Source organism: Gemmobacter aquarius, from assembly GCF_003060865.1.
Classification (GTDB): Bacteria; Pseudomonadota; Alphaproteobacteria; order Rhodobacterales; family Rhodobacteraceae; genus Paragemmobacter; species Paragemmobacter aquarius.
On sequence record NZ_CP028918.1, the window covers coordinates 2,020,185 to 2,474,268 of the forward strand.

At 64.6% G+C, this 454,084-nt stretch carries 430 protein-coding genes, 6 tRNA genes, 13 pseudogenes and 1 riboswitch (2 of these 450 only partly in view); of the genes and pseudogenes, 169 read left to right on the forward strand and 280 right to left on the reverse strand.

The window, feature by feature from the left end; translation table 11 throughout:
* The 3 genes from purF to HYN69_RS09710 all read left to right on the forward strand — a co-directional run.
* On the forward strand, window positions 1-352 hold the 3' portion of the coding sequence (gene purF / locus HYN69_RS09700; protein WP_108437133.1) for an amidophosphoribosyltransferase. Its footprint begins 1,112 nt before the window's first position; the window shows 352 of its 1,464 coding nt (coding positions 1,113-1,464); the start codon falls outside the window, past its left edge; the stop codon is at window positions 350-352.
* Between the two features lie 175 nt (window positions 353-527).
* Window positions 528-1,199 carry an SDR family oxidoreductase gene (locus HYN69_RS09705; RefSeq protein ID WP_108435568.1) on the forward strand — a complete coding sequence of 224 codons (672 nt, stop codon included), beginning with the start codon at window positions 528-530 and terminating at the stop codon, window positions 1,197-1,199.
* Between the two features lie 74 nt (window positions 1,200-1,273).
* Complete coding sequence (locus tag HYN69_RS09710; RefSeq protein WP_108435569.1) at window positions 1,274-2,008, forward strand: SDR family oxidoreductase; 735 nt, start codon at window positions 1,274-1,276, stop codon at window positions 2,006-2,008.
* Between the two features lie 101 nt (window positions 2,009-2,109).
* Here the strand turns inward: HYN69_RS09710 and HYN69_RS09715 are convergent, their stop codons facing one another.
* From HYN69_RS09715 to HYN69_RS09740, 6 genes and pseudogenes are all read right to left on the reverse strand, one after another.
* Complete coding sequence (locus HYN69_RS09715) at window positions 2,110-3,219, reverse strand: cystathionine gamma-lyase (protein ID WP_108435570.1); 1,110 nt, start codon at window positions 3,217-3,219, stop codon at window positions 2,110-2,112.
* 28 nt (window positions 3,220-3,247) lie between these two features.
* Window positions 3,248-4,147 carry an NAD(P)-dependent oxidoreductase gene (locus HYN69_RS09720; protein WP_108435571.1) on the reverse strand — a complete coding sequence of 300 codons (900 nt, stop codon included), beginning with the start codon at window positions 4,145-4,147 and terminating at the stop codon, window positions 3,248-3,250.
* Complete coding sequence (locus tag HYN69_RS09725) at window positions 4,144-5,574, reverse strand: aldehyde dehydrogenase family protein (protein WP_108435572.1); 1,431 nt, start codon at window positions 5,572-5,574, stop codon at window positions 4,144-4,146. Before HYN69_RS09725 ends, HYN69_RS09720 begins: the two co-directional genes overlap by 4 nt.
* 7 nt (window positions 5,575-5,581) lie before the next feature.
* The gene (locus HYN69_RS09730; RefSeq protein ID WP_108435573.1) at window positions 5,582-7,153 is read right to left on the reverse strand and encodes a trimethylamine methyltransferase family protein; all 1,572 of its coding nucleotides are present in this window, start codon (window positions 7,151-7,153) and stop codon (window positions 5,582-5,584) included.
* Between the two features lie 93 nt (window positions 7,154-7,246).
* Entirely contained in the window at window positions 7,247-9,718 is a 2,472-nt protein-coding gene (locus HYN69_RS09735) for a GcvT family protein (protein WP_108435574.1), read from the reverse strand.
* A 56-nt stretch (window positions 9,719-9,774) separates the two neighbouring features.
* A pseudogene (locus tag HYN69_RS09740) lies at window positions 9,775-12,218 on the reverse strand (GcvT family protein).
* A gap of 123 nt (window positions 12,219-12,341) precedes the next feature.
* Here HYN69_RS09740 and HYN69_RS09745 point away from each other — a divergent pair.
* Entirely contained in the window at window positions 12,342-13,193 is an 852-nt protein-coding gene (locus HYN69_RS09745; RefSeq protein ID WP_108435575.1) for a LysR family transcriptional regulator, read from the forward strand.
* A 142-nt stretch (window positions 13,194-13,335) separates the two neighbouring features.
* Here HYN69_RS09745 and HYN69_RS09750 read toward each other — a convergent pair whose 3' ends face one another.
* Together HYN69_RS09750 and HYN69_RS09755 are read right to left on the reverse strand one after the other, a co-directional pair.
* Window positions 13,336-14,019 (reverse strand): GntR family transcriptional regulator, encoded by a 684-nt coding sequence (locus HYN69_RS09750; RefSeq protein ID WP_108435576.1) that lies wholly within the window; start codon window positions 14,017-14,019, stop codon window positions 13,336-13,338.
* Window positions 14,019-15,401, reverse strand: a complete 1,383-nt coding sequence (locus tag HYN69_RS09755) for a formimidoylglutamate deiminase (RefSeq protein ID WP_108435577.1) — start codon at window positions 15,399-15,401, stop codon at window positions 14,019-14,021. The genes HYN69_RS09750 and HYN69_RS09755 overlap by 1 nt, the downstream gene beginning before the upstream one ends.
* 71 nt (window positions 15,402-15,472) lie before the next feature.
* Here HYN69_RS09755 and hutI point away from each other — a divergent pair, with 71 nt between their 5' ends.
* The 4 genes from hutI to HYN69_RS09775 all read left to right on the forward strand — a co-directional run bounded on the left by hutI (window position 15,473) and on the right by HYN69_RS09775 (window position 20,619).
* Window positions 15,473-16,669, forward strand: a complete 1,197-nt coding sequence (gene hutI, locus HYN69_RS09760) for an imidazolonepropionase (protein WP_174213615.1) — start codon at window positions 15,473-15,475, stop codon at window positions 16,667-16,669.
* Entirely contained in the window at window positions 16,659-18,188 is a 1,530-nt protein-coding gene (hutH, locus tag HYN69_RS09765; protein WP_108435578.1) for a histidine ammonia-lyase, read from the forward strand. Before hutI ends, hutH begins: the two co-directional genes overlap by 11 nt.
* 8 nt (window positions 18,189-18,196) lie before the next feature.
* Complete coding sequence (hutU, locus tag HYN69_RS09770; RefSeq protein WP_108435579.1) at window positions 18,197-19,879, forward strand: urocanate hydratase; 1,683 nt, start codon at window positions 18,197-18,199, stop codon at window positions 19,877-19,879.
* A gap of 86 nt (window positions 19,880-19,965) precedes the next feature.
* Window positions 19,966-20,619 (forward strand): flavin reductase family protein, encoded by a 654-nt coding sequence (locus HYN69_RS09775; RefSeq protein ID WP_108435580.1) that lies wholly within the window; start codon window positions 19,966-19,968, stop codon window positions 20,617-20,619.
* Window positions 20,620-20,734: 115 nt separating this feature from the next.
* On the opposite strand, the gene HYN69_RS09780 is transcribed toward HYN69_RS09775, so the two are convergent.
* The gene (locus HYN69_RS09780) at window positions 20,735-21,685 is read right to left on the reverse strand and encodes a CehA/McbA family metallohydrolase (RefSeq protein WP_108435581.1); all 951 of its coding nucleotides are present in this window, start codon (window positions 21,683-21,685) and stop codon (window positions 20,735-20,737) included.
* 130 nt (window positions 21,686-21,815) lie between these two features.
* Here HYN69_RS09780 and HYN69_RS09785 point away from each other — a divergent pair, with 130 nt between their 5' ends.
* Window positions 21,816-22,322 (forward strand): flavin reductase family protein, encoded by a 507-nt coding sequence (locus HYN69_RS09785; RefSeq protein WP_108435582.1) that lies wholly within the window; start codon window positions 21,816-21,818, stop codon window positions 22,320-22,322.
* Between the two features lie 55 nt (window positions 22,323-22,377).
* Window positions 22,378-22,713 carry an ArsR/SmtB family transcription factor gene (locus HYN69_RS09790; protein WP_108437135.1) on the forward strand — a complete coding sequence of 112 codons (336 nt, stop codon included), beginning with the start codon at window positions 22,378-22,380 and terminating at the stop codon, window positions 22,711-22,713.
* Here the strand turns inward: HYN69_RS09790 and HYN69_RS09795 are convergent.
* From HYN69_RS09795 to HYN69_RS09835, 9 genes are all read right to left on the reverse strand, one after another.
* Window positions 22,710-23,444, reverse strand: a complete 735-nt coding sequence (locus HYN69_RS09795) for an SDR family oxidoreductase (protein ID WP_108435583.1) — start codon at window positions 23,442-23,444, stop codon at window positions 22,710-22,712. The genes HYN69_RS09790 and HYN69_RS09795 overlap by 4 nt on opposite strands.
* A complete protein-coding gene (locus HYN69_RS09800) occupies window positions 23,441-25,102 on the reverse strand; it encodes a glycosyltransferase family 4 protein (protein WP_159082416.1) in 1,662 nt (553 codons plus the stop codon). Before HYN69_RS09800 ends, HYN69_RS09795 begins: the two co-directional genes overlap by 4 nt.
* Window positions 25,099-25,902, reverse strand: a complete 804-nt coding sequence (locus HYN69_RS09805) for a class I SAM-dependent methyltransferase (RefSeq protein WP_159082417.1) — start codon at window positions 25,900-25,902, stop codon at window positions 25,099-25,101. Before HYN69_RS09805 ends, HYN69_RS09800 begins: the two co-directional genes overlap by 4 nt.
* 123 nt (window positions 25,903-26,025) lie before the next feature.
* Window positions 26,026-26,787 carry an ABC transporter ATP-binding protein gene (locus HYN69_RS09810; protein WP_216824585.1) on the reverse strand — a complete coding sequence of 254 codons (762 nt, stop codon included), beginning with the start codon at window positions 26,785-26,787 and terminating at the stop codon, window positions 26,026-26,028.
* Window positions 26,784-27,617 (reverse strand): ABC transporter ATP-binding protein, encoded by an 834-nt coding sequence (locus HYN69_RS09815; protein WP_108435586.1) that lies wholly within the window; start codon window positions 27,615-27,617, stop codon window positions 26,784-26,786. The genes HYN69_RS09810 and HYN69_RS09815 overlap by 4 nt, the downstream gene beginning before the upstream one ends.
* Window positions 27,614-28,519 carry a nickel transporter permease gene (gene nikC, locus HYN69_RS09820; RefSeq protein WP_108435587.1) on the reverse strand — a complete coding sequence of 302 codons (906 nt, stop codon included), beginning with the start codon at window positions 28,517-28,519 and terminating at the stop codon, window positions 27,614-27,616. Before nikC ends, HYN69_RS09815 begins: the two co-directional genes overlap by 4 nt.
* Window positions 28,520-29,563: an ABC transporter permease gene (locus tag HYN69_RS09825; protein WP_108437137.1), complete on the reverse strand. Its 1,044-nt coding sequence runs from the start codon at window positions 29,561-29,563 to the stop codon at window positions 28,520-28,522.
* Between the two features lie 48 nt (window positions 29,564-29,611).
* On the reverse strand, window positions 29,612-31,210 hold the full coding sequence (locus tag HYN69_RS09830) for an ABC transporter substrate-binding protein (RefSeq protein ID WP_230426366.1): 1,599 nt from the start codon (window positions 31,208-31,210) through the stop codon (window positions 29,612-29,614).
* 192 nt (window positions 31,211-31,402) lie between these two features.
* Window positions 31,403-31,478: transfer RNA gene (locus HYN69_RS09835), tRNA-Thr, on the reverse strand.
* A gap of 143 nt (window positions 31,479-31,621) precedes the next feature.
* Here HYN69_RS09835 and HYN69_RS09840 point away from each other — a divergent pair.
* Window positions 31,622-31,915, forward strand: a complete 294-nt coding sequence (locus HYN69_RS09840; protein ID WP_108435588.1) for a hypothetical protein — start codon at window positions 31,622-31,624, stop codon at window positions 31,913-31,915.
* Here HYN69_RS09840 and HYN69_RS09845 read toward each other — a convergent pair.
* A complete protein-coding gene (locus HYN69_RS09845; RefSeq protein ID WP_108437139.1) occupies window positions 31,912-33,567 on the reverse strand; it encodes an ABC transporter permease in 1,656 nt (551 codons plus the stop codon). The two genes, HYN69_RS09840 and HYN69_RS09845, sit on opposite strands and share 4 nt — an antisense overlap.
* 95 nt (window positions 33,568-33,662) lie before the next feature.
* On the opposite strand from HYN69_RS09845, the gene HYN69_RS09850 reads away from it, so the two are divergent.
* Entirely contained in the window at window positions 33,663-34,538 is an 876-nt protein-coding gene (locus HYN69_RS09850; protein WP_108435589.1) for a hypothetical protein, read from the forward strand.
* 127 nt (window positions 34,539-34,665) lie between these two features.
* Here the strand turns inward: HYN69_RS09850 and HYN69_RS09855 are convergent, their stop codons facing one another.
* On the reverse strand, window positions 34,666-34,920 hold the full coding sequence (locus HYN69_RS09855) for a DUF2312 domain-containing protein (protein WP_108437140.1): 255 nt from the start codon (window positions 34,918-34,920) through the stop codon (window positions 34,666-34,668).
* A gap of 146 nt (window positions 34,921-35,066) precedes the next feature.
* Between HYN69_RS09855 and HYN69_RS09860 the strand changes: the two genes are divergently transcribed.
* Window positions 35,067-35,288, forward strand: coding sequence for a hypothetical protein (locus HYN69_RS09860; protein WP_407925225.1), 222 nt, complete (start codon window positions 35,067-35,069; stop codon window positions 35,286-35,288).
* On the opposite strand, the gene HYN69_RS09865 is transcribed toward HYN69_RS09860, so the two are convergent.
* The 3 genes from HYN69_RS09865 to HYN69_RS09870 all read right to left on the reverse strand — a co-directional run bounded on the left by HYN69_RS09865 (window position 35,281) and on the right by HYN69_RS09870 (window position 37,542).
* The gene (locus HYN69_RS09865) at window positions 35,281-36,903 is read right to left on the reverse strand and encodes an enoyl-CoA hydratase-related protein (RefSeq protein WP_108435590.1); all 1,623 of its coding nucleotides are present in this window, start codon (window positions 36,901-36,903) and stop codon (window positions 35,281-35,283) included. The two genes, HYN69_RS09860 and HYN69_RS09865, sit on opposite strands and share 8 nt — an antisense overlap.
* Before the next feature lie 133 nt (window positions 36,904-37,036).
* The gene (locus HYN69_RS20565) at window positions 37,037-37,228 is read right to left on the reverse strand and encodes a hypothetical protein (RefSeq protein ID WP_159082418.1); all 192 of its coding nucleotides are present in this window, start codon (window positions 37,226-37,228) and stop codon (window positions 37,037-37,039) included.
* On the reverse strand, window positions 37,225-37,542 hold the full coding sequence (locus HYN69_RS09870; protein WP_108435591.1) for a TraR/DksA family transcriptional regulator: 318 nt from the start codon (window positions 37,540-37,542) through the stop codon (window positions 37,225-37,227). The genes HYN69_RS20565 and HYN69_RS09870 overlap by 4 nt, the downstream gene beginning before the upstream one ends.
* Window positions 37,543-37,726: 184 nt before the next feature.
* On the opposite strand from HYN69_RS09870, the gene HYN69_RS09875 reads away from it, so the two are divergent.
* Genes HYN69_RS09875 through HYN69_RS09890 form a run of 4 tightly spaced genes read left to right on the forward strand, consistent with a single transcriptional unit; the run spans window position 37,727 to window position 39,926 of the window.
* Window positions 37,727-38,599 carry an MBL fold metallo-hydrolase gene (locus HYN69_RS09875; RefSeq protein ID WP_108435592.1) on the forward strand — a complete coding sequence of 291 codons (873 nt, stop codon included), beginning with the start codon at window positions 37,727-37,729 and terminating at the stop codon, window positions 38,597-38,599.
* A gap of 51 nt (window positions 38,600-38,650) precedes the next feature.
* Window positions 38,651-39,076 (forward strand): YeeE/YedE family protein, encoded by a 426-nt coding sequence (locus HYN69_RS09880; protein WP_108435593.1) that lies wholly within the window; start codon window positions 38,651-38,653, stop codon window positions 39,074-39,076.
* Complete coding sequence (locus HYN69_RS09885) at window positions 39,076-39,534, forward strand: DUF6691 family protein (protein ID WP_108435594.1); 459 nt, start codon at window positions 39,076-39,078, stop codon at window positions 39,532-39,534. Before HYN69_RS09880 ends, HYN69_RS09885 begins: the two co-directional genes overlap by 1 nt.
* Window positions 39,516-39,926 carry a TIGR01244 family sulfur transferase gene (locus HYN69_RS09890; RefSeq protein ID WP_108435595.1) on the forward strand — a complete coding sequence of 137 codons (411 nt, stop codon included), beginning with the start codon at window positions 39,516-39,518 and terminating at the stop codon, window positions 39,924-39,926. The genes HYN69_RS09885 and HYN69_RS09890 overlap by 19 nt, the downstream gene beginning before the upstream one ends.
* Window positions 39,927-39,935: 9 nt before the next feature.
* On the opposite strand, the pseudogene HYN69_RS09895 reads toward HYN69_RS09890, so the two are convergent.
* A pseudogene (locus HYN69_RS09895) lies at window positions 39,936-40,225 on the reverse strand (HNH endonuclease).
* A 35-nt stretch (window positions 40,226-40,260) separates the two neighbouring features.
* Between HYN69_RS09895 and HYN69_RS09900 the strand changes: the two are divergent.
* On the forward strand, window positions 40,261-41,403 hold the full coding sequence (locus HYN69_RS09900) for a TIGR03862 family flavoprotein (RefSeq protein WP_108435596.1): 1,143 nt from the start codon (window positions 40,261-40,263) through the stop codon (window positions 41,401-41,403).
* A gap of 105 nt (window positions 41,404-41,508) precedes the next feature.
* Here HYN69_RS09900 and HYN69_RS09905 read toward each other — a convergent pair whose 3' ends face one another.
* The 5 genes from HYN69_RS09905 to HYN69_RS09925 form a co-directional block, all read right to left on the reverse strand.
* Window positions 41,509-42,396, reverse strand: coding sequence for a FliM/FliN family flagellar motor switch protein (locus HYN69_RS09905; protein ID WP_108435597.1), 888 nt, complete (start codon window positions 42,394-42,396; stop codon window positions 41,509-41,511).
* Window positions 42,397-42,445: 49 nt separating this feature from the next.
* Window positions 42,446-45,133, reverse strand: a complete 2,688-nt coding sequence (locus HYN69_RS09910) for an ATP-binding protein (protein ID WP_108435598.1) — start codon at window positions 45,131-45,133, stop codon at window positions 42,446-42,448.
* Window positions 45,133-45,405, reverse strand: coding sequence for a hypothetical protein (locus HYN69_RS09915; protein WP_108435599.1), 273 nt, complete (start codon window positions 45,403-45,405; stop codon window positions 45,133-45,135). Before HYN69_RS09915 ends, HYN69_RS09910 begins: the two co-directional genes overlap by 1 nt.
* Complete coding sequence (locus HYN69_RS09920; RefSeq protein WP_108435600.1) at window positions 45,405-45,773, reverse strand: response regulator transcription factor; 369 nt, start codon at window positions 45,771-45,773, stop codon at window positions 45,405-45,407. Before HYN69_RS09920 ends, HYN69_RS09915 begins: the two co-directional genes overlap by 1 nt.
* A 107-nt stretch (window positions 45,774-45,880) precedes the next feature.
* Window positions 45,881-47,164, reverse strand: coding sequence for a helix-turn-helix transcriptional regulator (locus tag HYN69_RS09925; RefSeq protein ID WP_108435601.1), 1,284 nt, complete (start codon window positions 47,162-47,164; stop codon window positions 45,881-45,883).
* A gap of 391 nt (window positions 47,165-47,555) precedes the next feature.
* Here HYN69_RS09925 and HYN69_RS09935 point away from each other — a divergent pair, with 391 nt between their 5' ends.
* Window positions 47,556-47,729, forward strand: a complete 174-nt coding sequence (locus tag HYN69_RS09935; protein ID WP_108435603.1) for a hypothetical protein — start codon at window positions 47,556-47,558, stop codon at window positions 47,727-47,729.
* 108 nt (window positions 47,730-47,837) lie between these two features.
* Here HYN69_RS09935 and HYN69_RS09940 read toward each other — a convergent pair whose 3' ends face one another.
* From HYN69_RS09940 to HYN69_RS09970, 7 genes are all read right to left on the reverse strand, one after another.
* Entirely contained in the window at window positions 47,838-48,809 is a 972-nt protein-coding gene (locus HYN69_RS09940) for an ABC transporter substrate-binding protein (protein WP_108435604.1), read from the reverse strand.
* A 49-nt stretch (window positions 48,810-48,858) separates the two neighbouring features.
* A complete protein-coding gene (locus HYN69_RS09945) occupies window positions 48,859-49,704 on the reverse strand; it encodes an ABC transporter permease (RefSeq protein WP_108435605.1) in 846 nt (281 codons plus the stop codon).
* Window positions 49,701-50,558 carry an ABC transporter permease gene (locus tag HYN69_RS09950; protein WP_108435606.1) on the reverse strand — a complete coding sequence of 286 codons (858 nt, stop codon included), beginning with the start codon at window positions 50,556-50,558 and terminating at the stop codon, window positions 49,701-49,703. The genes HYN69_RS09945 and HYN69_RS09950 overlap by 4 nt, the downstream gene beginning before the upstream one ends.
* Entirely contained in the window at window positions 50,555-50,890 is a 336-nt protein-coding gene (locus tag HYN69_RS09955) for a hypothetical protein (protein WP_108435607.1), read from the reverse strand. The genes HYN69_RS09950 and HYN69_RS09955 overlap by 4 nt, the downstream gene beginning before the upstream one ends.
* A gap of 134 nt (window positions 50,891-51,024) precedes the next feature.
* Entirely contained in the window at window positions 51,025-51,822 is a 798-nt protein-coding gene (locus HYN69_RS09960) for an ABC transporter ATP-binding protein (RefSeq protein WP_108435608.1), read from the reverse strand.
* A 156-nt stretch (window positions 51,823-51,978) separates the two neighbouring features.
* Window positions 51,979-53,433 (reverse strand): dihydropyrimidinase, encoded by a 1,455-nt coding sequence (gene hydA / locus HYN69_RS09965; protein ID WP_174213616.1) that lies wholly within the window; start codon window positions 53,431-53,433, stop codon window positions 51,979-51,981.
* Between the two features lie 93 nt (window positions 53,434-53,526).
* A complete protein-coding gene (locus tag HYN69_RS09970) occupies window positions 53,527-54,777 on the reverse strand; it encodes a Zn-dependent hydrolase (protein ID WP_108435609.1) in 1,251 nt (416 codons plus the stop codon).
* A 148-nt stretch (window positions 54,778-54,925) separates the two neighbouring features.
* Here HYN69_RS09970 and HYN69_RS09975 point away from each other — a divergent pair, with 148 nt between their 5' ends.
* Together HYN69_RS09975 and HYN69_RS09980 are read left to right on the forward strand one after the other, a co-directional pair.
* Window positions 54,926-55,573, forward strand: a complete 648-nt coding sequence (locus HYN69_RS09975) for a TetR/AcrR family transcriptional regulator (protein WP_108437143.1) — start codon at window positions 54,926-54,928, stop codon at window positions 55,571-55,573.
* 126 nt (window positions 55,574-55,699) lie between these two features.
* Window positions 55,700-56,152 (forward strand): heme-degrading domain-containing protein, encoded by a 453-nt coding sequence (locus tag HYN69_RS09980; protein ID WP_108435610.1) that lies wholly within the window; start codon window positions 55,700-55,702, stop codon window positions 56,150-56,152.
* Window positions 56,153-56,158: 6 nt separating this feature from the next.
* Here the strand turns inward: HYN69_RS09980 and HYN69_RS09985 are convergent, their stop codons facing one another.
* The 10 genes and pseudogenes from HYN69_RS09985 to HYN69_RS10020 form a co-directional block, all read right to left on the reverse strand.
* The gene (locus HYN69_RS09985; RefSeq protein ID WP_108435611.1) at window positions 56,159-57,448 is read right to left on the reverse strand and encodes a hypothetical protein; all 1,290 of its coding nucleotides are present in this window, start codon (window positions 57,446-57,448) and stop codon (window positions 56,159-56,161) included.
* Window positions 57,445-57,843 carry a hypothetical protein gene (locus HYN69_RS21365; RefSeq protein ID WP_230426367.1) on the reverse strand — a complete coding sequence of 133 codons (399 nt, stop codon included), beginning with the start codon at window positions 57,841-57,843 and terminating at the stop codon, window positions 57,445-57,447. Before HYN69_RS21365 ends, HYN69_RS09985 begins: the two co-directional genes overlap by 4 nt.
* Window positions 57,844-58,171: 328 nt before the next feature.
* Window positions 58,172-58,504, reverse strand: a pseudogene (locus HYN69_RS21920) (alcohol dehydrogenase catalytic domain-containing protein); the annotation flags it as partial.
* Between the two features lie 3 nt (window positions 58,505-58,507).
* Window positions 58,508-59,833, reverse strand: a complete 1,326-nt coding sequence (gene hisD, locus HYN69_RS09995; protein ID WP_108435612.1) for a histidinol dehydrogenase — start codon at window positions 59,831-59,833, stop codon at window positions 58,508-58,510.
* A gap of 46 nt (window positions 59,834-59,879) precedes the next feature.
* Window positions 59,880-60,677, reverse strand: a complete 798-nt coding sequence (locus HYN69_RS10000; RefSeq protein ID WP_108435613.1) for an ABC transporter permease — start codon at window positions 60,675-60,677, stop codon at window positions 59,880-59,882.
* Entirely contained in the window at window positions 60,674-61,624 is a 951-nt protein-coding gene (locus tag HYN69_RS10005; RefSeq protein WP_108435614.1) for an ABC transporter permease, read from the reverse strand. The genes HYN69_RS10000 and HYN69_RS10005 overlap by 4 nt, the downstream gene beginning before the upstream one ends.
* Before the next feature lie 64 nt (window positions 61,625-61,688).
* Window positions 61,689-62,774, reverse strand: coding sequence for an ABC transporter substrate-binding protein (locus tag HYN69_RS10010; RefSeq protein ID WP_108435615.1), 1,086 nt, complete (start codon window positions 62,772-62,774; stop codon window positions 61,689-61,691).
* A gap of 47 nt (window positions 62,775-62,821) precedes the next feature.
* A complete protein-coding gene (locus HYN69_RS21375) occupies window positions 62,822-63,154 on the reverse strand; it encodes a TOBE domain-containing protein (RefSeq protein ID WP_230426369.1) in 333 nt (110 codons plus the stop codon).
* Window positions 63,151-63,942 carry an ABC transporter ATP-binding protein gene (locus HYN69_RS10015; protein WP_230426370.1) on the reverse strand — a complete coding sequence of 264 codons (792 nt, stop codon included), beginning with the start codon at window positions 63,940-63,942 and terminating at the stop codon, window positions 63,151-63,153. The genes HYN69_RS21375 and HYN69_RS10015 overlap by 4 nt, the downstream gene beginning before the upstream one ends.
* Window positions 63,943-64,063: 121 nt before the next feature.
* The gene (locus tag HYN69_RS10020; protein WP_108435616.1) at window positions 64,064-64,840 is read right to left on the reverse strand and encodes an SDR family NAD(P)-dependent oxidoreductase; all 777 of its coding nucleotides are present in this window, start codon (window positions 64,838-64,840) and stop codon (window positions 64,064-64,066) included.
* Between the two features lie 133 nt (window positions 64,841-64,973).
* Here HYN69_RS10020 and HYN69_RS10025 point away from each other — a divergent pair, with 133 nt between their 5' ends.
* The 6 genes from HYN69_RS10025 to HYN69_RS10050 all read left to right on the forward strand — a co-directional run bounded on the left by HYN69_RS10025 (window position 64,974) and on the right by HYN69_RS10050 (window position 69,905).
* Window positions 64,974-65,441, forward strand: a complete 468-nt coding sequence (locus HYN69_RS10025) for a hypothetical protein (protein WP_108435617.1) — start codon at window positions 64,974-64,976, stop codon at window positions 65,439-65,441.
* Between the two features lie 115 nt (window positions 65,442-65,556).
* Window positions 65,557-66,639, forward strand: coding sequence for a glycosyltransferase 61 family protein (locus HYN69_RS10030; RefSeq protein ID WP_108435618.1), 1,083 nt, complete (start codon window positions 65,557-65,559; stop codon window positions 66,637-66,639).
* Window positions 66,639-67,385 (forward strand): class I SAM-dependent methyltransferase, encoded by a 747-nt coding sequence (locus HYN69_RS10035; protein ID WP_108435619.1) that lies wholly within the window; start codon window positions 66,639-66,641, stop codon window positions 67,383-67,385. The genes HYN69_RS10030 and HYN69_RS10035 overlap by 1 nt, the downstream gene beginning before the upstream one ends.
* 143 nt (window positions 67,386-67,528) lie before the next feature.
* Window positions 67,529-68,056 (forward strand): class I SAM-dependent methyltransferase, encoded by a 528-nt coding sequence (locus HYN69_RS10040; protein ID WP_159082419.1) that lies wholly within the window; start codon window positions 67,529-67,531, stop codon window positions 68,054-68,056.
* 87 nt (window positions 68,057-68,143) lie between these two features.
* Window positions 68,144-69,229, forward strand: coding sequence for a GSCFA domain-containing protein (locus HYN69_RS10045; RefSeq protein WP_108435621.1), 1,086 nt, complete (start codon window positions 68,144-68,146; stop codon window positions 69,227-69,229).
* The gene (locus HYN69_RS10050) at window positions 69,219-69,905 is read left to right on the forward strand and encodes a hypothetical protein (protein WP_108435622.1); all 687 of its coding nucleotides are present in this window, start codon (window positions 69,219-69,221) and stop codon (window positions 69,903-69,905) included. The genes HYN69_RS10045 and HYN69_RS10050 overlap by 11 nt, the downstream gene beginning before the upstream one ends.
* Window positions 69,906-69,914: 9 nt before the next feature.
* Here the strand turns inward: HYN69_RS10050 and HYN69_RS10055 are convergent, their stop codons facing one another.
* Window positions 69,915-72,137, reverse strand: a complete 2,223-nt coding sequence (locus HYN69_RS10055) for a glycosyltransferase family 2 protein (protein ID WP_108435623.1) — start codon at window positions 72,135-72,137, stop codon at window positions 69,915-69,917.
* A 208-nt stretch (window positions 72,138-72,345) separates the two neighbouring features.
* Between HYN69_RS10055 and HYN69_RS10060 the strand changes: the two genes are divergently transcribed.
* Window positions 72,346-74,586, forward strand: a complete 2,241-nt coding sequence (locus HYN69_RS10060; protein WP_230426371.1) for a hypothetical protein — start codon at window positions 72,346-72,348, stop codon at window positions 74,584-74,586.
* A 13-nt stretch (window positions 74,587-74,599) separates the two neighbouring features.
* Here the strand turns inward: HYN69_RS10060 and HYN69_RS10065 are convergent, their stop codons facing one another.
* Together HYN69_RS10065 and hpbA are read right to left on the reverse strand one after the other, a co-directional pair.
* On the reverse strand, window positions 74,600-74,968 hold the full coding sequence (locus tag HYN69_RS10065; RefSeq protein ID WP_159082420.1) for a hypothetical protein: 369 nt from the start codon (window positions 74,966-74,968) through the stop codon (window positions 74,600-74,602).
* 236 nt (window positions 74,969-75,204) lie between these two features.
* On the reverse strand, window positions 75,205-77,241 hold the full coding sequence (hpbA, locus tag HYN69_RS10070) for an N-methyl-L-proline N-demethylase HpbA (RefSeq protein ID WP_108435625.1): 2,037 nt from the start codon (window positions 77,239-77,241) through the stop codon (window positions 75,205-75,207).
* 113 nt (window positions 77,242-77,354) lie between these two features.
* Between hpbA and HYN69_RS10075 the strand changes: the two genes are divergently transcribed.
* The 3 genes from HYN69_RS10075 to HYN69_RS10085 all read left to right on the forward strand — a co-directional run bounded on the left by HYN69_RS10075 (window position 77,355) and on the right by HYN69_RS10085 (window position 80,092).
* A complete protein-coding gene (locus HYN69_RS10075) occupies window positions 77,355-77,978 on the forward strand; it encodes a TetR/AcrR family transcriptional regulator (protein ID WP_108435626.1) in 624 nt (207 codons plus the stop codon).
* 154 nt (window positions 77,979-78,132) lie between these two features.
* Window positions 78,133-79,020 carry a cation diffusion facilitator family transporter gene (locus HYN69_RS10080; RefSeq protein WP_108435627.1) on the forward strand — a complete coding sequence of 296 codons (888 nt, stop codon included), beginning with the start codon at window positions 78,133-78,135 and terminating at the stop codon, window positions 79,018-79,020.
* 73 nt (window positions 79,021-79,093) lie between these two features.
* Window positions 79,094-80,092 carry a helix-turn-helix transcriptional regulator gene (locus HYN69_RS10085; RefSeq protein ID WP_108435628.1) on the forward strand — a complete coding sequence of 333 codons (999 nt, stop codon included), beginning with the start codon at window positions 79,094-79,096 and terminating at the stop codon, window positions 80,090-80,092.
* Between the two features lie 122 nt (window positions 80,093-80,214).
* On the opposite strand, the gene HYN69_RS10090 is transcribed toward HYN69_RS10085, so the two are convergent.
* Window positions 80,215-80,559 (reverse strand): MerR family transcriptional regulator, encoded by a 345-nt coding sequence (locus HYN69_RS10090; protein WP_159082421.1) that lies wholly within the window; start codon window positions 80,557-80,559, stop codon window positions 80,215-80,217.
* A 209-nt stretch (window positions 80,560-80,768) separates the two neighbouring features.
* Between HYN69_RS10090 and HYN69_RS10095 the strand changes: the two genes are divergently transcribed.
* The 5 genes from HYN69_RS10095 to HYN69_RS10115 all read left to right on the forward strand — a co-directional run bounded on the left by HYN69_RS10095 (window position 80,769) and on the right by HYN69_RS10115 (window position 88,981).
* Complete coding sequence (locus HYN69_RS10095) at window positions 80,769-81,905, forward strand: metallophosphoesterase family protein (protein WP_108435630.1); 1,137 nt, start codon at window positions 80,769-80,771, stop codon at window positions 81,903-81,905.
* Window positions 81,902-84,493, forward strand: coding sequence for an AAA family ATPase (locus HYN69_RS10100; protein ID WP_108435631.1), 2,592 nt, complete (start codon window positions 81,902-81,904; stop codon window positions 84,491-84,493). The genes HYN69_RS10095 and HYN69_RS10100 overlap by 4 nt, the downstream gene beginning before the upstream one ends.
* Window positions 84,494-85,207: 714 nt before the next feature.
* Window positions 85,208-86,563 (forward strand): chromate efflux transporter, encoded by a 1,356-nt coding sequence (gene chrA, locus HYN69_RS10105; protein ID WP_108435632.1) that lies wholly within the window; start codon window positions 85,208-85,210, stop codon window positions 86,561-86,563.
* Between the two features lie 284 nt (window positions 86,564-86,847).
* The gene (locus tag HYN69_RS10110) at window positions 86,848-88,167 is read left to right on the forward strand and encodes an aspartate aminotransferase family protein (RefSeq protein WP_108435633.1); all 1,320 of its coding nucleotides are present in this window, start codon (window positions 86,848-86,850) and stop codon (window positions 88,165-88,167) included.
* Between the two features lie 58 nt (window positions 88,168-88,225).
* Complete coding sequence (locus HYN69_RS10115; RefSeq protein WP_159082422.1) at window positions 88,226-88,981, forward strand: pyrroline-5-carboxylate reductase dimerization domain-containing protein; 756 nt, start codon at window positions 88,226-88,228, stop codon at window positions 88,979-88,981.
* Window positions 88,982-89,134: 153 nt separating this feature from the next.
* Here HYN69_RS10115 and HYN69_RS10120 read toward each other — a convergent pair whose 3' ends face one another.
* Window positions 89,135-89,521, reverse strand: coding sequence for an ACT domain-containing protein (locus tag HYN69_RS10120; protein ID WP_108435635.1), 387 nt, complete (start codon window positions 89,519-89,521; stop codon window positions 89,135-89,137).
* A 105-nt stretch (window positions 89,522-89,626) separates the two neighbouring features.
* On the opposite strand from HYN69_RS10120, the gene HYN69_RS10125 reads away from it, so the two are divergent.
* Complete coding sequence (locus HYN69_RS10125; protein WP_108435636.1) at window positions 89,627-90,247, forward strand: TetR family transcriptional regulator C-terminal domain-containing protein; 621 nt, start codon at window positions 89,627-89,629, stop codon at window positions 90,245-90,247.
* A gap of 62 nt (window positions 90,248-90,309) precedes the next feature.
* On the opposite strand, the gene HYN69_RS10130 is transcribed toward HYN69_RS10125, so the two are convergent.
* Window positions 90,310-91,314, reverse strand: a complete 1,005-nt coding sequence (locus HYN69_RS10130; RefSeq protein ID WP_108435637.1) for an LLM class flavin-dependent oxidoreductase — start codon at window positions 91,312-91,314, stop codon at window positions 90,310-90,312.
* 84 nt (window positions 91,315-91,398) lie between these two features.
* Between HYN69_RS10130 and HYN69_RS10135 the strand changes: the two genes are divergently transcribed.
* A complete protein-coding gene (locus tag HYN69_RS10135) occupies window positions 91,399-91,629 on the forward strand; it encodes an N-(5'-phosphoribosyl)anthranilate isomerase (RefSeq protein ID WP_108435638.1) in 231 nt (76 codons plus the stop codon).
* Window positions 91,630-91,750: 121 nt separating this feature from the next.
* On the opposite strand, the gene preA is transcribed toward HYN69_RS10135, so the two are convergent.
* From preA to HYN69_RS10150, 3 genes are all read right to left on the reverse strand, one after another.
* On the reverse strand, window positions 91,751-93,049 hold the full coding sequence (preA, locus tag HYN69_RS10140) for an NAD-dependent dihydropyrimidine dehydrogenase subunit PreA (protein ID WP_108437145.1): 1,299 nt from the start codon (window positions 93,047-93,049) through the stop codon (window positions 91,751-91,753).
* A gap of 72 nt (window positions 93,050-93,121) precedes the next feature.
* Entirely contained in the window at window positions 93,122-93,655 is a 534-nt protein-coding gene (locus HYN69_RS10145) for a DedA family protein (RefSeq protein ID WP_230426372.1), read from the reverse strand.
* A gap of 81 nt (window positions 93,656-93,736) precedes the next feature.
* On the reverse strand, window positions 93,737-95,077 hold the full coding sequence (locus HYN69_RS10150) for an NAD(P)-dependent oxidoreductase (RefSeq protein WP_108435640.1): 1,341 nt from the start codon (window positions 95,075-95,077) through the stop codon (window positions 93,737-93,739).
* A 262-nt stretch (window positions 95,078-95,339) separates the two neighbouring features.
* Here HYN69_RS10150 and accB point away from each other — a divergent pair, with 262 nt between their 5' ends.
* From accB to aat, 3 genes are all read left to right on the forward strand, one after another.
* On the forward strand, window positions 95,340-95,831 hold the full coding sequence (gene accB, locus HYN69_RS10155) for an acetyl-CoA carboxylase biotin carboxyl carrier protein (protein ID WP_108435641.1): 492 nt from the start codon (window positions 95,340-95,342) through the stop codon (window positions 95,829-95,831).
* Between the two features lie 12 nt (window positions 95,832-95,843).
* On the forward strand, window positions 95,844-97,193 hold the full coding sequence (accC, locus tag HYN69_RS10160) for an acetyl-CoA carboxylase biotin carboxylase subunit (RefSeq protein WP_108435642.1): 1,350 nt from the start codon (window positions 95,844-95,846) through the stop codon (window positions 97,191-97,193).
* Between the two features lie 175 nt (window positions 97,194-97,368).
* Window positions 97,369-98,049: a leucyl/phenylalanyl-tRNA--protein transferase gene (gene aat, locus HYN69_RS10165; RefSeq protein ID WP_108435643.1), complete on the forward strand. Its 681-nt coding sequence runs from the start codon at window positions 97,369-97,371 to the stop codon at window positions 98,047-98,049.
* Here aat and HYN69_RS10170 read toward each other — a convergent pair.
* The 7 genes from HYN69_RS10170 to HYN69_RS10200 form a co-directional block, all read right to left on the reverse strand.
* A complete protein-coding gene (locus tag HYN69_RS10170; RefSeq protein ID WP_108435644.1) occupies window positions 97,962-98,366 on the reverse strand; it encodes a DUF2155 domain-containing protein in 405 nt (134 codons plus the stop codon). The genes aat and HYN69_RS10170 overlap by 88 nt on opposite strands.
* Window positions 98,363-98,869, reverse strand: coding sequence for an outer membrane lipid asymmetry maintenance protein MlaD (gene mlaD / locus HYN69_RS10175; RefSeq protein WP_108437146.1), 507 nt, complete (start codon window positions 98,867-98,869; stop codon window positions 98,363-98,365). The genes HYN69_RS10170 and mlaD overlap by 4 nt, the downstream gene beginning before the upstream one ends.
* A gap of 10 nt (window positions 98,870-98,879) precedes the next feature.
* Window positions 98,880-99,254, reverse strand: coding sequence for an NADH:ubiquinone oxidoreductase subunit NDUFA12 (locus tag HYN69_RS10180; RefSeq protein ID WP_108435645.1), 375 nt, complete (start codon window positions 99,252-99,254; stop codon window positions 98,880-98,882).
* A 78-nt stretch (window positions 99,255-99,332) separates the two neighbouring features.
* Window positions 99,333-101,099 (reverse strand): cobalamin B12-binding domain-containing protein, encoded by a 1,767-nt coding sequence (locus tag HYN69_RS10185; protein WP_108435646.1) that lies wholly within the window; start codon window positions 101,097-101,099, stop codon window positions 99,333-99,335.
* A gap of 417 nt (window positions 101,100-101,516) precedes the next feature.
* Window positions 101,517-102,785: an ATP-dependent Clp protease ATP-binding subunit ClpX gene (gene clpX / locus HYN69_RS10190; protein ID WP_108435647.1), complete on the reverse strand. Its 1,269-nt coding sequence runs from the start codon at window positions 102,783-102,785 to the stop codon at window positions 101,517-101,519.
* Window positions 102,786-102,916: 131 nt separating this feature from the next.
* Window positions 102,917-103,549 (reverse strand): ATP-dependent Clp protease proteolytic subunit, encoded by a 633-nt coding sequence (locus HYN69_RS10195; RefSeq protein WP_108435648.1) that lies wholly within the window; start codon window positions 103,547-103,549, stop codon window positions 102,917-102,919.
* A 289-nt stretch (window positions 103,550-103,838) separates the two neighbouring features.
* Window positions 103,839-104,450, reverse strand: a complete 612-nt coding sequence (locus HYN69_RS10200; RefSeq protein WP_108435649.1) for a CDP-alcohol phosphatidyltransferase family protein — start codon at window positions 104,448-104,450, stop codon at window positions 103,839-103,841.
* A 96-nt stretch (window positions 104,451-104,546) separates the two neighbouring features.
* On the opposite strand from HYN69_RS10200, the gene HYN69_RS10205 reads away from it, so the two are divergent.
* Genes HYN69_RS10205 through HYN69_RS10220 form a run of 4 tightly spaced genes read left to right on the forward strand, consistent with a single transcriptional unit; the run spans window position 104,547 to window position 108,537 of the window.
* Entirely contained in the window at window positions 104,547-105,758 is a 1,212-nt protein-coding gene (locus HYN69_RS10205) for an ABC transporter substrate-binding protein (RefSeq protein WP_108437147.1), read from the forward strand.
* Window positions 105,759-105,793: 35 nt separating this feature from the next.
* Entirely contained in the window at window positions 105,794-107,410 is a 1,617-nt protein-coding gene (locus HYN69_RS10210; RefSeq protein WP_108437148.1) for an ABC transporter permease, read from the forward strand.
* Window positions 107,407-108,045, forward strand: coding sequence for an ATP-binding cassette domain-containing protein (locus tag HYN69_RS10215; protein WP_108435650.1), 639 nt, complete (start codon window positions 107,407-107,409; stop codon window positions 108,043-108,045). Before HYN69_RS10210 ends, HYN69_RS10215 begins: the two co-directional genes overlap by 4 nt.
* Before the next feature lie 18 nt (window positions 108,046-108,063).
* Window positions 108,064-108,537: a CAP domain-containing protein gene (locus tag HYN69_RS10220; RefSeq protein ID WP_108435651.1), complete on the forward strand. Its 474-nt coding sequence runs from the start codon at window positions 108,064-108,066 to the stop codon at window positions 108,535-108,537.
* 2 nt (window positions 108,538-108,539) lie between these two features.
* Here the strand turns inward: HYN69_RS10220 and HYN69_RS10225 are convergent, their stop codons facing one another.
* Window positions 108,540-109,835: an ATP-binding protein gene (locus HYN69_RS10225; protein ID WP_230426373.1), complete on the reverse strand. Its 1,296-nt coding sequence runs from the start codon at window positions 109,833-109,835 to the stop codon at window positions 108,540-108,542.
* Between the two features lie 113 nt (window positions 109,836-109,948).
* Here HYN69_RS10225 and HYN69_RS10230 point away from each other — a divergent pair, with 113 nt between their 5' ends.
* The 4 genes and pseudogenes from HYN69_RS10230 to HYN69_RS10245 all read left to right on the forward strand — a co-directional run bounded on the left by HYN69_RS10230 (window position 109,949) and on the right by HYN69_RS10245 (window position 112,808).
* Window positions 109,949-110,767 carry an MBL fold metallo-hydrolase gene (locus HYN69_RS10230; protein ID WP_230426374.1) on the forward strand — a complete coding sequence of 273 codons (819 nt, stop codon included), beginning with the start codon at window positions 109,949-109,951 and terminating at the stop codon, window positions 110,765-110,767.
* A 69-nt stretch (window positions 110,768-110,836) separates the two neighbouring features.
* A tRNA-Asn gene (locus HYN69_RS10235) sits at window positions 110,837-110,911 on the forward strand.
* 323 nt (window positions 110,912-111,234) lie between these two features.
* Entirely contained in the window at window positions 111,235-111,822 is a 588-nt protein-coding gene (locus HYN69_RS10240) for a hypothetical protein (RefSeq protein ID WP_108435654.1), read from the forward strand.
* A 56-nt stretch (window positions 111,823-111,878) separates the two neighbouring features.
* A pseudogene (locus tag HYN69_RS10245) lies at window positions 111,879-112,808 on the forward strand (IS3 family transposase).
* Window positions 112,809-113,167: 359 nt separating this feature from the next.
* On the opposite strand, the gene HYN69_RS10250 reads toward HYN69_RS10245, so the two are convergent.
* Genes HYN69_RS10250 through HYN69_RS10260 form a run of 3 tightly spaced genes read right to left on the reverse strand, consistent with a single transcriptional unit; the run spans window position 113,168 to window position 115,874 of the window.
* The gene (locus HYN69_RS10250) at window positions 113,168-113,875 is read right to left on the reverse strand and encodes a VIT1/CCC1 transporter family protein (RefSeq protein WP_108435655.1); all 708 of its coding nucleotides are present in this window, start codon (window positions 113,873-113,875) and stop codon (window positions 113,168-113,170) included.
* Complete coding sequence (locus HYN69_RS10255) at window positions 113,872-115,218, reverse strand: ATP-binding protein (RefSeq protein WP_108435656.1); 1,347 nt, start codon at window positions 115,216-115,218, stop codon at window positions 113,872-113,874. The genes HYN69_RS10250 and HYN69_RS10255 overlap by 4 nt, the downstream gene beginning before the upstream one ends.
* The gene (locus tag HYN69_RS10260) at window positions 115,215-115,874 is read right to left on the reverse strand and encodes a response regulator transcription factor (RefSeq protein WP_108437149.1); all 660 of its coding nucleotides are present in this window, start codon (window positions 115,872-115,874) and stop codon (window positions 115,215-115,217) included. The genes HYN69_RS10255 and HYN69_RS10260 overlap by 4 nt, the downstream gene beginning before the upstream one ends.
* Before the next feature lie 152 nt (window positions 115,875-116,026).
* Between HYN69_RS10260 and HYN69_RS10265 the strand changes: the two genes are divergently transcribed.
* The 5 genes from HYN69_RS10265 to HYN69_RS10285 are packed head-to-tail and all read left to right on the forward strand — an operon-like array spanning window position 116,027 to window position 120,420.
* On the forward strand, window positions 116,027-116,347 hold the full coding sequence (locus tag HYN69_RS10265; protein WP_407925226.1) for a PepSY domain-containing protein: 321 nt from the start codon (window positions 116,027-116,029) through the stop codon (window positions 116,345-116,347).
* A gap of 46 nt (window positions 116,348-116,393) precedes the next feature.
* Window positions 116,394-116,777, forward strand: a complete 384-nt coding sequence (locus HYN69_RS10270) for a hypothetical protein (RefSeq protein WP_108435657.1) — start codon at window positions 116,394-116,396, stop codon at window positions 116,775-116,777.
* A gap of 13 nt (window positions 116,778-116,790) precedes the next feature.
* Window positions 116,791-117,261 carry a DUF2271 domain-containing protein gene (locus HYN69_RS10275; RefSeq protein WP_108435658.1) on the forward strand — a complete coding sequence of 157 codons (471 nt, stop codon included), beginning with the start codon at window positions 116,791-116,793 and terminating at the stop codon, window positions 117,259-117,261.
* A gap of 11 nt (window positions 117,262-117,272) precedes the next feature.
* Window positions 117,273-119,480 (forward strand): PepSY domain-containing protein, encoded by a 2,208-nt coding sequence (locus HYN69_RS10280; protein ID WP_108435659.1) that lies wholly within the window; start codon window positions 117,273-117,275, stop codon window positions 119,478-119,480.
* Window positions 119,461-120,420: an FAD:protein FMN transferase gene (locus tag HYN69_RS10285; protein WP_108435660.1), complete on the forward strand. Its 960-nt coding sequence runs from the start codon at window positions 119,461-119,463 to the stop codon at window positions 120,418-120,420. The genes HYN69_RS10280 and HYN69_RS10285 overlap by 20 nt, the downstream gene beginning before the upstream one ends.
* Before the next feature lie 149 nt (window positions 120,421-120,569).
* Here HYN69_RS10285 and HYN69_RS10290 read toward each other — a convergent pair whose 3' ends face one another.
* Window positions 120,570-121,466 (reverse strand): LysR family transcriptional regulator, encoded by an 897-nt coding sequence (locus HYN69_RS10290; protein ID WP_108437151.1) that lies wholly within the window; start codon window positions 121,464-121,466, stop codon window positions 120,570-120,572.
* Window positions 121,467-121,657: 191 nt separating this feature from the next.
* On the opposite strand from HYN69_RS10290, the gene HYN69_RS10295 reads away from it, so the two are divergent.
* The 5 genes from HYN69_RS10295 (at window position 121,658) to HYN69_RS21795 (ending at window position 127,698) form a co-directional block, all read left to right on the forward strand.
* On the forward strand, window positions 121,658-122,380 hold the full coding sequence (locus HYN69_RS10295) for an isochorismatase family protein (RefSeq protein WP_108435661.1): 723 nt from the start codon (window positions 121,658-121,660) through the stop codon (window positions 122,378-122,380).
* A gap of 85 nt (window positions 122,381-122,465) precedes the next feature.
* The gene (locus HYN69_RS10300) at window positions 122,466-124,544 is read left to right on the forward strand and encodes a hydantoinase/oxoprolinase family protein (RefSeq protein WP_108435662.1); all 2,079 of its coding nucleotides are present in this window, start codon (window positions 122,466-122,468) and stop codon (window positions 124,542-124,544) included.
* 12 nt (window positions 124,545-124,556) lie between these two features.
* Window positions 124,557-126,341 carry a hydantoinase B/oxoprolinase family protein gene (locus tag HYN69_RS10305; RefSeq protein WP_174213617.1) on the forward strand — a complete coding sequence of 595 codons (1,785 nt, stop codon included), beginning with the start codon at window positions 124,557-124,559 and terminating at the stop codon, window positions 126,339-126,341.
* A gap of 144 nt (window positions 126,342-126,485) precedes the next feature.
* Window positions 126,486-127,019 (forward strand): GNAT family N-acetyltransferase, encoded by a 534-nt coding sequence (locus tag HYN69_RS10310; RefSeq protein WP_108435663.1) that lies wholly within the window; start codon window positions 126,486-126,488, stop codon window positions 127,017-127,019.
* 13 nt (window positions 127,020-127,032) lie between these two features.
* Complete coding sequence (locus HYN69_RS21795; RefSeq protein WP_108435664.1) at window positions 127,033-127,698, forward strand: nuclear transport factor 2 family protein; 666 nt, start codon at window positions 127,033-127,035, stop codon at window positions 127,696-127,698.
* A 496-nt stretch (window positions 127,699-128,194) separates the two neighbouring features.
* On the opposite strand, the gene HYN69_RS10325 is transcribed toward HYN69_RS21795, so the two are convergent.
* The 22 genes and pseudogenes from HYN69_RS10325 to capB all read right to left on the reverse strand — a co-directional run bounded on the left by HYN69_RS10325 (window position 128,195) and on the right by capB (window position 149,045).
* Window positions 128,195-129,169 (reverse strand): CobW family GTP-binding protein, encoded by a 975-nt coding sequence (locus HYN69_RS10325; protein WP_108435665.1) that lies wholly within the window; start codon window positions 129,167-129,169, stop codon window positions 128,195-128,197.
* Complete coding sequence (locus HYN69_RS10330; RefSeq protein ID WP_108437153.1) at window positions 129,159-129,452, reverse strand: hypothetical protein; 294 nt, start codon at window positions 129,450-129,452, stop codon at window positions 129,159-129,161. Before HYN69_RS10330 ends, HYN69_RS10325 begins: the two co-directional genes overlap by 11 nt.
* Window positions 129,453-129,506: 54 nt before the next feature.
* Window positions 129,507-130,409, reverse strand: coding sequence for a polysaccharide deacetylase family protein (locus tag HYN69_RS10335; RefSeq protein WP_108435666.1), 903 nt, complete (start codon window positions 130,407-130,409; stop codon window positions 129,507-129,509).
* 43 nt (window positions 130,410-130,452) lie between these two features.
* Window positions 130,453-131,802, reverse strand: coding sequence for an amidase (locus tag HYN69_RS10340; RefSeq protein ID WP_108435667.1), 1,350 nt, complete (start codon window positions 131,800-131,802; stop codon window positions 130,453-130,455).
* 4 nt (window positions 131,803-131,806) lie between these two features.
* Window positions 131,807-132,907, reverse strand: coding sequence for an ABC transporter ATP-binding protein (locus HYN69_RS10345; RefSeq protein WP_108435668.1), 1,101 nt, complete (start codon window positions 132,905-132,907; stop codon window positions 131,807-131,809).
* A 69-nt stretch (window positions 132,908-132,976) separates the two neighbouring features.
* On the reverse strand, window positions 132,977-134,197 hold the full coding sequence (locus HYN69_RS10350; protein ID WP_108435669.1) for an ABC transporter substrate-binding protein: 1,221 nt from the start codon (window positions 134,195-134,197) through the stop codon (window positions 132,977-132,979).
* A 56-nt stretch (window positions 134,198-134,253) separates the two neighbouring features.
* The gene (locus HYN69_RS10355; RefSeq protein ID WP_108435670.1) at window positions 134,254-135,009 is read right to left on the reverse strand and encodes an SDR family NAD(P)-dependent oxidoreductase; all 756 of its coding nucleotides are present in this window, start codon (window positions 135,007-135,009) and stop codon (window positions 134,254-134,256) included.
* Complete coding sequence (locus HYN69_RS10360; protein ID WP_108435671.1) at window positions 135,006-135,740, reverse strand: SDR family NAD(P)-dependent oxidoreductase; 735 nt, start codon at window positions 135,738-135,740, stop codon at window positions 135,006-135,008. The genes HYN69_RS10355 and HYN69_RS10360 overlap by 4 nt, the downstream gene beginning before the upstream one ends.
* A complete protein-coding gene (locus HYN69_RS10365) occupies window positions 135,737-136,588 on the reverse strand; it encodes an ABC transporter permease (protein ID WP_108435672.1) in 852 nt (283 codons plus the stop codon). Before HYN69_RS10365 ends, HYN69_RS10360 begins: the two co-directional genes overlap by 4 nt.
* A 3-nt stretch (window positions 136,589-136,591) precedes the next feature.
* Window positions 136,592-137,464, reverse strand: coding sequence for an ABC transporter permease (locus HYN69_RS10370; protein ID WP_108435673.1), 873 nt, complete (start codon window positions 137,462-137,464; stop codon window positions 136,592-136,594).
* A complete protein-coding gene (locus HYN69_RS10375; protein ID WP_108435674.1) occupies window positions 137,461-138,540 on the reverse strand; it encodes an ABC transporter ATP-binding protein in 1,080 nt (359 codons plus the stop codon). Before HYN69_RS10375 ends, HYN69_RS10370 begins: the two co-directional genes overlap by 4 nt.
* A gap of 257 nt (window positions 138,541-138,797) precedes the next feature.
* Window positions 138,798-139,781 (reverse strand): GntR family transcriptional regulator, encoded by a 984-nt coding sequence (locus HYN69_RS10380; protein WP_108435675.1) that lies wholly within the window; start codon window positions 139,779-139,781, stop codon window positions 138,798-138,800.
* Entirely contained in the window at window positions 139,778-140,758 is a 981-nt protein-coding gene (locus HYN69_RS10385; RefSeq protein ID WP_216824588.1) for an ABC transporter substrate-binding protein, read from the reverse strand. The genes HYN69_RS10380 and HYN69_RS10385 overlap by 4 nt, the downstream gene beginning before the upstream one ends.
* A complete protein-coding gene (locus tag HYN69_RS21185; RefSeq protein ID WP_216824589.1) occupies window positions 140,701-141,009 on the reverse strand; it encodes a hypothetical protein in 309 nt (102 codons plus the stop codon). Before HYN69_RS21185 ends, HYN69_RS10385 begins: the two co-directional genes overlap by 58 nt.
* A 66-nt stretch (window positions 141,010-141,075) precedes the next feature.
* Complete coding sequence (locus HYN69_RS10390; protein ID WP_108435676.1) at window positions 141,076-142,047, reverse strand: 5-oxoprolinase subunit C family protein; 972 nt, start codon at window positions 142,045-142,047, stop codon at window positions 141,076-141,078.
* Window positions 142,037-142,912 (reverse strand): 5-oxoprolinase subunit B family protein, encoded by an 876-nt coding sequence (locus HYN69_RS10395; protein WP_108435677.1) that lies wholly within the window; start codon window positions 142,910-142,912, stop codon window positions 142,037-142,039. The genes HYN69_RS10390 and HYN69_RS10395 overlap by 11 nt, the downstream gene beginning before the upstream one ends.
* Window positions 142,909-144,283 (reverse strand): annotated as a pseudogene (locus tag HYN69_RS10400) (acetyl-CoA carboxylase biotin carboxylase subunit). Before HYN69_RS10400 ends, HYN69_RS10395 begins: the two are co-directional and overlap by 4 nt.
* A 3-nt stretch (window positions 144,284-144,286) precedes the next feature.
* Window positions 144,287-144,523, reverse strand: a complete 237-nt coding sequence (locus HYN69_RS10405; protein ID WP_108435678.1) for an acetyl-CoA carboxylase — start codon at window positions 144,521-144,523, stop codon at window positions 144,287-144,289.
* A 19-nt stretch (window positions 144,524-144,542) separates the two neighbouring features.
* Entirely contained in the window at window positions 144,543-145,262 is a 720-nt protein-coding gene (locus HYN69_RS10410) for a LamB/YcsF family protein (RefSeq protein ID WP_108435679.1), read from the reverse strand.
* Window positions 145,207-146,781 carry a hydantoinase/oxoprolinase family protein gene (locus HYN69_RS10415; protein ID WP_230426562.1) on the reverse strand — a complete coding sequence of 525 codons (1,575 nt, stop codon included), beginning with the start codon at window positions 146,779-146,781 and terminating at the stop codon, window positions 145,207-145,209. Before HYN69_RS10415 ends, HYN69_RS10410 begins: the two co-directional genes overlap by 56 nt.
* On the reverse strand, window positions 146,778-147,344 hold the full coding sequence (locus tag HYN69_RS21390; protein ID WP_230426375.1) for a hydantoinase/oxoprolinase N-terminal domain-containing protein: 567 nt from the start codon (window positions 147,342-147,344) through the stop codon (window positions 146,778-146,780). The genes HYN69_RS10415 and HYN69_RS21390 overlap by 4 nt, the downstream gene beginning before the upstream one ends.
* Window positions 147,345-147,362: 18 nt before the next feature.
* On the reverse strand, window positions 147,363-149,045 hold the full coding sequence (gene capB, locus HYN69_RS10420) for a caprolactamase subunit beta (protein WP_230426376.1): 1,683 nt from the start codon (window positions 149,043-149,045) through the stop codon (window positions 147,363-147,365).
* Between the two features lie 377 nt (window positions 149,046-149,422).
* Between capB and HYN69_RS10425 the strand changes: the two genes are divergently transcribed.
* Entirely contained in the window at window positions 149,423-150,382 is a 960-nt protein-coding gene (locus tag HYN69_RS10425; RefSeq protein WP_108435680.1) for an AraC-like ligand-binding domain-containing protein, read from the forward strand.
* Here HYN69_RS10425 and HYN69_RS10430 read toward each other — a convergent pair.
* The 9 genes and pseudogenes from HYN69_RS10430 to HYN69_RS10470 all read right to left on the reverse strand — a co-directional run bounded on the left by HYN69_RS10430 (window position 150,379) and on the right by HYN69_RS10470 (window position 160,718).
* On the reverse strand, window positions 150,379-150,966 hold the full coding sequence (locus HYN69_RS10430) for an FAS1-like dehydratase domain-containing protein (protein ID WP_230426377.1): 588 nt from the start codon (window positions 150,964-150,966) through the stop codon (window positions 150,379-150,381). The genes HYN69_RS10425 and HYN69_RS10430 overlap by 4 nt on opposite strands.
* Before the next feature lie 242 nt (window positions 150,967-151,208).
* On the reverse strand, window positions 151,209-151,898 hold the full coding sequence (locus tag HYN69_RS21700) for an oxidoreductase (protein ID WP_268902869.1): 690 nt from the start codon (window positions 151,896-151,898) through the stop codon (window positions 151,209-151,211).
* Between the two features lie 191 nt (window positions 151,899-152,089).
* Window positions 152,090-152,389: pseudogene (locus HYN69_RS21925) on the reverse strand (oxidoreductase); the annotation flags it as partial.
* 19 nt (window positions 152,390-152,408) lie between these two features.
* Window positions 152,409-153,329, reverse strand: coding sequence for a LysR family transcriptional regulator (locus tag HYN69_RS10445; RefSeq protein ID WP_108435683.1), 921 nt, complete (start codon window positions 153,327-153,329; stop codon window positions 152,409-152,411).
* A 3-nt stretch (window positions 153,330-153,332) separates the two neighbouring features.
* Window positions 153,333-155,117, reverse strand: a complete 1,785-nt coding sequence (locus HYN69_RS10450) for a hydantoinase B/oxoprolinase family protein (protein ID WP_108435684.1) — start codon at window positions 155,115-155,117, stop codon at window positions 153,333-153,335.
* Window positions 155,118-155,120: 3 nt separating this feature from the next.
* Window positions 155,121-157,220 (reverse strand): hydantoinase/oxoprolinase family protein, encoded by a 2,100-nt coding sequence (locus HYN69_RS10455; protein ID WP_108437154.1) that lies wholly within the window; start codon window positions 157,218-157,220, stop codon window positions 155,121-155,123.
* Between the two features lie 256 nt (window positions 157,221-157,476).
* Window positions 157,477-158,418, reverse strand: coding sequence for an N-carbamoyl-D-amino-acid hydrolase (locus HYN69_RS10460; protein WP_108435685.1), 942 nt, complete (start codon window positions 158,416-158,418; stop codon window positions 157,477-157,479).
* A 12-nt stretch (window positions 158,419-158,430) separates the two neighbouring features.
* A complete protein-coding gene (locus tag HYN69_RS10465; protein WP_108435686.1) occupies window positions 158,431-159,552 on the reverse strand; it encodes a CaiB/BaiF CoA transferase family protein in 1,122 nt (373 codons plus the stop codon).
* Window positions 159,549-160,718 carry an acyl-CoA dehydrogenase family protein gene (locus tag HYN69_RS10470; protein ID WP_108435687.1) on the reverse strand — a complete coding sequence of 390 codons (1,170 nt, stop codon included), beginning with the start codon at window positions 160,716-160,718 and terminating at the stop codon, window positions 159,549-159,551. Before HYN69_RS10470 ends, HYN69_RS10465 begins: the two co-directional genes overlap by 4 nt.
* A 49-nt stretch (window positions 160,719-160,767) precedes the next feature.
* On the opposite strand from HYN69_RS10470, the gene HYN69_RS20570 reads away from it, so the two are divergent.
* Complete coding sequence (locus HYN69_RS20570; RefSeq protein WP_159082425.1) at window positions 160,768-160,905, forward strand: hypothetical protein; 138 nt, start codon at window positions 160,768-160,770, stop codon at window positions 160,903-160,905.
* A 131-nt stretch (window positions 160,906-161,036) separates the two neighbouring features.
* Here HYN69_RS20570 and HYN69_RS21710 read toward each other — a convergent pair whose 3' ends face one another.
* The 8 genes from HYN69_RS21710 to HYN69_RS10510 all read right to left on the reverse strand — a co-directional run bounded on the left by HYN69_RS21710 (window position 161,037) and on the right by HYN69_RS10510 (window position 163,679).
* Window positions 161,037-161,171 carry a hypothetical protein gene (locus tag HYN69_RS21710; protein ID WP_268902870.1) on the reverse strand — a complete coding sequence of 45 codons (135 nt, stop codon included), beginning with the start codon at window positions 161,169-161,171 and terminating at the stop codon, window positions 161,037-161,039.
* Window positions 161,172-161,191: 20 nt separating this feature from the next.
* Window positions 161,192-161,265: transfer RNA gene (locus HYN69_RS10475), tRNA-Cys, on the reverse strand.
* A gap of 15 nt (window positions 161,266-161,280) precedes the next feature.
* The gene (locus HYN69_RS21400; RefSeq protein WP_230426378.1) at window positions 161,281-161,898 is read right to left on the reverse strand and encodes a tyrosine-type recombinase/integrase; all 618 of its coding nucleotides are present in this window, start codon (window positions 161,896-161,898) and stop codon (window positions 161,281-161,283) included.
* Between the two features lie 449 nt (window positions 161,899-162,347).
* Window positions 162,348-162,554, reverse strand: coding sequence for a MerR family transcriptional regulator (locus tag HYN69_RS10485; protein ID WP_108435689.1), 207 nt, complete (start codon window positions 162,552-162,554; stop codon window positions 162,348-162,350).
* Window positions 162,541-162,798, reverse strand: coding sequence for a hypothetical protein (locus tag HYN69_RS10490; protein WP_108435690.1), 258 nt, complete (start codon window positions 162,796-162,798; stop codon window positions 162,541-162,543). Before HYN69_RS10490 ends, HYN69_RS10485 begins: the two co-directional genes overlap by 14 nt.
* Before the next feature lie 250 nt (window positions 162,799-163,048).
* Window positions 163,049-163,249: a hypothetical protein gene (locus tag HYN69_RS10500; RefSeq protein WP_108435692.1), complete on the reverse strand. Its 201-nt coding sequence runs from the start codon at window positions 163,247-163,249 to the stop codon at window positions 163,049-163,051.
* Entirely contained in the window at window positions 163,246-163,500 is a 255-nt protein-coding gene (locus HYN69_RS10505) for a hypothetical protein (RefSeq protein ID WP_159082427.1), read from the reverse strand. Before HYN69_RS10505 ends, HYN69_RS10500 begins: the two co-directional genes overlap by 4 nt.
* Entirely contained in the window at window positions 163,497-163,679 is a 183-nt protein-coding gene (locus HYN69_RS10510) for an Arc family DNA-binding protein (RefSeq protein ID WP_108435694.1), read from the reverse strand. Before HYN69_RS10510 ends, HYN69_RS10505 begins: the two co-directional genes overlap by 4 nt.
* 120 nt (window positions 163,680-163,799) lie before the next feature.
* On the opposite strand from HYN69_RS10510, the gene HYN69_RS10515 reads away from it, so the two are divergent.
* Window positions 163,800-164,144, forward strand: a complete 345-nt coding sequence (locus HYN69_RS10515) for an Arc family DNA-binding protein (RefSeq protein WP_108435695.1) — start codon at window positions 163,800-163,802, stop codon at window positions 164,142-164,144.
* On the opposite strand, the gene HYN69_RS10520 is transcribed toward HYN69_RS10515, so the two are convergent.
* The 28 genes and pseudogenes from HYN69_RS10520 to HYN69_RS10655 all read right to left on the reverse strand — a co-directional run bounded on the left by HYN69_RS10520 (window position 164,141) and on the right by HYN69_RS10655 (window position 184,267).
* On the reverse strand, window positions 164,141-164,398 hold the full coding sequence (locus tag HYN69_RS10520; protein WP_108435696.1) for a phage tail assembly chaperone: 258 nt from the start codon (window positions 164,396-164,398) through the stop codon (window positions 164,141-164,143). The genes HYN69_RS10515 and HYN69_RS10520 overlap by 4 nt on opposite strands.
* 233 nt (window positions 164,399-164,631) lie before the next feature.
* Complete coding sequence (locus tag HYN69_RS10525) at window positions 164,632-164,907, reverse strand: hypothetical protein (protein ID WP_108435697.1); 276 nt, start codon at window positions 164,905-164,907, stop codon at window positions 164,632-164,634.
* Window positions 164,904-165,380, reverse strand: coding sequence for a lysozyme (locus HYN69_RS10530; protein WP_108435698.1), 477 nt, complete (start codon window positions 165,378-165,380; stop codon window positions 164,904-164,906). The genes HYN69_RS10525 and HYN69_RS10530 overlap by 4 nt, the downstream gene beginning before the upstream one ends.
* Complete coding sequence (locus tag HYN69_RS21715) at window positions 165,377-165,502, reverse strand: hypothetical protein (protein ID WP_268902871.1); 126 nt, start codon at window positions 165,500-165,502, stop codon at window positions 165,377-165,379. The genes HYN69_RS10530 and HYN69_RS21715 overlap by 4 nt, the downstream gene beginning before the upstream one ends.
* A 68-nt stretch (window positions 165,503-165,570) precedes the next feature.
* Complete coding sequence (locus HYN69_RS10540) at window positions 165,571-166,065, reverse strand: hypothetical protein (protein ID WP_216824590.1); 495 nt, start codon at window positions 166,063-166,065, stop codon at window positions 165,571-165,573.
* The gene (locus HYN69_RS10545) at window positions 165,999-166,409 is read right to left on the reverse strand and encodes a hypothetical protein (protein ID WP_108435701.1); all 411 of its coding nucleotides are present in this window, start codon (window positions 166,407-166,409) and stop codon (window positions 165,999-166,001) included. Before HYN69_RS10545 ends, HYN69_RS10540 begins: the two co-directional genes overlap by 67 nt.
* On the reverse strand, window positions 166,409-167,797 hold the full coding sequence (locus HYN69_RS10550) for a hypothetical protein (protein WP_108435702.1): 1,389 nt from the start codon (window positions 167,795-167,797) through the stop codon (window positions 166,409-166,411). The genes HYN69_RS10545 and HYN69_RS10550 overlap by 1 nt, the downstream gene beginning before the upstream one ends.
* A 23-nt stretch (window positions 167,798-167,820) precedes the next feature.
* Entirely contained in the window at window positions 167,821-168,015 is a 195-nt protein-coding gene (locus HYN69_RS10555) for a hypothetical protein (protein WP_108435703.1), read from the reverse strand.
* A 145-nt stretch (window positions 168,016-168,160) separates the two neighbouring features.
* The gene (locus tag HYN69_RS10560; protein WP_159082429.1) at window positions 168,161-168,793 is read right to left on the reverse strand and encodes a hypothetical protein; all 633 of its coding nucleotides are present in this window, start codon (window positions 168,791-168,793) and stop codon (window positions 168,161-168,163) included.
* A gap of 158 nt (window positions 168,794-168,951) precedes the next feature.
* Complete coding sequence (locus tag HYN69_RS21720; RefSeq protein WP_216824591.1) at window positions 168,952-171,114, reverse strand: phage tail tape measure protein; 2,163 nt, start codon at window positions 171,112-171,114, stop codon at window positions 168,952-168,954.
* Window positions 171,115-171,125: 11 nt separating this feature from the next.
* A complete protein-coding gene (locus tag HYN69_RS10570) occupies window positions 171,126-172,733 on the reverse strand; it encodes a terminase large subunit (protein ID WP_108437155.1) in 1,608 nt (535 codons plus the stop codon).
* Window positions 172,733-173,059, reverse strand: coding sequence for a phage terminase small subunit P27 family (locus tag HYN69_RS10575; protein WP_329608579.1), 327 nt, complete (start codon window positions 173,057-173,059; stop codon window positions 172,733-172,735). The genes HYN69_RS10570 and HYN69_RS10575 overlap by 1 nt, the downstream gene beginning before the upstream one ends.
* A 100-nt stretch (window positions 173,060-173,159) precedes the next feature.
* On the reverse strand, window positions 173,160-173,489 hold the full coding sequence (locus HYN69_RS10580) for a head-tail adaptor protein (RefSeq protein WP_108435705.1): 330 nt from the start codon (window positions 173,487-173,489) through the stop codon (window positions 173,160-173,162).
* Entirely contained in the window at window positions 173,486-173,896 is a 411-nt protein-coding gene (locus HYN69_RS10585) for a DUF3168 domain-containing protein (RefSeq protein WP_108435706.1), read from the reverse strand. Before HYN69_RS10585 ends, HYN69_RS10580 begins: the two co-directional genes overlap by 4 nt.
* Entirely contained in the window at window positions 173,893-174,303 is a 411-nt protein-coding gene (locus HYN69_RS10590; RefSeq protein ID WP_108435707.1) for an HK97-gp10 family putative phage morphogenesis protein, read from the reverse strand. The genes HYN69_RS10585 and HYN69_RS10590 overlap by 4 nt, the downstream gene beginning before the upstream one ends.
* Before the next feature lie 3 nt (window positions 174,304-174,306).
* The gene (locus HYN69_RS10595) at window positions 174,307-174,606 is read right to left on the reverse strand and encodes a head-tail connector protein (protein WP_108435708.1); all 300 of its coding nucleotides are present in this window, start codon (window positions 174,604-174,606) and stop codon (window positions 174,307-174,309) included.
* 107 nt (window positions 174,607-174,713) lie between these two features.
* Window positions 174,714-175,193 (reverse strand): hypothetical protein, encoded by a 480-nt coding sequence (locus HYN69_RS10600; protein ID WP_108435709.1) that lies wholly within the window; start codon window positions 175,191-175,193, stop codon window positions 174,714-174,716.
* 5 nt (window positions 175,194-175,198) lie between these two features.
* Window positions 175,199-175,549 carry an HNH endonuclease signature motif containing protein gene (locus HYN69_RS10605; RefSeq protein WP_108435710.1) on the reverse strand — a complete coding sequence of 117 codons (351 nt, stop codon included), beginning with the start codon at window positions 175,547-175,549 and terminating at the stop codon, window positions 175,199-175,201.
* Window positions 175,549-175,932, reverse strand: coding sequence for a hypothetical protein (locus HYN69_RS10610; protein WP_230426382.1), 384 nt, complete (start codon window positions 175,930-175,932; stop codon window positions 175,549-175,551). Before HYN69_RS10610 ends, HYN69_RS10605 begins: the two co-directional genes overlap by 1 nt.
* Window positions 175,933-175,995: 63 nt before the next feature.
* Entirely contained in the window at window positions 175,996-177,537 is a 1,542-nt protein-coding gene (locus tag HYN69_RS10615; protein ID WP_108435711.1) for a phage major capsid protein, read from the reverse strand.
* Window positions 177,534-177,926: a hypothetical protein gene (locus tag HYN69_RS10620; protein ID WP_108437157.1), complete on the reverse strand. Its 393-nt coding sequence runs from the start codon at window positions 177,924-177,926 to the stop codon at window positions 177,534-177,536. Before HYN69_RS10620 ends, HYN69_RS10615 begins: the two co-directional genes overlap by 4 nt.
* Window positions 177,916-179,088: a phage portal protein gene (locus tag HYN69_RS10625; protein WP_108435712.1), complete on the reverse strand. Its 1,173-nt coding sequence runs from the start codon at window positions 179,086-179,088 to the stop codon at window positions 177,916-177,918. Before HYN69_RS10625 ends, HYN69_RS10620 begins: the two co-directional genes overlap by 11 nt.
* Before the next feature lie 177 nt (window positions 179,089-179,265).
* The gene (locus HYN69_RS10630; protein WP_159082430.1) at window positions 179,266-179,805 is read right to left on the reverse strand and encodes a hypothetical protein; all 540 of its coding nucleotides are present in this window, start codon (window positions 179,803-179,805) and stop codon (window positions 179,266-179,268) included.
* A 428-nt stretch (window positions 179,806-180,233) separates the two neighbouring features.
* Window positions 180,234-180,710 carry an FAD-dependent oxidoreductase gene (locus HYN69_RS21725; protein WP_268902881.1) on the reverse strand — a complete coding sequence of 159 codons (477 nt, stop codon included), beginning with the start codon at window positions 180,708-180,710 and terminating at the stop codon, window positions 180,234-180,236.
* Complete coding sequence (locus HYN69_RS21730; protein WP_159082432.1) at window positions 180,638-181,156, reverse strand: NAD(P)/FAD-dependent oxidoreductase; 519 nt, start codon at window positions 181,154-181,156, stop codon at window positions 180,638-180,640. Before HYN69_RS21730 ends, HYN69_RS21725 begins: the two co-directional genes overlap by 73 nt.
* A 211-nt stretch (window positions 181,157-181,367) precedes the next feature.
* A complete protein-coding gene (gene tdh / locus HYN69_RS10645) occupies window positions 181,368-182,393 on the reverse strand; it encodes an L-threonine 3-dehydrogenase (RefSeq protein WP_108437158.1) in 1,026 nt (341 codons plus the stop codon).
* 13 nt (window positions 182,394-182,406) lie between these two features.
* Window positions 182,407-183,596 (reverse strand): annotated as a pseudogene (locus HYN69_RS10650) (glycine C-acetyltransferase).
* A gap of 110 nt (window positions 183,597-183,706) precedes the next feature.
* On the reverse strand, window positions 183,707-184,267 hold the full coding sequence (locus HYN69_RS10655; protein ID WP_108435716.1) for a helix-turn-helix domain-containing protein: 561 nt from the start codon (window positions 184,265-184,267) through the stop codon (window positions 183,707-183,709).
* Between HYN69_RS10655 and HYN69_RS10660 the strand changes: the two genes are divergently transcribed.
* The 3 genes and pseudogenes from HYN69_RS10660 (at window position 184,266) to HYN69_RS10670 (ending at window position 188,738) form a co-directional block, all read left to right on the forward strand.
* Window positions 184,266-185,858 carry a sensor histidine kinase gene (locus HYN69_RS10660; protein WP_108435717.1) on the forward strand — a complete coding sequence of 531 codons (1,593 nt, stop codon included), beginning with the start codon at window positions 184,266-184,268 and terminating at the stop codon, window positions 185,856-185,858. The two genes, HYN69_RS10655 and HYN69_RS10660, sit on opposite strands and share 2 nt — an antisense overlap.
* 261 nt (window positions 185,859-186,119) lie before the next feature.
* Window positions 186,120-188,311: pseudogene (locus HYN69_RS10665) on the forward strand (thiamine pyrophosphate-dependent enzyme).
* Window positions 188,312-188,387: 76 nt separating this feature from the next.
* Window positions 188,388-188,738: a hypothetical protein gene (locus tag HYN69_RS10670; protein WP_108435718.1), complete on the forward strand. Its 351-nt coding sequence runs from the start codon at window positions 188,388-188,390 to the stop codon at window positions 188,736-188,738.
* Between the two features lie 72 nt (window positions 188,739-188,810).
* On the opposite strand, the gene HYN69_RS10675 is transcribed toward HYN69_RS10670, so the two are convergent.
* The 6 genes from HYN69_RS10675 to epmA all read right to left on the reverse strand — a co-directional run bounded on the left by HYN69_RS10675 (window position 188,811) and on the right by epmA (window position 196,251).
* The gene (locus HYN69_RS10675) at window positions 188,811-190,241 is read right to left on the reverse strand and encodes a protein adenylyltransferase SelO (RefSeq protein ID WP_108437159.1); all 1,431 of its coding nucleotides are present in this window, start codon (window positions 190,239-190,241) and stop codon (window positions 188,811-188,813) included.
* An 87-nt stretch (window positions 190,242-190,328) separates the two neighbouring features.
* A complete protein-coding gene (locus HYN69_RS10680) occupies window positions 190,329-190,859 on the reverse strand; it encodes a molybdopterin-dependent oxidoreductase (RefSeq protein WP_230426383.1) in 531 nt (176 codons plus the stop codon).
* A gap of 163 nt (window positions 190,860-191,022) precedes the next feature.
* Window positions 191,023-192,684 carry a family 1 glycosylhydrolase gene (locus tag HYN69_RS10685; RefSeq protein ID WP_108435720.1) on the reverse strand — a complete coding sequence of 554 codons (1,662 nt, stop codon included), beginning with the start codon at window positions 192,682-192,684 and terminating at the stop codon, window positions 191,023-191,025.
* Window positions 192,674-193,819 (reverse strand): UDP-galactopyranose mutase, encoded by a 1,146-nt coding sequence (gene glf / locus HYN69_RS10690; RefSeq protein WP_108435721.1) that lies wholly within the window; start codon window positions 193,817-193,819, stop codon window positions 192,674-192,676. The genes HYN69_RS10685 and glf overlap by 11 nt, the downstream gene beginning before the upstream one ends.
* Window positions 193,812-195,008, reverse strand: coding sequence for a glycosyltransferase family protein (locus HYN69_RS10695; RefSeq protein WP_216824592.1), 1,197 nt, complete (start codon window positions 195,006-195,008; stop codon window positions 193,812-193,814). Before HYN69_RS10695 ends, glf begins: the two co-directional genes overlap by 8 nt.
* Window positions 195,009-195,213: 205 nt before the next feature.
* Window positions 195,214-196,251, reverse strand: coding sequence for an EF-P lysine aminoacylase EpmA (epmA, locus tag HYN69_RS10700; RefSeq protein WP_108435722.1), 1,038 nt, complete (start codon window positions 196,249-196,251; stop codon window positions 195,214-195,216).
* A 105-nt stretch (window positions 196,252-196,356) separates the two neighbouring features.
* Here epmA and efp point away from each other — a divergent pair, with 105 nt between their 5' ends.
* Window positions 196,357-196,923 carry an elongation factor P gene (gene efp / locus HYN69_RS10705; RefSeq protein WP_108435723.1) on the forward strand — a complete coding sequence of 189 codons (567 nt, stop codon included), beginning with the start codon at window positions 196,357-196,359 and terminating at the stop codon, window positions 196,921-196,923.
* Between the two features lie 248 nt (window positions 196,924-197,171).
* On the opposite strand, the gene HYN69_RS10710 is transcribed toward efp, so the two are convergent.
* Window positions 197,172-197,248 (reverse strand) — tRNA-His (locus HYN69_RS10710).
* A 138-nt stretch (window positions 197,249-197,386) separates the two neighbouring features.
* On the opposite strand from HYN69_RS10710, the gene HYN69_RS10715 reads away from it, so the two are divergent.
* The gene (locus HYN69_RS10715) at window positions 197,387-197,599 is read left to right on the forward strand and encodes a DUF6324 family protein (protein WP_108435724.1); all 213 of its coding nucleotides are present in this window, start codon (window positions 197,387-197,389) and stop codon (window positions 197,597-197,599) included.
* On the opposite strand, the gene HYN69_RS10720 is transcribed toward HYN69_RS10715, so the two are convergent.
* From HYN69_RS10720 to ribB, 5 genes are all read right to left on the reverse strand, one after another.
* Window positions 197,596-198,054, reverse strand: a complete 459-nt coding sequence (locus HYN69_RS10720) for an MmcB family DNA repair protein (RefSeq protein WP_108437160.1) — start codon at window positions 198,052-198,054, stop codon at window positions 197,596-197,598. The two genes, HYN69_RS10715 and HYN69_RS10720, sit on opposite strands and share 4 nt — an antisense overlap.
* 345 nt (window positions 198,055-198,399) lie before the next feature.
* Entirely contained in the window at window positions 198,400-198,717 is a 318-nt protein-coding gene (locus HYN69_RS10725) for a hypothetical protein (protein ID WP_108435725.1), read from the reverse strand.
* A gap of 142 nt (window positions 198,718-198,859) precedes the next feature.
* Window positions 198,860-199,324 (reverse strand): transcription antitermination factor NusB, encoded by a 465-nt coding sequence (gene nusB, locus HYN69_RS10730; protein ID WP_108435726.1) that lies wholly within the window; start codon window positions 199,322-199,324, stop codon window positions 198,860-198,862.
* Window positions 199,321-199,821, reverse strand: coding sequence for a 6,7-dimethyl-8-ribityllumazine synthase (locus HYN69_RS10735; protein ID WP_108435727.1), 501 nt, complete (start codon window positions 199,819-199,821; stop codon window positions 199,321-199,323). The genes nusB and HYN69_RS10735 overlap by 4 nt, the downstream gene beginning before the upstream one ends.
* A 5-nt stretch (window positions 199,822-199,826) precedes the next feature.
* The gene (gene ribB / locus HYN69_RS10740; RefSeq protein WP_108435728.1) at window positions 199,827-200,921 is read right to left on the reverse strand and encodes a 3,4-dihydroxy-2-butanone-4-phosphate synthase; all 1,095 of its coding nucleotides are present in this window, start codon (window positions 200,919-200,921) and stop codon (window positions 199,827-199,829) included.
* Between the two features lie 282 nt (window positions 200,922-201,203).
* On the opposite strand from ribB, the gene HYN69_RS10745 reads away from it, so the two are divergent.
* Window positions 201,204-201,485, forward strand: coding sequence for a hypothetical protein (locus tag HYN69_RS10745; protein WP_216824593.1), 282 nt, complete (start codon window positions 201,204-201,206; stop codon window positions 201,483-201,485).
* 399 nt (window positions 201,486-201,884) lie between these two features.
* On the opposite strand, the gene HYN69_RS10750 is transcribed toward HYN69_RS10745, so the two are convergent.
* Together HYN69_RS10750 and tpa are read right to left on the reverse strand one after the other, a co-directional pair.
* Window positions 201,885-202,484: a riboflavin synthase gene (locus tag HYN69_RS10750; protein ID WP_108435730.1), complete on the reverse strand. Its 600-nt coding sequence runs from the start codon at window positions 202,482-202,484 to the stop codon at window positions 201,885-201,887.
* 133 nt (window positions 202,485-202,617) lie between these two features.
* Window positions 202,618-204,000: a hypotaurine--pyruvate aminotransferase Tpa gene (gene tpa, locus HYN69_RS10755; protein ID WP_108435731.1), complete on the reverse strand. Its 1,383-nt coding sequence runs from the start codon at window positions 203,998-204,000 to the stop codon at window positions 202,618-202,620.
* A 368-nt stretch (window positions 204,001-204,368) separates the two neighbouring features.
* Here tpa and HYN69_RS10760 point away from each other — a divergent pair, with 368 nt between their 5' ends.
* A complete protein-coding gene (locus HYN69_RS10760) occupies window positions 204,369-205,445 on the forward strand; it encodes a DmpA family aminopeptidase (protein WP_108435732.1) in 1,077 nt (358 codons plus the stop codon).
* 241 nt (window positions 205,446-205,686) lie between these two features.
* Window positions 205,687-206,757 (forward strand): DUF475 domain-containing protein, encoded by a 1,071-nt coding sequence (locus tag HYN69_RS10765; RefSeq protein WP_108435733.1) that lies wholly within the window; start codon window positions 205,687-205,689, stop codon window positions 206,755-206,757.
* Here HYN69_RS10765 and HYN69_RS10770 read toward each other — a convergent pair.
* The gene (locus tag HYN69_RS10770) at window positions 206,754-208,481 is read right to left on the reverse strand and encodes a hypothetical protein (RefSeq protein ID WP_216824594.1); all 1,728 of its coding nucleotides are present in this window, start codon (window positions 208,479-208,481) and stop codon (window positions 206,754-206,756) included. The two genes, HYN69_RS10765 and HYN69_RS10770, sit on opposite strands and share 4 nt — an antisense overlap.
* 311 nt (window positions 208,482-208,792) lie before the next feature.
* Here HYN69_RS10770 and HYN69_RS10775 point away from each other — a divergent pair, with 311 nt between their 5' ends.
* Window positions 208,793-209,896, forward strand: a complete 1,104-nt coding sequence (locus tag HYN69_RS10775) for a mandelate racemase/muconate lactonizing enzyme family protein (RefSeq protein WP_108435735.1) — start codon at window positions 208,793-208,795, stop codon at window positions 209,894-209,896.
* Between the two features lie 175 nt (window positions 209,897-210,071).
* Here the strand turns inward: HYN69_RS10775 and HYN69_RS10780 are convergent, their stop codons facing one another.
* Both HYN69_RS10780 and HYN69_RS10785 read right to left on the reverse strand, forming a co-directional pair.
* Window positions 210,072-213,737: a vitamin B12-dependent ribonucleotide reductase gene (locus HYN69_RS10780; RefSeq protein ID WP_108435736.1), complete on the reverse strand. Its 3,666-nt coding sequence runs from the start codon at window positions 213,735-213,737 to the stop codon at window positions 210,072-210,074.
* Window positions 213,738-214,167: 430 nt separating this feature from the next.
* Complete coding sequence (locus tag HYN69_RS10785) at window positions 214,168-215,076, reverse strand: DMT family transporter (protein ID WP_108435737.1); 909 nt, start codon at window positions 215,074-215,076, stop codon at window positions 214,168-214,170.
* Between the two features lie 169 nt (window positions 215,077-215,245).
* Between HYN69_RS10785 and HYN69_RS10790 the strand changes: the two genes are divergently transcribed.
* From HYN69_RS10790 to rarD (HYN69_RS10805), 4 genes are all read left to right on the forward strand, one after another.
* Window positions 215,246-215,656, forward strand: coding sequence for a Fur family transcriptional regulator (locus HYN69_RS10790; protein ID WP_108435738.1), 411 nt, complete (start codon window positions 215,246-215,248; stop codon window positions 215,654-215,656).
* A 2-nt stretch (window positions 215,657-215,658) separates the two neighbouring features.
* Window positions 215,659-216,543 carry a DMT family transporter gene (locus HYN69_RS10795; protein ID WP_108435739.1) on the forward strand — a complete coding sequence of 295 codons (885 nt, stop codon included), beginning with the start codon at window positions 215,659-215,661 and terminating at the stop codon, window positions 216,541-216,543.
* Window positions 216,544-216,606: 63 nt separating this feature from the next.
* A complete protein-coding gene (gene eno, locus HYN69_RS10800) occupies window positions 216,607-217,884 on the forward strand; it encodes a phosphopyruvate hydratase (RefSeq protein ID WP_108435740.1) in 1,278 nt (425 codons plus the stop codon).
* A gap of 487 nt (window positions 217,885-218,371) precedes the next feature.
* Window positions 218,372-219,253 carry an EamA family transporter RarD gene (gene rarD, locus HYN69_RS10805; RefSeq protein ID WP_108437161.1) on the forward strand — a complete coding sequence of 294 codons (882 nt, stop codon included), beginning with the start codon at window positions 218,372-218,374 and terminating at the stop codon, window positions 219,251-219,253.
* A 230-nt stretch (window positions 219,254-219,483) separates the two neighbouring features.
* On the opposite strand, the gene HYN69_RS10810 is transcribed toward rarD (HYN69_RS10805), so the two are convergent.
* Window positions 219,484-220,575 carry an anhydro-N-acetylmuramic acid kinase gene (locus HYN69_RS10810; RefSeq protein ID WP_108435741.1) on the reverse strand — a complete coding sequence of 364 codons (1,092 nt, stop codon included), beginning with the start codon at window positions 220,573-220,575 and terminating at the stop codon, window positions 219,484-219,486.
* Window positions 220,576-220,649: 74 nt separating this feature from the next.
* Between HYN69_RS10810 and tyrS the strand changes: the two genes are divergently transcribed.
* Complete coding sequence (tyrS, locus tag HYN69_RS10815) at window positions 220,650-221,906, forward strand: tyrosine--tRNA ligase (RefSeq protein WP_108435742.1); 1,257 nt, start codon at window positions 220,650-220,652, stop codon at window positions 221,904-221,906.
* A 128-nt stretch (window positions 221,907-222,034) separates the two neighbouring features.
* On the opposite strand, the gene HYN69_RS10820 is transcribed toward tyrS, so the two are convergent.
* The 3 genes from HYN69_RS10820 to HYN69_RS10830 all read right to left on the reverse strand — a co-directional run bounded on the left by HYN69_RS10820 (window position 222,035) and on the right by HYN69_RS10830 (window position 224,104).
* Window positions 222,035-222,889 carry a glycosyltransferase family 25 protein gene (locus HYN69_RS10820; protein WP_216824595.1) on the reverse strand — a complete coding sequence of 285 codons (855 nt, stop codon included), beginning with the start codon at window positions 222,887-222,889 and terminating at the stop codon, window positions 222,035-222,037.
* Between the two features lie 104 nt (window positions 222,890-222,993).
* Window positions 222,994-223,605: a peptidylprolyl isomerase gene (locus HYN69_RS10825; RefSeq protein ID WP_108435744.1), complete on the reverse strand. Its 612-nt coding sequence runs from the start codon at window positions 223,603-223,605 to the stop codon at window positions 222,994-222,996.
* Window positions 223,595-224,104 carry a peptidylprolyl isomerase gene (locus HYN69_RS10830; protein WP_108435745.1) on the reverse strand — a complete coding sequence of 170 codons (510 nt, stop codon included), beginning with the start codon at window positions 224,102-224,104 and terminating at the stop codon, window positions 223,595-223,597. Before HYN69_RS10830 ends, HYN69_RS10825 begins: the two co-directional genes overlap by 11 nt.
* Before the next feature lie 138 nt (window positions 224,105-224,242).
* Between HYN69_RS10830 and HYN69_RS10835 the strand changes: the two are divergent.
* The 7 genes and pseudogenes from HYN69_RS10835 (at window position 224,243) to HYN69_RS10865 (ending at window position 231,144) form a co-directional block, all read left to right on the forward strand.
* Window positions 224,243-225,435 (forward strand): annotated as a pseudogene (locus tag HYN69_RS10835) (phosphoglycerate kinase).
* A gap of 60 nt (window positions 225,436-225,495) precedes the next feature.
* On the forward strand, window positions 225,496-225,723 hold the full coding sequence (locus tag HYN69_RS10840; RefSeq protein ID WP_108435746.1) for a BON domain-containing protein: 228 nt from the start codon (window positions 225,496-225,498) through the stop codon (window positions 225,721-225,723).
* A gap of 112 nt (window positions 225,724-225,835) precedes the next feature.
* Window positions 225,836-226,765, forward strand: coding sequence for a class I fructose-bisphosphate aldolase (locus HYN69_RS10845; RefSeq protein WP_108435747.1), 930 nt, complete (start codon window positions 225,836-225,838; stop codon window positions 226,763-226,765).
* 157 nt (window positions 226,766-226,922) lie between these two features.
* Complete coding sequence (locus HYN69_RS10850; RefSeq protein ID WP_108437162.1) at window positions 226,923-227,225, forward strand: FtsB family cell division protein; 303 nt, start codon at window positions 226,923-226,925, stop codon at window positions 227,223-227,225.
* A gap of 241 nt (window positions 227,226-227,466) precedes the next feature.
* Complete coding sequence (pdhA, locus tag HYN69_RS10855; RefSeq protein WP_108435748.1) at window positions 227,467-228,456, forward strand: pyruvate dehydrogenase (acetyl-transferring) E1 component subunit alpha; 990 nt, start codon at window positions 227,467-227,469, stop codon at window positions 228,454-228,456.
* A 13-nt stretch (window positions 228,457-228,469) separates the two neighbouring features.
* Complete coding sequence (locus tag HYN69_RS10860) at window positions 228,470-229,843, forward strand: pyruvate dehydrogenase complex E1 component subunit beta (RefSeq protein WP_108435749.1); 1,374 nt, start codon at window positions 228,470-228,472, stop codon at window positions 229,841-229,843.
* Window positions 229,844-229,854: 11 nt separating this feature from the next.
* On the forward strand, window positions 229,855-231,144 hold the full coding sequence (locus HYN69_RS10865; protein ID WP_108435750.1) for a pyruvate dehydrogenase complex dihydrolipoamide acetyltransferase: 1,290 nt from the start codon (window positions 229,855-229,857) through the stop codon (window positions 231,142-231,144).
* Window positions 231,145-231,208: 64 nt separating this feature from the next.
* Here the strand turns inward: HYN69_RS10865 and cysE are convergent, their stop codons facing one another.
* The 25 genes from cysE to fabD form a co-directional block, all read right to left on the reverse strand.
* On the reverse strand, window positions 231,209-232,021 hold the full coding sequence (cysE, locus tag HYN69_RS10870) for a serine O-acetyltransferase (protein WP_108435751.1): 813 nt from the start codon (window positions 232,019-232,021) through the stop codon (window positions 231,209-231,211).
* Window positions 231,951-232,355, reverse strand: coding sequence for a DUF7742 family protein (locus HYN69_RS10875; protein WP_108435752.1), 405 nt, complete (start codon window positions 232,353-232,355; stop codon window positions 231,951-231,953). The genes cysE and HYN69_RS10875 overlap by 71 nt, the downstream gene beginning before the upstream one ends.
* A complete protein-coding gene (locus HYN69_RS10880; RefSeq protein ID WP_108435753.1) occupies window positions 232,355-236,233 on the reverse strand; it encodes a baseplate multidomain protein megatron in 3,879 nt (1,292 codons plus the stop codon). The genes HYN69_RS10875 and HYN69_RS10880 overlap by 1 nt, the downstream gene beginning before the upstream one ends.
* A 24-nt stretch (window positions 236,234-236,257) precedes the next feature.
* Complete coding sequence (locus HYN69_RS10885; RefSeq protein ID WP_108435754.1) at window positions 236,258-236,683, reverse strand: NlpC/P60 family protein; 426 nt, start codon at window positions 236,681-236,683, stop codon at window positions 236,258-236,260.
* Window positions 236,680-237,531 (reverse strand): DUF2163 domain-containing protein, encoded by an 852-nt coding sequence (locus HYN69_RS10890; RefSeq protein ID WP_108435755.1) that lies wholly within the window; start codon window positions 237,529-237,531, stop codon window positions 236,680-236,682. Before HYN69_RS10890 ends, HYN69_RS10885 begins: the two co-directional genes overlap by 4 nt.
* Window positions 237,528-238,160 (reverse strand): DUF2460 domain-containing protein, encoded by a 633-nt coding sequence (locus HYN69_RS10895; RefSeq protein ID WP_108435756.1) that lies wholly within the window; start codon window positions 238,158-238,160, stop codon window positions 237,528-237,530. The genes HYN69_RS10890 and HYN69_RS10895 overlap by 4 nt, the downstream gene beginning before the upstream one ends.
* A gap of 3 nt (window positions 238,161-238,163) precedes the next feature.
* On the reverse strand, window positions 238,164-238,817 hold the full coding sequence (locus HYN69_RS10900; protein WP_108435757.1) for a phage tail tape measure protein: 654 nt from the start codon (window positions 238,815-238,817) through the stop codon (window positions 238,164-238,166).
* Complete coding sequence (locus HYN69_RS10905; protein WP_108435758.1) at window positions 238,804-239,004, reverse strand: rcc01693 family protein; 201 nt, start codon at window positions 239,002-239,004, stop codon at window positions 238,804-238,806. Before HYN69_RS10905 ends, HYN69_RS10900 begins: the two co-directional genes overlap by 14 nt.
* Window positions 239,001-239,315 carry a gene transfer agent family protein gene (locus HYN69_RS10910; RefSeq protein ID WP_108435759.1) on the reverse strand — a complete coding sequence of 105 codons (315 nt, stop codon included), beginning with the start codon at window positions 239,313-239,315 and terminating at the stop codon, window positions 239,001-239,003. The genes HYN69_RS10905 and HYN69_RS10910 overlap by 4 nt, the downstream gene beginning before the upstream one ends.
* Window positions 239,315-239,728 (reverse strand): phage major tail protein, TP901-1 family, encoded by a 414-nt coding sequence (locus HYN69_RS10915; RefSeq protein WP_108435760.1) that lies wholly within the window; start codon window positions 239,726-239,728, stop codon window positions 239,315-239,317. The genes HYN69_RS10910 and HYN69_RS10915 overlap by 1 nt, the downstream gene beginning before the upstream one ends.
* Window positions 239,729-239,740: 12 nt before the next feature.
* Complete coding sequence (locus HYN69_RS10920; protein ID WP_108435761.1) at window positions 239,741-240,139, reverse strand: DUF3168 domain-containing protein; 399 nt, start codon at window positions 240,137-240,139, stop codon at window positions 239,741-239,743.
* On the reverse strand, window positions 240,136-240,474 hold the full coding sequence (locus HYN69_RS10925) for a head-tail adaptor protein (protein WP_108435762.1): 339 nt from the start codon (window positions 240,472-240,474) through the stop codon (window positions 240,136-240,138). The genes HYN69_RS10920 and HYN69_RS10925 overlap by 4 nt, the downstream gene beginning before the upstream one ends.
* Window positions 240,471-241,067, reverse strand: a complete 597-nt coding sequence (locus HYN69_RS10930; RefSeq protein ID WP_108435763.1) for a head-tail connector protein — start codon at window positions 241,065-241,067, stop codon at window positions 240,471-240,473. The genes HYN69_RS10925 and HYN69_RS10930 overlap by 4 nt, the downstream gene beginning before the upstream one ends.
* A gap of 69 nt (window positions 241,068-241,136) precedes the next feature.
* Entirely contained in the window at window positions 241,137-242,285 is a 1,149-nt protein-coding gene (locus tag HYN69_RS10935; protein ID WP_108437163.1) for a phage major capsid protein, read from the reverse strand.
* 70 nt (window positions 242,286-242,355) lie between these two features.
* Window positions 242,356-242,892, reverse strand: coding sequence for an HK97 family phage prohead protease (locus tag HYN69_RS10940; RefSeq protein WP_407925227.1), 537 nt, complete (start codon window positions 242,890-242,892; stop codon window positions 242,356-242,358).
* A complete protein-coding gene (locus HYN69_RS10945) occupies window positions 242,889-243,137 on the reverse strand; it encodes a GTA head formation protein, RCAP_rcc01685 family (protein ID WP_230426385.1) in 249 nt (82 codons plus the stop codon). The genes HYN69_RS10940 and HYN69_RS10945 overlap by 4 nt, the downstream gene beginning before the upstream one ends.
* Window positions 243,134-244,303, reverse strand: coding sequence for a phage portal protein (locus HYN69_RS10950; protein ID WP_108435765.1), 1,170 nt, complete (start codon window positions 244,301-244,303; stop codon window positions 243,134-243,136). The genes HYN69_RS10945 and HYN69_RS10950 overlap by 4 nt, the downstream gene beginning before the upstream one ends.
* A gap of 81 nt (window positions 244,304-244,384) precedes the next feature.
* Window positions 244,385-245,728 (reverse strand): DNA-packaging protein, encoded by a 1,344-nt coding sequence (locus HYN69_RS10955; RefSeq protein WP_108435766.1) that lies wholly within the window; start codon window positions 245,726-245,728, stop codon window positions 244,385-244,387.
* Window positions 245,679-246,107 (reverse strand): hypothetical protein, encoded by a 429-nt coding sequence (locus tag HYN69_RS10960; protein ID WP_108435767.1) that lies wholly within the window; start codon window positions 246,105-246,107, stop codon window positions 245,679-245,681. The genes HYN69_RS10955 and HYN69_RS10960 overlap by 50 nt, the downstream gene beginning before the upstream one ends.
* 92 nt (window positions 246,108-246,199) lie before the next feature.
* Window positions 246,200-247,375 carry an endolytic transglycosylase MltG gene (gene mltG / locus HYN69_RS10965; protein WP_108435768.1) on the reverse strand — a complete coding sequence of 392 codons (1,176 nt, stop codon included), beginning with the start codon at window positions 247,373-247,375 and terminating at the stop codon, window positions 246,200-246,202.
* A complete protein-coding gene (fabF, locus tag HYN69_RS10970) occupies window positions 247,375-248,637 on the reverse strand; it encodes a beta-ketoacyl-ACP synthase II (protein WP_108435769.1) in 1,263 nt (420 codons plus the stop codon). The genes mltG and fabF overlap by 1 nt, the downstream gene beginning before the upstream one ends.
* An 84-nt stretch (window positions 248,638-248,721) precedes the next feature.
* The gene (locus HYN69_RS10975; RefSeq protein ID WP_108435770.1) at window positions 248,722-249,660 is read right to left on the reverse strand and encodes an arginase family protein; all 939 of its coding nucleotides are present in this window, start codon (window positions 249,658-249,660) and stop codon (window positions 248,722-248,724) included.
* A 155-nt stretch (window positions 249,661-249,815) separates the two neighbouring features.
* Complete coding sequence (locus HYN69_RS10980) at window positions 249,816-250,049, reverse strand: acyl carrier protein (RefSeq protein WP_023666215.1); 234 nt, start codon at window positions 250,047-250,049, stop codon at window positions 249,816-249,818.
* Between the two features lie 160 nt (window positions 250,050-250,209).
* Window positions 250,210-250,947, reverse strand: a complete 738-nt coding sequence (gene fabG / locus HYN69_RS10985) for a 3-oxoacyl-[acyl-carrier-protein] reductase (RefSeq protein WP_108437165.1) — start codon at window positions 250,945-250,947, stop codon at window positions 250,210-250,212.
* Between the two features lie 326 nt (window positions 250,948-251,273).
* Entirely contained in the window at window positions 251,274-252,206 is a 933-nt protein-coding gene (fabD, locus tag HYN69_RS10990) for an ACP S-malonyltransferase (RefSeq protein WP_108435771.1), read from the reverse strand.
* Between the two features lie 180 nt (window positions 252,207-252,386).
* Here fabD and HYN69_RS10995 point away from each other — a divergent pair, with 180 nt between their 5' ends.
* The 6 genes from HYN69_RS10995 (at window position 252,387) to HYN69_RS11020 (ending at window position 256,971) form a co-directional block, all read left to right on the forward strand.
* A complete protein-coding gene (locus HYN69_RS10995; protein WP_108435772.1) occupies window positions 252,387-253,835 on the forward strand; it encodes a methyl-accepting chemotaxis protein in 1,449 nt (482 codons plus the stop codon).
* A 40-nt stretch (window positions 253,836-253,875) separates the two neighbouring features.
* Complete coding sequence (locus tag HYN69_RS11000; RefSeq protein WP_108435773.1) at window positions 253,876-254,307, forward strand: PACE efflux transporter; 432 nt, start codon at window positions 253,876-253,878, stop codon at window positions 254,305-254,307.
* 156 nt (window positions 254,308-254,463) lie between these two features.
* Window positions 254,464-254,952, forward strand: a complete 489-nt coding sequence (gene rpsF, locus HYN69_RS11005) for a 30S ribosomal protein S6 (RefSeq protein ID WP_108435774.1) — start codon at window positions 254,464-254,466, stop codon at window positions 254,950-254,952.
* A 20-nt stretch (window positions 254,953-254,972) separates the two neighbouring features.
* Window positions 254,973-255,200, forward strand: coding sequence for a 30S ribosomal protein S18 (gene rpsR / locus HYN69_RS11010; RefSeq protein WP_108435775.1), 228 nt, complete (start codon window positions 254,973-254,975; stop codon window positions 255,198-255,200).
* Window positions 255,201-255,212: 12 nt separating this feature from the next.
* On the forward strand, window positions 255,213-255,785 hold the full coding sequence (rplI, locus tag HYN69_RS11015) for a 50S ribosomal protein L9 (RefSeq protein ID WP_108435776.1): 573 nt from the start codon (window positions 255,213-255,215) through the stop codon (window positions 255,783-255,785).
* 238 nt (window positions 255,786-256,023) lie between these two features.
* Window positions 256,024-256,971 (forward strand): DMT family transporter, encoded by a 948-nt coding sequence (locus HYN69_RS11020; protein WP_108435777.1) that lies wholly within the window; start codon window positions 256,024-256,026, stop codon window positions 256,969-256,971.
* On the opposite strand, the gene HYN69_RS11025 is transcribed toward HYN69_RS11020, so the two are convergent.
* The 4 genes from HYN69_RS11025 to HYN69_RS11040 form a co-directional block, all read right to left on the reverse strand.
* Window positions 256,959-257,852, reverse strand: a complete 894-nt coding sequence (locus HYN69_RS11025; RefSeq protein ID WP_108435778.1) for a sulfotransferase family 2 domain-containing protein — start codon at window positions 257,850-257,852, stop codon at window positions 256,959-256,961. The genes HYN69_RS11020 and HYN69_RS11025 overlap by 13 nt on opposite strands.
* A 103-nt stretch (window positions 257,853-257,955) precedes the next feature.
* A complete protein-coding gene (gene tig / locus HYN69_RS11030; protein WP_108435779.1) occupies window positions 257,956-259,290 on the reverse strand; it encodes a trigger factor in 1,335 nt (444 codons plus the stop codon).
* Between the two features lie 25 nt (window positions 259,291-259,315).
* Window positions 259,316-259,400 (reverse strand) — tRNA-Leu (locus HYN69_RS11035).
* 240 nt (window positions 259,401-259,640) lie between these two features.
* A complete protein-coding gene (locus tag HYN69_RS11040) occupies window positions 259,641-261,125 on the reverse strand; it encodes an NAD(P)H-hydrate dehydratase (protein WP_329608580.1) in 1,485 nt (494 codons plus the stop codon).
* A gap of 170 nt (window positions 261,126-261,295) precedes the next feature.
* Here HYN69_RS11040 and HYN69_RS11045 point away from each other — a divergent pair, with 170 nt between their 5' ends.
* The 9 genes from HYN69_RS11045 (at window position 261,296) to HYN69_RS11085 (ending at window position 270,490) form a co-directional block, all read left to right on the forward strand.
* Window positions 261,296-261,634 carry a P-II family nitrogen regulator gene (locus tag HYN69_RS11045; RefSeq protein ID WP_108435780.1) on the forward strand — a complete coding sequence of 113 codons (339 nt, stop codon included), beginning with the start codon at window positions 261,296-261,298 and terminating at the stop codon, window positions 261,632-261,634.
* A gap of 61 nt (window positions 261,635-261,695) precedes the next feature.
* On the forward strand, window positions 261,696-263,105 hold the full coding sequence (gene glnA / locus HYN69_RS11050) for a type I glutamate--ammonia ligase (protein WP_108435781.1): 1,410 nt from the start codon (window positions 261,696-261,698) through the stop codon (window positions 263,103-263,105).
* A 278-nt stretch (window positions 263,106-263,383) separates the two neighbouring features.
* Window positions 263,384-263,983, forward strand: coding sequence for a hypothetical protein (locus tag HYN69_RS11055; RefSeq protein WP_108435782.1), 600 nt, complete (start codon window positions 263,384-263,386; stop codon window positions 263,981-263,983).
* 214 nt (window positions 263,984-264,197) lie between these two features.
* Entirely contained in the window at window positions 264,198-265,139 is a 942-nt protein-coding gene (locus HYN69_RS11060) for a hypothetical protein (RefSeq protein ID WP_108435783.1), read from the forward strand.
* A gap of 144 nt (window positions 265,140-265,283) precedes the next feature.
* The gene (gene dddP / locus HYN69_RS11065; RefSeq protein ID WP_108435784.1) at window positions 265,284-266,624 is read left to right on the forward strand and encodes a dimethylsulfonioproprionate lyase DddP; all 1,341 of its coding nucleotides are present in this window, start codon (window positions 265,284-265,286) and stop codon (window positions 266,622-266,624) included.
* A 178-nt stretch (window positions 266,625-266,802) separates the two neighbouring features.
* Entirely contained in the window at window positions 266,803-268,104 is a 1,302-nt protein-coding gene (gene purB, locus HYN69_RS11070) for an adenylosuccinate lyase (protein WP_108435785.1), read from the forward strand.
* A 135-nt stretch (window positions 268,105-268,239) separates the two neighbouring features.
* Window positions 268,240-268,410 carry an adenylosuccinate lyase gene (locus tag HYN69_RS11075; protein WP_108435786.1) on the forward strand — a complete coding sequence of 57 codons (171 nt, stop codon included), beginning with the start codon at window positions 268,240-268,242 and terminating at the stop codon, window positions 268,408-268,410.
* Between the two features lie 93 nt (window positions 268,411-268,503).
* Complete coding sequence (locus tag HYN69_RS11080; RefSeq protein WP_108435787.1) at window positions 268,504-269,544, forward strand: FliG C-terminal domain-containing protein; 1,041 nt, start codon at window positions 268,504-268,506, stop codon at window positions 269,542-269,544.
* 76 nt (window positions 269,545-269,620) lie between these two features.
* Window positions 269,621-270,490: a DMT family transporter gene (locus HYN69_RS11085; protein WP_108435788.1), complete on the forward strand. Its 870-nt coding sequence runs from the start codon at window positions 269,621-269,623 to the stop codon at window positions 270,488-270,490.
* Window position 270,491: 1 nt separating this feature from the next.
* On the opposite strand, the gene HYN69_RS11090 is transcribed toward HYN69_RS11085, so the two are convergent.
* The gene (locus HYN69_RS11090; protein WP_108437167.1) at window positions 270,492-271,157 is read right to left on the reverse strand and encodes a DUF1223 domain-containing protein; all 666 of its coding nucleotides are present in this window, start codon (window positions 271,155-271,157) and stop codon (window positions 270,492-270,494) included.
* A gap of 340 nt (window positions 271,158-271,497) precedes the next feature.
* Here HYN69_RS11090 and acnA point away from each other — a divergent pair, with 340 nt between their 5' ends.
* Window positions 271,498-274,185 carry an aconitate hydratase AcnA gene (gene acnA, locus HYN69_RS11095; RefSeq protein ID WP_108435789.1) on the forward strand — a complete coding sequence of 896 codons (2,688 nt, stop codon included), beginning with the start codon at window positions 271,498-271,500 and terminating at the stop codon, window positions 274,183-274,185.
* Between the two features lie 223 nt (window positions 274,186-274,408).
* Here the strand turns inward: acnA and HYN69_RS11100 are convergent, their stop codons facing one another.
* The 10 genes from HYN69_RS11100 to HYN69_RS11145 form a co-directional block, all read right to left on the reverse strand.
* A complete protein-coding gene (locus HYN69_RS11100) occupies window positions 274,409-274,954 on the reverse strand; it encodes a DsbE family thiol:disulfide interchange protein (RefSeq protein WP_230426387.1) in 546 nt (181 codons plus the stop codon).
* A complete protein-coding gene (ccmD, locus tag HYN69_RS11105; RefSeq protein ID WP_108435791.1) occupies window positions 274,947-275,108 on the reverse strand; it encodes a heme exporter protein CcmD in 162 nt (53 codons plus the stop codon). The genes HYN69_RS11100 and ccmD overlap by 8 nt, the downstream gene beginning before the upstream one ends.
* Window positions 275,105-275,833 (reverse strand): heme ABC transporter permease CcmC, encoded by a 729-nt coding sequence (ccmC, locus tag HYN69_RS11110; protein WP_108435792.1) that lies wholly within the window; start codon window positions 275,831-275,833, stop codon window positions 275,105-275,107. The genes ccmD and ccmC overlap by 4 nt, the downstream gene beginning before the upstream one ends.
* Window positions 275,834-275,887: 54 nt before the next feature.
* Window positions 275,888-276,544: a heme exporter protein CcmB gene (ccmB, locus tag HYN69_RS11115; RefSeq protein ID WP_108435793.1), complete on the reverse strand. Its 657-nt coding sequence runs from the start codon at window positions 276,542-276,544 to the stop codon at window positions 275,888-275,890.
* Window positions 276,545-276,709: 165 nt separating this feature from the next.
* Window positions 276,710-277,330, reverse strand: coding sequence for a heme ABC exporter ATP-binding protein CcmA (ccmA, locus tag HYN69_RS11120; RefSeq protein WP_108435794.1), 621 nt, complete (start codon window positions 277,328-277,330; stop codon window positions 276,710-276,712).
* A gap of 58 nt (window positions 277,331-277,388) precedes the next feature.
* Window positions 277,389-277,751 (reverse strand): Mth938-like domain-containing protein, encoded by a 363-nt coding sequence (locus HYN69_RS11125; RefSeq protein WP_108435795.1) that lies wholly within the window; start codon window positions 277,749-277,751, stop codon window positions 277,389-277,391.
* Between the two features lie 15 nt (window positions 277,752-277,766).
* Window positions 277,767-278,744 (reverse strand): protein translocase subunit SecF, encoded by a 978-nt coding sequence (gene secF, locus HYN69_RS11130; protein WP_108435796.1) that lies wholly within the window; start codon window positions 278,742-278,744, stop codon window positions 277,767-277,769.
* Window positions 278,745-278,756: 12 nt separating this feature from the next.
* Window positions 278,757-280,424: a protein translocase subunit SecD gene (gene secD / locus HYN69_RS11135; RefSeq protein ID WP_108435797.1), complete on the reverse strand. Its 1,668-nt coding sequence runs from the start codon at window positions 280,422-280,424 to the stop codon at window positions 278,757-278,759.
* Between the two features lie 48 nt (window positions 280,425-280,472).
* Window positions 280,473-280,802, reverse strand: a complete 330-nt coding sequence (yajC, locus tag HYN69_RS11140; protein ID WP_108435798.1) for a preprotein translocase subunit YajC — start codon at window positions 280,800-280,802, stop codon at window positions 280,473-280,475.
* A gap of 142 nt (window positions 280,803-280,944) precedes the next feature.
* Window positions 280,945-281,274 (reverse strand): hypothetical protein, encoded by a 330-nt coding sequence (locus HYN69_RS11145; RefSeq protein WP_108435799.1) that lies wholly within the window; start codon window positions 281,272-281,274, stop codon window positions 280,945-280,947.
* 155 nt (window positions 281,275-281,429) lie between these two features.
* Here HYN69_RS11145 and serS point away from each other — a divergent pair, with 155 nt between their 5' ends.
* Window positions 281,430-282,719 (forward strand): serine--tRNA ligase, encoded by a 1,290-nt coding sequence (gene serS / locus HYN69_RS11150; RefSeq protein ID WP_108435800.1) that lies wholly within the window; start codon window positions 281,430-281,432, stop codon window positions 282,717-282,719.
* The gene (locus HYN69_RS11155; protein WP_108435801.1) at window positions 282,716-283,429 is read left to right on the forward strand and encodes a hypothetical protein; all 714 of its coding nucleotides are present in this window, start codon (window positions 282,716-282,718) and stop codon (window positions 283,427-283,429) included. Before serS ends, HYN69_RS11155 begins: the two co-directional genes overlap by 4 nt.
* Before the next feature lie 108 nt (window positions 283,430-283,537).
* Here HYN69_RS11155 and der read toward each other — a convergent pair whose 3' ends face one another.
* From der to HYN69_RS11170, 3 genes are read right to left on the reverse strand one after another with little or no spacing between them, the layout of a single operon-like run.
* Window positions 283,538-285,013 carry a ribosome biogenesis GTPase Der gene (gene der / locus HYN69_RS11160; RefSeq protein ID WP_108435802.1) on the reverse strand — a complete coding sequence of 492 codons (1,476 nt, stop codon included), beginning with the start codon at window positions 285,011-285,013 and terminating at the stop codon, window positions 283,538-283,540.
* 48 nt (window positions 285,014-285,061) lie between these two features.
* A complete protein-coding gene (locus tag HYN69_RS11165; protein WP_108435803.1) occupies window positions 285,062-286,402 on the reverse strand; it encodes an outer membrane protein assembly factor BamB family protein in 1,341 nt (446 codons plus the stop codon).
* 54 nt (window positions 286,403-286,456) lie between these two features.
* A complete protein-coding gene (locus tag HYN69_RS11170) occupies window positions 286,457-287,143 on the reverse strand; it encodes a tetratricopeptide repeat protein (protein WP_108435804.1) in 687 nt (228 codons plus the stop codon).
* A gap of 182 nt (window positions 287,144-287,325) precedes the next feature.
* On the opposite strand from HYN69_RS11170, the gene HYN69_RS21735 reads away from it, so the two are divergent.
* Complete coding sequence (locus tag HYN69_RS21735) at window positions 287,326-288,741, forward strand: calcium-binding protein (protein ID WP_108435805.1); 1,416 nt, start codon at window positions 287,326-287,328, stop codon at window positions 288,739-288,741.
* Window positions 288,742-288,756: 15 nt separating this feature from the next.
* Here HYN69_RS21735 and HYN69_RS11180 read toward each other — a convergent pair whose 3' ends face one another.
* Complete coding sequence (locus tag HYN69_RS11180; RefSeq protein WP_108435806.1) at window positions 288,757-290,586, reverse strand: ABCB family ABC transporter ATP-binding protein/permease; 1,830 nt, start codon at window positions 290,584-290,586, stop codon at window positions 288,757-288,759.
* A gap of 96 nt (window positions 290,587-290,682) precedes the next feature.
* Window positions 290,683-292,131 (reverse strand): LysM peptidoglycan-binding domain-containing protein, encoded by a 1,449-nt coding sequence (locus HYN69_RS21195; RefSeq protein WP_230426388.1) that lies wholly within the window; start codon window positions 292,129-292,131, stop codon window positions 290,683-290,685.
* 154 nt (window positions 292,132-292,285) lie between these two features.
* On the opposite strand from HYN69_RS21195, the gene HYN69_RS11190 reads away from it, so the two are divergent.
* Window positions 292,286-292,792, forward strand: coding sequence for an LOG family protein (locus HYN69_RS11190; protein ID WP_108435807.1), 507 nt, complete (start codon window positions 292,286-292,288; stop codon window positions 292,790-292,792).
* On the opposite strand, the gene rarD (HYN69_RS11195) is transcribed toward HYN69_RS11190, so the two are convergent.
* From rarD (HYN69_RS11195) to HYN69_RS11205, 3 genes are all read right to left on the reverse strand, one after another.
* Window positions 292,732-293,664, reverse strand: a complete 933-nt coding sequence (gene rarD / locus HYN69_RS11195; RefSeq protein ID WP_108435808.1) for an EamA family transporter RarD — start codon at window positions 293,662-293,664, stop codon at window positions 292,732-292,734. The two genes, HYN69_RS11190 and rarD (HYN69_RS11195), sit on opposite strands and share 61 nt — an antisense overlap.
* 35 nt (window positions 293,665-293,699) lie before the next feature.
* Window positions 293,700-294,941: a flavin-containing monooxygenase gene (locus HYN69_RS11200; protein WP_108435809.1), complete on the reverse strand. Its 1,242-nt coding sequence runs from the start codon at window positions 294,939-294,941 to the stop codon at window positions 293,700-293,702.
* A gap of 179 nt (window positions 294,942-295,120) precedes the next feature.
* Entirely contained in the window at window positions 295,121-295,666 is a 546-nt protein-coding gene (locus HYN69_RS11205) for a response regulator (RefSeq protein ID WP_108435810.1), read from the reverse strand.
* Between the two features lie 269 nt (window positions 295,667-295,935).
* On the opposite strand from HYN69_RS11205, the gene HYN69_RS11210 reads away from it, so the two are divergent.
* From HYN69_RS11210 to HYN69_RS11260, 12 genes are all read left to right on the forward strand, one after another.
* Window positions 295,936-297,480, forward strand: a complete 1,545-nt coding sequence (locus tag HYN69_RS11210) for a PP2C family protein-serine/threonine phosphatase (RefSeq protein ID WP_108435811.1) — start codon at window positions 295,936-295,938, stop codon at window positions 297,478-297,480.
* Between the two features lie 3 nt (window positions 297,481-297,483).
* Window positions 297,484-297,822: an STAS domain-containing protein gene (locus tag HYN69_RS11215; RefSeq protein ID WP_108435812.1), complete on the forward strand. Its 339-nt coding sequence runs from the start codon at window positions 297,484-297,486 to the stop codon at window positions 297,820-297,822.
* An 11-nt stretch (window positions 297,823-297,833) separates the two neighbouring features.
* Window positions 297,834-298,250, forward strand: a complete 417-nt coding sequence (locus HYN69_RS11220; protein ID WP_108435813.1) for an ATP-binding protein — start codon at window positions 297,834-297,836, stop codon at window positions 298,248-298,250.
* 100 nt (window positions 298,251-298,350) lie between these two features.
* Window positions 298,351-298,818 carry a nucleoside deaminase gene (locus HYN69_RS11225; protein ID WP_108435814.1) on the forward strand — a complete coding sequence of 156 codons (468 nt, stop codon included), beginning with the start codon at window positions 298,351-298,353 and terminating at the stop codon, window positions 298,816-298,818.
* An 83-nt stretch (window positions 298,819-298,901) separates the two neighbouring features.
* Window positions 298,902-299,072: a hypothetical protein gene (locus HYN69_RS21005; RefSeq protein ID WP_174213618.1), complete on the forward strand. Its 171-nt coding sequence runs from the start codon at window positions 298,902-298,904 to the stop codon at window positions 299,070-299,072.
* Window positions 299,073-299,273: 201 nt separating this feature from the next.
* The gene (locus tag HYN69_RS11230; RefSeq protein WP_108435815.1) at window positions 299,274-300,188 is read left to right on the forward strand and encodes an SPOR domain-containing protein; all 915 of its coding nucleotides are present in this window, start codon (window positions 299,274-299,276) and stop codon (window positions 300,186-300,188) included.
* 17 nt (window positions 300,189-300,205) lie between these two features.
* Window positions 300,206-301,396, forward strand: coding sequence for a D-alanyl-D-alanine carboxypeptidase family protein (locus HYN69_RS11235; protein WP_108435816.1), 1,191 nt, complete (start codon window positions 300,206-300,208; stop codon window positions 301,394-301,396).
* Window positions 301,396-302,025 carry a dTMP kinase gene (gene tmk / locus HYN69_RS11240; RefSeq protein WP_108435817.1) on the forward strand — a complete coding sequence of 210 codons (630 nt, stop codon included), beginning with the start codon at window positions 301,396-301,398 and terminating at the stop codon, window positions 302,023-302,025. Before HYN69_RS11235 ends, tmk begins: the two co-directional genes overlap by 1 nt.
* 1 nt (window position 302,026) lies before the next feature.
* Window positions 302,027-303,163 (forward strand): DNA polymerase III subunit delta', encoded by a 1,137-nt coding sequence (locus tag HYN69_RS11245; RefSeq protein WP_108435818.1) that lies wholly within the window; start codon window positions 302,027-302,029, stop codon window positions 303,161-303,163.
* Window positions 303,164-303,177: 14 nt separating this feature from the next.
* Window positions 303,178-303,996: a TatD family hydrolase gene (locus tag HYN69_RS11250; protein WP_108435819.1), complete on the forward strand. Its 819-nt coding sequence runs from the start codon at window positions 303,178-303,180 to the stop codon at window positions 303,994-303,996.
* Window positions 303,996-304,811 (forward strand): MBL fold metallo-hydrolase, encoded by an 816-nt coding sequence (locus tag HYN69_RS11255; RefSeq protein ID WP_108435820.1) that lies wholly within the window; start codon window positions 303,996-303,998, stop codon window positions 304,809-304,811. The genes HYN69_RS11250 and HYN69_RS11255 overlap by 1 nt, the downstream gene beginning before the upstream one ends.
* The gene (locus tag HYN69_RS11260; protein WP_108435821.1) at window positions 304,811-305,749 is read left to right on the forward strand and encodes an AEC family transporter; all 939 of its coding nucleotides are present in this window, start codon (window positions 304,811-304,813) and stop codon (window positions 305,747-305,749) included. Before HYN69_RS11255 ends, HYN69_RS11260 begins: the two co-directional genes overlap by 1 nt.
* Window positions 305,750-305,782: 33 nt before the next feature.
* Here HYN69_RS11260 and HYN69_RS11265 read toward each other — a convergent pair.
* The 6 genes and pseudogenes from HYN69_RS11265 to HYN69_RS11290 form a co-directional block, all read right to left on the reverse strand.
* Window positions 305,783-306,720 (reverse strand): annotated as a pseudogene (locus HYN69_RS11265) (ABC transporter permease).
* Between the two features lie 10 nt (window positions 306,721-306,730).
* Window positions 306,731-307,996: an ABC transporter permease gene (locus HYN69_RS11270; RefSeq protein WP_108435822.1), complete on the reverse strand. Its 1,266-nt coding sequence runs from the start codon at window positions 307,994-307,996 to the stop codon at window positions 306,731-306,733.
* Window positions 307,997-308,052: 56 nt separating this feature from the next.
* Complete coding sequence (locus tag HYN69_RS11275; protein ID WP_108435823.1) at window positions 308,053-309,126, reverse strand: ABC transporter substrate-binding protein; 1,074 nt, start codon at window positions 309,124-309,126, stop codon at window positions 308,053-308,055.
* 96 nt (window positions 309,127-309,222) lie between these two features.
* Window positions 309,223-310,323 carry an ABC transporter ATP-binding protein gene (locus HYN69_RS11280; protein ID WP_230426389.1) on the reverse strand — a complete coding sequence of 367 codons (1,101 nt, stop codon included), beginning with the start codon at window positions 310,321-310,323 and terminating at the stop codon, window positions 309,223-309,225.
* A gap of 232 nt (window positions 310,324-310,555) precedes the next feature.
* Window positions 310,556-319,669, reverse strand: coding sequence for a Hint domain-containing protein (locus HYN69_RS11285; protein WP_108435824.1), 9,114 nt, complete (start codon window positions 319,667-319,669; stop codon window positions 310,556-310,558).
* Between the two features lie 487 nt (window positions 319,670-320,156).
* Window positions 320,157-320,243: transfer RNA gene (locus HYN69_RS11290), tRNA-Leu, on the reverse strand.
* 202 nt (window positions 320,244-320,445) lie between these two features.
* On the opposite strand from HYN69_RS11290, the gene HYN69_RS11295 reads away from it, so the two are divergent.
* The 3 genes from HYN69_RS11295 to HYN69_RS11305 all read left to right on the forward strand — a co-directional run bounded on the left by HYN69_RS11295 (window position 320,446) and on the right by HYN69_RS11305 (window position 323,228).
* Window positions 320,446-321,801 (forward strand): glycosyltransferase family 39 protein, encoded by a 1,356-nt coding sequence (locus HYN69_RS11295; RefSeq protein WP_216824597.1) that lies wholly within the window; start codon window positions 320,446-320,448, stop codon window positions 321,799-321,801.
* Window positions 321,802-321,842: 41 nt separating this feature from the next.
* The gene (lipB, locus tag HYN69_RS11300; RefSeq protein ID WP_108435826.1) at window positions 321,843-322,523 is read left to right on the forward strand and encodes a lipoyl(octanoyl) transferase LipB; all 681 of its coding nucleotides are present in this window, start codon (window positions 321,843-321,845) and stop codon (window positions 322,521-322,523) included.
* Window positions 322,524-322,748: 225 nt separating this feature from the next.
* Window positions 322,749-323,228, forward strand: coding sequence for a c-type cytochrome (locus HYN69_RS11305; protein WP_108435827.1), 480 nt, complete (start codon window positions 322,749-322,751; stop codon window positions 323,226-323,228).
* Window positions 323,229-323,240: 12 nt separating this feature from the next.
* Here HYN69_RS11305 and HYN69_RS20580 read toward each other — a convergent pair whose 3' ends face one another.
* Complete coding sequence (locus tag HYN69_RS20580; RefSeq protein ID WP_159082435.1) at window positions 323,241-323,501, reverse strand: hypothetical protein; 261 nt, start codon at window positions 323,499-323,501, stop codon at window positions 323,241-323,243.
* 98 nt (window positions 323,502-323,599) lie between these two features.
* On the opposite strand from HYN69_RS20580, the gene ctaD reads away from it, so the two are divergent.
* Together ctaD and HYN69_RS11315 are read left to right on the forward strand one after the other, a co-directional pair.
* On the forward strand, window positions 323,600-325,279 hold the full coding sequence (gene ctaD / locus HYN69_RS11310; protein WP_108435828.1) for a cytochrome c oxidase subunit I: 1,680 nt from the start codon (window positions 323,600-323,602) through the stop codon (window positions 325,277-325,279).
* Window positions 325,280-325,397: 118 nt separating this feature from the next.
* Complete coding sequence (locus HYN69_RS11315; protein WP_108435829.1) at window positions 325,398-325,886, forward strand: DUF2244 domain-containing protein; 489 nt, start codon at window positions 325,398-325,400, stop codon at window positions 325,884-325,886.
* Window positions 325,887-326,109: 223 nt separating this feature from the next.
* Here HYN69_RS11315 and HYN69_RS11320 read toward each other — a convergent pair whose 3' ends face one another.
* Window positions 326,110-326,568, reverse strand: a complete 459-nt coding sequence (locus HYN69_RS11320; protein WP_108435830.1) for a GatB/YqeY domain-containing protein — start codon at window positions 326,566-326,568, stop codon at window positions 326,110-326,112.
* Between the two features lie 181 nt (window positions 326,569-326,749).
* On the opposite strand from HYN69_RS11320, the gene carA reads away from it, so the two are divergent.
* Both carA and HYN69_RS11330 read left to right on the forward strand, forming a co-directional pair.
* Window positions 326,750-327,916 (forward strand): glutamine-hydrolyzing carbamoyl-phosphate synthase small subunit, encoded by a 1,167-nt coding sequence (gene carA, locus HYN69_RS11325; protein ID WP_108435831.1) that lies wholly within the window; start codon window positions 326,750-326,752, stop codon window positions 327,914-327,916.
* Between the two features lie 82 nt (window positions 327,917-327,998).
* Entirely contained in the window at window positions 327,999-329,747 is a 1,749-nt protein-coding gene (locus HYN69_RS11330; protein WP_108435832.1) for a glycosyltransferase family 2 protein, read from the forward strand.
* Here the strand turns inward: HYN69_RS11330 and HYN69_RS11335 are convergent.
* Window positions 329,744-330,379 carry a GntR family transcriptional regulator gene (locus HYN69_RS11335; protein ID WP_108435833.1) on the reverse strand — a complete coding sequence of 212 codons (636 nt, stop codon included), beginning with the start codon at window positions 330,377-330,379 and terminating at the stop codon, window positions 329,744-329,746. The genes HYN69_RS11330 and HYN69_RS11335 overlap by 4 nt on opposite strands.
* Window positions 330,380-330,542: 163 nt before the next feature.
* Here HYN69_RS11335 and HYN69_RS11340 point away from each other — a divergent pair, with 163 nt between their 5' ends.
* The 3 genes from HYN69_RS11340 to HYN69_RS11350 all read left to right on the forward strand — a co-directional run bounded on the left by HYN69_RS11340 (window position 330,543) and on the right by HYN69_RS11350 (window position 332,761).
* Window positions 330,543-331,238, forward strand: coding sequence for a pyrimidine 5'-nucleotidase (locus tag HYN69_RS11340; protein ID WP_108435834.1), 696 nt, complete (start codon window positions 330,543-330,545; stop codon window positions 331,236-331,238).
* An 84-nt stretch (window positions 331,239-331,322) separates the two neighbouring features.
* Window positions 331,323-331,550 (forward strand): hypothetical protein, encoded by a 228-nt coding sequence (locus tag HYN69_RS11345; protein ID WP_108435835.1) that lies wholly within the window; start codon window positions 331,323-331,325, stop codon window positions 331,548-331,550.
* Between the two features lie 14 nt (window positions 331,551-331,564).
* Window positions 331,565-332,761, forward strand: a complete 1,197-nt coding sequence (locus HYN69_RS11350; protein WP_108435836.1) for a UbiH/UbiF family hydroxylase — start codon at window positions 331,565-331,567, stop codon at window positions 332,759-332,761.
* A 113-nt stretch (window positions 332,762-332,874) separates the two neighbouring features.
* Here the strand turns inward: HYN69_RS11350 and HYN69_RS11355 are convergent, their stop codons facing one another.
* The 3 genes from HYN69_RS11355 to HYN69_RS11365 all read right to left on the reverse strand — a co-directional run bounded on the left by HYN69_RS11355 (window position 332,875) and on the right by HYN69_RS11365 (window position 335,096).
* Entirely contained in the window at window positions 332,875-334,002 is a 1,128-nt protein-coding gene (locus HYN69_RS11355) for an aminotransferase class V-fold PLP-dependent enzyme (protein WP_108437170.1), read from the reverse strand.
* A gap of 168 nt (window positions 334,003-334,170) precedes the next feature.
* Complete coding sequence (locus HYN69_RS11360) at window positions 334,171-334,629, reverse strand: Lrp/AsnC family transcriptional regulator (protein WP_108437171.1); 459 nt, start codon at window positions 334,627-334,629, stop codon at window positions 334,171-334,173.
* 8 nt (window positions 334,630-334,637) lie between these two features.
* Window positions 334,638-335,096, reverse strand: coding sequence for an Lrp/AsnC family transcriptional regulator (locus HYN69_RS11365; RefSeq protein ID WP_108435837.1), 459 nt, complete (start codon window positions 335,094-335,096; stop codon window positions 334,638-334,640).
* A gap of 129 nt (window positions 335,097-335,225) precedes the next feature.
* Between HYN69_RS11365 and ilvC the strand changes: the two genes are divergently transcribed.
* The 3 genes from ilvC (at window position 335,226) to HYN69_RS11380 (ending at window position 338,355) form a co-directional block, all read left to right on the forward strand.
* Window positions 335,226-336,248, forward strand: a complete 1,023-nt coding sequence (gene ilvC, locus HYN69_RS11370) for a ketol-acid reductoisomerase (RefSeq protein WP_108435838.1) — start codon at window positions 335,226-335,228, stop codon at window positions 336,246-336,248.
* A gap of 80 nt (window positions 336,249-336,328) precedes the next feature.
* Window positions 336,329-337,939, forward strand: coding sequence for a DUF262 domain-containing protein (locus tag HYN69_RS11375; RefSeq protein WP_159082436.1), 1,611 nt, complete (start codon window positions 336,329-336,331; stop codon window positions 337,937-337,939).
* Between the two features lie 227 nt (window positions 337,940-338,166).
* Entirely contained in the window at window positions 338,167-338,355 is a 189-nt protein-coding gene (locus tag HYN69_RS11380) for a hypothetical protein (RefSeq protein ID WP_108435840.1), read from the forward strand.
* A gap of 91 nt (window positions 338,356-338,446) precedes the next feature.
* Here the strand turns inward: HYN69_RS11380 and glmM are convergent.
* The 9 genes and pseudogenes from glmM to HYN69_RS11425 form a co-directional block, all read right to left on the reverse strand.
* Window positions 338,447-339,789: pseudogene (glmM, locus tag HYN69_RS11385) on the reverse strand (phosphoglucosamine mutase).
* Window positions 339,786-340,787, reverse strand: a complete 1,002-nt coding sequence (gene folP, locus HYN69_RS11390; RefSeq protein ID WP_108435841.1) for a dihydropteroate synthase — start codon at window positions 340,785-340,787, stop codon at window positions 339,786-339,788. The pseudogene glmM and the gene folP overlap by 4 nt, the downstream one beginning before the upstream one ends.
* Before the next feature lie 45 nt (window positions 340,788-340,832).
* Window positions 340,833-341,741, reverse strand: coding sequence for a dihydroneopterin aldolase (locus HYN69_RS11395; protein WP_108435842.1), 909 nt, complete (start codon window positions 341,739-341,741; stop codon window positions 340,833-340,835).
* A 132-nt stretch (window positions 341,742-341,873) separates the two neighbouring features.
* A complete protein-coding gene (locus HYN69_RS11400; RefSeq protein ID WP_108435843.1) occupies window positions 341,874-342,560 on the reverse strand; it encodes a cell wall hydrolase in 687 nt (228 codons plus the stop codon).
* Between the two features lie 211 nt (window positions 342,561-342,771).
* The gene (locus HYN69_RS11405) at window positions 342,772-345,312 is read right to left on the reverse strand and encodes a putative PEP-binding protein (protein WP_230426390.1); all 2,541 of its coding nucleotides are present in this window, start codon (window positions 345,310-345,312) and stop codon (window positions 342,772-342,774) included.
* A gap of 232 nt (window positions 345,313-345,544) precedes the next feature.
* The gene (gene glyS / locus HYN69_RS11410; protein ID WP_108435845.1) at window positions 345,545-347,773 is read right to left on the reverse strand and encodes a glycine--tRNA ligase subunit beta; all 2,229 of its coding nucleotides are present in this window, start codon (window positions 347,771-347,773) and stop codon (window positions 345,545-345,547) included.
* 4 nt (window positions 347,774-347,777) lie between these two features.
* Entirely contained in the window at window positions 347,778-348,254 is a 477-nt protein-coding gene (locus HYN69_RS11415) for a DUF6446 family protein (protein WP_108435846.1), read from the reverse strand.
* Between the two features lie 10 nt (window positions 348,255-348,264).
* A complete protein-coding gene (locus HYN69_RS11420) occupies window positions 348,265-348,966 on the reverse strand; it encodes an FkbM family methyltransferase (protein WP_159082437.1) in 702 nt (233 codons plus the stop codon).
* On the reverse strand, window positions 348,963-349,904 hold the full coding sequence (locus HYN69_RS11425) for a glycine--tRNA ligase subunit alpha (protein ID WP_108435848.1): 942 nt from the start codon (window positions 349,902-349,904) through the stop codon (window positions 348,963-348,965). The genes HYN69_RS11420 and HYN69_RS11425 overlap by 4 nt, the downstream gene beginning before the upstream one ends.
* Window positions 349,905-350,166: 262 nt before the next feature.
* Here HYN69_RS11425 and HYN69_RS11430 point away from each other — a divergent pair, with 262 nt between their 5' ends.
* The 4 genes from HYN69_RS11430 (at window position 350,167) to HYN69_RS11445 (ending at window position 355,637) form a co-directional block, all read left to right on the forward strand.
* On the forward strand, window positions 350,167-352,065 hold the full coding sequence (locus HYN69_RS11430; RefSeq protein ID WP_108435849.1) for a trypsin-like peptidase domain-containing protein: 1,899 nt from the start codon (window positions 350,167-350,169) through the stop codon (window positions 352,063-352,065).
* 569 nt (window positions 352,066-352,634) lie between these two features.
* Window positions 352,635-353,315, forward strand: a complete 681-nt coding sequence (locus HYN69_RS11435) for a 5-formyltetrahydrofolate cyclo-ligase (RefSeq protein ID WP_159082438.1) — start codon at window positions 352,635-352,637, stop codon at window positions 353,313-353,315.
* A 40-nt stretch (window positions 353,316-353,355) separates the two neighbouring features.
* Window positions 353,356-354,102, forward strand: coding sequence for an endonuclease/exonuclease/phosphatase family protein (locus HYN69_RS11440; RefSeq protein ID WP_108435851.1), 747 nt, complete (start codon window positions 353,356-353,358; stop codon window positions 354,100-354,102).
* Window positions 354,099-355,637 carry a phospholipase D family protein gene (locus HYN69_RS11445; protein WP_108435852.1) on the forward strand — a complete coding sequence of 513 codons (1,539 nt, stop codon included), beginning with the start codon at window positions 354,099-354,101 and terminating at the stop codon, window positions 355,635-355,637. The genes HYN69_RS11440 and HYN69_RS11445 overlap by 4 nt, the downstream gene beginning before the upstream one ends.
* 33 nt (window positions 355,638-355,670) lie before the next feature.
* Here HYN69_RS11445 and modC read toward each other — a convergent pair whose 3' ends face one another.
* From modC to metZ, 7 genes are all read right to left on the reverse strand, one after another.
* A complete protein-coding gene (gene modC / locus HYN69_RS11450) occupies window positions 355,671-356,765 on the reverse strand; it encodes a molybdenum ABC transporter ATP-binding protein (RefSeq protein ID WP_230426391.1) in 1,095 nt (364 codons plus the stop codon).
* Window positions 356,737-357,429, reverse strand: coding sequence for a molybdate ABC transporter permease subunit (modB, locus tag HYN69_RS11455; RefSeq protein ID WP_108435853.1), 693 nt, complete (start codon window positions 357,427-357,429; stop codon window positions 356,737-356,739). Before modB ends, modC begins: the two co-directional genes overlap by 29 nt.
* Window positions 357,426-358,169 (reverse strand): molybdate ABC transporter substrate-binding protein, encoded by a 744-nt coding sequence (gene modA / locus HYN69_RS11460; protein ID WP_108435854.1) that lies wholly within the window; start codon window positions 358,167-358,169, stop codon window positions 357,426-357,428. Before modA ends, modB begins: the two co-directional genes overlap by 4 nt.
* A 70-nt stretch (window positions 358,170-358,239) precedes the next feature.
* Window positions 358,240-358,614, reverse strand: coding sequence for a winged helix-turn-helix domain-containing protein (locus HYN69_RS11465; protein WP_230426392.1), 375 nt, complete (start codon window positions 358,612-358,614; stop codon window positions 358,240-358,242).
* 69 nt (window positions 358,615-358,683) lie between these two features.
* Window positions 358,684-360,132, reverse strand: coding sequence for a TrkH family potassium uptake protein (locus tag HYN69_RS11470; RefSeq protein ID WP_108435855.1), 1,449 nt, complete (start codon window positions 360,130-360,132; stop codon window positions 358,684-358,686).
* A gap of 39 nt (window positions 360,133-360,171) precedes the next feature.
* Window positions 360,172-361,263: a GTP cyclohydrolase FolE2 gene (folE2, locus tag HYN69_RS11475; RefSeq protein ID WP_108435856.1), complete on the reverse strand. Its 1,092-nt coding sequence runs from the start codon at window positions 361,261-361,263 to the stop codon at window positions 360,172-360,174.
* Window positions 361,264-361,455: 192 nt separating this feature from the next.
* Window positions 361,456-362,634, reverse strand: coding sequence for an O-succinylhomoserine sulfhydrylase (gene metZ / locus HYN69_RS11480; protein WP_108435857.1), 1,179 nt, complete (start codon window positions 362,632-362,634; stop codon window positions 361,456-361,458).
* 51 nt (window positions 362,635-362,685) lie between these two features.
* A riboswitch (SAM riboswitch) is annotated at window positions 362,686-362,763 on the reverse strand.
* Window positions 362,764-362,917: 154 nt separating this feature from the next.
* Between metZ and HYN69_RS11485 the strand changes: the two genes are divergently transcribed.
* Together HYN69_RS11485 and HYN69_RS11490 are read left to right on the forward strand one after the other, a co-directional pair.
* The gene (locus HYN69_RS11485) at window positions 362,918-363,619 is read left to right on the forward strand and encodes a glutathione S-transferase N-terminal domain-containing protein (RefSeq protein ID WP_108437174.1); all 702 of its coding nucleotides are present in this window, start codon (window positions 362,918-362,920) and stop codon (window positions 363,617-363,619) included.
* Window positions 363,620-363,836: 217 nt separating this feature from the next.
* A complete protein-coding gene (locus HYN69_RS11490) occupies window positions 363,837-364,043 on the forward strand; it encodes a cold-shock protein (protein ID WP_108435858.1) in 207 nt (68 codons plus the stop codon).
* 219 nt (window positions 364,044-364,262) lie between these two features.
* Here the strand turns inward: HYN69_RS11490 and HYN69_RS11495 are convergent, their stop codons facing one another.
* From HYN69_RS11495 to ftsY, 3 genes are read right to left on the reverse strand one after another with little or no spacing between them, the layout of a single operon-like run.
* A complete protein-coding gene (locus HYN69_RS11495; RefSeq protein ID WP_108435859.1) occupies window positions 364,263-364,907 on the reverse strand; it encodes an inner membrane-spanning protein YciB in 645 nt (214 codons plus the stop codon).
* Complete coding sequence (locus tag HYN69_RS11500; RefSeq protein ID WP_108435860.1) at window positions 364,904-365,803, reverse strand: EamA family transporter; 900 nt, start codon at window positions 365,801-365,803, stop codon at window positions 364,904-364,906. Before HYN69_RS11500 ends, HYN69_RS11495 begins: the two co-directional genes overlap by 4 nt.
* Entirely contained in the window at window positions 365,800-366,795 is a 996-nt protein-coding gene (ftsY, locus tag HYN69_RS11505) for a signal recognition particle-docking protein FtsY (RefSeq protein WP_108435861.1), read from the reverse strand. Before ftsY ends, HYN69_RS11500 begins: the two co-directional genes overlap by 4 nt.
* A gap of 186 nt (window positions 366,796-366,981) precedes the next feature.
* Here ftsY and HYN69_RS11510 point away from each other — a divergent pair, with 186 nt between their 5' ends.
* The 3 genes from HYN69_RS11510 (at window position 366,982) to HYN69_RS11520 (ending at window position 371,269) form a co-directional block, all read left to right on the forward strand.
* On the forward strand, window positions 366,982-368,244 hold the full coding sequence (locus tag HYN69_RS11510) for an aspartate kinase (protein WP_108435862.1): 1,263 nt from the start codon (window positions 366,982-366,984) through the stop codon (window positions 368,242-368,244).
* Window positions 368,245-368,542: 298 nt separating this feature from the next.
* Complete coding sequence (ptsP, locus tag HYN69_RS11515; protein WP_108435863.1) at window positions 368,543-370,786, forward strand: phosphoenolpyruvate--protein phosphotransferase; 2,244 nt, start codon at window positions 368,543-368,545, stop codon at window positions 370,784-370,786.
* A 267-nt stretch (window positions 370,787-371,053) separates the two neighbouring features.
* Window positions 371,054-371,269 carry a hypothetical protein gene (locus HYN69_RS11520; RefSeq protein WP_108435864.1) on the forward strand — a complete coding sequence of 72 codons (216 nt, stop codon included), beginning with the start codon at window positions 371,054-371,056 and terminating at the stop codon, window positions 371,267-371,269.
* A gap of 19 nt (window positions 371,270-371,288) precedes the next feature.
* On the opposite strand, the gene HYN69_RS11525 is transcribed toward HYN69_RS11520, so the two are convergent.
* On the reverse strand, window positions 371,289-372,056 hold the full coding sequence (locus HYN69_RS11525; RefSeq protein ID WP_108435865.1) for an EcsC family protein: 768 nt from the start codon (window positions 372,054-372,056) through the stop codon (window positions 371,289-371,291).
* A gap of 130 nt (window positions 372,057-372,186) precedes the next feature.
* The gene (locus HYN69_RS11530) at window positions 372,187-372,672 is read right to left on the reverse strand and encodes a GNAT family N-acetyltransferase (protein WP_108435866.1); all 486 of its coding nucleotides are present in this window, start codon (window positions 372,670-372,672) and stop codon (window positions 372,187-372,189) included.
* A gap of 84 nt (window positions 372,673-372,756) precedes the next feature.
* On the opposite strand from HYN69_RS11530, the gene HYN69_RS11535 reads away from it, so the two are divergent.
* Window positions 372,757-373,341, forward strand: coding sequence for a flavin reductase family protein (locus HYN69_RS11535; protein ID WP_108435867.1), 585 nt, complete (start codon window positions 372,757-372,759; stop codon window positions 373,339-373,341).
* Window positions 373,342-373,450: 109 nt separating this feature from the next.
* Here HYN69_RS11535 and HYN69_RS11540 read toward each other — a convergent pair whose 3' ends face one another.
* On the reverse strand, window positions 373,451-374,014 hold the full coding sequence (locus tag HYN69_RS11540; protein WP_159082440.1) for a dimethylsulfonioproprionate lyase family protein: 564 nt from the start codon (window positions 374,012-374,014) through the stop codon (window positions 373,451-373,453).
* Window positions 374,015-374,121: 107 nt separating this feature from the next.
* Between HYN69_RS11540 and HYN69_RS11545 the strand changes: the two genes are divergently transcribed.
* The 3 genes from HYN69_RS11545 (at window position 374,122) to HYN69_RS11555 (ending at window position 376,361) form a co-directional block, all read left to right on the forward strand.
* Window positions 374,122-375,009, forward strand: coding sequence for an S-methyl-5'-thioadenosine phosphorylase (locus HYN69_RS11545; protein WP_108435868.1), 888 nt, complete (start codon window positions 374,122-374,124; stop codon window positions 375,007-375,009).
* Between the two features lie 3 nt (window positions 375,010-375,012).
* Window positions 375,013-375,558, forward strand: coding sequence for an adenine phosphoribosyltransferase (locus HYN69_RS11550; RefSeq protein ID WP_108435869.1), 546 nt, complete (start codon window positions 375,013-375,015; stop codon window positions 375,556-375,558).
* A gap of 341 nt (window positions 375,559-375,899) precedes the next feature.
* Window positions 375,900-376,361, forward strand: a complete 462-nt coding sequence (locus HYN69_RS11555; protein WP_108435870.1) for an SspB family protein — start codon at window positions 375,900-375,902, stop codon at window positions 376,359-376,361.
* Window positions 376,362-376,418: 57 nt separating this feature from the next.
* Here the strand turns inward: HYN69_RS11555 and HYN69_RS11560 are convergent, their stop codons facing one another.
* The gene (locus tag HYN69_RS11560) at window positions 376,419-377,318 is read right to left on the reverse strand and encodes a TylF/MycF/NovP-related O-methyltransferase (protein ID WP_108435871.1); all 900 of its coding nucleotides are present in this window, start codon (window positions 377,316-377,318) and stop codon (window positions 376,419-376,421) included.
* A 142-nt stretch (window positions 377,319-377,460) separates the two neighbouring features.
* On the opposite strand from HYN69_RS11560, the gene fumC reads away from it, so the two are divergent.
* From fumC to HYN69_RS11580, 4 genes are read left to right on the forward strand one after another with little or no spacing between them, the layout of a single operon-like run.
* Window positions 377,461-378,855 carry a class II fumarate hydratase gene (fumC, locus tag HYN69_RS11565; protein WP_108435872.1) on the forward strand — a complete coding sequence of 465 codons (1,395 nt, stop codon included), beginning with the start codon at window positions 377,461-377,463 and terminating at the stop codon, window positions 378,853-378,855.
* 1 nt (window position 378,856) lies between these two features.
* Window positions 378,857-379,030: a DUF4169 family protein gene (locus tag HYN69_RS11570; RefSeq protein WP_108435873.1), complete on the forward strand. Its 174-nt coding sequence runs from the start codon at window positions 378,857-378,859 to the stop codon at window positions 379,028-379,030.
* On the forward strand, window positions 379,027-379,242 hold the full coding sequence (locus HYN69_RS11575; RefSeq protein ID WP_108435874.1) for a ribbon-helix-helix domain-containing protein: 216 nt from the start codon (window positions 379,027-379,029) through the stop codon (window positions 379,240-379,242). The genes HYN69_RS11570 and HYN69_RS11575 overlap by 4 nt, the downstream gene beginning before the upstream one ends.
* Window positions 379,243-379,276: 34 nt before the next feature.
* Entirely contained in the window at window positions 379,277-379,507 is a 231-nt protein-coding gene (locus tag HYN69_RS11580; RefSeq protein WP_108435875.1) for an N-(5'-phosphoribosyl)anthranilate isomerase, read from the forward strand.
* A 138-nt stretch (window positions 379,508-379,645) separates the two neighbouring features.
* On the opposite strand, the gene HYN69_RS11585 is transcribed toward HYN69_RS11580, so the two are convergent.
* The 3 genes and pseudogenes from HYN69_RS11585 to HYN69_RS11595 all read right to left on the reverse strand — a co-directional run bounded on the left by HYN69_RS11585 (window position 379,646) and on the right by HYN69_RS11595 (window position 383,081).
* On the reverse strand, window positions 379,646-380,929 hold the full coding sequence (locus HYN69_RS11585; RefSeq protein ID WP_108437176.1) for a cytochrome P450: 1,284 nt from the start codon (window positions 380,927-380,929) through the stop codon (window positions 379,646-379,648).
* A 98-nt stretch (window positions 380,930-381,027) separates the two neighbouring features.
* Window positions 381,028-382,255, reverse strand: a pseudogene (locus tag HYN69_RS11590) (hypothetical protein).
* Between the two features lie 73 nt (window positions 382,256-382,328).
* Window positions 382,329-383,081, reverse strand: coding sequence for a cytochrome c biogenesis CcdA family protein (locus HYN69_RS11595; protein WP_108437177.1), 753 nt, complete (start codon window positions 383,079-383,081; stop codon window positions 382,329-382,331).
* Between the two features lie 91 nt (window positions 383,082-383,172).
* On the opposite strand from HYN69_RS11595, the gene HYN69_RS11600 reads away from it, so the two are divergent.
* Complete coding sequence (locus HYN69_RS11600) at window positions 383,173-383,403, forward strand: sulfurtransferase TusA family protein (RefSeq protein WP_108435876.1); 231 nt, start codon at window positions 383,173-383,175, stop codon at window positions 383,401-383,403.
* A gap of 220 nt (window positions 383,404-383,623) precedes the next feature.
* Here the strand turns inward: HYN69_RS11600 and HYN69_RS11605 are convergent, their stop codons facing one another.
* The 8 genes from HYN69_RS11605 to HYN69_RS11640 all read right to left on the reverse strand — a co-directional run bounded on the left by HYN69_RS11605 (window position 383,624) and on the right by HYN69_RS11640 (window position 394,696).
* The gene (locus HYN69_RS11605) at window positions 383,624-386,431 is read right to left on the reverse strand and encodes an Rne/Rng family ribonuclease (protein WP_108435877.1); all 2,808 of its coding nucleotides are present in this window, start codon (window positions 386,429-386,431) and stop codon (window positions 383,624-383,626) included.
* A 530-nt stretch (window positions 386,432-386,961) separates the two neighbouring features.
* Complete coding sequence (locus tag HYN69_RS11610; RefSeq protein WP_108435878.1) at window positions 386,962-388,290, reverse strand: sigma-54-dependent transcriptional regulator; 1,329 nt, start codon at window positions 388,288-388,290, stop codon at window positions 386,962-386,964.
* Window positions 388,291-388,308: 18 nt separating this feature from the next.
* Window positions 388,309-390,069 carry a sensor histidine kinase gene (locus HYN69_RS11615; protein WP_108435879.1) on the reverse strand — a complete coding sequence of 587 codons (1,761 nt, stop codon included), beginning with the start codon at window positions 390,067-390,069 and terminating at the stop codon, window positions 388,309-388,311.
* A 57-nt stretch (window positions 390,070-390,126) separates the two neighbouring features.
* A complete protein-coding gene (gene purQ, locus HYN69_RS11620; RefSeq protein ID WP_108435880.1) occupies window positions 390,127-390,795 on the reverse strand; it encodes a phosphoribosylformylglycinamidine synthase subunit PurQ in 669 nt (222 codons plus the stop codon).
* A gap of 170 nt (window positions 390,796-390,965) precedes the next feature.
* The gene (locus HYN69_RS11625; protein WP_230426393.1) at window positions 390,966-391,979 is read right to left on the reverse strand and encodes a GlxA family transcriptional regulator; all 1,014 of its coding nucleotides are present in this window, start codon (window positions 391,977-391,979) and stop codon (window positions 390,966-390,968) included.
* 92 nt (window positions 391,980-392,071) lie between these two features.
* Entirely contained in the window at window positions 392,072-392,881 is an 810-nt protein-coding gene (locus HYN69_RS11630; RefSeq protein WP_108435882.1) for a class II fructose-bisphosphate aldolase, read from the reverse strand.
* Window positions 392,878-393,717 (reverse strand): 5-deoxy-glucuronate isomerase, encoded by an 840-nt coding sequence (locus HYN69_RS11635; RefSeq protein WP_108435883.1) that lies wholly within the window; start codon window positions 393,715-393,717, stop codon window positions 392,878-392,880. Before HYN69_RS11635 ends, HYN69_RS11630 begins: the two co-directional genes overlap by 4 nt.
* Window positions 393,698-394,696, reverse strand: coding sequence for a PfkB family carbohydrate kinase (locus tag HYN69_RS11640; protein ID WP_230426394.1), 999 nt, complete (start codon window positions 394,694-394,696; stop codon window positions 393,698-393,700). Before HYN69_RS11640 ends, HYN69_RS11635 begins: the two co-directional genes overlap by 20 nt.
* 54 nt (window positions 394,697-394,750) lie before the next feature.
* On the opposite strand from HYN69_RS11640, the gene HYN69_RS11645 reads away from it, so the two are divergent.
* The 3 genes from HYN69_RS11645 to HYN69_RS11655 are packed head-to-tail and all read left to right on the forward strand — an operon-like array spanning window position 394,751 to window position 397,905.
* Window positions 394,751-395,857, forward strand: a complete 1,107-nt coding sequence (locus HYN69_RS11645; RefSeq protein WP_108435884.1) for a Gfo/Idh/MocA family protein — start codon at window positions 394,751-394,753, stop codon at window positions 395,855-395,857.
* A complete protein-coding gene (locus HYN69_RS11650) occupies window positions 395,854-396,738 on the forward strand; it encodes a sugar phosphate isomerase/epimerase family protein (protein ID WP_108435885.1) in 885 nt (294 codons plus the stop codon). Before HYN69_RS11645 ends, HYN69_RS11650 begins: the two co-directional genes overlap by 4 nt.
* A 12-nt stretch (window positions 396,739-396,750) precedes the next feature.
* Window positions 396,751-397,905 carry a Gfo/Idh/MocA family protein gene (locus tag HYN69_RS11655; protein WP_108435886.1) on the forward strand — a complete coding sequence of 385 codons (1,155 nt, stop codon included), beginning with the start codon at window positions 396,751-396,753 and terminating at the stop codon, window positions 397,903-397,905.
* Here HYN69_RS11655 and HYN69_RS11660 read toward each other — a convergent pair.
* Window positions 397,902-398,872 (reverse strand): annotated as a pseudogene (locus HYN69_RS11660) (LacI family DNA-binding transcriptional regulator). The gene HYN69_RS11655 and the pseudogene HYN69_RS11660 overlap by 4 nt on opposite strands.
* Before the next feature lie 56 nt (window positions 398,873-398,928).
* Here HYN69_RS11660 and HYN69_RS11665 point away from each other — a divergent pair.
* Both HYN69_RS11665 and HYN69_RS11670 read left to right on the forward strand, forming a co-directional pair.
* Entirely contained in the window at window positions 398,929-399,444 is a 516-nt protein-coding gene (locus HYN69_RS11665; RefSeq protein WP_159082441.1) for a response regulator, read from the forward strand.
* Between the two features lie 71 nt (window positions 399,445-399,515).
* On the forward strand, window positions 399,516-399,758 hold the full coding sequence (locus tag HYN69_RS11670; protein WP_108435888.1) for a hypothetical protein: 243 nt from the start codon (window positions 399,516-399,518) through the stop codon (window positions 399,756-399,758).
* A 36-nt stretch (window positions 399,759-399,794) separates the two neighbouring features.
* On the opposite strand, the gene HYN69_RS11675 is transcribed toward HYN69_RS11670, so the two are convergent.
* Entirely contained in the window at window positions 399,795-400,025 is a 231-nt protein-coding gene (locus HYN69_RS11675) for a hypothetical protein (RefSeq protein WP_159082442.1), read from the reverse strand.
* Window positions 400,026-400,340: 315 nt separating this feature from the next.
* Complete coding sequence (locus tag HYN69_RS11680; protein ID WP_078527637.1) at window positions 400,341-401,696, reverse strand: IS1380-like element IS1247 family transposase; 1,356 nt, start codon at window positions 401,694-401,696, stop codon at window positions 400,341-400,343.
* 433 nt (window positions 401,697-402,129) lie between these two features.
* Between HYN69_RS11680 and HYN69_RS11685 the strand changes: the two genes are divergently transcribed.
* From HYN69_RS11685 to HYN69_RS21205, 4 genes are all read left to right on the forward strand, one after another.
* Complete coding sequence (locus tag HYN69_RS11685; protein WP_159082443.1) at window positions 402,130-405,789, forward strand: response regulator; 3,660 nt, start codon at window positions 402,130-402,132, stop codon at window positions 405,787-405,789.
* A gap of 393 nt (window positions 405,790-406,182) precedes the next feature.
* Window positions 406,183-406,539: a PQQ-dependent sugar dehydrogenase gene (locus HYN69_RS21800; RefSeq protein WP_108435891.1), complete on the forward strand. Its 357-nt coding sequence runs from the start codon at window positions 406,183-406,185 to the stop codon at window positions 406,537-406,539.
* Window positions 406,455-406,979, forward strand: a complete 525-nt coding sequence (locus tag HYN69_RS21805; protein ID WP_159082444.1) for a PQQ-dependent sugar dehydrogenase — start codon at window positions 406,455-406,457, stop codon at window positions 406,977-406,979. The genes HYN69_RS21800 and HYN69_RS21805 overlap by 85 nt, the downstream gene beginning before the upstream one ends.
* Entirely contained in the window at window positions 406,874-407,134 is a 261-nt protein-coding gene (locus HYN69_RS21205; RefSeq protein WP_230426395.1) for a cytochrome c, read from the forward strand. Before HYN69_RS21805 ends, HYN69_RS21205 begins: the two co-directional genes overlap by 106 nt.
* Before the next feature lie 31 nt (window positions 407,135-407,165).
* Here the strand turns inward: HYN69_RS21205 and HYN69_RS11705 are convergent, their stop codons facing one another.
* The 10 genes from HYN69_RS11705 to HYN69_RS11750 form a co-directional block, all read right to left on the reverse strand.
* Window positions 407,166-407,927 (reverse strand): SDR family NAD(P)-dependent oxidoreductase, encoded by a 762-nt coding sequence (locus tag HYN69_RS11705; protein WP_108435893.1) that lies wholly within the window; start codon window positions 407,925-407,927, stop codon window positions 407,166-407,168.
* On the reverse strand, window positions 407,888-408,760 hold the full coding sequence (locus HYN69_RS11710; RefSeq protein ID WP_108437179.1) for a sulfite exporter TauE/SafE family protein: 873 nt from the start codon (window positions 408,758-408,760) through the stop codon (window positions 407,888-407,890). The genes HYN69_RS11705 and HYN69_RS11710 overlap by 40 nt, the downstream gene beginning before the upstream one ends.
* A 159-nt stretch (window positions 408,761-408,919) precedes the next feature.
* Complete coding sequence (locus tag HYN69_RS11715) at window positions 408,920-409,552, reverse strand: response regulator transcription factor (RefSeq protein WP_108435894.1); 633 nt, start codon at window positions 409,550-409,552, stop codon at window positions 408,920-408,922.
* A gap of 258 nt (window positions 409,553-409,810) precedes the next feature.
* On the reverse strand, window positions 409,811-410,683 hold the full coding sequence (locus HYN69_RS11720; protein WP_108435895.1) for a dimethyl sulfoxide reductase anchor subunit family protein: 873 nt from the start codon (window positions 410,681-410,683) through the stop codon (window positions 409,811-409,813).
* The gene (locus tag HYN69_RS11725) at window positions 410,680-411,420 is read right to left on the reverse strand and encodes a 4Fe-4S dicluster domain-containing protein (protein ID WP_108435896.1); all 741 of its coding nucleotides are present in this window, start codon (window positions 411,418-411,420) and stop codon (window positions 410,680-410,682) included. The genes HYN69_RS11720 and HYN69_RS11725 overlap by 4 nt, the downstream gene beginning before the upstream one ends.
* Window positions 411,421-411,562: 142 nt before the next feature.
* A complete protein-coding gene (locus HYN69_RS11730) occupies window positions 411,563-414,340 on the reverse strand; it encodes a molybdopterin oxidoreductase family protein (RefSeq protein WP_108435897.1) in 2,778 nt (925 codons plus the stop codon).
* The gene (locus HYN69_RS11735) at window positions 414,340-415,482 is read right to left on the reverse strand and encodes an acetate/propionate family kinase (RefSeq protein ID WP_108435898.1); all 1,143 of its coding nucleotides are present in this window, start codon (window positions 415,480-415,482) and stop codon (window positions 414,340-414,342) included. Before HYN69_RS11735 ends, HYN69_RS11730 begins: the two co-directional genes overlap by 1 nt.
* A gap of 14 nt (window positions 415,483-415,496) precedes the next feature.
* A complete protein-coding gene (locus HYN69_RS11740) occupies window positions 415,497-416,222 on the reverse strand; it encodes a sulfite exporter TauE/SafE family protein (RefSeq protein ID WP_108435899.1) in 726 nt (241 codons plus the stop codon).
* Window positions 416,222-417,997 (reverse strand): sulfoacetaldehyde acetyltransferase, encoded by a 1,776-nt coding sequence (gene xsc / locus HYN69_RS11745; RefSeq protein WP_108435900.1) that lies wholly within the window; start codon window positions 417,995-417,997, stop codon window positions 416,222-416,224. Before xsc ends, HYN69_RS11740 begins: the two co-directional genes overlap by 1 nt.
* Window positions 417,998-418,192: 195 nt before the next feature.
* Complete coding sequence (locus tag HYN69_RS11750; RefSeq protein ID WP_108435901.1) at window positions 418,193-419,647, reverse strand: aminotransferase-like domain-containing protein; 1,455 nt, start codon at window positions 419,645-419,647, stop codon at window positions 418,193-418,195.
* A 255-nt stretch (window positions 419,648-419,902) separates the two neighbouring features.
* Here HYN69_RS11750 and HYN69_RS11755 point away from each other — a divergent pair, with 255 nt between their 5' ends.
* The 3 genes from HYN69_RS11755 to HYN69_RS11765 all read left to right on the forward strand — a co-directional run bounded on the left by HYN69_RS11755 (window position 419,903) and on the right by HYN69_RS11765 (window position 424,475).
* The gene (locus tag HYN69_RS11755) at window positions 419,903-421,192 is read left to right on the forward strand and encodes a capsule biosynthesis protein (RefSeq protein WP_108435902.1); all 1,290 of its coding nucleotides are present in this window, start codon (window positions 419,903-419,905) and stop codon (window positions 421,190-421,192) included.
* Window positions 421,193-421,293: 101 nt separating this feature from the next.
* Window positions 421,294-422,421 (forward strand): polysaccharide biosynthesis/export family protein, encoded by a 1,128-nt coding sequence (locus HYN69_RS11760; RefSeq protein WP_407925228.1) that lies wholly within the window; start codon window positions 421,294-421,296, stop codon window positions 422,419-422,421.
* Window positions 422,422-422,423: 2 nt separating this feature from the next.
* Window positions 422,424-424,475: a capsular polysaccharide biosynthesis protein gene (locus HYN69_RS11765; protein ID WP_108435904.1), complete on the forward strand. Its 2,052-nt coding sequence runs from the start codon at window positions 422,424-422,426 to the stop codon at window positions 424,473-424,475.
* Here HYN69_RS11765 and HYN69_RS11770 read toward each other — a convergent pair.
* Both HYN69_RS11770 and HYN69_RS11775 read right to left on the reverse strand, forming a co-directional pair.
* On the reverse strand, window positions 424,472-424,969 hold the full coding sequence (locus HYN69_RS11770; protein ID WP_108435905.1) for a MarR family winged helix-turn-helix transcriptional regulator: 498 nt from the start codon (window positions 424,967-424,969) through the stop codon (window positions 424,472-424,474). The genes HYN69_RS11765 and HYN69_RS11770 overlap by 4 nt on opposite strands.
* A 69-nt stretch (window positions 424,970-425,038) precedes the next feature.
* Entirely contained in the window at window positions 425,039-425,314 is a 276-nt protein-coding gene (locus tag HYN69_RS11775) for an FAD assembly factor SdhE (RefSeq protein ID WP_108435906.1), read from the reverse strand.
* 94 nt (window positions 425,315-425,408) lie between these two features.
* Between HYN69_RS11775 and HYN69_RS11780 the strand changes: the two genes are divergently transcribed.
* Together HYN69_RS11780 and HYN69_RS11785 are read left to right on the forward strand one after the other, a co-directional pair.
* A complete protein-coding gene (locus HYN69_RS11780; RefSeq protein ID WP_108435907.1) occupies window positions 425,409-426,611 on the forward strand; it encodes a pyridoxal phosphate-dependent aminotransferase in 1,203 nt (400 codons plus the stop codon).
* 11 nt (window positions 426,612-426,622) lie between these two features.
* Window positions 426,623-427,039 carry a hypothetical protein gene (locus tag HYN69_RS11785; RefSeq protein ID WP_108435908.1) on the forward strand — a complete coding sequence of 139 codons (417 nt, stop codon included), beginning with the start codon at window positions 426,623-426,625 and terminating at the stop codon, window positions 427,037-427,039.
* A 42-nt stretch (window positions 427,040-427,081) separates the two neighbouring features.
* Here HYN69_RS11785 and HYN69_RS11790 read toward each other — a convergent pair whose 3' ends face one another.
* Window positions 427,082-428,425, reverse strand: coding sequence for an MATE family efflux transporter (locus HYN69_RS11790; RefSeq protein WP_108435909.1), 1,344 nt, complete (start codon window positions 428,423-428,425; stop codon window positions 427,082-427,084).
* A 135-nt stretch (window positions 428,426-428,560) separates the two neighbouring features.
* Here HYN69_RS11790 and HYN69_RS11795 point away from each other — a divergent pair, with 135 nt between their 5' ends.
* On the forward strand, window positions 428,561-429,220 hold the full coding sequence (locus HYN69_RS11795; RefSeq protein ID WP_108435910.1) for a glutathione S-transferase family protein: 660 nt from the start codon (window positions 428,561-428,563) through the stop codon (window positions 429,218-429,220).
* Window positions 429,221-429,292: 72 nt separating this feature from the next.
* Here HYN69_RS11795 and HYN69_RS11800 read toward each other — a convergent pair whose 3' ends face one another.
* From HYN69_RS11800 to betI, 5 genes are all read right to left on the reverse strand, one after another.
* Window positions 429,293-429,532, reverse strand: coding sequence for a YdcH family protein (locus tag HYN69_RS11800; RefSeq protein WP_108435911.1), 240 nt, complete (start codon window positions 429,530-429,532; stop codon window positions 429,293-429,295).
* 69 nt (window positions 429,533-429,601) lie between these two features.
* Window positions 429,602-430,177, reverse strand: coding sequence for a thermonuclease family protein (locus HYN69_RS11805; protein WP_230426396.1), 576 nt, complete (start codon window positions 430,175-430,177; stop codon window positions 429,602-429,604).
* Between the two features lie 264 nt (window positions 430,178-430,441).
* Window positions 430,442-432,100: a choline dehydrogenase gene (gene betA / locus HYN69_RS11810; RefSeq protein WP_108435913.1), complete on the reverse strand. Its 1,659-nt coding sequence runs from the start codon at window positions 432,098-432,100 to the stop codon at window positions 430,442-430,444.
* An 18-nt stretch (window positions 432,101-432,118) separates the two neighbouring features.
* The gene (gene betB, locus HYN69_RS11815) at window positions 432,119-433,573 is read right to left on the reverse strand and encodes a betaine-aldehyde dehydrogenase (protein WP_108435914.1); all 1,455 of its coding nucleotides are present in this window, start codon (window positions 433,571-433,573) and stop codon (window positions 432,119-432,121) included.
* Complete coding sequence (gene betI, locus HYN69_RS11820; protein WP_108435915.1) at window positions 433,570-434,154, reverse strand: transcriptional regulator BetI; 585 nt, start codon at window positions 434,152-434,154, stop codon at window positions 433,570-433,572. The genes betB and betI overlap by 4 nt, the downstream gene beginning before the upstream one ends.
* A gap of 90 nt (window positions 434,155-434,244) precedes the next feature.
* Between betI and choX the strand changes: the two genes are divergently transcribed.
* The 3 genes from choX to choV are packed head-to-tail and all read left to right on the forward strand — an operon-like array spanning window position 434,245 to window position 437,087.
* A complete protein-coding gene (gene choX / locus HYN69_RS11825) occupies window positions 434,245-435,171 on the forward strand; it encodes a choline ABC transporter substrate-binding protein (RefSeq protein ID WP_108435916.1) in 927 nt (308 codons plus the stop codon).
* 54 nt (window positions 435,172-435,225) lie between these two features.
* Window positions 435,226-436,059, forward strand: a complete 834-nt coding sequence (gene choW / locus HYN69_RS11830) for a choline ABC transporter permease subunit (protein WP_108435917.1) — start codon at window positions 435,226-435,228, stop codon at window positions 436,057-436,059.
* Window positions 436,056-437,087: a choline ABC transporter ATP-binding protein gene (choV, locus tag HYN69_RS11835; RefSeq protein WP_108435918.1), complete on the forward strand. Its 1,032-nt coding sequence runs from the start codon at window positions 436,056-436,058 to the stop codon at window positions 437,085-437,087. Before choW ends, choV begins: the two co-directional genes overlap by 4 nt.
* Here the strand turns inward: choV and HYN69_RS11840 are convergent.
* The 3 genes from HYN69_RS11840 to dprA form a co-directional block, all read right to left on the reverse strand.
* Window positions 437,084-437,716, reverse strand: a complete 633-nt coding sequence (locus HYN69_RS11840) for a hypothetical protein (RefSeq protein ID WP_159082446.1) — start codon at window positions 437,714-437,716, stop codon at window positions 437,084-437,086. The two genes, choV and HYN69_RS11840, sit on opposite strands and share 4 nt — an antisense overlap.
* Before the next feature lie 41 nt (window positions 437,717-437,757).
* Entirely contained in the window at window positions 437,758-440,388 is a 2,631-nt protein-coding gene (gene topA / locus HYN69_RS11845; protein WP_108435920.1) for a type I DNA topoisomerase, read from the reverse strand.
* 357 nt (window positions 440,389-440,745) lie between these two features.
* Complete coding sequence (gene dprA, locus HYN69_RS11850; protein ID WP_108435921.1) at window positions 440,746-441,858, reverse strand: DNA-processing protein DprA; 1,113 nt, start codon at window positions 441,856-441,858, stop codon at window positions 440,746-440,748.
* A 222-nt stretch (window positions 441,859-442,080) separates the two neighbouring features.
* On the opposite strand from dprA, the gene HYN69_RS11855 reads away from it, so the two are divergent.
* From HYN69_RS11855 to HYN69_RS11870, 4 genes are all read left to right on the forward strand, one after another.
* Window positions 442,081-443,358: a 4-aminobutyrate--2-oxoglutarate transaminase gene (locus tag HYN69_RS11855; RefSeq protein ID WP_108437180.1), complete on the forward strand. Its 1,278-nt coding sequence runs from the start codon at window positions 442,081-442,083 to the stop codon at window positions 443,356-443,358.
* 118 nt (window positions 443,359-443,476) lie between these two features.
* Entirely contained in the window at window positions 443,477-444,217 is a 741-nt protein-coding gene (locus HYN69_RS11860; RefSeq protein ID WP_108435922.1) for an energy-coupling factor ABC transporter ATP-binding protein, read from the forward strand.
* Window positions 444,192-444,791, forward strand: a complete 600-nt coding sequence (locus tag HYN69_RS11865; RefSeq protein ID WP_108435923.1) for an energy-coupling factor transporter transmembrane component T family protein — start codon at window positions 444,192-444,194, stop codon at window positions 444,789-444,791. Before HYN69_RS11860 ends, HYN69_RS11865 begins: the two co-directional genes overlap by 26 nt.
* A gap of 27 nt (window positions 444,792-444,818) precedes the next feature.
* Window positions 444,819-445,361 (forward strand): biotin transporter BioY, encoded by a 543-nt coding sequence (locus tag HYN69_RS11870; protein ID WP_108435924.1) that lies wholly within the window; start codon window positions 444,819-444,821, stop codon window positions 445,359-445,361.
* A gap of 86 nt (window positions 445,362-445,447) precedes the next feature.
* Here HYN69_RS11870 and HYN69_RS11875 read toward each other — a convergent pair whose 3' ends face one another.
* The 6 genes from HYN69_RS11875 to metF form a co-directional block, all read right to left on the reverse strand.
* On the reverse strand, window positions 445,448-446,530 hold the full coding sequence (locus HYN69_RS11875) for an acetyl-CoA C-acyltransferase (protein WP_108435925.1): 1,083 nt from the start codon (window positions 446,528-446,530) through the stop codon (window positions 445,448-445,450).
* On the reverse strand, window positions 446,527-447,732 hold the full coding sequence (locus HYN69_RS11880) for an AMP-binding protein (protein ID WP_159082447.1): 1,206 nt from the start codon (window positions 447,730-447,732) through the stop codon (window positions 446,527-446,529). The genes HYN69_RS11875 and HYN69_RS11880 overlap by 4 nt, the downstream gene beginning before the upstream one ends.
* Before the next feature lie 80 nt (window positions 447,733-447,812).
* On the reverse strand, window positions 447,813-448,580 hold the full coding sequence (locus HYN69_RS11885) for an HpcH/HpaI aldolase family protein (protein WP_108435927.1): 768 nt from the start codon (window positions 448,578-448,580) through the stop codon (window positions 447,813-447,815).
* Window positions 448,577-449,017 carry a type II 3-dehydroquinate dehydratase gene (aroQ, locus tag HYN69_RS11890; RefSeq protein ID WP_108437181.1) on the reverse strand — a complete coding sequence of 147 codons (441 nt, stop codon included), beginning with the start codon at window positions 449,015-449,017 and terminating at the stop codon, window positions 448,577-448,579. Before aroQ ends, HYN69_RS11885 begins: the two co-directional genes overlap by 4 nt.
* A gap of 249 nt (window positions 449,018-449,266) precedes the next feature.
* Complete coding sequence (locus HYN69_RS11895) at window positions 449,267-449,785, reverse strand: REP-associated tyrosine transposase (RefSeq protein WP_108435928.1); 519 nt, start codon at window positions 449,783-449,785, stop codon at window positions 449,267-449,269.
* Between the two features lie 254 nt (window positions 449,786-450,039).
* Window positions 450,040-450,909, reverse strand: coding sequence for a methylenetetrahydrofolate reductase [NAD(P)H] (metF, locus tag HYN69_RS11900; protein WP_108435929.1), 870 nt, complete (start codon window positions 450,907-450,909; stop codon window positions 450,040-450,042).
* Between the two features lie 94 nt (window positions 450,910-451,003).
* Between metF and HYN69_RS11905 the strand changes: the two genes are divergently transcribed.
* Window positions 451,004-451,909, forward strand: a complete 906-nt coding sequence (locus tag HYN69_RS11905; RefSeq protein ID WP_108435930.1) for a LysR family transcriptional regulator — start codon at window positions 451,004-451,006, stop codon at window positions 451,907-451,909.
* 18 nt (window positions 451,910-451,927) lie between these two features.
* Here HYN69_RS11905 and HYN69_RS11910 read toward each other — a convergent pair whose 3' ends face one another.
* Window positions 451,928-454,084 carry the 3' portion of an AMP-binding protein gene (locus HYN69_RS11910; RefSeq protein ID WP_108435931.1) on the reverse strand. 399 nt of this gene lie beyond the right edge of the window, so 2,157 of the gene's 2,556 nt are visible here — the last part of the coding sequence; its start codon lies beyond the right edge, outside the window; the stop codon is at window positions 451,928-451,930.

Sequence of the window (454,084 nt, forward strand, 5' to 3'; positions counted from 1 at the left end):
GCGCGGCACCACCAGCCGCAAGATCAAGGACATGATCCTCGACGCGGGTGCCGCCGAGGTGCACTTCCGCATCGCCTCGCCCCCCACCGCATGGCCCTGCTTTTACGGCGTCGACACGCCCGAACGCTCCAAACTCCTCGCCGCCACCATGTCCGAAGATGAAATGCGCGACTGGATCGGCGTCGACAGCCTGAAATTCATCTCGCTCGACGGGCTGTACCGCGCCGCAGGCGAAGCGCAAGGGCGCGATGCCGCGAACCCGCGCTATTGCGATGCCTGCTTCTCGGGCGAATATCCCATCGCGCCTTCGGACAAGATCGAGGAAGGCTTCGAGATGAAGGCCGCCCAATAACCCCTGTCACGCTTTCACGCTCGCTCAAATATCCTCGGGGGAGGTCTTCGGCAAAGCCGATGACCGTGGGGGGCGGAAAGCCCCCCTCGCCTTGTCGGTCTTGACAGCACCTTGCAGGAATGGTCCATCCGCCGCGACCAAGCCCCAGAACCGGGACTGACCGAAAGGAAACCCGATGGCCGAAACCACCGCACGCATCGCACTCGTGACCGGAGCCTCGCGTGGGCTGGGGGCAGCCATGGCCGAGCAACTGGCGCTGCGCGGCTGGCAGGTGGTGGCTGTGGCCCGCACCGTTGGCGGACTGGAAGAACTGGATGACCGGGTAAAGGCCGCCCGCTTGCCGGGAGCGGGCAACCTGACGCTCGCCCCGATGGATGTGACGAACGAAGATGCGATGCGGCATCTGTGCCTGTCGATCCACCAGCGCTGGGGCAAACTGGACCTCTGGATCCATTCGGCCGTCCATGCAGCCCCCCTGTCGCCTGCAGGCAGTATCGACATCAAGGATTGGGACAAATCCTTTGCCACCAATGCCCGCGCGACCGGATCGCTGATCCCCGTGGTGGAACCCCTGCTGCGCTTTGCGCCCGCAGGCACCGCGCTGTTCTTCGACGATCCGCGCACGGGGGTGAAATTCTTCGGCTCTTACGGCGCGTCCAAGGCGGCGCAGATGGCGGTGGTCCGGTCGTGGCAGGCAGAAACCGTCAAAGTCGGCCCGCGCGTGCTGGTCGAAACGCCCGCCCCCATGCCCACCGCCACCCGCGCCCGTTTCTTTCCCGGAGAGGACCGCTCGGTGCTGACCGATCCGCGGGCCGAGGCGCTGCGTCTGCTCGACGCGATAAACTAACATGTTAGTTTCCGCTTGCGCCTGACAGCCATTCCCGCTTGAGTGCGTCAAGCACAAATCGGGATGGATCACGCATGCGCCTTCAGGGAAAAACCGCCTTCTGCACCGCCTCGGGCGCCGGGATCGGGCTTGCCACCGCGCGGGCCTTCGCCGCCGAAGGCGCAAAGGTGATCGCGACCGACCTGAGCCATACCGCCGTCGAAGCCCTCAAGGCCGAAGGGATCGAGGCCTACAGGCTCGACGTCACCGATGGCGCGGCAATCACTGCCATCGCTGCTCAGGTCGGCGCGGTGGACATCCTGTTCAACTGTGCAGGCTATGTGCATGCCGGAACCATTCTGGACTGCGACGAGGATGCTTTCGATTTCTCGGTCGAACTGAATGTCAAATCGCTCTACCGAATGACCCGCGCCTTCCTGCCCGCCATGCTGGAAAACGGCGGCGGCAGCATCGTCAACATCGCCTCGGTCGCCTCTAGCATCATCGCGGCCCCGAACCGCTTCGTCTATGGCGCGACCAAAGCCGCCGTGATCGGCATCACCAAGTCGGTCGCGGCCGATTACGTGACACGCGGTATCCGCTGCAACGCGATCTGCCCGGCCACGGTCGAATCCCCCTCGCTCGAGGCGCGGATGCGGGCACAGGGCGATTACGAGACCGCCCGCGCCGCATTCATCGCCCGCCAACCGATGGGCCGCATCGGCAAGCCCGAAGAAATCGCCGCCCTCGCCGTCTACCTCGGCTCGGACGAAAGCGCGTTCATGTCAGGCCAAGCGATAAGCATCGACGGCGGCTGGACCAACGTCTGAGAATTTTCTGCGAAAATTCTCCCTGATCTGATTTTCGACGAAAATCAGCGATTTTTCGCAGAAAAATCGGAATAGAAAATTCTTCGCAGAAGAATTTTGCGCTAACCGTCCAACGCCTGCGCCATGGCGTCCCAAAGCGCCTCGACAGGCTCCAGCCCGATCGACAGGCGCAAGAACCCTTCGGGCACCGCGTCGCCCCAGCGCGCGCGGCGTTCGCCCGCGCTGTGCGTCGACCCGAACGAAGTGGAGCGCGCGATGAACGGGCAATCGGCAAGGAATTTTTCCGCCGCCTCGGCGCTTTCCAGCGTCATGCCGATCAGAAAGCCGAAACCGGACGCCTGCCGCGCCATGGTGGCGTGCGACGCATCACCCGCCAACCCCGGATAGCGCAGGCCCTGCACACGCGGATGCGCGGCCAATCGCGATGCGATCACGCCTGCACTGGCGCACATCCGCTCCATCCGCACTTCCAGCGTTTCCAGACCGCGATGCACAAGCCACGCCTCGAACGCCCCCGGCACCGCGCCCGAAAGCTTGCGCCAATCCTTCACGCGCTGCAAAAGCCCCACGTCCCTCGTAGCGACATGGCCGAAAAGAACGTCGGAATGGCCCCCCGGCGCCTTGGTATCCGCAGCCACCACGATATCGGCGCCAAGGTCAAGCGGGCGCTGCAACACCGGCGTCAACGTGGTGTTGTCTACAATAACCACAGCGCCTGCCGCATGGGCGCGGGTGGCGATGGCCCGTATATCGCAGACCTCGAGCCCCGGGTTCGACGGCGTTTCGATGTAGACCACACCTGCCCCGGTGAAATCGGCCGCTTCGGCTTCGGTCGTCGCCACGTAATCCACCGTCACGCCAAAGGGGCGCAGGAAGGCTTCGGCGAACAGGCGGGTCGTGTAATAGCCATCGCTTGGCAAGATCACGCGCCTGCCCGCCGTCACCGTCGCGAAAAGCGCCGCCGAGATCGCGGCCATGCCGGACGGGAAGCTGACGCAATGCCCGCCTTCCAGAATGGCTAGCTGCGCCTCGACCTCTTCCCATGTCGGCATCGACATGCGGCCATAGATGAAACCGCCCACATCCGACCGTGGCAAATGATAGGTCGCCGCTGACACCAGCGGCGGAGTGATCGGATCACCCTGTTCCAGCCTGTCGCGGCGGTGGTGCAGCAGTTCGGCAAAGCGGCGGTCATCGGTGTTGCGGGTCATGGTGCCTCCTGTCCGCGCCAGACCTACCCTATTCCAGCCGCGCAGGGAAACCGTCTGCCCGCAAATCGGTGCCAAGCGCATCTTCCAGCAGCTTGACGATCTGCGTCGATTGCGTGCCCCCGCCATAGACCGCCTTGCCCTTCATGAAGGTCTGGTTGGTCATCGCCGCCAGATCGAGCGGCACGCCGAACTCCTTGCCGAAGCCCATCGCAAAGCCGAGGTCTTTCAGCGCGAGGTCCATCGAGAACGCTATGTCATAGCTGCCGTTCAGGATCAGTTGCCCTTCGGTTTCATGCACGAAACTGGTGCCGCTTGACGCAGCAATCGCTTCCCATGCTGTTTTCAGATCAAGCCCGCCGCGCTTGGCCAGCATCAGCGCCTCGCCATCCGCGACCAGATGGATAAAGGCCAGCATGTTGGTGATCACCTTTATCACCGCCGCCGACCCCAGCGGCCCCATGTGGAAGATACGGTTGCCTATGGCTTCAAGCGCGGGCTTGTGCATGGCAAACAGGTCGGCGTCGCCGCCCACCAGCACCGTGATCTCGCCGCGCGCTGCCAGATGCACGCCCCCCGTTACGGGCGCCTCCAACAAACGCACCCCGCCAGAGTGCGCCAGCCCCGCCAGCCGCAAAATATCATCGCGCCCCAGCGTGGAGTTCTCGATCCAGGTCGCGCCCGGCTGCATCGCCGTCATCAACTGCGCCAGTACCGCTTCCGACACTGCAGGCGATGGCAGACAGGTGAAGACATGATCGGCTTGCGCCGCCACCTCGGCGGGACTGCCCGCCACCGTTGCCCCCATCGCCCGATGCCTCTCGGCAAGGCTCGCGTCGCGGTCATAGACCACCAGTTCGTGCCCCGCACGGATGAGGCTGGCCGCGAGATGCCCGCCCAGATTGCCCAGACCGATATAGCCGTATTTCATGCGCCCGCTCCGACGAGGGCTTTCACCTCGCAAAAATCATGGATGCCCCAATCGGCATATTCGCGGCCATTGCCCGATTGCTTGTAGCCGCCAAAGGGCGCGAAAGTGTCCCATGCGGGATAGTTCAGGCTGACCTGCCCCGCCCGAAGCCGCCGCCCTACGGCTACCGCTTCGGACCGCTCGCCCTGCACATAGGCAGCAAGGCCGTAGACCGTATCATTCGCCATCTCGACTGCCTGATCGACGCTATCGTAGCCGATCACCGCCAGAACCGGGCCAAATATTTCCTCGCGTGCGATGGTCATATCATTGGTCACGTGGCCAAAGATGGTGGGGCGCACGAACCAGCCGCGGTTCACGCCGACCGGTCGGCCCATGCCGCCCGTCACCAGCGTCGCCCCTTCGTCGATGCCCTTCTGGATCAGGCCCTGCACCTTGTCGAATTGCAGTTTGCTGATCAGCGGCCCCATGGTCACCGCCGGATCGTTCGGATCGCCGACCACCACCTTTTCGGCAGCCTCTTTCGCCACCGCCAGCGCCTCGTCCATCCGAGCGATTGGAACGAACATGCGGGTCGGCGCGTCACAGCTTTGCCCCGTATTACCAAAGCAGCCTTCGACACCACCCGAAACGGCAGCGGCAAGGTCAGCAGACGGCAGGACGATATTGGCCGACTTTCCACCCAACTCCTGCGCCACGCGCTTTACGGTCGGCGCGGCGGCCTGCGCCACCTGTACGCCTGCGCGGGTCGATCCGGTAAAGCTGACCATATCCACCTCGGGGTGGCTGGAAAGGCGCGCGCCGACCTCTGGCCCCGTGCCGTTTACCATGTTGAACACACCCGCAGGCACGCCCGCCGCATGGCAGACCTCGGCGAACAATATGCCCGACAGGGGCGCGATTTCCGAAGGTTTCAGCACCATGGTGCAGCCTGCCGCGATGGCGGGGCCGACCTTGCAGGCGATCTGGTTCATCGGCCAATTCCAAGGCGTGATCAGCGCGCAAACCCCGATGCCCTCGCGGATCAGCAGGGTGTCGCCGCGCTTTTCCTCCCAATGGAATTCTTTCGCCGCCTTGATCGTGCTTTCCAGATGCACCTGCCCTGCCCAGGCCTGTGCATCTTTGGCCCAAGCCATCGGGGCACCCATCTCGGTGCTCATCGCTTGCGCGAAATCATCGTAGCGGGCGTTGTATTCGGCAAGGATGCGCTCCAGCAGCGCGATCCGGTCATCGGCGGACCAGACGGTGAACGCATCGAACGCCGCCCGCGCCGCCGCAATGGCACGGTCGGCATCGGCCACGCTGCCAAGCGCAACCTGACCCACGATCTCCTCGGTCGCGGGATTCTCGACCCCCATCGTGCCGCCGCCCAGCGGGGCGACCCATTCGCCGTTGATATAGAACTTTGAAAGGTTCGCGTAAGTCATTCTTTCCTCACCGGAAATGGATTTTATACTTGGCGCGGATCGCGGCATCGATCTCAGGCTCGACGCGGCACCCGGCCTTGGCCAGAATCGCATTCTTGCGCGCGATCGCAGTGTCGAGCAACAGCGGCTTTCCGGCCTCGTTCCATTCCTTCGGGCTCATGCGGTTGCCGCAGACCGGATAGATATATTCGGTCTGCATCAGCGACAGGGTCTGCTCCGACCCGAGGTAATGGCCCGGCCCGCCAAGGCAAACCTGCTTCATCGCCTCGATGCTGGTGCTGTCGGGCGTCACGTCGATCCCCCGCACCAGACGCATCGCCTGACCCAGCAGGTCATCGCCCAGCACAAGCGATTCAAGACAGAACCCCAGAAGCGAGGCATGCATCCCCACCGCTTCGTAGCACATGTTCAACCCCGACAGGCCCGCCAGCGCGTTGGTGATGCCCTGCTCCCATCCGGCCTGCATATCGGGCAGCTTGCTGTCGGAAATGCCCGAAGCCGCCCCGCCCGGCAGGTCGTAGAACCGGTGCATCTGCGCGCAGCCCGCCGTCAGCAGCGCCTGCTCGGCACTGCCGCCCGACATGGCGCCTGTCCGCAGGTCCGATACAAAGGGCCATGTGCCGAATATGCAAGGCGCACCCTTGGTGATGGCATTGGCATAGACCACCCCCGCCAGACATTCCGCCATTGCCTGCACGATGGTCAGCGCGATCGGCGCAGGGCTGGTCGCCCCCGCCTGTCCCGCGCTCAGCAGCAGCATCGGCATCCCGCGCCGGATGCAGGCCTCCATCGTGATGCAGCTTTCTTCCGCGAACTTCATCGGCGGGACGACAAAGCAGTTGGAATTGCTGACAAAGGGCCGCTCGCGCCATTTGTCCTCGCCGCCCGCCACCATGTAGAGCATGTCGAAGATCGCATCCACATGGCTCGGGTCGCTGATGCTGGTGCCCACGTGTTTCGTGGTCCCCGCCAGACAGCCGTAAAGCGTGTTCAGGTCCATGTCGCGGTTGTCGACCACATCGCGGCACACCATGGTGCGCTGGTAAAAGTGGATGTTGTCGAGGTTGTCGACCAGCCGCGCCGCATCATACAGGTCCTGCGCCGTCGACTCGCGATAGTCCAACGTCACCGGATCGACGATATGCACCGCCGCCCCCGCCGTGCCGAAGTGCACGTTGGTGCCGGTCAGGTGCAGATCATGGCGGTCCTCGCGTCCGTGCAGCGTGATCCCGCGCGCGGCCACGGCCAGCATATCCTCGACCAGCGCCCGCGGAAAGCGCAGCCGCCCGTCATCGCCCTGTATCGCCCCCGCAGCGGTCATGATCTCGACCCCCGATGGCGGGGCCTGGCTCAGCCCGATCACCTCCAGCGCCTCCAAAGCACTCTCGTGAATTTTCGCCATGCCGGCATCCGTCAGCGGGCGGTACTGCCCCCCCGACATGCCGCCGCGCACGGGACGCAGGTTTTCAGCCAAGGGCGCAGACCGCAAAGCCACGCGATTGGCCCGCCCCCCCGCACGCCGCGACCGCGAGGGTTCGCAAGCCTCGCCCAATCCGTCCGTCTCGATCGCTTCGCTCATTCCGACACCCTCATTTTCTGCCCGAAAATATCCTCGGGAGGGGTCCGGGGAGGGCAGACAGCCCTCTCCGGCCTTTCCCGCAGGACCGACGCATCACATCTTCACCCGTTCCGATTTCGGATCATGCAGCGGCGCAAGCGAGGCCACCGCCTCGTGCCGCACGCCTGCAATCTCGATCTCGTAGCGGCTGGCCAGCACATCGGCCTCGGTCTCGCCACGGCAGGGCACATAGCCCAGCCCCACCGCGCCCCCGAGGAAATGGCCATAATTCCCGCTGGTCACCGGACCCACGATCTTGCCATCGCGGACCACGGCCTCGTTATGGAACATCAGCGGTTCGGGGTCTTTCAACAAGAACTGCACCATCCGCCGCTCCAGCCCCGCCTCGGCCTTTGCCAGCACCGCATCGCGCCCGATGAAATCGCCCTTGCCGGTCTTGACCGCAAAGCCAAGCCCCGCTTCCAGCACATGGTCTTCGTCGGTGATGTCATGGCCGAAATGGCGATAGGCCTTTTCGATCCGGCAACTGTCCAGCGTGTGGATGCCACACAGCTTCAGCCCGTGATCCGCCCCCGCCGCCTCGACCGCCTCGAACACATGCGCGGCCTGATCAGCGGAAACGTAAAGCTCCCATCCCAGCTCGCCCACGTAAGTCACCCGATGCGCCCGCGCCAGCCCCATGCCCACCTCGATCTCGCGCGCGCTGCCAAAGGGGTGGCCCGCGTTCGAGAAATCGTTCGGCGAACAGCCCGCCAGCACATCCCGCGCCTTCGGCCCCATCAGGCACAGCACGGCTTCCGCCGCCGTCATATCGGTGATCACGGCAAAATCCTCACCCAGATGCCGCCGCAGCCACGCCAGATCGCGCTGGAGTGTAGCCCCCGGCACGACCAGCAAAAAGGCGGTTTCGGAAAGCCGCGTCACGGTCAGATCGCTCTCGATCCCGCCGTTGCGGTTAAGCATCTGGGTATAGACGATCCGCCCGACACCGACGTCGATCTGGTTGGCGCAAACGCGGTTCAGAAACGCGCAGGCATCCCGCCCCTCGACCCGTATCTTGCCGAATGACGACATGTCGAACAGCCCGACCCCGTTTCTGACCGCCAGATGCTCGGCCCGCTGGTTGCCGAACCAGTTCTGCCGCTTCCAGCTATAGCGGTATTGCCGTTCCTGCCCCGCATCGGCAAACCAGTTCGCCCGCTCCCATCCAGCCACCTCGCCGAACACAGCGCCGCGCGCCATGAGGTGTTCGTGCAGCGGCGTGCGCCGCACTCCGCGGCTGGTCACCACCTGCCGATAGGGGAAATGGTCGGCGTAAAGCAGCCCCAGCGTCTCGGTTACCCGCTCTTTCAGATAGGCGCGGTTCTTCTGGAACGGCTGGGCGCGGCGGATATCCACCTCCCACAGATCGAACGGCGCCTCGCCTTCGGTAATCCAATGCGCCAGCGCCATCCCCGCCCCGCCCGACCCCGCGATCCCGACCGAGTTATAGCCGGCCGCCACCCAATAGCCGCCCACTTCCGGCGCCTCGCCCAGATAGTAGCGGTCGTCGGGGGTGAAACTCTCGGGACCGTTGAAGAAGGTATGGATGCCCGCCGACTGAAACAGCGGCATCCGGTTCATCGCGTGTTCTAGGATCGGCTGGAAATGGTCGAAATCCTCGGGCAGCGTATCGAAGCAGAATTCCTCGCGGATGCCGCCCATGCCCCATGGCTTGGCCTTTGGCTCGAATGCCCCCAGCATCATCTTGCCCGCATCCTGCTTGTAATAGGCGCATTCGTCGGGCACCCGCAGGACCGGAAGGTTGGGGTCCAGCCCCGCGACAGGTTCGGTCACCAGATAAAAATGCTCGCAAGCATGCAGCGGCAGCGTCACGCCATTCTGCGCCGCGAGGTCACGCCCCCACATGCCGCCGCAGTTGATCACCACATCGGCGGCGATATGGCCCGGCCCGGCCTCGGTGACGTAATCCACCCCCGTCACCCGCCGCCCCGTTCCCGAAGCGGCCTCGGTCACCCGCGTGACCTTGACGCCCTCGAAAATCTTGGCCCCGCGCATCCGCGCGCCCTTTGCCAGCGCCATGGCGATGTTGGCAGGGTCGCATTGCCCGTCAAGCGGCAGCGCCACCGCGCCCACCACATCCGACACGTTCAGATGCGGATAGCGCGCCTTCACCTCGGCTGGCGAAATCTCGTGTACATCCACATCGAAGATCCGCGCCACCGTTGCCTGCCGCAGCAATTCCTCGTGCCGTTCGCCCGTCAGCGCGACCGAGATGCTGCCCACCTGCTTCATCCCCGTGGCCACGCCCGTCTCGGCCTCGAGCTTCACATACAGATCGGCCGAATACTTCGCCAGCCGCGTCATGTTGGCCGACCCGCGCAACTGCCCGATCAGCCCCGCCGCATGCCATGTCGTGCCGCTGGTCAACTGCTTGCGCTCGAGCAGCACGATGTCCGTCCATCCCGCCTTGGCAAGATGATAGGCGACCGAGCACCCCGACACCCCGCCCCCGATGATGACCGCCCGCGCCCGCTCTGGAACCTGAACCACGCCCGTCTCCATTTTCTGTCTTCAAATATCCCGGGGGTGCGGGGGCTGGCCCCCGCTCCCGCTGCCTGTCACGCGCGCAACCGCTCGTTCTTGCCATCCCACAGCGGCGCGTCTTCCTGCACCACCGCCCGATAGCGCGTGCCGAAGATTTCCACCTCGACGCCCATACCTGCCACGTTCAGGTCGGCCCGGAGCATCCCCAAGGCGATGACCTTGCCCGTGCGATGCCCGAAATAGCCGCTGGTGGTTTCCCCCACGACCTGACCGTCATGCCAGATCGTCGACATATAGGGCGGGTCGCAGTCGCCCGCCTCGACCACCAAGGTCGCAAAACGTTTCGTGACCCCTGCCTGTTTCTCGGCGGCAAGCGCCGCCTTGCCCACGAAGTCGGGCTTGGCCCAATCGACAAAGCGTTCCAGCCCGCCCTGCAACACCGTGTAATCGGTGGAAAGATCACCCTTCCACGCGCGATACCCCTTTTCGACCCGCAAACTGTTCAGCGCGAACATGCCAAAGGGCCGCAGACCCAAGGGCTTTCCCGCCACCATCACCGCGTCGAAGACGACCGCCGTATCGGCCACGCGGGAATGGATTTCCCAGCCCAGTTCACCGGCAAAGGATACACGCATCAGCATCACCCCGGCCCCGCGATCGTCGCGGTCTGCCACGTCAGCCAGGGCTTGCCCAGATCGGCCACCGCCCCCGCCGCCGCCAACACCTCGCGCGCTTTCGGTCCTGTCAGGATTTGCGTCGACCAGCCCTCGGTTTCATCCACCAGCGCCAGATGCGCGGGCAGCGACCGCAGCAGCCATTCGCGGTCATGCGCCTGCGCGGTCGCCGCCGTGATCAGCAACACCTCGTCCTCGGCCATGCGGGCCACCGACATCTCGGTGACGATCCGCCCCTTGTCATCGGCGAAATAGGCCAGACCCAGCCGCCCGACATTCGGCACCTTTCCGGTGATCTGCGCGGCCAGCCACTCGGCCGCGCCCGCCCCCGTCACCCGAAACCGCGAAAATCCGGGCAGGTCGAGGATGCCGCAGGCATCGCGCACGGCCAGACATTCCTCGCGCACCGCGCCGAACCACGGCCCCTCGCGGTCCCATGTGCGCTGCGCGGCCTCGGACGTGTCATCGCCTTCCCGCGCATACCACAGCGCCCGTTCCCAACCGTTATAGGGGCCGAACTGTGCCCCCATCGCGGCCACGCGATCATGCACCGCCGACAGCTTCTTGCCCCGACCGACCGGCCAAGCGTGATGCGGGAAATGGATGGCATATTCGTGGCCGTAAACCTCCATCCCCTTTTCGACGCAATACTGACGATCCTCGAACCCCGTAAAGCGGCGCGGATCGCAAGACCACATGTCCCATTCGGTCGCCCCTTGCGTCACCCATTCGGCCAGCACCTTGCCCGCGCCGCCCGCCTGACAGATGCCAAAGGTGAACACGCAAGCCTCGAACGCATTGGGCACCCCCGGCATCGGCCCGATCAGCGGGTTGCCATCGGGCGTATAGGGGATCGGCCCGTTGATCACCTTGGTCAGGTTCGCCTTGGCGAGCAGCGGCACGCGCTCCATCGCGTCGTTGATGTGCCATTCCAGCCGCTCCAGATCGTCGGGGAACAGCTGGAAGCTGAAATCTTCCGGCATCGGATCGTCGGGCGTGGCCCAATGCGCGCGGCAAGGGTTTTCGTAAGGCCCAAGGTTGAAGCCCATCTTTTCCTGCCGCAGGTAGTAGCTGCTGTCCACATCGCGCAAGAGCGGCAGCTTGTGGCCCGACTCCTTGGTCCATGCCTCCAACTCGGGGATGGTGTCAAAGAGCATATACTGATGGCTCATCACCATCATCGGCAGGTCGCGCCCGAACCATTTGGCGACCTCGCCCGCATAATATCCGGCGGCGTTCACCACGATCTCGCAGCGGATCTCGCCCTTGGGGGTGGAAACCACCCACTCATCCCCCTCGCGCCGCACACCTGTTGCGGGGCAGAAGCGTTCGATCCGCCCGCCCATCTGGCGCGCGCCCTTGGCCAGCGCCTGCGTCAGTTGCGCGGGGTCGATGTCGCCATCATAGGGATCATATAGCGCGCCCGTCAGGTCATGCGTTTCAAGGAACGGATACCGCGAGGCGATCTCGTCGGGCGACAGGATCGTCAGGTCCATCCCCTGATAGCGCCCCATGCCCACCACGCGCTGGAATTCCTGCAAGCGTTCCTTGCTATGGCCCAGCCGCACCGATCCGGTGACGTGGTAGTTCATCGGATAGTCGACCTCGTCGCCCAAGCCCCGATACAACTGCGCCGAATAGCGCTGCATGTTCATGATCGACCAGCTTGATGAAAATGTCGGCACGTTGCCCGCGGCATGCCATGTGCTGCCCGCCGTCAACTCGTTCTTTTCCAAAAGCACGCAATCGGTCCATCCGGCCTTGCACAGATGGTAAAGCGACGATGCGCCCACGGCCCCGCCCCCGATGATCACCACGCGCGCCTGTGTCGGAAAATCAGCCATCTCGCACTCCCTTGCCGCCGCGTTTTCCGGCAGCCTTCGCGCGTCATCCTAGCCGCAGCGCAGGCCCGCTTTCAATTCGGCTCAGAGCGGGCTATTGATCGGAAAACCCGATTAGGCACGCCGATGCAGATCGACCAGCTCGACACCTTTCTCGACCTTTGCGAAACCCGCAGCTTCAACCGCAGCGCAGAACGGCTGGGGGTCACGCAATCCACCGTCTCGGCCCGCGTGACGGCCCTGGAAGCGGCGCTCGGCGTAAAGCTCTTTACACGCTCGCGCGCGGGAACCGACCTGACCACCGAAGGCACGCGGTTCGAATCCCACGCCCGAACCCTGCGCCACGAATGGCATCAGGCGCGGCGGCGGATTCAGGTGCCCGACCGCGCGGCACATCTGGTGCGGCTCGGCATCCAGAACGACCTTGCCGCCCAGCATATCGGCGAATGGATGGCCGATTTCCGCCGCGCCCTGCCCGACACGGCGTTCTACATCGAACCCGATTATTCCAACCAGATGTGCGCCGATGTGCTGACCGGCACGCTCGACTTTGCCGTGATGTATGCGCCCAAGCCCCACCCCGACCTGCATTTCGAAACTTTGGGCGAGGTGACCTATCGCATGGTCAGTTCCGACACCGACCGCCGCGCCGGGGTGAACCCCGAAACCTTCATCTTCGCCCATTTCTCTCCCGCCTTCGAGGCGATGCACCGCGACCTCACGCCCGAACTCGCAGGCAGCCCGATCTCGGTCGGCCAAAGCGCCACCGTCGCCTCGCTTCTGGCTGCGATGGGCGGGGCGGGCTATGTGCTGGAACGCACGGCGGCACAGATGATCGCCACCACCCGTTTCAGCGAAGTGACCGATGCGCCGGTGCTGCGCCAGCCGGTCTATGCCGCCATTCACCTGCGCCAGCGCACCAGCCCGATGCACCGCCGCCTGCACCGCATCGTCGAACGCCGCCTGTCGGGGCGCTGAACGGGCGGGGCGCTGAACGGGCGGGGGGCTGAACGGGCGGGGGCACGTCCCCCCCTGCGACGGTCCCGCGTGACAAGACGCAGCAAGACCACCGCCTCCCTCCCCCTCTGTGGGGGAGGGTCGGGGTGGGGGGCGCGACCGGTCAAACCAGCGTGTGCAAACGGTAGCCCGGCGCATGGACAAGGCGCACGAAGGTGATAGCCCCCTGCGCCGAAAAGGTCGTGCGCTCGGTAACGAACAGCGCTGCCCCCGGCGCAACCCCCAGCACCTCGGCGCACCTCGCATCGGCGGCTTCGGCGGAAAAGGCAATGTCGCCCGTGGCATAGGCAACATGCGTCACCAGCCATTCATTCGCGCTTACGCCTGAAAAATCGGGCGGCGGGTCAGGCAAGACCGCAGGTTCCAGCCAGCGCGTCTCATGCGCGTAGGGCTTGCCGTTCGCCAGATGCAACGTCTCGAGATAGAGCTTCGCGAGGCCCGGCCCCCAGCCAAGCTGGCTTGCCACCGGCACGGGCGGCACCGCGTCGGCCATGGCGAGCAGCCGGAAGGAATGGCGCTGCCCCCGCGCCTCGACCTCTTGGCGGATCACCGGAATTTCCAGCGTCGCCCGCCGTACCGGCAACAGCGCCACCCGCGTGCCCGCCTTGCGCCGCCGCTCCAAGAGCCCCGCTTCGGCCAGATCGCGCAGCGCGCGGTTGACAGTAGCCCGCGCCACGCCGAATTCGACGGCCAGCGCCTCCTCGCCCGGGATCAGCGCGCCCGGCGCCCAATCGCGGGCGCGGATGCGGCGCAGCACCTCGGCCCTGACATCCTCCCACCCCGTCATCAGACGCGCTCGCGCAACCCGCGCATTACGGCGCGGAAACGGGCTTGGACGGCGTCACGGGCGATATGGCGCCCCCCCGTCACGATTTGCCGCCCAGCCGACCACAGGTCAGTCACCAGACGGTCGTCGCCAGCAAAGACGAAAGCGTCGAGCAGATCGTCGCCCGCCAGCCCTTCAAGATGCAGATGGCCCGTATCAAGTGCCACAAGGTCGGCCCACCGGCCCACCGCGATCCCCCCCGAAGCGCGGCCCGCCGCCTGCGCGCCGCCCGTGGCGGCGCCTTCGTAAAGCACGCGGCCTGTCGAACGATCGGCAGTCGCCAGCACCGCGCGCCCCCGATCCTTCAGCCGCTGCGAGTATTCCAGCAGCCGCAATTCCTCGGTCAGCGAGATCCGCACGTTGCTGTCAGACCCCACGCCAAAGGCCCCGCCTGCCCCGAGGTATCGCGCCCCGTCGAAGATACCATCGCCAAGGTTCGCCTCGGTGATCGGGCAAAGCCCCGCCACCGCTCCCGACCGCGCCAGCCCTTCCGTCTCGGCGGGCAGCATCTGGGTCGCGTGGATCGCGCACCAGCGGGCATCGACCGGCGCGTTGGCCAGCAGCCACTCGACCGGCCGCGCGCCGGTATGGGCCAAGACCTCGTCCACCTCGGCCACCTGTTCGGCGACATGGATGTGCAGCGGCCCGCCAAGGCTTGCCGCGAAACGCAAGCCGTCAGCCGTCACCGCCCGCAGCGAATGGGGCGCGGCACCCAGCACGGCATCGGCGGGCAAGGCGGATAGCGCCGTTTGCGCCCCCTGCCACAGCGCCCCAAACCGCCCCTCGTCACTTCCGAACCGCATCTGCCCCGGCCCTAGCGCCCGCCCGTCAAGGCCTCCGCGCTGGTACAATACCGGCAGAAGCGTCAGGCCAAAACCTGTCTCCTGCGCTGCCGACACAATGCGCCCCGCCATTTCGGCAGGGTCGGCATAGGGCGCGCCGTCCGGTTGGTGGTGCAGGTAATGGAACTCGGCCACCGCCGCATATCCCGCCTCGGCCATCTCGACCATGACCTGTGCGGCGATGGCTTGCACATCCTCGGGCGTCAACCGGTCAAGGAAACGGTACATCAGCGCGCGCCATGTCCAGAAGCTGTCAGCCGTGGCCCCTCGCCGTTCAGTCAACCCTGCCATGGCCCGCTGGAAGGCGTGCGAATGCAGGTTCACCGGCGCAGGCAGCAGGCAACCGACGCGGGCATCGGCGCGGGCATCGGCGGTGGCATCGGCGGGGGCATCGGCGGCGCGACCCGCCGCGACCGAAGCGATGCGGCCCGCCTCGATTTCGACGGTGACATCCTTGGCCCATCCGTCTGGAAGCAGCGCCGTTTCGGCATGGATACGCATCGCAACCTCGCTTGACTTGGGTCATTATGTGCAGACATAATAATCCCAAGCATGGACATAAGGCAAGGCTCATGGCGATTCTGCTGACCCATCTGACAGCGGCGACGATGCAGGGCGGATACGGGCTGATCCCCGACGCGGCGATGGTGGTGGACGAGGCTATCCGCTGGATCGGCCCCGCCACCGACCTGCCCGCCGCATACCGCGACCTGCCCGCCCACGCCCTGCAAGGCCGCCTTGTGACGCCCGCGCTGATCGACTGCCACACGCATATCGTCTTTGGCGGCACCCGCGCGGCCGAATTCGAACTGCGGCTGCAAGGTGCCAGCTACGAGGAAATCGCCCGTGCCGGTGGCGGGATACTTTCGACCGTAACCGCGACCCGAGCGGCATCGCTGGACGAACTGGTGGCGCAGGCCCTGCCCCGCCTCGATGCGATCCTCGCGCAAGGGGCCGGAACGGTCGAGGTGAAATCCGGCTACGGTCTGACCATCGAAGACGAGCTGAAACTCTTGCGCGGCGCCCGCCGCCTCGGCACGCTGCGCCCCGTTTCCATCATCACCACTCACCTCGCCGCCCATGCGATCCCGCCCGAATACAAGGGCCGCGCCGATGCCTATATCGACGAGGTGGCGATCCCCTCGCTGACTGCCGCCCATGCCGAAGGCTTGGTCGATGCGGTCGACGCCTTTTGCGAAGGCATCGCCTTTACGCCTTCGCAGGTGGACCGCCTGTTCCGCCACGCCCGCGCCCTTGGCCTGCCGGTCAAGCTGCATGCCGAACAACTCTCCGACCTTGGCGGAGCGGCGCTGGCCGCGCGCCACAACGCGCTTTCGGCCGACCATCTGGAATACCTGTCGCCCGCAGGCATCGCCGCCATGGCGCAAGCCGGAACCGTGGCCGTCATCCTGCCCGGCGCCTTTTACACCCTGCGCGAAACGCAAGCCCCGCCCATCACCGCCCTGCGGGCCGCTGGCGTGCCCATGGCTGTGGCCACCGATTGCAATCCGGGATCTTCGCCAATGACCTCGCTTCCCCTTGCGATGAACATGGCCTGCACCCTGTTCCGCCTGACGCCCGAGGAAGCACTTATGGGCACCACCGCCCACGCCGCCCGCGCCCTTGGCCTTTCCGATCGCGGCACGCTTGGCATCGGCCAACGCGCCGATCTCGCGGTCTGGGACGCCGCCCACCCCGCCGAACTGTCCTATCGCATCGGGGCCGAGGCCCTGCATACCCGCATCATCGGAGGCCGCTTTGACGCCTGAAATCCTGCACCCCGGAGCGACCACGCTTGCACAGCTCGAACGCCTTTACCGAACCGAAGCGCCCGCCACTCTCGCCCCCGAAGCCCGCGTAGGGGTCGAAGCCGCCGCCGCCCGCATCGCCGCCGCTGCGGCTGGCAATGAAGCGGTCTACGGCGTGAACACCGGCTTTGGCAAACTCGCCTCGCTCAAGATCGCGGCCAAGGATACGGCGACGCTGCAAAGGAACCTGATCCTGTCGCATTGCTGCGGCGTGGGCGATGCGATGCCCCGCGCCGTGGCCCGCCTGATGATGGCGCTCAAGCTCCTCTCGCTCGGCCGTGGCGCATCCGGCGTGCGCTGGGAGGTGGTCGCCCTGATCGAAGCCATGCTCGCCCGTGGCGTGACCCCCGTCATACCGGCCCAAGGTTCGGTCGGCGCATCGGGCGATCTTGCCCCCCTCGCACATATGGCCGCCGCCATGATCGGCGCGGGCGAGGCCGAGTTCGCAGGTCAGGTAAAGCCCGCCGCCCAAGTCCTTGCCGAAGCAGGGCTTGCCCCCGTCACGCTGGGCCCGAAAGAGGGGCTTGCCCTGATCAACGGTACGCAGTTTTCCACCGCCTATGCGCTGACGGGCCTGTTCGACGCATGGCGCATGGCGCAGTCGGCTCTTGTCGTCTCGGCCCTGTCGACCGACGCGGTCATGGGCTCGACCGCCCCCCTGCATCCCGAAATCCACACCCTTCGCGGCCATGCGGGGCAGATCGAGGCGGCACACACCCTGCGCGCCCTGCTCGACGGATCGGTGATCCGCGAAAGCCATGTGACGGGCGATACCCGCGTGCAAGACCCCTATTGCATCCGCTGCCAGCCGCAGGTGACGGGGGCCGCAATGGACGTTCTGCGCCAAGCCGCCCGCACGCTGGAAATAGAGGCCAACGCCGCCACAGACAATCCGTTGGTGCTGTCGGACGGGCAGATCGTGTCTGGCGGAAACTTCCACGCCGAACCGGTGGGCTTTGCCGCCGACATGACGGCACTTGCCATCAGCGAGATCGGCGCCATCGCCCAACGCCGCGTAGCGCTGATGGTCGACCCCACACTTTCCTTCGACCTGCCGCCTTTCCTGACCCCCAACCCCGGCCTCAACTCGGGCCTGATGATAGCCGAGGTCACGACCGCCGCCTTGATGAGCGAGAACAAGCACCTCGCCCATCCCACGGTGATCGACTCCACCCCCACATCGGCAAACCAAGAAGACCACGTCAGCATGGCCGCCCATGGCGCGCGCCGCCTTGCCCGCATGAACACGAACCTTTCGGTCATCCTCGGGGTCGAGGCTCTCTGCGCCGCCCAAGGCGTGGAATTCCGCGCTCCGCTCACCACATCGGCCCCGCTGCAACGTGTGCTCGCACGTCTGCGCGTCGATGTGGCCACCCTTGGCGACGACCGCTACCTCGCCCCCGACCTGAACGCCGCCGCCCGCCTGATCGCCACGGGCGAGCTTGCCGCCGCCGCCGCCATCCCCCTTCCCGCATTGTGAGGCCCCCGATGAACAAGCGCCACAACACCCGCGACATCTTCCCCGCCACCGGAACCGAGATCACCGCCAAAAGCTGGCTGACCGAGGCCCCGATGCGGATGCTGATGAACAACCTGCACCCCGATGTCGCCGAAAACCCGCATGAGCTGGTGGTTTACGGCGGCATCGGGCGGGCGGCGCGGACATGGGAGGATTTCGACCGCATCGTCGCCACGCTGAAGACACTGGAAGACGACGAAACCCTGCTGGTGCAATCGGGCAAACCCGTGGGCGTGTTCCGCACCCACAAAGACGCACCCCGCGTGCTGATCGCCAACTCGAACCTCGTGCCGCATTGGGCGACATGGGATCACTTCAACGAACTCGATAAGAAGGGCCTCGCGATGTATGGCCAGATGACCGCCGGGTCATGGATCTACATCGGCACCCAAGGCATCGTGCAGGGCACCTATGAAACCTTTGCCGAAGCCGGCCGCCAGCATTACGGCGGCTCGCTGACGGGGCGCTGGATCCTGACCGGGGGCTTGGGCGGCATGGGCGGCGCGCAACCGCTTGCCGCCGTGATGGCCGGTGCCTGCTGCCTTGCGGTGGAATGCGACGAGACGCGGATCGATTTTCGTATCCGCACCAGATACCTGGACGCCAAAGCCCACACGCTGGATGAAGCGCTGGCGTTGATCGCAGGCTGGACCGCAAAGGGCGATGCGAAATCGGTCGGCCTTGTCGGCAACGCCGCCGACATCTTCCCCGAACTCGTCGCCCGCATGAAGGCAGGCGGACCCCGCCCCGACATCGTCACCGACCAGACCTCGGCCCACGACCCGCTGCACGGCTACCTGCCGCAGGGCTGGAGCGTGGGCGAATGGCGCGCCAAGCAGGAAACCGACCCCAAGGCGGTGGAACGCGCCGCCCGCGCCAGCATGCGCGCCCATGTGGCGGCGATGGTCGATTTCTGGAACGCAGGTGTTCCCACGCTCGATTACGGCAACAACATCCGGCAGGTCGCGCAGGACGAGGGTCTGGAAAACGCCTTCGCCTTCCCCGGTTTCGTGCCCGCCTATATCCGCCCGCTGTTCTGCCGCGGCATCGGCCCGTTCCGCTGGGTGGCACTGTCCGGCGACCCCGAGGATATCCGCAAAACCGACGCCGCGATGAAGCGCCTGTTCCCCGAAAACCAGCACCTGCACCGCTGGCTCGACATGGCGGGCGAACGCATCGCCTTTCAGGGCCTGCCCGCCCGCATCTGTTGGATCGGACTCGGCGACCGTCATCGCGCGGGCCTGATGTTCAACGAGATGGTGGCAAGCGGAGAACTCAAAGCCCCCATCGTCATCGGCCGCGACCACCTCGACAGCGGTTCGGTCGCCTCGCCCAACCGCGAGACCGAGGCGATGAAAGACGGCTCCGACGCCGTATCGGACTGGCCGCTCCTGAACGCGCTTCTGAACACCGCCAGCGGTGCGACATGGGTATCGTTGCATCACGGCGGCGGGGTGGGCATGGGGTTCAGCCAGCATTCTGGCATGGTCATCGTGGCAGACGGCACACCCGACGCCGCCCGCCGCCTGAACAATGTGCTCTGGAACGATCCCGCCACAGGCGTCATGCGCCACGCCGATGCTGGCTACGACATCGCCACCGACCACGCGAAAGAGATGGGGTTGCGACTGCCGGGCATCCTCGGCAACTGATCCGCATTTTCTGTCCGCAAATATCCCGCGGGGGGTGCGGGGGGGCGCGAAGCCCCCCGCCTCACCGCCAGACAAAGGTGCCACGCATGCATTACTCCCCCGGCCAAGAGCCCTGCCCGCTTCCCTTCTCGCCCTTCAAATCCTGCACGGTGCCGCGCCCGATCGGCTGGTTGTCGACCATCTCGAAAGACGGCAAACCCAACCTCGCGCCCTATAGCCAATGGCAGAACCTGTCCTTCGACCCGCCGATGGTGATGTTCGCCGCGAACCCCTATTCCGACGGCCGCCGCAAACATACCGTGATCAATGCCGAAGAAACGGGCTGGTTCGTCTGGAACATGGCGACCTATGACCTGCGCGAAGCGGTCAACATCTCTTCGATGGAATGGCCCGAAGGCGTGGACGAATTCGAAAAGGCGGGCGTGACAAAGGCGCCCTGCCTCGACGCCCCCGGCCCGCGCGTGGCCGAAAGCCCCGCGCATTTCGAATGCCGCTACCTTACGACCCACCGGCTGAAGGGCAACTCGAACCACGGCTGGGTCGATGTGGTCTACGGCGAGGTGACCCGCATCCACGTCAAGGACGAGGTGATAAAGCCCGACGGCAAGATCGACATTCCGCTGATCCGTCCGCTCGCACGGTTGGGCTATTACGATTACACCAGCATTACCGAAACCTTCGAGATGCGGATTCCCGGTGCTACCGGCGCAGCAGCGGCGGGGCTGGAAGGCAAGGCCTGACATCACGGGAATTTTCTAGAAAATTCCCGTCGCCCCCAGACCGCCCCCTGCTGCAGGCCAAGAGTTTTCGACGAAAACTCTTGTCTTCGCCTGAAAAATCTTCGGCGAAGATTTTTCAGGCGTGGCGCGGGTTACCGCCCGCCACATCGCGCCAGAACGGGTTCGACCACGCCCGCTTGCCCGCGGCATCGATCACCGAAACACGCAGCCAGGGGCTGTTGAGCAACCGGTCGAGCGGAACTTCGGTGCGGGTCATAGAATGGCCGTGCACGCCCTTTGCCCCTGTGCCCCAGCCCTGCACGATCACCGACCCGACCGCGCTGCTTTCGACGATGACGCGGTCACCCTCGACCCGCACATCGCGCAGCTCCGGCCCTTGGGTGGAATAGAATTCCCCCCGTTTCAGCGCGGCCAGCAAAGCGCCCGGTTCGTTCTCTTCCGATTTGACCATGACCCAACCACCGAAATGGTCAGGTTCCGAGAAATGCGCGTCATCGGTCGCGATCATGCTCAGCCTGCGCCCTTCGGTCAGCAACAGGTCGGCGATGGCAAAGCCGTCGGGGCGGTCGCATCCGGTGGCGCAGCCGTGATTATAGACTTCGACCGCATGGGCGGCGGTGACGGCTCGCGCATCGGCCAGCGTCAGGCCCGACCACTGCGGATGGGCGATGGCGACAAAGGCGCCGGCGGCCACGGCGCGCTCGGCGATTTCGGCGGCGGTTTCCTGATCGGGGCGCGGCACGAAATCGGGGCTGTTCGACGGCGCGAAATCCGCAGGCAGGCCCACGGCAAGAATGTGCCACAACTCGCCATTCGCCATCGCACCGGAATGGAGTTCGGCACCGAGAATCGTGGTGAACCCTGCCGTGCGGTAGGGCACGGTGTCGACGATCGGATAGCCCCAGCGCCCGACGAAATGGTCGGTCAGCGCCAGAAAATCATAGCCCTCGGCGTGATAGCGGCGGCACACTTCCTCGGGAGGGAGCACGCCGTCCGAGCGTGTCGAGTGGGTGTGCAGATTGCCGCGCCAGAAGCGGCCGGGGGCGGTAAAGGTGGAAAGGCGCATCCGAGTCTCCGTTTGGTCATGGCGCAGCCTAACCATAGCCGTGCAACAGTCCAGAGACGCCTTGCCCATTGCCGCCGCGCCGATTTCCCTTATGTCAGGCGGCAGGTGCGGTAACGACAGGAGTGACGGCATGGACCATGCGACCCAGACGGCAGAGTTCACCCCCGGCGCGTCCGACCCCCGCCTTTTGCGCGACGCGCTCGGGCGTTTCGCCACCGGCGTCACGGTCATCACCTGCCAGACGGAAAACGGCCCCGTCGGCATCACCGCCAACAGCTTCGCCTCGGTCTCGCTCGACCCGGCGCTGGTCTTGTGGTCGATCGCGCGCAGCTCTTCGCGCTACGGGGCTTTTGCCACAGCGCATGGCTTCGCCATTCACATCCTCGCGCAGGACGAACGTGATCTTGCCGCGCGCTTCGCCAAGGCTGGCGCGGGCTTTGACGGCCTGCCCGTCAGCACGGGACAGGGAGGTGCGCCGCTGATCGCAGACACGCTCGCGCGCTTCGACTGCACGCTGCATGCGGCGGTCGATGGCGGCGACCACGTGATCCTGCTCGGCCGCGTCCTCTCGGCAAGTTTCCGTGACGGCGCGCCGCTTGTCTTTGCCAAAGGCCATTACGGCAGTTTCGCGGCGTAAGCCTCGCCTGCCGCACAAGCCCATGCTAGCCTGCGACCGACCCGAGGACCGCACGATGTCGAACCAAGCGATTTCCGACCCCGACCTTCACGCCTCGGCCGAGGCGATGCTCGCCCGTGCGACCGATGCCGCAGCCTTCCTGAAAGCCCTGTCGCACGAGGGGCGGCTGATGATCCTGTGCCATCTTGCATCGGGCGAGAAATCGGTGACGGAACTTGAACGCCTGCTCGCCTCGCGTCAGGCGGCGGTCAGCCAGCAATTGGCGCGGCTACGGCTCGAGGGGCTGGTGTCGTCGCGGCGCGACGGCAAGACGATCTTTTACAGCATCGAAGACCCCAAGGTGCGCCGCACCATCGCGCTGGTCTACGACATGTTCTGCAAGGACGACTAACCGCGCCCGATAAAGGGCATGTCGCGGGCCATGATCGTCATGAAGGGCACGTTGACTGACAGGGGAAGCCCCGCCATGTGCAGCACCGCCTCGGCGACATGGGCCACATCCATCAGCGGTTCCACCCGCACCTGTCCGTCGGCCTGCGCGACACCCTTCGGGAAAGCCGCCGCCATCGCTGTCGCGGCATTGCCGATGTCGATCTGCCCGCAGGCGATGTCATAGCGCCGCCCGTCAAGACCGAGCGTCCGCGTCAGCCCCGTCACCGCATGTTTCGACATGGTATAGGGCACCGACCCCGGTCGCGGCACATGGGCCGAGATCGAGCCATTGTTGATGATCCGCCCGCCTTGCGGGTCTTGCCGCCGCATCAGGCCAAAGGCGGCGCGGGCGCACAGGAACATGCCGGTGATGTTCACGCCCGAAAGCTGCAACCAGTCCTCGACCGCGATCTTGTCTATCGGGGCTGCGGGCAGCGACTGGCCTGCGTTGTTGAACAACACATCCAGCCGTCCGAATTCGGCAGCCACCCGCCCGAAGGCCGCATCGACCTGTCCCGCATCCGTCACATCGCAAGGCAGCACCAGCGCCTCGCGCCCGCCTGCTGTTTCCGCCAGCGCCGCCTCGCGCCGACCAAGCAGGGCCACCCGCCAGCCCGCATTCAGGAAAGCGTCAGCCGTGGCGCGTCCGATGCCGCTGCCTGCGCCGGTGATCAGGATGGTCTGGGTCATTGGGCCTGTCCGATGAAATCGTATTTCAACAGCCATAGCAGGCCACGCTCGACCCGTATAACCGGAATCTTCGTCGCCACGGCCAGTTCGGCCGCCGTGGTCCCGGCCCCACCGGCTGCGGCCAAAGCCTGCTGCACGCGGACAATCAGCGTCAGCGGTTCGAATTCGCGCCCCGTCTTGGTGTAATCGCGCAGGCGCCATGCCTCTTCCACCGTCACGGCTGAGGGGCGGGCCGCGTAGCGCCGCGCATCGTCACGCGGCAGATGCGCGGTCGGGAAGCTGTCGAAGATCACCATCGGCGACGGCGCGACCGGCAGGTGATGCGGCGAAACGGGCGGGTGCGTCGCAGCGTTCGCCGCCCTGCGGATGGCCGAAAGCTCGGCGAACAGATCCTGCATCTGCGGGATGACCGCCGCCCAATCGAACATACCCCGCGCCCGCGCCAGCCCCGCCGCCCCCATCCGCGCCCGCAAATCGGGGTTCTGCATCAGGTCCCGCACCGCCCGCGCCATCGCGCCGATATCGATCACCGTCAGCGCAGAATTCTGCGACAGGTATTGCATGTAGCTGTCGGTCCCGCCGGCATGGCGCAGACCATAAAGCGTGCTGTGCTCGGCCCGCCCCGCCAGCGTCGGTATACGGAACCCTGATGCGTCATCGACCGTATCACGGATGCCGTCCCAGTCCGAGGCGACAACGGGCAACCCCGCCGCCATCCCCTCGACCGGGGCGAGGCCGAAACTTTCCTGCAGATTGTCGATGGGAAACAGGAACATCTGCCCCGCCGACAGCGCTGCGCGGCGCAGCGCGGCATCCTGATGGGCAAGGTGGTGAAAGCCCACGTCCGGCATCAGCTTGGGCGCCGCGGAACGGAACACCCGCTCGCTGTAGCTATCGGGGAAATTGCCGTAAAGCAGCAGGTGCAGCTTTTGCCCCGTCCCCTCTTGTGCCAGTTGCAACGCACGGAACACCGGCAGCGGGTCGAACTTTTCATGCGGGCTCATCCGCGCCACGATCACCGCGACCACATCCGTCGCCGCGATTCCCAAGCGGTCACGCAAGGCTGCCCCCGCCGCCGGATCGGACGCGAAATCGGCGCAATCGATGCCTAAGGGCAGCACCGGCAATTGCGGGCGCGGTGGTACACGGCCGCCAAAACGCCGCGCCAGATGCGCGTCGATCAGGTCAAGCTGCGTCAGCACCGCAGATTTCACCGCGCGTGACGTGCAGATCACCGCGTCCCACTCCATCTGCGGCGCGGCGCGCAGGTGCCAGAACCCCTCCATCACCGCCTTGGTCGAAATCGTATGCGTCACCCCGCAGATCGAATAGCGCGTGGCCCCCCACAATTCGCGCCGCCACGCTTCGGGCGCGTAATTCGGACCGGAAAAATACACCGTGCCGACCGGTGCGATAGACCGCGCATCTTCCAGTCGCACCGTCCGCACCGGAGCGCGCACGCCGCATTCGGCGGCGAGTTTCTCGAACGCCGCCCCGTCGCCAAGGCCATGCGTCAGGCCCACGACCTCATTCACGACGGCGTGGCGGAAGAAGCCGCGGATGAAACTCTCGCCCGCCATGCGCCGGCCGTTCACGCCCTTGGCAGGATCGAACCCGTCGGGAGCAAACCAGATCGCGGCGTTGCGATCCTCGGTCATGCCTTGCCCTTTTGCTTCATCCACAGCCATGGCGTCGGGGTTGACCGCCATTCCCACATCAAAAGCAGCCGGTCGAGATCGCCGAGCGTGTCGGTCCAATCCGGCAGGCCACTGTCGTTCAGACGGCGTTCGTATTTCGTGATCGTATGCGTCTCGGCGAAACGCCCGGCGAGGGTCGTTACCAGACCGGGTCGCATGCCCTCGTGCACCTCGACAAGGATATCGGCCTTCAAAAGGCCGGGCGCTGCAACCGGATCGAGCAATTCGGCCTCGGCGCCTTCGATATCGCAAAAGACAACGGTCTTTTGTCCCTTGCACTGGTCGAAATCGGCATGGGTAAAGGCCCCCCCGATCTCGACCCGCTTGGCCAGCCCGTTGGCAGCCGCCATCTCCGCGCAAGCCTCGCGCGCCTTGGGGTCGAGGTCACGCGCCAGAACGCGGGCCTTGGGCATCCGCATGGCAAGACCGGTGGCATAGTAGCCTTCGGCGCAGCCGACATCGATCACCAGCTTGTAATTGCCGGCAACGATCTTTTCGATGACCGGATGAAGCGAGGCCTCGTAGCAGCCGACCAGCCGCGCGTTGCGCGACCCTTCCGACGCGCGCACCGCATATTTCAGCCCTTTGAACGGCCCCGAAAGCACCGTCTCGCCCGACCGCTGGACAAGCGTGTTTTCAAGAACCTGTGCCCGCCATTTCGCAAGGTGCCGAAGCGAGGCGTTCAACTGTTGCGGCGACGGTTCGCCTGACAGCAATTCGGCAAGCCTGCGCCGCACGCCGGCAACCATCGGGGTAGTCATGAACGGACCTCACTCTTTAACTTGGGCCATGCTAAGGCCCGCCGCGCCTTTGGTCCAGCCCTCGGCAAGCCGTGCAAGGCTACGGCAAGTCCCGTGCCAAGCCAGACGCCGGACAACCGCGGGTCAGCCCAGCATCCGGTCGGCGCTGGCGTCGAACAGGCTGCGGGCATAGGCGGTCTGCATCCGCGCTGCCGCCAAATCGTCGCGGGACATCTCCTCGACGCTGCGGCCAATCTGCATGACCAGAACGCGGTCGCACATATGGTCGATCACCGCCAGATCATGGCTGACCATCAGGAAAGTCAGCCCCCGCGTCTCGCGCAGGCGCGACAGCAGGTTCAGCGTCTCGGCCTGCACCGACGCATCCAGCGCCGAGGTGGGTTCATCCAGCAGCAGCACCTCGGGCTCTAGCATTAGCGCCCGCGCAATGGCGACACGCTGGCGCTGCCCGCCCGAAAGCTGGTGCGGATAGCGAAAACGGAAACCGGTCGGCAGGCCCACATCGGCCAACGCCTGCATCACGCGGGCATCGGTATCGCCGATCCCGTGGAGGGCGAGCGGTTCCGAAAGCGTGCGGTCGATGGTATGGCGCGGATGTATGCTGGCGTAGGGGTCCTGAAACACCATCTGCACACGGGCGGCAAAGGCGCGGCCGCGCGGCGTCGGCACCTTTTGCCCGCCGATCGAAATCTCGCCCGCCGTGACGGGGGCCAACCCGCAGATCGCCCGCAGGATAGTGGATTTGCCCGACCCGCTTTCCCCCACCAGCCCGAAACTCTCGCCCTTGGCGACCGACAGGCTGACATCTTCAACCGCGCGAACCTCGCGGCCCTTGGCTTGGAACGTCACCGAAAGGTTGCAAACCTCGATCATGCCGCCGCTCATCCTTGCGCCCAATCTGCGGTCCGGTCCAACCCCGGCAAGGGACCACGGCTTCCCCCGATGCGCGGCAAACAGTCAAGCAGCCCCCGCGTATAGGGGTGATTGGCCGACAACAGGTCACGCGCGGCCAGTTCCTCGACGATGCGGCCCTTGTACATCACCAGCACGCGGTCACAGAACCGCGCGACAAGTCGCAGATCGTGGCTGATGAAGATCAGCCCCATCCCCCGATCACGCACCAACCCGTCAAGGATCGACAGCACCTCGGCCTGCACGGTCACATCGAGCGCGCTCGTCGGCTCGTCCGCAATCAACAGATCGGGGTTCGGGATCAGCATCATTGCAATCATCACCCGCTGGCCCATCCCGCCGGAAAGTTCATGCGGATAGGCGCCCATCACCCGCTCGGGGTCGCGGATCTGCACCGCTTCCAGTGCGGCAATCGCGGCCTTCTTCGCCTCGGCCCTGCCCACGCGGTCGCGCTGGCGCAAACCTTCCATCAATTGCGCCCCGATCTGCATCACGGGGTTCAGGCTGTATTTCGGATCCTGCATCACCATGGCGATGCGCTTGCCGCGCAAAGCCCGCATCTCGCGTTCCGATGCCCGCATCAGGTCTTGCCCGTCGAAAACCATGCTTTCCGCAGCAATCCGCCCCGGCGGGCGGATCAGCCGCAGCACCGACCGGCCCGTCATGGTCTTGCCCGACCCGCTTTCGCCCACGATGCCCAGACGTTCGCGCCCGAGGCTGAACGACACGCCGCGCACGGCCTCGACCACCCCCGCCTCGGTGTCGAATGTCACGCGCAGGTCTTTCACCGACAAAAGCGTCATTTCCCTGCACTCCGCGGGTCGAGCACATCGCGCAAGCCGTCCCCCAGCAGGTTGAAGCCAAGCGAGACGACAAAGATCGCAAGCCCCGGCATGGTGGCGACCCACCACTGTTCGAACAGGTATTTGCGCCCCGCCGAGATCATCAGCCCCCATTCCGGTAAGGGCGGCTGCGCGCCAAGGCCCAGAAAGCCCAATCCGGCGGCGGTCAGGATCACCCCCGCCATATCCAGCGTCACGCGGATGACGACGCTTGGCAGGCACATCGGCACCACATGGCCCCAGATGATGCGCGCAGCCCCCGCCCCTTGCAGGCGCACGGCGGCGATATAGTCGGAATTCCGCACTGTCAGCGTCTCGGCCCGCGCCACGCGGGCATAGGGCGGCCAAGCGGTCAAAGCGATGGCCAACACCGCGTTCTCGATGCCGGGGCCAAGCACGGCAACCAGCGCCAGCGCAAGGATCAGGCGCGGAAAGGCAAGGAAGATGTCGGTGATCCGCATCAACACCTCGTCCACCCAGCCGCCGAAATAGCCCGCGACCGTGCCGATAACCAAGCCTACGACAGGCGCCGTCACCGCCACCAGCGCCACGATGTAAAGCGTGATGCGCGACCCGTACAGGATGCGTGTCAGGATATCGCGACCGAAATCGTCGGTGCCCAGCAGATGCCCCTCGGTTCCCGGCGGCAACAAGCGCCCGCGCAGGTTCTGCGCCACGGGGTCATAGGGTGCGAGCCACGGCGCAAAGGCCGCGACCACCAGCAAGACGGCAATGATCGCAAGCCCGATCATCGCGAGTGGATTGCGCCGCAGCCGCAGCCAACCCAAGTACCACTGCCCCAGACGCGCCTGCATCCGGCTTTGCGGATTCTGGTCGCGCAGCCATGCCATCGTGCCTGCCATCTATCTAGCCCTCGGATCGACGAGCCGATACAGCAGGTCCGACACCATGTTCAGCGCGACGAAGGCGAGGCCGACGACAACCGTTCCCCCCAGCACGGCGGGCATATCGGCCACCATCAACGCATCGGTGATATAGCTGCCAAGGCCGGGCCATGCGAAGATCGTCTCGGTCAACACCGACCCTTCCAGCAGATAGGCATAAGACAGCGCAACCACCGTGATCAGCGGCACGGCCACGTTTTTCATGGCGTGCACCCAGACCACCCGCCATTCGGGCATCCCCTTGACCCGCGCCGTGGTGATGTATTCCTGCGAAAGCTCGTTCATCATGAAGCTGCGCGTCATCCGGCTGATATAGGCCATCGACACGTAACCCAGCAGCCCTGCAGGCAGGATGATATGGCTGATCGCGTTGGAAAACATGTCCCAGCGCCCCGCCAATGCCGTGTCGATCAGGATCATCCCCGACCGCTGCGGCACCTCGAAATCATACATCATGTCGTAAACCGCATCCAACCGGCCCGGCCCGCCAACCCAGCCCAGATGACCGTAAAATACCAAAAGGCCGATCAGCCCCAGCCAGAAAACCGGCATCGAATAGCCCATCAGCCCGACCAGACGCACGATGTGGTCGGCGATGCTGCCCGGACGGGTCGCGGCCAGCACCCCTGCCGGAACGCCTGCGATCACACCAATGATCGTGGCCAGCGTCGCAAGCTCCAGCGTGGCCGGAAAGTGGCGGGCGACCGCTTCGATCACAGGCTCTCCGGTGCGGATCGACGCCCCAAGATCGCCTTGGAACGCATTGAAAACATATATGAAAAACTGCTCTACCAGCGGCTTGTCCAGTCCCAGCGCGACCCGCGTCGCCTCGATCTGCGCCTGTGTCGCCCTCTCGCCCACGATGGCAAGCACCGGGTCGATCGGCACCACGCGCCCGATGATGAAGGTGACGAGCAAAAGCCCGAAGATCGTGATGACCAGCGAGACGGAAAAGCCAACGACGGCTTTGAACCGCGGGCCAAAGGGGAATGAAACTGCCATGCCAAACGCAAGGCGCCCGCGGTCAGACCCGCAGGCGCCAAGCATGTCTTACTTGGTGATCGCCCAGTATGCGGCCGAGTCGGTTGCGCCGCCGGTGAAGAAATTCTCGACCCCTGCGCGCATGCCGGTCTGGTAGCCGATCTGGAACATCAGCACGAAGGGCGAGGTGGTGCGGTGCGTCTGCTGGATTTCGGCATACATCGCCGCCCGCTTGGCGCCGTCCCGCTCCATCACCGCATCCGCCGTCATCTGGTGCAGCGGGCCCGGATCATAGGCGTTGCGCCATGCAAGACCGCCGGTCTGCGCGTCATCCGCATTGTCGGCGTTCATCGAGAAGGCCGAGGCGTTGGTGTGCGGGTCGGGATAATCCGGCCCCCAGCTTTGCAGCGTGGCGTCATGCTGGCGCGCGCGATACCGTTTCAACTGCTCGGCCCCTTCGCCGATGTTCAGCTCGACCTCGATCCCGGCTTGGCCAAAGGTGTTCTGGATCGATTGCGCCATCTCCATCCGGTCGGACGAGTTCCTGACATCCATCACCACCTTGGGCGACGTGATCCCCGATTCCGCGATCAGCGCCTTGGCCTTTTCGATATCGAGGCTATAGGGATTGTCTTCCAGCGCGCCCAGATAGCCCTTGGGCAGATAGGCCTGATGCACCACCATCGCACCCTTCAGGAAGGTGTCGGCCATGCCTTGATAATCGATGGCCCACCGCATCGCATCGAGGAATTTCTCGTTCTTGTAGGCTTCGTTCTTCTGGTTGAACGACAGGTAGAACACCTGCCCGCCCACATCTTGCTGCACCTTGACGTCGGCATTGCCCGCCATGCCTTCGATATCGGTCGGCGTCAGTTCCCGCGCGATGTCGATATCGCCCTTTTCCAGCAGCAGGCGCTGGGTGGCCGCTTCGGGAATATGCCGCATGAAGACGTTCTTCAGCTTGGCATCGCCGCGCCAGTAGCCGCTGCGCGCTTCCAGCAGATAGCCCTCGTTCGGCTTGAAGGATTTCAGGACATAAGCCCCCGTCCCCGCCGAATTGTTATGCAACCACGCGTTGCCCATGTCGCCATCGACCTCGTTTGCCATGACCGTCGCCTTGTCGACGATGGACGCGACACCCGAGGTGAGGCAGTTGTAAAGGAACGTGGGCGCATAGGCCTGATCGGTCTTGAGCGTCAGCGTATCGCCTTCGGCCGTCACCATCTGGTCCACGTTCTCGGCCGTCCAGCCGAACTGGTTCAGGATGAAGGCAGGAGATTTGTTCAGCTTGACCGCGCGTTGCAGCGAAAAGGCCGCATCTTCCGCCGTCACCGGATTGCCCGACGAAAAGGTGACGCCCGCCTTCATCTTGAAGGTAAAGGTCGTGCCCGCCTCGTCCACCGCCCAGCTTTCGGCCAGACCGGGCACCAGCTCGCCCACCTTCATCGGGTCAAGCTCGATCAGCCCGTCATAGGTGTTGTTCACCACGTCAAGGCCCGAGAATTCGTACGCCTCGCCCGGATCGAGCGACACGATATCGTCGATCGCGTCGGCGATGACCAGCGTATCGGCCGGCGTCTCGGCCATCAGGGCCGCAGGCGAAACCGTGACCAGCAGCGCCGCAAGCGCCACCGATCCAAACCGCGAAAGCTTCGGATCGAACATCATGAAAATCTCCCTGTCAGGATTGGCTCTGGTCAGGCTGCATCGGCCCTTCCGATTGTCCCATCATTTGGTCAGCCTTGGCCTTGCGATGTCAAGTCCGCAATCGGCCTGTCATCGCCCCCCCCGCCCGCAGGCCAGGCACATCGGCAAAACCCGGCCCCGAAGCGCCAGTAGCCTGAAAAGCAAGGTAATTCATGGTGCCCCCAGCAGGACTTGAACCCGCGACCCCCTGATTACAAATCAGGTGCTCTACCAGCTGAGCTATAGAGGCAACGCCCATCAAATAACCTTGCTCTGCTTCGGGTGCAAGCGGTCGGAAAAGATTCTGCTGCGCCGGATCGTGCTGAAACTTTGCCCGATCTCCTTCGTAACTGGCCCGAACAAGCCTTGAACGGCACAGACAGGAGACGCCAGATGATCCACGAACCCTCGCTTTCACCCCGCCTGCCCGACAGTGCCACGCTCGGCCGGATGATCTGGCTGCTCGAGCGGATGCTGGCGCAGGGCGAACGCGCCTCGATCCATTACGAACGCATGGCACCGTTTTCGCGCGGTACCTATTTCCGCACGCGCAATGCCTGTGTCGCGCTCGGGCTGGTCACGGCGCTTGGCAGCGGACGGATCCTGCGGCCGGAACCGCAGAAGATCAGGGTGTTCCTCGGTCAGGTCATGCCACGGCTGATCACGGTCGCCACACCCGCGTGCTAACGGTTGGCCCGCGCCAGCAACCCCACCGCACAAAGCCCCACCGCCATGACCACCAGCGCGGCGGGGGCGGCCTCGGACAGCTTTTCCAGACTGGCAAGCTCGAACACCCGCGTGGCGAGCGTGTTGAAGTTGAAGGGCCGCAAGAGCAGCGTCGCGGGCAGTTCCTTGACGCAATCGACGAATACGACCAGCAGCGCCGTCGCCACCGATCCGCGCATCAGGGGCATATAGACCGATTGCAGCGCCCCGCCTGCAGTGCGTCCCAGTGACCGCGCCGCCATCGGCAAGGACGGCGACACCCGCCCGAAGGCCGCATCGACCGCCCCTTGCGCGATGCCGAAGAACCGCACCGCAAAGGCAAGGATCAACGCCCCCGCCGTGCCGGTCATGATCAACCCAGGATCGTGGCCAGTCAGCGCCAGCACCGCATCGGCCACGCGGTTGTCCAGCGCCTCCAGCGGGATCAGGATACCGACCGCCAGCACCGCGCCCGGCGCGGCATAGCCCAGCGTCGTCAGCGGCAAGACCACCCGCGCCACGCCCCGCCCCGCCATCCGCACGCCGTAGACCAGAAACACCGCCGCCGCCACGGTCAGCACGGCGGCGATGCCGCCGACGAAAAGCGTATTTCCCAAAGCCCCAGCCAGACCCGGCGCCAACCAGACCGAGGGGCTGGCAAAGGCATGGACCAGCATCACCCCGACCGGCAGCACGAAGCCCATCGCAAAGGGAAACAGGCACAGCGCATTCGCCAGCCACGCCCGCCCGCCCGACAGCGCGAATGGGGCGACCGGACGCGAGGCGCGGCTTTGCTTGTGAAACCGCGCACGGCGGCGGCTGATGCGCTCGGTCGCGACCAGAAGCAGGATCAGCATCAGCATCACCCCCGCGATCTGCGCCGCCCCGCCCGCGTTGTTGCCGTTCAGCCATGTGGAAAAAATGCCCGTGGTCAACGTTTGCACGCCGAAATAGGTGACCGTGCCGTAATCGGCCACCGTCTCCATCAGGGCCAGTGCCACGCCGGTTGCCACCGCAGGTCGCGCCAGCGGCAGGCCCACCCGCAGGAACAACGCCCATGGCCCCGCGCCCAAGGCCCGCGCCACCTCGTAGGAACAGCCCGACTGTTCGCGGAATGCCGCCCGTGCCAGCAGGTAGACGTAAGGGTATAGCGCAAAGGACAACACCAGAATGGCGAACCATTGCGACCGCACCTCGGGAAACCAGTAGTCCCGCGCCGATTGCCAACCCATCGCCGCCCGCAACCCGCCCTGCACCGGACCCGAGTATTGCAGGAAATCGACCAGCGCAAAGGCCCCGACATAGGCCGGAATCGCCAGCGGAAACAGCAGCGCGTAATCCAGCCAGCCCCGCCCCGGAAAGCGGTACATCACCACCAGCCAGGCCGCCCCCGTCCCCATCGCGGCGGTCAGGAAGCCCACACCCGCCATCATGGTCAGCGTCGTCGCGAAATAACGCGGCAAGACCGTGGCCAGAAGATGCGGCCAGATATTCTCGGTCGGATGAAAGGCGATCCACACCACGGCCAGCATCGGCGCCAGCACCACGCAGGCGATCAGCGCGGCCCCGATTGACCAGCCATCCAGCCGGAACGGCGGCAAAAACCGCTTAGCCTGAGTGTTTTGGTCGGACATCATGGCGCAGGCTGTAACCGAAAGCCGTTTCCCTGTCCAGAAAACCTCGTATAGTCATGGGTAAAGTATCAGTCAGAACGGCAGACAAGTCCTTCATGCGTATCGTGTATCACCTCGGCGCCCATTGCACGGATGACGAGCGTCTCATCCGCTGTCTGTGGAAGAACCGCGCCAGCCTCGGCCAACAAGGCATCGTCGTCCCCGGCCCCACACGCTACCGCGCACTTTTACGCGACACGGCGATCACGCTGAAGGGGCGGCCCGCGTCACGCGACACGCAGGCGCTGGTGCTCGACCAGATCATGGACGAAGACCGCGCAGACCGGCTGATCCTGTCATGGGACAATTTCCTGTCCTATCCGCAATGGGTGATCCGCGACCGCAGGCTCTACCCCGCCGCGGGCGAACGTATCCGCGCCTTCACCCAGATATTCCCGGAAATCGAGGCTGAATTCCACCTGTCCATCCGCAACATGTCCAGCTTCCTGCCCGCGCTCTTCAGCAAGCAGCGCGGCAAACCCTATGAGGAATTCATCGGCACCGCCGACCCGCGCTTGTTGAGCTGGAGCCGCATGGTCGAGGAAATCCGCACCCTGAACCCCGAGGCCCCGCTCACCATCTGGTGCGACGAAGACACGCCGCTGATCTGGCCCGACGTGCTGCAAACCGTGTCGGGCCATGCCCCCGATACGATCCTGACCGAAACCGACGAACTTTTAGCCAGCCTGATGCCACCCGAAGGCCTTGCGCGTCTGAACGCCTATCTCGCGTCGAACCCGCCCGCCTCGGTGGTGCAGCGCAGGCGCATCGTCTCGGCGTTCCTCGACAAATTCGCGCTGCCTGACGAAATCGAAACCGAAATCGAGATGCCCGGTTGGGACGAAGCACTGATCGCCGAGCTTGACGAAAGCTACCGCCGCGACATCGCCCGCATCCGGTCTATGGAAGGTGTGACGTTCCTTTCGGCCTGACGCCTGCGTATAGAACCACCGGCACAGGCACAGGCAGTTGCAGCATCGCAGTCAACCCGAAATGCCGCCGCAGGGCGAAGGGCGCGAATTTTCGCAGAAAATTCGTCGCCGATGCAGGCCCCTGGTTTCAGGTCATCCCGAGAGCCTGCTTGTACATCTCGAGCACCGCCTCTTCCTCGGCGATATCGTCGGGCTTCCTTTTCCGCAGCGCCACGACCTTTTTCAGCACCTTGGTGTCGTAACCGCGCCCCTTTGCCTCGGCCATAAGCTCTTTTTGCTGTTCGGCCACGTCCTTCTTTTCCGATTCGAGTTGCTCGAACCGTTCGATGAACTGGCGCAGCTCGTCGGCGGTGACGTTATAGGCGTCGTTGGGGTCGCTCATCATGGCCTCGTGCAAATGTCACTCTGTGGCCCCTTCCCTATCCTGCCTGCCCTGTCGGGTTCAAGCCGCAGCAACGGGCGGCGTCCGGCGCTCTTGTGCGGAATGCAGGGGCGGGCTAGGTGCAAGGCCGGACAAGGGAGACGCGCATGACCATGGAATTGCTGATCTGGGGCGGCGCCCTTTTGTCGCTTCTGGGCGTGGCCGCACTGCTCTGGTGCATCGTACTGGCGGTCAAGGCGCGCAAATCCGGCCTGCCCGACGACCAGATCCGCCAGCGCTTGCAAAAGGTGGTGGCAATCAACCTTGCAGCGCTTGCGGTGTCGTTCCTCGGGCTGATGCTGGTGATGGTGGGCGTGATCCTCAGCTGAACGGTCGCCCGTCTGCGGCCAGCGTCTCGACCAGCGGCGCTGGCGACCAGAGGGCGGGATTTTCCTGCTCCCACAGCCGCAAGTCGCGCCGCAGCAGCAGCAGCCCGCGCCGGTTGGCCTGATGCATCGGCCCGCCTGTCCGCCGCGCCATCAGACCCGCCGCAATCGCCACCGCATCGACATGCGCCGCCGACGGCGCATCGCCAGCCTCGATCGCCCGCGCTCCGGCATTGGCCAGCGCCGCAAGGCAGCGCCGCGCCACCTCGTCACCGTCATTTGGCGCATGGCCGGTCCGGACGATCTCGCCCGCGATGCCCTGTGACGCCAGCGACCGCGCGATCTCGGCCCTTGGCACGCCTTGGGCCTCGGCGTGCAGCACCGCGTCCGACAGAACGCCCGCCAGCCGCAGCGCGACCGCCCCGCCCGTCACGACCGGCTCCCAGCCAAGCGCCCGCACGAAGCCTGTCGCGCGGGCAACATCGTCGGGCGCGGCCGCGCCCGCATGCAATTCGGCCAGCCGGTCGAAGCGGGCCAGCCCGACCGCCCCCGCAGGTGCCGCAATGCCAAAGGCCAAACGCGGCCCGCCCACATCGCAGACTTCCGTCAGCACCGCCAGATCGACGCCGGCCAGCCCGTCGCGCCCGACCTGCGGCAGCAGCCGCGACCAGTCGTCCTCGCGCCGGTCGGGCGACATCCGGCTGGCCTGAACCGCCGCTTCCTGCCGTTCGGCAACATCGGCAAGGGCCCGCACCACCGCCTCGCGGTCGTCGGATGCCAATTGCACGGTCAGCCCCGCCTGCAACGCCGCCAGCACAAGATCGACCGCACCAGCCCCCGCACCCCAGATGCCGACCCGCCCCACCACATGACCCGCCCCGCCGCCGGCTACCGCTCGGGCGGCCGCAGCATGCCGCAGGCCAAGCGAGTCGTCGCTCGCGCAAAGGTCGTAGAAACAGACCCGCTCATAGGCAAGCCCCTGCGCCAGCGGCAGCATCACCGCCATCTCGACACAGTCGACCATCCGCACCGCAGCCTCAAGCGTCGTGTCACGCCGCGCCTGCGCGACGGCGGCCAGATAGCCGCGCCCGTCGCGCAGGCCGCGCCGCTCGGGCCAATCCTTTCCTGCAGATACGCGCCGCGCAAAGCCCATCGGGTCTTCGGTCGCGACATGGTCGACCAACCCCGTGGCAACTGCGTGGGCAGCCGACACATCGCCACCTTCCAGCAGCATCCGCAACGCCTCGGAACCGCCGACCAGACGCGGCAAGCGCTGCGTGCCGCCGCTTGCGGGCACCAGACCCAACGTGATGTCGGGAAAGCCCAGCACCGCCCCGGGCACCGCCACCCGCGTTGAAGCCGCAAGCGCAAGTTCGAGCGCAGCCCCCCGCACCACGCCCAGCATCAAGGCGACACATCCCTCGCGCTGCGACAGGGTTTCGGCCAAAGCCGCGACCTCGGCCGTTGCAGACCGATCACCCGCCTCGGCCAACGGCAACCCGTCAGAGGCAAGGACCAGCAGCACCGGCCAACCGGTCTCGCCAAGAGTCGCAGACAGGCCGGCCCGCAGGTCGGCGGTCATCGGCCCCCTGATCTCGATGACGGTCATCACAGCCATTCCGGCCCGACTCCGCTTTGCTGCCTTCCCATCCGCGCAACCCCGCCATTCCTTCGGCCATTAAGGATAGCGCAGCACCGATTGGCAATGCCACAACAGGGCACTTGTCGAAAAACCGCCGCTTTCCCTGCGCTTAGACCGGCATGTTATCGAAATCGGCCTCGGTCGCGGCCTCGGTTACGGTCTGGTCGGGCACCCGCCCGGGATCGCGGCGGTCCTGCCACAGGCCGGGCAGCACGGCGGCCAAGGCCTCCATCTCGGCCCGCAGCGCCATCAGTGCAAATGCAGAGATCACGTCGGGGGTGGTTTCGCGCTCTGCCCTCATGCCGCACAGTCCCGACAAAACGGCGTATAGGGCAGGCTGTCGAGCCGTGCTTCGGTAATCTCTGCCCCGCATTTGACGCAAGCGCCGTATTCTCCCGCCACGATGCGGGCCAGCGCAGCCTCGATCATGCGGATTTCGGCCTGCCCGCCCTGCCCCAGACGTTCCAGCACCTCGTCACCCTCGCGCTCGGTGGCAAGGTCGTCCCAATCCTTCGTCTCGTGGCTGTCAAGTTCGGCCTCGATCCCGGCAAGCCTGCCCTGCAAAAGGGCAAGTCGCGCCTCGAGTTCGGTCTTGCGAGTGCTGATCGGTTTCATGCGCCACCTCCATCTTCCTGATGTCAGGCTAGACCGGCAGGCCCTTGCCTGCCTTGACTTGGGTCAAACGCAGATGGCTTTGATATATTCCGGTTTTACCATATGATAGATCAGCCAGATCCGGCCCGAAACCGGAACCGAGACCGGACCCGAGACCGGAATAGGCCCCCGAAAGGACCCTGCGATGACCCCTTCGACCCCTGCCGTCCATGCCTTTTTCGACGAGCAGACGAACACCCTGACATATGTGGTGCGCGACCCGCAGGACAGCGCCTGCGCGGTGATCGATTCGGTGCTCGACTTCGATCCCGCCTCGGGCCGGACCGACACGCGGTCTGCCGATGCCGTGATCGATCACATCCGCGCCGAAGGGCTGGTGGTGGACTGGCTCTTGGAAACCCATGTCCACGCCGACCATCTGTCAGCCGCGCCCTATCTGCAGGAACGGCTGGGTGGCAAGATCGGCATCGGCGAGCGGATCACCACCGTGCAGGAAACCTTCGGCAAGATCTTCAACGAAGGCACACGCTTTCAACGCGACGGATCGCAGTTCGACCGCCTGTTCCGCCATGACGACACGTTCATGATCGGCCAGTTGTCGGCCCGTGTGCTGCACACGCCCGGTCACACGCCCGCCTGCCTGACCTATGTGATCGGCGATGCGGCCTTTGTCGGCGACACGCTCTTCATGCCTGATTTCGGCACGGCGCGCTGCGATTTCCCGGGGGGATCGGCTTCGACCATGTTCGATTCGGTGCAAACCATCCTGTCGCTGCCCGATGAGACGCGCATCTTCGTCGGCCATGATTACAAGGCCCCGGGGCGCGAGGCTTTTGCATGGGAAACAACCGTGGCCGACCAAAAGGCAAAGAATGTCCATATCGGCGCGGGCAAATCGCGCGACAGCTTCGTCGCCCTGCGCGAAGCGCGCGACAAGACCCTGTCGATGCCACGCCTGATCATCCCCGCGCTTCAGGTCAACATGCGCGCAGGCCATATGCCCGAACCCGAAGAAAATGGTGTCTCCTACCTCAAGACACCTATCAACGGGCTTTGACGGCTTGACCTGAATCACCCCCTTAAACCGCGAAAACAAGTGAGAGTGACCATGCCGACCGACTGGATCTTCGGGCTATTGGGCGGGCTTTGCATCGGCAGCGCCGCGGCAGTCTATCTTTTGTGCAACGGGCGCATCATGGGCGCATCGGGCATCGTCGGCGCTTTGGTCGATGGCAGCGCGAACAACACATGGCCCGAAAAGGCCAGCTTTCTGGCAGGCTTGGTCGCGGTGCCCGCGATCATCGCCAATCTTGCGGGCGGGTCCGAGACGCATCTGACCGGCAACCTTGCGGTCATAGCCGTTGCGGGGTTGCTGGTCGGCTTTGGCACAAGGCTGGCAAATGGCTGCACCTCGGGGCACGGGGTTTGCGGCATCTCGCGGCTGTCGCTGCGCGGCATCGTGGCGACTGCGGTCTATGTGGCGGCAGGCGGTGTGGTCATGGTCATCGCGCGTCACGGACTGGGGCTGATCTGATGCGAAATCTTGTTGCCGCCTTCGCAGGTGCGCTGTTTGGCGCGGGGCTTTTGCTGTCGGGCATGACCGACACGACCAAGGTGCAGGGCTGGCTTGATATCTTCGGCGACTGGGACCCGACGCTTGCCTTTGTCTTGGGCGGCGCGATCCTTCCGATGGCGCTGGCATGGCGCATCGCGGCCCGTCGCGGCACATCCGCACTCGGAACGCCCTTCCCCCCGCCCAACCGCAGCGGCGCCGATGCCCGACTGATCACAGGCTCGGTCCTGTTCGGCGCAGGCTGGGCGCTGGCGGGTCTGTGCCCCGGCCCCGCGCTGGCCTCGCTGACCTTTGGCGGGGCGGGCGGTGCGGTCTTCCTTATCGCCATGCTGGCAGCTATGCTTGCCGCACCCCGCGCCGGCCGCTGGCTGGACCGAACCTTGCCTCCAAAGGAACCGCCATGGACATCCGCGCCCTGACCCCGACCTATGCCGTCTCGCCCCAGATCGACCCGTCAGACCTGACCGCGATCAAGGCGGCTGGCTACACCACCGTGATCGACAACCGCCCCGACGGCGAAATCCCGCCGCATCTGCACGCCGAAACCATGCAACAGGCGGCACAGGCGCTCGGTCTGACCTTCGTGATAAATCCCGTGATCGGCGGGGCAATGACGCCCGAAAACGTGGCCATCCAGCGCGCCGCGATCGAGGGTGCCCCGGGTCCGGTCTTAGCCTATTGCGCCTCGGGCAACCGCTCGTCGGTGGTCTGGGCGCTCGCGCATGCAGGCACGCGGCCCGCGGATGAACTGATCGGTATTCCCGCCCGTTTCGGCTACCAGCTCGAACACCTGCGCCCCCTGCTTGGCTAGGGTGCGGCCTTAGCCCTTGCCGCGCACCCGCGACAAGAACCCCGGCGGGCGCTTGGCGATCCATGCCAGAAACGCGGCCAGCCGCGGGTCGGCCCGCAGCGCCCCGGGCGTGTTGAAACGTCGTGCCAGTTCGGCTTCGGTGAAGCGCGCGTGAATCTCCTTGTGGCAGATGTGGTGCAGCAAGACTGTCGGCCCCCCTTGCCGCCTTTAAGCTTTGGGACCAGATGATGCAGGCTCTGCGGCACGTCGCGCGGGATCGGACGCAGGCACAGCGGACAGGTTGGGGTTTCAGCGGACATAAGCTAAGGATGGCGCCGAAACGGGCGGGGGCAAGATGGATGCGCTGGTGATCGGTGGTGGACCGGCAGGGCTGATGGCGGCGGAAACGCTTGCCCAAGCCGGACGCCATGTCACGCTCTGCGAGGCAAAGCCCAGTGTCGGGCGCAAATTCCTGATGGCCGGAAAATCGGGGCTGAACATCACCAAGGCGGAAGACGAAACCCGCTTTCTTGCCGCTTACGGCGACGGATGGCTCGCCCCCGCGATTGCCGCCTTTGGCCCGACCGAAGTACAAGACTGGTGCAGGGGCCTCGGGCAAGAGATCTTCACCGGCTCGTCGGGACGGGTGTTTCCGGTCAGCATGAAAGGCTCGCCGCTGCTTCGCGCATGGCTCGCACGCTTGGGCGCGGCGGGGGTCGGGATGCGCGTGCGCTGGCGCTGGACGGGGTTTCATGGCGAAGGGTTCCGCTTCGAAACGCCCGCAGGCGAACAGGTGCTGGAACCCGCCGTCACCGTGCTGGCCCTTGGTGGTGCAAGCTGGGCGCGGCTCGGATCGGACGGCGCATGGGTGCCATGGCTCGCGGCACGCGGCGTGCAAATCGCGCCGTTCCGGCCTGCGAACATGGGCTTCGGCGTCGCGTGGTCCGCCCATATGGCACGCCACTTCGGCCAGCCGGTAAAGGGCGCAGCCCTGATCGCAGGCCCGCAGCGGGAACGGGGCGAATTCGTCATCTCGGCCCGTGGCATCGAAGGCGGTGGCGTCTACGCCGTCAGCCGCGCCCTGCGCGAAGGCGCCCCCCTGCACCTCGACCTGATGCCCGACCTTGCCGCCGAAACCCTCGGCCAAAGGCTGGCACAGATGCGGGCGGGCGAAAGCCTTGCCAACCGTTTACGCAAACTCGGCCTCTCCGCCACCGCGCAGGCGCTGGTCATGGAATTCGGCCGTCCCCTCGATCCGGTCACCGCGATCAAATCCCTGCCCGTCCCGCTGACCGGCCCCCGTCCGATCGACGAGGCGATCTCGGTCGCGGGCGGCATCACCCGCGCCGCCCTGACCGAAGGCCTTGAACTGCGCGCCATCCCCCGCGTCTTTGTCTGCGGCGAGATGCTCGACTGGGAGGCCCCGACGGGCGGTTACCTTCTCACTGCCTGCCTTGCCACCGGACGCCACGCTGGTCTCGCCGCCGCAGCACGCTGACGCCACCCCGCTTACATGCTGGTCCAAATATCCTCGGGGGAGGGCGCGGTACGCGCCGTCGGGGGGCGGAAAGCCCCCCGTTCCACGCTGGCCACAGGCACCGCGCTACCCTGCCAGACGCAACTCCTGCGGTTGCGCCAACCGCACCGCCCTCTGGCCGCGCATCTGGCCCAGCTTGCCCTCGGCCACCACCTGCCCGTCGATCCCGCGCAAGGAAAGCCGCGACACGGTCGCATCGCCCAGCGGCAGCACATCTCCGACCCCCAGCGCCATCACCCGCGCAAGCGGCATCTGGCACCGCGCCAGTTCCGCCTCGATCCGGCAGGCCACCGCCTCGACCTGACGGACAAAGGCGGCGTGGAAGGCTTCGGCCTGCCCTGCGGCAATCTCTGCCTGTTGCACTACGGCTGGGCGCGACCGCGCGGCAGGCAGGGCAAGCAAGACCTCGCCCGTCGCTGCCCCGCGCATCAGCGATACCTCGGCACGCAGCACGCGATACTCCGTCTCGTCGAGCAGCAGCGCGAGGGGCCGCGCCTCGTCCAGAAAGCTCGCATAGCGCCAGCCCTCGGCCCAAGGTGCCGCCTCTTGCCCGTGCAATTCGACGGCAAGCCCCGCAAGCGCACCGTCCAGCATCGGCGCCACCATCGCTGCATCGGTGCGGGTCGGACGGCGCGGACCGTCGCCCGCGCTGATCCGCCCCGTGGCCAACATGCCCACCAGCCCCGCCAGCACGGCAGGATCAAGCGCGACCAGACCCAGCGCATCGCCCCCCGCCGCATCGAGCACCGCAATCAGCGACCGCTCGGCAGGCATTTCCACCAGTTCCGCGAGCGAGGCCCGCCCGTCGCGCAGCCCCGTCACGTCAAGCGCCAACCCGATCTCGTCACGCGCCGCGCGGGCCAGCGCCAGCCGCCATGCGCGGTCGGCCCCGATCACGCCCTCGCCTCCGCAGGCACCGCCGACCTGACCCATCTTTCGCCGCAACACATCCATGCCCGCCTCCTTTCCGGCAAAGCCTAGCGCGGCAAGGGTTCATGAATGGTTAAGCCGCCTTCTGTCCGATCCGCAACGGCAACGTCACCCGGAACGAGGCCCCGCCACGACCGGGCAGATAGCTGACCTGCCCGCCCAGATTGGCCATCACCTCGCGGCAGATCGCAAGCCCAAGCCCCGCGCCCCCCGCGCGGCTCTGGTCGGTCAGGCGGGCGAATTTCTCGAAGATGATGCCCTGATTCTGCTTGGCGATCCCCGATCCGTTGTCGGTAAAGTCCACATGCACGCGCCCCGCCCGTTGCCGGACCGAAATCTTCAGTTCCGGCTCGGCAGCATCGCAATATTTGCGGGCGTTCGAGATAAGGTTGATGAACACCTGCACCAGCCGGTCGCCATCTGTCCGCAGGAACAGGTTTTCGCCGGGCAGGTCGCGCACCACCAGAAAACTGCGCTCGGGCCGCGTATGGGACGCCGCGGCAAGCGCGCGGTCGACCAGCTGTTGCAGGTTCACCAGCGACAGGTTCAGCTGCACCGACCCGTTTTCCAGCACGCTCAAATCCAGAAGGTCATCCAAAAGCCGCGTCAGGCGGATTGCCTCGTCATGGATGATCCGGCCATATTTAGCCACCTGTTCGGGCGGCAGATCGCCTTCGGTCAAGATCTCGGAAAAGGCGCGGATAGAGGTCATGGGCGTGCGCAACTCGTGGCTGATCTGGCTCAGAAAGGCATCCTTCTGCACCGAAAGCTGCTGCAGCTTTTCATTGGCCTCGCGCAGCGCGCCCGCCGTGCGGGTCAACTCCTCGCGCTGCGCTTCAAGCTGGGCCGAGTATTCCATGATCTGCGCGGTCTCGTTCGCCACGGCCATCAGGTCTTCGACCGACACCGTCGCCCGCCCGACGATCTGGCTGATCATCGCATGCGCTGTGGCCGCCCCCACCGATCCGGCCATGCGCCGCTCCAACCCTGCCACGAAATCGGGCGTGGCATCGGGCAGATAGCCCGCCTTGCCTTGCGCCCGCGCCTCGGCCTCGAAACTCGCCAGCGCGGCATCCTCGCCCAAGATCCGCTGCGCCATCATCAAAAGCGCCTCGGGTTCGGCCCGACCGCGTGCCCAGCCCTGCGGACCAGAGGTGTCGGTGTCAAACGCGTTGACGAAAGCCGCGCCCTGCATCCTTTCGACCGGACCGGGAAAGGTAAGAAGCGAGCCAAGGCAGAAGGCCGCCGTATTCAGCGCCGCCGACCAGAACAGCGAATGGATCAGCGGGTCCATCCCCTCGATCCCGAACAGCGCCTGCGGGCGCAGCCAGTGCAGGCCGAAAAGGCCACTGTCGAAGACCGCCTGCGACAGCGCCGTGCCCGGCCCGAAGAACGGCAGCAAAAGCGTAAAGGCCCAGACACCGAAGCCCGTTACCAGCCCCGCGATCGCCCCCACCTTCGTCGCCCCGCGCCAGAAGATGCCGCCCAGCAGAACCGGCAGCACCTGCGCCACGCCGACAAAGGCAATCAGCCCCATCGCCGCCAGCGCGACCGATCCGCCCGACATGCGGTAATAGACATAGCCGAGCCCGAGCACGCCGATGATCGACAGCCGCCGCGCCAGAAGCACGATCCGCCGCACATCGCCCGTCATCGCAGCACGCGGGGCCAGCCGCAGCCACAGCGGCATGACGATATGGTTCGAAACCATCGTCGCCAGCGCAATCGATTCGACGATAACCATCGACGTGGCCGACGAAAACCCGCCCAGAAAGGCCAGCAGCGCAAGCCCGCCCTGCCCCTCGGCCAAGGGCAGGGTCAGCACGAACATATCGGGGTTCGCGCCCGCAGGCATCCGTTCCAGCCCGATCACCGCGATGGGCAGGATGAACAGGCTCATGAGCAGCAGATAGGCGGGAAAGGCCCAGCTTGCCAAAGCCAGATGCCGGTCCTCGCCGCCTTCGACCACCATGACCTGAAACATGCGCGGCAGGCAGATCACCGCCGCCCCCGACACGGCGATCATCCCCACCCAGCGGTCGGGCTGGATCGTCCAGCCCGCAGCGGGTGACGCTTCGATGCGGGCAAAGACATCGGCAACGCCCCCTGCCACGCCCCAGACCACAAAGGCCCCCACGGCCAGCAGCGCCGCCAGTTTCACCACCGCCTCGACCGCAATGGCCAGAACGATGCCGTGGTGCTGCTCTTTGGCGTCAAGGTTGCGGGTGCCGAACAGGATGGTAAAGATCGCCAGTCCCCCCGCGACCCAGATCGCGGTCGCATCGCGGTTGGGAAGCGCCCAGCCCTCGGGCGTGCCGCTGGCAAAGACCGCGAACGATTGCGTGACCGATTGCAATTGCAGCGCGATATAGGGCGTGGCCGCGATCACCGCGATCAGGGTGACCACGACGCCAAGGATGTTCGATTTGCCAAAGCGGCTGGAAATCAGGTCGGCAATGCTTGTCACCCGCTGTTGCCGCCCGATCCTGACCAGCTTTCGCAACACCCAGAACCAGCCGATAAAGACCAGCGTCGGGCCAAGATAGATCGTGACGAACTCCAGCCCCGAGCGCGCCGCATAGCCGACCGCGCCGTAAAAAGTCCAGGCCGTGCAATAGATCGACAGCGACAGCGTGTATATCACCGGTGAGCGCAGCCAGCCGATCCGCCCCACCGCCGCCCGCCGCTCGGCCAGAAAGGCGACCATGAACAGCATGGCGACATAGGCAAGACAGAACAGGACCAGCAGGTTGAAGGGCATCAGGGAGCATCGCCCCCTGCGTCATCCTCGGCCTTATCCGAGGCAAGAGCGGGCGCAAGTGCTGCCGTCACAGCGACCAACCCGAGCCAGACGACGAACAGATAGACTCCGTCGATGGCTGCGCTTGCGCCGGTTGCGGCGGGGGGCGCCCACAGGATCGGCAACAAAAGCAGAAAGCCGCCCAAAAGCGGCAACAACCGTGCGGCATCGCGCAGGCGGCGCTGGCGGTAGACCCGGCGCTTCAGAAACAGCGGAGTGGTGCGACGCGCCATCAGACGTGCCCTGCCAGTTCGCGCACCGTAGCAAGCATCTCGGCATTGGAAAAAGGCTTGGTCATGAAGCGGTTCACACCCGCCTGCATCGCCGCATCGCGGTCGCGCCCCTGCCCCTTGGCCGTCAGCATCAGCACCGGCACGGTCCCCAGCCTGCGATCAGCGCGGATCGCGCCGAGAAGCTCCATCCCCGACACGCCCGGAAGCATGAGGTCGAGGATCACCAGATCGGGCGCCCCCGCGCGGATCGCCTCGATCCCGCCAAGTCCGTCGGCCAGCGCCGTCACTTCCCAGCCGTCACGGGCAAGGATGAAGCGGATCGCTTCGGCAATGTTCGGCTCGTCCTCGATCAGCACGACTCGTGCCATCGTTTTCCCCCCTCGGCGCCGTCTTTGTGGCAGGTCTGTAATGCCCGCCTTTTGCCGCCCGCCCTGCCAAAGAATGCCCCATCACGGGCAGCCATGTCAAAACCGCTTTAGGCCAGTGCGATGATCGAAGGTTCGCGCCGTGCGGGACAATCGGGCCGGGGGCAGATACGGCAGGTCGAACCGACCGTCACCGCCTCTCCCTTGCCGGTTGCGGGCAGGATCAGCATGGACGCCTCGCGCAGTTCCACCCCGCCAAAGCCCAGCGGGTGCCGCGTCACGGCATGGGCAAGAACATGGAACCGTCGCCCTTGCCGCCCCGCAACGGCGACTTCGCCGGCAATGGCGCCGCCCGGACGGCCAAGGGCTGCGTAAAGCGGCCAAAGCGGACAGGCCGCGCCAAAGCGTGGCAAGGGAAAGCCCTCGGCCGGACGGCGGAACAACAGCGTGCCCGAGGCGTCGCAGACGACAAGGCCAAAGCCGCGCCCCGGCATCAGCGCCAGCCGCCGGAACGCCAGATCGACAGGAACGCCGCAGTCGACCGCGATCCGCATCGGATCGGGGACCCCACCCGCCACCTCCAGCAACCGCGCCATCGGCAAGGCCGCCGCATCCGCCACCGCCCGCGCCAGCCACCCCCTCGCAAGATCCCGCGCGGCACCCGAAGCAAGCCCCGCGATCTCTGCCTCCAGCTTGGCCGCCCCGCCCTCATCGAGTTCCGGCACCTGCCAGCCGCGTCCGGCAAGCCAGCCCTCCATCTCGTCGAGCGGTGCTGCGATCCCCGCTTCCGCGGCCTGTTCCGACCCGTCAAGCCATGCGACCAGCGCCTCGGCCCCCGCCGCCATGCGTTCGCTGTCCTGATGCAGGTTGCGATGGAACCGGGCGCGCCATGCGGCATCGATATCCTCGGTTTCCGCCAGTATCGCGGCGGTCGACCGCACCGAGGCCAGCGCCGAAAGCACCTCGTGGATCGAGGCCGACAGATGCGGATCATGGCTGATGCGGTCGTTCAACGCCTCGACGGATCGCTCCAATCCCGCGGCCCGCCGCTGCAACACCGCAACAACCCCGGCCCAACCCGGAAATCGCCCGGCGAATTCGTCCACACGGTCAAGTTCGGGGGCGGCGTTGCCCAAGGCCTCGACCGCCGCCGCAGCCGCCCGCAGATCATCGGCCAGCCCGCCCTCGGCCCCCTCGGCCAGCTGCGCCACCGGCACCTCCAAGGCCGCAGCCAGCGCCGCCAGCACCTCGGCCCCGACCCGCCGCCGGTTATGCTCGATCAGGTTGAGGTAGGACGCCGATATCCCCACAACCCGCGCGATCTCGGCCTGCCGCAGCCCCAGCGCAAGACGCCTTTCGCGCACCCGCGTGCCTGTAAGGGCCGACATCGGCATGGTTCACCCCCCCGCGTTTCAAGCGCGATCTTTTCAAGCAAGGCGCAGATTTACAACCATACGTAAAGCCCTCGCCGTGCATGCTGCCGCCCGAAACGGGGGCTGTCTGCCCCCAAGGCGCGCACCGCGCCCCCGCCGAGGATGTTTGCCGACAAGAGCAAGGGAAAGAGAGGGCTGCCTGCTACACGGTCCAAGGATCTGCGGTAGGCGCTGTTCTGCCCGCACCTTCCCGCTGAACCCGCAAGCTGCGATGCGCCGTCGTGCGGAGATACTTCGGGCCTGCTCGTGATATTCCCGTCGAACCGGGTGCCGATCATGGTGGCGACCCAGCCCATCCCTCGCCAATGGCGGACCGCTGAAGCTTTTGTATTGGGACGGCACAGGGCTGGTGATGGCCTACAAGCGGCTGGAGGAGCACAGCTTCACCGGGCCAGCGGTGAAGGACGGGCTGACGCTGATGAACCACGCGCAATTCGAGGCGCTTTTTTGCAAGGTGACGAGGATCAGGAAACGGTCCGGGGGACTGTTTGCCCGACGAACGGCTATGCCGAAGACAACCGACTGATCGCAGTGGACCGGATCGGTCCGGGCATCCAACTTGCCTGTTGCTGGGCGCAAAAGGAAAAGGGCGCGACCGAAGCCGCGCCCTTCCCGAAGTGCCATCGCCAAAGGCTCAGTTCAGTGCCTTGTCGGTGATCGCGTGCGACCAAGCGCCTTCCGGTTCCTTGGTGATGACCGGATCCGACCCGCCCGACATCAGCGCCGCCACCGTGCGCTTGTAATCGGCCTCGTCCAGCGCACCGTTCGACCCTGCGGTCAGTTTGGCGATCTCGCCCATCATGCGCTTCTGGTGGGTTTCGGTCTGCGCGCCGGTCTCGTCGTTTTCCAGAACGATCATCGCCGCCTCGTCCGAATTCTCCTCGGCATATTTCCAGCCCTTCATCGAAGCGCGGACGAACTTGACCATCTTTTCCTCGAAAGCAGGATCGGCCAGCTTGTCTTCCATCACGTAAAGACCGTCTTCCAGCGTCGCCACGCCCTCGTCTTCGTATTTGAAGGTGATCAGGTCATCGGGGCTGATGCCTGCGTCGATCACCTGCCAATATTCGTTATAGGTCATGGTCGAGATGCAGGCCGCCTGCTTTTGCAACAGCGGATCGACGTTGAAGCCCTGCTTGAGCACCGTGACATCGCTGCCATCGGTCTTGAGACCCAGCTTGTTCATCCAGTTCAGGAACGGGTATTCGTTGCCCCCGAACCAGACACCCAGCGTCTTGCCCTTGAAATCGGCAGGGGTGGCCACGCCCGACTCTTTCAGGCAGGTCAGCATCATGCCCGACGACTTGAACGGCTGGGCGATGTTGACCAGCGCCAGACCCTTTTCGCGCGCAGCCAGTGCCGAAGGCATCCAGTCCACCACCACATCGGCACCGCCGCTTGCCAGCACCTGCGTCGGCGCCACGTCCGGACCACCGGGCAGGATGGTGACGTTCAGCCCCTCTTCCTCGTAAAAGCCCTTGGCCTGCGCCACATAATAGCCCGCGAACTGGGCCTGCGTGACCCATTTCAACTGCAGCGTCACATCCTCGGCCTGCGCGGACCCCGCACCCAGCGCCAGCAGCGCCGCCGTCAACAATCTCTTCATTTCAACCTCCGTGTTATGCGGCCCGGTTGGTCCGGTGCCGTCCTTTGCGTCAAACCCTCTGCGACGGATGCCAGAACGTCACCCGCCGTTCGATCAAAGCCACCAGCCCATAGAAAGCCGATCCCGCCACTGCCGCAACGGCAATTTCCGCCCAGATCATATCCAGCGCCAGTTGCCCGATGGATGCGTTGATCCGGAACCCCATGCCCACCGTCGGACTGCCGAAAAATTCGGCAACGATCGCCCCGATCAGCGCAAGTGTCGAGCCGATCTTGAGCCCGTTGAAGATAAAGGGCATCGCGGCAGGCAGGCGCAGCTTGAACAGGCTTTGCCAGTAACTTGCCGACCATGTCGCCATCAGGTCGCGCTGCATCGCGTCGCTCGCCTTCAGCCCCGCCACGGTGTTCACCAGCACCGGAAAGAACACCATGATCACCACCACCGCCGCCTTCGACTGCCAGTCGAAGCCGAACCACATCACCATGATCGGCGCGGTTCCCACGATGGGCAGCGCCGCCACGAAATTGCCCACCGGCAACAGCCCGCGCTGCAAGAACGGGCTGCGGTCGATGGCGATAGCGGTCAGCACCGCCGCCGCACAGCCGATCAGATAGCCCGACAGCGCCCCCTTCAGCGCCGTCTGGGCAAAGTCCTGCCACAAGAGCCCCGCGCTTTCGCCAAACCGCGCCAGCACCGCCGAAGGCGGCGGCAACAGCACCGGAGACACGCCAATCCCGCGCACGATTCCTTCCCATATCAGCAGTACCGCAAGGCCAAAGATCACCGGCACCGCCAACTGCCCCGCGTGGCTCCGCCCGGCAGCCGAGCCAGCGATCCGCGCGTTGATCCACCAGCCGCCCGCCCAGGCCAGCCCTGCCAGCACCAGCCACATCATCGCGCCATCCCCATCCGTACAAGCGTGCCCCGCTCCACCGCCGCAATCGCCATGACCATCGCTGCCGCCAGAATGGCGCTCAGGAACAGCGCCGACCAGATCTGCACGGTCTGCCCGTAGTAAGACCCCTGCAACAGCCGCGCCCCCAACCCCGCCGGCTGGTTCAACTCGGCCACGATGGCCCCCACCAGACTGGCCGCGATGCCGACCTTGGCGCTGGCAAAGAAATAGGGCATCGACGCCGGCAGCCGCAGCTTCCAGAACGTCGCCCCGCCCGAAGCGGCATAGGTCCGCAACAAATCTAGCTGCATCGCATCCGGGCTGCGAAGCCCCTTGACCATGCCCACCACCACCGGAAAGAAACTGAGGTAAGCCGAGATCACCGCCTTGGTCACCAAAGCCGAGGCCCCCAGCGTGCTCATGATCGCGGCCAGCATCGGGGCCAGCGCCACGATGGGCACCATCTGGCTCGCAATCGCCCAAGGCAGCACGCTCATGTCCATCGCGCGGTTGTAAACGATCCCCACCGCCAGCAGCCCGCCAAGGCCCGTGCCGATCACAAACCCCAGCATCGTGGCCGAAAGCGTGATCCAGCCATGATAGATCAGGCTCCGCTTCGACGTAGGCGCCGTGCCCAAGGTCGCCTTGACCAGTTCCACCACCACCTGATGCGGTGCAGGCAAAACGGGACGTTCAAGGTTCATCGTCGCAGGCACCAGTTCGGCAAAGCTGACCGTTCCCCCCGCCCGCGCCGCCTGATCGCGCACCCAAGGCGCGTTCATCCAGACCACGGCGGCGTACCAGACCGCAACGATCAGCCCGATCACGACCAGAACCGGCAAGACCCGCTTCATACCCGGCCCCCCTGCGGCCATGCGATCAAGGCGACCGCCACAATGCCCAGCGCCACGCCCGTCACCTGCACCGGCGTCAGCCGTTCCCCGAACCACAAGACCCCGATCAGCGCCAGAAGCACCAGCTGCACCACCGACGAGATCGCCACCGCCAGCGCCAACCCGCCCTCGCGCATCACCCGCACCATGATCAGGTTGCCGACCAGAAACAGCCCCAGCGCCCCCGCCAGCGCAAGCATCACGCCAGACGAAGCATAGCTCCGCAGCACCGAATTAGCCGCCACGAAAGCCGCCATGGCCGCCGCCAGCCAGACCAACCCGCCCCCGCTCATGGCCTTTCACCTTTGCCCAAATACTCGAATCCGACAGTCCCCACGGGCGAGACCTTGCAGGACAAGCCGCCCCCTCCCCCTCGTGGGGGAGGGCCGGGGTGGGGGCGCTCCCCGAAAGACACAGGCGCATCCTATCAAACCTCATCGCCATGCCCCGCCCGCAGCCCCTCGCGCACGCGGTGCGCGATCTCGATGAATTCGCGGCTGTCGCGAATGTCCAAAGGCCGCTCCCTGGGCAGTGGCGAGTCGATGATATCGGTAATCCGCCCCGGACGCGGGGACATCACCACGATCTTGGTCGACAGATACACCGCCTCGGGGATGGAATGGGTGACGAAGCCGATGGTCTTTTCCGTCCGCGCCCAAAGCTTCAGCAACTCCTCGTTCAGACGGTCGCGCACGATCTCGTCCAGCGCACCAAAGGGTTCGTCCATCAGCAAGATATCGGCATCAAAGGCCAAGGCGCGGGCAATCGACGCCCGCTGCTGCATCCCCCCCGACAACTGCCACGGGAACTTCTTGCCGAACCCCGCCAGTTCCACCAGCCCGAGCACCCGCTCGATCCGCTCGTCCTGCTCGGCCTTGGAAAACCCCATGATCTCCAAGGGCAGCCGGATATTCCCCGCAATCGTGCGCCACGGATAAAGCCCCGCCGCCTGAAACACATAGCCGTAAGCGCGCTTCATACGCGCCTCGTCGGGCGTCATCCCGTTCACCGTCAGCGTGCCGCCCGTGGGATGCTCCAGCGCCGCCACGCAGCGCAGAAAGGTGGTCTTTCCACAGCCCGAAGGCCCGATGAAGCTGACGAACTCGCCCTTGCCCACCGTCAGGTTTACATCCTTGAGGGCATGCACGGGGCCATCGGCGGTCTGGAACACCAGATCCAGCCCTTTCGCCTCGATCACCGGAGCCACATCCACACTGTTATTCATCCGTCCCCACCTGACGCCCCGACTCCGGGGCGCTTGCTTTCAACCTGTTCCCGACAGCCACGTTCACCGACTGCCCGAGCCAAGACCCCCTTCGGCCTTCCTGTCTTCTCGTCCCAGCCCCGCCACCGCAGGACACAGGCCCCCGTCACACCCCCGTCACACCCCCGTCGCCGGAATACCCGTCCGCACCACGGGGCGCGGGGCGGTCAGGTCTTTCCACTTGGCCAAGGCGCGATTGACACTCGGCCGTGCCTCGCGGGCGACGAACTTGCCATGCCCCTCGCGCCCCGTCACCTTGCCTTCCGTCACCGCCACATGCCCCCGCGTCAGGGTAAAGCGCGGCAGGCCCGTAACCTTTTGCCCCTCGAACACGTTGTAATCGATCGCCGATTGCTGCGCGCTTGCCGAAATCACCTTTTCCGCCTTGGGGTCGAGCACCACCAGATCGGCATCCGCCCCCACCAGCACCGCGCCTTTCTTGGGATACATGTTCAATATCTTGGCGATATTGGTCGAGGTGACGGCCACGAACTCTTCCGGCGTCAGGCGCCCCGTCGCCACGCCATGCGTCCACAGCATCGGCAAGCGGTCCTCCAGCCCCCCCGTCCCGTTCGGGATCTTGGCGAAATTGCCCACGCCAAACCGCTTCTGCGCGGTGGTGAACGCGCAATGGTCGGTCGCCACACAAGACAGGCTGCCCGATTGCAACCCTGCCCACAGGCTGTCCTGATGGCTCTTGTTGCGGAACGGCGGGCTCATCACGCGCCGCGCGGCATGGTCCCAGTCGGGGTGGAAATACTCGCTCTCGTCAAGCGTCAGGTGCTGGATCAAAGGCTCGCCCCAAACCCGCTTTCCGGCCTGCCGCGCGCGGCGGATCGCCTCATGCGCCTCCTCGCAACTGGTATGCACGACATACAGCGGCACCCCCGCCATATCGGCAATCATGATCGCACGGTTCGTCGCCTCGCCCTCTACCGCCGGAGGCCGCGAATAGGCATGCCCCTCCGGCCCCGTATTGCCCTCGGCCAGCAGCTTCGCCGTCAGTTCCGCCACCACATCGCCATTCTCGGCATGGACCAGCGCCACGCCCCCCAGATCGCCCACGCGGCGGAACGAATGGAACATCTCGTCGTCGTTCACCATCAGGGCGCCCTTATAGGCCATGAAGTGCTTGAAACTGGTGATGCCGGATTTGACCGTATCCTCCATATCGTCCCAGACCTTCTGGCCCCACCATGTCACCGCCATGTGGTAGCTATAATCGCAGTGCGCGCGGCCCGATTTGTTGTGCCACATCTGTGCGGCATCCATCAGCCCCTGCCCCTGCCCCGGTAGCACGAAATCGACCACCATAGTCGTCCCGCCCGACAGCGCCGCCCGCGTGCCGCTCTCGAAGTCATCCGCGCTATAGGTGCCCATGAACGGCATCTCCAGATGCGTATGCGGGTCGATCCCGCCGGGCATCACATAGCAGCCCGTCGCATCCAGCACCTCGCCCCCGGTCAACCCCTGCCCGATCTCGGTGATCACGCCGTCCTCGATCCGCACATCGGCCCGATAGGACAGGTCCGCTGTTACCACGGTGCCGTTCTTGATGATCGTCATCGCCATCCCGTCTCTCCCTGCAAGGGCGCGCTCGCCCCCATTTTCTGTCTCTCAAATATCCCGCGGGGGTCCGGGGGCGCGAAGCCCCCGCGGCCGGCCCTAGGACACGACCTCGGCCACTTCCAGAACCGCGTGCAGCAGCACATCCGTGCCCGCCGCCGCCCATTCGGGGCTGATCTCCTCGGCCTCGTTATGGCTCAGCCCGTCGACGCAAGGACACATCACCATCACGGTCGGCGCCACGCGGTTGATCCAGCAGGCATCGTGCCCCGCGCCCGATACGATATCCATCTGCGAATACCCCAGCTTTTCCGCCGATTGCCGCACGATCTGCACCAGACCCGTATCGAAGGTCACGGGGTCGAAATGCCCCACATCCTCGATGCTGCATCCCAGCCCCAGCTCCGCCGCCACGGCATGCGCCGCCCGCACCACCTCGGCCTTCATCGCGTCGAGCTTGGCCTGCTCGGGCGAGCGGATATCCACCGTGAACACCACCTTGCCCGGAATCACGTTTCGGCTGTTGGGGTGCACGAACACCTGCCCCACCGCGCCCACCGCGTTCGGCTGATGGCTCATGGCGATCTGATGCACCCGTTCGGTGATCCGCGCCATGCCAAGCCCTGCGTTCACCCGCATCGCCATCGGCGTGCTGCCGGTATGGGCATCCTTGCCGGTCAGGGTGATCTCCAGCCACCACAGCCCTTGGCCATGCGTGACGACCCCGATGGTCTTGCCGGCGGCCTCCAAGATCGGCCCCTGCTCGATGTGCAACTCCAGCATCGCATGCATCTTGCGCGCCCCGACAGGCTCGTCCCCCACCCAGCCGATCCGCGCCAATTCCTCGCCGAACAGCTTGCCCTCGGGGTCGCGCCGCGATTTGGCATAATCCTCGGTGTGCAGCCCCGCAAACACGCCACTGGCCAGCATGGCGGGCGCAAACCGCGCGCCCTCCTCGTTCGTCCAGTTCGTCACCACCACCGGATGTTTGGTGCGGATGCCAAGGTCATTCATCGACCGCACCACTTCCAGCGCGCCAAGCACGCCCAGCACCCCGTCATATTTCCCTCCCGTAGGCTGGGTGTCGAGGTGGCTGCCCATATAGACCGGCAGCGCATCGGCATCCGTGCCAGCCCGCGTGGCGAACATATTGCCCATGGTGTCGACGCCCATGGTCATGCCCGCAGCCTCGCACCAGCGCTTGAACAGGTGCCGCCCCTCGTTGTCGGCATCCGTCAGGGTCTGGCGGTTACAGCCCCCCGCCACGCCCGGACCGACCAGCGCCATTTCCATCAGGCTGTCCCACAGCCGCGCCGAATTGATCCGCAGGTTTTCCCCCGGTGCCGACATATCGCTGGTCTCCCTGTGGCGGGGCATCTTTTGCGCCCCTGTTCCACGCCGTTTAAGCTTCGGTTGAACGACTCGTTTCCTGACCGTATGGTCAAATCGCAGCGCAGCACAACCTGACCACATGGTCAACGAAAATGTCCAAAGGCCGATGACCCAACCTGCCCAAATCACGCGCATCAAAACCGCCCGCCGCACAGAAATCAGGCGCGAGAACGAGCGCGTGATCCTCGACGCCGCCGAACGCGTCTTTGCCGAGGCGGGCTTTGGCGGGGCCACGATGCAACTGATCGCCGACATGGCCGGATTGCCCAAAGCCAACCTGCATTACTACTTTCCAACCAAGGAAGCCCTCTACCGCCGCGTGGTGCAGCAGATCTTCGAAATCTGGCTCGATGCGGCCTCCAGCTTCGACGGCGCAGACGATCCGGCCACAGGCATCGGCGGCTATATCGACGCCAAGATGGAAATCTCGCGCAGCCATCCGCACGGGTCCAAGGTCTGGGCGGCCGAGGTGATGCAAGGTGCCCCCGTCATTCAGGACTACCTCGAAACCACGCTGAAAGACTGGACCGATGGCCGCATCGCCGTGATCCAGGGCTGGATCGACCAGGGCAAGATGTCCCCCATCAACCCGCGCCACCTGCTTTACATGCTCTGGGCCACCACCCAGCATTACGCCGATTTCGGCCACCAGATCGAAACACTCAACCACGGCACACCGCTGAACGAACAGCAATGGCGCGAGGCTAAGGCGTCGGTGAAATCCATCATCCTGCGCGGCATCGGCGCGACCTGACCGCGCCTGACCGAACTACGACCCGTCCGGCAAGCCGCGAAATAAAACACGCTTACCGTCACGCGGTCTTGCCTTTGCCCCCTTCCCTGCGCTCTGCTGGCGCAAACAAATGCGAAAGACGACACGATGGACATCGCCGAATTCGAAGCCGAAGCCGCCCGCCTGATCCTGCCCGAGTTTACCGAGGAAACCGCCCTGCGTCTGGGCTTGACGGTGGTCAACATCGCCAAGCTGGAAAAGCTGGCAATCGTCGTCGACATCCGCACGCAAGACCGCTGCCTGTTCCACTGCGCGCTTCCCGGTGCGACGCCGCTGAACGACAACTGGGCGCGGCGCAAGTCGAACACCGCCTTCGCCTTCCGCAAGGCAAGCTTTCACGCCCAGCACGCGATGAAGGCCAAGGGCGAAGACCTTGCCAAGCATGGCCTTTCGACCGACGACTACGCCCCGCAAGGCGGCGCCGTGCCCATCGCGGTCAGGGGTGCGGGCATGGTCGCCTGCCTGACGGTCTCGGGCCTTGCCCAAGCCGAAGACCACGCGCTTGCCGTCCGCGCGATCGAAACCCTGCTCGGCGCATAACGGCCTTCAGTCAGGCCGGACCCGGTCGAAGAAAGCGGTAAACATGTCGCTCCCCGCCAGCGGGGCCGACCCTGCCGCCAGCGCGACGGAAAAGCCGATGGCCGATGACAGCGGGCTGTGCTTTCCCCCCCCGTCGCCCGCATTCAGGTTCATCACCAGCGTGGGCGACAGGAACAGCCCGATCCGGATCACATCCTCCCAATCGGCGGGCAGCATGGCCTTGTCTGCCAGATGCGCCAGCCACGGCTTCCAGAACTGCCGAGCCTTGGTCTCCAAAAGCGCCATCCGCACCGGCGACGGGCGCCAGTCGGTATCGATGCACAGCCGCCCGCCGCGATAGGCGACCGAGGCACCAAAGCGACCGGAAAGCATCTCGGGATCATACAGCCAGCACGGATGGGCAAAGACGTTGTGGAAGGTCGATTTCACCTCTGCCAGCAACGAGGGCACGCCGTCTCCGGCAAAGGCCGGATCGAAAAAGGCCAGACGGTCTGCATCGCCCCCGCGCAGATACCAGACATTGGCGTTATGCGCGTCGCCATGCGCCACGATCCCGCCCGCATCGGCCAGCGCCTCGGGCGCGTAGCGGCGATGCGCCAGATCGAACATCGCGCCAAGGCTGCGCGAATGGGTAACGCCGTTTATCACGGGCATTGCATCGCGCATCTGGTCCCAGGTGAGCCGCAGATCGCCGGGAAACACAAAATCGCGCCCCAGATAGAACCGCGCCAGCCGCCCGCCGGGATAGTGCCGCGCGGGCGCATCGACGATGCGTTCGTAAAACAGCCGGTGCACAGGCTCTGCCGCAGACTCCGCCGGCGTGATGGGTCGCAAGGTGGCCTTGGCGCAAGACAGGATATGGTCGTTCAGCCGCGCCTCTGCCGCTACAGCCCGGTCTACCGCCGCCTCGTCCCCGCTCTGGTCCAAAGCAAAGAGCACATCCGAAAAGCGCGGATCGGCGCGGCGGGCATAGACCAGCACCTGCTCGCCCGGCAGGGTCGAGATGTAAACCGGCTGATCCACCGGCAAACCGGCATTCGACAAGATCTCGGCGCGGTAATACTCGCCCCGCATCGCGTCTTCGCCTTCCTCTTGATGGAACTTGAAGAAAAAGTCGCGCTCCTCCGACCGGAAGAACCCGTTGAGCGAATTGAGCGAATACTGATCGACGTTGATCGCAAGCCCCGTCACCGGAATCCCGAACAACCCCGCGATGAACTCTTCCAGCATCCGCTCTGCCGCCGCCCTGTCCTGCGCCGCCACAGCCCGTATCTCTGCCGTCCGCGACAGGCTCATGCCACCCCCCCGCACAGGATGATTGTCTTCAACCCCGAAACCTCTCCCGCGATATGGCGCGCATAGGCATCGGGTACCGCCCCCGGCAGGATCGTCTCGGCGACAAAGTCATCCAGCACCCCCGCCAGATCGGGCAGCATCGCGTTCACCTCGGCCAACTCCCCGCCAAAGGCATGGCACCCCACCACCGTAATCTCGCGCTCGACCAAAGCCACCGGATCGACCACCGCACCCCCGCGCCCGATCCCGACCAGCCCCAGCACCCCGCAGCCGCCGATCCCCTCCACCAGCGCCGCAATCACCGCCTCCCGCCCCGTGCTGTCCATCCCGTAACGGAACCCCCGCGCCACAACGGCTTCCAGCAGGGCCACCTCGCCCCCCGTCACCCGCGCCACCACGCCCGCCCGCGCGGGGTTGCGGTGATTCCCCCCATCCCCGTTGCCGGGGAACCTGCACCACGCCCGCCCGCGCGGGGTTGCGGTCGATCACCGTTACGCCATGGCCCGCACGGGCGGCCAGCAGCGCCACCAACCCGCCGATCGGCCCAGCCCCCGCCACCACCAAGGGCACCCCCGCAGGCAACCCCATCCGCCGCAGCGCATGCAGCGCCACCGCCAAAGGCTCGGCCATCGCCAGATGCCGGTCCGGCACCCCCGCCATCGCCCGCAAAACGTTCCTCGCGGGCAAGGTCACCGCCTCGGCAAAGCCCCCGTCGATCACCTCGCCCACAAACCCCAGCCGCGCGCACACCTGCCCGCGCCCGTCGCGGCAGGCGGCACAAACCCCGCAGGTCACACGGCTGTCCACCACCACCCGCTCGCCCAATGCCACATGGTCAACGCCCGCGCCCAGCGCGGTCACCACCCCCGTAAATTCATGCCCCGCGACGACCGGCGACCGGCTGATCCACGCCCCCGTGCGGAAATTGTGCAAGTCAGACCCGCAAATCCCCGCCGCCGTCACCGCCAGCGTCACCTCGCCCGCAGACGGAGGCGCAGGTGCCGCGATCTCCTCGACCCGCAAATCCCCCTTGGCATATAGCCGGACCGCCCGCATCGCTCAGCCTTTCAGATAACGCTCGCGCATCGGCCCCACCGCATTCACATGCGACGAGAACCCCTCATAGGTTCCCAGCACATGCGCGGTTTCCGCCATGGCCGGATAGCCCTTCTCGGTTACATACCCAACCGAACTGCGCCGTATGAAATCGCTCACCGAAAGCGGCCCATAGGTATTCGCCCCCTTCGAGGTCGGCAGCACCGCGTTCGGCCCCAGCCCGAAATTGGCAATCGACACCGGCGTATGCGTCCCCAGCAAAATCTCGGCCGCTTCCGTGATCTCGCCCAGATATTCGAACGCCTTGGTCGAGAGTATCTCCAGATGCTCGGGCGCGTATTCATTCACAAAGGCGCAGGCATCCGCCATCGATTCCGCCAGCACGATCCCGCCCGACCGCCCCGTCAGCACGGCCTTCGAGAACTCGACCCTCTGCGGTGTCATCTGTGCCCAGTGCTGCGGCAGCGCCTCCAGCGCCTGCTGCACCACCAACTCGGAATCCGTCACCAACCAGGCCGAACTGTCCGGCCCATGCTCTGCCTCGATCAGCAGGTCCAGCGCCGCCAGCCCGCCGTGAACCGTGCCATCCGCAAGGATGATGCACTCCGAAGGCCCTGCCGGCAGCCCCGGATCGATCACCCCCGACAATAGCCGCTTTGCCGCAACCACCCAGGGGCTGCCCGGCCCCACGATCTTTTGCGCCTTACGGACGGTTTCGGTGCCATAAGCCACTGCGGCCACTGCCTGCGCGCCGCCGACCTTGTAGACCGTCTCAACCCCCGCGATCCGCGCCGCGACCAAGGTCGCCGCATCCACCTTTCCCCCCGGTCCGGGCGGCGTGACGATGGCAATGTTCGGCACCCCCGCCACCACGGCAGGAACCGATGTCATCATGGTCACCGACGGAAACGCCCCTTTCCCGCGCGGCACGTAAAGCGCCACCGAATTGACCGGCAAAAACCGGTCGCCCGCAAAGGCACCGGGGCGGATTTCCTTCAGCCACATCGGCTCGGGCTTCTGCTCTTCATGGAACACGCGGATGTTCTCTATCCCGAAGCGGATCGCCTCGATCACCCGCGCATCGACCAGCCCGAAGGCCTCGTCGAACTCGGCTTGCGTCGCTTTCAACCCCGCCGCCGTCAGCCCCTCGGCCTTGTCCAACTCGCGCCCGAAGCGCACCAGCGCGGCATCGCCCTCGGCCCGCACCGCATCGATGATCGGTTGCACCCGTTCGAGGAAAAAGGTCAGATCCCCCTCTGACCGTTTGACCAGCGCCACCCGCTCGGCGGGCGGCATGCCCTTCAGACGAACCACATTCACTTGCGCCATGACGATCCCTTCCAGACGACAGCGCAGACCATCCCGCCCGCGCCCCTCATTTCGATTTCAGAAAAATCTCCAGCCCGACCAGACGGTCGAGCAGCCAGACCGCCGCCAAGGCAAGCAGCACGAAGACCGAAGACACGGCGGCAAGATCGGGCGTGATGATCGAGCGCACGTTGTTATAGATCTGCACCGGCAAGGTGACGGTGCGCGAATCCGTCAACAGCAGGCTGACCAGAAACTCGGTCATCGCCAGCACGAACATCAAAAGCCCGCCCGTAATCATCCCCGGCATCACACCGGGAAGCGTGACGTGAAAGAACGTCTCCACCCGCCCCGCCCCGCAGGTCGCCGCCGCAAGCTCCAGATCGGGGTCGAGCGACGCCGCCGACGACGACACCGACCAGATGATGAAGGGCAGGTTGATCACCGCGCAGGCCACACCCACCGGCCACAGGCTGCCCAAAAGGCCCCATTGCCCGAAGACCAGCATCATGCCGATCCCCGACCCGATCAGCGGAATGGTGAACGGCAAAAGCAGATAAACCTGCAAAGCCCCCGCAAAGCGCAGCCGGTACCGCGTCAGCGCGATCCCCGCCAAAGTCCCGACGGGCACCGAAACCGCCAGACAGACCAGCGACACGATCAATGACCGCCCGAAGGCCTGCCGCAAATCCCGCGCCAGCGCGATCTTTTCATACCATTGCAGCGAAAGCCCCTGCGGCGGAAAGGCGATGATATTGCCCGCCGTGAACGACGCCCCCACCACGATGATCGTGGGCAGTGACAGGATCAGCACCGAAAACAGCACCAGCCCCCAGAAGACGAAGCGTTGCGAAGGGCTGGTCATTTGCGTGCCCCCATTCCCAGCGTCCCCGCGCCGAAGACAGCGATCACCACCCCCGCGAACACCGACCCCAGCGCCACCAGCAACAACGCCAGCGCCGCCCCCAGCCCCTGATCGGCGGTGCGGAAGAACTGGTCGTAAATCGCATTGGCGATGAAATCCTGCGACCCGCCCCCCAGCATCGCCGGAATGGCGAAATCGGTCAGCGTCAGTGTCCCCACCACCAACCCCGCCCCCACCAGACCGGGCTTGGCCATCGGCAGCGTCACATGCCACATCACGCGGATCCAATTGGCCCCCAGCGAACCCGCCGCCGTTTCGGTTTCCTGCGGAATGGCGGTCAGCGCAGGCGCCAGCATCAACACGGCAAAGGGCAGCATGTATTGCACCTCGCCGAACACCACGGCAGGAAAGTTGAACAGCAGTCGCACCGGCTCGATCCCCACCAGCCCGAAGCCCTGATTGACCACGCCCTTGGTGCCAAGGATAATCAGCAGACCATAAGCCCGCACCACCTGCCCGATGAAAAACGGCAGGAACAGCACCACAAGCAGCGTCTTTCGCACCCAGGCCCGGGGCGTTCGGACCAGCAGGTAGGCAAAGGGAAAGGCCAGCACCAGCGTAAAGACCACCGTCAGCGCCGCCGCCCAGACCGACCGCAGGATCACCCCGCCATAGGTCGCGCTTTCCATAACCGTGCGGTAATTCGCAAGCGTGTAGTCTTCCGACAGGCGAAAGGTCGAACGGTCGAGCACGCGCAGCGAATTGTCCGCGATCTCGACCATGCCTGCGACCAGCAACCCCACCAGCAAAAGCGCAGGCAGCACCATCAGCCACCCCGTCGCCGCCGCAAAACGCCGTGGCCACAACAGGTCGAGCGCCGCCTCGGCCATGTCCATGACACGCCAGCGCAGCGGATAGCGGAACGGCTCTTGGTCAGGGCGGGGCATCGGCGGGTCCGTCACATCGGCAAAACGCGCCGCCCGTCACAGGGGCGGCGCAGCGGACAAGGCGTTACCCTTGCATGATTTCCTTGAACTTGGCGAACCAGTCGCTTTCGTTCTCGACCTGCACTTTCGCCGACACGCGGATCAGGTGTTTGAACTCCTCTTCCGTGGTCGGATAGGACGGATCGCCCGCCAGCCCTTCGGGCGGCGTCAGCCCCGGCACCACTCCCGGCAGCCCCAACCCGTCAAGCCAGACCTGCTGCGCGTCCTTGGTGATGGCAAAGTTGATATATTGCTTGGCCCAGTAAAGCTCGTTCTCGGGCAGGCCCTTGGGTATCCACAACCCGTCGGTGTCGAACTTGGAGCCCTCCTCCGGCACGGTCCAGGCCAGATCGATCCCGTTGCGCTTGGCCGCCAGAGCGTTCGTCGAAATCGTGCAAGCCGCGTCGATCTCGCCATTCTGGAACCATGTGGTGAAATCGGGGTCCTCGCCCAAAAGCGGGGCCTGTTCCTTCATCTTGGCGATGAAATCCCAAGCGGGCTGCATGTTTGCCGGAATATCTTCAAGCGATCCGCCCCCCGCCACCTGCGCGGGGAAGTGGAAGCCGATCCCGTCGTTGTACAACGCGATCCGCCCCTTCAGCCGCGGGTCGAGCAAGTCTTTCCACGACTTCGGCGCCCCGTCCGGAAACGCCTCGGGCCGGTAGGCCAGCACGTAGACATAGCCATAGGTGTTGACGATCGGATAGCCCTCCAACCCTACCGGCTTGGCCAGATCGGTCACACCCGCAAGGTTCGACAGGTCCGACAGATCCTCGGTCACACCGCGCAACGCCGACTTTGTGGCGTTCGTGGTAGTGTCCCAGTTGATATGGATCGGCGGCACGCGCCCCTGATCGACCGCCGCCCAGACCTTGGGCTGGATCTCGTTATCCTCGGTCAGATCATGGCGCACGGTGATGCCGGTCGCTGCCGTGAACGGGTCCGACACGCCCCGTTTCAGCGCATCCACCCATTCGCCGCCCCAGGCCCGCACGATGATCTCGGCCGGTTTCTCGGGCTCGGCGGCAAACAGGCGGCCGCCTGCAAGCCCTGTCATCAGCGCGGCCCCGCTGCCTGCAAGAACACTACGACGGGAGAAGTTGTATTTCATGGGTCGACCCTCCTTTGAGTTGTTTCGCGTCAAAAACATCGCCCCTGTCAGGGGGCCGATCCGAATATCTTCATGTCGGCATCATGCCAGCCGATCACCACGGCGCTTCCGACCTCGTACACATCGAAGGCCGCGGGATCGTGGTGATAGATCTGGAACTCCACCCCCGCGCCCAGCGCCACATCGACCAGATAAAGCAGCCGCTCCCCCTCGAAGATCACATCCCGCACCTGCCCCGAAAGCCGCGTGGCACAAGCCGCCAACGCCACTTCGGAGCGTGCGATCCTGATCTGCTCGGCCCGGATCGCCCCGCGCACCGGCGCGCCTGCGGGACAGCGGCCCACTGCCACCCCGCGCAGGAACACCCCGTCCAGCATCATGCCCCCTCGGCGGCAACCCCCTGCAAGAAGGTCGAAACCCCGAGAAACCCCGCAACGAACGTATTCGCAGGTTCACGGTACAGCGCGACCGGACGCGCCTGTTGCTGGATGCGCCCGCCGTCCATCACGATGATTTCGTCCGACACCACCAAAGCCTCGCGCTGGTCATGCGTCACGTTGATCGTGGTCACGCCAAGCTCGTGCTGGATGCGGCGGAATTCAAGCTGCATCTCCTCGCGCAGCTTGCGGTCGAGCGCGGCCAAGGGTTCATCGAGCAACAGCAACTCAGGCTCGAACACCAGCGCCCGCGCAATCGCCACCCGCTGCTGCTGCCCGCCCGACAGCGCATTGACCCGCCGGTCGCCATACCCGTCCAGCTTCACCAGATCGAGGAACTGCCGCACCCGCCCCGCAATCCCCGCCGGATTGAACCGCCGCATCTTCAACGGAAAGGCCACGTTCTCGGCCGCCGTCATATGCGGGAACAGCGCCAGCTTCTGGAACACCATCCCGACCGACCGCCGGTGCGGCGGGGCCGCGTCCACAGGTTTTCCCCCCACCATAATCTGGCCCCGCGTGGGCCGGTCGAACCCCGCGATCATCCGCAACAGCGTGGTCTTGCCCGACCCCGAAGGTCCGAGAATTGTCAGGAAGCGCCCCTGCTCCAGCCGGAACGACACCGCGTCCACAGCAGGCTTTCCGGTGCCGAAATCCATCGTCACATCGCGGGCGACCACCGCCGCGGCCCCTTCGCCGCTGTCTTGCCCCTGTGACCGGCCCGCCGCCATGTTCGCCCCTTATGCCCGCCCCGTCCGACGTGTCGAAAATCTAGACCGCACAGCCTTGGCTTGTATAGATGCCTTGATAATCAATGGCGTATTCCGCCCCGCCCTGGCCCTGTGGCCGCCCTTAAATCGAGCAAAGGTATCCGCCGTCCACCGCAAGACACTGGCCCGTCACATAGCGCGCGGCGGGCGATGCCAGAAACACCGCAGCCCCCGCCAGATCGTCGAGCACCCCCAGACGGCGCAGCGGCATCTGTGCGGTCATCCGTTCGACCCATTCGGTGTCGTCATAGAAAACCTCGGTCATGTCGGTCTTGAAATATCCCGGCGCCAGCGCGTTAACGCGTATCCCCTTTGGCCCCCATTCCGCAGCCAGCGCCCGCGTCATCCCCAATATTCCCGACTTCGACGCGCCATAAGGCACCGCCGTCGGCACCCCCACGAACGAGGTCAGCGAGGCAAGGTTGATGATCGCGCCCCCGCCCGCCTCTGCCATGCCCTGCGCCACCGTCTGCGCCACGAAGAACGCGCCCTTCAGGTTGGTATCGACGATTTTGGTCCAAAGCGCCTCGTCCACGTCGAGCGCGGGGCGCACATCTTCGACACCCGCGTTGTTCACCAGCACATCGACAGGGCCAAGGCCCGCCAGACCATGGCGGATTGCGCCGACATCAGACTGGTCAAATGTCACGCAATCGACGCGCGCGCCGGTTTCGGCAAGGTCGCCCACGACGGCGTCGAGCGCCCCGCGCGCACGGGCGGCAACCACGAGATCGGCTCCTGCGCGGGCAAAGCCCACGGCCAGCGCCCGCCCGATGCCACGGCTCGCGCCGGTTACCAGCACCCGTTTTCCCGCACAGGAAAACTGCCCTTCCAGCCAGCTTCGTGCCCCGTCCGTCACCTCTCGCCCTCCTGCGCCGGTCGTCGAAGTTTAAACGTCCCGCCGTCCGCACCGCAAGGCCATGCCAACGGCGCAGGCTTGTGCCCCCCGCCTGAGCGTGCTTCACAGGCGCACCCCCAAAGAAAGGCCTTCGATGTTCAGCGCATGGAAAGAGGAAAAGGCCCTGACCGCCCTGATAGACGAGGCGCAGGCCATGGCCGACAAGCTGGAAACCACCAAGCCGCATATCCGTGACAGCCATGCCGCCACCGCCCGCTTCTGGCAGGCCGCCTGTCTGGCCGAAGGTCAGGACCTGCACGATCTTGCCGCTTGGCCGCCCGCCAACGTGACGCGCTTCGTCAAGGCCACGCAGACCCGCATCGCCGCCCTGCGGAAAAGCCGCGACTACGACAGCAGCGACGGCCTCGCGGTCTGGCTCCACACCGCCCGCGCCGTGCTCGAACCGCGCATCGCCCCGCCCGCCCGCCTGATCTGGCAGCACCTCATGTCCGCCGGACCCAATGCCGCCGCCATGGCCGAAGATCTGGCCATTGAGGCCACGCTGGTGCTTGCCCCCGATTCCACCCCGCCCCGCGGCTTTGACACCGATCCGCAAGCCTAGGCCCGCTCCAAAGGGTCGACACAGCCCGAACAGTCACATACACATCCCGAAGTATGCATGGGCAAGACCATAGGCGCAGCCCATTGGTCCGATCCGGCGGTAAGAGTGGATTTGAATGACCCCGCATAGTGACGCCTTTTGCATCCCGGCCGCACGGATCAGCCGCATCGTCACGGGCTTTGGCATCTACGGTGCGGACGGCGCGCTTTTGCCCGACACCGCCATCGGCACGTCGGTCTGGGTGACAAAGCCCGCCGCTACCGCAGCGCCCGTGCAGGACAGTTCGCGCCTGTTCGGCCCTGCCCTCTTTGCCGGTCCAGCCGACAAGCAGTTCGGCTTTCTCGTGCTCAATGCCCTCGGCCGCCTGCCCGCGCTCGACCGCCTGCCGCCCGAAACCACGCTGGTCTATGCCGCCAAACGCACTGCGCGCCCGCCCTCGTATACCGCGCTCCCACGGCTTTTGCGCAGTCTGGGCGTCACCAATCCCGTCCTCGTCACCGAAAACGCGCTCGCCTTCGAAAGCCTGCACACCGCGCCCGAACTTTTCGGCGAAGCCACCGGATGCAAGGGCCGGCCCGAATTCTACGACTGGATCGACAGCCGCTGGCCCCGCGCCAAACCGGCCGACCCCAAGGTGAAACTCTACGTCACACGCAGCGGGCTTGGCCCCGATGCCGGACGCTATGCCTGCGAAGACCACCTCGAACGGCTTCTCGCCGCCGAAGGCTACCGCATCTTCTCGCCCGAGGCCCATTCCATCGAAGAACAGGTGAAAACCTTTCAACGCGCCGGCAAACTGGTCTTTGCCGAAGGCTCGGCGCTGCACCTCTTTGCGCTTCTGCGCCAGCCCGACCAGATATCGGCCGTGCTCCACCGGCGCGAGGTGCTGCCGCAGGCCATCGCCACCCAGATGCAGGACCGCGCCGGTCGTCCCACCCGTGCGATCAATGCCGTGACCGCGACATGGTGGCCGCCGCAGCGGGGCGACCATCTGGGCCTCGCGGTCCTTGACTTCGACCGGTTGCACAGGGGCCTGAAAGACGCGGGCCTGATCATCGGAACCCGCTGGAAAGCCCCTACGCAAGCCGAGGTTCAGGTCTCGCTAAGGGCCGGACTGGCGCCCGGCGAAGATGTGATGTCGCCCGAGGACCGCGCCGCATGGCTGCGTAGCAAACGCCGAAAGACGAAGGAAGACTGATGTTCAAACAGGCCAACGGACTGAAATACACCAAATTCATGAATGCGCTGCACCGCGACCGCCTGTTCGACTGGTATATGGAAATCGGCTGTCGTACGGGCCGCACCTTTGCCCCTGTGCGCGGCAAGACGATCGTCGTCGATCCCTTCTTCCGCGTCGAGGACAATGTGATCGGCATCAAGCCCGCGCTGCATATCTTCCAGCAGCCAAGCGACGATTTCTTCGCAAGCGGTTTCCTGAAATCGGCCAAGGTCAAACTCTCGTTCAGCTTCCTTGACGGCATGCACCTCTTCGAATTCCTCCTGCGCGATTTCATCGCCACTGAAAAGGCCAGCCATCCCGACGGCGTAATCGCCCTGCATGATTGCTGCCCCTTCGGCCACGAAATGACGACCCGCGATCTGGACAACACACCCAAACGGGCCTGGACAGGCGATGTGTGGAAACTGATCCCTATCCTTGCAAAACACCGTCCCGACCTGACCGTCACCGTGCTTGACGCAAGCCCGACGGGCATCGTGCTCGTGTCGGGGCTGGACTCCAAATCGACGGTGCTGGACAGGGCTTACGCAAAGATCTTGCAGGATTATTCCGAACTGACGCTGGAAGATTTCGGTGTCGATGCGTTCAACGACCTGTTCGATTTCCACGACACGGCCGCCTTCATCGCCGCAGGCTACCCGTTGTTCGACGGCGTAGCACTCGATCCGGCACAGGCGCTCAGGCCCGAAAAGGTCACACCCTGACCGTTCGCGCATGCCGCCCGCCGCGCTTTGGCTTGTCAGGCAACGCGCATTCGGTATCGTGGCAAGAAGAAGATAGTTACTTTCAAAGGTTATGAATCGAAATGGACGAAGCCGAATCGAAAAGAGATCGAGTCCGCACAAGGTTGCTTCAATCGCTGCCAAAGGGCGGTCGGGTCGCCGAGGTGGGGGTTTGGGAGGGCGCATTTTCGCGCAAGATCCTCGATATCTGCGAACCGGCCGAATTGCACCTGATCGATCCGTGGCTGTACCAGCCCGAATTTCCGAACACCGGCTTTGGCCGCCGCAAGAACGAAGAGCTGATGGAGCAGAAGTACCAAGCCGTCTGCGCCGCATTCGCCGATGACCCGCGCGTAAAGATCCACCGCGCCATGTCCGACGTGGCGCTCGGGGGCTTTGCCGATGGTTACTTCGATTGGGTCTATCTTGACGGCAACCACAACGAACCCTTCATCGGGGCCGACATCGCGCTGTCGCTGCAAAAGGTAAAGCCCGACGGCCTGATCACGGGTGACGATTTCAACTGGATGTCCGAAGCGCAGGGCGCCCCCGTCAAGCGCGCCGTCGAACAGGCCGTGGCCGATCTGGGCAGCATGGCGTCGCTCAAGACCATGGCGAACCAGTGGATCGTGACACTCGGACGTCCGGTCTGACCAGCGCCCAGCCATACTGCGGCGGCAGGGGGCAAGCCTCTGCCCCGCTGCATCCTTTGTTTCCTTATCGCGTCCGGTGCCGGTTCCATGGCTGAAAAGCATCCCTATGCCGATCTTCCCGCCCAGGCCTTCTGGCGCACCGGCGTGGCCGAGGCTGGCGTCTTCGGCCTGTCCAAACTGTGGGATTCGTGCTTTTCGCTGCCCGCCGATGCCCGCTTTGCCACCTTTGGCTCTTGCTTTGCCCAGCACATCAGCCGCGCGCTGAAAGCCCGTGGCATCGGCTGGATCGACGGCGAACCCGCCCCCGCAGGCACGCCCGCAGAATTGGCCCGCCGTTTCAACTACGGCGTGTTTTCGGCCCGCACCGCCAATATCTACACCGCAGCGCAGTTGCGGCTTTTGCTTGAAATGGCCGCAGGCAACCTTGCCCCCGACGCGGCCGAACTCTGGTCCGAACCCAAGGGCCGCTTCCGCGACAGCCTGCGCCCCGCCATCGAACCCGAAGGTTTTACCAGCGAAGCCGAAGCATTCGCCTCGCGCCTGTCGATGATCCGCGGCCTTGCCCGCGCCATCCGCGGGGCCGATGTCTTCGTCTTCACGCTTGGCCTGACCGAAGGCTGGGAAAGCATCGAAGGCCAGCCCTATGCCGCCTGCCCCGGCACCATGGGCGGCAGCTTCGACGCGGGCCGCCACCGCTTCGTCAACTACCGCGCCGCCGCCATCCGCGCCGATCTCGACCGCTCTTTCGCACTGTTGCGCCAGATGAACCCCGACATCCACCTTTTGCTGACCGTCAGCCCCGTGCCGCTGACCGCAACCGCCAGCGGCGCGCATGTGCTGGTGGCAACCACGCGGTCCAAGGCCGTGCTGCGCGCCGTCGCGGGCGAAATGGCCGAGGATGAGCCCGCCGTCGATTACTTCCCGTCCTACGAAATCATCAGCGGCGCCCCCGCGCGATCGGCCTTTTACGAACCCAACCTCCGCTCTGTCGTGCCGCAGGGCGTCGACCTTGTCATGGGTCACTTCTTCGGTGGCCTGCACTTGACCGCCCCCGCCCGCCACGGCAACGAAGCGGCCCTTCAGGCCGCCCGGGATGCCGCGCTGGAACAATCGATGGCCGCCGAAGCCGTCCTGTGCGAAGAAGCCGCACTCGAGGCTTACAATGCATCCTGACCTTCTGATCATCGGTGACAGCCACACCGCCGCCCTGCAAGAAGCCGCAGTCGCGTACGGGCTGAACTCTGAGATGCTGTATATATCGGGCAATTTCTGGCACGAAAACCAGATGCGCCCGCACCGCGGGCAGGGCATCTCGCAACCGCACAGACGCGGCCTGAACCGCAAGATCATCGGCTTCAACGCCCAGATCGGCGGATCGGTGTTTCGCGCCGACATCCCCGTTCTGGCCAGCATCGGCTATCATCTGGGCCGGTTGGCCCCGCTTTTCGCTCGCCACGGCCATACGCCCGACGCCGCCCATTTCGCCGAAAATGACGGCCTCTTGTTCGTCAGCGACGACTTCCTTTTGTCTTACATCCTGCACCACCGCGACAGCCTGTTCCGCCTGCTGCGCTTTGGCGCGCAATATGCCAAACTGACGGTCGTGGCCCCTCCGATGATCCAGACCGACCCCGTCGCGCTTTATTTCGGCAGCCGTATCACCAGCGCCTTGCGCAAACACGGGCTGACCGTCTTTGACCCCCGCGACGAAGAAGACTGGGCCGATCGCCCCCTGCCCGAACACTTGCGTGCCCCCGACGGGGTGCATGGCAATGCCGCTTACGGCGCTGAAGTGCTCGACCGACTGTCCCGTCGCGGCCTGCTTTCCGTAGATCCTGCCACGGTGTGATCGCGCGGGTTAGTGCTCGGCCTCGCCCTGATGCTCGACGGTAAAGAAGAAATCGGCGGGCAGTTCGGGCGCCAGCGCGATCTCGTCGGGCACCGATTGCGGCCCTGCGTTGAACACGGCCGATCCGAAATGGTGCTGGCGGCGGCACAGGTTCCGCATCCGCTCTCCGGTCAACTCGCCATAGAACCGCCGATAGGTTTCCGTCTGCAACAGCGCCGCGATCTTCGCCCGATGCTGCGCCACCGAAAATTCATGCGCGGCGCGGATTTCCGGGTCGGCTAGCAACCGCTCGAATTCGGCGCGGCAGGCCGGAATCATCCGCTGGATCGAGGTGTCGCTGTCCTGATTGTGCGACATGCGGAACCAGTAGTTCAGCCCCTGATCGCGGTCGACATGGTTCACCCGCCCCCGGTCGCGTTTCACAAGGAAACTCTCGGCACTCCGCACCGCATAATGGTTCAACTGCACCCAGTCATAGCCATAGGTTTCCAGCGTCGCCCGCCAGCCGTTGCGGAACATCTCGCGCGGCATCAGCTTGCCCGACCCGTTCAGCCAATGCACCTGATCCCACAGGTCGGGCTTCAGCCCCTTGGGCCGGTGCACGCCCAGCTTCTTGTAGATGCCGATGTTGCGAAACAGCGTCTTGAACCCCCATGCCTGATGCGGTTTGCGGATGATTTCCGGCGCGCAGCGGGTGAACTGGTCCAACAGGAAGCGGTCTTCATACCCCGCCACGCCTGAATCGCCGAACAATCGCCACGTCAGGCTGATCATGTTGGCATCGCCGATCGCGGCATAAAGTGCCCCCAGCGTGCCATCGCCGATCTTGATGTTGATGAACTCGTCCACGTCCATGCAGATCGCCCAGCCCGCATCGCGGATCACCGCCTCTTCCTCGGCGGCTTGCAGGGCGGCGTGCTGCGGCTTCAATTCTCCCCCCGGCTGCCACGGGTTGGCACGGTGCTGCACCAGCCCCTTTTCCTGCAACAGGGTCAGCATCGTGTCGGTGCCATCGGTGCAGTCGTTGGTATAGACCAGAAAATCATCGACCCCGATGGCGCGGTGATAGGCGATCCACTCCAGAATGAACGGCCCCTCGTTCTTCATCGTGGTCACGATCGCCGTGCGCCCCGCCTGCACCGCCTGTCGCGGCGCGGCTTTGGCGGCCGACACCGGCGCGCGGATCGGGCTGTGGCCAAAGAAATCGCCGGCCATCGCCAACAGATGCGGGTCTTCGATCAGACTGGTCTTGGGCGCCAACTCGCCGCTGGCCCGGTCGGGAACCCGGATCGCCATGGCGCGGAAGAACGGCACCGTCGTGGCCGGATCGGGCTTGACATAAGCCACCCGCAGCATCCGCCATGTATTGGCCAGCCCCGCCTTGCGCGGCGCAACGCCCCAGCGGGTGATACCGCTGCCCGCATCGAACTGGCAGCAGATATGGTCGCCGAACCGCGCCTCGCGCCCCGCCCTGACGCGCCACGGGTAGATGCGCTGTCCGGACAGCAGCACCACCCCGCCCTTCGCTTCGACACAGCGGTCGAAACTGCCAAACGCGGCGGGATCGAGGATATCGGTCACATCCAGCATCAGAACCGCGCGGGCATCCGACAGGAAGCGCCATTTGCCAAGTTCATAGATCAGCCCCTCGCCCATCGGCGCCCGCAGACGGTCGGGCGCGGGCGGCTCCATCCGGTCCTTGCCCGGCGCGTCCGGCGCAAGAAATGGGTGGTTTTCCGGCCCCATATCGGGCTTGCCAAGGGCGAGCGGGCTTTCCAGCACGACGACCGTCACGGCAACCCCTGCCAAAGCCGCCTCAAGCGCGGGCGCAAAACCGGGGTCGGGCATGCGGTTCAGCACCAAGGCCCCCTGCATGTCGTGATGCACCGCGTGATAGCGCAGCCATTCTGCCACCTGTGCGGCGCTTTCCTCAAGCCTGACCCCGAACAGGCAATTCAGCCCCGCCAGCAGGTCCGGCTCGGCCGCTTGCGGCTGCACGTCCAGCAGCGTGCCATCCGCCAGCGCGATTGGCCCCTGCCCCCGCGTGGTGACGATGCAGGCCCCCGCGACCTCACGCAGGTCTTCGGGCACCGCCGCGCCCTGCGCGCCATCGGGCAGAAAGGCCGCGACCGCCGTTCCGGTCCCGAAAAAGCTGCGGACCAGATCGCCGGGCAGCGCCACACAGTCCAAAAGCCGCGTCACACTTGACGCACCGACCTCGCGGGCGGACATGCGGCGCAAATGAACCCGTGACGCTTGCGATCCCACCGTTACTGCCCTTACCCTTTTGCGGAACGACCCTCCGCGCCGCGGTGCTATACCATGCCCGCAAGCCTAAGGGATAGCGCCCGCGCCCAAAGGATACATCATCCTTGGCAAGGTGCCGCTTTTGCGCCAAACTCGCAACCAGCCGGACCATTGTGGCGGGTAAGAGGTTCAGGTGAAAGCAAAACTGCGGGAAGTCGGCACACTCTGGATCGGCGGCGAGCTTTCGTGGATGGAGCAGCTTTGCCTCAAATCCTTCGTCGATCAGGGCCAAGAGATCACGCTGTTTTCCTATGATGACATCCCCAACGTCCCCCAAGGCGTCATCCGCCGCGACGGGCGCGAGGTGCTCGATACCGACAATTTCCTGAAATACGAAAAGAAGGACAGTTTCGCGCTCTTTGCCGATCTGTTCCGCCTGCACATGCTGGCCAGGAACCCCGGCATGATCTGGGTCGATACCGACGTTTATTGCCTGCGGCCGATGACCTATGACACGCCCGATGTGCTCGGCTTCGAACTGCCGGGCGGCCAGCGGGTCAACAACGCGGTGCTTGGCCTTGCGCCCGACAGCCCGCTTCTGGCTGCGATGCTCGACTATACCGCCGATCCCTTCGCCATCCCGCCCTTCGTCAGACCCAAACTGCGTGACGAGTTTGCGACAGCCAAAGCCGCAAGCCAGCCCGTCCACGTCAGCCAGCAGCCTTGGGGCGTCTGGGGGCCGATGATGGTGACGCATTTCGTCCATCACCTCAAACTCGCCGCCAAGGTGCTGCCGCAAGAGGCGTTCTACCCCATCGCCTTCCCCGACCGGCAAAGGTTCTTCAAACCCGTGGCCGAAGTCGAAGCGATGCTCTCGCCGCAGACCACCGCGCTGCACCTCTGGGCCTCGAACAAGCGCGAACTTGGCCTGCGCTACATGGGCCTGCCGCCCAAGGGCAGCTATCTTGACATGCTGGTGACGAAACACGGCATTTCACCCAGCGCCGCCCCGATAAAGCGGCGCGGCAACCGCGTCTTCGAAGCCGGCCTGATCGACCATGTCGGCCTTGAGGACGTGCGCCTGTTCACCGATATCGGCGGCACCGCACAATCCTTCGCCATCGCCGCCCATGGCAAATGGGATTGCGACATCCAGCTTGTCGACATCGACCATCGCGGCCGTTTCGCGCCACATCCCTCGAAATGGGTGGCAGTCTATACCAAGGCCCTGATTGGCCATGGCATCGACCCCAAACGCATCAGCCGCGCCGGTTCGCAAAACGCCCTGCGCCCGGCGCAACTGGTCGCCAACCTGAACGGCTTTGGCGACATCAACAAGATCAAGCACCTTGAAACCGTGCTGCCCAGATTGCTCGACCATGGCAGCCAGTTGGTGATCGACATTCGCAAAGGCTCGGGCGCCTTTCCCTTTCTCAAGGAATTCGGCACCACCAATACCGTCAGCACGACCGAAGTCGACGGCGTGCCGGTCGTTCGCACCATCCTGACCGCCGACAAGATCGTCGCGCGCGACGACGAAAGCTCATGGTCGGCCATCGCCACCACCTTGGCGGGCAAGGACGGGTTCTTCCGCGAAAGCCGCGAGCACAGCTTTCTCTTTACGCCCCGCTCGGACACCTTGGTCGTCACCTTCGACAACGTCGAACTCGCCATGGAAAAGCGCGATGACCGCCGCCCCTGGGGCTATTCCTTCATCGAAAAACAGGGCTGGTCGATGCTTGGCGTCATGGCCAACGGTTGGACATGGTATCGCGACCCATGGGTTGCCGCCCAATTCGACGACCTGCGCGACAGCGGCTTTTTCGCCCGCTTCCGCCGCGTGGTGTTCTACGGCGCGTCGATGGGGGGCTATGCCGCAGCCGCCTTCGTCGCCGCCTGCCCCGGTGCAGATGCCGTGATCATCTCGCCGCAATCCACGCTCGACCGGTCGGTCGTCCCTTGGGAAACCCGCTACAAGACCGCGTGGGATCACGATTTCAGCGGCCCGTACGGTGACGCGGCCACGGCCAGCCATGCGGCGGGCACCGTGACCCTGCTCTACGATCCATACGAGGAACTCGACGCAGGCCACGCCGCCCGCTTCACCGGCCCGAACGTGCTGAAACTGCGTGCGCCCCTGCTCGGCCACCGGCTGGGGTCAAGCCTGCAACAGATGGGCATCCTCGCCCCTGTCACGCTGGGCGCCCTGAACGGCACCCTGACCGAAGCCGATTTCTACCGGCTTCTCAGGCAGCGAAAGACTTTCAGCCGCTACCAAAAGGAACTCTTCGACCGCGCGCTCGGCATGGGCCGCCCCGCGCTTGCGCGCAAGGTCGGCCGCTGGGTGCTGACGCGCGGTGACAACCGCCACATCCGGCGCGAGATGCTTGCCCTCGACCAAGCCGCAGCCGCACCAAAGGCGGTTCCGGCCTGACCGTGGCCGCACGTCAGATCGAATCACCCTCGCCCGCAGCCGGCGGCTGGACGGGCGGCGCCTCCGGTTTGCGGCGGATCAGGATATCGCCATTCGGCTGCATTTCCGGCATCTCGTAATTCGTCATGTCATCGACGAGCCCCAGAAATTTTTCGACCGCCGGCGCGATCGCCGGTCCGAACTGGTCGGCCAGCGCCTTCATATCGCTGATCGCGGGTGCGACTTCATCCGCGATGCTGCCCCCGAACAGCGACATGCCCCATTCGATCCAGCCCTGCGCGCTTTGTGCGGCCTCTTGGGCATGAAGGGGCGTTGTGGCCAGCGGCACGGAACCTGCCGAGAGCACAAGGGCGAACACGGGTACGACAAAAATCTGTTTCATGACAGGCACATGGCCATGCCCGCCCGCATTTTCAACCGCCATCGCGAAATTTTCAACGCCCTGCCCCCGCAAGCCGATTTCAACGGCATCCGCTGCATCATGTTCGAACCCGGGGGCGGCAATGTCGACCGCATGTACCCCAGTACCGTGGCGTCGCAGCAGGGAACACCCGCAGCTCACGGCGCTTTCCGCCCTGGCTTTCGACCCCGAAGGCACCCGCCCCGGGGCCAAAGTCCTTACAGGTCCTTGACGATCCGCAACGCGTCATAGATCGCGGCATGGGTGTTGCGCGACGCAACCGCATCACCGATCCGGAACAGCCGGAATCCGCCATCGGGGTTGGCTGCCACCGCCTGCACCCCGCCAGTCGACAGGGCCTCGTAATCCACCTCGCCAAGGTTCGTCGATTGCGGCTTCAACTCGAAATACAAATCGTCCAGCGGGCGCGTGCCGTGGTTGACGATCACCTGATCGACCAGCCGTTCCTTGGTATAATCACCGTAATCGCTGCCCAGCCTGGCGCGCAGCCGGTTGCCTTCACGCACCACCGACACCAGCCGCCACGTGACGGTGAATGTCGTGTTCCGCTTTTGCAGGTTCCGCATATAGGGGACAAGGTTCATCCCCATCACCTCGGGTGAAAAGCTGCGGTCGGGTGTCACGATCTCGACCGCCGCCCCCGTGGCTGAAATCAGGTCCGCCGCCTGCAAAGCCGCATGATCCCCCGCATCGTCAAAGATCAGCACGTCCGCTCCGGGCTTCACATCGCCCGACAGGACGTCCCATGCCGAATGGACCAGATCGTTGCCCGCCGCCAACACTGCCGTATGCGGCAGCCCCCCCGTGGCGATGATAACCTCGTCGGGCTGCGTCGCCAGCACCATCGCGGCATCGGCATAGCTGTTGAAATGGAAGGCCACGCCCTTCTTTTCACATTGCGCCATGCGCCACGCGATGACCGAGATCATCTCGCGCCGCCGCTCGTCCTGCGCGGTCAGGCGTATCTGCCCGCCCGCGCGGTCGGCGGCCTCGAACACCGTCACCGCGTGCCCGCGCTCGGCCGCGACCCGTGCGGCTTCCACCCCCGCAGGCCCCGCGCCGACGATGGTGATCCGCTTTTTCGCCGCAGCCACAGGTATCACATGCGGCATCGTCTCTTCGCGGCCCGTGGCGGGGTTGTGCAGGCAAAAGGCCAGCCCGCCCTGATAGATGCGGTCCAGACAGTAATTCGCGCCCACGCAAGGGCGTATGTCATCCTCGCGCTTCTCGATGATCTTGCGCACGATATGCGGGTCGGCCATATGCGCCCGCGTCATCCCCACCATATCCAGCTTGCCGCTGGCAATCGCATGGCGCGCGGTGGCCACATCGGGAATCCGCGCCGCGTGAAAGGTGGGAAAGCCCGTCGCCGCCCGTATCTCGCCCGCGAAATCCAGATGCGGTGCGCTTTTCATGCCCTGAATCGGGATCAGGTCGGTCAGCGCGGGGTCGGTGTCGATATGCCCCCTGACAACGTTCAGGAAATCGACCAGCCCGCTGTCCTTGAGCTTGTGGCTGACCTCCATCCCCTCGGCGCGGCCCATGCCTCCGGCCATGTCCTGATCGCCGGTATAGCGCAGCCCCACGATGAAATCGGCCCCGCAGCGTTCGCGGATCGCCCGCAGCACATCGAAGGTAAAGCGCAAACGGTTGTCGAGCGACCCGCCATAGGGCGCTTCCAGATCATTGGTCAGCGGCGACCAGAACTGTTCGAGCAGATGGCCATAGGCCTCAAGCTCGATCCCGTCCACGCCCGCTGCCTGCATCCGCTCGGCGGCATCGGCAAAATCGGTGATGATACGGGCAATGTCCCAATCCTCGATCCGCTTGGGGAAAGCCCGATGCGCCGCCTCGCGTTCATGGCTGGGGGCCACCACGGGCAGCCAGTCGCCCTTGTCCCAGCGCGTGCGGCGGCCAAGGTGGGTCAACTGGATCATCACCGCCGCGCCGTGGTCGTGACATTCGTCCACCATCCCCTTCATCCAGCCGACGACCTCATCCTTCCATGCAAGGATGTTGTTGAACACCGGCGGGCTGTCGCGCGCCACGCTTGCCGACCCCGCCGTCATCGTCAGCGCAACCCCCGCCTTGGCGCGTTCGACATGATAGGCCCGATACCGCCCCTTGGGCATCCCGTCCTCGGGATAGGCCGGCTCGTGGCTGGTAATCATGATGCGGTTTCGCAGCGTCAGATGCTTGAGCTGATAGGGCTGCAACAGCGGGTCGTTCGACATCGGGGCCTCCTGATGGGTTGCCGCCAATCTCGCATAATGTTCAGTTGTGTCAACATTACATGCACTACAGAACATTCTTGCGAAGCACTTCGCACAGCTCTAGGCTCGGGCGCATGGCAGAGCAGGACAAACCCGAAACCGGATGGCGCGGATCGCGCGAGGGCTGGCTTGACGCCGCCTATGCCGCACTGGTCCGCGAAGGCGTCGATGCGGTCAAGATCATGCCGCTCGCCGAACAGCTCAAACTCTCGCGCACCAGCTTTTACTGGTTCTTCAAAGACCGCGAGGCCCTGCTGACCGCCCTCGCCGAACTCTGGGAGGCCCGCACCACCGCCCCCCTGATCGCCGCCACCCGCGACTACGGCGAAACCGAAACCGAGGCGATGCTGAACGTGATCGCCTGCTTCCTGAGCGCCGAAACCTTCGACGCAAGGCTCGAATTCGCCATGCGCGGCTGGGGGTTGAAAGACCCCGCAATCCTGTCGCGCGTGACCGATGCAGACCAGCGCCGCCTCGCCGCCCTCTCGGCCATGCTGGAACGCTGGGGCCATGACGCGCAGGATGCAGACGTGCGGGCGCGCACCATCTACCTTGTCCAGATCGGCTACATCTCGATGCAAGCCAGCGAGTCGCTCGAAACACGCCTGACCCGCATCCCCAAATATGTCGAAATCTACACCGGCCGCCCGCCCGAACCACGCGAAATCGCCCGCTTCCGCGCCCGCTTCGAAAGCTGACCCTGCCCAAGGGAACACCGCGAAATCAACACCTTCCGCGCAGTCGCCCGAAAACCCGCCCCGAACCCGCCGCAAGCGATAATCATTCTCAAATTCAACGGGTTGCCCCGATTGCCCGCGCCAGCTAAAGGCGGGAAAGCAACGGAGAACCCAGATGCAAGCGACACTCAAACTGGCCGTAGGAAGCCTTCTGATCGGTGTCGTGGTGCTGGGCCTCAAGGCGCTGGCATGGCAAATGACCGGATCGGTCGCGCTTTTGTCGGATGCGCTGGAAAGCACCGTAAACGTGGCCACCGCGATCGCAGCACTGGTCGCCATCAAGATCGCCGCACGCCCGGCAGACGCCAATCACCCCTACGGCCACCACAAGGCCGAATTCTTCAGCGCCGTCCTCGAAGGCGTGATGATCATCGTCGCCGCCCTGCTGATCCTGCACGAAGCCTACAAGGGTCTGCAAAGCCCGAGCATCCTCGACGCACCCCTACAGGGCCTCATGGTCAACGGCCTTGCCAGCGTCCTGAACGGCATCTGGTGCTGGGTTCTCATGACCCGCGGTCGCAGATTTCGCTCGCCCGCGCTGGTCGCCGATGGCAGGCACCTTCAGTCTGATGTGATCTCGTCGATCGGCGTCACCTTCGGCGTGCTACTGGCGATCGAAACCGGCTGGGCCGCGCTCGACCCGTTGCTTGCAGGGATCGTGGCGCTCAACATCCTGTGGTCGGGCTGGAAGGTGATGGCAACCTCGCTGAGCGGGCTGATGGACGAAGCCGTGCCCGACGAGACGATGACCAAAATCCGCAACGTCATCTCGGCCGAGGCGATCGGCGCGCTAGAAGCCCATGACCTGCGGACCCGTCATGCGGGCAAGGTGACCTTCATCGATTTCCACCTTGTCGTGCCCGGCACCACCTCGGTCGCCGACGCGCACGAAATCTGCGACCGGATCGAGCGGGAAATGAAACTCAAGGTGCCCGATGCGATGGTGACGATCCACGTCGAACCCGAACACAAGGCAAAGCAGACCGGCATCATCGTGCTTTGACTGCGCCTTTTTTTGCGTCGCCCGATGCAGGCTTTTACGCTATAGGTGGCAAAACCTGTCACGGGCGTTAACCATGTCATTCACCAAGGCCGTGGACCTGCTCCGCCTCGCCGAAATGGCGACCTCGCGCCATTCGGGTGTGGGCCTGATCGACATCGAGGAGGAATTCGGCGTCGACCGCCGCACCGCGCAGCGCATGACGCGCGTGCTGGAAGAGGTCTTCGACACCTGCACCACCCGCACCGATGACGAGCGGCGCAAATACTGGCGGCTCGACGGCAATGCAGCCCGCCTGATGCTGGCCCAAGGCATCCGCGACAGTGAACTGGCCGCCCTCGAGATCGCAATCCGCCGCGCGGAACGCGACGGGGCAACGAACGAGGTCAAATCCCTGAAATCGCTGCGCGACCGCCTGCTTGCCAGCATGGCCCGCCCCCACGCCCGCCGCGCCGAAAGCGATGCCGAAGCGGTGCTGGAAGCCTATGGTTTCGCCTCGCGTCCCGGCCCGCGCGTGCGGACTGCCCATCTCGTCCTCGAAACCGTGGCCGAGGCGCTGAAAGGTCCGAACCTTCTGACCATCACCTACGCGGGCGGCAGCAGGCCCGACGGAGCCGACCGCATCATCGAACCCTACGGCATGCTGCTTGGCACCCGCCGCTATCTCGTGGCCAAGGTCAAAGGCGGCAACGGCCGTTTGCAGCACTTCCGGCTCGACCGGATCACGGCGGCGCGGCTGGAAGCCTCGTCCTTTGCCCGTGACCCCGATTTCAACCTCGAAGCCCATGCCGCCCGCGCCTTCGGCAGCTACCATGCCGAGGAAGAATTCACCGAAACCATATGGCGCTTCGCCGCCCGCGCCGCCGCCGTCGCCCGCGACTTCATCTTCCACCCCCTGCAAGAAGTGACGGAGGAAGCAGACGGCAGCCTGACCGTCCGCTTCCAGGCCTCCGGCCACCTCGAAATGGCATGGCACCTCTACCTCTGGGGTGACGCGGTCGAGGTTCTGGCCCCCGACCGCCTCCGCGACATGGTGGCAGGCTACCAGCGCAGGGATTTCCCCGCGCTGCCCTGACCCGTCAACCCGCCCGCACAGGACCACGCGCACCACCTGCCCCGCATCCGCAGTCGATCTTCGGGCATTTCACGAACCGCCGCGAGGTCCGCACCATGCCCGAATGCGGTGATGGTCATTCCCTATCCCTTTGCAACATAGGCCCGCAGCGCCGCCTCGACCGCGCGCAAAACCGCATCAACGTCGATCGCCTCGGGGGAAATTCCCGGAATCACCCGCAGTTCGACGCCGCCCGCCTGAAGGATCGGCACGGCATCATCAAAGGCCATCAGGACCTTGATCGAGCCCGGCTTCATCCCCATCCGGTGCAGCGCCAGATACCGCTGGCCTTTCAGAACATGCGTCTCGTCATAGCCATCCGCCGCGCGCCCGGTCTTGGCCGCCGGAGGAAGGATCCCCTCGGCAATCAGAAAGCGGATCTGTCGCGCCGGAACGCCAAGACGTGTCGCAAGGTCATTCAAAGTCATCTGGCAAGGCCATGTCGGGCTAAAACGAGACATAAAGTGTGTCACGTTTATTCGTCTGTCAAAAGAACGTGACAAAATTTTTGTCTTGATCGCGCAGCCAGCGCAAGTCCTAACTAAGCTGACGGGGCGACAGATTCTGGCACCCCCCTGATCTATCATTAACCAAGGGCAGATTCGGCCCTGACCCACGGTAATTTCAGGAGGCTCCCTTGCCCCCCTTCCGCTTCATCCATTCCGCCGACCTCCACCTCGGCCGCCGTTTTGGCAGCTATCCCGAAGACCTGCGCGGCCGTCTGGTCGAAGCGCGGCACAACGCGATCCACAGCCTCGCTTCCGCCGCGCAATTCCATCAGGCGAACCACATCCTGATCGCGGGCGACCTCTTCGACAGCGAAACCCCGACCGATCCGGTCTGGCGGCAGGCGCTGGCGGCGATGGGCGCGAACCCCGATCATCACTGGTGGATCATCCCCGGCAACCATGACAGCCTCGCCCCTGAATCGCTCTGGTCGCGCATTCGCGAACAGGCCCCCGCCAACGTGCATCTCCTCGACGATGTCGAACCCGTGGAAATCACCCCGAACGTCTTCCTGCTGCCCGCCCCGCTGCCCCGCCGCTATCCGGGCCGTGACCTGACCGCCCATATGAACGGCACGGAAACCGACCCCCGCGCCTTCCGCATCGGCCTCGCCCATGGCTCGATCCAGAACTTCTCGGAAGAAGGCGCACGCACCGAAGACACCATCCCGCCCGACCGCGCCGCATCCGCCCGCCTTGATTACCTCGCGCTTGGCGACTGGCACGGACATGTCCGCGTCGGCGACCGCACATGGTATCCCGGCACACCCGAACGCGATGCCTTCACCCATGACGGGCGCGGCACCTGCATCTGCGTCACCCTCACCGCGCCGGGCGCTCCGCCACAGGTCGAAACCTTCCCGACGGGCCGCTTTGCGTGGCATGACGAAGTGCTCCCCCTCGTCCCCGGCCAGAATGCCGCCTCCGCCCTCGCGGCCCTCCTGCCGCCCGACCGTGCCGAACGCCGCGACCACCTGATGCGCATCCGCGCCGCAGGCCGCGCCACGCTGGCCGAACATGCCGCCCTGACGGAAGCAGCAGCCGCAGTCGCCCCCGACTTCGCATGGTTCGCACTCGACACCACCGCCCTCGCGACCGAGGTCGAAGCCACCGACCTCGACGACATCGACCGTGCCGGAGCACTCCGGCTTGCCGCCGACCGCCTGAAAGACCGCGCCGAAGATGCGGCCCTCGACGGCGAAACCCGCCGCACGGCCGCAGCCGCCCTCAACCGCCTTTACGGCTACCTGCGCGAGGACCGGACATGAAACTCCTCTCCATCGAACTCTCCGACGTCCGCCGCTTCGTCGCCCCCGTCCGCATCGAAGGTATCGGCCCCGGCCTGAACGTGCTCTGCGCGCCCAACGAATTCGGCAAATCCACCCTTTTCGACGCGCTGCAAGCCCTGTTCTTCCAACCCCACCGCTCGAAATCCAAGGAAATCAACGCCCTGCGCCCGCATGTCGGCGGCTCGCCCTGCGTCACGATCGAGGTCGAACTGAACGGAACCAGCTACACCCTGTCCAAACGCTGGCTCGGCAAGGCGCAGGCAACGGTGCATCGCAGCGGCACGCTCATCCACCAAGCCGACGACGCCGAAGCCTTCATCTCCGCCCTCGTAAAGGCCGAAGGCGATGGCGGCCCCGCAGGCCTATTGTGGGTGCGTCAGGGGCTGACACGGCTCGAAGGCGAAGGCGACACCCCCACCGAAAAGACCGCCGCCAAAGCTGCCCGCCGCAACCTGATGACTTCGGTCACAGGCGAGGTCGAAGCCCTGACCGGCGGCCGCCGCATGGACAAGGCGCTTGCCCGCACGCGTGAGGAACTGGCGAAATACGTCACCGCCACAGGCAGGCCGTTCAAGGGCGGCCCCCTCTCCGATGCCGAAGCCCTCGTCGCCACCCTTAGCGAAGACAAGACGCGCCTCGAAACCACCGCCCGCCAACTGACCGCTGCCCTCCAGCGCCGCCGCGAGGTTGTCAAATCCCTGACCATCCTCTCCGCACCGGATGAGGTCGAAGCCCGCCAGACCCGCCTTACCGAAGCCACCCGTCACCTCGACGAAGCCAAGCGCCACGCAGATGCGCTCGCCACCGCCGCCCTCACCCTGCAAAGCGCGGAACTGGCGCAGGCCAACCTGTCCGACCGCCTGTCGAATCTGAACCGTGCGAAATCCGCCTGCGCGAAAGCCGCAGCCGACCTGCAAGCCGCCGAAGCCACAGCCCGCATCGCGAAAGACGCAAGCGCAGACGCCGAAGCCGCCCTTACCCCCCATGCCGCAGCCCTCGCCGCCGCCCGCAGCGCCAAGATCGCCGCCGATGCCGAACTGGCCGAGGCGAACCGCGCCTTCGCAACCCAAGCCGCCGTCGCTCGCCGCAACGACCTCGCCGAGCGCATCGCCAAGTCCCGCGCCCTGACGGAACGCCGCGCACCCTTGGCGCAAGCCGCCGCACGCGGCCCCGACGCCAAGGCACTGGCCAACCTGCAAAATCTGTCGCAGGCCGCAGCCCTCGAACGCGCCCTGCGCGACCGCAGCGCCGCGCAGATCACCGTCCACCACACCGGCCCCGCCCGCGTAACCAGCAACGGAAACCCCGTTCCCGAAACCCCGCTTCCCCTGCTGGCCGAAACCCGCTTCGACATGCCGGGCCTCGGGCACTTCACCGTCAAACCCGCCGCCGGAAACGACAGCGACGATCTCGCCCGCGCCGAAGCGGCCCTCGCCGCCGCCCTGTCGCACCTCGGCCAGCCCGATCTGGCCACCGCTCAAGCCGCAGCGACCGCACGCTCTGACGCAACCGCCGCCTTGCGCGATCTCGACTCCGCCCTCGCCTCCCTTGCCCCGCAGGGCCTGCCCTCGCTCGAAGCCGAACTGTCCGCCCTGCCCGAAGCCATCCCGCCCCGCGCGAACCTGCCCACCGTGGCCGAAGCGCAGACCGCAGCCGATCACGCAAGCATCGCCCTGCAAGCCGCTGAAACCGAATATGATTCCACCCGCAGCGAAGCCGAACGCCTGCGCACCGCCGAAGTCCGCGCCAGCGTAAACGCAGCCAGCCTCGCCACCGAACGCGCCCGCACCGAAGCCGCCCTCGCCGCCTTCGGCCCCGATGCCGAAGCCACCCTCGCCCCGCAACTGGCCAACGCCACAACAACGCTCACCGCAGCCCGCGCCAACCACGCGGCACTTCTCGCCGCCGCTCCCGACCTGATCGCCGCCAAAGCCGGTTTCGACCGCGCCACCTCCATCGTCGAAAGCGCCCGCAACGATACCACGCGCCTGCAAATGGAACGCGCCCAACTCGATACGGAAATCAAGATCCAGTCCGGAGCGGGCGTCATGGAGGACCTCGCCGACACCACGACCCGCCTTGCCGCAGCCACCGAAACCCTCGCCACCATCAGCTTCGAAGTCGCCGTCCTCAAGGAACTCGCAGCCACGCTAGAGGCCGCCCGCAACGAAGCCCGCGACCGATATTTCGAACCCGTCCTCGCCGAACTGCGGCCCCTCCTGCGGATGCTCTGGCCCGATGCCGAACTGCGCCTCGATGGCGAAAGCCTGCTTCCCACCGCCCTCGTCCGCGACGGGCGCGAAGAACCGCTGTCGATCCTGTCAGGCGGCACGCAGGAACAGATCGCCCTCCTCGTCCGCCTCGCCTTCGCCCGCCTGCTCGCCTCGCGCGGGCAGCCCGCCCCGATCATCTTCGACGACGCGCTGGTCTACACCGACGACGACCGCATCGAAAAGATGTTCAACGCCCTGCACGCGCAAGCATCGGGCCAGCAGATCATCGTACTCAGCTGTCGCCAACGGGCCTTTCGCGATCTCGGCGGAACCACCCTATCCCTGCAAGAATGAAAACGCCCCCCGATCGATGGAACGGACCCGATCCATGCGACCTGTAGTGACCTGCCAAAAGGCAGTCTGCCACACCCAGACCGCCCCGCCCCGTCAGAAAGACCGGTGATCCGCTTTGCCAAAGTCTTACCCCTCGCGCTGACGGCGATCAGCGACGCAGGACTGCAAACTGACAACCAGATCGCTCGGTATCGCGGCTCTGACTTTCTGCCGAATACGCCATGCGGTTGTGCAAGTGACCCGCAGGCCAACGCATTTGACCCTCGCCCCGCACGCGCTTGACATCACACCCCGTGCCGGAGGATGCATTGAAAGAACAATCGCCCGCTGACCGCCATCCGTGGCGTCAGCCAAAGATCGCGTTTGCGTGACACGGAACATATCCAGACGAGAGACGCAGATGCCAGTACCAGTCGCCAAAGCCCGCAACAGGCCGGAAGAACCCGCCAGAACGGCGCCTCCTGCGGCGCGCATCGGCGGCCGGGCCTTTTCGGCACGACCCGTCATGCGCCCGTGTGATGGGCTGCAGCAAAGCGCCAAGCCCGGCCCGGCCTGCCACACCTGCGGCCTGCCTTGGCCGCGCCACATCGCTGCGGGCCTCGTCGGCATCTTGTCCGGCCTGCCCCGCGCCCGATCGCTTTGCAACGCGCGGCCCGGCAGACGTGCGGCCTACCCCATCGCCCGGCCCCGCCCTTCCCTTGGCTCGGGACCGACATGAACGACCACCCGACCCTGGCCGAAGCTGCCCGCGTCTGGGCCCGAATCGCAGCCCTGTCCTTCGGCGGCCCTGCCGGACAAATCGCCGTGATGCACCGCATCCTCGTCGAGGAAAAACGCTGGCTTGGCGACGGCCGCTTTCTCCACGCGCTCAACTTCTGCATGCTTTTACCCGGCCCCGAGGCGCAGCAACTCGCCACCTATATCGGCTGGCTGATGCACGGCGTGCGCGGTGCTCTGGTCGCGGGCGGGCTATTTATCCTGCCCGGCGTGGTGGCGATCATGGGCCTGTCATGGATCTATGCCGCCTACGGCGAGGTAGGCCTCGTCGCGGGGCTGTTCTTCGGGCTGAAGGCTGCGGTGCTTGCCATCGTGCTGCAAGCCGTGATCCGCGTTGGCAAGCGGGCGCTGCGCAACACCGCCATGCGGGCGATCGCCGCCGCCTCTTTCGTAGCGATCTTCGCCCTGCAAGCCCCCTTTCCGCTGATCGTGGCACTCGCCGCAGTCATCGGTTGGACCGGCGCGCGCGCAGGCCTCGCAGCCTTCCGAGCCGGCGGCGGGCATGGCGCGATGGGCCAGTCGCATGTCGCGGACGCCGAAACCCTGCTTGGCGACGGGGGCGACCTGTCGCAGAACGCCCGCCGCGGCGCGCTCATGGCGGGGCTGGCGGCAGTCGCGCTCTGGCTCGTTCCTGTCGCGCTGATCGTGGCCATCGCGCCCCAAAGCGTCTTTGCCGACATCGCCACCTATTTCTCGGGCCTCGCGATGCTCAGCTTCGGCGGCGCCTATGCTGTCCTCGCTTGGGTCGCGCAGGCAGCGGTCGGCACCTACGGCTGGCTCGCCCCCGGCGAGATGCTCGACGGCCTCGGCATGGCCGAAACCACGCCCGGCCCGCTGATCATGGTGTTGCAATTCGTAGGCTTCATGGCGGCCCTGCGCGAAGCGGGCTGGGCCTCGCCCTTCCTTGCCGCCACCTTGGGCGGGCTTTTGACGACATGGGTCACCTTTGCCCCCTGTTTCGCGTGGATCTTCCTCGGCGCACCCTTCATGGAAAACCTGCGCCGCAACGCACAGCTTGCCGCAGCCCTGTCGGCGGTCACGGCTTCCGTAGTGGGCGTTATCCTGAACCTTGCGGTCTGGTTCGCGGTCCATGTCATCTGGACCGAGGTGACGCGCAGCACCCTCGGCCCGCTCGCGCTGGACTTGCCGGTGCTTGCCTCGGTCAACTGGGCCGCGGCTTTCCTTTGCGCCCTCGCCCTGCTTGCCGTGTTCCGCTTAAAGGCCGGCATGGCCGTGGTGCTGGCAGGATCGGCCTGCCTCGGCGTCGCATTGCACCTGGCCGGTTTGGCCTAGGCAGATCGCATAAACACCCGAGTGACGGATACGGGGCGCACGAATTCAGAACGCACGAATTCGGGGCGAAAACTCACGCCTCCCGCCCGTCGCAACGCCCGTCGCAGCGCCCGTCGCAACGCCCGTCGCAACGCCCGTCGCCCGCCGCTGATTTTTCGCAGAAAAATCGTTGCGGCAGGATTTTTCGCAGAAAAATCCCCGTCTTCCGACATCCCCTGTCGGTTGCAGGTTTGACCCCGACCCCGCCGCAGCCCACCTTTGCGCGAACCAGACGGAGCCTGCCCATGACCAACACTTCGCAATCCCTGTTCGACCGCGGCATGAAAGTGCTGGTCGAAGGCGTATCCTCGGCCTCGCGTGGTCCGGCCACCTTTGGCGGCGCACCGCGCTACATGTCCCACGGTCAGGGATCGCGGCTCTATGACGTGGACGGGCGCGAATACATCGACTGGATGATGGCCTTCGGCGCGCTCCCGCTCGGCCATGCCCACCCCGCAATCGTCGAGACGATCACCCGCGAAGCCGCCCGCGGGACCCATTTCGCCACCGCGTTGGAGGTCGAGGTCGAGGTTGCCGAACTGCTCGTGGGCCTCCTCCCCCACGTCGACAAGGTCCGCTTCGCCAACACCGGAACCGAAGCCGCCATGGCCGCCTTCCGCCTGTGTCGCGGCCACACCGGACGGCGCAAGATCATAAAATTCGAAGGGCATTACCACGGCTGGTGGGACGCGGTCCTTGTGAACACCAACCCCTATCCGCCCACCCTGCTCGGCCACCCCAACGACCCGATCCGCATCCCCGACTCGTCGGGCATCCCCGAAGAGGCGTGGAAAGACACCATCGTCGTGCGCTGGAACGATTTCGAGGCGCTCGAACGCGCCATGAAACTGCACGGGGCCGATGCCGCCTGCGTGGTGACCGAAGGGGTGATGTCCAACATGGGCGTCATCCCCCCCAAACCGGGCTACCTGATGCGGATGCAAGAGCTTTGCCACCAATACGGCGCACTCTTCTACCTCGATGAAACCGTCACCGGCTTCCGCCTCGCCGCCGGCGGCTGCGCTGAACTTTACGGGCTGACCCCCGACATCACCACCTATGGCAAGGCCATCGGCGGCGGCCTGCCCATGGCCTTCATCGGTGGGCGGGCCGATGTCATGGCGGGCCTCGAATGGGGCAAGGTGCTGCATTTCGGCACCCATAACGCAGGCCGCCTCGCGCTGCATGTCACCAAGACCATGCTTGAAACCATGCTCGCCGACGATCAGGCAGGCTTCAGGCGCATAAAGCATCTGGGCCTGACCATGGCCGACGAATTGCGCCGCGTGGCCAAGGGCAGCAACCGGCACAACATGGTGGTGCAGGGCGTCAATTCGATGTTCCAGATCTTCTTCACCGACCAGCCCGAGATCACCGATTTCCGCGACTTCTGCACCCATGTCGACCGCGTGAAATTCCGCAACTTCGTGCAGCGCCTGTTCGACAAGGGCATCTACATGAACCCTTCCGCCACGCTCCACTCCCTCTCGGCCATCGTCCATACCGAAGCCGACATAGCCGCCACCGCCCGCGCCGTCGCCGAGGTGCTGGACGAGATGCCGTGACGGCCGACAGCGTAGGATGCGCGTTCCTCGCGCATCCCCCGAAGAAAGGGACACCCCCATGACAACCATCGGCATCCTCGGCACCGGCCACCTTGCCGAATTCCTGATCCGCGGCGCGGCGGGCAAGGGCTACCGCTTCCTCATTGCCCCGTCGCGCCGCGCCGGAACCCTCGCGCAGCGCGCCGATGTCACCCTCGCCGCCTCCAACCAGCAGGTTGTAGACCAGGCCGACGTCATCCTCGCCTGCCTTCCCGCACGCGAAGGTCTCTCGATCCTGCAAAGCCTCGGCTTCCGGCAGGGCCAGTCGGTCCTTTCGGCCATGGCAGGCACCCGCCACGCGCCGCTCGCCGCAGCCATAGCCCCTGCTGCGGCCTTCTGCACCATGATGCCCGGCCACGCCAACGCCTATGGCGCAGGCCCCTGCCTGCTCTACCCGCCCGACCGCACGTGGGAACAGTTCTTGCAGACCCTCGGCCCCGTCCACCCCTTCATAGACGAACATGCCTTCGTCACCGCCACCGCCTTCGGCGCACTCTCGGGTGCCAGCTTTTTCCTGATCGACACGATGGTGCAGTGGTTCGCGGCCAACGGCCTGCCCGAAGCGCAAGCCCGCCGCCTCGTCGCAGAAACCTTCATCGGCAACGCTACGGTCGTCCTGACCGAAACCGCAACGCTGGCCGAAATCACCCCCGGCATCGCCACACCCGGTGGCATTACCCAAGCCCTGGTGAAATCCCTGACCGCCGATGACGCCCTGACCGCATGGCACCGCGCCCTCGACATCGTGCTGGCCCGTGTGCGCGGCGAAACCTGACGCGCGGCCCTTCCTTTCGCGCGCCTCGCCCCTATCTGACAGGGTAGACGCAACCAGACCCGCAAAGGATCCCCGCCATGTTCAAAGGCCTCACCACCGCGCTGCTCCTCGTCACTGCCATGCTCACCGCCGTGCCCTTCGGCATGATGGTCCTTATCGAGTGACCGCCCCGCGCTGAAGCGCCAAAAGCACGGCCAGCGCCGCTTCGGCCTGCGTTTCGGGGATGAAGACATGGTCGTGGCGCAAGGCCGCGACCATATTGCACGAAATACCTGCCCTTGCCAAAGCCCCCGCGACCGCAGCCGTCATCCCCACCCCGTCCAGCGCCGAATGCACCTGAAGCGTGATACAACGCATCACCATCGCATTTGGCGCAAGTCCGGCCGGAACGATCAGCGAAAGCCCCTCCGCCTCACGGAAAAACCCGATGGCCTGCGCCAGCAGTTCCTCGGGCCCATCGACAAAGGCAAAGCGCCCTTCGGTCAATTGCGGCGACATGCCCGCCACCATGTCGCGACCGTCCCGCACGAGTTTGTCCATGGTTCACGCCCCCAGCCAGCATTTGCATCCTGTGACAAATTACGACACAACGTCCATATCGTCGCATCCCTGCGTCCCGCCCGACTGACGAGCCAAAGGCACCCTATGACTTCCGGCGCTACGCCCAAACCCCGAACCCGCATCCAGGCCCGCAACTCGGAAACCATCCTCGAAGCGGCACTCGAAGTGTTTTCGACCTATGGCTTCCGCGGCGCAACCCTCGACCAGATCGCCGAGGTGGCGGGCCTGTCGAAACCCAACCTGCTTTACTACTTCCCCTCGAAAGAGGCTATGCATCAGGCGCTTCTCACCCGCCTGTTGTCGACCTGGCTCGACCCGCTGCGCGATGTAAAGGCATCGGGCGATCCGGTGACCGAAATCCTGGGCTATGTCCGGCGCAAGGTGGAACTCAGCCGCGACTATCCGCGCGAAAGCCGGCTTTTCGCCAATGAAATCCTGCAAGGCGCCCCCCGCATGCGCGAGGCGATCGAGGGCGAGTTGAAAACCCTCGTCGACGAGAAATCGGCGCTGCTGCAGTCATGGATGGATCAGGGAAGCATTGCCCGGATGCCGCCCGCGCACCTGATCTTCTCGATCTGGGCACTGACCCAGCACTACGCCGATTTCGACGCTCAGGTCCGCGCAATGCTCGGCCCCGACCACGACCCTTTTACCGAAGCGGGCGATTACCTCGACACCTTGTTTCGCAAACTCCTCGCCCCCTGACGGCTCGGCGGGCCTGCATGCTTCATCCGGTCCCGGATGCGATCGGGCATCAAGCAGACAGATCAGGCCGCCCGCGCCCCGTCCACCAGACCCGCCATCACTTCGGACGCGATCTCGAACGACCGCAACCGTGCGGCATGGTCATGGATCATACCCGTCACCATCACCTCGTCGGGCCGGTATTCGGCCACAAGCGCCGCCATCTGCCGCCGCACGGTCGCAGCACTGCCCACCGCCGAACAGGATAGCGCATGCCCGACCTCGGCCATAGCCTGCGGCGTCACCTCCGACAGATCGGCCGTCGGAGCAGGCAACTTACCCGGACGCCCCGTCCGCAACCGCGCAAAGGCAAGGATCTGCGACGACCGCAGCAATTCAGCCTCGGCGTCCGTGGCGGCAGCACAGACCCCCGCCCCCATCATCGCATAGGGCCGGTCAAGCCAGACCGAAGGCCGGAATGTGGCGCGATAGGTCGCCAGCGCCTCGCCCAGCAAAGCAGGCGCGAAGTGCGACGCAAAGGCGTAGGGCAGACCCAGATGGGCCGCAAGCTGCGCGCCGTACAGCGACGAGCCGAGAATCCAGACCGGCACCTGCGTTCCCGTCCCCGGAAAGGCCCGAACCCTCTGGCCCTCGTCCGCTGCGCCGAAATAGCCCAGTAATTCGACCACATCCTGCGGAAAATCGTCCCCTGCCTCCATATGCCGCCGCAAGGCACGCGCGGTCGCCATATCGGTGCCCGGCGCACGGCCAAGACCAAGGTCGATGCGGCCCGGAAACAGCGTGGCCAGCGTGCCGAACTGTTCGGCAATGACCAAGGGCGCATGGTTCGGCAGCATGATGCCACCCGCGCCGACGCGGATGCTCCTTGTCGCCGCCGCGACATGGCCGATCACCACCGCTGTCGCCGCACTCGCGATGCCGGGCATGTTGTGATGCTCGGCCAGCCAATAGCGGTGATAGCCCAAGCGCTCGGCATGGCGGGCAAGATCGGCGGTATTGGCCAAGGCCTCGGCGGCGCTTTGACCTTCTGCCACGGGGCAAAGATCGAGGATGGAATATTTTTGCATGACCCGAAGATAGGCGCCCCGCGCCGCGGGCGCAAGCGCAGCCGCCTTTACCGCGCCTTAACCAATCGGCGCCAGACTGGTTGCATGACCCAGACCCTGCACACCCCGCTGAAACCGCGCTGGACCGAACAGGTCTTCGGCGCAAAGATCGTCGCCAAAGGCGGCGTCATTCGCCGCGCAATTCGCGACGTGGACCGCGAGATCGGACGCATGGCCTTCGAACTCGAAGTGCGACGACGGGGCTACCACCTTATCGAAAGCGACACGCAATACATCGTGATCTGCAACACCGGCCATATCCGGTTGATCTGCTGACCCCGCTCGAAGCGGGCGAAAAGTTTTCCTCAAAAACTTTTCGCCCGGCCCCACACCGCAAAATCTTCGTCGAAGATTTTGCTGGGCCCCGAGATTTTTCGTCGAAAAATCTCGGCCCGCCTCACTCCGCCGCGACAGCACCCGGATTGTTCGGATGGGTCGTCCAATTGGCATAATCGCCCACCTTGCGCCCTGTACGCGGATCGACCGCACCTTTCGGCATCTCGACCATGGTGATGCAGTCATCCACCGGACAGACGTTGACACACAGGTTGCAGGCGACGCATTCGTCATCCTTGACCGTAAACACACGCTCGGGGCTCATGGCGATGGCCTGATGGCTGGTATCCTCGCAAGCGGCATAGCAGCGCCCGCAGGAAATGCAGGCATCCTGATCGATCACCGCCTTGGTCACGTAGTTCAGGTTCAGATCCTGCCATTCCACGAAATTGGGCACAGCGCGTCCGACCAGCTGGTCCAGCGTCATCGCCTTTTCGTCCAGATACTGCGACAGGCCCGAGATCATCTCCTGCACGATCTTGAACCCATAGGTCATGGCCGCCGTGCAGACCTGCACGTTGCCCGCCCCCATGGCAAGGAACTCGGCCGCGTCGCGCCATGTGGTCACGCCACCGATGCCCGAAATCGGCATCCCCCGCGTCTCGGCATGGCGTGCGATCTCGCCCACCATGTTCAGCGCGATGGGCTTGACCGCAGGCCCGCAATAGCCGCCATGCGATCCCTGCCCGTCGATCATCGGGAAGGGCGAGAAATGGTCCAGATCGACATTCGTCACCGATTTGATCGTATTGATCAGCGACACCGCATCCGCCCCGCCGCGTTTGGCCGCCTGCGCCGGAGGCAGGATCGAGGTGACGTTGGGCGTCAGCTTCACGATGCAGGGCATCTTCGAATAATGCTTCACCCAGGCCGTGACCATCTCGATATACTCCGGCACCTGCCCCACGGCCGATCCCATGCCCCGCTCGGCCATGCCATGCGGGCAGCCGAAGTTCAGCTCGACGCCGTCCGCCCCGGTGTCCTCGATCCGGTGCAGGATGTCCTTCCAGCTTTCCTCGTCGCAGGGGACCATCAGGCTGATGATCATCGCGCGGTCGGGATAATCGCGCTTCACGCGGCGGATCTCGTCAAGGTTCACCTGCAACGGGCGGTCGGTGATCAACTCGATGTTGTTCAGCCCCAGCAGGCGGCGGTCCGCCCCCCAGATCGCGCCATAGCGCGGCCCCGACACGTTCACGATCGGCGGCCCTTCGGACCCCAGCGTCTTCCACACCACCCCGCCCCAGCCCGCATCGAAGGCGCGGCGGACGTTATATTCCTTGTCGGTCGGCGGTGCAGAGGCCAGCCAGAACGGGTTGGGAGATTTAATCCCGATGAAAGTAGAGGTCAGGTCAGCCATCATAGCCTCCATGTTGAAAGTGCCGGTGCAGCGCATCCTGCCCGGTCGTTTTGTCCTGAAAGAAAGAGCCGGTCAGAAGCCGAACAGCTTCCACAGCCAGCCGATGATATCGCCGCCGATCTCGCCCGATTTGGGCACCAGATAGGCCCAAAGCAGGCAGCCGGGCAGGTTCACCAGCTGGAACCGCCAGAATCCCACGCCGGTCATTCCCGCGAACAGGAACACCACCGACCGGAGCGGCCCGAAGAAATGCCCGATGAACACTGCAGGCAGCCCCCAGCGGCGAAAGGCGTTGGTCGCCCGCTCCACCAGCTGCGGTTCGCGGTTCATCGGCCAGCTTGCGAGGATGCGCGCGCCGTAGCGCTCTCCCAGCCACCAGCTGACGGTCGATCCGATGACCGCGCCCAGCGCCGCCCCGGCCCAGATCGGAAACATCGACAGCGCGCCGGTCGATACCGTGGCGCCGACCGCGACAAGGATCGCGGTCGATGGCACCAGCAGCGACAAAAAGGCCAGCGTCTCGGCGGATGCAAAGACCAAAGCCACCCAGAATGACCATTCCTGATGCCGTTCGAGAAACTGCACGATTGCGTCGATCGACATCATACCCCGCCAAGCTTGTTCCGCACCCATACGGGCCCCTAGATGGGGGCGAAACGCGCCGCTGTGAAGTGCCGCTCCGCATCGTCAGCCCTTTGCCGCCAATGCCGCGTGAATGTCCTCGGCGGCATCGCGCCCCTCGGCCACCGCCGTCACGGTCAGGTCTTCGCCGCCCGTCGCGCAATCGCCCCCCGCCCAGACGCCCGCCACGCTGGTGCGCCCCGCCCCGGTGGTGGCGATCTTGCCGCCTTGCAGCATCAACCCCTCGGGCGCACCCGTCAGCGTCTGGCCAATGGCCTTGAACAGCTGGTCCGCCTTCAACCGGAACGTCTCGGGCTTGATCTTCAGCCCCTCGGCGGTTTCCTCGGTATAGGCGAATTCGACCTCGGCCACCGAACCATTGCCATGCACCGCCACGGGGGCTGCACTATGGATGATCCGCACCCCCACCGCCGTCGCATGCTGCTGCTCGTAGACCGAGGCGCTCATCTTGCCCTGCCCGCGCCGGTAGACGATGGTCACGTTCTCGGCCCCGAGCAGCTTCGACTGTACGGCCGCATCCACCGCCGTCATGCCCCCGCCGATCACCACCACATCGCGCCCCACAGGCACCGCCGCCTTGTCGCCCGCCTGCCGCAGCCCCGCGATGAACTCGACCGCGTCCACAACATTGCCCCGCTCCTCGCCCGGAGCGCGCAGCGCGTTGACGCCCGCCAACCCGAACCCGAGGAAGACCGCATCGAAATCGCGCTGCAAATCGGCAAGCTGCATGTCGCGGCCCAAAATCTGGCCGTGATGCAGGGTAATCCCGCCGATCATCAGCAGCCACTCCACCTCGGCTTGCGCGAAATCAGCGACCGCCTTGTAGGTGGCGATGCCGTATTCGTTCAGCCCGCCCGCCTTGGCCCGCGCATCGAACACGGCTACGTCATGCCCCTTCATCGCCAGCCGGTGCGCGCAGGCCAGACCCGCAGGCCCCGCCCCCACCACCGCGACCCGCTTGCCGGTCGCGGCGGCACGGGTAAAGGGATGCACCCCCTTGGCCATCAACCCATCGGTTGCATAGCGTTGCAACCGCCCGATCTCGACCGGTTTTCCTTCTGCCACCTCGCGCACGCAAACTTCCTCGCACAGCGTCTCGGTCGGGCAGACGCGGGCGCACATACCCCCCATGATGTTCTGCGACAGGATCGTCCGCGCCGCCGCATCCGGCGTGCCCGTGGCGATCTGGCGGATGAACAGCGGAATGTCGATGCTGGTCGGACATGCCGTCATGCAGGGCGCATCGTGGCAGAAATAGCAGCGATCCGCCGCCACCCGCGCCTCGTGCATGTCAAAGGGGGGCGCGTGGTCGCCGAAGTTATCGGCCAGCGCGGCATGGGGCAGACGGTTCGGCACGACACCGGGGGTCAGCGGGCTGTTGGACAAGGCAAGGCTCCCTGTTATGTTCTTGTTAGGAAAAAAGCTGGCACAGGCCGGTTTTTTTATCAAACGGTAAAATAACCTGATCGCAGAATTTTCGCACCCCGGACCTCCGAACACGGTTTGGATGCCGAAAAAACGGGCAAAGATCGGCGCTTTTCACCAATGGCGGGGTGGCGTATAAGCGCGCGAACCCCGGCATGGCCCTGCGCCTTCCGGCAACGACCGACACCAGACCCAAATGGCGAAAACGCCAACAGAGGACGGCATGAGCAAACATACCCCCGACGCGGACGTGGCCTTCATCTCGGCACTGGCCGAGCTTCTGAACAAGAACGACCTGACCGAGCTTTCCGTCAAACGCGAATATGGCGAAGACGACAGCCTCGAAGTCCGCGTGGTCAAACAGGCCAATATCGTCACGACCTCGGTGGCAGCCCCGGCTCCTGCCCAGTATTACGCGCCTGCGCCAGCCGCAGCAGCCCCTGCCGCCGCCGCTGCCGCCATCGAAGATCCGGCCCAGCATCCCGGCGCCGTGACCTCGCCCATGGTCGGCACCGTCTACATGGCCGCCGAACCGGGCGCGACACCCTTCATCACCATCGGTGCCACCGTGACCGAAGGCCAGACCGTCCTCATCATCGAAGCGATGAAGACGATGAACCACATACCCGCCCCCAAATCAGGCACCGTCAAGCGCATCCTCGTCGATGACGGCGCACCCGTCGAATACGGCGCCCCCCTCCTGATCATCGAATAAGGGGCGCGCCTGATGTTCGAAAAGATCCTGATCGCCAACCGCGGCGAAATCGCCCTGCGCGTCATCCGCGCCTGTCGGGAAATGGGGATCAAATCGGTCGCCGTGCATTCCACCGCCGACGCCGACGCGATGCATGTCCGCATGGCCGATGAATCGGTCTGCATCGGCCCCGCCTCCTCGACCCACTCCTACCTGAACAAAGCCGCGATCATCTCGGCCTGCGAGATCACGGGCGCCCAGGCCGTCCACCCCGGTTACGGCTTCCTGTCGGAAAACGCCGCCTTCGCGCAGGCGCTCGAAGACCACGGCATCACCTTCATCGGCCCTTCGGCGGAACACATCCGCATCATGGGCGACAAGATCACCGCCAAGGAAACCGCAGCGGCCCTCGGCATCCCCGTGGTGCCCGGATCCCCAAGCGGCGTGCCCGACTTTGAAACCGCCATCGGCACCGCAGCCGACATCGGCTTTCCCGTCATCATCAAGGCCACTGCAGGCGGCGGCGGTCGCGGCATGAAGGTCGCGAAAAACGCCGAAGAACTGGAAGTCGCCTTCCGCACCGCGCGGTCCGAAGCCAAGAACGCCTTCGGCAACGACGAAGTCTATATCGAGAAATACCTGCAAAAGCCCCGCCATATCGAGATCCAGGTCTTCGGCGACGGCAAGGGCAAGGCCGTGCATCTGGGCGAACGCGACTGTTCGTTGCAGCGCCGCCACCAAAAGGTGTTCGAAGAAGCCCCCGGCCCCGCGATCACCCCCAAGATGCGCGCCGAAATCGGCACGATCTGCGCCGAGGCCGTGGCCAAGATCAACTATATCGGCGCGGGCACCGTCGAATTCCTCTATGAAGACGGCAAGTTCTACTTCATCGAGATGAACACCCGCCTTCAGGTCGAACACCCCGTGACCGAAGCGATCTTCGGCGTCGACCTCGTGCGCGAACAGATCCGCGTCGCCGCAGGCCTGCCGATGTCGTTCGAGCAGTCAGACCTCGAAATCAACGGCCACGCGATCGAAGTCCGCATCAACGCCGAAAAGCTGCCGAACTTCGCCCCCTGCCCCGGCAAGGTGCGGGTGTTCCACGCCCCCGGCGGGCTGGGCGTTCGCATGGATTCGGCACTATATGGCGGCTATTCGATCCCGCCCTATTACGACAGCCTGATCGGCAAGCTGATCGTCCACGGCCGTGACCGCCCCGAGGCGCTGGCCCGCCTGAAACGGGCCTTGGGCGAGCTTATCGTCGACGGCATCGACACCACGGTGCCGCTGTTCCACGCGCTTCTGGCCGAACCCGATGTTCAGACCGGCGAATACAACATCCACTGGCTGGAAAAATGGCTCGAACGGCAGTTCGGCGCCTGAACGCATAAAGGGGGCGACCAACCCGCCCCCATTTTCTGTCTGCAAATATCCCTGGGGGACTCGGGCATAGCCCGAGGGGGCTGGCCCCCCAAATTTTTCGCAGAAAAATTTCCCTGCCCCCGGCACGATTTTTCTGCGAAAAATCCCGCGAACCTTCAAACGACGCGCCCGTCACATGCCCGACCAGACCATCACGCCCGAACTGCTTTTGCGCGGCTACGCGGCGGGTATATTTCCGATGGCCCAAGGCCGCGACGATCCCGAAATCCACTGGATCGACCCGCGCCGCCGCGGCATCCTGCCGCTCGACGGCTTCCACATCTCGCGCTCCCTGCGCCGCACCATCCTGACCTGCGGCTGGACCGTCACCATCGACACCGCCTTTGCCGAAACCCTGCAAGGCTGTGCCGACCGGCCCGAGACATGGATCAACGCGCCGATCTTCGCGCTCTACACCGACCTTCACACCGCAGGCTTCGCCCATTCGCTCGAGGTGTGGGAGGGCCAAACCCTCGTCGGCGGCGTCTATGGCGTCACCCTCGGGGCGGCCTTCTTCGGAGAATCGATGTTCTCGCGCCGCACCGATGCCAGCAAACTGGCACTCGCCTACGCCGTCCACCGCCTGCGGGCGGGCGGCTTCAGCCTGTTTGACACCCAGTTCCTGACCCCGCATCTCGCAAGCCTCGGCGGTGTGGAAATCACGCGCTTCGACTACCGCCGCCGCTTGTCCACGGCGCTCGAGCGGTCCGCCCGCTTCGCACCCGAAGGCTACTGCCCGTCACCCTCGGACGTGGCAGGGCCGTCGACCGGAGCAGGAAGTGCCGGTGTCACGCAGCGCAGCACCCAGACGTCATAGCGCGGATGATCCAGCGCCGACAGCGCGGGGGATGATGCCACCATCCAGCCATCGAACACCGGCTTTTCGACGCCCCGGTCGGTGATCGTCAGATGCGCCTCGGCATCCGACGCAGGATTGTCCGCCGGATAACGGCAGGCATCCAGCCGGATCGTCAGTCGTCCGCTCTGGGCCTCTTGCCCGAGCACCAGTTCGATATCCGCCGTCTCGCCCGTCAGTTTGTCGAGCCAGCGCAACACGCCCGCATCGGCATCGGCATAGGTCTGCGCCATCGCCGGAAGCGGCAGCGCCAACAGCAGCGCGGCCAGCAGTCTCATGGCGCAACCCCCGCGCCGTCCGCTGCCGTTCCGCCCGCTGCGTCAGGTGCCGCACCGTCCGACCCGCCACCTGCGAATTTCATCATCAGAGAGATCACCGAAACCGCGCCTTGGGTGTCTTCGATCTCGGCCCCCGCCGCGTAATTCTCGGGCGATCCACCGGGAACCAGTTCGACGAAATTCCCGCCCAGCAGCCCTTCGGAAGACACCAGCGCCGCTGAATCGTCAGGCAGTTGCACATCGCTTTGCACCGACAGCACCGCATCGGCGAAAAAGGTCTGCGGGTTCAGCGCAAGCGCCGTGACGGTGCCGACCTTGACCCCAGCAAGCCTTACATCGGTGCCGACCGTCACGCCCTCTACCGACCGGAAAGACGCCCGCAAATCATAGCTTGCAGCCGTCCCGCCCGACATGCCGGTAACCTGCCCCGCATAGACCAGAAACGCGACTGCAGCGGCAAGAACCGCACCGCCCGCCGCAATTTCCGCCTTGGAACCCGCCATGCTCAACGCCTCACTCCGGCCGCCACGCCTCGTAATCCTTGCGCGCCACCGGTTCGGTCCGGCGGATCGATCCGGGCGGCGCATAGGCCGCCATCGTGCCGGTCAGGTTTTCCTGATGCGGCTTTTCCCATGCCTTGTGCACGAGCGGAGCCTTGGTCGGTGGTTGGTCCCAGGTGTGGTGCAGCCAGCCGTGCCAGTCAGGCGACACGCGGCTCGCCTCGACCTCACCGTTAAAGATCACCCAGCGGCGCTTGGCGTCGCGGGTCTCGTAGTAGATGTTGCCCTGTGCATCCTCGCCGACCTTCACACCCTTGCGGGCAGTGAAAAGCTGTGTGCCCAAAGTCTGGCCATTCCACCACGTCACAAGCCGCTTGAGGAAATCCATAACGCCCTCCGAAAACCGTTGTCCCCATATGGCCGAAAGGCAGGGCAAGGTCCAGAGTGAAGGCAGCACCGTGCCACGTCAGCCACCCTTTGCCGCAGCCCTCGCCGTCCGTTCCACCGCGATCCGCCCCAGCGCAGGCAACATGTCGCCCGCAGTACGGCAGACCAGCGCGCCCTCGGCGGCAAGGCTGTCGCCCACATCCTGCGGCAAGCTGGTGTTCGACCCCTCGGGGATCTGGTTCAACCGTCCGCCCACCAGAACCGGCACATCGCAACCCGCCGCCACCAAACCCGCCCGAACCGCGCGGAAATAGGACAAGGCGACGCCGTTATAGGTCGACAGCGCCACCGCGTCAGGCCGCAGTTCGACAACCATCGCCACCAAGGCCGCCGGCTCGACCGAAACGCCCCCGTCCAGCGCCCCGGCCCCTGCCTGCCGCAACACCTCGTCCACCAGCATCTTGCCATGTTCGTGAACATCCGTCGTGGCCACAAGCACCCGCAAACCGCGCACCGCCTCGGGCACGATCACCCCCGCCAGCGCCGCCTGCGCCATAGCGGCAATCTCCGACAGGATCGTCGCCGCCACAACAGGCACGCGCCCGCCCGCCGCCCGCCCGTCAGGTACTCCCGCCCCGTAGGCAGCCTCGAGCCCGCGCCCCCCGATCCGACGCAAGCCAAGAAGCATCTCGAATGGATCGCCCGTATCGAAGCCCCCTTCCGCCAGCCCCGCCCGAAGCGATGCGCGAAACCGCCCCGCCCCTTCGAGCAGCCGCAGCGCCACCGCCTCGACCGCCGCTTCATCCACCATCCCCGCCCAGCCCGCCGATTGCCTGATCAACCGACCCGCGAAAAGCTGCGCCTCGATCACCTCGGCAATGTCGGGGATACGCTCGTTCTCGGTCACCGGCACCGCGTTGATCGCGTGGCCAGTCGGATGCAACCGTTGCGCCAAAGCATCGACCATCAGATAGGACCCCAGGCTCGCCCAATTCTCTGCCACCGTCCCGCGATAGCTGGTCGTGTTGCCGTAAACCATCGTCCCCGGCGCCGCCCCTGCCATGGCCATCGCCCGCTGCATCGCCATCCGCACCAGGGGATCGCTGAAATGGTGCCCGTAGGCATGGCCGAGGCTCACGCCGCACAGCGCCGCAATATCCCGCTCGACCAGAATCATCCCCAAGGCATTGGCCACATCGGTAAATTGCGCGGCAAAGCCATCATCGATGTTGGAATGCACCAGAACAGGCCGCTCCTGAGCCGAGATCAGCCCGAGGGCGACCAACGTCGCCCGCGTCGCCTCGACATCGTCATCGAACCCCGGAACGCGAAAGGTGAAATACTGCCCGAGGTTCCCGATCGCCCCGGCCCCCGCCGCCAAAGCCGCCTGCGTATTCTCGACCGCCGCAGGAAATCCCAGCACGAAATCGCCGAAATGTGCAGCCACCGGTGCTGCATTGGCCAAGCGCACGAAATCTTCGGGCCGCGACAGGATCATTCCGGTCCCGCGCTGCGCCCTGTCGCGCTGCCCCCGAGGCACCGCCATCGACCAGTCGAGGCAAAGCCCGTAGCGGTCAAGCCGGTAGCCCGCCCGGTCGCACGCCTCCCATATCTCGCGGTATCCCCGTACGGACAGATCCGCGTCCCGCCAGCCGATCTGCGCGTGCTGCATCACCCGCCTATCGACCATGGCAGCCTGCTTGACGGCAATCTCGGAAGCCACCCCGTAATGCAGCAGAAACGCAGACGCCCCGCCCTGCCAGTCCCGCGCCAAAACCCGCCCCTCGGCCAGACAGTCCGCGCCTGATGGCAACCCCTCGCCCAAGATCGCCGCCCGTGTGAACATCCCACCCCTCCGCTGCCCAGCCCGACCCCGATTTTTCTGCGAAAAATCCCACTCATCCTGACGCCTCGTCACGGCGCTTCAACCGCACCAGCGACAGACGCCTCCTTCAAAGGAAGATTTTCGACCCGAAACGCGCAAACCCGTTGAACGTCGTACCAGATCCCCCGGAGAGGGCCGTCTGCCCTCCCCGGACCCCTCCCGAGGATATTTTCGCAAGCGTGAAAGCGGCAAGGTCGCCCCGTTCACGCTGGCGCAAATATCCTCGGGGGACGAGGCGAAGCCGAGGGGGGCGGAAAGCCCCCTCTTGGCCGCGCAAACCACGGGTCGGGCGTGATTTTTCGCAGAAAAATCGTGCGCACGAACGCAAAGGGGCGGACCCTTCGGCCCGCCCCCTCGTTCCTCACCGCAACATGGCGGTCAGCCCGCTGTTGCCGGCTCTTTCTTCTTCGCCTCGGTATAGACGAGCATCGGTTTCGCATCGGCGGCATTCACCGCTTCCTCGTTCACAACGACCTCTTCCACCCCGTCCAGACCTGGCAGTTCGAACATGGTATCCAGCAGGATATCCTCCATGATCGACCGCAGCCCGCGCGCACCGGTCTTGCGCTTGATCGCCCGCTTGGCGATGGCGGTCAGAGCGTCGGGAGCAAAGGTCAGCTTGACTCCCTCGATATCGAACAGCCGCTGGTATTGCTTTACCAAGGCATTCTTCGGCTCGGTCAAGATCGTCACCAGCGCGGCCTCGTCCAGATCGGTCAAGGTGGCGATTACCGGCAGACGGCCGACGAATTCGGGGATAAGCCCGAACTTCAGCAGGTCTTCCGGCTCGAGCTCCTTGAACAGCTCGCCCACGCCGCGCGAATCCGGGTCTTTCACATCGGCACCGAACCCGATGCCCGACCCTTTGTTGCGCTGCGCGATGATCTTTTCCAGACCCGCAAAAGCACCACCGCAGATGAACAGGATGTTGGTCGTATCCACCTGAAGGAATTCCTGCTGCGGATGCTTGCGGCCCCCCTGCGGCGGCACGCTCGCCACGGTGCCTTCCATGATCTTCAACAGCGCCTGCTGCACGCCCTCGCCCGACACGTCCCGCGTGATCGACGGGTTGTCCGACTTGCGGGTGATTTTGTCGACCTCGTCGATATAGACGATGCCGCGCTGCGCCCGTTCCACGTTGTATTCGCTTGCCTGCAACAGCTTGAGGATGATGTTTTCCACATCCTCGCCCACGTAACCGGCTTCGGTCAGCGTGGTCGCATCTGCCATGGTGAAGGGCACGTCCAGAATTCGTGCCAGCGTCTGCGCCAGCAGCGTCTTGCCGCAGCCCGTTGGGCCGATCAGCAGGATGTTCGACTTCGACAGTTCGATGTCGGTCTTTGACGAATGGTTCAGCCGCTTGTAATGGTTGTGCACCGCGACCGACAGCACCCGTTTGGCATGGATCTGGCCGATCACATAATCGTCCAGCACCTTGCAGATGTCGCGCGGCGTCGGCACGCCATCCGACGATTTCAGCCCCGTCGACTTCGTCTCTTCGCGGATGATATCCATGCAAAGCTCGACGCATTCGTCGCAGATGAACACGGTCGGCCCCGCGATCAGCTTCCTGACCTCATGCTGGCTCTTGCCGCAGAACGAGCAGTAGAGTGTGTTCTTGCTGTCGCTGCCAGAGTTGTTCGCCATCGTTTTCCTCTGCGTCCGCGACCCTTTGGGGCCGCTTTCCCGATCCACTTGCAGGAAAGTCTAGGCCAAGCCCATCCCCCCCACAATGCCAAATCGCCCCCCCTCCGGCATGGCCGGCGGGGGCGGCACACTCACTTCGACGTATCGTCGGCCTTGCCACGGCTTTCGACGATCTCGTCGATCAGTCCCCATGCCTTGGCGTCTTCCGCCGACATGAAATTGTCCCGTTCCAGCGCCTGCTCCACCGTCGCGAGGTCGTTGCCGGTGTGCTTGACGTAGATTTCGTTCAGGCGGCGCTTCAGCTTTTCGGTCTCGCGCGCATGGATCATGATATCCGTCGCCTGCCCCTGATAGCCACCGCTCGGCTGGTGCACCATCACGCGGCTGTTGGGAAGGCTGAAGCGCATCCCCTTTTGCCCCGCCGTAAGCAGCAGCGACCCCATCGAAGCCGCCTGACCGATCACCAGCGTCGAAACCTTGGGCTTGATATATTGCATCGTGTCATAGATCGACAGCCCGCTCGTCACCACGCCGCCGGGCGAGTTGATGTACATGCTGATTTCCTTGGACGGGTTTTCCGCCTCGAGGAACAAAAGCTGCGCGCAGATCAGCGACGACATGCCATCATGCACGGGGCCGGACATGAAAATGATCCGCTCTTTCAGCATCCGGCTGAAGATATCATAGGCGCGTTCGCCACGGCTGGTCTGTTCGACGACCATCGGGACGAGGGTGTTCATATAGTGATCAACGGGATCGCGCATCTCGTCCTGGCCTCTTTGATGTGACACTCGGTTACCCCCGAGTCTTAGTAGCGGTCGCGGGGGGCTGCAAGGGCACCCCCCTGTCTATTGTGGACCGCGCCCAGCCCGCTTCAAGCAGCAAGACGACCGGACAGGCGCCAGATTAAGCCCAAAGCGGTAAATAAAGCCTGAGCGTCGCGTGAAAAAGCGTGCATCGGTTGTGCATAGACCGTGCATACCCGCCACCGCCCGATTTTCCGAAAAGGGCGAATTTCCAGAGACTTGCCCGAAAACACCCAGCCCCGCGCCGTCACACCCGAAACGACTGCGCGGCAATCACCACGCGCGAAAGGGCCGTCACGAAGCACAATCCGCCAAACAGCAACGCCAGCGGCACAAAGGCACTTGGCCAAAGGCAAAGCACCACAAAGAATGCGATGGTCTCGGTCCCTTCCAGCAGCCCTGCGGTGAAATAAAGCGACTTCTCGCCCCGCGACCGCGTTGTCAGCCCCCGCTTTTCGGCCAGCACCGCATAGCCCAGAAAGGTTGCGCCATTGACATAGAACGAGGCGAGCAGGAAGGATCCGGCCAGCCCGTTTACGCTCGGCTCACGCAGCACAAACGCCAGCGGAACAGCGGCGTAAAAGGCAAAATCGCAAACGATATCAAGGTATCCGCCGAAGTCGGTCTTGCCCTGCACCCGCGCCACCGCACCGTCCAGACCGTCCAGCACGCGGCTTGCGATGACCAGCCCCAGCGCAGCCCACCAAGGCCCCGCCGCCGCGATGATCCAAGCCCCCGCCAACCCCACCGCCAGCCCCGCCAGCGTCACCCCGTTCGCCCCGACCCCAAGCGCGGCCAACCGCGCGCCCACCGTGTTCAGCCCCGGATCGATCAGGCGTCGCATCACCCCGTCAAGCATCGCTTCACCTTTGCGCCATGCGGGAATGTTCTTGTTGCCCCGCTGTCCTGCCTTACGTATCGAAGTCAACAGTGCCTTTGACAACAGCGAATGACCATGCAAAGAAGAGACTTCCACCGCCTGATCGCAGGCCTTGCCCTGACGCCGGTCCTGACGGGAAAAACCCTTGCGGCAGAATGGGATGGCATCCTTTCCGCCGCCAAGGGCCAAACCGTCTACTGGCATGCATGGGGGGGTGACCCCAAGATCAACGCCTTCATCGCATGGGTCGGCGAACAGGCACAGGCCCGCTACGGCGTGACGCTCGAACATGTCAAACTCGCCTCGACCGCCGATGCCGTAGCCCGCGTCCAGTCGGAACAGGCCGCAGGCCTGACGACAGGCGGCGCGGTTGACCTTGTCTGGATCAACGGCGAAAACTTCGCCGCGATGAAAGCGGCAGGCCTGCTTTTCGGCCCCTTTGCCGAAGCCTTGCCGAACTGGCCGCTTGTCGATGTCGCAGGAAAACCGGCTGTTGTAACCGATTTCACCTTGCCAACCGATGGCTTTGAATCTCCTTGGGCCATGGCGCAGATGGTGTTCGAATACGACAGCTTGCAGATGAAGGAACCACCCCAAACGCTTGATCTTCTTGCCGAATGGGCCATCGCAAATCCGGGCCGCTTCACCTATCCGCAGCCGCCCGATTACCTTGGCGTGACCTTCCTCAAGCAGGTGCTTTACGGCATGGTCCCAGACCCCGCCTTGCTGCAACAGCCGGTGGACGACGCGACCTACCCCGCGACGGTCGCCCTGCTCTGGGCCTTTCTCGACCGCATCCACCCCGCGCTCTGGCGTTCGGGTCGCGCCTTTCCGGCGAACGAACCCGCCTTGGGCCAACTCCTTGCCGATGGCGAGATTTTCCTCTCCTTCGCCTTCAACCCCGGCCGCGCCAGCGCCGAGATTGCGGCGGGTAACCTGCCCGACACCATCCGCACCTTCACGCTAGAGGGTGGCACCATCGCCAACGCCTCCTTCGTTGCCATCCCCTTCAACGCAAGCCACCGCGCAGGCGCACAGGTGATCGCCAACCTCCTGCTCGACCCCGAAGTGCAAGCCCGCGCTCAAGACCCCGCCGTGCTGGGTTTCCAGACCGTGCTCGATGTCCAAGCCCTTCCGGAGCAAGCAAAATCCCGCTTCGACGCGCTCGACCTCGGCGTAGCCACGCTGCCACCCGCCGATCTTGGACCTGCCCTTCTCGAACCCCATGCAAGCTGGGCCACCCGCCTTGCCGCCGACTGGACGGCCCGCTACGGGGCGGCGCAGTGATCCTTGCCGCCCTGCCGCGCCTGACGCTTGCCCTTATGGCGGCTCCGGTGCTGGCGGGGTTGGCCGGAACGCTTTTCCCTGCCCTGTCGAACGGGGCCGAGGGGTTCCGCACCCTCGCCGCATGGCCCGGCCTGCCGCGCGCCTCGGCGCTGTCTCTGGGCTCGGGTCTGGCCTCGACCGCGCTGTCACTTTTCCTTTGCATCACGCTTCTCGCCGCCTTTTACGGCACCGGCGGCTTTACGCCCCTGCGCCGTCTGCTTGCGCCGCTTCTGTCGGTCCCCCACGCGGCGGCTGCGCTGGGTCTGGCCTTTCTCATCGCCCCCTCGGGCTGGATCGCGCGCGCGCTCTCGCCTTGGGCGACGGGCTGGACGGCACCGCCTGACCTGTTGATCCTGAACGACGCGTACGGAGTGTCGCTGACCCTTGGGCTTGTGGCAAAAGAGCTTCCATTCCTGCTGCTTATGGCGCTTTCCTCGCTTAACGCGGCACAGACCGACCGCGCCATGACCACCGCTTCCACGCTGGGTTATGGCCGTGTCAGCGGCTTTGTGCTGACCGTGCTGCCCGGCCTTTACCGCCAGCTTCGCCTGCCGGTCTATGCCGTGCTGGCCTATGCTATGACATCGGTCGATATGGCGATGATCCTTGGCCCTACGCTGCCACCAACCCTGTCGCAGCAGGTGGTGATCTGGCGCATGGTGCCTGACCTGACACAACAGACAACCGCTGCGGCCGGTGCGATCTGGCAACTGACGCTGGTGCTTTTCGCCCTCTTCCTCTGGCGCATCTGCGAAGGACTTGCACGGCATGCCGTCACGCTTTGGGCAACTGCCGGCCTCCGTGCGCCCGGCCTCGACGCGCCCGCTCGGGTGTTGGCCCGCCTTGCGGCCAGCACCATCGGCCTTGCGCTCTGCCTTGGCCTTGCCTCGCTCGCGCTCTGGTCGATCGCGGGCGACTGGCGCTTTCCCGACGCCTTGCCCCGCTCATTCACACTGAACGCATGGCACATCGCGCTGCCCGACCTTTTGCCCGCCACCGGACTTACGCTTGCCATCGCACTCGCCGCCACCCTGCCCGCCCTTGCGCTGACGCTCGGCTGTCTCGAGGCGGAAACCCGCCACGGTCTTTCCGCTACGCCCCGCGCCATGACCCTGCTTTACCTGCCCCTTGTCATCCCGCAGATCGCTTTCCTGCCCGGTCTGCAAACCTTCGCCCTCATGGTCGGGGCCGAAGGCACATGGCCCGCCGTTGCTGCAACGCATCTGGTTTTCGTTCTGCCTTACGTCTTCCTGTCGCTCTCGCAACCCTACCGTAGCCTCGATCCGCGCCTGACCACCGTTGGCCGCGCGCTTGGCAAGACCGAAGCGCGCATCTTCTGGACGCTCCGTCTGCCCTTGCTGCTGGCCCCCGTCCTGACCGCCCTCGCCATCGGCATGGCGATCTCGGTCGGCCAGTATCTGCCCACGCTCCTTGTGGGGGGCGGCCGCGTCACCACCCTTACGACCGATGCCGTGGCGCTGTCGTCGGGCGGCAACCGGCGGGTCATCGGCAGCTTTGCCCTGCTGCAAATGCTGCTTCCGGCGCTGTTTTTCGGCCTCGCCCTCGCCCTGCCACGGCTGATCTGGCGCAATCGGCGGGGGATGCTGGCATGAGCCTGACCTTGCAGAACCTGACTGTCGATCTGGCCGGGCACTGCCTTGTGTCGCTGGACGTAACCGTAAAACGGGGCGAAGTCTTGACCCTGATGGCCCCGTCAGGCGCGGGCAAGTCCACGGCGCTTGCCGCGATTATCGGCACCTTGCCCCCTGCATTTACCCTGACGGGCCGTATCCTGCTTGACGGCGCGGATATGACCGAGGTTCCCACCCGCCTGCGCCGGATAGGGCTTTTGTTTCAGGACGATGTGCTTTTTCCCCATCTCAGCGTCGGCGGCAATCTGGGCTTCGCCCTGCCGCCCCGCACCCCCGACCGCAAGGCTCGGATCGAAGCCGCCCTCGCCTCTGCGGGCCTCGCGGGCTTTGCCGACCGTGACCCCGCGACCCTGTCGGGCGGGCAGCGTGCACGTGTCGCGCTGATGCGAAGCCTTCTTGCAGAACCCCGCGCACTCTTGCTTGACGAGCCCTTCTCGCGGCTGGATGCTGGTCTGCGCGCGCAAATCCGCAGCTTCGTTTTCGACCGCGCCCGTATGCTTGGCCTGCCCATGATCCTTGTCACCCATGATCCCGAAGACGCCCGCGCCGCCGCTGGGCCCCTGCTTGACACGCTCGGCCGCTCGCCAATCCACTAACCAGTGACGGAGTACGACATGCCAAGGCTTTCGCTGACTCTCGCCGCCCTGTGCTTGGGGATGGTCGCACCGTCACTTGGTCTTGCCTGCCAGCTTCCCGCGAACGCGGCCACACTCAGGGCCGAAGTGATCACCCTGACCAATCTGCAACGATCCAACAAGCGTCTACGTCCTGTCTCGGGAGACCCCGCGCTTGCCAATGCCGCGCAGGCCCATGCCTGCGACAATGCCGAAAACCGACGCATGTCGCACAGCGGATCGGACGGCTCGACCCTTCCGATCCGCATGAAACGCGCAGGCTACGCCTACCGCGAGGCGTTCGAGAATGTCGCAGCAGGCTTTTTCGATGCGCCTTCGGTCATGTCGGGTTGGATGGGATCGAAAGGCCACCGCCGCAACATCCTGGCGCGTGGGGCCGAAGACATCGGCATCGGCATCGCGGTCGGAGGCGACGGGCAACTTTATTGGACGATGAACCTCGGCCGCGACTGATGCTAGCGGGCAATCACCAACTCGGCCCGCAACCCGCCCAAAGCCTCGCTCGACCCCAGCCGCAACGTACCGCCATGGCTGCGCGCAATGTCTGACGCAATGGACAGGCCCAGCCCCGCCCCACCGCCACGGTTCGGGTCGCGCGCCTCGTCCAGACGGGCAAAAGGAGCCAGCGCATCGTCGCGTTGGCTTGGCGGAATCCCCGGGCCGTCATCCTCGACGACAAAGCGCAAGGTACGGTCGGTAACCAGAACCGTCACCACCGCCTGAGAGCCATAACGCAAGGCATTTCCAACAAGGTTCTCGAGCGCCCGCATCACCGCTTGCGGGCGCAGACGCACCCGAACTCCGCCCGTTGCCCCCTGCACGATGACAAGCTCTCCCATCCTCTCGGCATTTTCGGCAACCTTCATGGCGATCGCCATCGGATCGGCCTCGATGCTGTCCTCGGTCGCATCGCCACGGGCAAACGCGAGGAATTCGTCAACCAGCCGCTCCATATCGGCTACGTCACCCAGAAGCGCCCGCGTCTCCTCGTCCTCGGGCAACATGGAAAGCCCAAGCCGCAAGCGCGTCAGCGGCGTGCGAAGATCGTGGCTCACCCCCGAAAGCATGAGCGTGCGCTGTTCGATCTGCCGCTCGATGCGCGAACGCATGTCGAGAAAGGCATTGCCAGCAGCCCGCACCTCGGCCGCGCCTCGCGGGCGATAGGCTATCACGCGGCCTTTGCCGAAGGCATCGGCCGCTTCGGCCAATAGCTTGATCGGCCGGAGCTGGTTGGACAGGAACAGAAAGGCGATCACGGTCAGAAGCACCGATGCAACGATCATCAAGACCAGCAACTGGTGCGGATTGCTGGCCGAAAAGCGGTTGCGGTCGATCTGCAACGCCATTTCGCCCCAGCGCGAAGGCATCCGCAGATTCACCTCGCTGTCAGTGACCAGATCGACCGGCCCGAGTCCCGCAATTCCTTCGCGCAAGGTGGCGATGACCACCCGACCGGACAGATCGTAAAACTCGCGCCGGTCCTCCTCCGGTCCGGCGGCCGGCTGGAACTGCACCGATTTGACCTGCAACGCTCCGCCCAACTCGGTTAGACGCATCCTCGCCGACTCGATCGTCGCCTCGCGGTTTACCTCGCGCTGGATAAGGCGCAATTCTGCAATGGCACCTACGGTCAACTGCCGTGTGACCTTTTCGAAATGCCGCTGGATGAAGGTGACCGAAACGACCAACTGGATCGTAATGATCGGCACGATCAGGATCAGGGCGGCCCTGCCATACAAACCACGCGGCATGATGGATTTTATCGACATCGCCTGTCAGACTAACCGCAGCATGCCCGCAGGAAAAGACGAGAAAGCCGATGCCCGCCGCAATACGGACGATCCGCGCCCCGAGTCCCTCGCCCATGACCGGCAGCGGGACGAACACCTATATCGTCGGTCGGGGCGCCGTTGCGGTCATAGACCCCGGTCCCGATCTCGACGCTCATCTGACGGCGATTCTCGCTGCTCTCGACCCGGACGAGAGTATCAGCCAGATCCTCGTCACCCACCCCCATCTCGATCACTCAGGTCTCGCTCCGCGCCTTGCTCGGGCCACGGGAGCCCCGGTCGCAGCCTTTGGCACCGCCACCTCGGGACGCAGCGCACGCATGGCAGCCTTAGCAGAGGCCGGATTACCCGATGCGGGCGAAGGCCTGGATCGCGCCTTCCGGCCCGATATCTTGCTCGCCGAGGGTGATAGCCTCTCCGCCGAAACCTGGAACCTGCGGGCCATCCACACCCCCGGCCACCTCGGAGCGCATCTCGCCTTTGCCATGGACGACGTGCTTTTCAGCGGCGATCATGTCATGGGCTGGTCCACCAGCCTTGTCGCCCCGCCCGATGGCGACATGACCGACTATATGGCCTCGCTGACCAAACTGCAGCGACAGCGGTGGTCACGCATCCTCGCCGGCCACGGCGACCCGATTGATAACCCTGCCGCTCGGCTGGCAGACCTTGTTGCCCATCGCAAGGACCGCGAGGCCCAGATCACAGCAGCTCTGGCCCGCGCACCAGCGAGTGCATCATCCCTCACAAAGCTTTTGTATACCGGAATTTCAGAAAGGTTAGTCAAGGCAGCCAACGCAAACGTCCTCGCCCATCTCATTGATTTACATGCGAAAGGCCAAGCAAAATGCGCCGACCCACTCAGCGCGGAAAGCATTTTTCACCAAACCTGACCCGCTACGGACTTTTCTACGCTTTCCCCCTTTACGCCCTCCGAACCCATTGCTATAGACCCCCCGTGTTCCGGCGTAGCTCAGCGGTAGAGCAGTTGACTGTTAATCAATTGGTCGTAGGTTCGATCCCTACCGCCGGAGCCAAAATCTAAAAAATCGAACTAGAATAACGGTTTAGAGCGAAAGCTTTAACCGTTCTTCTTGTTCAGTCCCTCTGTGCCCAATGTCGCGGCTTTTGTTGCGCACAATGTATCGGAGCCAAAAGGATGGGACGCATCGCCGACATCTCGAAACGCGGCACTGTCTGGTGGTATCGCCGCCGTCATCCCGGCATTTCCTTGAAGCGGCCACAGAATCCCCACGAAACGCAGGCTTCCTGCACGTATTGGACAACGGTCCAGGCGCGGGGACATGTCGCGGTAAGCTTGCAGTCCACCTGTTCGCGGGAAGCGCGACGGACGGCGGCCATGCTCACCGATCTTCTGGAAAGCGCTTGGGCCAGCATTGAGGGTCAGATTGCCGCGATGACGGAAGAGGAACAGAACGAACTGGTGGATGAGGCTGCCGGGGTGATCACGCAGAACCTTCGCCGCGCCGTTGACCGGTTCCGGCAGCTGCCGCTGCAACTGTCCGACGCCGTCCGCGCCAAAGCCTTCCAGATTGTCGCGGCAGACCTTCAGGCCGCCTTCGGGCTGGGATCGGACGCCCCTTCCCTCTCAGCGCCTCTCCTGACCCCGCAGGAGGCCCACAAGGGCGAAGCTTATGCCGGCTTGCCCGATGGCGGGCTGAACCAGTCCATCCTCGATCTGCTGACCAACGAAGATTTCGAAAACCTCGCCCGGATCAACCTGGCGAATGGCGACCTCTACACCGGCGTCCCCGATGCCTTCCTGATCCAGCAGTCCGAGGGCACGATGATCGGTCTTGCCGAAATGCTCGACCAGTATCTCAAAGCCTGCGACCGAAGCGGCCTGAACCCCGCGTCCGCGATGCCACCCTTCGCGGAACTCTCGACCGATTACCTGCGCACCGCAGCAAGGATCGGCTTGAAGTGAGGTGCCCCTAGATTTGTAGACGCTTTGCCGCCTAACTTTGAGGCTAGGAGGCCGACATGGGGACGAGCAATTACAGCGACGAGTTCAAGCGTTACGCGGTGCAGCAGATCCGGGTGCGTGGGTATCCGGTTCGTGAGGTTTCGTAGCGCCTCGGGGTGAGTTCGCACTCGCTTTACAAGTGGCTTCGACTGTTTGCCGAGCCTTCGGCGAAGGTCGTCGGCGTGCAGGCCTGGTCCGAGAGCGGCAAGGTCTACGGCTATCGCAAGCTGGCTGACGATCTGCGCGATCAGGGGGAGCAGGTCTCCGAGAACCGGGTCGCCCGGCTGGCTGGCCTTGCGGGCATCGCCGCCCAGATCGGCTACAAGCGCCGCCCGGGACGATATGGCGGGAAGCCTGCTGTGGTCGCGTCCAACACCTTGGACCGCCAGTTCGAGGTCGATGCGCCCGACAAGGTCTGGGTGACCGACATCACCTACATCAAGACCCACGAGGGCTGGCTATGCCTGTCTGTCGTCATCGACCTCATCTCGCGCCCCTCGCCATGGGCCTCGGACCAGTGGCGGCACCATGGCTCGAGGTGGGCTGGTCCGCCCGGCCCCGCATGACAACCGACCTGGCGCTGCAGGCCCTGCTTGCAGCCGTCTGGCGGCGCAAACCCACGGCCAAGGTGATGATCCATTCTGACCAGGGATCGCAGTTGACGTTGCCGCGAGTGGCAGGTGTTCCTTGCCCGGCATAATCTTGAGCCCAGCATGAGCCGCCGCGGGAACTGCCATGATAATACGATGGCCGAAAGCTTCTTCCAGCTCTTGAAGCGGGAACGCATCCGACACCACACCTACCTAACCCGCGATGCGGCAAGGCAGGACGTCTTCGAGTACATCGAGATGTTCTACAACCAGAAGCGCAAACACACGAACAATGGCATGCTGTCGCCAGTTGACTTCGAAATCAGGCAGCAGAAACTGAACGAGGCAGGTGTCTAGGAAACTAGGGGCACCTCAGAGATTGATCGAAGATCAATCTGTTCCAGATGACTGACAAGCTCTTCCGAGAGCGCTACTGCACAGCATGACGGACTCGTAAGCGATTTTAGCTGGCCGATGCGGCCACCCCTTCAGCGCAGTCGTCGGGGTACCCTGCGATAGTCTGCTTCGTCTTAATCGCGATCATCTTTGCCGGGTTCTGCTGCCTGCCAGATGAACGTCGGCTTTCGGGCGACTGACGAAGAAGCATCTCGACGGTGCGACGGTCCGCTTTGGGCCGTTGTCGCCCGACCCTGCGCGAAGGGCGGAAGCGGACGTTCGCCCTGCGGCACCGGCACTTTCACCTATTCCTTCCGCGTTTAGACCGAGACGCCGAAGATACGGCCCACGCCCGCCGTGATGGCCATCGCCGCAGCGCCCCAGAAAAGCACGCGCGCGGTGGCCCGCAGTTTCGGCGCACCGCCCGCGTGCGCACCCAAGGCACCAAGTCCTGCAAGGCTGATCAGCGTGGCGACCACCACGGCGGCGATGATCCACGAGTCCGGTGCCAGCGCGGCAGCGGCCATCGGCACGGCGGCGGCCAGCGTAAAGGTCAGGCCCGACGCGAAGGCCGCCTGCAACGGGTTCGCCGTATGCACCTCAGACAGCCCCAACTCGTCACGCACATGCGCGGCCAGCGCGTCCCTTTCCGTTAACTCGCGCGCAACCAAGGCAGCCGTCTGCGGCGACAGACCGCGGGATTCGTAGATCGAGGCCAGCTCCTGCTCTTCCGCCTCGGGCGTGTCGACCAGCGCCTGTTTCTCGCGCGCGATATCTGCGCGTTCCACGTCGGATTGCGAACTCACCGACACGTATTCGCCCGCCGCCATCGACATGGCCCCCGCCGCAAGCCCCGCAGCGCCAGCAATCAGAATCGCCGCACGGCCGGGATCGGCTGCGGCTACCCCCACGATCAGCGAGGCGACCGACACGATGCCGTCATTCGCCCCAAGCACAGCAGCACGCAGCCACCCCGCGCGGTCGAGGTAATGCAGTTCCTGATGGGCGGATTGGTAGGCGAGGGTCATGATGGTCTTTCCGTCATACTGGATGGGTCAGGGATAAGGCCGATGCTGGCGCGAAAGCCGTCGTTCCGGCCCGGAATGGGCGACTGCAATAAAAGCGTCGATCCGATGCGTCCGGCGATGGTCTGGACGATGGCAAGCCCAAGCCCGCTGCCCTCGCCGCCGCCGACCCGTACGAAACGGTCGGTCAATATCGCCATCCGCTCGGACGGGATCGAAGCACCGCCATTCTCTACCGTAAGGCGACCCGAGGTGTCGAGCGTAACCGTAATCGCCGCATTGCCGCCGTGTCGCAGCGCGTTCTCGATCAGGTTGCGTGTCACGATTGCTGCCGCATCTGGATCAACCGTCGAGGGCACGGCCACGTCAGGCAAAGCCAGATGCAACCGCGCCACATCGCGCTCGCCGCGGAAATCCTGCGCCACGAGCGCGACGATGGCCGCGATGTCGGCAGCTTTGTCGACCACCAGTCGCGCCCCCTCGGCACGGGCGAGTTGCATCAGCTTTTCCGACAGCCGCGTCAGCCGTTTCAAAGTGGCCTCCACCTCGTCGGCGCGCCGTCTGGTGTCGGCATCGGTGGATTGCTGTCGCAAGCGCTGCACCTGCGCCAACGCTCCGGCAAGCGGCGTGCGCAATTCATGCGCGGCGTTGGCAGCGAAACTACGCTCGGCGGCAAAGGATGTCTCGAGCCGCGCCAGAAGGTCATTCACAGTATCGGCCACGGGCCGCAGTTCGGTCGGCAGCCCCTCGCGCGCCAAGGGCGTCAGACGGTCGGCACTGCGCCGCGCCAACTGGTCGCGCAGGCGGTCCAGCGGACGCAAACCGAAACCCAGCCCGTAAAAGATCGCCACCACGCTCAGCGGCACCGTGACCAGCAGCGGCAATGCCAGCGCGACCACCATCTCGACAGCCACCTCGCGGCGATGCGACAAAGGTTCGGCGATGGTCAGGATCACCGTGCCGCTAACAGCAGTCTCCTGATAGAAGCGCAGGCCGTTCGCATCGTGGAACCCCTCGGCATCGAACAGCGGAAACTCCGCAGGCTCGGCCCGATGAGAGGTCAGCAGCAGCGCCCCCGCCCGGTCGCGCACCACATAGGTGAAATGTTCCTCATGCGCGGCAAGTCCCGTGACACGGCGGGTGACCCCCGCCTCCTCGCGGTTCAGCACATCGACGACGGCCAGTTGCAGGATACGTTGCCCCGTCTCCTGCAACGCGGAATCGAACACTTCGTCCATCTCGTCCGACAACAGCCTTGCAGTCAGCGCCGCCGTCACCAGCCACAGGGCCGTGACGATCAGCGACAGCGCAACCGCCGACCTTATGCGGATCGACGCGCCCTTCATGGCCGCGCCATGCGGTAGCCCAGCCCGCGCTCGGTCACGATCAGATCGGCCCCGAGTTTCTTGCGCAACCGGCTGATGTGGACTTCGATCGTGTTGCTCTCGACCTCGCTGTCGAAGGAATAGAGCCGCTCTTCCAGCACCGGCTTCGACAAGAGCTGACCCGGCTTTTGCAGGAACGCCTCGAACAGCACCCATTCGCGCGCGGTCAGCGGCACCGGCTTTCCGGCCCGCGTCAGACTGCGGGCGGCAATGTCGACAGAAAGCTCGCCCAGTTCGATGCGCGGATTGGGGTTGCCCGCATAGCGGCGCGACACCGACCCGATCCGCGCCGACAACTCGCTCAGATCGAACGGCTTGACCAGATAGTCGTCCGCGCCCGCATTCAGCCCCTCGATCCGGTCGGACACCTGATCGAGCGCGGTCATGATGATCACGGGCGTCGTATCGCCCTTGGCCCGCAAGCCGCGCAGAAACGGCAGACCCCGCCCGTCAGGCAGCATCAGGTCAAGCAGGATCAGGTCGAAATGCGCCACCGCCAAGGCATCGCCCGCCTCGTCCAGCCGTGCGGCATGGTCGATGGAATGTCCCTCGCTTTCGGCCTGCTCGCGCACGGCCCCTGCGATCACGCGATCATCCTCGACCAGCAGTATCCGCATCCTGTCCCCGTTCCCGGCCATCCTCGGCCAATCCTGCGCCCTGCTATTGTGCCAACCTGACGCGGACCTGAAGCGAATTTTTTCACCCCTTCAGGCAGGCGTCAGCTTCGGGAACCAAAAGCACCGCGTGGAAGCGATCCGGAGTGTCACGCATGATCCGCCTGTCAACAAGCCTTGTGATCGTCGGTCTGCTGGCAGCAGGGCCCGCATTCGCAAAGGCCGATTGCGCCGTTCCGATGGCCAGATGGCAACCGCGCGATGCGGTCGCGGCCTTTGCCGGTGAAAACGGCTGGCGCGTCTCGCGCATCCGTCTTGATGACGGTTGCTACGAGGTGACGGGCTTCGACGCCAAAGGACGCAGGATCGAGGTCAAGCTCGATCCTGCATCCCTGTCGATCCTCGAGATGGAATACGAGGACGACGACGGCGGCGAAGGTGAGGACGGCGAAGACCACGAAGGCGCTGATGACTGAGCAGGCGCAGTCCACCTCTACCCCAACAGAACAAGGAAATAACGCCATGAAACAGGCAATCACCCTCCTCATCGCTGGCAGCGCCATCAGCCTTGCGGGCGCGGCCTTCGCCGGTGCCGCAGCGGCACCCGCACATGCCTTTGTCTTTGAAGGCCCCACCATGGACACCGCTACCGCGACCCGCGCACCGCTCTGGCGCGTCAGCGGCGACGATGACGAAGGTGAAGACGGCGAAGGCTGGTTCTTCTCCAAATCGGCGGGCGGCGAGTCCGACGAAGAAGGGGGAGACGACAACTGCGATGACGATGACGACGAAGACGGCGGCTGCACCGCAGGCGCGGCAGGCAATGCCGCCCCCGCAGGCACCGTCGCCCCGCCCAGGAACGGCCTTTTCACCAACGGCACCGCGCCGCAGGTCAAAACGAACTGAACGGAGTATCCACATGAAACCGCTTCACGCAGCCCTTGCCCTGACCACCGCGATCATTGCCCCCGGTCTCGCCGCAGCCCGCCCTGTCACCCTGACCACGAACCTCGCGCCCTATGGCGGGCGCGGGGCCTATCTCGCCTTTTACGTCACCGATGCCTCGGGGGCCTATGCGGGCAGCCTGTGGATGGCGGGCGGAAAGTCCAAGTATTACCGCCACCTGTCGGACTGGGCCCGCCTGACCGGCGGCGATGTCGCACAGGTCGACGGCATCACGGGGGCCAGCGTCGGCTCGGGCCAAAGCCTCGATCTGACGATGGACCTTGCCGATGCGCTCTTCGATGCGGGCTACACGCTGCACATCGACGCCGCCGCCGAAGACATGCGCGAAAGCCCGAACGAAATCGCTGTGCCGTTGACGACGACAGGCGCGGGCCAGCCCGTGCAGGGCCGCCGCTACATCGCCGATTTCAGCTACGCCTTCTGACAGGACCGATCATGCTCCGCTCACTCCACCGCTGGCCCGGCCTCTTGGCCGCCGTCCTCGTGCTTGCCCTGTCGCTTAGCGGCGTGGCCCTGTCGGTCTTTCCGGCGGTGGAGGCCATATCCGCACCCCCCGCCGTGGCGGGCCAGACCGTGGCCGACCTTGCCGCCAAGGTTCAGGCAACCCACCCGACCGTCGAACAGATCCGCCGCGCACCTTCGGGCCGCATCACCGCCTACTGGTTCGACGGCAACACGCCCGGCTCTGCCGTGATCGACCCCGCGACCGGACAGGACGCAGGCAGCGCCGACCCGTCAGCGTTCAGGACGTGGCTGACCGATTTCCACCGCGCCCTTCTCATGGAAGATGCAGGCCGCTGGACCACCGCCGCGGCGGCTCTGGCGATGCTGGTCCTGTCGGTCTCTGGCGCGGCACTCGTCGCCCGCCGTCAGGGCGGATGGCGCAAGTGGTTCGCCCCGATGCGCGGCCCCGCTGCCGGTCGCTGGCACGGCGAATTCGCACGGGTCGCGGTCGCGACGCTGACCCTTTCCGCCTTCACCGCGCTCTGGATGACGGCATCGACCTTCGACCTTCTGCCCGCGGACGAGGCGAACGCCGCCTTCCCCGCGACCGTCAGCGGCCAGACCGGCCTTTCCCCCGCCGCCATGCCCGCGCTTGCCGCCGTTCCCGTCGCAGATCTGCGCGACCTGACCTTTCCTTATGCCGGAGACGCGACCGATGCCTTTGCCCTGACCACGTCGCAAGGCACCGGCTTCGTCGACCAGGGCACAGGCGCGCTTCTGGTCTGGGCGGTAAACGGGCCTTGGGCGAACATCGGCGAATGGATCTACCTGTTGCACACCGGCGAAGGCGCGGCATTCTGGGGCCTGATCCTTGGCCTTGCCACCCTCGCCGCTCCCGTCCTTGCCGTGACCGGAACGCTGGTCTGGCTGCGCAACCGCCGAAACCGACCCTCTGTCGCGGGCATGGCCAGCGCGGGCAAGGCTGAAACCGTGATCCTCGTCGCCAGCGAAGGCGGCAGCACTTGGGGCTTTGCCAAGGCCCTCGGCCACGCCCTGCAACAGGCGGGCGGCAGCGTCCACATCGCCCCGCTTTCCGCCTTTGCCCCGCAGGCCTACAGCGCAGCCCAGCGCATCCTGATCATGGCCGCCACATGGGGTGACGGCGATGCCCCCGCCGCATCGCAAAGCGCGCTTGGACGGGTCGCCGCAGCCGCCCCGCATCCCACAGCACGCCTTGCTGTCCTCGGCTTCGGCGACCGCAGTTTTCCCGCCTTCTGCGGCTATGCCGAAGCCATCGACACCGCGGCCCGCGCCGCCGGATGGCAGATGCTGCTTCCCCTCGACCGCATCGACCGACACTCCGCGCAAGCCTTCGCCCGCTGGTCGGCCACCCTGGGCGAGGCAATCGGCACCCCGCTTTCGGCAATCCACCAGCCCGAACCGCCGCGGACGACTGCACTCACCCTCGTCACCCGCCGCGACTATGGCGAGGCCGTGCAAGCCCCCACCGCCATCCTGCGCTTCGCCCTGCCCAGCGCCTCGCTTTTCGACCGGATCGCTGGCCGCGGCCTGCCGCGCTTTCAACCTGGCGACCTTCTGGGTATCGTCCCCCAAGGCAGCAGCGTGCCGCGCTACTACTCGCTCGCCTCGGGCACGGGCGACGGCTTCGTCGAGATCGTCGTGCGTAAACACCCCGGCGGCCTCTGCTCGGGGCAGTTGCTTGACCTTTCCGCAGGCCAGTCCGTGCAGGGCTTCGTCAAACCGAACCCCAGCTTCAGGCCCGACCGCAGCGATGCGCCGCTGATCCTCGTCGGCGCAGGCACCGGAATCGGCCCGCTGGCGGGCATCATCCGCGCCAATACCCGCCGTCGCCCGATCTATCTGTGGTTCGGTGCGCGCCACCCACAGGCGGATTTCCTGTATGGTGCCGACCTCGACCTCTGGTCCGCCTCGGGCCAGCTTGCCAATCTCGCCACCGCCTTCTCGCGCACGGCAACGCGGCACTATGTGCAAGACCGCCTGCGCGCCGATGCCGAACGCATCCGCGACCTCGTATCCAAGGGGGGCCGCATCATGGTCTGCGGCGGTCGCGAAATGGCCCAAGGCGTGCGCGAGACGCTCGCCGAAATCCTTGCCCCGGCTGGGCTTTCCCCCGCCACCCTGAAAGCCGGAGGCCGCTATGCCGAAGACAGCTACTGACACCGCCCAAACTCGACTGAACGGTGCGACGATGGGCACGGAGTGGAGCGTCCTCGTCCATGCGCCCCTCTCGACATCCTCCCACGCCGCCCTACAAACCGACCTGCAACGCACCGTGGACGAGGTCGACAACCAGATGTCGACATGGAAACCCGACTCGGCACTGATGAGGTTCAACGCAGCCCCCGTCGAAGTTTGGCACGCCATGCCAAAGCATCTGTTGCAGGTGCTTCAGACCGGTCTGGCCATCAGCGCCATCAGCAAAGGGGCGTTCGAAATGAACCTCGGCGATGCGGTCCGCGCCTGGGGCTTCTCGTCCGACGCCATCGACCTCGCTGCCATCAGGTCGGCCAGCGCAGCCCCCCGCGTTCCCGCCCTCGCGGCGCTCGACCTCGACCTTCCCGCCGGCCTCGCCCGCAAGACAGCACCCCTCGCGCTCGACCTTTCCGGCATCGCCAAGGGTTACGGCGTCGACCGGCTGGCCGAAACCGTCGTGGCGTATGGCATCGCCCACGCCCTTTGCGCCATCGACGGCGAAGTCCGCGCGGTCGGAACACGGGCGGACGGCGCTCCTTGGTCGGTCGGTATCGACGCACCCGACAGCGGCTTGCGTGGCAGCCATTCCGTGATCGCACTCGCCAACGCCGCCGTCGCCACCTCGGGCGATTATCGCCATTTCCTGACGATCCGCAACACGCGGCTGTCCCACACGATGGACCCGTCCACCCGAGCGCCAGTCATCGAAGCTCCGGCTTCGGTCACGGTGCTTGGGCAATCTTGCGTGTTTGCTGATGCGATGGCTACCGCCCTGATGGTCACGGGGCGTACCCGTGCCAGGCGCCTTGCTGTGGACCAAGGCATAAGTGCGCTTTTACTCGAAAGGTCTGGCGAACTGCTTTGCACTGGTCTGTTCAAAGACACGGCTCGCTTGATCAACTGACCCTTTCGGTTCGAAAGGCGGGCGTTCGACCTTCTTGGCGCGGATGTCGGGCTAAACTGGTCGAAACTCGGGTTTATGGCGCGTATTATAGCATTTCAGCCTTGCGGCGGGCGAGCGGTCCGCGCTGGCAGCTTGGCGGCGCGCCACGCTTATCGAACACCGACATTCTTTGCGATCTCGACATAGGACCTGACCTGACTCGACCGGTTCGAGCGTTTCCAGGCAAGGATCGTGCGACTGCGAAAGGCAGGGTGCATGATCTGGCGCACTTCGACGGTGCGCCCCAGAAAACCGATCAGGCTCTCGGGATAGATTGTCACCCCCAGCCCCGCTGCGACCAGCCCGATCAGCCCCAGCGTGTTCGACGCCTCGAGTGTGACCTTCAGCGAAATCCCCTCGGCGCTGAACAGGTCGTTCAGGCGCCAGCGGTATTCGTCCCATTCGCGCATGTCGCCCAAGATCATGTCCTGACCGATCAGATCTTGCGGGGTGACGCTTGGCAGCAAAAGCAGCGGGTGGTTGCGCGGCGTCACCACGTAAAGCGGTTCCGACGACAGCGAGACCGACTGATAATCGGGGTGGTCGAAGGGGCCGATCATGTAGCCAAGGTCGATCTCTTGATTGGCCAGTGCCATCTTCTGCCCTTGTGTCCGGATATAACTTAGCCGCAAATCCACATGCGGATGCGCCTGCCGGAACCGCACCACGGCGGCGGGCATCAGTTCGGTCGCGGCAAAAGCCATATAGGCCAGGCGCAACAACCCCGTCTTGCCCTCGGCCACCCGCCGCGCCGTTTCGACCCTCTCCTCATAGGTCCGCAAAAGGTCGGCGGCGGTCTGGTAGAATTGCTGCCCCGCCTGCGTCAGCGACACCTCGCGGGTCGTGCGGTCCAGAAGGCGGAAGCCAAGCGTCTGCTCCAGCTTCTGTATCCGTCGGCTCAGGGCCGACTGGTCCAGATGCAGCCGCTCCGCCGCCCGCCGGAAATTCAGATCCTGCGCAAGCGCCAGAAACGTTTGCAGGTTTTCCAGACTCGGCACCTGTTTCACCGCAATTTCCTCCCGCACGACTGATGCATGTAGTGCATCAATAAAGGCTGACACGCCATTTCCCAGCGGTCAATCCCCGTGCCACCCTGTGCAAGAGGAGCCGTCACCCCCGTAAAACAACGGAAGCGGGCGGACCCGACACCTTGACCCGACTAACCTCTGGTCGCATCAAAACGCACAGGAGACTAAATATGAGCGACGTTGACGTCAAGGAACTCGACCGTCTGCTTCAGCAGGCCTTCGACACGGCCAGCAAGCTTTACCAAGAGCGCGGCTTCCAGCGCCGCGTCGGTTTTGGCAAGCGCCCCGCGCTGATCAGCGTCGACCTTGCCAATGCATGGACGCGTCCGGGCAATCCATTCACCTGCGATCAGGAAAAGATGGACAATGAAATCATCCCCGGCATGCAAAAGCTGCTCAAAGCCTTCCGCGCCGCGCAATTGCCCGTCGTCCATGTGACCACCGCCTATGAAATCACCGACCGCAACGCCGATTTCACCGACATGGGCCTTTGGCACAACAAGATCCCGATCGACGTGGTGAACCTGAAAGACACCGACCTCTGGGCAATCGACAGCCGCATCGCCCCGATCGACGGTGAATACACGTTGCTCAAAAAGCGCGCCTCGGCCTTCCACGGCACCGAACTGGCGGGCATCCTGCGCGCCAATAATGTCGACACCATCCTTGTCACCGGCGTGACCGCTTGCGCCTGCGTCCGCCAGACCATCTGCGACGGGCTTGCCGACGGCTTCCGGACCATCGCGGTGAAAGAGGCCATTGGCGACCGCGTCCCCGGTGCAGTGGCGTGGAACCTTTTCGATATCGACGCCAAGTTCGGCGATGTCGAAACCGTCGACACCTGCGTGTCTTATCTCGACAGCCTCGCAGCGCAAAAGATCGCCGCCGAGTGACCGGCCCCGCGCCAGACGCGCACCCGCGTGTCTGGCCGACTACCGCCCACCAGAGGCGGAAGCCAACCACAGCAGGAGAGAGAACATGGCCAGAATTGGCGTCGACGTCGGCGGAACGAACACCGACTTGGTGCTGGAATGCACGAAAGGTGTTTTCTATCACAAGGTGCCCACAACCCTGAAGAACCAGTCCATCGGCGTGGTAGACGGCGTGCAGGGCATTTGCCGCATGGCAGGTATCGCCCCGTCCGAGGTGGACACCATCGTCCACGGCACCACCACCGCCACCAACATCACCATCGAGCATAACGGCGCGGAATGCGGGATGATCACGACCGAGGGTTTTCGCGACATCCTGCATATCGGACGACACAAGCGCCCCTACAATTTCTCGCTGCATTTCGACGTGCCGTGGCAAAGCCAGCCGCTGGTCAAACGCCGCAACCGCGTCTCCGTGGCCGAACGCATCCTGCCCCCCACGGGTGAAATCGCCACCCCGCTCGATGAACAGGCCGTCCGCACCGCCTGCGCCCTGTTCAAAAAGCGCGGTATCAATTCCGTCGTCATCGGCTTCATGTTCGCCTTTCTGAACGACGCCCACGAACGCCGCGCCAAGGATATCGTGCTTGAGGAAATGCCCGGCGCCTATATCACCCTCTCGTCCGAAGTGGCGAAGGTGATGCGCGAATACGAACGATTCTCGACCGCCGCGATGAACTCCTATGTCGGCCCAAAGACCGCCTTCTACCTGCGCGACCTCGACAGCCGCCTGCGCGAGGCTGGGGTCACGTCGAAGCTGCGGATCATGCAATCCAACGGCGGCGTCTCCACCGTAGACGCCTGCGCCAAACGCCCGATCCGCATCCTGATGTCCGGACCCGCAGGCGGTGTCATAGGCGGCGCCTCAGAAGGCGCGATGGCGGGCGAGGCGAATATAATCACCGTCGACATTGGCGGCACCTCGGCCGATATCTCGACCATTCCCGCGGGCGCGGTGAAGATCATGAATCCCCGCGATACCTATGTGTCGGGCCACCCCGTCCTGACCCCGATGATCGATCTTGTCACCATCGGCGCAGGTGGCGGTTCGGTCGCCTTCATCGACGAGGCGGGCGCCTTCCACGTCGGCCCGCGTTCGGCGGGGTCGGAACCCGGGCCTGCCTGCTATGGCCGTGGCGGCACCGAACCCACCGTCACCGACGCGCAGATCGTGCTGGGCAGGCTTGACCCCGACATGGCGCTTGGCGGCGACCTGAAGCTTGACGCCAGCCTGTCCTGGAAGGCCATCGAGGATAAGATCGCCCGCCCGATGGGTATGACTGTCAAGGAAGCGGCCCTCGGCATCATCCGCATCATCAACAACAACATGGCCCTCGCCATCCGCTCCAACTCCGTCGCCCGTGGCGTCGACCCGCGCGAGTTTTCAATCATGCCCTTCGGCGGCGCAGGCCCCTTGCACGGCGTGGCCCTGGCCGAAGCAATGGCCTGCAAGGACGTAATCGTCCCTGTCGCCCCCGGCATTACCGCCGCCGTGGGCTTGCTCAAGACGGATCTACAATACGAACACACCGAAGCCGTGATTGTGGAACTGAAGACGGCAAGCGACGCCGATTTTGCCCGCATCAACGCCGCGGTCACTACCCTGCACGACCGCGTGCAGGCCGAACTCGACAGTGACGGCATTGCCCGCGATGCGCAGTCGATTACGGTGATCGCCGAATGCCGCTACCACGGCCAAGGGTTCGAATTGCGCGCCACCATGCCCGAAGACCCGGTCACTGCAAGCAACGTACAGGTCATCGTCGACAGCTTCCACGACCAGCACCAGCAGGATTACGGCTACAGCTACCGCAAGGCCGAGGTGGAACTGATCACGCTCCGCGCCATCGGGTCAGCCGCCGTGCGCCGCATCGAAATACCCATGATCGCCAGAACCGACGGCAGCAGCATCGACCGAGCCTTGATGTTCGTGCGCCCGACAACCTTTGACGACGGCCGCACGTTGGAGACTCCGCGCTACGACCGCACCAAACTGTTTGCGGGCGACCGCGTACCCGGCCCGGCCCTTTTGCACCAGCACAACGCCACCACCCTCGTCCCGCCGGGCTATGTGGCCGAGACGCTGGACTACGGCAACACCCGCATCCGCCAGATCGGCGCGTAAAAGGACAGACCCATGAATGTCATGACCAATCCTGACGCGATCACCGTCGATCCGATTACCCTTCAGGTGCTGCGCGGCAGCTTCGAAACTATCGCCGAGGAAATGGGGCACGTGCTTTACCGCATGTCGTTTTCCTCGATCATCCGCGAAAGCCAGGACCTTGGCGCGGGCCTCTTCGACGTAAACTTCAACACATTGTGCGAATCCGAGTCTACGCCCATGCACATCGGATCGATCCCCGCATATCTGCGCGGCATCGCCGAAACTCTGGAAGACGGCGAATGGTACGAAGGCGACGTCGTCGTTCACAACCACCCCTATTACGGGGCCAGCCACACCCCCGATTTCGCCATCATCGTTCCGGTCTACTATCAGGACCGGCTGGTCGGCTTTGCCGGCAACACCGCCCACCATGTCGATATCGGGGCAGCCACCCCCGGACTGATCATCGACGTGCCCGATGTTTATGCCGAAGGGATGCTGTTTGCCGGCACCAAACTCTACCGCAAAGGCGAGCCGAACAACGCCATGTGGAACTATATCCGCAGGAACAGCCGCGCCGCGCAGCAACTTGTCGCTGATATCGAAGCACAGGTTGCCTCGGCTCGTCTCGGGGCCAAACGCTTCGTCGAATTGTTGGAAAAATACGGCGAATCCACTGTCTTTGCCGCCGCCCGCCAATTGATGGACTATGCCGAACGCATGACGCGCCAGCGCATCGGCGAAATCCCCGATGGCGATTACACTGCCGAAGGCTGGCTTGATGACGATGGCCGCAACCGCGACAAACAGTTGAAGGTCAAGGTCACCATCCGCGTGCGCGGCGACGAGATCGAGGTTGACCTGACAGGGTCCGCCGACCAGACCCCGACCGCCTATAACGTGCCCTTCGAAGGCTCGACCAAAGTTGCCGCCTATGCGGGTTTCCGCAAACTCCTGCTCGATGCAGCCACATCGGACCTGCGCGTACCATCGAACGAAGGCTCGTTCCGCCCGATCAAGGTGACCGCCCCCTTGGGGTCTATCTTCAACCCCCGCGCGCCTGCCTCGGCCGAGGCCCGCTTTACCCAGTGCAACCGCATGATCGACCTGATCATCCGCGCCTTGGCCCCCGTCATGCCCGAAAAGGTGATCGCGGGCTCCTCCGCCTCGATCAGCTTCGCCGCCTATTCGGGCGTGCGGCCCTCGGGCGATTACTGGGTGTTCCTCGAGGTGAACGAAGGCGCCTATGGCGGGCGGCCCCGCTCGGACGGCCCCGATTGCATCGACAACCTGATGGCCAACACCCGCAACAACCCGCTCGAAGACCTTGCGATGCACATCCCCATGATCTGCGACCGTTACGAGTTGCGCGACGACATGCCCCCAGGCGCGGGCGAATTCCGTGGCGGCATCGGCGTGGTCAAGGCGCAGCGCGTGCTGACCCCCGCCTTCATCACCCACGAATCCGAACGCCACACCGACGCGCCTTGGGGCATCTTCGGCGGTCATGACGGCACGGTCGGTCGCTGCACCATCACGAACCCCACCCGCCCCGACGACACCCGCGACATGCCGTCGAAATTCTCGGGCCTCTCGGTTGGGGCCGATGACGTGATGACCTATTACAGCCCCAACGGCGGCGGCTACGGCAACCCGCTGAACCGTCCGCCGGTCAAGGTGCTGGAAGACGTGCTCGATGGCTTTTGCAGCGTCGAACACGCACGCACCTTCTATGGCGTGGCCGTCAACCTCGATACCGAAACCGTCGACATGGCCGCCACCGAACGTCTGCGTCAGGCGCTCGGCAAACCCTGACCCCGTGGTATCCCCTGCCATGGCATCTGGCCGGTCCCCCACGGGTCCGGCCTTTTTCAGCGCGCATAACAGCTTGCACGCAAAGCCCCTTCCGCCGCCCGCCCGGCCCCGCTACCCTGAGCCGTACAGCAATATGGCAGCCCCATGTCCGCCCATACCGTGACCATCCCCCGCCTCGAGACGAAGCGTTTCCTGCTGCGCGAATACCGGGAATCGGATTTCGACGACTTCACCGCATTCTACGACACCGAACGCTCGCGCTTCATCGGCGGCCCCCTCACGCGCGAGATGGCTTGGCGCGGCCTTGCCGCCCATCTCGGCCATTGGGCGCTGCGCGGCTACGGCTTCTGGGCGGTCGAAGACAAGGCCTCCGGCCAGTTCTGCGGCCACGTCGGCCTGTGGTTTCCCGAAGGCTGGTATGCGCCCGAAATCGGCTGGGTGATGATGCAGCACGCCGAAGGGCGCGGCGTGGCGCAAGAAGCCGCCCTTGCTGCCCGCGCCCATGCCTATGGCACGCTCGGCTGGCAAACCGCCGTCAGCATGATTGACCCTGCCAACATCCGCTCCATCCGGCTGGCCGAACGGCTGGGGTGCAGTTTCGAGGGCGTCTTCGATCACAGCCGCCTCGGCCCGATGCAGATATGGCGTCACCCCCCGCCTGCGGCGGTCACCATCTAGAAAGGATAAAGCCATGGGGAAAGAACAGGCCAGCAGCGTCACCCATATCGACGATGACCGCTTCAAGGTCACGGAATGGCGCTTTGCGGCAGGGGCGGAAACCGGCTGGCATGTGCACGGGCATGATTACGTGATCGTGCCGCTGACCGATGGCACGCTCGGTCTCGACGTGCCCGACGGTGCGCCCTTTACTGCCACCCTGACCCAAGGCGTCCCCTATTCCCGCCGCGAAGGGGTGCATCACAACGTCACCAACGCAGGCAGCGCCCCGCTTGCCTTCCTCGAGATCGAAACCGTGGCCGATACCGCAGCGCATCGCCGCCGCGAAACCTTGCAACGGTTCATGGCGGCATGGAACGCCCGCGACGTCGACGCACTGATGGGCTGCATGGCCGAAGACTGCGCCTTTCACGCGTCAGCCGGGCCCGATACCGAAGGTCGCCGCTTCGTCGGGCGCGATGCCGTCCGCGCCTCGTATGCCGCGATGTTCGACAGCTTCCCGCAGGCGGCATGGACCGCCGACAGCCATCATGTCGCAGGCGACGCCGGCCTGTCGGAGTGGCGCTTCATAGGCACGGACAAGACCGGCAAGACGGTCGACGTGCAGGGCTGCGACATCTTCCGCTTTTCAGGCGACCTGATCGCGCTGAAAGACAGCTACCGCAAGAACCGAGGGTAAGCACGGGGTGGCATCTGGGCCAAGGCCATCGGCTTTGCCATGTGATGCCTGCACCGCCCGCCCGTCGGTAGGCCCCAATGGCACCGGCCTGCGCCGGTCCCGCCTATGTCGGGCGCTGGTCTTCGTGCGTAAATCAGAACGCGCGGGCGGGACCGTTGGTGATACAGGTGGGGAAAAGCGGTGCTTCCCGTTTTCCACCCTAACCAACCGGCCTTGCGAGCTGGTCACAGCTTGCGGCCCTGCCGGATGAACTGCGTCGCCCGCGCGATGCGGGCGAAAGCTTGCGTGCCTCTGTGTTGAAATCCTGCGTCAGCCAATAGTCCGCAGGCGTGCCAGTGGCATCCGCCGCCCTATTTACCACGCGATCGGCGAGCGCCCAACCCCCTGCCCGCGCACTGCAGGGTCGGCGCATAGGTGGTGCAGATCACCGAGGATCCCGACCCTCCAGACATGGTATTGGAACAGGGGAAACGACCAAGGGCCGCCCTGCTGACGGTCATGCGGGCCTCGCTGCGCCAGACAGAAAGCGGGTCAGCGACCGGCCAAGGTCATCGGGCCGGTATCCCCGCCCGATGAAGACGATCACATCATCACTACGGTTCTCGCCTTGGTCGGGCAGGATTTCCGGTGATTGAACCACCTTTCGCACCGTCTGCAAAAGCAACCGCCCCGCCGGAGTGCGCACCACCCCCTTGACCCGCACCAGATCATCTCCCCGCGCGTAAAGCAGCGCCGAAAGCCACAGCGTAAAGGCCGACCAGTCCAGACCATCGGGCAAGACAACCTGCGTCGGCAGGATAGGCCCCCGCGCATCCTCACCAGTCAGATCGGGCAACACGGCAGCCACCAAGCCCGCAGGCAGCTCGGCCATGGCCACTTCGACCCCCAACTCAGCCCCCGCCATAGACGCATGCCCGTTCAGCGTGGCCAGCGTAGCGCGCAGCATGGCCAGCGCCCCGGGCGTACAAGCACCCGTTTTAGTCAGCACGATCCTGTCCGCCGCCCCTACCTGCCTCCGACCCAAAGGCTCGGTCGCCAGTTGCGCCAGCGCATGCAAGGCATCGACCGCGACTATGGTTTCATCGATGACTATGTGGTTCACTAGAACCGGATCGGACTGGATCGCGTCCACGATCGCCGCCGGATCTGCCAGCCCGCTTGTCTCCAGCACGATCCGCTCGAGCCGCACCTCATCTGCCGAAACGCGGCTGCGTGCATCGCACAGCCCGCGCAGCGCGGCAACCAGATCGACCCGTCCCGCGCAGCAGCAACACCCCCCCGCCAGCAGCGTCATTCCCACGGCCCCGACCAGCAGCGCATCGTCCACCGGCGTTTCCGCCGCCTCGTTCACCACCACATGCACCCGCGGCCCAAAGCCCCCCACATGCAACTGGTGCCGCAGCCAAGTCGTCTTGCCCGACCCGAGATAACCGCCCAGCAACGTCAGGCGCAGGCGTGTGTCAGTCGTCATTCAGATATCGCGGGTCCAGCGGATCGATCGGCGTGCCATTCAGCCGCTCGGCCTCGGCCCAGACCTCGGACAGGTTCTGCACGATGCTGCTCGCTCCCGCCATGGTGCCAACCTGGATGCCGGGCACCACGCCGCCATCATGCGCGGTCAACCCGTAAGGGCGCAGGATCGCGTCGAGCACGCGCGCCCTATGGAACCGCGCCCGCAACCGGTCACCGGGGGTGGCGGCTCCGGCCTCGGTCCAATGGCCGGGCACGGCGGGGTTGCCGCAAGCGTTACACATGGGGGCCTCCATCAATCGGCTTGGGGGGCGCGTATAAACGCCCCCCGAACCGGATCAAATCACTTCGGGACGCGCCGCACCACCAAAGGGATAGCGCTTGCGGAAGTCATTGGCGATATCCTCGAACGTTGCCCATTCCACGCCCGAATGCTTCGAGATGTATTCGATCAGCCGCTCGAGCATCAACAGCACCTGCGGACGACCCGCCACATCCGGGTGGATGGTAAAGGCAAAGACCGCATAATCCATCTCGCGATACACCCAGTCGAACTGGTCGCGCCACATTTCTTCGATATCGCGAGGGTTCACGAAGCCATGGCTGTTCGGAGCCTTTTTCATGAACATCATCGGCGGCAGGTCGTCGACATACCAGTTGGCCGCGATATCGACGAGGTCGATTTCCTTGCCGTGCTTGAGAGGGTGCATCCAGTCCTTGGCCGATTTGGAATAGTCGATGGTGTTCCAGCTGTCGCCAACCTTGGCGTAGAACGGCTGGAAATCGCGGTAGCCCTGACTGTGGTCATAGGTGAAGCCGTGCTTGAGAAGCAGCGCGGCAGTCGAATTCGACATCTCCCACCACGGCGCCACATAGCCGCGCGGAGCCTGCCCCGTCAGCCCCTTGATCAGCTCGATGGATTTGACCAGCACGTCCTCTTCCTGCGCCGGCGTCATGGCGATCGGGTTCTCGTGCAGATAACCATGCGCGCCGACCTCGTGACCATCCTTGACGATCATCTCCATTTCTTTGGGAAAGGTCTCGAGCGAATGGCCCGGAATGAAGAACGAGGTTTTCAGCCCGTATTTCTTGAACAGTCGCAGCAGACGCGGAACGCCCACTTCGGTCGCGAAGATGCCGCGCTGGATGTCGGACGGGCTATCACCCCCGCCATAAGACCCGATCCAGCCCGCCACCGAGTCGATGTCGGTTCCAAAGGCACACATGATCTTCTTTGCCATCAGTCTTTCCTCCTTTTGAGAAACGGTTTTTCGTGAAAGAGCCCTAGCCCCGGATCGTGGTTTCAAGCGCCAGCCCCGCCGCCAGCAAGGCGGCATCGCGGCCGTGGCGGGCCGAAATCATCAGCCCCGTGGGCATGCCGTCGCCGTCTGCCCCGTTCGGGATGGAGAGCCCGCACCAATCAAGGAAATTGCCGATGGCAGTGTGGCGCAGCGTGCGGAAATTGTGGTGGAAGAACACCTCGACATCCGCTTCCAAGGGAGCAGTGGGCATAGCCACGCTCGGCGTGGTGGGGCAGATCAGCAGCGCATCGCCAAGGCGGTCATTGACAGCCGCGATCAGACGGGCGCGGTCGGCGTGCAAGCGGATCAAATCTACCGCTGTCATCTTTTCGCCCATGCGGATACGGCGCACCACGCGCGGGTCGATCCGCGCCTCATCGGGCCCGTGCAGGCGGTCCCAATGGACCTCCATCGCCTCGGCCGACGCGAGAGGGCCATAGCGGCCCATCGCCGCGACCGTATCGCGCAATTCAAGCAGGGCGATACGGCGCACCCGTGCGCCTGACGCCTCAAGCCGACCGAGGGTGGCTTCGAAAGCAGCGGCAACGGCGGGGTCGATATCGTCGAACATTACCGCGTCGGGGACCACAAGATCGAGCGATGAAATTTCCGCCGCCCGCACCGTCGGCGCGGCCATCCCGCGCAATACCGCATCGACCAGAACGCAGTCTTCGACGGAGTTGGCCAGCGGCCCCAGCGTATCGAGAGTGCGTGACAGCGGGAATACGCCTTGCATCGGATGGTGGCCGGTCGAGGTTTTGTAGCCCACAACGCCGTTAAAGGCGGCCGGAATCCGGATGGATCCGCCGGTATCGGTGCCGATGGACAAGGGCACGATACCTGCCGCCACCACCGCGGCGCTGCCCGACGACGACCCGCCCGGAGAGCGCGCCACCTTCGGATCGCGCGGATTGCGCGGCGTGCCATAATGCGGGTTCAGCCCGATGCCGGAATAGGCAAATTCGGTCATGTTTACCGCCCCCACCGTCACCAGCCCCGCCCGCATCCCGGCATAGACCAGTGCGGCATCGGTAGCAGCTGGCGCGGCCCCGCGCAGCACGGACGACCCTGCGGTCGTCGCCGTTCCCTTCAGGTCGAACAGGTCTTTCCACGCCAAGGGCACCCCGTCGAGCAGACTTGCCGGATTGCCCGCCCTCAGCCTTTCGCGTGCGGCCCGCGCCTCGGCCTCGGCCCGGTCGCGGGTCTGGCGGGTGAACAGCGCCCCGTCGCCATGCGCGGTGATCCGGTCATAAACCTGTGCCACCAAATCGACGGGGTCTTTGCGGCCCGCGCGCAGATCGTCGGCCAATGTCTTTGCGGTCTCGATTGCCATGGCTTTACTGCGCGATAAGGGTGGTATCCGCAGGATTCCACGCGACATATCCAGCCGCCCCCGCCCGAAGCGTGTCACGGTATTTGTCGGCATGGCCCTCAAGCTGCACCATCTCGCCGCTCGGCAGGGTCATACCGATCTGCAAGATATGTCCCACCAGTTGCAACCGGTTGATCTGGCAGGGCACCACGTTGCCGTGCTTGGCTCGAACCTCGGCCTCGGGCATGCTCGCGGGCAAGACGTTCATCGCCTCGGCCGGCAGCACGATCGACGCCGCAGCCCCCGTGGTGATAGACGTCGCAGGCGGTTCGGCAACCAGCGCCCCAAACGGCGTGTCCAGACTGACCGATCCGCCCGCCACATTGCGGACCTTACCGGAAATCAGCGTGTTCGCCCCGATGAACCGCGCCACGAAAATGCTTTGCGGCCGGGTGTAAAGCTCGCGCGGCGGGCTGATCTGCTCCACCCGGCCTGCGTTCATCACCACGATACGGTCCGACAGCGCCAGCGCTTCCGACTGGGCGTGCGTCACAAAGACGAATGTGATGCCAAGGTCGCGCTGCAGCAGCTTCAACTCGTTCTGGATCGACTTGCGAAGGTTCGCATCCAGTGCGCCCAAAGGTTCGTCCAAGAGCAGGATATCAGGCTCCACCACCAATGATCGCGCCAGTGCGATCCGCTGCCGTTGCCCGCCCGAAAGCCGCGTCGGGCGCACGTTGGCCACCTCGGTCAGGCCCAACTTGTCAAGGATACGGTCCACTTTGTGGTTTGCCTCGGTCACGGGCAATCCCTTGACCTCAAGCCCGAACATCACGTTCTGGCGTACCGTCATATGCGGAAACAGCGCGTAATTCTGGAAGATCATCGACGTCGGGCGCTTTTCGGGCTGCAAATCGTTCACTCGCTTACCCCGGATCATCAGATCGCCCGAGGTGATCGTTTCAAACCCCGCAATCATCCGCAGCGTCGTGGTCTTTCCGCACCCCGAGGGGCCAAGAAAAGCGATGAACTCCCCCTTGTCCACATCGAGGTTGAAATCGATCACGGCAGGCGTGCCGTTGTCGTAAACCTTGCCGATATGCGAAAGCTGCAGGTCGTAGGCCACTGGAAAGTCCCCGATTCTCGTTTGGTGCGGCCGGGACGAACTGCCCCGACCGCAAGCTTCAAAGGTCGATCAAGCCGACAGGAATTCGTCCCACTTCGAGATCAGGAGGTCGTACTCGTCCGGCCACTGGTGCCAGTAGGCAACGTTCGCCGCGCGGGTCGCCAGCGAGCCGCCGTCGCGCAGATCGCCTTCCTTGATGCCGCGCTCCTCCGCGCCGACCCACGGAGCGCCTTCGTACCAGAAGGCGTATTTCTCAGGGGCCATGACCGCTTTGACTTTGTCGTTGGGCGAATAGTAGCCCTGCTCCGATACGGCCACAGCCGGACCGCCCGACAGCCAGTAATCGGCATAGGCGGTGACAGCGTCGAGGTTGGGCGAGGATTTCAGACCCGAAACCCCGATGGCCCAGCCGCGATAGCCGGTCTTCATGGTGGCGTAAGAGCACTGCACGCCCTGCGCCTTGACGGCCATCACGGCAGGCTGCCATGCGTCGGCAAGGATCATCTCGCCCGAGGCCAACAGGTTGACGAGTTCGCCGAAATCACCCCAGAGAGCGCGGAACTGGCCTTCCTTCTTCTTCGAGATCAGGAACTTGGCTGCTTCCTCGATGGCCGCCGCATCCGGGTTGCCGGGGTTTGCGACTTCCAGCAGGCCCATTTCGTTCATGGCCATGACAGCCTGACCGAAAGCGATCAGCGGGTCGACGTTCAGGCCGGTCTTGCCCTTGAACTTGGGGTCGAACAGCGAGGACCACATCGACGCTTCTTCCGCCGATACGAGGTCGGGGCGATAGCCGATCGAGTCGAAGTTGTAGACGGTCGGAACCATGTTAAGCGCGGTCATCGACTCGTCGGTGTAGATCTGGCCGACGATCTGCGCACGGGCGTCCCACTTCGGGTCGGCCTTCAGGAAGCTTTCGCCGACGCCGGTCCAGTTGGTCAAAGCCGAGGTGGCGATGGGCGCAACGAGATCGGTCTGTACGATCGACGGCAGACGCTCGCCGATGGTTTCCCAGCAATCGTAAGCGGTCGAGCCCGACAGAAGTTCGGTCTGCGTGTTCGGGAAGATGTCAGCCTTGCCCGAAACAGCCTTCACGCCCGAAGCCGCCTTGAACTCTGCCAGAATACGGTCTTGGACCGTCACCGAAAGACCCACCGTCCGCAGTTCCTGCGAGGCAAGATCGGCAGCAAAGGCTTGTTGCGCGCCAAAGGGCATCCCCGCAGCGGCAAGTGCAGCAGTTCCGGCAGTTCCCTGCAGGAATTTGCGGCGCGATAGCGACATATCTCTCATATGTAGTACCTCCTGTTACGTCTGTTGCGTCTTGTCTTCTTCTTTGTCTCGCCGGATCAGTAGCGCCCGACGAGCAATCCTCCGTCCACGACAACGACCTGTCCGGTCATGTATCGGGCGCCGTTGGATGCGAGGAAAAGGATCACATCGGCTATTTCATCCGGCTCGCCAATGCGGCCCATCGGGATGAATTCGCCCGCCTTTTCAGCCCCTTCGGGACCAAGCGAGTTTTCCTTCGATAACAGTTGCGCGGTGCGGATGTAGCCCGGTGCCACGCCGTTCACGCGGATGCCGTCCTTGGCCAGTTCGACGGCCAAGCCGCGCACCAGCCCCACGACGCCTGACTTGGCCGCCGAATAGTGGACATGTTCATCCCAGCCGTAGGCCACGCCCATGATCGACGACAGCGCGACGATGGCACCTTTTCTGCGCGCCTTCATGCCGGCGAGGGCGGGACGTACGATCCGGAAGATGCCCTTGAGGTCGATGTCGAAGGTATGGTCCCATTTGTCATCGGTCAGCACCGGCAAGGGCACCTTGTGGGCGATGCCCGCATTGGCGACGATCACGTCGATTCCGCCGCGCGCGGCCTCGATCCTTGCGACCAGCGCATCGGCATCGGCGGTCGAGCGCACGTCGAGCCGGTGGTATTCGGCGCTGCCACCTGCGGCGGTGATCTCGGCCACCACGGCCTGCCCTTCGGCGTCGAGCACGTCGGTCACCACGACATGATGGCCCGCCGCGCCAAAGGCGAGTGCGGCGGCGCGGCCGATGCCGATACCGGCACCGGTGATCAGGACGGTTTCGCTCATAGCATCACATCTCCAGAATTCGGCCCCAGCGTCTGGCCGACGAACAGCGCAGCGGCGGGCGAGCAAAGGAAGGCCACGGCGTCGGCGACCTCTTCGGGTTCGCCAAAGCGGCCCAGCGGCAGTTCGGCAGCCTTGGCGCGTTGCCAATCGGCAGACAGGCTGCGCACCAGCGGCGTATTGATCGGGCCGGGGGCGACAGCATTGACGCGGATGCCTTGGGCCGAAACCTCGCGCGCCAGCGCCTTGGTCATGCCGATGATGCCAGCCTTGGCGGCGGAATAATGCACCAGTTCGATGCCGCCGATCTGGCCCAGTTGCGAGGCGATGTTGACGATCACCCCCGATTTCCGCGCCAGCATCCCGTCGATCACCGCGCGGGTGCACAGGAATGTACCGCGCAGATGCACCGCAATCATACGGTCGAAATCCTCGGCAGTCAGATCCTGAAACCGGGCCTGATGCACATGGCCCGCGCAATTGACAAGATGGGTGACTGCGCCAAAGGCCGCTTCGGTTTCGGCAACCATGTCCGCAACATCGGCTTCGCTGGACACATCGCCGCCCGTGCTGCGGGCGCTTGCACCGATCTCGGCCGCCACGGCACTTGCCGCAACGGCGCGAAAATCGTTGACCATCACATTGTAACCGTCGGCCGCCAGCCGCAGCGCGATGGCCCGCCCGATACCGGACCCTGCGCCCGTGACGATCGCGGTTCCCGCGGTTCGGGTCATGCGATGTCCTCCTGCATGGCCATCTTCTTAGCGCGGCGGACCGACAGTCCCATCAGGATGCCGTATACCGACAAGAGGGCGAACGAAAAAAGCGTCGTCAGCACGCCAAAGGCAAAGATGTTGGGATGGATCTCGACCGAGAACGTCCCGTAGATCGCCAGCGGCAAAGTCTGGTCACGCCCCGAGGCGAAAAGCGTGCGCGGGAATTCGTCAAGCGACAGGGTAAAGGCGAACAGCATCGCCGACAGAACGCCCGGAAAGATCAGCGGAAACGTTACCTTGCGGAACGTGGTCCAAGGGTCGACGCCCAGCGACCAGGCCGCTTCCTCGACCGAGGCGTCGAAGCGGTTCAGGATCGCCAGCATCACCAGAAAGGCAAAAGGGAAGGTATAGGCCACATGGGTCGCAAAGGCCGTGGTGTACCAGTGCCGCTCGATCCCGATGATGTTGTTGGCCAGAAGCGACGTGCCAAGCCCCGTCAGCACACCCGGCACCATCATGCCGAGCACGATCAGGTAGAACACAAAGGCAGAACCCTTGAAACTCCGCCGGAATGCCTGCGCCGACATGACGCCAAGCACGGTTGAAACCACCATGGTCATCAAGGCCAGCACGAGCGAGCGGATCAACGCCTCGCCGAACGGCAAGGGCGCGATGCGCGACGGTGGGGTCAGGCCGAACACCTGCCGGTACCAATAAGTCGACCATTCCACGATAGGAAACTGCGGCCCGCCATCCGGCCCTTGCTGGAACGAGATTATCGTCAGCACCACGAAAGGCCCATAAAGGAACAGCACGAACAGCGCCACATAAAGCCCCAGCGCCGGTTTGATTATACGCGATTCCATGGTTCAGAGCTCCCGCTTCAGATCGACGATGCGCAGGAAACCGGCGATCACGATGCCCATCACGATGGTCAACACGACCCCCACAACCGAGGCCATGGCCCATTTCAGCGACCCGACCTGCGTGACGATGATATTACCCAGAAGGTTGACCTTGCGGCCCGACAGGGCGCCGGACGTTGCGAATTCGCCCAGAACCATGACCGACACGAAGATCGCGCCAACCACCACGCCTGGCAACGACAGCGGGAAGATGATCTTCCAGAAAATCCGCCCGAAGCCCGCGCCAAGATCGCGCGCCGCCTCGATGATGTTGCGGTCGATCCGGCTCAGCATAAAGGCGATGGGTCCGACCATGAACACGCAATAAATTTGAGTCATCCCGATGATCACCGACAGTTCGGTGAACAGCAGCACCTCTATCGGTTGCTGGATGATGCCGATCTTCAACAGCACGATGTTGATCGCGCCTTCCTTGCCCAGCATCGGCCGCCACGCGAGCACGCGGATCAGGAACGATGTCCAGAACGGGATTACACATACGACAAGCAACACTGTGGACAGCGTCTTCGACTTGACGAAGAGCCCGACGAACAACGCGGTGGGATAGCCCACGATAAAGGTCGTCGCCAGAACGATCAGCCAGATGCGGATCGTCGTCCAAAGCGACCCGGTATAAGTGTCGGAACTGAAGAACTGCTTCCAGCTTGCCAACGTCGGATCGGACGAGATGTTGAACGTGGTCTGCGTCCAGAACGACACATAGACGATCATCGCGATCGGCACGACAAGGAACAGCGACATCCACACGATGCCCGGTATCAGCAGCCAGCGCGTCACCTTCGACTGGCGTTCCTGAATGGTCACGGTGCTGGTCATAGCGCTGCCTCGCGGCCAAAGACGATGGCCTGTTCCGGGTTCCAGGTCAGCAGGTAATCCTGCTTCGGCTCATAGACATCGGGCGCGCCAAGGCTCAGGTGGTGCTCCATCTCGACCAGGTGGCCGTGGCCAGCGTCAAAGAAATTCATGATCGACGAGCCGAGGTATTCCGACGCTATGAACGTCGCTTTCAGGGCAGGACCGCCCGCCTTGGACGATGCGGGAAGCACCTTCACTCGGTCATAGCGCACAGCATAGACATCGCGGTCGGCACGGGTCGCTGCCGGCACCTTCACCGCGCCGAAGCTGCCGGTGAAGTTGCCCTTCGACAGCGTGCCATCGAACAGGTTGTAACGGTTCAGGAAATGCGCCACGTCCGGCGTCGCGGGGCGGTCATACACCTCGCCAGGCGTTCCGGTCTGGATGATCGTGCCTCGGTCCAGCACGACCACACGGTCGCCCATTGCCAAGGCTTCGGTCTCGCTTCCGGTCACATGCAGGAAGGTGACGCCCAGCCGTTCGCGGATCGCCCTCAGTTCGTTGCGCATACGTGACCGCAGGTTGGCGTCCAGCGCGCCGAGCGGTTCGTCCAGCAACACCAGCTTGGGCTTCATTGTCAAAGTCCGCGCCAGCGCCACACGCTGCCGTTGCCCGCCCGAAATCTGGTCGACCCCGCGCCCCTCCATCCCCGACAGACCGACAAGTTCGATCATCTCGGCCGCCCGCCGCTCGACCTCGGCAGCCGCCAGCCCCGATTTGCCATGCGTCAGGCCGAAACCGACGTTCTGCATCACCGTCAGATGCGGAAACAGAGCAAAGTTCTGAAATACGAACCCGATCCCCCGCTCGTGCGCCTGCACGTTCGTGATGTCGCGCCCCTCGAAATAGATGCGCCCCGCCTCGGGCGCCTCGAATCCCGCGATGACCCGCAGAAGCGTCGTCTTGCCCGAACCCGACGGCCCGAGGAACGAAAGATATTCGTTCGCCCCGACCTCGAGCGACGCATCATTGAGAGCGACCAGATCGCCGTAGCGCTTGGTCACGCCCTCCAGTCTGAAGACCGACGTGTCCACCATAACCTCGCCTGAAGTTCGACCTGCCCTCATGGGACGGATCTGATTGTTTTTGGTCCGGACCGCAGGCCGCACATCGCACGACCTACGGCTAAAACTGTACTTCGTATAACATAGGTGTTCCCACCACCTGTCAACATGTTATTAAATTGCGAAATCACGCTTTTTTGGGCAAGTTAAACAATAATTGGCCCAGTTTATGAACAGACCGCGAAGAGACCGCAACTGCCTTAATTGAACATTGCGTACGGCATTCGTTTTTACTGTGGACTAAGATATGGTGCGAACGATCCGGTTTCGTTAATCACAGCGACGATCTTCATCCGCGCCAGATACCTTCGTGCCGTGATCGAAAGATGGTAGCGCAGATATTCGCACGCGGAATCAATGGGATGGTGCGTGATTAGGTCCAAGAGGGTCTGGTATTGCTCGATCGTATCCTCGTCCCGCGGCAGTCCCAGCAGGATCAGAGCACGGTCGACCGACGACAAAAGCAGCCTGTTCGACCGGATCATTTCAACCAGCGCCGCGTTTGGTGCCTGCGCAATGCAAAGTTCCAACAGCGCATCGCCGAGGTATTGTGGCGTGATCCCCGGATCGGCGCCAATCCGCCCGAGCAATATCTCTACTTCGGCATAACGGATATGCGGACCGGCAAGACGCAACGCGGCAGGTTCCATGATTCCGCGCAACTCGAACTTCTCGCTCACCGTCCGCGCCGTCAGTGGGCCTGCGATCCAGTGCGAGCTTGGGCTTTTGCGAACCAAGCCCCGTTCCTGCAACCGCGCCAGCACATCGCGCACCACGGTGCGGCTGACACCCAGATGATCGGCCAATTCGGTCTCGACGATCCGGAATTCGCCGAAGATCTGGCACGAGGCCACCTCTTCTTCGACCTTGTCATAGACATGCCGCCACGTCCCGCGCGTTTGCAGCGCCTGATCCACGACTTGCGGAATATCCAACTCCAACTCGCGGATATCGCGCCTGATCGGGATGACGTCATCGCCGCCACTCCCGACCAGATAACCGCGCCCGTCGAAGCGGTTGATCAGCCCTTCCTCCAGCAACTGCCGCAGGGCAGATTGTACCGGAACGCGGCTGGTCTGCATTACGGCGGCAATCGGCCCTTCCAGCAGCACGAATCCTTGCGGCAGCACACCAGACAGGATGTTCTCGCGCAGCACGCGTCCGATCAACTCGTATCGCGGTTCCTGCGCCAAGGGGTTGACCGACCGGATCATGCCGCCGCCCCCAGATTCACGCGACGCACGAAACGGTCCCAGGCGCGGGCTGCGTAATTGTATTCGTCCATGACCGTATTCCAGATCACGATTCGCCGCGCGCGGTCGACATAGGGACCGCCCGCCCGCCTCTCACCGGCCCTGATCGCCACGTCGCCATCCGGCCCGGCAAGATCACGCGACGCGGCGGCCCCTTCGTACCAATAGGCCCATTCTTCCGGCGCCAGCCATTCCCGCGCCCGCTGCGGGTTCGAGATATAATAGCCCTGCCGCGCCATCACGGCTCCCGCATAGCCTGAAAGCCACCAGTTCAGGTATTCGTAGGCCATGTCGAGTTCGGCCCCGCGCAGATGCCGCGACAGGCTGCCCCCGCCATGCCACGCGCGATACCCCTCGGAGGGGGCCGATTCCACGAAATGCGGCCGCGCCTTGCGCAGCTTGCCATAGACAGGCGACCACATGCTCTGCACCGCCACCGCGCCGCGCTCGGCCAGTTCCGCCGCCTCGATCCCGTCGCGCCAGGTGCCGCAGAAATACCCCTCGGTCCGCCGCTCTTCCAGCAACGCCATAAGCGCATTGATCTCTTCGATGGTCATATTGCCGATATCGGCGAACTCGATCTCGCCCGTCGCCTCGGCAGCCAGCGCGGCGTCGAAGAACCCGATGGCAGGTTCGTCCACCAGCGCGATCCGCCCCTTGGCGCGGCGGTCCAGAAGCCATGCCCAGCTTGGCCGCACATCCGGCCCCGCCCCGAACACACGGGCATCGTAGCCAAAGCTGTCCATATTGTGGACGGTGGGTAACATGCTGATATAGCGAGATTGTTTCGGCCCCAGAAATCCGCCCGGCTGAACATACAGCTTCTTGGCCGGCGCATCGCCCCGCCCGCGCCCTGCGTATTTGCTGACCCCGCCCAGCTTCACAAGGTCCGAGATATTGTCCCACTCGGGCACGCGCCCGATATCGATGGGCTGCAACGCCCCCAGAACCACACGATGTCGAGGTTATGGAAGCACTGCTCGTAGACGTCATAGCTTTCCGGCTGCATCGCTGCCCATCGTTGGCAGCTCAGGAAATCCTTTTTCTCGAACGCGATATCGAACCCCAGATCGGCCTTGGCCCTTTCGCGCACCGGATCGAGCAGCGTGATCGAAGTGCCAAGCACCCGCAGCTTGCGCCGCGGAACGACCATGGGGGTCGCCAGCCCCGATTTCGCTTCATCTTTCATCGTCCCTCGCGTCGGGTGCGGGCGGGGGCATGTGTCCTTGCCCCCGCCCCGTTTCGGTCGCCCCCTTCAGACCAGTGCCGCGCCGATGGCGTCAAGCACTGCCTTGCGGTCGCGGCGCGCTTGCAAGGCCTGCTCCATCGTCACCTTGACGAAACGGGTCGGCGTATGGGGCTGCAACTGCCCGATCAGGTCCATATCGGCAGACACGACGGTTCCGAGCATGAAATATCCCCCGCCCGAAACCGCGTCGCGGTGCAGCACTATGGGTTCGGTGCCGCCGGGCACCTGAACCGAGCCATAGGGGTAGCAGGCATCCACAATGTTCGACGGATCCGACCCCGCGCCAAAGGGCTGCTCGCGGTCGGCAAACTCCAGCGGATGACCCGCCTTGAACCGGTAGCCGATACGGTCCGCCTCAGGCGCGACCTTCCACGTATCCTCGAAAAAGGTCTTGCCCGCTGCTTCAGTGATGCGGTGCCAATAAAGCCCCGGCAGCATCCGCAATTCCGCAGGCGTGCCGGGCTTGCGCCGCAACGCCTCGGGCAGGCTGCGCCCTTCGGTCACGCCGCGCCCCGCGCTTACGGGCAACACATCGCCCGCCGCCAGCTTGCGCCCTTCGAAACCGCCCAGCGCGCCCAAAGTATAAGTCGACCGCGACCCCAGCACGACCGGCACGTCGATCCCGCCCGACACCGCAATATAGGCCCTCGCCCCCGCCTTCAGGAACCCGAAGGACAAAACCTGCCCCTTCTTCACCATGAACGCAGTCCAAGCCGCCCGCTCCTCGCCATCCACCTTCGGTGGCATATCCGCTCCGGTCACGGCAACCATGGCGTCGGCTGTGAATTCCAGTTCCGGCCCCAGAAACACCGCCTCCAGAACCGCTGCGCCTGAGTCATTGCCGACCAGAAGGTTTGCAGCCGCCAGCGATAGCATGTCCATCCCGCCCGAGGTCGGAATCCCCAGATGGTAATACCCCGGACGGCCAAGGTCTTGCACCGTCGTCGAAAGGCCCGGCTTGATGACATTAATGGCCATTTAGAGCCTCCATGATACGGGCATTGGTCCCGTCGATATCCTTCTGGAATTCGGTCAGCGAAAAACTCACCGGGGCGATGCGCGGCATCCAGCGGCCCGCGTCGACCTCGGCCACCGTGTGGTCATATTCGGCGCGGTCGATGGGCTTCCATTTGACGATATCGCCGGGGCTGAACAGGCACATGAAATCGCGCAGATAGGGGACCGTCTGGTTCGGATCATAGATCGGCATGGGCGTGATGCCGAACATCTGGTAGCCCCCCGCACCCCGCACCGAATAGATGCAGGCAAAGCAGCCGCCATGCCCCACGGTCAGGCGCGGGGTATCGGTGCGCGGGCGCAGGTATTTGGGCGACTGGATCTGCCGCGGGCGATCCACCATCTGATAGAGGAACGGCAATCCCGCAACGAAACCCACCATTGACACGAACCACGGCGCGCCGGAATGCGCCTTGATGAACCCGTCCACGCCATCAAGCCCGTTGATCCGCGCGGTGTATTCGATATCGGTCGAGGTCGGGTCCTGATGCCGTTCGCGAAACCGCATCAGCGTTTCGTGCGTCCACGGATCGTTGTAAAGCACCGGAACCTCGATGATCCGCGTCTGCAAGGTAGAAGGCGCCGCCTGCGCGGCCGCCTCCAGCGCCTTCAACTCGGCCATCATCGCCTCGGGCGAGATCACGTCGGGATCGAAACGCACCTGAAACGACGCGTTCGCAGGGCAAATCTCGGTCACGCCCTTGATCTTGGCCTCGCGCAGCGCGCTGGTGATGGACATGCCCTTGAAAAAGGCTTCCAGCGACATTTCCTCGTCGCACTCGACAAAGATATGTTCGTCGCCGCCATAGGAGTATCTTGTCTTCATTCAGCTTTCCCCTCCAGCCGATGTGCGTTCCGCTCAAGCCACGGCTCAAGCCAGCGTGTGTGGAAATCGGCCCGCGCCACATCGGCGTCACGGGCCAGCAATTTGTGCAAGGGTGCTGTGGTCGGCAGCCCTTCGACCGCCAATTCGTCCAACGCCCGCCGCATCCGGGCAATGGCCGACGGCCGGTCCTCGTCCCAGACGATCAGCTTGCCCAGCAGCGAGTCGTAAAACGGCGGCACGGTGTAGCCCTGATACAGCATCGTATCGAAGCGCACCCCTGCGCCCCCCGGAACCCGCAGCGCCGAAATGGTGCCGGGTGCGGGCTGAAATCCCTTGGACGGGTCTTCCGCGCAAATCCGCACCTCGATGGCGTGGCCGGTCAGGCGGATATCTTCCTGCCGGTAGCGCAGCGGCTCGCCCCCGCGATGCGAAGCATCTCGCGCACAAGATCGATGCCCGTGACCATTTCCGTCACCGGATGTTCGACCTGGATACGGGTGTTCATTTCGATGAAATAGAACTGGTCGGCGGCATCGTCATACAGATACTCGACCGTCCCCGCCCCGCGATAGCCCACCGCCTCGGCCAAGGCCACGGCTGACGCGCACAGCCGTTCGCGGATGTCTTGCGGCAGGGTGGCCGAGGGCGCTTCTTCCCACACCTTTTGCCTGCGGCGCTGCAAGGAACATTCACGTTCAAAGCAATGCACGGCGCTGCTGCCATCGCCCAGCACCTGCACCTCGATATGGCGGGCGCGTTCGATCACCTTTTCCATGTAAAGCCCGCCGTCGCCAAAGGCGGCTTTCGCTTCGGCACTGGCCTGCGGCATCAGGCGTTCGAATTCTTCCATGTCATGCGCGATGCGGATACCGCGCCCGCCACCGCCTGCGGCGGCCTTGATCATCACCGGAAAGCCGATGGCAAGGGCGATGGCACGGGCCTGATCGGCGTCGTCCACGCGGCCATCTGACCCCGGCACTACGGGCACGCCTGCCGCTTCGGCGGCGATGCGGGCGGCGACCTTGTCGCCCATCACGCGGATGCTGTCGCCCTTGGGGCCGACCCAGACCATCCCCGCCGCTTCCACCGCATCGGCGAAATCGGCGTTCTCGGCCAGAAAGCCATAGCCCGGATGCACCGCATCGGCCCCTGTCAGGCGCGCAGCCTCAAGGATCGTGTCGATCTTCAGGTAGGATTTCGCCGCTGCGGGGGGCCGATCGGCACCGCCTCGTCTGCCAGTTTGACGGCCAGACTGTCGGCATCGGCAAGGCTGTAGACAGCAACCGTCTTTATCCCCAGTTCCTGCGCGGCGCGGATGATCCGCACCGCGATCTCGCCCCTGTTGGCGACGAGCAGTTTGCGCAGTGCCATCGCTCAGCCCAGCTCGACCAGCGGTTGGCCCGCCATCACCGGTTCCTCGTCATCGGCCGGAAAAGCGGTGATCGTGCCCGCCTGATCGGCGGCAACCTCGTTGAACGACTTCATTACCTCGATCAGGCCGATTACATCGCCCACGGCCACGCTGTCGCCCACCTCTTTGAAGGCGGGCTTGTCGGGCGAGGGGCGGCGGTAGAAGGTGCCGGGAAGCGGGGACAGGATTTGCTTGGTCATCGTCTTTTTCCTTTGTCTTTCAAGCGGCCGAGGTGACTGCCGCGCGCACGGCTTGCGCCACCTGCACGGCGTTCGGGGTGTCGGAATGCACGCAGATCGCATCGGCGCGCACGGGAACGTCAACACCGCCCACAGAGCGCACCACCCCGTCGCGCATTGCCCGCAGACAGGCGCTGGCTGCGGCATCCGGGTCGGTCGCGGCGTGTTCGCGGGTGATGATCAACCCGCCCTGATCATTGTAATCGAGGTCGGCGTAGAATTCCGACACAAAGGCATGGCCCCGTGCGGTGTAGACGGTTTCGTGCAGCGTGCCCGCCATGCCGTAAAGCGGCACGCGGAAGATATCGGCCACATCGGCCACCGCATGGGCCACATCTTCCATCCGTGCCGCCATACCGTAAAGCGACCCGTGCGGTTTGATATGGTTCAGCGCCATGCCTTCGGCCTGAAGAAAACCTTTCAACGCGCCGATCTGGTAGATCATGCAGTTGACCAGTTCCTCGCGCCCGATCTTCATCTCGCGGCGGCCAAAGCCTTGCAGGTCGGGCAAGGACGGGTGCGCGCCCACCTTGACGCCGCATTGCTTGGCAAGCTGCACCGTCCGGCGCATGTGGTTGAAGTCTGACGCGTGAAAGCCGCAGGCCACGTTGGCCACGTCGATCAGCGGCATCAGCCCTTCGTCGTCACCGATGCGGTAAAGGCCGAAGCCTTCGCCCATGTCGCAGTTGATGATGGTCATGCAGCACCCCCGTATAGTCGAGCAGATAGACGCCCGATTCCGTCAGTTCCGCCGTCCAGTCCGGTTCCACCACCAGCGTGGTGGTCACTTCCTCGATCACGGCAGGGCCGATGATGCGGTCACCCGCGCCCAGCTTGTCGCCCGCATAGACCGGCGTGTCCTGTGCCACGCCATCGGCGGCAAAGATCATCGCGCGCGTTCCGGCCAAGGCCTTGTCGGCCCCTGCCCCTTTGCCAATGCTCATCCGGCGCGGCTTGTCGACCCGCCCCGAAATCGCGCTTTCCACGTTCACCACCTCGACCACGCTAGCGGGTTCGGAATAGGTGTAAAGCTCTTCGTGCCGCGCATGGAAGGCCGCCTTGAGCTGTTCCAGCGCCGCCTCGTCCAGTGCGAAGGGATCGACATCGACGGTGCATTCATGCACCTGTCCAACGTAGCGCATATCAAGGCTGCGTCGAATGGAAATGCGGTCTTCGGTAAAGCCGTCCTTTTTCAGGTCGGTCACGCCGCGCGCTTCCAGCCCCTTGAAAAGCCCGTCGAGTTTCGCCGCTGCCGCAGCTCCTTCCAGACGCACAGGCGCGGGGGCCATGTAGTTGTATTTCACGTCCGAGATGATCTGCCCGTAAGCGCACAGCCCCGAAGCCAGCTTCGAGACAAGCACCCGCGTGATGCCCATTTCGCGCGCCAGCGCCGTGATATGCGCCCCTGTCGCCCCGCCCGCGCAGTTCAGCACGAAATCGCGCGGGTCATAGCCGCGTTCCACCGACACGCGGCGGATGGCATTGACCATGTTGTTGTTCACGATGGTGAACATGCCGTAAGCGGCCTGTTCGATGCTCAGGGAAAGCGGCTTGGCCAGCCCCGCGTCGATGGCCGTTCTTGCGCGGTTTACCGCCAGCGGCAAGCGCCCGCCCACAAGACCATCGGGGTTCAGATAGCCCAGCACAAGGTTCGCATCGGTGGTTGTGGGCTTGTCGCCGCCTTGGTCATAGCAGGCAGGCCCCGGTTCGGACCCCGCCGATTGCGGGCCCATCTGCAGCAGACCCATGCTGTCGATCCAGCCGATCGACCCACCGCCTGCCCCCAGCGTTTCCACCTGAATCATCGGAATCCCGATGCGATAGCGCAGGAAGTCGATGTTCTTGGATACATTCGCCCGACCGTCCCGCGTCAGCGTGATGTCGAAAGACGTGCCGCCCATGTCGACGGTGATGATGTTCTGCAAGCCCCAGGGCTCGCCGATGTAAAGCGCCGCCTGCGGGGCCGAGGCGGGGCCGGAATTGATCGCATAGACCGACTGGTCGCTGACCACCGACCCCAGCGCCAACCCGCCATTCGACTGGAAATAGCGCACCGGATTTTTCGCACCGAGGCTGCGGAAATAGCCGTCCACCGCTTCGACATAGCGCGACAGGATCGGCGCAAGATAGGCGTTCACGATGGCTGTCGATGTGCGGGTATATTCGCGCACCTGCGGATACAGCAGACTGCCCACGGTCAGGCGCACGCCGGGCATCATCTCGCGCACGATATCGGCGGCGCGCAGCTCATGTTCGGGTGAAGCACCGACCAGACGAAGCTGATGGCCACCGAATCCACGCCCTCGCGCAGGAAATGGCGGCAGGCATCGCGCACATCTTCTTCGTGCAGGGGTGTGTGAACCGCTCCGGTCGACACCACCCGCTCGCGCACGCCGCGCCGCAGATAGCGCGGTACCAGCATTCGGGCGGGCGGATATTCGGGATCGTAGCGGTAGCCGTCTTCCTTGTGGCCCAGACGGATTTCGATGCTGTCCTCGTGCCCCGAGGTCGCGATCAGCCCCGTTCGCGCGCCCTTGTGCTGGATCAGCGCGTTTAGACCCACGGTCGTGCCGTTGATGCACAGATCGGCGTTCGACACGATCTCGGTCGCGGTGATCCCCGTTTCTTCCTCGATCAGCGCCAAGCCGTTCCGGATGGCCTGTGTGGGGTCTTGCGGGGTGGAAAGCGCCTTGAAAATCCGCACCTCGCCCGTGCGGTCGGCAAGGATGAAATCGGTGAAGGTGCCGCCGGCGTCGATGCCAAGACGATAGGTGTTCTGCATGGTGTTCTTCCTTGTCCGTCAGGCAGCGGTTGCGCGCAGGGCAGCGGTCGCGGCGGTATCGACCGCCAGCGTGTCGCGGTCGATGATCACCACGCCATAGTCGAGCCGCGCTCCTTCGAGGCTGACCAGACCGTTCCGCACATCCTCGACCACCTTCTGCACATCGCGTTCAAAGGCGTTGCCGTAACCCCCGCCGCCGGGGTTCTTGTTGGCGGCCCGCTCGCCGGGCTGGATGGTCTCGATCACGTTGTCGGTGATGATCTGGGTCGCACCGTTGCGCGTCAGTTCCAGCCGCCCGACCTTTTTCGACACCATGGCCGATTTCGCCCCCGCAGCCCCCATTGCCGGTATCCGCCGCCCCTCGCCAAAGGTGATCAGCGTCATGGGACTGTCTAGCGGTTCGACCTCCCAGCAGGTGCCCGACCCGCCCCGGTTCTTCCCCGCGCCGCCGCTGTCTTCCATCAGCGAATAGCGGTGGATGATGATGGGATAGCTGTGCTCCAGCATCTCGATATCGCCGCTGGTCAGCGCGCCGAAGCAGCATTCCGGCCCCACCGCGTGCCAGCCGTCGGCCTGCGACGTGGCTCCTGCCCCCGAGATGATCGACGCCAGCACCATGGTCACATATTCCTCGTCATGGCGCTTGTCCCAGCCTGCGATGTTGCAGCCGTTGGCATGGCCCCAGCTTGCCGAAACCTTGTGCGGGGCAGCCTGTTCGAATGCCAGACGCACGGCATCGGTCAGCGTCTCCATCGGCGTCGTGGTGCAATTCATATGGGGCGCAGGCGACTTGGCGTTGCACAGCGTCCCCTTCGGACCCATGTCGGTACTGACACAGCGATACAGCCCCTCGTTATAGGGGGGCGGCAGTTGGGCGAACATCATCAGGCCAAGGTAGACGCCCGAATGGCTGTTTCCTTCGTAGCTGTTGATGAAATAGGGTATTTGCGGCGGCGACTGGATGGCGATGTGGCAACCGTCCCCCTTGATCGTCACCGTCGCCGTTATCTCGAAATCGCCATAGCCATGGCCCGCGTCCTCAAGGATCGCGGTGCCGGTATAGGTGCCGTCGGGCACCTCGGCGATCAGGCTTCGCATGTGGTGTTCGGCCATGTCGAGAAGCTCGGCGATGCAGTCCTGAACCATATCTTTGCCGTATTTGTCCATCAGCCGCTTGAGGTTGCGCGCCCCCACCTGACAGGCCCCGATCAAGGCGTTGAAGTCGCCCTCTTGATCGCGGCGCGCGCGCATGTTGGACAGGATCATGTTCATCACGTCATGGCGCGGCTTGCCCTGATCCCAGATCTTGATCGGCGGAATCCGAAGCCCCTCGGCGTAGATCTCGGTGGCATTCGGGTTATAACCCGCAGGCACCGGCCCGCCGATATCGGTCAGGTGGCCCTTGCACACCGTCCAGAACACCAGCTCGCCCTGATAGAACACGGGCATATACATGCAGGTATCGATGATGTGCGACCCGCCGTAAGCCGGATCGTTGTGCAACATCAGATCGCCATCATGGATGTCGCCCTCGAAATACTTCGCCACCGATTTCATCGCGGGGATCAACGATCCAAGGTGGATCGGAATATCCTGCCCCTGCAAGATCATCTCGGGCAGGTGATTGAACAGCGCCGTGGAATAGTCATGCGCAAGGTTGAACACAGATGACCGCGCGGTCTGCTCCAATGCAAGCGTCATCTCGCGCTGCGTTGTCTCGAGCACCCCCGCACTACCGAAAGCGTGATCGGATCGACGTTCCTCTTGGCCATTACTGTCTCCTGTTGCAGCGCGCGAGCCCGCCGGCACAGGGCGACACCGCCCGCCTCCAGGCAGGGGAAGTGTCGGAATCTCCCTGTCTCCGGCCGAATCCCAGCCTTGTCATTCATTGCGATACAGGTTGCCCCCTTCCCCGCCCCCCGTCTTGACGCTCAGCGCACAAGCATTTGTCACCCAGCGTGCCCGAGTGCTGCTTTGCACGCGAAAGATCGCCTCACATCGCCGTCATGCCGCTGCGGAATTGACTTCTTCCCCGCAAGGACGATCATTGACCCTAAACGCAAAAAGCGGACGCAAACGTGGCCAACGGGACGCACAGCACAGACGGTCTTCCAGCATCGGCCCGCGCCGATCACTGGAATTCCGTCATTGCGCAGGCCTACTTCCCGCTCGACCTGACCTTCCGCGACGCAGCCCGCTTCGAAGGTCGGCTCGAATCCGGCACGCTAGGCGACCTGTCGCTGTCCCGCCTGCAGACAGAGTCGGTGCAATACGAACGGCACCGCCGCCACATCTCGCGCACCACCGAAGAGCAATATCTCATCACCATCCCGCGTCAGTCGCCCGTCGAATTCAGCCAGTCGGGACGCGAGGTGCGCTGCGATCCGGGCGGTTTCATCCTCGAACGCGGCGACGAACCCTACCGCTTCTCCTATGGCGCCGCGAACGACCTGTGCGTCATCAAACTCGCCAAGCCCATCCTTGCCGAAAGACTGCGAAACCCCGACCGTTTCTGCGCGCTCGTCTTCAACGGACGCGAAGGGATAGGGTCGGTCTTCACCACCATGGCCCAGCAGATCCAGCACCAGACCGTAGCAGGAACCGCCGTAGACCCCGTGGCGGGCAGCGTCATCGGGCGTCAGCTGGTCGAACTTCTGGCCCTGACGCTCGACCGCAGCAGCGATGTCGAAACGGGCGCCGCCTCGTCGGTGCGCGAAGGTCACCGCCGCCGCGCACAATCGGTGATCCTGTCGAACCTCTCGAATCCCGGCCTCTCGCCCGAGATCGTGGCCGACCGTATCGGGATTTCGAAACGCTACCTGCACGAATTGTTCGCCGAGGTGAACTTGACCGTCTCGCAATTCATCCGCGAACAGCGCCTGCACGCCGCACGTGACCTGCTGCACATGGCCAATCCGGGCCCTCTGTCCGACATCGCCTATCGCTTCGGTTTCTCCGATCAGGCGCAGTTTTCGCGTCTGTTCAAGGCCATGTTCGGCCAGACGCCTAGCAGCTACCGCGCCAGCCGCACGATTTAGACGGCCTTACCCGTCATCGTGACCGGCCCGCCCACGCGCCGCACGCGCATCTCCAGCCCTTCCGCCCCGCCATAGGCCTCGACCAACGCTTCCTGCCCCAGCGTCAACGGCGACAGCCCGCGATAACTGAACCGCTCCGGCACCCGCCCCAGCACACGACCGGCCAGAACCATCATCGCCACCGCCTGCAACGGCCCGTGCACCACCGGCCCCGCATAGCCTTCCACATCCCGCGCATAATCGGCATCGTAATGGATGCGATGCCCGTTGAAGGTAAGGGCCGAAAACCGGAACAACCGCACCGGATCGGCCAACAGGGGCAGCATAGCGGCAGGCGGCCCAAGGTCCGGCGCATCGGGGTATGCCGGCGGCGGTGTCCCCGCCACGGGGTCTTCGCGATAGACCAGATCCTGCCGCTCGGACAAGACAACCGCCCCGCCGACGCTATAATCATGTCGCACCGACACAAAGATCAACGGACCCGTCGACCCGGTCTTTTCCGCAATCCGCTCGATCCGGCTGTCGCGCACCACCTCGTCACCTGCACAAAGCGCGCCGTGGAACGCAATCTCACCCCCGCCCACATCCGCCGCGTTAGCGGCAAGGGCGGCAGCTCCAACCCCAGCCGAGGATGCCCGTCGCGGCCCAGATCGGCAGGAGAATAGGCATCAGGGCACAGCGTCCAGAACATTCCCGTCGGCACCTCTCCATCGGCAAGGTCAGGCAAGGTGGCGCGATACTGCGCGATCAGCCGCACCGAGAGTGTATCCACCCGCCGCGACCCGCACCCGATCCAGTCGTCAAATGCAGACATGCGCCCCCCGCGTTACGGCTGCGGCCACTTCGGATCGACCAGCCCCATCGGATAAGCGTGGCCAAAATCCAGCGGCGGCTGGATCACGTATTTCCGGTCGAACGGCAACCACGGATAGGCCGCCCCCGACCGCACGATATAGGGCCAGTCGGGATGGGCAAAGAGCGGGCGGCCGAGCGCCACCATATCCGCCGCCCCAGATGTCAACGCCGCTTCCGCATCGGCCCCCTCGGCAATACCGCCATTGGTGATCACGGGCTTGCCCGAAGCGCGTTTCAGCACGGTCGGCATCGGCGTCGGATCAGCAGGAAAGCGGTTGTCGAGGTAATCGAAGCTCGCCCAGTGCAAGGCATCGTAAGCCGACTCCCTCAGCGCAGCCCCCACAGCCTCGGCATAGGCCGTGCCGCCCGGCCAAGCGCCGGTGAAATCGTCAACCCCGTCTTGCGACAGCCGCAGGATCAGCAGCTTGTCCGGCCCGATCGCAGCGCGAATCTTCTCTCCGATCAACTTGGCGAAGCGCACGTTGTTCTCGGGGCTGCCGCCGAACTCGTCCGTCCGCAGGTTGATTTTCGGCGTGATGAACTGCCAGAGGAGATAGCCGTTGGCCCCATGCACCTCGACCCCGTCCGCCCCCGCCTCGACCGCCCGCTTCGCCCCTGCGGCGAACCCGTCCGCAATGGCGTGCAATTCGGCAACCGACAATTCACGCGCCTTGCCGAACGTGACCTTCGGCCAGTCGCCCTGAATGTTGCGGATCGTCTTTTCGTAGTCATTGTCCGTGTAAAGCGTCCACCCCCGCTCTGCGTGGCCGAAGCACTGACCGGAGGCTCACCCCCGAGTGTGCGCGGATCGCAGACGCGTCCGCCATGCATCAGCTGGATGACGATCTTCGCACCATTCTCGTGCACGGCATCGCATACCTTCTTCCACCCCGCCACATGCGCCGCATTCGCGATGCCGGGCTGCGACAGGTATGCCCGCGACTGGAACGCATCCTGTTCATATGTGCCTTCCGTCACGATCAGACCCAACCCGCCCCGCGCGCGGCGGGCGTAATAGGCGACCATCTCGTCGGTCGGCGTGCCATCTGCATCCGCCATCTGCCGCGTCAACGGCGCCATAGCGATCCGGTTGCGCAAGGTGACACGCCCAAGCGTGACGGGCGAGAACAGGGTGGGAAAGGCTTCGGCCATCTATCGAAACTCCTCTAGGTTACAACCGTCCAGCCCAAACGCCGGACCGTACAAGATCGGAAATCTGTGCGCGGATCAGCCGCACCACCGCCTTGGTGACGGGGGCTGCGGCGCGATGCGGCGCATGGGCAAGGATCAACTCGCGGCTTATCGAGGGCAGGATACGCTGCGCCATCAAGCGCCCCGCCTGCAATTCGCGGCTTACGGCGGTCAGCGGAAGGATGGTGCGGATGCCGCCCGTGCCGACAAGATCGTGAATCGTTGGCAGGGTTTCCAGCTCTATCGAGACGTTCAGGGTAATGCCCGCCTTAGCTGCCGCGTCGTCGACCAGCACACGCAGACCATGCGGCGGGCCGGGCAGGACCAATTCCTCCGCCGCAATCTGGGCCATAGTCACGCCCGAGGGGTCGCCCAAGGGCGCCGCATCTGGGGCGGAAATCAGGAACATATCCTCGAACAACAGGTGTTCGGCATCCAAGAGCGCGCTCGACTTCATCTTGTAAAGCACCGCCAGATCGACCTTGCCCGCAGCGAGCCAGTCGGCCACATGGCCGCTGAACCCCTCCATCACGCGCATCCGCACGCGCGGCAGTTCGGCCCGTATCTGACGCAGCAAGGGAGCCAGCAGCACCAGCCCGACCGACGGCGGCACCGCCAGCTTCACCGTACCGTCCAATTCACCGGCCGACGCGCGCATATCCTGACGCAGCGCCTCGCGCTCGGCCAGGATCCCGCGCGCACGGGCCAGAAACACCTCGCCCGCATCGGTCAACACCACGCCCCGCCCGTTTCGATAGAACAGAGCCGTACCCAACTCTTCCTCTAGATCGCGCACGCGGCGGCTCAGCGCCGATTGCGCCATGTTGTTCTGCAAGGCCGATTTGGTGAAACTCCCCGTCTCGGCGATGCTGACGAAGTAGTGCAGGTCCAGAAACTCCACCGCCTATGCAGCCCGCATCCGCGCCCGCAAAGCATCGGTCGCCCCCGCGTCCAGCCCCCAGCCGTAACCGTTCTTCACCGGCTCGAAGACCACGCCATAAACCTGCTGTGCATGGTCGAGCGTGATATAGCCGTCCAGAAGATCGTCCAGCACCTTGGCCGGATCGCGGTTCAACGGATGGCCATAGCCCCCGCCGCAGGGCGAAAGGTAGGTGACCACATCGCCCAACTCGGCCCGCATCCCCGAAAACTTGGCATCCACATCCCGCGCAGGCGCCCCGCTGACCGAATTCTCTATCCGCACGATGGCCGTCGCCCCCTCGTGCCCTCCAAAGATGCCCCACGGCACATCCTCGTTCCGGTCGCTCTCATGCGTCATGAACCCCGGCGTCAGGAAGCGTTGCGACTTCACAACCCCCATGCCGCCGCGATATTCCCCCGCACCCGGGAACACATCGTCGCGGATTTCGTAGCGGTCGCAGATCATCGGCAAATGCATGCCAAGGTCTTCCAGCGGATTGTTGCGGGTGTTGCGCATCAACTCCTCGATCGTATCCGGCCCGTCCGATTGCGGGCGCGCCCCCATCGCCGCCTCGTTCACCTCGATCAGCACCCAATAATCCCCGCTGTCGCGCAGCCCCGAATAGGATGCAAACGACAGGCAGGCGGCGTTTCCGGCGGTGCATTTGTCGGGCAGCACCGGGGCCAGCGCCTTGATGATCAGATCGACCACGCGTTGTATCTGGTTGAACCGGGCCTCGCAGGCCGCAGGCGCGATGGGATTGAAGATCGACCCAAGGGGCGCGGTCACCGTGACTGGGCGGAACGAGCCTTCGTTCTGCGGAATGTATTCCTGATGGGTATAGGTATCCAGCAAGAGTGCTCGAAAGGCAAAGTAGCACGCCACCTTGGTCGAGCCCTCGAAAGGAACGTTGAACGCGGTCGGCACCTGCGGCGACGATCCGGTCAGATCGACCTCGACCCCGTCGCCGCGCACCCGCACCGTCACCTTGATCGGCAGGCGAACGCCCCGCGTGCGGCCGTCGTCATCCATGAAGCCTTCGGCAAAGTAATCCCCGTCCGGTATCTTGGCGATTTCGCGCCGCAGCATGGTTTCGGAATAGTCCATCAGTTGCTTGGCCGCCTGCTCCACCGTGTCGCGGCCATAGCTGTCCATCAACTCGCAATACCGCTTCACGCCCAACTCGGCCGAAGCGATCTGCGCTTCCAGATCGCGCATCACCAGCCCGGGCACCCGCGTGTTGCCGCTGATATAGCGCCAGAGCGTATCGTTCCGCTTGCCCGCCTCGACCAGCTTCAGCCCGTTCAGCAGCATCCCTTCGGCAAAGACATCTGGCACATCAATGATCAGCCCCGGCGTGGCCGCCCCGATATCGAGATGGTGCGCGGTATTGGCCGAAAAACCCACCAGCTCGCCATGGTAGAAGATCGGCATGACGATCCCGATGTCGGGCGAATGGCTGGCCCCGAAATAGGGGTGGTTGTGGATCACCACATCCCCCTCGCGCCAGTCACCTTTTGGAATGCTCTTCTCGATCCCGCGCAGATAACCGGGGATCGACCCGATATGCATCGGCGTGGAATCGCTTTCGCACAGCGTGTTGTAATCCAGATCGAACAGCCCCGCGCCAAGGTCTTGGCTTTCGCGGATGATCGACGAATAGGACATGCGATACAGCACGTTGCCCATCTGTTCGGCGATGGCATGCAGCGCCCCGCCGATGACCTGAAGCGTGATCGGATCGATGGTCTTGGTGATCGTCGTCATGGCTCAGGCCTCCCCGTCCGTGCGGGCGATCACCAGATCGCCCAGTTTCATCACCGTCGCCACAAATCCCGGCGGCACGATGGTGGTGGAATTCTGCTGTACGATCACCGCAGGCCCCGCAACCGTATCCTGCGCCCGCAGCTTCATCCGGTCAAAGCGCGGGGTCTGGATCGTCTCGCCATCGTCGAATGTGGTGGGCCGCGCATAGAGCGCCGCTTCCGACGAGTTGCGCCGCCCACCCTTTTCCAGCACCGGCAAACGCAGCGTTTCCGACCGCGACGACCCTATCACACGCAGAGTCACCATCTGCACCGCCTGATCTTCGAAGGCATGGCCATATTCCGTGCGGTGCACCACAAAGAACCGCCGCGCCATTTCCTGTGCGGTGGCAGCGGTAAACGGCCCCTCGGGCACTGCCACCCGCAACTCGAACCCTTGGCCCACATAACGGCATTCCGCGATCCGCTCGAACCGCTGCCCTTCGTGCGCGAACCCGTCCGCTGCCAATTGCGCCGCAGCCTCGGCCTGCAAATGGTCGAACGCCGCATTCGCTACCGCGAAATCCCCCTCGCTGCCCGCTTGCAAAATGGTCAGCGACGACCGCGTGAACTCGTAGCGCGGCTCGGTCACCAACAGCCCCATCGCCGCCGTGATCCCGGGATGCAGCGGCGCGATCACATTCTTGGCCGCGATGATCTGGCCCAGCGCCACCCCGTGCAGCGGGCCCGCCCCGCCAAATGCCATGAGGCTGTAATTGCGTGGATCGATCCCCCGCGCTACCGAGTTCGACGCAATAGCTAAGGCCATGGTGTTGTTGATGATCTTCAACACCCCCAGTGCGGCATCCTTCACGCTCAGCCCCATCGGGTCGGCCAGATGCGTCTTGATCGCCGCTTCCGACAGTGCCGCGTCGATATGCAGACCTCCGCCAAGGAAATGTTCGGGATCCAACCGCCCCAGCACCACCTGCGCGTCCGTCACCGTCGGAAGTGTGCCGCCCTTTCCGTAACAGGCCGGCCCCGGTTCCGCCCCCGCCGATTTAGGCCCCACGCGGAACGCGCCGCCGCTGTCGACATAGGCGATAGACCCGCCCCCCGCGCCGATGGCGTCGATGTCGATCATCGGCACCAACACGGGCATATAGGCAACCTCGGTGTCGCGTGGGTTCTTGATCGTCAATTCGCCGTTCCGGATCACGCTGATATCGGCCGAGGTCCCGCCGATATCGATGGTAATGATCTCGCGCTGGTCGCAAGCCTCGCCCGTCCAACGCGCCCCGATCACCCCGCCTGCAGGCCCCGACAACAGTAGCCCCACGGGGTTGCGGCTCGCCTGTTCAACCGTGGTGACACCGCCATTCGACTGCATGATGCGGACGTAAGCGTTCACTCCCGCTTCGGCCAACCGCCGTTTCAGGTTGTCGAGATAACGCGCCACTTTCGGTCCGATGTAAGCGTTCATCGCCGCCGTCGAAAACCGCTCGTATTCGCGGATCGTGTTCACCACTTCGCAGGAGGCACAAACGAACGCATCCGGCAGCACCCGCCGCACGATCTCGGCCGCCTTCATCTCGTGGTCGGGGTTCAGAAAGGAATAGAGGAACCCCACCACCACCGCATCCAGCCCCCGTTCCGCGAACAGTTCCGCCGCCGCCTCGACCTGATCCAGCGCCAGCGCCGTCTCGACCCGCCCCGTCGGCGGCAAGATGCGCTCGTCCACCACAATCCGGTTGCGCCGCTTGATCAGGGGCGAGCTTTGCCAAGGCACATCGAATTGTAGGCTGAAATTATGCGGCCGCTTGTGCCGTCCCATATGCAGGATATCGCGGAAGCCGCGTGTGGTGATCATCCCCACCTCGGCCCCGTTCCTCTCGATCACGATGTTGGTTGCGACCGTGGTGCCATGAAACAGCGCGTCGATCTGTGTAGGCTGCACGCCCGCGATGGCGCAAAGCTCGACCACGCCGCGCACAACCGCAATCGACTGGTCCGCGATGGTAGACGACACCTTATGCGTGAACACCCGCTGCCTGCCGCCCGCCTCGACCTCCTCCAGCACAAGGTCCGTGAACGTCCCGCCGACATCGACACCGACACGTATCATCCCGAACCCTCCGCCGCTGTGCATCGTTCGGACGATTGAGACACGGAACCGCCCCCGCACAAAGCGGATTTTGCATACCGCCGCGCCGGGCAGTCCTGGCGAAACCCCAAATAGAGTCCACGAAAAATTGAATGTTTGCAGGGATTTGCAGTACTCGCTATGCGTTCAACGCACAACCCGTCGAGCAGCCATACCGCAAGCCGATAACTGCTTTCGCACCAAAGCCACCTACGGTGCACAACATGCGGGCGCTCACTCAGCCTTCCGGCGGCAGGATCGCCCCCGTCCGCTCGACGATAAGCCTGTAATGTTCCGGCCTGCGGTGGCGGGCGAAGTTGAAGATCGTCTCCTTGTAGATGCGCCCCATATCCAGATCGCACTTCGCGGTGATCACCTCGTCTTCCACCGTGACCGCCTGCGCCACGATCTCGCCCGAGGGCGCGATGATCACGCTTTGCCCGCCCATGCGCGACCCTTCCTCGGTCCCGCATTTCGCCGTGCCCACCACCCAGGTCGCGTTCTGGTAGGCCCCGGCCTGCATCGACAGGTGGTTATGAAACAGCGTCAGGCTGTTCACGGCCTCGTCGCCGGTGTGGTCGAAGGGCGTGTTGTAGCCCAGCATGACCATATCGACCCCCTGCAAGCCCATGACCCGATAGGTTTCCGGCCAGCGCCTGTCGTTGCAGATCGCCATGCCCATGACCCCGCCAAAGCCACGAAACACAGGAAAGCCCAGATCGCCCGGTTCGAAATACCGCTTTTCCAGATGCTGGAACGCCCGCCCCGCCTGCGGAGCGTCATGGCCGGGCAAATGCACCTTGCGGTACTTCCCGATGATCCGGCCCGAAGCATCGACAAGAATGCTGGTGTTGAACCGCCGCTTCACCCCGCCTTCCTCTACCAGTTCGGCATAGCCAAGGTTGAAGCCGATCCCCAGCCGCTGCGCCTCGTCGAACAGGGGCATCGTGGCTGCACAAGGCATCTCGGCCTCGTAGAAACTGTCCAGCTCCGCCTCGTCCTCGATCATCCAGCGCGGAAAGAACGTGGTCAGTGCCAGTTCGGGAAACACCACAAGCTCGCAGCCTCGCGCTTTGGCCTCGCGCATCATTGCAACCAGCCGCCGCACGGTATCGATCCGCGTCTCGGAACGCCCAATCGGCCCCATCTGCGCCGCTGCCGTGATCAAATGCCGTGCCATGCCCGCACCTTCTCAGGAAAACTCGCGCCGCAGCGCCACCCCGTGTTCGTCCTTGGCAGGCACCGGCCCCGTGCCGATGCCGCCATCGTCGAAGCGCACACCCCGCGCCATCATCCGCACGGGGCCAGTCGGGCTGTCCACCGTCACATGCCGCGCCTGCGGATGGGCCTGCAAATCGTCCAGATCGGCCACCCGCGCACAGGCGATGCCCGCCCCGCGCAGCACATCGATCGCCGCGTCCCGGGTTAACAGTTGCAACACCGGCGCGATCAGCGCCTCGACCTCGTCGCGATGCGCGACGCGGGCCACATTGGTGGCATAGCGCGGATCTTGCCCCAAGTCGGGCCGCCCAATTACATCAGTGCACATGGCCTGCCATTCGCGGTCGCTTTGCACCGCGAGCAGCACCTCGCCCCCTACGGCACAGGCAAAACCCGCATAGGGCGCGATCGAGGGATGCCGCAACCCCACCCGCCCCGGCGCTACGCCACCATAGGCGGCCTGCAGATAGGGAACATTCATCCAGTCGGCCATAGTGTGGAACAACGAGACCTCGACATGCCGGCCCTGCCCTGTCCGCCCCCGCGCGATCAAGGATTGCAGCACGCCGGCAAAGGCCGTTTCCCCGGCCGCGATATCGCAGACCGAAATTCCCACCCGCGCTGCACCCTCCGGTGTGCCATTGATCGACAAAAGCCCACTTTCGCCTTGAATCAGCATGTCATAGGCCTTGGCATCACGGAAAGGCCCGTCTTCGCCATAACCCGAAATCGACACGTAGATCAGCGCCGGATGCGCGGCCCGCATCGCCGCGGCCCCCACGCCCAGCCGGTCGGTCGCGCCGGGCGCAAGGTTCTGCACGAACACATCCGCCTGCGCGATCATCCGCTTGAGCACCGCCAGATCGTCACCCTCCCGCAGGTCGAGGCAGATCGATTCTTTCCCGCGGTTGATCCAGACGAAATAGGCACTTTCGCCATGTACCAGCCGGTCATACCCCCGCGAGAAATCGCCCTCGGGCCGTTCGACCTTGATCACCCGCGCCCCGGCATCCGCCAGACGCGCGGTTGCCAGCGGCGCCGCCACGGCCTGCTCCAGCGACACGACCAAAAGCCCCTCTAGATCGCGGCTCATGCCGATGGTCCATAACTTTTGGGCAGGCCCAGCACCTGTTCGGCGATATAGCATAGGATCAGGTTGGTGCTGATCGGGGCCACCTGATACAGGCGCGCCTCGCGGAACTTGCGCTCCACGTCGTATTCCTCGGCAAAGCCAAAGCCGCCGTGGGTCTGCAGGCAGGCCTCTGCCGCCTCCCAACTCGCATCGGCGGCCAGCATCTTGGCCGTATTCGCCTCGACACCAGGATTTTGACCTGCATCATACATCGCGGCGGCACGATAGACGATCGCCTCGGCCCCCAGCATATGTGCGTAGGCCCGCGCCAGCGGGAACTGCACCCCCTGATTGCGCCCGATCGGGTGCCCGAACACCACGCGCTCGCGGGCATAGGCCGACCCTTTTTCCAAAAACCACTTGGCATCCCCGATACATTCGGCCGCAATCAGGATGCGCTCGGAATTCATCCCCGACAGGATATAGCGAAACCCCTTGTCCTCCTCGCCCACCAGCGCATCGGCGGGGACGCGGACATTCTCGAAGAACACTTCGGTGGTGGCATGGTTCATCATCGTGCGGATCGGCCGGATCGTCACTCCGTCCAGCCCGCGCAGATCGACCAGAAACACGGACAAACCCTCGGTACGAGACGTTGCCTGTTCGCGCGGCGTGGTGCGCGCCAGCAGCACCATCAGGTCGGAATGCTCGGCCCGACTGGTCCACAGCTTCTGCCCGTTGATGACGTAATGGCCCCCGTCCCGCCGCGCTGTGGTCTGCAAGGCCAGCGTATCGGTGCCACTTGTCGGCTCGGTCACGCCAAAGGCCTGCAAGCGCAACCGCCCGGCTGCGATCTCGGGCAGGTAGCGCAGCTTTTGCGCGTCCGACCCGTGGCGCAGCACCGTCCCCATCGTATACATCTGTGCATGACAGGCCGCAGCATTGCAGCCCTGACGGTGAATTTCCTCTAGGATCACCGCTGCCGCCGTGAGGCTTAGCCCAGATCCACCATATTCTTCGGGGATCATCGCGGCCAGCCACCCCTCGCGCATCAGCGCGCTGACAAAGTCTTCCGGATAAGCCCGCAGTGCATCAAGATCGCGCCAATAGCTCCCCGGAAAACCCGAGCAGACCGCAGCCACGCCTTGGCGCAAATCATCATATCCGGCCGTGGGATGATGGCCCATTCAACACCTCGCAACGCTCAACTTCTTTCTGGCAGAAAAGTCCGCGTGGATGATGACGGTATTCGGCGCATCCAGTTATCCGCTGGGGATATGGGTAGGAAGCCAAGAACGGCCACGCGGCGCGATCTTCAACAACGTCCCGATCATTCTGGCGAAATCAGCGGGCGTCACCAGCCTTTCACCCTGACTGAAGCCGGAAAACTCTGCCTTCGGACTTGAGATCGTTTCCAAGATGTCCTCGCCGTTGACAGCTTGGGCGACAATCCAACCGAGCCGCGAACCCGTACGAGGGGAACCGGCTGCCAGTCAGCGCGTCTTTCACGTGCGGATAAGCACTCCGAACGCCAGATAGGCCTCTATCGCATCGCGCCCGCGTCTAAGCGATGAGAGTTCGTCTCGCATGTAGGGCTCCGCCCGATGATGCTGCGTCAGCACGTTAAGCCCGCCGGACAAGATCATACAGGGAAAAGCTCTGGAGGCGGGTACCGGAATCGAACCGGTCTTCACGGATTTGCAATCCGCTGCGTAACCTCTCCGCCAACCCGCCAGAGCCTTGCGTTCACTATGTTTTCTCCCCGTCGCCGTCAAGGCGTATCGTTTCGCGTATCACGTCCTTTTTTGTTCCGTATCTGTTCGCCCGCTTGGTCGCCGCCGTGTCCGATCGCATGACTTGCCGCGCAAGCCCCGCATACTTGACCACCATCGCCCGCGAATTGTGCCCGCTGTAGGCTTGTATTTCCTCATCATCGCAGCCGGACCAAGCCAGCTCCATGATCCCCCGGTATCGCAAGGCGTGCAGGTCGAACGCCTCGAGGCCAAGCCGCTTACGCTCTTGCAGCATCACCCAAGCCAAGGGCCTATAGCTCATCGGGTCGCCGTCGCGCTTGCGCAAGATCGCGCCCTTCGGGTTGCCGCCCGCCGCCGCCTTGGCCGCGTCCAGCGCCGCCCTTAGCTCCGCCGTGCAGGGCAAGGAAAGCGCCTTGTCGGTCTTACCCTGCACCAGCTCGAGCCGTTCGCCGTCATAGTCCGACCACTTGAACCGGCACCAATCGGCGGGCCGCTGGACGCTCCCCACCCCAAGCTCAAAGATCAGCCGGGGCAACGGCTCCGCCTTTTCCCGCCAAAGCGCCACCGCCTCATCCGTCCAAGGAAGGTGCGGGGCTTGCCGGTCCTTCGGCATCTTCAAGGGTCGCGCCCCTCGAGCTGCGTTTTCCGTCTGCCATCCCAAGTCAATCGAGACTTCCAGCAAGACCACAAGCACCGTGCGCAAGAGGTTCGCAAAGCGCACCCTATGCCGGTTAGCCTCGAGGGCGGCAAGCACATCGGCCCGCCGGGTCTTGGTCGCATCCTTAGTGCCGTTGCGCTCTAGGATGTATTCAAGCACCTGCTCATAATCAGCCCGCGTCCGGGTTTTAAGGGACAACCACCGATCGCCCGCCCGGTATGCCTTGACCAGCTCCGCCCAAGAGGTTCGGCCCGCCGTCCGCCCGTTGATTATATCCCAATACGCCCGGTCAAATTCTTCGGTTCCATGCGTGCCAGAAATGCGGAAATACTTTCCGGCCCGCCGCACATACCATCGCCGCCCGTCCGGGGTCCAAGGCTCGAGGGGCTTTGCCTTTGGTCGCCTCACCATTGCATCGCCCCGCCGCCTATCATTTCCCCCCGGATCACCGCCGCCAGCTCCGCCACGTCGAACCGCTCGAGGCCCCCGATATTCCGGGGGCCGGGCAAGTGTCCTGCCGCGACCAGCCGCCGAAGATCGGCGGGGGCCATGTCCAAGAGCTGCGCCGCCCGCTTCTCCGTTGCAAAGATCGGCTCATCACGCTTTGCCATGTCGCACCGTCCGCCATGTTGCGCCCCACCCCTCGAACGGCATGGGGTCGCCCGCCTTCTTCTTTGAAACCGGGTCTTGCGCTCGATCGCCGATCACATGCGGGCGCCCTAGGTGCGACACCACGGCATAGACCTTGCCGACCGTGTAGCGGGCCGGGTTGTCCGTTGTGACACACAAGACCTCATCGCCGGGTTGCGCCCCGGTTTCCCCGATCGAGGGGAACACACCGACACGCGCATTCATGCCCTAGCCCTCCGCGCCCCGTTCGGGTCACCCCAAACAATTCCCGCAGCCAAGGACGCCGCCCGCCACCTGTTATTCCACCGCGCAACCACCAGCTCCGCCCGGTTGCCTTCCTCCCAATGCCCGCAGCCGGGGCAATGCAGGTAGTAGGTCAAGGGCGGGGCCATCCACCCGCTGCAAGGCTCGATCATGCCGCAGGGGCACGCCTCGAACCGCAAGCCATCAAAGGCATGATCCGCTTGATTGCTCATCATTCTTCCCCCTCAAGGAAAATTCCGAACGCTTGGTGCAGCCCGTGCGGATCGAGGCCCGACGATTGCCCAAGAGCCTTAGCTGCGCAGAAAAGCGCCATGATCCGTTCCGAAGTGCTGCCATCGGGCAGGGCTTGCACAACCGCACCGATTGCCGCGACACCCGCGCCGCGCACCCGGCTTTCCGTTGCCCGCTTCATTCGCTCACACCCTCAGCCATCGCCCGCCGCGCCGCCGCCGCAGTCAGGGCCAAGCCCGCCGCCGAACCGCCGCCGCCGTTCCACGTCGCAACCGCCAAAGCCGGGGATGCTTCCGCCCCGCCTTCCGCGCCGCACCCGCCAAGCTCAGGATCGCAGACAACGCGCCAGCCGCCGGGGCCGTCCCGCAGCTCCGCTACGTCATACTTGCAACTGCACACGTTCAGCCAAACCGGCTTAAATGACATTTTCACGCCGCCACCCCTTCGGCTTTTCCGTCAAGGTCGGGTTGATCCTGCGGCACGGTAAAGCCGCGCTCGATCAGCAAGAGAACCTCGCTGTTGATGCTCCGCCGGTTGCGCTCCGCCGAAGCCTTGATTTTGTCGCGCATATGCTCAGGCCAGCGCACGTTGAATTGCGGGGTGCGGTTCATGTTAGGTCTTTCCTTTCATAGTTAGTCACTACCACCCGCCAAGATGTAGTAACTAACTATTATTGCGGCAAGCTCTTTTTCATACCAGCTTACTACCATACCGGCCCAAGGGGTTCCCAAATGCCCGATCCGATCCGCCACACCTACCCAAGCGGCACGCAAGACCAATTCAACCTCAGGCTACCCGGCGGCTTGCGGGAACGGATCAAGAAGGCCGCAGAGGACGAAGGCCGCAGCATGAATGCGGAAATCGTCGCAACCCTTCTCGAGAAATACCCCGAGCCAACAGAGGATTACCGCCCGATCCTCGAGCTATTCCGCCACATCAACGCCGCCGAAAATGACGCTGAATTTTTCGCCCGCGTGCAATCCATCAACGAATTTTTCCACCGATCGAACGCCGATATTGTCGCCAAGACTTCGGACGGGGGAACCCTGACAATCGAAGTCAAACACCGCCGCTAGGCAAAGATCGCATCGAAGATATCGCCGGAAAGCTCACCCGCGATAACTGGACGGTCAGACCGCGCCGCCTGCAACCAAACCGCATCCAAGGCCCGGATCAGGGCGAAGTGACGCGACCCGAACGGCAAGCCGGTAATCTGCCCATAGGCCACCAGCTCCGCCGCCGTGATCGGCAAGGGCACGCCCTGCGCAAACCGCCGCCCGTCAGACAGCGCCGAAAACGCTTGCCAGAACACCACGCCCGCCTCAGGCACCCTTACCCCCCGGCGGGTTGCTAGGCTTTGCTCAAGCGCCGCCACAAGAAGCCGGGTAAGGTTATTCACCGCCGCCCCCGATCGTCGCCACCGCCGCAAGCTTTGCGTTCGCACACAAGCGCCCCGATCGCTCCGCAGCGCCCGCCCGCAAAAGCTCCCCTTCGGTCGCGGGCGTTCGGCCCTGCCATCCGGGGCACGGGGTCAGCATATCCGGCGGAATGATCGGCAACGGGTCAGGGCCACACCCTGCTAGAACCGCGCCGCAGATAATCAGACAAAGGCGCATCGGCCCCGACCCCCTCTTGCAATTCCCGATCGAGCCGCGCCGCCTCGAGCTGCGCCGCCTCGAGCTTGGCAACGGTTTCCCGTCGCGCCTTCTCAGTCACCACCAGCCGCGCCGCCTCGAGCTGCGCCGCGTCCCGTTCCTCGATCGCCCCGGATAGCCGCCACGATTGCACCGCGACCAGAACCACCAGGGCGAATATTACCGCCGCCGCCGCCCGGATCATTGCAGCCCCGCAAGGCAAAGATCGCGCTCCGCCGTCCGCCGGTTGACCAGCCCGCGAACCACGCGCCCGCCCGCCTTGGTCCACATCATCAGGGCGTCACATGAACCGCGCAGATTTCCGGCCATCGCCCGCCGCGCCATGCTCGAGGCGCAAAAGGCATCGGCCCCGATATTGTAAGCCGTGACCGTAAACGCCGCCCGCGACGGCAAGGGCAGATCACCGGGCAAGCAAGGCCGAATTGCCGCCTCGAACTCCGCAACCGCCGCCGCCGTCATGCGGTCACACTCCGCCGGGGTCGCCGTGTCGCCCATGCGAACCCCGCGTGTTTCGCCGTCGCAGATCGTGGCCTTGCCGACTAGATCGGCATAGGCCGCAAGCCGCCGCCCCTCCCATGCCTTGACCATCGGCACGGCCAGCGCGACCACCAGCGCCGCCGCACCCGTTGCCCCGGCCAGCTTTCCCGGCCCCCTCATTGCATCCACCGCTTGCGGGCGTAGCCTGCAATCTGGACGGCCAGCCATACCGCCGACAGGATCGGCACCAACTCCGCCGCGACCTCTGAAACCCGCTCGAGGGACGGCCACCAAACCGGCATAGAAATTCCGCCGACCGCCACCCCGTCAGTTACCCGCCTTATCAATGCCTCGCCCTTTCTTTTTGTCATTACGCACGGATGGACATTGCCAGCCGGAAAAGCTCATCAACGGCCAAATCGTCCAAGTCCATCGCCCCGGCCAAATGGGCAATCGTCGGGCTATCGCGGTAGAATTCGCCCGCCTCGTCCCATGCCAGCTTGTGCATGAAGTTTTCGGATTGGCTCAAAAGCCGCTCGACCGTAGGCAAGAGGCCCGCTTGATAAAGCGCCGCCTTGGCTTGGAACCGGCTTGCCCGCATCGCCGCCCGCTCGATCGGCAACGGATCACCGGCAACAAATTCGGCTGGCTGCATTTCAAGGGCGGAACGGTAGATATCTTGCCCCGCTTTCTCCACGTCAGTTTCAGACGCGGTAAACGGTATCCAGCCAAATTCGGGGTGCAGAATTTCGCAATCAATGCTGCCGAACCTGTTGAATTTTGGGTTTCTGATTTCCATCACGCAATCCTCTGGAAAAGTGTTGCATCGGTCGTGCCCGCGCCACGCGAACCCATCGCCCGCCACGTCCCTGTCAGCGTCCCGCCGCTAAAGTTACTCGTAGACGAATATTGCAAAGACGAACCGGCAAGGGTTGCGCCCGCAGTAATCGCAGACGTGCCGGAAACCGTGCGCAAAAGGGCATACGTTCCAACCCCGCCCGCGCCCGGATCGATCACACGCGCAGCCACCCACGCCCGCCCCGCCGCCGTTGAAGCGCCAGTATCAAGCGCCGCGTCTTGCAACCTTGGGGCACCCGCCGCGCCCTCAAATCCGGCCCGCCAGTTTTCAAACCACCGCTGGAAATGCAGGGCTGTTGCCGGGGCATCGGGCGCATATTCTGCCGGGGTATAGGTAAGATAATCGGTCATTAGATCGCCCTATATGGTTCGTCGCCGTTGGACATTTTCAGGGTTGTATTGTCGCAGGCATACATGCCGCGCAGCTTTTGCGCCGGGGTTGACAGGGTATAAGCGGGCCGGGTGTTTTCGGTCGCGTAGCCGTATTTACTGTTGAAGTCGAAATCCTGCGCTGTGACCTCGATTTCATGCCCCGGCACAAGATCGGCAATTCCTATCGCCTGCATCCGGCGATTACCCGAGGCCCCGGTTGCATCTTGGAACGCCCCGGTTTGAACCTCGAGAACGTCAACCAAGCTTATTGCACCGTCCTTTTGATCGAGATGGACGCGCGCGCGGATCGGCTGCTTTGCAAAGCGATTTAGAACCCGCTTAGAAATGACGGTGATAACCGCATCCGCGCCTTGGTTCAGCCACCGGCAATAGACTTTTCGGATCTTGGTATCATTGAAGGCGTTGACGCCCTTTGCCTCTAGGTCCGGGGTCAAGGTGACGCGGGCGTAATTGTCGGTTGAGTTTGCCGCCTTGGTCGGATCGAGCTGGACAGAAAAAAACATGACTTCTGTAATTCGGTCTTTTTCCCGATCTTCAAAAGTAATCGCCTTGATATTGGCGGCATCGGACAAGAGCTTGACGCTTTCGCCGTCAACTGGACGGGTCGCCCGCAAGCCGATTTCCTGCGCCACATCATCCCACCAAACCGCAATGCCCAAGATGGACAATTCGGCAATCAGCTTGGCAACGCCGGTCGGGCTGCAAACATCGGTTGTCAGCAAAACTTGCGGCATCCACCGCGTTATTTCCGCGACCCATTTTGCCTTGGGGATATAGGCCGTTGGCACCCCGGCATAATCGCGCAAGAGGATTTCAAGCGCGTCGTCAATCCGCATCGCCACCGGGGAAAACGTCTGTTGAACGGCATCGCCCGCGCTATGCGCCGCCGCCTTGGTCCCGCTCAAGCCGCGCCCGGTCAGGGTCAGCACGTCGCCCGATCGGGTGTAGCTCACCAGCTCCGAACCGATCACCGCCCGACCGCTTGCCGGATAAGAGGCCGCACCCTCGCCCGCCGGGGTCAAGGTTAGGGTTGTGGCAACATCGGTTATTCCAGCCGCAAGCGCCCCCCTCGACGGTTTAGGGCAAACCGCCTTTTCATCATCCGCAAGGGCCAGAATATCCTTTGCCTCAAAAGTCCAAGTCCGGCCATCTTCGCTCCCTGTCATTTCGGTAAGAATGAAATTTCGCGTCCGGGTGTTGACCAGCGCACCGCCCTCAAGCTCACCCTGCACCACGCGCAAAGCCCGCCCCGCGTAGTATGGCCACCGCGCCCGCAGCTTGCCAAAGAACGTGCCCCGCGTTGCCGGGTCGTAACCCACGCCGCCGAACTGTGCCGCGCCGCTCAAGCGTTCGGCTTGGTATCTGTCGGTTAGCCGATCGTGATAGGGGAAATCCCGCAGCTCGACCGTGACCGTTCCGCGCCGCCCGAGGGGCCTAGGCTATCATCGGCCCCCGCAATGTTGACGGTTTGGCTAAAGGTCGTGACGCGCTCGAGGGCCGGAAAGATCGTCGCCCCCTTGGGCAAACCGGGGCGCGGATCGGCAAAGCGCAGGGTCAAGGGCACCCGAGAAAATGCCGCCTTAGCGCCGCAGGTTGCAAAGGTGTTGTGACATTTGTTTGGGCGTCCAGCGTTTAAGACAGCCGTGCATGGCGCAATGCCGAATGTCAGGGCGCACCCGTCAACATCGATTTCAACGACTGTGACAGGTTCACGCGGCATAGGCGGCAAGCTCCATCCCTACGTCAACCCACTTGCCGCCCGCTTGCAGGGCGGGGCGCATTTCGCCCGCATCCACAGACCGCCACGCATAGGCGCAATCTTGCGGCAAGAAGGAAGGCGAACCGGCAAAGAAGAATGCGCCGCCCGCGTCATAATGCGCGTTGAAGGGCACTAGGTCAGCATCGGCCCAAGTCCGGGGCAGGACAGTAAATTTCACCGACATATCCGCGCCGCGCCGCGTTACCCGGTTGCCGAGGAAATGCCCGCCCAAGGTCGAACCGCCCAAGAGCTGCACCCGCCGCGCTCGATCGAATGGAACGTATCCGGGCTGTATCCCGCCGGGGAAAACCAGCCGCTTTCCGATCGAGGCAATCCCGATCGAGGGGATACTTGCCCCGGCAACAGTCAGCCGCAAACGCCGCGCCGACACCGCCGGGAAAACCAGCATTTGCGCATCGTCGTCGGTCGGGGTCAGGGTTGCCACATCGATATAGGCCGCGACCAGATCGACCGAATAGGCAAGCGTTACCGTCGCCGCCTTGGTCCCGAGGTTATGCGCGGCAATGGCGAAACAATCGACCAGCTCCGCCGCAGGTAGCGTAGCGGTCAAGGTCGCAGGCATCGCGGTTGGCGTCCAAAAGTCGTAGGTTTGGGGGCCAAGCGCATTTGCGGCCGCACCGTCCGCCGCCGCTGTAGACGCAACCAGCGTGCCCCGGCCTAGGGCATTGCTCCAAAGCACCGCGGGGTTTGCCGTATCGACCGCCCCGGACAAGCAAGTAATCATCGCCCCGTCTCCCAAACAATGCCCCGGTTGCCCGCCTCTTTTTGAATAGCCGTCACCAGCTCGAGCAAAGCGCCGCCCTCGTAAAGCTTGGCCGGGTCGATCCCCTCGAGCCGCGCCCGCAAGGGTGCCGCCTCGCTTTGGCTCGAGCTGGACCCGCCCGAGCTGGACCCACGCCCGCCGCCGGACCCGCCGCCGCCGCCACCGCCGCCGCCCTTGATCGCCGCGACCATGCGAAAGCCCGCCGCGCCGATCGCCGCCGCCGCCGCGAATTTGCCAAAGAAGGGAACCGAGGGGTCAGCAAGCACTTGGGCTTGCGCCCGATAGGTATTGATAAGGGCTTCCGCCGCGCCAAAGATTTGCGTGGCTTTCACCATCTTATTCCCGCCCGCAGCCGTTAGGGTCGCCATAGACCCGAAAAAGCTTTCGGCATTGGCAAGCGCCCCCTCATCCCCATTCGATCGGATCGCCCGCAAACGCTCTTGGTGTTCAACCTCGAGGCGCTCCAAAGCCTCATGCCGCCCGCCGATCGCCTCTAGCTGTTTGTCGGTCGCTTGCGTCAAAAGGGCTTGGCTTTCCTCATACCAAGCGGAAAGCAATTCGCGTTCGGTCTCCAGATCGGCCACAAGAGCCGCCACGCGGCTAGACGTGTTATCGCCGCCCCCACCACCGCCGGAACGCTTGGGGGTATCTGGCAAGCCCGCGTCAATGTCAGACGGGGCACGCCGGGGCCGGGGGGTATTAGGCCCCGCTTCCTGCACCACGATTGCCGGGGGTGCAGAACCGCGCCCCCCGCTCTCGAAAGCGGGGCCGGTTCCCAAACCCTCGATCGTTCGGATTTCCGCCGCCGCCTCTTGCGCCGCCGCCGGTATTTGCTTGATCCAATCGAGCAACCCGGACACCGCCCCGGACACGCCCGCAAGGCGGGCTTGGTCAAGCTCGCTCATTTTGGAAATCGCGTCGCCGGTTTCGGTTGCAATGCGCTCGAGCTTGGCCGCGTATTCCTCGCCCGTGATCTTGCCATCCGCGAAGGCTTGCGCCGCGTCCGACATTTCCGCCGCAAGGTCAGTCAGCACCACCGCCGCCGCCTCATTGCCAAGGCCGCGCATCATTGTTGCGCCCTCAGCCAAGGCCGGAACCAAGAGCCGCGCCTCAGCTCCTAGAGCTTGGTATTCGGCAATCAGGCTTTCGAGCTGGACCTTTGTTCCTTCCTGCACATCCTCCAAAGCCGCAAGCTGCGCCGTCAATTCTTCGCCGATCACCCGCGCCGCTTGGTCCGGCACAAATTCCGCCGCCGCCCGCGCCTCTCGATCGACAAGCCCAAAGAAGGTTGCCGCCTCGACCACCCCGACCTTAAAGACGTTGCCGAGCCGGGTTGCCAGCATGTCAAATTTATCGTCAAGCTCCGCCGCCCGACGAAGCAAATCTTCCTCGATCACATAGCCGCCCTCGATCGCGGCTTGCTTCATTGCGTCCAAACCTTCCGCCCCATCGGCAAAGGCCAGGGTCATGTTTTTGCCCGCCTTCCCGAAAGCATCGGTTGTCAGGGCCATCCGGGCCGCTTGGTCCGGGGCATCCTTCACCAGCCCCGCGAAATCCCGCAGCAAATCCACCGTTGGCCGCAGGTTCCCGGCTTGATCGGTCAGCGCGATATTGTTGCGCTTCAAGACCTCGTAAAGCGCACCGCTGCCCTTTTGCGCATCCCCAAGCCGATCGACAAAGTTTTTCAGGCCGCTTTCGGCTTCTTCGGTCGCCACGCCGGCCAAGCCCATACCCTGCACAAGCCCTTGGAAATCATCGGTAGACATTGCCACCGCGTCCGCCACGTCGACCAAATCGGCCATTTGCTTGACCGCCGTTGCCGCCGCCGAACCGATTTGACTTAGGGTCGCCGCAAGCCCGCCCGCGATAAGGCCACCGACGAACGCTTGCCCGAATGCACCGATACGCCCGGATATCGAGGCCATCGATTGATTGACGGACGCCGCCGCCCGCGCCGCGTCCCGCTCCATTTCACGGGTTGCGCGGCTCGAGCTGTTGCGCAGGCCGGTATAAGTCCGGGTGCCGCGCCTTTCGGCTTGCTGCATCCGCTTTTCAAATTCTGCAATCCGAGCCTCGAGCATGACAACCAGTCGCTCATCGGCCCCCGCGCCTTCCGACATTCTGTCACCCCTCAGACCGTAAAGAAGTCATCCTCAAACCACGTCGCCGAGGTGGTGAACCGCTCACCGCCCGCCGCCGCCCGCGCCACCGCCATTGCCGTTGCAACCGCGCCGTCGATTTTGTTTCCCGACCGGCCCTTGTGCATCATGCGGTTGCCCGCCCGGTCGGTTTCGACTTGCACGTTTTCAAAATTCCAGCGCAACACCGGGTGCCCGCCATGCCGCAGCCCGCCGGAAATCACCGCCCGTTCCAGCTCTTTGACCGCCGGGGCCATGCTTGCCCAACCTTGCCGAAACTCGACCGCCGGTATTCCGTCCGCGTTAAGGTTCGCCATCATCACCCGGCCAAAGGTCGGGTCGAATGCGACCTCTTGAACCGCGAACCGGGCGCAAAGCTCCCTGATTTGATCTTCAACGGCTTGCAAATCGACCGTGTTTCCGGGGGTCGCGGTAATAAAACCATCCTCCGCCCAGCTCACATAATCGACCCCGTGCAATTCGCCGCGCTTGCGCAGGGCATCGGCGGGACAGAAAAAGAACGGATGCACGATAAAGCCGCCGTGACCGTCGCGCCACGCCGCAACAATCACCGTCAAATCCTCATTTTTGGAAAGATCGACCCCAAGCCAACACGGCTCTTGGCTCATTTCCAAATCGTCAAGATCGACTTCCGCCGCGCCCTCATCGTAAACGTGCATTTCGACAAACGGCGACGTGGAACTGTCAAGCCATCGGTTAAGGTTGAATTGCAGGAAGCCGTCACGCTCGAACGGGGAAAACTCCGCCTTGCGGGCCTTATCCCGGAAACCCGTTATATCCGGGTAGCCGTGCGCCATGCCGGGGTTAACCTCCGACCAAAGCCGCTCATCCTGCCAATCGTCCTCAGGCTCGAGCATGAAAATTACAGGCAGGGTCGCCGGGTCGTGTATCTGGCCTTTCTGGACCTTGATCGCGTAGTCAATCGTTTGCCATGCAAGGTTTTCTTGGCCGCGCCCCGAGGTTGTCGCCACAATCATCAAGGTTCCTTTGACCTTGACTAGCGCACTGTCTAGCGCCTCCCACATGCGCAGGCCCTTTGCCCCGGCCCATGCGTGCAGCTCATCGGCAATAACGACATTCGGGGTCTTGCCGTGGGTTGCGTTGCCCTCAGCCGCCACGGCGATGTAACGGGTTTTCAACTCGTTATAGGCAATCCGAGAAACGTATTCCCGAACCTGCAACTTTTTGGCAAGCCGCCGATCGAACTGGACGATCATCGCCGTTTCTTGAAAAAGCTCCATTGCCTGTTCATGCGCAGACGCCGCCGAAATAATCAGGCCACCGGGCAGACGTTCCGGCCCGATCAGGTGCAAGAGGTTGATTGCCGCGCAAAGGCTCGTTTTGCGGTTGCCACGGGGAACGTTGATAACCACGCGCCGAACAATCCGGGTTCCGTCCTCATGGCGCGGGCCATAGATCGCCCGAATAATATTCTCTTGCCACGGGTCCAACTGGAACGGGTTGCCGGGGGCCGGGTTTTTCGGGTGCCGCAGCGCCCGCAAGAACTTAACCGCCCGCTCCCCATAGCCGAACGGGTCCGCAATGCTCGAGGCATCATTGATCCAATCAGGAACCAGCATCAGCCGCCCCACCCAAAAAGCCCATCGTCCTCATCATCCTCATCGACCGTTGGCCGCGACCGCGAAACCGGGGTGCAACCAAGCTCCGCCGCCAAGAGCCGCGCCCGTGTGATCGCGTCCGACTGGACGGAAACCGCCGGGTTTTTGCGCAGGCCGATCACCCGGCTTTCGCCCTCTTTGTCGATCGCATAGACCATCATGACCGCCCCGAGCTTTTGAATTTGGCGCTCCATTTCCCGCGCCTGCCCGACCGCCATGCAGTAATTTTCCAAGCTGCCAAGATCGGCGGTTGTCAGGATTTTCCGCCGCGCCAAGATCGGCACCACCCGCAACCATTCCGCCGCCGCGTCCGCCGTGAACCAATCCGGCGGGGCATGTTTTCCAAAGGCTCTCGCTCAATGGCGATATGCGGCTTTGTCCCGCGCATCAGGTGCCCCCGTCCAGTTGATCGGACAAGACCAGCTCGAGGCCGCGCCGCCGCCCGATCACCTCGACCCGATCGACAGAGTAAGTTTTGCCCCGGAACGTCACCCGGTCCGCCGCCGTGATATCGACCGCCGCCCGGACCCGGACGGTTAAGCCCGCCTCTTGTGTCAGCCCGGTTTGCCCCGCCCCCGCTTCCTGCCCTTCCTGCACCAGCTCCGCCCGCAGCGTTGCCAGCGTCGGCCACGTCCCTTGCTGCGTGCCGTTCGCATCAACCCCGGACGGTTGCCAGCGCAGCACGGCCAACGGGTGAACCATCTTGCCCGCCCTCATTGCCCCGGCTCCGTAACCATCAGCTCCACCACAAGCACCCCGTGCGCCGCTTTGCCGTCCGGGCTGCGCATGAAACGCACCGCGCTTACCCTGCACCCGCCGCAGATCAGGCCCGCCGCAAGGGGCAACCGCGCAGACAGGGCACGCCGCACGGCACCTGCCAGCGTGCGCACGCCCGCTAGACTTTCCTCCCGCCGCCATAGGTGCAGGGTATGGGCAACCGTGAATTGCGACCGAACCACCGCGCCCGCGTCGATCAATTCGCCCTCGCCGATAATGATTGACGGCATGGGAACCGGCACCGGCCCGCCGTTGATAACCGAGGCCGCAGGCACGAAGGAAAGAACCTCGCTCGAGGCCACCAGCGCCGCCCGGACCGCCGCCAAGGTTGCAATTTCCGCCGTCATTTCTTGGACCCCCGAACGGCTTTGCCGATCCCGCGCTTGATCTTGGCAAGGGCCTTGGTGCGCCCGAACCGAAACCCCGGCCAAAAGAACGGTTGCGCCGGGGCGTGCGTGGTGCCGTATTCCACCAGATGCGGATAGCGAACGTTGGTATTTCCGACCGTGATTGCCGCTTGCGTCGGCCCCACAAGAGCCTCGCCGCCGGGTTGACTATAGGCCGGGGTCAGCTCACCCGGACCAGTAACGGCGATGCTTGTGCGCATGTCGCCCTCATCCACCGGGGCAAGTCCGCGCATTATGTCCGCGATATCGTCAGCCGCCGCGACCAATGCAGGGCCAGCCGCTTGCACCACGGCTTGCGGCAAGGCCCGCAACCGGCGCTGAAACGAGGAAAGCCCGCCGTCACTCATGGCTTAGAAACTCCAATCCCGGAAATCTGAAATGATATCGGCCACGCCGAACGGGATTTCCCGCGCTTCCGCGCCGGTCACTTCCCGGTTTTCATACCAATGGGCGGCAAGCATATTGACGGCCAGCAACAGAGGATCAGGCCACCCGGCGGGAAACTGGACCGCGACGGCGAAGCCAAGCCGCCGCTCGATTGTTGCCGTCGCCGCCCCAAGCATCTGCTCGAGCAAGGCCACATCATAACCCGCCATGTCGTCGGTAAACGAAAGGTGGTCTTGCAAGCCCGCTAAGGTTGGTGCCGTCATGCCCGAAAATCCCTATTTACCGCAAATAATGCGCGCTCCACCCCGCGCCGGTCCCCGAGGGGGTGCCAAAGTTTGGAACCACCCCCCCCGGTTAGATCGCCGCCGGATCAGGTCGGGCTTGCGTGCGTCACAACGAGGTTGCTGTTCGGTTGCAGGGTCGCAACCAGCTTGCCAATCCCATCGGTCGTATCGTTGCAGGCCATAACCTTTGCGATAAACATTCGAGTGCTGTTCTTCGGGGCCGCGCCCGCAGTCGGCTTGTCGGCAAGCTCGATCTTGAAGGCAAAGTCACTCTCGGACAGGAAGGCCGCACGCAAGGCAAGCTGCCCCGGGTCGGTCGGATCGAGGGCAAATGTCAGCTCGATCGCGCCCGCCTTGCGGTTACCCTTCGCAACCTTGGTTCGGCCATCGGTCACGTTGTCGAATGCCAGCTCTGCGAACGTGTCGCCGATCGCGCCCATAACTTCCGGCTCTTTGATTTCGACCCACGTTTGCGACGTGAAGTCACCCGACACGAAGTCCGCAGACTTCATAGCCAAAGCACCGCCAATGCTCCATTTGCTGCCCTTGATCGAATAGAACGCCATGCGCCTTACCTCTTGCTCTCGCGCCGCTCGATCATCTGTTTCGAGCTGCTATGACAGGTGATGCACAAGGGTTGCCAATTGCTCTTATCCCAGAACAAAACCGGGTCGCGCTTGTGCGGTTTGATATGATCGACCAGCGTTGCCGCCTTGCCGCAGAACCGGCACCACGGGTGCCGATCGAGAAAGCCTTTCTTGGCCTTATCCCAAGCCCCGGTATATCCGCGCTGGCTCGAGCTAGGCCGCTTCCGATCGTGCCGCGCCTTCCTGTCCGCATCCCCCGCCGCCTTGCAGCCGCACCGCTCCCCAAAGGGCACGGTCAGGCCGCAATCACAAAGGCGGGGGGCGCGGCTAGGCATCAGGGCACGGGCCGAACGGTCGGCTCGACCACCGCCACCGCGCCGATAATGGCCGAGGTGCCAGAGGCAAGCGTAAAGACGGGGCGAATGTAGCGTTTGCCGCCGATATAGCCGAGCCGGTAAGAGAAGCTCGCAGCCAGCACCGCCGGGGCGTCCGACTGGACGAAAGCCGCCGGAACATCGGTCCACGTCGAATTGTCCGAGCTTTCTTGCAGCTTGACCGAAAACGCCGCCGCGCCGGTAATTGCGCCAACCGCCACAAACACCGCCGCCGATTTCATGCCGAAAAGATCGACCGAAAGGCCGTTGGTCGTTGCCGCCAAAGAGGCCGGGGCAAGAGCAAGGCGGGTTGCCACGCTCGAATAAAGATCACGCATTGCCATCGTGGGTTGCTCCTTTCAAAGCAAAGGGGGAAAGGCAGGGCGCGAACGCCCCTGCCACGGGCCTTAGGCCATCTTGAGCTTTTTGAACTTGATCGCTTGCAGCACGCGCCCCCCGACACGCCGCCCCATATGGTAGCGGGTGCGCTTCAAGGTCGCTTGGCTGTAGGGGTCCACCAGAACCGACAGGGCCAGCCGGTCGATGATCCGATAGCCGCTGAAATCGCCGTAAAGGATCGGGAAGGCGTTGGCCGCCACATCATCCATATCGATGATTTCGGCGACGGGACGGCCAAGGATCGTTTCGGGTTGCCCTTCGGTCAGGCCGGGACGCCAGATGTAATTGCCCTGCCCATCCTTGACGGTCCGCAAGAGGCCGAGCGTGGTGCCGTTCATCGCCCAAGCGCCCTTGCTGCGATAGGACGGCGGGATGGAATACAGCATCTTGATGAGGCTGTCCGACTGCAAAACGGTCGCGTGACCGTTCAGGTATTGCGGGATATCCGCGTTGACCATCAACCCTTCGGGCTGCATCACGCCATCGCCCTTGATAAAGGCCAGCGTTTCCTTTTTCTCGAAATCTTCCGCCGCCGCTTCCCGAACCTCCGCCTCGACCATCGGGGCATCCTGAAGCATGACGTTCGGGATATCGACAAAGGTTGACATACCTTTGCCGATGATTTCGAGCTGCCCGAAAATGTTGGTCGTGGTCGTTTCCGGCTCCGGCGTGGTCTCATCATCCCACGTCGCGTTGCCCATCGGCTTGCGGGTCGGGTAGATCACCGAGGGCGCATTGGTGCCCTTGACCGAGGCCAATGAACGGATCGGCGAAATCTCGACGATATCCTTGATAACTTCCGACGAAAATTCAGCCGGGGCCAGATAGCCGCCGTTCGGGTCGCTCGACAGGGAAAGCAACTTGCGTTCGGTTTCCGGGGCCAGATCTCCGCGCTGCAAATAGGCGGCAAACGCTTTGCGCTCCGGGGTCGGCTCGACCGTTCCGCCCTCGATCGCGGGCCGCAGGGCCTTTGCCTCGAGCTGCGCCACCTGTGCGACATAGGGGGCAACCGCCGCCGCCACCGCCGCTGCAATCTTGGTTTCGATTTCCTCAGCTTCCATCGGTTTTCCGTCCTTCCCGCCCGCTTGGGCTTTTACAGAGGTAACTTTCGCGCCGGGGTGCATGGGCACCGCGACAATTGAGACCTCGACCAGCTCGACCTTGAAAAGATCGCGCCCGCCGCCCGATCGAGGGGCCTTCTTTGTGGCAACGTAGCCAATGGACAAACCGGGCATTGCCCCGGCCAAGATCAGCGCCCGGACCTCAGAGGCCCGCACCACGTCACCCACCAGCAAGCGCCCCTTCACGGCCAAGCCTTCCGAGGTTTCTGCCAGCTCATCCCACACGCCCACCACGTCCGCCGGGTCATGACTTGCCAGCATGGGCAGGGGCACCGAGGCACCGGCAAAGGCCCCCTTATGCACAATGTCGCCGCCCCGGTCGGGGGTGCCGAAGATCGAGGCAAGGCCCGTAACCGTGCCCGCCTCATCCACCGCCAAAGCCGCCTTGAAACTCAGCCGATCGGCCCCGGCTTCCTTGCGCTCGATCATTCGCCCGCCTCCATGAAATTGCGCCGATCGCCCGCGAAGGCGTCCACCTGCGCTTGCAGCCATGCCGCCGCCCGGATCACCCGGACCACGTTTTCAAACTTGAAGGGCACCGGCTCCCCATCCTCGAGGATTTCCCAAGCCTTGACGCACCGGGCCAAAGCTCGAACCCGAACCTTGTCCCGCGCCTCTGCGCTCACCCGGCCCTCATCATCGGTCGCCCGCGCCAGCTCATCGGCCATCGCCAGACGCCCCGCCGATTGCGTGGCGCTATCCGGCCCGACAATCAAAAGCTTGATCCCGGTCCGCTTACCGCTCACCGGGTGCCGCAGCTCGAGCCACGCGCCGCGCTCTTGGTCCTCAGCATTCCCGAGAATTTGGTTAAGCTGCATCCTCGCCCCCATCATCCGCCGCCGCAGGGGCCGGGGCTTGATCCGTGTTGATATTCGGGTTTTCAAAAACGTCGCCGCCCGCGACAGGGGCCATATTGAGCCAAGCCCGCCCCTCATTGCGGTTCAGAACCTTGGCCGCGACAAGGCTTGCAATCGTCGTGGCGCGGGTTGCCAGATCGGCCCGCGTCATGTCGTCCCGATCGAATTTCACCATCAAGCCGCACTTGGCAAAGGCACCCTCGAGGGCTTCAAGCCAAGGCTCGAGGCAATAGACCAAGAACTCTTGCCCCATCTGTTCCGTGTTGCCCCACGTTGCCCGGTCCAGCTCGAAAAGCATGGACGGCGGCACCCGGAATGCCCGCGAAACCTCTTGGATTTGGAATTTGCGGTTTTCGAGGAATTGCGCATCGGTTGACGAAAACGACAGGGGCTTGAACTCTGCCCCGTCATACAAGATCGCCGTTCGCCCGCCCGCGCCCGCGTCCTCGTGGGTTGCCTTCCAGCCCGCCCGCGCCTTCTTAACGCTTTCCTCGCCCATCCCCTTCGGGAACATCAGCACGCCGCCCGGACGTGCCGCGCTTTGGAACAACCGCGCCGCGTGTTGCTCGAGCATCAGGGCAACGCCGATCGCCTCCCGGTAAAGCGACAACGGGGCGCGACCGAACGGGGCGCGAAGATGCACCACGTCCCGCGCCGGAACCCGCATGTTCGCCCCAAGCCGGTAAGACGGTTCACCCGTGAACGTGTCGTAATCCACCAGCCAAGCCCCGGACCGATACCGGACCAGCTCGAGGGGTTCGCCGTTCGGCTTTCGGGTGATGTAGGCAAGCCCGCCGTTATCGTCGGTCAAGGCATCAATCACCAAATCCCGCACCATCTCAAACGAGCTTGTCCAGCCGTTCGCCGCCTTGCCCTTCTCGAGAACCGCCGCCGCAGGTCCAGAACAATCCCGATCGAGACAGGCCACCGCCTCAGAAATGACCCGAAGGGCAGACCCTACAGCCGGAACCCTCAGGGCCGCATCAGCGGAAACCGCAGCACCGCTTGCCGTGACCTCGAGGCCAAACAAGGCGGAAAAAGTCGGGTAGGGGTCCGCAAGGCCCTTTGCCTCGAGCTGGACGCCCCGACCGAAAAAACGACTTAGGATTGATTGCTTTGCCATAGCGCCATTTTCAGCACTAACGCCGACCGATTTGGCAAGACCTATTTTTAATAACCGGCGGTTTTTTGGCTTAATTTCCGCCGCCGTAATATCATTGCGCTATCGTTTTACTACCATTTTAATATCACCGCGCTACCATTTTAATATGATAGCGCGGCGCTACCCCCTTTCTTGGTTCTAAGCAATCGCCCTCAGCCATTCAGCGAACCGCTTTGCAATCCGGGTGCCAGTCTCATCCGAGGCCGAAGGTGGCCACCGCGTCGGGAAATCCCACCCCTCGAGCTGCCCGGATTTGATCCGCCGCCCGATCGCCTCGACCCCGGCAAACCCGTTCGCCCTGAGCCAAGCATCCCACGCCGCCGCCGCATCGCCCCCCGGCTCGACCACCTGACAAACCTGCGTCGGGCGTCCAGCATTCGGCACGATGATTTTCGTCGCAAAGCGGGGGGCGGGCCTTTGGTTCATATTTGGTTGATCCTTATAGGGGGGTGCAGGGGGGATTTCCTCACAGTGCCGCGCCTGCGGCATTGACTGTTCGTTTTGGCGGCACTGTTCACTACCGCCGTCGCGGCACTGTTCACTACCGCCGTCGCGGCACTGTTCGCCCGACTTGAAGCGATACACCGCCCGCCGTCCGGGGGCATTGCCGCCGCCGCGCTCGAGCCATCCGGCGTTGACCAGCTCCGCCACGGCATCCACAACCGCCGTGCGTTTCATTGAAACCGCCTCGCAAAGCTTCTCGAGGCCGGGGGAACATTCGGGCACGCCACGCGCCGCGAATTGTTCGGTCATGACGTGCGCCAATAGTTTCGCAAGCGGCGAAAGGCGCGGGTCTTTGGTCAGGGATTTTATCCAAGCCCATCGCTCACGCGACCACCCATCGGGGGCCGCGCCATGAAAGGGAATTACTTTTGCCACCCCTCACACCCCGCTAAAACGGGGCGGAATGGCTGTATCATGTTGCCGGATTGTGCCCGGTTTGTCCTGATACGGTTTTTTAGGTAAAGCGGTTGATTGTTTTACGCTATTGCACGCCTTTGCAATCCGCTGCGTAACCTCTCCGCCAACCCGCCAAGAGCGTTGTCCGACTATACGACCCGGTGGCGCGGTGCAAGCCCTTGCCGCCACCTGGCCGCACTTTCCGCTCAATAGGCAGCCAGCCCCTCGGCCACGCGCAACCGGTTGTGGATCGCCACAGCCGCAACCTCGCCCTGCGCCATCGCCACGCCGATCTGGTTCAAACCCGTTACGGAATCGCCCGCAGCGAACAGCCCGCGGATCGAGGTTTCCTGCCCCTCGCCCGTCACCACGCGCCCGTCGGACGTCACCGTCAGCCCTGCAACTTCGGGCAGACGCACATCCACCCCCATCGCCGAATAGGCCATATCGAAAGACGTCTCGCCACCTCCTTCAAACCGCACAGTGACACCGTGGCCAACCCCCGCGTCCACCGCCGTCACCGGCGTTTCGACCACAGGGATCGACCATCCGGACAGTTGCTCCCGCGTTGTGTTTTCCACGGAAAGCTGCGCCCCCAGCGTGACCACGGTCACGTCGCCACTATAGCTGCGCAAAAACAGCGCCTCGCCCGCTGTACCAGGCAAGGCACCGATGACCGCGATGCGCTTGCCTTGCGCCTCGTAGCCGTCACAAACAGGGCATTGCCGCAGCACACCTGCCTGCACCAGCGCCTCGGCCCCTGAACCGGTGCAAGCCTGTCGCGCACCCCGCCTGCAAGTATCACGGCCTGCGCCTCGACCACGCCTCGATCAGTCTCGACGCGAAACGTACCGCCCAAAGGGACTACCCGCCCGACCACCGAGCGAAGCGGTTTGCGCCCGTAAGCGGCAAACTGTGCGTGCATGCGGTCCAGCAATTCGACCCCACGGATTCCGTCGGGAAATGCCGGATGGTTGTGAGAGCGCGGGATCAGCCGCGCCCTGCTCTCGCCCGCATCGACAACCAGCACGCGCCGCCGGAACCGCGCCAGATAGATTGCTGCCGTCAACCCCGCCGGCCCCGCGCCCACCACCACCACATCGACCTCGGCCACTTCCCGCCCTCCCATGCTGTCTGCAAGGGAAGGAAACCAGCCCGCCTCCACCCCGTTCCCCGGAAGCAAGCGGATCCGACGCGCGCTGCTTTTACACCCGCTCAAATATCCTCGGGGGGAATGGACGCGGAAACTGCGGCACGTGGGAGCGAGACGACCCGTCAGCCCTTTTGTGCGCCGAAGGGTGCGCAAAAGGAAAAGAACGCTCGCGCTGCACGCGCTATGCTCAGGTCCAGTCGAGCACGACCTTGCCAGACAGGCCCGACCGCATTACCCCGAAGCCACGAGCGAAATCATCCACCCCGAAGCGATGGGTGATCACGCGCCGCACGTCCAGCCCATTCTCCAGCATGGCGATCATCTTGTACCAGGTCTCGAAAATCTCGCGCCCGTAGACCCCCTTGATCGTGATCGCCTTGAACACGATGCGGCTCCAGTCGACCGGCGATTTGCCAGGCGGTATTCCCAACATGGCGATCCGCCCGCCCATCACCAGAGCCTCGACCATCTGGTCGAGCGCGGCCTGCGACCCGGACATCTCCATGCCCACATCGAAACCCTCGGTCATCTTCAACCGTGCCTTCACGTCGGCCAAACTCTCTTCGGCCACGTTCACCGGCACCACATCCGCCACCTGCGAGGCAAGTTCAAGGCGCTCCGGATTTATGTCGGTAATCACGACGTGCCGCGCACCGACATGACGCGCTACGGCGGCCGCCATTATACCGATCGGCCCGGCGCCGGTGATCAGCACGTCCTCGCCCACCAGATCAAAGCTGAGAGCGGTGTGCACGGCATTTCCCAAAGGGTCGAGAATCGCCCCGATCTCGTCATCGATGTCGTCGGGCAAAGGCACCACGTTAAACGCCGGAAGCCGCAGATACTCGGCAAATGCCCCTTGTTCGTTCACCCCGATCCCCCGCGTGGCGGGGTCGAGGTGGAATTTGCCCGCACGGCTCTGCCGCGACTGCCGCCCGATCAGATGCCCTTCGCCGGAACAGCGCTGGCCGATATGCAAGCCTTCCACATTGCGGCCCATCTCAACGATCTCGCCCGCGAATTCATGGCCGGTGATCAAGGGCACCGGCACCGTCTTTGCCGCCCACTCGTCCCAGTTCCAGATATGGATATCTGTCCCGCAAATCCCTGTCTTGCGGATCTTTATAAGCACATCGTCTGGCCCGATTTCGGGCACCGGGCGGCGCTCCATCCACAAGCCCGGCTCTGCCTTGGCCTTTACCAGCGCCTTCATCTCGTTGGACATGTCATATCACCCCCAAAGTGCGGCCCGCATCGCGAAACGCGGCCAGCCCGAAATCCAGATCATCGCATGACAGTCGCGCATTCATTTGCGTCCTGATGCGTGCAGCTCCCTTCGGGACGACCGGGAAGAAGAACCCGGCAACGTGCACGCCCCGCGTCGCCAGTTCCTGCGCCATGCCCTGCGCCAACTTCGCATCGCCCAGCATCACCGGCACGATCGGATGCCCGCCTGCCAGAAGCGTGAAGCCGGCATCCTGCAGGCCTGCGCGCCAATAGTCGGCGTTGGCGAACAATTGCGCCCGCAGGGAATCCGCAGCCTCGACAATATCCAGTGCCGCCAAGCCCGCCCCAACGACTGCCGGCGGCAAAGCGTTCGAGAAAAGATAAGGCCGTGCCCGCTGCCGAAGCAGGTCGATCACCGCCTGCGGCCCCGCAATATAACCCCCAAAGCACCGCCCAGCGCCTTGCCCAACGTGCCGGTCAGGATATCGACATCCACCCCGAAATGCGCCGCTGTCCCACGCCCCTCGGGCCCAATGAAACCCGTGGCATGGCAATCGTCCACCATAACCAAAGCTCCAAAGTGCTCCGCCAAAGCGGTGATCTCGGGAAGCTTCGCCAGATACCCGTCCATCGAAAACACGCCATCCGTCGAGATCATGACGAACCGCGCCCCGTCAGCCCGCGCCGCAACCAGTTGCGCTTCCAGATCGGCCATGTCCGAATTGGCATAGCGATAGCGCCGCGCCTTGCACAGGCGCACACCGTCGATGATCGACGCGTGATTCAAACTGTCCGAGATGATCGCATCCTCGGCCCCGAGCAGCGGCTCGAAAAGCCCACCGTTCGCATCGAAACAGGCGGCGAACAGAATGGAATCGTCCTTGCCCAGAAACCCCGCGATCCGCTTTTCCAACTGCCGGTGCAAATCCTGCGTCCCGCAGATGAAGCGCACCGATGCCATCCCGAAGCCATGCCCCGCCATAGCCGCTTCCGCAGCCGCGACCAGACGCGGATCATCGGCCAAGCCGAGGTAATTGTTGGCACAAAGGTTCAGCATCTCGCGCCCGCCCATCGAGACGCGCACGCCCTGCGCTCCCCCGATCAGCCGCTCGCGCTTGAACATGCCCTCGGCCTCGATGCCCTCAAGCACCCCGCCGATATGCTCCAGAAACGCCGCCTTATCCGCCATGACAGAACTCCTTCCGCTTTTACGGAAATCTCGCACACCAAGGCCCTTCCGTCAATATAGCGGAAACTTATCCGCCAAACCGGACGAAAATACTTCAGAAGAAATTGCCCTCAACTGTCCTGCACAATCAGGATCGCCCGCGCAGCACCGCCCACCGCCCGGATCGCATGGTCGCGGTCCGCAGGATAGCGCGCCACATCGCCCGCGCCCAACCGATCCACCTCGTCTCCCGACTGCACCGACAGCACGCCTTCGATCACAGTCAGATGCTCGCGGCACCCCGACGAATGCGGCGCCGACACCAGCGCACCCCCCGCAGCGAAAGCCAGATCGTAAACCTCGTGCTCGCCCACCGCCTCGGCAGGCGACAGGATCCGGATCGTCACCCCTTCGCCCCGCCCCGCGATCACGGGGGCCGCGCCCGCCCGCGTCACCTCGATCCCCGCCGTAGGCTTGCCTTCCAGCAACCCTGCGAAATCCACCTGCAGGGCCTGCGTCAGGTTCCATAATGTGGCAACCGTCGGGCTGCTTTCGCCCCGTTCGATCTGGCTGACCATCGAACGCGACACGCCCGACAGCTTTGCCACCGCATCCAGCGAAAGTCCCCGTGCCTTGCGTGTTTCGCGCAACGACACTGCCAAACGCTCGTGAATGTCACTTCGCTGATCCATGAAGCGCAAGATGCACCCCCTCTCCCGTGACGTCAACGTGCGGTCAAATCGGCGCCACGGTGCTTGCCCCGCTCTGTGTCAGGAAATTCCCCGCAACAAACGGAACCATGCGCGGCGCAGCGCGTTCGCGTCCGACCCGGAAATTGGCGATGTTCCAAAAAAGGAGCGAGGGAATGACGCAGTGAGAAAGAAGGAACTGACCTTAACCAACGACAGCAACCCGCCCGTCTTGTCCCATCCCGAGGCATGGGCGATCCTTGAGACCACCCCGGCCATGGTCTGGCTGGGCGATGCTGCCGGAAACTGCATCTTCCTCAATCGCTCCTTGCGCGACTTCTGGGGAGTGGACGACATTGAAACCTTTACTTGGGCTGAAACGCTACACCCCGACGATCACAACCTGCTTAGCGGGCCTTACGGGCAGGCTATGGCTGACCGGACCCCGCTCTGCATCGAAGCCAGATACCGGCGCGCCGACGGCGCTTGGCGCTGGCTCCGGACCGAGGCCAATCCCCGTTTCGATGCGACCGGCCAGTTCACCGGCATGGTAGGCGTCAACTTCGACGTGACCGACCAGCGCGAGGCCGAGGCAGGATTGCGCCGTTCGCGCGACCAGCTTGAATTCGCCATCGAAGCAGCCGGTGAGGTTGGCACTTGGCTCTGGGACGTCGATCGCGATGAAATCCGCGCCGACAAACTGGCATGGTGTGGTCTCGACACGTCGGTGGACGGCTCGGCGCCAGGTCATTTGCAGCAGTTTCTCGCCGCCATTCACCCCGATGACCGGCCCCGCGTGACAGACGAGATCACAGTTGCAGTTAAAACCGGAGATGCCTACCGCACCGAGTTCCGCATCAAGGGCGATGGGGGCGAGCGCTGGCTTTCTGCTTCGGGCCGTTGCCAACGCGACGCTACGGGAAGACCGATCGTCTTTGCCGGTCTGACAGTCGATGTCACCGACCGACGCCAGCGCGAAAATGAAACACTTATTTTATCACGAGAGCTTTCGCACCGCCTGAAGAATGCGTTTGCCGTGATACAATCGATGGTCGCACAAAGCTCGCTGCGCTCTCCGGCATCTGCGCCAGAGCTGAAAGACCTTTCGGGTCGCATCCGTGCGCTGAGCAAGGCGCATTTCCTGTCGCTTCCCGACCGGCCCCTGCAGATAGGAACATCAAGCCTGCGCGAACTCGCCATATCCATCGTGACCCCCTATTGCGAAACCGGCGACTCCTTCGTGTGGAGCGGTCCCGACATTGACATTCCTTCCGGTACCACGACCGCATTCGCCCTGACGATCAACGAACTTGCGACCAATGCAGCGAAATATGGTAGCCTTGCTGGCAAGGGACAGGTGCACCTGACCGTCAGCGCCGGGGAAGCTGGTGCAAGCCTCGTATGGCGCGAAAGCGGTGGCTTGCCGCCTGATACGGGGATGCTACGCGAAGGGTTCGGCACGGTGCTGATCCGTCCCAGCGTCGAAACCCTGAACGGCATATGCAGCAAGCAATGGCACGCCGACGGTCTGGAATGGACGCTGCTTGTTCCGTGGGGCGGAATCATGCTGCGCGGCACGAGTTTGCAGGACTGACACCCCAATCCTGCAGGCTTGGGGGTAGGCCCGTTTCGGCAGCTTCGCAAGACGATCAAGGGGCCGTCCGGGCAGGTGACCGTTGCCCGCTCGAACTAACTGTGGTTTCCAATTGGAACGCACAACCGCATCCCATTCCGGACCAAGCATGAAGCCCGCCTTGCCCCTCGACCGCGCAGACCGTGACAGTTCCCGTGACAGTTCCCGTGACCTTGGCGATACACGCCCGTTGTGCAATGCCACCCTTGGCGAGGTGACCTGATGGACCGTTGCGACATCGTCCACGCCAACTTCCTGTCCCGGGTGGCGGCCGGTGACCTGCCGCAAGGCTGCAAGCCCGCCGGACCGCTGACCCGCGACCTCGCCGTGTCGCTGTTCCGATCAGGCTGCACCAGCCGTGCGCTCGACCGGCAAAGCCGCGCCATGCAAAAGGCGGGACAGGGGTTCTACACCATCGGCTCCTCGGGCCACGAAGGGCTTGCCGCCGTCGCCGCCGCCCTGCGCCCGACCGACATGGCCTTTCTGCATTACCGCGACGCCGCCTTCCAGATCGCGCGGGCCGAACAGGTGCCGGGTCAGACGATGACGCGCGACATGCTCCTGTCCTTCGCCTCGTCCTGCGAAGACCCGATCTCGGGCGGCAGGCACAAGGTGCTGGGCAGCCGTGCGCTGATGATCCCGCCGCAAACATCAACCATCGCGAGCCACCTGCCCAAGGCGGTGGGGGCCGCCTATTCCATCGGTGCCGCCCGCCGCCACCGGCCCGAACACGCCCTGATGCCCGATGATGCGCTGGTCTATTGCAGTTTCGGCGACGCCTCGGCCAACCATTCCACGGCCCAAGGGGCGTTCAACGCCGCGCAATGGACGGCCTATCAATCCATCCCCCTGCCGCTGCTGTTCTGCTGCGAGGATAACGGCATCGGCATCTCGACCAAAACCCCCAAGGCTGGATCGCGGCCACCTTCGCCAGCCGCCCCGCGCTGAAATATTTTGCCTGCGACGGGCTCGACCTTTACGACACCTATGCCACCGGCCTTGCCGCCGCCGACTATGTCCGCACGCGCCGCAAACCCGCCTTCCTGCATGTGCGGACCCTGCGCCTTTACGGCCACGCAGGGGCCGACATGCCCACAACCTACCTACCCCGAGAAGAGGTCGAGGCCGACGAGGCCAACGATCCCCTGCTCCATTCCGTCCGCCTGCTTGGCCAAGCGGGTGCGCTGACACCACGTGACGCATTGGCGATCTATACCGAAACCGCCGACCAAGTGGCCCGCATCGCCGCCGAGGCCGTCACCCGCCCGCGCCTGCAAACCGCAGCGCAAGTCATGGCCGCGATCACCCCGCCCCGCCGCGCGAACCGCGCCACGAACGGCCCCGCCCCGCAAGCCCGCGCTAGCGCCTTCGGGGCTGACCTCAAAGCGATGGACGACCCGCAGATCATGTCGCGCCTGATCAACTGGACGCTCACCGACCTTATGCTGACCCACCCCGAACTGGTAATGATGGGTGAAGACGTCGGCAAGAAAGGCGGCGTCTATGGTGTGACGCAAAAGCTGCAAGCCCGCTTCGGCCCAGACCGGATGATCGACACGCTGCTCGATGAACAATCCATCCTCGGCCTTGCCATCGGCATGGCGCAGAACGGTTTCGTGCCGCTGCCCGAAATCCAGTTTCTCGCTTATGTCCACAACGCCGAAGACCAGATCAGGGGCGAAGCCGCGACACTGCCCTTCTTTTCCGAAGGGCAATTCACCAACCCCATGGTGATCCGCATCGCAGGGCTTGGCTATCAGAAAGGCTTCGGCGGGCATTTCCACAATGACAACTCGCTTGCCGTGCTGCGCGACATTCCGGGCGTCATCCTTGCGGTGCCTTCGGACGGGGCCGATGCCGCGATGATGCTGCGCGAATGTGTCCGCCTTGCGCGTGAAGAACAGCGCGTCGTGGTCTTTGTCGAACCTATCGCGCTTTATCCGATGCGCGACCTGCACACCGAAAAAGACGGCGCATGGCTGCGCCGCTATCCCGACCCGTCGCGGACCATCCCCTTGGGTCAGGTGGGCACCGAGGGCAAGGGCACCGACCTTGCCATCGTCACCTTCGGCAATGGCCGCTTCCTGTCGCATCAGGCACTTCCCGCGCTTCAGGCCGCAGGCATCGCCACCCGCATCATCGACACGCGCTGGCTGTCGCCCCTGCCGAAACCTGCGCTGACCGCAGCGGTCGCAGGCTGCCGCCACATCCTGATCGTCGATGAAACCCGCCACTCGGGCGGCGTGGCCGAGGCGCTGATGGCGCATTTTTGTGAAACCGCCCCCGGCGTCCCGCTTGCCCGCCTGACCGCCGAAGACAGCTTCATCGCCACGGGCCCCGCCTATGCCGCAACCCTGCCCTCGCACGATAGAATTATCGCCGCCGCCTTGTCGCTGATGCAGGCCAAGCCATGACCGCCACGCTGCGCCCCCGCGCTTGACAATCTGTCCGAATGCAACAGCTTTCTGAACGGACATCAGGGAGAAAGACATGCGCGTCCTTCGCAACACCGCCGCGATCCTTGCCTTCGCGGCACTGCCCGTTTCGGCGCAGACATTTGCAACCGGCGACCAGATCAAGGCTGCAATCGCCGGCAACACGGTGCAGGGCAACATGCTCGCATCCGGCGCCTACACCGAATTCTATCAGGCTGACGGGGTGATCAAGGGCGCTGATTACACCGCCAAATGGTCGGTCAACGGTGACGAGATGTGTTTCGACTACGGCGAGGGCGCAAGCTGCTGGTCGGTCCAGATCAAGGGCGATGCCGTGACCTGGATCAAGGACGGTGTCGAAGATGGCACCGGCACCCTCGTCGCGGGCAATCCCAACAAATACTAAACGCAGTCCAGCCAAGACCGCGCCGTTGCGCCTTTTTGGGCATAGAGCCAGCGCAGCGGCCCGGCACCCTGCTTACGTGCCGCAATAGGTGACGTAACGCCCAAAACCGCTTGGCGCGGGCAGCATGAAGGCCTCGCGTTCGACGAAAGGCTCGGTCACGGCGGCGAGCAGCGCGTGAAACGGGGCCATATCGCCGCCCGTCGCCGCCGCAAGCGCCGCTTCGACCTGATGGTTGCGCGCAATGACCGCCGGATTGGCCGCCAAGAGCCGCGCCTCGGCCCCGTCCGACAGCCGCGCGCGCCACCGCCCGAGCCATGCCCGCATCGGGCCTGCATCGGCAAACAGCGGCAGAACTGCCCCGTCATCGGCCACCGCGGCCGCCAGACGGCGAAAGGTCAGCGTCCAGTCCGCACCCTGCCCCTCCATCGCGGCAAGCAGCCCGTCGGCCAAGTCAGCATCCCCGTCCTCCACTCCGACCAGCCCCAGCTTGGCCCGCATCACCGCCAGCCATTCCGCCCGATACCGCCCCGCGATCCCTTCGAGCAGGCCGTTGGCGATATCGACCGCCCGGTCGCCATCGGCATCGAACAGCGGCAACAGCGCCTCGGCCAACCGCGCGAGATTCCAGCCAAGGATCAGCGGCTGGTTGGCATAGGCATAGCGCCCGCCATGGTCGATTGACGAAAACACCGTCCCCGCCGCATAAGCTTCCATGAAAGCGCAAGGCCCGTAATCGATGGTCTCACCCGACAGCGCCATGTTATCGGTGTTCATCACCCCGTGGATGAAGCCCACCCCCATCCACCCTGCGATCAGCCGCGCCTGCGCGCCCGTGACCGCCTGAAACAGCGCGACATAAGGGTTATCCGCCGTCGCACATTCGGGATAATGGCGCGCGATGGTGTAATCGGCCAAGGCGCGCAGCTTTTCCACCTCGCCGCGTGCGGCAAAGAACTGGAAGGTGCCGACGCGGACATGGCTTGCCGCCACCCGTGTCAGGACCGCACCGGGCAAGGCGGTTTCGCGCCAGACATCCTCGCCGGTCGCCACCACCGCCAAGGCCCGTGTCGTGGGAATGCCAAGCGCGTGCATCGCCTCGCCCAGCAGATATTCACGCAGCATCGGCCCCACCGCGGCCTTGCCATCGCCACCGCGAGAAAATGGCGTCCGGCCCGACCCTTTTAGCGCAATGTCCCGTCTGCGGCCTTTCGTGTCGATTACCTCACCAAGCAGATGCGCGCGCCCATCCCCGAGCTGTGGTGAAAACCCGCCGAACTGATGGCCCGCGTAGGCCTGCGCGATCGGCTCCGCCCCCTCGGGCAGACTGGCCCCGGACAAAACCGCCGCCGCATCCTCGCCCAGCGCGACCCCCAATTCCTGCGCCAAGGCATGATTCAACACCAGTGCCTTCGGCGCTGGCGCGGGCACTGGGTCGACCGCAAGCCACATTCCCGGCAAGGCGCGCTTGTAAGTGTTGTCGAAGCGGAACGCAGGTATCGTCATCGGCTGGGACTCCGGAACGCGCCACGAAGAAAAAAGGCGCCTGCCTGATATGGGCGGCGCCTTCATCCTTGGCAAGCGAAGCAAACGTTACTTAGTCACTTCCATCTTTGCGACCTGCCAGATCGAGCGGGCATAGACGACCTCGCTTTGGTAATCCTTGCTCGAATCGTAGGGGTAGATCACCCAGAGCGGCCCCTTGTCACGGACCGAAAGCCCCTCGCCGTTCGCCTCGAACGCCAGCACCGCACCGCCCTCGACCGCGTCTTCCATCGGGATCTGCACGGTGTAGTCATTCAGCGCCGAAGCGGCGATCATGCTACCCTGAGCGCCCACTTCCTGCATCAACCGAACCAACGGCACGCCACGGAACTCCTGCACCCCGTCGGTCCAGATCGTCGAAGTCGTTACGGTCACCGGGTCCATGGCTTCCAGCATTGCCAGATCGAACTGCGCGGACTCTCCGGCATTCTTGCGTTCGATCGCGCCTGTGATGGTCATCAAGACCTCACCGGTCGGGGCACCCAGATCTTGGGCCACCACGGCCGTAGCAGCCAAGCCGAACAGGCCCGCAGCGGCCAAAGCTTTGAAAAATCCCATATCGACGAACCACCTTTTCATCTGTCCGCCCCTCATACGTCCGAATGTGGAAGAACACACCTATCCAAAGGGGGTACTACTGTCATCTTTCGTCGGCAAAACGGTTTGCAACCCAAGCGTAGAACGCTCTGGCGACTTTCACAACGAACGTCACAAATCCGTGTAGTCCAAGCGTTGCGGCACGCTAGGCCGGCAGACCCGCCCGCCGCTCATAGGCTGCCGGCACCGGCACGCGACGTACTGCGCCTATTGTCATCCGTTCGATCCGGAACTGACCGTGCATCGCCAGATGCGACAACCGCAGATGGCCCGTCTCGCCATCAAGGATCAGGTCCAGCACCGCATGCACTGCCGCATCAGGGCGCTCCTGCGCCTGCGTTTCGACGACCAGCCCGCTCGAAAAGCGAAACCGCAGCCGTCGCCCGTCGGCCATCCGCTCGGCACGGATCACACCAAGCACGGGGCGCGGACCAAGCGTCAAACGACGCATTTTGCAGGCTTCACGCAGCGCAAGTACCAGCACTTCGTCTCCCTGCACCGAAAAGAGCGCCTCGACCGCCTCGGACTTTTCGGGGCGCCACCACCCCGGTCGTTCTAGCGTGGGATGCGAAAAACTGCCGGTCTCGCAGAGGTCCGCCACCGCAGTGCCCAAGGCCGTAAGACGTGGCGGCATGCTCCGCACGTCGAAGGCCCCGCATTCGTAATGCCCGGCCGTGCTCACCAGAAGCGAGTTCCAATCGGTCGTGCCGAGCAGTGACCAGACGGCTACTGCCTTGACAGCTATCCCTTCGGTGCGCGCCAGCTGCGCCGCCTCCCAGGCTTCGGCGAGCCAACGCAACTGCTCCTCACGGGTCGAGCCATTGTGCACTTCCGTCAGTGCGATGGGCAGGCTGTACCGGGCATGGACCTCGCGGATGCGATGGATCACGCCGCACTGGCCTTCCAGCGCCGCGACATGCACCGCCGACACATCGACATAGCGGTCCCGGCCATTTCCGCCGGGACGGGTATGCGGATGCGCGGCAAGATCGGGGTCGAGATACCGGTCCGATGTCAGATACTGGTCGATACCGATGATGTCGGGCGGGCACGGAGCATCACAAAGCGTCTGCAACTCGCTGACCTGCACCCCCACCGCCACCAGCTTGCACCAAAACCCGTGCGACGGGTCGACACGGCCACATATCAGATCGAAGAACAAAAACCGTCGCAGGTTTTCGTAATCAGCCTGATAGCCAAGCCCCGGCCCGGCAAAGACCCGTCCGACATCCTCGGTCTGAACCAGCTTGGCCCGCGGGATGACAGCCCGTATCCGCCGCATGGCCATGACCGTTGCCTGCGCCGACCCGAAGACCATGCGCAAGAACGAAGCCTCGTCGCGGCGGTGCGGATGCCATATGCCGTAAAGACAGTTGAACCGCGCCGTCGTCACCGGCTCGTTGATCGGTGTGAACATCCGCAACCACGGATAGCGCCGCGCCACGGCTTCGGCGTAATCACCGAAATCCTCGGCAAAGCCAGCGTCCATGGGCGAGAGGTCATCCGGCCCCAGCCCGTGATGCAAGAGTCCCGCGACGGGCCTGATCCCCAGCGCCTGCATCTTTGCCAACCGCGCATCATGCCAGCGCCAGTCGCGTCGCCCGTTCCGCTCGACCGAAGCCCAAAGTACCGGATAGCGCAGCGTGCGTATCCCCAGACCTGCGATCCGCTCCAGATCGCCGCGTCGTGCGCGGTGCCCGTTCTCGACAATCTGGTCGCGGTAACCGTCACCCACCCTGACATGCGTGCATTCGATCCCGCCCCAGACCTCGGGACTGCTCCACCATTGCTCCCGATCATCCCGCATGTGCAGCCCCCCCCAGCTTGTGCCCGCGCCGCGAGACACCGCCAAGGCGCGCGTCGATACGGGAAAAGGTCGAAAGTGCCTGGGCCACGACCTGATCCATATTGTAATAGCGATAGGTAGCTAGCCTTCCTGCAAACCACACGTCCGGTTCCTCGGCCGCCAAAGCCTCGTAGCGCTTGAACAGTGCCTCGTTCTCGGGGCGTGGCACGGGGTAGTAGGGGTCGCCCGTCGCTGACGGATATTCGTAAGTGACACTGGTCTTGGGGTGCGACTGACCCGTCAGATGCTTGTATTCGGTGATCCGCGTGAACTCTTCCGTCTGCGGGTAGTTCACCGTCCCCACCGGCTGTGCCCATTCCTCGTCGCGCGTGACATGTTCAAAGCGCAACGACCGGTAAGGCAAACGCCCCAAGCGAAAGTCGAAGTACTCGTCGATCGGTCCGGTATATACCACCCGCCCCCAGTCAGGCGTATCCTTCAGGTCGCGGTAATCGACCCCAAGACGCAGCTCGATGTTGGGATGGTCGAGCATCCGCTCGAACATGCGCGTATACCCGTCACGCGGCATCTGCTGGTAGGTGTCGGTGAAATAGCGGTCATCGCGGTTGGTGCGCGTGGGTATCCGCGCCGTCACCGATTTCGCCAGTTCCGACGGGTCAAGCCCCCATTGCTTGCGAGTGTAGCCTTTGAAAAATTTTTCATAAAGATCGCGCCCAACGGTCGAAACTACCACATCTTCGGACGTCTCGATTTTGGCCACCGGCTCGCGCACCGTCTCCAGCCACTTTTCCATCCCCTCGCTGTCGAGGTCCATTCCATACAGGCGGTTGACCGTGTCTAGGTTGATCGGAATGGGCAAAAGCATCCCGTCGACCATCGCCAGAACGCGGTGTTCATAAGGTCGCCATTCCGTAAACCGGCTCAGATACTCGACAATAGCCGCCGAATTGGTGTGAAAGATATGCGGCCCATAGCGGTGGATCATCACCCCCGCCGCATCGGGATGGTCATAGGCATTCCCCGCGATATGATCGCGCCGGTCGATTACCAATACCTTTTCGCCCCGCTCCGTCGCTATCCGTTCCGCAATCACCGACCCCGCAAAACCGGCACCCACGATAAGCCAATCATGCATCCGAAGCCTCCAACCCCGAAGTCGGGGTAAAGGTCTTCAACCTGCGGAAATTCTGCGTCCGCTTCCGCACGCCGGCACGCACTAATTCCGCTTCCATTTCTTCCCAGGTCGCGTCCCAGCTCGTGGTAGCAAGATGGCTGTCCACGCTCGCCAGCCATCCCGAAGAGGGCTTGGCCAACAACCCGCGTAAGACATCGGTCACCGCCTCGTGCCCCTCGGCAATAGTCACAAGCCGACCCTCGCCGTAACCCCGCACCACATCGGGCACGGGCGTCGACATCAGGGGCAGTCCGGCCGCGAGAAATTCCGGCGTCTTGGTCGGGCTGATGAAACGCGTCGACTCGTTCAACGCAAACGGCATCCAGCCCGCATCCCAGTTCGCCATATAGGCCGGAAGCTGGGCGTACGCTTTCGATCCAAGCCAGTGAAGGTTCGCCGGACGCGGCAAAGCGGCTTGGTCGATCTTCACGATCGGCCCCAGCATGACGAATTGCACATCCGGCAAAGCAGCAGACACTTGACCCACCAGATCGATGTCCATCCGCTCGTCGATCACTCCGAAGAAGCCGACCCGCGGATACGCGATACCGCGCTGGTCGTCGGGGTCGGCCAGATCGCCCCGCGCCCGCCCGAAATGCGCCGAGTCCACACTTGACGGGAAAGCGAACACCCGCGGATGCTTGTCGCGCTTGGCCTCGTAAAGGCTCATGCCGCCGGTAAAGACCACATCGGCCTGCCGGAACAGCCGCTCTTCGTTGGCCCTTAACCCTGCCGGCGGATCGCGGAAGGCAGAGAGTTCATCCATGCAATCGTAAACGGTCACATCCGCCGCCACATGGCCTGCGAAATCGAGCGCCATTGGGGTATAGAACCACATCACCAGACGGTCATGCGGCTCGGAGCGGACCAGACCATCGACCAGTCCCTTCAAGGCCCCCGACACATCCTGGCAATCGGTGGGCAAAATCGGCGTAGCAACCCGCACCCCCGACCGGTCCAGCCGCATCCGCAGCGAAGGCCGCTTGCCCGCCTCGCGGAGTGGTTCTTCGAAATAGATCACATCATGCGTCGCAGCAGCCCGTGTCATCAGGTGCTGCGGACGCTGGAACACAAGGTCCCAGCGCAGGTGTGAAAGGCAAAGAATCAGGCTTTTCGGGCAAGGCCGCGCAAAGGCCGTTGGCGTGTCCATCGGCAGTCTCCGGTCGCTAAATGTGGTGGTTCATCCCCCACACAACCTGAATTTGCGGCCTTGGTTCCGCACCGCGTTCACGACCCGCCACGCCTTAGGCGGGTTCGCGCCGTCAAGTCTTTGAGCAGACTTGTATTTGTCAAAATCGATGGCCCTTGGCCTTCGCATCCCGCCCCGATGCGCCCGTGCAGGGCCACTTATGGGTTCAATCCGCCACGGGCACCCAGATCACATCATCGATCCGCGGCGCACCCGTCGCCAGCATCACCAGCCGGTCGAACCCCAGCGCGATCCCACTCGCCGCAGGCATATGCGCCAGAGCGGCCAGAAAATCCTCGTCCAAAGGATAGCGTTCCCCGTAAACCCGCGCCTTTTCATCCATCTCCAGCCCGAACCGCCGCCGCTGCTCGGCGGGATTGGTCAATTCGCCGAACCCGTTGGCCAGTTCAACCCCGCAGGCGTAAACCTCGAAGCGTTCGGCTACGCGGCCGTCACCGACCACGGGCCGTGCCAGCGCCGCCTCGGCGGCCGGGTAGCGGTCAAGTACAGTGATCCGACCGTTGCCAAGGTTCGGCTCGACCTTTTCCGACAGCGCGCGGCTCAGCATGTCCGACCACGTGTCATCATCGGCCACCCGCACGCCTGCCTGCGCCATCTGCCCGCGCAAGGCAGCGGCATCGGTCGCCCCGTCCGGCCCGACCGTCGCCAAAAGGTCGATCCCGGCATGGGTGGTAAAGGCTTCGGCCACACTGATCCGCTCGAACGGCAGGAACGGATCGCAAACCCGGTCACGGTAGCGCAACACCTCGCCCCGCGCCGCCTTGACCGCCAGCCGCAGGAAGGCTGCGGTATCCTCCATCAGGACCGAGTAATCCTCGCCCGCACGATACCATTCCAGCATGGTGAATTCGGGGCTGTGCAGCGCCCCGCGCTCGCGGTTGCGCCAGACATGGGCAAAGGCCGCGATCCGCCGCTCTCCGGCAGCCAGCAGTTTCTTCATCGCGAATTCGGGGCTGGTGTGCAGATACATCGTGCGCGCCACCCCGTCATTGCCGATAGCTTGGGTGGCAAAGGCGTGCAGATGCGCCTCGTTCCCGGGGCTGACCTGCAAAGCCACCGGATCGACCTCGGTAAACTCGTGCTCGGCCAGCCAGACCCGCAGCGCCGCCTGTATCCGGTTGCGCGCCAAAAGTACGCCCCTCCGGTCCGCATGCCGCGCCTTGTCCCACCACTGCCCGCCCATCAGACCTGCCCGCTTTCGATTGAGATTTCCCGCGAGATGCGCTAGACGCCCCGCCAACCGGCGCGAAATACGCGCCTCTGTCTGGAACCGCAAGGAAACGACCCCGTGAAAGTCATCGCCTCCTCCCTCCGCAAGGGCAATGTCGTCGAAATGGACGGCAAACTCTACGCCGTGCTGAAAGCCGAAAACTTCCACCCCGGCAAAGGCACGCCTACGACATCGGTGGACATGCGCCGCATCTCGGACGGGGTGAAGGTCGCCGAACGCTGGCGCACGACCGAGATGGTCGAAAAGGCAAGCGTGGACGAACGCGAATACGATTTCCTCTACAGCGACGGCGAAGGCCACCATTTCATGGAACCCGCCACCTATGAACAGATCACCGTCACCCCCGATGTGGTGGGCGACGATGACGTGTTCCTGTCCGAAGGCATCAAGGTCTATCTCAAAACATTCGAAGGCGTCTGCATCGCACTGGAATTGCCGCAAAAGGTGACGGTCGAGATCACCGAGACCGAACCGGTCGTCAAGGGTCAGACCGCGTCGTCCTCCTACAAGCCCGCCACCTGCTCGAACGGCGTCCGCGTGATGGTGCCCCCGCACATCGGCGCAGGCACCCGCATCGTGATCAACACCGAAGACCGCTCCTACGTGGAACGTGCCCGCGACTAAGCGTCAGCCCCAAAAACTGCCTGGCGCGGGGCTAAAACCCGCGCCTGCCTTGCCGCACAGCAGCCCGGCCCGGATGCATCGGCAGCGCCATGTTCCTTGACCGCCACGCACAAGCGAACCTGCCAAATCCCGCAACAGGTTTTTTCTTTTCTCGACCGGCGAACGCCGCAGGGTATCGGCCGGCGAACGCCGCAGGGTACCGACTTGGCCACCGCCAATGGCGGATCCACGATCATCAAAGCGAAGGATGGTACAGCTTCCCCGGCTCGAACGGGGGACCCCCAGATCCACAATCTGGTGCTCTAACCAACTGAGCTAAAGCTGCACTGCGGGCGATTTACCGCCACGCCCTGCCGATTGCAAGAGGCAGATGCAACCGATCGGCACGGGATCGCCTTGCCTCGCCCGCAATCCCGCGCTAGGCCCGAAGCCAACGCAAACCGGCAGATAAACGGGGACTGACATGGGCATCGACAAGCAAAGCGACATCGCCGCCAACATCCAGATCGGGCCGACCGACCTTGGCATGGTGCGTATATATATCGAGGCCGAGGGCGGCATCGAACTTCCTCTCGACTTCGACCCCGAAGAGGCCGAAGAAATCGCCGAAGAACTGCGCGCAGCAGCAGAAGCTGCCCGCCTTGTCGCCGACGGCGGCAAACCCAAGCGCCGCTAAAGCCAGACTCCCCCTGTCGGATCGCGCAATGACTGCAAGCGCAAAGCCGCATGGCGTGCGAATTTCTGCACCACTGCCTTGCGCCGCGCCGGTGCAAGCGGCACCGCAGGTGGCATCCGCAGTATCTCGGCATCATAGGCGTCGGCCAGAATCAGCCCGTTGCCGGCAGGCAGCAGGTCGACCGGAAACTCCGCATCGACCGCCCAGAAAAAGCGGTCGCACCAGTCCAGATATCCCTGCCACTTGCGATCAGCCGCATAATCTGCCCGCCCCGATTTGCACTCGATCACCCACACTTCGCCCTTGGGACCCAGCGCCATCACATCGACACGCAACCCTGGCGCGGGCACCATTTCCTCCACTGTCACGAAATCGAGCGACCTGAGCGCTCGGCACACGCCCCGCGCAAGGCGCTGGCCGGGCATAACGGGCAAAGTGTCGAGCGATCGGTTCATGGTCAAAAGATGAACCAAACAGGAACATCCTGCAAGCCGCCCCAAGCCTGTCTTGCATCCCCCCGCCCCACGCCCTATGTCTGTTCTCGGCGGGTGCTGCTCTTCGCGTGCGAGGCTCTTTTCCAGTGGCCGATAAGCAAACGAATGGATGCTGGCTCTGACAGGATCCTGGTCCTGTTACCTGGTGCCCACCTGAGACCTCTGGCTCTCGGGAAACCATGCCATCCACGGTCGCTGCGGGCCCGCCACCTGCCTATCCGTAAAATCTGCCTGACAGGGCGCAACGACAAATCGAAATCCCCGCTTTCGCGGGGACCAAAGCCGTTTCTGTCTTGCGATAACCGCTCAGCGACGGCGCGGCGTGACCTGACGCGACCGCGCCACGGCCTCGACGCGAATCGGAATCATCCGCCCGCCACGTGGCCCGCGGTCATCATCGTCATCTTCGGCCATCAGCATGATCGCAATGGCGAATTGCATGCCCGAAAACACCACGCCGTTGAACATGATCATCATCAGCGCCGCGACCCAGCCCATATCGGTCGACAGGATCAGCCGTTGAAAGCCCGCCACATCCATCACGACCAGCGCTGTCACGAACCCCACGGCAAGTGCAAAGCCGATAGCGCAACTCTTGATATACAGGCGGACGAGTTTCGGCATTCGGACGTATCCTTCCCTATCACTTAGAGAGAGCCTAGCCTCATTTCCGCCACGATCCAGTCAAAATCGCGCTCACAGCGGAAACATTGGGCGGGTATTGGCGCAAAAACTGCGGCCAAGTGGTCAAAGCCGCAAGTTGCCTCTAGAACGCCTGCGGTTTCGCCTCGCGCGCCATGTGGTCGAGCACGGCATTGACGAATTTCGACTCCTTCCCCTCGGGAAAGAACGCTTTGGCGACATCGACGAATTCGTTGATCACCACCTTTGGCGGCGTGTCCATGTCGACCATCTCGGCACCCGCGGCCCGAAACAGGGCGCGCAGGACGGGATCGATCCGGTCGATCGGCCATTTGGCGACAAGCGCGCGGTCGGTCATCTGATCGATCTTGGCTTGCCAGTTCACTGCCCCGTCCACCACGGCGCGGAAATGCTTTGAATCGCCCTCGGCCATTTCGACACCGTCGAAAATCTCGCCGAAACGATGCGTCTCGAACTCCCTCTGGATCGTTTCGACCGTCTGGCCCGAAACCTCCATCTGGAACAAGGCCTGCACGGCGTAAAGCCTTGCTGCCGAGCGCATCTGTTTCTTGTCCGTCTGGGTGGTCATGCCCGAAATCCGATCCCCTTGGTCTGGGTCGCCCATTTGCGGGAAAGCGCCACAAGATGCAAGGCAGCAGCGGCGGCCCCGCCCCCCTTGTTCTGACCCGCAGGATCAGCCCGCACCTCGGCCTGCGCGCGGTTCTCGACCGTCAGGATCCCGTTTCCGATGCAGGCCCCCTGCAGGCCCAGAAGACTGATCGCGCGGCTGCTGTCATTGCAGACCGTATCGTAATGAGTAGTCTCTCCCCGGATCACACAGCCAAGCGCCACGTAACCATCGAATTTCGCCTGCCGTTCGGCCAGCGCGATGGCGGTCGGCACCTCGAGCGCACCGGGCACCTCGATCACCTCGACCTCGGCCCCGCAGGCCGCCGCCGTGGCACGGGCGCCTGCCACCAGATTGTCGGCGATGTCCTTGTAATAGGGTGCCACCACGACAAGCAATTTCACCGGTTTGTCGAACACCGGCAGGGCCAGCGTGTAATGCGTCTCGTTCGCAGCCATCGCCGTTACTCCGTGATCGGGCGCGTGCCCGTGATCGAAAGGCCATAAGCTTCCAGCCCAACGACGCGCGGCGCTTTGGAATTGGTTACCAGCGTGATCTTCGAAAGCCCCAGCGCCGACAGGATCTGTGCGCCAAGCCCGTATTGCCGCAGGGTCTGGGGCGAATGCTCGCCGCCTTCGACCATCTTCATCGTGGTGTCGCGGAGCAGCACCACCGCCCCCCGCCCCTCGGCAGCGATCAACCGCATCGCGGCTGGCAAATCCCCAGCCCCGCCGATGCCAAGCACATCTTCCAGCGGGTTCAACGCATGGACCCGCACAAGAACAGAGCCGTCACCGGTCAGATCGCCCTTGGTCAGCACGACATGTTCGGCACCCTGCGTCTCGTCGGAAAAGACCCGCATAAGCCAGTCGCCGCCATGCGCCGAGGTGATCGGCTTTACAGCCTTTTCGTTCACCAGATTGTCATGCCGCCGCCGATATGCGATCAGGTCGGAAATCGTGCCGATCTTCAGCCCGTGCTTCTGGGCAAAGGTGATCAGGTCGGGCAACCGCGCCATGGTGCCATCGTCGTTCATGATCTCGCAGATCACGCCCGAAGGATTCAGCCCCGCCAGACGGCTGACATCGACCGCCGCCTCGGTATGGCCCGCCCGCACCAGCACGCCGCCATCGCGGGCGCGCAGCGGAAAAATATGTCCGGGAGTGGCAATATCCTGCGGCCCCTTGGTCGGATCGATCGCAACCGAAACCGTCAAGGCCCGGTCGGCGGCCGAAATTCCTGTGGTCACACCCTCGCGCGCCTCGATCGACATGGTAAACGCGGTCTCGTGTCGGCTCGAATTCTTGGCGCTCATCAAGGGCAAACCCAGCGCATCGACACGCGCGGCGGGCATCGCCAGACAGATCAGCCCGCGGCCATAGGTGGCCATGAAGTTGACAGCCGAAGGCGTGCACATCTGCGCGGGGATGACCAGATCGCCTTCGTTCTCGCGGTCTTCGTGGTCCACCAGAATGAACATCCGCCCGTTGCGGGCGTCTTCGATGATCTCCTCGACCGAGGAAATCGCATCCGAATAATCCGTCTTCATCTCGCTCATCGTCAGGCTCCTGCCGCTCTTGGCCCGTCCTAACCAATGTGACGGCCGATTGCCAGTGCAAGGGCGCCGCACAGCATCTGTGCAACGACACCGCCGCGCCCCGCGCGCACGAATTTTCTACGAAAATTCAGGCCCGCGCGCGTCACTGCGTCCTCCGCGCCTGTGCCCGCCCGCGACGGGGGGCTGTCCGCCCCCGCACCCCCCGAGGATATTTGGGCAAGTGTGAAAGCTCGAAGGGCCAGAACCGTCACAGTTTCAACACCTATTGGCATTGCCTTAGCCGTGAGCCCATACAGCCAGCGGACAAGAGCGCACAGCCCGACAGCAGACGAGATCGACCAGCTTTGGCCGAACGAGGCTATGCACATGCAAACCGCCACATTCCGCCCCTGCCGCCCCGACGACTTGCCCGCCTGCCTCGTGGTTTTCGACAGCAGTATGCGCGTCGCCTTCGCCTTTGAAGAACGCGAAGAATTTCAAGGCCATCTCGAGGCCTTGGAAGCAACCCTCGATTCCTACATCGTTCTGACTGAATGTGGGCGATCATCGCCTGCGGCGGGCTGACCGTTTCACCGAACCTGCGCCACGCCTCATTTCCATGGGGTATGGTCCGCAAAAGGCGGCAAGGCCAAGGTATCGGCGCGCTTCTGATGCAGGCCAGACTGGACATGGCACGCTCGATCCGGTCCGGGACGGCTCGACCTCGCAACCAGCCAACACAGCCGGGGTTTCTACCAAGCCTTCGGCATCGAGGTCTGCAAGATCACACCCTCGGGGTTCGGTGGCGGGCTCGACCGATGGGACATGTCTCTAAATCCATGACCGCGACAATCCCCAAGCCCCGTCCATCGTTCTCGTTGGTCCCAACATCCTCGGGGAGAGGCGCGCCCTTGCGCGCCGTGTGTGTGTTGGGGGGGCATAAAGCCCCCCCGAATTTTCGCAGAAAATTCGTCGCCGGCGCGCTTACTGCCCCCACTCACGCAGCCGCGCGACATAGCGCGCCATCGTGTCGATCTCGAGGTTCACGCGGTCGCCTAGGCGCACCTCGCCCCATGTCGTGGCGGTCTGGGTATGCGGAATGAAATTGATCCCGAAATCCGTCGCTTCCACCTCGTTCACCGTCAGCGAGGTGCCATTCAGCGCAACCGATCCCTTGGGCGCGATGAACCCTGCCAGATGATGCGGCGCGCGGAAGGTCACGCGCAGGCTGTCGCCTTCGGGACGCAAGCCCACCACCTCGGCAAGCCCGTCGACATGGCCAGACACGATATGCCCGCCCAGTTCGTCACCCACTTTCAAAGCCCGCTCCAGATTGATCCGTTTGCCCTGCAACCAGCCCGACAGGTTGGTCTTGGACACGGTTTCCGCGCTGATCTGCACGTCGAACCAGTTCTGCGGATCGCTGCCCAGCGCCACTACCGTCAGACAGACTCCGTCGCAGGCAATAGACGCCCCGATATCGATGCCGTTCACATCATAGCCCGTGCCGATCCGCGCGCGCAGGTCGCCCTGCTGCTCGGTTTTCAAGACGCGTCCGATGTCGGTGACAATTCCGGTGAACATGGCTTTTCCCCTGTGCTTAGGCCCAAGACCTAGCCCCGCCCCCGCGTTACCGCAAGGGCGCGCCGCAAACGAAAACGCGGCCCCGACGGGACCGCGCAGGATGCGCCATTAAGGCGCATCCATCGCAAGCGGGTCAGGCGAAGACGCGGCCCAGCGCCCCGTCCATCGCGTCGATGATATGGTCGATATCATCCTTGGTGGCGATCAGCGCGGGCGAAAGACACAGCGTATTGTTCAGCCCCGGCAGCGAACGGTTGGTCGCGCCGATGATCACCCCTTGCGCCATGCAGTCGGCCACCACCGCCATCACCTTCTTTTCATCCGCCGCTTCCTTGGTCACGCGGTCGGCCACCAGTTCGGCGCCAAGGAACAGCCCCTTGCCGCGCACATCGCCGATCACCTTGTGCTTTTCCATCAGCCCATGCAGGCTTTGCAGGCAGTAATCGCCCATCTTGATGGTGTTTTCCAGCAGGCCTTCCCGCTCGATGATTGCCATGTTCTCCAGCGCCGCCGCAGGGCCTGCCGTGCAGCCGCCAAAGGTGCTGATATCGCGGAAATAGCTCATGGTGTCGGTCGGGTCGTCCTTGAACAGGGCAAAGACCTTTTCGGTCGTCACCGTGCAGGAGATCGCGGCGTAGCCACTGGCGACACCCTTGGCCATGGTCACGAAATCGGGCTGGATGCCGTAATGCTGGTAGCCGAACCACGTGCCGGTGCGGCCCAGTCCGCAGACGACCTCGTCGATATGCAGCAGGATGTCATACTTGCGACAAATCTCCTGCACTTTCTCCCAATAGCCCTTCGGCGGCACGATAACGCCACCGCCAGCCGTCACCGGTTCCAGCACGAGGCAGCCCACCGTATCCGGCCCCTCGCGCAGGATCACCTCTTCGATGGCCTCGGCCGCGCGCTCGCCGTAGTTTTCCACGTCCCACTGCTTGCGGTATTCGAGGCAATGCGGCACCCGCACGAAGCCTTCGGGATAGGGGCCGTATTGCATCGCCCGCTGGTCCTGACCGCTGGTCGCCAGCGTGCCAATCGTCGTGCCGTGATAATCGCGGTCGCGATACAGGATCTTCCACTTCTTTCCGCCATGATGCTTGTGCGCGATCTGGCGCACCATCTTGTAGACCTTCTCGTTCGCTTCCGACCCCGAGTTGGAATAGTAGACCCGCGCCATGCCCGGCATCTTCTCGATCAGCCGCTGGGCAAAGATCGATCCGGGAATCGAGCCTGCCGCGCCTGCGAAGTAGTTCATCTTGATCAGCTGGTCGCGCACCGCATTGGCGATGCTCTCGCGCCCGTAGCCCACGTTTACGGTCCAGACGCCACCGGACACGGCGTCGAGATGCTCCTTGCCCTTGGCATCCCAGACCTTCATGCCCTTGCCTTCGACGATCACGCGCGGATCGACGCCGGTTTCATATTGCTTGTGCTGGCTCAGGTGATGCCAGACATGGGCGCGGTCGGCCTCGACCACTTCGCTGATGTCGTTGAAACGGTCCAACCCTTCCATGGGGCGCGTCCTTTCGGTGAAATGGCGATAGCCCCGCAAAGCGCGGGGTCTTGGGCAGCATATTCCCCTACTGCACCCTTCCGCTATAGGACCAACAGACCCGTGCCGATAAGTCCAGTGCAGGTTTCGCCGCACAGGGCGGGGGCCAGCCCCCGCACCCCCGGGATATTTGAACCAAGGAGAAGGGGGAACGCCCGCCCTTGCCCTTCTCCTTGGCACAAATATCCATGGCGCAACATCAGCCCATGGCGCAACGCACGGCATCGTAGCGACCCACGAGGGGGGTGCGGGGGGCGCAAAGCCCCCCGCCGCGACGCGTGCCACAGGCGCGGCTTTACAGGCGCAGCCAAAGCCCCCACTCTGGCACCATGACCAAAGCAAAACCCCGCGCCCGTGACCTTGGCCTGCCATTTCGCGGCACCCCCGGCCCGCTTAATGCCATCACCGATGTGGCGGGCGTCAGCGTCGGCTTCACCACCCTGACCGACCCTGAAATCCATCTGCGCACCGGTGTCACCGCGGTCCGCACGCGTCAGGATGCGGACCACCCCCGCCCCGTCATGGCGGGCCATTTCTCGTTCAACGGCAATGGCGAGATGACCGGCACGCATTGGATCGACGACGCGGGCTATTTCGGCGGACCGATCCTGATCACCAACACCCATGCGATCGGGGCCTGCCACACGGGCGCCACCCGATGGATGATCGACCATTACGCCAGCCATTTCGCCGGTCACGCCTGGGCCATGCCGGTGGTGGCCGAAACCTATGACGGCAGGCTCAACGACATCAACGCCATGCGCGTCACCCCTTACCACGCCATCGCTGCCATCGCTACAGCCGCCGCAGGCCCCGTAGCCGAAGGCAATATAGGCGGCGGCAACGGCATGGTGGCTTACGGCTTCAAGGCAGGCACCGGCACCGCCTCGCGCCGCATCAGCATCGGTCAGGAATATACGCTCGGCGCCCTTGTTCAAGCCAATCACGGCCTGCGCGACTGGCTGACGATCCTTGGCAAACCGCTCGCCAGCCTGATGCCTGATGTATCCCCCTTGCCGCGCGAGACGGGGTCGATCATCGTCATCCTAGCCACCGATGCGCCGCTTTCGGCTTTGTCGCTGAAGGCTCTCGCCAAGCGCGCCGCCCTCGGCATCGGGCGGACCGGCACGGCAGGGGGCAATTCCTCGGGCGACATCTTCCTTGCCTTTTCCACCGCCGATATCGGCCCCATGCCCGACAGCGCCGGATATCTGAACCAAGCGGCCACGCTGAACCCGCACCACATAGATCCGCTTTATCTCGCTGCGGTCGAGGCCACGGACGAGGCGATCGTAAACGCTCTTGTCGCCGCTGACCCCGTCCCCACCTTCAAACCACCGGGCGGCATGCTGCCCGCCATCGACACCGCAGCGCTCGCGGCCTTGTTCCGCCAAGGTGACCCATAGGGAACCAACCGCAACCGGCTTGCCTTTTCTCTGCGATGCGCCATTGTCGCGTTACGCCTCGGCATGGGGCAAAAACCCTGGTGACCGGGCCCCTCTGGCGGACGTTTGCGACGCGTCCGTGATGTCGGCACCGCGGAAATGAACGTCGCATGGACCCGCAGCATGGCATTGGCCCCGATCCGGCCCCGACGCATCTTGCGCCGCGCTGCCCGCAATGCACGGGTCTCAGGAACCTGCCCCAATGACCGGAACTCCCTTTTCTGAAGCCAAACCCACCCTGTCCTATTTCACATGGGCCTTCATCGTCACCGCCCTTGGCCTGCTCCTCGGCGCATGGCTGGGATGGCTTTCCACCGGCACGATTGGGGGGATGCTCGCCGTCTTCTTCATCTGCGCTGTGCTCGCCGTGCTTGAAATCTCGCTCTCGTTCGACAACGCCATCGTCAACGCCAACAAGCTCAAGGACATGCGCCCCGAATGGCAGCGCGCCTTTCTGACTTGGGGCATACTGATCGCGGTCTTCGGCATGCGGATCGTCTTTCCCTTGCTCATCGTCGTCATCGCCGCAGGAATAGGCCCGTGGCAGGCCGTGGTGCTCGCCTCGACCCAACCGGCGGAATATTCGCGCATCATGCATGACGCGCACCTGCCCATCGCGGCCTTTGGCGGGGCTTTCCTGATGATGGTCGGCCTGACCTATTTCTTCGACGCCGAAAAAGACGTGCACTGGGTACATTGGCTTGAAGAGCGCGTGTCGCGCACCGCCACAATCCGCGGGGTCGAGGTGGGCGTGGTGCTGATCTTCATCCTGATCTTCGCCAAACTTCTGCCCGGTGCCGAAAGCACCGCCTTTACCACCTCGGCGATCTACGGTCTGCTCACCTTCCTTGTCGTCGAATTCATCGGCGGCCTGCTCGACCAAAGCCAGCAAACCCTGTCGGCGGCGGCCAAGGGCGGGGTCGGCGCCTTCCTTTACCTCGAAGTGCTCGACGCCTCGTTCTCGTTCGACGGCGTGATCGGCGCATTCGCATTGACCGACAATCTGTTCGTCATCGCCATCGGGCTTGGCATCGGGGCCATGTATGTGCGTTCGATGACGATCATGCTCGTGGAACGCGGCACGCTGCAACAATACCGCTACCTCGAACATGGCGCCTTCTATGCCATCCTGATCCTGTCGGTGATCATGTTCTGCCAGACCATCACCCACATCCCCGAGGTCATCACCGGCCTTGGCGGCGCGGCGCTGATCGGTGTGTCGCTCTGGTCCTCGATCCGCTGGAACCGACGCGAGGCGGACCCGGCAGCTTAAAGCAGGAACAAGAACGGCAGCAGGGCGAGCAAGAATCCGCCCGCGCCGAAATCCGACCCGCTATCGGCATGATCTGCGGACTCCTCCTGCAGGTCTGGCTGGTCGTCCGGTTGTACGCTTGGAAGGTCGGACATCATCGCTGCAGTCGCCAGATGGTCAGGATCGTCCGCCGCTTCGAAGGTAAAGCCATGCACCGTCTCCGAGCCGGCAAGTTCCACCCCGTGATCTTCGGTATAGCCTTCGATCTCGTGCAGACCGGCGTCGCTTTTGGCAAAGCTGAGGCGGATCACCTCGTAGGGCTTGTCCAAATCGACCGTGACGCCAGTCTCGGTGATGACCGGCGTCGCGGCCTCGCGCACACCGATAGCATAACCCTTGCCCTCGTTCGTCTCGTCTACTGCCGGGTTGTCGGGGACCCCGAACCGTTCCATCCAGTCGGTCGGAACCTGCGAGGCCAGGCTATCGCCGTACACCGCTTTATAGGTCGTCCCCAACCCTTCGAGCGAAACCGTCATCTTTCCCGGAGGCGCTTTGTCAGCCGACAGGAACACCACCAGCTTGTCGTCGTTTTCGAACGCATACGTCCAGACGGAATCGCTGCGGTCGTTCCCGAGGCTGATGCTCAGAACCCGCGTGCCGACGGTCGATTCGCCCAGCATGTCCAGCATGTCCTGTCCGACGAAATGCTGCGCGTTGCCATAGGTATCTTGCGTGGACAGCCGGCCGGAGTGCTCCGTATCCGAACCATAGGTTGCAGCAGCTCCCATCCCCTCGCCGCCATATTCGGCAAAATTCTCCAGCAAGAGGCGCGGATGCTCGGCGCCGTAGTCGCGTTTGTCCAGCGCAGCCTGCCAGAACCGCTCGAAGTCCGTATCACTGCGCCCGTCCAGATCGATGTCACCAAGCGTGATCGCGTGCCCGTCGGCCGTTTCCGCCTTGATATAGTCGTCAAGTGCTTCTTCCCGCGTCAGGGACCCTACGTTGTAGGCGCCCAGAAAAAGCGCGGGTCGGTCGCCGCCTACGTCGCGGGCGTCTGCCTCCCACGCGTCGAGGATACGGCCGACCTCATCCACCGACTTGTCGACACCGACCGCTGTAAAGGCAAAGCGGTGATGGGTGACCAGATCGACCTCGGCAAGGTGATCATCCTGGAATTCGGACCGCACCGCCGCATCCTCGGCCATCGTGCGCCCGGACTGCACCGCAATCGAGATATCGGCTCCGATCCGATTGACCGAAGGATCATTCAAGGCAGAAGAAATCTCGTCCACATAGATATCGGCCACGTGGCCATAAGCCTGTGCATCCGCGATGCCGTTGCCAAAGACGCAATACCATTCGTTGCCGACCTCGAATTGCAGATGCGTCGGCGGGGTGCCGTAATGCCCCGAAAGCACTTTGCCCATGAATTCGCGCACATCCGTCCGCAGGGCCGCGTCGTTTCCGTCATAGCGCGCTGTCGGCAATACCACAGACAGCCCTACCCCTTCTTCTCGGGCAATCGTGAACATCTCGGCCAACCCGGGTTTGTTCAGCGCGGGGTTGAACAGCCCGTCAAAGTCGAAGCCGTAACGGCCGGGGTCTTTTTCAGAAAGGCTGCCGCCTGGCCAGGTGATCAAGCCAACATGCGTATCGGAAAGTTGCCCGAGGAACCGGTCGACCGACCGGAACGATCCATACCTGTAACCGAAGTCCAGATCGGTGATCTCGAGACTTTTCTGCACGACCCGAAGGTCTGCCGCGTCCAATGCCAAAGCGCCCATAGGTTTCTACCCGATGCGGACCGGCCCCCACGGCCTGTCCCTTGCGCTTGTTTTGCGAATAGCGTGCCCGCGCAGGTTGTCCGGCCCATCGGTCGGTGGCCGACCCCGACCTTCGGCTTTCGGACGCGGCCCAGCCTGACACGGCCATATCCGAACGGATGGGGCCGCAGGCTCCCGGCGAAGAAAGGTCGCTAACGGAACAGACGCCGGGGCCTCTCCACGATTGTCTGACGTGCGTAAATGCGGGGCGATGCCAGTTTCAGGGGGACAGAATGAAGATCACGCGGCTCGAGACCTTTGGCACTGCCGACCTCGCCTTTGCGCGCGTCACGACAGAAACGGGCGCGCAAGGCTGGGGTCAGGTGTCGTCCTACCTGGCCGACATAACTGTCGAAGTCTTCCACCGACAGATCGCCCCCCATGCGCTGGGAACCGACGCCACCGATTTCGCCGATACGCTGGCCCTGATCCAAGAACGCGAACACAAGTTTCCCGGCTCTTATCTGCGCCGCGCCATGGCTGGTCTCGACACGGCCCTTTGGGACCTTAACGGCAAACTGCAAGGAAAGCCGGTCGTCGAACTTCTCGGCGGCACCCCTGGCAAACTGCGCGCCTATGCCTCCTCGATGAAGCGCGACATCACGCCTGTCGATGAAGCCGCACGCTTCGTCAGACTGCGCGACGAACAGGGCTTCACCGCCTTCAAATGGCGGGTCGGGCGCGAATGTGGTCGCGACCTGGACGAGTGGCCCGGCCGCACCGAAGAGGTGATCCCCACCGTCGCCAAAGCCTTGGGTGACGGTATCGACAAACTGGTCGACGCCAATTCCTGCTATTCGCCCACCCGCGCCATCAAGGTGGGGCAGATGCTGGAAGACCACGGCATCGGCCATTTCGAAGAACCCTGTCCCTACTGGGACTATGACGCCACAGCCGAGGTGCGCGACGCCCTCGCCCTCGATGTGACGGGGGGCGAGCAGGACTGCGAATATTCAAGCTGGCAATTGATGCTCGACCGTGGCGCGGTCGATATCGTTCAGCCCGACGTGATGTATATGGGCGGCATCCACCGCACCTTGCACGTCGCGCGCATGGCCGCCCGCGTCGGCCTACCCGTGACACCGCACGCAGCCAATCTCGGCCTTGTGACCATATGCACCATGCATTTGCTCAAGGCCCTGCCAAACGCTGGCAAATACCTCGAATTCTCGATCGAAGGCGCCGATTACTACCCGTGGCAACAAGGCTTGTTCCGGAACGACCCCTACCGTATCGAAGACGGCCATGCCACGATCAGCGCCGAACCGGGCTGGGGTGTGGAAATCAACCCGGACTGGCTGGACCGTGCGACCTACCGCGCGAGTAGCGCAGAGTAAGCGTTTCTGTCGTAGGACGGGTGCCCGCAGAAGAAGCAATCGGCATTTGGCGGCCCCGTATCGCTATTGCAGTAAACCCATCCAGCGCCCACGGAGGGTACCTGTCAAACGGCACGGGCCCCCGAAGGGGCCCGCACGACAAACTTTTGCCGCAGCTACAAAGGCACGAACGGCGTCAGCTACAGCCGCTGGTGCCGCCGCAGGTGTTGCACTTCATGCAGGTGCCGTTGCGCACGAGGGTGTAATTCCCGCATTCGCCGCAGGGGTCGCCCTCGTAGCCTTGCATCTTTGCCTTGGTGCGGGCGTCCATGCTGACCGTGCCAGACGCAAGCGCAGTCATCGAGGTTTCGGCGACGAAGCTGGTCATCGTCATCGCCTCGGCCCCCAAGGGTTGCACGCTGGATGCAAGCCCGCCCTGGAAAACCACCAGTTCTTGCGGCAAACGCTTGCGCAGGTACCCGGTCGAGGAAATCGATTTCAGCATCTCGATCGACTTCGACGCCTGATTATCGGACACCTCGCCAAAGTTGCGCTTGCCTTCGACATCACCGCGGCCAAGGTCGTCGAAGGACGCGCCTTCGGGTTTGACATGGGCCAGATCGGTGCGGTCGAGATAGCTGATCGCCAACTCGCGGAAGATGTAGTCGAGGATCGAGGTCGCGTTCTTGATGCTGTCGTTGCCCTGCACCATGCCCGCCGGTTCGAAGCGGGTAAAGGTGAAGGCTTCGACGAACTCTTCCAGCGGCACGCCGTATTGCAGGCCGACCGAGATCGCGATGGCAAAGTTGTTCATCATCGCGCGGAAGCCCGCGCCTTCCTTGTGCATGTCGATGAAGATTTCGCCCAAGCGCCCGTCACCATATTCGCCGGTGCGAAGATAGACCTTGTGCCCGCCAACGATGGCCTTCTGGGTGTAACCCTTGCGGCGTTCGGGCAGCTTTTCGCGGTTGGTGCGGATCACGTCGCGGTAGATGATCTTTTCGACGATCTTCTCGGCCAGAACGGCGGCCTTTTCCTGTGCCGACCCGGAGGCAAGGACTTCTTCAGCCTCTTCGTCATCCTCGACCAGCGCCGATGCCAGGGGCTGCGACAGTTTCGAGCCGTCACGGTACAGCGCATTGGCCTTGATGCCGAGCGAGTGCGACAATTCGTAAGCGGCCAGCGTTTCGTCGATGGTGGCCGAGTTGGGCATGTTGATCGTCTTCGAGATCGCGCCCGAGATGAAGGATTGCGCCGCCGCCATCATGTAGATGTGGCTTTCGACCGACAGATAGCGCTTGCCGGTCTTGCCGCACGGATTGGCGCAATCGAAGACCGAATAGTGTTCGGTTTTCAGGAAAGGCGCACCTTCAAGCGTCATGGTGCCGCAAACGTGGTCGTTCGCCGCGTCGATCTGGGCTTTTGTGAAGCCGAGGTGACGAAGCAGGTCGAAGGTCGGATCGGCGAGCTTTTCGGCCGGAATGCCGAGGGTGCCCTTGCAGAAATCCTCGCCCAGCGTCCACTGGTTGAAGACGAAGCGGATGTCGAAGGCCGAAGGCAGCGCGCTTTCGATCTTTTCCAACTCGCGCGGGCCGAAGCCGTGGCCGATCAGCGCGGTGTGGTTGATGCCGGGGCAGTTGCCGATCGAGCCATGGCCCACGGCATAGGCCACGATTTCCGCGATTTGCGACGACGAATAGCCCAAGGCCTCCAGACCCGCCGGAACCGACTGGTTGATGATCTTGAAGTAGCCGCCACCGGCCAGCTTCTTGAACTTGACCAAGGCAAAGTCAGGCTCGATGCCGGTCGTGTCGCAGTCCATCACCAGACCGATGGTGCCGGTGGGCGCGATCACGGTGGTCTGGGCGTTGCGGTAGCCGTGCTTTTCGCCCAGCGCCAGCGCTTCATCCCAAGCCGATTTGGCTAGGGCGACGAGCGTCTGGTCGGGGCAATTTGCGTGGTCGAGTGCGACGGGGTTCACGTTGACCGCCTCGTAGCCCGTGGTCTTGCCATAGGCGGCGTTGCGGTGGTTGCGGATGACGCGCAGCATGTGCTTGGCGTTGCGCTGGTAGCCCGAGAAGGCGCCAAGCTCGCCCGCCATTTCGGCGCTGGTGGCATAGGAAACGCCGGTCATGATGGCGGTCAAGGCACCGCAAAGGGCGCGGCCCTGCACGCTGTCATAGCCGAGGCCCATGTTCATCAAGAGCCCGCCGATATTGGCGTAGCCAAGGCCCAAGGTGCGGAAATCATACGAAAGTTGCGCGATTTCCTTGGACGGGAACTGCGCCATCATGACGCTGACTTCCAGCGTGATCGTCCAAAGCTTGGTCGCGTGGATATAGGCTTCGGCGTCGAACTTGCCGTCACGGAAGAATGTGAGCAGGTTCATCGAGGCAAGGTTGCAGGCCGTGTCATCGAGGAACATGTATTCCGAGCAGGGGTTCGACCCGCGGATCGCGCCGTCTTCGGGGCAGGTGTGCCAGGCGTTGACGGTGTCATGGAACTGGATGCCCGGATCGGCGCAGGCCCATGCGGCGTGGCCGACCTGATCCCACAGGTCGCGGGCCTTGATGGTCTTGGCGGTCTTGCCATCGGTGCGGCGGATCAGCGCCCAGTCGTCGTCGTTCTTCACCGCTGTCAGGAAGGCATCGGTCACGCGGACCGAGTTGTTCGAGTTCTGGCCCGACACGGTGATATAGGCCTCGGAATCCCAGTCAACGTCATAGGTGGGGAATTCGATCGATGTGAAGCCCTGCTTTGCGTATTGCAGGATGCGGTTGGTGTAAGTGTCGGGGATCATGGCCTTTTTGGCCGATTTGATCGCCGCCTTCAGCGCCGCATTCTTGGCCGGATCGACCGAGTCTTCGGCTGATCCGTCCCATTGGCGGATCGCCGTGAAGATCTCGTTCAGTTTCAGCTCATGCGCCTTGGAGCCCGCCACCAGAGAGGCGACCTTTTGCTCTTCGATCACCTTCCAGTTCACAAAGGCTTCGACATCAGGGTGATCCATATCGCAGATCACCATCTTGGCCGCGCGGCGCGTGGTGCCGCCCGATTTGATGGCGCCCGCCGCCCGGTCGCCGATTTTCAAAAAGCCCATCAGCCCCGACGACTTGCCGCCGCCCGAAAGCTTTTCGCCCTCGCCCCGAAGCGAGGAAAAGTTGGTACCGGTGCCCGAGCCGTATTTGAACAGACGCGCTTCACGCACCCATAGGTCCATGATGCCGCCGTCACCGACCAGATCATCCTTGACCGACTGGATGAAGCAGGCATGGGGCTGGGGGTGTTCGTAGGCGCTTTCCGATTTGGTCAGCTTGCCGGTCTGATAGTCGACATAATAATGGCCCTGCGCCGGACCATCGACGCCGTAAGCCCAATGCAGGCCGGTGTTGAACCACTGGGGGCTGTTCGGGGCGGCCATCTGGCGGGCCAGCATGAAGCGCATCTCGTCGTAATAGGCGCGGGCATCGGATTCGAAGGTGAAATAGCCACCCTTCCATCCCCAATAGGCCCATGCGCCTGCCAGACGGTCAAAGACCTGCTTGGCCGAGGTTTCGCCGACAAAGCGTTCCGCTTCGGGCAGGTCTGCAAGCGCGGCTTCATCGGGGACCGAGCGCCACAGGAATTCGGGAATGCCCTTTTCCTTGACGCGCTTCAACTTCGCCGGAACGCCCGCCTTGCGGAAGTATTTCTGCGCCAGAACGTCTGACGCGACCTGGCTGAAGCCGTCCGGCACCTCGACCGCGTCATTGCGGAAGACGATCTTGCCGTCCGGATTGCGGATTTCCGATGTGGTTATGTTAAAGGCCATCGCGCCATATGCGCCGGTTGCTTCGGTTGTGAACTTGCGTTCGACTTTCATCTGCCCCGTCTCCCGTTCTCTGCCGCGGGCTTCGCCCGTCATGAAATTCAATAGCCGAAGGCAAAATGGGATCGCCCCGCCCCAAAGAGGCAAGCTGCAGCATCTGACCTTATGCTGGCTGTGCGATGTGATCTTTGCCCGATCTTGACTGGCCACTAAATGTTGTGGCCTTCCCGACTACTTCGTCAAGGTGTCGTAATTTCCGGCTCGTTTCAAACGGTTTATTTTACTTTTTGTGAGGATTTTTGCCTTGACGGATTTTGCGTCACACCCACGGGCACGCATCAACCGCCGCAAAGGTTTGCTCAACCTGTGGGCTACGCTGTGGACAAAACCGCAAAGCTTTGGGGATGGTTGAAAAAAATCTTTTCAATCAGCGCACTTGCACCGGGGCCCCCGGGAAGGGCGAGGCCGCCTGCTTCAATGTGGATCAAACGGCGGGGCGATTCCCGCCGGGCAACGCTTTGCGACGATTGATCAGGACGATCCCGAGAGCAACAAGCGCGCCCGACCCGAGAATCGCCATCGTGATCGTCTCGTCGAAGAGTAACCAGCCCATGAAGATGGCAAAGACCGGCGTCAGAAACGAGAAACTCGCCACAGTGGCGGAAGGATAGACCGACAAGAGCCAGAGCCAGCAGATGAAGCCGCCCGCCACCACGACCGAGGATTGGAACAACAGCCCCGCTATATGGAGGGGCTGCAAATCGCGGATCAGCGGGCCGAACAGGGGCGAGAGCGCAAGCAGGATCGGCCCGGACACAAGCACCATCCAGAAAAGCTGCATCTCTGGCCCGGCCTCGCGCAGTTTGCTTTTTCGGGCGATAAAGGCAGTGCCCGCCCAGCCGAAGGCCCCCGCAAGCGCACAAAGATCGCCCAGCAGGGTGCCACCGGTCGAAGGGGACCGCGACACGATCGCCCAAGCCGTGCCGAGAAAGGCGCACAAAAGACCCGCCGCTTTGGTCGGCGTGATCTGCTCGCCCGGAAGGCCATAATGCGCCAGAATCGCCATCCAGACCGGCATCGAATAAAAGATGACCGAGGCGCGGCTTACGGCGGTCAGGTCGAGCGCCACGAAAAGGCAAAGAAATTCGGCCGCGAAGACCGTGCCGATCAGCAGGCCCGGTGCAAGATGCTCGCGCTGCAACACCGGCGGCCGCCCCCTGCCCCACAGCCATGCCCAAACAAAGAGCGCCCCCAGAAGCGACCGAAGCCCCGCGAAGAACACCGGCTGCAAACCGGCGTTGACGAATTTGACCATGATCTGGTTCGCAGCCAGAAGCAGCGTCACGCCAAGCAGGGCCACAGCCCCCACGGTATCGAGCCGATCCTTCCGCATCCTGCCACCCTGCCCTTTGCGGCAAAGCCTGTGTCGGCGCACGAAGCCCTGTCAAGGGCAGCGGCGCCTTTGCCAGGGGCGGGCGATCGCGCATGACGGGGGGAAAGCACTGGCCCTGCGACGGCAGATGGCTTAAACGCCGGAACAGACAGATGCGAAGGCTTGCCCGATGGCAGATATCATTGCCCGCTGCGAGGCCAAGGGCCTGCGGATGACCGAACAGCGCCGGATAGTGGCGCGCGTGATCGGCGAGGCCGAGGATCACCCCGATGTCGAAGAGCTTTACGCCCGCGCCGCGCGTGTCGATCCGCGCATATCGATCGCAACGGTCTATCGCACGGTGAAGCTGTTCGAAGAGGCCGGAATCCTCGACCGGCTGGAATTCGGCGACGGGCGTGCGCGCTACGAGGATGCCGAGCGTGACCATCACGACCACCTGATCGATGTGAACACAGGCGAGGTCATCGAATTCGTCGATCCTGAAATCGAGGCGCTGCAAGAGCGGATTGCAGAGCGGTTGGGGTATCGCCTTGTCGGGCATCGGCTCGAATTATTGGGCGTTCCGGTCAAGAAAAGCTGAAGATGACGCACGCAAGGGACAATCTGCGCGGCATCCTTTTGATGGTCGCGGCCATGGCGGGCTTTGCCATGGAGGATATGTTCATCAAATGGGCCGCAAGCGACCTGCCCACGGGGCAGATTTTGCTGATGATCGGGTTGGTCGGGGCGGCGGTCTTTGCGGCCATGGCGCGGGCGCAAGGACAGCGGACGTTCGTGAGGGCGGCGCTGCATCCGGCGGTCATCGGGCGCAATCTGGGCGAGATGATCGGCACATACGGGTTCGTGACGGCCCTGACGCTGGCGCCTTTGTCGACGGTGTCGGCGGTGGCACAGGCCATGCCGCTGGCCGTGACCATGGGGGCTGCGCTTTTCCTTGGCGAAACCGTGGGTTGGCGGCGCTGGACGGCGATTGTCGTGGGCTTTCTGGGGGTTCTTCTGATCATCCGCCCCGGTCTTGAGGGGTTCGATCCGAACGCGCTTTGGGCGGTGCTGGCGGTCTTTGGCCTTGGCGCGCGCGACCTGTTCACGCGGCGGATGCCTGCGGAAATCACCACCATGCAGCTTTCGGTCTGGGGGTTTCTGGCCGTGGCCGTGCTGGGGGCGGGGATGCTTTCCGTGTCGGGCGGGGGGCAGGTTCCGGCGGCGGCGCAAGCCGGTTACGTGGGCGGGGCGCTGGCTTTCGGCATTGCTGCCTATTGGGCGCTGACGGCGGCGAACCGGCTGGGCGAGATGTCGGTGATAACCCCCTTTCGCTATTCGCGGCTGATCTTCGGCGTTGCCTTGGGGGTACTGGTCTTCGGCGAGCGGCCGGATGTCATGACGCTGTTGGGTGGATTGGTCATCATCGGCTCGGGACTTTACACATTTGCCCGCGAACGGGCCCGCAAACGCACACTTTCCTTGTAAACGCCAAGCCGCTAAAGCAAGCCGCGAGAGCACCATTCGTCAGCCCAAGGAGGCCTACAGCCCATGAGCACGATCATCGACATTCACGCCCGCGAAATCCTCGACAGCCGTGGCAATCCCACGGTGGAAGTGGATGTGACACTGGAAAGCGGCGCGATGGGCCGCGCGGCGGTGCCCTCGGGCGCTTCGACCGGCGCGCATGAGGCGAACGAGCGGCGCGATGGCGACAAGTCGCGCTACATGGGCAAGGGCGTGCTGGAAGCGGTCGCCGCGGTGAATGGCGAAATTGCCGAGGAATTGGTAGGGTTTGACGCGACCGAGCAAGTTGGCATCGACCGCACCATGATCGAGATGGACGGCACGCCGAACAAGTCGCGCCTTGGAGCGAATGCCATTCTGGGCGTATCGCTGGCGGTGGCCAAAGCGGCTGCGGAAGTGACTGGACAGCCGCTTTACCGCTACATCGGCGGCACCTCGGCGCGGGTGCTTCCTGTGCCGATGATGAACATCATCAACGGCGGCGAGCATGCCGACAACCCGATCGACATTCAGGAATTCATGATCATGCCGGTCGGCGCGGATGATATCCGCGACGCGATCCGCATGGGGTCGGAAGTGTTCCACACGCTGAAGAAAGAGCTTCAGGCGGCAGGCCACAACACCGGCATCGGCGACGAGGGCGGCTTTGCGCCGAACCTGAACTCGGCCCGCGATGCGCTTGATTTCATTCTGAAATCGATCGAAAAAGCAGGGTACCGTCCGGGCGAGGATATCTACCTCGCGCTCGATTGCGCGGCGACCGAATACTTCAAGGGTGGCCGTTACGAGATGAAGGGCGAGGGGAAATCGCTGTCCATCGAGGAGAATGTCGCCTTCCTTGCGGGGTTGGCTGCGGATTATCCGATCATCTCGATCGAGGACGGCTGCTCGGAGGATGACTGGGCAGGCTGGAAGCTGTTGACCGAGACGCTCGGCAACAAGATCCAGCTGGTCGGCGACGATCTGTTCGTGACCAATCCGCGCCGCCTTGCGGAAGGTATTTCAAGGGGTTGCGCCAATTCCATGCTGGTCAAGGTCAACCAGATCGGCACGCTGACCGAGACGCTGGAGGCCGTCGATATGGCGCATCGTGCGCGGTATACCAACGTGATGAGCCACCGGTCGGGCGAGACGGAAGACGCCACGATCGCCGATCTGGCGGTCGCGACGAACTGCGGGCAGATCAAGACCGGATCGCTGTCGCGGTCGGACCGGTTGGCGAAGTATAACCAGTTGATCCGTATCGACGAAATGCTGGGTGCCACGGCGGAATACGCGGGCCGGTCGATCCTGCGGGCGTAAGCCTGCGCTTTCCGGTCGGATCAGGGCCTTGCACTGCACAACCGATGCACGACCGATGCAGACGTTTTGCCGAAAGGCATGAAGATCGGTTAAGGAATTGCCCTCGCCTGACAGCGGGGGCTTTTTTTCTTTTGGCGGCCCCCCGGTGCCCCCCGCCCCCGCTCCCAGACCCTCTTGCCCCTTGCCCCCTCTCCCAGACCCTCTTGCCCCTTGCCCCCTCTCCCCGACCCTCTCCCCCGTGGGGAGAGGGAGAGGACCGCCGCGCAGGCGGCGCGTCCGGCTTTGGCGGCGGGCGTCTCCCGAGGATATTTCAGACACGGAGAAGATCGCAGGTTGCCGCGACCCCGTTTTGCGTGTCGCAGGTATCCGGGGGGAGGGGCGCGGGACGCGCGCCGTCAGGGGGCGGGAAGCCCCCCGAGCGCGGCGGAATTGTCAGGGTGACAAGTTGGGCGTGGTGGCTTTCGGGCGGGCGGGCTATGCCCGACGCATGACCAGCGCCAAACCGAACATCGATACACCGCGCGGCTTTGCCTTCGCGCTTGCCGCTTATCTGTTGTGGGGCTTTCTGCCGCTCTACATGAAGGCGCTTGCTGCCGTGCCTGTGGCCGAGGTCATCGCGCATCGCGTGATCTGGTCGGTGCCAGTGGCGGGGCTGGTGCTGATCTGGCTGGGGCGGACCGCCGAGTTGAAGGCCGCGCTGAAGACGCCGCGCATGCTGGTCATGGGAGCGGTGACGGCGGCGCTGATCACGATCAACTGGGGCATCTATGTCTGGGCGATCCAGTCGGGCCATGCGCTGGAAGCGGCGCTGGGCTATTACATCAACCCGTTGTTTTCGGTCTTCCTTGGCGCGGTTTTGCTGAAAGAGCGGATGTCGCTGGCGCAGAAGGCGGCGATTGCGCTGGCCGCGCTCGCCGTGGTGGTCCTGACGGTCGAGGCGGGGGCGGTGCCGGTCGTGGCCATCGGGCTGACGCTGAGTTGGGGCGCTTATGCCTATTTCAAGAAGATGCTGCCCATTGGCCCCAATCAGGGCTTCATGCTGGAAGTGCTGATCCTGTCGCCTTTTGCGCTTGGGTATCTGCTGTGGCGGGGAACGGAAGGCGCGCTGTTCACGGCGGGGGGCGGGACGGTTGCGCTGCTTTTGGGGGCGGGGGTCGTGACGGCGGTGCCCTTGATGCTTTACGCCAACGGGGCAAAGCTGTTGCGGCTGTCGACCATCGGCGTTTTGCAATACATCGCTCCGACGCTGATTTTCCTGACGGCGGTTTTCCTGTTCGGCGAACCCTTCGGAATGGCGCGGGCGATTGCCTTTCCGATGATCTGGGCGGCTCTGGTCATCTATACGGTTTCGCTGGTCCGGCAGAAGTAGGGGCTAAGGTGCGAGAAATGGTAAAGGCGCGTGCCTTTGCCACGCGCTGCGTGTTCCGCCATCGTGCCGTGTGCCCAAAGCACACGGCCAGCGCCCGCCCCGCCCATGGCGGGCGCTGGCCTTTGGGGGTTCGCGGGACAACAGGTCTGGTTGCAGTGTGGTGCCACGGGCGGGGAAACGCGGGTCGCGTTTCCCCGCCCGCAAAGGCCTGATCGAAGCAAGCAAACCCGTCAGGGCCTGCTGACCTTGCCCCCGCCGACCAGTGCGGGAACGCCTGTCGTCGTGGGGCCGGAGGTGGGCAGGCCGCGCGCCACGCGCACGGCGAGGAAGGCGAAGGCCTGCGCTTCCAGCATGTCGCCGTCAAGGCCTGCCGCTTCGACCGGTTCGGCGTCAAGGCGGAGGCGGGTGGAAAGTTGGGACATGAGGGTGGCGTTGTGGCGTCCGCCGCCCGTTACGAGCAGGCGCGCGACCTGGGTGGGGAAATGCTCCGCGCCGCGCGCCACGCTGGCGGCGATTGCGGCGGTAAGGGTGGCTGCGGCGTCTTGTGGTGCGAGGTGGGTTACGTCGAGGCTGGCGTGAAAATCGTTGCGGTCGAGTGACTTGGGCGGCATGCGGTAGAAATAGGGATGGGTCAGGAAGCGGTCGATCAGCGTTTCGTCCACCGTTCCGGTAGCGGCAAAGGCACCGCCCGCATCTTGCGGGGTGCCGGTCAGGCGCTGCATCAGGTCGTTGAGCGGGGCGTTGGCGGGGCCGGTGTCGAAGGCGAGAAGTGCGCCCGCATGTTCAGGCGCGGTCTGGCGCGGGTCGATCCATGTGACGTTGCCGACCCCGCCGAGGTTGAGGATGGCGAGGGGAAGCGCCGCGCCGATATGGCGGGCCAGCGCGAAGTGGTAGAAGGGGGCGAGCGGCGCGCCCTGCCCGCCCATGGCAACATCGGCGCTGCGGAAATCCCAGACTACGGGCAGGCCGAGCGTGCGGGCCAGCAGGTCGCCGTCTCCGGCCTGATGCGTGCCCTGACCCTGCGGATCATGCGCGAGGGTCTGGCCGTGAAAGCCTGCGATTTCCGCCCCCGTGAAGCGCGACATGAGTTCGGCATGGGCGGACTCAACCACGGCGGCGGCGGCGGCCACGGCAGGATCGCCCGGCCATTGGCCAAAGGCTGCGCGGATGGTGGCCTGTTCGGCAGGCGAATAGGGGCGGTAGGCGGTGGGGCCGAAGTCGAAGATGCGGGTGCCATCGGTCAGAACCATTGCTGCATCGACCCCGTCGAGCGAGGTGCCCGACATGGTGCCCAAGGCCCAGACCGCGCCGCCCTTTTGCATTTGCCGCTGCTCCCCTTTCTTTCGGGCCAAAGCCCGACTATACCGCCAAGCGCAATTTAAAGCACGGGTGCCCCATGACCTACCATGCCAAATCGGACTTCATGCGCGTGATGATGACGCGCGGCTATCTTGCCGATTGCACGGATTATCAGGCGCTGGACGAGGCTTTCGCAAAGGGCGTGGTGCCCGGCTATATCGGGTTCGATGCGACGGCCAAGTCGTTGCATGTGGGCAGCCTGATCCAGATCATGATGCTGCGCTGGTTGCAGAAATGCGGTGGCAAGCCGATCGTGCTGATGGGTGGGGGCACGACCAAGATCGGGGATCCGTCTTTCCGCGCCGACGAGCGGCCTTTGCTGACCGACGCGCAGATCGACGGCAATATCGCAGGGATCAAGCGGGCGTTTTCGCCTTATGTCACGTTCGGGGACGGGCCGACCGATGCGGTGATGGTGAACAATGCCGAATGGCTGGACCAGCTGAATTACATCGGCTTCCTGCGCGACATCGGCAAGCATTTCAGCGTCAACCGGATGCTGTCGTTTGAATCGGTAAAATCGCGGCTGGACCGCGAGCAGTCTTTGAGCTTCCTCGAGTTCAACTACATGATCTTGCAGGCTTACGACTTTCTGGAACTGAACCGCCGCTATGGCTGTCTGGTGCAGATGGGGGGCAGCGACCAGTGGGGGAATATCGTCAACGGAGTGGACCTCACACGGCGGGTGGTGGACCATGAGGTTTACGGGCTGACCTCGCCGCTGCTGACCACCAGCGATGGCAAGAAGATGGGCAAAAGCCAGAACGGTGCGGTGTGGCTGAATGGCGATCTGCTCAGCCCGTATGAATTCTGGCAGTTCTGGCGCAATACGACCGATGCCGATGTGGGGCGGTTCCTGAAGCTGTACACCGACCTGCCGCTGGACGAATGCAACCGTTTGGGCGCGCTTGCCGGGTCAGAGGTGAATGCCGCCAAGATCGTGCTGGCCAATGCGGTGACGACGCTGCTGCACGGGGCCGAGGCGGCAGAGGCGGCGGAAGCTACGGCGCGGCAGGTGTTCGAACAGGGCGGGATCGGCGACGATCTGCCGACCGTTGCGCTGTCGGTGGCCGAGGTGGCCGATGGCGTGGGGATCGTGCAGTTGTTCGTGCGCGCGGGGCTGGCGGCGAGCGGCAAGGACGCCAAGCGGCTGATCGCCGAAGGCGGGGCGCGGGTGAACGACGAGACCGTGCTCGACGCCGGTCTGCGCTATGGCGCGGGCGATCTGGCGGAGCCGTTGAAGCTGACGGCGGGCAGGAAGCGCCACGCTTTGGTGGTGCTGGGCCACGCCTGAACGGGCAAGCGGGCGCCGGAGCGGGGCTTTAGCCGCGGTCCGGCGCCGTCTCGGGGTATTGCCGACCCGACGGGTCTTTGCGCCCCGAGCCGCGTGTGTGCGGTGCCTTGGGGTTGGCTGCAGCGCGGTCAGGCGCTGTCGCTGGCCCATATCTTGCGCCACAGGCCCGGAAGCGCCCTGCCCCGCGACTGCGGGGTCGTCAGGGTGACGACCTGCGCCCGACCTGTCGCCAGAAGGAAAAGCTGGATGTGCAGCAGGCTGACCTCGTTTGCCGCGCGGCGCAGCGAGAGGGCAAGTCTGGCAAACGGCTTGCGGCGCACCGCGTTGTTTTCGGCAAGCCGCGGGGCCTTGATATCCGAGCCGAGGCCGACGCTGTTATCCTGCCAGACCAGCGGCGGCACCACGATTGCGGGGCGCAGCAGCCCGCAGAGGCGCGAGACGGTTTCGTTGAACAAAAGGTGGTCGACCGGCACGTCGTAACTGCCCGAGAGCGAGAGCGCGATTTCGGCCCCTTTGCGCGAGATGATGTAGCCCGCCGATCCGGTATGGCGCGAGTACATGCGCCGCACCTCTCTCTGACCCGCCGGGGTGCGGGCGAGCACCTTTCCCGCAAGGATCTTGGAGGCGCGTTTGGGGGCGAATTTCTCGACCTTGACCAGATCGACGCCAGCCGGAATCCAGCCGTCATCGGCTATCAGGGCGGTGACGTCCGGGTGCAGCACCGCGTCATCCTCGAGGATCAGGGCATGGCGTAGGCCGGTGTCGACGATGTGCTGCCATGCCTTGACGTGGCTGGCGGTGCAGGCACGTGTGGTGTCGGGCATCGCGCCGATGGGGCCGGTCTTTCGCGAACAGGCGAGGTCGGCTTGGGGAACGCTTCGGCCATCGACGGCCGATATGCGGTGACAGGCGATGCCCATCGCATCGAGCATGCGGGTCATGGCCGAAAGCCGGTCGCCCCGCGTGTCGAGATTGATCAACAAGACCCCGACGGGGTGCAAAACACTCATACCAACCACACTGATACCCCTGCCGCACCTGCGGCAGGTCACATAGGAAAAGGGGGCGTTTCCGCCCCCTTACAAACTCACTCGGCCACGGTAACCGTGGCCATGTAGTCGGGGTCGATCACCGCGCCATTAGCGGCATCGTCGCCTTTTTTGACGGCATCGACCACGTCCATGCCCGCGATCACATGGCCGACCACGGTGTATTGCCCGTCAAGGTGCGGCGCGGGGGCGAACATGATGAAGAACTGGCTGTTGGCCGAATCCGGATCCATCGAGCGGGCCATGCCGACGACGCCGCGATCAAACGGCATCGACGAGAATTCGGCTGCAAGGTCAGGCAGTTGTGACCCGCCGGTGCCCGCCATCGACGTGTCGCCGCCATACTTGCCGTATTGCACATCGCCGGTCTGGGCCATGAAGCCGTTGATGACGCGGTGAAAGACCACGCCGTCATAGGCACCCTCTTTCGCCAGCGCCACGATCTGCGCCACGTGATTCGGGGCCACATCCGAGGCAAGGTCGATGGTCACGGTGCCGGTGGTGGAGCCTGCAACCTCGATCGTCAGGTTGGGGCCTGGACCGTCGGTCGCATCCTGTGCCACGGCTGCCGATTGCGACAGGCCGTAACCGCCAAGGGCGGCAAGGCCGAGGGCGAAGATGCCCCCTGCGATCAGACGGTCACGCGACATCGGCGGCCACCCGGACGGTGATCATGCGGTCGGGAGTGGCTGGCGGCTCGCCACGGGTGATCTTGTCGACATGTTCCATGCCCGAAATCACGCGGCCATAGACGGTGTATTGGCCGTTGAGGAAATGGTTGTTCGAGAAGTTAATGAAGAACTGGCTGTTGGCCGAGTTCGGGTTCTGGCTGCGGGCCGCGCCCAGCGTGCCGCGGTCATGCGGGATCTTGCTGAATTCGGCGGGCAGGTCAGGCAGGTCGGAGCCGCCGGTGCCTGCGCGGCGCAGGTTGAAGTTGTTTTCCATATTGCCGTTTTCGACATCGCCGGTCTGGGCCATGAAGCCGTCGATCACGCGGTGGAAGGCCACGTTGTCATAGGCCTTGGCGCGGGCGAGTTCCTTCATCCGCTCGGCATGTTTCGGGGCGATGTCCGACAGGAGTTCGATAACCACCTCGCCATCCTTGAGGGTGACGATGACGGTGTTTTCGGGGTCTTTGATCTCGGCCATGTCGGATTCCTTCGCGAATTTGCTGCGCGGGAACCTAATGGCGGTCAGGCGTCATGGAAAGGGCAAATGGCTGCGTCATGGTTGACGAATGGCCCGGATGCGCGGAAAGAGGGGCAAAATCGGCTTGGAGGGCCTGCGATGGCGTGGAAGACACTCGACGATGTGGCGTTGGCGGGAAAGACCGTGCTGGTCAGGGTCGACATCAACGTGCCGATGGAAGCGGGCCGCGTGACGGACGCGACGCGGATCGAGAAGATCGCACCAACGGTGGAAGACATCATCGCGCGGGGCGGCAAGGTGGTGCTTCTGGCGCATTTCGACCGGCCCAAGGGCAAGGTGGTGCCCGAGATGAGCCTGGGCCATGTGGTGGCGGCTCTCGGGGCGGCTTTGGGGCGCAAGGTCGTGTTCGGGACCGATTGCGTGGGCGAGGCGGCAAAGGCGGCGATTGCGGCGGCGGGCATGGCTGATGTGGTCTTGCTGGAAAACACGCGGTTTCATGCGGGCGAAGAGAAGAACGATGCCGCTTTGGCAGCCGGGATGGCGGCTTTGGGCGATGTCTTCGTGAATGATGCGTTTTCGGCGGCGCACCGCGCGCATGCGTCGACCGCTGCTTTGGCGGGGCTGCTGCCCAATGCTGCGGGGCGGTTGATGGAGGCGGAGTTGCGGGCGCTGGAAGCGGCGCTGGGAAATCCGGTGCGTCCGGTCGTGGCGGTCGTGGGCGGGGCGAAGGTTTCGACGAAGCTCGACCTGCTGGGCAATCTTGTGACGCGCGTGGATCATCTGGTGATCGGCGGGGGCATGGCGAATACGTTTCTGGTGGCGCAGGGCGTCGAGGTTGGAAAATCCTTGGCCGAACGCGACATGGCGGCGACGGCGCTGGAGATCATCGGCAAGGCCAAGGCGGCGGGTTGCACCATCCATCTGCCGGTCGATGTGGTCGTGGCGCGCGCGTTCAAGGCGGGGGCGGACAGCGAGACCGTGGCTGTGGGTGATTGCCCCGCGGATGCGATGATACTGGATGCGGGGCCGCGGACCGTGGCGGCGCTGGAAGCGGTGTTTGCGGACTGCAAGACGCTGATCTGGAACGGGCCGCTTGGCGCGTTCGAGATCAAGCCGTTCGATGCGGCGACCAATGCGGCGGCGAAGGTGGCGGCGCGGCTGACCAAGGCGGGGGCGCTGGTTTCGGTCGCGGGGGGCGGCGATACGGTGTCGGCGCTGAACGCGGCGGGGGCGGCGGGCGATTTCACCTTTATCTCGACGGCGGGGGGGCTTTCCTCGAATGGATGGAGGGCAAGGAGTTGCCGGGGGTCGCCGCGCTGACCGGAAACTGACGGGCGGGGAACGGGCTTGCGCCGTGCTGCGTTCTGCTTTGGCAGGACAAGGGACGCCAGATGGTACAAGAGATTCCTCCACGGTCGGACGATGCGATGATCGCGCGGGTGCTTGCAGCCCTTGGCGCGCCCGAGATCGGGCTTGACGAGGTTCAGGTCGAATATATCGAAGACACGCTTGTGCTGCGCGGGCGTGCCCCGAGCGCCGAGAAGCGCGACGAGGCGGGGGCGCTGGCACAGGCCGTTTCGGGCGCTGCGGGGGTGGAAAACCGCATCCGCACAGGTTGAGCGGCGAATTTCGCCGCTGGTTGCGCTAACAGGTTTGCGCCAGCCTTCCGGCTTGGATTAAGGGCTTGGGAAAGGCCTTTGCCCGATATGTCACGACAAAAGGGATGACAGAATGCGCGCGTCGAAAACCGTCCAGAAAATCCTGAGCTTCTATGAAGGCGAAACCCCCGGTGTGAAGGGCAACCTGTGCCGGATGCTGATGGAGGGCAAACTGGGCGGGACGGGCAAGATGATCATCCTGCCGGTCGATCAGGGGTTCGAACATGGACCGGCGCGCACCTTTGCCGCCAATCCGGCGGGATACGATCCGCATTATCACTATCAACTGGCGATCGATGCGGGGCTGAACGCCTATGCGGCGCCCTTGGGGATGCTGGAGGCGGGGGCGGATACCTTTGCGGGGCAGATCCCGACGATTCTGAAGGTGAACAGCGCCAACAGCCTGATGTCCGATACCGCGGGGCGCAATCAGGCGATCACCGCGTCGGTGGATGACGCGCTGCGGCTTGGCTGTGCGGCCATCGGCTTCACCATCTATCCCGGCAGCGACATGGCGCTGGAGATGTACGAAGAAATTTCCGCCATGCGGCAGGAGGCTGCGGCAAAGGGGGTGGCGACCGTGATCTGGTCCTATCCGCGCGGCGAGGCGGTGACCAAGGATGGCGAGACGGCGATCGACGTGGCGGCCTATGCCGCGCAGATCGCGGCACTGCTGGGCGCGCATATCATCAAGATCAAGCTTTCCACCGACCATCTGATGCTGGGCGAGGCGAAGAAGGTTTACCTCGACCAGAAGATCGACGTGGCATCGCAGGCGGCGCGCGTGCGGCATTGCATGCAGGCGTCGTTTGGCGGGCGGCGGATCGTGGTGTTCTCGGGCGGGGCGAAAAAGGGCGAGGACGGGGTTTACGACGACGCCCGCGCCATCCGTGACGGCGGCGGCAACGGGTCGATCATCGGGCGCAACAGCTTCCAGCGGCCGCGCGACGAGGCGCTGGCGATGCTGGGCAAGCTGGTCGATATCTACAAGGGTCGGGCGTAAGCCCTGCGGGCGGGGCCGTTCTGGCGGCCCTGCCCTGTCGCTCTGTGGCGAGAAAGACTCATTAAGCGTAGCGAGTGACCGAAGGGGGATTCCGTCGGCGATTCGTTTGTGACAGAATCGCCTGACCCGCCCGCAAGAGGCCGGAACGAGGCAGATGATGAGCACGCTTGCAACGCGCCCCTCGCTTGGGGCCATGCTGTATTTCCTGACGGCCCTGACCTTGGGCTGCTATTTCACCTTTGCCGCCGTGCAGGGCGATTATGGTGTGTTCCGTCAGGTCGAGATTTCCGCCGAGGCCGAGGGGTTGCGCGTCGAGCGTGACAAGCTGGCGGCGGAGCTGGTGGAAATGCAGAACAAGACCAAGCGTTTGTCCGACACCTATCTGGATGTGGACCTGCTGGACGAACAGGCCCGCGAAGTGCTGGGCTATGTGCGGGCAGATGAGATCGTGATCCGCTAGGCGCGTGCTTTTCCTGCGCCGGACAGAAGGGGCGCTGCCCCTCGCCCGCAAGCGGGCTCACCCCGGAGTATTTTCGCAAGGATGAAGCGGCAAGGCGGGTGCGAGCCAACCGGTTTTTGCATGGCAGATATGCGCCGGCCCCGACCACGGGCCGGTTTTTTGTTTTGACCCAATAAACACCGATAGGCTAAGGATGGTTTAAGGCTAAACTACTTTTGCCAGCGACGGGAGGATACCAGCGATGGCCGTAAAGAAACCGAGCGACAGACCGAATGTGTCGCGCGAAGAGCTTCTGAAATATTACCGCGAGATGCTGCTGATCCGCCGCTTCGAGGAGAAGGCGGGACAGCTTTACGGCATGGGTCTGATCGGGGGGTTCTGCCACCTGTATATCGGGCAAGAGGCGGTCGTCGTCGGGCTGGAAGCCGCGGCGAAAGAGGGTGACAAGCGTATCACCAGCTATCGCGACCACGGCCATATGCTGGCCTGCGGCATGGATGCCAAGGGTGTGATGGCCGAGTTGACGGGGCGCATCGGCGGCTATTCCAAGGGCAAGGGCGGGAGCATGCACATGTTCTCGAAGGAGCGCCATTTCTACGGCGGCCACGGGATCGTGGGCGCGCAGGTGCCGCTGGGGGCTGGGCTGGCATTCGCCGACAAGTACAAGGGCAACGACAACGTGACCTTCGCCTATTTCGGCGACGGGGCGGCGAACCAGGGGCAGGTCTACGAGACCTACAACATGGCCGAGTTGTGGAACCTGCCGGTGGTGTTCGTGATCGAGAACAACCAGTATGCGATGGGCACTTCGATGAAGCGGTCGACCAAGTCGCCGTCGCTGTGGGAGCGCGGTGCGGCCTATGGCATCAAGGGCGAGGCCGTCGACGGCATGGATGTGCTGGCGGTCAAGGCTGCGGGCGAGAAGGCGGTTGCCGCCTGCCGTGCCGGCGAGGGGCCGTATATTCTGGAAATGATGACCTATCGCTACCGCGGACACTCGATGTCGGACCCGGCCAAGTACCGGACCCGTGAAGAGGTCGAAAAGATGCGGTCGGAAAAGGACGCGATCGAGCATGTGCGCGATCTTCTGGTGACCGGGGGTCTTGCGACGGACGAAGACCTGAAGGCTATCGACCGCGACATCAAGGCGGTCGTCAACGAAAGCGCCGAGTTCGCCAAGGAAAGCCCAGAGCCGCCCTTGGACGAGCTTTGGACGGATATCTACGCGTAAGGGGGAAGTCAAAATGGCAACGCAAGTACTGATGCCCGCGCTTTCTCCGACGATGGAGGAAGGCACGCTGGCCAAATGGCTGGTGAAAGAGGGCGATGTGGTCAAATCGGGCCAGATCATCGCCGAGATCGAGACCGACAAGGCGACGATGGAATTCGAAGCGGTGGACGAGGGGACGGTGGGCCGTCTGCTCGTGGCCGAGGGCACGTCGGGGGTGAAGGTGAACACGCCGATTGCGGTGATGGTGGACGAGGGCGAAAGCGCGGATGCGGCGGCCCCTGCGGGTGCTCCGGCGGTTGTTCCGGTGGCGGCGCCTGCGGTGTCGGCACCTGCGGTGGTGGCTGCGGCCCCTGCGCCGGTGGCTGCTGCAGGCTGGCCCCACAGCGACCTGCCCGAGGGTGTGCCGACCAAGACCATGACCGTGCGGGAAGCCCTGCGCGAGGCGATGGCCGAGGAGATGCGCGCCAACCCCAACGTCTTCCTGATGGGGGAAGAGGTGGGCGAGTATCAGGGTGCCTACAAGATTTCCCAAGGCTTGCTCGATGAATTCGGCCCCAAGCGCGTGGTCGACACCCCGATCACCGAGCATGGCTTTGCCGGTATCGCCGTCGGCGCAAGCTGGGGCGGGCTGAACCCGATCGTCGAGTTCATGACCTTCAACTTTGCCATGCAGGCCATCGACCACATCATCAACTCGGCCGCAAAGACGCTATATATGTCGGGTGGACAGATGGGGTCGCCCATCGTGTTCCGGGGGCCGAACGGGGCTGCGGCGCGGGTGGGCGCACAGCATAGCCAGGATTACGCGGCGTGGTATGCGGCCATTCCGGGGATACGGGTGTGCATGCCCTATTCGGCGGCGGATGCGAAGGGCCTGCTGAAATCGGCCATCCGTGATCCGAACCCGGTGATCTTCCTTGAAAACGAGATCCTTTACGGGCGGTCGTTCGAGGTGCCGAGCGAGGGGGATTTCACCATTCCCTTCGGCAAGGCCTCGATCCTGCGGGCGGGGACGGATGTGACCATCGTTTCATTCGGCATCGGTTTGACCTATTCGCTGCAAGCCGCCGAAGAACTGGCCAAGGAAGGCATCAGCGCCGAGGTGATCAACCTGCGGACACTGCGGCCAATCGATTACGATACGGTTCTGGCGTCGGTGATGAAGACCAACCGCTGCGTGACGGTGGAAGAGGGCTTCCCCGTCGGGTCCATCGGCAACCATATCGGTGCAGTGATCATGCAAAAGGCGTTCGACCATCTGGACGCGCCGGTGGTGAACTGCACGGGCAAGGATGTGCCGATGCCCTATGCGGCCAACCTTGAGAAACTCGCGCTGACGACGACCGCCGAAGTGGTCGCCGCCGTCAAATCCGTTTGCTACCGCTAAGGGAGGGTATCATGGCAACCGAAATCCTGATGCCCGCGCTTTCTCCGACGATGGAGGAAGGCACGCTGGCGAAATGGCTGGTCAAGGAGGGGGATGTGGTCAAATCGGGCCAGATCCTCGCCGAGATCGAGACCGACAAGGCGACGATGGAGTTCGAGGCGGTCGACGAGGGCGTGATTGGCAAGCTGCTGGTGGCCGAGGGCACGGGCGGCGTGAAGGTGAACGCGCCGATTGCCGTGCTGCTGGACGAGGGCGAGAAGATGGGCGACGCGCCGGCCAAGGCCGCGCCCGTTGCTGCGCCTGCGGCGGCTGTCGCGGTTGCCGCGCCGGTGGTGGCGGCGGCTGCTCCTGCCGTGGCCCCTGTCCCCGCTGGCGCGCGGGTCTTTGCCTCGCCGCTCGCACGGCGGATCGCTGCGGAAAAGGGCTTGGACCTGACCAAAGTTCAGGGGTCCGGTCCGCATGGGCGGATCGTCAAGGCCGATGTCGAGGGGGCAAAGCCGGTTGCGGCAACTGCTGCTCCGGCTGCGGCGGCTCCCACGGCCTCCGCTCCGGCGGCGTCGATGCCCACGGGTATGGCGGCGGAAACGGTCATGAAGATGTATGCCGACCGGCCCTATGACGAAATCGCGCTGGACGGCATGCGCCGCACCATCGCGGCGCGGCTGACCGAGGCGAAACAGACCATCCCGCATTTCTACCTGCGGCGCGATGTGCGGCTCGATAGCCTGATGGCCTTTCGCGAGCAGTTGAACAAGCAACTGGAAGTGCGCGGCGTAAAGTTGTCGGTCAACGATTTCATCATCAAGGCCAGTGCGTTGGCGCTGCAAGCCGTGCCGAATGCCAATGCCGTCTGGGCGGGTGACCGTATCTTGCGGATCAAGCCTTCCGATGTGGCGGTGGCCGTTGCGATCGAGGGCGGGCTGTTCACGCCCGTGCTGAAGGACGCGCATGCCAAATCGCTGTCGAGCCTGTCGGCCGAGATGAAGGATCTGGCGGCACGCGCCAAGACCAAGAAACTGGCCCCGCACGAATATCAGGGTGGCAGCTTTGCGATCTCGAACCTCGGGATGATGGGGATCGACAATTTCGACGCCGTGATCAATCCGCCGCACGGGTCAATTCTGGCGGTCGGCGCGGGGGTGAAGAAGCCCGTGGTGCTGAAGGACGGGTCCATCGGCGTGGCGACCGTGATGTCGATGACGCTGTCGGTCGATCACCGCGTGATCGACGGGGCGCTTGGCGCGCAATTCCTGCAAGCCATCGTGGACAATCTCGAAAACCCGATGGCGATGCTGGCCTGAGCTACAGCGAAAAACACAAGAAAGCCCCCCGAACCACTAGGTTCGGGGGCTTTTTATTGTCGCCTCATTCGCCCTGTGCGGCGAAGCGGTGGTTCATTGAAACTGCCGGCTGGTCGCACCCTGCCTCGCCCACGATCCGCGCGGGAACGCCGGCAACGGTCTTGCAAGGCGGCACGTCAGACAGCACGACCGACCCCGCCGCGATGCGGGTGCAATGGCCGATATGGATATTGCCCAGCACCTTGGCCCCTGCCCCGATCAGCACGCCATTGCCGATCTTGGGGTGACGGTCGCCGTCTTCCTTGCCGGTGCCCCCCAGCGTGACCGAATGCAGCATCGAGACATTGTCGCCGACGACCGCAGTTTCGCCGATCACGATGGAATGGGCATGGTCGATCATGATGCCCTTGCCGATCTTGGCAGCGGGGTGGATATCGACGCCGAACACTTCCGAAACGCGCATCTGCACGAAATAGGCCAGATCGGTGCGTCCCTGCTGCCAGAGCGAATGGCCGACGCGGTAAGCCTGCACCGCCTGATAGCCCTTGAAGAACAGGATCGGCTGGAGATACCGGTGGCAGGCCGGGTCGCGGTCATAGACCGCCATCAGGTCGGCCCGCGCCGAAGCGCCAAGTTCGGGGTCTTCGGCATAAGCCTCGTCGGCGATTTCGCGCAGGATCTGCTCGCTCATCTCGCCGCTCGCCAGTTTCAGCGAAAAGCGGTAAGCCAGCGCCCGCTCCATCGACGAATGGTGCAGAAGCGACGAATGGATCAGCCCGCCCAAAAGCGGCTCGACGCGGATCGCCTCATGCGCCTCGTGGCAGACCCGTGCCCAGACCGGATCGATGCTGCTCAGTTTGGTCTGGATTTCGGCCATCTGCGGACTCCTCGTGCTTTGCAACAATTCTAGCACATAGGGTGGCCGCGCGACAGTCCAAGCGTTCGCGCCAGATCGACACTGCCGCACAGGCGGTTTCGAGCGCGGCAAGGCCATCGGGCGACCAGTCGGCTTCAAGGCTGGTGCCTTCGGCAAAGCTGCGCGACATCAGGCTGCCGTTGCCCCAGACCGGATGCAGACGCCGGAAGCGTTTGACGTAAAGATGGGCGGCATGGGTTTGGGCACAAAGGTGTAGGGCAAGCGCCGCGGCGTCGGGACGCCCCGACACCGCCGCCGCAAGTGCCAGCAGATCGCCGATCTGCACGCGCCGCATCAGGCCACCGTGATCTGCCGCTCGGGCCCCGCGCCGAACCGGTCGGACAGTTGCGCTACAAGAACCGTCACATTGGGACCATCAAGCGCACGCAGGGCGGCGGGATAGGTCCAGAAGGGCACTGCCACCTCGATCGTCCGCAGCGTTTCCGGACCTGACAGGATGCGGATGCGATAAGCCTCGCGGTCTTCGCCCAAGGGCACCTCGGGCGATAGCCAGCTGTCACCGTCGATCCGGGTGCGGCGCGTCCAGGAAAGCAGCCGGTCGTTTCCTGCCGCTGCGACGCGCAGATGCGCCACCGGATAGGGGCGCAGGCCGATGCCTGAAAAGGCCAGCACCTGTTCCACCACATCACGGTCGCTATAGCCGCGCAGGGCACTGCCGATGCGCCATGTCCGCGCAAGACCCCGCGCTTCGGCTGCGAGGGCAATCTGCCTGACGCTGCGATTCAACAGCACGATACGGCTTCCCACAGGCCAGACGGCGGGCATGAGCCCGTCGGTTCCGCATTGCCCGCGCAGGCGCAGCGACACTTCCCATCGGTTCACGCCCACCAGCGTTGCCTGCGCGAACTGGAACAGCTCCCAATTGTCGGGGCTGCCGTCGCCTATGGCGGCAAGGTTGGCGCCGTTCAGCACCGAAAGCGGTGCCACGCCCCCCAGCGGCCCGCCTTCGACGGCAATTCGCAAAGGTGCGCCACGGTCCCACAAGGCGGGGCGCGCGGCGGCAAGCGGCGTCTCGGTCGTGCCGATCACCGACGCGGCGGCGATGACCGAGTTCAGCGCAAAATCATCCTCGCCATCTGCAACCCAGACCGCAACGCGCCCCGGCCAAGGGTCGGCAATCACGGCGATGTGCGGCGCGCGGGGGTCTTCTGCCCCCGTCATAAGCGGAAGGTCTAGAAACTGTGCGAAGACCTGCACCGGCGCGGTGAAGACCGGTACGGCCGAGGTCTCGGCGCGGGTTTGGGGCGGATCGTAGACGCCGGGCTCGACCCGCACCGCCTCGACCATCACGGCGTCGCCCCGCTCCAGCCGGTCGATCCGCCAGCGTTGGCCCCCAAAACCCAGAACATCCCCCGTTCCAAGTCCGGTCATCGACGGAGGAAGGCCAAGGCGCAGCCCGTCCCGCGCGACGCGTGTTTCGGCCAACCAGCGCTCACTGATGGCCGCGGCCTCGCCTGCCAGCAGCACGAGCGGCGCTTCCTGGTCAAGCACGGCCGATCCGTCGTGGTCAGGCAATGCCGCCCCTGCCACGCGGGCGGCATAGTCTGCCTCGGCCTCGATATAGCCGACGCGCAGCCGCCCTGCGCTGTCAGAGTCATTGCTGCGGGTCAGGTCGAAATCGCCGTCATCACTTGCGACCAGGTCGCCTGCGTCAACCGTGCGCGCTATCCGCGCCCCACGCGACCGGAACATCAGCATGCCCTCGCGTTCGAGCGCGTCGAAACCCGTGGCGAGCATCAGCGGCTGCAAGGCTGACCGCCCGCTTCCGTCATGGACGGCATAGCCGCGCACCAGACCATAGAGCTTGCTCACATCGATCGCATCAAGCCCGGCGCGCGCGGCGATTTCGGCGACCACTGCCGCCACCGGTTGCGAGGTGACGCGCCCGTTCAGCCAATGACCGCGCGCGTAATTCGCACCGTCTCCCCACAGATCGCTACGGGCCGGAAAGACGGGAAACGGGCGCGCATCCCAAGCCCAGGCATGGGCACGGTCCATATCGACCATCGGCAAGCCATAGATCGGCGAAAGCGGGTTGTTCGCGCCGTCGCGCCAGAACAGGCCCGTCGCGCGATAGTATTGCATCTGCGCCAGATCGTCCCGTCCGCTGCGGCTGGCCCGCGGCAAAGCCGATTCCGAAGATTTCGGATCGACGAAAAGATTCGGCTGGTTCGCCCCCCGGTCGACCGCCGGACAGCCGTATTCCGTGAACCGGATCGGTTTTGATGCAGGCACCCAACTGGTCGACACGGTCGACCGCACCCCGCCGATCCGTTCATGATGGGGGTTCGACCACCACCCCCTCAGGTCCTTCGTGCGCCAGACCCAAGGCTCGTCCTGATCATCAGATATCTGCACCCGTCGCTGCGCCGCCTCGGCTTCGGGCGAATCGTAATACCAGTCGAACCACTCGCCACCGGCCACGTTTGCGGCCAGATAGTCCAGCGCATAGCCCGAGCCATAGGCGTCATCGGCCTGAACCTCGCCTTCGCGCCAGTCCGACAAGGGCAGGTAATTGTCGATGCCGATGAAGTCGATATTGCTGTCGGCCCAAAGCGGATCGAGCTGGAAATAGCGGTTCCCGTCGGCCGATAGGCCTGCATATTCCGACCAGTCCGCTGCATAGGTGATCTTGACCGAAGGCCCCAGAATCGCCCGCACATCGGCTGCCAGCACCTGCAAGGCGGCAACAGCGGGAAAGCTGTCGGCGGCCCCCCGTATCGCCGTCAGCCCACGCAGTTCCGACCCGATGCAAAAGGCGTCCACCCCTCCGGCCAGCGCACAAAGCTGCGCGTAATGCAGGATAAAGCGGCGCAGCCCCCAATCCTGCGCGGGACCGGAATAGACCACCTGCCCGCCCGACACCGAAAAATGCGCCCGCTGCGCCTGCCCGAAGAACGCCTGCACCTCGGTCGCAGCCAGGACCGAGCGGTCGGGGCTGCCCGGCCTGCCCGGAGCGACCGAAAGCGTGATCCGGCCGCGCCACGGAAAAGCAGGCTGCGATGCCGCATTCGACCAGGGATCGGGCAGCACATTATCCGCCAGCTGGTCCATCAGCACAAAGGGATAGAACATCACCTCTTGCCCACCGGCACGGACCGCGCGGATCGCCTCGACCACCGACTGGTCGCTTGGCGTCCCGCCATAGACCGACGCACCATCGACGCGCGGGACCATCGCGGCGGCAGAGCGGCCGATCCCGCCCGCCCGCCATGCCATCCCCTGCCCCTCGACATCGTTCTGTTCGACCTTGGGCTGCACCTTGCACGACCCGCAGCGCAGGTCACCCCCGAACCACGACACCACAAGCGAGACCGACCCCGCCTGCGGCATCTCCTTACGCAGCTGCGCCAGCGATTGCGAAAAGTCGGTCTGGCCCGACGGCGTGTTCACATTGGCCGTCCGGCCTGCGGCAAGGCCCGTCGCATAGCGGACCGGAGTCGTCCCAAGCGCGTATTCTCCCGTGCCCGGAATCATCGCCACCGCACGGATACTGCGGGCAAAAGGCGCCACCGTGTCGGCCAGCGCACCTTGCGCCTCGCGCATCACCTCAAAGGAAAACTGCGGCACGCGGTTGCCGAATTCGGCCAGCGGCAGATCCTCGAAGACAACATAGGCCGTGCCGCGATAGGCAGGGGCGGCATCCGTACCCTTGTCGGCGGCGATCGCGGGATCGGGCAGTTGTGTCTCGCTGCCGGGATAGACCCGCATCCCGAAGCGGGCAGGATCGATCTCGACCCCGTCTGCCCAGACCCGCCCGACGTTCAGGATCGCCCCCTCGCCCAAAGCGATGGCAAGGCTGACCGAATAGCTGAATTCCACCGTCGCAGGCTGCGGCGTGCCCTTGCCCGAACCGCCCTGCCGCGTCTGCCGCTCGGTGTAGTCCGACGCCCAGATCACCTGCCCGCCCAGACGCACCCGCCCCCAGACCAGCGGCAATGGCGCACCCTCTCCCGCCCCCATCAGGCGCACGCGGTCAATCCGCCCGACTTCGACCGGATCCCCCCCCGCCCCGAGCAGCCTTTGGTCGATCGCCCGCCCGATCGTCGCCCCGATCGCCCGCCCGATCACCGCGCCCGATAGGCCCAGCACCGTTCCCCCGAGCGCAGAGCCAAGCGCCGAACCCGCCGCCGCCAAGACAAGCGTTGCCATACCGATGCACTCCCAAACGAATTATCAATGACCCGGAAACCGGAACAGACCGACCACGCGCCGCTCCCAAGGCAAGGACAGCGGGCTTTCGACCACGCCATGCCCGCTATAGGCATGCACGAATTTCGGGGCATCTCCGGCCACGGACAGGATGCCCATATGTTTGGCCACCGCCGCCTCGCGCATCCGGAACAGCAAGACGACCCCCGGCGCCATTGCGCTCTCCGCCGAAAGCCAGCGCCCCGCTGCCGCCGCCAGATCCTCGCGCCGCGCGGGTTCCGACCAGTCGGGCGAATAGGCGGGCACCGCTTCCGGCTCGGCCCCCACCACTTCGCGCCAGACACCGCGCAGCAGGCCCAGACAATCCGCGCCTGCCCCCTTGCAACTGGCCTGATGCAGATAGGGCGTCCCGATCCAGGCACGCGCGGCCACCACGACCGCCGACATCATCCCGCGCTGCGTAGGGGCGAGGCCGTCAGCCAATCCTCGCTCGGCACATCGGGAAATCCGCGAAAGTTCAGGAAGTTGTCGAACTTCATGCGGCAGGTCTCGCCGCGCTTGTCACAACCTGCCACGACCCGCACACGATCGCCCGCTGCCACCGCAACACCCGGCTCCTGCCACAGCTCGACCGTCCGCCCGCCGCCAGTGATCCGGTCCGCCTTGACCCAGCCGCGCAATCCGGCCGCCGCCCCGTCCTCGAACACCAAAAGCCCGCGCTCGAACCAGCCCGCCTCGAACCCGCCGGTTCCGCCCAAGGTAAGAACCTGCCCGTCCCGCACCGAAGCGACCTCGAAACTGCCCCCGTAGCCGGCCTGCGACAGATCGAACCGGCACCGCGCATCGCCCAGCGTGGCATCGCAAGTCGACTGTATCACCCGCCCTTGCGGCCGGTTCAGCGCCTCGGCCAACCCGCGCAATTCGGCGCGGAACCCGTCCGGTCCGTGCGACACCTCGCCGATGCTGCCGCTGAACTGCAGCATGCGCTCTGCCGGATCGGCCCAGTTCACCAGCCAGCACCGCACCTTGGCCCCGTCGAAGCGACCGACGCGCAAATCGCCCTCGCGGATCGCATCGTCCGAAAAGGCACCCACGGCTTCGCTATTGTCCACCGACAGACCGGTCGACTGCTGCAACGACCGCGCGGTCATCCCGGTGCCCGCGCGGAACGTCATGCCGTCAAAGTCCAGATCGCGGTCATGGTCGGTAAATCCGAGCATCAGCCCGTCCACCCGCTCGACCGCCCAGGCAAGGCAGGTCGTGGTGATCCCGCCCGACATATGCGACTCAAGGCTCATAACCGCACCTCCACCACCGGCACGCGCGGCACATCCCCCGCCTTGAACGAGGCGACCGAGACCTGGATCATATCGGTATCGAACCGCGCCGGAACGTCGAACTCGAACCCCGCCGTAACCGAAACCCCGACATCCGGAGGAACCGCAAAGCTGATCGCGCCCGTGGTCAAATCGACATCGAACTCGACCGTCTCGACCTTGTCGTCATCCGCCACGGCAACCAGGACCGTTCCCGAAACCGGCTTTGCGATGGGCCGCACATAGGGCACGCCATTCGGGTCATAGGTCTTGCACAGTTGGAACACACGGCGCTCCCCGTCGCCGGTTCCGATCACCTGATCCAGTGACGTCACCGCCTTTGACGCGGCGCATGACCGGTAATCCGCCCAGTCTTTCCAGCGAAACGCATGCAACTGCCCGCGCCGCGCCTCGAAGAACGCGATCAGCGCCTCGACATCGTCCAGCGACCGCAGCCCAAGCCCCGCGTCATAGCGCCGGCGCGAATGGGCCCAAGGCGTGTTGCGCTCCTCAAAGCCATTCGCCAGCGTGACGATCTGGGTCCGCCGCTCAGGCCCGCCGGTCGATCCGAAACTCAGGTTCGCCGGAAACCGCACCTCGTGAAATGCCATGCCTCACCTGTTCCTTTGCCCGCGGGAAAGCGCCCGCGCCGCTTCAGCCGCGATCTGGGTCTGGCTGCGCCGAAAGCCCTGCACATCCGGCGTGGTAATGTTCATCACCACCGTCACCGGACGCCCGCCCCCCGCAGCCTGCACGCCAAGCCGCCCGTCAGCCCCCCGCGCCAAAGGCATGATCGCCTCGGGCCCCGCCTCGCCCATCAGCCCGGACCCGCCCCGCATCGGAAAGCTGACCGGCTGCGACACGACCCCCCCTTTGGCAAAGGGCATCACCCGCCCCGCCGAAAAGGCGCCCCCCTTCGCAAAGCCCAGAACGCCCCCCAAAAGCGAAGCCACCCCCTCCGCCAACGCACCACCCAGCGCGTTCTGCACCGGCTTCATCGCGATCCCGTAGACCGAGGAAACCATCGTCTGCGCCACGCCGCGCAGCGCATCCGAAAGTTTCATCCCGTCAAACACCACCCCGTCGAACGCCCGCCGCAGCCCGCCCGACAGGCCAGATGCCAGCGTGTTCACCTCGCGACCCGTGAACACCAGCGTCTCGCCCATGCGGGCGATCTCGGCGTCAAAGGCCGCGGTCATGCCTGCCGCAGCCCCCATCCGCACTTCCAGAGCCGCGATCTGCTCGGAAAAACTGTCAAACTCGGCCATCATCCCTCCGGTCCGGAAATGCCGCAGCCAGTTCCTCCAGCCGCGCCCGCGTCAGGGGCGGAACCGCCTGTTCCGCCCCCAGCATCATCCGCAAATCGGCAGGGGTCAGCGCCCAGAACTCGTGGGGGTGCAGCTGCAACCCGTGCAGCCCTGCCCGCATCAACCCCTGCCAGTCGATCGCCGTCATTCAGGCACCCCGAAAGCCCGCGCCAGCAACTCGGCGGCCACCTTCGCAGCACCCACCGCTCCGCCACCGATTTCGGCACTCAGCAAGTCGGCAGCCGTCCCGCGCCAGCCGCCCCCGCGCAGGCCCGCCACCACCAGCGCCAGAACGTCCCGCGACGACACCGCCCCCCCTTCGAAGCGTTGCACCAGATCCACCAGCGTCCCCGCCCCCAGCGCCGCCTCCAGCTCGGCCAGCGCCCCCAGCGTCAGCTTGGCAACCCGCACCTCGCCGTCGATGACGACCTCGACCTCGCCCGCCCAGGGGTTCGCCATCACAGCGCCGTAAAGGTCAGCGCCCCGGCCGAGGCGAGCGACAGCTCGTAACTCGCCTCGCCATTGTGGCTGCCCGCATACTCCAGCGCCGTGATCTGGAACGCACCCTCGACGATGCCGAAATCCGGGATCACCACCTGAAACAGCGGCACCTCGCCATCAAAGAAGATCTGCCGCGCCCGTTCATCGGTATTGGCATCGCGAAACACCCCCGACCCTGAAATCGCCGCCGTCTTCACCCCGGCCCCGGCAAGCAACTCGCGCCAGCCGCCCGCGCTTTCAAGACTGGTCACATCCACCGTCTCGGCATTGAAACTGATCCGCGTGGCCCGCAGCCCCGCCACAGTCTCGAACTGCCCGTCACCCGTCAGATCGACCTTCACCAACAGGTCTTTTCCGCTCTGAACCGCCATGATCCGCCCTCCTTACAAATCCAACCGCGCCCGAAACGTCAGATCGATGCGCCGCACCCCGCCATCCTCCAGCCGCCGCGCCACGGCGCGCTGGAACTCCAGCCCCACCAGCCGCCCGACCGTAAGCACCAACTCCGCCCCCGACAGCGCATCCGACACGGCAACGGCGACTGTCTTGGCCGCGAGAAACCCCGTCGCATCCGAAATCACGCTGATGATCAGACGGTGCTCGGCACCCTCACCCGACCGGTCCGAAGCCTCCCGCGCCTCCTCCGGCCCAAGCAGCACGAATGTTCCCGCGCCGCCCCCCGAAGGCATAGCGTCAAAGATCGGCACACCCGCCAGACCAGCCCACCCGCCCAGCCGCGCAAAGACCGCCGCCTGAAGTGCTGCCGCACCCGCATAGCTCATGTCCGCACCTCCTCGGTCGCGAAACAGGTCAGGTATCGCCCGCCCGCATCGCGCTCGGTCACCGCCGTGATCATGAAAACCCGCGTCGCCTCGCGGAACCGCTGGCCCGCAACCGGCCGCTCGGGCGCACCGTCCAGCGCCCCCCGCACCGTGATGCGATAGCCGGTCGCGGCAACCACCGTCTCGACCCCGCCAACCTCGCGCCCCGTGCCCGCCACCACCGCGGCCCAGACCGTGCCCAGAGGCTGCCAGACCACGCCGTAACCCCCCGCCCCGTCCGGCACCCGGCTCATCGCCTCGAGCACCAGCCGCCGCCCCAGATGCACCCGGCTCATGCCTCGCCCCCGCCCAGCACGCGCACGATCCGCCAGCGTTCGATCAGGCTTTGCACCATGACCGGCAGCCCCGGCCCGCGCGTGCCATCGTCGATCCGCGCCTCGTAGAATTCAGCCGCCAGCAGCATCACCGCCTGCACCAGATCAGCCGGCACCGCCGCCCACGCACCAAAGCCCGCGTCAAACACCACCTCGACCGACCCCGAAACCGGCACCAAAGGCAACCCGCCCGACCGCGCCGCAAGCTTGGGGCGATGCGCGTCGCTCACCAGCCGGAACATCCCCGCCGCAAGCACCGTGCGCAGACCCGCCGCATCGACCAGCGCCACCTCGACCAGCGCCGAAACCGGAGCGACCGGCAAAGCCTGCGCCTCGCCCCCGCGCCACCCCTCCAGCACCAGCCGGAACCGCCGCCCGATCAGCACCTTGCCGATCCGCCCCTCGATCACCGCAATCGCCGCGCGCAAATGCCCCGCCAACAGCGCATCCTGCAAACCGTCAGCGCCAAAACCCGATCCCAGCCGCAAATGGTCGCGGAATGCCGCAACCGGCAGCGCCGCATCCGGCACCGCCGTCATTTCATCCAACCGCATTCCCGCCTCCCTGCCCGACCCAAAAACGCCCGGCCCCCGCAAAGGGACCGGGCAGCATCAGCCAAAGCGTCAGGAGACCGCGATCTTAAGCAGCTTGATCGCTGCAAAGTCGGTCACGTCGCCGCCCACGCGCTTGCTGGCATAAAACAGCACATGCGGCTTGGCGCTGAACGGGTCGCGCAAGATGCGCAGATCGGGCCGTTCCGCGATGGTGTAGCCCGCGCTGAAATCACCAAAGGCGATCGCATAGGCGTTGGCCGCGATGTCCGGCATGTCCTCGCAGATCAGCACGCCGTAGCCCATCAGCCGCGCAGGCTCACCCGCCGCCAGCCCGTCCGACCACAAAAAGCGCCCGTCCGCGTCCTTCATCTTGCGCACGGCCCCGGCGGTCTTCGAATTCATCACAAAGGTGCCGTTGGCGCGGTATTCGGCGCCAAGCGCATAGACCAGCGTGATGATGCAATCAGCCTGGTTGGCCGTGGCGAAATCCGCCGCCGCCCCCGTGGGCACATAGCCCAGGCTGCCCCAGGCCCACGTCCCGTTCGCAACCTTCGGCGCATTCAGGAACCCCTTGGGCTTGTCCACCCCATCGCCGGAAACGAAGGCCGCCGATTCCGCCCGCAGGAAACGGTTGGCAATCTTGCCAGCCAACCAGCCCTCGACATCAAAGGCGCTGTCGTCCAGCAAACGCTGGCTCGCCTTGGGCATGGCCGACAATTCGTGCAGCCGGATCGAGATGCGCTCGAGCAGCGGCGTCGCACTTTCGGTGGCAGACGCCGTTTCGGTCGCCCAGCCCGTGCCCACATCGCTGCGGTCGATCAGCACGTCAAACGACGCCGCCTCGACCTGCACCACCTGTGCAATCGCACGGATCGACGCGGTGGAAACCAGCATCGACCGGATCGTGTCGGCGGTCTGCGGATCGACCAGATAGCCGCCATCGGCAGCCACCGCCGTGCCCATCGCCTTGCCTTCCAGCACCAGCCCGCGCAGGCCGTCATCATCGCCGCTACGCAAGTAAGCGTCGAACGCCTTCTGATGCGGAGCACCCGTCTCGCCCACCGCCAGAACCGGACGGCCATAGCCTGCCATCTTGCGGTCCAGCTTGCCGACACGGTCTTCCTGCTGTTGCAACGCCATCTTCATATCTCCCCGAAACACACTGAATTCACTCAGGAAACCGTCCAAAGCCGATTTCACGTCCGCAGCCGCCTTCATGCTGTTCGGCGCATCGCCGACAGCCTGTCTCACCTTGTCCATCTTTCACCTCATCCCAGAATGACGCGTCTCACCGCGCCGCCAGCACGGCCTGCGCGCGCCTGAACGCAGCCGCCATCTCGTCGAACCCGTCGTCCGCTTTGGCCGAAACCCGCGCCTCGGGCAGCATCGGGAATGTCACCAGCGACACCTCCCACAGGTCCAGCTCTGCCAGCAGCCGCTGCCCCTTGCCGTCGCGCTCGGCCCGCAGCGTGCGATAGCCGATCGACAAGCCGTCGATCGCCCCCGCCGCCAGCAGCGCCGCCGCCTCGCGCCCTTGGGCAAGGTCGGTAAGCAAGCGCCCCTTGACCCGCAGCCCCACTGTATCCTCGACAACCTCGTCCCAGATGCCGATGGGCTGGCCCGGATCATGTTGCCAGAGCATCTTCACCCGCCGCCCCTCCCGCGTGATGCGGGCAAGCGATGCGCCATAAGCCCCCGCAAGCACCACGTCGCCCCCCTGATCGCGCACGCCAAAGACCGACGCATAGCCTTCCAGCCGCGCCCCCTCGACCACCAGCCCGGCGTCCGGACGGTAGAACTTCCGCTCCAACCCGCTGTCCATCATTTCAACCCCGCACTCATCAACGCTTCCACCCCTTGCGCCAAAAGAAACCCCGCCACACCGTAAACCCCCAGCCAGACGCGCTTTTCCAGCCGCTCCAGCGTGGCCTCGATCTGACCCAGACGAAATTCCAGCGCCACCCAACGCTCTTCGGCGACCCGCTCGTTCGCCTCGATCCGCGCCGATGCCGCGTCGAAACTGTCGAACAGAAAGCGCGACCCCCCCACAGGCGGACCGCGCCGCGTCACGCATCGCCCTCCAGCGGCGGCAAGCCCAGCGCCACCCGCTTTTCCGCCTGTGTCAGGAAGTCCGCCGCCGCGATCCGCGCCCAGGCCGCATCACGCTCGACCGACAGCGCCGGAACCTGATCCAGATCGGGCCGTATCTCCACCGCCTCACCGGTAAAGACCGACAGCCACGATGACACCGCCGCCGTCACCCGCGCCGCCAGCGGCAGAACCGTCAGCCGGTAGAACGCCCGGTTCGCCTCGGCGTAATTGGCGTAAGTGGCATCGCCGGGTATCCCCAGCAGCATCGGTGGCACCCCGAACGCCGTGGCAATCTCGCGCGCGGCCGACTCCTTGGTTTTCTGGAACTCCATGTCGCTCGGCGAAAACCCCATCGGCTTCCAGTCCAGCCCCCCCTCCAGCAGCATCGGCCGCCCGGCATTGCGCGCGCCCTGATGGTGGCTTTCCATCTCGCTGACCAGCCGGTCATACTGGTCTGCCGTCAGCGCCGATTGCCCGTCCGCCCCGCGATAGACGATCGCCCCCGAAGGTCTTGCGGCATTGTCCAGCAAAGCCTTCGACCATGCGGAAGCCGAAGAATGCACATCCAGCGCCACCGCCGCCGCCTGCAACGGCGAAAACCCGTAATGGTCATCCTGCGGATGGAACGACCGGATATGGCAGATCGGCGGCAAGGCGCCGGTCATGTCAAACCGATGCGCCTTGGCCCCCACCGTATAATCATAGGCCACCGGCCAGCCATCCGCCCCCGGCACCACTGCCATCCGGTCCGACCGCAGCACATGCAATTCGCCCGGCAGCGCCCCGGCGCCCGAAACTGCCTCCAGATAGGCGTTCCCCGACAACAGCAAATGCCCGTAAACCGCCTCGAACAACTCGGCCCGCCCCTGCCCCGCGTTGGGCCGCCGCATCAGGTCCACCACCGGATGCACCTCGTAGCGCCGCGCCTGATCCTGCACGATCAGGGGCAAGGCCGCCGCCGCCTCGGCGATCAGCTTCACCGCCCGAAACCCGACCGGATTGGCCATGAACCCGGTGCGCGACAGGCTGCCCACATCGCGCGGCGACCAGCGCACGCGGCCTTGGTTTCCCCAAGCCACCACGCGCCCCGTCGCACTCGCCTTGACCTCGGGCACTTCGGCCTTTCGCAAAAACTTCCAAACCATAGCACCACCCCCAAAAGGCCACGGCTCCGCACCCCGCAGCCAAGGGCTGCGGGGCAAAAGCCCGCCGAAATTCCTGCTACGTCACAGCGTCCTGACCTGCGGCCTGCGCCAGCCCGCCGCCCCGTCGATCATCAGATCGGTCAGCGCCCAGACCAGCGCATCCACGCGGTCAGGCGATCCCTTGCCCAGATAGCCGCCCAGCGTCATCTGCACCATCTGCTCCTCCAGCGCTGCCAGCCCTGCCAGATGGCTCACCCGCCCCTGCTCGTATAGCGCCGCCACGGGCTCGGCCCGCAGCACCTTGCCCCGCGTCGCCCGCACCGCCCGGAACGGCACCATCGGGTCGACCTGACGCACCACCGCCTGCACCATGTCACCGCCCATGTTCACCTCGGCCACGATCCTGTCGGCCCCGTGCCTGCGGAACGCATCGACCGCCCGCGCCGCCCAGTCGGCAGCCCCCTTGCCCTGCACGCTCGCATCTTCCAGCACCACCGCCCGCCACTCCTGCGGCGGCCCGTCCATCTTTGCCCCCACGACGACGATCCCGCATTCATCCGCCCCTGCCCCGGTCGAAGCCGGCGGGTCGACCGCCACCACGATCCGCGTCAAATCCCGCGCCTCGTCGATGCGGCACGCCTCGACCTGCGCCCAGTTCCACAACGCGCCCTCGGCATCCTCGACCAGCAGCCCCTGCAATTCCTCGGCCCCCTGCCGCGTCCCGCCATAACGGGCCTGCACCTCGGCAAGGAAACTCGCCGCCAGATGCGCCCGATTGGCCTCGGTCGGCGCATGGGTCATCACCGTCGACGGGTTCTTCAGGATCGCCTTCAGCACCCCCACATTGCGCGGCGTCGTCGTCACCACCGCCTGCGGAGAAGGCCCCAGCCGCAACGCGAATTGCAGCATGTCCCATGTCTCGCGCGCCTTGGGCCATTTGGCCAACTCATCCGCCCATGCCGCGTCGAACTGCGGTCCCCGCAGCCCCTCGGGATCATGCGCCGACATCACCTGCGCCACCGCCCCGTTCGGCCAGACCAATCGCCGCCGCGACGCCTCCCAGACCGGCCTGCGATCAGGCGGCGAACAGGCGATGATCCCGCTTTCACCAAATACCATCACCTCGCGCACCTGATCGACCGTCTCGCCCACCAGCGCCACCCGCTTGGCCCGCCCCGTATCCGTCGGCCCCGACCCCTCTACCATCGCGCGCACCCATTCGGCACCGGCCCGCGTCTTGCCCGCCCCGCGCCCGCCCATGATGATCCATGTCCGCCACGCCCCCTCAGGTGGCAACTGGTGCGGCAAGGCCCAGAACTCGAAAATCCACGGCAGCGCCAGCAGCGCCCCCTCGCTCAACCCGGCAACAAAGGCGTCAACCGTCTCCTGCGGCTCTAAGGCCAGCCAGCCTGCGCCCGATCTCATCCCGCGCGGCGTCGAGCTCGAGCCTGCGTTCACCGCCGCTTCCACTGTCCCCGTCACCGACGAGTCCGGCGATCTTGTTGCGAAGCCTCTCAACCCGTGTCCTCTCATCCACCAGCATCCAGAGCGCCAGACGCAGCTCCCGGATCGCTTTCTGCGCTGCCCGAACCTCGGCAGCACTCCCCGTCTCAAGCCGGTCAATCGCCGTCGCCATCCGTGCAGCGGCCACCTCGAAAAACCGTCCGGTCGTCCCGACCAGCGCCTCCGGCGCGTCTTCCCCCGCGCCTCTGGCCATATTGTCTCGTGTCTCCAGACCCCTGCTGCCGAAAACGGAAAAGCGGCACCGGGTTTCCCCGGGCCGCTTGCCCACCTCTATCAGCATGTCACAATCTCTACATCGGACCGTGCGCTTGGTCAAGATAAAATCGCAGCAAGATCAAAGCCTTAGCGCACGCCCCCTTAACCTTTCGTCAATCAGTCCTGCACTCCGCCCGCCTCTGCCGCGCCTGCCTTGGCCTCGATCTCGCGCCATTTGGCAACGTTTTCATTATGTTCGGCCAAGGTCTTGGCAAAGGCATGCCCGCCCGATCCATCAGCGACAAAGTAAAGATCATCCGTCTTGTCGGGGTTCAGCGCGGCCTCGATCGACAACCGCCCCGGATTGGCAATCGGCGTCGGCGGCAGCCCGTCGATGACATAGGTGTTATAGGGCGTCTCGCGGCGCAACTCGCTCTGCCGCAGGCCGCGCCCCAGCACGCCCTCGCCCTTGGTCACGCCGTAAATCACCGTCGGGTCGGTCTGCAACCGCATCCCCTGCTCGAGCCGGTTGATGAAGACCGACGCTACGCGCTTGCGCTCCTCGGCGATCCCCGTCTCTTTTTCGACGATAGACGCCATGATCAGCGCCTCTTCCGGCGTGTCATAGGGCAGCCCCTCGGCCCGCGTCGCCCACAGCTCGGCCATCGTCGCCGCCTGCCGCGTCGCCATCTCGGCCAGCAGCGCCGCACGGTCCGCCCCGCGCTCCACTTCATAGCTGTCGGGCGCAAGCGACCCCTCTGGCGGCACCGCCGCCACTTCGCCGCTCAGGAAATCGGCCCGCTTGAGCGCATCGACCACCTGCCAGCTCGTCACCCCCTCGGCCAGCGTGACCCGCCAGCGGATATCATCCGCCTCGGTCACATCGATATAGGCCGACGGCGACGCCTCGGCCGCCGGATCGAACTTGACCACCTCGACATAGCGGTTCGTCGCTGCATCCAACTCGCGCAACACCACCTCGGCCTTGGCCACGCTGATCCGGAAATTCACCTCGCGCCCGCAGGTCGATTGCCCGCCCGCCGTCAGATCGGCCAAGACCTGCTCCATCGAGGCCTTCGCACCGACCAGATAAGAGCCGAATTTCAACCCGTCCGCCTTGCCGGAATACTCGGCACCGATGCGGAAAATGCGCGCATCCGAAACCGCCCGCCGCTCCTCCAGCGCACGGCTGACAGCCGAAAGCGAATCCCCCTTCTCGACACGGAAACAGATCGCCTCGGCCAAAGGCCCCGGCCCCGTGAACTGCTCGCGCCCCCATGCCAGCAGGCCAGCCGCCACGACCAGTACCACGATGAACAGCGTCAGCGCATTCGAGGCGATCGATTTCCACATCAGCCGGTCACCCGCCCCAGCACCAACGAAGCATTGGTCCCGCCAAACCCGAACGAATTCGACAGCGCCACATCGATCTTGCGCTTCACCGCCTTGTTGGCTGCCAGGTCCAGCTTCGGCGTCACCGCCGGATTATCGAGGTTGATCGTCGGCGGCGCCACCCCGTCACGGATCGCCAGCACGCAGAAAATCGCCTCGACCGCGCCCGCAGCCCCCAGCAAATGCCCTATGCTCGACTTGGTCGACGACATCGTCGCCGCCGCCGCCGCATCGCCCATCAGCCGCTCGACCGCGCCCAACTCGATGGTATCGGCCATCGTGCTCGTGCCATGCGCGTTGATGTAATCCACATCTGCAGGCGTCAACCCCGCCCGCTTCAACGCAGCCGCCATGGACCGGTAGCCCCCGTCGCCATCCTCGGACGGGGCGGTGATGTGATAGGCATCGCCCGAAAGCCCGTAACCCAGCACCTCGGCGTAGATCTTGGCACCCCGCGCCTTGGCATGCTCGTATTCCTCCAGCACCACCACGCCCGCGCCCTCGCCCATGACGAATCCGTCACGGTCGGCGTCATAGGGGCGGCTCGCCTTTGCCGGATCGTCGCCGCGCTTTGTCGACAGCGCCTTGCACGCGTTGAACCCCGCGATCCCGATTTCCGAGATCGGGCTTTCCGCCCCGCCCGCGATCATCACATCCGCATCGCCCCACTGGATCAACCGCGCTGCATCGCCAATGGCATGCGCCCCCGTCGAACAGGCAGTCACAACCGCATGGTTCGGCCCCTTGAACCCGAAGCGGATGGAAACCTGCCCCGAAATCAGATTGATCAGCGCGCCCGGAATGAAGAAGGGCGAAACCCGCTTGGGCCCCTTTTCCTTGATCAGCACGGCGGTTTCCGCAATCGAGGTCAACCCCCCGATCCCCGACCCGATCATCACGCCGGTCCGCAACTTGCCTTCTTCGTCCGGCGCATCCCATCCTGCATCGCGCACGGCCTGAACCGCAGCGGCCATGCCATACAGGATGAAATCATCCACCTTGCGGCGGTCCTTCGGCTCCATCCAGTCATCGGGATTGAACGTGCCGTCGCTGCCATCCCCATAGGGAATCTCGCAAGCATATTGCGTCACCACATTGCTCGCATCGAACCGCGTGATCGGCCCCGCCCCGGACTGCCCCGCAATCAGGCGGCTCCAGGTTTCCTCGACCCCGCAGGCCAGCGGCGTCACCATTCCCAGACCCGTTACGACTACACGACGCATTCCGTCTCTCCCGGCAAGTGGCGTTCCGTCACGGGTGATACACGGCCCCTTTGCCCCACGCAACACTGGCCCCCGCGAACCCGCCTAGCCCTGCCGCGCGATCACCCCCACGACGCCCACCAGCAGCTGCGCTGCCACCATCGCCCCCAGCCCGTCGATGTCCCGCTCGGGCATGAACTCGACCATGTCGAAGCCCACGATCCGCGCCTTCTCGGCAACCGCTCCCACCAGTTCCATCACCTGCCAGTAGCTCAGCCCCCCCGCAGTCCGCCCGATCACGGCAGGCATCACCGCAGGGTCCAGCGCGTCGACATCCAGACAGATCACCACATCCGCGCCCTCGGGGATAAGATCGACCGCCCGCCACACCCCGGCCCGCGCCACCTCGCCTGCAGGCACGAACTCCACGCCCCATTCCGTCGCATCGCGCAGATCGGACACCCGCGCCGACCCGATCCCCCGCTGCCCCACCTGAATGATCCGCTCCACATGCGCCATCTCGGATGCCCGCCGCATGGTCGACGAAAGCCCCCACCGCTCGCCCTCGACCTCGTCGCGCCAGTCGATATGCGCGTCGATCTGCAACACCGTCAGCTTGCGCCCGCTCGCCGCCAAAGCCTGCACCATCGGAATCGGCACGGAATCATCCCCGCCCAGCAGCACCGGCACCGCCCCCCGCGCCACGATCCTTTCGACCGCCGCCGCGATCAAGGCGCGGTTCCCCTCGGCATCGCGCTCGACAACCGGCAGGTCGCCCGCATCGACCGCACGCACCCCCTCGGGCAGCATCGGCCCGCCCAGATCGAAATCCACATGGGTCAGGTTCGCGCCATAGGCCGCCCCTGCCGCCCGTATCGCCTCGGGTCCACCCGCACAGTAGAACCCGACCGAAGAATAGGGAGTGCACCCCGCAGCCCCAAAAATCACCACCTTGGCCTCGACCGCCCCCAGATCGTCGCAACGCGGCAGTCCCAAAAAGGTCGCCACCCGCCCTGCCCCGAACATCGCCGCCAAAGTCGCCATCGCCGCCTCCCGTGCTGTCCTCTGCACAGTCACGCGAACCGCCCCGCCTGTCGCCAGAAAAAAGCAGCCTGTCGCCTGAAAAATGCACAGCGCCAAACGCAAAAAGGCGCCCCCGCAGGGACGCCCTTCGCTATTCCAGCCGATCCGCTAAAGGATCAGGCGGCTTCCGAGATGAACTTCACCGCGTCGCCGAAGGTCTGGATGGTTTCGGCGGCATCATCCGGGATCTCGATCCCGAACTCTTCCTCGAACGCCATGACCAGCTCGACCGTGTCGAGGCTATCCGCGCCCAGATCATCGATGAACGAAGCGTTCTCCGTCACCTTGTCCTCTTCGACGCCAAGATGTTCGACGACGATCTTCTTCACGCGTGCAGCGATGTCGCTCATGGTCTCTTCCTCTTTTTCCGTTGCGGGGAAATGTCCCGATATTCGTCTTAGTCCCCGTTGAACACGGGACGGCAAGGTTCGCTCCCAGCCGGTTCGCGGCGGCTATAGCAAGGGAGTGGCGTCAAGGCAAACGCTTTCAACTACACCGCGCAAGGCGGTGTCACACCATGGCCATCCCGCCATTCACATGCAACGTGGCTCCGGTCACGTAACCCGCCTCGGGCGAGGCGAGGTAAAGCACCGCCGCCGCGATCTCGGCAGGCTCGCCCATGCGTCCGGCCGGAACCGCGCCCAGAATACCCGCCTTCTGCGCCTCGTTCAGCTTGTCCGTCATCGCGGTGGTGATGAACCCCGGCGCCACGCAGTTCACCGTGATGCCACGGCTCGCCACTTCCGCCGCCAGCGATTTCGACAGCCCCACCATGCCTGCCTTGCTCGCAGCATAGTTCACCTGCCCGCCGTTTCCGGTGGTCCCCACGACCGACGAGATGTTCACGATCCGACCCCAACGCGCCTTCATCATGCCCCGGATCGCCGCGCGGCACAGCCGAAAGGTGCTGGTCAGGTTGACATCGATCACCGATTGCCAATCTTCGTCCGACATCCGCATCGCCAACCCGTCGCGCGTGATGCCCGCATTGTTCACCAGCACATCGACCGACCCCATCGCCTCGGCCGCCCGCTTGACCAGCCCTTCGACCTCTTCGGCCACCGACAGGTTGCAGGGCAGCACATGCGCCCGCCCGCCCAGTTCGGCAGCCAATGCCTCAAGAGGCTCGACCCGCGTCCCCGAAAGCCCGACCGTCGCCCCCGCCGCGTGCAGCGCCCGCGCGATCTCGGCCCCGATCCCGCCCGAAGCCCCCGTCACCAGCGCCGTTTTTCCCGTCAGATCGAACATCAGCAAAGCCTCCACAGCAGATTTGCCCGCTTTCCTAGCAGCCCTCGCCCCGCAAGACCACCGCTTCGACCAATCCGGCCCAAAGGCACGGTCTTGCCGCCTGCATGCCCTCGCCCCGGCACCTCACAGGGGCGGCAAACCCGCTCGCCGCCTTCCCCGCTCCCCGCCTTCCCCTTGCCCAGCCTTCCCCTTGCCCAGCCTTCCATTGTCTGAAACATCCTCGGGAGGGTCCTGGCTCGGGAGGGTCCGGGAGGGTGGAAAACCCTCCCGGCGGTTCTGCAGCCCCTCCGCGGCAGGATCGAGCCTGATTTTTCGCAGAAAAATCGTCACCCCTTGGCGGCGACCACATCTTCCGGCGTGCCCACCGCCCGCGTCACCGCCTCTTTTGCGATGCGCTTGACCATGCCCGACAAGGCCTTGCCCGCGCCGATCTCCCAGAACTCGGTCACACCCGCGCCCTCCATCCACAACACGGATTCGCGCCAGCGCACCGATCCCGTCACCTGCGCGACCAGCAGGTCGCGGATGCGGTCCGGCTCGGTCACCGCCTCGGCCCGCACATTCACGACAACCGGCACCACCGGCTTGTTCACGACCACCCCGGCAAGCGCCTCGGCCATGCGATGCGCCGCAGGCTGCATCAGCGCGCAATGGAACGGCGCGCTCACCGGCAACAGCAGTGCCCGCTTGGCGCCCTTGGCCTTGGCGATCTCCAAAGCCCGCTCCACCGCCCCGCGATGCCCCGACACCACAACCTGTGCAGGGTCATTGTCATTCGCCGCCTGACATACCTCGCCCTGCGCCGCCTCGGCCGCAACTTCGGACGCCGCCGCGAAATCCAGCCCCAGCAGCGCCGCCATGGCCCCTATGCCCACCGGAACCGCCTCTTGCATCGCAATCCCGCGAATCCGCAAAAGCCGCGCCGTATCGGCCAACCCCAAAGCGCCAGCCGCACAAAGCGCCGAATACTCGCCCAATGAATGCCCCGCGACAAAGGCCGCATGCGACGCAACCGTGATCCCCTCGGCCTCCAGCGCCCGCACCGCCGCCATCGAGGTCGCCATCAACGCCGGCTGCGCGTTCTGCGTCAAGGTCAGCGCCTCGATCCCGCCTTCCCAGATCAGCGCCGACAACTTCTCGCCCAGCGCGTCATCCACCTCGTCGAACACCGCCCTCGCCGCCGGATAGGCCTCGGCCAAGGCCCGCCCCATGCCGATGGTCTGTGCACCCTGTCCCGGAAATACGAATGCGCGGCTCATATCTGTCCCTTTCCTTCGTTCAGGCCCGATTACCCTGCCGCGACCCGCTGTGCAACGCAAAGGCCGCTTTCGTTGCACAGCGGTCCCCGGTCCCCTGTGGCAAAGACGCGTTCCAGCCAGATTTCTTCTGCTCTCCCCCTACAGCGAGCGGCATCTGCGTCCGTACTATCCGGTTCAACGATGTCCGCTGTTCAGGTTGTGCATATGCAAGCGTCCCTATCACCACGTAAGCCCCCCGCCGAAGCCGGTGACCCGGCACGCGATGCCATCCGTGACATCGCCGCAGATACCGGAACCCTTGTCGTCGACCTTGCCAATGCGGCGGGCCATATCGAAGACATCAATTCCAGCCTGACCCGCCAGACCCTGACGATGGGCGAGATGATCGGACAGGTGGCGATCATCGCCAATGGCAATGGCGCGGTGCTCGCAGCCGTCACCGAAGTGACCGGCGCCACCGACAGCGTGCGCCTCACGATGCGCGAGGGCCAGGGCCAGATCGCCTCTGCCATAAACGAGGTCACGGGCCTGACCGACTCCGTTGCCGAATTCGGCACCCGTTCGGCTGGCCTGACAGATGCGCTCACACAGGTCAGACGCGTCGCCGCCGATATCTATTCCATTGCCCGCATGACCAACCTCCTCTCGCTCAACGCCTCGATCGAAGCCGCACGCGCAGGCGCCGCGGGTCGCGGCTTCATGATCGTTGCCCAAGAGGTAAAACGCCTCTCGGCCCGTACCGCCGAAGCCACGCAAGAGATCGACCGCACGCTAGACCTTCTCGCAGGCCAGATCGGCAGCATGTCCCTTCTCGGATCGGATGCGGTCGATCAGGCCGGCAAGGTCCGCCGCGAAACCGGCAGTCTGACCAGCGTCATGGCCCGGATCGAATCGGCCATCGAAAGCGTCGCCCGCGAGCAGGACAGTATATTGCAAACGGTCGCCGTCTCGAACTCGGCCATCCGGAATGCCGAAGGCGGCTTTAACGGCTTCGCCCAAGACCTGGATGCGACATCCGAAAGCCTCCGCGGCGCCCGCGACAGGATCGCCTCGCTCATTCCAGCAGGGGAAAGGCTGGTCGGCGCCTGTGCCCGCCTCGGCGTCGAAACCGTCGACAGCCCCTATATCCGCACCGTGCAATCCGTCGCAGCCGAGGTCGCGAAAGCCTTCGAGGCAGAAATCGCCGCCGGGCGCGTTTCGGCTGCGGCGCTTTTCGACCGCACGTTGACGCCGGTCCCAAATACCGATCCGCAACAGTTCGTTGCCTATGCGACCGCGCTAACCGACCGTGTGCTTCCGCCGCTGATCGAACCGGTGCTCGCGCTATCCTCCGATGTGGTCTTTTGCGCCGCCGTCGATGTGAACGGATACCTTCCGACCCACAACCGCAAGTTTTCGCACCCGCCGCGTCCGCACGATCCGGTCTGGAACCTTGCCAATTGCCGCAACCGGCGCGTCTTTGATGACAGGGTCGGCCTCGCCGCAGGACGCCACACCCAGCCCTTCCTGCTACAAGCCTACCGGCGCGACATGGGGGGCGGCGCATTCGCTATGATGAAGGACGTCTCGGCCCCCATCGTGGTGCATGGCCGCCACTGGGGGGGCTTGCGTCTGGCCTACCGCGCCTGAACAGGTTGCACCAAAGCCGCTCTCGGCCTAGCTCATTCGCATGGCCCTGCATGACCGCCCGACCCTGCGCCGAATCCTCTATGCCACCTGCTTCGAGGCGGGTGGCATCGTTCTTTCGACGCTTCTCCTCCTCGCCATGGCCAAAACCTCGGCCCCCTCCTCCTTCGCCTTCTCGGTCCTCGCCTCGACCGTGGCGATGACATGGAACCTGATCTTCAACGCCCTCTTCGAACGCTGGGAGGCGCGCCAACCCGTCCGTGGCCGCAGCCTCGCCCGCCGCATCTCGCATGCCCTCCTGTTCGAGGCGGGGCTGGTGCTGGCCCTCCTTCCCCTCACCGCATGGTGGTTCGCCGTCCCGCTTCTGACCGCCCTCGTCTACGAGGCAGCACTGATCGCAGCGTTCCTCCTCTACACCTACATCTTCACATGGGCCTTCGACCGCATCTTCGGCCTCCCCGCATCGGCCCGCTGACGCCCCGCAAACCCCCGCGCTTGCATCCCCGCCGCCTTTCTGTATAAGGCCGCATCCTTGTCGTATCACCACGAACCGGCGCAGCCTCTCGTGGACGGGCGGCGGCAAGGCAAAATGCCCGTCCTATGAAATGCGCCTACATGAACTGGAGCATACATGCCGCTTTACGAGCATGTTTTCATTGCGCGTCAGGACCTGTCCAACACGCAAGCCGAAGGCCTCATCGAACATTTCTCGACCGTCCTCTCGGATAACGGCGGCAAAGTCGTCGAACACGAGTACTGGGGCGTCAAGACGATGGCCTACAAGATCAACAAGAACCGCAAGGGCCACTATGCCTTCCTGAAGTCGGACGCGCCCGCGTCGGCCGTTCAGGAAATGGAGCGCCTGATGCGCCTGCATGACGACGTGATGCGCGTCCTGACCATCAAGGTCGACGTTCATGGCGAAAGCCCGTCGGTGCAGATGCAAAAGCGTGACGACCGTGAACGCGGTGACCGCCCCGAGGGTGGTTTCGGCGGTGGCGAACGTCGCGAGCGCAGCTTCGGCGACCGTCCCGACCGCGGCGACCGCCCCTCGGGCGACCGTCCCGGTGGTGATCGTGGCGGCGACCGTGGCGAACGCCCCGGCGGCTTTCGTCGTTGATCGGTAGGAAAGGATAAACCATGGCCAACAAACCGTTTTTCCGCCGCCGCAAGGTCTGCCCCTTCTCGGGCGACAACGCGCCTGCGATCGACTACAAGGACGTCCGCCTTCTGCAGCGCTACGTGTCCGAGCGCGGCAAGATCGTTCCGTCCCGCATCACCGCAGTCTCGGCAAAGAAGCAGCGTGAACTGGCGCAAGCCATCAAACGCGCCCGCTTCCTCGCCCTGCTGCCCTACGCTGTGAAGTAAGGAGAGACCCACATGCAAGTCATCCTCCTCCAGCGCGTGGCCAAGCTCGGCCAGATGGGCGAAGTCGTCAACGTCAAGGACGGCTACGCCCGCAACTTCCTGCTCCCGCAGGGCAAGGCGCTCCGCGCGAATGATGGAAACATCAAATCGTTCGAAGCCAAGAAAGCCCAGCTGGAAGTCACGAACCTTGAAACCAAGAAAGAAGCTGAATCGGTGGGCGCCAAGCTCGACGGTCAGACCTTCGTGGTGATTCGTTCCGCTTCCGATGCCGGTGCGCTCTACGGCTCCGTCACCACCCGTGACGCCGCCGAAGCTGCGACCGAAGCAGGCTTCACCGTGAACCGTGCCCAGGTGGTCCTCGACCGCCCGATCAAGGATCTCGGCCTGCACACCGTCTCGGTCGTGCTGCACCCCGAAGTGACCATCAAGGTCACGCTGAACGTGGCCCGCTCGGTCGAAGAAGCCGAACTGCAAGCCTCGGGCAAGTCGATCCAGGCGCTCGCCGCCGAAGCCGAAGCCGCCGCCGATTTCGAGATCGCGGAACTCTTCGACGACATGGGTTCGGCTGCCGGCGACGATTTCTGATCGTCACCGCCGTCAGGCCAACATCGAAAGCCGCGCGAAGCAATTCGCGCGGCTTTTTCATATCGACCGCCGCCCGGCAAAGCGCAAAATCCTTCCAGGGATTTTGACAATTTTCTTTAATGGAAATTGCCGCTCCCCCATCTTGCACCCTTGCCACGGACCGACACCCGATGTCGCCACCGTCTCAGCCTGCCGCCGCATCCCCGCTAGCCTGACCGCAAAGCAAAGCGAGGCCGCCATGACTGCCCTCTCCCCACCCCTCCGGCGCGACAGCGCCAAGGGCGTCGCCTTCCTCGTGGCGGGCGTGGCCGTCTTTTCGGTACAGGACCTCATCCTGAAACTCCTGTCCGGCGACTACCCGCTGCATCAGGCCATGGTCCTTCGCAGCCTCACCGCCATCCCCTTCCTCCTCGCCCTCGTCCATTACGAGGCGGGGCTAAAATCGCTCTTCACCCCCGGCACCGGCGCGATGATCAGGCGCGGCGGCATCATGTTCCTTGCCTATACCGCCTATTACATCGCGCTCCCCGCCCTGCCGATGGCGACCACCGTTGCGCTCTACTTTTCGGCGCCGCTGTTCATCACCCTGCTCTCGGTCCTGATCCTGAAAGAGCATGTCGGTCCCCGCCGCTGGCTTGCACTTCTCGCAGGCTTCGTCGGAGTGGTCATCATGGTCCGCCCGACAGGCGCGGTCTTCGAATGGGCCGCCCTCCTGCCCGTGCTCTCGGGCTTTGCCTATGCTCTGTCCATGATCTCGGCCCGCCGCCTTGGCGTAACCGAAAGCGCCGCCGCCCTCGCCTTCTGGGGCAACGCGGTCTTCCTCGCAGCAGCCCTCGTCATGTCGGCAATCCTCGGCACCGGCGCCTATGGCGATCAGGCGCACCCCTCGCTCGCCTTCCTGCTGCGTGGCTGGGCCATGCCCACCGCCTTCGACGCCTTGCTGATGATGTCCTGCGGCATCATCGCTGCCGCTGGCCTGACGCTTCTGACGCAAGCCTACCGCATCGCCGAAGCCAGCGTGGTGACGCCCTTCGAATACACCGGCCTCCTGTGGTCGGTCATCTACGGCTGGGCCTTCTGGCAGCAATGGCCCGATGCCACCGCATGGGGCGGCATCGCCATCATCATCGGGGCGGGTCTTTACGTCCTGTGGCGCGAGCAGACCGCCAAAGCTCAGCCCGGCTGACGCGCCACGATGGATTTCGCCCGCTGATACAACTCGGCGTCCAGAATATACCACGGCTCCAGCACTTCGCGCGCCATCTCGTTCCGCACGGAAAGCACGCTCGGCTTGCCCGCGTTTTCAAAGGCGACGATCGGCCCCGCCTTGATCCCCGCCAACCCGCCAAGCTTGCGCTGCAGCGCAGCCTGATCCTCGCAGAACCCCACGACCGAGAAGGATTCGAGGTTCTGCACCGCGCGGTCCACATCGCGCGGCGTCAAAAGCTTGACCATCGACGCCATCGATCCGGTCAGCAGCATCCGCACCTGCAAATTGTCAAACCCGCCCTCGACCGGAGACCACAGCCGCACCAGCCGATCCAGACTGCCCCGCGATGCGAAATCCGTGCGTGCCACAGCCGCCGCCATGGTTTTCAACGAGGCTGTTTCAGGACCGTCCGGAAACGGCTCCCCATCATGAAACCGCCCGATCCAGTTTATTTGCGATACCAGCCGCGCCCATGGGTCGCGCAGCACCGTCACCCTCCGGTAAGCTGCCGAACCGGTAAAGAACTCCCACCGCACCAATGGCACATGCCCGGCCACGACATCCGCAACCTGCGTCTCGGCCCGCCGCGACAAAAGCGTCGGCAGCAAGGCCTCGGCCCGTTCGATCACCGCCTGATCGCCCCACAGGCGCGCCATATAGCGCATCACGGTTCCACCGGACGTGCGCGGTATGTGCAAAAAGAACACCGGAAGCGCATCGCCCTTCGGCGCAAACGGAACAGGCCGACCCGATGACGCAGGCTTACCGGTAAAGATGAATTTCTCGGGCCCCTCGTCCGGCTGACGCTCTAGCGCGGGCGCGTGGGCGGCTTGCGCCCGTCGAAAACCGAAAACCATCACACGGTCTCACTTACCTTGGTTCGAACAACCGAACCGTCACTCGCCAAAACTTGCCCTACCGACAGGAAAAGGGCCGGAGGTTTCCCTCCGGCCCCCGGTCTCACAGCTCGTCAAGCGCTTCGATGGCCTTCTGGAGGTCTTCCTTGCTGACCTCCTTGTCGGTCACCGATGCACCCGCGACGATGTGATCAACGACCTTGTCCTCGAAGATCGGCGCGCGCAGCTGCTGCTGCACCTGCGGGTTCTTCTGGACGAAGTCGAAATAGGCGCGCTCCTGTCCCGGATAGTTGCGGGCCTGCGCCAGCACGGCTTGGGTCATCTCGGCGTCGGTCACGGTAACCTCGGCCTTGCGGCCAACCTCGGCAAGCAGCAGGCCCAGACGCACGCGACGCTCGGCGAGCGACTTGTGCTCGTCGGTCGGCTCGATATTTGCGTGGTTGTGTCCGTGCTCTTCGGGATGCTCTTCATGCCACAGCTGGTGCGCGATCTGCGCGGCCTCGGCATCCACCAGTTTGGCCGGCAGGTCGAACTTGACCAGACCGTCAAGCTGGTCGAGCAGCGCCCGCTTCAGCACGGCACGCGACGCACCATTGTATTCGGCTTCCAGACGTTCCGAAATCTGGCCCTTGAGCGCAGCCAGATCCTCGGCGCCGAACTTCTTGGCCAGCTCGTCGTCGATCTCTGCAGCCTTCGGCTCCTTGACCGCCTTGATCGTGCAGGCGAAAACCGCAGCCTTGCCCGCCAGATGCGCGGCGCCGTAGGCCTCGGGGAAGGTCACGTTGACCGAAACCTCGTCGCCGACCTTGGCGCCGACCAGCTGGTCCTCGAACCCGGGGATGAACGACTTCGACCCCAGCACCAGCGCATAGTCATCCGCCGTGCCGCCCTCGAACGGCACACCGTCGACCGAGCCTTTGAAGTCGATCGTCACCTGATCGCCGTCCTTGGCCTTGGACCCCTTCTTGCGGTCGTCGAACGACTGCGCGGTTCCGGCAAGGTTCTTCAGCGCTTCCTCGACATCGCCGTCCGACGCCTTCACGACCAGACGGTCGATCGCGATCTTGGTCGCGTCGACTTCCGGAATCGGCGGCAATGCCTCGTAGGTCATCTCGACCACGACATCCTTGCCCTCGGCCCAGGTCTCGCCATCGACCATCTTCACTTCCGGCTGCAGCGCGGGGCGGTCGCCGGACTTGTCGAAATGCTCTTTCATCGCGCCGTCGATGGCGTCCTGCATAGCATCGCCGATCATGCGCTGACCGAACTGCTTTTTCAGGATCGCGAGCGGCACCTTGCCCTTGCGGAAACCCTTCATCTCGATCTCGGGCTGCGCCTCGACCAGCTTTTCCTGAACCTTGGCGTCCAGTTCGGCGGCCGTCACCGTGATGGTGTAGCTGCGCTTCAGACCTTCGTTCAGGGTCTCGGTGACCTGCATTGCTTCGTCCTTCATGTTCAACCACTGGTGCGGGTGGAGGGACTTGAACCCCCACGCCTTGCGGCGCCAGAACCTAAATCTGGTGCGTCTACCAGTTTCGCCACACCCGCAAATTGCCCAAAGCGATGCCGCCCTGCCCCACCACTCGATCTGGGGGCCGGACGCCAAACGCCCTGAAAATTCCGCGCCGTTCTAGCAAAGCCCGCCAAGGGATGCGAGAGGAAAATCAGAGCGAAATCTGGCGCAGATTTCGCGCCGTTTCCTGACGCAGGAAACGGACCCCGACCGGACCGCCAGACACCGGAATTTGCGTCAAATTCCGCCGCGAATTCTGCGTCAGAATTCGCCGCCTAAAGCCCCAGATCCCGAAACACCCCCGGCAAAGCCTCCGGCAAATCCTCGGCGATCAGCCCTGCCCCGAACCGCCGCGCGGCCGCCGCATGCAGCCACGCCCCCGTCTCTGCCGCCTCGAACGGTGACCAGCCCCGAGCCAGAAGGCCGGTGATGATCCCCGCCAGCACATCCCCCGACCCCGCCGTCGCCAGCCATGGCGCAGCCATAGCCCCCCGCGCCGAATGCAGCACACACCGCCCGTCAGGGTGCGCGACCAGAGTATCCGCACCTTTCAGCAGCACCACTGCCCCCACCCGCGCCGCCGCCGCACGTACCGCCTCGACCTTTGACGCGACACCCGCCAGATCGGGCCAGACCCGTGCAAACTCTCCGCTATGCGGCGTCAGCACCGCCCGCCCCCGCAGGGCCGCAGGAAACGGCACCGTGGTCAAGGCCGTCAGCGCATCCGCATCCAGCACCGCGTAGGGTGGGTGGTCCCCACCCACCGCCCCCAGCATCCCGGCAGCCCGCTCGACCCCCAAACCCGGCCCCATGCACAGCGCGCGAATCCTCCGGTCCACCAATGCCTCGCGCAAGGCCACCCCATCCTCGATCACCCGCAGCATCACCGCATCCAGCCGCGCGGCATTCTCGCCCAGCGCCTCGGCAGGGCAGCCCACTGTCACCAGCCCCGCCCCGACCCGCAGCGCCCCATATGCCGCCAGCCGCGCCGCACCACCGCGCCCCGCTCCACCCGCCAGCACCAACGCATGCCCGTGATCGAACTTGTGCCCCCCGCCCTTACGCAACCGCTCGACCGAGATTTCCGCCGCCTCGACCGCCCCGTCTACCACTTCCAATTCTGCGCCAAGCCCGATGTCCACCACCACCACCGGCCCCGACAATTCACCCCCCGCAGCCAGATGATGCCCCAACTTCTCGGCCTGAAACGTCACCGTCAGCCCGGCCGGATGGTCGACGAACCCGCCCGCCGCCCGCACAGCACCTGTGTCCGCATCCAGCCCGCTTAGCATGTCGACGGCCACCAGCCGCGCGCCCGCCTCCTGTGCCATGACCAGCGCCCCCCAGACGCCCGGCGCGATATCCCGCGCCAGCCCCGTCCCGAAGACCGCATCGAAAACCACATCCGTGGCCCGCATCGCCTCCCAGCCCAGCGCCCCGAATCCCGCGACCCCGCCCCCCCAACGCGCCGCCATTTCCGCTGCATCCGGCGTCGCCGCGGGCGCAAGCGCGTAAACCTCCACTGCACAGCCCGCCTCGCGAAGCACCCGCGCGATCACGTAACCGTCGCCCCCGTTGTTCCCCGGCCCGCACAGCACAACTGCCCGGAACGGCCACGCCAAGTCTGGCCAATGCGCCCGCACGGCCTCGACCACCCCGCGCCCCGCCCGCTCCATCAGCGCCAGCCCATCGGCCTTGCCTGCTGCAATCGCAGCGGCTTCGACGCCCCGCATTTGTGCAGAAGTGATAATCTTCGCCACGTTCCGCCCCGTATCTTTTCAAACAGCGCAAATCTTGAACGCTTTGCTTAAATTTTAGGCGCTCACCCGATTTCCACCCCCGAACCGCCCCGCAAGCCGCCCTGTCCGGTTGTCCCTGCCTAGCAGAAGTGGTGTGACGACAACAGCAGACAGCACGGGGGAGTCGGCCGATGAAGAAGATCGAAGCGATCATCAAACCCTTCAAACTCGACGAGGTGAAGGAAGCGCTTCAGGAAGCCGGCATCCAGGGCCTTTCCGTGACCGAAGTCAAAGGCTTCGGCCGCCAAAAGGGCCATACCGAGCTTTACCGCGGCGCCGAATATGTCGTCGACTTCCTACCCAAGGTGAAGATCGAGGTCGTCCTGACTGATGACATGGTCGATGCCGCGATCGAGGCGATCGTGGCAGCGGCACGCACCGACAAGATCGGTGACGGCAAGATTTTCGTCTCCTCTGTCGAACAAGCCATCCGCATCCGCACCGGCGAAACCGGCGACGACGCGGTCTGATACACCGGAAAGGCGCATCGCGCCCGACCGTCCCGAAACACTCAACCCGAAAGGCATCATGATGAGCGCAGTAGCGAATGCTCTGAAACTGATGAAGGACGAGGACGTCGAATATGTCGACATCCGCTTCACCGACCCCAAAGGCAAACTCCAGCACGTCACGCTGATCGCCGACCTCGTCGACGAAGACTTCTTCGAAGAAGGCTTCATGTTCGACGGGTCAAGCATCGCAGGCTGGAAGTCGATCGACCAGTCGGACATGAAGCTGATGCCCGACGCCACGTCGGTCTACATCGACCCGTTCTATGCGGAAAAAACCATGTGCATCCATTGCAACGTGGTCGAACCCGACACCGGCGAAGCCTATGACCGCTGCCCGCGCCAGATCGCGCTGAAGGCCGAAGCCTACCTGAAATCCTCGGGCATCGGCGACACTGCCTATTTCGGCCCCGAAGCCGAATTCTTCATCTTCGACGATGTCCGCTATCAGGTCTCGCCGAACAAGGTGTCCTACCAGATCGACGCAGAAGCGGCGGCATGGAACACCGACAGCAAGTTCGAGGGCGGCAACCTCGCCCATCGCGCCGGCTACAAGGGCGGCTACTTCCCGGTCAACCCGATCGACGAAGCCCAGGACCTGCGCGGCGAGATGCTCTCGACCATGAAGCGCATGGGCATCAAGGTCGACAAGCACCACCACGAAGTGGCGACCTGCCAGCACGAACTCGGCATGATCTTCGGCGGTCTCGTCGAACAGGCCGACAACATCCAGAAATACAAATACGTCATCCACAACGTCGCGGCCGCCTATGGCAAGACCGTGACCTTCATGCCGAAACCCATCAAGGGCGACAACGGCAGCGGGATGCACGTGAACATGTCGATCTGGAAAGACGGCAAGCCGCTCTTTGCAGGCGACCAGTATGCCGACCTGTCGATGGAAGCGCTCTACTTCATCGGCGGTATCCTCAAGCATGCCAAGGCGCTCAACGCCATCACCAACCCGGCAACCAACAGCTACAAGCGCCTGATCCCCGGCTTCGAAGCGCCGGTGCTGCGCGCCTATTCCGCCCGCAACCGCTCGGGCTGCGTCCGTATTCCGTGGACGGAATCGCCCAAAGCCAAGCGCGTCGAAGCCCGCTTCCCCGATCCGGCAGCCAACCCCTATCTGGCTTTCGCAGCGCTCCTGATGGCCGGCCTCGACGGCATCAAGAACAAGATCCACCCCGGCCCCGCCTCGGACAAGGATCTCTACGATCTGCCGCCGGAAGAACTGGCCGAAATCCCGACCGTCTGCGGCTCGCTCCGCGAGGCGCTGGAAGAGCTGGAAAAAGACCACGCCTTCCTGCTGGCAGGCGGCGTGTTCGAAAAAAGCCAACTTGAGGCCTACATTGCCCTCAAGTGGGAAGAGGTCTACGCCTTCGAGCACACGCCCCATCCGGTGGAATACCAGATGTACTATTCCTGCTGATATTTCAGGGAAATTTCCGGAAAAGGCCGCCTTCGGGCGGCCTTTTTCATTGCGTCATTACCCGCGCAGATTGAAACAATTGAAATCGATATTTCCCTAAACGCCTTATAATACAGGGGAATCCCGACTTTTTTTTGCCGCAATTCAGCCCGAGTCTATTAATACCTTTGTTCGTAATGAGTTGGAATTTAGTCATGCTCGACTCTCTGATCTCGGCAACGCCCATACTCTCTCCCCCAGTCACTGACGGGGAGCCGTCGCCGCACCTCGGCAATCGTATGCGCGTCATCGTTCCCCGTCGCCCCCTGCGGCTCGGCCCCCCTCGCGACGATGCAGCACCTGACCCGCGCCAGCCCCTTGTGGCGCTCAACATATTCGCCGACGTCTTCGACCCTTCGGCCGCGAATGATGCCGAAGCCGGTATCGACCAGCGCGTCGTGGCAAGCCGCCGCCGCGCCCGCCACCGCCTTGCCGCAGCGTCAGGCACCCTTTCGCCGGATGAAGCGAATTTATGGCACCCGTCGCTCTGGTTCGGCGAGCCGGCAACTGCCCAACCTCACACAACCGCCGCAATTTCCGCCAATGACGCACCGGACTGTCCGGAACCCCTGCACGCACACCTCGCCCGCGTCCGCCTCGCACTCTATGCCGACGGACCGGACCACGGCCAGCCAGCCACCGCGCCGCTTTCGCCCCAGATGCGCCTTGCGGCCTATGCGATGAATGCCACGCTCGTCGTGGTGGCCTTTCCTGTCGGCGCGGCCGTCACGACCTATTCGCTCCTGCGCGGCAGCGATATCCGGCTTTCGGCACAGGCCATAGCTGTCGTGGCCTCCGTTCTCGGCATCTGGCAAAGCGGGTTCGAACAATTGCTCTGACCCGCGTCGCCACGGCCGGACCGCCAAAGGTCCGGCCGGCCAAGCCCTGCCCCGAGCAACCTTCCCCCCGACGCTGCAAAACCCCGGCTCTGCAAAAACGGCAATAATCCGGCAAAACGCCACGCTAATATTTCTTAAAACCACAAATCGATCCGAATCTCGGCACAATTAACCTTTATTAAAAAAGGTGACCGCAGTGTACCGAGGGCAAACCATGACCATCGTGCAGGAAAGACCGATAGACCGGGCCCAGCCCGGCACCACCACCGAAAGCACCATCGCCCAGTTCGTGTTCGACCACGACCCCGCGTTGAACCTGCCGCTGCTGGTAAAAGAACTCGACAGCGCGCTCCAGCGTTCCGGCGCAGGCATGCGGATGATCACATGGGATGGCGACGATCTTGTCCTTCTCGACGTCGAAGGCGCAAGGTTCACCCTCAGCTACAGTTCCGACGCCGCCGCAGCCCCCGCAAGCCTGATGATCTCGGTCGGCCCCGGTCCGGGTGGTCCCGCCGATCCCTCGGATCGCCGCCGCCACGAAGACCTCTGCCACCTGATCGCCTCGCGCCTGAAAGCCCGTTTCGCGCCCGAACGCATGCTGTGGCATCAAGTCACCGGCCCCGTCACCGCCGACCTGATAGACGACCTCTTCGACCGCCTCCCCGATTTCGAGGTGATCCAGAAGCCCGCGACCACCCAGGTCCACTCCGAAACGACGAAAGTCCTGCGCGCCTTCCCCGAAACCGAAGACCTCCGCACCGTCAGCTTCGCCGAAAAGGCACTCGCCCTCAAAGCCGCCAAGACCGAACGCGCCCGCGCCGCCGCACAGGCCAAGGCTGCCCCGGCAATGGACCCCGCCAATACCCAACCCACCCCGCTGCGCGCCCCCAACCCGGAAATGTCGCGCCTGCGCGCCGCACTTTATCCCGCTCAGCCCGATGAACCGGCCAAAGGCAACGTCAAACTGCGTCTCGCCGCCTCGACCATGGACATGACGCTGATGATCGTCTTTCTGCCCGCGGGGGCAGCCATGCTGACCTATTCCGTCCTGAAAGGCGGCAACGTGAACGCATCGGCCCGCATGATGGCGCTGACCTGCAGCGTTCTCGGCCTGTCGCAACTGCCTTTTGCCCACAGCCTGATGGGCCTGATCTGACGCCACCCCGCAAGACGCGGCGAAAGACCGGCCTCTGCGCTGAACACCACGCTTCGGGCAAGCCAAAGCCGACATCGCGCGTCGCGAACCTGCCAGACGCCCCGCGCCGCCTGTCCGACCCTTCGGTCCAACAGGAGGCCCGCCATGAACCAGCATTACGCCGACCACCGCAAGATCGACCCCTCGCGCGGCGCAACCCTTGGTGACGGCACCCCCAACGACAACGACCGCGTCGAAATCGGCCCCACCCAGACCGCCTTTGCCGAATGGCAGGCGGCAGGACTGCAACCCCCGAACCTCGACGCGATGCGCCTTTACCGCTGGCAACGCCTGACCAAGGCAATCGCAGATCGCGGCTACGGCGGCCTTCTGATGTTCGACCCGCTCAACATCCGCTACGCCACCGACACCACCAACATGCAGCTCTGGAACAGCCACAACCCGTTCCGCGCCTGCCTTCTTTGTGCCGACGGCCATATGGTCATGTGGGAATACAAGAATTCCCCCTTCCTCGTCACCTTCAACCCACTGGTGAAAGAACTCCGCAGCGGGGCGTCGTTCTTTTACAACGTCTGCGGCGATGCCGTGCAGCGCGACGCCCGCTCTTTTGCCGCACAGGTAGACGAGGTGATGCGCGCCCACGCTGGCACCAACCGCCGCCTCGCCGTCGACAAGATCATGATCCACGGGCTTCGCGAACTCGAACGCACGGGGTTCGAGGTGATGGAGGGCGAAGAAGTCACCGAACGCACCCGCGCCATCAAAGGCCCCGATGAAATCCTCGCCATGCGCTGCGCCCACCACGCCTGCGAAGCGGCAATCGCGGAAATGGAGGCCGAGGCCCGCACCCGCATCCCGCATGGCGGCATGTCCGAAGACGATGTCTGGGCCGAACTGCACAAGGGCAACATCAAACGCGGCGGCGAATGGATCGAAACCCGACTGCTCGCATCCGGCCCCCGCACCAACCCGTGGTTTCAGGAATGTGGCCCCCGCATCATCGGCAACAATGAAATCGTTGCCTTCGACACCGACCTGATCGGCTGCTACGGCATCTGCATCGACATCAGCCGCACATGGTGGGTCGGCGACAAGCCGCCCCGACAGGATATGATCGACGCCATGTCCCACGCCCGCGACCATGTGGACACCAACATGGCGATGCTGAAGCCCGGCGTGACGATCAAGGAGCTCACCCACGGCGGCCACCAGCTTGGCGCGAATTTCTGGAAACAGAAATACTCCTGCAAGATGCACGGAGTCGGCCTCTGCGACGAATGGCCCTTCGTTCCCTACCCCGACACATGGGTCGAAGGCGCCTTCGACGTGGCGTTGCAGCCGGGCATGGTCCTGTGTGTCGAGGCCCTCGTCAGCCCCGAAGGCGGCGATTTCTCGATCAAGATCGAGGATCAGGTGCTGATCACCGAAACCGGCCACGAGAACCTGACAAGATACCCCTTCGACGTGGCGCTGAGCGGTTTTTGAAGCCAAAAACCGCGTAATTTTCTTGAAGCAAGAAAATTGGGGGGCCTTCAGCCCCCCGTCGCGCATGGCGCGACTCCCCCCGAGGATATTTGGACAAGCATGAAAGCCAGCCCCGCCTTGCCTTGACGCCCTTTGCGGTCTATGGCGCAGCCAACCCCAGTCTAGGAAGGCGCTCCCGATGATCCCCCGCTATTCCCGCCCCGAAATGGTCGCCCTCTGGTCGCCGGAAACCAAATTCCGCATCTGGTTCGAGATCGAGGCCCATGCCTGCGATGCCCAAGCTGCCATCGGCGTGATCCCCGCCGCGAACGCCGCCGCCGTCTGGAAAGCCAAGGACGCCACCTTCGATGTGGCCCGCATCGACGAAATCGAAGCCGTCACCAAACATGACGTCATCGCCTTCCTGACCCACCTGTCGGAAATCATCGGTGCCGATACCGCCCGCTTCGTCCATCAGGGCATGACCTCGTCCGACGTGCTCGACACCACCTTCAACGTCCAGCTCGTCCGTGCCAGCGACCTCCTCCTCGCCGGCCTCGACCGCGTGCTTGCCGCGCTGAAAACCCGCGCCTTCGAGCACAAGGACACCGTCCGCATCGGCCGCAGCCACGGCATCCATGCCGAACCCACCACGATGGGCCTGACCTTCGCCCGCTTCTACGCCGAAATGCACCGCAACCGCGCGCGCCTGCTGAACGCCCGCGCCGAGGTCGCCACCGGAGCGATCAGCGGCGCTGTCGGCACCTTCGCCAACATCGACCCGAGCGTCGAAGAACACGTCTGCGCCCAACTCGGCTTGACGCCAGAACCGATCAGCACACAGGTCATCCCGCGCGACCGCCACGCCATGTTCTTCGCCACGCTGGGCGTCATCGCCTCGTCCATCGAAAACATCGCCATCGAAATCCGCCACATGCAGCGCACCGAGGTGCTGGAAGCCGAGGAATTCTTCTCGCCCGGCCAAAAGGGCAGCTCTGCCATGCCGCATAAGCGCAACCCCGTGCTGACCGAGAACCTGACGGGCCTCGCCCGCCTTGTGCGTATGTCGGTCGTGCCCGCGCTGGAAAACGTGGCGCTCTGGCACGAACGCGACATCTCGCATTCCTCGGTCGAACGCGCCATCGGGCCGGATACCACGATCACCCTCGACTTTGCCCTGCACCGTCTGGCGGGCGTGGTCGAAAAGCTGGTGATCTATCCTGAAAACATGCTCAAAAACATGAACAAATTCCGCGGCCTCGTGATGTCGCAGCGCGTTCTTCTGGCACTCACCCAAGCCGGCGTCAGCCGCGAGGACAGCTACCGACTCGTCCAGCGCAACGCGATGAAGGTCTGGGAGCAAGGCGCCGACTTCAAGACCGAGCTTCTGGCCGACGCCGAAGTCGTAGCCGCCCTGTCGCCCGCCGAAATCGAGGAGAAGTTCGACCTCGGCTACCATACCAAACACGTCGACACGATCTTCAAGCGCGTCTTCGGCTGAAGCACTCGGCGAAATTCCGGCAAGGCGGGGCAAGGGGGCGAAATACCCCCCTTGCCCCGTCCGATTCCGTGCTACCCTTTGGGACACGAACCGAAACATGAAAGCCAAAAGCCAAGACCCAAAAGGAGGACACCTATGAAGATCAAGACGACCCTCGCCGTGATTGCCCTGATGCTCTCTCCGACCCTTGCCCTCGCAGGCGGCGGCTGTTCCGAAAAGAAAAGCAACATCTCGGCCTCGGTCTGCGCCGAAGGCACGATGTATGACGCCGCGACCGGCATCTGCCAGCCTGTCACCACGTCGTAACCGACCCTCCCTGTCGGACTGCAAAAGGGGGGCGCTAACCAAGCCTTAACCGCCCCCCGACTACCCTGCCCCGGTCCCATCACCCGAGGCACAATGACCGACCTGACCCTTGCCCCCCGCCACCTGCCTGCACGCCCTGTCCCCGCGCCGCGCGAAAAAGCCGCGATCATCGTGCGCCTTTTGCTGGCCGAAGGCACCCGCCTGCCGCTGTCAGCCCTGCCTGACCACCTGCAAGCCGCCCTTGCCGAACAGATGGGCCAGATGCGCCTGATCGACCGCGCCACCCTTGCCGCTGTGGTCGAAGAATTCACCGCCATGCTCGACGACACCGGCCTCGCCTTCCCGCCGGGCATCGAAGGCGCGCTTGGCCTGATGGACGGGCATATTTCCACAACCGCTGCCAGCCGCCTGCGCCGCCTTGCCGGTACCGCGGCCAAGGCCGACCCGTGGGATGTCATCGCAGCCCTGCCGCCCGAACGCATCATGCCCGTGCTCACCACCGAATCGCACGAAGTGGCGGCCGTCATGCTGTCGAAACTGCCGGTGCCCAAGGCCGCCGAACTCCTGTCGCAACTTCCCGGCGATCATGCCCGCCGCATCGCCTATGCCATCTCGCTGACCGGCGGGGTCGATCCCGAAACCGTGCGCCGCATCGGCCTGTCGCTCGCCGCCCAACTCGATGCCCAACCCGCCCGCGCCTTCGAGGCGGGGCCCGTCGAACGCGTGGGCGCCATCCTGAACGTCTCGCCCTCGGCGACCCGTGACGATGTGCTCACCGGCCTCGACCAGCAGGACGCCAGCTTCGCCGCCGAGGTGCGAAAGGCCATCTTCACCTACCCCCACATCCCCGCCCGCGTCGCCCCGCGCGATCTGCCCAAGGTGCTGCGCCTCGTCGATCCGGCGCAAATGGCCCTCGCCATCGCCGCCAGCGCGGCCGACCCGCGCCATTCGACCGTGGCCGAATTCATCCTGTCAAACATCTCGCAGCGCATGGCCCAATCCCTGCGCGAAGAAGCGCAAGCCCTGCCCCCGCCCCGCCCGCCCGAGGCCGAGGCCGCCTTTTCCGCAATCGTCACCGCAATCCGCACGCTCGAAGCGAACGGCGAAATCACCCTTCAACGCGATACGGCCTGACTCCCCTTGCTTCTGCCCCCCCTTGCCCCTGCCCCGCCGCCCGCCTAGCGTCACGCCGACGCAAAGGCAGACACGCATGCTTATCCCGACCAAGGCCTCGACCCGCCAAGGCATCTTGCTGATGCTTTTCGCGGTTCTGCTCTTCACCATGATGGACGCGCTGGCCAAGGGCCTTGTGCAACGCTACCCGACCGAACAGGTGGTCTGGGCACGCTTCACCGGCCAGTTGCTTCTGGTCATAGTCATCCTCAACCGCAACCTTCCCCCCGTGCTTCGCACCCGCCACCCGCGTCTGCACCTCTTGCGCTCGGCCACCCAGCTTGGGGCCACCGGATTCTTCTTCACCTCGCTCAACTACATCGGTCTGGCCGAGGCGACCGCGCTCACCGACATCAACCCTGTCCTCATCACACTCGGCGCCGCGCTCTTTCTGGGCGAGAAACTCGGCCCCCGTCGCATCGCAGGCGTTGTCGCCGCAATGATCGGCGCGATGATCGTGATCCGTCCCGGCATGGGCGTGTTTACCCCCGCGGCCCTGCTGCCGCTGTGCTGCGCCGTCTGCTACGCGACCAACGCCATCATCACGCGCAAGGTCGGCTCAACCGAAACCGCATGGACCTCGATGCTTTATGCGGGTCTTTTCGGGACGCTCGTCACCAGCGCCCTGCTTCCCGGCGCATGGGTGCCGATCCCGCTGTCAGACTTTCCGATCTTCATCACCATAGGCTGCCTCGGCACCGCCGCCCAGCTTGCCCTGATCCGCAGCTTCTCGATCGCCGAGGCTTCTTCAGTGGCCCCCTTCGGCTATGCGGGCATCGTGCTCGCAACCCTCTGGGGCATCTTGCTGTACGGGGAATACCCCGACCTGATGACGGTCATCGGCGCCAGCATCATCGTCATCGCCGGCCTCTACGTCTGGCACCGCGAAACGCAAGCCAAGGGCTGACCTACTCGACCCGCGCCGCAGCCAGAATCGTCGCAGGCCCGGCCTCTTGCACGATTACGACGACAGGCTCGTCGCCCGCCGCATCGGCCCGCATCTCGAAAGGCGCGGCTCCCGACCATTCGCCCAGCGTCCGCCACTCGGTGACGACGTTGTGATAGGTCATCACCCGCCCCGCGTTCTCTCCGCGCTCGATCGTCACTGTCTCGACCGGAATGTATCGCACAAGTTGCAGCGTCACTGCATCGCCAAGCGGCGGATCCGCCAGCGCGCGGATCACCACCTGCCCGCCCTCGCGCACCAGATCCAGCTTGACCACCGGCACCGCCGACAAATGCCGCCCGATCGACCGCACCACCTCGTCCGGCGCGTTGCCCTCGACCCGCTCGACCCCGCCGACAATCATCTGCGGCGTATAGACCATGCGGCTATGCCCTGCGCGGGCATAGGCCTTTTGCCGTTCGGTGAATCCGGCCTGCGCGAAACTGTCTTCCCAGCCGATGTAATCCCAGTAATCCACATGCAGCGAAAGCGCGATCACATGTTCGGCCTGCGCCAACTCGCCCATGAATTCGTCCGCAGGCGGGCAGGAAGAACACCCCTGCGACGTGTATAGCTCGACCACGACCGCAGGCTTGCCATCATCGGCCCGCACCGCATCGGCCAGCATCGCCGCGCCGACAAGCCCGGTCAGCAGCCCGACCCTGCCCTTCGACAAGGCAGCCGAAACCGCGCCGACGATTTGTCGCATCTGTGCCAAACGCTTCCCCACTTCGCGCAAAACTTCACCCCAACTGCTACAGAACGCCCATCCACACCGCCAATCAAGGTTTTGCGAGTATCGGCAACAAAGCCGGACCAAGCCCACCGCCAGAAAGGGGCTTTATTTTCGGCATACAATTGCATACAAAGCGCACGACTCCCTTGCCAGACTGACAAAAGACCGGCAAAGGGGCATGAAATCGGCCCGCAACGGCCCGCGCAAATGAACCCACCGTCAGGAGGCCCCCATGACCGTCACCGTCGGACACGACAGCGCCAAGACCCGCCAAACCCTCACCGCAGGCGGCAAGAGCATCGACTATTACTCGATCCCCGCCGCCGAAGCGGCCGGCCTGGGCGACTTCTCGCGCCTGCCCGCCGCGCTCAAGGTGGTGCTGGAAAACATGCTGCGGTTCGAAGACGGCAAGACCGTCTCGGTCGACGACATCAAGGCCTTCTCCGACTGGGGCAAGCTCGGCGGCAAGAACCCCCGCGAAATCGCCTACCGCCCCGCCCGCGTGCTGATGCAGGATTTCACCGGCGTCCCCGCCGTTGTCGACCTTGCCGCCATGCGTGACGGCATCCTCGGGCTGAAAGGCTCGGCCTCGCAGATCAACCCGCTCGTCCCCGTAGACCTCGTGATCGACCACTCGGTGATGATCGACGAATTCGGCACCCCCCGCGCGTTCCAGGCCAACGTCGACCGCGAGTATGAGCGGAACATGGAGCGTTACGTCTTCCTGAAATGGGGCCAGAACGCCTTCGACAACTTCCGCGTCGTGCCCCCCGGAACCGGCATCTGCCATCAGGTCAACCTCGAATACCTCGCCCAGACCGTCTGGACCGATACCGACCAGCACGGCGTCGAAGTCGCCTACCCCGACACGCTCGTCGGCACCGACAGCCACACCACCATGGTCAACGGCCTCGCCGTCCTCGGCTGGGGCGTCGGCGGGATCGAGGCCGAAGCCGCCATGCTCGGCCAGCCCGTCTCGATGCTCATCCCCGAAGTCGTCGGCTTCAAGCTGACCGGCACGATGATGGAGGGCACCACTGCCACCGACCTCGTGCTCAAGGTCGTGCAGATGCTCCGCAGACACGGCGTGGTCAACAAATTCGTCGAATTCTACGGCCCCGGCCTCGACCACCTGCCGCTCGCCGATCGCGCCACCATCGCCAACATGGCCCCCGAATATGGCGCCACCTGCGGCTTCTTCCCGATCGACGATGAAACCATCCGCTACCTGCACATGACAGGCCGCGACACGGCCCGCGTGGCCCTCGTCGAAGCCTATGCCAAAGCCAACGGCATGTGGCGCGGCCCCGATTATGCGCCCGTCTACACCTCGACCCTCGAGCTTGACATGGGCAGCATCGTCCCCGCCATTTCTGGCCCCAAACGCCCGCAGGATTTCGTTCCCCTGACCGATGCCAAATCCGGTTTCGCCAAGGAAATGGAAGCCTCGTTCAAGCGCCCCCTCGGCACCGAAGTGCAGGTCAAGGGCGAAGATTACAAACTCTCCTCGGGCAAGGTCGTGATCGCCTCGATCACCTCCTGCACCAACACCTCGAACCCCTATGTCATGATCGGCGCAGGCCTCGTCGCCCGCAAAGCCCGCGCCTTGGGCCTGAAATCCAAGCCTTGGGTGAAAACCTCGCTGGCACCGGGATCACAGGTCGTGTCGGAATACCTCAACGCCGCCAACCTGCAAGAAGACCTCGACGCCGTCGGCTTCAACCTCGTCGGATACGGCTGCACCACCTGCATCGGCAACTCCGGACCGCTCCAGCCCGAAATCAGCGCGGCCATCACCGAAGGCGACCTCGTCGCCACCGCCGTCCTGTCGGGCAACCGCAACTTCGAGGGCCGGATCTCGCCAGACGTCCGCGCCAACTACCTCGCCAGCCCGCCGCTCGTCGTGGCCTACGCACTGGCAGGCGATATGAACATCGACCTCACCACCGAACCCCTCGGCACAGGCTCGAACGGCCAACCCGTCTACCTGCGCGACATTTGGCCCACGAACAAGGAAATCGCCGACCTCGTCCACGCCACCGTGACGCGCGAAGCCTTCCTCAAGAAATACGCCGACGTGTTCAAAGGCGATGAAAAATGGCAAGGGGTGGAAATCACCGATGCCGAAACCTACGATTGGCCCGCCTCATCGACCTACATCCAGAACCCGCCCTACTTCCGCGGCATGGCCAAGACACCGGGCACCATCAAGAACATCGAAGGCGCCCGCGTCCTCGCCCTTCTGGGTGACATGATCACCACCGACCACATCTCGCCCGCAGGGTCGTTCAAAGCCACCACCCCCGCAGGCAAATACCTGACCGAACGGCAGGTGCCTTTGTCCGAGTTCAACTCCTACGGCGCCCGTCGCGGCAACCACGAAGTGATGATGCGCGGCACCTTCGCCAACATCCGCATCAAGAACGAAATGCTCGACGGCGTCGAAGGCGGTTACACCAAAGGCCCCGATGGCGCGCAGACCTCGATCTACGACGCCTCGATGGCCTACCAGGCCAACGGCACGCCCTTGGTGATCTTCGGCGGCATCGAATACGGCGCAGGCTCGTCGCGCGACTGGGCCGCCAAAGGCACAGCCCTCCTCGGCGTGAAAGCCGTGATCGCTGAATCGTTCGAGCGTATCCACCGCTCCAACCTCGTCGGCATGGGCGTCATCCCCTTCGAATTTACCGGCGGCGACACCCGCAAATCGCTGGGCCTCAAAGGCGATGAAACCGTAGCCATCACCGGCCTCGAAGGCGACCTCAAGCCGCTCTCGATCATCCCCTGCACCATCACTTACGGCGACGGCACGGTCAAAACCATCCAGATCAAATGCCGCATCGATACGGAAATCGAGATCGAATACGTCGAACACGGCGGCGTTCTGCACTACGTGCTGCGCGATCTTGCTTCCGCCTGATCCGGAAACCCATTGTTTCCAAAGAAAAGGCCCGCATCAGCGGGCCTTTTTGTTATGATGGCGCGATAGACAAACGGTCCGTTTCAGCCCCGCCGGGATTTTTTGAATGCCCAAGCCAGTCAGCAAGCCTTCTGCCGCCCCCACAGCACCCTTACCCGCCCTTCCTTGGGGCGAGGGGTTCTTGGCCCTGACTCTACTTTTTCTTGTGCTGGCAGCGCTCTGATCAGCCCGCAGCTTCAGCCGCCAGCGCCTTTTCCAGTTCCGGCACGAAGCGCTGCTCGTAATCCGACCCGACAAGCGGGCCGACAAAACGGAACGCCACAGTCCCGTCCCCGTTGATGATGAACGTTTCCGGCGGCGCGGTGACACCCCAATCCACCACCGTCACGCCCTTGGGGTCAAAGCCCACGCCCAGAAACGGGTTGCCCTCCTCGGCCAGATAGGCCGCCGCCTTCTCGGCATCGTCGCGCATGTTGATGCCCGCAACCCGCACCCCGTCCGCCGCCATCTGCTTCAGCACCGGATGCTCGGCCCGGCAGGGTGGGCACCAGCTTGCCCAGAAATTCACCACCGTCACACGGCCCGTCCGCAGATCGGCATCGGTCAGCAGCGTGACCCCCTCAAGCCCCGCGGCAGGCACCGCAGGCGCCTCGCGCCCGATAAAGGTCGACGGCAACTCGTTGGGGTTGTCCCGATACATGCCCGCATAAAACACCCCCCCCAGCGCCACGAACAGCACCGGCGGCAGTACCATCAGCCATCTAGCCATTGTCTTTCCCCTGCCGCGCCTCGACCTCGGCCAAGGCCCGCTTCACACGCCCGCCCTGCCAGACCGACAGCGCCACGACCGCCGCCAGCAAGACCAGCGTGGCCCCGTATGACGCCAGCACCGCAAAGGCATATTTCCCCAACTCCGGCATCATGCCATCCGCTCCCGCGCCATCAGCGCCATCAGCCGCCGCGTCCGTATTTCCGTCCGCGTCCGCACCAGCACCAGCGCCAGAAACAACAGCACAAAGCCCGCGATACAGACCAGCAGCGGCACCCAGAACACATCCGCCACGTTCTCTTCCTTGTCGAGGCTTAGCGACGCCCCCTGATGCAGCCCCTGATTCCAGAACAGCACCGCATAACGGCTCAATCCCGCAAAGACCGACCCCACCAGACAGAGCACCGCCGTCAGGTCAGCCGCCGTGTCCGGGTCCTCGATCGCCTGCCACAGCGCGATATAGCCCAGATAGAACAGCGTCAGGATCAGGAAACTCGTCAGCCGCGGGTCCCAGGCCCACCACGTCCCCCACATCGGCTGGCCCCACAGCGCGCCCGTCACCAGCGCGATCACGGTAAAGGTCAATCCCACCGGCGCCGCCGCCTTTGCCGCAAGTGCGCTCACATGGTGCCGCCTGACCAGCCAGATCAGGCTCGTGACCAGCATCATCGCCCAGGCATTGATCGCCATCATCGCACTCGGCACATGCAGATAGATGATCTTCACGGTCGATCCCTGCCGGAAATCATCCGGCGTCAGGAAAAACCCCCAGACCAGCCCCGTCACCAGACATAGACCCGACAGCGCAGCCACCCAAGGCAGCACGATGCCCGAGGTCTGCATGAACTTCTTCGGATTGGCATATTCCCAGATCGACATGGTTCTCCGCTTACCCCCCAACCGCCCGCGCCGCAACGCGGCCCCCCGCCGCACTCACCGCAAATTGACCCGCAGCGCCGCAGCACTGGCAAAGGGCAACAGCGCCGCCGCCCCCAGCGTGATCCCAGCCAGCAGCAACACCGGCGTGCCCACAGCCAGCCCCGCCGCCCCGCGCTTGACCACCTCGGCCCCGAAAATCAGCGTCGGCACGTAGAGCGGCAACACCAGCAGCGACAACAAAAGCCCGCCGCGCTTCACCCCCACCACCAAAGCCGCGCCAAAGGCGCCGATGACAGACAGCGCCGGCGTGCCAAGCGCCAGCGAAACCACCAGCCAGCCATAGCCCGCAACGGGCAGGTTCAACAGCACCCCAAGCACAGGCGCGACCACGACCAACGGCACCCCCGTCACCAGCCAATGCGCCAGCGACTTCACCGCCACGACACCTTCCAGCGGCATCGGTGATGTCGCCAGCAGATCCAGTGATCCATCCTCGAAATCCAGCGCGAATATCCGGTCGAGCGACAACAGGCAGGCCAAGAGCGCCCCCACCCACAGGATCCCCGGCGCGATCCGTGCCAGCACCCCGCCCTCCGGCCCCACACCCAAAGGCACCAGCACCGCCACCAGCAGAAAGAATGCCAGCCCAAGGCCAAAGCCCCCGCCCGCCCGCACCGCCAACCGCAGATCCCGCATCAAAAGCGCGAACACGACCCACCCCCGTTCACGCTGGTGCAAATATCCTCGGGGGAGGCGCCGTCAGGCGACGGGGGGCAGACAGCCCTCCTGCCACGCCAACAACCGGCGCGCCCGTCACAAGACCGGCGCTTCCCTCTCCCCGTGGGCGAGGGACGGGGTGGGGGGCCACGCACAGCCTCATCCGAAAGCCTCGTCGAACGCGCCTGCCCGCGCAGGGGCAACCGCACGAAAGGCCCCCACGTCCAGCACCCCCGCCTCGCCAAGCCCGAGGTCGACATGCGTCGCAATCAGCGCCGCCCCGCCCGCCGACAGATGCCCGCGCACCACGCCCGCGAACAGCGCGACCGAGGCGACATCCAGCGACACCGTCGGTTCGTCCAGCAGCCAGACGGGACGCCCCGCCACCAAAAGCCGCGCCAGCCCCAGCCGCCGCTTCTGCCCCGCCGACAGATGCGCCGCCTGCCGGTCGCGCAAACCCGTCAGGTCCATCGCCACCAGTGCAGCCTCGATCCCGCTCGTTCCATGCACCGCAGCCCAGAACCGCAAATTCTCCGCAACGGTCAGAACCGATTTGATCCCGTCCGCATGGGCGCCATAAGCCAGCGCCTCGGGGGCCACCGATACCTCGCCCGCCAACGCAGGCTGCAATCCGGCCAGCGTCCGCAACAGCGTGGTCTTGCCCGCACCATTCGGCCCGCGCAAGATCAGCGCCTGCCCTGCCGCAAGATCGAAACCGATCCCCTCCAGCACCGTGACCCCGCCCCGCGCGACCGCCAGACCCCGCACCGACAGGATCATGCCCAAATTCCTTCCAAGGAATTTGCAATTTCATCCGAACGGATTTGCGCGCGCGCCGTCACACCGCATCCACAGGCAACAGCGCCGCCGCAACCCGCCGACCCTCGCCCAAGAGCACGTTATAGGTCCGGCAGGCCGCGGGTGACGCCATCGCCTCGACCCCGATCCCGCCCGCCTCAAGCGCGTCGACGAAAGCCCGTGGCGCATGGGCGATCTGCCCGCCGGTGCCCAGTAGCAGCACGTCGATCCGTCCGGCAAGGGTCAGGACCGTCACCGTATCCTCCAGCCCGCCCCATAACCCCGCATCCCAGGGCGTGATCAGGCAAGCCCCGCGCAGCACATGCCCCCCCACGCGGAAAAAGCCGGGACCATATCCCTCGACAGGCTGCGCCGTGCCGTAACTGATTTCGGTCAGCCGCAAGACAGCCCCTCCCGATCAGGCATCCACATTGGCGAATTCGTCCGGCGTGCCGGTCTTCTTGGCCTTCTCGCTCCGGTCCAGCCCGATCATCAACACGATGTTCTTTGCCACATAGACCGACGAATAGGTGCCGAACAGAACGCCGATAAAGATCGCCAGCGAAAAGCCCCGCAGCACGTCGCCGCCAAAGACCAGCATCGCGCCGACCGCGATCAGCGTGGTGACAGAGGTCATCAACGTCCGCGCCAGCGTCTCGTTCACCGAAAGGTTCATCACGTCGCGCAGCGGCATCTGCTTGTACTTCTGCAAGTTTTCGCGCAACCGGTCGAACACCACGACCGTGTCGTTGATCGAATACCCCAGAATGGTCAGCAAGGCGGCCACGATGGTCAGGTCGAACTTGATCTGGAACAGAGCGAAGATCCCGATGGTGATCAGCACGTCATGCAGCAGCGCCAGAACCGCGCCAACGCCGAACTGCCATTCGAAGCGCAGCCACATGTACCCCATGATGAACAGGCTCGTGACAACCAGCGACAGCACCGATGTATAGACCAACTCGCCCGAAACCTTCGGCCCCACCGTCTCGACACTCGGGAACTTCATGTCAGGGTCGATCTTGGCGCGCAGCACGTCTTCCACCTGCGCCAGTTGCTCGGGCGTGATCGCTTGGGTCGCATCCTCGGCCGCCAGACGTATCATCGTCACATGCTGGTCATCGGTGAAATTCGGGTCGAACACCTCGGTGATCGACACATCTCCCAGCGCCAGCCCTTCCAGTGCGACCCGGTATTCGCCCACATCCACGGCCACGGTCGATTCCGTCCGCAGCGTGGTGCCGCCCTTGAAGTCGATGCCGAAGTTCAGCCCCATCACCGCCCACAGCACAACCGCCATGGCCGACAAAAACAGCGACCCGCCAAAGGTGATCCACTGCCAGCGGAAAAAATCCCAGTTGGTATTGTCTGGTGCAAGCTTGAAGCGCCATGCCATGATGAATTCTCCTTACACGACCAGCGTTTTCGGCTTGCGCCAGTTATACCACCAGGTGACGATCAGCTTTGTGACATTGGTGGCCGTAAAGACCGAGGTGACGATCCCGATGGCCAGCGTCACCGCAAAGCCCCGCACCGGACCGGCCCCCAGGAAGAACAGCACGCCCGCCGTGATCAGCGTCGTGACGTTGGCGTCGATGATTGCAGATAGCGCCCGCTCGAAGCCCAGCTCGATAGCCCGCGCCGCACTTTTCGCACCCGCCCGCAATTCGTCGCGGATGCGTTCATAGATCAGCACGTTGGCATCCACCGCCATGCCGATGGTCAGAACCAGACCGGCGATGCCGGGCAGCGTCAGCGTGGCCCCGATAATCGACATCACGCCAAAGATCAGCGCCATGTTGAACGCCAGCGCCACCACCGCGATCACGCCGAACAAACCGTATGCAGCGATCATCAGCAGACTCACCGCCCCCGCCGCCACCAGCGTGGCGACCCGTCCCGCATCGATCGAATCCTGCCCAAGTTCCGGCCCGATGGTCCGCTCCTCAAGGAAGGTCATCGTCGCAGGCAGCGCCCCCGCCGACAGCAGAACCGCAAGCCGGTTCGCCTCTTCCACGGTGAAGTTGCCCGTGATGATCCCCGACCCGCCCGCGATATGCGACTGGATGACAGGCGCCGAAATCACCTTTCCGTCCAGCACGATCGCAAACGGCGATCCGATATTCTCGGCCGTGTAATCGCCAAAGCGCCGTGCGCCCGACACATCGAACTTGAACGCCACCGCAGGCCGCCCGTTCTGGTCGAAATCGCCCTTGGCATTGGTCAGGTCCTCGCCCGAAACCACGGGCGCTTCCTCGACCACATACCACACATCCTTTTCATCCAGCGACGGCAGCGACAGGTTACCCGCGCCGGGGTTCTTGTCCTCCGACGTGCCCCGCCGCACCACGGGGTTGAAGGTCAGCTTCGCGGTCGTCCCGATCAGTTGTTTCAATTCCGTGGCCGACCCGATCCCCGGCACCTGGATCAGGATACGGTCCGCCCCCTGCCGCTGGATCGTCGGCTCGCGCGTTCCCGCCTGGTCAACCCGCGTGCGGATGATTTCCAGCGATTGCTGCAAGGTGCGCTGGTCCGTCGCGGCCCGTTCGGCCTCTGACAGGGTGACGATCAGCGTGGCACCCTCGGCGGTCACGTCCAGATCGCTCGACCCCGCCCCCGTCAGCGTCGTCACCGGCGAAGCCAGCGCCTTGACCGCATCGACAGCCGCAGCCATCCCTTCGGGTTTGCTGATTTCCACCCGCAGCGTGCCGGGCTCCGAAGGCTGGCGGCGGATGCTGCCCACCGCGTCGCGCTGGTCGCGCAGCGCATCGCGCACCTCGGGCCAAAGCCCGTCCAACCGCGTCTTGTAGACGTCGGCGACCTGCACCTCTGCCAGCAGATGCGCCCCGCCCCGCAGGTCGAGCCCCAGATTGACCAGCCCGCTTGGCATCCACGACGGCCATTCGTCCATCGCCGCCTGCTGCTCGGTCGTGACGAACCCCGCCTTCTCTGCGGCATCGGCCGCATCGTTCCGCGCCTCGACCCGCCCGTAGAACAGGTTCGGAATCGCAAACAGGATGCCAAGGGCGACGACCGCCCAGATGAGGATCTTTTTCCAAAGCGGCGTATACAGCATGACGTCTTTCCAGCCAGCAGGACGGGTCAAAGACCCAAGGTCAACGGATCAGGCCGCAGCCGGTTCGGTCTTGTTCATCACCTGCGTGATGGTCTGGCGCACGACCTTAACCTTGACACCCTCGGCGATCTCGACCTCGACGATCCCGTCCTCGCCGACCTTCACGACCTTGCCGACGATCCCGCCAGCCGTCACCACCTGATCGCCACGGCGCAGCGCCTCGACCATCGCGCGATGCTCTTTCACCTTTTTCTGCTGCGGACGGATCAGCAGGAAATACATGATCGCAAAGATCAGGACCAAGGGCACGAAGGATGCAAAAGCCGAACCTGCTCCGGCAGCACCGGTGGCTTGGGCAAAGGCGGGGGTAGCGAACATGGATCGTCCTCACTGTCATCTGGCGACGGAAACCCGCCGCGAATTGGCGCGCACCCTAGTGGCGGGCGCATGGGAAGGCAAGGCACGCCACCGCAAAGGCGGCAGACCCGACCACGCGCCGATATATGAAGCCCGCCACGCTTTACCAGCCTTCGCCACCGCGAAACGCGCGGTGGCGGTGACGCAAGTTTGATCGGCAGGAAACCGACTGCGGCGAAAGCCTACTTAATGCCTTTCCACCAGCCGTAAAACGCCAGTCCAGCGACCAGCGCCACCACCCCCCGCCAGCCGAAAGCATGACTACGCCGGGCGCAATCCCGACCCAGGCGCCGACATGGACAGAGGCATAGCTGCCGACCAGCAGCACCAGAAACAAGCCGAACGCCGGATACCTCCAGCCTAGCCCGATCAGATTGATCCCGATCAATGCCCCGACCAGATACGGCGCCGCCTGCGTGATCGTCTCGGCCATCCACCCCCCCGCACTCGCACTACACCGCACAGCACCCTCGGGCGCCACGCCGCTCCATCCAAGCGCACCCCGCACCCTGCCGTCAAGCGCACCGCCCCCTTTCCCTCCGCACCCCCATCTGGCATACCCACCCCGTTCCGTCAGAGGGTCAGATCATGCACGACATCCGCGCCATCCGCGAAAACCCCGCCGCCTTCGACGCGGCCCTTGGCCGTCGCGGCCTGCCCCCCGCCTCGCCGGAAATCCTTGGCCTCGACGAATCCCGCCGCGCCAAGATCCTCGCGGCCGAAACAGCACAGGCCGACCAGAACCGCGCCTCCAAGGACGTAGGCGCCGCCAAGGCGCGCGGCGACGATGCCGAATTCGAACGGCTCCGCGCCCTCGTCTCCGACAAAAAAGCCGAGGTGGCACGCCTCCAAGCGGAAGCCGCCGAACAGGACGAAGCCCTGCGCGCCCTCCTTCTCACCATCCCGAACCTGCCCCACGCCGACGCGCCCACCGGCCGCGACGAGGATGACAACGTCGAACTCCGCCGCTGGGGCACCCCGCGCAATTTCGACTTCACCCCCGTCGAACACTTCGACATCGCAGGCGTCAAACCCGGCATGGATTTCGAGACCGCAGCCAAACTGTCGGGCGCCCGCTTCGTCGTCCTCAAGGGCGCCGTGATCCGCGTCCACCGCGCGCTCGCACAATTCATGCTCGACACCCACATCACCGACCACGGCCTGACCGAGATGTGGACCCCCGTCCTCGTCAAGGACGAGGCGATGTATGGCACCAACCAACTGCCGAAATTCGCCGAAGACAGCTACCAGACCACCAACGGCTGGTGGCTTATCCCCACCTCCGAAGTCACCCTCACCAACACTGTCGCAGGCGACATCCTCGACGAAACCCAGCTTCCCATCCGCATGACTGCCCACACCCAGTGCTTCCGCTCCGAAGCAGGCTCTGCGGGCAAGGACACCTCCGGCATGCTGCGCCAGCACCAGTTCGAAAAGGTCGAGATGGTCTCGATCACCACGCCCGAAACCAGCATGGCCGAACACGAACGCATGACGCGCTGCGCCGAGGCGATCCTCGAAAAACTGGGCCTGCCCTACCGCACCATCGTGCTTTGCACCGGCGACATGGGTTTTGGCGCGCAAAAGACGCATGACATGGAAGTCTGGCTTCCCGGACAGAACCGTTACCGAGAAATCTCCTCGGTCTCGGTCTGCGGCGACTTTCAGGCCCGCCGCATGAACGCCCGTTACCGCCCAGCAGGCGGCAAGCCGGAATTCGTCCACACCCTCAACGGCTCCGGCCTCGCCGTGGGCCGCTGCCTGATCGCGGTGCTCGAAAACGGCCAGCAGGCCGATGGCTCGGTCGACCTGCCAGCCGCCCTCCACCCCTATCTCGGCGGCAAGACCCGCATCGCCGCAGACGGGTCGCTCGCATGAGCGGCCCGAAGCAGCGCGCAGTAGCCCTCCTTCTCGCCACCCTCGCCTTTGGCGCGGCCCCCCTGCTCACGCCGCCCTTCACCGGCTACGACCCCGCGCAATTCCCCGTGGTCATCGCCCGCCCCTCGATCCAGCCCGCAGGCTATGCCTTCTCGATCTGGAGCGTGATCTACCTCTGGCTCATCGCCCACGCCGTCATTGGCCTGTGGAAACACGCCGAAAGCCCCGTCTGGGACCGCCCCCGCCTGCCCCTCACCATTGCAATCGCCCTTGGCGCAGCATGGCTCTCGCTCGCCAACGCCGCCCCGATCACAGCCACCGTGGCGATCTGGATCATGGCGGCAACCGCGCTGGCAGCCTTCCTCCGCGCCACGACCGATACCGACCGCTGGCTCGTCTCGGCCCCCGCCGCAATCTTCGCAGGCTGGCTCTCCGCCGCCGCCGCCGTCTCGACCGGCGTGGTCATCGCGGGCTATGGCCTGCTGGCCGACACCGCCTCGGCTCTCGCCATGCTGGCGCTCGTCCTTGCACTGGCCATCACCGTCCAGACCCGCAAACCCGCCATGCCGCTCTATGGCCTGACCGTGATCTGGGCGCTGTTCGGAGTGGTCGCCGTCAACTGGACCCCCAACCCCACCGTCGCCTACGCCGCCCTCGCAGGCATGGCCGCAATGGCCGCCACCCTCGCCATAACTCGCCGCACCGCCTGAACGACAGAAGGGCAAGCGCCCAACGCGCTCGCCCTTCATTTTCTGTCCAAAAATATCCCGGGGGGTGCGGGGGGCTGGCCCCCCGCCCGCTGGCACCAGGCGCGCGCCTCAGTCCTTGTTCTTCCACCCGCCCTCGGTGTGCTTTCGCAACCGGCTCGGCGTGTGGAATTTCTTGTCCTTGAACGGGTTCTTCGCGCTCTGGCTGCGGAACATGATCCGGATCGGCGTCCCCGGCATCTCGAAATGGTCGCGCAACCCGTTCACCAGATAACGCTTGTAGCTCTCGGGCATCTCGTCGGGCCGCGAGCACATGATCACGAACCCCGGCGGCCGTGCCTTCACCTGCGTCATGTAGCGCAGCTTGATCCGGTGCCCGCCCGGTGCCGGCGGCGGATGCGCCTCGGTCATCGCGCCAAGCCAGGTGTTCAACCGCGCCGTGGTGATGCGCTTGTTCCAGATGTCATGCGCGCGCCGGATCGCATCGTGCAGCCGGTCCAGCCCCCGCCCCGTCTTGGCCGACACTGTGATCAGCGGAGCGCCGCGCAACTGCGGCAGCAGCCGCTCGAACATCTCTTTCAGTTCGGCCAGCTTTTCCTGCTTCTCGTCTTCCAGATCCCACTTGTTCACCGCAACGACCACCGCCCGACCCTCGGTCTCGGCGAAATCGGCAATCCGCAGGTCCTGCACCTCGAAGGGAATCTCGACGTCCAGCAGCACGACCACGACCTCGGCAAAGCGCACAGCCCGCAGACCGTCGGCCACCGACAGCTTCTCCAGCTTCTCGGTCACCCGCGCTTTCTTCCGCATCCCTGCCGTGTCGAAAATCCGCACAGGCGTGCCGAACCAGTCCGACCGGACCGAGATCGCATCCCGCGTGATCCCCGGCTCGGGGCCGGTCAGCAAACGGTCCTCGCCGATGATCTTGTTGATCAGCGTCGATTTCCCCGCATTGGGCCGCCCGATCACCGCAATCTGCAACGGCTTCTTCGCCGTGGGCCGGTGCGCGGTCTCGTCGATCTCGTCCTCGCCCAACTCCTCGGGCAGGTCGACCTCGACTTCCGGCGTATTCTCGGCCTCGCGCTCGGCGAATTCATCGACCAGCGGGCGCAGCAGACGGTACAGATCGTCCATCCCCTCGCCATGCTCGGCCGACATCCGCACCGGCTCGCCCAGACCCAGCGACCAGGCTTCGATGGCCCCGCTATCGCCAGCCGAGCCTTCGGCCTTGTTCACGCCAAGGATCACGCGCGCCGATTTCTTCCGCAGGATATCGGCAAAGACTTCATCCGAAGGCGTCACACCGACGCGCCCGTCGATCACGAACAGCGAGATATCCGCCATCTCGACCGCCCGCTCGGTCAGGCGGCGCATCCGCCCCTGCAAACTGTCGTCGGTGACTTCTTCCAGCCCCGCCGTGTCGATCACGGTAAACCGCAAATCGAACAGCCTCGCATCGCCTTCGCGCAAATCGCGGGTCACGCCGGGCTGGTCATCGACCAGCGCCAGCTTGCGGCCAACCAGACGGTTGAACAGCGTCGATTTGCCCACATTGGGTCGCCCGACAATGGCGAGGGTAAAGCTCATCTTCCGCGTCCTACGTTCAGCAAGCCGCCCGCATACACGCGCAAGCGGTCAACGGAAAGCGTGAAGTTGTCCCGATGCGCTGACGACATACAACATGCCCCCCGCCAAGGCCGGGGCCGAGGCCGCCCCGCCGGGCACTTCCGCCCCGCCAACCAACGCGCCATCGACCGGGTTGAACATCCGCAACTGCCCGTCCCCCCCGGCCACGACCAACTGCCCGCCCGCCAGCACCGGCCCGAACAATGGGACGATCGCCTTGCGATTCTTGGCTTTCGCTTTCAGGAAATAGGGCATCTCGACCGCCCAGATCTCTTCGCCCGTGGCCGCATCCAGCCGCACCAGACGGTTCTCGTCATTCACCACGAACACCGACCCGCCCACGACCAGAGGCGGGTTCAGCGCCCCCTCGGTTGCGGTCCAGACCCGCTCGCCGCTCGACGTGTCGACCGCCGCCGTCCGCCCCGAAGCCGTGCCCACATAGGTCCGGTCGCCCTGCACCACGGCGTCACCCGTCACATCGGTCACCCCGGCATAGGCCCGGCCAACGCGCTGCCCGGTAACCGGGGCCTGCCAGACCTGCACGCCGCTCTTCTTCAGCGCCGCGGTCAAGCCGCCGCTGGCAAAGGGAAAGATCACCAGCGTCTCGGTCACGGTCGGCCCTGCCGCCCCCACCATGCCGGTCACACCCACAGGCCCCGCAACCGTCCACATCACGCGGCCGGTATCGGCCTTCACGGCCCAACCCGACCCGTCACGCCCTACGGCATAGACGATTCCGCCCTCGACCGCAGGCGCGCCGGTCACAGGGCTGTCGAGCCGTTGCCGCCAGATCACCGCGCCATCCCCGGCCCGCAGCGCAACCAGTTCGCCATAACCGGTCGCCGCATAGACGACCCCGTCCCCGAAGGCGATACCCCCGCCCGAGATGCCGCCGTCGCGGTCGAACGCCGCCGTCAGGTCCGTCGCCCAAAGCACCGCACCGCCTGTGCTCGTGGCCTGAACCCGCGCCTCCGAATCCATCGTGAAGACACTGCCACCCGCCACGACCGGCGCCGCCGAAATCCGGTTCTTGCGGCTGTCGCCCTGCCCGATGCTCACCGACCAGACCCGCGCAGGTGCTGGCGAAAGCACCCCGTGCGGGCTTGCATGCCGCACCGTGCCACCGCGATGCGTCCAGTCGGCATTCGCCACCGCGCCGGGCAGACTGATCGGCTCGGCCCGGTTTGCCGCGACAGCATCCACCACGGCAGGCTGCCCCTCGACCGGAACCGAGGCTTCCAGATCGGTCCGAACCCCGAAGCGCTCTCCCGGCAGGATCAACTCGCGCTCGCATCCGGCAAGCCCCGCGACCAGCGCCGAGGCAAATATTGTTCCGACTACCCTGTGCATCACGCCACGGTCCCCATGCTCACGCGTCCCCCTGCCCGCCGGATTGGCGTGGCATCAGCCCGCGTCGTCTGTCTGTGCCGCCGGTTGCGGAACGGTCGCGGGTTGCACCTCGCCGCCCAGCGCCACGATCATCTGTTCCGCCCGCGACCGCAAACCCGCAGGCGCTTCCTGATCCTGCATCAGCGCCTGCAAAGCGGCCACAGCCTCGTCGGTCTTTTTCTCTTCGACCAGCAGATAGGCCATCTGTTCCAACGCCAGCGTGCGGAACGGACGCCCCGGTGCCGCGATCGGATCAAGCGCCGCGCGCCGCTCTGCAACCGGCGCCTCTGCCCCGACCACCACCACATGCCGCAAGGTCGCAAGATCGCGGTAGCTTTGGGGCTGGCTCTCGTCGCCCGCCAGCGTCTCCAAAGCGGCCAGCGTCGCCGCGCGGTCGGTATCGGGATCGGATGCCAGCAAAAGCTGCAACACCGCGTTCTGGTCCCCGTCCGCAGCAATAGCGCCCATCGCCGCGCGCCGCTCTTCGACGCCGCCCATATCGAGCGCGTCGAGCACGGCATCGCCAAAGGCTTCGGCCCGCGCTTCCGCAGCAGACTTGCGCCATTCGTTGTAACCGGCCCCGCCGACGATGAAGACGACGATCAACACCCCGATCCAGCCGTATTTGCGGAACATCGCGAAAAGCCGGTCGCGGCGGACCTCTTCGGTCACTTCGTCGATGAAACTGTCAGGATTGCTCACGGGCCTCTCCAGTCCTTTTCATCCGTCTTACACGCAAGCGGGTTTCCTTGCCAAGCCCGCACCGCCCGCCACAGGCGACCATCAACATCGCGTCCGGCCCGACGAAGAACACCAATCGGTCAAACTTTCACCTTTCCGGCCGTATAGGCCCAGCAAGGTACGAGTGCGAAAGGTTGCCTGTGATGCTGGAATTCCTGATTTGGCCGATGCTTCTCGCCGGGATCACCTCCTATAACGTCATCAGCAGCGCGAACGACCCGTCCGATCCCGCGGACTCCCCCGATGACGGCTATCTTCCCACAGCCGAAACCGGTGGCACCAAAAGCGAAACGGGCGACCCGGATGCAGATGCCCTGTTCAATCCCGACGATTACCTCGCCACCGTCAACGGCACAGGCGGTTCAGACACCCTCGCGGCGCTTGCCGACGACGACAGCACCGCGTGGATCCTGAAACAGGGCGATGACCAACTCACCGGCTCGTCGGCCGACGACTGGGCAAGCGGTGACGCCGGAAACGACCGGCTCGCCATGGGCGATGGCGACGATTTCGCCTTTGGCGGCACAGGCAACGACAACTTGGCAGGCGATGCTGGCGACGATTTCCTGCACGGCGGCACCGGCAACGATAGCCTTTCCGGCGGCACGGGCAGCGACAGCCTGCACGGCGGCGCCGACAACGACGCGCTCGATGGCGGCACCGGAGCAGACGCCCTCTACGGCGGCAGCGGTAGCGACACGCTGATCGGCGGCGAAGGCAACGACACCGCTTTCGGCGGCACGGGCAACGACAATCTGGCCGGCGATGCAGGCAACGACAGCCTGACCGCCGATGACGGCAACGACACCCTGTCAGGCGGTACCGGCAACGACACGCTGGGCGGAGGCAGGGGCCGTGACAGCCTGCAAGGCGACGATGGCAACGATCTGGTCGGCGGTCAGGACGACGATGACACCTTGCTCGGCGGCATGGGCAACGACACCCTCTTCGGCGGCAATGCAGATGACAGGCTCGATGGCGAAGCAGGCAACGATTCGCTCGACGGCGGCTCGGGCGACGACACGCTGACAGGCGCCGACGGCCAGGACACACTTACAGGCGCGGGTGGCTTCGACATCCTCTCCGGCGGCGCTGGCAACGACAGCCTGTCGGGCGGCGACGAAAACGACATCCTTCGTGGCGGACTCGGCAACGACACGCTGCAAGGCGACGAAGGCAACGATTACCTCTCCGGCTACGAAGACGGTGCGACCAACGCCTCGGGCGCCACGACCGCAGATGGCCGAGACGTGCTCTTCGGCGGCTCCGGCAATGACACGCTTGCGGCGGGCGAGGGCGATGTGATGACGGGCGGCGAAGGCAACGACACCTTCCTGCTGCACGACGACCCCGCAATTGCGGGCAATTCCACCATCGAGGATTACAGCGCAGGCGACACCATCCGCATCGAATGGCAAGGAACGGCGCAGCCCGTCATCACCCTCGCCCCGATCAGTGCCTCGAACCAGACCGAAATCCGGATCGACGGCACCCTGCTCTGCATCGTCAAAGGCACGACGACCCTGTCGCTTGCCGACCTGCAAATCGTCAAGGTGTGACGCAGGCGCCGGCGGTCACTCGGCCGCCAGCGTGCCCTCTTCCTCTTCCGCCGATTGCCGCGCCCACATCGCGCTGTAGCGCCCGCCATTGGCCAGCAGCTCGTCATGCGTGCCGCGCTCGACGATCACACCCGCCTCCAGCACCACGATCTGGTCGGCATCCGCAATGGTCGACAAACGGTGCGCGATCGTAATCACCGTCCGCCCCTGCCCCATCTCGCGCAGACTGTCCTGGATGTCGCGCTCGGTCTGGGTGTCCAAGGCACTCGTCGCCTCGTCCAAAATCAGGATCGGCGGGTTCTTCAGCAGCGTGCGCGCAATCCCGACCCGTTGCTTTTCACCGCCCGACAGCTTCAAGCCCCGCTCGCCGACCTTGGTCTCGTAGCCCTCGGGCAGCGACACGATGAAATCATGGATCTTCGCCGCCCGCGCCGCAGCCTCGATCTCGGCTTGGCTGGCCCCGTCCCGCCCGTAAGCGATGTTGTAGCGCACCGTGTCGTTGAACAGCACCGTATCCTGCGGCACCACCCCGATCTGCGCGTGCAAGGATGCCTGCGTCACATCGCGCACATCCTGCCCGTCGATCCGGATCGCGCCACCCGTGATGTCGTAGAACCGGAACAGCAGCCGCCCGACGGTCGATTTGCCCGATCCGCTCGGCCCCACCAGCGCCACGCGCTGCCCCGCACCGACCGACAGCGATATCCCCTTCAGGATCGGCCGCGCCGCGTCATAGCCGAAATGCACGCCCTCGAATGCGACAGCCCCGCCCCGCACGACCAAAGCCTTGGCATCGTCGGCATCCACCACCTCGGCCGGTTGCGACAGCAGCGCGAACATCTCGCCCATATCCACCAGCGCCTGCCGGATTTCGCGGTAAACCGTGCCAAGGAACCCCAAAGGCAGCGTGATCTGGATCATGTAGGCGTTGACCATGACGAAATCGCCCACGGTCAGCTTGCCCTCCTGCACGCCCATCGCGGCCATCACCATCACGATGACCAACCCCGTCGTGATCAGGAACGCCTGCCCCCCGTTCAGGAACGACAGCGACTGCCCGGTCTTCACCGCCGCCGTCTCGTAGCGCTCCATCGCATAATCATACCGCGCCGCCTCGCGCTTCTCGGCGTTGAAATACTTGACCGTCTCGTAATTCAACAGCGAGTCGATGGCCTTCTGGTTCGCATCCGTGTCCTGATCGTTCATTTCGCGCCGGATCTTCACCCGCCACTCGGTCACACGGAACGTGAAGATCACGTAGATCGTGATCACCACGATCACGACCGCCGCATATTGCCAGCCGAACACCACCGCGAAGATCGCGGCAACCATCGCCAGTTCCAGAATCAGCGGCCCGATGGAAAAGATCATGAAGCGCAGCAGGAAGTCGACGCCCTTCACCCCGCGCTCGATGATCCGGCTCAGGCCGCCCGTCTTGCGCGTGATATGGTAGCGCATCGACAGCGCGTGGATATGCTCGAACGTCTCCAGCGCCAGCTTACGCAAGGCGCGCTGCCCGACCCGCACAAAGATGGCGTCGCGCAATTCCTGAAAGGCCGTGTTGCCCAGCCGCGCCAGCCCGTAAGCCACCGTCAGCCCCACCGCGGTCAGCCCGATCAGCGCCGCCCCCGTAGGCTTGTCGCCCGCCAGCGCATCCACCGCTTCCTTGTAGAAAAACGGGGTCGACACCGACACGACCTTGGCGATCACCAGCATCACCAGCGACAGCACGACACGCCGCTTCACCCATCCCTCGCCCTTGGGCCAAAGATAGGGCAGCACCCTGCGGATGGTCTGCAACCCGTTCGAAGGCTTTTCGTCGGTGGTAATGGTCATGCGGCGCATAGGCAGGGCTCCTCTTGCAGCCCTACCTATGCCTTTGCCCAAGCCTTGACCAGACCGCCAAAGGCACAGCCCCCTGTGCGCCTTGGCACCCCGCGATCAGGGCTTGGGAATGGTAAAGACCTGCCCCGGATAGATCAGATCGGGGTTCTTGATCTGCGCCTTGTTCGCCTCGAACACCTGCACATACATCACCCCGTCGCCAAGGTTTTCCCGCGCAATCGCCCAAAGCGTGAAACCGGGCTGCACCGTGATAGACACCGGCCCCGAAGGCGCCGCAGAATCTGCCGCAGAATCTGCTGCAGAATCTGGCGCCACTTCGGCCGATCCCGCATCAGCAGCACCCTCCGCCGCCGTATCCGCAGCATCCGCCGAAACGCCCGCCGGAGCCACCGCTTCCGCAGCCGCAGCCGCAGCCGCAGCCAAGGCCTCGACCGTCTCGCGCTTGAACGGCGTCTCGAACCGGCTCGTCACCTTGCCTGCCCCGTCCAGCTGGTCCACCCGCAGCGTGTATATTCCCGGATCGACCGCCATCAGCGTCAGCTTCCAGTCACCACCGGCGTCAACCACCCCGTCACCCTTTTGTGCATTGTCCAGATAGACCCGCACCACCGCATCCGCCATGCCACGCCCGGCAATCTGCACATCCCCCTCGGGCGAATAGCTGATGCTGTCCACCGTCACATTCAGCGCCATCTCGGGCAAAGCCCCGGCCGATTGCAGAACCTTCGCGCCTTCCTCGGTCACCAGCAAAGCCGCCGGAGCGACAGGTTCCGCCGCCGCCACCGCCTCGCCCTCTGCCACAGGCGCAGCCCCGCCCCCAGCTTCCGCGCCAGCATCCACACCAGCATCAGCAACCACAGGGGCCAGTGTCGGCGAAATCGCCACCGTCTGGGTCGATCGCACCTCTGTCCCGTCCGCCAGCACCATCACCATGCCAAGCATCCGCGGCGCCTCGCTCGGGGCAAGGTTGAACATCGCCACGAACCGCCCGCCGCCATCGGCAGGCACCGAAACGATCTCTTCGCCATTGATCCGCAACGAAATCTGCGCCGCAGGCAGACCCATGCCGGCAACCAGCGCCGACCCGTCCTTCTCGACCCGCACCAGATCGAACACCGGAGGCGCAATCTCCACCGGCACAGCCTCGGCCAGCGGCGCCCCTGCCGCAGGCTCTGCAGCCGCATCGGCAGCATCAGCCGCCGTCACAGCCGCAGCCTCTCCATCCGCAGCCTCTCCATCCGCAGCATCAACCGCAGGAACATCGGCGGCAGGTGCCGCCTCGGTCCCGGCTTCCGGACCCGGCACCGGTTCGGCCACAGGTTCGGTCACAGAATCTGCCGCAGACTCTGCCGCAGACTCTGCCGCAGCGTCCGCAGCCGCTTCGGCAGCAGGCTCTACCGCAGGCTCAACAACCGCCACGGCCTCGGGCGCAGAAGGCACCGGCCGCACCGTCCAAGCGCCGTAAAGCAAAGCCGCGATCACCGCAGCCACCCCAGCGACAACGCCGCCCCGTGCACCAACCGACATTTCCGACCAAGCCGCCATCGAACCATCCCCGATTTTCGGGCCCTGTTCCCGGGCCCTTCTTTCCTTTGACATCAAATCCCGATAGCACAGGAAAAGACAATCCCCGCCAAGGAAACCTGTCCCGACGTCCACGCTCCGCTCCGTCTGTGTCTTCTGCGGCTCACGTCCGGGCATCGACCCCGCCTACGGGCGCGAAGCCCGTGCCTTGGGCGAAACCATCGCGCAGAACGGCTGGCGTCTGGTCTACGGCGCAGGCGACGTGGGCCTGATGGGCGAAACCGCCCGCGCCGCCATCGCCGCTGGCGCCGCCACAATGGGCGTGATCCCCACGCATCTGCTCAACCGCGAACAGGGCAAGCGCGACCTTAGCCAACTCGTCATCACCGAAGACATGCACGAGCGCAAGAAGGTCATGTTCATGAACTCCGACGCCATCGTGGTCCTGCCCGGCGGTGCCGGATCGCTGGATGAATTCTACGAGGTGCTCACCTGGCGCCAGATCGGCCTGCACGCCAAACCGATATTCCTGCTGAACACCAACGGCTACTGGAACCCGCTTCTGGCGCTGAACGACCACGTCATCGCCCAGGGCTTCGCCGAAAGCACCATGCGCGGCTACTACAGCGCCGTTCCCGATGCCGCTTCACTCGCCGCCGCACTCCGCGCCGCCCTTTCCTGACGTCCGCGCTCCTGACGCCAGCTTTCCAGACTATAGGCCGCAAGCCCCGCCCAGATCATCCCGAACGCGATCCGGTGCCAGACTGTGAACGGCTCGCCAAAGATCACGACGGCCGAGAACACCTGTAACGTAGGGTTAAGATATTGCGTCAACCCCAGCGTCGACAGCCGCACCCGCTGCGCGCCCCATGAAAAAAGGATCAGCGGCCCGCCGGTGATCAATCCCGTGATCGGCAACAGCCAGCTCGTCGCCCAATCGCGCCCGAAGGCCCCGCCCCCCACCGTGCCAAAATGCTGCCACAGCAGCCAGCCCAGCGCAAAGGGCGCAATCAAGGTCACCTCTGCCGTGACCGACACGACCGCAGGTGCATCAAGCCGCTTTTTCAAAAGCATATAGGGCGCAAAACTGAAGGCAAGCGCCAGCGCCACCCAGGGCGCAACGCCCAGCCCCCAGGTCAACACCCCCACCGCCGCCGCCGCCAGCGCCACGGCCAGCCCCTGCCCGATGCTCAACCGCTCGCCCAGCACCACCACGCCCAAGACCACGGCGACCAGCGGAAAGATGTAATACCCAAGGCTCGCCTCGATGGCATAACCGCTCTTGACCGCCCAGATGAACAGCCCCCAGTTGAACGACACGATCGCCGCCGCCAGCCAGACCCGCCCCCGGATCGCGCCTGTAATCAAGGCAGGCACCGCCCGAAACCGCCCCTGCACGACCAAGAGCGTGCCAAAGAACAAAAGCGTCCACAGCGTCCGATGCGCCAGCATCTCGAGCGGGGGCACAGCCACCAGCCGGTAATAGACCGGCGCCAACCCCCAGACGGCACAGGCGACGATGATCGCCGCAATCCCCTGTCCCGCCTTGCTCATGCGCCGCTCCCGATGGTCAAGGCCTCTCTGCCCCGTCATCCTGCCAATGGAAAGCCCTGGCCCCGTGCAGCGATATGGCCAGCCAGATACTCCGCATCATGCCAGACCCCCCAGATAAAGGGCGAGGCACGGCGCGACAGCCACGGCAGCCCAAGGAAGTATAGCCCCGGAACCTCGCTCACCCCGCGATCATGCATCGGGCGGCCCTTGGGGTCATAGCGACCCACCGGCAGCCAGCCGTAATCCATCGCAAAGCCCGTGGCCCAGACGATTGCACCGATCCCCGCCGCCTTCAGGTCAAGCGCGCGCAAAGGATCGGTCAGACACTCCGGATCGGGCAACATGGCCCGTGCCCCGGGTTCTTCGGGCAAATCCAGACCGTGCGCGGCCACATAGGCATCCGCCCCGTCCAGCACGCCGAAATAATGCGCGTCGCCCCCTGCCACATTGCGCTGCAAATCATCCGCGATAGCCATGACGCTTCCCGTCACCGCCCCTGCCCGCCCGAGCAAGGTCATCCCCCGCGCCGCGAACTCGCGGAAATCCACCGTCCGCCCGCCATGCGCCCCGCTGACGGCGATGGTGATATGCTCCATACCGGCCTTCACGGTCCTTGCGTCCCACTCGCCCAGCACGCCAAGCCACCAGACGAAATCCTTGCCGCGATAACGGATCGGCGGCCGCCCGTGCGGCCCGACCGCCAGATAGACCCGCCGCCCCGCCCGCAAAAGCTCGTCCGCGATCTGCGACCCGGAAGCCCCCGACCCCACCACCATCACCGCCCCCGCAGGCAGTTGGTCCGGATTGCGATAGCCCGTCGAATGGACCTGCAGGATGCCAAGGCTCTCGGGCACCACCTCGGGGATCAGCGGCTTCTGGAACGGCCCGGTCGCTGCCACCAGATTGCGGCAGGCCACCACGCCTTGCGATGTCTCCACCCGAAACCCGCCTGCAGCCCGCTCCACATGCCTCACCTCGACCCCGCAGCGCACAGGCGCCTTCACCTGCCGAGCATAGGCCTCGAAGTAATCGGCAATCCGCTCCTTGGGGGCAAAGCTGAACGGGTCCAGCCCGTCGAATTCCATATTGGGAAAGCGGTCGTGCCAGGCCGGACCATTGGCCACCAGCGAATCCCACCGCTCCGAGCGCCAGCGTTCCGCGATGCGGTGGCGTTCCAGCACCAGATGCGCCACGCCGCACCGGCCCAGATGCTCGCTCATGGCAATGCCCGCCTGCCCGCCGCCCACCACCAGCGTATCAATCTGCTCGACAGCCAAAACGCACCTCCGGCCAAACGCGGCCTTCGTGCCGCCCGTCAGGCCAGCCCTAAAGAAACCCCGCGCACCGGCAAACAATCATTTCCCGCACCCCTGATTAGGCACCGCCAAAGGTGGGTGCAAAGCACCCACCCTACGGGTCCCCCGAGCCGGTCAATCCAGAGTCACGCCGCCGATAGTCACGCCGCCGATGCAGGCCAGCGCCGCCGCAAAAGATCGACCAGATCCCCGCGCGAAAACGGCTTGGGCAGACAAGCGTCGAACCCGGCCTCCAGATAGGCGGTCACCTCGTGGGTCATGGCGTTGATCGTCACGGCCAGCGCCATCGGCATCTGCTCCCCCCGCCCGGACGCCTCGGCCTTCATCAGGCGGAACGCCGTCAGCCCGTCCACCTCCGGCATCTCGATGTCGAGGCACAGCAAGTCGAACCGCTCCGCCTTCCAGCGGTCCAGCGCCTGCACCCCGTCCGCGGCCAACGCCACTTCAAAGCCCAACCGCTCGAGAAAAGTCCGCAGGATCGTGCAGTTGATCGCGCTGTCATCCGCCACAAGTGCCCGCATTCCGGCAAATTCCGCCGCGTCGGGACGTGCCTGCAACCGCACATCCTCGGCCTCGCGCCCCGCCACGACCGGCACGACATCCGCCGCACGATCGGCTGCCACGGCCGTTCCGCGCAGACCGAACAGCCGCCCGAACCGCCACGCCAAACCCGTCATCTCCGCCATGTCACGTCATCCCGCATCGTCGCCACGCAGTGTGGCCCGGCATCGTCGCAGGGCTACGCTGCCCCGTCCCTTGCCCGTTACACAGCATCGCACTCAACCGGACAACGCCCCGGATGTATCGATCCCCACCCCGAAGGCATATCAACCATACGAAAGATAGGCCTCCCCGCCCCGGCTGCCCGCCCCGCAGCGCCGCGCGACTGCGCCGAAGCCCCGTAATGAAGGACAGACCGGCCCGAAGTTCCGAAAGCACAAAGACCTATTCCCGAATGACCCATCGCCGCACCCGTACCGGCCCCGTCTGGCTTCTTTGCCTGACCGCGCTCGCAATGGCGGGCCTGCCGGTCCATGCAGCGGTAAGGGACGAGTCCAGCCCCGCCCCGACCCGATACGCTCGCCAGAAAGACGCCCCCACAATCAGGGCGGCACAGACGCCGCCCGTCTTGCGCTGCCCCCTGCTGCGCGACACCCCCGCAGGGGCGCAAGGCGCGGACCGGATCGAAGCCCGCCCCGCAGGCCCCGGCGCTCCGGCCCCCGGACGCGACACATCGCGCACGGCACTCGGCTTCGCCACACTCCGCTCCACCACGACAGCCCCGCGCATCGCCACCGCGGCAAACGCCGGGTGGCAAAGCCGCCGCCTTCCCTCTGCGGGTGGTCCCCATCCCCTTTGGCCCGCCGCGCCCCTCCTTCCCGCCGCCTACACCGCCCAAGGCGCCGATGCCGCGACTTTTGCCGACCGGCGCGACACCTTGTCCGCCCCCGTCGCCACCACGCACCCCCAGACCCCGCTGATCCCCCTCGGCGCGCTCCTCCTCCTTGCCGCCAGCCTCGCTCTCGCCCTTCAGCGCGCCCTGTCACGCCGCGCCCTTGCACCCCTTGGCGAAATCCGGACCCGCCTCGCCAAACTGGTGGCCGAGGATTTCAGCGCGCACGAACCCGCAAACACCACGCGCGGCGACATCGCCGACATGCACTGCGCGCTCGACCAACTCTCGCTCGACGGTCGCCGCCGCCTTGCGATGCAAGCCGAACTGGCCCGCCTCGGCGACCGCGTCGTCGCCTCAAACCGCCAGATGACCGCTGAACTCGAAGCCGCCGCACGCGTGCAACGTGCCCAGCTACCCGCCGCACCATGCGGTTTTCAGGGCGGCACCTTCCACGCCTTCTTCCGCCCCTCCCGCGTCATCGCGGGCGACACCTACGATTGCCTGCCGCTGCCCGACGGCCGCAGCCGCATCTTCCAGATCGACGTCTCGGGCCACGGCGCGCCTGCCGCCCTTGTCTCCATCGCCTCGCATATCGCGCTGAAACAGGCCATGCTGTCCGCACCCGCTGGCGAAGCCCTCGCCGACATCATCGCCCGCATCAACCGAGACTGGGCCGAAGACCTGCCCTATTTCACCCTGCTCGCGGTCGAGATCGACCCCGCCACCGCCACTGCAAGCATCGTCCAATGCGGCCATCCGGCCCTCCTGCGCCTGCCCGCAACTGGCGGGGTCGAAGCACTGGGCGACGGCGGCCTGCCCATCGGCGTCCTGCCCGATGCCTCGTTTTCCACCCTCACCTGCCCCTTCCACCCCGGCGACCGTCTGGTGCTTGTCACCGACGGCGTGACCGAAACCGCCGACCCCGACGCGCAGATGTTCGGCGACGACCGCTTGCGCGCCCTGCTCACGCCAGCCCCGAACGGGACCGCACAGCCTGTCCCCGTCCCGCGCCTGTTTGACCGCATCGAACGGGCGCTCTGGGATTGGCGCGGCTCAGAATCCCTCGAAGACGACATCACCATCCTGGTCCTGGAGGCCACCTGAACAATGCACTTCGCAACCCATATCCTGAACGGCATCACCTTTGTTACCCCCGATGCCGCGCGCCTCGACGCAAGCACCGCCCCCGCCCTGCGCGAAATGTTGGTCGGCTGCCTCGACGCGGGCGCCCAAAGCGTCGTCCTCGACCTCACCGGCGTGACATTCCTCGACAGCTCCGCCCTGGGCGCGCTGATCGCCGCCGCCAAACGCGCGGGCCGCAACGGACCCTTCGCGGTCTGCGGCGTCCAGCCCGCCGTCGCCCGCCTCTTCGCCCTCACCCACATGGACCGCGTCTTCACGGTCCACCCCAGCAAGGCCGAGGCACTCGCCCGGTCCACCGCATAAGGTTCATTGCCATGTTGCACAGTTTCACCATGCCCCGCGACCTCGCCGCCATCAGCCCGCTGGCCCAGTCGATCACCGCGCTGATGACCACCGGTTTCGATCAGGACACCCGCGACGCCGTAGACCTCGCCTTGGTCGAGGCGCTCTCGAACGCGGTCAAGCACGGCACCGAAGACAGCGCCAGGCTGGTCGGCGTCGAACTGACCCTATCCGACACCGAGGTGATCCTGGAAATCATCGACAGCTCGCCCCCGATGCCGCTTTTCCTGCTCGAAGACATCAACCCCGACGCGCTCGAAGTCGGTGACGACCTTGCAACCGTTCCCGAATCCGGTCGCGGCCTTGCCCTGATCGTGATGATGATGGACGAGGTCACCTTCCACCACACCGGCAACCAGACCCGCTTGCGCCTGATGCGCCGCCGCTGACCCGCCCCGCCCGCCAAGCGCGACAGCCAAACCCGTCTGCGGGAACTTCCGGCCCGTCCGGCGGCTTCCCCTTGTCCTGCGAAAAATCCCGAAGGACAGCATGACCGACATCACGCCCGCCGAACGCCACGCCCTCTCGGACGCGATCGACCGTGCCCTCGCGGCGCAACAGACCCACGGCAAGACCGGCATCGCCGCGACGATCCTGCAGGGCAGCCGCACCCTCGCCACCGGCGAGAACGAGGTTCACTTGCAAAACGACCCCACGCGCCACGCCGAAATGGTGGCCATCGCCCGCGCAGGCCACGCCCTCGGCACGCCCGATCTCTCCGGCTGCACCCTGATCTCCAGCCTTCAACCCTGCGAGATGTGCCTCGCCGCCCTGCGCTTTGCCGGCATCACCCGCGTGATCTTCGCCGCGACCAAAGCCCGCGTCGCGGCCAAATACTTCATCTTCCCCGGCCTCGACCTCGCCGCCTTCCACGCCGCCAGCCCGACCGCCTTCGAGACCTTCGGCGGCATCGACGCAGACCGCGTCCTGCCGCTTTACCGCGACGGCGCAGCCTGACCCCGCGCAACCTTGCCGCACTCGCACCTTGCCGCGACGCCCGGATTGAGGCATGACCAAAGCAAATAAGGACGAGGCTCCCCATGGACTACGCAAAATCCGGCACGATCAAAGCCGCCAAGAACAAGCCCCCCCATTCAGAACACAACGCCAAGGGCACCCGTAAGAATCCCTTCGGCCAGCAGCCCCCCAAGGCCGAGCTTCTCGCCCGCATGAAGGCCGCCGCCGAAGCGAAAAAGAATAAGGCCGACTGACACCCCGCGCAGGGCCTTTGCACCCTTTCGTGAGTTTTCCGCCCAAGGCCTGCCCCTGCCCTTCCCACCTGCGTGCGCCGCCTGTATGATGCGCGCGTAATTGGTGCTGGCACGTCCGGCGCGGGCAGTCTTAACTGGCAGGCCGCTGTGCAAGGCGGCAGCATAAAGCGCGGGGCCAACCCGTGCGTAACGGGGGCGAGCATGACGACACAGGCATCCACCATCATCACGGGCCGCAAGATTACGGGCCGCAAGGCGGCGCTGCGTTGCACGGCGCTCCTCGCCCTCCTCTCGCTCGCTGCCTGCGCCGATGGCGCCTCGCCCTTCCAGCGCGGTGGCGGCGACGATGCCCCGGCCAAAGCCGAAAGCGTCAAACTCGTCGACCGCGACGTCGAAGCCCCCGAAGTCTTCCAGATCACCGACGAAGCGCTCTGGGATGGCCGCCCCTCTCTCGGCGGCGTCTGGGTCGCCTCTCCCGACGCGACCGACCCGGAACGCGTGATCCTGCGTAACACCGCCAACGGCAAATTCGTCATCGGCGCGCTGTTCCGGCGTGAAGCCTTCAACCCCGGCCCGAAACTGCAACTCTCCTCCGATGCCGCCGAAGCCCTTGGCCTTCTGGCAGGCGCGCCCGCCAAGATCAGCGTCACCGCCCTGCGGCGCGAGGAAGCCCCGGCCGAGGTCGATGCCACAAAACCGATCCTCGACGCCAACGAAGGAATCCAGACCACCGCCCTCGCCAGCACCACCGCCCTCGCCAGCACTGCCGCCGCAGCGATAGACGCCGCCGATCCGGCCGCCAAACCCGCAACTGCCGCCGCCGCCCTCGCCACTGCCCCGGCCACCAAACCGGCCCCCAAACCTGGCCCCGCGATCCCCGTGGTTTCGGGCGTCCAAGGCGGCAGCCTGCAAATCGGCATCTTCTCGGTCGAGGAAAACGCCAACCGAGCTGCCGCCACGCTCAAGAAATCCGGCATCGCAGCGACCGTCCGCAAGGAAACCACCCAAGGCAAGACCTGGTGGTCGGTCACCGCCAAAGGCACGGGCGACCGCGCCGCATTCCTCGCCAAGGTCAAGGGCCTCGGCTTCAAAGACGCCTATTTCCTCAAGGGCTGACCCTGAAAGGACGATCCATGCTCGCGACCCTCCGCCGTCTTGTCACTGCAACCGTCCTGCTGCTCGGCGCCCTGCCCGCCGCCGCATTCGAAACGCGGGCGACCGCCGCATGGGTCTATGACATGTCCACCCATACCGTCCTCATGGACAAGAACGCCGACACACCCGTGCCGCCCGCCTCCATGTCGAAACTGATGACCCTGAACATGCTCTTCGAAGCGGTGCGCGACAACCGCGTGACGATGGACACCACCTTCGCTGTCTCGTCGCGCGCCACCGAGATGACCCGCCTCGGCGGCTCGACCATGTATCTTCAGGAAAACGACCGCCCCACGGTCCGCGACCTGATCCACGGCATCATCATCAACTCGGGCAACGATGCCTGCGTCGTGGTGGCCGAAGGCTTGGCGGGCACCGAAGACGCCTTCGCTGCCCTGATGACCGAACGCGGCCGCGCAATCGGCCTGACCCGTTCCACCTTCACCAACTCCTCGGGCTGGCCCGATCCGAACCAGCGCATGTCGATGCGCGACCTCGGAATCCTGGGCAAACGGCTGATCGATGACTTCCCCGAATTCTACCCGATCTTCTCGCAAACCCAGTTCAACTACAAAGACCGCGCCCCCGCCAACGCCAACAACCGCAACCCGCTGCTCAAGATCGCCGCCGCCGACTGGAAGGCCGACGGCATGAAAACCGGCCACACCACCGAAGCGGGCTACGGCCTCGTCGGGTCCGCCGTCATGGGCGACCGCCGCGTGATATTCGCCATAACCGGCCTCGCCTCCGACAAGGACCGCGCCTCGGAATCCGAAGCCATCGTCAACTGGGCCTTCCGCCAGTTCACCGAAAAGACCGTGGTCAAATCCGGCATCCGCATCGCCGAAGCCCCCGTCTGGATCGGGGCCGAAAGCAGCGTCGGCCTCGTCCCCGCCGAAGATGTCAAACTCCTCCTCCCCTCGCAGGTGCAGGAAACCGTCACCGCCGAGGTGATCTTCAACGGCCCCGTCGAAGCCCCCGTCACCAAGGGCGCGCAGATCGCCGAACTTCTCATCCACGTCCCCGACCTGCCCGATGCCCGCATCCCGCTGGTCGCGGAATCCGATGTGGCCAAGGGCGGCTTCCTCAAACGCCTCGGCGCAGCCGCCGAAATTCTGCGCTCGCGCTACATCGACGGCCCCGCCGCCGAATCGGCCCCCGCCTCCTGATGTCGCCCAGCGCGCAGAACGGCGCATTCCTCAGCTTCGAAGGCATCGACGGCTCGGGCAAATCGACCCAGTCCCGCCTTCTGGCGCAAAGCCTGCGCGACCTCGGCCACCCTGTCACCCTCACCCGCGAACCGGGCGGATCGGCAGGGGCCGAGGAAATCCGCGCCCTCGTCCTTCAGGGCGACCCCGACCGCTGGTCTGCCGAAACCGAGCTTCTCCTTTTCACCGCCGCCCGCCGCGATCATCTGGAAAAGACCATCCGCCCCGCCCTTGCGCGTGGTGAAATCGTCATCACCGACCGCTTCGCCGACAGCACCCGCATGTATCAGGGCCTGCGCGGCAATCTCGCCTCGACCGTGAACAGCCTGCATGACCTGATGATCGGCACCGAACCCGACCTGACCTTCCTTGTCGATCTCGACCCAGAAACCGGCCTGTCCCGTGCCCTTGGCCGCAACGGCACCGAACAGCGGTTCGAAGACATGGGCCTTGCCGTGCAGAAACAGATGCGCGCGGGTTTCCTCGCCCTCGCGGCCCTGCACCCCCGCATCCGCATCATCGACGGCGCGCGCGACCCCGCCACAATCGCCGCCGAAATCCTGTCGCTCACCCTCGCGCAGCTGTCCTGACATGGCCGCCACCCCGCCCGAGGATATCCCCGAACCCGACCGCATCGAAGGGGCCCCTCACCCCCGCGAAACCGCGCATATCTTCGGCCATCACGCGCCCGAGGCCGATTTCCTGTCCGCCTTCAACACCGGCCGTCTGCACCACGGCTGGATGGTCACCGGCCCCCGCGGCGTCGGCAAAGCCACCCTCGCATGGCGTCTCGCCCGCTTCCTGCTGGCCACGCCCGAAAATGACGGCGGCATGTTCGCCCCGCCCAAACCCGAAACCCTCGACATCGACCCCGACCACCCCACAGCCCGCCGCATGCGCGCCCTGGCCGAACCGCGCCTTTTCCTGCTGCGCCGCCCGTGGAACGACCAGACCTCGCGCCTGCGTCAGGAAATCACCGTCGATGAAGTCCGCCGCATGAAATCCTTCTTCTCGCTCTCCGCCGCCGACGGAGGCCGCCGCGTCGCCATCATCGACGCCGCCGACGATCTGAACACCTCCGCCGCCAACGCGCTTTTGAAACTGCTCGAAGAACCCCCCGCCAACGTCACGCTCTTCCTCATCTCGCACCAGCCCTTCAAACTCCTGCCCACCATCCGCTCGCGCTGCCGCGAATTGCGCCTGCATCCCCTTGCCCCCGCCCCGCTCGCCGATGCCCTCACCCAGGCCGGCGCGGCCCTCGAACCCGATGAAGCCCAAGCCCTCGCCCAACTCGCGGGCGGCTCGGTGGGCGAAGCCTTCCGCCTCACCAACCTAGCAGGCCTCGCGCTCTACCAGACCATCGTCACGCTGCTCTCCGCCCTCCCCCGCCTCGACCGCCCGCGCCTCCTCGCGCTGGCCGACGCCGGTGCCCAACGCGGCGGCGAAGCGCAGTTCGACCTGATCCTGACCCTGCTCGACCTCTTCCTCGCCCGCATCGCCCGCGCAGGTGCCACCCGCACCCTGCCACCCGAAGCTGCCAAGGGCGAAGCCGACCTCATCACCCGCCTTGCCCCCGATGCGAATGCCGCCCGCGTATGGGCCGAACTGGCGCAAACTCTCGGCCTCAAGGCCCGTCGCGGCAAGGCGGTCAACCTTGACCCTGCCGCCCTTCTCATGGATATGGTTCTGCGTCTGGAAGACACGGCGGCAGCCCTTCCGCAACTCTAGGCAGGACGCCCCAAATGACTTCCGAAATCCCCGATCTGCCCGAAATTCCCGATCTGCCCGAAATTGTAGACAGCCACTGCCACCTCGATTTCCCCGATTTCAACGGCGAGCTCGATACCATCCTCGCCCGCGCCCATGCCGCAGGCGTGCGCCGCATGGTCACCATCTGCACCCGCCTGAAAAACGAACCGCAGGTCCGCGCGATAGCCGAAGCCCACCCGTCCGTCTTCTACGCCGCAGGCACCCACCCGATGAGTGCCGCCGAAGAACCCCTCGCCACAGTCGACCAATTGGTCGCCCTGTCGCAGCACCCCAAATTCGTCGCCATCGGTGAAACCGGCCTTGATTACCACTACACCGCCGAAAGCGCCGAAATCCAGAAGATCTCGCTGAAAATCCACATCACCGCAGCGCAGGAAACCGGCCTTCCGCTGATCATCCACGCCCGCGCCGCCGATGATGACATGGCCGAAATCCTCACTGCAGGCTACCGCGCCAAACCCTACACCTGCGTCATGCACTGCTTCTCCAGCAGCGCCGAACTGGCGCGCGCCGCGCTCGGCTGCGGCTTTTACCTGTCGATGTCCGGCATCACCACCTTCCCCAAATCGGGCGATCTGCGCGACATCTTCGCGAGCGCCCCACTCGACCGCATCCTGCTTGAAACCGACAGCCCCTACCTCGCCCCGCTGCCCCATCGCGGCAAACGCAACGAACCCGCCTACACCGCCTTCACCGCCGCGAAAGCCGCCGAAACCTTCGGCATTGCGCCCGCCGATTTTGCCCGCATCACCACCGAAAACTTCGACCGCCTGTTCTGGAAAGCCCATTGATGGCCACGCTCCGCTTCACCATCCTCGGCTGCGGCTCATCCGGAGGCGTCCCGCGCCTCGGCGACCAACCGGGCGGCGACTGGGGCGCCTGCGACCCCACGAACCCGAAAAACCGCCGCCGCCGCTGCTCGATGCTGGTCGAGCGCGTGACCGAAAACGGCACCACCCGCGCCCTGATCGACACCTCGCCCGATATGCGCGACCAACTGCTCGATGCTGGCATCGGCTCGCTCGACGCCGTCCTTTACACCCATTCCCACGCCGACCACGTCCACGGCCTCGACGACCTGCGCCAGATCGTGTTCAACACCCGCCGCCGCCTCGCCGTCTGGGCCGATGGCCCCACGCAAGAGGCCCTTCTCTCCCGCTTCGGCTACGCCTTCGTGCAACCCGCAGGCTCGCCCTATCCCCCCATCCTCGACCTCTTCACCATCGACGGCCCCGTCACCATCACCGGCGCGGGCGGCGACATTACCTTCACCCCCTTCTACGCCGATCACGGCAGCATCGACGCGCTCGGCTTCCGCATCGGCCCCCTCGCCTACCTGCCCGACGCCGTTAAAATCCCCGACGAAAGCTGGCCCCACCTCGAAAACCTCGATTGCTGGGTCGTCGACGCGCTGCGCCGCAAGCCGCACCCGACCCATGCCCACCTCGCCCTGACGCTGGAATGGATCGCCCGCGCCAAACCCGCCCGCGCCGTGGTGACCAACCTGCACAACGACCTTGATCACGCCGAACTGCTGGCCGAACTTCCCCCCCATATCCGCCCCGCGCATGACGGCATGGTCATCACCTACGACAACGCCCCCTGATGCAGGCGCTGCTCGACGTCATCCTTCCCGTCTTTCTGGTCATCGGCTTTGGCTACGCCGCCGCCCGTTCAGGCCTGTTCGACGATGGCGCGGTCGATAGCGTGATGCGCTTTGCCCAGAACTTCGCCGTCCCTGCGCTTTTGTTCAAATCCATCGCCACGCTCGACCTTGCCACCGCCTACGCCCCCGCCCTTCTTGCCTCGTTCTACATCGCAGGCTTCGTGTCCTTCGCCACCGCCTTCACCGCCTCGGTCCTCTGGTTCAAGCGTCCGCTGACCGATGCCACCGCCATCGGCTTCGTCGCCCTCTTCTCCAACTCGCTGCTGCTTGGCCTACCCATCACCGAACGCGCCTACGGGGCCGGGGCCTTGGCGGGCAACTACGCTATCATCTCGATGCACTCGCCGCTCTTTTACGGCTTCGGCATCGGCTTGATGGAATGGGCGCGCACCCGTGGCCAAGGGCTTTCCACCCCCGCCCTCACGCGCCAGATCCTGCGCGCCGTCTTCTCGCAATCGCTGGTCATCGGCATCACGGCGGGCTTCGCGCTGAACCTGTCGGGCCTGAACCCGCCCGCCTTCTTCTGGTCCGGCCTCGACCTCATCACGCGCGCGGCCATTCCCGCCGCCCTCTTCGGCCTTGGCGGCGTCCTCGTCCGCTACAAGCCGGACGGAGATTTCCGCATCATCGCCATGCTCTGCGGCTGCTCGCTTTTGCTGCATCCCGCGCTGACCTACGGCCTTGGCCGCTTCGTCTTCCACCTCGACACCGCCGGCATGCGCTCGGCCGTTGTCACCGCCGCCATGGCCCCCGGCGTCAACGCCTTCATGTTCGCCAACATGTATGGCGTGGGCAAACGCGTCGCGGCATCGACCGTGCTGATCGCCACCGCGCTGTCGATCCCGACCGCATGGTTCTGGCTGCACCTCCTGCCCTGAACGCAAAAGGCGCCCCGAAGGGCGCCTCTGCCGTCACGCGGGCGACACGCCCCGCAACTTTTCACTTCGCCGCCGCAGCACCTCGACCGTGGCCAGAAGCAGGATCGACACGATCACCAATATCGTCGCCACCGACAGGATCGCCGGCGAAATCGCCTCGCGGATACCGTTCCACATCTGGCGCGGAATGGTCTGCTGCTCGGGGCCTGCGATGAACAGCACCGCCACCACCTCGTCGAACGAAGTCACAAAGGCGAACAGCGCCCCCGAAACCACCCCCGGCGTGATCAACGGCAGCACGACCTTGAAGAACGTCCGGCTCGGCGAAGCGCCAAGCGACGCCCCGGCCCGGATCAACGACTGGTCAAACCCCGACAGCGTGGCCGTCACCGTAATGATGACAAAGGGAATCCCCAGCGTCGTATGCGCCAGAATGACCCCGATATAAGTGCTCGTCAGCCGCCCGCATTCCGTCCCGACAATCGCGCAGGGGTTCGAGTAGAAAAAGAACAGCCCCGTCGCGATGATGATGATCGGCACGATCATCGGCGAAATCAGCAGCGCCATGATCAAACGGCGATAAGGCATCTCCGGCCGCGACAGGCCCAAAGCTGCCAGTGTCCCCAGCACCGTCGCCAGGATCGTCGCCCAGAACCCGATGATGATCGAATTCTTCGCCGCCCTGATCCATGTCGACTGCTCCCACGCGGCCTCCCACCAGCTTGCATCCCGCGGACCTTCGGGTGTGGCCATGCCAAGCGTAAGCAGCAGATCATACCAGCGCATCGAATAGCCGGTCGGATCGAAGGACAGCATCTTCTTGGTAAAGGTAAAGTAAGGCTCCGCGTTGAACGACAGCGGCATGATGATCAGGATGGGCGAGATCAGGAACACGAAGATCGCCACGCACATCGCGATATAGGTGTAATGCCAGACCCGCTCGAGGGGGATGCGTAAACCGGAAGCGCCATGATGTCCCCCTCAGCCCAGTTTCAGATTGTCGATGCCGACAAGACGGTCATAAAGCCAGTAAAGCACCAGCACCCCGGCCAGCAGCATCGCCGACAAGGCCGCCGCCATCGACCAGTTCGCCTTGTCCATGTGGAAATCGATCATGTTGGAAATCAGCGACCCGCTCGCTCCGCCCACCAGCGCGGGCGTGATGTAATAGCCAACCGCCAGAATGAACACCAAAAGCGACCCCGCCCCGATCCCGGGCAGCGTCTGCGGCAGGTAGATCCGCCGGAACGTCGTCCAGCTTGTCGCCCCCAGCGACCGCGCCGCGCGGGCATAGCTCGGCGGAATGGTCCGCATCACCGAATAAAGCGGCAAGATCATAAAGGGCAGCAGGATATGCGTCATAACGATCACCGTTCCGGTGGCGTTGTATATCATCTCCAGCCGCCCCTGATCATCGACGACCCCCGCACTGACAAGGATGTTGTTGATAACCCCCTGCCCCTGCAACAGCACGATCCAGCTTGATGTCCGCACCAGAAGCGATGTCCAGAACGGCAACAGCACCAGGATCATCAACAGGTTCGACCATTTCATCGGCAAGGTCGCCAGCAGATGCGCCACCGGAAAAGCCAGAGCCAGGCAGATCACCGTAATCAGCCCCGACAGCGCAAAGGTCTTGACGAACAGATAGGCATAGATGCGTTCGTTCTCGGGCACCCTCTCAAGGTTGCCCTGATCGTCGCGCTGCATGTCCATCGCGATCATGTAGAATTCGCTGGTATAGGCGCTCGACGCCCCCCGCATCGCCTGCCACACGGCAGGCTGGCCCCATTTCGGATCATCCGCCAGCAGCGCCTCTTTATACGGAGGCTCAAGCTTGTCCGCACTGCGCGCCGACCCGGTGAACAGCGACCGCGTGCCCCCCAGCGAATAGTTGATCCGCGTCCCCGCAAGACCGGCGGTCTTTTCCTGCTTCATCAGCTTCAGGTCCGACGCCAGCGCGGCAAAGGCCGCCTCGTCCGGTTCGGTCCCTTGCGGGTTTTCGGCAAACCACGCCTTCAGCGCGGGCGCATTGGCGGAAAACCCGTCATGATACATCGACCGCTGCAACATCTGCCCGATCGGAATGATGAAGGTCAGCACGATGAACAACAAAAGCGGCAGCACCAGCAAGAACGCCTTGCGCTTGGCCCGCTGCTGCGCGGTCGCCAACGCCGCTTTCAGCGGGCGCCCGTCAGCGGTGGTCAACAACCCGCCAGTTGCGGAAGATGCGGATAGGTCGGCCATGCTCACCCCTTTGCCGTAAACACGCGGGGGCCCAAAGCCCCCCGCGCCAGTCACTCTCAGTTCGCGGCCAACCAGGCGTTGAAGCGCTCGTTCAGTTCCGAATCCTTGTCGACCCAGAATTCATACGAAGACGGCAGCGCGCCGGTCAGGTTCTCGGCAGCGGTCGGCATATGCGGACCCATCGGGGTCTTGCCGTCCTTGTACATGCCGACAAGCGCGCCCGACGACTTGCGTGCCGGACCATAGGAAATCCAGCTCGCCTGATCGGCCAGCTTCTGGCTCGTCGTGGCATAGGCCAGGAATTCCTTGGCAAGTTCCAGGTTCGGCGTCCCCTTCGGGATCACATAGCCTTCATACTCCAGAACCTGCCCGTCCCACATGATCGCGAAAGGCTTGCCCTCGCCGACAGCCGCCGCAAAGATACGGCCGTTGTAAGCAGTGGTCATCGCCACTTCGCCATCCGCCAGCAGCTGCGGCGGCTGGGCACCGGCTTCCCACCACAGGGTGTCGGCCTTGATGGTGTCGAGCTTGGCAAAGGCGCGATCCACGCCTTCCGGCGTTTCCAGCGTCGCGTAAACGTCAGCCGGGGCAACCCCGTCCGCCATCAGCGCCATCTCGAGGTTCACTTTAGCGCCCTTACGCATGCCGCGCTTGCCGGGGAACTTATCGAGGTCGAAGAAGTCGGCAATCTTGGTCGGCGCTTCGGGGAACTTCGTCGTGTCATAGCCGATCGCGGTCGAATACACGATCGTCGAGACGAGGCAATCGGTCACCGAACCGGGCAAAAAGTCGTCCATCGCAGCCGTGCCATCGGGCGCGGGGGCCAGCATCGCCGGATCGATCTCTTCGAGCAGGCCTTCGTCGCACATCCGCACGCCATCGGCGAATTCCACGTCGGCCACATCGACCGTCACGTTGTTGGCTTCGACCATCGCCTTGACGGGCGTTGCCGGGTTGTCGGCATCCACTGCCACCACGTTCTTGCCGGTCTCGGCCATGAACGGCTTGATATAGGCTTCAAGCTGGCTCTCGCCATAAGCTCCGCCCCAGCTCATCACGGTCAGGTCCTGCGCTTGCGCGGCAAAGCCAGCTCCGGTCAGTGCGGTCGTCAGCACCAGAATTTTCTTCATATGTGTCGCTCCCATGAGTGTCGATCTTGATTTTTGTCTTTGGCCGCACCGGAAGGTCCGGCACGGCATAAGGGCGGGTCGCCCCACCCCTATCGCTTACAACGGATCAAGCGCGCGCGCGTCCTGAGGCGCCCAGCCGATCCGTATCTTCTCGCCGGGTGTCAGCACCCGCTGACCCAGCGTGTTGCGGCTCTTGATGACGAAATCATCATGCCCCGCCACCTTCAGCACCGTGCGGAACAGATCACCCATATAGATGACCTCGACCACCTCGGCCTCGATCAGATGCGCGCCCGCAGGCAGCAACTCGGGCTTGAACTCGACCCGCTCGGGCCGGATCGAAACCATCGTCTTCTGCCCCTTGGTCGTCACGTTCACCGGCGTCGCATCGATCAACTCGCCCGTCGGCAAACGCACCAGCGCCCGCCCGCCCGCGATATCCTCGACCACGCCTTCCAGCTTGTTGTTCTCGCCGATGAAGCCCGCGACAAAGCTGTTGTCGGGCCGTTCGTAAAGATCGGCAGGCGACGCCAATTGCTGGATACGCCCGTCGTTGAACACCGCGATCCGGTCAGACATCGTCAGCGCCTCGCCCTGATCATGCGTGACGTAAACCACGGTAATGCCAAGCGAATCGTGCAGATGCTTGATCTCGAACTGCATATGCTCGCGCAATTGCTTGTCCAAGGCGCCAAGCGGCTCGTCCATCAACACCAGCGCAGGGTCGAACACCAAGGCCCGCGCCAGCGCGATCCGCTGCTGCTGCCCGCCCGACAGTTGCGCGGGGCGGCGGTTGATGAAGGCCCCCATCTGCACCATGTCCAAAGCGCGGCGCACCTTGGCCTCGCGCTCGTCCTTGCCCATGCCGCGCACTTCCAGCGGAAACGACAGGTTCTCGCCCACCGTCATATGCGGAAACAGCGCGTAATTCTGGAACACCATCCCGATCCCGCGCTTGTGCGGCGGCACCTGATTTATAGGTCGCCCGTCAAGCAGGATTTCCCCGTTCGTCGCGGTCTCGAACCCGGCCAGCATCATCAGGCACGTCGTCTTGCCCGACCCCGAAGGCCCGAGCATCGTCAAAAACTCGCCCTTCCCGATGGAAAGGTTCAAATCCTTCACGACCAGCGACACGCCGTCATAGCTTTTCTGAACGTGATCGAAAACGACGAAAGCGTCGCTCGCAGTAGCAGCCACCCGCAATTCTCCCCGGTCATACCAGGCGGGTCCAGACCCGCTCTTGTTGCACCCGACTAAATCCAATGACCCCGACCAATGCAACCGGCTTGTCACAAATTCGGGCATCGCATTTTCATTGCAGGAAAAACGGTCAGTTTCCGCCCGTTTCGCCGTCCGAAACGGCAGCACAGAATAGGCGAGCGGGAAAATGGACTGTGCCTGCAAAACGCGCTTTGGCGGGGCAGACCGGTCAGCTTGCAGCGACAGCCTGCCTGCGCCGCGCCAAAAGGTCTTGCCGGCGCACGACGGGCCGCGCCGTCGGTCCATAGACCTTGGCCGTCCCCTCCTGCGCGATAAGGCAAGGCGCGAGGTCAGGCAGGATCAGCCCGATCTCGGCACAGGCCACCGGGCCGATCGCCATGGCGGCCATCGGTCCGGGATACATCGTCTCGGTCGCCATGCCATTGGCAAAGATGATCGCATGTTTCGGCAGCAGAAGATGATGATAAATCACAGATTTCTTGCCCCGCGCTACGCGGAACCGCTTGTCGCCGGTCTCGGCCAGATGCCGCGCCCTGACCAGCACCTGCCCCTGCGGCGTTTCCACCAGCACGGCATGCTGCGGCGACACCAGCACGTCGCCCCGGTTGCCCAGCGCCCCGTCGCGGATCAGCACGGGCCGCAGGTCGGGCCGCACGTCCAGATCTTCCGGCCCCATCCGCCGCCGTCCGGCCCACAGCACCGGCTGCGCCCCGTCATCCAGCGTCAGCACGCGGTCGCCCGCCCGCAAATCCTCGACCGCCACCTCGCCCCGCGTGGTCAGGATCATCGCGCCCGCCGTAAAACAGGGCACTCCCATCCGTGCGAGGTTCGACTTGCCCGCCACCTGCGCCGGAGGCACGCCAACCAGCACCAGCGCCTCGCCCCGCGGGAAGGTCAGCACCGCGTTGCCATTGCCGTCGTCCGTCACGGTCACATCGGCCCAGTCGACCGGATTTCCGTCCAGATCGGTCAGCCCCGCCACATCCAGCTGGTCCGCCGCCCGCAAGCCAGAAACCGGAGCGCGCGCGAAATCGGTGATGCGGATCGCGCCCACACCATCCGACAGCAGATAGACATCCTCGCCCGCGCCACCGCTCAGCGTGTCGTTGCCCGGTCCAGCAGCAAGCGTGTCGTTGCCGTCCCCGCCCAGCAACGCGTCATTGCCCGTGCCCCCGGACAATAGGTCTTCGCCCGCGCCACCTTCGAGCACATCGTTGCCCGTATCGCCAAGGATCGTGTCGTTCCCGTCCTCGCCGCCAAGATAATCGTCGCCCGCCCCGCCGGTAAGCGCGTCGGCCCCGTCACCGCCCGACAGCGTGTCGTTGCCCTCGTCCCCGAACAGCGCGTCATTGCCCGCCCCGCCCGCAAGGATGTCGGCCTCGGTCCCGCCATAGGCCAGATCGTCGCCGATCCCGCCCACCAGACTGTCCGCGCCCTGTCCGCCAAACAGCCTATCGTTGCCCTCGTCGCCCGCCAGCGTGTCGGCTTCGGTGCCGCCGGACAATTCGTCATCGTCCAGCCCGCCCGACAGGCTGTCAGCCCCCTGCCCGCCGGCAAGCGTATCCACGCCCGCCCCGCCAGACAGAGCGTCATTGCCCGCATCGCCCAAAAGCAGGTCGTCGCCCAGACCGCCCTCGACACTGTCATCCCCGCTCCCTGCGGAGATGGTGTCGTTGCCCTCTTCGCCCAAAAGCAGATCAGTCCCGTCGCCGCCGTCGAGCAGATCGTTGCCGGTCCCGCCAAAGACCGTATCGTTCCCGGTCCCGCCGTTGACGAAATCATCGCCCGCTCCGCCCCGGATGACATCGTTGCCCGCATCACCGGCCAAAAGGTCGGTCCCCGCACCGCCTTCCAGAAGATCATCGCCCAGTCCGCCGAAAAGCGTATCGGTGCCATCCCCGCCGAACAGCGAATCCGCCCCGTCCTCGCCGAACAGCAGGTCGTTGCCCGCATCGCCCGACAGGCTGTCGTTTCCGGCCCCGCCATAAAGCGTATCGGCATCGTTCCCGCCCGACAGGCTGTCGTTGCCCGCGCCGCCCTCGAGCTGGTCGTTACCCGCAGCGCCCGCAACCAGATCGTCGCCCGCCCCGCCGGACAGCCGGTCGTTCAGCGCGCTCCCCGTCAGCGTGTCGTCGAACCCGCTACCGACCAGCGCCTCGAAGTTCGACACCGTATCGCCCGCAGCGTCGCCCGCCGACCCGAGCCCAGTGCCCAGATCGACCGCAACACCCGTACCCGCATCCGCATAGCTCAGCGTGTCAAAGCCCGCGCCGCCGTCCAGCAGATCGGCCCCCGCCCCGCCCGCAACCAGATCGTCGCCCGCCCCGCCGGACAGCCGGTCGTTCAGCGCGCTTCCCGTCAGCGTGTCATTAAACCCGCTGCCGACCAGCGCCTCGAAGCCCGAAACCGTATCGCCAGCAGCATCGCCCGCCGACCCGAGCCCCGTGCCCAGATCGACCGCAACACCCGCACCCGCATCCGCATAGCTCAGCGTGTCAAAGCCAGCGCCGCCGTCCAGCAGATCGGCCCCCGCGCCGCCCGCAACCAGATCGTCGCCCGAACCGCCGAACAGCCGGTCGTCCAGCGCACCGCCCGTCAGCGTGTCGTCGAACCCGCTGCCCAGAACCGCCTCGAACCCCGAAAACGTGTCGCCCGCAGCATCGCCCACCAACCCGAGCCCGGCACCGGCATCAACCGAAACCCCGGCCGCCGCCCCCGCGTAGCTCAGCGTGTCAAAGCCCGCGCCGCCGTCCAGAGAATCGGCCCCCGCCCCGCCTTCGACCACATCGTCGCCCGCCCCGCCGGACAGGCTGTCATTGCCCGCCCCGCCATAGGCCGTATCGTTGCCGCCGCCCAGATCGACCCTGTCGTTCCCGCCCGCTCCGGTCACAAAGTCGTTGCCCGCCCCCAGTTCCACAGCCTCGATCTGGCTGAAGACCGCCGTCCCCGCCGAACCTGTCAGCGTACCGGCTTCCGCGCCGGAATAGGTCAGGACCTGATCGACACCGGCGATCCCGCTCGCATCGAGCACATCGCCTGACGTCTCGGACGCCTCGCCCCCGACCACCGCATCGCTGCCGAACCCCGCGCCCAGCACGAAACGGTCATCGCCCGCGCCGCCGTCCAGCAGGTCATTGCCCGCGCCGCCGCCAAGCGTGTCATCGCCAGCGCCGCCGAACAGCTGTTCGTCCCCGCCCCCGCCGATGATGCTGTCGGCAAAGCCCGATCCGGCCAGAACCTCGAAGCCCGAAAGCGTATCGCCCTCGGCATCCCCGCCAGAACCGGTGCCCGCCCCGAGGTCGACGACGATCCCGGCCGACGAAAACTCGTAGCTGACCGTATCATTGCCCGCGTCGCCCGCCAGCAGATCGCCGCCCGCCTGCCCCTGCATGCCACCGAAGATCAGATCGTTGCCGTCACCGCCGTAAAGCGTGTCGGACTGCGCGTTTCCGACCAGCGTGTCGTTGCCATCCCCGCCAAACAGCAGATCGTTTCCACCCGCCGATCCGACCTCGTCGCCGATCAGCAGGTCGTCGCCGGTGCCGCCATAAAGCGAATCGTCTCCGGCGCGCCCTTCGAGACTGTCATTCCCCGCGCGACCCTCGAAAGACTCGTTGCCCGCCGTGCCCAGTATCCCGTCGTCAAAGGCCGAACCGAATACCGCCTCGATCCCGGTGATCGTGTCGCCCGCGGCATCCCCGCCCGACGCCGGACCACCCGCCAGATCGACAGACACGGCCGCGTTCGACAGATCGTAGCTCAGCGTGTCGCGTCCGCTGCCACCATCGATCAGATCGCCACCAACCTGTCCGCCAGCTCCGCCGAAGATCAGATCGTTGCCCAGCCCGCCGTAAAGACTGTCGCTGCCCTCGTCCCCGCTCAGCCGGTCATTGCCGTCCCCGCCGAAAATCTGGTCATTTCCGGCATTACCCGAGAACGAGTCGTCGCCCTCGTCGCCCGACATCGTATCGTTGCCGTCACCGCCCAGAAGCGAGTCGTTCTCGGTCCCGCCGAACTGCGCGTCGTCGCCGGCGCCGCCCGAAAGCGTGTCCGCTCCACTATCACCGAACAGCCGGTCGTTGCCGTCCGAACCGGCCAGCACGTCGTTCTCGGTGCCGCCATACAGCGTGTCGTCGCCGGTGCCGCCCTGCAAGATGTCGTTGGCTGCATCGCCATAAAGCAGGTCGTTCGCCTCGTCGCCATTCAGCGAATCACGGCCGTCCCCGCCCCAAAGCGTATCGGCGTCGATCCCGCCGAAAAGACTGTCGTTGTCGGCACCGCCAAAGATCAGGTCGGCATCGTCGCCGCCATAGAGCATGTCGTTGCCGGCATCGCCGTAAATCGTGTCGCGGTTGTTGTTCGGGGCCAGATCGTCCGAATCGTTGATCACCGACGTGTCGGTTTCGGTGGGCGTCAGCCCGCCATAGATCGTGTCGTTTCCGTCGCCGCCATAGACAAGGTCGGACCCTTCCGCCCCCGAAATCCGGTCGCCGCCGGCATCGCCATAAACGGTGTCCATGTCGAAACCGGCATCGATGCTGTCGCTGCCATCGCCGCCATAGACCAGATCGTTGTCGTCGCCGGTCAGGATCGTATCGTTGCCCAGCCCTCCGACAGCCGTATCGCGGTCGTCGTTCGGATCGGCATCGGCCGTAAACACCCCCGGATAGCCGATATCGGGCGTCGCCACGGTGTTGCGCGTGTTGATGAAATCGTCGCCAGCCCCGCCGTCGACGAAATCGTTCCCTTCCGACCCGAAGATGCTGTCGGCACCGTCTGCGGCAAAGATCGTGTCATCGCCCGTTCCGGCGCGCACCGTATCGTTGCCCGCGCCGCCGTCGATCAGATCGGCACCGTCGCCGCCGTCCAGCGAATCGTCGTTGTCCCCGCCGAACAGCTGGTCATTGCCCGCCCCGCCGAACAGCCGGTCGTTGCCCGCACCGCCAAAGAGCGAGTCGTTGCCCAGATTGCCGACCAGCGAGTCGTTGCCCAAGCCGCCGTCGAACCAGTCATCGGCGGCAATCGCGGTCGTTCCGGTCGCCGTGTCGTTGCCCGATCCCAGCAAGACCCGCTCGATCTGGCTGAACTGCGCGCTCGACGCGCCCTCCACGATCGTGCCCGCCTCGGCCCCCGTCATCGTCAGCGTAAGGTTCGCCGTCAACGCTCCGGCGTCGAGACTGTCCCCGCTCGTCTCGCCGCTTTCGCCGCCAAGGATCGTGTCGCTGCCGAAACCGGTCACAAGGACGAAGCGGTCATCCCCGCCCCCGCCCTGCAACAGGTCGTTGCCGGTCCCGCCCGCCAGCGTATCGTTGAACGCCGATCCGGCAACCGCTTCAAAGCCGGAAATCGTATCGTTCGCCGCGTCACCACCCGAAACGGCACCCGTGCCCAGATTGACCGAAACGGCAGCGGACGACCCGGCATAGCTCAGCGTATCGTTGCCCGTCCCGCCACTCAGCAGGTCGGCACCCGCTCCGCCCTCGATCACGTCGTTGCCCGCGCCGCCGAACAGCACGTCATTTCCGGTTCCGCCCGTCAGCGAGTCGTTCTGCCCCGACCCGATGACCACCTCGAACCCGGACACCACGTCGCCCGACGCATCGCCGCCGCTGCCCGCCCCCGTGCCCAGATTGACCGAAACGCCCGCCGTCGACGCCGCATAGCTGACGGTATCGTTTCCGGCACCGCCATCCAGTTGGTCAGACCCGGCCCCGCCCTGGACGATGTCGTTCCCGTCACCGCCAAAGATCGTGTCGTTCGAATTGGAGCTGGTAATGCTGTCGTCCCCGGCATCGCCGGACAGCAGATCGCCGAACGACGCATTGCCGTCGCCCAGCGATGTGATGACGTCGTTGCCGTCACCGCCATAGACCGTGTCAAAGGCCTGCTGCACCGTGATGGTGTCGTCGCCCTCGTTGCCGAAGACCAGATCGTTGTCTGCAGCACCAAAGCCGGTGCCGGTGAAAACGTCGTTGCCCGCGCCCAGTTGCACGGTATCGGCCCAGCCCTGCCCCGCAACACCGGTGTCGTCGGTGACCGTATCGTTGCCCGACCCGCCAAACAGCGTATCGGCCCCCGCATTGCCTGCAAGCGAGTCGTTGCCAGCCCCGCCATCGACCCAGTCCCCGCTCGCCGACCCGTTGGCGGTATCGTTGCCGCTGCCCAGCACGACCCGCTCGATCTGGCTGAACGTCGTGGTCGATGTGCCATCGCCCAGCGTGCCCGTCTCCGCCCCGGTCAGGTTCAGCGTCAGGTTGGCCGTCATCGCGCTGGCGTCGAGGACGTCTCCGCCCGTCTCGCCGCTTTCCCCGCCAAGGATCGTGTCGCTGCCGAAGCCCGCCGCCACGACGAAGCGGTCATCCCCGCCCTCGCCCTGCATCCGGTCGTTTCCGGTGCCGCCGTCCAGCGTGTCGTTGCCGCCCGTGCCGGCCAGCGTATCGTTGCCCGCCCCGCCCGACAGGCTGTCGCCCGGCCCCGCTGTGCCGAACAGCGTCACATCGTCGATCAGCGGGCCGAAGTTAGAGTTCTGCGACGCGATCTCGCGGAATTCCAACCGGTCCGCACCGCCCGATCCCGTCACGGAGAAACTGTAGACGGTCCATGTCGTGGCAGGTTGGATCGTGGCGACCAGCGTTCCACGCCAGTAAACCTCGAAACTATCGGTCATCGCGCCGCGCTGCTTGCCAGCAAAGCTCAGCGTATAGGTCTGGCCCGAAGTCGTCGCGACATCCTGAAAGACATTGTCGACTTGGTTGTCGGCGTCTAGCTCGAGGTGCGTGCTGCCCTCGTAGGATGTCGTCCCGTCATGCCCTGTGCCATGCACCTCTGTCTGCGTGCCGGTCGACCAGCCCGCAATCGGCACATTGGCCCAGTTGTTCGCTGCCACCGGCGCATCGAAGCCGCCGTTGACGATCAGGTTGGCCCCGCCGTAAACCCTGTCGTCGCCTAGCCCGCCCGCCAGCGTATCCGCACCCGCCCCGCCGGTGATCGTGTCGTTGCCGCTGCCGCCCGTGACACTGTCATTGCCCGCGCCGGTGTCCACGTTGATCCCGACGGTCGATACCCCCGCCGCCACCGTGTCGTTGCCCGACCCGAGCGTGAACCGTTCGATCTGCGAAAAGACCGTGTTCTGGCCGGTCGTCGTGATGGTTCCGGCCTCGGTGCCGGTATAGGTGACCGTCAGATTGTCTGCCGATGCGCTCGCGTCGATCCAGTCGCCCGTGGTCCGCTCGCCGCCCTCGCCCCCGGTGATCGTGTCGCTGCCGCTTGCGGTGCCAAGCACCATCACGTCATCGCCATCCTCGCCCGAGAACACGTCGTTGCCGGTGCCACCGTCGAGCGTGTCGTTGCCCGCCGTGCCGTTCAACTGGTCGTCGCCCGCCCCGCCGAACAGTTGCGACGCATCCGAGGTCGAGTTGAACCCTGCGCTGTCATCGATCGTGTCGTTGCCGTCGCCACCGAACACGATGTCCCGTCCGGTCCCGTCCAGCAGGATGTCGTCGCCCGCACCGCCGATCAGCGTGTCGTTGCCGCCACCGCCAAGGATGGTGTCGCTGCCGTCGCCCCCGTCGAGCGAATCCGCGAACCCGTCATCCGCCCCGACCGGCGGCGCAAGCGTCCGGTTCACGGCATCGGTCAGGCCGTTTACGTCGACGCCGGCGATATAATCGTTGCCCGCCCCGCCAAAGACCGTGTCCGCACCGTCGTGGCCTTCGATGGCGTCGGCCCCGTCGCCCCCGAACAGCGTGTCGTTGCCGGTGTCGCCCGACAACGTGTCATTGCCCAGCCCGCCGAAGACAAGGTCATCCCCCGTATCTCCGACAGATTGCAGATCGTCGCCGTCGCCCATATCGAGCGTGTCGTTCCCGGCCCCGCCGGTGATCGAGTCGTTGCCCAGACCGCCGATCAGGCTGTCGGTGCCACCGCCGCCCAGCAGCGTGTCGTTGCCCGACCCACCGGCGATGGTGTCGGCTCCGTTCCCGCCCGTGACAGAATCGTTTCCGGCCCCCGTGTCGATGAAGAACCCGGTCGTCGCGGGTCCGCCGTTCACAGTATCGTTCGCCGACCCGAGGAATATCTGCTCGATCCCGCTGAACGTCGCCGTCCCCGACGCATTGACCAGCGTTCCTGCCGTGCCCGGCGTGCCATAGTTGACGGTCGTCACAACCGTCGACGTGCTGGCATCGATCACGTCGCCGGTCGTCTGCCCCGTATCGCCACCGACGATGCTGTCGGCCCCGTCCGCCGACCCCAGGACGAAGCGGTCGTCGCCGGTGTCGCCCAGCATCGTGTCGGCACCCGCGCGCCCCGTCAGCACGTCGTTGCCAGCCGCCCCGGTAAGCGAATCCGCCCCCGCCCCGCCGTCCAGCGTGTCGTTGCCTGCCGCGCCGTCGATGGTGTCGTTGCCCGCCGATCCGGTTGCGACGTCGTTGCCCGCGCCCAGCAGCACCCGCTCGACCTGCGAAAAACGCGCCGTCGATGTGCCGTCGGTCACCGCTCCGGTCTCGACAGCGGTATAGGTCAGCGTCAGGTTCGCCGTGACCGCGCTCGCATCGAGCCTGTCGCCTGTCGTCTCGAAGGCCTCGCCGCCGGTGATCGTATCGTTGCCGAAAGTGCCCGACAGCAGAAACTGGTCGTCCGCGTCGCCGCCGATCAGCGAATCGTTGCCATCGCCACCGGCCAGAATGTCGTTTCCAGTCCCCCCGATCAGCGAATCGTTGCCATCGCCCCCCAGAAGCAGGTCGTTGCCCGCCCCTCCGTCCAGCGCATCGTTGCCGATACCGCCGTCCAGCGTGTCGTTTCCACCGTTGCCGTTGATCGTATCGTTGCCGCCCCCGCCGCTAAGCGAATCGTTCCCCGCCCCGCCCGCCATGGTATTGGCACCCGCCGGATCGAAGTTCGGCGCGACGAGTATGGTGTTATAGGCAAAGCCTGCGGAATCGACGCTGGAGCTGACGGTGTTTGCCCCACCGGGCAAAATATTGACGCTCGTGCCGTAGCCCACCACGGTCGAACCGACGATGATCTGGTAAAGCGTGCCGCTCGTCTGTCCGCTGAAATTGTAGGACATGCCAAGCCGGACAGTCCCCGAAGCGACAGTGGTGCCGCCGCTATTGGTGACCACGACCGTCTGGTTCGCATCCGTCTGGGAAACCGAGTTGCCACTGAACGTGGTGTCATCGTCGGTGATGGTAAAGGTCAGCGCATTCGCCGCAGACGAAAAATTCGGGTCCAGCATAAAGCTCGACCCGTTCGCCAGCGCACCGCCGCCACTTACTACGATGGATGAAGCGGCATAACCGCTCACCACATAAACCGGCATTCTACTCGCTCACATACGCGCCCCGTTGACGGGGTCTCACCTACATGGCCCAGACGAAAGTCTGGCCCTTGCCCCATAAAGACCAATCAAATGTGGCCAAAAGTGGGCAAAGGCGCGCCAAACCGAAACGATTCAAGTCGTTACGGGCAAACGCGTTTCCAAAACCGCAGGTTTAACCCCTTTCACACACCATCTAACGGCAGAAAGGTTAAAAAGATGAACCAGCGCCTGCCCCACGGGTCAAGGACCAGACGCGACCCGAACTCCTGCGCCGTTTCCTTCGACGCGCACCGCCCGCCCGGCCTTCCCGACGCCATCGCGCCCGAACCAGCTCGCCACCCGTCGCCGCTAAAACCGTCACCGATGGAACGCGCCAACCTTACGGCAAACGCAAAGATCGCCGCGCAGGAAAATCCATGCGCAGCGCCCGATACCGGATTTCGCGAAGGGGGTAATTTGGGGGGCTGAGGCTGCCCCCCGAAGCAAATGGTGCGGATGAAAGGACTCGAACCTTCACGGGTGTTACCCCACAGCGACCTCAACGCTGCGCGTCTACCAATTCCGCCACATCCGCATGATTTGGCTTGGTGGCGGGTATGTAGCGAAGCGTTTGCGGGAAGGAAAGAGGAAAAACGCACGGCCCCGACAAGCCCTTCGACCGACCCTGCGGAATGGCTTTCCGGCACTATTAATAAAGGTTAAGTCTGACCGCGATTTCCCTTTCACGGTCCGCTCCATTGTCCCGGTTTCTCCTTCCCCAAAACCGTCCCGCCTTGGTGTGGGTCGCCCTCGTGATCGCATATTTCGCGGTGCAATTCACACTCCGGCTGCACAGCGCGGCGGGCCTCGAATTCGACGAGGCCGAGGCGCTCTGGTATGCCCGTAGCCTGCAATTCGGCTATAACGCCCAGCCGCCTTTGTATTTCTGGCTGCAAAATCTGGTGTTCCATCTGCCACTCGCGCCCCTGACCGCGCTCGCCCTGCTCAAGACCATGATCTTCGCGGCTGCGGTTCTGGCCATCTTCGCGATCTTCCGGCAGATCGACACCAAAGCGGCACCGGCCGCCATGCTCAGCCTCGGCCTCTTGCCGGAAGTGGTCTGGGAAATGCAGCGTGACCGGACCCATACCGTGCTTTTGCTCCTGCTCGCGGCATTCGGCATGCTCCGCATCCTGCAAAGCCAGCAGAAACACCGCGAAACAGGCGGTGAAACAGGCGGGGCAAGCCTCGGCGCGATCCTCGGTCTTGGCCTTCTGTCCAAGCCGAACTTCGGGTTCTTCGCCCTTGGCCTCCTTGTCGCGTCACGCCGCGTCCTGCGGCGCCCGACCGCATCACAGATCCTGCTCGCCGCAGCCGTGGCCCTCGGCATCGCAGCACCTTGGTTGATCTGGGCGATGACCCACCCCGACCTTGCGGGCAGCAGCCTGCACAAACTTGCGCTCGCCGCCGAAAACCCGTTCCGGCGGCGGCTCACCGGCCTTGGCAACTTCGCCCTTGCCCTTCTTGCCATGCTCGGCCTTGCCGCACTGGTGCTCGGCCCGATCTGGGCACGCGTCCGGCCCGGCCCGATCACGCAAGACGGTGCACGCATCATCCTTCAGACGGCGTTTGCATCGGTCTTGCTTTTCCTGCTTGCGGTTCTCGTCTCGGGCGCCAGCCAGACCCAAAGCCGCTGGCTCTTGCCGATGGTCTTTTTGTTGCCGCCCGTGGTGACGCTGCACCTTCACCAGCGCATGTCACCCGCCTCCGCTAAACGCATGACCGCCTGCCTCGCGCTGCCTTGGCTCGTCGTGCTGATCGCTCTGCCACTGGCCAACCGCACCGCCACCCGCCAGATGGACTTTGCCGCCCTTGATGCCACCCTGCCGCAGGGCATGGCCACCGCCTCGACCCAGACGCTCCTGCTCGGAAACCTCGTCAACCTCGGCACGGACCGCCCGCTCTACCTGCTGGCAAAGGGCGCCGCCGCGCCCGCAAGCGGAACCGATGTCCTGCTCCTCGACACCGAGGCAGGCCTCGCCTTCGCACGGACTTTGGGCTATGGCCTGTCCAAAGACAGTCTCCGCAGCCTGACCGTCATCGATGGCACCCGCACACGGCCCCTCTGGACCGCGATCGCCACCGCCCCCTGACGTTCCCCCGGCTGCGACACCGCGAACCGACAGGCACTACCGTGACCGAATGGACAACCCTTACGGGCCTCAGCCCCTACCTACCGACCGTCGCCGCGATGGAAGCGCGGGTCGAGGCGATCCATAAAGGCCAGGCGTCCGAGGCGATCTGGCTTCTCGAACACCCGCCCGTCTACACCGCAGGCACCTCGGCCAAAGCCGCCGACCTCGTCGACCCCGCCCGCTTTCCCGTGTTTGAAACCGGACGCGGCGGCCAATACACCTATCACGGCCCCGGCCAGCGCGTGATCTACACCATGCTCGACGTCGGCAACCGCGGCCGCGACGTGCGCTGCTTCGTGCGGGCACTGGAAAACTGGGTCATCGCCACGCTGGCCGAATTCAACGTGCGGGGCGAAATCCGCCCCGGCCGCGTCGGTGTCTGGGTGGTCCGACCCGACCGCGCCCCGAACCCCGACGGCACCCCGTCCGAGGCGAAGATCGCCGCCATCGGCGTCAAACTGCGCCGCTGGGTCAGCTTTCACGGCATCTCGATCAACGTCGAACCCGACCTGTCCCATTTTTCCGGCATCGTCCCCTGCGGCATATCCGACCACGGCGTCACCAGCCTCGTCGACCTTGGCCTGCCCGTCACCATGGCCGACCTCGACGCAGCCCTGATGGCGACCTTTCCCCGCTTCTTCCCCGATGGCGGCGGCATCAATCCCAGCTGCGCCCTCTGAACCCCGATTTTTCTGCGAAAAATCCCGCCATCCCCGCACCGTCACACCGGCTGACACCGCCCAAGGCGGCCAATGCCCGTCACCACTTGCGCCCGTAACCAATTGCGCCCGCGCAAACGCCCGCCTGCAGGGAACCCTTGGCCCCGCCTGCGACTTCGGGACAGCTTGCCGTTTCGCCCTGCGCTTCCCACCTTGGGCGGTGACACCTCGCACAAAGGACCAGCCATGCGCCGAATTCTCACCGCCGCCACGCTTTCGCTCCTCGCCTCGCCTGCCCTCGCCGCAGGCGATCCCGCCAAGGGCGAGAATGAATTCAAGAAATGCCGTTCCTGCCACATGATCGAAAGCGACGATGGCACCGCGATCCAGAAGGGCGGCAAGACCGGCCCGAACCTTTATGGCGTGATCGGTCGCCCCGTCGCCGGAACCGATTTCGACTATGGCGAGTCGATCAAGGCCGTAGGCGCAACCGGCCTGATCTGGACCGAAGAGGAACTTGCCACCTATGTCGCAAACCCCGCCGAATGGCTGAAGACCAAACTCGACGATCCGGCCGCCAAATCGAAGATGTCCTTCAAACTCGCCAAGGGCGGCGAGGATGTCGCAGCCTATCTCGCCTCGGTCGGCCCGGCACCTGCCGCCGCGACCGATGCTTCCACCGAAGCCCCTGCCGCAACCGCTCCGGCAAACAACGTCGCACCCTGAACCGCTACCCCGTCATGCGAACCACGGCCCAAGCCCCCCGCCTCCACAGGCGGGCGGCGCGCCACCCGTCCCCACCTCGCCTCGCCCCACCTCGCCCCGCCCCGCCCCACCTCGCCCCGCCCTGACCCGCAGCGTGACCGCCCGCTCGCCCAAAGCCTGATTTTTCGCTGAAAAATCGCCCCGCCTTTCGCCCGCCGCTCCCCCGCGACGCTTGGTCGCCCCACAAATCGCCCCTGCGGCGGGCTTTTGTTGATCTGCGTCAAAGTCAGTCATTGCCCCATCGGTGCGCCCCGATTAAACACAGCCTCACATAAGGGAACCAGCCGGGCCTCGAATGCCCGGCATTTGCTGAACAGAATCGGGAGACGCCAATGGCGGACGCAGCCATTCATGGCCACGGCCATGACGAGCGGGGGTTCTTCACCCGCTGGTTCATGTCGACGAACCACAAGGATATCGGGATCCTCTATCTCTTCACCGGCGGCCTCGTCGGGCTTATCTCGGTGATCTTCACCGTCTATATGCGGATGGAGTTGATGCACCCCGGCGTGCAGTACATGTGTCAGGAAGGTCTGCGCTTCGTCGCCGATGCCTCTGCACAATGCACGCCAAACGGCCACATCTGGAACGTGACCATCACCGCCCACGGCATCCTGATGATGTTCTTCGTGGTGATCCCGGCCCTGTTCGGCGGCTTCGGCAACTACTTCATGCCGCTGCAGATCGGTGCGCCGGACATGGCCTTCCCGCGCTTGAACAACCTGTCCTACTGGCTCTACGTCGCGGGCACCTCGCTCGCCGTGGCTTCGCTCTTCGCCCCCGGCGGCGGCGGTGACCTCGGCACTGGTGCGGGCGTGGGCTGGGTGCTGTACCCGCCGCTCTCGACCACTGCCGAAGGCGGCTACGCGATGGACCTCGCCATCTTCGCCGTGCACCTGTCGGGTGCCTCGTCGATCCTCGGCGCGATCAACATCATCACCACCTTCCTGAACATGCGTGCCCCCGGCATGACCATGCACAAGGTGCCGCTGTTCGCCTGGTCGATCTTCATCACCGCATGGCTGATCCTTCTGGCCCTGCCGGTTCTGGCCGGCGCCATCACCATGCTGCTGACCGACCGCAACTTCGGGACGACCTTCTTCTCGCCCGAAGGCGGGGGCGACCCGATCCTTTATCAGCACATCCTGTGGTTCTTCGGCCATCCGGAAGTGTACATCATCGTCCTGCCCGCCTTCGGCATCATTTCGCAGGTCATCTCGACCTTCTCGAAAAAGCCGATCTTCGGGTACCTCCCGATGGTCTATGCGATGGTGGCAATCGGTGTTCTGGGCTTCGTCGTCTGGGCGCACCACATGTACACCGTCGGCATGTCGCTCACCCAGCAGTCCTACTTCATGCTGGCCACCATGGTCATCGCGGTGCCCACCGGCATCAAGGTGTTCTCGTGGATCGCCACCATGTGGGGCGGCTCGATCGAGTTCAAGACGCCGATGCTCTGGGCCTTCGGCTTCCTGTTCCTCTTCACCGTCGGTGGCGTCACCGGCATCGTGCTTTCACAGGCCGCCGTCGACCGTGCCTACCATGACACCTACTATGTCGTGGCGCACTTCCACTATGTGATGTCGCTCGGCGCCGTCTTCGGCATCTTCGCAGGCATCTACTTCTGGATGGGCAAGATGTCGGGCCGCCAATATCCCGAATGGGCCGGCAAACTGCACTTCTGGGCGATGTTCATCGGCTCGAACCTGACCTTCTTCCCCCAGCACTTCCTGGGACGTCAGGGCATGCCGCGCCGCTACATCGACTATCCGGAAGCCTTCGCCTACTGGAACTGGTTCTCGTCCATTGGCGCCTTCATCGCCTTCGGATCCTTCGTGTTCTTCATCGGCATCGTGTTCTACACCCTGTTCTTCGGCAAGCGCATCACCGAGAACAACTACTGGAACGAATACGCCGACACGCTGGAATGGACCCTGTCCTCGCCCCCGCCGGAACACACCTTCGAGCAACTGCCGAAGCAATCCGACTGGGACAAGGGTCACGCCCACTGATCCAGCCGTAAATTCGAAAGGCCCCGGAGCGATCCGGGGCCTTTTCGCATTGAGCCTCGCGCATCGCGCCCTACCTCATCCGACAGACACCGAAACCAGCCCAGACCCGCAGATACCCATGCCCTACGAATGGCTTCCGCCCAGCACCACGACGCCCGCCCGCCTGCACCTCTGGCCCTACCGGTCGCTGCCCCGCCGCGGATTCGTCGGCTTCATCGCCACGACCTGCGCGCTGATCGCCCTGCCGCTTCTTGCCGTGCTCGGCTCTCCGGTGCTCTGGGGTCTCCTCCCCTTCTTCCTGATTGCCGTCACAGGTGTCTGGCTCGCCCTGTCACGCTCCTACCGTGACGGCGAGATCGTCGAAGACCTGACCTTCGCCCCGGAAAGCCTGACCCTGACCCGCCACGGCCCCCGCGGCCGGCGTCACGACTGGCAAGCCAATCCACATTGGGTGCGCCTGACCCTGCACCCCAAAGGCGGCCCCGTGCCGAACTACCTGACGCTCAAGGGAAACGGGCGCGAGGTCGAACTCGGCGCCTTCCTGTCAGAAGACGAACGGTTAACCCTGCGCGACGAGGTGCAGGAAAAACTGGACGCGCTGCGCTGATGCCCACCCAAGGCGGGGGCTGTCTGCCCCCCACGCCCTTCGGGCTCCCCCCGAGGATATTTAAGGACAGAAAATGCAGACCACCCCCATTTTCTGTCCTTAAATATCCTCAGGGGGTGAGGCCGCAGGCCGAGGGGGCAGAATGCCCCCTACGCCGCTTGACCATGCTGGCGGGCATGAAAAAAGGGGGCCGAAGCCCCCCGTTCCGCCAGCCTTCGAAACTTCAGCCCAGCCGGTCTTTCAGCCGCAGTCCAACCGCCCCGAAATCCATCTGGCCGGTGTATTTGCCCTTCAAGACTGCCATGACGCGGCCCATGTCGCGGATGCTTGCGGCCCCCGTCTCGGCAATCGCCGCCACCAAGGCCGCCTCGACCTCGGCCGCATCAAGCTGGCGCGGCAGGAATTCCTCGATCACCCCGATTTCGGCCAGTTCCTTTTCGGCCAGTTCCAGCCGCCCACCCTCTTCATAGGCACGCGCGCTTTCCTGCCGCTGCTTCACCATCTTGCCCATGATCGCCAGAATGTCGCCGTCCGACACCACGCCATCCCCGCCATCGCCACGGTTCGCGATATCGCGATCCTTGATCGCGGCGTTGATCAGCCGCAGCGTCGACAGCCGGTCAACCGCCTTGGCCCGCATCGCATCCTTAAGCGCCTCTTGCAGCCGCTCCCGCATCGCCATGAACTGACCTTCCCCGACGGTTTCCTTGCCCGCGCACAATACAGCCAAGCGCCGTGGATAACAACCAAGTCGATTTATATCAAACCATTGAAATACAATGATATTCCTTTTCACCCCCTGCCCTTGACCGCAACCCCGCACACAACTAGTGTCCCCGAAATTCGCCGACAGGAGTCGCCCCATGCCCGCATCCGCGAAACCCACCGACAAACCGACCGCCTGCCTCGCACTGGCGGATGGAACGGTCTTTTACGGCAAAGGCTTCGGCGCCACGGGCGAGACGGTTGCAGAACTGGTGTTCAACACCGCGATGACCGGCTATCAGGAAATCATGACCGATCCGTCCTATGCAGGACAGGTCGTCACCTTCACCTTCCCCCATATCGGCAACGTCGGCGTCACGCCGGAAGACGACGAAACTGCCACCCCGGTCGCGGCGGGCATGGTGGTGAAATGGGACCCGACCGAGCCGTCGAACTGGCGCGCCACGGGCGAGCTGACCCAGTGGCTCACGTCCAAGGGTCGGATCGGCATCGGCGGCATCGACACCCGCCGCCTGACCCGCGCGATCCGCCAGCAGGGTGCGCCCCATGTCGCCCTCGCCCATGATCCGGAAGGCAATTTCGACCTTGCCGCGCTGGTGGCAAAGGCACGCGCATGGCGCGGCCTCGTCGGCCTCGACCTTGCGAAAGACGTTTCCTGCACCCAATCCTACCGCTGGAACGAAAAGACCTGGGCCTGGCCCGAAGGCTACACCGAACGCAGCGGTGACGGCTATCGCGTCGTCGCGATCGACTACGGCGCCAAGCGCAACATCCTGCGCTGCCTCGCCTCGGTCGGCTGCGATGTCACCGTGCTGCCCGCCACCGCCACCGCCGAAGACGTGATGGCGCTCAACCCCGAAGGCGTGTTCCTGTCCAACGGCCCCGGCGATCCGGCGGCCACGGGTGCCTATGCCGTCCCGATGATCCAGGGCGTCCTTGCCCGCGACGTGCCCTTGTTCGGGATCTGCCTCGGCCACCAGATGCTCGCCCTCGCCCTCGGCGCCAAGACCGTCAAGATGAACCACGGCCACCACGGCGCGAACCACCCCGTCAAGGCGCTTGGCACCGGCAAGGTCGAGATCACCTCGATGAACCACGGCTTCACCGTCGACAGCCAGACCCTGCCCAAGGGTGTGCGCGAAACCCACGTGTCACTCTTCGACGGCTCCAATTGCGGCATCGCGGTCGAAGGCAAGCCGGTTTTTTCGGTGCAATACCACCCCGAAGCCTCGCCCGGCCCGCAAGACAGCTTTTACCTCTTCGAACAGTTTGCCGAAGCGATCCGCGCCCGCCGCACTGTCTGAGCGGGCCGAAACCCGATCTTAACCATTTGTTAAGAACGATCCCGCAACCTGCGCGTGTCCCTTACCGGTCAGGCGCAGCGTCATGGAAGAACCCTACCTGTCAGACCCGCGGTCTCCTGCCCCCTTCGCAGGCGGCTTGGCCGATGTTGCGGCCCGGTTCGATCCCGCCCCCGCATCACGCATAGCACGGTCGCGCACCCCGCGCCGCCCGCCCCCCCGCGATCCGCTCGCCACGCCGCCCGATACCACCCTCGCCGCAGGCTTCGGCATCGACCGCTGCATCGACCTCGGCGTGCTGCCATGGGTGCGGGTCGGTCCCGAAACGGTCGTCCTCGTCGAAAGCCTCGCCCGCTTCACCGCTGCCCGCATCGCATTGACCGCAGCTTTCGGCCCGCTCCGCCCCGTCGCCGTCACACGGCAGACGCTCATGGCAGCCCTGCTCGCCCATTTCGGCCCCGCCCTGGCCCATCGCGCCGAAACCCGCGCTCCGGCGGGCGAAAGCTGCCGCAGCATCGACAGCACGCGCTTGCGCCGCATCGCCGCCTGCCTTGCCGTCCTTTGCCTGACCGGCGCAATCCTCTACCCCTTGGCCGCCCTCCTCGTGGCGTTCATCCTCGCTACCCTGTCCCTCGCCGTCACCACCTGCTTCAAATTCGCCACCGCCCTCGCCACCCTGCGCGCCGATGCCGCCCCCCCGCCGCCGCTTCTGGCCGACGCCGATCTTCCCGTCGTCTCCCTCCTCATCGCCCTCTACCGCGAGGCAGATATAGCCCCCCGCCTGATCCAGCGCCTCGAACGGCTCGACTATCCGCGCGACCGTCTCGAACTGCTTCTGGTGATCGAGGATGACGACACCGCCACCCGCAGCGCCCTTGCCGCAGCCGACCTGCCATCGTGGATGCGGACGATCGTCGCGCCCGCAGGCACGATCCGCACCAAGCCCCGCGCCCTGAACCTCGCGCTCGACTTTGCGCGCGGCGACATCGTCGGCGTCTACGATGCCGAAGACGCCCCCGCCCACGACCAGCTACGCAAGGTCGCCGCCGCCTTCGCCGCCGCTCCGTCCGATGTGGCCTGCGTGCAGGCGATGCTCGACTATTACAATCCGCGCAAGAACTGGCTGTCGCGCTGCTTCACGCTGGAATATGCGCTCTGGTTCCGCCTCGTGCTTCCGGGGATCGAACGGCTGGGCATGCCGCTGCCCCTCGGCGGTACATCCTTGTTCTTCAAGCGCGAAACCCTCTGCGCCTTGGGCGGATGGGATGCCCATAACGTCACCGAAGACGCCGATCTCGGCATCCGCCTCGCCCGTCACGGCTATCGGACCCAGATGGTCAACAGCGTCACCCAGGAAGAGGCGAACTGCCGCGCCCTGCCGTGGATCCGCCAGCGGTCGCGCTGGATCAAGGGCTACCTGATGACATGGCTCGTCCACATGCGCGCGCCCCGTACCCTGTGGCACCAACTCGGCCCGCGCGGCTTTCTCGGCTTCCAGATCGTGTTTCTGGGCGCCCTGTCACAGGTCCTCCTTGTCCCCATATTATGGAGCCTCTGGACAATCCCCATCGGTCTCGGCCATCCGATCGCAGCGGTCATTCCACCACAGGGCCTGACCACCCTCGCGCTTTTGTTCCTGCTGGTCGAGGTGGTGGGCTTCGTGCTGAACCTCATCGCCCTGCGCCGCAGTGGCCAGCGCCTCAGCGCGCTTTGGATCCCGACCCTGCACGCCTATTTCCCGCTCGGCACCCTCGCCGCGCTGAAGGCCGTGGCGGAAACGCTGACCATCCCGTTCTACTGGGACAAGACGCACCACGGCCATTTCCACGATTAACGGGTCCGCATTTCCCCCGCATCCACCCGCAACCGCGTCTCGAAGGCCTTGCTGATATGCTGGCGCAATGCCTGATAGGCCGCGTCGCCATCATGCGCCTCGATCGCGCGGATGATCTGGTCATGCTCGGCCAAGGCCACCTCGTCGCGCCCCTCGGCGGCGAAAGACGTGTTCGCCATCAGCGCCATGGACCGGTGCACAAGGTCAAGCTGCTGCACCAGAAAGCGGTTGTGGCTCGCCAGATGGATCTGCCGGTGGAACCGCTTGTTGGCACGGCTCAAAAGCTTCGGGTCGCCCCCCAGCAGCGCACGGTCATCCGTCACCATACCGCGCAAGACGCGGATCTCCTCATCCGTGGCGTGCCGCGCCGCGAGCCGCGCCGCCAAGCCCTCAAGCTCGGTCCGTACGGCGTAAAGTTCCGCCAACTGGTTATGGTCGAGCGAGGCGACGATCAGGCTCCGCCCGTCGCGCGTCAGCATCGCCTGCGTCTCCAGCCGCTGCAGCGCCTCGCGCACCGGCGTGCGCGATACGCCCAACCGTTCGGCAAGCTCGGATTCCACCAGCCGGTCGCCGGGCTTGTAAAGCCCCGCATCGATCGCCTCTAGGATCAGCGTATAGGCATCTTTCTGCACCGGCCGCGGCCTCCCGTCCCGTCACCGCCCCGATCTTGCGCCGGGATACGGATGTATACAAAAGCGCACCGCAGCTTTCAACCTGCGCAACACCCCACCCGCAGCGCCCCCCACCCTACCGCTTCCCATTGCGCACCCGCAGTCCCCGGTCTACCCTCTTGCGATGCCAAAGCACGATTTCAACCACGTCACCACATGGGTCTTCGACCTCGACAACACGCTTTACCCGCCGCACATGCGCCTGTTCGACCAGATCGAAACGCGCATGACCGGCTGGGTGTCGCGCAGCCTCGGCGTCAGCACCGAACAGGCCAACCACCTGCGCGCCACCTATTGGCAGCTTTACGGCACCACCCTCGCGGGGCTGATGGCCGAACATGGCATCGAACCGCATGATTTTCTGGCCCATGTCCATGATATCGACTTTTCGGTGCTTTCGCCCGACCCCGCACTTGCCGACCATATCGCAGCCCTGCCGGGCCGCCGCATCGTCTATACCAACGCCGACGCCCCCTATGCCCGGCGCGTCCTCGCGGCCCGTGGCCTCGACGGACTTTTCGACGCGGTCTACGGCGTGGAACACGCAGGTTTCCGCCCCAAACCCGAACGGCAGGCCTTCGAGACCGTCTTCGCGCTCGACGCGCTGAACCCCGCGACAGCCGCCATGTTCGAGGATGACGCCCGCAACCTGATCGCCCCCCATGCACTGGGCATGCGCACGATCCACATCGCGCCCGAAGCCGCCCCCGCCCCGCATATCCACCACCACAGTGACGACCTGACCGCTTTCCTCGCCCGCCTGGCCGAACCCGTCTGGCCGAACCCGCCTGACCGCAGCCTGATGCTCACCCCGCCGTGAACGCGACCCTGCGCCGCAGCGCCCCCGCTTTGCCTTTCCGCCACAAGGCCCCATCTACCAAGCGACCGTTGCACTGGAGCCGCCATGCCCCCCACCCTCGCCGCACCCGCCCGCCCCGTCACCATTCCCGTGCTCGGCCATCTGGCCCGCGACATCGGGCGCGATGTCAACGTGGTCTTCTACCTCCTCGCCATCTTCGTCACCGCTATGGTGCTTGCGGTCAAAACCTTCGGCCTCGCGGCCCTTGTGCTGACCGCCGTTGCCGCCGTGCCGGTCGTCTTCATTCTTCTGCTCTGGGTCACCTTGCCCTAGGAACGGTCCCGACCATGCGTGAAACCACCGATATCCTGATCTCGGGCGGCGGCGTCGCCGGCCTCACCGCAGCCGCCGCCTTCGGCTCGGCGGGGTTTTCGGTCGTGATCGTCGATCCCGAACCGCCCGTTACCAGCATGGAGGCGGAAGGCGCCGACCTGCGCTCGACCGCCTTCCTGCAACCCTCGATCCCGGTGCTGCAAGCCGCAGGCCTCTGGGACAGGCTCGCCCCCTTTGCCGCCCCCCTGCAAGTGATGCGGATCATCGACGCGGGCGGCGAAAACCCAGAACCCCGCATCGTCAAGGATTTCGACGCAGCAGACATCTCCGACCAACCCTTCGGCTGGAACCTCCCGAACTGGCTCTTGCGCCGCGAAATGTCGGCCCGGCTTGCAGACCTGCCGAACGTCAGCTTCCGCCCCGGCCTCGCCACCACTGCCCTCCTCACGCGTGAGTCCGAGGCGCTGGCCACCCTGTCCGACGGCACCCGCCTCCGCGCGCGCATGGTGATCGGTGCCGACGGCCGCAACTCCTTCGTGCGCGAGGCTTTGGGAATTGCCGTCAAAACCACACGCTACGGCCAAAAGGCGCTCGCTTTCGCCGTGACCCACCCGATCCCGCACAAGAATATCTCGACCGAAATCCACCGCTCCGGCGGCCCCTTCACCCTCGTCCCCCTGCCCGACCGCAACGGGATGCCCTGCTCTGCCGTGGTCTGGATGGAAACCGGCCCGAACGCGCAGCGCCTCGCCGCCCTGCCGGTCGCGGAATTCGAGGCGGAAATGAACACCCGCTCCTGTCACGTCCTTGGCCCGCTGACGCTGATCAGCCGTCGCAGCCTGTGGCCGATCATCACCCAATCCGCAGCCTGCATGTCAGGCGAACGCACCGCCCTGATGGCCGAAGCCGCGCACGTCCTGCCCCCCATCGGCGCGCAGGGCCTCAACATGTCCATCGCCGACCTGAACGCGCTGCTATCACTGGCCACGGCCAACCGCGACGACATCGGCAGCGCCCCGATGCTCGACGCCTACCACCGCGCCCGCCACCTCGACATCACCACCCGCATCACCGGCATCGACGCACTCAACCGCGCCTCGATGATGGGTGGGCAAGCCCTGCGCGACCTGCGCGCAACGGCGCTCGACGCGCTGTACTCGGTCGCCCCCCTGCGCAAAACACTCATGCGCGCAGGCCTCGGCGTCCGGTAAAGCAAGAATTTCCCTCGGAAATTCTTGCCCCTCCCCCGCCAAAACTTTCGCTCCGAAAGTTTTGGCCGCGTCCGGACAATCTTCGTCGAAGATTGTCCGGACGAAGACGGCGCTTAAAGCACCGCCTCCAGCGCGCCCTCCAGCCGCGCCACCGTCGCCGGCACATCCTTCAGCTTGTCCAACCCGAACAGCCCCAGACGAAAGGTCTTGAACTCCGCGCCTTCGCCTACCTGCAACGGCACCCCCGCCGCGATCTGCATGCCGATGGCGCGGAACTTCGACCCGTTTTGCACGTCGCTGTCGGCGGTATAGCTCACCACGACCCCCGGCGCCTGATACCCCTCCGCCGCGACCGAAGCCACGCCCTTGGCTGCCAGCAAACCGCGCACCGCACGGCCCAATTCCCATTGCGCGGCCTTGGCCTCGGCAAAGCCCATCGCCTTGGTCTCCAGCATCGCATCGCGGAATCCCACGATGGCATCAGTCGGCATGGTGGCATGATAGGCATGCCCGCCGCCTTCATAGGCCGCCATGATGGCCCGCCATTTCTTCAGATCGATGGCAAAGGAATTGCTCGTCGTCGCCGCCAGCCGCTCCTCGGCCCGCGCCGAAAGCACCACGACCCCCGCCGAAGGCGAAGCCGACCACCCCTTCTGAGGGGCCGAGATCAGCACATCCACCCCCGTCGCCTCCATATCGACCCAGACGCAGCCCGACGCGATACAGTCAAGCACCATCAGCGCCCCCACCTCATGCGCGGCAGCCGCCACCGTGGCAATATAGTCGTCCGGCAGGATCAACCCCGCGCTCGTCTCGACATGCGGCGCGAAAACCGCCTCGGGGCGCATCTCGCGGATCTTGGCCACGACTTCCTCGACAGGCGGCGGAGCGTAAGGCGCCTGCGCCCCGTTCCCCGTCTGCCGCGCCATCACCACCGTGGTCTCCTGCGCGAACCCGCCCGCCTCGAAAATCTGGCTCCAGCGGAACGAGAACCAGCCGTTCCGCACGATCAACACGTTGCCCTGCCCGAACTGCCGCGCCACGGCCTCCATCGCATAGGTTCCGCCCCCCGGCACCAACGCCACTGCCGATCCGCGATAGACCTCTTTCAGCAGGCCCGACACCTCCCGCATTACCCCCTGAAACTTCGCCGACATATGGTTGAGCGACCGATCGGTGAACACCACCGAGAATTCCTGCAACCCGTCCGGGTCCACATGTGCCAGCGGCAAGTTCGTCATCGCAATCCCTCCAAGATCTTTGCCCGAATATGGCGCAGCCCGCCCCCGAAACCAGCCTGTTTCCGACACACCCCCCCGCGCCTTTCCCATTTTCTGTCCAAAAATATCCTCGGGTGAGGTCCGGAGAGGGCAGACAGCCCTCTCCGGCGGCCAGCCAAGGGCGCAACGTCAGCCCAAAGGTCCCGGCCGCCGCTCCTCGGTCAAGAGCACATTGGCCTCGACATTCCCCACCCCCGGCAGCGTCATGATCCGCCGCCGCAGCACCCGCTCGAAATCGGCGATGTCGCGGGCCACCACCCGCAGGCGGTAATCGAACAGCCCCAACACGTGCTGGATCACCTGCACTTCCGGTATAGCCGCCACCGCCCGCTCGAAATCCTCAAGGCTCACCCGCCCCTTCGTGGCCAGCTTCACCCCCAGAAACACTGTGACCCCGAAGCCCAACGCCGCGCGGTCCACATCGACCTGCACCCCCGCCAGCACCCCCGCCTCCTCGAGCCGCTTCACCCGCCGCCACGCCGCCGGCTGGCTCAGCCCGAACCGGCGCCCCAATGCGCCAGCCGAAACCCCGGCTTCCAGCGCCAGCGCCCGCAGGATCGCCCGGTCCGTATCGTCCAGATCGATCACGCCAGCCTTCATAGGGGCAGCGCCTCGGCATCCTTGATCGTGGCGATCAGCATCAGCGCATCCACCTCGGCGATATGCGGCAAGCCCAGTATCCGCTGCCGGTACACCTCCTGATAATGCCCCATATCCCGCGCGATCACGTTCAGCCGCACATCGACGCGGCCCAGAAACGTCTCGATCGCCACCACCTCGGGCACCAACCGCGCCGCCGCGATGAAATCGTCGAACGCCCGCGGGTCGGTCTTGTCCAGCGTGAAGCGCAAACTCACCTCCACCTCGTAGCCCAGCCGCCGCCAATCCACCCGCGCCCGCTCGGCCTTGATCACACCGCCCTCGCGCAGCCGCTCCAGCCGCCGCCACAACGTCGCCGCCGTCACCCCCGCCCGCTCCGCCAATTCGGCGCGCGGCAAAGCCGGGTCGGCCAGATAATGCCGCAGCACCCTGCGGTCCGTATCGTCAAGCTGCATGAAATATCCAGACGCCCGCAGTTTCGCGCATGATTTTTCGCAGAAAAATCGCAATCCGTCAAACAACGCACATTCCCGCACGAAAACATGCGTATCTTGCCCGCATCATTCAAACCGGGAGCACGCCAAATGCGCGTCTATTACGATCGTGACTGCGACATCAACCTGATCAAGGACAAAAAGGTCGCCATCCTCGGCTACGGCAGCCAAGGCCACGCCCACGCGCTGAACCTGCGCGACTCGGGCGCGAAAAACCTCGTCGTCGCCCTGCGCGAAGGTTCCCCCTCGGCCAAGAAAGCCGAAGGCGAAGGCCTGAAAGTCATGGGCATCGCCGAAGCCGCCGCATGGGCCGACCTGATCATGTTCACCATGCCCGACGAACTGCAGGCCGAAACCTACCGCAAATACGTCCACGACAACATCCGCGAAGGCGCCGCCATCGCCTTCGCCCACGGCCTCAACATCCACTTCGGCCTGATCGAGCCCAAAAAAGGCGTCGACATCATCATGATGGCCCCCAAAGGCCCCGGCCACACCGTGCGCGGCGAATATGTCAAAGGCGGCGGCGTCCCCTGCCTCGTCGCGGTCCACAACGACGCGACCGGCAAGGCAATGGAAATCGGCCTCTCCTACTGCTCGGCCATCGGTGGCGGCCGCTCGGGGATCATCGAGACCAACTTCCGTCAGGAATGCGAAACCGACCTCTTCGGCGAACAGGCCGTGCTCTGCGGCGGCCTCGTCGAGCTGATCCGCATGGGCTTCGAAACCCTGGTCGAAGCCGGATACGAGCCGGAAATGGCCTATTTCGAATGCCTGCACGAGGTGAAGCTGATCGTGGACCTGATCTACGAAGGCGGCATCGCCAACATGAACTACTCGATCTCGAACACCGCCGAATACGGCGAATACGTCTCGGGCCCGCGCATCCTGCCCTACGCCGAAACCAAGGCCCGCATGAAAGAAGTGCTGACCGACATCCAGACCGGCAAATTCGTGCGCGACTTCATGCAGGAAAACGCCGTCGGCCAGCCCTTCTTCAAAGCGACCCGCCGCATCAACGACGAACACCAGATCGAAAAAGTCGGCGAGAAGCTGCGGGCGATGATGCCGTGGATCTCCAAAGGCAAGATGGTCGACCGCGCGCGGAACTGAGGTTTCGTCAGGGTTGAGATTGGGGGCGGTCCGGAAGGGCCGCCCTTTTCTTCTTGCGCCCGGTGCGTCTCTCTTGGAAGATGGTTCTGCTCAATATTGTTCGGATTGGTAGGCGTATGGCGAAAAAGGCCGTTCTAGATGCCCTTATAAAGCGTGCAGACTTCGCATTGCAGGACAGCCCATTAGCCATGAACATGGGCACAGAAATCAAGTTGGCTGAGTTTATAGGCAACGGACAACTTGGCAAGCTCTTAAGAAAGCCAGACTTTCAAAGAGAAACAAATCACTGGAGTCCAAGTCAAATTTCAGGCCTTGTGAAGAGTTTTGTCTCAAACGAATTGATTCCTGCACTGATTCTTTGGAAATCCAACTCGTTCATCTTTGTGATCGATGGCGCACATAGACTTAGCGCTCTAAAAGCTTGGGCTGACAATGACTATGGCGACGGCACCGCATCGGGTGCCTTTTTCTCACAGAATATCAACGCGTCTCAAAAGACAATCGCATTAGAAACACGAAAACTAGTTGAAGCTGAGGTTGGCAGGTATTCGGACTATGTTTCAATGACGGAAGAGCAACTTGCTGCCGACCATGTTAAGGCTGGAAAGTTCGCTACTATCTTTAACAGAGCCCTGCACGTTCAATGGATTCATGGCAATCAAGATGTTGCAGAATCTTCCTTTTTCAAGATCAACTCACAAGGGACAGTCTTGGATCAAACTGAGGAGACACTCCTCAAAAATAGAAATAGGTCCTACGCCATAGCAGCGCGGTCAATTGTTAGGGCAGGCACTGGTCACAATTATTGGTCGAAGTTCTCTCAAGAAAATCAAAAAAGAATCGAAGGCAACGCTAAAGAGCTTAACGATCTTTTGTTTCAACCTGATGTCACTGAACCCCTCAAAACTCTAGATTTGCCTCTAAACGGAACAGCTTCACCAGTAGATTCGTTGAAATCATTAATTGATATATTCGCGATAATCGACGGTGAAAGTGATGCAAAGAAATCCCTTGCGAAGCTCACAGATGACGCAGATGGTCAGCAAACTATTGAGCTACTTAAGCGGAGCCTAAAGGTAGCTCGCCGAATGACCGGAAACGATGCTGGAAGCCTTGGCTTACATCCAGCAGCATATTTTTACACTGAGAAGGGTAAGCCTAGTCGCTATCTGTTCCTTGGTGTGCTCTCGGCAATATCAGATGCCGTCCGAAATAACGATAAGTCATTCTTCAAAAGATTCACATCTCAAAGGGCGAAGATTGAGAACACACTTATCGCACGTAAGTCGTTAATAATTCAGGGCCTCGCCAACGTTAACAGTACGCAAAGGGTCGACAAAATCCGGGGTCTTTTAAAGAGCCTTGTCATACACTTCGAGAAGCAAGATCAAGTTCTTGATCGTGACATTCTACGTTTCCTCGGCCTTGAAGGAAGCGCCGGAGACCTTAAGCAAATTGAGGCCCCAGTGGGTTTTTCAACAGAGATAAAGTCCGCAATTTTTCTACAAACTGCAGTCAATTGTGCACCCCGTTGCAACATATGTGGTGGATTGCTTCACGTCGTCAAGTCAGCCTCCTATGACCACAAAACACCTGTAGCGGCAGGTGGACAGGGTCACGTCGCCAACGCTCAGATCGTTCACCCATTTTGCAATACTGGCATTAAGGGGAGCGACGTATCGCAGCCATAGCGAGCTTAGCATGCGCGTTCGACTGGAAATAATGTGCGCCCCGCTCGCAAATCCCAACACCAGCGCAAAGGTGAGCGCGAAGCGCACACCCACCCCCCCTATCTTTCCCCCCCGAAAAAGCGCATACCCGTCCCTCACCCCTGCCCAAGGGGGATTCCCCCGAACAACGGTGGCCGGCCCGCTCTGGCCTCCCGTCGTCGTCCGGCAAAGCCTCGAAAGGACGACCCATGGGTTTCTCGACCCCCAAGCCGCGCTTCAATCTTGTTGATTTCCTTGCCGAAAAGGCGACACCCGCCGCCCGCCGCAAGCCCACATGGAAGCGCCAGACCCTGCCCGAAGTGACCGAGTCGCCCGAGGTCGAAGCCGAGCCCGAAGCAGAAGCAGAAGCAGAACCCGAAGCGACCACCAAAGAATGAACGCCGGGGTGCGCCGCCACGGCGCACCTTCCCACCCGTCCGGAATTTTCGCAGAAAATTCGCCCGCCCGATTTTTCGCAGAAAAATCGCGCTAGACCGCCGCCTCGACCGCCGCGACGATCCCGTCCACCACGTGGCCCAGCAGCGCCTCGTCCTCGCATTCCGCCATCACCCGCACCAAAGGCTCGGTCCCCGATTTGCGGATCAGCAAGCGCCCCTTGCCTGCCAGCAGCGCCTCGCCCTCGGCAATCACCCGCTTGACCGCCTCGGCCTCAAGCGGAGCCGCCCCAGCGCCATAGCGCACGTTCTTCAGCATCTGCGGCACCGTCTCGAACTGCCGGATCAGCCGGTCAGCCGCCTGCCCCGTCCGCGCCATCTCGGCCAGAAACTGCAAGCCCGCGATCAGCCCGTCGCCGGTCGTCGCGTAATCGGTCATCACGATATGCCCCGACTGTTCGCCGCCAAGGTTGAACCCGCCCGCCCGCATCCGTTCCACCACATACCGGTCCCCGACCGCCGTCCGCTCCAGCCGCAGCCCGCGCCCCGCCAGATGCCGCTCGAGCCCGAGGTTCGACATGACCGTCGCCACCAGCGCCCCGCCGCGCAAACGCCCGTCCTCGGCCCAGCGCCCCGCCAAGAGCGCCATGATCTGGTCGCCATCCGCCACAGCGCCCGACTGGTCCAGAATCATCACGCGGTCCGCATCGCCATCGAGGCAGATGCCCACATCCGCCCCATGCGCCACCACGGCCTCGGCCGCCGTCTGCGTATGGGTCGACCCGCAGCGGTCGTTTATGTTGGTCCCGTTCGGGGCGACCCCCACCGGAATCACCTCGGCCCCCAACTCCCACAACACCTCGGGCGCGGCCTTATAGGCCGCACCATTGGCGCAATCGATCACCACCTTCAGCCCGTCCAGCCGCACACCGGCCGGAAAGGTCGTCTTGACGAATTCCTGATACCGACCGCGCCCGTCCTCGATGCGCTTGGCCCGCCCGATGTTCTCGGGCCGCGCAGGCACCACCGCCCCCCGAGTATCGCCTCGATCTCGGCTTCCGCCTCGTCGCTCAGCTTGAACCCGTCAGGCCCGAAGAACTTGATCCCGTTGTCCTGATGCGGGTTATGGGATGCCGAAATCATCACGCCCAGATCCGCCCGCATCGACCGCGTGAGGAACCCCACCGCAGGCGTCGGCACCGGCCCCAGCAGCAGAACGTTCATCCCGGTGCTGGTCAGGCCAGCCGTAAGCGCGTTCTCCAGCATATAGCCCGACAGCCGCGTGTCCTTGCCGATCACCACACGGTGCGCCGAACTCCCGTCGCGCCGGAAATACCGCCCCGCCGCAGCCCCCAGCGCCAAGGCCATCTCGGCGGTCATCGGATAGGTATTGGCCCGCCCGCGCACGCCATCGGTTCCAAACAGCTTCCGGCTCATGCCACGCCCTCCTCTACCGCCATCCACAAGCGCACGGCCTGCCGCGTCTCGGCCACGTCATGCACCCGCAACATCTGTGCGCCCTGCGCCACACCGGCCAAAGCCACCGCCAGCGATCCCGCGACACGGCGGTCCGCGACAGGCTCGCCCCCGATGGTCCCGATGAACTTCTTGCGCGAAACACCCAGCAGCACCGGCACGCCCAGATCATGGAACAGCGACAGCCCCCTGACCAGCGTCAGGTTATGCGCCACCGTCTTGCCAAAGCCGATACCGGGATCGACCATGATCCTGGCGCGCGGTATCCCCGCCGCCTCGGCCATCCGCACCCGTTCCGCCAGAAAATCGAACACATCCAGCAGCACATCGTCATAGACCGGATCGATCTGCATCGTCGCAGGGGTCTTGATCGAATGCATCAGGATGACAGGCACCCCCGCCCCCGCCACGACACCCGCCATGCCGGCATCAAAGCCCATCGCCGCCACGTCGTTGACGATCCCCGCCCCCGCCGCCAGCGCCGCCGCAGCCACCGCAGCCTTGCGCGTATCAATGCTGATCGGCACGCCAAGCGATGCCATCTCGGCAATCATTGGTGCCGTCCGCGCGATCTCCTCGGCAATCTCCACCTCGGCCGCACCCGGCCGCGTCGACTCGCCGCCGATATCCAGCACATCGGCACCCGCAGCCATGGCCCGTGCCTGCGCCAGCGCCGCCTCGGCCCCGACGAACCGCCCGCCATCCGAAAAGCTGTCCGGCGTGACGTTCAATATCCCCATCACCGAAGGGCGATCCATCGCCACCCCGCCAAAGGCCGGACGAGTCCCCGACAAGCGGTCCCGCACCTCGGCAGGCAAATCCCGCACTGCCACGCGGCGCGGCGCGGCCCCCCGCGCAAGCACCTCGACATGCGAAAACCACAGCCAGCCGCCCGCCAGCGGCAAGGCACCCTCGGGCCGGTCAGCAGCCCTCACAGCAATCGGTCGATGATATTCCATGCCGCTTGCCTAGGCCGCTCCGCCCCGCCGCGCAAGCCCGCCCGCTTAGGCCCGCTCCACCGGCACGCGGCTTCCCGCCGGCAATGCAACATCGCCGTGAACCACCATGCCGCTTGCCGCCATCATTTCGGCCAACCACAGCGCCAACGCCACCGCCTCGCGCCCCTGCGGCCCGTCCACGGCATCGAGCACCAGCTTTGACGGCGCCCAGACGATCATCTGCCCGCGCTTGACCGCCCAGTCGATTTCGGTCCGCGTCGCCACCACCACGCAGCGGTCGTCCTTGGCCGCCAGCCGCCACGCGTTCTGTTCTATGGCCAGCAGATCCACCCGCCGCTGCGTCGGCTTGTGCCCAGTCAACGGGCGCGGACCGTCCGGCAGTCCGACCGCCAGAATCACCGGCACACCCCGCGCCTGCAACCCGTCCAGACGCGCGCCCAGCCCCGCATCGTCGATCGCCGCATTGTCGAGGTAGACGACCAGAGGATGCACCGCCTCTTCGTTGCCGTCGCTGCCCACCGCCCGCACCGGCGCCTCGGCGCGGCTCCGCACGATCTCGACCCCCAGCTTGCCCGGCCCGCGATCCAGCTTTTCAACCCGCACGAACACCCGCATCGCCTGCGGTTCCGCAAGAATCCGCTCGGCAATACGGGCCGCCAGCGTTTCCAGCAGGTTCAGCCGCTCGGCCGACAGCTCGGCGGCAATGGCCTCGGTGATCCGGTCATAGCTCAGGATCTTGTCGACATCGTCGTCCAAAGGCTGCGGCTGCGGCCGCACCTCGACCACCACGTTGAACTGCACCCGTTGCCGCGTGCCACGTTCCTGCTGGAACGCCCCGATCTCGACCTCTACGATATGGTCGCGCAGCGAAATCCGGTCGCGCGGGTCAGCCGAGGCCGAAGCCACCGCCCGTTCCTCGGGATGGGCAAAGGCAAGCCGGATATCGGTGGTCATGGTCTCGCTCTCCCCGCGCCGGCGTCACACCGGTCTCCCAAGGACAGCTTACCCCCGCCCCTGCGCCCTGCCTTGCCAAAAGGCGGCACTCGGCGCAAGCCCGCCGACCATCCTGCGGCGGGTCAAAGCGTCTCAGTCCTGCCGATAGAACAGATGCGAACCGATCGTGGCGGTGCGGTCAAAGCGGTGCGACCAGTCCGGAGAAACGCCGCGCGTGTGAAAGAACATCGCCCCCATGGTCAGCGTGCGCGGCGCGCCGTCCAGCATCACCCGCGCAATGCGTCCGGCAAGATCGATAGCCTCGCCATCCCGCATCGCATCGGCCCGTCCGTCACAGACATAGGAAAACTGGCACCCGCCATTGCCCCGCTGCCCGACGACACCGCAGACCGACCCGGGATAACGCCCGCTCTCCTTGCGGTTCAAGATCACCTCGGCCACGGCAAACTGGCCCTTCAGCGTCTCGCCCCGCGCCTCGAAATAGATCGCCTTTCGCAGGCACTCCCACTCGGCGTCACCCGAGGGCGCAGGCTGTGACGCCAGCCATGCAGTGTCATACGAGATCACGACCGGCTCGGCAGGCTTTTGCCGTGCCGACGTCGTCTTCGTGGCGACCTTGGGCCCCACGGCCAATTCCTTCAATTTCTGCTCCGGCAAGGCATCCAGCGCCTGCCGCTCAGCCCCAAGAAGCAGGGCCATCTGCCCGCCCATTGCGGCGGTTGGGTCATTCGAATGGCTCACCGTAACATCGGCGAAGGCCGCTCCATTCAGGATGACGGCAGCAATCGCCCCCAACATCCAGCCTGTATGCAAGCGCATGTATCGTGTTTCCCGGTCTGTTTCCCTCACCGGCAAGCCTTACCATCGAAAGTATGGCACACTCGGCGAAGGCACGGGGTAGTCGACGCTCCGCGGGCCTGTCCACCTATGTGGCAAAATTACAACGTAAATACGGCGAGCTTCGGCGGATTACCGCCGAAAAATATCAGGTTAATGCGTGAAGAGTGCCTTACAACCGCATGATATTGTGTCAGTCTTTCGCTGACACCGCCAGATCGCCCAGCGCCAGATGCGCCGCCGCCAACCGTGCAAGCGGCACCCGATAGGGCGAACAGGACACATAATCGAACCCCGCCTTGCGGCAGAAATCGATTGATTCGGGGTTGCCGCCATGCTCGCCGCAGATCGACAGGACCAGATCGCCACGCGCCTTGCGCCCGCGTTCCGCCCCGATATGCAACAGCTCGCCTACCCCGTCCACGTCCAGCACATGGAACGGATCCTCGGGGAAAACCCCTTGCTGCACATAGGTGTTCATGAACCGCCCCGCATCGTCGCGGCTCAGCCCGTAGGTCATCTGCGTCAGGTCGTTGGTCCCGAATGACAGGAACGCCGCATGCTGCGCGATCTCGCCCGCCCGCAAGGCGGCGCGCGGGGTTTCGACCATCACCCCCAGCTTATAGGCAAACTCCACCCCGCTTTTCGCCCGCACCTTGGCCGCCACCGCATCGACCCGCGCCTTGACCAACTCGACCTCGCGCTTGGCCGAAACCAAGGGAATCATGATCTCGGGCACCACCGCAGCCCCGCCCCGCGCGATCTCGACCGTCGCCTCGAAAATCGCCTGCGCCTGCATGTCGTAAATCTCGGGCAGCACGACCCCCAGCCGCACCCCCCGCATCCCCAGCATCGGGTTGAACTCGGAAAGCGCCTCGGCCCGCCGCACCACCTCACTCAGCGGGCGGTCCAGCGCCTCGGCCAACTCGCGCAACCCCTCGCGGCTTTGCGGCAAGAACTCGTGCAACGGCGGATCGAACAGCCTGATGCACACCGGCAACCCCTGCATGATGCTGAACAACTGCACGAAATCGTCGCGCTGCATCGGCAACAGCCGCGCCAGTGCCGCCGCCCGATCCTTCGACGTATCCGCGAAAATCATCTCGCGCATCACGACCAGCCGGTCATCCTCGAAAAACATATGCTCGGTCCGGCACAGCCCGATCCCCTGCGCCTCGAAGCGCCGCGCGGTCGCGGCATCGGCTGGAGTGTCCGCATTCGCCCTGATCCCGATATCGCGCACCGCATCGGCCCATCCCAGCAACGTGCGGAAATCCTCGTCCAGCGCGGGGGCGAGCATTTCCGTCGCGCCCATCAGCGCCTCGCCGGTGCTGCCATCCAGCGTGATCACATCCCCCTCGCGCAGCACCCGCCCGTCCTGCGCGGTCAGGGTCTTTTCCTTGCCGTCCAGCTTCATCTCGGACGCGCCCACGATACAGGGCAGGCCCAGCCCCCGCGCAATCACCGCCGCGTGGCTGGTCATGCCCCCCCGCTCGGTCAGAACGCCAATCGCGGAATGCATCCCGCGAATGTCCTCGGGCGCCGTCTCGCGCCGCACCAGAACGCAAGGCTCGCCCCGCGCCGCACTCGCCTGCGCCGCCGCAGAACTGAACACGATCCGCCCCGTCGCAGCCCCCGGACTGGCGGCGATCCCCTTTATGAACACATCCCGCGGCCCGCGCGGATCAACCTGGAAATGCAGCATCTCGGTCAAGGACCGCGGCGCAACCCGCAACACCGCCTCGTTTTCGGTGATGATCCCGTCCCGCGCCAGCGCCACGGCGATCTTCAGCCCCGCCCGCGCCGACCGCGCCACTTTCACCGCATCCAGCACCGAAAGCCGCCCGTCCTCGATGGTGAACTCGATCTGCATCTCCTCGCGCAGCTTGGTCCGGCACCGCGCGCCATGCGCCACCAGCTCGGCAAAGACCTCGGGCGCGATATCCTCGAGCGACGGCCCCCGCACATCGCGCGTCAGGTAGATCGCATCCGTCTTCTTCAGCGCGTCCCGGCCCTGCGATTGCCCCAGATACCGCCCCGTCACCTGCGCCAACCCCGTGACCGGATCGACGAACTGCATCACCCCCGACCCCGACACCCCCTTGCCGATGCCCTGCGCCATCTCCTGCACGACCAGCCCCAGCCCCGCCTCGGGCGCGGCCCCCTTGGCCTGCCGCAAAAGCCGCGCCGTCGTCCCTTCCCATGCCCGCGCCATCGACCGCAGCACTTCCGCCAACTGCCGCCCCGCATCCTGTGGAAACGGCTCCTCCATCTCCAACTCGTAAACCCGCAGCGCATCGCGCAGCGCCTCGGCACTGGGGGCTGCATCGAACATGTCGGGATCGAGCCGCGCCACATGGGTCGCATAAGACTGCACGAAGCGCAGATACAGCGCATCCGCCGCCGCTTGCCCGTGCTTTTCCACCAGCGCCGCGTGGCGGCCCGCGTTCATCCCCACGTTCAAAATCGTCCCCGGCCCGCCCCAATCGGGGTTCTCGGGGCTGGGTCGCACCGAAATCAGCGCCCCCTCCCCGAAATGCGCCAGAATGGCCGCCACATCCACCTGTTGCCCCGCAGCAATTCCCCGCACCGTCTGCGCGGGCAAGGCGACCGTCTCTGGCACCGGCAATTCCAGCCGGACAAGGCGCTGCAGGCACTTCGCCCGCCAGCCATGCGCAGGCGTCATGATCCGCGCCGTCGGCGTGATCTCGGCAAAGTCGGCGATCTTGTCCATTTTCTGCACTGCGGCGTCCCTTATTCGCGCCCGCAGGATACGCGCAAAACACCGTCAGACAAGCAAAGTTTACAGCAAGAAGGGGGGCCTCGGCCCCCCTCACCCCCCGAGGATATTTCCGCCAGCATGAAAGCGGCAAAGACCCCTTCCCGCTTTCACGCTTGGCCAAATATCCTCGGGTGAGGTCCGGAGAGGGCAGACAGCCCTCTCCGGGATCAGCCCGAAGCGCGCGCTATCCCTCGACGCGGCCCAGATCGGCCACACCGCCGCACACCGCACGGATGCGGTGCAACAGGTTCAGCCGGTTGCGCCGCACGATCTGGTTGTCGCTGTTCACCTGCACGGCGGTGAAAAACGCATCGATAGGTGCGCGCAACTGCGCCATCGCCGCCATCGCACCGGCAAAATCCTCGGCCTTCACCGCAGGGCCAATCGCCTGCTCCGCCACATCAAGCGCATTGAAAAGCGCCTTTTCCTCGTCGCCTTCAGCAAACTTGGGATCGGCCCCGAACGAGTATTCCACCCCGTCCTTCGCCTCGGCCTGCGCCAGAATGTTGTTGGCACGCTTGAAGCCTTGCAGCAAATCCGGCCCGTCCGCCGAGGCCATGAACCCCTGCAACGCCTGCGCCCGCTTCACGAGCAACGTCAGATCATCATTGCCGGGCATCGCCAGACACGCATCGATCACATCATGCCGGATGCCTTGGTCTTTCAGGAAAACCTTCAGGCGGTCGTGGAAGAAGGCGAGGAGGTCGGATGGCATCCGCTCAATCAAGCGCACGCGCTGAATGAGGTCATCTTCATTACTAGCCACAACAGACGCGACCAATCCTTCCAAATATTTCTCACCGGCCTTTTTTCCAACGCGGGAAATGTTCCACCAAGCTTCGAGCGACTCCGCTCGATCCGCAAAAAGGCTGGCGCGGAGCTTCTCGTTGCCTAGAATATGTCCGGTGAAGGTTGCTTTCAACCCACCCCGCACCCCGTTCACCAAAACCAGCCGGATCACTCCCAGCGCCGCACGCCGCAGCGCGAACGGGTCTTTGCTCCCCGTGGGCTTCTCGTCAATCGCCCAGAACCCCGTCAGCGTGTCGATCTTGTCGGCCAGCGCCACGGCCACCGAAACCGGCTCTACCGGCACCGCATCGGTCGGCCCCAGCGGCGCGTAATGGTCGCGCGCGGCATTCGCCACCGCCTCGTCCATCCCCGCCGCGCGGGCGTAATACATGCCCATCAGACCCTGCAATTCGGGGAATTCCCCGACCATCGCCGACCGCAAATCAGCCTTGGCCACCCGCGCCGCCGCTTCCGCCACATCCGGCGCAGCCCCGACCAGCGGCGCAATCTCGCGCGCCAGCGCCGCGATCCGCGCAATCCGTTCGGCCTGCGAGCCCAGCTTGTTGTGGAACGTCACCGCCCCCAGACCGTCAAGCCACTCACCCATACCGGCCTTGGCCACCCGCAGGTCGTTCTCCCAGAAGAACCGCGCATCCGACAGCCGCGCCGACAGCACCTTCTGGTTCCCCTTCAGGATCGTCGCCCCGTCATCCGCCGTCTCCACGTTTGCGACCGTCACGAACCCTTCGATCCGCCCCGTCTTGGGGTTGCGGACCGAAAAGAACTTCTGGTGCTCCTTCATCGACGTCTGCAAAACCTCGGCGGGCAGCGACAGGAAATCTTCCCCGATCCGCCCCATCAGCGGCACCGGCCATTCGACCAGCCCCGCCACTTCCGCCAGCAAGCCGCGATCCTCGACCACTTCCATCCCCGCCGCAAAGGCGAGGTTCGTGGCCCCCTGCCAGATATGCGCCTCGCGCTCGGCGGCATCGAGCATCACCCGCGCCTTCCACAGCTCGGCGCGGTAATCGTCGAACGAGGTCACCGCAAAGCGCCCGTTCCCCATGAAACGGTGCCCCTCGGTCGTATCCGCAGCCCTGATCCCGTCGATATCCAGATCGACCACCGCAGCCCCGCCCTCATCGACCAGCAGGCAAATGATCGACTGCAAAGGCCGCACCCAGCGCAAAGACCCCGTCCCCCAGCGCATCGACTTGGGCCAGGGGAAGTTCCGCACCGCGCCCTCCAGCACCCCGGCCACGATCTCCGCCGCCGCCCGACCGGGCTTTTCGATCACCGCAAAATAGACCTGCGCCTTCTTGTCGTCGCGCAACTCCAACTGCTCGCGCGTCAACCCCGTAGACCGCAGAAACCCCTCCAGCGCCGCCGCAGGCGCATCCGCCCGCGGACCCTTGCGCTCTTCGCGCACGGGGCGGCTTTCCGCCGTCAGCCCCTCGACCGACAAGACCAGCCGCCGCGGCGTCGAAAACGCGCCTGCGGCTTCATAGGTCAACCCCGCCTCGACCAACCCGTCGGTCACGATGCGCTTCAGGTCAGACGCGGCCTTGGCCTGCATCCGTGCCGGGATCTCTTCGGAAAACAACTCGATCAGCAGGTCGGGCATGGTCTCACTCGTTTCCTTCGTCGCCGTTCAGTTGTTGCCACGCAAAGGCGCGGCCATCGGCAAAGACCGCAACCACGCGGTCCACACCGGGGTGGATATTCGCTTGCCCCAGAAAGGCAATCGCCTCGCCGCTCTCCAAGGCCGCACCAATCGCTTCGGCATCGAAGCAATCGAACCAGCCCGGCGCCAAAAGCGGCGTCGGCGCAGGGTAGATCCTGTAGGTCTCGGTCAGCATCGCCTGCGTCATCGGCGTCTTGAAACAGGCGCGGAACCGGATCGGAGAGCTGTCGCTGTCGATCCCCGTCACGCCTTCGGCCAATATCGCCTCGGGCTGCCCGCTCTCGACCGAGGTCAGCATGATCTCGGCCCCCGGCGTGAACTTCGCCTCGTCGTAAAAGGCATAGACCTGCAGCCAATACATGGCGATGCCCGCCACCAATCCCGTCAGCACCAGAAACCCCGCGATGATCTTGCCATTCACTCTGCGTTCCTCAAGGCCAATACAGGTTGACATACCGCTGCGGCAAACCCGCCGCCTCGCGCCGCAGCCGGTCGATCAGCGCGGTCTTTTCAGGCGCAAGCCGCTCGTGCGTCTCGACGAACATCGCGTCAAAGCCATAATCCCATGGCGCGGCAAAGACCTGTTCGAGAATGTCGAACTCGGCCCCCTCGATATCCATCTTGACCAGCGCAACCCGCTGGCCGCACCGCGCCAGAGCGTCGTAGAAAGACACCACCTCTACGTCGATGCCGTCGCCACCGCCATTGTCGAAGACGATCGAACTCGCCACCGTCTGGTGCCCGCCCGCCGCCAGCTTCTTGCGGCTCAACCGCAGGCTTCCCGCCTTGGCCGCCACGGCTGCGTTGTAAAGCCGCACATTGGCCAGACCGGCAACCGCCTGCGACAAGCGCACAAAGGCCTCGGGGTCCGGCTCATAGGCATGCACCATCGCCCCGGTTGCGGCAAGTTTCTTGGTGAACACCCCCGCATTGGCCCCAAGGTCGAGCACCGCATCCCCCGGCCCGATCCGGCCCAGAAACCCGTCGAACGCCTGTATCGACACGCGCCCGTAACGGCGTAGCAACTTGCGCCGCGCACTCCGCCCGAAATAGCCGGGCCATGCCTGCGCCGCAGCCAGCAGCCGCAAAAGCGGCGTCTCGGCGCGAAAGACGAAGGGGGCGGTTCGGGTCAAGCCGCCACCCCGCCTGCTTCCGCCCCGCCTGCTTCGGTCGTCACGAAGGCGTCGGCGCATTTCTTGGCCAAGGCCCGCACCCGCCCGATATAGGCCTGCCGTTCCGTCACCGAAATCACTCCCCGCGCATCGAGCAGGTTGAACAGATGGCTGGCCTTGATGCACTGGTCATAGGCCGGATGCGCCATCACGATGCGCCGCCCCGCCTTGTCGGTCACATCCGCCGCCAGAATACGCTCGCACTCGGCCTCGGCATCCTTGAAATGCGAAAGCAGCATGTCCGTGTCGGCCTGATCGAAATTCCAGCGGCTGTATTCCTGCTCGGTCTGGCGGAAGATATCGCCGTATTTCAACGGGATAGGCGACGCAGGATCGTTAAAGGGCATCTCCATCACATGGTCGATCCCCAGCACATACATGGCCAGCCGTTCCAACCCATAGGTCAACTCGCCCGAAACCGGGCGGCAATCATGCCCGCCGACCTGCTGGAAATAGGTGAACTGGCTCACCTCCATCCCGTCGCACCAGACCTCCCAGCCCAGCCCCCACGCGCCCAGCGTCGGGCTTTCCCAGTCATCCTCGACGAAACGGATGTCATGCAGCGCCATGTCGATCCCGATCGCGCGCAGCGACCCCAGATACAGCTCCTGCATATCGGCGGGAGACGGCTTTATCAGCACCTGATACTGGTAGTAATGCTGCAAGCGGTTCGGGTTCTCGCCGTATCGCCCGTCCGTAGGCCGGCGCGACGGCTGCACGTAGGCCGCAGCCCAAGGGCGCGACCCCAGCGCCCGCAGCGTAGTCGCAGGGTGAAAGGTGCCCGCCCCCACTTCCATGTCATAGGGCTGCAACACGGCGCAGCCCTTGGCACCCCAATAGGACTGCAAGCGCAGGATGATCTCCTGAAAACTGCGCGGGGGAACAACGCTCTCGGCCATCGGCAAGCCCTCTTGAAAACCGCCCCCTCCATAGGCAACCCCGCCTTCGCGGTCAATGCCACCCCCCCCGCCTTCGCCCCCCGTCTGCGCCCCCCGTCTGCGCCAGTCTGGCCGATACCGCCCCGCACTGCGCGCACGACTTTGGCCCCGCAACAAAAGCCCGCAACGAATGCCCGTGACGAAAGCACGTGCAACTCCGCGCGCCCCTCTGCTAGGGTCTCAGCGACAAATGACCCAAAAGATACCGAACGGACCCACCCGAATGATGCGACAGGCGTTTTCCCTTCTTGTGCTCCTTGTAACCCTTGCGACCGCCTTTGCCGCACCCGTGCAAGCCCAGACCGCCCCCCCCCCGACCGCTCCCCCGACCGCTTCCCAAACCGCTCCCCAAACCGCTCGGGGCAGTTTCTGGCTCCAGATCGAAGCCCAGCCCAACCTTGCCGGGGCCGAAGAACGGGCTAGCGCATGGCAGGGGCTGTTCAGCGATGTCGCGGGCTTTTCCACCGGCTCGGGCTGGTATGTCATCACACTCGGCCCCTATTCCGAACAACAGGCCGCCGACCGCATCGCCGAACTCCGCTCCGAAAACCTGATCCCGCGTGACAGCTTCGTGTCCGACGGCGCGACCTACGGCGCGATGTTCTGGCCCGCCGGAGCCACGGCTCCCCTCCCGCTGGCCCCCGATCTTCAGGCGACAGACCCGCTCGCACCCGCAGCCGACACAACCGAAGCCCTCACTTCCGAAGCCCTCACTTCAGAAGCCCTCACTTCAGAAGCCGGCCAACCGGCCCCCGACATGCTCACCGACACCCTCCCCGACACCCTCACCGAAATCCTCCCCGACGAAACCCCCGAAGAAGCCCGCGCCTCCGAATCCCTCCTCACCCAGACCGAACGCGAAGACCTGCAACGCGCCCTGATGTGGTTCGGCTTTTACGATGCCAAACTCGACGGCTCTTTCGGTCGCGGCACCCGCGCATCCATGGCCGCATGGCAAGGCGCGGGCGGGTTCGAGCCGACCGGCATCCTCACCACCGCCCAGCGCGCCGCCCTCCTGACCACCTACCGCGCCGAGGAACAGGGTTTCGGCTTCCAGACTGTCACCGAATCCGAAGCCGGGATCGAGGCGACCTTGCCCCTCGCCCTCGTCGCCTTCGACCATTACGAACCCCCCTTCGTGCATTTCACCGCGCGCGACGGCAGCGAAACGCGCATCCTCCTGCTCAGCCAACCGGGCGACGAAGCGGCCCTCGCAGGCCTCTACGACACGCTGCAAACCTTGCAGATCATGCCCGCCACCGGCCCCCGCAGCCTGCAGGGCGACAGCTTCACCCTGCGCGGCGAAAGCGCAGGCCTCGTCACCGAAGCCTTCGCCACCACCTCGCGCGGCATGGTCAAAGGCTGGCTCATCAGCTGGAACCCCGACACCACCCCGAACATGGACCGCGCCGTTTCCACCCTCAGGGCCAGCTTCCGCCCCATCGGCGACCGCGCGCTCGACCCCGGCCTCGTCCCTCTCACGCCTGCCGTCAAAAGCGGGCTGCTCGCAGGTCTCGAGATCAAGAAACCGCGCCTCTCGCGTTCAGGCTTCTACGTCGATGCCACAGGCAGCGTCCTGACCACGGCCGAGGCCGTCGCCCAATGTGGCCGCATCACGCTCGATGGCCGGACCGAGGCGACCGTAGCCGCGACCGATGCCGCAAACGGCCTTGCCCTGCTGAAACCCGCAAGCCCCCTCGCCCCGCCCGCCTTTGCCGCCTTCGCGCCGGGCACGCCCAACACCGAAATCGCGGTTGCAGGCTACAGCTACGGCGACATGCTGCCCGCCCCGGTGCTGACCTACGGCCGCTTCGCCGCCGCCGAAGGGCTGGACGGTGGAACCGCCCTGAACCGCCTCGACCTCGCAGCACGCGAGGGCGACACCGGCGGTCCGGTCCTCACGGCCTCGGGCGCGGTGGCGGGCATCCTCGTGCCGCAACCCGACAAAACCCGCGCCCTGCCCAAAGGCACCGCCTTCGCGGCCCCCCCGGCAGTCCTCGCCGCGCTCTTGCAATCGGGCGGCGTGACGCCGGCTACGGCCCCCGAAGCCGCCCCCCTCACCCCGCAAGACCAGATCGCCCTAGGCACCGCCATGACGGTCCTCGTCTCCTGCTGGGACTGACCGGTCACGAATGTCACCACCCCGATCCCGCAGGCCGCCCCGCAACGGCCGGCCTGCGCCCACGCCGACCAGCCCGGACCAGCCCGGACCGGCCCGTATCCCGCCAAAACCCGCCCCACCGCCACAAGCCCAAAGACCGTTCGCCTCCAGTCCACGACCGAAATCCCCCGCTTCGCCCCCAAATCAAACAACCTTCTCCCCGACGCCCCCGCCCACAGTCGCCCCGCAAAGACTGTCCGCCACCCCGACAGCCCAACCCCCTCGCCTCCGCCCAACCACCGCAGCGCCCACCCTGCGCCCTGCCACCAACGTCGCCCCCCACCCGCAGCCACACTGCCCGACGCCCCCGCGTCGCGTTCTTGCCACCACCCGACACCCCTCACGGCAAGAAAGCCCCCGTCAGCCCCCCCTTGCCCGCCACGCCACCGACCGCGCAGTCCGCAGCGTCAATGGCCAAGCCTCCCATCCGCACCAGCCCCCTCCCCCGTAACCTTGCGACCACAGGCACCCCCCGATCAGGAACCACCCCGCCGCCGCAGCGTTTCCCCTCGCAACAAGCGGACAGCGCCATGCCCCTTTCCTCCGACCCATGCCAAGCCGCCCATATCGGCGAACGTCCCTTCACGGGCGATCCCGCCTCGCCCCTCGATGTCGCCGCTTGGCGCCATGACGAACGCCAGCGCCTCCGCGCCGAACGCAAGGCGCTCACCCCCGCGATGGCCGTCTCCGTCACCGACCGCATCGCCGCCTGCCTGACCGAACTCCTCGCCCCGCTCGACGCCTCGCGCCTCATCATCGGCGCATCATGGCCCATCGGCGGAGAGCCGGACCTGATCCCCTTCCTCACCACCCTGCGCCAGCGCGGCGCGATCCTGTCGCTCTCGGCCTGCGTCAAACCGCCCGCCGCCATGCGCTTTCGCCGCTGGACGCCGAACGCCCCGCTCGAACGCGGGCTCTGGAACCTGCCCGTCCCCCCCGCCTCGGCGGGCGAGGTGACGCCGAACCTCCTGATCGCCCCGCTTCTCGGCTGGGACGACGCCTGCAACCGCCTCGGCTTCGGCACCGGCTACTTCGACCGCACACTCGACCACATGGCACCGCACCCCTTCGCGATCGGAGTCGGCCTCCATTCCGCGCGGCTCTCGACGATCCACCCCCTGCCGCATGACAGGCGGCTCGACCTGATCGTCACCGAATGCGGCGTCGAAGCCGGAAGCCCGCCTTTGCCTTCGCGCAGGGGCATGGTCTAGGGTGTCGCCACCACCGGCCACCCGAACTTTGGCAGAGACCATGCCCGCAGACGCACCCGACAACCTGCCCCATCCGCCGCCGCTCCTCGTCGCGTCGTGGAACATCCACAAGGGCGTCGGCGCCGACCGTCGCCGCGACCTGTTCCGCACCGCCGAGGTGATGCAGGAACTCTGCCCCGACATCCTCGCCCTGCAAGAGGCCGACCGCCGCTTCGGTGACCGCGCGGGCCTTCTCGACCTCGAACATGTCCGCACCCAATGCGGTCTTGTCCCCGTGCTGCCCGATACACCCGGCCCCTCGCATGGCTGGCACGGCAACCTGATCTTCGTACGTCATGCGGAAATCGAGGATATCCACCCCCTCGCCCTGCCGGGGTTCGAACCGCGCGGCGCGCTGATCGCCGACCTGAACCTCTCGGGTCAGCTGCTCAGGGTGGTGGGTCTCCACATGGGGCTTCTGGCAACCTCGCGCCGTGCCCAAAGCCACGCCCTGCTCGACCGGCTGTCCCGCCTGCCCCCCCGCCCCACGCTGGTGATGGGCGACATGAACGAATGGCGCAGCGGCCCCAACGCCTCGACCGCCGCCCTGCACCGCCAATTCCACGCGCCCCCCGCCCCGCGCAGCTTTCCCGCCCGCCTGCCCGTCGCCGCCCTCGACCGCATCATGGCCAGCCGCGACATCGCGCTGACGGGCCTGACGACCCACGACACGCCGCTTGCACGCCACGCCTCCGATCACCTCCCGCTCAAGGCGCGCCTCACCTTCCCCGCGACGGCAGCGCCATGATCACCACCCTCGCGATCTGGCTCGTCCTCCTCGGCTTGGGCATCTTCGCGGCCTCGGTCCTCGCCCTGCGCTCCTACACCCGCTTCGCCCGCAAGGCGCGCGGCCCCCGCTCGCAGGCGCTGCCCACAGACGGCCCGCCCACAGAACCCGACCGCCTGCTCGCCCCGCTTCTCGCCGCCCATCCGGGCCAGAACGGGCTTGCCAACATCCTCGACCACAAAGCCGCCTTCGCCGCCCGCGCCCATGCCGCCCGCATCGCCGGACGCAGCCTCGATCTGATCTATTACATCTGGACCACCGACACCTCGGGCTGGCTTTTGCTTGCCGAACTGCTCGACGCCGCCGACCGCGGCGTGCGCGTGCGCCTGCTTCTCGACGATGTGAACGTGCAGGGCTTCGACCTTGCCTTCCTCGGCCTCAACCAGCACCCCAATGTCGAGGTGCGGCTGTTCAATCCGGTGATGAACCGCGGCCACTGGATCCGGCGCGGCACCGAATTCGCCCTTGGCCTGTCGCGCTTCAACCGCCGCATGCATGGCAAGGTCTGGATCACCGACGGCCGCCTCGCCATCCTCGGCGGGCGCAACATCGGCGACACCTATTTCGGTGCGCCGGGATCGGGCGCGCGCCTCTCGCACGATGCCGACATGGTGCTCGCAGGCCCCTTGGTGCAATCGGTCGAACAGGTGTTCGACACCTATTGGAACCTCGGCCTGTCGCTGCCGATCCTGACCTTGTGGAAAGCCTTCCGCATCAGCATGGCCCGCTACCGCCGCCGCGTCGCCCGCCACGCCAACGCCCCCCTTTCGGTGCACTACAAGGCCGAGGCGATGGCCAACCACAGCGCCGAAAGCCTTCTCGTGGACCCGCTGCGCTTCACCCCCGATGTGACACTGCTCGCCGATCCGCCCGAGAAAGCCTTTGGCCACCGCAAGGAACCATGGCTGCTGGACCGCATCGAAACCCTGCTGACCGGCGCCAAATCCGAAGTGCTGCTGACCACCCCCTACTTCGTCCCCGGTGCCTCGGGCCTGAAAATCCTGACCGACCTCGCCACCAACGGCGTCAAAGTGAAAGTCCTGACCAACTCCCTCGCCGCGACCGACCTCTTCGCCGTCCACGCCGCCTACCGCAGCTACCGCCAACCGCTCGTCGCCTCGGGTGCGGCCCTCTACGAATACGCCCCGCCCCGCGGCACGGGCCGCAAACGCGCTCTCCTGCACTCGAAGATATTCGTCATCGACGGCGAACAGGCCCTCGTCGGATCGCACAACTTCGACCTGCGCTCGGCCTATATCAACATCGAACTCGGCCTGCTCTTCCGCGAACCCGTACTCGTCGCCGAACTGCGCGACCTTTTTGCCCGCCAGACCCGCCCCGAGAATGCCTTCGCCGTCACCGCCCGCAACGGCGCGCTCTACTGGAACGTGATCGAAGATGGCCGCAAGGGCCGCGAAACCGCCGAACCCGAAGCAAGCCTGTCACGCCGCCTCGCCTCGAGCCTCATCGCCCGCCTGCCGCACGACTGGTTCTGACTTCTGGCCCGACCCGATTCCATAACATTCCCCTCACCCCGCCCCGATATCCACCTGCGCCACCGCGACCGATTTCAGGATGGCGTGTACCTCCACCCCTGCCTCCAGCCCCAGCGCCGTGGCCGACCGGCGGGTGACACGGGCCAGCAGGAACTCGCCCCCCAGCGCGATCTGCACCAGCGCCCCCGGCCCCTCGCCCGTCCGCACCGCCGATACGACGCCGGGCAGGATGTTCAGCGCCGACAGCCCCTCGGGCCGCCCGCGTGACAAGATCACATCCTGCGCCGCAATCCGCACCCGCAGCGCAGCCCCGACCTCGCCCGCGATCCGTGGCAGCCAGATCGGCCCCGCCACCGTCTCCAGCCGCGTCAGCCCGTCTGCCTCATGTCCCGCGATGCGCGCGCCGATCACCGCCCCCGCCTCGCGCAGGCCCAGCGCGGGCACCGCCGCCGGATCGGCCAGCACCTCGGCCGCAGCCCCCGCCCGCACCACGCGGCCCGCCTCCAGCACGACGATTGTCGTCGCCAGCCGCGCCACCTCGGCCAGCGAATGGCTCACATACAGGATCGGCACCGCCGCATCGCGCAACCGCTCGACATAGGGCAGGATTTCGGCCTTCCGCGCCTCGTCCAGCGCGGCCAGCGGTTCGTCCATCAGCAAAACCGCAGGCTCGGCCAACAGCGCCCGCCCGATCGCCACCCGCTGCGCCTCGCCGCCCGAAAGCGCGCCGGGCCGCCGCGCCAGCAGCGCCCCAAGCCCCAGCATCGCAACCACCGGCGCCATATCGACCCGCCGCCCCGTCACCCGCCCGGCATAGGCCAGATTCTCCGCCACCGTCAGATGCGGAAACAGCCGCGCATCCTGAAACACATAGCCCACCACGCGCCGATGCACCGGCACATCGACCCCGCTTGCGCTGTCGTAAAGCACCCGCCCGCCGGAAACGATCCGCCCCGCATCGGGCCGCAAAAGCCCCGCCACGGCCTCGACCACGCTCGTCTTGCCCGACCCCGACCGCCCGAACAGCGCCGTGACCCCCGCAGGCGCGGTAAACGCCACATCGAGGCTAAAGCCGCCGAAGCGATGGGTCACCCGCACCTCAAGCATCGCGCCCTGCCACCCGCGCATGCACCCGCCGCGCCAGAACTTCCGAGGCCACCAGCGCCCCCATCGCCACCGCGACCGAAATCACCACCAGCCGGAACGCCGCCCCGTCCCCCCCCGGCACCTGCAAGAACGCGTAAATCGCCGAAGGCAGCGTCTGCGTCTGCCCCGGAATATTGGCGACAAAGGTGATCGTCGCGCCAAATTCACCCATCGCCTTGGCAAAGGCCAGAACCGCCCCGGCAATGATCCCCGGCGCGATCAGCGGCAGCGTGACCGTGGCAAACACCTGCCAGCGCGAAGCGCCAAGCGTCGCAGCCGCTGCTTCCAGCTTCGGGTCCACCGCCTCGATCGCCAGCCGTATCGCCCGCACCATCAAGGGAAAGGCCATCACCGCCGCCGCCAGCACCGCCCCGGTCCAGCGGAAGGCCAGCACGATCCCGAACCATTCGTCCAGCACCCGCCCCACCGGCCCCTGCCGCCCAAAGGCCAGCAAGAGCAGATAGCCCGTCACCACCGGCGGCAATATCAGCGGCAGATGCACCAGCCCGTTCAGCACCTGCCGCCCGAAAAACCGCCCCCGCGCCAAAAGATGCGCGACCCAGATGCCAACGGGCAGGCTCAGCACCGTCGCCCAGAACGACACCTGCACCGAAAGCCAGACCGCCTGCCACGCCGCATCCGTCACGGAACCCTGAACCCCTGCGCCCTGAACCGCGCCTGCGCTGCGGGCGACGACAGATAATCGACGAACGCCCGCCCAGCCGCCTTGCCCTGCACCGTCACCGCCGCCGGATAGACGATCCGCGCATGGCTCCCCTCGGGAAACGCGCCCACCACCGAAATCTCCGCCTCGCCCACCGCATCCGAGGCAAAGACAATCCCCAGCGCCGCCTCGCCCAAGCCCACCAGCTTCACCGCCGCCCGCACATTCTCGGTCTCGACCACGCTTCCCGCCACGCTGTCCCACAGCCCCAGCGACACCAGCGCCTCATGCCCGTATTGCCCCGCCGGAACCGAAGCGATCATCCCCATCGCCAGCTTCCCCCCGCCTAGCATCGCCGCAAGGTCCAACTCCGGCCCCACCTCGGCAGGCTCCGCCGCCCCATGCGCGACCAGCACCAGCCCATTGCCCAGCACATCCCGCCGCGTGCCCCCGGCCAGCAGCCCGCCCGCCTCCAGCACATCCATCCAGTCCGCCGCCGCCGAGATGAACACATCCACAGGCGCACCCTGCTCGATCTGCTTGGCCAGCTTGGCCGACCCGTCATAGGACAGGACCGCCACGTTCCCCGTCTCGGCCTGCCAATCCGCCGCCACCAGATCAAGCGCGGTCTTCAGCGACGAGGCCGCGAAAACCGTGATCTCCTCGGCCCGAAGCGGCGTGGCCAATCCCAGAACCAGCAGCCCCGCCAGCCAAACCCTCACAGCAAACCCCCAAAGCGTTATATCCGGCCAAACATAACACCGCCGAAACCCGACGCTGCAAGCGATATTTTCAGTCAGACATATCGGCCAGCATCCCCCGCAGCGCCGCCAGTTCCCCGGCACCCGCCTCCAGCGCCGCCGCCTCGAACCCGCGATAGGCCGCGATCACCGCCAGCCCCGCCCCGGTCACCGCAGCCCCGCCTCCGCCCGCCCCGCCCCGCGCAGGCAAAACCACCGGTAGACGAAAGGCCGCGTTCATCTCCTCGACCAGCGACCATGCCCGCTTGTAGCTCATGCCCATCGCCCGCCCCGCGGCCGAAATCGACCCGAGGTCGCGGATATTCTCCAACAGCAGCACCTTGCCCGGCCCGACCATCGCGCGGTCCCCGAACAAAAGGCGCAGCTTCACCTGCGGAAAAAAGGGATCATGACTCATAACCGCCATGATGCGCGCCCGAAGTGGCCCCCCGCAAGCCCCCCGCGCACCACCGGCACGGCAAAGCGGACCAAAACCCTAACGCCGCCAGAACCTCGGCAAGACCAGCACGAAAATCGCCAACAGCCCCAGCCGCCCCAGCAGCATCGCCAGCGTCATGATCCACTTTCCTGCATCCGGCAGGTCGACGAACGTCCCCGTCCGCGCCACGATCGGCCCGAAGCCGTAGCCGATGTTGCCAAGCGCGGTCCAGACCGCGAACAGCGCCGAAACCGTGTCCAGCCCGACAAGCGTCATCGCCACCGTCAGCACACCCAGCGTCAGCACATAACCCGTCACATACAGGATAAGCGCGTCCATCACGTCCTTCTCGACCACCCGCCCCTCGTATTTCACCGGCACCACCCGCCCGGGCGAAACGATCTGCCGGATCTGGCTGACCAACGCCGCCGCCACCAGTTGCGACCGGAACACCGTCAACCCCGCCGCCGAAGACCCCGAACACGCCCCGATCACCCCGATCACGAACGCCACGACCAGCATGTATCCGCCCCATGCCGGAAACGACCCGCTGAAAAACCCGGTGGACGAGATGATCGAGACCAGATTGAACAGGCTCTCGCGGAACGCGGGCTCGAACGGCATGTCCGATGTAAGCCAACGCCACAGCGTCACCGTCAGCACGGAAAACGCGATGATCTTCAGATAGGCCCGCACCTGACTGTCCCGCCACAAGGGCGTGGCCGATCCGTTCACCAGTTGCACATAGCGCACATAAGGCAGGCTCCCCAGCACCATGAACAGCGCCCCGAAATACTCGCCCGCCCCCGCATAGACGCTGAACGACGTATCCCGCGGCGAAAAGCCCCCCGTCGCGATCGAGGCCATGGCATGCACTGCCGCATCCAGCGGCGTCATCCCGATTGCCGAATAGGTCAGCCCCGCAATCACGATCAGCCCGAGGTAAACCCCCAGCAACTGCTTGGCCAGATCGGTCGCCCGCGGCAGCACCTTGCCGAAGGTATCAAACCCCTCGGTGCGAAAGAACTGCATCCCCCCCACCCGCATCACGGGCAAAAAGATCATCGCAACGAACGCGATCCCGAGGCCCCCCGCCGCATTCAACAAACCCCGCCACAGGTTCATCCCCGCAGGCAATTCCTCCAGCCCGTAGATCACCGTGGCCCCCGTGGTGGTGATCCCCGACACCGCCTCGAAATAGGCTTCGGTGAATTGCAGCCGTGGCGCGCCCAGCATGAAAGGCAAGGCCCCGAATGCGGGCACCACGAACCAGATTGCCGCCGTCAGCAGATAGGCCGACCGCACGTCGAACGCGCCCCGCGTTGCATTGGCCGACGAAAGCGCCAGCAACACGCCAACCCCCGCCGTAACCAGCGCCGCCTGCAAGATATCGTCGGCATTGCCGTTGCCCGCGTTCCAATCGACGAAAGCGGGCAAAAGCATCAGCCCCGCCAGAACCATCAGGATCCAGCCGAGCACATAGGCAATGGGGCGCACATCGACCATCAGACGGGGCTACACTGCGGCCCCGCCACGGGTCAACCGTCAGCCGACGTGGAAAAGCGTCGTGAACAGTCGCGGATCGAGGCTTTCCTGTGCGAAAGTCTCGCCTTCGGTCAGCACCGAAACCGCGTCATGGCTGTGCAGGCTTTCCTGATGGCTGGCGATGATGCGGAAGTCGCCGACCCGCGCATCTTCCTTAAGCGCCTGACAGAACGACCGCGCCGCATCTTCGACAAAGATCGGATTGGCCGCATTCAACTCGGCGAATGCCTGCTCGTCCTCGCGCTTGACCATCACTTGCGTCTCGGTCGGCACGGCCGCCCGCGCCAGTTCCACCAGATCCTCGAACCACAGCCGCTCGCCTGCGTTCACCACCACCGAAATCCGCGCCACGCTGCGCTGGGAATGCGGCGTGGCAAGCTGCCCCCGCGTGCGACGGGCATGTTCGGAAAGCTCCAGACTGCAGGGGCAGGTCGACGAGTAAACGAAGTCGAGGTGCATGATCTTCTTACGCACGCCCGCCACGTCGACCAGTTCCAGCGCGATGTCATAATACTGCCAACCCGACAGCCCCGACCGCAGCGACTGCACCTTCACGGGAAAGGAAAACCGCATCTGGATCCGCGCATCGAAGCTTTCCAGATCGCGCTTGTAATCCTCCAGCGCGTGCTCGATCACGCCAAAGCTGAAATCGCGCTCGGCATGGGCATAGAACGACCGCATGATGCGGCTCATGTTGATGCCCTTCTTCTCGGCCTCCAGCGATACCGTCCCCGTCACGCTGGTCTCCAGCGTCAGGTCGCCATTGTCGCGCGTGCGATAGCGGATCGGCAGGCGGAAATTCGAAATCCCCACATGCTGGATCAACTGCTTCTCGCCCTTGATCAGGCTCGACGGCCCGTTCTGCAAATCGGGCAGCGATGCCTTGTAGCCTTCCGTCACCACGAAATCGGCCGGATAGTCGCGGCTCAACGCCGGATACCCCTCGCCCGGCACCAGATAGGCGACCGCCGCATCCAGACGCGAGATTTCGCTGTCCGAAGCCTTCCCCGCCCAGCGCCGCAGCACTGCCAGCGCCGCCTCGGCCTCTTCGCGGCTCGGTTGACGGTCGATTTCGGGGGTAAAGATGTTCATCGCAGCAGCCTTTCGGTTCCGGCCAAACCACAGGGTCGGCCTTCAATGTCAGCAGGTTATACGCGCGGCCCATCCGAGCGGATCACAGCGGGCGCGAAATCCTTTCCGCGCCCGTTCACCAATATAATGCCGGATTCGTAAAAATCATAGGACAGGCCTACAGACCGTTTTCCTCACGAATCCGACATGATCTCACATCGCGTCCAGCGCCTGCATGATATCGGCCACCAGATCACCCGCATCCTCCAGACCGACCGAAAACCGGATCAGACCGGGCGTGATCCCCAGCGTTTCCTTCATCTCGGGCGAAAGCCGCTGGTGCGTCGTCGTCGCCGGATGCGTGGCGATGCTCTTGGCATCCCCCAGATTGTTGGAAATCTTTGCAATCTGCAAAGCGTTCATGAAGCGGAACGCCGCCTCTTTCCCCGCCTTGATGTCAAAGGTCACCAAAGTCCCGCCCGACCCCATCTGCTCCATCGCAAGCGCGTGCTGCGGATGGCTTTCCAGGCCTGGAAAGATCACCCGCCCCAGCCGCGCATCGCCTTCGAGCGCCCGCGCAATGGTCAGGGCGCTCTCGGCCATCGCACGGCAGCGCAGATCCAGCGTCGCCATGCCGTTCAGCATGATCCAAGACGTAAACGGGCTCATCGACCCGCCGGTATGCTTCATGTATGGCTCAAGCACCTTGCGGATATACTCCTTGGTCCCGCAAACCACGCCGCCAAGCGCGCGCCCCTGCCCGTCGATGTGCTTGGTGGTGGAATAGACCACCACATCCGCACCCTGCTCGACCGCACGGCTAAAGATCGGCGTCGCAAACACGTTGTCCACGATCACCAAGGCGCCGACCGCATGCGCGATCTCGGCCACGCCGCGAATATCGACCAGTTCCAGCGTCGGGTTCGACATCGATTCGAAGAACACCGCCTTGGTCGCGGGCTTTACCGCCGCCCGCCACGCCCCCAGATCGGCCCCGTCGACGAAGGTAACGTTCACCCCGTAGCGCGTCAAAACCTCTTCGAGGATATAAAGACACGACCCGAACAGCGCACGGGAAGACACCACATGGTCCCCCGCCCGCAACATCGAGGTCAGCGCCCCGTTCACCGCCGCCATGCCGGAAGCGGTGGCAAATGCATCCTCGGTCCCCTCCAGCCCCGCGATCCGCTCTTCGAACATCCGCGTGGTGGGGTTGCCGTAACGGGCATAGATGAACTCGTCATCCCCCGCCTTGACGAAGCGCGCCTCGGCGCTTTCGGCACTGTCGTAAGCGAATCCCTGCGTCAGAAAGATCGCCTCGGCCATCTCGCCATACTGGCTGCGGCGGCTGCCCTCGTGCACCAGTCGCGTGCGCGTTTTCCATTCGGTCATCGTGGCGGCCTCCGGCCAAGAAAAAGCCCCGGAACACCCAAAGGCTCCGAGGCGCTTGCCCGCGAACCCTCTTTAGCGGCTTGTTTAACGTGGCCCGCAATCCGGTAACAAAGCGCCACGGCAGGCGAATACCCCCGCACAAACCAAAGGTCAACTGCCCGAAACCCGCGCGCCGCTGCTCGCCACGGCGCTTTGCCTTGTGCATCTGCGCAGGGAAATCGCCCTTGCCGCCACGCCGCGATGCCGCATCATTCCTTTCAGACCGATCAAAGGATATCCCGCCATGACCGCCCCCATCGACCTGTTCTACTGGCCCACCCCCAACGGCAAGAAAATCACCGTAGCACTCGAGGAAATGGGCCTGCCCTACACCGTGCATCCCGTCAACATCGGCGCAGGCGACCAGTTCAAACCCGAATTCCTCGCCATAGCCCCCAACAACCGCATGCCCGCGATCACCGATCCCGACGGCCCCGATGGCCAGCCCGTCTCCATCTTCGAATCCGGCGCGATCCTGCAATACCTCGCCCGCAAGACCGGCCAGTTCTGCGGCCCGACCGAACGCGACCGCATCGCGGTGGACCAATGGCTGATGTGGCAGATGGGCGGTGTCGGCCCCATGGCAGGCCAGGCCCACCACTTCCTGACCTACGCCCCCGCGATGGACCCGCCCCACGACCTGCCCTACGCCAAAGAGCGTTACAAGCGCGAGGTCGCACGGCTTTACGGCGTGCTCGACCGCCAGCTTGCCAAACACGCCTATGTCGCGGGCGATTTCCTCTCCATCGCCGATTTCGCGATCTGGCCTTGGGCGATGGGCTGGCAGGGCCAGCAGCAGACGCTGGACGACAAACCCCACATGAAACGCTGGCTCGACGAACTGGCCGCCCGTCCGGCATTCGTGGCAGGCGCTGCCGTCGGCGCCGAACACCGCAACACCAACACCACCGACCGCAAGGCGCAGGAAATCCTGTTCAAACGCTGACCAAAGCGGCGGCAACAGGCACAAGCCCGTCCATTTGCTCCCGTTTCGCACCACCCGACCGATTTGCCTTGCCATGCACCCGATAAAGGTGCATGGTCGTTCTTGCTTATTCGATCTTTCGACCTTCTGTCTCCCCTCGGGCTTCAGACGCGACCTTGATGACCCTGAGCCGAGCCATCGCATGCTGCGGGTGGCATACTAGACAGGAGATCTCACGATGGCCAACGGCACCGTGAAATGGTTCAACGCCACCAAAGGCTTCGGCTTTATCGCACCGGAAGGCGGCCAGAAGGACGTTTTCGTCCACATCAGCGCTCTCGAGCGTGCAGGCCTGCGCGGCCTGAATGATGGCCAGGCTGTGACCTATGACCTCGAGCGTGACCGCAACGGTCGCGAATCGGCGACGAACCTCGCTCTGGCATAATCTGCCAAGGCACTGAATGCGAAAAGGGCGGCCTTCGGGCCGCCCTTTTTCATTCGACCGGCAAAATTTCTGCGAAATTTTCGGCGCCCCCGGGTCAGGCCCCGAAGAATTTTCCAGAAAATTCTTCGTCCGCACCCTGCACCCAACGGCACCACCAAAGATTTTTCGCCGAAAAATCTTCTACTGCCCCGAGATTTTTCGTCGAAAAATCTCGTCCGGTCAGTCCGCCTTGTCCTGTTCGCCGTCCTTTTCGCCGTCCGTCTCGCCGTCCTCTTCGATCCCGTAGCGGTTCAGCACGCCCCCTTGCGTCATGAAGAACCCGAACAGCGCCGCCGTCAGCCCGAAGGTCTTGAAATTCACCCAGACCTCGGTCGAAAAGCTGCGCCAGATCACCTCGTTGGCCACCGCCAGCGCAAAGAAGAACGCACACAGACGCCGCGTCAGGATCATCCAGCCCTCGGGCTGCATCGGCAGCGCCTCTTCCATCACCAGCTTCAGGTAGCTTTGCCCCCGCAGCAGCCCGAACCCCAGCAAGCCGCCGAACAGCAGGTAGATCATCGTCGGCTTCATCTTGAAGAACCGCTCGTCCTTGAACCAGACCGACAGCCCGCCGAACACCACGACCAGCACCACGGTCGCGATCTGCATCTTCGACAACTTGCCCGTCAGCCACCACAGGATGCCCGTCGTCACCAGCATCAGCGGAATGAACGCCGCCGTCATCAGGATAAACCCGCTGTAAGGACTGCCGAACACCTCGAACGTCTGCTCGCGCAGCTTCATGTATCCGGCAAAGAACAGCACCACCGGCCCCAGTTCCAGTGCCAGCTTCACCCCCGGATGCACCTTGCGTTCACCGCTCATCCCGCCATCTCCATGATCACCGCGCCAAGCGCTATCAGCCCCATCAGCAGGGTCCGCATCCTGCCCACCTTCTCGCCCAGAACCAGCCACCCGATCAAGGCCGCAAACACCGTCGATGTCTCGCGCAGCACCGCCGCCTCGCCCACCTTGTCAAGACGCGTCGCCAACATGATCGACCCGAAGGACAGATAGGCGATCACCGCCCCGAACACCCCCAGCCGCAGCATGGGCCAGACCTCGGCCCCCCGCACCGCCAGCAAGCGCCGCGCAAAGACCAGCGGAAACAGCACCCCGTCGATCAGGAAAAACCACGCAAGAAACGTGAACGGGTCCGCCGTCGCCCGTATCCCGTAAGCGTCATAGGTGGTGTAGATCGCAACGGTCGCCCCCGTCGCCACCGCGAGCCAAAGCGCGGGCACCAGCGTCTCGCGGTCCACCGAAACATGGCGCAGGTTATAGGCCGCCAGCCCGAAGATTCCCGCCATCAGCACCGCCAGCCCCGCCCATTGCCCGGGCGCGAAATGCTCGCCAAAGACAATCCCCGCCCCGATCACCGCAAAGAACGGCCCCGTCCCGCGCACCACGGGGTAAACCACGGTATAGGCCCCCCGCGCATAGGTCATCGCCTGCAACCATTTGTAACCGGCATGGATGACGAAGGCCCCCGCAAAGATCGGCCACATATGCGGCTCTGGCCATGGCACCACGAAGATCACGAAAGGCAGCGCCAGCACGAAATAGAACACGTCGATCACCGCACGGCTGATCCACGGATCGTAGCGCCCCTTCTGCAAAGCCCCGAACAGCGCATGCAGCACAGCCGCCGCCAGCGCGAGGGCAAGCGCCAGATCATGCCCCGCAGGCGTGCCCTCCAGCGACTGCACCCAGCCGCTCACTCCTGCCCGACCAGCGCCTTGGCGAAATCCTCGGGGTCGAACGGCGCCAGATCGTCGATCTGCTCGCCCACCCCGATTGCATGGATCGGCAACCCGAACTTGTCGGCCAGTGACACCAGCACGCCCCCCTTCGCCGTCCCGTCGAGCTTGGTCATCACCAGCCCCGTCACATCGGCGATCTTGCGGAATATCTCCACCTGGGAAACCGCATTCTGCCCCGTCGTCGCATCCAGCACCAAAAGCGTGTTATGCGGCGCGCTCGGATCTTTCTTGCGAAGCACCCGCACGATCTTGGCCAGCTCTTCCATCAGATCGGCACGGTTCTGCAATCGCCCCGCCGTATCGATCAGCAGCAAATCCGCCCCGTCCGCCTGCGCCTTTGTCAGCGCATCGAAGGCCAGACTGGCAGGATCAGACCCTTCCGGCGCCGTCAGCACCGGAACCCCTGCCCGCTCGCCCCAGACCTGCAACTGCTCGACCGCCGCCGCGCGGAACGTGTCACCGGCCGCAATCACCACCGACTTTCCCGCCGCCTTGAACTGGCTCGCGAGCTTGCCGATCGTCGTGGTCTTGCCCGACCCGTTCACCCCCACCACCAGCACCACCTGCGGGCGCTGCGCGTAAATCGGCAAGGGCCGCGCCACGGGCTGCATGATCCGCGTGATCTCGTCGGCCAGCGCCGCGCGCAACTCGCGCGTCGACACCCGCTTGCCGAACCGGCCTTCCGCGATGTTGGCCGTCACCCGCGTCGCGGTCTCGACCCCCATATCCGCGCCGATCAGCACATCCTCAAGGCTTTCGAGCATGGCATCATCGACCAGCCGCCGCGGCTCGTCCGCACCAAAGATGCGCCCCAGAAGCCCCGGCTTGACCGCAGACTCCCCTGCAGCAGCTTCTGGCGCCGCATCGGCGGCCACCAAAGCCTCCAGCCCTTCGCCGATCTTGTCAGAAGACCGGAACATCCGGTCGCGCAATTTCTTCAGAAATGACATGCCGTCGCTTTCCTTGCCGCTCCCCTTCCACCTAGTCCTTTCCCGCCGCAAACAAAAGGCCCCCTAGGCACCGCCTGCCGCCCGCACCGCCCTGATCCACCCCCGATCCACCCCCGATCCACCCTTGCACCTATCCCCCGCCCCGCATAAGAAGCGCCCCAATTCTGGCCTTGGCGGGGGGGACGCATGCCGCTTCTCGTGATGAAATTCGGCGGCACTTCGGTGGCCGACCTCGCGCGCATCAAAAACGCCGCGGCCAAGGTCAAACGCGAGGTGGAACGCGGCTATGACGTCATCGTCATCGTCTCGGCCATGTCGGGCAAGACCAACGAACTCGTCGGCTGGGTCGAAGCCACCTCGCCGCTCTATGACGCCCGCGAATATGACGCCGTGGTCTCCTCCGGCGAGAACGTCACCGCAGGCCTCATGGCGCTGACGCTTCAGGAAATGGATGTCCCCGCACGGTCATGGCAGGGCTGGCAAGTCCCGATCCAGACCACCTCTGCCCATGCCTCGGCCCGCTTCATCGACATTCCCCGCGCCAATATCGACGCAAAGTTTGCCGAAGGCTTCAAGGTCGCAGTGGTCGCGGGCTTTCAGGGCGTCTCGCCCGAAGGCCGCATCACCACCCTTGGCCGTGGCGGCAGTGACACCACCGCCGTCGCCTTCGCCGCCGCCTTCTCGGCGGAACGCTGCGACATCTACACCGATGTCGACGGCGTCTACACCACCGACCCGCGCATCACCGACAAGGCGCGCAAACTCCCGAAGATCGCCTTCGAGGAAATGCTGGAACTCGCCTCGCTCGGCGCCAAGGTCCTGCAAACCCGCTCGGTCGAACTGGCCATGCGCTACAACGTCCGCCTGCGCGTGCTCTCCTCCTTCGAGGATACCGACGAAAACTCTGGAACCCTGGTCTGCGACGAGGATGAAATCATGGAATCGAAAGTCGTCTCCGGCGTGGCCTATTCCCGCGACGAAGCAAAAATGACCCTCGTCACGGTCGAGGACCGCCCCGGCGTCGCCTCGGCCATCTTCGGCCCCCTCGCCGAAGCAGGGGTGAACGTGGACATGATCGTCCAGAACATTTCCGAAAAGAACTACGCAGGCCACGCGGGCGCCGTGACCGACATGACCTTCTCGGTCCCGACCAATCAGGTCGCACGCGCCAAAAAGGCGATGGAAGACGCCCAGGCCGCAGGCCACATCAAATACGATGATCTCAACGTCGACACCGATGTCGCCAAGGTCTCGGTCGTCGGTATCGGCATGCGGTCGCATGCAGGCGTCGCCGCCAAGATGTTCGCGGCACTCGCTGCCGAAAACGTCAACATCAAGGTCATCGCCACCTCGGAAATCAAGATCTCCGTCCTGATCGACCGCAAATACATGGAACTCGCCGTGCAAGCCCTGCACGACGCCTTCGAACTCGACAAGGCCGGCGCCTGATCCTGCCGTAGGGTGGGTGGTTCCCTGCGGCACGCAGGGGTTCACCCACCACCGACAAGCAAAACCGCGCCTCCGTTGCCGCGTATCTGCAAAAGGCCATCGCCTTTGCCGTGTGACGCGGCGTCCGCCATCCAGCCGGTGGCCCAAAGCAACCGGCCAGCGCCCGACCCGCCCATGGCGGGCGCTCCCCGCTCCGGTCCCCACACCGGTCCCCGCATTCCCGCGACCAAGCCCGTTCACCTTCCCGCCCTGATGTGCTTTAACCATCAGGCACCCCCCAGCAATCGGGCCAAAGATCATGCCGGAACGGACCGAAAGCGACAGCCGCAAACTCCTCCGCCGCCTGCGCGACACGCTGGCAACCCCCGGCAAGGGGCAGGACCGGCTCGACAGCATCACCCATCTGATCGCCGACAGCATGGGCACCGAGGTGTGCTCGATCTACCTGTTCCGCGATGCCGACACGCTGGAACTCTGCGCCACCGAAGGGCTCAAACCCGAATCCGTCCACCAGACCCGCATGAAACTGGGCGAAGGCCTGGTGGGCCGCGTCGCCCGCACCGGCCTACCCGTCAACACCGCCAATGCCCCGCAGGAAAAGGGCTTCCGGTACATGCCCGAAACCGGCGAAGAGATTTACTCCTCCTTCCTCGGCGTCCCGATCCAGCGCGTCGGCGAAAAGCTCGGCGTCCTCGTCGTGCAATCCAGAACCGCCCGCGAATTTTCCGAAGATGAAATCTACGCCCTCGAAGTCGTGGCCATGGTGCTGGCCGAAATGACCGAACTCGGCCTCTTTGCGGGCGATGTCGACGGCATGCGCGCGTTGCACAAACAGCCTGTGATGATAAGGGGCGGCACGGGTCAGGAAGGCGCCGCCGAAGGCCGCGTCTGGCTCCACGAAGCCCGCGTGGTGGTGACAAACCCCGTCGCCGACGACCCGCTCACCGAAATCGACCGCATCCGCGCCGCGGTGGGCCAGTTGCGCGTCTCGGTCGATGACCTTCTGGCCGCCGAAAGCCTCGACAAAGACCAGAAACAGGTGCTCGAAGCCTACCGCATGTTCGCCCATTCGCGCGGCTGGCTCAAGCGGATGGAGGATGACATCGCGCGCGGTCTCTCCGCCGAAGCCGCTGTGGAAAAGGAACAATCCGCCACCCGCGCGCGGCTGGAACAGGTGCCCGACGCCTACCTGCGCGAACGCCTGCACGACCTCGACGACCTGTCGAACCGCCTGCTCCGCATCCTCACCGGCCAAGGCCACGACACCGGCGCCGAGATGCCTGAAAACCCGGTGCTGGTCGCCCGCAACATCGGCCCCGCCGAACTGCTGGAATATGGCCGCAAGCTGAAAGGTGTGGTGCTGGAAGAAGGCTCCGTCGGCTCCCACGCCGCCATCGTCGCCCGCGCCCTTGCCATCCCGCTTGTGATCCACGCCGGCCGCATCGTGACCGAGGCGCTCAACGGCGACCCGATCCTCGTCGATGGCGACCAAGGCATCGTCCACCTCCGCCCCGAAGAAACCGTCGCCCGCGCCTTCCGCGACAAGATCGCCATGCAGGCCGCCGCCCAGCAGCGTTTCGCCAGCCTGCGCGGCCTGCCCGCGCTGTCGAAATGCGGCACCGTGACGAACCTGTTGATGAACGCAGGCCTGATGGCCGACCTGCCCAGCCTCGAAGGCTCGGGCGCCGAAGGCGTCGGCCTCTTCCGGACCGAGCTGCAATTCCTCGTCCGCAACAAGATGCCGCAACGCGCCGAACTCGCCGCCCTCTATGCCCGCGTCATGGACGCCGCCAAGGGCAAACGCGTCGCCTTCCGCACCCTCGACATCGGGTCCGACAAGGTGCTGCCCTACATGAAGCCGCAAGACGAACCCAACCCCGCCATGGGCTGGCGCGCGATCCGCGTCGGCCTCGACAAGCCGGGCGTGCTGCGGATGCAGATACAGGCGCTGATCCGCGCCTCGAACGGGCGGCCGCTGACGGTCATGTTCCCCTTCATCTCGGAACACGGCGAATTCACCGCAGCGCGTGACGTGGTCATGGCCGAACTCGACCGCGAAGCCGCCATGGGCCACCCCGTGCCCGCCAGCATCGAAGTCGGCGCGATGCTGGAAACCCCCAGCCTCGCCTACGCGCCCCGCGCCTTTTTCGACCTCACCGATTTCGTCTCGATCGGCGGCAACGACCTCAAGCAATTCTTCTTCGCCGCCGACCGCGAGAACGAACGCGTGCGCCGCCGCTACGACACGCTGAACGTGTCCTTCCTGCGCTTTCTCGACCACATCATCGCCCGCTGCGCCGAAACCGGAACGCCGCTATCCTTCTGCGGCGAGGATGCGGGCCGCCCCGTCGAGGCAATGGCTTTCGCCGCCCGCGGCCTCCGCACCCTGTCGATGCGCCCCGCATCCATCGGCCCGATCAAATCGCTCTTGCGCCGCGTCGACCTGACCCAAGCGAACGAAGTGATCGACAAGGCCATGGCAACCGGCGCCGAATCCGTCCGCCCCGCCCTGATGGACTGGCTTGCCACCCAACCCGAGTAAAACCGCCACCCCGAATTTTCTGCGAAAATTCGCGCCCTTCCGTCCGGCGCGGCACTCGACGGCAAGCGATGCAGGGGGCTTTCCGCCCCCAAGGGCCGCGTGCCGCGCCCCTTCCCCCGAGAATATTTGGAACAAGGGGACGGGGAGGGCACCGACAATGCCGCCCCGGGGTGTTGTAATCCGTCCAAGGAGTTCCACGTTCAATGCGGGGCGGGCAAGACCCTGAAAATTCGGTCTTCAATGAGCTAAACAGTGTTCTATAATCGGATGTATAAGAGGCTCAAGAAAGCATTGCCCTTCCACGGGTACGTCGACTCGGTTGAAGTTGGGCTTTTCGTGGGCATCATTCCCATCCTCGCCGGGGCCGGTCTTGGCTTAATCCTCGGCTTGGGTGACGAGGCGGCGTTGCTCCTCATCGTTGGTCTGGTCGGGTTGGCGTATATCTACATCCATGTCTGCGTCAGCCGCGACAAAGACCCCTGAGCGGTGCAAACCCTGCCCCTTACCGCAGCCGACGCTCCTTGGCCCCTGTCGCCTCGGCAAAGGCGACCAATATCTCCTCCGCCCCATGCTGTTCGGCCAGCCGCAGCAGCGCGAAGCGGATCTCGGCCATCTCTCGGTAATAACTCAGAAAGGCCGCGTTCAGCCCCGCCCCTGCCACCGCCCCGAGCACCGGCACCGCTTGGGCCACCAGTTTCTGCCCCAGCGCGGTCGCCAGTTTCGGCGCCACGCTCGCGACCAGCCGCTGGATCGCCGGTCCCGTCACCGTCAACCGCGCCGAAAGGAACGACGTGTTCACCCCGTCATCCGAAGCGAGGGGCGATCCGGCGGTAAACACCCGCAAACATTCTGCCCGTATCGCAGGTTCGTCGGGGTCGAAGCCCTGCTCCGCTGCCGCCTTCCTGATCGCATGCAGGATTACCGTCACCGTCACCGGCAATTCGGCAACCGAAGTGGCAAGCCCCCCCGCACCACCCACAGCCCCCGACAACATCGCCGCCGCCATCGGCCCCTTGCGCCCGAAATCCGGACCCCTTGCCCCGACCCCCGCCAGCCCGTGCGCCGCCAGAAGCGCCCGCTCGGTCACCGCCTCGATCTGGCGCCGTACCCCATCGGGCAAGGCCGCCATCCGGGTCTCGAGCGCCCCGCCCAGCCGGTTGACCAGTGCCATGACAGGCCCGTTGGCCCGCCTGTAACGCCGCGCCAGCGCCGCAATCTCGGCGCTGCGGTCAGGGGCGGCAATGGCGGGCAGGTTCTTGACAGGGTCCATAGACCCAATGTGGGGCGCGCGAGGCCCCCGCGCAAGTCGCCACAGCGCCCGCCGGCCGCTTCCCCTTGTCCGGAATATCCCGCGGGGGTCCGGGGGTTGCGACCCCCGGCGCTTTGCCCCGTCGCAACCCTCAGGTCGCGCGCGTCACATCGCCTGCCACACCATCCCAGGCGCCGCGCTTCAAGGCAAAGCCCAGCACGCGGTCGGGGTTGGTCGGAGGCGGCATCACCACCCCCTCAAGCTTGTGGAACCCGAAGCGCGCGTAATAGGGCGCGTCCCCCACCAGCATCACACGCTCCCAGCCCAGACGCCGCGCCTCGGCCAGGCTTTCGTTGATCAGCAAACCGCCCAGCCCTTCGCCCTGCCGCGTCGGATGCACCGCCACGGGGCCCAGCAGCAGCGCATCCTGCCCGCCCACCTCGACCGGCCAATAGCGGATCGCGGCCGCCAGCGTGCCATCGGCATCGCGCAAGATCAGGCACAGCGCCGCCACCGTCGGCACCCCGTCGCGCAAACGATAGGACGACAGCGCAGTCCGCCCCGGCGAAAAGCAAAGGTCGTAAAGCGCCTCTACCTCCCACCAGTCGTCCTCGGTCTCTTCCTCAAGCCTGTACACGTGCGCCCAATCCCGAACCCGAATCCTATGGAAACGCGCCTAACATGCGAATACGACAGGTTCAAACCAGCGAAAGCCCTGCCGATGTTTTACCGCCCGTCCGATGGCCACGGTCTGCCCCACAACCCGTTCAACGCAATTGTCAGCCCGCGCCCCATCGGCTGGATCGCAACCCGCGGCCCCTTGGGCGACAACCTCGCGCCCTACTCCTTCTTCAACGCCGTGGCCTATGTGCCGCCGCAGGTCATCTTCTCATCGACCGGCGTGAAAGACAGCCTCACGAACCTGCGCGAAACCCGCGTCTTTTCGGCAAATATCGTCGAGGAAGCGATGCTCGACGCCATGTCGGAAACCTCGGCCGGCTTTCCCCCCGGCACCGACGAATTCGCCGCCTGCAACGTGCCAAAGGCCGAATGCACCACCATCCGATGCCCCCGCGTCGCAGGCGCGCCGGCCACGCTCGAATGTCAGGTCACCGAAATCGTCGAACTGCGCGGCACCGGCAATTTCCTCGTGGTGGCCGAGGTGACAGGCGTCCACCTGCGCGACGATTGCCTGACCGACGGCCGCTTCGACATCACCGCATTCCACCCCGTCGCCCGCTTGGGCTACCGCGATTACACCATCGTGCGCGACACATTCGAAAAAAGGCGCCCCGACGACTCCTGACCTCATTGGCACGCCCGGACACACCCCTTCACCTTTGCCCAAATACTCCGCGGGGGGTGCGGGGGGCGCGAAGCCCCCCGCTCCGACACCGCCCCGCCTCACCCCAGAATCACCCCAGAATCACCGACTTCGCCGCCAGATCGCCGCCGCGCCATAGATAAAGCGCGAGCATCGGCTCCGCCCCCGTCCGCATCGCATGCGGCACCCATGGCGCGTGATGGATCGCCTGACCTACCGGCACGGGCGCAAAGGCGGCATCGCCCTTCTGCCACCACGCCACGCCCGACAGCGGCAGATAGATCTCGGCCGCCTCATGTGCGTGGGCAGGATAGGTCACATCCGGCCCCAGAAGCAGGAACCCCGCCGCCACACGCTCCGACGGCACCGGCCCGCGCAAACCCACGATCTCGGTCCAGCCGTAACGCTCCAGAAACGCCGCGCCGAAATCGCCCGCGCCATAGGTCTGCCGCCACTCCAGCGCCACCGCCCCCCGCGCCACCTCGCCGCCCAACCCGCCCGCCATGCCCTCCAGCCAGCGGCACACCGGCAGCACGCCCGGCACCTGCGCCCGGCGCGCGCCACCCTCCGGCCAATCCGCCAGAAAATCCGCAGCCCCGGGCAGGCCTGCCACCGCCGCCCTGATCCCCGCTGCCAATCGCCCCGCCAGATCCATGTCACACTCCAAGCCAGTCCTGCGCGCCCGGCCAGCCCTGCGCTTGCACGCCGCCCGCCGACCGCTACACTCAGCCACGTTCGGTAATGTGGCAAGGCGGTGGAACCATGGATAGCATGATCGGCGTGATCGGCGGATCGGGCCTTTACGACATCGACGGTCTCGAAGGCGCCACATGGGTCAAAGTCACCACACCCTGGGGCAAACCCTCCGACGAAATCCTCGTCGGCCGCCTGTCCGGCACGCCGATGGCCTTTCTGCCCCGCCACGGGCGCGGCCATGTCCACGCCCCCTCGGACATCAACTATCGCGCCAATATCGACGCGCTCAAACGCCTCGGCTGCACCGACATCGTCGCCGTCTCGGCCGTCGGCAGCTTGCGCGAAGATTACCGCCCCGGCGATTTCGTATCGGTAGACCAGTATATCGACCGCACCTTCGCCCGCACCAAATCCTTCTTCGGCGCGGGCTGCGTCGCCCATGTCGGCTTTTCCGACCCGACCTGCCCGCGCCTGTCCGACGCCGTGGCACGCGCCGTCCCCGCAGGAATCACCCTGCACCGCAACGCCACCTATATCGCGATGGAGGGTCCGCAATTCTCGACCCGCGCCGAATCGAACCTGTATCGCAGCTGGGGCGCCGATGTGATCGGCATGACCGCCATGCCCGAAGCCAAACTCGCGCGTGAGGCCGAACTTTGCTACGCCTCGCTCGCCATGGTCACCGATTACGACTGCTGGCATCAGGGCCATGCTGCCGTCGATGTGGCGCAAGTCATCCGCACCCTGACCGCCAACGCAGCCCAGGCCCGCGACACGGTCGCCCGCCTGCCCGCCATACTGGCAGGCGATGGCCCCGGGGGCCACACGCGCCCGTCCTGCCCGCATGGCTGCGATCACGTCCTCGGCACCGCGCTGATGACCGCCCCCGCCAAGCGCGATCCCGACCTCCTCGCAAAACTCGACGCGGTCGCAGGCCGCGTGCTGAAAGGCTGACCCATGAAATCCGACTCCGCAAAAACCGTCAGGGATTACATCCGCACCATCGTAGACTTCCCGCACGAAGGGATCTTGTTCCGCGATGTCACAACCCTCTTCGCCGACCCGCGCGGGTTTCGCATGTGCATAGACCAGCTGCTCGCCCCCTACGCGGGCCTCCGCATCGACAAGGTCGCAGGTCTCGAAGCCCGCGGTTTCATCCTCGGCGGCGCGGTCGCACACCAGCTTTCCACCGGCTTCGTCCCGATCCGCAAAAAGGGCAAACTTCCCGGCACCACGATCAGCCAGTCCTACACCCTCGAATACGGCGAGGCGGTCGTCGAAATCCATGACGACGCCTTGCAACCGGGCGAAAAGGTGCTGCTCGTCGATGACCTGCTCGCCACCGGCGGCACGGCCGAGGCTGGCATCCGCCTCATCGAACGCCTCGGCGGCCAGATCGCCGGCTGCGCCTTCGTGGTCGACCTGCCCGACCTCGGCGGACGCGACCGCCTGCGCGCCATGGGTATGGATGTCCACACCCTCTGCGCCTTCGAAGGCCACTAGGCCCCACCTGCACCCCTCATCCGCCGCATGCCCCCCCCTCTGGCCTGCGGCGGATCGCCGCCCCGTCCGCCGCCCCGTCCGCCGGGCCGTCCGCCGGGCCGTCCGCCGGGCCGTCCGCCGCGCCCCTTCAGACTTTCTTAACCGGAACGGTCTAGAACCCCTCTGTGTCGGGGAAACCCGGCCTGCTTGCACACCACACCCACCCCACCCCGCCGGTTCACCCCGGCGGGGTTCTTCTTTGCCCCGATGCGGCAAATGCACCCCGCTGCCATTCCAGCCGCTTCCCCCTTCCCTTCACGCCCGAATCCGCCCTAAATGGACCGGCAAGGAAAGGACGACCCATGGCCCGCTCCATCGATTACGGAAACCTGATGCACCGGGCGATGCGCAGCCTGATCCAGTCCGTCCTACAGGATGTGGCCGAAAACGGCCTGCCGGGGGCGCACCATTTCTTCATCACCTTCGACACCAACCACCCCGATGTCGCCATCGCCGACTGGCTCAAGTCGCGCTACCCGTCGGAAATGACCGTGGTGATCCAGCACTGGTTCGAAAACCTCACCGTCACCGACAAGGGGTTTTCCGTCACGCTCAACTTCGGCAACCAGCCCGAACCGCTCGTGATTCCCTTCGACGCGGTCCGCACCTTCGTCGACCCCTCGGTCGAATTCGGCCTGCGATTCGAAACCCATAACGACGATCAGGATGACGACGACGACGAAGAAGACGATGACGGCGACGACGACCCGACCCCGCCGCATGACGCGCAGGTCGTCAGCCTCGACAAATTCCGCAAACACTGAAACGCCCGCCTGCACCGGCGCTGGTCAACCTCGGCGCTGGCCAATCGGCGTGCAGGCTCAGGCCGGTTTCTGGAACCAGGCCCCGATGCCGTCGATATTCGCAAGCGTGATGTCGCCAGACCCGATCTTTCCCAGATAATCGTGCACTGCCTTGCGGCAGGCCTCGAACGCCCCGTAATCGTCCACGATCACATAGCCGCCCGGCGAAACCTTGGGATAAAGCGCCTCCAGAGCCTCGATGGTGGATTGATACAAATCCCCGTCCAGCCGCAGCACGGCGATCCGCTCGATCGGCGCCACATGCAGCGTGTCCTTGAACCAGCCCTTCACGAATTCGACCTGACCGTCGAGCAGACCGAAAGAGCGGAAATTGTCCTGCACCGCCTCGAGCGAGATCGAAAGCCCGTCGTATTCGTTCAGGTTCAACCCTTCATCGGCAGGGAATTCGCCCGCATCGGGTGGCGGCAGCCCCTCGAAACTGTCGCAGACCCAGACCTTGCGGTCCGTGCAGCCATGCGCCTCCAGAATGGCCCGCATAAAGATGCAGGCCCCCCCGCGCCAGACCCCGGTCTCGACGAAATCACCGCCAACCCCGTCCGCGATAGCGGCGATACAAATCCCTCGCAGATTGTCCATCCGCTTCGTGCCGATCATCGAAAACGCTGTCATCGGCCAATCAAGCCCGTTGTCCCGCGTCGCTTCGTCATAGGCCACAGGCTGGATCACGAAATCTGGGCCAGATGCCTCGATCTGCGGTCGCGTGATATAGGGCTGCGCCGGATCGCGCGTCAGCCGCCCGATCATCACATCGCGCATCAGGTCCAGATACCGGTCCACCACGGCAGATTTCGCCGCATCGACCTGCACGACCTTCGCCAAAAGCCCGGCCTCGTAAGATTTACGCCCGACCTTGAGATCGCGAAGATTACGGGTGATTCGCTTGATAGGGTTCGGCATCGGGGACTCGCAATCTTTACCCCAGCCAATTTAACCACACGGCCGACAAGCACAACCGTTACGTCAGTATGCGACGGTATGCAGATTGATTTTCTACCGAGGGATGGCTAAGGCGACCCAAGCGACAAGAACGAGGCTCACCATGACCGCCACCCGCACCGAAACCGACAGCTTCGGCCCGCTCGAAGTTCCCGCCGACAAATACTGGGGCGCCCAGACCCAGCGGTCGATCATCAACTTCCCCATCGGCTGGGAACGCCAGCCCGTGGCAATCATCCGCGCGCTCGGCGTCATCAAGAAAGCCTGCGCGCTGGTCAACATCGACCAGGGCGACATCACCCCCGACCTCGGCCAAGCCATCGCTGCCGCCGCGCAAGAGGTGATCGAGGGCCGCTTCGACGACAACTTCCCCCTCGTCGTCTGGCAAACCGGTTCCGGCACCCAGTCGAACATGAACGCGAACGAGGTGATCTCGAACCGCGCCATCGAAATGCTCGGCGGGGTCATGGGTTCGAAAAAACCGGTCCACCCCAACGACCACGTCAACATGGGCCAAAGCTCGAACGACACCTTCCCCACCGCCATGCACGTCGCCATCGGCATGATGGCGCGTGACGTGCTGATCCCCGGCCTTGAAAAACTCCACCACGCCCTCGACGCCAAAGCGGTCGAGTTCAAGGACATCATCAAGATCGGCCGCACCCACACGCAGGACGCCACCCCCCTGACCTTGGGTCAGGAATTCTCGGGCTATGCCAAACAGGTCGAAAAAGGCATCGCCCGCGTCAAATCCTGCCTGCCCGACATCTACGAACTCGCGCAAGGCGGCACCGCCGTCGGCACCGGCCTGAACACCCGTGTGGGCTGGGACACCCGCGTCGCCGCCCGCATCGCCGAAATCACGTCGCTCCCCTTCGTCACCGCGCCCAACAAATTCGAGGCGCTGGCCGCCCATGACGCCATGGTCATGTTTTCGGGCGCGCTGAAAACCGTCGCCGCCTCGCTGTTCAAGATCGCCAACGACCTGCGCCTCCTTGGCTCCGGCCCCCGCTCCGGCCTTGGCGAATTGATCCTGCCCGAAAACGAACCCGGATCGTCGATCATGCCGGGCAAGGTAAACCCCACCCAGGCCGAAGCCCTGACCATGGTCTGCGCCCATGTCATGGGCAACGACGCCGCCGTGGGTTTCGCAGGATCGCAAGGCCATTTCGAACTGAACGTCTACAACCCGATGATGTCCTATAACGTGTTGCAATCCATGCAGCTTCTGGGCGACGCGTCGGCCAGCTTCACCGACAACATGGTGGTCGGCACCCAAGCCAACGTGGCCCGAATCGACAAGCTGATGAAGGAATCGCTGATGCTGGTCACAGCACTCGCCCCCACCATCGGCTACGACAACGCAACCAAGGTCGCCAAGACCGCCCACAAGAACGGCACGACCCTGAAGGAAGAGGCCATCGCCTTGGGCTTCGTCGACGCCGAAACCTTCGACCGCGTCGTCCGCCCCGAAGACATGATCGGCCCCAAGGGCTGAGATGGCCGAGATCGTCAACCTGCGCGCCAAACGCAAAGAGGCAGCCCGCAAGGAGGCCCGCAAAAAGGCTGACGAAAACGCCGCTAAGCACGGGTTGACCAAGGCCGAACGCAACCTGCAAAAGGCCCGCGCCGATCAGGCGCGGGCAAACCTCGACGGGAAAAAGCGCGAATGACCGCCCGCCCCGTCAAACATTCCCTCACCCTGCGCGGCCACCGCACCAGCGTGTCGCTCGAGGAAGCCTTCTGGCAAGCCTTCCGCGAGATCGCCGCCAAGCGTGGCGTCACCCTGAACCAGCTCGCCGTCGAAATCGACGAAGGCCGCGAAACCGACATCGGCCTCGCCTCGGCCATCCGCGTCTTCGTGCTGGGCGAGCTGCGCGGTTAACGGGGCGTTTACCGGTTCCGGTCAAACTACGGGAATGAAACGCAATCTCTTGCCCCTCACCCCCGAAGGCTGGATCGCCCACCTGTTCGATGCCCAGGCGGCGCGCGACGGCGGCGTGATCCGCCGCCAGATCCGCGACGTCGAACGCTACGTCGGGCGCGAGGTATTTCTGGCCGAGATGCGAAGACGTGGCTATCCCGTGGTCGAAAACGCCGGCCAATACGTCATCTTTTGCAACCGCGAACCCATCCGCCGCCTCACATAGCGATTTCTGACGCAGAAATCGCGCCGGAATTTGACGCAAATTCCGCTGACAACCCGCACGCCATCGGCCAGCGATTTCTGCGTCAGAAATCGCCGCGAAATTTGCGTCAAATTTCGCTGCCCCGCCGTGATCCCATCGCTACCGGCGCACCACCCGCAGCCATATCCCGTCCTTGGCGCGCACAGTCAGATGCGCCACCGGCACCGGCACCCGGCCTTCGACCACCTCGAAGCGGAACGCCCGCACCAGTTGCGCCAGCAGCACCACCCCCTCCAGCATCGCAAAGCCCGCACCAGTGCACACCCTCGGTCCGCTGGAAAACGGCAACCACCCGTCGCGTGCCGCCTGCTTGGTCTCCTCGCGCACCCAGCGGTCAGGATCGAACCCGTCCGGATCGTCCCAGATCCGCTCGTGCCGCCCCAGATGCCATGACGACAGCACGACCTGTGCCCCCCGCTTCACCGCCCGCCCGCGAAACACCTCGGGCTTCACCGTCTCGCGGACCATCATCGGCACGGGCGGGTAAAGCCGCAGCGCCTCGCGGAACACATCGCGGGTCAGCCGCAACCGCGACAGCGCGGCAAATTCCGGCGTCATTCCCGCCGTTTCCAAAGCCACCCGCTCTTGCACCTCGGGATGCGATGCCAGCAGATACAGCGCCCAGCCCAGCGCACTGGCACTCGTCTCGTGCCCCGCCAGAAAGAAGATCGCAACCTGATCGACCATTTCCTCCGTGTCGAACCGCTCGCCGGTCACCGGATCGACCGTCACCATGATCTTCGTCGCCAGATCGTCCGGCGCGGTCCCTGCCGCAATCTCCCTTGCCCGCCCCTCGGTCAGCCCGGTGATCAACCCGCGGATCACCGCCGCCGACCGCCGCACCCCCGCCCGATGAAACCTCGGCATCCAAGCCGGCAGCGGCACGAAAGCCGCAAGGTTCAGGATCGGCTGCGCCCGCTGATAGGCGCGGAATTCGGCGAACACCTTGCCGGCCACTTCATGGCCGATGGGAATCGAAAACAGCGTGCGAAAGATCACGTCGGCGGCGGCGAAACTCGCCTCCTCCTCGACCTCGACCACGCCTTCGGGCATCCGTGCCACCGCCGCCTCGCCCGCCGCCCAGATGCCTGCAAAGGCATCGCGCAAACGCCCCCCCTCAAAGGCCGGATCGATGATCCGCCTCTGCCGCTTCCACTCTTCGCCATTGGTCACAAAGACCGACCGCCCGAGCAGCGGGCGCAACCCCTCGGCCACCCGCAGGCTTTTCGGAAAATCCTCGGGCCGACCGTTCAGGGCCAGCGCCACCAGCGCCGGATCGTTGCACAGATAGCTGCGAAAGAACGGCGTCCTGAATTCGGCCATCCACGCCCGATACAGCCGCGCGGGCTGCGCCGACAGGATATCGGCCCGGAACAGCCGCATATACCGCCAAAGCGAAACGCGATCCGGCCGCGCCACAGGTTTCGGTGCAGCAGGTTTCGGTGCAACAGGTTTCGGCGGCACCGGTTTGGAGGGCCCCTTCACGCCACACTCCTGTAGCCCGACGCCGCCCGCTCGATCCGGCTCTTCGACGCCGCCCGCCCCGCATAGCGCGCGGCCAGCGTCAGCGGCCCGGCCGTGATCTTGAAGTAATCGTAATCCCCCGGCCGGTCGAAACAGCACATGTACTGGAAATGCAGCCGGAACCAGCTGTAGCGCATCTTCTTCCAGCGCTCGGGGCTGAAGGTCTGGGTAAAGGCGCAGGAAACGACCAAAGGCCAGCGCTTGCCCGCAGGCGCCACCCCCGTCACGCTGACCGGATCGCACAGCGCAAAGGCGCAGCCATCCCCCGGCGCGGTCACATCGACCCAGGTCACCTCGTCCCGCGCCGAAAGATAGGCCAGATCGCCGCGCAACCGCAGCGCCTCGGGCAGAAAACTCACCATCGGAATGACCTGCCCGAGTGACAGGAACGACAGCGCAGGCCCGCCCTCCGCCAGAACCTCGGGCACCCCCTCGCGGATCAGGTCCGACAGGATCGACACCCCCAGTATCGCCCCCGACGAATGCCCGACCACCAGCACCTCGTCATACCCGCCCGCCAAAGCCTCGCGGATCACCGCGCGAAATCGCGCCATCCGCGCCTCGAGCTCCGGCGGATAAGCCCCGTGGAACTGCGCCGACCACGCGTAATCGTGCATCAGGTAATAGGCCAGTATCTTGCGGTCGATCCGCTTGAAGAACCGCAGCAAGGCGACAAACACCACCCCCCCAGCGCCAGCCCCAAGGCCCAGCCCCAGCCCGGCACCAGCCAGCGCCACAGCACGACCTGCCCCCAGCCCGCCCCAGCGCCAACAGGAACTGCACCACCAGATTGATGATCGGATACAGCGCCGCCACCGTCGGCCCCTTCCTCAACCCCACCAGCCGGAACAAGGCACCGCTCGCCACATAGATCCACGCCGTCCGCAGCATCTGCCGGTAGGTCGCAGCCACCCCCTGATCCATCGAACCCTGCACGATATCCGACCAGACCAGCACCTCGACATCGGCTTCCACCGCCTCGCCGCCGATCTCGGCCCGCACATGCCAGCCATAAGGCCCCGCCACCCGCTTTGGCCGCAGCGCCAGCGCATAGCCCGAGACATCCGCCTGCCAAAGCCCCTCTTTGCGGTAAAGCTCGCGGTAGCGCCGTGGCGAGACCGGGTCATAACCGGGAATGTAAAAGACCCGGCGCCGCCGCACCTGCCCTGTTCCCGCCTCGCCCACACCCGCACCCCGCACCAAAACACCCCGCCATGATGGCGGCCCATTCCGGCAAAATCATAGGCAAATTGCGGCGCTAGCCCAAGAGCGGAATGCCGAAGCGGTCGAATGTCTCCAAAAGCCACCAGCTCACATCGGTAAAGGCCCCCGTCACCAGCGCCAGACCCACCGCCAGAAGCAGCACACCCATTGCCCGCTCGATCGCCTTCATATGCCGCTTCAGCCGCGCCATCACCCCCACCGCCCGCTCGATGAACAGCGCGGCCAGCAGGAACGGCAAGCCCAGCCCCGCAGCATAAACCGCCAGCAGCACCGTCCCCCGCGACAAAGACCCCTCCTGCGCGGCCAAGGACAAGATCGCCCCCAGCTGCGGCCCGATGCAGGGCGTCCAGCCAAAGGCGAATGCCAGCCCCAGCACATAGGCGCCAAAGGCCGACCCGCCCCTGTCCCCCGCATCCAGACGCGCCTCGCGGTCCAAAATCGCAATCCGGAACAGCCCCAGAAAATGCAGGCCGAACACGATCACAACCACACCCGACAGGCGCGAAAACCAAAGCTGGTTCTGCAAGAAGAAAGACCCGAAGGCCGAAGCCGCAAACCCGAGCAGCAGGAAAACCGTCGACAACCCCATGACGAAGAACAGCGCAGGCAAGATCACCCGCCGCCGCGCCGCCCCTTTGATATCGCCCATGCTGATCCCGCCCATATAGGCCAGATACGGCGGCACGATGGGCAGCACGCAAGGCGACAGGAACGACAGGACCCCCGCCAAAAGGGCGATCAGCATGGCGGGCGCAAGCCCTGCGTCAAAGATTTCAATTCCGAACATGGCTTCCATCTAGCCGCAACCGGCCGCGCCGTCACCTCCCCTTTCGTCACATTGCCGTGGCGCAAGCGCCCTGCCCGCGTTACCAAGACGCATGTCCGAAGAAACCCTCGACTGCATCGGCCTTCTCTGCCCGCTTCCGGTGCTGCGCGCCCGCAAGCGCCTGCTTGCGCTGCCCGCAGGCACCATCCTCGCCGTGCAGGCCAGCGACCCCATGGCCGCAATCGACCTGCCGCATTTCTGCGCCGAAGCAGGCCATGATTTCCTCGGCGAGCTCCAAGGCGCAGGCTTCACCACCTACCGCATCCGCCGCAACGCCACCTGACGCCACAGGGTCCGTCGCCGTCTTCGCGCCTCTCGGGTCCGGCGATTGCCTATTGTCGCGCACAGGAACCCGCCGCAAGCGCCCCCAGCCAGACAGCAACCGCCGCCGCCATCTCGGCCCGAATACCTGCGGGGGTGCGGGGGGCCGTGCCCCCCGCCCGAATGCAAAAGCAAAGGGCGGCAGGTTTCCCCGCCGCCCCTTTCACACGATCACCAAAGCCTCAGCGGCCCAGCGACCACCAACCCTTCTTGCGCGGCTTGCCGCTGTCTTCCTCGGGAGCACTCTCGGGAGCACTCTCGGGCGCACTGGCCTCGGCAGGCGCAGGCTGCATCACCTCCGCCCGAACCGGCTCCGCCCGAACTTGCTCCGCCGGACGTGCCTCGGCCACAGGTGCCGCAACCTCGACAGGCGCCGCATCCCCGGCCTCGACCACTGGTGCAGCCTCGACCGCAGCAACTTCCTTCGCCTTGCCACGCGCCCGGCCCGACGGCTTCTTCACCGGCGCTTCACCTGCATCGCCAGCCTCGGGCTCGACCTTTGCAGCCTTCGACCGGCTCGACGGCTTCTTCGCTGGCTTCGCCACCTCGGCAACAGTTTCGACAGCCGCCTCGCCGACAGGCTCTGCGACGGTTTCGGCTTCCACCTCGGCAACAGGCTCGGCAGCCTTTTTGGCCTTGGCCCCGCCACGGGTCCGCGTCAGCTTCTTCGGCGCTTCGGCGACAGGCTCGGCAACCACGGCAGCTTCGACAGCAACAGCTTCGCCGTCCTGATCCTCGTCGCCCTCGTCATCGCCTTCGTCGTCGCCGTCAGAACCGTCCTCGGCTCCCGCAGCATCCGTGCCCGTGCCATTGCCCGGACCCTTCCGCCGACGCCGACGCCGGCGCTTCTTCTTGCCGTTGCCATTGGCGGCACCCTCGGCCGCCGCCGCCGCACGCGGCTCGGATTTGGCCTCGGCTTCCGTCTCCTCGACCTCGGCCTCCTCGACCTCGTCGAGGTCTTCCAGCGGCAGGTCCTCGTCCTCGTATTCGTCGACAGCCGCGCCCATCAGACCGGCATGGCCCGAAATCACGCTCGATTGCTCGGGCACAACCCGAGTCGCGGTCTTGAACTTCTCGATCACGTAATCGGGGCTGACCATCGCCGGATCACACTCGATCCGGACCGCCATGCCATAGCGCGCCTCGATCAGCGCGATATGCTCGCGCTTGCCGTTGATCAGGAAGTTGACGATCCCGATCGGCGCTTTCAGCAGCACCTCTTTGGACCGCTTGCGCGTGCCCTCTTCTTCCAGCGCCCGCAGAACCTGCAAACCAAGCGAATCGTCCGACCGGATCAGCCCCGTGCCATGGCAATGGCTGCACGGCTGGGTGGTGCTTTCCAGCATCCCCGGACGCAGCCGCTGGCGGCTCATCTCCATCAGGCCGAAACCGGAAATCCGGCCCACCTGAATCCGCGCACGGTCGGTTTTCAGCTTGTCCTTCAGCTTCTTCTCGACCGCGGCATTGTTACGCCGCTCTTCCATGTCGATGAAGTCGATGACGATCAGACCGGCAAGGTCGCGCAGCCGCAACTGCCGCGCCACTTCTTCCGCCGCTTCGAGGTTGGTCTTCAAGGCGGTGTCCTCGATGGACCCCTCCTTCGTCGCCCGACCCGAGTTGACATCGATGGCAACCAGCGCCTCGGTGATCCCGATGACGATGTAACCGCCCGATTTCAACTGCACGACAGGGTTGAACATGCCGCCCAGATAGCTTTCGACCTGAAAGCGCGCGAACAAAGGCATCGCCTCGTCATAGCGTTTCACCAGCCGCGCATGGCTCGGCATGATCATCCGCATGAAATCCTTGGCGGTGCGATAACCCGCTTCGCCCTCGACCAGGATCTCGTCGATCTCGCGGCTGTAAAGGTCACGGATCGACCGCTTGATCAGGTTGCCCTCTTCGTAAATCGCCGCCGGAGCGATCGATTTCAGCGTCAACTCGCGGATCTGCTCCCACAGGCGCATCAGATATTCGTAATCGCGCTTGATCTCGGGCTTGGTGCGCTTGGCCCCCGCCGTGCGGATGATCAGACCGGCACCTTCCGGCACCTCGATCTCCTGCGCGATCTCTTTCAGCTTCTTGCGGTCGGTCGCTTGGGTGATCTTGCGGCTGATGCCGCCGCCCCGCGCCGTGTTCGGCATCAGCACGCAATAACGACCGGCCAGCGACAGATAGGTCGTCAGCGCAGCGCCCTTGTTGCCGCGCTCCTCCTTGACCACCTGCACCAGCATGATCTGCCGGACCTTGACCACTTCCTGTATCTTGTAACGCCGCGCACGGGGCTTTCTTGGCGCGCTGATCTCCTCGGCCACGTCCTCTTCGGCGATCGACTCGATCTCGTCGTCGGTATCGCTGGCATGGTCCATCGCCCGATAAGGCGCGGGCGTGGTATCGCCATTGCCGTTCTCGTCGCCCTGCGAATGGTCGTGGTCATGCCCATGATCGTTGGCGTGGTCGTGATCATGCGAGTGATCCTGCGCCTCATGCGTCTCGACCACCGCAGCTTCGGCCTCGACCGGCGTGACCAGCGCATCCGCGCCCGTCTCGTCGCCCAGATCGACGACATCCATCCCGCCGATCTCCGACGATCTCACCGCATCGCGGCGCTGCCCTTCAGGGCGGGGCCGCGAATTGCCGTTGCCGTTGCCGTTGCTGCGCGGCCGGCTGCGACGATTGTCCTCCTCGTCCTCGGCCCGGTTCAGCGCCCGCTCTTCCTCAAGCAGCGCTTTGCGGTCGGCGACGGGGATCTGGTAATAATCCGGATGGATCTCGGCAAAGGCCAGAAACCCGTGCCGGTTTCCGCCGTAATCCACGAAAGCCGCCTGCAACGACGGCTCGACGCGCGTCACCTTGGCGAGATAGATGTTTCCGGCGAGCTGCCGCTTGTTGACCGTCTCAAAGTCGAATTCTTCGACCTTGTTTCCGTCCACCACCACAACGCGGGTCTCTTCCGCATGGGTGGCATCGATAAGCATTTTCTTGGTCATGGTGTTCCAATGCACCCCGCGCCAGCGGTGGCGGCCCCGCTACGGGTCCGTCATCGGCAGGGAAAGGGCGGCTTGTTCGGGCAAGACGGCGCGCGGCGAAGGGAGGGGTCCTGCCCTGTGGGCAGCCCTCTCCCGTCGTCATTGCATTCGCACGCGTCATCGCGGTTCTCTCTAGAACCCCTCACAGGGCTCTGCTGATAAAAGCCCGCTTGCGTCAAAGACTTGGCCGGGCAAACTGACGACCTTTCGGCCGATCCGACTGTCCCCTCGCGGCGCGACATGCGCGACCTGCAAGGGCACAGAGAATTCTACTGCGGGCTGTAGACCCGTGTCCTTCGACCCTAGCGGGAAACACCCGGCAAACACAATGGGAGATTTAACTCCAGTGACCGCCGCCCGCCGCCCAAGCGTTTTCTGACGCAGAAAACGGAGCGGAATTTGACGCAAATTCCGCCCCCCGCCCTTCCCGCGCCAGCCACCGTTTTTTGCGTCAAAAATCGACGCGAAATCTGCGTCAGATTTCGCCCGGCTCAGACGTAATCCCCCCGGCTCAACCCGTATTTCGCCATCTTCTCGTTCAGCGTCCGCCGCGGCAGGCACAGCTCGTCCATCACCGCCACGATAGACCCCTTGTGCCGCCGCATCGTGTTGTCGATCAGCATCCGCTCGAAAGCTTCCACATATTCCTTCAGGGGCTTGCCCTCGGTCGTCATCGCAGGCCCCGTCGCCTCGTTGTCGGCCATCAGCAGGCTGGCAATCGACCCCGACCCGCGCCGGTTCTGCAACACCGCCCGTTCGGCAATGTTCACCAACTGGCGCACATTCCCCGGCCAGGGCGCCTGCAACAGTTGCGCCGCCTCTTGCGCCGTCACCTGCGGCGCGTCGCAGCCGTATTCTTCCGCGAACTGCTCGGACATCCGCGTGAACAGCGTCAGGATATCCTCGCCCCGCACCCGCAAGGGCGGGCACAGGATCGTCATCGCCCCCAGCCGGTAATAAAGGTCCGACCGCAGCACATCCTCCAGCGTCTTGTCCGGCGCATGTTCGTTGCAGATCGCGATGATCCGCGTCTCGGGCGGCATCCCCTGCTCGTTGATCAGCGTCAAAAGCCGCGCCTGCAAGGGCTGGCTCATCGCCTCGATATCTTCCAGACACAGCGTCCCGCCCCGCGCCTCCTCGACCAGCGGGATCGTCCCCTCTTCCGAAGGCCCGAACAGCTTGGCCACCAACTGGTCCTCGCTCCACGCCGCACAGGAAATCGTCACGAACTTCTTCGACGCCCGCGGCCCCACCGCATGCAGCGCATGGGCCACCAGCGTCTTGCCCGTCCCCGTCTCGCCATCGATCAGCACATGGCTGTCGGCTTGACCAAGATCGAGGATATCCTCGCGCAGCCGCTCCATCGCGGGCGATCCGCCGATCAGCTTCTTCATCAGGATAGAGCCGTCCGAAAGCTCCTTCCTCAGCGCGCGGTTGTCCAGCGTCAGCCGCCGCGTCTGCGTCGCCTTCTTGGCAAGCTCGGTCATCCGGTCCGGGTTGAACGGCTTTTCCAGAAAATCGAACGCCCCCACCCGCATGGCTTCCACCGCCATGGGCACATCGCCATGCCCGGTGATCAGAATGACCGGCAGCCCCGAATCCATGCTCATCAGCCGCTTGAGAAACGCCATCCCGTCCATCCCCGGCATCTTGATGTCGCTGACCACGACACCCGGAAATTCCGGCCCGATCCCCTTGAGCGCATCTTCGGCGCTGGCATAGGTCTCGGTATCAAAGCCCGACAGGGCCAGCCACTGGCTGATCGACTGGCGCATATCCGCCTCGTCATCGACAATCGCAACCTTCATCGCACGGGCCATTTCAGCTCCTATTTCTTTTCATTCCGCTGCCTCGATCTCTTTGCCGATCAAGGGCAACTGCATCTCGAACACAGCCCCGCCCTTTTCGGCATTGCGTGCCGTCAACCGACCCCCAAGATCGGTGACGATCCCCGAACTGATCGCAAGGCCAAGCCCCACGCCTTCGCCCGGCTTCTTTGTCGTGTAGAAAGGCTCGAACAGGTTATCGAGATCCGTGATCCCGTGCCCGTTGTCGCGCACCGCCAGCATCGCCACCTCGCCCGATGACAGCAAAAGGTCGATCTGCGGATCGACCGTATCCCGCGTTGCATCCAGTGCGTTCCGCAAAAGGTTGATGATCACCTGTTCCAGACGGATCCTGTCGGCCATCACCATCACGGGTTGGCGCGGCAGGGTCCGCGTGATCTTCACAACCCGCAACTTCAGCTGCGGCTCCATCATCGACAGCGCCCCCGACAGCGCCTGTCGCAAATCGACCGGCTCGAAGGCCTCGCCGCCCTTCCTCGCATAGCTCTTGAGCTGCCGCGTGATCGCCCCCATCCGCTCGATCAGATCATCGATCCGCTGGAACGACGACAGCGCCTCCTCGGGGCGCTTCCTCTGCAACAAAAGCCGCGCTCCGGCCAGATAGGTCTTCATCGCGGCAAGCGGCTGGTTCAGCTCATGGCTCACCGCCGCCGACATTTCGCCCAGCGCCGCCAGTTTGGATGATTGCGCCAGCGTCAGCTCCGCCACGGCCAAGTCCTTCTGCACCTTCTCGCGTTCCGCGATTTCCCGCTGCAAGCGCGCATTCAGCAGGCGCAGTTCCGCCGATTCCCGCTGGAAACTGATGGTTTGTGACCATGCCTTGCGCGAGAGCGCATAAAAAGCCCCCGCCATCAGGATCGCAAAGCCCATGATCTCGAGCGCGAGGATGCCGTTCACCCGCTCGCGCACGGAATCGTAGGCGGTGAATGTCATCATGCGCCAGCCGCGGAACGGAACCCGAGCTTCCGTCTTCATCACCGCCTCGCCACGCACATAAGCGTCGGGCGGATTCTGCGCCCAGTCGGCGGTGGCCTGCAAGGCACGGCCGAGCGCGCCGCTCACATCCCGTGCGGCCAACGCCTCGGCCATCGGCAGGCCCCGCCAGCGCGGTTCGGTGGCCAGAATGACCGTCCCCTCGCTGTCGGTCACCAGCACGGCATCCTGCAACCCCGACCAGGCGCGCTCGTATTTCATCAGATCGACCGCGACGACAATCACCCCTGCAGGCTTGCCGTCAACCTCGACCGACCGCGAATAGGTGAACTCGAACCCGCCACCCTCGCGCTTTTGCGCGGTAAACACCGTGTCCTTGGTCCGCTTGGCATCGACGAAATAGGCCGATCCGCGGTGGTTCGTGCCCAGAAGGTTCCGGTTCGTCGCCCCCACCGTGCGCCCGTCGGCATCCAGAAGCACGATCGACGCGACCCCGATCTCGGATTGCACCCGGATCAGCTTTTGCGACGTGCCGGAAAAATTGCCTCCCTGCAACGCATCCGCCAGCGCCGGATCACCCGACAGCAACAAGGGCACCACGCTCGTGCGCTGCAATTCCGAAACCATATTGCCCGAATAAAGCGCAAGCCGCAGCTCGGCCCGGTTGCGCGTCGTCTCGGTGAACCGTTCCGACAGCCAGCGGTTGGTGACCAGCACCACCCCCGAAGCCATAAGCACCAAAAGCACCACCACCAGCTTGACGCGCCATGAAATGGCACGCCCCGCTTCGGCCTCATCCTGAAGATCGTTGTCCTGCATGGGGCCTATCTAGGCGCAGCGCCCCGCCCGCTTCAAGCCGCCCCGCCGTAACCGGCCTCAGGCAAGCGCCATACCGCCCAGAAGCGAAGCGAACAGCGCAGCCCCGTCCGTTCCGCCATGCATCCGGTCCACCACCCGCTCGGGATGCGGCATCATCCCCAGAACGCGCCGGTTTTCCGAAAGGATCCCCGCAATATCGGCCATCGACCCGTTCGGGTTCGACGCATAGGTGAACGCGACCCGGTCCTGATCGTGCAAAGCCCGCAGCCCCTCGGCATCGATGGTAAAATTCCCGTCATGATGCGCCACCGGCACCTGAATGGCCGCCCCCTTGCCGTAACCGGCAGTAAAGGCGCTGTCCGCCGTCGCCACGTTCAGGGTCAGCATCTTGCAGATGAACTTCAGCCCCGCGTTCCGCATCAAGGCACCGGGCAGCAGCCCCATCTCGGTCAGCACCTGAAAGCCGTTGCACACCCCCAGCACATAACCGCCGCGCCCCGCATGGGCCTTGACCGCCGCCCCGATGGGCGATTGCGCCGCAATCGCCCCGCAGCGCAGATAGTCACCGAACGAAAACCCGCCCGGCACGCCCACGACATCCACCCCCGCAGGCAGGGCGGTGTCCTTGTGCCAGACCCGCACCACCTCGAACCCCGCCCGCTCGAAGCCAAGCGCAAGATCACGGTCGCAATTCGACCCCGGAAAGGTGACGACGGCGGCTTTCATGGGCGCTCCTGCATGACAAGGAATTTCCCGCCCCCTTACCCCAACTCGCCCGCCGCTTCCAGCCTCAAACAGGCAAGCGCGATCCCCGCTTGCAACAAGGCTCCGGGGGGGGCCGCGCCCAAAGGCGCGGCAAGGGGGGGCCATTACGGCCCCCCCACCCCCCCCGGTTCTCACGCCCCCGCCTTGCGCCGCGTCACCACCGGCGCGTGTCCGTAGCGCAGCCGGAACGCCTTGGAAAACGTGTTCACCGTCTGGAACCCGCAGGCATAGGCCACCGCCGAAACGCTCATATCCGTCTCCGACAACAGCCCCCGCGCCCGCTCCAGTCGCAACCCGTTCAGGTATTGCTTCGGGCTCACCCCAACGTGCTTTTCGAACAACCGCTCCACCTGCCGCCGCGAAACCCCCAACTCGGCAGATAGCGCAACCAGATCGACCTCGCCCGTCACATTCGCCTCGAAGGCCTCGATCACCGCCACCAGCACCGGATTCCTGATCCCGATGGTCGACGATACACTCATCCGCTGCCGCAGATGCGCGGGCCGTTGCTGGCCATGCAGACACATCCGCAAGACGGCATCGCCCAGCTTTCCGCCAAAACTCCGCGCGATGATCTCGATGAACAGATCGGTCGCCGCAGCCCCGCCGGCACAGGTGAAAATCCGGTCGTCGATGCAATAAAGCTGCTCGACCGGCTTCAGCTTGGGATACGTCTCCACGAACGGCGGCAGGTTCTCCCAGTGCAGCGTGAACTGCCGCCCTTCAAGTATCCCCGCCCGCGCCAGCGCATAGGCCCCCGTGCACAGGCCCCCGACCACCGCCCCCTTGCGCCATTCCGCCCGCAGAAAATCGGCCACCCGCTTTGACGCGCTTTTCTCCGGCTCCACCCCCGCGCAAACGAACACCATCGACCGCGCCTTCGGCTCGCCAAGCGCGCGGTCCACATTCACCTCCAACCCGTTGGAACAGCGCACAGGCAGCCCGCTTTCCGACATCACCTCCCATTCGAACAGCGCCTGCCCCGAAAGCTGGTTCGCGATCCGCAAGGGTTCGATGGCCGATGAAAAGGCGATCAGGCTGAAATCGGGCAGCAGCACGAAAGCAAGCCGCAAGGGTTCCGCAACCCGCGCGACAGGCACATGCGCTACGCCCTTCGGGACGAAATTGCCTGCAACCTTCTCCACCGGACCCCCGCGAACAGATGAACCGATCTTAACGCTTCTTCGCGTTTCATATGCATCGGTCGTGCATCGGTTGTGCATCGCACGATCTTTGGTCACAACCCCCGAATAACCGCCCGCGCCGCCTCGGCCAGCGGGGTCACCGTCTCGGAAAGAATCTCGATACGATCATATCGCCCCGCATCCCGCGCCACCGCCTCGCGCAAGGCAGACCCCCAGACCTGCCGCAGCTCGGTCCCGATGTTGAACTTCCGCACCACCGTCTCGGCCACGATCCGCGCCCGCATGGCAGGCGCGATTCCCGACCCGCCATGCAGCACCAAAGGCAGGCCCGGCACCGCCTTCCCGATGGCCTGCAAGGCGGGAATGTCGATTGCCGCCACCCGATCCGTCATCAGATGCACATTCCCGACCGATACCGCCAGCGCGTCGATCCCCGTCGCCGCCATCGCCACCGCCTCGGCCGGATCGGTCACCACCGACCGCTTGCCCCCCGCATAGCCCACAACCCCCAACTCCGCCTCGACCGATACGCCCGCCGCATGGGCCATCTCGACAACCCGTTGCGTAATATCAATATTTTCGGCCAAGGGCAGCGCCGACCCGTCATACATCACCGATGAAAACCCCGCCTCGACCGCTTGACGGCAAACCTCGAACCCCTCGCCATGGTCCAGATGGCACACGACCGGAACACTCGCCCCCTCGGCCAGAACCCGAAACATGGCGCCAAGCACCCGGAGCGGCGTATAGGCCCGCGCCCCCGGCCCCGCCTGCAAGATCACCGGCCGCCCTTCGGCCTCGGCGGCCAAGACATAGGCCCGCGCATCCTCCCAGCCCAGCACGACCAGACCCGCCACAGCGCGCGGCCCGTCCAGCACATCCGCAAGCGTCGCAACCGTCATTTGAACTTCGCGATCATATCCTTGATCCCCGGAATCGTCTCGATCTGGTCGGCATGCGACGGCTGGAAATACTGCACCAGTGGCCGCTGCGTCAGCCCGCCCAGAATGGTGAAATAATACATCTCATACCCCGGCAACACCGCGCAAGGGTGGTATCCCTTGTCCACGCAAACCGTTGATCCGTCTACGATATGATAGGCATCGCCCGGTTTTCCCTCCTCGCGCTGCATCATCTGCAACCCCGATCCGTGGGGTGGATTGAAGCGGAAGTTGTAAACCTCGTCATGTCGCGTCTCGACCGGCAGGCGTTCGGTGTCATGCTTGTGCGAAGGAAAGCCCGACCAGCCCCCCGCGCCCACCGTGTAAAGCTCCGACACCAGCAACCGCCCGACTCGCCCGTGGTATTTCTGCCCCAAGATGTGCTTGATCTTGCGATGCGTCTTGGTCTCGTCCGACCCGTATTGCACGGGGTCGATATCCGCTTCGCGCACCGCAAAGGGCGCAAAGACCTCGTCGCACTTCGCACCGGCGATGAAACATTCGGTTTCGGCGTCAGCGACGATTCGCGCCACTGCGCCCACCGGCACGTAAACCCCCTCGGGTTCCGCGTCCCAGACATTCGCCCGCCGCTTGCCGATGCCGGAAAATACCTCTTCCCCCACCGTCACGCTGACCGTTCCGGTTGCCGCAACGATGCAGGTCTCATAGCCCGGAACGTCCGAGACAAAGGCCTCACCTGCTCTCAATCTGACAATGTTAAAGTAGCAAAGCGGCACCAAAGGGTGATCCACCCCCACGATCGGCATATTCCCGTTGTCACGGGGCGCGATGTGCATCTTCCAACTCCTTGATAAAATTCAATAAACTGCCCAACATCGGCATCGCCGGTGCACACCCGACACCCGAGACCACCAAAGCCGCCACCGCCGACCCTTGCCGCACCGCGACCTCGACCCCCTCGCCCCGCGCCAGCGCCGCCAGCATTCCGGCCATGAACCCGTCCCCGGAACCCAATGGTTTCAACGCCTTGACCGCGAATATTCCACAGCGGAACGAGGCCCCTCCGCAAAAAGTTTCCGACCCCGCAGCCCCCATCTTGTAGACCGCCCAAGGCAACCCCGCCGCAAAATCCCGGCCCCGCTCGACCTCTCCCGCAAGCAACCCGAACTCCTCGTCATTGCCCACCGTCAGATCACACAAAGCCACCGCCTCGCCGCAAACTGCGCGTGCCTCAGCCTCGCTTTGCCAGCTGTAGGCGCGCCAATCCACGTCCAGCACACATACCGTTCCCGCCATTCGCGCCCGCTCCAAGGCGGCGAACACCGCGTCGCGCGACGGGCTGGCGGCAAGCGCGGTTCCCGTCACGATCAAAGCGCCAACCCCTTGGAAATCAACCGCTTCCGCCTCTGCAACCGACAGCGCGAAGTCGGCCGCATGGTTGCGGTAAAGCACCCCCTGCAGGCCTTCGACCCGGCTTTCGGTGACGGCAAGCGACGTTCGCCGCCCGTCCCGCACCACCGAAACGTGCTTCGCGCCAATCCCGTAATCGGCAAGCTGCGCCATCACGAAGCGCCCGATGGCATCGTCTGACACAGCGCCCAGCAGATCTACCCCGGCCCCCAGACGGGCCAGCCCTGCCGCGATATTCCCCGCCGAACCGCCCAAGGCCGCCACGAACCGCTCTGCCCGCTCGACCGCCTCACCCGGCGGGTCGGCATAGAGGTCCATCCCGGCCCGCCCCAGAACGACAAACCGGTTCCGCTTCAGCCGCTTGGCAATTCGCTCGTCCAGCATCGCTACCCCGTTGCCTTCCATGGCGCGGAGGATTAACCAGATTGCAACCGGTTGCAATCATTCTCGGGGCACCCCATGCGCAGCATCGGAATCGGCATTATCGGCGGTGGCTACATGGGCAAGGCCCATTCGGTCGCCATGGCCTCGGTCGGAGCGGTTTTCAACACCGCGCTCCGCCCGCGTCTCGAAATGATCGCGGCGACCACGCCGGAAAGCGCCGAGCGGTACCGCGCCGCCTACGGCTTCGCCCGCGCCACCGCGGAATGGCGAGAACTGGTTAACGACACGTTAATCGAGGCCATCGTGATCGCCTCGCCGCAGGAATTGCACCGGGAAATCGCGCTTGCCGCCTTTGCCGCAGGCAAGCCGGTGCTCTGCGAAAAGCCCCTCGGAGCCAGCCTTTCAGACGCCATCGCCATGACCGAAGCCGCTGAAAAAGCACGTCTTCCCAACATGGTAGGCTTCAACTACATCCGCACCCCCGCCAGCCAATACGCCCGCCATCTGATCTCCAGCGGTGCCATCGGACAGGTCGTCTGGTTCCGCGGCGAACATACCGAAGACTTCGACGCCGATGCCACCAAACCCGCCGCATGGCGCAACCAAGGCATGGCCAACGGCACCATGGGCGACCTCGCCCCTCACATGATCAACGCGGCCCTCGCCCTGATCGGCCCGATCGCGACCCTCGTTTCCGACATCGACACCGTCCATAAAACGCGGCCATCGGTCGACGGCCCCGTGACCGTCACCAACGACGATCAGGCGCAATTCCTGTGCCGTTTTGCCAATGGCGCGATGGGGCACCTGTCGTTCAGCCGTATCGCGACAGGCCGCAAGATGGGCTATGCCTATGAAATCACGGGAACAACCGGCGCGATACGCTTCGACCAGGAAGACCAGAACGCGCTCTGGCTCTACAAATCCGAAGGCCCCGCGGCCGAACGGGGTTTTCGCAAGATCCTGACCGGACCTGACCACCCCGATTACCTGCCCTTCTGCCAAGGCCCCGGCCATGGCACCGGCTACCAGGACCAGATCATCATCGAGGCCCGCGATTTCCTGACCGCCATCGAAACCGGCAAACCCGTCTGGCCGACATTCCGCGACGGTCTCGCCGTGATGCAGGTGATCGATGCCGCCCACCGTTCACATGCTTCAAAACAATGGGTAACCCTATGATCCAGATCGGAAACGCCCCCTGCTCATGGGGTGTCGAATTCGCCGACGACCCGCGCAATCCCTCGTGGCAGCAAGTCCTCTCGGATTGCGCCGCCGCGGGCTACAAGGGCATCGAACTCGGCCCCATCGGCTTCATGCCCGAAGACCCCGCCACCCTTGCCGACGGGCTTGCCCGACACGACCTTACCCTGATCGGCGGCGTCGTCTTCCGCCCTTTCCACGACCCCGCCAAATGGCCCGAGGTGCAAGACGCCGCCCGCCGCACCTGCGCCTCGCTCACCGCGCACGGGGCCAAACACCTCGTGCTGATCGATAGCATCGCCCCCGCCCGCGCCCCGACCGCAGGGCGCGCCGCCGAGGCCGTGCAGATGGACAAGGCCGAACGGACCGCCTTTGCCGACCGCTTCCGCGAGATCGCCAAGATGGGCACCGACCACGGGCTGACCGTCGGCATCCATGCCCATGCCGCGGGCTTCATGGATTTCGAACCCGAACTCGAACGCCTGCTTGACGAGATTGACGAAGCCTTGCTGAAAATCTGCTTCGACACCGGCCACCATTCCTATGCCGGTTTCGACCCCGTGGCCTTCATGCGCCGCCACATCGGGCGCATTTCCTACATGCACTTCAAAGACATAGACCCAGCGGTCAAAGCCAGCGCCATCGCAAACCGCACCGGCTTTTACGACGCCTGCGGTCAGGGCATCTTTTGCAACCTGGGCCAGGGCGACGTCGATTTCCCCGCCGTGCGCCAAACCCTGCTTGACGCAGGGTATCAGGGATGGTGCACCGTCGAACAAGATTGCGATCCCGCTGGCACCACATCGCCCGTCGATGACGCCCGCGCAAACCGCGAATACCTCGCCTCCATCGGCTTCTGAAAGGACAAGAACATGCGCCTCAACTGGGGAATGATCGGCGGGGGTGAGGGCAGCCAGATCGGCCCGGCCCACCGCATCGCAGCCGGAATGGACGGGCTTTTTACCTTTGCCGCAGGTGCGCTTGACGCCGATCCCGCGCGCGGGAAAGACTTCGCCCAACGCCTCGGCGTCAGCGCCGACCGCGCCTATGGCAATTGGCAGGACATGCTCGAGGGCGAAAGAAACCGCCCCGACCGCATCGAACTCGTCACCGTCGCAACCCCGAACGCCACACACTACCCCATCGCCAAGGCGTTCCTGCAGGCCGGTTTCCACGTCCTCGTCGAAAAGCCGATGACCGTCACGGTCGAAGACGCCGAAGACCTCGTCCGCACCGCCAAAGCGGCCAACCGTATCTGCGCGGTGAACTACGGCTACACCGGCTATGCCCTTGTGCGGCATATGAAAGCCATGGTCGCACGTGGCGATATCGGCAAGGTCCGCCTTGTCGTAGCAGAATTCGCCCACGGCCACCACGCCGACGCCGCCGATGCCGACAACCCGCGTGTGCGCTGGCGTTATGACCCGGCGCAAGCCGGCGTTTCCGCGCAATTCGCCGATTGCGGGATCCACGCCCTGCACATGGCCAGCTTCGTCATCGGACAAGAAGCCGACAAACTCCAGGCAGACTTCGCATCCTGCCTGCCGGTCCGCACGCTGGAAGACGACGCCATGGTCAACTTGCGTTTCTCGGGCGGCACCGTGGGGCGGCTTTGGACCTCGTCGGTCGCCATCGGTCGCCAGCACGGGCTGACGCTTCAGGTCTTTGGCGAAACCGGCGGCCTCCGCTGGGCGCAGGAACAACCCAACCAGCTCCACTACATGCCGCTCGGCAAACGCCTGCAGATCATCGAACGCGGCGAAGGCAATCTCTCACCCGAAGCCGACCGCGCCTCCCGCGTCACTGTGGGCCACGCCGAAGGGATGCCCGAAGCTTTTGCCAACATCTACCGTGACTTGGCCGACACCATCACCGCGCAGAACGCAGGCAAGACCCCCGATCCGGCCGCCAACCTGTTCCCGAAAGCCGAAGACGGCCTGCGCTCCATTGCAGCAATCCACGCCGCCGTCACATCGGCAGCGGCGGGCGGCGCATGGACCGACGCCCGCCCCCCGATGTTCCGCTAAGGGCGCAGCGTGCCGCGCTCGACCAGAGCGCAGGGATAAACCCGCACCTCCGGCGCCTTGTCGGGGGTGCGCAACACCTGACCAAGCATCTCCAAAGCTCCGGCCACGATCTCGGCAAAAGGCTGGCGGATCGTGGTCAGCCCAAAGCAATCCCACCCCGCCATTGTCATGTCGTTCAACCCGATCAAGCCCACATCATCAGGCACCCGCAGCCCCGCCCCTGCACCGCAGTCAGCGCACCGATCGACAGCACATCGTCACCGCAGAAATAGGCGTCCGCCAGATCGCCCAACTCGGCCCGCATCGCATCGCGCCCGGCCTCGAAGCTGTAGGCGGCGGCAAAGCGATGTCGCACATCGCCCGCCACGTCACGAAACCCGGCAAAACGGTCCACCGTAGTCGTCGCCCCCTCGGGTCCGCCCAGAAATCCCAACCGCCGATAGCCCCGCGCCAAAAGCGTGCTGGCGGCAAGCCGCCCTGCCGCCACGTTGTCTATGGCGGCAACGTCCACTCCCGACTCTCCCGCCACACGCCCGAAGGCCAGCACCGTTGGCAAACCCGCCTCGCGGAACGCACGGGAGAATGCGGTCGGCAGGGTCGACGACGCTACGATCACCCCATCTACCGAATACTGCCGCAGCAACCCGACCGACCGCGCCGGATCGACCTCATCCGTCAGGTTCACCAAAAGGGGCCGCATCCCCCGTTCTTGCAGCCCGCGCGTGAACAGATCGAAGATTTCAAGGAATGCCGGGTTGCGAAAGTTGTTCGAAACCAGCCCGATCAACCCTGTCGTCCGCGTCGTCAGGCTGCGCGCCAAAAGGTTCGGCCGGTAGCCCAACGCCTCGGCCGCCAGCATTACCTTTGCCCGCGTCGCAGGAGCAACCGACGCGCCTTCGGTAAAGGCCCGAGACACCGCCGAGCGCGACACGCCCGCTTGTTCGGCCACGTCTTTCAGCGATACCATAACCCTGTCCTTGCAACCGCTTGCAAATTCATGCAGCGGGTTTACTGTTATTTCCAGTGCTTGATGATTCAGCCCTTGTTTCGCAAGGAAATTTTATTCCCGCACGAAGCGAAACGCAGGGAACCGATGCCCACGGTCAGCGTTTTCCTGACATCCTCAGCCCAAAGGAGCGCATCTTGCCGCCTGCCCGCATACTGATCGTCGAAGATGAATTCCTGATCGCTCTGACGACCGAAGCCGAGCTTGTCGATGCAGGATTCATCGTCGTAGGCAAGGCAGCAAATTACGAAAAAGCCTTGGAGATCGCGCGCACTACCCGTCCGGATCTGGCGCTGATGGATGTCCGTCTCGGGGCGGGGCGCGACGGGATCGAGGCTGCCATAGCCCTCAGGGCGGAACTGGATTTACCGGCCATAATCGCAACTGGAAGCATGGATGATGAAAACCGCCGCCGGGCAATACCTGCGGCCCCTCTCGCCTGGCTGCCCAAACCTTATACCGGCGAAGAACTGGTGGTCACAGTGACCCAAGCTTTGGACGCGCTTCACCCCGTCGTCCTCGATCCTTTGTGACCGGGGCCAACTAAGCAGGCAGGAACCTCTCTGCTGCGCCAGCGTTGCCCCTTACCCAAAAGGAGGCCGCTATGGAAATGATCGTTGCACTTATCGTGTTCGGAGCGCTGCTGGCGATTGCGCTTTTCGGACTCGCCATCTCGAACCGTCAGGCACGGCTGAACAACGCTTCGCGCAATGCAGGCGGAAACACGGTTCATCCACACGACCAGCGACTGGCACACGACCAGCGACTGGCCCACGACCAGCGACTGGCGCACGACCAGCGGCCGGGTCAAGTGGCCCCCGCAGCGCGCATCCGCGAAACCCTCTGAAGCCAGATATCGATCACGATCATACGGCACCGCGCCTCAGGCGCGGTCGACCGTAACCTTACCCGTCGCGAAATCCACAAGGACCCCGAGACGCGACAACTCCTCGTTCATTGCCAGCGTCGCAGCACGCGCGGCCAACAGGCGGGCATGTCCGCAAAGCACGCTCTGCTCGAAATAATGTCCGATATCGCGCGAACGGTCCCGCTCGCGTGCGTCAGGCTTTTCACCCGTCGTCACCGTGAAAAGATCGCGCGATTCAAACGACATGCCGTCTCCGGAAGCAAACAGCGGCCCCTGCCGCACGCGATGCCATGCGCCCAACCCTGTGTGGGGTCAACAATATCCGCTCCCCACCTTTGGACCTGCATTCCCCAAGTGGCGTGTCGTTTGAGGTGAAGATCGCCTGTATCCGAGCGCTAGACAAGGATTTTCTGCCGCAAGCGGCACCTGCGGTCGCGCAGACTGCTGGATCTGGACGGATCAGACCGCGAAGCCGCTGTTTCCTTGCCCAGGGGCGGCGTTTTTCAGCGCAGCGGACAGATCTGTCCAGCCGCTTTCGTTCAGTTTGAGCGTGGATCGCGATCATGCGCATAGCGGTGGCGCTCGCAATCGGCGGATAGCGGCGAGGATGGCGCGTACCATCGTGCCGGTGACAGCGACCTCGGCCAGCTGGAAGGTGATGGTGCGGGCGTGACGGACCACACGTGCCCCGATCTTGATCAGCTTCAGTTGCAGGCTGGTCAACGACCAGTCGGCCATGGCCTCGGGCAGCTCGATGCAGTGCAAGAAGGTGGCCAGGTTGTACGCCAGGGCGTGCAGTTGCAGCCGCACCTCATTGTCGCGGAACTTCCGGCACGACAGCCGCGTCCAGCGAAAGGCGTATTTGCCCTCTTTGATGTGCTGCTCGGCGGTGCCGCGCTGGTTGTAGAACCGCACCACCCAGTCCGGCTCCATCGGCAGGTTGGTGACGATGAAGCCGACACGCGGGAACAGTTCGCCCGGATGCCATTCGATCTTGGCGATCACCCGGCGTTCCTTGTCCCAGGACGCCGCCTGATACTCGAATTCCTCGAAGAACCGCTTGACCTTGGTCAGTGACGGCCGCCCGACAGGGCGCGTTAGCCGATGCGCGATCTTGTCCTTGAGGACCGCGTTTGCGGGCAGCCGGATGGCGTAGAAGAACCGCGCTTCTTCCAATCGCTCATAGATCGCCGGGATCGCGTAGGCAGCATCGGCCCGGAAGAACCTGCCACCAAGGTCGCGCTCCGCGTAGCGCGCAATGACGGGGTCGAGAACATCACGCCAGCCATCGGCGCTGTGGACGTTGCCATGGCGCAGGGCGCAGCGTTCCAGCATCCCGAACTGGTTGAACAGAAAGTTGGGGTGATAGCAGCTACAGTCGAAATGGCCATTCCAGGCGGACCCTTCCTGGTCGCCATGGGTCGGGCTGACCGAGCTGTCCATGTCCAGAACGATGTACTTCAGCCCGTTACGGTCATGGAACCGGTCGATCCATTGCCCGTTCAGGTCGGCCAGCGCGGCACGGTTCCCGGCCAGAGCCAGCGTCTCGGTCTCGAACCGTCCCATCTGCGATGCCGAGGCCGCTTGTGCATCGACCGCTCTGCCGCCGACAACTTGGCGCATGACCGGATCGCAGGCGAGACGGTTGGCGTCGTTGACATCCTCGTATCCGGCCAGCCGCCCAAAGACTGATTGCCGGAACAGGCCGTCGAGCCGATGGACCGTGTTCTTGCCAGAGCGAGTATCGCGCAGCGCCGCTGACGCCAAATCGGACAACCCGAGCGCGTCATCAAGCTCGCGCATCACCAGAAGGCCGCCGTCGGAACTGAGCTGCGTGCCGCGAAATTCCAGCCGCACGCGAGGGTCGAAATCCACCCGATCTGCCCGTTGCAAGCCCGCACCCTCTGGGTGATCCATGAAACGCGCCCCTCGCAGCCTTCAACACCATGTTTTATATAGGAAATATAATGGTCAGGACAGCGAAATCAGCGCCTTACTTGGGAAATGTGGGTTGGAGGCGATACGGACTTAAGGATATATAACTACAGACGAAAGACGAATGACTTATCGTCAAACGTGCCGCGCGGGCCGTTGCTCGCCCTATGGTATAGTTGTATGTGGCTTTAATGATATCGACTTAATAAAGATAAATGACTTGATCTAAAACAAAGATGATTGCTGCACATCGGATTAACCGGACTACGGCACCATCGGTAAAGATCGCGCCATTGCCATTATACCCTTTGTTAGAACCCCTGTTTTGAATTGGCGGGCGCGCGTGGAAGCAAATTTCCCCATGTTTTGTCGGGCTTTCAGCCTCGCAATGGCGTTTTGCTTCGGTCCGGTGCCGATGGCATGCGCCCAGAATACACTCACCGATGCCGATCCCGCACGCGCAGGCGTAACAGTCGTCCTGCCCGACGATTTCCCACCCTATGTGTCGGTCGATAGTGCAGGCGAACCAGAAGGCGAACGCATCGACATGTGGGCGCTCTGGTCCCGCACCACAGGCATTCCCGTAACGATCATCCAGCGTCCATGGCCGGACGTGCTGGCTACGGTGGCTCGCAAGGAAGCGGATGTCGCCGACGCGATCGGTATCACGCCCGAGCGGCTTATAGGCCTCGACTTCGGCCCGTCCCACGGGCACGCCGATGTGGCAATCTTCACCGCCAAGGACCTGCCCGCCGTCAATGATATTGCGTCTGCACGCGGCCAGACGGTAGGTGTCCTTGAAAACAGCCAATGCCTGGACCGCTTGCAAAGTGCCGACGTGGAAACCCGCAGTTTCGGATCGTCGCACGATCTGATCTATGCCGCCGTCATCGGAGAGCTGCCGGTCTTTTGCTTCCAGACAGCGCCCGCCGCCTATCTGCTCGCCCAGGCCGGGATCGAGGATACCTACCGCGCCTCGGCCCCGATCTTCACCACGACGCTGCACTGGACCGTGCGTAAGGGTGAAAAGATACTCTTTGACCGCATCAGCGATGGTTTTCGCCTGATCGCGCCGTCCCAAACTGCCGCAATCGCAGCCCGGTGGTCCGGTCAGGCGGCGCCCGTTCTCGGCTCGTTCCGGTCCGGAGCGGTCCTTCGCCTGCTCGCCATCCTTGTTGTTTTTCTGGCCTTCGCCCTGTCACTTGCGGCCGTCCTTCGCAGCCGTCTGGCCAAAGCCCTGCACGCCAGAAGCCAGATCGAAGAAAAGCTTCGCCAACGCATCCGCGAGCAATCCTGCCTCTACGAGGTCTTTCTTGCGACCGACAACATGCAACGGGCGACCGAAGAAATCCTGCGCGATGTGGCCGAAGCCCTTCACAAAGGCTGGCCCGGAGCAGAGTCGCCATTGGTCCGCGCAGAACTCATGGGCCATATCCACGACGAGATCGGATCACGCGACGCATCCGCTGCCCTGACGACACCGATCATGATGGAAGGCAAGGAACGCGGCCGGATCACACTGCTTCTAGCGTCCGGCTCATCCGACGATGGTAGCGGACGGATGCTCCTCGGCCTTGCCGCATCACGCATCGCGGGCCGGACCTTGGGTGCTACCGCTCTCGTCATGCTCAAGAAAAGCGAAGAACGTTTCCGCCGCACCTTCCAGCATTCCGCGCAGGCTACGGCCATCATACAAGAGGGCAGGTTCGTCAACGCCAACCGCGCAGCGCTCGATCTGCTGGGCTACCGGGGCGACGAAACCTTTCTCGGCCTGACCCCCGGTGAAATCTCGCCGCGGTTTCAACCTGACGGCGAGGTCTCCGCGCAAAAGGCGCCCCGCATGACCGACGACCTGATGCGAGGCGGTGCGTCGCGTTTCGAATGGGAACACCTCAAGCGCAACGGCGAATCCGTGCTGGTCGAGGTTTTGCTGACGGCGGTGGCGGAAGACGGACGGACCGACATTTTCGTGCTGTGGAACGACATCACGGTAAAGCGTCAGGCCGAGGCGGCGCTTGCCGCCTACCAGCAGACCCTCGAAGCGCAGGTTGCCAAGCGCACGCAGGAATTGACCAACCTTTACGACGAATTGCAGGCCATCTTTGCCACGGCAAAGGCAGGTATCGCCCTCGTCCGCGATGGCTGCATCGTGACGTGCAACCCCTCGCTGGCCTCGCTTTTGCTCTGGCCGCACAACGAACTGATCGGTCGCACCACGCGCGCCTTTTTCTACAATGACGCCGCATCCGAAGACAGCCGCATCGCAGCCTACAAGGCGATGGACAACGGGGAAGTCTACGAAGCCACGACCGAGCTCGTCCGCCTCGACGGATCGAAGGTCTGGGTGCGGATACGCGCCACCGCGGTCGAGCCGCAGAATCCGGCCAAAGGCACCGTCTGGGTATTGGAAGACATCTCGAACGAATACGCCGCCCGTTGCCAGCTTGCCGAAGCCCGCGATCTGGCGGTGCAGGCCGCTCGGTTGAAGTCCGAATTCCTCGCCCATATGAGCCACGAATTGCGCTCGCCCATCAACGCGGTGCTTGGATTTACCGAGCTTCTGTCTGGCACCGACCTGGCCGAACACCAACGCAACTTCGTGCAAAAGGTCCAGGCCTCGGGTCGGCATCTTCTGTTGATCCTGAATGACGTTCTCGACCTGTCCAAGGTCGAAGCAGGCAAGCTGCGGATCGAACACTGCCAATTCGCCCTGCCTTCGGTCTTGCGAAACGCGGTCGACACGGTCTCGAAAGGTGTTGCCGACAAGAACATTGAACTGCTGGTCGAAATGGATCCGGCCGTTCCCCGCACGCTGATCGGCGACCCGCTGCGTATCAGCCAGATCCTGATGAACTACTTGTCCAATGCGCTGAAATTCACCCCCGCAGGTACGATCCGGCTTGCCATCACACCCGAACCGGCGATCGCGGGCGATCAACCCGATACCTGCCGCCTGCGGTTCTCGGTTGCGGACAGCGGGGTAGGCATGACGCAAGAACAGGTCGCGCGCATGTTCCAGAGCTTCTCGCAAGCCGAGGATTCCACCGCAAGGCTTTACGGTGGCACCGGCCTTGGCCTGTCGATCTCGCGCCAACTTGCCACGCTGATGGGCGGCGAAGTGGGCGTCAGCAGCGTCGAAGGCAATGGCAGCACGTTCTGGGCCGTCCTGCCCCTGCGTTCGGTCGCATCCGTTCCCGCCGAACCCGAACCTGACAGGCGGCTTGCAGGCCGCCGGATTCTTCTGATCGACGATCACCCCGGCGCGCTCGGGCAGACCGCCGCAGCCCTCGGAGAAAGCGGTGCGAATGTCATTTGCGCCGCCTCTGGCAGCGAAGCCCTTGCCGCTGTCGCGCAAGCGGATGCCGATTTGCCCGACGCCGTGGTCGTCGATCTGAAGATGCCCGGAATGAACGGTATCGCCGCGATCCGCAATTTGCGCGAGAAACTGGGCGAGGCCATGCCACCGGCCATCCTGATGACGAAACAGGGCGGTCAGGAAACCGTCCAACTGACGCTGGCCGAAGGGATCGAGGATCTTGTGATAAAGCCCGTAGATTTCGACGCGCTGGTGGACAAGCTTTCCGTGATGCTCAAAACCGGCGCGGCGCGCCTGTCGGGTCGACACCTCGACACCCGCGTGTCGATCCGGCGGGCCAGACCCGGCAGCGGGCCGAAGCAGAGCCTTGGCAAACGCGCCCTCGTCGTCGACGACAATCCGATAAACCGCGATCTGACCGCCGCCATGCTGGGTAAGCACGGGCTGTCGGTCGAGACCGCCGAAAACGGAGCAGACGGCTTGGAACGCTTGCTTGACCAACATTTCGATGTCGTATTCATGGACAATCAGATGCCGGTCATGGGCGGGCTGGAAGCTACGCGCCGCATCCGCGCCCTTCCCACCGAAAAAGGCCAGATCCCGATCATCGGCTTGACCGGGCGCGCTACGGCGGAAGACCATCAAGAAGGCATCGACGCCGGCATGAACGATTACCTCGTGAAACCCGTCACGCCCGAAGCCCTGCACGAGGTGCTCGCGCGCTGGCTCTTGCTCGGGGTGCCTGACCCGACCGAATGATATGGCGGCCTCTGTTTAGCCGCGTTTGCGCTCTTTCCCTTCGCTGGGCTTCGTTTCGGACGATCGGAAACAAAGCCGTTTTGCTCCATAGCAACTTCCCGCGACTCCCTCCCCTTCGGCATGCAACTCCGCCCAACCCCGCCAGTTGGATCCGGAACACAGCCCGTCCGGAGGAGCCATGGCAATCCTTTCCCGCCCAATCCTTTCGTGCAGCGCGGCACGCGCCGCAAACCGCGCCATACCCGCCCCCGACTTACCCTTCGCCCTGCTTGCCGCCCTGCCCGTTGCACTGTGGCTCGCCCTACCTGCCCACGCGCAGGACACGCCCGAAAGCGTGCGCGAAGGCGAGGCAACCTTTGACATGCGCGTCGTCGCAAAGGGGCTCGAGGGCCCTTGGGAAGTGACATACGGCCCGACGATAAGCTTTGGGTCACCGAACGCACCGGCAAGCGCATCGTACAGATCGACCTTGTGACAGGTGAAAAGACCGTGCTTGCGACCATCGGCGAAGTCGAAGCGCCCGGGGGTCAAGACGGGTTGCTTGGCCTCGCGTTGGACCCCGAAATGCTCAAGGGCACCGGCAAGGATTACGTCTACGCCGCCTATACCTACACAGATACCAACCGCCCGCCCGACGAGACTGTGCAAGACATGGCCACCGCAACATGCAAGGCATCGCCTTCGGCCCCGACGGCACACTCTATGCGTCCGAACAAGGGCCGAAGACCGATGACGAAATCAATATCCTGAAAGCAGGCGGCAATTACGGCTGGCCGAATGTGGCAGGCTTTGCAGACGACATGGCCTATGTCTATGCCCGTTGGGCCGACAGTAAGAACCCCTCCTGCACTGACCTGTCTTTCTCGGATATCGAAATCCCCCCCAGCGTGCCCTTTGACCGCGAAACCGACTGGAAGGGCGCAAAGTCGATGACCCCGCCGCTTGTCACCATGTTCACCGTGCCGAACGAGTGGAATTTCCAGGACCCGGCCTGCGGCGGCATGGATTTCCCTTCACCGACGAACAGGTCAACGACGGCAAACGCAGCTACAACAGCGCCTGTTCGACCTGCCACGGCAATACCTTGGCCAACGGCACGATGGGTCCGCATCTCGCGGGGCAGGTTTTCGATGCAAAATGGAAGGACAAAACGGTTGCTGACCTGTTCACCTACAGCCGCGACCACATGACCCCGTCCCGCCCCCATTCCTTGCCAGACGAAACCTATGCCGCAATCACCGCCTATATCCTGCGGATGAACGGCAACGAACCGGGCGACCAGCCGCTCCTGACCGACCCGGATGCTTTGGCGAACCAGCAGATCCTCGTTCCGAGCGCCGATTGAACGATTGCGGCGGGATCACATACCCGCCGCATCAATCCTCGTAAGGCCAAGGCGCGCGGCTGAACACACCGCCATCGACCCACAAGGTCTGCCCCGTCACGAAATCTGCCGCAGGCGAACAGAAGAACAGCACCGGCCCCGCAATATCGGCCGGCGTGCCCACACGGCGCAGCGGTGTCACCTTGCTCCAGGTTCCGGCATAGTCCCCCGCCTCGGCCGCCGTCCGCTCGGTCGCCACAGCCCCCGGCGCCACGCAGTTGACCCGGATGCCATGCGGCCCCAGTTCGCTTGCCGCGACCTTGGTGAATTGCTCGATGCCACCCTTGGACGTGGTGTAGTCCACCAGTTTCGGAAAGGCCAACTTGTTGCACCCCGACCCGAGGTTCACCACCGCCCCCTTCACCCCGCCTGCGATCATCAGCCTTGCCGCAGCTTGCGTGTTCAGGAACGTGCCGCGCAAGTTCGTACGCATCACCGCGTCCCACTGATCCGCCCGCAGATCCAGAAGCGAGGCCCATGTCTGGATGCCGGCATTGTTCACCAGAACCGACGGCGCTTCGCCCGCCCAGTCCGCAGCCCTTGCATGGAACTCCGGCACAGCTGTCTCGCAGCCTGCATCCACCTCGGCCGCCCAGGCGCGCCGACCCAGTGCCTCGACCTGACGGCAGACCGTTTCCGCCGCCTCTGCGCTTGCCAGATGGGTCAACGCCACATCGTAACCGGCACCGGCCAGCGCCGTCACCAGATGCCGCCCTATGGCCGAAGTCCCGGCCGTAACCACCGCCAAAGCCATCCCTTATCCCCCAGAATGTCCCAGATGAACCGCCCCGCCGTCAGCAGCAGGAAAATTCCGAACCCGGTCTCCAGCTTGCGGCGCGACCAGCTATGCGCCAGCCGCACGCCCAGACGCGTCGTGAGCAATGTCGTCGGCACGGTCAGGGCAAAGGTCAAAAGGCTCACATAGCCCAGCGCATCGGCGGGCAGCCCAGGCTTGCCCCAGCCCGCATAGACATAGCCCAGCGCGCCGGGCAGCGCGATCAGCACGCCAACCCCCGCCGCCGTCGAAATCGCCCGCCGGATGTCATAGCCGTGCAGCGTCAGCAACAGGTTGGTGATCGCCCCGCCACCGATCCCCATCAGCGCCGAGGCCAGACCGATCACCGCACCATAGCCGCGCATCACGCCTTTGCCGGGCAAGCCGTCGCGCAACCTCCAACCAGCACCGCCGAGCAGCAGTTTCGCCGCATTGATCAAAGCCACCGCGACAAAGACGAGCTGGAAGACGATCTTGTCGGCGTGCCGCGCAATCTCGGCGCCCGCGAGCACCCCCAGTATCACCGGCACCGCCCATAGCCGCAGCAATGCCATATCCACCGTGCCACGCTTGAAATGACCCCGCGCCGAATTCAGCGATGTCGGAATGATAACCGCAAGCGAGGTCCCCACCGCCATGGGCATCCGCAGGTCGTCCATGTATCCGAGCAGACCGAACAATTCGTAAAACACCGGAACCGATATCGCCCCGCCACCGATCCCGAACAGCCCCGCCAGCAGACCAATCGCGGCACCTGCGACGATCAACGTTCCGACCATCGGCAAAAAAGCCATCAGATCAGCGTAGCTCATCGCAAAGATGATATCCTGATGCATCGCTTTTCCCGGACGAAACGGGGCCTGCGCGCCCGCCAGACCGTCTTAGGCCCCGGACGACCCAAGGACAACCGCCCCAAAAGCAAAACGCGTCCCCTTGCGGGAACGCGCCAACTGCCCGTCTGAAATCCTATGTCAGACCATGCCGGACGACAGTGCGATGATAGCCGCCTGGGTCCGGTTATTCGCTTTCAGCTTGGTGCAAACCGAACGCACGTACATCTTGACCGTGACCTCGGTCAGTTGCAGATCATGCGCGATATCCTTGTTGGTCGCCCCTTCGCAGATGCCGCGCAGCACCTGCAACTCACGCTGCGAAAGCTGCACTTCGGCCTGTGCATCGGCTTGCTTGCTGCGGCCCATGTTCGACTGAAAATAGATTTCGCCAGCGGCAACGAAGCGCACGGCAGTCGCCAGCGACTTTGGCGACAACGTCTTTGGAATGAACCCTGCCGCACCCATCTCGATCGCCCGCAGCGCCACATCCTGACGTGCCTGCCCCGAGAACAGCACGACCCGGCCGCCTGCGTTCGCGGAAATGGCCTTTTCCAACCCCTGCAAGCCGCCCATACCCGGCATGTCGAGGTCAAGCAGCACCACGTCGAACGCTCCATGCTCTTCGATCTTGGCCAAGGCCCGATCCAGCGTTTCCGCGCGCTCGGTCGAAAAGTCGCCATCCGCCCGAAGATACAATTCGAGGGACTCGGCCAGAAGCGTGTGATCATCGGCGACCAAAATCGAAATCGTCGGTGTGGTGTTGTCTTTCATGCGGCAGTCCCCTTACGGCATCGGTATCTTACTGGCGGTCGACGCCATGCTTCCGACTGCCGTTTACCGCCGACCGCACCGTCTGGTCTATGCCGCCATCAGGCATAAAACCCCACCCCCTCGCATCCGCCTACCACCTTATGATACGAAACATTATCATTTTGGGGTAGAATTCATTCCATCACCGCGCGCCCGCAACGCCCGCTTCAGGCCGCGTTGACAACGGGTAAATCCAGCCTCGGGAGCGAATGTCACGCCTCAGCGTTGGCCATAATACAGGCCCACCACATGCTCGGCTTGTGCAAAGAAAAGCCAGCGCACGACGAACATGCCACAAAGATGGAACGCTGCTGCAACCGGCACCGCCAGCATGACCGGCAGGAAGATCAGCGCCAATACCGGCACCAGCCCGACGGCAACCAACGAGATCTGGCGCAGCCGCGTCCCATGTTTGCGGCCCACCACATGGATCATCTCGCGCATCAGATAATTGCTGCCCGTATGGGGTTGCTCGAACACCGCGACACGCCCGATCGGCCCTAGCCCCGTCGCGCTTTCCATCGTGCTGCCTGCTTGGGTAAACCGCCGGTCCCCGATGCGCCAGCCCACGACCAGCAGCACCGAAAGCAGCGCCGAAGCCAGCGCCGGAAGCAGGCCCGCCCCGGCAAGCACCAGCCCACCCGTCAGTGCCGCCCACAGGAACTGCAGCGGCACGATCCGGTGGTTCCAGCGCGGCACCGCCTTGATCTGTGCATATATCATCGACGTGCAGCCAACGGTCACGAAACACATCACCCCGCCCGCCACGCCAAAGCCCCGGCCCCAGCCGAACCCCAGCCAATCGGCCAGCGCCTGCGGTGCCAGAAGCAAAAGCGTGGCAACCGAAGCCCAGGCCTCGCGGCTCAGCCAGCTTGTGCGCCATTGGCTAAAGGCCAAAAGGGCGCGCTGCGGGTTGCCCAGATGCAGGGTCGAGGCCAGCAACCCGCCCACCGCCAGCGCATAGCCCAACCCCCATGCAAGGAAAGCCGTCACGCCATCGACCGGCGCAATCCCGAAGCCGAGCATCGCAAGATAGCCGAACCCCATCCCCGAAATGACAGTGAACACGATGACCGATGGTGCAGGATTCATCCGATCTTCCCCAGCACACGGTCAAGCCATCCGGCAAACCCCGTCGCCTTGATGTCCAGCAGCGGGGCCAGCAGGCTCGCATCCTGCGGGGCATCCTTCTTGCGCGGCGGCAGGTAGCGGTTCACCGGCTTGGTTCCCATTTCCGGCATCAGCGCATAGCCGCCGCGCTCGGCGGTCAGGCGGCTGACCTTGCTGTCTGGGTCGGCGAAGTCACCGAAATGCCGCGCACCGGTCGGACAGGTCCGCACGCAGGCGGGCTCACGGTCCTCCTCGGGCAGGGTCTCGTTGTAGATGCGGTCCACGCAGAGCGTGCATTTCTTCATCACCCCCGCCGCCGCATCCATCTCGCGCGCGCCGTAAGGGCAGGCCCATGAACACAACCCGCAGCCGATGCAGGCGTCCTCGTTCACCAGAACGATCCCGTCTTCCACGCGCTTGTAACTGGCCCCTGTCGGGCAGACGGTGACGCAAGGCGCATCCTCGCAATGCAGGCAGGACCGCGGAAAATTGATGGTCTGCGCCGGTCCCGCCTCGGGCTGTACCGAATAGCTGTGAACACGGTTCAGAAAGGTGCCGGACGGATCGGCGCCGTAAGGGTTCTGATCCGACAGTGGCGCACCATAGCCCTGATCGTTCCAGCCCTTGCAGGCAGTCACGCAGGCATGACACCCCACGCAGGTATCAAGATCGACGACAAGGCCGAGCTTTTTTTCGGTATGACTTGGCAAAGCCGTCATTCTACGCCCCCGTTTTCTGACGCAGAAAACGCGCCGGAATTTGACGCAAATTCCGGATTGCCCCGACGTCGCACCCCGAATTCTGCGTCAGAATTCGTCGCGATTTCTGCGTCAGAAATCGCTTTTTTCCCGTGATGCGCTGTCATGCCCGTTCCCCCCCTTGCGGCACGACCCTCGGCACAGCCGCAAATTCCGGCTCCGAATGATCCCTCGGCCCCACGCGCTCGACCCTTACCCGCAGATCGAACCACGCCGCCTGCCCCGTCACCGGATCGCTGTTGCTCCAGCGGTGCCCGTCACCCTTTTCCGGCAGCAGTTCCGAAATCAGATGGTTCAGCAAAAACCCTTCAGTCGCCTCGGGTCCGCCTTCGTCCAAAGCCCACGCGCCTTTGCGCTTGCCGATCGCATTCCACGTCCAGACAGTGTTTTCATTCAACGCCGCCATATGCGCGACCGGCACCACGATCTCGCCGTTGGGCGATGTCACGCGCGCGTAATCCCCTTCGGCAAAGCCCTCGCCCTGCCAGATCTTCGTTGGCACATAGAGGTAATTCTTCCCGTGAATCTGGCGCAGCCACGCGTTCTGGCTGCCCCAGGAATGATACATCGCCATCGGCCGCTGCGTCAGCGCATGCACCGGATAGCCCGCCGCCGCCTCGTCGCCAAACGGCGGATACCAAACCGGCAACGGGTCCATAGCCAGTTTCAACTGTTCACGCAGATGGTCGGGCGGCTGGATGAAGCCTTGCCCTTCGGCGGCAAGCTGGAACTTCCGCATCGGCTCGGACCAGATCGAAAACAGGTAAGGCTGCGGCGATTCGTAAAACGAGGTTTGCACCGCCCAATCCTGATAGGCCGCGTTCCAAGGTTTGTAATACTGCGCCCCCTCCGGCACATGCGCCTGATAGAAGCCGCCATTGTCGATATAACGCTGCATCTGGTCGGGGTTCGGATCACCCCGCCCTTCCGCCTTGCCGTCGCCGCGAAACCCGATCAGCGGCCCCACTCCGGGCCTGCGCTGGTGGTTCACGATGTAATCGGCGTAATCCCTGAACTTCGCCGTCCCGTCGGGGTTCGTCATCCCGGGCAGACCCAGCCGCACCCCCAGATCGAGCAAGACCGACTGGAACGGCCGCACATCGCGGTCCACGTCAGCCACCGGCCAGCGGATGGCATCGCCCGCAGCATCGGGTTCCGAAATCGGGCGATCCAGCAACGAAATGCAGTCATGCCGCTCAAGATAGGTCGTATCGGGCAAGATCAGATCGGCATAGGCCACCATCTCGGACGCATAGGCATCGCTATAGATGATCCGCGGAATCACATATTCCCCGTCCGCGCCCTTGTCTGTCAGCATCTCCATGACACGGCCCGAATTCATCGACGAATTCCACGACATGTTCGCCATGTAAAGAAACAGCGTGTCGACCTTGTAGGGGTCGCCCGCATGGGCGTTGGGGATCACCATATGCATCAGCCCATGCGCCGAAAACGGGTTCTCCCACGTGAACGCCTTGTCGATCCGCCAAGGTGTTCCGTCCTCTTTCAGCGCCAGATTCTCTGGCCCGCGCACATAGCCCAAGTGCGGCCCGCTCAGCGGCTTGCCCGCAGCCGCCACGAAATGCGGCGTCGGATGCGCCTCGACGGGCTTGGGGTATGGCGGCTTCAGCCGGTATCCCCCCGGCACCTCGACCGTGCCGAGGATGATCTGCAACAGATGCAGCGCACGCGCCGTCTGGAACCCGTTGGAATGCGCCGAAATCCCGCGCATCGCATGAAAGGACACCGGCCGCCCCGTCATGGTCGCATGCTTGTCGCCGCGAAAATCCGTCCACTCCACCGGCAGATCGAACGCCTCGTCGAACGCCACCCGCGCCAGTTCCGCCGCCAGCGCCCTTATCCGCGCCGCCGGAATGCCGACCCGCCCCGCCACCGCCTCGGGCGCGTATTCCTCGGCCAGATACCGCTCGGCCATATGCTGGAACACCGTCCGGTGCCCCTGCCAGACCGCGCCGAGATCAGGCTGCACCCCCGCCCCGTCCCATGGCGCAGGCATCCCCGTGCGCTTGTCGATCACGAAGGGCTGGCTTTCGGCGTTCTTGAGGATCAGCCCCTTCTCGGCCCCCTCCGCCTCGTTCACCAGCAAAGGCGCATTGGTCCAGCGCGCCAGATAATCCAGATCGATCTTCCCCGCCGCCAACAGGCAGTGGATCAGCGACAGGATCAGCAACCCGTCCGTCCCCGGCGTGATCCCCAGCCAGTCGTCGGCGACCGCATTATACCCGGTGCGGATCGGGTTGACCCCAATCACCCGCGCGCCCCGCGCCTTCAGCTTGCCCAAACCGATCTTGATCGGGTTGCTGTCATGATCCTCGGCCACGCCGAACATCACGAACAACTTCGTATGCGCCCAATCCGGCTGCCCGAACTCCCAGAACGCGCCACCGATCGTGTAAATCCCCGCCGCCGCCATGTTCACCGAACAGAACCCGCCATGCGCCGCATAGTTGGGCGTTCCGAACTGCTGCGCCCACCAGCCCGTGAAACTCTGGCTCTGATCACGCCCCGTGAAAAACGCCAGCTTCTCGGGTGCCTCCTCGCGCAACGGCTTCATCCATGAAACCGCCAGCGCCAACGCCTCGTCCCAGCTGATCTCCTCGAACGCCCCCGACCCCCGCGGCCCGACCCGCCGCAGCGGAGCGCGCAACCGGCTCGGCGCCGTCACCTGCATGATCCCCGACGCCCCCTTGGCGCAGAGAACCCCCTTGTTCACCGGATGGTCGCGGTTCCCCTCGATATAGGTGACCTTGCCGCTGTTCATATGCACGTTGATCCCGCAGCGACAGGCGCACATGTAGCAGGTGGTCTTGCGAACCTCGTCCGAGACGGGCCGTTGCGTGTCGACCTTCGGTTGTCCCATCACACGCCCTCCCCGGCAGTCTCGGTGGCCATGACGCCCATAGCCTCGCGCGCAATCTGGCGCTCTTCGCAGGCCTGCACTGTCCAGATAGCGACACGGGAACCCGCCCCCGTCAACTCTGCTCTGCCCGCATCATTCGCGGCCTTGTCATAGCCGACACCCGCCCAAGCAAGCCCGTCCAATATCCCCGCCCGCACCGCAACATCGTTCTCGCCGATCCCGCCTGTGAACGCGATCCCGTCAAGCCCCCCCATCGCCGCGATCATGCTTCCCGCATGGCGCACCGCCCAATAGATGAAATGCTCTCGCGCAAACCGCGCCCGCGCCGTGCCCATGCGGCTCAGCTCGCGCATGTCCGACGCGCCACCCAAACCCAGCAACCCGCTCTCGCGGTTCAAGATCGCCCCAGCCCGCGCCACCCCGTGCACTTCGGCCAGACGCAACACCGCATTCCCGTCGATGCTCCCCGTCCGCGTTCCCATCGTAAGCCCGTCAAGCGGCGAATACCCCATCGTCGTCGCCACCGATGCCCCGCCCCGAATGGCACAAAGCGAGGCCCCGTTGCCCAGATGCAGCGCCAAAAGCCGCTCGGGCAACCGCTCCCCCAGCGACCGCACCAAGCCCGCATAGCTGATCCCGTGGAACCCGTAACGCCGCAGCCCCAATTCCTCGGCCTCGGGCGGCAGCGCATATCGCACTGCGACCTCGGGGATCGTCGCGTGAAACGCCGTGTCGAAACTCGCAAACTGCGGCAGTTCCGGCACCAGCCGCCCCAGCGCCCGCATCGCGGTCAGGTTCGCCGGATTGTGCAGAGGTGCCAGCGGCACAACCGCCTCGATCCCCGCCAGAACCCGTGGCGTCACGCGGCACGGCACCACAAGCCCCGCCCCGCCATGCACCACGCGATGCGCGGCAGCAGCCAATCGGTCCAGCCCCCAGCCCCGCTCGGCCAGCGCCTCAAGGCACAGCGCCAAAGCCGCCGCATGGTCAGGCACTGGCCGCGCCCCGCGCAAGTCACCGACCTCGACCCGCGATGCCCCGCCAATCTCGGTCACGCGCCCCGATGCCACCTCGGTCAACGCCTCGTCGAACACCGCGATCTTGATCGACGAAGACCCCGCATTGACCACAAGCACCGCCATTCAAAGCACCGCCTTCAACAGCCCGAGCGTGGCCAGCACAGCCAGCAGCACGATGGCAAACCGCCGGAACTCTTGCGGATCGCTCGCAAAGAAATGCCGTCCCCCAGCCAGTTGCCCAGAAACGTCAGCGGCAAGGCGATCACCGAAGCCCAGATCGTGTCCCATGATACCAGCCCGTGATACCAGTAAAGCGGCGCGGAATAGATATCGAGCAGCGGAAAATAGGCGATCAACGTGGCGCGAAACACATTCGCCGGTATCGCCTGCGCCGCAAAGAAAGCCGCAATCGGCAGTCCCCCCATCCCCGGCGCATTGGCCAGCCCCGACACGATGCCGGCGGCGAAATTGCTGCCCCCCCGCCATTCGCCGCTGAGCTGCCAGCCCGCAAGCAGCACCAGACACATCACCAGCACATAAGCGGAAATGATCGCCCGCGCCGCATCCTCCGATATCCCCGTCAGCGCCCACAAGCCAAGCGGCAGCCCGACAGCCGCCCCCGCCAGCAAGAACCCCACGCGCCGCCAGTCGACATCGCGCCCGACACCCCGCCACGCCTGCAACGACATGGCGGTTTCCAGTATCACGACCACCGCGACCATGTTCAGCGGGTTCATCACCAGCGACGACGCCGCAATCACCAGCGCCGAATAGCCGAACCCCGAATAGCCCCGCACCAGCGCGGCGACCAGAACGGCAACCGCCATCCAGACCGCCCCGCCAAGCCCGAGGTCGAAGGGCATCAAACCACCTGCGGGCGCATGTCAGCCGCGGAAATCCCCGCCACCGCCACCGGCTTCTTCATCGCATCGCGGCGGAACGGCTCGCCCAGCTCCTGATTGATCATCGCCTCGATCAGCGTGGTCTTCCCGTGCTTCATCTGGTCGTCGATCGCGCGGGCCAACGCCTCGCGCAATTCGTCCATCGTGCGCGCCTGCACGCCCTGCAACCCGCAAGCCTTGGCGATACCGGCATAAGACACCTGCTCGTCCAGCTCGGTGCCCACGAAATTGTCGTCATACCACAGGGTCGAATTCCGCTTCTCGGCCCCCCACTGGTAATTGCGGAACACGACCATCGTGATCGCAGGCCACTCGGGCCGGCCAATCGCCGTCAACTCCGTCACCGCAATCCCGAAAGCCCCGTCCCCCGCAAAGCCCACGACCGGAGTATCCGGGCAGCCGATCTTGGCCCCCACGATGCTCGGCAAGCCATAGCCACAAGGCCCGAACAGCCCCGGCGCCAGATACTTCCGCCCGGCTTCAAAGGTAGGATAGGCGTTCCCGATCGCGCAGTTATTCCCGATGTCGCTGGAAATGATCGCCTCTTTTGGCAGTGCAGACTGGATCGCCCGCCACGCCATGCGCGGGCTCATCCATTCCGGCTTGTCCGCCCGCGCCCGCTGGTTCCAGCTGGTGCCGACATCATCCTCCTCATGGTCCATCGACGCCAGTTGCTGCGCCCAACGGCTTTTCGTGGTGCCGATCACATCGCGCCGCGCATCGCGCCCAGCGTCCCCTGCACTGCCCGACAGCCGCGCCAAAAGCGCCTCGGCCACCTTCTTGGCATCCCCCACGATCCCGACCGTGACCTTCTTGGTCAGCCCGATCCGGTTGGGGTTGATATCGACCTGAATGACCTTCGCTTCCTTCGGCCAATACTCCATCCCGTAGCCCGGCAAGGTCGAGAACGGGTTGAGCCGCGTCCCCAGACACAACACAACATCCGCCTGCGCGATCAACTCCATCCCCGCCTTGGACCCGTTATAGCCAAGCGGCCCCGCAAACAGCGGGTGCGACCCCGGAAACGCGTCATTGTGCTGATACCCCACACAAACCGGCGCGGTCAGCCGTTCCGCCAAAGCCATGCTGGCCGGAATCGCACCCGCCAACACCACGCCCGCGCCGTTCAGAATGACCGGAAACTTCGCTGCCGACAGCAGCGCCGCCGCTTCCGCAATCGCCGTCTCGCCACCAGCAGGCCGCTCGAACTCGACCATCGCGGGCAGATCGATGTCGATCACCTGCGTCCAGTAATCGCGCGGCATGTTGATCTGGGCGGGTGCCGAATGGCGCTTGGCCTGCAAGATGACGCGGTTGAGCACTTCGGCCACCCGCGCCGGATCGCGCACCTCTTCCTGATAGGCGACCATGTCCTTGAACAACGCCATCTGCTCGACCTCTTGGAAACCGCCCATCCCGATGGTCTTGTTGGCCGCCTGCGGCGTGACCAGCAACAACGGAGTATGGTTCCAATAGGCCGTCTTCACCGGCGTGACGAAGTTGGTGATCCCCGGCCCGTTCTGCGCGATCATCATGCTCATCTTGCCGGACGCGCGGGTATAGCCATCCGCCATCATCCCGCCCGACCCTTCATGCGCGCAGTCCCAGAACGTGATGCCCGCCTTGGGGAACAGGTCCGAAATCGGCATGAAGGCCGAGCCGATGATCCCGAACGCATGCTCGATGCCATGCATCTGCAACACTTTGACAAAGGCTTCCTCGGTGGTCATCCGCATATTCGTCGCTCCATGATCGGCGGCCCGAACCGGCCGCGCTTTGCCAGTCTTCTATCCCCGCCCCCGCCTTCGCCTATAGGGCCAGAGCGCAAAGCCGCTTAAGTCCAGCCTGCCCTTTCACCTTTGCCAAAATACTCTGCAGGGGGTGCGGGGGACGCAAAGTCCCCCGCTTCGCCAGCGCAAGCAGCGCAATGCCTACCCGATCGCCCGCGCGATCCGCGCGATGCCCTCGCCGATCCGCGCGGGCGCAATCGACGAATAGGCCAACCGGTAGAAATTCCGCCGCTCCGCTTCAGGCGCAAAGAACACGCGCCCCGGTTCGATCAGCACGCCCTCGCCCCGCAACCGCAGCGCCAGCGCCTCGGTATCCACTCCCTCCGGCGCCTCCATCCAGAACGAAGACCCGCCAAAGCCGCCCTGCCCCGCCACCGTCAGCCCGTTCGCACCAATCGCCTCGTCCATCGCCATGCGCCGCTTGCGGAAGGCCATCTTCATCCGGTTCACCAGCGCATCGTAATGCCCGAGCGACAGGAAATACGCCGCCGTGCGCTGCATATGCCCCGGCGGATGGCGCAGCACCTGCCCCCGCAGCGCCCGCGCCTCGCGGATGAACCCCTCCGACCCCACCAGCCAACCCAGCCGCAACCCCGGAAAGATCGACTTCGAAAACGACCCCGCATGCACCACCCGCCCTTCGGAATCGAGCGATTTAAGCGAAGGCGACACCGGCCGCAGAAAGCTCATCTCGAATTCGTAATCATCCTCGACCACGATGAACCCGCGCTCTGACGCCGCTTTCAAAAGCGCATTGCGCCGCGCAAGCGGCATCGTCGCGTTGGTCGGGCAATGATGGCTTGCGGTCAGAAACACGACATCCACCCCCGCGGGCAAAGCCTCGGGCGGCAAGCCGTCGGCATCGACATCCACCGCCATGATCCGCGCGCCGGTCTGTGCCACCATGCCCCGAAACGCCGGATAACATGGGTTTTCCAGCGCAACCGCCTGCCCCGGCCGCAAAAGCACCTGTGCCGCCAGCCACAGCGCATTCTGCGCCCCCATCGTCACCAGCACCTCCGAAGGTCGCGCCGAAATCCCCCGCCGGGGCAGGATATTCCGCAGGATGTATTCGATCAGCATCGGATCGTCCTGCTCGTAATAATCTGCCGTCAATGTCTCGAAATCACGCCGCCCCAGCGCCTGAACCGCACAAAGCCGCCAGTTCTGGTGGTCAAACAGGCTCGCATCCGCCTGCCCATAGATAAACGGGTACGGATAAGACCGCCAATCCTCGGGCCGCTCCAGCCGCGGCTGCCGCGAGAACCGCCCCCCCGTAACCGCCGCCCAATCCACCCGCTCCTCGCGCCGCGCCACCGGCTGGAATGCAGGCTGCACCGGCACGCCCTCGCTGACATAATACCCCGACCGTCCCCGTGCTGTCAGATAATCCGATGACACCAGTTCGGTATAGGCCAGCGTCACCGTGATCCGGCTCACCCCCAGATGCAGCGCCAGTCCGCGGCTCGACGGCATCCTGTCCCCCGCACGGAACCGGCCCGACAATATCCCTTCCGACACCATCTGCCGGATGCGCTGCTGCAAGGTGCCCGCAGCCCCCTGCGGCAGAAAGAAGCTCTCGACCGGTATCGCCATCTGGCCTGATCCCCCACCACATCTGGCACTATCATCCCCGCGCGCGATGCCAAAGACAAGCCAGGGCGCTCTCAAATCGGGAAAAATTCCACGCTCGGGATCGGCACACAAACAGCCCCGCAGCAATCCACGCTGGAAAACGCCACCGGCAGAAAATCCCGCCGGAACGCCGTTTCGTCCCGCAGGCAGCAAGCCCGCTTTCCCCGCGCCTCGCTTGGCCGTATCATGCCGGCGTCAATGACAGGTTGTCCGATTATGCGAGTGTCCGGCACAGGCCGCCAGTTCCTGCTCCTCCAGGGCCCCCACGGCCCGTTTTTTGCACAACTCGCAGCAATGCTGCGTGCCTCGGGCGCAACCGCCCTGCGCGTCGGCTTCAACAGGGGCGACCGGGCTTTCTGGCCCGACAGGGACAGCTACATCCCCTATCGTGGCACAGTCGAAGATTGGCCCGCCGCCGTCGCAGACCTGCTCACCCGCCATGCCATCACCGATCTGGTGCTTTATGGCGATACCCGGCCGCTCCATACCGCAGCCGTCGCGGCGGCCCGCGCCGCCGGTATAACGGTCCACGTCTACGAGGAAGGCTATCTGCGCCCCTATTGGATCACCTACGAACGGGGCGGGTCCAACGGCAACTCGCGCCTGATGGAGATGACCGTAACCGACATGCAATCGGCCCTCGCCCGCAGCGATGGCAGCCAACCCGACGCCCCGGCGCATTGGGGCGACATGCGCCAGCACATGTTCTGGGGTGCGCTCTACCACTGGTTCGTCTTTGCCGGCTTCTGGGATTACCGCGCTTACCGCCCGCACCGCCAGATCACCGTCTGGGACGAGGCAAAGCTGCACCTGCGCAGCCTGCTCTTGCAGCCGCTGCACCGCTGGGAGCGGATGCTTGCCACCGCCCGCATCCGCCGCGCGGGCTTTCCCTATCACATCGTCCTTCTGCAACTTGAACACGACGCCAGCTTCCGGGCCCATTCCCCCTTTGCCAGCATGCCGGAATTTATCGCCGAGGTGATCTCGGCCTTCGCCAAAGGCGCCCCGCCGCACCACCACCTCGTCTTCAAGGCCCACCCGCTCGAAGATGGCCGCGCGCCGTTGCGCCAATCCATCCGCCGCATCGCTGCCGGGCACGGCCTTGCCGACCGCGTCCATTTCATTCGCGGCGGCAAACTCGCGCAATTGCTCAATCAGGCCCGCAGCGCCGTCACCGTGAATTCCACTGCAGCCCAACAGGCTCTCTGGCGCGGACTTCCGCTCATGGCCTTCGGACAGGCGGTCTATGCCAAGCCCGAATTCGTCTCGACCCAGTCCCCCGCCGAATTCTTCGTAGCCCCGACCCGCCCCGACAGCCGCGCCTATCGTGATTTCCGGCGCTATCTGCTTGAAACCTCGCAAATTCCGGGCGGCTTCTATTCGGCCAACGGACGCCGCGCCCTGTTGCGGCAAGTGGTCGACCTGATGCTCGCACCGCACGACCCATACGACGCGCTCTCCTCGGGCAACGCGTCCCCACGGCAACAGTTGCACGCCGTCGGCTGACCTTTTGGTCACAACCGATCAAGTCGCTTGGCAAAATACCCCGTCATCCTGTAGCCTTACAGGCAAAACTTGAGGCAAACTCCATCCAAGGAGCCCGAGCAGTGGCAATGTCGGTATCTAACGGGGCCAAATTGGTGGTCCTCTCCCTGCTTTGTGCAGGTATCGCAGGCTGCGGCCTGCCGCGAAGTGGTCCGAACAAATCCGAAATCTTCAAAGGCTCGGTGCTCAAACAGGGCGACGCCTTCATCGTGCAGGTCAACAGCCGCGTCACGCAGGCAACGTCGGTCATGCCGTCCTACGGGTTTTCCAACAGCTTCATGAATGCGGGCGTCATAGGCTCCGACATGATCGCGGCGGGCGACAAGCTGTCGCTCACGGTCTACGAAAACGTCAAGGATGACCCGCTTCTCGGAAACTCGGGCCAGCGCCTGTCGCAACTGAACGAACTCGAGGTCGACGGCCAGGGATCGATCTTCATCCCCTATGCCGGCCGGATCAAGGCCGCGGGCAAATCGCCCGAGCAACTTCGCAACGAGATCGCGGCCAAACTCGACAGCCAGACCCCCGACCCCCAAGTCATCGTCCAGCGCGTTGCCGGAGACGGCTCGACCGTGACCGTTGCAGGCGAAGCAGCGTCACAGGGCATCTTCGCGATCGAACGCCCGACCCGCACGCTTTCGGCCATGCTGGCCCGCGCAGGCGGGGTCAAGATCGAACCGGGTCAGGCGATCATCCGCGTCACCCGCAACGGGCAGACCGGCAAGGTCTGGCTGCAAGACCTCTACCAGAACCCCGCGCTCGACATCGCCCTGCGTCCGGGCGACCAGATCGTGGTCGAGAAAGACAGCCGCTCTTTCACCGCGCTTGGTGCAACCGGCTCGCAAAGCCGTGTTCCATTCGACACCCAAACTCTTTCCGCAATCGAAGCGATTGCCATCGTCGGAGGCCTTTCTACCAATATCGCCGACCCGACAGGCGTCTTCGTATTCCGCAACGAACCCTCGGAAATCGCCAACGCCGTCCTCGGCCGCAACGACCTCGTCGGCGCCCAGCGCATGGTCTACGTGCTCGACCTGACCCAGCCGACCGGCATGTTCGAGGCCCGCGATTTCCTCGTGCGCGACGGCGATACGGTCTACGTGACCGAAGCACCTTACGTGCAGTGGCAGAAATCCATCGGCGCGATCACAGGCACCGCCGGAGCGGCAACCGCGCTTACCGGACAGTAACAATGTCCGGCCTTGCGCCAAACGCCGCCGAGGGCCTTCCCCGGCGGCTGTACTTTTACAACGGCGGATTCCTGAATCCCCGCCTGCGCCGCATCCTGTCGCTTGCGGGGCACGAACTTTGTCTGGGCCTGCCGCGCCCCGGCGATGGCGTCACCGTCTGGGGCAAATCCCCCACCGCCAAACGGGGCGAGGCGGTCGCCCTTCGCCACAACGCCCCCCTCATCCGCGTCGAAGACGCTTTTCTGCGCTCGCTCCGCCCCGGCCGCGCGGGCGACGCCCCGCTCGGCCTGCTGATCGACCCTTACGGCCTGCATTTCGACCCCTCGGCCCCGTCGCTGATCGAACGCATCGCTGCCACGCACCCGCTCGACGATACGGCCCTGCTTGCCCGCGCGCGTGACGGCATCGCGCGCCTGCAAGCCTCGGACCTGTCGAAATACAACCTGCACGACCCGGCACTTGCGGCCCCCGCGCCGGGCTATGTGCTGGTGATAGACCAGACCCGGGACGACGCATCGATCCGCCATTCGGGGGCCACCGCCCAGACCTTTGCCGAGATGCTCGCCACAGCCATGGCCGACCATCCCTCTGCCCGCATCCTTGTCAAATCGCATCCCGAAACCTCGCTCGGCCTGCGCCGCGGTCATTTCGACGCCACAACCCTGCCCGCCAATGTCACGCTCCTGTCCACCGCCGTCTCGCCTTGGGCGCTGCTTCAGGGGGCAATCGCCGTCTATGCCGTCTCGTCGCAACTGGGCTTCGAGGCGATCCTTGCCGGCCATCGCCCGCGCCTATTCGGCGCGCCCTTCTACGCAGGCTGGGGCCTGACCACCGACAGCCACGCCTTCCCCCGCCGCAAGCGGAACCTCACCCGTGCCCAGCTTTTCGCCGTGGCGATGATCCTTGCGCCCAGATGGTATGACCCCTGCCGCGATCGCCTATGCAGCTTCGAGCAAGTGCTCGACCAACTCGAAGCCGAAACCCGCGCCTTCCGTCAGGACCGCAACGGCCATGTGGCCCTTGGCATGCGCCTTTGGAAGCGCAGCCGCCTGCAACAGGTTTTCGGCCGTGAAATCCCCTTGATCTTCGCCGCCACCCCCCAATCCGCAGCCGCAAAGGCGCGCAAGACAGGCCGCCCCCTGCTCGTCTGGGCCAGCAAGGCCACCGGCCTGCCGCCCGACCTGCCCACCCTGCGGGTCGAAGACGGTTTCCTGCGCTCGCGCGGCCTCGGGGCCGATCTGGTGGCCCCGCTCAGCCTTGTGACCGACGATCTGGGCATCTACTACGACCCGACCCGCGAAAGCCGCCTTGAACGCCTGATCATGGCCCCCCCGCCCCCCGGCGGCCTGCAACGGGCCAAAGCACTTGTCGATGCGGTCACCCGCCTGAACCTGACCAAATACAACCTGTCCGGCACCCGGCCCGACCTGCCGCCGCAAGGTGGCCGCCGCCGCATCCTTATCGTCGGTCAGGTCGAGGATGACGCATCGATCCGTCTGGGTACGACAGGCATATCGACCAATCTCGCCCTGCTGCATGCCGCCCGCAGCGCAAACCCCGAAGCCATTCTGATCTTCAAGCCGCACCCCGATGTCGAAGCGGGCCTTCGTTCGGGCGCAGTGCCGCCCGAAAGCCCCGCCGATATCACCGCAGCCCACGCCGACCCCACAGCCCTGATCGACGCCTGCGACGAGGTCTGGACCATGACCTCGCTTCTCGGCTTCGAAGCCCTTTTGCGCGGCAAACCCGTCACCTGCCTTGGCGCGCCCTTCTACGCGGGCTGGGGCCTGACCCGCGACCTAGGCGACATTCCCGCCCGCCGCCTGCGCCTGCCGGACGGCAGCCGCCGCCAACCCGTCCCGCTTTTGCATCTGGCCCATGCCGCCCTCATCGCCTATCCGCGCTATTACGATCCGGTCTCGCGCCGTCCCTGCCCGCCCGAGGTTGCCATCGACCGCCTCGCATCGGGCACTTTGCCCAAAGCGGGGCCGCTCAACCGCGCGCTCGCCAAGGCACAGGGCGCCTTGGCCCGCTACCCGTGGCTCTGGCGCTAGTAGATATAGCGGATCTGTTCGCCCCAGAAGCGTTCCAGCCGACGCAGATACAGGTTCACATCCTCAAGCCCCGCGACCGAGATCCCCGCCTTGACCGCCAGGATACCGGCATGACGGCGGAACAGGTCGGCGATCTGCGCACGCAACGCCCGCCCCTTGTCGGTCAGCTTGACCCGCACCGACCGGCGGTCGACGTCTGACCGCTGATGATGCATATACCCCATCTCGACCAGCTTTTTCAGGTTATAGCTGACGTTCGACCCCTGATAATAGCCGCGCGATTTCAATTCGCCCGCCGTCACCTCGTGCTCGGCGATGTTGAACAGCAAAAGCGCCTGCACCGGATTGATCTCGTCCACCGCCAATCGCTCGAATTCATCCTTGATCACGTCAAGCAGCAAGCGGTGCAACCGCTCGATCATCGCCAGACTGTCAAGATACCCTTGCAAAACCATCGTTTCCGATCCGTCACGGATCGCACCCTGAACCGTCATTCCGCCCTCCTGTCCGGCAATCTACCGGCGCAGAATCAACGCAAAGTCCCAAGATCAGGTAAACGCCGCTCAGGCTTTCGGCACCAGCCGCGCACGGGCATAGGCGGCAATCTCGTCCAGCAACGCAGCCAGTTCCGGCGGGGGCACAGCTTGCCCGAAGACCCAAGCCATCAGGTCCTGGTCATTCTCGGCCAGAAGCGCCTCGTATGTTTCCAGCCGCGCCGCATCCAGTCCCGTCAGATGCATGTCCGACCAAGGCCCAAGGATCAGGTCCATCTCCTTGGTCCCGCGCCGCCAGCTTCGCATCGACATCCGCTTCAAGCGTGCCTCCGCCGTCTCGATCATCGCCTTGCCTCAACTTGCTTGAACCCGTGAAGGCCGCACCCTAGAAGATGCGCCAACCACTTTCCACCCTTTCCCCATTTTGTCCGAGGTTCCCATGGCCTTCCTGTCCGACACGCTCGCCCGCGTCAAACCGTCGCCCACCATCGCGGTGACGAACAAGGCACGCGAACTCGCCGCCGCAGGGCGCGACATCATCGGTCTGGGCGCGGGCGAACCCGATTTCGACACGCCCCAGAACATCAAAGACGCCGCCAAACGCGCCATCGACGCGGGCCGCACAAAATACACCGCCGTCGACGGCATTCCGGAACTCAAAGCCGCGATCTGCAACAAATTCCTGCGCGAAAACGGCCTGACCTACACGCCCGCGCAAGTGACCGTGGGCACCGGCGGCAAGCAAATCCTCTACAACGCGCTCATGGCGACCTGTAACCCCGGCGACGAAGTCATCATCCCCGCGCCCTACTGGGTCAGCTACCCCGACATGGTGCTTCTGGCGGGCGGCACCCCCGTTCCCGTGGTTGCAGGCATCGAGACGCAGTTCAAACTGACACCGGCCCAGCTCGAAGCCGCGATCACGCCCAAGACCAAATGGTTCATATTCAATTCGCCCTCCAACCCCACAGGTGCGGGCTATACGCGGGCCGAACTGCGCGCCCTTTGCGACGTGCTGATGCGCCACCCGCAGGTCTGGATCATGTCCGACGACATGTACGAACACCTCGTCTTCGACGATTTCGAATTCTGCACCCCGGCCGAGGTCGAACCCGGCCTTTACGACCGCACCCTCACCTGCAACGGCGTGTCGAAATCCTATGCGATGACGGGCTGGCGCATCGGCTATGCTGCAGGGCCGCTGAACCTGATCAAGGCCATGGGCACGATCCAGTCGCAATCGACCTCGAACCCCTCGTCCGTCTCGCAATATGCCGCACTCGAGGCGCTGACCGGCCCGCAGGATTTTCTGGCCGAAAACCGCACCCTCTTCCAGCGCCGCCGCGATCTGGTGGTCGGCATGCTGAACAAGGCCGAAGGCGTGACCTGCCCCACCCCCGAAGGCGCCTTTTACGTCTACCCCGACATCTCGGGCTGCATCGGCAAATCCACCCCCTCGGGTGTCACGATCACCAATGACGAGGTCTTCGCCTCGGCCCTGCTCGACGATACCGGCGTCGCCGTCGTATTCGGCGCGGCCTTCGGGCTTTCCCCCAACTTCCGCGTCAGCTACGCTACCTCGGACGTGTTGTTGGCAGAGGCCTGCGCCCGCATCCAGCGGTTCTGCGCCAGCCTCGTCTGAAAGGTGACTTGATGTCGGGCGACCTGCCGAAGTTCTACTTCCGCATCCGCGACAATGGCGCGACGGTTTTTCGGGTCGATACCGAAAACCGCCAGCGCCGGATCGAGATGGAAGAGATCGCGGTGGTCAACGTCCGCAACGGCAACGTCAAACCCCATGGCGACCGTCCCCTGACCGATGCGGAACAGATCGCCATTGCCGACTGGATGGCCGCACGCCTTGCCGTCCTTTCCCGGCGCGACATCGACGATATCCATCGCGCCGTCGACCACATGAACCTGACCACGCAATGGGCCCAGTCCAAAGCGACCGATGACCAGCTTGAAGACGTGACCGACACCTTGCTTCTGGCAATGCACGACCTGCGCTCGGTGCTTGTGCGGAAAAAGGCCGACCGCCTGCTCAAGGCGCAAAAAGCCGCCGAATGAAACTCGGCACAGGCGGGGGGCCTCGGCGCTTGCCGTCCAAAGCTAGCGGCGCGACCAGAACCGCCACATCAGGCTGGATGCAGCAACCGCCAGCCCGATCACCAGCCCCAGCCACAACCCCACCCCGCCCAAACCCAGCACAAAGGCCAGACCATAGCTCGACGGGATGCCGACCCCCCAATAGCTGAACGCCGCCAGAAGCATCGGCACCCGCGTGTCCCGCACACCGCGCAGCATGCCCAGCGCCATGACCTGCATCGCATCGGTGATCTGGAACAGCGCAGCCAATGCCAGAAGCACCGTGCCGAAGGCCACGATCTGCGCCGCCTCGGGCTTCGTCATATCCAGAAAGACGCTCAGGATCGCCACGGGTGCAGCCAGAAACAGCACCACCATCGCCAGACCAAAGCCCAGCGACAACGCAACCCCCGCCAGCGCGCCTGTCCGCAATCCCGGCCCGTCACCGGCACCATCGGCAAAGCCGGTCCGCACCGTGACCGCGTTCGAAAGCCCCAGATGCACCATAAAGGCAAGTGATGCGACCTGCATCGCAATGCCATGCGCGGCCAGTTCCACCGTCCCGATCCAGCCCATCATCAGCGCGCTCGCCTGAAACATGCCGCTTTCCGCAAGCCCCGTCACCCCGATCGGCCAGCCCAAGCGGAACACCCGCCCCAAGGCCTGCCAATCGGCCCGCCAGAACCGCTGCCACAGATTGAACCGCCGCAACTCGGGCAACCGACCGGCATAGAGTGCCAGCTCGGCAAAGGTCAGCACCTGCACCGAAAGTGACGCGATCGCCGCCCCCACCACACCCAGTTCGGGCGCGCCGCCGTTGCCAAAGATCAGGAACCAGTTGACGGCCGCATTCACCACCACCGCCCCCAGCGTGACCCACAGCACCACCTGCGTGCGGTTCAGCGCGGCAAGGTAGCTTTTCAACGCCATGACCAACAAGGCAGGCACCATGCCCAGACCTGCCACCCGCAGGAAATCCTGCGCCAGTCCGGCCACCTCGGGCCTTTGGCCCAGCGCCGTCAAGACCGCCCCCGAATGCCAGAACAGCGGATAGGTGGCGATCCCGAACCCCGCCGAAAGCCACAGCCCCATCCGCGTGTCGCGCCTGACCTGCGCCTCGTCCCCTTCCCCGAGCGAGGCCGCGACCATCGGCATCACCGCCTGTGCAAATCCCGAACCAAGGATGAACACCACAAAGAACGACGACGATCCGATCACCACGGCAGCCAGTTCGGTAACACCGTACCAGCCCAGCATCACCGTATCGACCACATGCAGTGCCATCTGCGCCAGATGACTGCCGATCAACGGCAATCCCAGCGCAAGTGTCGCCCGCGCATGGGCCGGAAATGTCAGGGCTTTTGTCATGCCCCAGACCTACCGCCGCTTTTTCGGGCAGACAAGCCATGACCCTCGCTGCAATGCGGCAAGCGGGCGCCGTTCCGCCCTCTCGCTTTGCCTTGTCCAAACGGTGTAGAAACGGGCAACAAACCGGAGGTTCCCATGCTTACCCTATACGGCGTCTACCGTTCGCGCGCCTCGCGCCCCCTGTGGCTTTTGCACGAGACCGGCACGCCCTTTGCCCATGTGCCGGTGATTCAGGCCTATCGCCTGCCCGATGCCCAGGCCGCGGATGCTCCGGTCAACACCGCCTCGCCCGACTTCACCGCCGTGAACCCGCAGGCGCAAATCCCCGCTATGCAGGATGGTGACCTGATCCTGACTGAAAGCCTTGCCATCACGCTTTACATCGCGCGGCGTCACGGCGGCGACCTCGGCCCCCGTTCGGACGGCGAAACCGCGCTGATGGAGCAATGGGCGCTCTTTGCCGCGACCGCGATCGAGGGGCCTGCACTCGAGATGTTCTACCCCCTCGCCGCAGGTCAGCCGCTCACGCCCGAACAGCAGGCATCGGTCGATGTCTCGGCCGAAAAACTGCGCCGCCCCTTGGCGCGGTTGAACGCGCATCTGGCAACCCACCCCTTCGTGCTGGGCGAACGCTTCACTGCAGGCGACATCGTCGTGGCCGAATGCGTGCGATACGCGCAGGGCAACACGGCCCTGATGGCCGAATTCCCCGCAGTCGACGCATGGCTGAAAACCTGCCAGTCGCGCCCGGCCTTCAAGGCGATGTGGGCGGGCCGCATGGCCGAACCGGCGTAACAGCACGCTCCGGCCGTAACCGATCATCATACCGATGGTCATCCCCGCCACGACGGGGATGACCAGCCTTCGTCAGGCGGCGCTCAGTGCACGCCAGATGTCATCCTTGAGCCGCATGCGCTTTTGCCGCAACTGCCCCTCATGCTCGGGCGTGACAGGTTCGACCAGCGTTTCGGCACGGTGAACCGCCCGGTTCACCTCGTGATATTCGTCTACCATCTTGGCGAAATGCAGGTTTGACGCCTTCAAGGCATGGATCGCCGCGGCCTTCTGCGGAAAATCTTCGTAAAGGTCATGGGGTGTGTTCGACATCAGATCGCCTCCTTCTCTTGCCCTGAAAGAGTAACCTGCCGCACCGCAGCCTACCTTGATTTCGGTCAACTAGCGCTGTGCTTTTCGAAAGCCTGCCGCCCGCGCATCGGCCTCGGAACAGAACCACGCCTCGCCGCGCGCCTCGTTTATGCGTGTCGCCGCGTAATCCGTCTGTCCCGGCAGGTGATAGATCCGACCATGCGTCCCGACGTTTCCTTTTATCACGCAACCGCCAGCCCCGGCCCCCGATTCGGCCCCCGAGTCGCCCCCCGATTCGGCCTCGGTACCATGCCGATATGCCTCGGGCAAGACCATCTGCCCGGACCAGACCCCGAGGCGGCGCGCCCGCGCCCGCGTTTCCGCCGCAACGTAGCGCAGCGAATACCGCCTGTAGGCAACCGCCGCCCCCTGCTCGACCAATGCTTCTGCCAGATCGGTTTCACCCGCCGCGCAGATCGAAACCGCCCGCCCGTAACGGTCGCGGTCCTGCACCTCGCACACCAACCGCGCCTTGCCGACCAAGGCGTTCAAGGCCCGCGTTGCGTCGCGCCCGCAAGCCCATGGCCGTCCGCCCCGGTCGCACGTCTGGTCACGCTCGGGCGCATCGATCCCGAACAGTCGGACATGTTCGGCTCCGATAGCCAAAGTGTCCCCGTCGACCACCCGCGCACGGCCCGAAACGGTCTCTGCCTGAACAGACCCGGCGATCAGAGCTAGAACAATAAGTGAACGAAAGATTAACGCCATCCCGCCTTATCGCTGGAATAAGCGAAAACTCAACCGAAACCAGCAAGTATCGTTAACTTTATCGGAACACATAAAGAACGAAAGAAAATCCCCGCTCCCCCGCGCGCAGTATCCGCGCCAAACGCTTAGATCACACTCAGACCGGTCGCCGCGGGTTGTCCCTTACCTCTGGGCAACCCTCCACGCCGGATTGATCCACGGCTCGAGGTTCGAGGCCGGAAGCGGTGCCTTGCCCAGCAGATGATCCGCCGCCTTTTCGCCGACCATGATCGACGGCCCGTTCAGATTGCCGTTCGTCACCTGCGGAAAGATCGAACTGTCCGCCACCCGCAAACCGTCGACCCCGATTACGCGGCACTCCGGATCGACCACCGCCATCGGGTCGTCCCGCCGCCCCATCCGCGCCGTGCCGCAGGGATGATAGGCGCTTTCGACATGCGCGCGGATGAAACCGTCTAGCTCCTCGTCGGTCTGCACCGCCGCCCCCGGCTGGATTTCGTGCTTCATATAGGGCCTGAACGCCTCTTGCCCGAAAATCTCGCGCGTCAGGCGGATGCAGCGCCGGAAGTCCTCCCAGTCGTCAGGGTGCGACATGTAGTTGAACTGGATGCGCGGCGCATCCGCCGGATCGCCCGACCGCAAGGTGACAGCCCCGCGCGATTTTGACCGCATCGGACCGACATGCGCCTGAAATCCGTGGCCGTCTGCGGCCGCCTTGCCGTCATAGCGCACCGCGATGGGCAGGAAATGATATTGGATGTCGGGATATTCCACCCCTGCCTTCGAGCGGATAAAGGCACAGGCCTCGAACTGGTTGCTTGCCCCCAGTCCCTTGCCGGTGAACAGCCATTGCGCCCCGATCCGCGCCTTGCCCCACAGGTTCCAATGCTTGAACAGCGTGATCGGCTGGCTCGAGGCATATTGCAGGTAAAGCTCCAGATGGTCCTGCAAATTCGCCCCCACACCCGGACGATCAGCCACCACATCGACACCATGCGCCCGAAGCTGCGCCGCATCGCCGATGCCCGACAGCATCAGGATTTTCGGCGTGTTGATCGAAGATGCCCCAACCACCACCTCGCGGCTGGCGCCGATCACCTCGACCCTGCCACCGCGCTCGACCTCGACCCCGACAGCCCGCCCGCCCTCGATCACCACCCGCCGCGCAAAGGCGCGGATCGTGGTCACGTTCCCCGCCTTCATCGCGGGCTTGAGATAGGCATTGGCCGCAGACCAGCGCTGCCCCTTGTAGATCGTGGCCTCCATCGGGCCAAAGCCTTCCTGCTGCTGGCCGTTGTAATCGGCCGTCACCGGATAGCCCGCCTGCTCGCCCGCCTTGATGAAGGCCCCGAACAGCGGGTTAGACCGCGGCCCGCGCGTCACATGCAACGGCCCCTTCGCCCCGCGATAGGCCCGGTCGCCGCCGTCGGAATGCCCGTGCCACTGCTCCATCCGCTGGAAATAGGGCAGGACATCGGCATAGCCCCAGCCCTGCGCGCCCATCTCGGCCCAAGTGTCGAAATCTCGCGCATGACCGCGCACATAGACCATCCCGTTGATGCTGGATGACCCGCCGATCACCTTGCCGCGCGGCGTCGCAAGCACGCGCCCGCCCAGATGCGGCTCCGGCTCGGTCGAAAAGCCCCAGTCGTAGCGCGCCATGTTCATCGGATAGGACAGCGCCGCAGGCATCTGGATGAACGGCCCGGCATCGGTGCCGCCATGCTCGATGACGATGACCTTCGCCCCCGCCTCGCCCAGCCGGTAAGCCATGGCCGACCCTGCCGAACCGGCACCGATGATCACAAATTCCGCGTTCATTTCCAGACCCTTATGCAATCAATACGGCGCATCGACCGGACCCATCCCGACATAGACCGACTTCACCTGTGAATAATGCTCGATGGCCGCGTGCCCGTTCTCGCGCCCCACGCCCGACCGCTTCGACCCGCCGAACGGGCTTTCCACCGGCGTCAGGTTATAGGCGTTGATCCATGTGGTCCCCGCCTGCAACTGCCCGACAACCCGATGCGCCCGCGCCAGATCGGCGGTGAAAACCCCCGCCGCGAGGCCAAATTCGGTGTCATTGGCCCGCGCAATCGCTTCGTCCTCGGTCTCGAAGTCCAGAACCGCCATCACCGGCCCGAACACCTCTTCCCGCGCCAGCGTCATGCCGTCCGTGACATCGGCAAACACCGTCGGCTGCACATAATAGCCTGTGTTCAGCGCCGCCCGACCGCCACCGCAGACCAGCCGCGCGCCCTCGGCCTTGGCCACCTCGATATAGCCCAAAACCTTTTCCAGTTGCACCGCCGACACCAGCGGCCCCATCTGCGTGGCCTCGTCCAGCGGATCGCCAAGCACGATTGCCGCCGTCCGCTCGGCAAGCCGTTTCAGGAACCGCTCTTTGATTCCCCGCTGCACGAACACCCGCGTTCCGTTGGAACACACTTGCCCCGCCGAATAGAAATTCCCCAGCATCGCCGCACCGACCGCATCCTCGACGCTCGCATCGTCAAAGACGACCAAGGGCGATTTCCCGCCCAACTCCATCGTTACATGCCGCACGCCCGCAGCGGCGGCGGCATAGACCTTCTGCCCGGTCGGCACCGACCCGGTCAGCGACACCTTGGCCACGCGCGGATCGGTCACCAGCGACCCGCCCACCGCACCGCGCCCCTGAACCACGTTGAACAACCCCGCAGGCAAGCCCGCTTCCACGAAAATCTCGGCCAGCTTCAACGCCCCCAGCGGTGTCACCTCGCTGGGCTTGAACACCATCGCATTGCCCATCGCCAAGGCAGGTGCCGCCTTCCAGCAGGCAATCTGGCTTGGGTAATTCCACGCGCCTAGCCCGACGCAAACCCCCAAAGCCTCGCGCAGGGTATAAACGAAATCGCGCCCCAGCGGGATCGTCTGGCCCGTCACCGTGGGCGCAAGCCCCGCGAACCATTCCAACGCATCCGCCCCGCTCGGCCAATCGGCGACCAGCGTTTCCTGCAGCGGCTTGCCGGTATCCAGCGTCTCCAGCCGCGCCAGTTCGGGGTTGCGCGCGCGGATGATGTCCGCCGCCCGCCGCAATATCCGCGCCCGCTCGACCGGTTTCAGCGCGGCCCACGCCCCCTGCGCCGCCGCAGCCCCCGCCAACGCGGCCTCGACAACCGCAGGCGTAGCTTCGTGGACAATGGCGATCACCTCGCCCGTAGCAGGGTAGATCACCTCGACAGGCGCACCGGCCTTATCCTCGACATAGGCACCATTGACGAAATGGCTGGCCTCGGGCTGGGCTTTCATAGGCTGTCTTCCTTCAACTGTGCTTCCAGATAGGCGATTGCCGTCGCAACCGCCGCCGGGCCGTCTGGCAGCCCGGATTTCAAAACTTCCCGCAGGTAAAGCCCGTCGATCAACGCGCCCATCCCTTCGGCGATCTCGCGCGCCCGCACACCGCACAGCGGCCGCAGACAGGCCATCAGGTTCGACCGCAGCCGCCCCTGATAGACGGCCAGCAGCCGCTTGGCCTCGGGCACGGTCTGCGCCAGCACGTAAAAGTTCAGCCAGGCCCCGACCACCTCGCGCCGGAAGTTCCCCGCGCTGAAACTCGCGGTCAGAATCGCCTTCAGCCGCGCCTCTGGCCCCGACACCACCGCCAGCGCGCCGCGCACCTCGGCCCCGTAAAGCGTCAGCACATGACGCATCGCGGCAAGGAACATGTCCTCTTTCGACCCGAAATAATGGTGCGCCAGCGCACTCGACATGCCCGCCCGCTTGGCGATCTGGCTGACCGTCACATCCAAAGACCCCACGCGCCCGATCTCGGTAATCGTGGCTTTGACCAGCGCGGCCTTTCGGATAGGCTCCATTCCCAGCTTCGGCATTTGGTTTGGTCCCAAGAAAATACTTGCCAAACCGAATAAGCGTGAAGTCTATTGACTCGTCAATCAACAAAAACCGACCGGGAGCCTACCATGCTGAAATCAACCCTCCTTGCCAGCGTCGCCACGCTGGCCCTCGCCGGTGCCGTCGCCGCCGAAGGCTGCGACAAGGTCACTTTTTCCGACGTAGGCTGGACGGACATCACCGCCACCACGGCAGCCACCAGCCTCGTACTTGAAGCACTTGGCTATGAAACCGAAACCAAGGTTCTTGCCGTTCCGGTCACCTACACCGGCCTTGCCGAAGGCGACATCGACGTCTTCCTTGGCAACTGGATGCCCACGATGGAAGCCGACATCGCCCCCTACCGCGATGCAGGCACCGTCGAAACCGTCCGTACGAACCTCGAAGGCGCGAAATACACCCTTGCCACCAATGCGGCGGGTGCTGCACTCGGGATCAAGGATTTCAGCGACATCGCCAAATACAAGGACGCGCTTGGCGGCGAAATCTACGGCATCGAGCCGGGCAATGATGGCAACCGCCTGATCGCCGACATGATCGCCAGCGGCCCCTTCGGCCTTGACGGCTTCAAGATGGTCGAAAGCTCGGAACAGGGCATGCTGGCCGAAGTCGCCAACAAAGACGCCGACAACCAGCCCATCGTCTTCCTCGGCTGGGAACCGCACCCGATGAACGCTAACTTCAAGATGACATATCTGACCGGCGGCGACGATGTTTTCGGCCCGAACTTCGGCGGCGCGACCGTCGCCACGAACACCCGCGCAGGCTATGTCGCCGAATGCCCCAACACCGGAAAACTGCTGCAAAACCTTGCCTTCACCCTGCCCATGGAGAACGAGATCATGGGCGCGATCCTAAATGACGGAACCGACCCGCGCGATGCCGCCAAGGCATGGCTTGCAACCAACCCCACGGTCTGGGAAGCATGGCTCGACGGCGTGACCACCAAGGACGGTGGCGACGCCAAAGCCGCCGTTACGGCAGCTCTCAAATAAGTTTGCAGGCCCTGGACAAACCTCCGGGGCCGCTTCTCTTGCGGTGGGGCGAGAATGGACTGGTTGACCTATTGGGAAATTCCCGTCGGCAAGACGGCTAAGCTGGTCTTCGACTGGCTCAAGGCCGAACATAAAGATTTCTTCCGCGCCTTGGGCAACGGCATCGAAGCTGCCATCGAAGGGTTCAGCGACACGCTACAGTTCTTGACCGCCGTGGTGATCGTCAGCCTCTTGGTCGGCCTTACCTACGCCATCCAGCGCAGCTGGAAACGCTGTCTGATCGTGCTGTTCTGCCTGCTTTTCATCATCAATCAGGGCTATTGGGAAAAGACCGTCGAAACACTTGCCCTCATCAGCTTCGTCTGCGCGATCTGCATGGCGATCGGCGTCCCCATCGGCATCGCCGCCGCCCATCGGCCCCGCCTGTACGAGGCGATCCAGCCCGTCCTCGACATGATGCAGACCCTGCCCGCTCCCGTTTACCTGATCCCCTTCGTCATCCTGTTCGGGGTCGGTGTCGTTCCGGCGCTGTTCGCGTCGATCATCTTCGTCGTTCCGACCTCGATCCGCATGACGCATCTTGGCGTGTCCACCACACCCACGGCCCTGCTCGAAGCGGCAACGGCCTTTGGCGCGACCAAGCGGCAGGTGCTGTGGAAAGTGGAATTGCCCTATGCCTTTCCGCAAATCATGGCCGGACTGAACCAGACCATCATGCTCTCGCTCTCGATGGTCGTGATTTCGGCCTGGGTCGGCGCGGCAGGTCTGGGCGTGCCCGTGGTCGAGGCACTGAACCGCGTCCGCCCCGACCTTGGCTTCGAATCCGGCAGCGTGATCGTCGCCCTCGCCATCGCTCTCGACCGCATGCTCCGGGTGACCCGCAAATGACCGCAGTAGAATTCGACCGCGTCTCGATCGTCTTCGGCGACAACCCAGACCGCGCCCTGCCGCTGATGGACAAAGGAATGACCCGCGCCGAGGTGCAGGAACAAACCGGCCAGATCCTCGGCGTGCACGACTGCTCGCTGACCGTGGCCACGGGCGAAATCCTCGTCCTCATGGGCCTGTCCGGTTCCGGCAAATCCACCCTGCTGCGCGGGGTGAATGCGCTCAACCCCGTGGTCCGCGGCGAAGTCCGCGTCAGCGACGGCGAAAAAATGGTCTCGGTCACCAAGGCCGACCCCGAAACCTTGCGTAAACTCCGCCTGTCGCGCATCGCCATGGTGTTTCAGGCCTTTGGCCTGCTCCCATGGCGCACCGTGCGCGAAAACGTAGGCTTGGGCCTCGAACTCGCAGGCATGACACCCGCCGAAAGGCGCGGTCTGGTCGACGAGCAACTCACCCTCGTGAACCTGTCGCAATGGGCCGACCGCAAGGTGGGCGAACTTTCCGGCGGCATGCAACAGCGCGTCGGCCTCGCCCGCGCCTTTGTCACCCAAGCGCCGATCCTGCTGATGGACGAACCCTTCTCGGCGCTAGACCCGCTTATCCGCGCCCGCCTGCAAGACGAACTGCTCGACCTGCAAGCCAAGCTCAAACGCACCATCATCTTCGTCAGCCACGACCTCGACGAAGCCTTCAAGATCGGCAACCGCATCGCCCTGATGGAAGGCGGCCGCATCGTCCAATGCGGCACCGCGCGCGAGATCATCGCCAATCCAGTTTCGGATTACGTCGCCGAATTCGTCGCGCATATGAACCCGCTCGGCGTGCTGACCGCCCGCGACGTCATGCAGGCAGGCAGCAGCAGCGCGGCGCAATCGGTCGATGTCGACACGCCGGTCAAGCAGGTCATGTCCCTGCTGATCGACGGCATCACCGAACTCGCTGTCACCCAACACGGCAGCGCCATCGGCCTGATCCGCGCCGAGGCGGTTATGGCCAAACTGATCAACCCGCGCGGTGCGGCCGCTTAGGGTCGCTCGAAGACCAGCGCATTGCCGCGCGGCAGATAGACCAGTTCCATCCGCCCCGCATCGATGCCGACGACCGAAAAGCACAGGCTGGCCGGTTCCGCTGATCCGACCTCGAACAGCTCCAGCAGCCGACCGCCCGACGCCCCCTCGGCGCAGGTATCGCCAAAGCTGATGACCGACTGCGCCACGTCCTCGCCATCATAGACATCGCGCCAGATCAACCCGTCCACGACCACCTTGGCCTTCGGATCATCGGTCGAAACCCAGTCGCCCTGCGCCGCCGTCACAAGATCATTGTATGGGTCAGCTTCCGGCGCTGCATCGAATGCCCCCAGCGCAAGTTCGCCATAGGAATCGAAGATATTCAGCAAATCGCCACGAAATTCTATCCACGAAAGCTTGGGCGCAGCCCGCAGCTTTGCCATAACCTCGGGCGGGGTCGGCCCGTCCGCCGGCACCACAAACTGCGATCCTCCCGCGATGATGGTGCATCCGGGCAACTCGCCGCCGTCGGTGCATCCTTGCACATATCCGGTGTCGCGGTAGGCATCGCCCAATGACCCCGGCTCAAAAGCCGCAGCCCTGCCCGCCGCCAAAACACCCAAGACCAGACCAGCCATAAAACGCATGGAACCCCCTAACATCGCGCCCCCTGGCGGCGCCTCACAGATCACTCGGCCGCCTTGGCCTTAACAGCCTTCGGCTTCGCAGCCGCCTTGGGCTTTGCGTCGGCCTTGGGCTTGGCAGCCGCCTTCGGTTTTGCAGCCGCCTTCGGCTTGGCGGCCGCCTTCGGTTTCGCAGCCGCCTTTGCCTTGGCAGGCTTGCCCTTGCCTGCCTTCTCGACCACCAGCACCAAAGCCTCTTCCAAGGTCACCGCCTCGGGCGTCAACTCCTTTGGTAGCGTGGCATTCACCTTGCCCCACTTGACATAAGGCCCATACCGCCCCGGCATCACCTGAACCTCGCCACCGTCAGGATGCTCGCCAAGCACGCGCAGCGGCCCCGCCACAGCCGCAGTGCCCCGCCCGCGCGTGGCCTTGTTCGCCAGGACCTCGACCGCACGGTTCATGCCGATGGTAAAGACCTCCTCGACATCGGTGATGTTGGCATAGGTCGCCCCGTGCTTCACATAAGGCCCGAACCGCCCGATCCCCGCCTCGACCAGATCGCCCGTTTCCGGATGCGGCCCGATCGGGCGCGGCAGATTTAGCAGTTGCAACGCCCGCTCCAGCGTAATGCTTTCCGGCGCCCACCCCTTGGGCAGACTGGCCCGCGGCGGCTTGGGCGCTTCTTCCGTCGGCTCGCCGCGCTGCACATACGGGCCGAACCGCCCCGATTTCAGGCTGATGGGCAGGCCGTTCTCGTCCACCCCAAGCACCGCATCCGCCGCGCCACCGCCTTCGTCAGTCCCACCGATAGGCCGCGTATAGCGGCACTCGGGGTAATTCCCGCAGCCGATGAAAGCCCCGCCCGACCGCGCCGTTTTCAGATGCAGCTTGCCAGATCCGCAGGTCGGGCAAATCCGCGGGTCCGACCCGTCCGCCCGCGCGGGGTAAAGATGGGGGGCAAGAAACTCGTCGATCTTGTCCAGCACCTCGCCGATCCGCAGATCGGCCGTCTCGGCAATCGCCGCCGAGAAATCGCGCCAGAACCGCGCCAGAACTTCCTTGTAATCACGCTCGCCTGCCGAAACATCGTCAAGCTGGGCTTCCAGATCGGCGGTGAAATCATACTCCACATAACGCCGGAAATAGTTGGTCAAAAAGGCCGTAACCAGCCGCCCCTTATCCTCGGGGATCAGCCGGTTCTTGTCTTTCTTGACGTATTCGCGGTCCTGAATCGTGGTGATGATGCTGGCATAGGTCGAAGGCCGGCCAATCCCCAACTCCTCCATCCGCTTGACCAGCGTGGCCTCGGTATAGCGCGGCGGCGGCTGGGTAGAATGCTGCTCGGGCGCGACCTTGCGCTTCTCGACACCCTCGCCCTGCATGATTTGCGGCAGACGGCCCTCGTCATCCTCGCCCTCGACCACCTGCTCGTCGCGGCTTTCGTCATAGACGGCCAGGAAACCGTCGAACGTCACCACCTGCCCGTTCGCGCGCAGACCCACCTCGCCATCGGGGCTGACGATCTCGACCACCGTCCGCTCCAGCCGGGCCGAGGCCATCTGGCAGGCGATCGTGCGCTTCCAGATCAGATCGTAAAGCTTGCGCTGGTCAGCCTCGGCCAGACGCAACGTCTCGGCACTGGCCGCCATGTCGGTGGGGCGGATACATTCATGCGCTTCCTGCGCGTTCTTGGCCTTGTTCTTGTAAAGCCGCGGGGCATCGGGCACGTAAGCCGCCCCGAACCGCCGCTTGATCTCGGCCCGCGCCTCGGCCACGGCCTCGGGGGCCATGTCGATCCCGTCGGTCCGCATATAGGTGATATGCCCCGCCTCATACAGCCGCTGCGCCGCGTTCATCGTGGCCTTGGCGCCAAAGCCGTATTTCCGGCTGGCCTCTTGTTGCAGGGTCGAGGTCATGAAGGGCGGATAGGGATTGCGCGTGGCGGGCTTGGCCTCGACGCTCGCCACCTTAAATGTGCGCGAAGTGACAGCCTGCACCGCCAGTTCGGCTGCAGTGCCGGTGGGAATGTCGAATTTCTGCAACTTCTTGCCGCCCAGCACGGTAAGCTGTGCTTCGAATTCCTGCCCGCGCGGCGTGGTCAGCACGGCCTTGACCGTCCAGTATTCCTGCGCGCGGAACGCCTCGATCTCCATCTCGCGCTCGACGATCAGCCGCAAGCAGACCGACTGCACGCGGCCCGCCGATTTTGCCCCCGGCAACTTGCGCCATAGCACCGGCGACAGGTTGAACCCCACCAGATAATCCAGCGCACGGCGGGCGAGATAGGCCTCGACCAAGGGCAGGTCCACATCGCGCGGTTCCTGCATCGCCTTGGTCACCGCATCCTTGGTGATGGCGTTAAAGGTGACACGCCGCACCGTCTTGCCCTTCTTCAGACTGCTGGCCAAAGCCTCTTGCAAGTGCCACGAAATCGCCTCGCCCTCGCGGTCAGGGTCGGTCGCAAGGATCAGCGTGTCATCGGTCTTGAGCGCCTCGGTGATCGCCCGGATATGTTTTTTCGATTCGGGCGCAACCTCCCATTCCATGCGGAAATCATTGTCGGTATCGACCGATCCGTCCTTGGCGGGCAGATCGCGCACATGGCCGTAAGATGCGAGAACCACATAGTCCGAACCAAGATATTTGTTGATTGTCTTGGCCTTGGCGGGTGACTCGACAACGACGACTGCCATGAAATACCTTGCCCTCTGACCTGTGCGAATAGCGCGGCAACATGTGGGCGAAGGACGCGGCTTGTCAATGCGCACCGACATCGGGGATTTTTCTGCGAAAGATCCCGTGCCCCGCCCGTGCGCCTCTTCTCCGTTCCCTCGCACCGATTTAAGCGACAGGGGGCTTTCCGCCCCCTAGGGACGCGTGCCGCGTCCCCGACCCCCGAGGATATTTGAGCGAGTGTGAAATCGCAAAGGCAGCGATCCTCTTTCACCTTCGCCCAAATATTCTCGGGGGGTGCGGGGGGCAGACAGCCCCCCGTCGCTGGCCAAGGGCAGAACGTTTACCGAAGAACTTTCGCAGAAAACCCTTCTGCCTTACACCGCCCGCGACAAAAGACCGCCCGCCTGCCGCGTGATCGCGCCTTCCAGTTCAAGCGCCACCAGTTCCGGCGCGACCTTTGCCGCAGGAAGCGCCAGATCGCGGATCAGCTGGTCCTCGGCCACCGGGCTTGGTCCCAGCCGCTGCAAGATCCGGCTATGCAGGTCCGCCACCTGCGCCAGGGACCGCGCTGCGGGCATAGGCCCGGGCAAGGCTGGCCGCTCTTCGATTTCATCGTCTCCGACCGGTACCTGCACAACGCCAAGCGCCGCCAGCACATCGGCAGCCCCCCGCACCAGCACCGCGCCATCCCGGATCAGCATGTTGCAACCGCTCGCGCGGGCGTCGAACGGATGGCCCGGCACCGCCATCACCTCGCGCCCCATGTCCAAGGCGTCTTTCGCCGTGATCAAAGACCCCGACCGCGCCGCCGCCTCGACCACCACCACCGCCCGCGCCAACCCAGCCACGATGCGGTTGCGCTGTGGAAAATGCCGTGCCTGCGGTTGCAAGCCCATCGGCTGTTCCGACACAAGACAACCGCGTTCTGCGATCGCTGCAGCGAGCTTCGTGTTCTCTTCGGGGTAGACCACATCGACCCCGCCCGCCATCACAGCCACGGTCCCGCCTTCAAGCGCCGCCAGATGCGCCTCGGCGTCTATGCCACGCGCCAGACCCGACACCACGACCTGACCGCCCTCGCCCAAAGTCAGCGCCAGACGTTTGGCCATCCGCATTCCCAGTGACGACGCGTTGCGCGCGCCCACCATCGCCACCATCGGCCGCGACAAAAGGCCGACATCGCCGCGTGCCCACAGCACCGGCGGCGCATCAGCGAGTTCCTTGAGCAACGGCGGATAACCTGCCCCGCCATGCACCAGCATCACCGCACCGAATACCCGCGCCTGCGCCATCTCGTGCTCGGCCACCTCGGCGGGGCAAACAGAATACCCCTCGACCCCGGCAGACCGCGCCACGTCGGGCAATGCCGCCAACGCCGCGGCCGCCGACCCGTGTTCTTCGAGCAGCCGGTGATAGGTCACCGCCCCGACCCTGCGCGACCGGATCAGTCGCAGCCTGTCCAACGCCTCTCGCCGATCCAGCATCATCGCGCCCCGCTGCCCCTGCCATGTCCTTGCGACTCGCACTGTGACGGCGCAGGGTTAACAATCGGTGAATCGGTTTAACCGCCCCGCCTGTCGCAAATCGCTGCGATCGGTGACAAAATGCACCAGACACCCGCCTGCCTTCATGATTGAAGCCTCTCGCAAAGTTTGATCAAATACGCACAAGCGACCCGACCCCCGGGTCCGACGATGGAGCCCATGATAATGCTGAACGCAGAAGTTGCCCGCCGCCGCGATGACGCCATTTCCCGTGGCGTCGGCATGATGACCCAGATCTATGCCGACCGTGCGCTCAATTCGGAAATCTGGGACATCGAAGGGAACCGTTACATCGACTTTGCAGCAGGCATCGCCGTGGTCAACACCGGCCATTGCCACCCCAAGGTCATGGCCGCCGTCACCGCCCAGATGGCGAAATTCACCCACACCTGCCATCAGGTCTTGCCCTACGAAAACTACATCCGCCTCGCCGAACGCCTCAACAGCATCGTTCCGGGCAACTTCGCCAAAAAGACCATCTTCGTCACCACCGGCGCCGAGGCCTGCGAGAACGCCGTCAAGATCGCCCGCATCGCGACGGGCCGCAACGCCGTCATCGCCTTTGGCGGCGGTTTCCACGGCCGGACTTTCATGGGCATGTCGCTGACCGGCAAGGTCGAGCCCTATAAGAAAGGCTTCGGCGCGATGATGCCCGATGTCTTCCACGTGCCCTTCCCGATGGGTCCGCATGGCATTTCCACCGAAGATTCGATGAAGGGCATCGAGAAACTGTTCAAGGCCGACCTCGACCCGAACCGCGTCGCCGCGATCATCTTCGAACCCGTGCAGGGCGAGGGCGGCTTTTACGAAGCGCCCACCGACCTGATCCGCGCTCTTCGCGCGCTCTGTGACAAGCACGGCATCGTCATGATCGCCGACGAGGTGCAGACCGGCTTTGCCCGCACCGGCAACCTGTTTGCCATGGAAATGCACGGCGTCGCCGCCGACCTGACAACCATGGCCAAGGGCCTCGCAGGGGGTCTGCCGCTCGCCGCGGTCACCGGCAAGGCCGAACTGATGGATGCCGCCAACCCCGGCGGTCTGGGCGGCACCTATGCCGGCAACCCCTTGGGCATCGCGGCCAGCCACGCCGTCCTCGACGTGATCGAAGAGGAGCAGCTCTGCGCCCGCGCCAACGAACTCGGGTCGCGCCTGAAACAGCGGCTCGAACAGATCCGCTCGACCTCGCCCGAAATCATCGACATCCGCGGCCCGGGCTTCATGGTCGCCGTCGAATTCGCCAACCCCGCGAATCACGAACCCGACGCAGGCTTCACCGGCCGCGTCCGGATGGAGGCGCTCAAGCGCGGCCTGATCCTGCTGACCTGCGGCGTCTATGGCAACGTGATCCGCTTCCTCGCGCCCATCACAATCCCCGACGCGCATTTCGCCGAGGCGATGGACATCCTCGAGGAATCGGTCGCCGCCGCACGCGCCGCTTAAGGTAGGCACCCTTGGCCACCCGCCGGGGTTTCACCCCGGACCCCAGAGTATTTCAGCAAGGATGAACGAGGGGCCGTTTCTTCTGGAACGGCCCTTTCGCTTGCGGTAATCGCGCAGCATGGCAGGGACAGCAACCACAGCGTCAGGCGGCATCACCCTTTCCGGCGTCTCTTACGCCGTGACGGGGCGTGAAATCCTGTCAAACCTCAGCCTGTCGCTGACCGAAAGGCGCATCGGCATCATCGGGCGCAACGGATCGGGCAAGACCACGCTCCTGCGCCTGATGGCGGGCCTGATCGGCCCGACCAAGGGCCGCGTGTCGGTCGACGGCATCGATCCGGCGGACCGCAAGGCCATGCTGCCGCGTCTGGGTATCCTGTTCCAGAACCCCGACCACATGATCCTTTTTCCCACTGTGGCCGAAGAACTCGCCTTCGGGCTGCGCCAGATGGGCCTGCCCGAGGCGCAAGCCCGAAGCCGCGCCCTTGCATGCCTGCTGTCCGAAGGCCGCGCGCATTGGGCCGATGCGCCCACCGCATCGCTCAGCCAAGGGCAAAAGCACTATCTCTGCCTGCTCTCTGTCCTGCTGATGCAGCCCGACACAATCTTGCTCGACGAACCCTTCGCCGGTCTCGACCTGCCGACCCAGTCGCGCCTGTCGCGCCGCCTGAATGGGCTGCCGCAGCGCCTTGTCACCATCAGCCACGATCCCGCCGCCGTCGCCACCGCAGACCGCGTGCTCTGGCTTGACGCAGGCCGCATCCACGCCGATGGTCCGCCCGCCACCGTGCTGCCCGCCTTCACCGCCGAAATGGCCCGTGTCGGAGAGGCCGATGCTGACACTGACCTCGCCGGTTGAAACCGCGCTGCACCGCCTGCCTGCCGGGCCGAAACTGCTGGCGCTTTGCGCCGTCACCGTCCTTTTGTTCCGTCTCGACCACCCGCTGCCGCTTGCTGCAAGCCTTGCCGCACTCGCCGCATTCCACCTGACCCAGGGCCGCGCCTTCGCGGCCCATGCGCTGCGTCTCATCGGCCCGCTCTGGCCCTTCGTGCTTGTCGTCGGCCTCTGGCATCTCTGGCTGCAAGACATGGCGGCAGGCACCACCATCCTGTTGCGCCTGATCACCGCCGTTGCCGCAGCAAACCTCGTCACCATGACGACCCGCCTGTCGGACATGATCGCGGCACTGGAAACCCTCGCTTCCCCCCTCGGCCGCCTCGGCCTGAACCCGCGCACCCTCTCGCTCGCCGTAGCCCTCGTGATCCGCTTCTTTCCCGTGCTGACGGACCGGACCTCCCAACTGGCCGAGGCGTTCCGCGCCCGCTCGCCCCGCCGTCCGGGCCACCGCATCCTTGTGCCCGCCGCCCTTGCCGCCCTCGACGATGCCGACCACGTGGCCGAAGCCTTGCGCGCCCGTGGCGGCACAGGCTAAAGCGTCACAACCAGAACCGGAGCCCCCATGGAACGCAACCTCGCCCATATCGCCCTTTTCGCCGCCCTGATTGCGGTTCTGGGCTTCGTCCCTGCCGTCACCCTGCCCTTCGGCGTTCCGATCTCGGCGCAAAGCCTCGGGATCATGCTCTGCGGCACGGTCCTCGGCGCAAAACGCGGCGCGCTTGCGGTTCTTCTGTTCCTCGCCCTCGTCGCCATCGGCCTGCCGCTTCTGTCAGGCGGGCGCGGCGGCCTCGGGGTCTTCGTCGGCCCCTCGGCGGGCTTCCTGATCGGCTTTCCGGTCACCGCCTTCGTCGCCGGGCTGATCGTCGAACGCTGGAAAGCACCCCTTGCCATCGCCGCCTTCGCCGGCAGCGTCATCGGCGGCATTCTTGTGCTCTATGCCTTCGGCATTCCCGGCATGGCGCTGACCTTGGGCAAAACCCTGCCCGAGGCGACCCTCCTCGCCCTGCCCTTCCTGCCCGGCGACCTGATCAAATGCGCGCTGGCAGCACTTGTCACCCGCAGCATCGCCCAGATGCGCCCCGGTGCCCTGCTGTCGCGCGGCTGAAGGGCCGTCATCCAGCCTGACGCCCCGTTCCAAATAGCCTCGGGGGGTTCGGGGGGCCGATAGCCCCCCGACCATCCCGAGGGCACCTAAGACCGCAACACCAGCGCCGTCCCGATCCCGCCCGCAGCCGCGATGGCCGCAAGCCCGTGCCCGCCTTGCAGGTCCCAAAACAGCCGCACCGCCAGCACCGCACCCGATGCCCCTATCGGATGGCCCCGCGCCAGCGCCCCGCCCGCCAGATTGACGCGCAACGGATCAAGCCCCGCCCCCTCGATGCAGGCAATCGCCTGCGCGGCATAGGCCTCCATCACCTCGCATCGCTCCAGCGACGACAGGGCAAGCCCCGCGCCTGCCATCGCCTTGGCGATGGCAGCGACCGGGGCTGTTCCGGGTTCGGCAGGATCGCCCCCCAGCGTGGCCCCCGCCACGATCTCGACCGCCCGTGCCGCACGCCCTGCCACCCGCTCCGACACCACCACACACAGCGCAGCCCCGTCCGCAGCCACCGCCGCATTGGCCGCCGTTATCTCGCCCGCGATCCCCGTCGCCCGCGCCGCAAGCGCCGGTGTCAGCACCCGCGCAAAGGCGTCATCGCGCACCCCCGCAACCGGCACGATCTCGGCCCGCAACCGCCCGCGCGCGGCAATCGCCCGGGCATGGCTTGCCACCGCAAACGCATCCATCCGCCCGCGCGAAATCCCCAATCGCCGCGCCAGTGCATCCGCCGCCTCCGCCATATCCGGATCGCGGTCGGGCCAAGGCGTGAACGGAGCCTGCTCGTAGGGCGCGTCAGCCCAAGGCATCCGCCGCTCGGGACGGCGCGAGTAGCTCTCGGCCCCGCCCGCCACCACGACATCGGCGCCCGCAGCCACCAAGGCGCGCGCCAGCAAAAGCGCATCCAGCCCGCCCGCGCATTGCCGGTCGATCGTCAGCCCCGCCACCCGCTCTGGCAAGCCCGCCAGCAAGGCGATCCGCCGCGCCGGATTTCCGCCCTCGCCGATGGCATTGGCGACGACCACCTCGTCGACCGCATCGCCTGCAAGACCTGCATCCACAAGCACCGCGCGCAGCACAGCAGCCCCCAGCACATCGACCGGAACGTCACGGAACGCGCCACCCCTCGGCACGACCGCCGTGCGCCGTGCGGCGATGACAAAGGCCCGCGTCACAGCCCCGCCTCGGCAGCAAGCCGCACAAGGTCGGTCTTGCCTGACGGAAGCACCGGCCAATCCTCGCGCCAGATCACCGCCCGCGGGGACTTGAGCGACCCGAAGCGCTCGCGCCCGGCCTGCAAGATTGCCGCCTCGCACCTGCGGTCGCCCTGCACCACGGCAACCATGACGACCCCGCGCAGCGCATCGCGACGCGGCAGCACGGCCACACGCCCTACCCCGCCCAGCGTGGCAAGGCAGGTCTCGATCTCTTCGGGAAAGACGTTTTCATCGGCCACCGTGACCATGCGACCCGCCCGCCCCGCCAGATGCAATTCGCCCTTCTGCAACCAGCCCATCTCGCCCACCGAAAGCCAGCGGCCCGACCGCTTTGCCCCGCCCGCATCCTCTCCGGCATAGCCAAGGAACAGATAGGGCGACTGCACCCAGACCTCGCCCACCGCGCCATCCTTCAGCGGCGCGCCCTCGCGGTTGCGGATCGCAACCCTGACGCCCGGATAGACCGTCCCGACCGAATCGACCGAAGCGGAAGCATCGGCCAGCGTGATGAAACTCGCCTCGGCCGCCCCGTAGAACTCGCGCACCTCGCCATGCGGGGCCAGCCGCGCCAGACCCGCCCGCAACACCGGATCAAGCTTCGAGCCGCCCACCAGCACGACCCGCAGCGCCGCCAGCACCGGCCCGCCCGCATCGACCAGCATCCGCAGTTGCGACGGCGTGGCATAGACCACCTCGACAGCCTCGACCGCCAAAGCCGCCCGCTGCCGGTCAGGCCGCATGCCGCCAAGCAGATGCACCGCGCAGCCCAGACAAGCCCCCTCGAGCGCACCGTAAAGCGATAGCGAATGCACCAGCCGCCCCAGCACCGCGACCCGCACCCCGGGCCCCAGTGCAAACAATTCCGCATTGACCGCAAAACCCAGCGCCCATGACCGCTGCGTCCGCCTGATACGGCGTGGCCGACCCGACGACCCCGAGGTCAGCGTCTCGAACACCGGCAGCTTGGCATCTTCCGGCGCAGGCCCATCCTCTAGCCCGATGCGAAAGGCACGTCCCGCCTCGGCCAAGGCCAGCGCCGCCCGCAAGGCCGCCGCCGCAGGCTGGTCGGCCAGAACGGAACCCGCAAAAGCCATCTCCCCGTCCGCCGCGTCATGCAGACTTGCCGACCGATGCAGCCGGAAGCGATTCTCGACAGCCAAACGCGTGCCCCCCAACCCTGATTTGCAGACCTAATTTGTGGGCTCTGCCTGCCGACGGTTCCGCCAACCGCAGGCCGCGCCTAGTCCTCGCGAAACCGCGACGAAAGCGCCCGCGCCGCCTGCGCCAGCAATACCATGTCGATGCCCACCGCCGTAAAGGTCGTGCCCCACTCCATGCAGCGCCGCGCGAAATCGAGGTCGGTCGTCAAAATGCCCGCCGGAAGCCCCGCATCGCGGATCGCATGGATCGCCCGCTCGACCATCGCCACCACGTCAGGATGGCCCATATTTCCGACATGCCCCATCGAGGCCGCCAGATCGGCAGGCCCGATGAACAGCGCGTCAACCCCGTCAACCCGCGCGATCTCGGCGATACGGTCTACCGCCTCGGCCGTTTCGATCTGCAGGATCAGGCACAGTTCCTCTTCCGCCTTGCGGTGGTAATCCGGCACCGTCTGGAACACCGAAGCCCGCATCATCCCCGCCACGCCCCGCACCCCGCGTGGCGCATAGCGGATTGCATCGACAGCCGCCTTTGCCTCGAAAGCGTTCTGCACATAGGGAATAAGCAAGGTCTGCGCGCCGAAATCCAGAAGCCGCTTGATCAGCACCTTGTCGTTGTTCGCAGGCCGCACCACCGCATGTGTGCGATAGGGCGCCATCGCCTGCAACATGGGCAGCGTGTCGGGAATGTCGGTCAGCGCGTGTTCGGTGTCGATCACAACCCAATCATAACCACAGGTCGCAAGCATCTCGGCCGTAAGCGAGCCGGGAATGGAATTCCACAGGCCGATCTGCTGGCGTCCGGCCTTCAGCGCCTGTTTGAAACGGTTCTTGGGCAACATCATTTGGAAACCAGCGTTTTCATCCGGCGCAGCGCGAGCGCGTAGCCCTCGGTCCCGAAGCCCGCGATCACGCCCTCGGCCCGCAGCGACACATAGGAATGATGCCGGAACGCCTCGCGCCGGTGCACGTTCGAGATATGCACTTCCAGCACCGGCCCCTCAAAGGCATTGAGCGCATCGAGGATGGCAACCGATGTATGCGTATAGGCGGCCGGATTTATTATGATCCCCGAAGCCTCGCCGCGCGCCTGATGGATCCAGTCGACAAGCGCGCCCTCGTGGTTCGACTGAAGGAACCGAACCGCAAGACCAAGCTCCTCGGCCAGGGTAGAGCAAGCCTCGGCAACATCGTCCAGCGTCTCGCGCCCGTAGATTTCGGGCTGGCGCAAGCCAAGCAGGTTCAGGTTGGGTCCATTAAGGACGAAAACGGGTTTCGGCACGAAAAACTTCCTGAATTCGAGCAATGCCAGACGATAGCGCCCAAGCCTGACCAGTCACAAGGGCCGAGGGCGGATTCTTGCCGGAACGCACGGTTCAGCGCCTCCGATGTTGCCCAAATCCCGCGCCACCCCTGCGCTGGGCGCTCGACCGTCGGTGGGTGAACCCGCGCGCTCCCGCGCGGAACCACCCACCCTACTCACCCCACTCTACTCACCCAACCCTACTCACCCCACTCTACTCACCCCACTCTACTCACCGAAGAAGACCGCTTTGCCTGCTCCATCGGCATCCAGACCGGTCAGCCCCGCCACATCGGCCCTGACAGACCCATACCGCCAATCCTCGGGTCGTTCGACCAGCCCGTGCCGAACCGGATCGAAGCGGCAATAGCCGATGTGCCGTGCCAGATCGTCGGGCCCGCGGATATGATGCTCCCAGTACCGCCTCTGCCAGATACCCTTCTCGCCCGTCCGTTCCTTGCTTGCCGATCGCGCCTGCGCGGGCAGGCCATGGGCGAAGCGCCCCTTGATCAATCGCCAGCGCGTTGCGAAATCGGCATCCCCTTCCGGCAGTCGCCAAACCGTGTGCAGATGGTCGGGCAGAATTACCCAGGCGAGAACCTCGAAAGACCGCTCTGCCCGCGTCTTGCCGACCGCCGACCGTAAACCTGCCAATTCGCGCAGCAGCAGATCGCCACCCCGCTGCGCGAGCGCAACGGTAAAGAAAACGGTCGCGCCGTTGCGCGAGGGGCGAAGGTAATTCGACATGCAGCAGTGCTGACAGGACCACGTTAACGAACCGTTGCCGCGTCACATATTCTGGCTTTGGGTTGCGCGGGACGTAGGGTGGGTGGTTCCGCGCGGCCCACCGCGCGGGTTCACCCACCGGGGCGAAAAAGTCGGGCGCCCACCGTTCAATCCTCCATGCCCCACCGCCGGAGTCCAGTACAGCGGTCGGGTCTTTCGGCCGGCGAGCGCCCAGTTCGCCACAAGCTCTCGGGGAGCGTGGATCGCAAACCCGCTCAGGCCACCTTTTCCAAAGCGACCTCGGGCGAGATGCCCAGTGCCCGCACCACTTCGCGCGTCAGATGCGGGCGGTTCAACGTGTAGAAATGCAGGTCTTCCACCCCGCCCTCGATCAGCCGCGTGCAAAGGCCGGTGCATTGCGTCAGGGCAAGCAACTCCTCGCGCCCGTCGCGCGCTGCCAGACGGAACGCCTCGTCCAGGGCGCCGGGCACCTGCGCGCCGCAACGGGCTGCGAATTTCCGTGTCCCGTCCCAGCTGACGATCGGCAAAATCCCCGGAATCACCGGAGCATCGATCCCGGCCTTCACGCAGGCATCGCGGAAACGAAAGAACGTGTCGGCATTGAAGAAGAACTGCGTGATGGCACTCGTGGCGCCCGCATCGATCTTGCGCTTGAGCCAGGTCACGTCGGCCAGGGGGTCAGCCGCATCGGGATGCGGTTCGGGATAGGCCCCCACGCGGATCTTGAACTTGCCGGTCTTCGCCAGCGCCTCGACCAACTCGACCGACGAGGCAAACCCCTCGGGGTGCGGCGCAAAACGGCTGGCACCCTTGGGCGCGTCGCCGCGCAAGGCCACGATCTCGGTCACGCCCACCGCGGCGTAGCTTTCCGCGATTTCCAGCGTCTCGGCCTTGGTCGCATCGACGCAGGTCAGATGCGCGGCAACGTTCAACCCGTAATTCCGGCCGATCGTCGCCACCGCGTCATGCGTCAACTTCCGCGTCGTCCCGCCCGCGCCATAGGTGACCGACGAGAACGCCGGCTTCAGCGGAGCAAGCATCTGCACCGTCTCCCACAGCCGGAACGACGCATCCAAGGTCTGCGGCGGAAAGAATTCGAAACTGATACGCGGTGTGACGGTCATTGCAGGTCTCCTCGTGTTGACCCCTTGTCCCAGATCACGGCTTGTGAGACAAATTCATAATATACATATTCATCATGAGATCGGCGCATAATCCATGCATCTCGAGTTCCGCCACCTCCGCACCATCCGCGCCATCCATCAGGCGGGCGGCCTCGCCCGCGCTGCCGACATCCTGAACATGACGCAAAGCGCACTGTCGCATCAGGTCAAAGGGCTGGAAGATCAGGCAGGGGTCGAACTTTTCGTCCGCCGCGCCAAACCGCTTCGCCTTTCGGCGGCGGGCCTTCGCATGCTGAAACTCGCCGAACGCATCCTGCCCGAGATCGACGCGCTGGAAGAGGAATTCCGCGCGCTGAAATCCGGCAAGACCGGCCGTTTGCACATCGCCATCGAATGTCACGCCTGTTTCGAATGGCTGTTCATGGTGCTGGAACTCTTCCGCCACGCCTGGCCGGACATCGATGTCGACATCCGCGCAGGCCTTGCCTTCGACGCCCTCCCCGCCCTCTTGCGCGAAGAGGTCGACCTCGTCATATCGTCCGACCCCTCCAAAATCGACGGCGTCACCTTCAACCCGCTTTTCGATTACCACCCCACGTTCGTGGCCGCCAAGGACCACCCGCTGGCAAGCAAAGACAGGATCACCGCCGAAGACTTCCGCGACGAAATCCTGATCACCTACCCCGTCACCCGTGACCGTCTCGACATCTTCACCGAACTTCTCACCCCCGCCCGGGTCGAACCGCGCGGCCAGAGGCAGGTCGAACTGACCGCCGTTATCCTGATGCTCGTCGCCTCCAACCGCGGCGTGTCGGTGCTGCCCGACTGGGTGCTGCGCGATATCCGCACCAGCAGCGACTACATCACGCGGCCCCTCGGCCCGCAGACCGTGACCAAACGGCTTTACGCAGCCACCCGCGCGGAAGATGCGACGAAACCCTTCATGGCGCATTTCCTGCGTCTGGGCCGCAGCGAACCCGTGAAACTCCAGCGCGGCTGACCCGGCGCAAGCGGGGGTTCACCCCCGCACCCCCAGAGTATTTTTGCAAGGATGAAACAGCGAGGACGGTTTTGCCCAAAGCGCCAGCAGGGCACGCTGGGCAGCAAATGCCGCAAGCCCAAGCGCGACGCCGCCCGAAATCGACAAGGCCGAGAACACCCACCCCGGCAGGTCGGCAGCAAAGGGCGCGAGCATCAGGTTCGGCACGAACCGGTGGGTCAGGTAGATCAGGTAACTGGCGCCTGCGACCGCAAGCACGGGCCGCACCAGCGCGTGCGGCAGGCGCATCTGCGGCAGGTAGAGGAGCAGCGCCAGCACGCCCAGCACCGTGCCGTATTTCGTCCAAGACCCGTACCAGTTGCCCCCCCAATAGGCGACCGAGGCAAGCACCGGCACCGCCAGAGCCAGCACCATAACCCGCCGCCTGCGCGTATCGGCCAATGCCACGAGCCAGCCGAGGGCCGCCAGATAAAGCACCCAGGCCAGCGTAAAGATGCGCTGCCCGCCGATATCCCAGACCAGCGGAAAGCCGAAGCGCAGCGCCATAGCCCCGCCCAGCAACCACAACCCGAAGCGGAACGGATCACGCCCGACCAGCCGCCGCACGGGCGGCAGCAGCACCAGCCCCGCAAACAGCACGAACATCTGCGCGAAGGCCTCGACGAACCAGTAAAGAAACGGCAACCGGTCAAAAGTCGCAGGTGCACCGATCCCGAAGTTCGACACCAGCAGCGCCGACCCCAAGGGCACTTGCCCCCAAGCCAGCGCATAACCCGCAACGATCAGGTAATAGGGCACCAGCACCCGCAGCAGGGGACGCAGCATATGCCGCACGTTGCCCGCAGCCATCGCCTGCCGCTGGAACCGCGCCAGCATCAGCCCGACCAGCACCACCATGACGGCAGCCCCGCCATAAAGCGGCCAAAGCGTCTCGTGCGAAACCACCACCGCCAGCACCGCAAGCGCCCGCATAACCAGCGCCGTGTCGACCGAAGCGCGGTCCGGCTTGGGAGCATCCTCCAGCGCCACCAGATCGCGCAGCGCCATCGCCTCCCATCCCTTTGGCAAATGGCCAAGCCGCTGCTCGAGCAAAATCGCCGCCTCCACGTGCCGTAGCGAATCGCCGCCCAGCGCCGCGAAACTGTCGCGCGGTTGCACAGGTTGCGGATGAAATATCCGGGCGAAGGCCCGCGCCAAACCAGCCTCGTCCCGGTCCGAACCGATCTTGCGAGCCGCGCCGTAATCGACCTTGCCGTTCGCCAGCCTTGGCAGCGCCGCCACATGCCGCACGGTCACATGGCGCGCCGTCAGGCCGGTCAATGCCGCGACCGCAGCTGCGACATCGCCCGCCCCCTCGGCCAGCACGCACAGGCCCGCATCATCGCCGTCCACCGCCGCCACGATGCCCCGCTCGGCCAACCCGGCCTCGACCGCATCATGCCCGATCCGCAAACCCGCAATCTTGGACATGCGCTTCGCCCGCCCGACGATGCGGAACATCCCGTCCGCGTCCTGCACCGCAAGATCGCCGGTCGCCAAAGCCGTCACCTCGGCCCCGCGCGCGAAATCGGCGCGGGTCGTGGCATAGCCCATCATCACGCCCGGCCCGTCATAGACCAGCTCTCCCCCGCGCAGCCACAAGCGCCCCCCCGGGACGGGCACGCCGATCACCCCAGGGCGGTCCTCGACCAGCGCCCGCCCGGGCGGAACATAGGCGATCCGCGCCGTGGCCTCGGTCTGGCCATACATCGCAAAGAACCGCCCGCCCCGGCCGGCCATCGCAGACGCAGCCTCGTGCATCCGCTCGACCGGCAGGGCACCTCCCGCAACGGTCAGGGTCTTCAGGTCGGGCAGGTTTTCCGCAGCAAAGCCGATCCGCGACAAGACCTCGTACCCGTGCGGCACCGTCGCAAGACTGCTCGCCCGCACCGCCCGCAATCCGTCAAGAAACCCGGCAGCCATCAATCCCCCCTCGGCCAGCCAGACCGAAGCCCCGACCGAGAGATGCGAATTGAGAACCGAAAGCCCGTAGGAATAGTGCATCGGCAGGACCAGCGCCGCCCGCTCGTCCCCCTTCAACCCGAGGTATTGCACAATCGCCGCCGCGTTCTCCTCGACCGCCCGCGCCGCAAGCCGTACCGCCTTGCCATGCCCCGTGCTGCCCGATGTCGTCAG

Excerpts from the sequence above, each read along its gene's own strand:
- HYN69_RS09800 (WP_159082416.1), bottom strand. The coding sequence starts at position 25,102 with ATGACCGAGGATCGCAACGCCGCGATCTGGTTTGCTCCCGACGGGTTC.
- HYN69_RS10590 (WP_108435707.1), bottom strand. The coding sequence starts at position 174,303 with ATGAGTGACGGCGGGCTTTCCTCGTTTCAGCGCCGGTTGCGGGCCTTG.
- HYN69_RS09945 (WP_108435605.1), bottom strand. The coding sequence starts at position 49,704 with ATGATGTGGCTGGTGCTGGCAGGGCTGGCCTGGGCGGGCGGCTGGTGG.
- HYN69_RS11600 (WP_108435876.1), top strand. The coding sequence starts at position 383,173 with ATGTCCGAAGAAACCCTCGACTGCATCGGCCTTCTCTGCCCGCTTCCG.
- HYN69_RS11230 (WP_108435815.1), top strand. The coding sequence starts at position 299,274 with ATGACGACACAGGCATCCACCATCATCACGGGCCGCAAGATTACGGGC.
- choW (WP_108435917.1), top strand. The coding sequence starts at position 435,226 with ATGGACTGGTTGACCTATTGGGAAATTCCCGTCGGCAAGACGGCTAAG.
- HYN69_RS11320 (WP_108435830.1), bottom strand. The coding sequence starts at position 326,568 with ATGGCGATGCGGGAGCGGCTGCAAGAGGCGCTTAAGGATGCGATGCGG.
- HYN69_RS10795 (WP_108435739.1), top strand. The coding sequence starts at position 215,659 with ATGACGCACGCAAGGGACAATCTGCGCGGCATCCTTTTGATGGTCGCG.
- HYN69_RS11510 (WP_108435862.1), top strand. The coding sequence starts at position 366,982 with ATGCCGCTTCTCGTGATGAAATTCGGCGGCACTTCGGTGGCCGACCTC.
- HYN69_RS10580 (WP_108435705.1), bottom strand. The coding sequence starts at position 173,489 with ATGAGGGCGGGCAAGATGGTTCACCCGTTGGCCGTGCTGCGCTGGCAA.
- HYN69_RS11155 (WP_108435801.1), top strand. The coding sequence starts at position 282,716 with ATGAGCGGCCCGAAGCAGCGCGCAGTAGCCCTCCTTCTCGCCACCCTC.
- HYN69_RS10765 (WP_108435733.1), top strand. The coding sequence starts at position 205,687 with ATGACCGGAACTCCCTTTTCTGAAGCCAAACCCACCCTGTCCTATTTC.
- HYN69_RS10415 (WP_230426562.1), bottom strand. The coding sequence starts at position 146,781 with ATGATGCCCGGCGTGCGCCTGACCGTGGGCAGTCTGCTGTATCCGCAG.
- hpbA (WP_108435625.1), bottom strand. The coding sequence starts at position 77,241 with ATGTCGAACGACCCGCTGTTGCAGCCCTATCAGCTCAAGCATCTGACG.
- HYN69_RS10715 (WP_108435724.1), top strand. The coding sequence starts at position 197,387 with ATGGGCATCGACAAGCAAAGCGACATCGCCGCCAACATCCAGATCGGG.
- HYN69_RS11750 (WP_108435901.1), bottom strand. The coding sequence starts at position 419,647 with ATGGCGATACCGGTCGAGAGCTTCTTTCTGCCGCAGGGGGCTGCGGGC.
- HYN69_RS10875 (WP_108435752.1), bottom strand. The coding sequence starts at position 232,355 with ATGCGGCGCGTGCAGATCGGCGATCTGCTGGCACTTGCGGCGGCGGTG.
- accB (WP_108435641.1), top strand. The coding sequence starts at position 95,340 with ATGAGCAAACATACCCCCGACGCGGACGTGGCCTTCATCTCGGCACTG.
- HYN69_RS09730 (WP_108435573.1), bottom strand. The coding sequence starts at position 7,153 with ATGAGCGAAGCGATCGAGACGGACGGATTGGGCGAGGCTTGCGAACCC.
- HYN69_RS10630 (WP_159082430.1), bottom strand. The coding sequence starts at position 179,805 with ATGAAACGCACGGCGGTTGTGGATGCCGTGGCGGAGCTGGTCAACGCC.
- HYN69_RS10750 (WP_108435730.1), bottom strand. The coding sequence starts at position 202,484 with ATGTTCACCGGAATTGTCACCGACATCGGACGCGTCTTGAAAACCGAG.
- HYN69_RS11055 (WP_108435782.1), top strand. The coding sequence starts at position 263,384 with ATGCGCGTCATCGTTCCCCGTCGCCCCCTGCGGCTCGGCCCCCCTCGC.
- HYN69_RS10450 (WP_108435684.1), bottom strand. The coding sequence starts at position 155,117 with ATGACGACGATCACCAAGACCATCGATCCGATCACGCTTCAGGTCATC.
- HYN69_RS10995 (WP_108435772.1), top strand. The coding sequence starts at position 252,387 with ATGTCCGCTGTTCAGGTTGTGCATATGCAAGCGTCCCTATCACCACGT.
- HYN69_RS11550 (WP_108435869.1), top strand. The coding sequence starts at position 375,013 with ATGAAATCCGACTCCGCAAAAACCGTCAGGGATTACATCCGCACCATC.
- HYN69_RS09755 (WP_108435577.1), bottom strand. The coding sequence starts at position 15,401 with ATGCGTATCCATGCCGAAACGGCGCTGCTTCCAGACGGATGGGCCAAG.
- HYN69_RS10280 (WP_108435659.1), top strand. The coding sequence starts at position 117,273 with ATGCTCCGCTCACTCCACCGCTGGCCCGGCCTCTTGGCCGCCGTCCTC.
- HYN69_RS11350 (WP_108435836.1), top strand. The coding sequence starts at position 331,565 with ATGCGTGAAACCACCGATATCCTGATCTCGGGCGGCGGCGTCGCCGGC.
- HYN69_RS11305 (WP_108435827.1), top strand. The coding sequence starts at position 322,749 with ATGCGCCGAATTCTCACCGCCGCCACGCTTTCGCTCCTCGCCTCGCCT.
- HYN69_RS10220 (WP_108435651.1), top strand. The coding sequence starts at position 108,064 with ATGCCAAGGCTTTCGCTGACTCTCGCCGCCCTGTGCTTGGGGATGGTC.
- HYN69_RS11315 (WP_108435829.1), top strand. The coding sequence starts at position 325,398 with ATGCCCTACGAATGGCTTCCGCCCAGCACCACGACGCCCGCCCGCCTG.
- HYN69_RS11180 (WP_108435806.1), bottom strand. The coding sequence starts at position 290,586 with ATGCGCCGCATGACCATTACCACCGACGAAAAGCCTTCGAACGGGTTG.
- tyrS (WP_108435742.1), top strand. The coding sequence starts at position 220,650 with ATGACCTACCATGCCAAATCGGACTTCATGCGCGTGATGATGACGCGC.
- HYN69_RS09715 (WP_108435570.1), bottom strand. The coding sequence starts at position 3,219 with ATGACCCGCAACACCGATGACCGCCGCTTTGCCGAACTGCTGCACCAC.
- HYN69_RS10185 (WP_108435646.1), bottom strand. The coding sequence starts at position 101,099 with ATGTTCACACGGGCGGCGATCTTGGGCGAGGGGTTGCCATCAGGCGCG.
- HYN69_RS10510 (WP_108435694.1), bottom strand. The coding sequence starts at position 163,679 with ATGAACCGCACCCCGCAATTCAACGTGCGCTGGCCTGAGCATATGCGC.
- HYN69_RS11045 (WP_108435780.1), top strand. The coding sequence starts at position 261,296 with ATGAAGAAGATCGAAGCGATCATCAAACCCTTCAAACTCGACGAGGTG.
- folP (WP_108435841.1), bottom strand. The coding sequence starts at position 340,787 with ATGGAATATCATCGACCGATTGCTGTGAGGGCTGCTGACCGGCCCGAG.
- preA (WP_108437145.1), bottom strand. The coding sequence starts at position 93,049 with ATGGCTGACCTGACCTCTACTTTCATCGGGATTAAATCTCCCAACCCG.
- mltG (WP_108435768.1), bottom strand. The coding sequence starts at position 247,375 with ATGTGGAAATCGATCGCCTCGAATGCGCTGACGCTGTTCATCGTGGTA.
- HYN69_RS09735 (WP_108435574.1), bottom strand. The coding sequence starts at position 9,718 with ATGGAGACGGGCGTGGTTCAGGTTCCAGAGCGGGCGCGGGCGGTCATC.
- HYN69_RS11675 (WP_159082442.1), bottom strand. The coding sequence starts at position 400,025 with ATGTCGTTTGAATCGCGCGATCTTTTCACGGTGACGACGGGTGAAAAG.
- HYN69_RS10610 (WP_230426382.1), bottom strand. The coding sequence starts at position 175,932 with ATGGCAATGCGTGATCTTTATTCGAGCGTGGCAACCCGCCTTGCTCTT.
- HYN69_RS10975 (WP_108435770.1), bottom strand. The coding sequence starts at position 249,660 with ATGGCGACTTTGGCGGCGATGTTCGGGGCAGGGCGGGTGGCGACCTTT.
- HYN69_RS10200 (WP_108435649.1), bottom strand. The coding sequence starts at position 104,450 with ATGCTTGACGGGGTGATGCGACGCCTGATCGATCCGGGGCTGAACACG.
- ctaD (WP_108435828.1), top strand. The coding sequence starts at position 323,600 with ATGGCGGACGCAGCCATTCATGGCCACGGCCATGACGAGCGGGGGTTC.
- HYN69_RS10935 (WP_108437163.1), bottom strand. The coding sequence starts at position 242,285 with ATGAAGGCGGCTGCGGACGTGAAATCGGCTTTGGACGGTTTCCTGAGT.
- HYN69_RS21795 (WP_108435664.1), top strand. The coding sequence starts at position 127,033 with ATGGGGAAAGAACAGGCCAGCAGCGTCACCCATATCGACGATGACCGC.
- serS (WP_108435800.1), top strand. The coding sequence starts at position 281,430 with ATGCACGACATCCGCGCCATCCGCGAAAACCCCGCCGCCTTCGACGCG.
- HYN69_RS10000 (WP_108435613.1), bottom strand. The coding sequence starts at position 60,677 with ATGACCAGCCCTTCGCAACGCTTCGTCTTCTGGGGGCTGGTGCTGTTT.
- HYN69_RS10960 (WP_108435767.1), bottom strand. The coding sequence starts at position 246,107 with ATGCTGATAGAGGTGGGCAAGCGGCCCGGGGAAACCCGGTGCCGCTTT.
- HYN69_RS10525 (WP_108435697.1), bottom strand. The coding sequence starts at position 164,907 with ATGATCCGGGCGGCGGCGGCGGTAATATTCGCCCTGGTGGTTCTGGTC.
- HYN69_RS11435 (WP_159082438.1), top strand. The coding sequence starts at position 352,635 with ATGCCCCTTTCCTCCGACCCATGCCAAGCCGCCCATATCGGCGAACGT.
- dprA (WP_108435921.1), bottom strand. The coding sequence starts at position 441,858 with ATGATGCTGGATCGGCGAGAGGCGTTGGACAGGCTGCGACTGATCCGG.
- HYN69_RS21375 (WP_230426369.1), bottom strand. The coding sequence starts at position 63,154 with ATGATGCTGGACGGGGTGTTCCTGCGCGGGGTGGCAGTGGGCCGCTGT.
- carA (WP_108435831.1), top strand. The coding sequence starts at position 326,750 with ATGCCCGCATCCGCGAAACCCACCGACAAACCGACCGCCTGCCTCGCA.
- HYN69_RS20570 (WP_159082425.1), top strand. The coding sequence starts at position 160,768 with ATGATGACGGTATTCGGCGCATCCAGTTATCCGCTGGGGATATGGGTA.
- HYN69_RS11795 (WP_108435910.1), top strand. The coding sequence starts at position 428,561 with ATGCTTACCCTATACGGCGTCTACCGTTCGCGCGCCTCGCGCCCCCTG.
- HYN69_RS11680 (WP_078527637.1), bottom strand. The coding sequence starts at position 401,696 with ATGGATCACCCAGAGGGTGCGGGCTTGCAACGGGCAGATCGGGTGGAT.
- HYN69_RS10195 (WP_108435648.1), bottom strand. The coding sequence starts at position 103,549 with ATGCGCGATCCCGTTGATCACTATATGAACACCCTCGTCCCGATGGTC.
- HYN69_RS10370 (WP_108435673.1), bottom strand. The coding sequence starts at position 137,464 with ATGACCAGCACCGTGACCATTCAGGAACGCCAGTCGAAGGTGACGCGC.
- HYN69_RS10065 (WP_159082420.1), bottom strand. The coding sequence starts at position 74,968 with ATGAAACAGATTTTTGTCGTACCCGTGTTCGCCCTTGTGCTCTCGGCA.
- HYN69_RS10090 (WP_159082421.1), bottom strand. The coding sequence starts at position 80,559 with ATGACTTTGAATGACCTTGCGACACGTCTTGGCGTTCCGGCGCGACAG.
- der (WP_108435802.1), bottom strand. The coding sequence starts at position 285,013 with ATGAGCTTTACCCTCGCCATTGTCGGGCGACCCAATGTGGGCAAATCG.
- HYN69_RS11215 (WP_108435812.1), top strand. The coding sequence starts at position 297,484 with ATGCACTTCGCAACCCATATCCTGAACGGCATCACCTTTGTTACCCCC.
- HYN69_RS10275 (WP_108435658.1), top strand. The coding sequence starts at position 116,791 with ATGAAACCGCTTCACGCAGCCCTTGCCCTGACCACCGCGATCATTGCC.
- HYN69_RS09920 (WP_108435600.1), bottom strand. The coding sequence starts at position 45,773 with ATGGCACGAGTCGTGCTGATCGAGGACGAGCCGAACATTGCCGAAGCG.
- HYN69_RS11375 (WP_159082436.1), top strand. The coding sequence starts at position 336,329 with ATGGTTCTGCTCAATATTGTTCGGATTGGTAGGCGTATGGCGAAAAAG.
- glf (WP_108435721.1), bottom strand. The coding sequence starts at position 193,819 with ATGCATGATTGGCTTATCGTGGGTGCCGGTTTTGCGGGGTCGGTGATT.
- HYN69_RS20565 (WP_159082418.1), bottom strand. The coding sequence starts at position 37,228 with ATGAGGGCAGAGCGCGAAACCACCCCCGACGTGATCTCTGCATTTGCA.
- HYN69_RS10930 (WP_108435763.1), bottom strand. The coding sequence starts at position 241,067 with ATGCGGTTGGATGAAATGACGGCGGTGCCGGATGCGGCGCTGCCGGTT.
- ptsP (WP_108435863.1), top strand. The coding sequence starts at position 368,543 with ATGCCGGAACGGACCGAAAGCGACAGCCGCAAACTCCTCCGCCGCCTG.
- HYN69_RS10260 (WP_108437149.1), bottom strand. The coding sequence starts at position 115,874 with ATGCGGATACTGCTGGTCGAGGATGATCGCGTGATCGCAGGGGCCGTG.
- rpsR (WP_108435775.1), top strand. The coding sequence starts at position 254,973 with ATGGCCAACAAACCGTTTTTCCGCCGCCGCAAGGTCTGCCCCTTCTCG.
- HYN69_RS10585 (WP_108435706.1), bottom strand. The coding sequence starts at position 173,896 with ATGACGGCGGAAATTGCAACCTTGGCGGCGGTCCGGGCGGCGCTGGTG.
- HYN69_RS11445 (WP_108435852.1), top strand. The coding sequence starts at position 354,099 with ATGATCACCACCCTCGCGATCTGGCTCGTCCTCCTCGGCTTGGGCATC.
- HYN69_RS21195 (WP_230426388.1), bottom strand. The coding sequence starts at position 292,131 with ATGGCGGCTTGGTCGGAAATGTCGGTTGGTGCACGGGGCGGCGTTGTC.
- HYN69_RS09750 (WP_108435576.1), bottom strand. The coding sequence starts at position 14,019 with ATGACGGGGTGGGAGGATGTCAGGGCCGAGGTGCTGCGCCGCATCCGC.
- HYN69_RS09875 (WP_108435592.1), top strand. The coding sequence starts at position 37,727 with ATGACCCCTTCGACCCCTGCCGTCCATGCCTTTTTCGACGAGCAGACG.
- HYN69_RS10605 (WP_108435710.1), bottom strand. The coding sequence starts at position 175,549 with ATGCCTAGCCGCGCCCCCCGCCTTTGTGATTGCGGCCTGACCGTGCCC.
- rarD (WP_108435808.1), bottom strand. The coding sequence starts at position 293,664 with ATGAGCAAGGCGGGACAGGGGATTGCGGCGATCATCGTCGCCTGTGCC.
- HYN69_RS09825 (WP_108437137.1), bottom strand. The coding sequence starts at position 29,563 with ATGGCAGTTTCATTCCCCTTTGGCCCGCGGTTCAAAGCCGTCGTTGGC.
- tmk (WP_108435817.1), top strand. The coding sequence starts at position 301,396 with ATGTCGCCCAGCGCGCAGAACGGCGCATTCCTCAGCTTCGAAGGCATC.
- HYN69_RS10620 (WP_108437157.1), bottom strand. The coding sequence starts at position 177,926 with ATGCAGCTTAACCAAATTCTCGGGAATGCTGAGGACCAAGAGCGCGGC.
- HYN69_RS10265 (WP_407925226.1), top strand. The coding sequence starts at position 116,027 with ATGATCCGCCTGTCAACAAGCCTTGTGATCGTCGGTCTGCTGGCAGCA.
- HYN69_RS11755 (WP_108435902.1), top strand. The coding sequence starts at position 419,903 with ATGCGAGTGTCCGGCACAGGCCGCCAGTTCCTGCTCCTCCAGGGCCCC.
- HYN69_RS10170 (WP_108435644.1), bottom strand. The coding sequence starts at position 98,366 with ATGAGACTGCTGGCCGCGCTGCTGTTGGCGCTGCCGCTTCCGGCGATG.
- HYN69_RS11720 (WP_108435895.1), bottom strand. The coding sequence starts at position 410,683 with ATGAATCCTGCACCATCGGTCATCGTGTTCACTGTCATTTCGGGGATG.
- topA (WP_108435920.1), bottom strand. The coding sequence starts at position 440,388 with ATGGCAGTCGTCGTTGTCGAGTCACCCGCCAAGGCCAAGACAATCAAC.
- HYN69_RS11220 (WP_108435813.1), top strand. The coding sequence starts at position 297,834 with ATGTTGCACAGTTTCACCATGCCCCGCGACCTCGCCGCCATCAGCCCG.
- HYN69_RS11555 (WP_108435870.1), top strand. The coding sequence starts at position 375,900 with ATGGCCCGCTCCATCGATTACGGAAACCTGATGCACCGGGCGATGCGC.
- HYN69_RS11645 (WP_108435884.1), top strand. The coding sequence starts at position 394,751 with ATGCGCAGCATCGGAATCGGCATTATCGGCGGTGGCTACATGGGCAAG.
- HYN69_RS10880 (WP_108435753.1), bottom strand. The coding sequence starts at position 236,233 with ATGGCAACGCTTGTCTTGGCGGCGGCGGGTTCGGCGCTTGGCTCTGCG.
- HYN69_RS10305 (WP_174213617.1), top strand. The coding sequence starts at position 124,557 with ATGAATGTCATGACCAATCCTGACGCGATCACCGTCGATCCGATTACC.
- HYN69_RS11285 (WP_108435824.1), bottom strand. The coding sequence starts at position 319,669 with ATGCCGGTTTATGTGGTGAGCGGTTATGCCGCTTCATCCATCGTAGTA.
- HYN69_RS11865 (WP_108435923.1), top strand. The coding sequence starts at position 444,192 with ATGCTGACACTGACCTCGCCGGTTGAAACCGCGCTGCACCGCCTGCCT.
- HYN69_RS10135 (WP_108435638.1), top strand. The coding sequence starts at position 91,399 with ATGACCCAGACCCTGCACACCCCGCTGAAACCGCGCTGGACCGAACAG.
- HYN69_RS10055 (WP_108435623.1), bottom strand. The coding sequence starts at position 72,137 with ATGTCCGCCCGCGAGGTCGGTGCGTCAAGTGTGACGCGGCTTTTGGAC.
- HYN69_RS09970 (WP_108435609.1), bottom strand. The coding sequence starts at position 54,777 with ATGTCGGCACCGGGGGAAAACCTGCGGATCAATTCGGCGCGGCTGTGG.
- HYN69_RS09780 (WP_108435581.1), bottom strand. The coding sequence starts at position 21,685 with ATGCGCCTTTCCACCTTTACCGCCCCCGGCCGCTTCTGGCGCGGCAAT.
- HYN69_RS10530 (WP_108435698.1), bottom strand. The coding sequence starts at position 165,380 with ATGAGGGGGCCGGGAAAGCTGGCCGGGGCAACGGGTGCGGCGGCGCTG.
- HYN69_RS11535 (WP_108435867.1), top strand. The coding sequence starts at position 372,757 with ATGTTTTACCGCCCGTCCGATGGCCACGGTCTGCCCCACAACCCGTTC.
- HYN69_RS11145 (WP_108435799.1), bottom strand. The coding sequence starts at position 281,274 with ATGGCCGAGACGATCACGCAGGCGGCGCCGTATCTGGTCGGGGCATTG.
- HYN69_RS10410 (WP_108435679.1), bottom strand. The coding sequence starts at position 145,262 with ATGACCATCATCAACTGCGACATGGGCGAAGGCTTCGGCCTTTACCGC.
- HYN69_RS09950 (WP_108435606.1), bottom strand. The coding sequence starts at position 50,558 with ATGAAGCGGGTCTTGCCGGTTCTGGTCGTGATCGGGCTGATCGTTGCG.
- HYN69_RS11775 (WP_108435906.1), bottom strand. The coding sequence starts at position 425,314 with ATGATCGAGACGGCGGAGGCACGCTTGAAGCGGATGTCGATGCGAAGC.
- HYN69_RS09850 (WP_108435589.1), top strand. The coding sequence starts at position 33,663 with ATGCGTATCGTGTATCACCTCGGCGCCCATTGCACGGATGACGAGCGT.
- HYN69_RS11855 (WP_108437180.1), top strand. The coding sequence starts at position 442,081 with ATGCTGAACGCAGAAGTTGCCCGCCGCCGCGATGACGCCATTTCCCGT.
- HYN69_RS09915 (WP_108435599.1), bottom strand. The coding sequence starts at position 45,405 with ATGGCGCGTCGCACCACTCCGCTGTTTCTGAAGCGCCGGGTCTACCGC.
- HYN69_RS10940 (WP_407925227.1), bottom strand. The coding sequence starts at position 242,892 with ATGATGGACAGCGGGTTGGAGCGGAAGTTCTACCGTCCGGACGCCGGG.
- HYN69_RS10725 (WP_108435725.1), bottom strand. The coding sequence starts at position 198,717 with ATGCCGAAACTCGTCCGCCTGTATATCAAGAGTTGCGCTATCGGCTTT.
- HYN69_RS09985 (WP_108435611.1), bottom strand. The coding sequence starts at position 57,448 with ATGAGCCTGTCGCGGACGGCAGAGATACGGGCTGTGGCGGCGCAGGAC.
- HYN69_RS11355 (WP_108437170.1), bottom strand. The coding sequence starts at position 334,002 with ATGACGAACTTGCCGCTGGCACATGTGGACCCGGACGGGTTGCAGGAA.
- rplI (WP_108435776.1), top strand. The coding sequence starts at position 255,213 with ATGCAAGTCATCCTCCTCCAGCGCGTGGCCAAGCTCGGCCAGATGGGC.
- glnA (WP_108435781.1), top strand. The coding sequence starts at position 261,696 with ATGAGCGCAGTAGCGAATGCTCTGAAACTGATGAAGGACGAGGACGTC.
- HYN69_RS11245 (WP_108435818.1), top strand. The coding sequence starts at position 302,027 with ATGGCCGCCACCCCGCCCGAGGATATCCCCGAACCCGACCGCATCGAA.
- HYN69_RS10675 (WP_108437159.1), bottom strand. The coding sequence starts at position 190,241 with ATGACGATACCTGCGTTCCGCTTCGACAACACTTACAAGCGCGCCTTG.
- HYN69_RS11090 (WP_108437167.1), bottom strand. The coding sequence starts at position 271,157 with ATGCTGGCCGATGCGGTGCGGGCCGATGATGGCAAGCCTGCGGTCGTG.
- chrA (WP_108435632.1), top strand. The coding sequence starts at position 85,208 with ATGAACGACCACCCGACCCTGGCCGAAGCTGCCCGCGTCTGGGCCCGA.
- HYN69_RS20580 (WP_159082435.1), bottom strand. The coding sequence starts at position 323,501 with ATGACTGACTTTGACGCAGATCAACAAAAGCCCGCCGCAGGGGCGATT.
- HYN69_RS11275 (WP_108435823.1), bottom strand. The coding sequence starts at position 309,126 with ATGAAGAAAATTCTGGTGCTGACGACCGCACTGACCGGAGCTGGCTTT.
- HYN69_RS10500 (WP_108435692.1), bottom strand. The coding sequence starts at position 163,249 with ATGAAGCGGGCAACGGAAAGCCGGGTGCGCGGCGCGGGTGTCGCGGCA.
- HYN69_RS11440 (WP_108435851.1), top strand. The coding sequence starts at position 353,356 with ATGCCCGCAGACGCACCCGACAACCTGCCCCATCCGCCGCCGCTCCTC.
- hutI (WP_174213615.1), top strand. The coding sequence starts at position 15,473 with ATGGCGATTCTGCTGACCCATCTGACAGCGGCGACGATGCAGGGCGGA.
- HYN69_RS10850 (WP_108437162.1), top strand. The coding sequence starts at position 226,923 with ATGAGCACGCTTGCAACGCGCCCCTCGCTTGGGGCCATGCTGTATTTC.
- dddP (WP_108435784.1), top strand. The coding sequence starts at position 265,284 with ATGAACCAGCATTACGCCGACCACCGCAAGATCGACCCCTCGCGCGGC.
- ilvC (WP_108435838.1), top strand. The coding sequence starts at position 335,226 with ATGCGCGTCTATTACGATCGTGACTGCGACATCAACCTGATCAAGGAC.
- HYN69_RS11710 (WP_108437179.1), bottom strand. The coding sequence starts at position 408,760 with ATGAGCTACGCTGATCTGATGGCTTTTTTGCCGATGGTCGGAACGTTG.
- HYN69_RS09845 (WP_108437139.1), bottom strand. The coding sequence starts at position 33,567 with ATGTCCGACCAAAACACTCAGGCTAAGCGGTTTTTGCCGCCGTTCCGG.
- HYN69_RS11525 (WP_108435865.1), bottom strand. The coding sequence starts at position 372,056 with ATGGACCCTGTCAAGAACCTGCCCGCCATTGCCGCCCCTGACCGCAGC.
- HYN69_RS10075 (WP_108435626.1), top strand. The coding sequence starts at position 77,355 with ATGGCAGAGCAGGACAAACCCGAAACCGGATGGCGCGGATCGCGCGAG.
- HYN69_RS21805 (WP_159082444.1), top strand. The coding sequence starts at position 406,455 with ATGCAAGGCATCGCCTTCGGCCCCGACGGCACACTCTATGCGTCCGAA.
- HYN69_RS21400 (WP_230426378.1), bottom strand. The coding sequence starts at position 161,898 with ATGCCGAAGGACCGGCAAGCCCCGCACCTTCCTTGGACGGATGAGGCG.
- HYN69_RS11425 (WP_108435848.1), bottom strand. The coding sequence starts at position 349,904 with ATGGCCGAGAGCGTTGTTCCCCCGCGCAGTTTTCAGGAGATCATCCTG.
- HYN69_RS10120 (WP_108435635.1), bottom strand. The coding sequence starts at position 89,521 with ATGGACAAACTCGTGCGGGACGGTCGCGACATGGTGGCGGGCATGTCG.
- rpsF (WP_108435774.1), top strand. The coding sequence starts at position 254,464 with ATGCCGCTTTACGAGCATGTTTTCATTGCGCGTCAGGACCTGTCCAAC.
- HYN69_RS10230 (WP_230426374.1), top strand. The coding sequence starts at position 109,949 with ATGACCGGCAGCGGGACGAACACCTATATCGTCGGTCGGGGCGCCGTT.
- HYN69_RS10905 (WP_108435758.1), bottom strand. The coding sequence starts at position 239,004 with ATGACGGCGATCGACTGGCAGGGGTTGATGCGGGCAGGGCTGCACGGG.
- HYN69_RS10570 (WP_108437155.1), bottom strand. The coding sequence starts at position 172,733 with ATGCTGGTTCCTGATTGGATCAATGATGCCTCGAGCATTGCGGACCCG.
- HYN69_RS11610 (WP_108435878.1), bottom strand. The coding sequence starts at position 388,290 with ATGGCCCGTGCGATGAAGGTTGCGATTGTCGATGACGAGGCGGATATG.
- HYN69_RS10030 (WP_108435618.1), top strand. The coding sequence starts at position 65,557 with ATGACCCCGCATAGTGACGCCTTTTGCATCCCGGCCGCACGGATCAGC.
- HYN69_RS10515 (WP_108435695.1), top strand. The coding sequence starts at position 163,800 with ATGCCCGATCCGATCCGCCACACCTACCCAAGCGGCACGCAAGACCAA.
- HYN69_RS11250 (WP_108435819.1), top strand. The coding sequence starts at position 303,178 with ATGACTTCCGAAATCCCCGATCTGCCCGAAATTCCCGATCTGCCCGAA.
- HYN69_RS10375 (WP_108435674.1), bottom strand. The coding sequence starts at position 138,540 with ATGGTGGACACGTCGGTCTTCAGACTGGAGGGCGTGACCAAGCGCTAC.
- HYN69_RS10865 (WP_108435750.1), top strand. The coding sequence starts at position 229,855 with ATGGCAACCGAAATCCTGATGCCCGCGCTTTCTCCGACGATGGAGGAA.
- fabD (WP_108435771.1), bottom strand. The coding sequence starts at position 252,206 with ATGAGCCGCGCATTCGTATTTCCGGGACAGGGTGCACAGACCATCGGC.
- tdh (WP_108437158.1), bottom strand. The coding sequence starts at position 182,393 with ATGAAGGCGCTGGTAAAGGCCAAGGCAGAGCCGGGCTTGTGGATGGAG.
- HYN69_RS10655 (WP_108435716.1), bottom strand. The coding sequence starts at position 184,267 with ATGGATCAGCGAAGTGACATTCACGAGCGTTTGGCAGTGTCGTTGCGC.
- HYN69_RS11255 (WP_108435820.1), top strand. The coding sequence starts at position 303,996 with ATGGCCACGCTCCGCTTCACCATCCTCGGCTGCGGCTCATCCGGAGGC.
- HYN69_RS09980 (WP_108435610.1), top strand. The coding sequence starts at position 55,700 with ATGGACATCGCCGAATTCGAAGCCGAAGCCGCCCGCCTGATCCTGCCC.
- ccmD (WP_108435791.1), bottom strand. The coding sequence starts at position 275,108 with ATGATGCCGGAGTTGGGGAAATATGCCTTTGCGGTGCTGGCGTCATAC.
- HYN69_RS09940 (WP_108435604.1), bottom strand. The coding sequence starts at position 48,809 with ATGAAGAGATTGTTGACGGCGGCGCTGCTGGCGCTGGGTGCGGGGTCC.
- HYN69_RS10180 (WP_108435645.1), bottom strand. The coding sequence starts at position 99,254 with ATGGATTTCCTCAAGCGGCTTGTGACGTGGTGGAATGGCCAGACTTTG.
- HYN69_RS11025 (WP_108435778.1), bottom strand. The coding sequence starts at position 257,852 with ATGGTTTTCGGTTTTCGACGGGCGCAAGCCGCCCACGCGCCCGCGCTA.
- HYN69_RS09830 (WP_230426366.1), bottom strand. The coding sequence starts at position 31,210 with ATGATGTTCGATCCGAAGCTTTCGCGGTTTGGATCGGTGGCGCTTGCG.
- HYN69_RS11395 (WP_108435842.1), bottom strand. The coding sequence starts at position 341,741 with ATGACCACCGATATCCGGCTTGCCTTTGCCCATCCCGAGGAACGGGCG.
- HYN69_RS10340 (WP_108435667.1), bottom strand. The coding sequence starts at position 131,802 with ATGGCAATCGAGACCGCAAAGACATTGGCCGACGATCTGCGCGCGGGC.
- HYN69_RS10010 (WP_108435615.1), bottom strand. The coding sequence starts at position 62,774 with ATGAAATACAACTTCTCCCGTCGTAGTGTTCTTGCAGGCAGCGGGGCC.
- HYN69_RS10130 (WP_108435637.1), bottom strand. The coding sequence starts at position 91,314 with ATGCAAAAATATTCCATCCTCGATCTTTGCCCCGTGGCAGAAGGTCAA.
- HYN69_RS10950 (WP_108435765.1), bottom strand. The coding sequence starts at position 244,303 with ATGGTTTGGAAGTTTTTGCGAAAGGCCGAAGTGCCCGAGGTCAAGGCG.
- HYN69_RS11860 (WP_108435922.1), top strand. The coding sequence starts at position 443,477 with ATGGCAGGGACAGCAACCACAGCGTCAGGCGGCATCACCCTTTCCGGC.
- HYN69_RS11655 (WP_108435886.1), top strand. The coding sequence starts at position 396,751 with ATGCGCCTCAACTGGGGAATGATCGGCGGGGGTGAGGGCAGCCAGATC.
- yajC (WP_108435798.1), bottom strand. The coding sequence starts at position 280,802 with ATGTTCGCTACCCCCGCCTTTGCCCAAGCCACCGGTGCTGCCGGAGCA.
- HYN69_RS09865 (WP_108435590.1), bottom strand. The coding sequence starts at position 36,903 with ATGGCTGTGATGACCGTCATCGAGATCAGGGGGCCGATGACCGCCGAC.
- HYN69_RS21730 (WP_159082432.1), bottom strand. The coding sequence starts at position 181,156 with ATGGGAGGGCGGGAAGTGGCCGAGGTCGATGTGGTGGTGGTGGGCGCG.
- HYN69_RS10560 (WP_159082429.1), bottom strand. The coding sequence starts at position 168,793 with ATGCCTGCGACCTTGACCGCTACGCTACCTGCGGCGGAGCTGGTCGAT.
- HYN69_RS21005 (WP_174213618.1), top strand. The coding sequence starts at position 298,902 with ATGGACTACGCAAAATCCGGCACGATCAAAGCCGCCAAGAACAAGCCC.
- xsc (WP_108435900.1), bottom strand. The coding sequence starts at position 417,997 with ATGCGGATGACCACCGAGGAAGCCTTTGTCAAAGTGTTGCAGATGCAT.
- HYN69_RS10080 (WP_108435627.1), top strand. The coding sequence starts at position 78,133 with ATGCAAGCGACACTCAAACTGGCCGTAGGAAGCCTTCTGATCGGTGTC.
- HYN69_RS10380 (WP_108435675.1), bottom strand. The coding sequence starts at position 139,781 with ATGATCCGGTCGGTCAACCCCTTGGCGCAGGAACCGCGATACGAGTTG.
- HYN69_RS11725 (WP_108435896.1), bottom strand. The coding sequence starts at position 411,420 with ATGACGGCTTTGCCAAGTCATACCGAAAAAAAGCTCGGCCTTGTCGTC.
- betB (WP_108435914.1), bottom strand. The coding sequence starts at position 433,573 with ATGAAAGCCCAGCCCGAGGCCAGCCATTTCGTCAATGGTGCCTATGTC.
- hutU (WP_108435579.1), top strand. The coding sequence starts at position 18,197 with ATGAACAAGCGCCACAACACCCGCGACATCTTCCCCGCCACCGGAACC.
- HYN69_RS10955 (WP_108435766.1), bottom strand. The coding sequence starts at position 245,728 with ATGAGATCGGGCGCAGGCTGGCTGGCCTTAGAGCCGCAGGAGACGGTT.
- ftsY (WP_108435861.1), bottom strand. The coding sequence starts at position 366,795 with ATGTCATTTCTGAAGAAATTGCGCGACCGGATGTTCCGGTCTTCTGAC.
- mlaD (WP_108437146.1), bottom strand. The coding sequence starts at position 98,869 with ATGGCGGGTTCCAAGGCGGAAATTGCGGCGGGCGGTGCGGTTCTTGCC.
- HYN69_RS10490 (WP_108435690.1), bottom strand. The coding sequence starts at position 162,798 with ATGAATGCGCGTGTCGGTGTGTTCCCCTCGATCGGGGAAACCGGGGCG.
- HYN69_RS10045 (WP_108435621.1), top strand. The coding sequence starts at position 68,144 with ATGGCTGAAAAGCATCCCTATGCCGATCTTCCCGCCCAGGCCTTCTGG.
- HYN69_RS11085 (WP_108435788.1), top strand. The coding sequence starts at position 269,621 with ATGCTTATCCCGACCAAGGCCTCGACCCGCCAAGGCATCTTGCTGATG.
- HYN69_RS11405 (WP_230426390.1), bottom strand. The coding sequence starts at position 345,312 with ATGGACAAGATCGCCGACTTTGCCGAGATCACGCCGACGGCGCGGATC.
- HYN69_RS10240 (WP_108435654.1), top strand. The coding sequence starts at position 111,235 with ATGCTCACCGATCTTCTGGAAAGCGCTTGGGCCAGCATTGAGGGTCAG.
- HYN69_RS11895 (WP_108435928.1), bottom strand. The coding sequence starts at position 449,785 with ATGTCGAATTACCTTCGCCCCTCGCGCAACGGCGCGACCGTTTTCTTT.
- HYN69_RS10215 (WP_108435650.1), top strand. The coding sequence starts at position 107,407 with ATGAGCCTGACCTTGCAGAACCTGACTGTCGATCTGGCCGGGCACTGC.
- HYN69_RS10335 (WP_108435666.1), bottom strand. The coding sequence starts at position 130,409 with ATGGCAAAGAAGATCATGTGTGCCTTTGGAACCGACATCGACTCGGTG.
- hydA (WP_174213616.1), bottom strand. The coding sequence starts at position 53,433 with ATGGCGATGACGATCATCAAGAACGGCACCGTGGTAACAGCGGACCTG.
- HYN69_RS10775 (WP_108435735.1), top strand. The coding sequence starts at position 208,793 with ATGAAGATCACGCGGCTCGAGACCTTTGGCACTGCCGACCTCGCCTTT.
- HYN69_RS11330 (WP_108435832.1), top strand. The coding sequence starts at position 327,999 with ATGGAAGAACCCTACCTGTCAGACCCGCGGTCTCCTGCCCCCTTCGCA.
- HYN69_RS10330 (WP_108437153.1), bottom strand. The coding sequence starts at position 129,452 with ATGTGTAACGCTTGCGGCAACCCCGCCGTGCCCGGCCATTGGACCGAG.
- HYN69_RS10760 (WP_108435732.1), top strand. The coding sequence starts at position 204,369 with ATGACCAAAGCAAAACCCCGCGCCCGTGACCTTGGCCTGCCATTTCGC.
- HYN69_RS10110 (WP_108435633.1), top strand. The coding sequence starts at position 86,848 with ATGACCAACACTTCGCAATCCCTGTTCGACCGCGGCATGAAAGTGCTG.
- HYN69_RS11840 (WP_159082446.1), bottom strand. The coding sequence starts at position 437,716 with ATGCGTTTTATGGCTGGTCTGGTCTTGGGTGTTTTGGCGGCGGGCAGG.
- HYN69_RS10025 (WP_108435617.1), top strand. The coding sequence starts at position 64,974 with ATGTTCAGCGCATGGAAAGAGGAAAAGGCCCTGACCGCCCTGATAGAC.
- HYN69_RS11575 (WP_108435874.1), top strand. The coding sequence starts at position 379,027 with ATGACCGCCCGCCCCGTCAAACATTCCCTCACCCTGCGCGGCCACCGC.
- tig (WP_108435779.1), bottom strand. The coding sequence starts at position 259,290 with ATGCAGGTCACCGAGACCCTGAACGAAGGTCTGAAGCGCAGCTACACC.
- HYN69_RS10830 (WP_108435745.1), bottom strand. The coding sequence starts at position 224,104 with ATGGCCGAGATCAAAGACCCCGAAAACACCGTCATCGTCACCCTCAAG.
- HYN69_RS11380 (WP_108435840.1), top strand. The coding sequence starts at position 338,167 with ATGGGTTTCTCGACCCCCAAGCCGCGCTTCAATCTTGTTGATTTCCTT.
- HYN69_RS10840 (WP_108435746.1), top strand. The coding sequence starts at position 225,496 with ATGGTACAAGAGATTCCTCCACGGTCGGACGATGCGATGATCGCGCGG.
- HYN69_RS10460 (WP_108435685.1), bottom strand. The coding sequence starts at position 158,418 with ATGGCACGGCATTTGATCACGGCAGCGGCGCAGATGGGGCCGATTGGG.
- secD (WP_108435797.1), bottom strand. The coding sequence starts at position 280,424 with ATGCTGTATACGCCGCTTTGGAAAAAGATCCTCATCTGGGCGGTCGTC.
- HYN69_RS11740 (WP_108435899.1), bottom strand. The coding sequence starts at position 416,222 with ATGCCCTTCGACCTCGGGCTTGGCGGGGCGGTCTGGATGGCGGTTGCC.
- ccmA (WP_108435794.1), bottom strand. The coding sequence starts at position 277,330 with ATGATCCTGTCGGTGCGGGGTCTGGCGGTCGCGCGGGGCGGGGTCACG.
- HYN69_RS10210 (WP_108437148.1), top strand. The coding sequence starts at position 105,794 with ATGGCGGCTCCGGTGCTGGCGGGGTTGGCCGGAACGCTTTTCCCTGCC.
- ribB (WP_108435728.1), bottom strand. The coding sequence starts at position 200,921 with ATGAGCGAGATGAAGACGGATTATTCGGATGCGATTTCCTCGGTCGAG.
- metZ (WP_108435857.1), bottom strand. The coding sequence starts at position 362,634 with ATGACCGAATGGAAAACGCGCACGCGACTGGTGCACGAGGGCAGCCGC.
- accC (WP_108435642.1), top strand. The coding sequence starts at position 95,844 with ATGTTCGAAAAGATCCTGATCGCCAACCGCGGCGAAATCGCCCTGCGC.
- HYN69_RS10980 (WP_023666215.1), bottom strand. The coding sequence starts at position 250,049 with ATGAGCGACATCGCTGCACGCGTGAAGAAGATCGTCGTCGAACATCTT.
- HYN69_RS09790 (WP_108437135.1), top strand. The coding sequence starts at position 22,378 with ATGTCGAACCAAGCGATTTCCGACCCCGACCTTCACGCCTCGGCCGAG.
- HYN69_RS10325 (WP_108435665.1), bottom strand. The coding sequence starts at position 129,169 with ATGACGACTGACACACGCCTGCGCCTGACGTTGCTGGGCGGTTATCTC.
- HYN69_RS09890 (WP_108435595.1), top strand. The coding sequence starts at position 39,516 with ATGGACATCCGCGCCCTGACCCCGACCTATGCCGTCTCGCCCCAGATC.
- HYN69_RS11905 (WP_108435930.1), top strand. The coding sequence starts at position 451,004 with ATGCATCTCGAGTTCCGCCACCTCCGCACCATCCGCGCCATCCATCAG.
- HYN69_RS10100 (WP_108435631.1), top strand. The coding sequence starts at position 81,902 with ATGAAACTCCTCTCCATCGAACTCTCCGACGTCCGCCGCTTCGTCGCC.
- HYN69_RS10310 (WP_108435663.1), top strand. The coding sequence starts at position 126,486 with ATGTCCGCCCATACCGTGACCATCCCCCGCCTCGAGACGAAGCGTTTC.
- HYN69_RS10270 (WP_108435657.1), top strand. The coding sequence starts at position 116,394 with ATGAAACAGGCAATCACCCTCCTCATCGCTGGCAGCGCCATCAGCCTT.
- nikC (WP_108435587.1), bottom strand. The coding sequence starts at position 28,519 with ATGGCAGGCACGATGGCATGGCTGCGCGACCAGAATCCGCAAAGCCGG.
- HYN69_RS09905 (WP_108435597.1), bottom strand. The coding sequence starts at position 42,396 with ATGGATGTGTTGCGGCGAAAGATGGGTCAGGTCGGCGGTGCCTGCGGA.
- HYN69_RS09720 (WP_108435571.1), bottom strand. The coding sequence starts at position 4,147 with ATGAAATACGGCTATATCGGTCTGGGCAATCTGGGCGGGCATCTCGCG.
- pdhA (WP_108435748.1), top strand. The coding sequence starts at position 227,467 with ATGGCCGTAAAGAAACCGAGCGACAGACCGAATGTGTCGCGCGAAGAG.
- choV (WP_108435918.1), top strand. The coding sequence starts at position 436,056 with ATGACCGCAGTAGAATTCGACCGCGTCTCGATCGTCTTCGGCGACAAC.
- fumC (WP_108435872.1), top strand. The coding sequence starts at position 377,461 with ATGACCGCCACCCGCACCGAAACCGACAGCTTCGGCCCGCTCGAAGTT.
- HYN69_RS09925 (WP_108435601.1), bottom strand. The coding sequence starts at position 47,164 with ATGCCGATGTCGGCCCTTACAGGCACGCGGGTGCGCGAAAGGCGTCTT.
- hisD (WP_108435612.1), bottom strand. The coding sequence starts at position 59,833 with ATGGCGCAAGTGAATGTGGTTCGTCTGAAGGGCATGCCGCCCGCCGAG.
- HYN69_RS11080 (WP_108435787.1), top strand. The coding sequence starts at position 268,504 with ATGACCGACCTGACCCTTGCCCCCCGCCACCTGCCTGCACGCCCTGTC.
- HYN69_RS09880 (WP_108435593.1), top strand. The coding sequence starts at position 38,651 with ATGCCGACCGACTGGATCTTCGGGCTATTGGGCGGGCTTTGCATCGGC.
- HYN69_RS10545 (WP_108435701.1), bottom strand. The coding sequence starts at position 166,409 with ATGACCGATTATCTTACCTATACCCCGGCAGAATATGCGCCCGATGCC.
- tpa (WP_108435731.1), bottom strand. The coding sequence starts at position 204,000 with ATGGAAGGGTTGGACCGTTTCAACGACATCAGCGAAGTGGTCGAGGCC.
- HYN69_RS10125 (WP_108435636.1), top strand. The coding sequence starts at position 89,627 with ATGACTTCCGGCGCTACGCCCAAACCCCGAACCCGCATCCAGGCCCGC.
- HYN69_RS10685 (WP_108435720.1), bottom strand. The coding sequence starts at position 192,684 with ATGCGGGATGATCGGGAGCAATGGTGGAGCAGTCCCGAGGTCTGGGGC.
- HYN69_RS10360 (WP_108435671.1), bottom strand. The coding sequence starts at position 135,740 with ATGACCCGAACCGCGGGAACCGCGATCGTCACGGGCGCAGGGTCCGGT.
- HYN69_RS09785 (WP_108435582.1), top strand. The coding sequence starts at position 21,816 with ATGGACCATGCGACCCAGACGGCAGAGTTCACCCCCGGCGCGTCCGAC.
- HYN69_RS11640 (WP_230426394.1), bottom strand. The coding sequence starts at position 394,696 with ATGGAAGGCAACGGGGTAGCGATGCTGGACGAGCGAATTGCCAAGCGG.
- HYN69_RS21720 (WP_216824591.1), bottom strand. The coding sequence starts at position 171,114 with ATGTCGGAAGGCGCGGGGGCCGATGAGCGACTGGTTGTCATGCTCGAG.
- HYN69_RS21390 (WP_230426375.1), bottom strand. The coding sequence starts at position 147,344 with ATGCAGAACACCTATCGTCTTGGCATCGACGCCGGCGGCACCTTCACC.
- HYN69_RS10285 (WP_108435660.1), top strand. The coding sequence starts at position 119,461 with ATGCCGAAGACAGCTACTGACACCGCCCAAACTCGACTGAACGGTGCG.
- HYN69_RS10115 (WP_159082422.1), top strand. The coding sequence starts at position 88,226 with ATGACAACCATCGGCATCCTCGGCACCGGCCACCTTGCCGAATTCCTG.
- HYN69_RS09805 (WP_159082417.1), bottom strand. The coding sequence starts at position 25,902 with ATGACTACCCCGATGGTTGCCGGCGTGCGGCGCAGGCTTGCCGAATTG.
- HYN69_RS21715 (WP_268902871.1), bottom strand. The coding sequence starts at position 165,502 with ATGCCGGTTTGGTGGCCGTCCCTCGAGCGGGTTTCAGAGGTCGCGGCG.
- HYN69_RS09810 (WP_216824585.1), bottom strand. The coding sequence starts at position 26,787 with ATGAGCGGCGGCATGATCGAGGTTTGCAACCTTTCGGTGACGTTCCAA.
- HYN69_RS10790 (WP_108435738.1), top strand. The coding sequence starts at position 215,246 with ATGGCAGATATCATTGCCCGCTGCGAGGCCAAGGGCCTGCGGATGACC.
- HYN69_RS10295 (WP_108435661.1), top strand. The coding sequence starts at position 121,658 with ATGAGCGACGTTGACGTCAAGGAACTCGACCGTCTGCTTCAGCAGGCC.
- HYN69_RS09955 (WP_108435607.1), bottom strand. The coding sequence starts at position 50,890 with ATGAGCGGGGGCGGGTTGGTCTGGCTGGCGGCGGCCATGGCGGCTTTC.
- HYN69_RS10720 (WP_108437160.1), bottom strand. The coding sequence starts at position 198,054 with ATGAACCGATCGCTCGACACTTTGCCCGTTATGCCCGGCCAGCGCCTT.
- HYN69_RS09900 (WP_108435596.1), top strand. The coding sequence starts at position 40,261 with ATGGATGCGCTGGTGATCGGTGGTGGACCGGCAGGGCTGATGGCGGCG.
- HYN69_RS11235 (WP_108435816.1), top strand. The coding sequence starts at position 300,206 with ATGCTCGCGACCCTCCGCCGTCTTGTCACTGCAACCGTCCTGCTGCTC.
- HYN69_RS11020 (WP_108435777.1), top strand. The coding sequence starts at position 256,024 with ATGACTGCCCTCTCCCCACCCCTCCGGCGCGACAGCGCCAAGGGCGTC.
- HYN69_RS11570 (WP_108435873.1), top strand. The coding sequence starts at position 378,857 with ATGGCCGAGATCGTCAACCTGCGCGCCAAACGCAAAGAGGCAGCCCGC.
- epmA (WP_108435722.1), bottom strand. The coding sequence starts at position 196,251 with ATGGGCGGGCAGTGGTGGGACAAGGCGCGGCATGCGGACCGGAGGGGC.
- HYN69_RS09870 (WP_108435591.1), bottom strand. The coding sequence starts at position 37,542 with ATGAAACCGATCAGCACTCGCAAGACCGAACTCGAGGCGCGACTTGCC.
- HYN69_RS10250 (WP_108435655.1), bottom strand. The coding sequence starts at position 113,875 with ATGACCCTCGCCTACCAATCCGCCCATCAGGAACTGCATTACCTCGAC.
- HYN69_RS11715 (WP_108435894.1), bottom strand. The coding sequence starts at position 409,552 with ATGAAAGACAACACCACACCGACGATTTCGATTTTGGTCGCCGATGAT.
- HYN69_RS10395 (WP_108435677.1), bottom strand. The coding sequence starts at position 142,912 with ATGAAGACAAGATACTCCTATGGCGGCGACGAACATATCTTTGTCGAG.
- HYN69_RS10595 (WP_108435708.1), bottom strand. The coding sequence starts at position 174,606 with ATGACGGCACCAACCTTAGCGGGCTTGCAAGACCACCTTTCGTTTACC.
- HYN69_RS10670 (WP_108435718.1), top strand. The coding sequence starts at position 188,388 with ATGCGCGTCCTTCGCAACACCGCCGCGATCCTTGCCTTCGCGGCACTG.
- HYN69_RS10735 (WP_108435727.1), bottom strand. The coding sequence starts at position 199,821 with ATGGCTGCGAACGAGACGCATTACACGCTGGCCCTGCCGGTGTTCGAC.
- HYN69_RS10910 (WP_108435759.1), bottom strand. The coding sequence starts at position 239,315 with ATGGCGAACCCCTGGGCGGGCGAGGTCGAGGTCGTCATCGACGGCGAG.
- HYN69_RS11630 (WP_108435882.1), bottom strand. The coding sequence starts at position 392,881 with ATGACGGTTGCGACGCTTGCGGATGTGCTGGACGGGCCGCGCGCTGTG.
- HYN69_RS11490 (WP_108435858.1), top strand. The coding sequence starts at position 363,837 with ATGGCCAACGGCACCGTGAAATGGTTCAACGCCACCAAAGGCTTCGGC.
- HYN69_RS10660 (WP_108435717.1), top strand. The coding sequence starts at position 184,266 with ATGAAGCGCAAGATGCACCCCCTCTCCCGTGACGTCAACGTGCGGTCA.
- HYN69_RS21185 (WP_216824589.1), bottom strand. The coding sequence starts at position 141,009 with ATGAAAGATGAAGCGAAATCGGGGCTGGCGACCCCCATGGTCGTTCCG.
- HYN69_RS11770 (WP_108435905.1), bottom strand. The coding sequence starts at position 424,969 with ATGACGGTTCAGGGTGCGATCCGTGACGGATCGGAAACGATGGTTTTG.
- HYN69_RS11465 (WP_230426392.1), bottom strand. The coding sequence starts at position 358,614 with ATGGCGGTTATGAGTCATGATCCCTTTTTTCCGCAGGTGAAGCTGCGC.
- HYN69_RS10625 (WP_108435712.1), bottom strand. The coding sequence starts at position 179,088 with ATGGCAAAGCAATCAATCCTAAGTCGTTTTTTCGGTCGGGGCGTCCAG.
- HYN69_RS09935 (WP_108435603.1), top strand. The coding sequence starts at position 47,556 with ATGGCCTACAAGCGGCTGGAGGAGCACAGCTTCACCGGGCCAGCGGTG.
- HYN69_RS10860 (WP_108435749.1), top strand. The coding sequence starts at position 228,470 with ATGGCAACGCAAGTACTGATGCCCGCGCTTTCTCCGACGATGGAGGAA.
- ccmC (WP_108435792.1), bottom strand. The coding sequence starts at position 275,833 with ATGTCGATCTGGGAATATGCCAATCCGAAGAAGTTCATGCAGACCTCG.
- purB (WP_108435785.1), top strand. The coding sequence starts at position 266,803 with ATGATCCCCCGCTATTCCCGCCCCGAAATGGTCGCCCTCTGGTCGCCG.
- HYN69_RS11685 (WP_159082443.1), top strand. The coding sequence starts at position 402,130 with ATGGCATGCGCCCAGAATACACTCACCGATGCCGATCCCGCACGCGCA.
- HYN69_RS11670 (WP_108435888.1), top strand. The coding sequence starts at position 399,516 with ATGGAAATGATCGTTGCACTTATCGTGTTCGGAGCGCTGCTGGCGATT.
- HYN69_RS09705 (WP_108435568.1), top strand. The coding sequence starts at position 528 with ATGGCCGAAACCACCGCACGCATCGCACTCGTGACCGGAGCCTCGCGT.
- HYN69_RS09745 (WP_108435575.1), top strand. The coding sequence starts at position 12,342 with ATGCAGATCGACCAGCTCGACACCTTTCTCGACCTTTGCGAAACCCGC.
- HYN69_RS11635 (WP_108435883.1), bottom strand. The coding sequence starts at position 393,717 with ATGCACATCGCGCCCCGTGACAACGGGAATATGCCGATCGTGGGGGTG.
- HYN69_RS10255 (WP_108435656.1), bottom strand. The coding sequence starts at position 115,218 with ATGAAGGGCGCGTCGATCCGCATAAGGTCGGCGGTTGCGCTGTCGCTG.
- HYN69_RS10205 (WP_108437147.1), top strand. The coding sequence starts at position 104,547 with ATGCAAAGAAGAGACTTCCACCGCCTGATCGCAGGCCTTGCCCTGACG.
- HYN69_RS11260 (WP_108435821.1), top strand. The coding sequence starts at position 304,811 with ATGCAGGCGCTGCTCGACGTCATCCTTCCCGTCTTTCTGGTCATCGGC.
- HYN69_RS10355 (WP_108435670.1), bottom strand. The coding sequence starts at position 135,009 with ATGAGCGAAACCGTCCTGATCACCGGTGCCGGTATCGGCATCGGCCGC.
- HYN69_RS10350 (WP_108435669.1), bottom strand. The coding sequence starts at position 134,197 with ATGAGAGATATGTCGCTATCGCGCCGCAAATTCCTGCAGGGAACTGCC.
- HYN69_RS10680 (WP_230426383.1), bottom strand. The coding sequence starts at position 190,859 with ATGAAAAGGTGGTTCGTCGATATGGGATTTTTCAAAGCTTTGGCCGCT.
- HYN69_RS10600 (WP_108435709.1), bottom strand. The coding sequence starts at position 175,193 with ATGGCGTTCTATTCGATCAAGGGCAGCAAATGGAGCATTGGCGGTGCT.
- HYN69_RS09775 (WP_108435580.1), top strand. The coding sequence starts at position 19,966 with ATGCATTACTCCCCCGGCCAAGAGCCCTGCCCGCTTCCCTTCTCGCCC.
- capB (WP_230426376.1), bottom strand. The coding sequence starts at position 149,045 with ATGACGCTTGCATTGGAGCAGACCGCGCGGTCATCTGTGTTCAACCTT.
- fabF (WP_108435769.1), bottom strand. The coding sequence starts at position 248,637 with ATGCGTCGTGTAGTCGTAACGGGTCTGGGAATGGTGACGCCGCTGGCC.
- HYN69_RS10810 (WP_108435741.1), bottom strand. The coding sequence starts at position 220,575 with ATGCAAAAGGGCGGCGCGGTCTGGGCCTTGGGCACCATGTCGGGCACC.
- HYN69_RS11540 (WP_159082440.1), bottom strand. The coding sequence starts at position 374,014 with ATGGATCTGGCGGGGCGATTGGCAGCGGGGATCAGGGCGGCGGTGGCA.
- nusB (WP_108435726.1), bottom strand. The coding sequence starts at position 199,324 with ATGACCACCCAGACGGACAAGAAACAGATGCGCTCGGCAGCAAGGCTT.
- HYN69_RS09860 (WP_407925225.1), top strand. The coding sequence starts at position 35,067 with ATGACCATGGAATTGCTGATCTGGGGCGGCGCCCTTTTGTCGCTTCTG.
- HYN69_RS11615 (WP_108435879.1), bottom strand. The coding sequence starts at position 390,069 with ATGCAGGACAACGATCTTCAGGATGAGGCCGAAGCGGGGCGTGCCATT.
- cysE (WP_108435751.1), bottom strand. The coding sequence starts at position 232,021 with ATGGCCGAAATCCAGACCAAACTGAGCAGCATCGATCCGGTCTGGGCA.
- HYN69_RS11580 (WP_108435875.1), top strand. The coding sequence starts at position 379,277 with ATGAAACGCAATCTCTTGCCCCTCACCCCCGAAGGCTGGATCGCCCAC.
- HYN69_RS10845 (WP_108435747.1), top strand. The coding sequence starts at position 225,836 with ATGCGCGCGTCGAAAACCGTCCAGAAAATCCTGAGCTTCTATGAAGGC.
- HYN69_RS10900 (WP_108435757.1), bottom strand. The coding sequence starts at position 238,817 with ATGGCCGAGTTTGACAGTTTTTCCGAGCAGATCGCGGCTCTGGAAGTG.
- acnA (WP_108435789.1), top strand. The coding sequence starts at position 271,498 with ATGACCGTCACCGTCGGACACGACAGCGCCAAGACCCGCCAAACCCTC.
- HYN69_RS10925 (WP_108435762.1), bottom strand. The coding sequence starts at position 240,474 with ATGAGCCGGGTGCATCTGGGGCGGCGGCTGGTGCTCGAGGCGATGAGC.
- HYN69_RS10225 (WP_230426373.1), bottom strand. The coding sequence starts at position 109,835 with ATGCCGCGTGGTTTGTATGGCAGGGCCGCCCTGATCCTGATCGTGCCG.
- HYN69_RS10695 (WP_216824592.1), bottom strand. The coding sequence starts at position 195,008 with ATGGACACGCCAACGGCCTTTGCGCGGCCTTGCCCGAAAAGCCTGATT.
- betI (WP_108435915.1), bottom strand. The coding sequence starts at position 434,154 with ATGCCGAAGCTGGGAATGGAGCCTATCCGAAAGGCCGCGCTGGTCAAA.
- HYN69_RS10015 (WP_230426370.1), bottom strand. The coding sequence starts at position 63,942 with ATGGCGGCGGGCCGGTCACAGGGGCAAGACAGCGGCGAAGGGGCCGCG.
- secF (WP_108435796.1), bottom strand. The coding sequence starts at position 278,744 with ATGGCATGGCGCTTCAAGCTTGCACCAGACAATACCAACTGGGATTTT.
- HYN69_RS11430 (WP_108435849.1), top strand. The coding sequence starts at position 350,167 with ATGATGCGACAGGCGTTTTCCCTTCTTGTGCTCCTTGTAACCCTTGCG.
- HYN69_RS11765 (WP_108435904.1), top strand. The coding sequence starts at position 422,424 with ATGTCCGGCCTTGCGCCAAACGCCGCCGAGGGCCTTCCCCGGCGGCTG.
- HYN69_RS09815 (WP_108435586.1), bottom strand. The coding sequence starts at position 27,617 with ATGACGCTTTTGTCGGTGAAAGACCTGCGCGTGACATTCGACACCGAG.
- HYN69_RS11790 (WP_108435909.1), bottom strand. The coding sequence starts at position 428,425 with ATGACAAAAGCCCTGACATTTCCGGCCCATGCGCGGGCGACACTTGCG.
- HYN69_RS10895 (WP_108435756.1), bottom strand. The coding sequence starts at position 238,160 with ATGGCATTTCACGAGGTGCGGTTTCCGGCGAACCTGAGTTTCGGATCG.
- HYN69_RS11545 (WP_108435868.1), top strand. The coding sequence starts at position 374,122 with ATGGATAGCATGATCGGCGTGATCGGCGGATCGGGCCTTTACGACATC.
- HYN69_RS09795 (WP_108435583.1), bottom strand. The coding sequence starts at position 23,444 with ATGACCCAGACCATCCTGATCACCGGCGCAGGCAGCGGCATCGGACGC.
- HYN69_RS10615 (WP_108435711.1), bottom strand. The coding sequence starts at position 177,537 with ATGATCGAGCGCAAGGAAGCCGGGGCCGATCGGCTGAGTTTCAAGGCG.
- HYN69_RS10390 (WP_108435676.1), bottom strand. The coding sequence starts at position 142,047 with ATGGCCATTAATGTCATCAAGCCGGGCCTTTCGACGACGGTGCAAGAC.
- fabG (WP_108437165.1), bottom strand. The coding sequence starts at position 250,947 with ATGTTCGATCTGACGGGAAAAACGGCGCTGGTGACGGGGGCTTCGGGC.
- HYN69_RS21735 (WP_108435805.1), top strand. The coding sequence starts at position 287,326 with ATGCTGGAATTCCTGATTTGGCCGATGCTTCTCGCCGGGATCACCTCC.
- HYN69_RS10920 (WP_108435761.1), bottom strand. The coding sequence starts at position 240,139 with ATGAGCTATGCGGGTGCGGCAGCACTTCAGGCGGCGGTCTTTGCGCGG.
- HYN69_RS11780 (WP_108435907.1), top strand. The coding sequence starts at position 425,409 with ATGGCCTTCCTGTCCGACACGCTCGCCCGCGTCAAACCGTCGCCCACC.
- HYN69_RS10050 (WP_108435622.1), top strand. The coding sequence starts at position 69,219 with ATGCATCCTGACCTTCTGATCATCGGTGACAGCCACACCGCCGCCCTG.
- HYN69_RS09855 (WP_108437140.1), bottom strand. The coding sequence starts at position 34,920 with ATGAGCGACCCCAACGACGCCTATAACGTCACCGCCGACGAGCTGCGC.
- HYN69_RS11340 (WP_108435834.1), top strand. The coding sequence starts at position 330,543 with ATGCCAAAGCACGATTTCAACCACGTCACCACATGGGTCTTCGACCTC.
- HYN69_RS09910 (WP_108435598.1), bottom strand. The coding sequence starts at position 45,133 with ATGCCCTTCAACCTGCTGGTCCTGTTCTGTCTTGCCTATGTCGCCATG.
- eno (WP_108435740.1), top strand. The coding sequence starts at position 216,607 with ATGAGCACGATCATCGACATTCACGCCCGCGAAATCCTCGACAGCCGT.
- HYN69_RS10780 (WP_108435736.1), bottom strand. The coding sequence starts at position 213,737 with ATGAAAGTCGAACGCAAGTTCACAACCGAAGCAACCGGCGCATATGGC.
- HYN69_RS11560 (WP_108435871.1), bottom strand. The coding sequence starts at position 377,318 with ATGCCGAACCCTATCAAGCGAATCACCCGTAATCTTCGCGATCTCAAG.
- HYN69_RS09840 (WP_108435588.1), top strand. The coding sequence starts at position 31,622 with ATGATCCACGAACCCTCGCTTTCACCCCGCCTGCCCGACAGTGCCACG.
- HYN69_RS10035 (WP_108435619.1), top strand. The coding sequence starts at position 66,639 with ATGTTCAAACAGGCCAACGGACTGAAATACACCAAATTCATGAATGCG.
- HYN69_RS10300 (WP_108435662.1), top strand. The coding sequence starts at position 122,466 with ATGGCCAGAATTGGCGTCGACGTCGGCGGAACGAACACCGACTTGGTG.
- HYN69_RS11470 (WP_108435855.1), bottom strand. The coding sequence starts at position 360,132 with ATGGTCGATGTGCGCCCCATTGCCTATGTGCTCGGCTGGATCCTGATG.
- HYN69_RS10005 (WP_108435614.1), bottom strand. The coding sequence starts at position 61,624 with ATGCCCCGCCCTGACCAAGAGCCGTTCCGCTATCCGCTGCGCTGGCGT.
- modC (WP_230426391.1), bottom strand. The coding sequence starts at position 356,765 with ATGCGCGGGTGGCAGGGCGCGATGCTTGAGGTGCGGGTGACCCATCGC.
- HYN69_RS11650 (WP_108435885.1), top strand. The coding sequence starts at position 395,854 with ATGATCCAGATCGGAAACGCCCCCTGCTCATGGGGTGTCGAATTCGCC.
- HYN69_RS11000 (WP_108435773.1), top strand. The coding sequence starts at position 253,876 with ATGGCCCTGCATGACCGCCCGACCCTGCGCCGAATCCTCTATGCCACC.
- HYN69_RS11585 (WP_108437176.1), bottom strand. The coding sequence starts at position 380,929 with ATGCGGCTGTTCCGGGCCGATATCCTGTCGGCGCAGCCCGCGCGGCTG.
- HYN69_RS11210 (WP_108435811.1), top strand. The coding sequence starts at position 295,936 with ATGACCCATCGCCGCACCCGTACCGGCCCCGTCTGGCTTCTTTGCCTG.
- HYN69_RS10890 (WP_108435755.1), bottom strand. The coding sequence starts at position 237,531 with ATGAGCCTTGAGTCGCATATGTCGGGCGGGATCACCACGACCTGCCTT.
- HYN69_RS10405 (WP_108435678.1), bottom strand. The coding sequence starts at position 144,523 with ATGACCAAGCAAATCCTGTCCCCGCTTCCCGGCACCTTCTACCGCCGC.
- HYN69_RS10485 (WP_108435689.1), bottom strand. The coding sequence starts at position 162,554 with ATGGCAAAGCGTGATGAGCCGATCTTTGCAACGGAGAAGCGGGCGGCG.
- HYN69_RS11100 (WP_230426387.1), bottom strand. The coding sequence starts at position 274,954 with ATGGCTAGATGGCTGATGGTACTGCCGCCGGTGCTGTTCGTGGCGCTG.
- HYN69_RS11495 (WP_108435859.1), bottom strand. The coding sequence starts at position 364,907 with ATGAGCGGTGAACGCAAGGTGCATCCGGGGGTGAAGCTGGCACTGGAA.
- clpX (WP_108435647.1), bottom strand. The coding sequence starts at position 102,785 with ATGGCGAACAACTCTGGCAGCGACAGCAAGAACACACTCTACTGCTCG.
- HYN69_RS11605 (WP_108435877.1), bottom strand. The coding sequence starts at position 386,431 with ATGACCAAGAAAATGCTTATCGATGCCACCCATGCGGAAGAGACCCGC.
- HYN69_RS10455 (WP_108437154.1), bottom strand. The coding sequence starts at position 157,220 with ATGATACGTGTCGGTGTCGATGTCGGCGGGACGTTCACGGACCTTGTG.
- HYN69_RS11060 (WP_108435783.1), top strand. The coding sequence starts at position 264,198 with ATGACCATCGTGCAGGAAAGACCGATAGACCGGGCCCAGCCCGGCACC.
- HYN69_RS11345 (WP_108435835.1), top strand. The coding sequence starts at position 331,323 with ATGCCCCCCACCCTCGCCGCACCCGCCCGCCCCGTCACCATTCCCGTG.
- HYN69_RS11205 (WP_108435810.1), bottom strand. The coding sequence starts at position 295,666 with ATGGCGGAGATGACGGGTTTGGCGTGGCGGTTCGGGCGGCTGTTCGGT.
- HYN69_RS10470 (WP_108435687.1), bottom strand. The coding sequence starts at position 160,718 with ATGGGCCATCATCCCACGGCCGGATATGATGATTTGCGCCAAGGCGTG.
- HYN69_RS09885 (WP_108435594.1), top strand. The coding sequence starts at position 39,076 with ATGCGAAATCTTGTTGCCGCCTTCGCAGGTGCGCTGTTTGGCGCGGGG.
- HYN69_RS11225 (WP_108435814.1), top strand. The coding sequence starts at position 298,351 with ATGACCGACATCACGCCCGCCGAACGCCACGCCCTCTCGGACGCGATC.
- HYN69_RS10145 (WP_230426372.1), bottom strand. The coding sequence starts at position 93,655 with ATGATGTCGATCGACGCAATCGTGCAGTTTCTCGAACGGCATCAGGAA.
- aat (WP_108435643.1), top strand. The coding sequence starts at position 97,369 with ATGCCCGACCAGACCATCACGCCCGAACTGCTTTTGCGCGGCTACGCG.
- HYN69_RS10365 (WP_108435672.1), bottom strand. The coding sequence starts at position 136,588 with ATGGAATCGCGTATAATCAAACCGGCGCTGGGGCTTTATGTGGCGCTG.
- HYN69_RS11270 (WP_108435822.1), bottom strand. The coding sequence starts at position 307,996 with ATGGCCGACCTATCCGCATCTTCCGCAACTGGCGGGTTGTTGACCACC.
- HYN69_RS11730 (WP_108435897.1), bottom strand. The coding sequence starts at position 414,340 with ATGGGACAACCGAAGGTCGACACGCAACGGCCCGTCTCGGACGAGGTT.
- HYN69_RS09725 (WP_108435572.1), bottom strand. The coding sequence starts at position 5,574 with ATGACTTACGCGAACCTTTCAAAGTTCTATATCAACGGCGAATGGGTC.
- HYN69_RS09960 (WP_108435608.1), bottom strand. The coding sequence starts at position 51,822 with ATGAATAACAGTGTGGATGTGGCTCCGGTGATCGAGGCGAAAGGGCTG.
- HYN69_RS11485 (WP_108437174.1), top strand. The coding sequence starts at position 362,918 with ATGACCGCCCCCATCGACCTGTTCTACTGGCCCACCCCCAACGGCAAG.
- HYN69_RS11800 (WP_108435911.1), bottom strand. The coding sequence starts at position 429,532 with ATGTCGAACACACCCCATGACCTTTACGAAGATTTTCCGCAGAAGGCC.
- HYN69_RS11595 (WP_108437177.1), bottom strand. The coding sequence starts at position 383,081 with ATGTTCGGAATTGAAATCTTTGACGCAGGGCTTGCGCCCGCCATGCTG.
- HYN69_RS11785 (WP_108435908.1), top strand. The coding sequence starts at position 426,623 with ATGTCGGGCGACCTGCCGAAGTTCTACTTCCGCATCCGCGACAATGGC.
- HYN69_RS11870 (WP_108435924.1), top strand. The coding sequence starts at position 444,819 with ATGGAACGCAACCTCGCCCATATCGCCCTTTTCGCCGCCCTGATTGCG.
- HYN69_RS10085 (WP_108435628.1), top strand. The coding sequence starts at position 79,094 with ATGTCATTCACCAAGGCCGTGGACCTGCTCCGCCTCGCCGAAATGGCG.
- HYN69_RS09710 (WP_108435569.1), top strand. The coding sequence starts at position 1,274 with ATGCGCCTTCAGGGAAAAACCGCCTTCTGCACCGCCTCGGGCGCCGGG.
- HYN69_RS11365 (WP_108435837.1), bottom strand. The coding sequence starts at position 335,096 with ATGCAGCTTGACGATACGGACCGCAGGGTGCTGCGGCATTATCTGGCC.
- HYN69_RS11735 (WP_108435898.1), bottom strand. The coding sequence starts at position 415,482 with ATGGCGGTGCTTGTGGTCAATGCGGGGTCTTCGTCGATCAAGATCGCG.
- HYN69_RS10885 (WP_108435754.1), bottom strand. The coding sequence starts at position 236,683 with ATGATGTCGGCGGTCGTGGTGGCCGCGCGTGCCTGGATCGGGACGCCC.
- HYN69_RS11400 (WP_108435843.1), bottom strand. The coding sequence starts at position 342,560 with ATGCGCTTGCATACAGGCTGGATGTTGGGGGCGATTGCTGCCGTCATC.
- HYN69_RS09975 (WP_108437143.1), top strand. The coding sequence starts at position 54,926 with ATGACCCAACCTGCCCAAATCACGCGCATCAAAACCGCCCGCCGCACA.
- HYN69_RS11075 (WP_108435786.1), top strand. The coding sequence starts at position 268,240 with ATGAAGATCAAGACGACCCTCGCCGTGATTGCCCTGATGCTCTCTCCG.
- betA (WP_108435913.1), bottom strand. The coding sequence starts at position 432,100 with ATGAACGCGGAATTTGTGATCATCGGTGCCGGTTCGGCAGGGTCGGCC.
- purQ (WP_108435880.1), bottom strand. The coding sequence starts at position 390,795 with ATGAAAGCCGCCGTCGTCACCTTTCCGGGGTCGAATTGCGACCGTGAT.
- HYN69_RS10465 (WP_108435686.1), bottom strand. The coding sequence starts at position 159,552 with ATGAGCCGCGATCTAGAGGGGCTTTTGGTCGTGTCGCTGGAGCAGGCC.
- choX (WP_108435916.1), top strand. The coding sequence starts at position 434,245 with ATGCTGAAATCAACCCTCCTTGCCAGCGTCGCCACGCTGGCCCTCGCC.
- HYN69_RS11520 (WP_108435864.1), top strand. The coding sequence starts at position 371,054 with ATGTATAAGAGGCTCAAGAAAGCATTGCCCTTCCACGGGTACGTCGAC.
- metF (WP_108435929.1), bottom strand. The coding sequence starts at position 450,909 with ATGACCGTCACACCGCGTATCAGTTTCGAATTCTTTCCGCCGCAGACC.
- folE2 (WP_108435856.1), bottom strand. The coding sequence starts at position 361,263 with ATGAACATCTTTACCCCCGAAATCGACCGTCAACCGAGCCGCGAAGAG.
- HYN69_RS11885 (WP_108435927.1), bottom strand. The coding sequence starts at position 448,580 with ATGATGTTGCCCAAGAACCGTTTCAAACAGGCGCTGAAGGCCGGACGC.
- HYN69_RS10825 (WP_108435744.1), bottom strand. The coding sequence starts at position 223,605 with ATGTCGCGTGACCGTCTGATCGCAGGGGGCATCTTCGCCCTCGGCCTT.
- HYN69_RS10915 (WP_108435760.1), bottom strand. The coding sequence starts at position 239,728 with ATGGCGGTTCAGAGCGGAAAAGACCTGTTGGTGAAGGTCGATCTGACG.
- HYN69_RS11165 (WP_108435803.1), bottom strand. The coding sequence starts at position 286,402 with ATGCACAGGGTAGTCGGAACAATATTTGCCTCGGCGCTGGTCGCGGGG.
- glyS (WP_108435845.1), bottom strand. The coding sequence starts at position 347,773 with ATGCCCGACCTGCTGATCGAGTTGTTTTCCGAAGAGATCCCGGCACGG.
- HYN69_RS10785 (WP_108435737.1), bottom strand. The coding sequence starts at position 215,076 with ATGCGGAAGGATCGGCTCGATACCGTGGGGGCTGTGGCCCTGCTTGGC.
- rarD (WP_108437161.1), top strand. The coding sequence starts at position 218,372 with ATGACCAGCGCCAAACCGAACATCGATACACCGCGCGGCTTTGCCTTC.
- HYN69_RS11705 (WP_108435893.1), bottom strand. The coding sequence starts at position 407,927 with ATGGCTTTGGCGGTGGTTACGGCCGGGACTTCGGCCATAGGGCGGCAT.